The sequence below is a fragment of the Candidatus Kuenenia stuttgartiensis genome, from assembly GCF_900232105.1.
Lineage (GTDB): Bacteria > Planctomycetota > Brocadiia > Brocadiales > Brocadiaceae > Kuenenia > Kuenenia stuttgartiensis_A.
The window spans coordinates 3,689,101-4,150,473 of the sequence record NZ_LT934425.1; the positions used below are offsets into that span (position 1 = coordinate 3,689,101).

The 461,373-nt window shown below is 40.9% G+C and carries 413 protein-coding genes, 1 tRNA gene, 20 pseudogenes and 3 riboswitches (2 of these 437 cut by a window edge); of the genes and pseudogenes, 230 read left to right on the plus strand and 204 right to left on the minus strand.

Translation table 11 applies throughout. The features are described 5' to 3' along the window. On the minus strand, positions 1 to 411 hold the 5' end (the start) of the coding sequence (locus KSMBR1_RS17185; protein WP_099326423.1) for a multiheme c-type cytochrome. 891 nt of this gene lie to the left of the window's left edge; the window shows 411 of its 1,302 coding nt (coding positions 1-411); the start codon lies at positions 409 to 411; the stop codon falls past the left edge of the window. Between the two features lie 40 nt (positions 412 to 451). Continuing rightward, positions 452 to 1,246, minus strand: coding sequence for a cyclase family protein (locus tag KSMBR1_RS17190; protein ID WP_099326424.1), 795 nt, complete (start codon positions 1,244 to 1,246; stop codon positions 452 to 454). Between the two features lie 344 nt (positions 1,247 to 1,590). Here KSMBR1_RS17190 and KSMBR1_RS17195 point away from each other — a divergent pair, with 344 nt between their 5' ends. The 7 genes from KSMBR1_RS17195 to glgC all read left to right on the plus strand — a co-directional run bounded on the left by KSMBR1_RS17195 (position 1,591) and on the right by glgC (position 10,268). Continuing rightward, positions 1,591 to 2,619 carry a DUF1573 domain-containing protein gene (locus KSMBR1_RS17195; protein WP_099326425.1) on the plus strand — a complete coding sequence of 343 codons (1,029 nt, stop codon included), beginning with the start codon at positions 1,591 to 1,593 and terminating at the stop codon, positions 2,617 to 2,619. 146 nt (positions 2,620 to 2,765) lie between these two features. Beyond that, positions 2,766 to 4,127 carry a multiheme c-type cytochrome gene (locus KSMBR1_RS17200; protein ID WP_099326426.1) on the plus strand — a complete coding sequence of 454 codons (1,362 nt, stop codon included), beginning with the start codon at positions 2,766 to 2,768 and terminating at the stop codon, positions 4,125 to 4,127. A 49-nt stretch (positions 4,128 to 4,176) separates the two neighbouring features. Then, the gene (gene galT / locus KSMBR1_RS17205) at positions 4,177 to 5,208 is read left to right on the plus strand and encodes a galactose-1-phosphate uridylyltransferase (protein ID WP_099326427.1); all 1,032 of its coding nucleotides are present in this window, start codon (positions 4,177 to 4,179) and stop codon (positions 5,206 to 5,208) included. Then, a complete protein-coding gene (gene glgA, locus KSMBR1_RS17210) occupies positions 5,205 to 6,668 on the plus strand; it encodes a glycogen synthase GlgA (RefSeq protein ID WP_157820692.1) in 1,464 nt (487 codons plus the stop codon). Before galT ends, glgA begins: the two co-directional genes overlap by 4 nt. 267 nt (positions 6,669 to 6,935) lie before the next feature. Then, the gene (locus KSMBR1_RS17215) at positions 6,936 to 8,645 is read left to right on the plus strand and encodes an ATP-binding protein (RefSeq protein WP_099326429.1); all 1,710 of its coding nucleotides are present in this window, start codon (positions 6,936 to 6,938) and stop codon (positions 8,643 to 8,645) included. A gap of 23 nt (positions 8,646 to 8,668) precedes the next feature. Then, a complete protein-coding gene (locus KSMBR1_RS17220; protein ID WP_099326430.1) occupies positions 8,669 to 9,052 on the plus strand; it encodes a response regulator in 384 nt (127 codons plus the stop codon). Further along, positions 9,036 to 10,268 (plus strand): glucose-1-phosphate adenylyltransferase, encoded by a 1,233-nt coding sequence (gene glgC, locus KSMBR1_RS17225; RefSeq protein ID WP_099326431.1) that lies wholly within the window; start codon positions 9,036 to 9,038, stop codon positions 10,266 to 10,268. Before KSMBR1_RS17220 ends, glgC begins: the two co-directional genes overlap by 17 nt. 50 nt (positions 10,269 to 10,318) lie before the next feature. Here glgC and KSMBR1_RS17230 read toward each other — a convergent pair whose 3' ends face one another. Further along, positions 10,319 to 10,627, minus strand: coding sequence for a hypothetical protein (locus KSMBR1_RS17230; protein WP_099326432.1), 309 nt, complete (start codon positions 10,625 to 10,627; stop codon positions 10,319 to 10,321). Between the two features lie 582 nt (positions 10,628 to 11,209). On the opposite strand from KSMBR1_RS17230, the gene KSMBR1_RS17235 reads away from it, so the two are divergent. From KSMBR1_RS17235 to KSMBR1_RS17325, 18 genes are all read left to right on the plus strand, one after another. Continuing rightward, a complete protein-coding gene (locus KSMBR1_RS17235; protein ID WP_099326433.1) occupies positions 11,210 to 12,685 on the plus strand; it encodes a hypothetical protein in 1,476 nt (491 codons plus the stop codon). 117 nt (positions 12,686 to 12,802) lie between these two features. Continuing rightward, the gene (locus tag KSMBR1_RS17240; protein ID WP_099326434.1) at positions 12,803 to 14,230 is read left to right on the plus strand and encodes an FAD-dependent oxidoreductase; all 1,428 of its coding nucleotides are present in this window, start codon (positions 12,803 to 12,805) and stop codon (positions 14,228 to 14,230) included. Positions 14,231 to 14,505: 275 nt separating this feature from the next. Continuing rightward, positions 14,506 to 16,173: an ArnT family glycosyltransferase gene (locus KSMBR1_RS17245; protein WP_099326435.1), complete on the plus strand. Its 1,668-nt coding sequence runs from the start codon at positions 14,506 to 14,508 to the stop codon at positions 16,171 to 16,173. 207 nt (positions 16,174 to 16,380) lie between these two features. Further along, on the plus strand, positions 16,381 to 16,800 hold the full coding sequence (locus KSMBR1_RS17250) for a carboxypeptidase-like regulatory domain-containing protein (RefSeq protein ID WP_099326436.1): 420 nt from the start codon (positions 16,381 to 16,383) through the stop codon (positions 16,798 to 16,800). Positions 16,801 to 16,930: 130 nt separating this feature from the next. Beyond that, positions 16,931 to 18,367, plus strand: coding sequence for a carboxypeptidase-like regulatory domain-containing protein (locus KSMBR1_RS17255; RefSeq protein WP_197705241.1), 1,437 nt, complete (start codon positions 16,931 to 16,933; stop codon positions 18,365 to 18,367). A gap of 162 nt (positions 18,368 to 18,529) precedes the next feature. Then, on the plus strand, positions 18,530 to 19,516 hold the full coding sequence (locus tag KSMBR1_RS17260; RefSeq protein ID WP_099326437.1) for a hypothetical protein: 987 nt from the start codon (positions 18,530 to 18,532) through the stop codon (positions 19,514 to 19,516). After that, entirely contained in the window at positions 19,513 to 19,842 is a 330-nt protein-coding gene (locus KSMBR1_RS17265; RefSeq protein WP_099326438.1) for a hypothetical protein, read from the plus strand. The genes KSMBR1_RS17260 and KSMBR1_RS17265 overlap by 4 nt, the downstream gene beginning before the upstream one ends. Positions 19,843 to 20,520: 678 nt before the next feature. Next, positions 20,521 to 22,176 carry an IS1634 family transposase gene (locus KSMBR1_RS17270; RefSeq protein WP_420886569.1) on the plus strand — a complete coding sequence of 552 codons (1,656 nt, stop codon included), beginning with the start codon at positions 20,521 to 20,523 and terminating at the stop codon, positions 22,174 to 22,176. 69 nt (positions 22,177 to 22,245) lie between these two features. Next, positions 22,246 to 23,220: a cation diffusion facilitator family transporter gene (locus KSMBR1_RS17275; protein ID WP_099326440.1), complete on the plus strand. Its 975-nt coding sequence runs from the start codon at positions 22,246 to 22,248 to the stop codon at positions 23,218 to 23,220. A 72-nt stretch (positions 23,221 to 23,292) separates the two neighbouring features. Next, positions 23,293 to 24,378, plus strand: coding sequence for a family 1 encapsulin nanocompartment shell protein (locus KSMBR1_RS17280; protein ID WP_157820694.1), 1,086 nt, complete (start codon positions 23,293 to 23,295; stop codon positions 24,376 to 24,378). Between the two features lie 3 nt (positions 24,379 to 24,381). Next, positions 24,382 to 26,940, plus strand: coding sequence for a multiheme c-type cytochrome (locus KSMBR1_RS17285; RefSeq protein WP_099326442.1), 2,559 nt, complete (start codon positions 24,382 to 24,384; stop codon positions 26,938 to 26,940). 108 nt (positions 26,941 to 27,048) lie between these two features. Beyond that, positions 27,049 to 28,092 carry a lysylphosphatidylglycerol synthase transmembrane domain-containing protein gene (locus tag KSMBR1_RS17290; RefSeq protein WP_157820695.1) on the plus strand — a complete coding sequence of 348 codons (1,044 nt, stop codon included), beginning with the start codon at positions 27,049 to 27,051 and terminating at the stop codon, positions 28,090 to 28,092. 74 nt (positions 28,093 to 28,166) lie between these two features. After that, positions 28,167 to 28,484, plus strand: coding sequence for a DUF2325 domain-containing protein (locus KSMBR1_RS17295; protein WP_099326444.1), 318 nt, complete (start codon positions 28,167 to 28,169; stop codon positions 28,482 to 28,484). Positions 28,485 to 28,895: 411 nt separating this feature from the next. Further along, positions 28,896 to 29,558 carry an HD-GYP domain-containing protein gene (locus KSMBR1_RS17300; RefSeq protein ID WP_099326445.1) on the plus strand — a complete coding sequence of 221 codons (663 nt, stop codon included), beginning with the start codon at positions 28,896 to 28,898 and terminating at the stop codon, positions 29,556 to 29,558. A 2-nt stretch (positions 29,559 to 29,560) separates the two neighbouring features. Next, positions 29,561 to 31,852, plus strand: coding sequence for a hypothetical protein (locus KSMBR1_RS17305; RefSeq protein WP_099326446.1), 2,292 nt, complete (start codon positions 29,561 to 29,563; stop codon positions 31,850 to 31,852). A 573-nt stretch (positions 31,853 to 32,425) separates the two neighbouring features. Next, the gene (locus KSMBR1_RS17315; protein ID WP_099326448.1) at positions 32,426 to 32,896 is read left to right on the plus strand and encodes a hypothetical protein; all 471 of its coding nucleotides are present in this window, start codon (positions 32,426 to 32,428) and stop codon (positions 32,894 to 32,896) included. Between the two features lie 175 nt (positions 32,897 to 33,071). Further along, a complete protein-coding gene (locus KSMBR1_RS17320; protein WP_099326449.1) occupies positions 33,072 to 34,823 on the plus strand; it encodes an FAD:protein FMN transferase in 1,752 nt (583 codons plus the stop codon). After that, complete coding sequence (locus tag KSMBR1_RS17325) at positions 34,777 to 35,328, plus strand: hypothetical protein (protein WP_172953495.1); 552 nt, start codon at positions 34,777 to 34,779, stop codon at positions 35,326 to 35,328. Before KSMBR1_RS17320 ends, KSMBR1_RS17325 begins: the two co-directional genes overlap by 47 nt. A 277-nt stretch (positions 35,329 to 35,605) precedes the next feature. On the opposite strand, the gene KSMBR1_RS23650 is transcribed toward KSMBR1_RS17325, so the two are convergent. Together KSMBR1_RS23650 and KSMBR1_RS17330 are read right to left on the minus strand one after the other, a co-directional pair. Further along, the gene (locus tag KSMBR1_RS23650) at positions 35,606 to 35,689 is read right to left on the minus strand and encodes a hypothetical protein (protein ID WP_420886570.1); all 84 of its coding nucleotides are present in this window, start codon (positions 35,687 to 35,689) and stop codon (positions 35,606 to 35,608) included. Positions 35,690 to 35,699: 10 nt separating this feature from the next. Beyond that, positions 35,700 to 36,695 (minus strand): annotated as a pseudogene (locus KSMBR1_RS17330) (ISL3 family transposase); the annotation flags it as partial. Between the two features lie 360 nt (positions 36,696 to 37,055). Here KSMBR1_RS17330 and KSMBR1_RS17335 point away from each other — a divergent pair. The 3 genes and pseudogenes from KSMBR1_RS17335 to KSMBR1_RS17345 form a co-directional block, all read left to right on the plus strand. Then, entirely contained in the window at positions 37,056 to 37,295 is a 240-nt protein-coding gene (locus tag KSMBR1_RS17335; protein WP_099326452.1) for a restriction endonuclease subunit S domain-containing protein, read from the plus strand. A gap of 15 nt (positions 37,296 to 37,310) precedes the next feature. Continuing rightward, positions 37,311 to 37,832 carry a transposase gene (locus KSMBR1_RS17340; RefSeq protein ID WP_099326453.1) on the plus strand — a complete coding sequence of 174 codons (522 nt, stop codon included), beginning with the start codon at positions 37,311 to 37,313 and terminating at the stop codon, positions 37,830 to 37,832. Next, positions 37,816 to 38,706, plus strand: a pseudogene (locus tag KSMBR1_RS17345) (type I restriction endonuclease); the annotation flags it as partial. The gene KSMBR1_RS17340 and the pseudogene KSMBR1_RS17345, both read left to right, overlap by 17 nt. Before the next feature lie 246 nt (positions 38,707 to 38,952). Here the strand turns inward: KSMBR1_RS17345 and KSMBR1_RS21245 are convergent. After that, the gene (locus KSMBR1_RS21245) at positions 38,953 to 39,141 is read right to left on the minus strand and encodes a hypothetical protein (protein ID WP_157820698.1); all 189 of its coding nucleotides are present in this window, start codon (positions 39,139 to 39,141) and stop codon (positions 38,953 to 38,955) included. 102 nt (positions 39,142 to 39,243) lie between these two features. Beyond that, entirely contained in the window at positions 39,244 to 40,437 is a 1,194-nt protein-coding gene (gene lhgO / locus KSMBR1_RS17355; protein WP_099326455.1) for an L-2-hydroxyglutarate oxidase, read from the minus strand. Positions 40,438 to 40,841: 404 nt separating this feature from the next. On the opposite strand from lhgO, the gene cobK reads away from it, so the two are divergent. The 4 genes from cobK to KSMBR1_RS17370 all read left to right on the plus strand — a co-directional run bounded on the left by cobK (position 40,842) and on the right by KSMBR1_RS17370 (position 43,812). Further along, on the plus strand, positions 40,842 to 41,603 hold the full coding sequence (cobK, locus tag KSMBR1_RS17360; RefSeq protein WP_099326456.1) for a precorrin-6A reductase: 762 nt from the start codon (positions 40,842 to 40,844) through the stop codon (positions 41,601 to 41,603). 97 nt (positions 41,604 to 41,700) lie between these two features. Continuing rightward, the gene (locus KSMBR1_RS21250; RefSeq protein ID WP_157820699.1) at positions 41,701 to 41,856 is read left to right on the plus strand and encodes a hypothetical protein; all 156 of its coding nucleotides are present in this window, start codon (positions 41,701 to 41,703) and stop codon (positions 41,854 to 41,856) included. Positions 41,857 to 41,933: 77 nt separating this feature from the next. After that, positions 41,934 to 42,593, plus strand: coding sequence for a metallophosphoesterase (locus KSMBR1_RS17365; RefSeq protein ID WP_099326457.1), 660 nt, complete (start codon positions 41,934 to 41,936; stop codon positions 42,591 to 42,593). 61 nt (positions 42,594 to 42,654) lie between these two features. Then, positions 42,655 to 43,812: a glycosyltransferase family 4 protein gene (locus KSMBR1_RS17370; protein WP_099326458.1), complete on the plus strand. Its 1,158-nt coding sequence runs from the start codon at positions 42,655 to 42,657 to the stop codon at positions 43,810 to 43,812. 112 nt (positions 43,813 to 43,924) lie between these two features. Here the strand turns inward: KSMBR1_RS17370 and KSMBR1_RS17375 are convergent, their stop codons facing one another. From KSMBR1_RS17375 to KSMBR1_RS17400, 6 genes are all read right to left on the minus strand, one after another. Continuing rightward, positions 43,925 to 45,466, minus strand: coding sequence for a DUF481 domain-containing protein (locus tag KSMBR1_RS17375; RefSeq protein WP_157820700.1), 1,542 nt, complete (start codon positions 45,464 to 45,466; stop codon positions 43,925 to 43,927). A gap of 243 nt (positions 45,467 to 45,709) precedes the next feature. Beyond that, positions 45,710 to 46,342, minus strand: coding sequence for a MarC family protein (locus KSMBR1_RS17380; RefSeq protein WP_099326460.1), 633 nt, complete (start codon positions 46,340 to 46,342; stop codon positions 45,710 to 45,712). A gap of 244 nt (positions 46,343 to 46,586) precedes the next feature. Then, on the minus strand, positions 46,587 to 48,137 hold the full coding sequence (locus tag KSMBR1_RS17385; protein ID WP_099326461.1) for a hypothetical protein: 1,551 nt from the start codon (positions 48,135 to 48,137) through the stop codon (positions 46,587 to 46,589). Between the two features lie 359 nt (positions 48,138 to 48,496). Continuing rightward, a complete protein-coding gene (locus KSMBR1_RS17390; RefSeq protein WP_099326462.1) occupies positions 48,497 to 48,793 on the minus strand; it encodes a YHS domain-containing protein in 297 nt (98 codons plus the stop codon). Between the two features lie 409 nt (positions 48,794 to 49,202). Beyond that, positions 49,203 to 49,508 (minus strand): hypothetical protein, encoded by a 306-nt coding sequence (locus KSMBR1_RS17395; protein WP_099326463.1) that lies wholly within the window; start codon positions 49,506 to 49,508, stop codon positions 49,203 to 49,205. A 151-nt stretch (positions 49,509 to 49,659) separates the two neighbouring features. After that, a complete protein-coding gene (locus KSMBR1_RS17400) occupies positions 49,660 to 51,690 on the minus strand; it encodes an SIR2 family protein (RefSeq protein WP_099326464.1) in 2,031 nt (676 codons plus the stop codon). 378 nt (positions 51,691 to 52,068) lie between these two features. Between KSMBR1_RS17400 and KSMBR1_RS17410 the strand changes: the two genes are divergently transcribed. Beyond that, on the plus strand, positions 52,069 to 53,352 hold the full coding sequence (locus tag KSMBR1_RS17410; protein ID WP_099326466.1) for an ISAs1 family transposase: 1,284 nt from the start codon (positions 52,069 to 52,071) through the stop codon (positions 53,350 to 53,352). Between the two features lie 149 nt (positions 53,353 to 53,501). Beyond that, positions 53,502 to 53,828 carry a transposase gene (locus KSMBR1_RS23655; RefSeq protein ID WP_419470082.1) on the plus strand — a complete coding sequence of 109 codons (327 nt, stop codon included), beginning with the start codon at positions 53,502 to 53,504 and terminating at the stop codon, positions 53,826 to 53,828. 242 nt (positions 53,829 to 54,070) lie between these two features. Here KSMBR1_RS23655 and KSMBR1_RS17420 read toward each other — a convergent pair whose 3' ends face one another. The 3 genes and pseudogenes from KSMBR1_RS17420 to icd form a co-directional block, all read right to left on the minus strand. After that, complete coding sequence (locus KSMBR1_RS17420; RefSeq protein WP_099326468.1) at positions 54,071 to 54,397, minus strand: carboxymuconolactone decarboxylase family protein; 327 nt, start codon at positions 54,395 to 54,397, stop codon at positions 54,071 to 54,073. 208 nt (positions 54,398 to 54,605) lie between these two features. Next, positions 54,606 to 54,908, minus strand: a pseudogene (locus KSMBR1_RS21255) (IS1634 family transposase); the annotation flags it as partial. Positions 54,909 to 55,976: 1,068 nt separating this feature from the next. Continuing rightward, entirely contained in the window at positions 55,977 to 57,221 is a 1,245-nt protein-coding gene (icd, locus tag KSMBR1_RS17425; protein WP_205713392.1) for an isocitrate dehydrogenase (NADP(+)), read from the minus strand. Between the two features lie 429 nt (positions 57,222 to 57,650). Between icd and KSMBR1_RS17430 the strand changes: the two genes are divergently transcribed. The 8 genes from KSMBR1_RS17430 (at position 57,651) to lpdA (ending at position 65,537) form a co-directional block, all read left to right on the plus strand. Beyond that, positions 57,651 to 57,911 (plus strand): acyl carrier protein, encoded by a 261-nt coding sequence (locus KSMBR1_RS17430; protein ID WP_099326469.1) that lies wholly within the window; start codon positions 57,651 to 57,653, stop codon positions 57,909 to 57,911. A gap of 48 nt (positions 57,912 to 57,959) precedes the next feature. Continuing rightward, positions 57,960 to 58,409: a 3-hydroxyacyl-ACP dehydratase FabZ gene (fabZ, locus tag KSMBR1_RS17435; RefSeq protein ID WP_099326470.1), complete on the plus strand. Its 450-nt coding sequence runs from the start codon at positions 57,960 to 57,962 to the stop codon at positions 58,407 to 58,409. 18 nt (positions 58,410 to 58,427) lie between these two features. After that, positions 58,428 to 59,648 (plus strand): beta-ketoacyl-[acyl-carrier-protein] synthase family protein, encoded by a 1,221-nt coding sequence (locus KSMBR1_RS17440; RefSeq protein WP_099326471.1) that lies wholly within the window; start codon positions 58,428 to 58,430, stop codon positions 59,646 to 59,648. A gap of 98 nt (positions 59,649 to 59,746) precedes the next feature. Continuing rightward, entirely contained in the window at positions 59,747 to 60,985 is a 1,239-nt protein-coding gene (locus tag KSMBR1_RS17445; RefSeq protein ID WP_099326472.1) for a beta-ketoacyl-[acyl-carrier-protein] synthase family protein, read from the plus strand. A 5-nt stretch (positions 60,986 to 60,990) separates the two neighbouring features. Further along, positions 60,991 to 62,460: a phytoene desaturase family protein gene (locus KSMBR1_RS17450; RefSeq protein ID WP_099326473.1), complete on the plus strand. Its 1,470-nt coding sequence runs from the start codon at positions 60,991 to 60,993 to the stop codon at positions 62,458 to 62,460. 4 nt (positions 62,461 to 62,464) lie between these two features. Next, positions 62,465 to 63,925 carry a B12-binding domain-containing radical SAM protein gene (locus tag KSMBR1_RS17455; RefSeq protein WP_099326474.1) on the plus strand — a complete coding sequence of 487 codons (1,461 nt, stop codon included), beginning with the start codon at positions 62,465 to 62,467 and terminating at the stop codon, positions 63,923 to 63,925. A gap of 58 nt (positions 63,926 to 63,983) precedes the next feature. Beyond that, on the plus strand, positions 63,984 to 64,112 hold the full coding sequence (locus tag KSMBR1_RS22765; protein ID WP_261341070.1) for a hypothetical protein: 129 nt from the start codon (positions 63,984 to 63,986) through the stop codon (positions 64,110 to 64,112). A gap of 6 nt (positions 64,113 to 64,118) precedes the next feature. Beyond that, entirely contained in the window at positions 64,119 to 65,537 is a 1,419-nt protein-coding gene (lpdA, locus tag KSMBR1_RS17460) for a dihydrolipoyl dehydrogenase (protein ID WP_157820702.1), read from the plus strand. Between the two features lie 314 nt (positions 65,538 to 65,851). Here lpdA and KSMBR1_RS17465 read toward each other — a convergent pair whose 3' ends face one another. The 5 genes and pseudogenes from KSMBR1_RS17465 to KSMBR1_RS21260 form a co-directional block, all read right to left on the minus strand. Next, positions 65,852 to 67,315 carry an IS4 family transposase gene (locus KSMBR1_RS17465; protein ID WP_261341111.1) on the minus strand — a complete coding sequence of 488 codons (1,464 nt, stop codon included), beginning with the start codon at positions 67,313 to 67,315 and terminating at the stop codon, positions 65,852 to 65,854. Positions 67,316 to 67,363: 48 nt separating this feature from the next. Next, positions 67,364 to 67,786: pseudogene (locus tag KSMBR1_RS22770) on the minus strand (Druantia anti-phage system protein DruA); the annotation flags it as partial. A gap of 164 nt (positions 67,787 to 67,950) precedes the next feature. Beyond that, entirely contained in the window at positions 67,951 to 68,226 is a 276-nt protein-coding gene (locus tag KSMBR1_RS23660; RefSeq protein ID WP_099323535.1) for a group II intron maturase-specific domain-containing protein, read from the minus strand. An 18-nt stretch (positions 68,227 to 68,244) separates the two neighbouring features. Beyond that, positions 68,245 to 69,141: a group II intron reverse transcriptase/maturase gene (gene ltrA, locus KSMBR1_RS17475; protein ID WP_099326477.1), complete on the minus strand. Its 897-nt coding sequence runs from the start codon at positions 69,139 to 69,141 to the stop codon at positions 68,245 to 68,247. A 663-nt stretch (positions 69,142 to 69,804) separates the two neighbouring features. Beyond that, positions 69,805 to 70,149: a hypothetical protein gene (locus KSMBR1_RS21260; protein ID WP_157820703.1), complete on the minus strand. Its 345-nt coding sequence runs from the start codon at positions 70,147 to 70,149 to the stop codon at positions 69,805 to 69,807. 723 nt (positions 70,150 to 70,872) lie between these two features. Between KSMBR1_RS21260 and KSMBR1_RS17490 the strand changes: the two genes are divergently transcribed. Further along, the gene (locus KSMBR1_RS17490; RefSeq protein ID WP_099326479.1) at positions 70,873 to 72,747 is read left to right on the plus strand and encodes an IS1634 family transposase; all 1,875 of its coding nucleotides are present in this window, start codon (positions 70,873 to 70,875) and stop codon (positions 72,745 to 72,747) included. A gap of 580 nt (positions 72,748 to 73,327) precedes the next feature. Continuing rightward, positions 73,328 to 74,251, plus strand: a complete 924-nt coding sequence (locus KSMBR1_RS17495; RefSeq protein WP_099326480.1) for a transposase — start codon at positions 73,328 to 73,330, stop codon at positions 74,249 to 74,251. A 370-nt stretch (positions 74,252 to 74,621) separates the two neighbouring features. Here KSMBR1_RS17495 and KSMBR1_RS17500 read toward each other — a convergent pair whose 3' ends face one another. Then, entirely contained in the window at positions 74,622 to 75,461 is an 840-nt protein-coding gene (locus KSMBR1_RS17500) for an alpha/beta fold hydrolase (protein WP_157820704.1), read from the minus strand. 323 nt (positions 75,462 to 75,784) lie between these two features. Here KSMBR1_RS17500 and hemW point away from each other — a divergent pair, with 323 nt between their 5' ends. The 5 genes from hemW to KSMBR1_RS17525 all read left to right on the plus strand — a co-directional run bounded on the left by hemW (position 75,785) and on the right by KSMBR1_RS17525 (position 80,842). Continuing rightward, positions 75,785 to 76,981, plus strand: coding sequence for a radical SAM family heme chaperone HemW (gene hemW, locus KSMBR1_RS17505; RefSeq protein ID WP_099326482.1), 1,197 nt, complete (start codon positions 75,785 to 75,787; stop codon positions 76,979 to 76,981). A 25-nt stretch (positions 76,982 to 77,006) separates the two neighbouring features. Further along, entirely contained in the window at positions 77,007 to 77,564 is a 558-nt protein-coding gene (efp, locus tag KSMBR1_RS17510; RefSeq protein WP_099326483.1) for an elongation factor P, read from the plus strand. Between the two features lie 215 nt (positions 77,565 to 77,779). Continuing rightward, a complete protein-coding gene (locus KSMBR1_RS17515) occupies positions 77,780 to 78,763 on the plus strand; it encodes a polyprenyl synthetase family protein (RefSeq protein WP_099326484.1) in 984 nt (327 codons plus the stop codon). Between the two features lie 56 nt (positions 78,764 to 78,819). Beyond that, positions 78,820 to 79,929, plus strand: a complete 1,110-nt coding sequence (locus KSMBR1_RS17520) for a glycosyltransferase WbsX family protein (RefSeq protein ID WP_157820705.1) — start codon at positions 78,820 to 78,822, stop codon at positions 79,927 to 79,929. Further along, on the plus strand, positions 79,919 to 80,842 hold the full coding sequence (locus KSMBR1_RS17525; protein WP_099326486.1) for a radical SAM/SPASM domain-containing protein: 924 nt from the start codon (positions 79,919 to 79,921) through the stop codon (positions 80,840 to 80,842). The genes KSMBR1_RS17520 and KSMBR1_RS17525 overlap by 11 nt, the downstream gene beginning before the upstream one ends. A 125-nt stretch (positions 80,843 to 80,967) precedes the next feature. On the opposite strand, the gene KSMBR1_RS17530 is transcribed toward KSMBR1_RS17525, so the two are convergent. After that, positions 80,968 to 81,510 (minus strand): O-acetyl-ADP-ribose deacetylase, encoded by a 543-nt coding sequence (locus KSMBR1_RS17530; protein WP_099326487.1) that lies wholly within the window; start codon positions 81,508 to 81,510, stop codon positions 80,968 to 80,970. A gap of 398 nt (positions 81,511 to 81,908) precedes the next feature. On the opposite strand from KSMBR1_RS17530, the gene KSMBR1_RS17535 reads away from it, so the two are divergent. Both KSMBR1_RS17535 and KSMBR1_RS17540 read left to right on the plus strand, forming a co-directional pair. After that, the gene (locus KSMBR1_RS17535; RefSeq protein ID WP_099326488.1) at positions 81,909 to 82,547 is read left to right on the plus strand and encodes a nitroreductase family protein; all 639 of its coding nucleotides are present in this window, start codon (positions 81,909 to 81,911) and stop codon (positions 82,545 to 82,547) included. 172 nt (positions 82,548 to 82,719) lie between these two features. Further along, positions 82,720 to 84,141 (plus strand): DUF4139 domain-containing protein, encoded by a 1,422-nt coding sequence (locus KSMBR1_RS17540; RefSeq protein ID WP_099326489.1) that lies wholly within the window; start codon positions 82,720 to 82,722, stop codon positions 84,139 to 84,141. 208 nt (positions 84,142 to 84,349) lie between these two features. Here the strand turns inward: KSMBR1_RS17540 and KSMBR1_RS17545 are convergent, their stop codons facing one another. Then, positions 84,350 to 84,598: a hypothetical protein gene (locus KSMBR1_RS17545; protein ID WP_099326490.1), complete on the minus strand. Its 249-nt coding sequence runs from the start codon at positions 84,596 to 84,598 to the stop codon at positions 84,350 to 84,352. Further along, entirely contained in the window at positions 84,585 to 84,779 is a 195-nt protein-coding gene (locus KSMBR1_RS17550) for a GIY-YIG nuclease family protein (RefSeq protein ID WP_099326491.1), read from the minus strand. The genes KSMBR1_RS17545 and KSMBR1_RS17550 overlap by 14 nt, the downstream gene beginning before the upstream one ends. 1,730 nt (positions 84,780 to 86,509) lie before the next feature. On the opposite strand from KSMBR1_RS17550, the gene wrbA reads away from it, so the two are divergent. From wrbA to KSMBR1_RS17575, 5 genes and pseudogenes are all read left to right on the plus strand, one after another. Then, positions 86,510 to 87,112 (plus strand): NAD(P)H:quinone oxidoreductase, encoded by a 603-nt coding sequence (gene wrbA, locus KSMBR1_RS17555; protein ID WP_099326492.1) that lies wholly within the window; start codon positions 86,510 to 86,512, stop codon positions 87,110 to 87,112. Positions 87,113 to 87,422: 310 nt separating this feature from the next. Next, the gene (locus KSMBR1_RS17560) at positions 87,423 to 87,674 is read left to right on the plus strand and encodes a hypothetical protein (RefSeq protein ID WP_099326493.1); all 252 of its coding nucleotides are present in this window, start codon (positions 87,423 to 87,425) and stop codon (positions 87,672 to 87,674) included. 120 nt (positions 87,675 to 87,794) lie between these two features. Continuing rightward, the gene (locus KSMBR1_RS17565) at positions 87,795 to 88,046 is read left to right on the plus strand and encodes a hypothetical protein (RefSeq protein ID WP_157820706.1); all 252 of its coding nucleotides are present in this window, start codon (positions 87,795 to 87,797) and stop codon (positions 88,044 to 88,046) included. 63 nt (positions 88,047 to 88,109) lie between these two features. Further along, positions 88,110 to 88,292, plus strand: a pseudogene (locus tag KSMBR1_RS17570) (tyrosine-type recombinase/integrase); the annotation flags it as partial. 308 nt (positions 88,293 to 88,600) lie between these two features. Then, positions 88,601 to 89,545, plus strand: a complete 945-nt coding sequence (locus tag KSMBR1_RS17575; RefSeq protein WP_099326496.1) for an NADP-dependent oxidoreductase — start codon at positions 88,601 to 88,603, stop codon at positions 89,543 to 89,545. A 248-nt stretch (positions 89,546 to 89,793) separates the two neighbouring features. Here the strand turns inward: KSMBR1_RS17575 and KSMBR1_RS17580 are convergent, their stop codons facing one another. The 5 genes from KSMBR1_RS17580 to KSMBR1_RS17600 form a co-directional block, all read right to left on the minus strand. Next, positions 89,794 to 90,897: an IS4-like element ISCku3 family transposase gene (locus tag KSMBR1_RS17580; protein WP_076611654.1), complete on the minus strand. Its 1,104-nt coding sequence runs from the start codon at positions 90,895 to 90,897 to the stop codon at positions 89,794 to 89,796. Between the two features lie 269 nt (positions 90,898 to 91,166). Beyond that, positions 91,167 to 91,457: a hypothetical protein gene (locus KSMBR1_RS17585; RefSeq protein WP_099326497.1), complete on the minus strand. Its 291-nt coding sequence runs from the start codon at positions 91,455 to 91,457 to the stop codon at positions 91,167 to 91,169. A 117-nt stretch (positions 91,458 to 91,574) separates the two neighbouring features. Then, positions 91,575 to 92,201 (minus strand): hypothetical protein, encoded by a 627-nt coding sequence (locus tag KSMBR1_RS17590; RefSeq protein WP_197705244.1) that lies wholly within the window; start codon positions 92,199 to 92,201, stop codon positions 91,575 to 91,577. Between the two features lie 188 nt (positions 92,202 to 92,389). Then, positions 92,390 to 92,875 (minus strand): hypothetical protein, encoded by a 486-nt coding sequence (locus KSMBR1_RS17595; protein WP_099326498.1) that lies wholly within the window; start codon positions 92,873 to 92,875, stop codon positions 92,390 to 92,392. A 309-nt stretch (positions 92,876 to 93,184) separates the two neighbouring features. Beyond that, a complete protein-coding gene (locus tag KSMBR1_RS17600) occupies positions 93,185 to 93,733 on the minus strand; it encodes a helix-turn-helix domain-containing protein (protein ID WP_169702782.1) in 549 nt (182 codons plus the stop codon). A gap of 1,224 nt (positions 93,734 to 94,957) precedes the next feature. Here KSMBR1_RS17600 and KSMBR1_RS17605 point away from each other — a divergent pair. The 8 genes from KSMBR1_RS17605 to KSMBR1_RS23665 all read left to right on the plus strand — a co-directional run bounded on the left by KSMBR1_RS17605 (position 94,958) and on the right by KSMBR1_RS23665 (position 102,847). Beyond that, a complete protein-coding gene (locus KSMBR1_RS17605) occupies positions 94,958 to 95,590 on the plus strand; it encodes a hypothetical protein (RefSeq protein WP_099326500.1) in 633 nt (210 codons plus the stop codon). Beyond that, positions 95,591 to 96,133 carry a DUF2764 family protein gene (locus KSMBR1_RS17610; protein WP_099326501.1) on the plus strand — a complete coding sequence of 181 codons (543 nt, stop codon included), beginning with the start codon at positions 95,591 to 95,593 and terminating at the stop codon, positions 96,131 to 96,133. It begins immediately after the preceding gene. Then, positions 96,123 to 97,892 carry a V-type ATP synthase subunit A gene (locus tag KSMBR1_RS17615; protein ID WP_099326502.1) on the plus strand — a complete coding sequence of 590 codons (1,770 nt, stop codon included), beginning with the start codon at positions 96,123 to 96,125 and terminating at the stop codon, positions 97,890 to 97,892. The genes KSMBR1_RS17610 and KSMBR1_RS17615 overlap by 11 nt, the downstream gene beginning before the upstream one ends. Continuing rightward, entirely contained in the window at positions 97,873 to 99,186 is a 1,314-nt protein-coding gene (locus tag KSMBR1_RS17620; RefSeq protein ID WP_099326503.1) for a V-type ATP synthase subunit B, read from the plus strand. The genes KSMBR1_RS17615 and KSMBR1_RS17620 overlap by 20 nt, the downstream gene beginning before the upstream one ends. Positions 99,187 to 99,785: 599 nt before the next feature. Further along, positions 99,786 to 100,394, plus strand: coding sequence for a V-type ATP synthase subunit D (locus tag KSMBR1_RS17625; protein WP_099326504.1), 609 nt, complete (start codon positions 99,786 to 99,788; stop codon positions 100,392 to 100,394). Next, positions 100,391 to 102,142, plus strand: a complete 1,752-nt coding sequence (locus tag KSMBR1_RS17630) for a V-type ATP synthase subunit I (RefSeq protein ID WP_099326505.1) — start codon at positions 100,391 to 100,393, stop codon at positions 102,140 to 102,142. The genes KSMBR1_RS17625 and KSMBR1_RS17630 overlap by 4 nt, the downstream gene beginning before the upstream one ends. A gap of 46 nt (positions 102,143 to 102,188) precedes the next feature. Continuing rightward, the gene (locus tag KSMBR1_RS17635) at positions 102,189 to 102,641 is read left to right on the plus strand and encodes a hypothetical protein (RefSeq protein WP_197705245.1); all 453 of its coding nucleotides are present in this window, start codon (positions 102,189 to 102,191) and stop codon (positions 102,639 to 102,641) included. A 26-nt stretch (positions 102,642 to 102,667) separates the two neighbouring features. Continuing rightward, positions 102,668 to 102,847 carry a DUF433 domain-containing protein gene (locus tag KSMBR1_RS23665; RefSeq protein ID WP_099327110.1) on the plus strand — a complete coding sequence of 60 codons (180 nt, stop codon included), beginning with the start codon at positions 102,668 to 102,670 and terminating at the stop codon, positions 102,845 to 102,847. Here KSMBR1_RS23665 and KSMBR1_RS17645 read toward each other — a convergent pair. Together KSMBR1_RS17645 and KSMBR1_RS17650 are read right to left on the minus strand one after the other, a co-directional pair. Then, a complete protein-coding gene (locus tag KSMBR1_RS17645) occupies positions 102,775 to 103,302 on the minus strand; it encodes an IS630 family transposase (protein WP_099326506.1) in 528 nt (175 codons plus the stop codon). The genes KSMBR1_RS23665 and KSMBR1_RS17645 overlap by 73 nt on opposite strands. A 10-nt stretch (positions 103,303 to 103,312) precedes the next feature. Then, positions 103,313 to 103,846 carry a helix-turn-helix domain-containing protein gene (locus KSMBR1_RS17650; protein WP_099326507.1) on the minus strand — a complete coding sequence of 178 codons (534 nt, stop codon included), beginning with the start codon at positions 103,844 to 103,846 and terminating at the stop codon, positions 103,313 to 103,315. Positions 103,847 to 103,985: 139 nt separating this feature from the next. Between KSMBR1_RS17650 and KSMBR1_RS17655 the strand changes: the two genes are divergently transcribed. Then, a complete protein-coding gene (locus tag KSMBR1_RS17655; RefSeq protein ID WP_099326508.1) occupies positions 103,986 to 104,138 on the plus strand; it encodes a DUF433 domain-containing protein in 153 nt (50 codons plus the stop codon). After that, entirely contained in the window at positions 104,135 to 104,314 is a 180-nt protein-coding gene (locus tag KSMBR1_RS17660) for a hypothetical protein (protein WP_099326509.1), read from the plus strand. Before KSMBR1_RS17655 ends, KSMBR1_RS17660 begins: the two co-directional genes overlap by 4 nt. Before the next feature lie 315 nt (positions 104,315 to 104,629). On the opposite strand, the gene KSMBR1_RS17665 is transcribed toward KSMBR1_RS17660, so the two are convergent. From KSMBR1_RS17665 to KSMBR1_RS17675, 3 genes and pseudogenes are all read right to left on the minus strand, one after another. Further along, positions 104,630 to 106,687 carry a thioredoxin domain-containing protein gene (locus KSMBR1_RS17665; RefSeq protein WP_172953496.1) on the minus strand — a complete coding sequence of 686 codons (2,058 nt, stop codon included), beginning with the start codon at positions 106,685 to 106,687 and terminating at the stop codon, positions 104,630 to 104,632. Continuing rightward, positions 106,674 to 106,877: a DUF5615 family PIN-like protein gene (locus KSMBR1_RS23670; protein WP_420886532.1), complete on the minus strand. Its 204-nt coding sequence runs from the start codon at positions 106,875 to 106,877 to the stop codon at positions 106,674 to 106,676. Before KSMBR1_RS23670 ends, KSMBR1_RS17665 begins: the two co-directional genes overlap by 14 nt. A 394-nt stretch (positions 106,878 to 107,271) precedes the next feature. Next, positions 107,272 to 107,497 (minus strand): annotated as a pseudogene (locus KSMBR1_RS17675) (DUF433 domain-containing protein). A 210-nt stretch (positions 107,498 to 107,707) separates the two neighbouring features. On the opposite strand from KSMBR1_RS17675, the gene KSMBR1_RS17680 reads away from it, so the two are divergent. The 7 genes from KSMBR1_RS17680 (at position 107,708) to KSMBR1_RS17710 (ending at position 112,009) form a co-directional block, all read left to right on the plus strand. Continuing rightward, entirely contained in the window at positions 107,708 to 107,929 is a 222-nt protein-coding gene (locus KSMBR1_RS17680) for a chemotaxis protein CheW (RefSeq protein ID WP_099326511.1), read from the plus strand. A 44-nt stretch (positions 107,930 to 107,973) separates the two neighbouring features. Then, positions 107,974 to 108,363, plus strand: coding sequence for a chemotaxis protein CheW (locus KSMBR1_RS17685; protein WP_099326512.1), 390 nt, complete (start codon positions 107,974 to 107,976; stop codon positions 108,361 to 108,363). 256 nt (positions 108,364 to 108,619) lie between these two features. Continuing rightward, a complete protein-coding gene (locus tag KSMBR1_RS17690) occupies positions 108,620 to 109,588 on the plus strand; it encodes an HD-GYP domain-containing protein (RefSeq protein ID WP_099326513.1) in 969 nt (322 codons plus the stop codon). Positions 109,589 to 110,089: 501 nt separating this feature from the next. Then, positions 110,090 to 110,398, plus strand: a complete 309-nt coding sequence (locus KSMBR1_RS23675; protein ID WP_419470263.1) for a DUF2442 domain-containing protein — start codon at positions 110,090 to 110,092, stop codon at positions 110,396 to 110,398. 164 nt (positions 110,399 to 110,562) lie between these two features. Further along, positions 110,563 to 110,769: a hypothetical protein gene (locus KSMBR1_RS17700; RefSeq protein ID WP_099326514.1), complete on the plus strand. Its 207-nt coding sequence runs from the start codon at positions 110,563 to 110,565 to the stop codon at positions 110,767 to 110,769. Further along, positions 110,766 to 111,455, plus strand: a complete 690-nt coding sequence (locus KSMBR1_RS17705) for a type II toxin-antitoxin system VapC family toxin (protein ID WP_099326515.1) — start codon at positions 110,766 to 110,768, stop codon at positions 111,453 to 111,455. The genes KSMBR1_RS17700 and KSMBR1_RS17705 overlap by 4 nt, the downstream gene beginning before the upstream one ends. 257 nt (positions 111,456 to 111,712) lie before the next feature. Continuing rightward, positions 111,713 to 112,009 (plus strand): site-specific integrase, encoded by a 297-nt coding sequence (locus KSMBR1_RS17710; RefSeq protein ID WP_099326516.1) that lies wholly within the window; start codon positions 111,713 to 111,715, stop codon positions 112,007 to 112,009. A gap of 325 nt (positions 112,010 to 112,334) precedes the next feature. Here KSMBR1_RS17710 and KSMBR1_RS17715 read toward each other — a convergent pair. Next, positions 112,335 to 112,408, minus strand: a tRNA-Gln gene (locus tag KSMBR1_RS17715). Between the two features lie 274 nt (positions 112,409 to 112,682). Next, positions 112,683 to 113,411 (minus strand): bifunctional demethylmenaquinone methyltransferase/2-methoxy-6-polyprenyl-1,4-benzoquinol methylase UbiE, encoded by a 729-nt coding sequence (ubiE, locus tag KSMBR1_RS17720; protein WP_099326517.1) that lies wholly within the window; start codon positions 113,409 to 113,411, stop codon positions 112,683 to 112,685. Positions 113,412 to 113,664: 253 nt separating this feature from the next. Between ubiE and dusB the strand changes: the two genes are divergently transcribed. The 10 genes from dusB to KSMBR1_RS17765 all read left to right on the plus strand — a co-directional run bounded on the left by dusB (position 113,665) and on the right by KSMBR1_RS17765 (position 124,788). Next, positions 113,665 to 114,633 carry a tRNA dihydrouridine synthase DusB gene (gene dusB, locus KSMBR1_RS17725; RefSeq protein ID WP_157820710.1) on the plus strand — a complete coding sequence of 323 codons (969 nt, stop codon included), beginning with the start codon at positions 113,665 to 113,667 and terminating at the stop codon, positions 114,631 to 114,633. 253 nt (positions 114,634 to 114,886) lie between these two features. Then, entirely contained in the window at positions 114,887 to 115,900 is a 1,014-nt protein-coding gene (locus tag KSMBR1_RS17730; RefSeq protein WP_099326519.1) for a precorrin-8X methylmutase, read from the plus strand. A gap of 165 nt (positions 115,901 to 116,065) precedes the next feature. Beyond that, positions 116,066 to 117,139, plus strand: a complete 1,074-nt coding sequence (cbiD, locus tag KSMBR1_RS17735) for a cobalt-precorrin-5B (C(1))-methyltransferase CbiD (protein WP_099326520.1) — start codon at positions 116,066 to 116,068, stop codon at positions 117,137 to 117,139. Next, on the plus strand, positions 117,124 to 117,774 hold the full coding sequence (gene cbiE / locus KSMBR1_RS17740) for a precorrin-6y C5,15-methyltransferase (decarboxylating) subunit CbiE (RefSeq protein WP_099326521.1): 651 nt from the start codon (positions 117,124 to 117,126) through the stop codon (positions 117,772 to 117,774). Before cbiD ends, cbiE begins: the two co-directional genes overlap by 16 nt. 91 nt (positions 117,775 to 117,865) lie before the next feature. Beyond that, on the plus strand, positions 117,866 to 118,021 hold the full coding sequence (locus KSMBR1_RS21270; protein ID WP_157820711.1) for a type II toxin-antitoxin system HicB family antitoxin: 156 nt from the start codon (positions 117,866 to 117,868) through the stop codon (positions 118,019 to 118,021). A 168-nt stretch (positions 118,022 to 118,189) separates the two neighbouring features. Next, a complete protein-coding gene (locus tag KSMBR1_RS17745) occupies positions 118,190 to 118,393 on the plus strand; it encodes a hypothetical protein (protein WP_099326522.1) in 204 nt (67 codons plus the stop codon). Next, complete coding sequence (locus KSMBR1_RS17750; protein WP_099326523.1) at positions 118,371 to 118,703, plus strand: type II toxin-antitoxin system PemK/MazF family toxin; 333 nt, start codon at positions 118,371 to 118,373, stop codon at positions 118,701 to 118,703. The genes KSMBR1_RS17745 and KSMBR1_RS17750 overlap by 23 nt, the downstream gene beginning before the upstream one ends. 143 nt (positions 118,704 to 118,846) lie before the next feature. After that, positions 118,847 to 119,641 carry a restriction endonuclease gene (locus KSMBR1_RS17755; RefSeq protein ID WP_099326524.1) on the plus strand — a complete coding sequence of 265 codons (795 nt, stop codon included), beginning with the start codon at positions 118,847 to 118,849 and terminating at the stop codon, positions 119,639 to 119,641. A gap of 75 nt (positions 119,642 to 119,716) precedes the next feature. Beyond that, a complete protein-coding gene (cobI, locus tag KSMBR1_RS17760) occupies positions 119,717 to 120,439 on the plus strand; it encodes a precorrin-2 C(20)-methyltransferase (RefSeq protein WP_099326525.1) in 723 nt (240 codons plus the stop codon). A 347-nt stretch (positions 120,440 to 120,786) separates the two neighbouring features. Beyond that, the gene (locus KSMBR1_RS17765) at positions 120,787 to 124,788 is read left to right on the plus strand and encodes an autotransporter outer membrane beta-barrel domain-containing protein (protein ID WP_169703238.1); all 4,002 of its coding nucleotides are present in this window, start codon (positions 120,787 to 120,789) and stop codon (positions 124,786 to 124,788) included. Positions 124,789 to 125,306: 518 nt separating this feature from the next. Here the strand turns inward: KSMBR1_RS17765 and KSMBR1_RS17770 are convergent. Continuing rightward, a complete protein-coding gene (locus KSMBR1_RS17770) occupies positions 125,307 to 126,410 on the minus strand; it encodes an IS4-like element ISCku3 family transposase (protein ID WP_099326527.1) in 1,104 nt (367 codons plus the stop codon). 151 nt (positions 126,411 to 126,561) lie between these two features. Between KSMBR1_RS17770 and KSMBR1_RS22775 the strand changes: the two genes are divergently transcribed. The 4 genes from KSMBR1_RS22775 to KSMBR1_RS17795 all read left to right on the plus strand — a co-directional run bounded on the left by KSMBR1_RS22775 (position 126,562) and on the right by KSMBR1_RS17795 (position 137,429). Beyond that, positions 126,562 to 129,810: an SBBP repeat-containing protein gene (locus KSMBR1_RS22775; protein WP_099326528.1), complete on the plus strand. Its 3,249-nt coding sequence runs from the start codon at positions 126,562 to 126,564 to the stop codon at positions 129,808 to 129,810. Between the two features lie 138 nt (positions 129,811 to 129,948). Continuing rightward, positions 129,949 to 131,421: an RCC1 domain-containing protein gene (locus KSMBR1_RS17785; RefSeq protein ID WP_315850896.1), complete on the plus strand. Its 1,473-nt coding sequence runs from the start codon at positions 129,949 to 129,951 to the stop codon at positions 131,419 to 131,421. 722 nt (positions 131,422 to 132,143) lie between these two features. Further along, positions 132,144 to 135,083 carry a peptidoglycan DD-metalloendopeptidase family protein gene (locus KSMBR1_RS17790; protein WP_099326530.1) on the plus strand — a complete coding sequence of 980 codons (2,940 nt, stop codon included), beginning with the start codon at positions 132,144 to 132,146 and terminating at the stop codon, positions 135,081 to 135,083. A gap of 30 nt (positions 135,084 to 135,113) precedes the next feature. Then, a complete protein-coding gene (locus tag KSMBR1_RS17795; protein WP_099326531.1) occupies positions 135,114 to 137,429 on the plus strand; it encodes a PA14 domain-containing protein in 2,316 nt (771 codons plus the stop codon). A gap of 95 nt (positions 137,430 to 137,524) precedes the next feature. Here the strand turns inward: KSMBR1_RS17795 and KSMBR1_RS17800 are convergent, their stop codons facing one another. After that, positions 137,525 to 137,755: a hypothetical protein gene (locus KSMBR1_RS17800; protein ID WP_157820712.1), complete on the minus strand. Its 231-nt coding sequence runs from the start codon at positions 137,753 to 137,755 to the stop codon at positions 137,525 to 137,527. 331 nt (positions 137,756 to 138,086) lie between these two features. On the opposite strand from KSMBR1_RS17800, the gene KSMBR1_RS21275 reads away from it, so the two are divergent. Together KSMBR1_RS21275 and KSMBR1_RS17810 are read left to right on the plus strand one after the other, a co-directional pair. Beyond that, complete coding sequence (locus tag KSMBR1_RS21275) at positions 138,087 to 138,236, plus strand: hypothetical protein (RefSeq protein ID WP_157820713.1); 150 nt, start codon at positions 138,087 to 138,089, stop codon at positions 138,234 to 138,236. A 95-nt stretch (positions 138,237 to 138,331) separates the two neighbouring features. Beyond that, the gene (locus tag KSMBR1_RS17810) at positions 138,332 to 138,907 is read left to right on the plus strand and encodes a hypothetical protein (protein WP_099326534.1); all 576 of its coding nucleotides are present in this window, start codon (positions 138,332 to 138,334) and stop codon (positions 138,905 to 138,907) included. Positions 138,908 to 139,330: 423 nt separating this feature from the next. Here KSMBR1_RS17810 and KSMBR1_RS17815 read toward each other — a convergent pair whose 3' ends face one another. The 3 genes from KSMBR1_RS17815 to KSMBR1_RS17825 all read right to left on the minus strand — a co-directional run bounded on the left by KSMBR1_RS17815 (position 139,331) and on the right by KSMBR1_RS17825 (position 142,227). Next, the gene (locus tag KSMBR1_RS17815) at positions 139,331 to 140,425 is read right to left on the minus strand and encodes a homospermidine biosynthesis protein (protein ID WP_099326535.1); all 1,095 of its coding nucleotides are present in this window, start codon (positions 140,423 to 140,425) and stop codon (positions 139,331 to 139,333) included. A 205-nt stretch (positions 140,426 to 140,630) separates the two neighbouring features. Then, positions 140,631 to 141,686: a glycosyltransferase family 9 protein gene (locus KSMBR1_RS17820; protein ID WP_099326536.1), complete on the minus strand. Its 1,056-nt coding sequence runs from the start codon at positions 141,684 to 141,686 to the stop codon at positions 140,631 to 140,633. A 151-nt stretch (positions 141,687 to 141,837) separates the two neighbouring features. After that, entirely contained in the window at positions 141,838 to 142,227 is a 390-nt protein-coding gene (locus KSMBR1_RS17825) for a hypothetical protein (RefSeq protein ID WP_099326537.1), read from the minus strand. A 415-nt stretch (positions 142,228 to 142,642) separates the two neighbouring features. Here KSMBR1_RS17825 and aroF point away from each other — a divergent pair, with 415 nt between their 5' ends. The 9 genes from aroF (at position 142,643) to KSMBR1_RS17870 (ending at position 150,720) form a co-directional block, all read left to right on the plus strand. After that, the gene (aroF, locus tag KSMBR1_RS17830; protein WP_099326538.1) at positions 142,643 to 143,659 is read left to right on the plus strand and encodes a 3-deoxy-7-phosphoheptulonate synthase; all 1,017 of its coding nucleotides are present in this window, start codon (positions 142,643 to 142,645) and stop codon (positions 143,657 to 143,659) included. Between the two features lie 58 nt (positions 143,660 to 143,717). Beyond that, a complete protein-coding gene (locus KSMBR1_RS17835; RefSeq protein WP_099326539.1) occupies positions 143,718 to 143,972 on the plus strand; it encodes a hypothetical protein in 255 nt (84 codons plus the stop codon). A gap of 97 nt (positions 143,973 to 144,069) precedes the next feature. After that, positions 144,070 to 144,570, plus strand: coding sequence for a pyridoxamine 5'-phosphate oxidase family protein (locus KSMBR1_RS17840; protein WP_099326540.1), 501 nt, complete (start codon positions 144,070 to 144,072; stop codon positions 144,568 to 144,570). 27 nt (positions 144,571 to 144,597) lie between these two features. Continuing rightward, complete coding sequence (locus KSMBR1_RS17845; RefSeq protein WP_099326541.1) at positions 144,598 to 145,785, plus strand: aminotransferase class I/II-fold pyridoxal phosphate-dependent enzyme; 1,188 nt, start codon at positions 144,598 to 144,600, stop codon at positions 145,783 to 145,785. A 92-nt stretch (positions 145,786 to 145,877) separates the two neighbouring features. After that, the gene (gene trpS, locus KSMBR1_RS17850) at positions 145,878 to 146,855 is read left to right on the plus strand and encodes a tryptophan--tRNA ligase (protein WP_099326542.1); all 978 of its coding nucleotides are present in this window, start codon (positions 145,878 to 145,880) and stop codon (positions 146,853 to 146,855) included. A 234-nt stretch (positions 146,856 to 147,089) separates the two neighbouring features. After that, positions 147,090 to 148,787, plus strand: a complete 1,698-nt coding sequence (gene argS, locus KSMBR1_RS17855; RefSeq protein WP_099326543.1) for an arginine--tRNA ligase — start codon at positions 147,090 to 147,092, stop codon at positions 148,785 to 148,787. A gap of 353 nt (positions 148,788 to 149,140) precedes the next feature. Beyond that, positions 149,141 to 149,821, plus strand: coding sequence for an endonuclease III (gene nth / locus KSMBR1_RS17860; RefSeq protein WP_230405778.1), 681 nt, complete (start codon positions 149,141 to 149,143; stop codon positions 149,819 to 149,821). A 180-nt stretch (positions 149,822 to 150,001) separates the two neighbouring features. Continuing rightward, on the plus strand, positions 150,002 to 150,205 hold the full coding sequence (locus tag KSMBR1_RS17865; RefSeq protein ID WP_099326544.1) for a helix-turn-helix domain-containing protein: 204 nt from the start codon (positions 150,002 to 150,004) through the stop codon (positions 150,203 to 150,205). A 176-nt stretch (positions 150,206 to 150,381) separates the two neighbouring features. Further along, on the plus strand, positions 150,382 to 150,720 hold the full coding sequence (locus tag KSMBR1_RS17870; RefSeq protein WP_099326545.1) for a transposase: 339 nt from the start codon (positions 150,382 to 150,384) through the stop codon (positions 150,718 to 150,720). Between the two features lie 67 nt (positions 150,721 to 150,787). Here KSMBR1_RS17870 and tnpA read toward each other — a convergent pair whose 3' ends face one another. Next, complete coding sequence (tnpA, locus tag KSMBR1_RS17875) at positions 150,788 to 151,213, minus strand: IS200/IS605 family transposase (protein ID WP_099326096.1); 426 nt, start codon at positions 151,211 to 151,213, stop codon at positions 150,788 to 150,790. Between the two features lie 112 nt (positions 151,214 to 151,325). On the opposite strand from tnpA, the pseudogene KSMBR1_RS22905 reads away from it, so the two are divergent. Next, positions 151,326 to 151,469: pseudogene (locus tag KSMBR1_RS22905) on the plus strand (transposase); the annotation flags it as partial. Between the two features lie 282 nt (positions 151,470 to 151,751). Beyond that, entirely contained in the window at positions 151,752 to 152,936 is a 1,185-nt protein-coding gene (locus tag KSMBR1_RS17885) for a CBS domain-containing protein (protein ID WP_099326547.1), read from the plus strand. 312 nt (positions 152,937 to 153,248) lie between these two features. Here the strand turns inward: KSMBR1_RS17885 and KSMBR1_RS23680 are convergent. The 8 genes and pseudogenes from KSMBR1_RS23680 to KSMBR1_RS17930 form a co-directional block, all read right to left on the minus strand. Continuing rightward, positions 153,249 to 153,500 (minus strand): annotated as a pseudogene (locus KSMBR1_RS23680) (hypothetical protein); the annotation flags it as partial. 423 nt (positions 153,501 to 153,923) lie between these two features. Next, positions 153,924 to 155,837 carry an ATP-binding protein gene (locus KSMBR1_RS17895; protein ID WP_099326548.1) on the minus strand — a complete coding sequence of 638 codons (1,914 nt, stop codon included), beginning with the start codon at positions 155,835 to 155,837 and terminating at the stop codon, positions 153,924 to 153,926. Positions 155,838 to 156,204: 367 nt separating this feature from the next. Then, positions 156,205 to 157,215, minus strand: coding sequence for a vWA domain-containing protein (locus KSMBR1_RS17905; RefSeq protein WP_099326550.1), 1,011 nt, complete (start codon positions 157,213 to 157,215; stop codon positions 156,205 to 156,207). A 90-nt stretch (positions 157,216 to 157,305) separates the two neighbouring features. Next, on the minus strand, positions 157,306 to 157,881 hold the full coding sequence (locus KSMBR1_RS17910; protein WP_099326551.1) for a hypothetical protein: 576 nt from the start codon (positions 157,879 to 157,881) through the stop codon (positions 157,306 to 157,308). A gap of 178 nt (positions 157,882 to 158,059) precedes the next feature. Then, positions 158,060 to 159,079: a vWA domain-containing protein gene (locus KSMBR1_RS17915; RefSeq protein WP_099326552.1), complete on the minus strand. Its 1,020-nt coding sequence runs from the start codon at positions 159,077 to 159,079 to the stop codon at positions 158,060 to 158,062. Then, a complete protein-coding gene (locus KSMBR1_RS17920; RefSeq protein ID WP_099326553.1) occupies positions 159,076 to 160,506 on the minus strand; it encodes a COG1361 family protein in 1,431 nt (476 codons plus the stop codon). The genes KSMBR1_RS17915 and KSMBR1_RS17920 overlap by 4 nt, the downstream gene beginning before the upstream one ends. After that, positions 160,503 to 161,360, minus strand: coding sequence for a DUF58 domain-containing protein (locus tag KSMBR1_RS17925; RefSeq protein WP_157820714.1), 858 nt, complete (start codon positions 161,358 to 161,360; stop codon positions 160,503 to 160,505). The genes KSMBR1_RS17920 and KSMBR1_RS17925 overlap by 4 nt, the downstream gene beginning before the upstream one ends. A gap of 5 nt (positions 161,361 to 161,365) precedes the next feature. Continuing rightward, positions 161,366 to 162,358, minus strand: a complete 993-nt coding sequence (locus KSMBR1_RS17930; protein WP_099326555.1) for an AAA family ATPase — start codon at positions 162,356 to 162,358, stop codon at positions 161,366 to 161,368. A gap of 342 nt (positions 162,359 to 162,700) precedes the next feature. Here KSMBR1_RS17930 and KSMBR1_RS17935 point away from each other — a divergent pair, with 342 nt between their 5' ends. Next, positions 162,701 to 164,440, plus strand: a complete 1,740-nt coding sequence (locus KSMBR1_RS17935; protein ID WP_099326556.1) for an FMN-binding glutamate synthase family protein — start codon at positions 162,701 to 162,703, stop codon at positions 164,438 to 164,440. Positions 164,441 to 165,087: 647 nt separating this feature from the next. Here the strand turns inward: KSMBR1_RS17935 and KSMBR1_RS17940 are convergent. Then, positions 165,088 to 165,381 carry a hypothetical protein gene (locus KSMBR1_RS17940; protein ID WP_157820715.1) on the minus strand — a complete coding sequence of 98 codons (294 nt, stop codon included), beginning with the start codon at positions 165,379 to 165,381 and terminating at the stop codon, positions 165,088 to 165,090. A 142-nt stretch (positions 165,382 to 165,523) separates the two neighbouring features. Further along, positions 165,524 to 165,844, minus strand: coding sequence for a hypothetical protein (locus KSMBR1_RS17945; RefSeq protein ID WP_157820716.1), 321 nt, complete (start codon positions 165,842 to 165,844; stop codon positions 165,524 to 165,526). A gap of 592 nt (positions 165,845 to 166,436) precedes the next feature. Beyond that, positions 166,437 to 166,648, plus strand: a riboswitch (cobalamin riboswitch). A 206-nt stretch (positions 166,649 to 166,854) separates the two neighbouring features. Then, a riboswitch (cobalamin riboswitch) is annotated at positions 166,855 to 167,100 on the plus strand. Positions 167,101 to 167,601: 501 nt separating this feature from the next. On the opposite strand from KSMBR1_RS17945, the gene KSMBR1_RS17955 reads away from it, so the two are divergent. The 6 genes from KSMBR1_RS17955 (at position 167,602) to KSMBR1_RS17985 (ending at position 177,112) form a co-directional block, all read left to right on the plus strand. Beyond that, positions 167,602 to 168,612 (plus strand): carbohydrate porin, encoded by a 1,011-nt coding sequence (locus tag KSMBR1_RS17955; RefSeq protein WP_157820717.1) that lies wholly within the window; start codon positions 167,602 to 167,604, stop codon positions 168,610 to 168,612. 309 nt (positions 168,613 to 168,921) lie between these two features. Then, positions 168,922 to 169,121, plus strand: a riboswitch (cobalamin riboswitch). A gap of 32 nt (positions 169,122 to 169,153) precedes the next feature. Continuing rightward, positions 169,154 to 171,346 carry a TonB-dependent receptor plug domain-containing protein gene (locus KSMBR1_RS21285; RefSeq protein WP_169703506.1) on the plus strand — a complete coding sequence of 731 codons (2,193 nt, stop codon included), beginning with the start codon at positions 169,154 to 169,156 and terminating at the stop codon, positions 171,344 to 171,346. Between the two features lie 63 nt (positions 171,347 to 171,409). Then, entirely contained in the window at positions 171,410 to 171,796 is a 387-nt protein-coding gene (locus tag KSMBR1_RS17970) for a DUF4430 domain-containing protein (RefSeq protein ID WP_099326561.1), read from the plus strand. Beyond that, a complete protein-coding gene (locus KSMBR1_RS17975) occupies positions 171,793 to 175,836 on the plus strand; it encodes a cobaltochelatase subunit CobN (protein ID WP_099326562.1) in 4,044 nt (1,347 codons plus the stop codon). The genes KSMBR1_RS17970 and KSMBR1_RS17975 overlap by 4 nt, the downstream gene beginning before the upstream one ends. A 198-nt stretch (positions 175,837 to 176,034) precedes the next feature. After that, positions 176,035 to 176,697, plus strand: coding sequence for a MotA/TolQ/ExbB proton channel family protein (locus KSMBR1_RS17980; RefSeq protein ID WP_099326563.1), 663 nt, complete (start codon positions 176,035 to 176,037; stop codon positions 176,695 to 176,697). A gap of 61 nt (positions 176,698 to 176,758) precedes the next feature. Next, positions 176,759 to 177,112 carry a DUF2149 domain-containing protein gene (locus KSMBR1_RS17985; protein ID WP_099326564.1) on the plus strand — a complete coding sequence of 118 codons (354 nt, stop codon included), beginning with the start codon at positions 176,759 to 176,761 and terminating at the stop codon, positions 177,110 to 177,112. Positions 177,113 to 177,336: 224 nt separating this feature from the next. Here the strand turns inward: KSMBR1_RS17985 and KSMBR1_RS17990 are convergent, their stop codons facing one another. Next, positions 177,337 to 178,026, minus strand: a complete 690-nt coding sequence (locus tag KSMBR1_RS17990) for a DUF6873 family GME fold protein (protein ID WP_099326565.1) — start codon at positions 178,024 to 178,026, stop codon at positions 177,337 to 177,339. Further along, positions 178,010 to 179,080, minus strand: a complete 1,071-nt coding sequence (locus tag KSMBR1_RS17995) for an elongator complex protein 3 (RefSeq protein ID WP_099326566.1) — start codon at positions 179,078 to 179,080, stop codon at positions 178,010 to 178,012. Before KSMBR1_RS17995 ends, KSMBR1_RS17990 begins: the two co-directional genes overlap by 17 nt. 627 nt (positions 179,081 to 179,707) lie before the next feature. Between KSMBR1_RS17995 and KSMBR1_RS18000 the strand changes: the two genes are divergently transcribed. The 3 genes from KSMBR1_RS18000 to pgeF all read left to right on the plus strand — a co-directional run bounded on the left by KSMBR1_RS18000 (position 179,708) and on the right by pgeF (position 181,278). Then, complete coding sequence (locus KSMBR1_RS18000) at positions 179,708 to 180,073, plus strand: hypothetical protein (protein ID WP_157820719.1); 366 nt, start codon at positions 179,708 to 179,710, stop codon at positions 180,071 to 180,073. Next, complete coding sequence (locus KSMBR1_RS18005; RefSeq protein ID WP_099326568.1) at positions 180,042 to 180,266, plus strand: hypothetical protein; 225 nt, start codon at positions 180,042 to 180,044, stop codon at positions 180,264 to 180,266. Before KSMBR1_RS18000 ends, KSMBR1_RS18005 begins: the two co-directional genes overlap by 32 nt. 193 nt (positions 180,267 to 180,459) lie before the next feature. Then, positions 180,460 to 181,278 (plus strand): peptidoglycan editing factor PgeF, encoded by an 819-nt coding sequence (gene pgeF / locus KSMBR1_RS18010; protein ID WP_099326569.1) that lies wholly within the window; start codon positions 180,460 to 180,462, stop codon positions 181,276 to 181,278. A gap of 51 nt (positions 181,279 to 181,329) precedes the next feature. Here the strand turns inward: pgeF and mtnP are convergent, their stop codons facing one another. Then, positions 181,330 to 182,193, minus strand: a complete 864-nt coding sequence (gene mtnP / locus KSMBR1_RS18015) for an S-methyl-5'-thioadenosine phosphorylase (protein ID WP_099326570.1) — start codon at positions 182,191 to 182,193, stop codon at positions 181,330 to 181,332. A gap of 500 nt (positions 182,194 to 182,693) precedes the next feature. On the opposite strand from mtnP, the gene thrS reads away from it, so the two are divergent. The 10 genes and pseudogenes from thrS to KSMBR1_RS18065 all read left to right on the plus strand — a co-directional run bounded on the left by thrS (position 182,694) and on the right by KSMBR1_RS18065 (position 190,373). Further along, on the plus strand, positions 182,694 to 184,616 hold the full coding sequence (gene thrS / locus KSMBR1_RS18020) for a threonine--tRNA ligase (RefSeq protein WP_099326571.1): 1,923 nt from the start codon (positions 182,694 to 182,696) through the stop codon (positions 184,614 to 184,616). Positions 184,617 to 184,658: 42 nt separating this feature from the next. Further along, the gene (infC, locus tag KSMBR1_RS18025; protein WP_099326572.1) at positions 184,659 to 185,138 is read left to right on the plus strand and encodes a translation initiation factor IF-3; all 480 of its coding nucleotides are present in this window, start codon (positions 184,659 to 184,661) and stop codon (positions 185,136 to 185,138) included. A gap of 231 nt (positions 185,139 to 185,369) precedes the next feature. Beyond that, positions 185,370 to 185,567, plus strand: coding sequence for a 50S ribosomal protein L35 (gene rpmI, locus KSMBR1_RS18030; protein WP_099326573.1), 198 nt, complete (start codon positions 185,370 to 185,372; stop codon positions 185,565 to 185,567). A 38-nt stretch (positions 185,568 to 185,605) separates the two neighbouring features. Beyond that, positions 185,606 to 185,968 carry a 50S ribosomal protein L20 gene (gene rplT / locus KSMBR1_RS18035; protein ID WP_099326574.1) on the plus strand — a complete coding sequence of 121 codons (363 nt, stop codon included), beginning with the start codon at positions 185,606 to 185,608 and terminating at the stop codon, positions 185,966 to 185,968. Positions 185,969 to 186,130: 162 nt separating this feature from the next. Beyond that, on the plus strand, positions 186,131 to 187,147 hold the full coding sequence (gene pheS, locus KSMBR1_RS18040) for a phenylalanine--tRNA ligase subunit alpha (protein ID WP_099327115.1): 1,017 nt from the start codon (positions 186,131 to 186,133) through the stop codon (positions 187,145 to 187,147). Positions 187,148 to 187,193: 46 nt separating this feature from the next. Continuing rightward, positions 187,194 to 189,203, plus strand: a complete 2,010-nt coding sequence (pheT, locus tag KSMBR1_RS18045; protein ID WP_099326575.1) for a phenylalanine--tRNA ligase subunit beta — start codon at positions 187,194 to 187,196, stop codon at positions 189,201 to 189,203. 141 nt (positions 189,204 to 189,344) lie between these two features. Beyond that, positions 189,345 to 189,616 (plus strand): annotated as a pseudogene (locus KSMBR1_RS23685) (DUF4160 domain-containing protein). Then, positions 189,613 to 189,861 carry a DUF2442 domain-containing protein gene (locus KSMBR1_RS18055; RefSeq protein WP_099326576.1) on the plus strand — a complete coding sequence of 83 codons (249 nt, stop codon included), beginning with the start codon at positions 189,613 to 189,615 and terminating at the stop codon, positions 189,859 to 189,861. Before KSMBR1_RS23685 ends, KSMBR1_RS18055 begins: the two are co-directional and overlap by 4 nt. A gap of 78 nt (positions 189,862 to 189,939) precedes the next feature. After that, entirely contained in the window at positions 189,940 to 190,137 is a 198-nt protein-coding gene (locus KSMBR1_RS18060; protein ID WP_099326577.1) for a type II toxin-antitoxin system HicA family toxin, read from the plus strand. Further along, the gene (locus tag KSMBR1_RS18065; protein WP_099326578.1) at positions 190,134 to 190,373 is read left to right on the plus strand and encodes a hypothetical protein; all 240 of its coding nucleotides are present in this window, start codon (positions 190,134 to 190,136) and stop codon (positions 190,371 to 190,373) included. The genes KSMBR1_RS18060 and KSMBR1_RS18065 overlap by 4 nt, the downstream gene beginning before the upstream one ends. A 226-nt stretch (positions 190,374 to 190,599) precedes the next feature. Here KSMBR1_RS18065 and KSMBR1_RS18070 read toward each other — a convergent pair whose 3' ends face one another. The 3 genes from KSMBR1_RS18070 to KSMBR1_RS18080 all read right to left on the minus strand — a co-directional run bounded on the left by KSMBR1_RS18070 (position 190,600) and on the right by KSMBR1_RS18080 (position 194,039). After that, positions 190,600 to 192,441, minus strand: coding sequence for a B12-binding domain-containing radical SAM protein (locus tag KSMBR1_RS18070; protein ID WP_099326579.1), 1,842 nt, complete (start codon positions 192,439 to 192,441; stop codon positions 190,600 to 190,602). Positions 192,442 to 192,592: 151 nt separating this feature from the next. After that, complete coding sequence (gene hpt / locus KSMBR1_RS18075) at positions 192,593 to 193,144, minus strand: hypoxanthine phosphoribosyltransferase (RefSeq protein ID WP_157820720.1); 552 nt, start codon at positions 193,142 to 193,144, stop codon at positions 192,593 to 192,595. A gap of 181 nt (positions 193,145 to 193,325) precedes the next feature. After that, complete coding sequence (locus KSMBR1_RS18080) at positions 193,326 to 194,039, minus strand: tetratricopeptide repeat protein (protein ID WP_099326581.1); 714 nt, start codon at positions 194,037 to 194,039, stop codon at positions 193,326 to 193,328. A 729-nt stretch (positions 194,040 to 194,768) separates the two neighbouring features. Here KSMBR1_RS18080 and dnaA point away from each other — a divergent pair. The 12 genes from dnaA (at position 194,769) to hzsA (ending at position 209,504) form a co-directional block, all read left to right on the plus strand. Continuing rightward, on the plus strand, positions 194,769 to 196,118 hold the full coding sequence (gene dnaA, locus KSMBR1_RS18085) for a chromosomal replication initiator protein DnaA (RefSeq protein WP_157820721.1): 1,350 nt from the start codon (positions 194,769 to 194,771) through the stop codon (positions 196,116 to 196,118). Positions 196,119 to 196,202: 84 nt separating this feature from the next. Then, the gene (locus KSMBR1_RS18090; RefSeq protein WP_099326583.1) at positions 196,203 to 197,270 is read left to right on the plus strand and encodes a M24 family metallopeptidase; all 1,068 of its coding nucleotides are present in this window, start codon (positions 196,203 to 196,205) and stop codon (positions 197,268 to 197,270) included. Positions 197,271 to 197,489: 219 nt separating this feature from the next. Continuing rightward, positions 197,490 to 197,960, plus strand: a complete 471-nt coding sequence (gene accB / locus KSMBR1_RS18095; RefSeq protein ID WP_099326584.1) for an acetyl-CoA carboxylase biotin carboxyl carrier protein — start codon at positions 197,490 to 197,492, stop codon at positions 197,958 to 197,960. 41 nt (positions 197,961 to 198,001) lie between these two features. Continuing rightward, positions 198,002 to 199,348, plus strand: a complete 1,347-nt coding sequence (gene accC, locus KSMBR1_RS18100; RefSeq protein ID WP_099326585.1) for an acetyl-CoA carboxylase biotin carboxylase subunit — start codon at positions 198,002 to 198,004, stop codon at positions 199,346 to 199,348. A gap of 418 nt (positions 199,349 to 199,766) precedes the next feature. Next, positions 199,767 to 200,477, plus strand: coding sequence for a multiheme c-type cytochrome (locus tag KSMBR1_RS18105; protein WP_099326586.1), 711 nt, complete (start codon positions 199,767 to 199,769; stop codon positions 200,475 to 200,477). 79 nt (positions 200,478 to 200,556) lie between these two features. Then, positions 200,557 to 201,600, plus strand: a complete 1,044-nt coding sequence (locus tag KSMBR1_RS18110; RefSeq protein ID WP_099326587.1) for a hypothetical protein — start codon at positions 200,557 to 200,559, stop codon at positions 201,598 to 201,600. After that, positions 201,584 to 202,429, plus strand: a complete 846-nt coding sequence (locus KSMBR1_RS18115) for a formate dehydrogenase subunit gamma (RefSeq protein WP_099326588.1) — start codon at positions 201,584 to 201,586, stop codon at positions 202,427 to 202,429. The genes KSMBR1_RS18110 and KSMBR1_RS18115 overlap by 17 nt, the downstream gene beginning before the upstream one ends. A gap of 82 nt (positions 202,430 to 202,511) precedes the next feature. Further along, positions 202,512 to 203,903 (plus strand): sigma-54-dependent transcriptional regulator, encoded by a 1,392-nt coding sequence (locus KSMBR1_RS18120; RefSeq protein ID WP_164995043.1) that lies wholly within the window; start codon positions 202,512 to 202,514, stop codon positions 203,901 to 203,903. Positions 203,904 to 204,160: 257 nt separating this feature from the next. After that, a complete protein-coding gene (locus KSMBR1_RS18125) occupies positions 204,161 to 204,706 on the plus strand; it encodes a hypothetical protein (protein ID WP_099326590.1) in 546 nt (181 codons plus the stop codon). 48 nt (positions 204,707 to 204,754) lie between these two features. Beyond that, the gene (hzsB, locus tag KSMBR1_RS18130; protein ID WP_099326591.1) at positions 204,755 to 205,897 is read left to right on the plus strand and encodes a hydrazine synthase subunit beta; all 1,143 of its coding nucleotides are present in this window, start codon (positions 204,755 to 204,757) and stop codon (positions 205,895 to 205,897) included. A 42-nt stretch (positions 205,898 to 205,939) separates the two neighbouring features. Beyond that, positions 205,940 to 207,001 carry a hydrazine synthase subunit gamma gene (gene hzsC / locus KSMBR1_RS18135; RefSeq protein ID WP_478210066.1) on the plus strand — a complete coding sequence of 354 codons (1,062 nt, stop codon included), beginning with the start codon at positions 205,940 to 205,942 and terminating at the stop codon, positions 206,999 to 207,001. Between the two features lie 73 nt (positions 207,002 to 207,074). After that, positions 207,075 to 209,504 carry a hydrazine synthase subunit alpha gene (hzsA, locus tag KSMBR1_RS18140; protein ID WP_099325812.1) on the plus strand — a complete coding sequence of 810 codons (2,430 nt, stop codon included), beginning with the start codon at positions 207,075 to 207,077 and terminating at the stop codon, positions 209,502 to 209,504. Positions 209,505 to 209,942: 438 nt separating this feature from the next. Here the strand turns inward: hzsA and KSMBR1_RS18145 are convergent, their stop codons facing one another. From KSMBR1_RS18145 to KSMBR1_RS21295, 10 genes and pseudogenes are all read right to left on the minus strand, one after another. Beyond that, a complete protein-coding gene (locus KSMBR1_RS18145) occupies positions 209,943 to 211,313 on the minus strand; it encodes an IS66-like element ISCku7 family transposase (RefSeq protein ID WP_099324132.1) in 1,371 nt (456 codons plus the stop codon). Beyond that, positions 211,300 to 212,181: a Druantia anti-phage system protein DruA gene (locus KSMBR1_RS18150; RefSeq protein ID WP_099325006.1), complete on the minus strand. Its 882-nt coding sequence runs from the start codon at positions 212,179 to 212,181 to the stop codon at positions 211,300 to 211,302. Before KSMBR1_RS18150 ends, KSMBR1_RS18145 begins: the two co-directional genes overlap by 14 nt. Before the next feature lie 244 nt (positions 212,182 to 212,425). After that, a pseudogene (locus KSMBR1_RS18155) lies at positions 212,426 to 212,924 on the minus strand (hypothetical protein); the annotation flags it as partial. A gap of 137 nt (positions 212,925 to 213,061) precedes the next feature. Continuing rightward, positions 213,062 to 213,340, minus strand: a complete 279-nt coding sequence (locus tag KSMBR1_RS23690) for a group II intron maturase-specific domain-containing protein (RefSeq protein ID WP_099326592.1) — start codon at positions 213,338 to 213,340, stop codon at positions 213,062 to 213,064. A gap of 23 nt (positions 213,341 to 213,363) precedes the next feature. Further along, positions 213,364 to 213,666, minus strand: coding sequence for a CHC2 zinc finger domain-containing protein (locus KSMBR1_RS23695; protein ID WP_099323524.1), 303 nt, complete (start codon positions 213,664 to 213,666; stop codon positions 213,364 to 213,366). 11 nt (positions 213,667 to 213,677) lie between these two features. After that, positions 213,678 to 214,469, minus strand: coding sequence for an ExeA family protein (locus KSMBR1_RS18170; protein ID WP_099323525.1), 792 nt, complete (start codon positions 214,467 to 214,469; stop codon positions 213,678 to 213,680). Between the two features lie 2 nt (positions 214,470 to 214,471). Then, positions 214,472 to 215,056: a Mu transposase C-terminal domain-containing protein gene (locus KSMBR1_RS18175; protein WP_099323532.1), complete on the minus strand. Its 585-nt coding sequence runs from the start codon at positions 215,054 to 215,056 to the stop codon at positions 214,472 to 214,474. Between the two features lie 165 nt (positions 215,057 to 215,221). Then, positions 215,222 to 215,527: a DDE-type integrase/transposase/recombinase gene (locus KSMBR1_RS18180; RefSeq protein WP_230408017.1), complete on the minus strand. Its 306-nt coding sequence runs from the start codon at positions 215,525 to 215,527 to the stop codon at positions 215,222 to 215,224. Positions 215,528 to 215,579: 52 nt separating this feature from the next. Continuing rightward, complete coding sequence (locus KSMBR1_RS23700; protein WP_164994994.1) at positions 215,580 to 216,032, minus strand: helix-turn-helix domain-containing protein; 453 nt, start codon at positions 216,030 to 216,032, stop codon at positions 215,580 to 215,582. A 38-nt stretch (positions 216,033 to 216,070) separates the two neighbouring features. Further along, on the minus strand, positions 216,071 to 216,343 hold the full coding sequence (locus KSMBR1_RS21295; protein ID WP_131493604.1) for a hypothetical protein: 273 nt from the start codon (positions 216,341 to 216,343) through the stop codon (positions 216,071 to 216,073). Between the two features lie 105 nt (positions 216,344 to 216,448). Here KSMBR1_RS21295 and KSMBR1_RS18195 point away from each other — a divergent pair, with 105 nt between their 5' ends. The 3 genes from KSMBR1_RS18195 (at position 216,449) to KSMBR1_RS18205 (ending at position 220,678) form a co-directional block, all read left to right on the plus strand. Beyond that, the gene (locus KSMBR1_RS18195; RefSeq protein WP_099323529.1) at positions 216,449 to 216,859 is read left to right on the plus strand and encodes a hypothetical protein; all 411 of its coding nucleotides are present in this window, start codon (positions 216,449 to 216,451) and stop codon (positions 216,857 to 216,859) included. A gap of 1,127 nt (positions 216,860 to 217,986) precedes the next feature. Further along, positions 217,987 to 219,096: a GNAT family N-acetyltransferase/peptidase C39 family protein gene (locus KSMBR1_RS18200; RefSeq protein WP_099326593.1), complete on the plus strand. Its 1,110-nt coding sequence runs from the start codon at positions 217,987 to 217,989 to the stop codon at positions 219,094 to 219,096. Between the two features lie 79 nt (positions 219,097 to 219,175). Continuing rightward, complete coding sequence (locus KSMBR1_RS18205; protein WP_099326594.1) at positions 219,176 to 220,678, plus strand: RimK family protein; 1,503 nt, start codon at positions 219,176 to 219,178, stop codon at positions 220,676 to 220,678. 61 nt (positions 220,679 to 220,739) lie between these two features. Here the strand turns inward: KSMBR1_RS18205 and KSMBR1_RS18210 are convergent, their stop codons facing one another. The 7 genes from KSMBR1_RS18210 to KSMBR1_RS18240 all read right to left on the minus strand — a co-directional run bounded on the left by KSMBR1_RS18210 (position 220,740) and on the right by KSMBR1_RS18240 (position 226,093). Continuing rightward, positions 220,740 to 221,390 carry a hypothetical protein gene (locus KSMBR1_RS18210; protein WP_099326595.1) on the minus strand — a complete coding sequence of 217 codons (651 nt, stop codon included), beginning with the start codon at positions 221,388 to 221,390 and terminating at the stop codon, positions 220,740 to 220,742. Positions 221,391 to 221,609: 219 nt separating this feature from the next. Next, complete coding sequence (locus tag KSMBR1_RS18215) at positions 221,610 to 222,527, minus strand: SDR family oxidoreductase (protein ID WP_099326596.1); 918 nt, start codon at positions 222,525 to 222,527, stop codon at positions 221,610 to 221,612. A gap of 51 nt (positions 222,528 to 222,578) precedes the next feature. Further along, a complete protein-coding gene (locus KSMBR1_RS18220) occupies positions 222,579 to 223,730 on the minus strand; it encodes an aminotransferase class V-fold PLP-dependent enzyme (RefSeq protein ID WP_099326597.1) in 1,152 nt (383 codons plus the stop codon). 137 nt (positions 223,731 to 223,867) lie between these two features. After that, a complete protein-coding gene (locus KSMBR1_RS18225; protein WP_099326598.1) occupies positions 223,868 to 224,893 on the minus strand; it encodes a ThiF family adenylyltransferase in 1,026 nt (341 codons plus the stop codon). 1 nt (position 224,894) lies between these two features. Then, complete coding sequence (locus KSMBR1_RS18230; protein WP_099326599.1) at positions 224,895 to 225,572, minus strand: hypothetical protein; 678 nt, start codon at positions 225,570 to 225,572, stop codon at positions 224,895 to 224,897. Between the two features lie 59 nt (positions 225,573 to 225,631). Then, complete coding sequence (locus tag KSMBR1_RS18235; RefSeq protein WP_099326600.1) at positions 225,632 to 225,850, minus strand: NifU family protein; 219 nt, start codon at positions 225,848 to 225,850, stop codon at positions 225,632 to 225,634. Between the two features lie 18 nt (positions 225,851 to 225,868). Then, complete coding sequence (locus tag KSMBR1_RS18240) at positions 225,869 to 226,093, minus strand: DUF1858 domain-containing protein (protein WP_099326601.1); 225 nt, start codon at positions 226,091 to 226,093, stop codon at positions 225,869 to 225,871. A gap of 251 nt (positions 226,094 to 226,344) precedes the next feature. Between KSMBR1_RS18240 and KSMBR1_RS18245 the strand changes: the two genes are divergently transcribed. Next, positions 226,345 to 227,241, plus strand: a complete 897-nt coding sequence (locus tag KSMBR1_RS18245; protein WP_099326602.1) for a cytochrome C assembly family protein — start codon at positions 226,345 to 226,347, stop codon at positions 227,239 to 227,241. A gap of 225 nt (positions 227,242 to 227,466) precedes the next feature. Then, positions 227,467 to 228,759, plus strand: coding sequence for a glutamyl-tRNA reductase (gene hemA, locus KSMBR1_RS18250; RefSeq protein ID WP_099326603.1), 1,293 nt, complete (start codon positions 227,467 to 227,469; stop codon positions 228,757 to 228,759). A 66-nt stretch (positions 228,760 to 228,825) separates the two neighbouring features. On the opposite strand, the gene queC is transcribed toward hemA, so the two are convergent. The 3 genes from queC to KSMBR1_RS18265 form a co-directional block, all read right to left on the minus strand. Then, positions 228,826 to 229,503 carry a 7-cyano-7-deazaguanine synthase QueC gene (queC, locus tag KSMBR1_RS18255; RefSeq protein ID WP_099326604.1) on the minus strand — a complete coding sequence of 226 codons (678 nt, stop codon included), beginning with the start codon at positions 229,501 to 229,503 and terminating at the stop codon, positions 228,826 to 228,828. 3 nt (positions 229,504 to 229,506) lie between these two features. Next, a complete protein-coding gene (locus tag KSMBR1_RS18260; protein WP_099326605.1) occupies positions 229,507 to 230,142 on the minus strand; it encodes a radical SAM protein in 636 nt (211 codons plus the stop codon). Positions 230,143 to 230,453: 311 nt separating this feature from the next. Further along, positions 230,454 to 231,791: an IS1380-like element ISCku8 family transposase gene (locus KSMBR1_RS18265; protein ID WP_099323544.1), complete on the minus strand. Its 1,338-nt coding sequence runs from the start codon at positions 231,789 to 231,791 to the stop codon at positions 230,454 to 230,456. Positions 231,792 to 231,847: 56 nt separating this feature from the next. Between KSMBR1_RS18265 and KSMBR1_RS18270 the strand changes: the two genes are divergently transcribed. The 4 genes from KSMBR1_RS18270 (at position 231,848) to KSMBR1_RS21300 (ending at position 233,993) form a co-directional block, all read left to right on the plus strand. Then, positions 231,848 to 232,459: a 23S rRNA (pseudouridine(1915)-N(3))-methyltransferase RlmH gene (locus KSMBR1_RS18270; protein ID WP_197705248.1), complete on the plus strand. Its 612-nt coding sequence runs from the start codon at positions 231,848 to 231,850 to the stop codon at positions 232,457 to 232,459. A gap of 438 nt (positions 232,460 to 232,897) precedes the next feature. Further along, positions 232,898 to 233,113 (plus strand): hypothetical protein, encoded by a 216-nt coding sequence (locus tag KSMBR1_RS18275; RefSeq protein ID WP_099326606.1) that lies wholly within the window; start codon positions 232,898 to 232,900, stop codon positions 233,111 to 233,113. Then, positions 233,100 to 233,663: a hypothetical protein gene (locus KSMBR1_RS18280; protein WP_099326607.1), complete on the plus strand. Its 564-nt coding sequence runs from the start codon at positions 233,100 to 233,102 to the stop codon at positions 233,661 to 233,663. The genes KSMBR1_RS18275 and KSMBR1_RS18280 overlap by 14 nt, the downstream gene beginning before the upstream one ends. A gap of 156 nt (positions 233,664 to 233,819) precedes the next feature. Further along, on the plus strand, positions 233,820 to 233,993 hold the full coding sequence (locus tag KSMBR1_RS21300) for a DUF3024 domain-containing protein (protein ID WP_478210072.1): 174 nt from the start codon (positions 233,820 to 233,822) through the stop codon (positions 233,991 to 233,993). A 260-nt stretch (positions 233,994 to 234,253) separates the two neighbouring features. Here the strand turns inward: KSMBR1_RS21300 and cobM are convergent, their stop codons facing one another. The 4 genes from cobM to KSMBR1_RS18300 form a co-directional block, all read right to left on the minus strand. Beyond that, positions 234,254 to 234,985, minus strand: coding sequence for a precorrin-4 C(11)-methyltransferase (cobM, locus tag KSMBR1_RS18285; RefSeq protein ID WP_099326608.1), 732 nt, complete (start codon positions 234,983 to 234,985; stop codon positions 234,254 to 234,256). Positions 234,986 to 235,038: 53 nt separating this feature from the next. Next, positions 235,039 to 235,404: a hypothetical protein gene (locus KSMBR1_RS18290; RefSeq protein WP_099326609.1), complete on the minus strand. Its 366-nt coding sequence runs from the start codon at positions 235,402 to 235,404 to the stop codon at positions 235,039 to 235,041. Between the two features lie 267 nt (positions 235,405 to 235,671). Beyond that, positions 235,672 to 236,079: a carboxypeptidase-like regulatory domain-containing protein gene (locus KSMBR1_RS18295; RefSeq protein ID WP_099326610.1), complete on the minus strand. Its 408-nt coding sequence runs from the start codon at positions 236,077 to 236,079 to the stop codon at positions 235,672 to 235,674. 332 nt (positions 236,080 to 236,411) lie between these two features. Continuing rightward, on the minus strand, positions 236,412 to 238,118 hold the full coding sequence (locus tag KSMBR1_RS18300) for a tetratricopeptide repeat protein (protein ID WP_099326611.1): 1,707 nt from the start codon (positions 238,116 to 238,118) through the stop codon (positions 236,412 to 236,414). A gap of 300 nt (positions 238,119 to 238,418) precedes the next feature. On the opposite strand from KSMBR1_RS18300, the gene KSMBR1_RS18305 reads away from it, so the two are divergent. The 5 genes from KSMBR1_RS18305 to KSMBR1_RS18325 all read left to right on the plus strand — a co-directional run bounded on the left by KSMBR1_RS18305 (position 238,419) and on the right by KSMBR1_RS18325 (position 242,710). Next, complete coding sequence (locus tag KSMBR1_RS18305; RefSeq protein ID WP_099326612.1) at positions 238,419 to 238,688, plus strand: AbrB/MazE/SpoVT family DNA-binding domain-containing protein; 270 nt, start codon at positions 238,419 to 238,421, stop codon at positions 238,686 to 238,688. After that, positions 238,685 to 238,948 (plus strand): DNA helicase, encoded by a 264-nt coding sequence (locus KSMBR1_RS18310; protein WP_099326613.1) that lies wholly within the window; start codon positions 238,685 to 238,687, stop codon positions 238,946 to 238,948. The genes KSMBR1_RS18305 and KSMBR1_RS18310 overlap by 4 nt, the downstream gene beginning before the upstream one ends. Before the next feature lie 105 nt (positions 238,949 to 239,053). Next, positions 239,054 to 240,559 carry a 2-isopropylmalate synthase gene (locus KSMBR1_RS18315; protein ID WP_099326614.1) on the plus strand — a complete coding sequence of 502 codons (1,506 nt, stop codon included), beginning with the start codon at positions 239,054 to 239,056 and terminating at the stop codon, positions 240,557 to 240,559. 4 nt (positions 240,560 to 240,563) lie between these two features. Further along, positions 240,564 to 242,048 (plus strand): shikimate dehydrogenase, encoded by a 1,485-nt coding sequence (locus KSMBR1_RS18320; RefSeq protein ID WP_099326615.1) that lies wholly within the window; start codon positions 240,564 to 240,566, stop codon positions 242,046 to 242,048. Between the two features lie 98 nt (positions 242,049 to 242,146). Then, positions 242,147 to 242,710, plus strand: coding sequence for a shikimate kinase (locus KSMBR1_RS18325; protein ID WP_099326616.1), 564 nt, complete (start codon positions 242,147 to 242,149; stop codon positions 242,708 to 242,710). An 89-nt stretch (positions 242,711 to 242,799) separates the two neighbouring features. Here the strand turns inward: KSMBR1_RS18325 and KSMBR1_RS18330 are convergent, their stop codons facing one another. After that, entirely contained in the window at positions 242,800 to 243,102 is a 303-nt protein-coding gene (locus tag KSMBR1_RS18330) for a hypothetical protein (protein ID WP_099326617.1), read from the minus strand. 580 nt (positions 243,103 to 243,682) lie between these two features. Between KSMBR1_RS18330 and KSMBR1_RS18335 the strand changes: the two genes are divergently transcribed. Together KSMBR1_RS18335 and KSMBR1_RS18340 are read left to right on the plus strand one after the other, a co-directional pair. After that, positions 243,683 to 244,036, plus strand: coding sequence for a diacylglycerol kinase (locus KSMBR1_RS18335; RefSeq protein WP_099326618.1), 354 nt, complete (start codon positions 243,683 to 243,685; stop codon positions 244,034 to 244,036). A 131-nt stretch (positions 244,037 to 244,167) separates the two neighbouring features. After that, positions 244,168 to 246,300: a sulfatase-like hydrolase/transferase gene (locus KSMBR1_RS18340; RefSeq protein ID WP_099326619.1), complete on the plus strand. Its 2,133-nt coding sequence runs from the start codon at positions 244,168 to 244,170 to the stop codon at positions 246,298 to 246,300. 132 nt (positions 246,301 to 246,432) lie between these two features. Here KSMBR1_RS18340 and KSMBR1_RS18345 read toward each other — a convergent pair whose 3' ends face one another. Continuing rightward, the gene (locus KSMBR1_RS18345) at positions 246,433 to 246,981 is read right to left on the minus strand and encodes a hypothetical protein (protein ID WP_099326620.1); all 549 of its coding nucleotides are present in this window, start codon (positions 246,979 to 246,981) and stop codon (positions 246,433 to 246,435) included. Positions 246,982 to 247,013: 32 nt separating this feature from the next. After that, the gene (locus KSMBR1_RS18350; RefSeq protein ID WP_157820724.1) at positions 247,014 to 247,754 is read right to left on the minus strand and encodes a phosphoadenylyl-sulfate reductase; all 741 of its coding nucleotides are present in this window, start codon (positions 247,752 to 247,754) and stop codon (positions 247,014 to 247,016) included. A gap of 395 nt (positions 247,755 to 248,149) precedes the next feature. Here KSMBR1_RS18350 and acpS point away from each other — a divergent pair, with 395 nt between their 5' ends. The 4 genes from acpS (at position 248,150) to KSMBR1_RS18370 (ending at position 252,622) form a co-directional block, all read left to right on the plus strand. After that, positions 248,150 to 248,548 (plus strand): holo-ACP synthase, encoded by a 399-nt coding sequence (gene acpS / locus KSMBR1_RS18355; RefSeq protein ID WP_099326622.1) that lies wholly within the window; start codon positions 248,150 to 248,152, stop codon positions 248,546 to 248,548. 23 nt (positions 248,549 to 248,571) lie between these two features. Further along, positions 248,572 to 250,053 carry a B12-binding domain-containing radical SAM protein gene (locus KSMBR1_RS18360; RefSeq protein WP_099326623.1) on the plus strand — a complete coding sequence of 494 codons (1,482 nt, stop codon included), beginning with the start codon at positions 248,572 to 248,574 and terminating at the stop codon, positions 250,051 to 250,053. A gap of 103 nt (positions 250,054 to 250,156) precedes the next feature. After that, complete coding sequence (locus KSMBR1_RS18365; RefSeq protein ID WP_099326624.1) at positions 250,157 to 251,368, plus strand: beta-ketoacyl-[acyl-carrier-protein] synthase family protein; 1,212 nt, start codon at positions 250,157 to 250,159, stop codon at positions 251,366 to 251,368. Positions 251,369 to 251,386: 18 nt separating this feature from the next. After that, positions 251,387 to 252,622, plus strand: coding sequence for a beta-ketoacyl-[acyl-carrier-protein] synthase family protein (locus KSMBR1_RS18370; protein ID WP_099326625.1), 1,236 nt, complete (start codon positions 251,387 to 251,389; stop codon positions 252,620 to 252,622). Between the two features lie 64 nt (positions 252,623 to 252,686). Here the strand turns inward: KSMBR1_RS18370 and KSMBR1_RS18375 are convergent, their stop codons facing one another. Together KSMBR1_RS18375 and KSMBR1_RS18380 are read right to left on the minus strand one after the other, a co-directional pair. Then, positions 252,687 to 253,034 (minus strand): GxxExxY protein, encoded by a 348-nt coding sequence (locus tag KSMBR1_RS18375; RefSeq protein ID WP_099326626.1) that lies wholly within the window; start codon positions 253,032 to 253,034, stop codon positions 252,687 to 252,689. Between the two features lie 7 nt (positions 253,035 to 253,041). Next, a pseudogene (locus KSMBR1_RS18380) lies at positions 253,042 to 253,467 on the minus strand (Reverse transcriptase); the annotation flags it as partial. A 98-nt stretch (positions 253,468 to 253,565) separates the two neighbouring features. Here KSMBR1_RS18380 and KSMBR1_RS18385 point away from each other — a divergent pair. After that, positions 253,566 to 254,669 carry an IS4-like element ISCku3 family transposase gene (locus KSMBR1_RS18385; protein WP_099323638.1) on the plus strand — a complete coding sequence of 368 codons (1,104 nt, stop codon included), beginning with the start codon at positions 253,566 to 253,568 and terminating at the stop codon, positions 254,667 to 254,669. A gap of 175 nt (positions 254,670 to 254,844) precedes the next feature. On the opposite strand, the gene KSMBR1_RS18390 is transcribed toward KSMBR1_RS18385, so the two are convergent. Beyond that, a complete protein-coding gene (locus KSMBR1_RS18390; RefSeq protein WP_099326627.1) occupies positions 254,845 to 255,648 on the minus strand; it encodes a phosphoheptose isomerase family protein in 804 nt (267 codons plus the stop codon). A 263-nt stretch (positions 255,649 to 255,911) separates the two neighbouring features. Beyond that, on the minus strand, positions 255,912 to 256,322 hold the full coding sequence (locus KSMBR1_RS18395) for a hypothetical protein (protein ID WP_099323529.1): 411 nt from the start codon (positions 256,320 to 256,322) through the stop codon (positions 255,912 to 255,914). A 105-nt stretch (positions 256,323 to 256,427) separates the two neighbouring features. Here KSMBR1_RS18395 and KSMBR1_RS21305 point away from each other — a divergent pair, with 105 nt between their 5' ends. From KSMBR1_RS21305 to KSMBR1_RS18495, 20 genes and pseudogenes are all read left to right on the plus strand, one after another. Beyond that, positions 256,428 to 256,700: a hypothetical protein gene (locus KSMBR1_RS21305; RefSeq protein WP_131493604.1), complete on the plus strand. Its 273-nt coding sequence runs from the start codon at positions 256,428 to 256,430 to the stop codon at positions 256,698 to 256,700. A 38-nt stretch (positions 256,701 to 256,738) separates the two neighbouring features. Beyond that, positions 256,739 to 257,191 carry a helix-turn-helix domain-containing protein gene (locus KSMBR1_RS23705; protein WP_164994994.1) on the plus strand — a complete coding sequence of 151 codons (453 nt, stop codon included), beginning with the start codon at positions 256,739 to 256,741 and terminating at the stop codon, positions 257,189 to 257,191. Positions 257,192 to 257,243: 52 nt separating this feature from the next. Beyond that, positions 257,244 to 258,299: a Mu transposase C-terminal domain-containing protein gene (locus KSMBR1_RS18405; RefSeq protein WP_230407994.1), complete on the plus strand. Its 1,056-nt coding sequence runs from the start codon at positions 257,244 to 257,246 to the stop codon at positions 258,297 to 258,299. 2 nt (positions 258,300 to 258,301) lie between these two features. Beyond that, positions 258,302 to 259,093 carry an ExeA family protein gene (locus KSMBR1_RS18410; protein WP_099323525.1) on the plus strand — a complete coding sequence of 264 codons (792 nt, stop codon included), beginning with the start codon at positions 258,302 to 258,304 and terminating at the stop codon, positions 259,091 to 259,093. Positions 259,094 to 259,104: 11 nt separating this feature from the next. Continuing rightward, positions 259,105 to 259,407: a CHC2 zinc finger domain-containing protein gene (locus KSMBR1_RS23710; protein WP_099323524.1), complete on the plus strand. Its 303-nt coding sequence runs from the start codon at positions 259,105 to 259,107 to the stop codon at positions 259,405 to 259,407. Between the two features lie 771 nt (positions 259,408 to 260,178). Beyond that, a complete protein-coding gene (locus KSMBR1_RS18420; RefSeq protein ID WP_099325925.1) occupies positions 260,179 to 260,679 on the plus strand; it encodes a COG3415 family protein in 501 nt (166 codons plus the stop codon). Positions 260,680 to 260,696: 17 nt separating this feature from the next. Continuing rightward, on the plus strand, positions 260,697 to 262,415 hold the full coding sequence (locus KSMBR1_RS18425) for a putative transposase (protein ID WP_099326628.1): 1,719 nt from the start codon (positions 260,697 to 260,699) through the stop codon (positions 262,413 to 262,415). A 646-nt stretch (positions 262,416 to 263,061) separates the two neighbouring features. Continuing rightward, positions 263,062 to 263,316, plus strand: a complete 255-nt coding sequence (locus tag KSMBR1_RS18430; protein WP_099326629.1) for a transposase — start codon at positions 263,062 to 263,064, stop codon at positions 263,314 to 263,316. A gap of 545 nt (positions 263,317 to 263,861) precedes the next feature. Next, a complete protein-coding gene (locus KSMBR1_RS22140) occupies positions 263,862 to 264,293 on the plus strand; it encodes an integrase core domain-containing protein (RefSeq protein WP_197705250.1) in 432 nt (143 codons plus the stop codon). 257 nt (positions 264,294 to 264,550) lie between these two features. Further along, a pseudogene (locus KSMBR1_RS18440) lies at positions 264,551 to 264,685 on the plus strand (IS200/IS605 family transposase); the annotation flags it as partial. Positions 264,686 to 265,309: 624 nt separating this feature from the next. Further along, entirely contained in the window at positions 265,310 to 266,461 is a 1,152-nt protein-coding gene (locus KSMBR1_RS18445) for a baeRF3 domain-containing protein (protein WP_099326631.1), read from the plus strand. Positions 266,462 to 267,058: 597 nt separating this feature from the next. Continuing rightward, positions 267,059 to 275,623, plus strand: a complete 8,565-nt coding sequence (locus tag KSMBR1_RS18450) for a GH36-type glycosyl hydrolase domain-containing protein (RefSeq protein WP_099327117.1) — start codon at positions 267,059 to 267,061, stop codon at positions 275,621 to 275,623. 558 nt (positions 275,624 to 276,181) lie between these two features. After that, positions 276,182 to 277,273, plus strand: coding sequence for a molecular chaperone DnaJ (dnaJ, locus tag KSMBR1_RS18455; protein ID WP_099326632.1), 1,092 nt, complete (start codon positions 276,182 to 276,184; stop codon positions 277,271 to 277,273). A 184-nt stretch (positions 277,274 to 277,457) separates the two neighbouring features. Beyond that, positions 277,458 to 278,267: a cobalt-precorrin 5A hydrolase gene (locus KSMBR1_RS18460; protein ID WP_099326633.1), complete on the plus strand. Its 810-nt coding sequence runs from the start codon at positions 277,458 to 277,460 to the stop codon at positions 278,265 to 278,267. Then, positions 278,261 to 279,019, plus strand: a complete 759-nt coding sequence (gene cobJ / locus KSMBR1_RS18465; RefSeq protein WP_099326634.1) for a precorrin-3B C(17)-methyltransferase — start codon at positions 278,261 to 278,263, stop codon at positions 279,017 to 279,019. The genes KSMBR1_RS18460 and cobJ overlap by 7 nt, the downstream gene beginning before the upstream one ends. 141 nt (positions 279,020 to 279,160) lie before the next feature. Beyond that, complete coding sequence (locus KSMBR1_RS18470; RefSeq protein WP_099326635.1) at positions 279,161 to 280,198, plus strand: 4Fe-4S dicluster domain-containing protein; 1,038 nt, start codon at positions 279,161 to 279,163, stop codon at positions 280,196 to 280,198. Continuing rightward, positions 280,195 to 281,022 carry an FAD/NAD(P)-binding protein gene (locus KSMBR1_RS18475; RefSeq protein ID WP_099326636.1) on the plus strand — a complete coding sequence of 276 codons (828 nt, stop codon included), beginning with the start codon at positions 280,195 to 280,197 and terminating at the stop codon, positions 281,020 to 281,022. The genes KSMBR1_RS18470 and KSMBR1_RS18475 overlap by 4 nt, the downstream gene beginning before the upstream one ends. Beyond that, positions 281,019 to 281,759, plus strand: a complete 741-nt coding sequence (locus tag KSMBR1_RS18480; RefSeq protein ID WP_099326637.1) for an NADH-quinone oxidoreductase subunit B family protein — start codon at positions 281,019 to 281,021, stop codon at positions 281,757 to 281,759. Before KSMBR1_RS18475 ends, KSMBR1_RS18480 begins: the two co-directional genes overlap by 4 nt. Positions 281,760 to 281,778: 19 nt before the next feature. After that, positions 281,779 to 283,068 (plus strand): Ni/Fe hydrogenase subunit alpha, encoded by a 1,290-nt coding sequence (locus tag KSMBR1_RS18485; protein ID WP_099326638.1) that lies wholly within the window; start codon positions 281,779 to 281,781, stop codon positions 283,066 to 283,068. A gap of 399 nt (positions 283,069 to 283,467) precedes the next feature. Further along, positions 283,468 to 284,862, plus strand: coding sequence for an IS1634 family transposase (locus tag KSMBR1_RS18495; protein ID WP_099326639.1), 1,395 nt, complete (start codon positions 283,468 to 283,470; stop codon positions 284,860 to 284,862). Between the two features lie 16 nt (positions 284,863 to 284,878). On the opposite strand, the gene KSMBR1_RS23715 is transcribed toward KSMBR1_RS18495, so the two are convergent. Genes KSMBR1_RS23715 through KSMBR1_RS21315 form a run of 5 tightly spaced genes read right to left on the minus strand, consistent with a single transcriptional unit; the run spans position 284,879 to position 287,858 of the window. Then, positions 284,879 to 285,181 carry a CHC2 zinc finger domain-containing protein gene (locus tag KSMBR1_RS23715; protein WP_099323524.1) on the minus strand — a complete coding sequence of 101 codons (303 nt, stop codon included), beginning with the start codon at positions 285,179 to 285,181 and terminating at the stop codon, positions 284,879 to 284,881. A gap of 11 nt (positions 285,182 to 285,192) precedes the next feature. Then, a complete protein-coding gene (locus tag KSMBR1_RS18505) occupies positions 285,193 to 285,984 on the minus strand; it encodes an ExeA family protein (protein ID WP_099323525.1) in 792 nt (263 codons plus the stop codon). 2 nt (positions 285,985 to 285,986) lie between these two features. Then, positions 285,987 to 287,042: a Mu transposase C-terminal domain-containing protein gene (locus KSMBR1_RS18510; protein WP_230407994.1), complete on the minus strand. Its 1,056-nt coding sequence runs from the start codon at positions 287,040 to 287,042 to the stop codon at positions 285,987 to 285,989. Positions 287,043 to 287,094: 52 nt separating this feature from the next. Continuing rightward, positions 287,095 to 287,547 (minus strand): helix-turn-helix domain-containing protein, encoded by a 453-nt coding sequence (locus tag KSMBR1_RS23720; protein WP_164994994.1) that lies wholly within the window; start codon positions 287,545 to 287,547, stop codon positions 287,095 to 287,097. Between the two features lie 38 nt (positions 287,548 to 287,585). Next, entirely contained in the window at positions 287,586 to 287,858 is a 273-nt protein-coding gene (locus KSMBR1_RS21315; RefSeq protein ID WP_131493604.1) for a hypothetical protein, read from the minus strand. Positions 287,859 to 287,963: 105 nt separating this feature from the next. Here KSMBR1_RS21315 and KSMBR1_RS18525 point away from each other — a divergent pair, with 105 nt between their 5' ends. From KSMBR1_RS18525 to KSMBR1_RS18535, 3 genes and pseudogenes are all read left to right on the plus strand, one after another. Then, positions 287,964 to 288,374 (plus strand): hypothetical protein, encoded by a 411-nt coding sequence (locus tag KSMBR1_RS18525; RefSeq protein ID WP_099323529.1) that lies wholly within the window; start codon positions 287,964 to 287,966, stop codon positions 288,372 to 288,374. A gap of 258 nt (positions 288,375 to 288,632) precedes the next feature. Next, positions 288,633 to 288,956 (plus strand): annotated as a pseudogene (locus KSMBR1_RS18530) (transposase); the annotation flags it as partial. A gap of 280 nt (positions 288,957 to 289,236) precedes the next feature. Further along, positions 289,237 to 289,968 (plus strand): EcsC family protein, encoded by a 732-nt coding sequence (locus tag KSMBR1_RS18535; protein ID WP_099326640.1) that lies wholly within the window; start codon positions 289,237 to 289,239, stop codon positions 289,966 to 289,968. 211 nt (positions 289,969 to 290,179) lie between these two features. Here KSMBR1_RS18535 and KSMBR1_RS18540 read toward each other — a convergent pair whose 3' ends face one another. Then, positions 290,180 to 291,916, minus strand: coding sequence for an IS1634 family transposase (locus tag KSMBR1_RS18540; protein WP_099323573.1), 1,737 nt, complete (start codon positions 291,914 to 291,916; stop codon positions 290,180 to 290,182). A gap of 159 nt (positions 291,917 to 292,075) precedes the next feature. Here KSMBR1_RS18540 and KSMBR1_RS18545 point away from each other — a divergent pair, with 159 nt between their 5' ends. From KSMBR1_RS18545 to KSMBR1_RS18600, 14 genes are all read left to right on the plus strand, one after another. Then, positions 292,076 to 294,244 (plus strand): dynamin family protein, encoded by a 2,169-nt coding sequence (locus tag KSMBR1_RS18545; RefSeq protein ID WP_099326641.1) that lies wholly within the window; start codon positions 292,076 to 292,078, stop codon positions 294,242 to 294,244. Beyond that, entirely contained in the window at positions 294,241 to 294,891 is a 651-nt protein-coding gene (locus KSMBR1_RS18550) for a hypothetical protein (protein ID WP_099326642.1), read from the plus strand. The genes KSMBR1_RS18545 and KSMBR1_RS18550 overlap by 4 nt, the downstream gene beginning before the upstream one ends. Beyond that, a complete protein-coding gene (locus KSMBR1_RS18555) occupies positions 294,888 to 298,031 on the plus strand; it encodes an ATP-binding protein (protein WP_099326643.1) in 3,144 nt (1,047 codons plus the stop codon). The genes KSMBR1_RS18550 and KSMBR1_RS18555 overlap by 4 nt, the downstream gene beginning before the upstream one ends. A gap of 20 nt (positions 298,032 to 298,051) precedes the next feature. Then, entirely contained in the window at positions 298,052 to 298,618 is a 567-nt protein-coding gene (locus KSMBR1_RS18560; RefSeq protein WP_099326644.1) for a hypothetical protein, read from the plus strand. Position 298,619: 1 nt separating this feature from the next. Continuing rightward, the gene (locus KSMBR1_RS18565; RefSeq protein ID WP_099326645.1) at positions 298,620 to 299,195 is read left to right on the plus strand and encodes a hypothetical protein; all 576 of its coding nucleotides are present in this window, start codon (positions 298,620 to 298,622) and stop codon (positions 299,193 to 299,195) included. A 53-nt stretch (positions 299,196 to 299,248) separates the two neighbouring features. Continuing rightward, positions 299,249 to 299,758 (plus strand): hypothetical protein, encoded by a 510-nt coding sequence (locus tag KSMBR1_RS18570; protein ID WP_099326646.1) that lies wholly within the window; start codon positions 299,249 to 299,251, stop codon positions 299,756 to 299,758. Between the two features lie 159 nt (positions 299,759 to 299,917). Next, positions 299,918 to 300,172: a DUF4160 domain-containing protein gene (locus KSMBR1_RS18575; RefSeq protein WP_099326647.1), complete on the plus strand. Its 255-nt coding sequence runs from the start codon at positions 299,918 to 299,920 to the stop codon at positions 300,170 to 300,172. Beyond that, entirely contained in the window at positions 300,172 to 300,441 is a 270-nt protein-coding gene (locus KSMBR1_RS18580; RefSeq protein WP_099326648.1) for a DUF2442 domain-containing protein, read from the plus strand. The genes KSMBR1_RS18575 and KSMBR1_RS18580 overlap by 1 nt, the downstream gene beginning before the upstream one ends. A 332-nt stretch (positions 300,442 to 300,773) precedes the next feature. Then, positions 300,774 to 301,049, plus strand: a complete 276-nt coding sequence (locus tag KSMBR1_RS18585) for a hypothetical protein (RefSeq protein ID WP_099326649.1) — start codon at positions 300,774 to 300,776, stop codon at positions 301,047 to 301,049. A gap of 252 nt (positions 301,050 to 301,301) precedes the next feature. Further along, on the plus strand, positions 301,302 to 301,784 hold the full coding sequence (locus KSMBR1_RS18590; RefSeq protein WP_099326650.1) for a PIN domain-containing protein: 483 nt from the start codon (positions 301,302 to 301,304) through the stop codon (positions 301,782 to 301,784). A 419-nt stretch (positions 301,785 to 302,203) separates the two neighbouring features. Beyond that, positions 302,204 to 302,320 (plus strand): DUF7718 family protein, encoded by a 117-nt coding sequence (locus KSMBR1_RS23725; RefSeq protein ID WP_420886571.1) that lies wholly within the window; start codon positions 302,204 to 302,206, stop codon positions 302,318 to 302,320. Positions 302,321 to 302,346: 26 nt separating this feature from the next. Then, complete coding sequence (locus KSMBR1_RS18595) at positions 302,347 to 303,384, plus strand: IS630 family transposase (RefSeq protein ID WP_099326120.1); 1,038 nt, start codon at positions 302,347 to 302,349, stop codon at positions 303,382 to 303,384. Position 303,385: 1 nt separating this feature from the next. Further along, the gene (locus KSMBR1_RS23730) at positions 303,386 to 303,532 is read left to right on the plus strand and encodes a DUF7718 family protein (protein WP_420886534.1); all 147 of its coding nucleotides are present in this window, start codon (positions 303,386 to 303,388) and stop codon (positions 303,530 to 303,532) included. Then, a complete protein-coding gene (locus KSMBR1_RS18600) occupies positions 303,516 to 303,812 on the plus strand; it encodes a DUF5647 family protein (RefSeq protein WP_099326651.1) in 297 nt (98 codons plus the stop codon). Before KSMBR1_RS23730 ends, KSMBR1_RS18600 begins: the two co-directional genes overlap by 17 nt. 112 nt (positions 303,813 to 303,924) lie before the next feature. Here the strand turns inward: KSMBR1_RS18600 and KSMBR1_RS18605 are convergent, their stop codons facing one another. Beyond that, the gene (locus KSMBR1_RS18605; protein WP_099326652.1) at positions 303,925 to 304,110 is read right to left on the minus strand and encodes a helix-turn-helix domain-containing protein; all 186 of its coding nucleotides are present in this window, start codon (positions 304,108 to 304,110) and stop codon (positions 303,925 to 303,927) included. A 147-nt stretch (positions 304,111 to 304,257) separates the two neighbouring features. Here KSMBR1_RS18605 and KSMBR1_RS18610 point away from each other — a divergent pair, with 147 nt between their 5' ends. The 4 genes from KSMBR1_RS18610 to KSMBR1_RS22145 all read left to right on the plus strand — a co-directional run bounded on the left by KSMBR1_RS18610 (position 304,258) and on the right by KSMBR1_RS22145 (position 305,530). Next, on the plus strand, positions 304,258 to 304,461 hold the full coding sequence (locus KSMBR1_RS18610; protein WP_099326653.1) for a hypothetical protein: 204 nt from the start codon (positions 304,258 to 304,260) through the stop codon (positions 304,459 to 304,461). Then, the gene (locus tag KSMBR1_RS21705; protein ID WP_172953499.1) at positions 304,448 to 304,600 is read left to right on the plus strand and encodes a hypothetical protein; all 153 of its coding nucleotides are present in this window, start codon (positions 304,448 to 304,450) and stop codon (positions 304,598 to 304,600) included. Before KSMBR1_RS18610 ends, KSMBR1_RS21705 begins: the two co-directional genes overlap by 14 nt. A gap of 19 nt (positions 304,601 to 304,619) precedes the next feature. Further along, positions 304,620 to 304,820 (plus strand): type II toxin-antitoxin system HicB family antitoxin, encoded by a 201-nt coding sequence (locus KSMBR1_RS18615; RefSeq protein ID WP_099326654.1) that lies wholly within the window; start codon positions 304,620 to 304,622, stop codon positions 304,818 to 304,820. A gap of 224 nt (positions 304,821 to 305,044) precedes the next feature. After that, positions 305,045 to 305,530 carry a pyridoxamine 5'-phosphate oxidase family protein gene (locus tag KSMBR1_RS22145; protein WP_197705252.1) on the plus strand — a complete coding sequence of 162 codons (486 nt, stop codon included), beginning with the start codon at positions 305,045 to 305,047 and terminating at the stop codon, positions 305,528 to 305,530. A gap of 176 nt (positions 305,531 to 305,706) precedes the next feature. Here KSMBR1_RS22145 and KSMBR1_RS22150 read toward each other — a convergent pair whose 3' ends face one another. After that, positions 305,707 to 306,306: a hypothetical protein gene (locus tag KSMBR1_RS22150; protein WP_169703022.1), complete on the minus strand. Its 600-nt coding sequence runs from the start codon at positions 306,304 to 306,306 to the stop codon at positions 305,707 to 305,709. 625 nt (positions 306,307 to 306,931) lie between these two features. Between KSMBR1_RS22150 and KSMBR1_RS18625 the strand changes: the two genes are divergently transcribed. Next, positions 306,932 to 307,243 carry a hypothetical protein gene (locus KSMBR1_RS18625; protein ID WP_157820725.1) on the plus strand — a complete coding sequence of 104 codons (312 nt, stop codon included), beginning with the start codon at positions 306,932 to 306,934 and terminating at the stop codon, positions 307,241 to 307,243. A gap of 146 nt (positions 307,244 to 307,389) precedes the next feature. Here KSMBR1_RS18625 and KSMBR1_RS18630 read toward each other — a convergent pair whose 3' ends face one another. From KSMBR1_RS18630 to nfi, 7 genes are all read right to left on the minus strand, one after another. Continuing rightward, positions 307,390 to 307,692 carry a hypothetical protein gene (locus tag KSMBR1_RS18630; RefSeq protein ID WP_099326656.1) on the minus strand — a complete coding sequence of 101 codons (303 nt, stop codon included), beginning with the start codon at positions 307,690 to 307,692 and terminating at the stop codon, positions 307,390 to 307,392. Positions 307,693 to 307,918: 226 nt separating this feature from the next. Next, positions 307,919 to 308,674, minus strand: coding sequence for an amino acid ABC transporter ATP-binding protein (locus KSMBR1_RS18635; protein ID WP_099326657.1), 756 nt, complete (start codon positions 308,672 to 308,674; stop codon positions 307,919 to 307,921). Positions 308,675 to 308,766: 92 nt separating this feature from the next. Beyond that, positions 308,767 to 310,272: an ABC transporter substrate-binding protein/permease gene (locus KSMBR1_RS18640; protein WP_099326658.1), complete on the minus strand. Its 1,506-nt coding sequence runs from the start codon at positions 310,270 to 310,272 to the stop codon at positions 308,767 to 308,769. A gap of 6 nt (positions 310,273 to 310,278) precedes the next feature. After that, positions 310,279 to 310,845, minus strand: a complete 567-nt coding sequence (locus KSMBR1_RS18645) for a flavin reductase family protein (protein WP_099326659.1) — start codon at positions 310,843 to 310,845, stop codon at positions 310,279 to 310,281. Between the two features lie 159 nt (positions 310,846 to 311,004). After that, positions 311,005 to 312,441, minus strand: a complete 1,437-nt coding sequence (locus KSMBR1_RS18650) for a mannose-1-phosphate guanylyltransferase/mannose-6-phosphate isomerase (RefSeq protein WP_099326660.1) — start codon at positions 312,439 to 312,441, stop codon at positions 311,005 to 311,007. Between the two features lie 36 nt (positions 312,442 to 312,477). Then, positions 312,478 to 314,175: a YvcK family protein gene (gene yvcK / locus KSMBR1_RS18655; RefSeq protein WP_099326661.1), complete on the minus strand. Its 1,698-nt coding sequence runs from the start codon at positions 314,173 to 314,175 to the stop codon at positions 312,478 to 312,480. 168 nt (positions 314,176 to 314,343) lie between these two features. Then, positions 314,344 to 315,054: a deoxyribonuclease V gene (gene nfi, locus KSMBR1_RS18660; protein WP_099326662.1), complete on the minus strand. Its 711-nt coding sequence runs from the start codon at positions 315,052 to 315,054 to the stop codon at positions 314,344 to 314,346. Positions 315,055 to 315,306: 252 nt separating this feature from the next. Between nfi and KSMBR1_RS21320 the strand changes: the two genes are divergently transcribed. Then, complete coding sequence (locus KSMBR1_RS21320; protein ID WP_157820726.1) at positions 315,307 to 315,465, plus strand: hypothetical protein; 159 nt, start codon at positions 315,307 to 315,309, stop codon at positions 315,463 to 315,465. A 530-nt stretch (positions 315,466 to 315,995) separates the two neighbouring features. Then, a complete protein-coding gene (locus KSMBR1_RS18670) occupies positions 315,996 to 317,099 on the plus strand; it encodes an IS4-like element ISCku3 family transposase (protein ID WP_099323887.1) in 1,104 nt (367 codons plus the stop codon). 412 nt (positions 317,100 to 317,511) lie between these two features. Here KSMBR1_RS18670 and KSMBR1_RS18675 read toward each other — a convergent pair whose 3' ends face one another. The 4 genes and pseudogenes from KSMBR1_RS18675 to KSMBR1_RS18690 all read right to left on the minus strand — a co-directional run bounded on the left by KSMBR1_RS18675 (position 317,512) and on the right by KSMBR1_RS18690 (position 321,877). Continuing rightward, positions 317,512 to 318,906 carry an ammonium transporter gene (locus KSMBR1_RS18675; RefSeq protein ID WP_230405656.1) on the minus strand — a complete coding sequence of 465 codons (1,395 nt, stop codon included), beginning with the start codon at positions 318,904 to 318,906 and terminating at the stop codon, positions 317,512 to 317,514. Positions 318,907 to 319,335: 429 nt separating this feature from the next. Next, positions 319,336 to 319,671, minus strand: a pseudogene (locus tag KSMBR1_RS18680) (P-II family nitrogen regulator); the annotation flags it as partial. Between the two features lie 39 nt (positions 319,672 to 319,710). Beyond that, positions 319,711 to 320,142: a P-II family nitrogen regulator gene (locus KSMBR1_RS18685; protein WP_099326666.1), complete on the minus strand. Its 432-nt coding sequence runs from the start codon at positions 320,140 to 320,142 to the stop codon at positions 319,711 to 319,713. A 340-nt stretch (positions 320,143 to 320,482) separates the two neighbouring features. After that, positions 320,483 to 321,877: a sigma-54-dependent transcriptional regulator gene (locus tag KSMBR1_RS18690; RefSeq protein ID WP_099326667.1), complete on the minus strand. Its 1,395-nt coding sequence runs from the start codon at positions 321,875 to 321,877 to the stop codon at positions 320,483 to 320,485. A gap of 226 nt (positions 321,878 to 322,103) precedes the next feature. On the opposite strand from KSMBR1_RS18690, the gene KSMBR1_RS18695 reads away from it, so the two are divergent. After that, positions 322,104 to 322,472, plus strand: a complete 369-nt coding sequence (locus tag KSMBR1_RS18695; protein ID WP_099326668.1) for a hypothetical protein — start codon at positions 322,104 to 322,106, stop codon at positions 322,470 to 322,472. Positions 322,473 to 322,501: 29 nt separating this feature from the next. Here the strand turns inward: KSMBR1_RS18695 and KSMBR1_RS18700 are convergent, their stop codons facing one another. The 15 genes from KSMBR1_RS18700 to KSMBR1_RS18770 form a co-directional block, all read right to left on the minus strand. Next, on the minus strand, positions 322,502 to 325,696 hold the full coding sequence (locus KSMBR1_RS18700) for a PAS domain S-box protein (RefSeq protein ID WP_099326669.1): 3,195 nt from the start codon (positions 325,694 to 325,696) through the stop codon (positions 322,502 to 322,504). A gap of 9 nt (positions 325,697 to 325,705) precedes the next feature. Next, the gene (gene amt, locus KSMBR1_RS18705; RefSeq protein WP_099326670.1) at positions 325,706 to 327,325 is read right to left on the minus strand and encodes an ammonium transporter; all 1,620 of its coding nucleotides are present in this window, start codon (positions 327,323 to 327,325) and stop codon (positions 325,706 to 325,708) included. Positions 327,326 to 327,629: 304 nt separating this feature from the next. Beyond that, a complete protein-coding gene (locus tag KSMBR1_RS18710; protein ID WP_099327118.1) occupies positions 327,630 to 328,487 on the minus strand; it encodes a bifunctional methionine sulfoxide reductase B/A protein in 858 nt (285 codons plus the stop codon). Between the two features lie 582 nt (positions 328,488 to 329,069). Further along, positions 329,070 to 331,745: a DEAD/DEAH box helicase gene (locus KSMBR1_RS18715; RefSeq protein WP_099326671.1), complete on the minus strand. Its 2,676-nt coding sequence runs from the start codon at positions 331,743 to 331,745 to the stop codon at positions 329,070 to 329,072. 9 nt (positions 331,746 to 331,754) lie between these two features. Next, positions 331,755 to 332,069 (minus strand): type II toxin-antitoxin system RelE/ParE family toxin, encoded by a 315-nt coding sequence (locus KSMBR1_RS18720; RefSeq protein ID WP_099326672.1) that lies wholly within the window; start codon positions 332,067 to 332,069, stop codon positions 331,755 to 331,757. Next, positions 332,057 to 332,245: a hypothetical protein gene (locus KSMBR1_RS18725; protein WP_099326673.1), complete on the minus strand. Its 189-nt coding sequence runs from the start codon at positions 332,243 to 332,245 to the stop codon at positions 332,057 to 332,059. Before KSMBR1_RS18725 ends, KSMBR1_RS18720 begins: the two co-directional genes overlap by 13 nt. A gap of 199 nt (positions 332,246 to 332,444) precedes the next feature. Then, on the minus strand, positions 332,445 to 334,226 hold the full coding sequence (locus tag KSMBR1_RS18730; protein WP_099326674.1) for a site-specific DNA-methyltransferase: 1,782 nt from the start codon (positions 334,224 to 334,226) through the stop codon (positions 332,445 to 332,447). A 110-nt stretch (positions 334,227 to 334,336) separates the two neighbouring features. Next, on the minus strand, positions 334,337 to 335,668 hold the full coding sequence (locus KSMBR1_RS18735) for a hypothetical protein (RefSeq protein WP_099326675.1): 1,332 nt from the start codon (positions 335,666 to 335,668) through the stop codon (positions 334,337 to 334,339). A gap of 253 nt (positions 335,669 to 335,921) precedes the next feature. Continuing rightward, positions 335,922 to 338,816: an SNF2-related protein gene (locus tag KSMBR1_RS18740; protein WP_099326676.1), complete on the minus strand. Its 2,895-nt coding sequence runs from the start codon at positions 338,814 to 338,816 to the stop codon at positions 335,922 to 335,924. A 407-nt stretch (positions 338,817 to 339,223) separates the two neighbouring features. After that, positions 339,224 to 339,751 (minus strand): SMC-Scp complex subunit ScpB, encoded by a 528-nt coding sequence (gene scpB / locus KSMBR1_RS18745; protein ID WP_099326677.1) that lies wholly within the window; start codon positions 339,749 to 339,751, stop codon positions 339,224 to 339,226. Positions 339,752 to 339,788: 37 nt separating this feature from the next. After that, on the minus strand, positions 339,789 to 340,520 hold the full coding sequence (locus tag KSMBR1_RS18750; RefSeq protein WP_099326678.1) for an RnfABCDGE type electron transport complex subunit G: 732 nt from the start codon (positions 340,518 to 340,520) through the stop codon (positions 339,789 to 339,791). Positions 340,521 to 340,523: 3 nt separating this feature from the next. Continuing rightward, the gene (locus tag KSMBR1_RS18755; protein ID WP_099326679.1) at positions 340,524 to 341,555 is read right to left on the minus strand and encodes an RnfABCDGE type electron transport complex subunit D; all 1,032 of its coding nucleotides are present in this window, start codon (positions 341,553 to 341,555) and stop codon (positions 340,524 to 340,526) included. Between the two features lie 50 nt (positions 341,556 to 341,605). Further along, positions 341,606 to 342,922 (minus strand): electron transport complex subunit RsxC, encoded by a 1,317-nt coding sequence (gene rsxC, locus KSMBR1_RS18760; RefSeq protein WP_157820727.1) that lies wholly within the window; start codon positions 342,920 to 342,922, stop codon positions 341,606 to 341,608. A 686-nt stretch (positions 342,923 to 343,608) separates the two neighbouring features. Then, complete coding sequence (locus tag KSMBR1_RS18765) at positions 343,609 to 344,946, minus strand: IS1380-like element ISCku8 family transposase (RefSeq protein ID WP_099323988.1); 1,338 nt, start codon at positions 344,944 to 344,946, stop codon at positions 343,609 to 343,611. 841 nt (positions 344,947 to 345,787) lie between these two features. Continuing rightward, positions 345,788 to 346,744, minus strand: coding sequence for a peptidylprolyl isomerase (locus KSMBR1_RS18770; RefSeq protein WP_099326681.1), 957 nt, complete (start codon positions 346,742 to 346,744; stop codon positions 345,788 to 345,790). Positions 346,745 to 346,869: 125 nt separating this feature from the next. On the opposite strand from KSMBR1_RS18770, the gene KSMBR1_RS18775 reads away from it, so the two are divergent. From KSMBR1_RS18775 to KSMBR1_RS18785, 3 genes are read left to right on the plus strand one after another with little or no spacing between them, the layout of a single operon-like run. Then, the gene (locus tag KSMBR1_RS18775; RefSeq protein ID WP_157820728.1) at positions 346,870 to 347,454 is read left to right on the plus strand and encodes a molybdenum cofactor guanylyltransferase; all 585 of its coding nucleotides are present in this window, start codon (positions 346,870 to 346,872) and stop codon (positions 347,452 to 347,454) included. A 19-nt stretch (positions 347,455 to 347,473) separates the two neighbouring features. Then, entirely contained in the window at positions 347,474 to 347,692 is a 219-nt protein-coding gene (locus tag KSMBR1_RS18780; RefSeq protein WP_099326683.1) for a hypothetical protein, read from the plus strand. A 13-nt stretch (positions 347,693 to 347,705) separates the two neighbouring features. Beyond that, positions 347,706 to 350,402 (plus strand): NAD(P)/FAD-dependent oxidoreductase, encoded by a 2,697-nt coding sequence (locus KSMBR1_RS18785; protein WP_099326684.1) that lies wholly within the window; start codon positions 347,706 to 347,708, stop codon positions 350,400 to 350,402. Between the two features lie 5 nt (positions 350,403 to 350,407). Here the strand turns inward: KSMBR1_RS18785 and hxlB are convergent, their stop codons facing one another. The 6 genes and pseudogenes from hxlB to ltrA (KSMBR1_RS18815) all read right to left on the minus strand — a co-directional run bounded on the left by hxlB (position 350,408) and on the right by ltrA (KSMBR1_RS18815) (position 355,136). Then, on the minus strand, positions 350,408 to 351,010 hold the full coding sequence (gene hxlB / locus KSMBR1_RS18790) for a 6-phospho-3-hexuloisomerase (RefSeq protein WP_157820729.1): 603 nt from the start codon (positions 351,008 to 351,010) through the stop codon (positions 350,408 to 350,410). 576 nt (positions 351,011 to 351,586) lie between these two features. Further along, positions 351,587 to 351,922, minus strand: coding sequence for a transposase (locus tag KSMBR1_RS23735; RefSeq protein WP_099326686.1), 336 nt, complete (start codon positions 351,920 to 351,922; stop codon positions 351,587 to 351,589). A gap of 41 nt (positions 351,923 to 351,963) precedes the next feature. Further along, entirely contained in the window at positions 351,964 to 353,346 is a 1,383-nt protein-coding gene (locus tag KSMBR1_RS18800; protein WP_099326687.1) for an ISAs1 family transposase, read from the minus strand. Positions 353,347 to 353,406: 60 nt separating this feature from the next. Next, positions 353,407 to 353,784: pseudogene (locus tag KSMBR1_RS18805) on the minus strand (ISAzo13-like element transposase-related protein); the annotation flags it as partial. Between the two features lie 161 nt (positions 353,785 to 353,945). Then, the gene (locus KSMBR1_RS23740; protein ID WP_099323535.1) at positions 353,946 to 354,221 is read right to left on the minus strand and encodes a group II intron maturase-specific domain-containing protein; all 276 of its coding nucleotides are present in this window, start codon (positions 354,219 to 354,221) and stop codon (positions 353,946 to 353,948) included. A gap of 18 nt (positions 354,222 to 354,239) precedes the next feature. Next, positions 354,240 to 355,136: a group II intron reverse transcriptase/maturase gene (ltrA, locus tag KSMBR1_RS18815; protein ID WP_099323530.1), complete on the minus strand. Its 897-nt coding sequence runs from the start codon at positions 355,134 to 355,136 to the stop codon at positions 354,240 to 354,242. A 987-nt stretch (positions 355,137 to 356,123) separates the two neighbouring features. Between ltrA (KSMBR1_RS18815) and KSMBR1_RS18820 the strand changes: the two genes are divergently transcribed. The 6 genes from KSMBR1_RS18820 (at position 356,124) to KSMBR1_RS18850 (ending at position 365,771) form a co-directional block, all read left to right on the plus strand. Beyond that, positions 356,124 to 356,840, plus strand: coding sequence for a Druantia anti-phage system protein DruA (locus KSMBR1_RS18820; RefSeq protein ID WP_197705254.1), 717 nt, complete (start codon positions 356,124 to 356,126; stop codon positions 356,838 to 356,840). Further along, a complete protein-coding gene (locus KSMBR1_RS18825; RefSeq protein WP_076612121.1) occupies positions 356,830 to 358,284 on the plus strand; it encodes an IS66-like element ISCku6 family transposase in 1,455 nt (484 codons plus the stop codon). Before KSMBR1_RS18820 ends, KSMBR1_RS18825 begins: the two co-directional genes overlap by 11 nt. A gap of 1,072 nt (positions 358,285 to 359,356) precedes the next feature. Then, the gene (locus KSMBR1_RS18835) at positions 359,357 to 360,661 is read left to right on the plus strand and encodes a TolC family protein (RefSeq protein ID WP_099326690.1); all 1,305 of its coding nucleotides are present in this window, start codon (positions 359,357 to 359,359) and stop codon (positions 360,659 to 360,661) included. A 34-nt stretch (positions 360,662 to 360,695) separates the two neighbouring features. Then, positions 360,696 to 362,147 carry an efflux RND transporter periplasmic adaptor subunit gene (locus KSMBR1_RS18840; RefSeq protein WP_172953500.1) on the plus strand — a complete coding sequence of 484 codons (1,452 nt, stop codon included), beginning with the start codon at positions 360,696 to 360,698 and terminating at the stop codon, positions 362,145 to 362,147. A gap of 4 nt (positions 362,148 to 362,151) precedes the next feature. Beyond that, positions 362,152 to 365,304 (plus strand): efflux RND transporter permease subunit, encoded by a 3,153-nt coding sequence (locus KSMBR1_RS18845; RefSeq protein WP_099326692.1) that lies wholly within the window; start codon positions 362,152 to 362,154, stop codon positions 365,302 to 365,304. A gap of 137 nt (positions 365,305 to 365,441) precedes the next feature. Continuing rightward, a complete protein-coding gene (locus KSMBR1_RS18850) occupies positions 365,442 to 365,771 on the plus strand; it encodes a YnfA family protein (protein WP_099327119.1) in 330 nt (109 codons plus the stop codon). A gap of 216 nt (positions 365,772 to 365,987) precedes the next feature. Here the strand turns inward: KSMBR1_RS18850 and rhuM are convergent, their stop codons facing one another. The 9 genes from rhuM to KSMBR1_RS18890 all read right to left on the minus strand — a co-directional run bounded on the left by rhuM (position 365,988) and on the right by KSMBR1_RS18890 (position 372,049). Beyond that, positions 365,988 to 366,377 carry a RhuM family protein gene (gene rhuM, locus KSMBR1_RS18855; protein WP_099326693.1) on the minus strand — a complete coding sequence of 130 codons (390 nt, stop codon included), beginning with the start codon at positions 366,375 to 366,377 and terminating at the stop codon, positions 365,988 to 365,990. A 407-nt stretch (positions 366,378 to 366,784) separates the two neighbouring features. Further along, positions 366,785 to 366,997: a DUF433 domain-containing protein gene (locus tag KSMBR1_RS18860; RefSeq protein ID WP_099326694.1), complete on the minus strand. Its 213-nt coding sequence runs from the start codon at positions 366,995 to 366,997 to the stop codon at positions 366,785 to 366,787. A gap of 59 nt (positions 366,998 to 367,056) precedes the next feature. After that, positions 367,057 to 368,826, minus strand: a complete 1,770-nt coding sequence (locus KSMBR1_RS18865) for a transposase (RefSeq protein ID WP_099326695.1) — start codon at positions 368,824 to 368,826, stop codon at positions 367,057 to 367,059. 462 nt (positions 368,827 to 369,288) lie between these two features. Continuing rightward, positions 369,289 to 369,420: a hypothetical protein gene (locus tag KSMBR1_RS22785; protein ID WP_261341071.1), complete on the minus strand. Its 132-nt coding sequence runs from the start codon at positions 369,418 to 369,420 to the stop codon at positions 369,289 to 369,291. A 257-nt stretch (positions 369,421 to 369,677) separates the two neighbouring features. Beyond that, positions 369,678 to 370,421, minus strand: a complete 744-nt coding sequence (locus KSMBR1_RS18870) for an ATP-binding protein (protein WP_099326696.1) — start codon at positions 370,419 to 370,421, stop codon at positions 369,678 to 369,680. Further along, positions 370,378 to 371,016 (minus strand): AlbA family DNA-binding domain-containing protein, encoded by a 639-nt coding sequence (locus KSMBR1_RS18875; RefSeq protein ID WP_157820730.1) that lies wholly within the window; start codon positions 371,014 to 371,016, stop codon positions 370,378 to 370,380. The genes KSMBR1_RS18870 and KSMBR1_RS18875 overlap by 44 nt, the downstream gene beginning before the upstream one ends. A 25-nt stretch (positions 371,017 to 371,041) precedes the next feature. Beyond that, positions 371,042 to 371,479 (minus strand): type II toxin-antitoxin system VapC family toxin, encoded by a 438-nt coding sequence (locus tag KSMBR1_RS18880; protein WP_099326698.1) that lies wholly within the window; start codon positions 371,477 to 371,479, stop codon positions 371,042 to 371,044. Then, positions 371,480 to 371,761, minus strand: coding sequence for a type II toxin-antitoxin system Phd/YefM family antitoxin (locus KSMBR1_RS18885; protein WP_099326699.1), 282 nt, complete (start codon positions 371,759 to 371,761; stop codon positions 371,480 to 371,482). Positions 371,762 to 371,893: 132 nt separating this feature from the next. Beyond that, positions 371,894 to 372,049, minus strand: a complete 156-nt coding sequence (locus KSMBR1_RS18890) for a hypothetical protein (protein WP_157820731.1) — start codon at positions 372,047 to 372,049, stop codon at positions 371,894 to 371,896. Positions 372,050 to 372,380: 331 nt separating this feature from the next. Between KSMBR1_RS18890 and KSMBR1_RS18895 the strand changes: the two genes are divergently transcribed. The 5 genes from KSMBR1_RS18895 to KSMBR1_RS18915 all read left to right on the plus strand — a co-directional run bounded on the left by KSMBR1_RS18895 (position 372,381) and on the right by KSMBR1_RS18915 (position 379,648). Next, positions 372,381 to 372,776: a hypothetical protein gene (locus tag KSMBR1_RS18895; protein ID WP_157820732.1), complete on the plus strand. Its 396-nt coding sequence runs from the start codon at positions 372,381 to 372,383 to the stop codon at positions 372,774 to 372,776. 360 nt (positions 372,777 to 373,136) lie between these two features. After that, positions 373,137 to 374,429 carry a TolC family protein gene (locus KSMBR1_RS18900; protein ID WP_099326702.1) on the plus strand — a complete coding sequence of 431 codons (1,293 nt, stop codon included), beginning with the start codon at positions 373,137 to 373,139 and terminating at the stop codon, positions 374,427 to 374,429. An 80-nt stretch (positions 374,430 to 374,509) separates the two neighbouring features. Then, positions 374,510 to 376,042 carry an efflux RND transporter periplasmic adaptor subunit gene (locus KSMBR1_RS18905; protein ID WP_157820733.1) on the plus strand — a complete coding sequence of 511 codons (1,533 nt, stop codon included), beginning with the start codon at positions 374,510 to 374,512 and terminating at the stop codon, positions 376,040 to 376,042. 34 nt (positions 376,043 to 376,076) lie between these two features. Next, positions 376,077 to 376,427, plus strand: coding sequence for a four helix bundle protein (locus KSMBR1_RS18910; RefSeq protein WP_099326704.1), 351 nt, complete (start codon positions 376,077 to 376,079; stop codon positions 376,425 to 376,427). Positions 376,428 to 376,528: 101 nt separating this feature from the next. Continuing rightward, the gene (locus KSMBR1_RS18915; RefSeq protein WP_099326705.1) at positions 376,529 to 379,648 is read left to right on the plus strand and encodes an efflux RND transporter permease subunit; all 3,120 of its coding nucleotides are present in this window, start codon (positions 376,529 to 376,531) and stop codon (positions 379,646 to 379,648) included. Between the two features lie 439 nt (positions 379,649 to 380,087). On the opposite strand, the gene KSMBR1_RS18920 is transcribed toward KSMBR1_RS18915, so the two are convergent. Further along, on the minus strand, positions 380,088 to 380,927 hold the full coding sequence (locus tag KSMBR1_RS18920; protein WP_099326706.1) for a universal stress protein: 840 nt from the start codon (positions 380,925 to 380,927) through the stop codon (positions 380,088 to 380,090). A 526-nt stretch (positions 380,928 to 381,453) separates the two neighbouring features. Between KSMBR1_RS18920 and KSMBR1_RS21325 the strand changes: the two genes are divergently transcribed. Beyond that, positions 381,454 to 381,621: a hypothetical protein gene (locus KSMBR1_RS21325; RefSeq protein WP_157820734.1), complete on the plus strand. Its 168-nt coding sequence runs from the start codon at positions 381,454 to 381,456 to the stop codon at positions 381,619 to 381,621. A gap of 65 nt (positions 381,622 to 381,686) precedes the next feature. Here KSMBR1_RS21325 and ribD read toward each other — a convergent pair whose 3' ends face one another. Both ribD and aroA read right to left on the minus strand, forming a co-directional pair. Beyond that, complete coding sequence (gene ribD / locus KSMBR1_RS18925) at positions 381,687 to 382,790, minus strand: bifunctional diaminohydroxyphosphoribosylaminopyrimidine deaminase/5-amino-6-(5-phosphoribosylamino)uracil reductase RibD (RefSeq protein WP_230405658.1); 1,104 nt, start codon at positions 382,788 to 382,790, stop codon at positions 381,687 to 381,689. A 2-nt stretch (positions 382,791 to 382,792) separates the two neighbouring features. Further along, complete coding sequence (gene aroA / locus KSMBR1_RS18930) at positions 382,793 to 384,067, minus strand: 3-phosphoshikimate 1-carboxyvinyltransferase (protein WP_230408019.1); 1,275 nt, start codon at positions 384,065 to 384,067, stop codon at positions 382,793 to 382,795. Between the two features lie 334 nt (positions 384,068 to 384,401). Here aroA and cooS point away from each other — a divergent pair, with 334 nt between their 5' ends. Next, a complete protein-coding gene (cooS, locus tag KSMBR1_RS18935; RefSeq protein ID WP_099326707.1) occupies positions 384,402 to 386,378 on the plus strand; it encodes an anaerobic carbon-monoxide dehydrogenase catalytic subunit in 1,977 nt (658 codons plus the stop codon). 738 nt (positions 386,379 to 387,116) lie between these two features. Here cooS and KSMBR1_RS18940 read toward each other — a convergent pair. Beyond that, positions 387,117 to 387,326 carry a type II toxin-antitoxin system HicB family antitoxin gene (locus tag KSMBR1_RS18940; RefSeq protein WP_099326708.1) on the minus strand — a complete coding sequence of 70 codons (210 nt, stop codon included), beginning with the start codon at positions 387,324 to 387,326 and terminating at the stop codon, positions 387,117 to 387,119. A gap of 402 nt (positions 387,327 to 387,728) precedes the next feature. Beyond that, the gene (locus tag KSMBR1_RS18945; RefSeq protein WP_099323544.1) at positions 387,729 to 389,066 is read right to left on the minus strand and encodes an IS1380-like element ISCku8 family transposase; all 1,338 of its coding nucleotides are present in this window, start codon (positions 389,064 to 389,066) and stop codon (positions 387,729 to 387,731) included. A gap of 229 nt (positions 389,067 to 389,295) precedes the next feature. Between KSMBR1_RS18945 and KSMBR1_RS18955 the strand changes: the two genes are divergently transcribed. Continuing rightward, positions 389,296 to 390,270: a transposase gene (locus KSMBR1_RS18955; RefSeq protein ID WP_099326710.1), complete on the plus strand. Its 975-nt coding sequence runs from the start codon at positions 389,296 to 389,298 to the stop codon at positions 390,268 to 390,270. A gap of 206 nt (positions 390,271 to 390,476) precedes the next feature. Next, the gene (locus tag KSMBR1_RS18960; RefSeq protein WP_099326711.1) at positions 390,477 to 391,100 is read left to right on the plus strand and encodes a M23 family metallopeptidase; all 624 of its coding nucleotides are present in this window, start codon (positions 390,477 to 390,479) and stop codon (positions 391,098 to 391,100) included. A 46-nt stretch (positions 391,101 to 391,146) separates the two neighbouring features. Here KSMBR1_RS18960 and KSMBR1_RS18965 read toward each other — a convergent pair whose 3' ends face one another. From KSMBR1_RS18965 to atpD, 9 genes are read right to left on the minus strand one after another with little or no spacing between them, the layout of a single operon-like run. After that, complete coding sequence (locus KSMBR1_RS18965) at positions 391,147 to 392,046, minus strand: F0F1 ATP synthase subunit gamma (protein WP_099326712.1); 900 nt, start codon at positions 392,044 to 392,046, stop codon at positions 391,147 to 391,149. Beyond that, entirely contained in the window at positions 392,047 to 393,582 is a 1,536-nt protein-coding gene (locus KSMBR1_RS18970) for an alternate F1F0 ATPase, F1 subunit alpha (protein WP_099327122.1), read from the minus strand. An 8-nt stretch (positions 393,583 to 393,590) separates the two neighbouring features. Further along, a complete protein-coding gene (locus tag KSMBR1_RS18975) occupies positions 393,591 to 394,358 on the minus strand; it encodes a F0F1 ATP synthase subunit B family protein (RefSeq protein WP_099326713.1) in 768 nt (255 codons plus the stop codon). Beyond that, positions 394,358 to 394,639 (minus strand): F0F1 ATP synthase subunit C, encoded by a 282-nt coding sequence (locus KSMBR1_RS18980; RefSeq protein ID WP_099326714.1) that lies wholly within the window; start codon positions 394,637 to 394,639, stop codon positions 394,358 to 394,360. The genes KSMBR1_RS18975 and KSMBR1_RS18980 overlap by 1 nt, the downstream gene beginning before the upstream one ends. A 6-nt stretch (positions 394,640 to 394,645) precedes the next feature. Continuing rightward, entirely contained in the window at positions 394,646 to 395,356 is a 711-nt protein-coding gene (locus KSMBR1_RS18985) for a F0F1 ATP synthase subunit A (RefSeq protein ID WP_099326715.1), read from the minus strand. 13 nt (positions 395,357 to 395,369) lie between these two features. After that, entirely contained in the window at positions 395,370 to 395,675 is a 306-nt protein-coding gene (locus KSMBR1_RS18990) for an ATP synthase subunit I (protein ID WP_157820735.1), read from the minus strand. Positions 395,676 to 395,728: 53 nt separating this feature from the next. Further along, entirely contained in the window at positions 395,729 to 396,043 is a 315-nt protein-coding gene (locus KSMBR1_RS18995; protein ID WP_099326717.1) for an AtpZ/AtpI family protein, read from the minus strand. Then, on the minus strand, positions 396,036 to 396,428 hold the full coding sequence (locus tag KSMBR1_RS19000) for a F0F1 ATP synthase subunit epsilon (RefSeq protein ID WP_099326718.1): 393 nt from the start codon (positions 396,426 to 396,428) through the stop codon (positions 396,036 to 396,038). Before KSMBR1_RS19000 ends, KSMBR1_RS18995 begins: the two co-directional genes overlap by 8 nt. Then, positions 396,425 to 397,813: a F0F1 ATP synthase subunit beta gene (gene atpD, locus KSMBR1_RS19005; protein ID WP_169702823.1), complete on the minus strand. Its 1,389-nt coding sequence runs from the start codon at positions 397,811 to 397,813 to the stop codon at positions 396,425 to 396,427. The genes KSMBR1_RS19000 and atpD overlap by 4 nt, the downstream gene beginning before the upstream one ends. Positions 397,814 to 398,253: 440 nt before the next feature. Here atpD and KSMBR1_RS19010 point away from each other — a divergent pair, with 440 nt between their 5' ends. The 3 genes from KSMBR1_RS19010 (at position 398,254) to KSMBR1_RS19020 (ending at position 403,449) form a co-directional block, all read left to right on the plus strand. Continuing rightward, entirely contained in the window at positions 398,254 to 399,363 is a 1,110-nt protein-coding gene (locus tag KSMBR1_RS19010) for a site-2 protease family protein (RefSeq protein WP_099326719.1), read from the plus strand. A 125-nt stretch (positions 399,364 to 399,488) separates the two neighbouring features. Continuing rightward, on the plus strand, positions 399,489 to 401,060 hold the full coding sequence (gene otsB, locus KSMBR1_RS19015; protein WP_099327124.1) for a trehalose-phosphatase: 1,572 nt from the start codon (positions 399,489 to 399,491) through the stop codon (positions 401,058 to 401,060). After that, positions 401,053 to 403,449 (plus strand): glycoside hydrolase family 65 protein, encoded by a 2,397-nt coding sequence (locus KSMBR1_RS19020; protein ID WP_099326720.1) that lies wholly within the window; start codon positions 401,053 to 401,055, stop codon positions 403,447 to 403,449. The genes otsB and KSMBR1_RS19020 overlap by 8 nt, the downstream gene beginning before the upstream one ends. A 187-nt stretch (positions 403,450 to 403,636) precedes the next feature. On the opposite strand, the gene ettA is transcribed toward KSMBR1_RS19020, so the two are convergent. Continuing rightward, a complete protein-coding gene (gene ettA, locus KSMBR1_RS19025) occupies positions 403,637 to 405,322 on the minus strand; it encodes an energy-dependent translational throttle protein EttA (protein ID WP_099326721.1) in 1,686 nt (561 codons plus the stop codon). Positions 405,323 to 405,936: 614 nt separating this feature from the next. Here ettA and KSMBR1_RS19030 point away from each other — a divergent pair. Beyond that, the gene (locus tag KSMBR1_RS19030) at positions 405,937 to 407,178 is read left to right on the plus strand and encodes an aspartate kinase (protein ID WP_099326722.1); all 1,242 of its coding nucleotides are present in this window, start codon (positions 405,937 to 405,939) and stop codon (positions 407,176 to 407,178) included. Here the strand turns inward: KSMBR1_RS19030 and KSMBR1_RS19035 are convergent. Next, positions 407,175 to 408,251, minus strand: a complete 1,077-nt coding sequence (locus KSMBR1_RS19035; RefSeq protein WP_099327125.1) for a radical SAM/SPASM domain-containing protein — start codon at positions 408,249 to 408,251, stop codon at positions 407,175 to 407,177. The two genes, KSMBR1_RS19030 and KSMBR1_RS19035, sit on opposite strands and share 4 nt — an antisense overlap. Before the next feature lie 563 nt (positions 408,252 to 408,814). Here KSMBR1_RS19035 and cimA point away from each other — a divergent pair. The 5 genes from cimA (at position 408,815) to speB (ending at position 417,752) form a co-directional block, all read left to right on the plus strand. Next, on the plus strand, positions 408,815 to 410,386 hold the full coding sequence (gene cimA, locus KSMBR1_RS19040) for a citramalate synthase (RefSeq protein WP_099327126.1): 1,572 nt from the start codon (positions 408,815 to 408,817) through the stop codon (positions 410,384 to 410,386). After that, positions 410,383 to 413,151 carry a valine--tRNA ligase gene (locus KSMBR1_RS19045; RefSeq protein WP_230408021.1) on the plus strand — a complete coding sequence of 923 codons (2,769 nt, stop codon included), beginning with the start codon at positions 410,383 to 410,385 and terminating at the stop codon, positions 413,149 to 413,151. Before cimA ends, KSMBR1_RS19045 begins: the two co-directional genes overlap by 4 nt. Positions 413,152 to 413,296: 145 nt before the next feature. Further along, complete coding sequence (locus tag KSMBR1_RS19050; RefSeq protein WP_172953501.1) at positions 413,297 to 414,586, plus strand: SUMF1/EgtB/PvdO family nonheme iron enzyme; 1,290 nt, start codon at positions 413,297 to 413,299, stop codon at positions 414,584 to 414,586. A 134-nt stretch (positions 414,587 to 414,720) separates the two neighbouring features. Continuing rightward, positions 414,721 to 416,058 (plus strand): IS1380-like element ISCku8 family transposase, encoded by a 1,338-nt coding sequence (locus tag KSMBR1_RS19055; RefSeq protein ID WP_099323544.1) that lies wholly within the window; start codon positions 414,721 to 414,723, stop codon positions 416,056 to 416,058. 770 nt (positions 416,059 to 416,828) lie between these two features. Then, positions 416,829 to 417,752, plus strand: a complete 924-nt coding sequence (gene speB / locus KSMBR1_RS19065; protein ID WP_099326725.1) for an agmatinase — start codon at positions 416,829 to 416,831, stop codon at positions 417,750 to 417,752. A gap of 339 nt (positions 417,753 to 418,091) precedes the next feature. Here speB and KSMBR1_RS19070 read toward each other — a convergent pair. The 31 genes and pseudogenes from KSMBR1_RS19070 to KSMBR1_RS19215 form a co-directional block, all read right to left on the minus strand. Next, positions 418,092 to 419,428: pseudogene (locus KSMBR1_RS19070) on the minus strand (IS1380-like element ISCku8 family transposase). 194 nt (positions 419,429 to 419,622) lie between these two features. After that, positions 419,623 to 421,377 (minus strand): multiheme c-type cytochrome, encoded by a 1,755-nt coding sequence (locus tag KSMBR1_RS19075; protein WP_099326726.1) that lies wholly within the window; start codon positions 421,375 to 421,377, stop codon positions 419,623 to 419,625. Positions 421,378 to 421,460: 83 nt separating this feature from the next. Continuing rightward, positions 421,461 to 422,552: a multiheme c-type cytochrome gene (locus tag KSMBR1_RS21330; protein ID WP_157820736.1), complete on the minus strand. Its 1,092-nt coding sequence runs from the start codon at positions 422,550 to 422,552 to the stop codon at positions 421,461 to 421,463. Positions 422,553 to 422,589: 37 nt separating this feature from the next. Next, on the minus strand, positions 422,590 to 423,312 hold the full coding sequence (locus KSMBR1_RS19085; protein ID WP_099326727.1) for a hypothetical protein: 723 nt from the start codon (positions 423,310 to 423,312) through the stop codon (positions 422,590 to 422,592). Between the two features lie 41 nt (positions 423,313 to 423,353). Further along, positions 423,354 to 424,124 carry a cytochrome b N-terminal domain-containing protein gene (locus KSMBR1_RS19090; RefSeq protein ID WP_099326728.1) on the minus strand — a complete coding sequence of 257 codons (771 nt, stop codon included), beginning with the start codon at positions 424,122 to 424,124 and terminating at the stop codon, positions 423,354 to 423,356. Positions 424,125 to 424,206: 82 nt separating this feature from the next. Next, a complete protein-coding gene (locus KSMBR1_RS19095) occupies positions 424,207 to 425,619 on the minus strand; it encodes an FAD-dependent oxidoreductase (protein ID WP_230405663.1) in 1,413 nt (470 codons plus the stop codon). A 36-nt stretch (positions 425,620 to 425,655) separates the two neighbouring features. Continuing rightward, positions 425,656 to 425,952, minus strand: a pseudogene (locus KSMBR1_RS23750) (hypothetical protein); the annotation flags it as partial. A gap of 34 nt (positions 425,953 to 425,986) precedes the next feature. Further along, positions 425,987 to 426,508: a QcrA and Rieske domain-containing protein gene (locus KSMBR1_RS19100; RefSeq protein ID WP_099326730.1), complete on the minus strand. Its 522-nt coding sequence runs from the start codon at positions 426,506 to 426,508 to the stop codon at positions 425,987 to 425,989. Between the two features lie 363 nt (positions 426,509 to 426,871). Then, entirely contained in the window at positions 426,872 to 427,117 is a 246-nt protein-coding gene (locus tag KSMBR1_RS19105; protein WP_169702827.1) for a sulfurtransferase TusA family protein, read from the minus strand. A 45-nt stretch (positions 427,118 to 427,162) separates the two neighbouring features. After that, positions 427,163 to 427,582, minus strand: a complete 420-nt coding sequence (locus KSMBR1_RS19110) for a M67 family metallopeptidase (protein ID WP_099326731.1) — start codon at positions 427,580 to 427,582, stop codon at positions 427,163 to 427,165. Positions 427,583 to 427,623: 41 nt separating this feature from the next. Next, positions 427,624 to 428,538 (minus strand): PLP-dependent cysteine synthase family protein, encoded by a 915-nt coding sequence (locus KSMBR1_RS19115; protein WP_099327130.1) that lies wholly within the window; start codon positions 428,536 to 428,538, stop codon positions 427,624 to 427,626. A 33-nt stretch (positions 428,539 to 428,571) separates the two neighbouring features. Further along, on the minus strand, positions 428,572 to 428,991 hold the full coding sequence (locus tag KSMBR1_RS19120) for a DsrE/DsrF/DrsH-like family protein (protein WP_099326732.1): 420 nt from the start codon (positions 428,989 to 428,991) through the stop codon (positions 428,572 to 428,574). A gap of 13 nt (positions 428,992 to 429,004) precedes the next feature. After that, complete coding sequence (locus tag KSMBR1_RS19125) at positions 429,005 to 429,895, minus strand: 4Fe-4S dicluster domain-containing protein (RefSeq protein ID WP_099327131.1); 891 nt, start codon at positions 429,893 to 429,895, stop codon at positions 429,005 to 429,007. A gap of 146 nt (positions 429,896 to 430,041) precedes the next feature. Further along, positions 430,042 to 430,680: a precorrin-2 dehydrogenase/sirohydrochlorin ferrochelatase family protein gene (locus KSMBR1_RS19130; protein ID WP_099326733.1), complete on the minus strand. Its 639-nt coding sequence runs from the start codon at positions 430,678 to 430,680 to the stop codon at positions 430,042 to 430,044. 13 nt (positions 430,681 to 430,693) lie between these two features. Then, entirely contained in the window at positions 430,694 to 431,983 is a 1,290-nt protein-coding gene (gene lysA / locus KSMBR1_RS19135) for a diaminopimelate decarboxylase (protein ID WP_099326734.1), read from the minus strand. 5 nt (positions 431,984 to 431,988) lie between these two features. Next, positions 431,989 to 433,371, minus strand: a complete 1,383-nt coding sequence (argH, locus tag KSMBR1_RS19140) for an argininosuccinate lyase (protein ID WP_099326735.1) — start codon at positions 433,369 to 433,371, stop codon at positions 431,989 to 431,991. Positions 433,372 to 433,661: 290 nt separating this feature from the next. Then, positions 433,662 to 433,997 (minus strand): ankyrin repeat domain-containing protein, encoded by a 336-nt coding sequence (locus KSMBR1_RS19145; protein WP_099326736.1) that lies wholly within the window; start codon positions 433,995 to 433,997, stop codon positions 433,662 to 433,664. A 256-nt stretch (positions 433,998 to 434,253) separates the two neighbouring features. Further along, a pseudogene (locus KSMBR1_RS23755) lies at positions 434,254 to 434,403 on the minus strand (CopG family transcriptional regulator); the annotation flags it as partial. Positions 434,404 to 434,626: 223 nt separating this feature from the next. Beyond that, positions 434,627 to 434,899, minus strand: a pseudogene (locus KSMBR1_RS23760) (BrnT family toxin); the annotation flags it as partial. A 48-nt stretch (positions 434,900 to 434,947) separates the two neighbouring features. After that, positions 434,948 to 435,394 (minus strand): type II toxin-antitoxin system RelE family toxin, encoded by a 447-nt coding sequence (locus KSMBR1_RS19160; RefSeq protein ID WP_099326737.1) that lies wholly within the window; start codon positions 435,392 to 435,394, stop codon positions 434,948 to 434,950. Continuing rightward, positions 435,387 to 435,623 carry a hypothetical protein gene (locus tag KSMBR1_RS19165; protein ID WP_099326738.1) on the minus strand — a complete coding sequence of 79 codons (237 nt, stop codon included), beginning with the start codon at positions 435,621 to 435,623 and terminating at the stop codon, positions 435,387 to 435,389. The genes KSMBR1_RS19160 and KSMBR1_RS19165 overlap by 8 nt, the downstream gene beginning before the upstream one ends. Before the next feature lie 94 nt (positions 435,624 to 435,717). Next, positions 435,718 to 435,987: an addiction module protein gene (locus KSMBR1_RS19170; RefSeq protein WP_197705260.1), complete on the minus strand. Its 270-nt coding sequence runs from the start codon at positions 435,985 to 435,987 to the stop codon at positions 435,718 to 435,720. A 75-nt stretch (positions 435,988 to 436,062) separates the two neighbouring features. Beyond that, on the minus strand, positions 436,063 to 436,260 hold the full coding sequence (locus tag KSMBR1_RS19175) for a type II toxin-antitoxin system RelE/ParE family toxin (protein WP_197705261.1): 198 nt from the start codon (positions 436,258 to 436,260) through the stop codon (positions 436,063 to 436,065). Continuing rightward, complete coding sequence (locus tag KSMBR1_RS19180) at positions 436,248 to 436,430, minus strand: hypothetical protein (protein WP_099326740.1); 183 nt, start codon at positions 436,428 to 436,430, stop codon at positions 436,248 to 436,250. The genes KSMBR1_RS19175 and KSMBR1_RS19180 overlap by 13 nt, the downstream gene beginning before the upstream one ends. 80 nt (positions 436,431 to 436,510) lie before the next feature. Next, positions 436,511 to 436,816, minus strand: a complete 306-nt coding sequence (locus tag KSMBR1_RS19185) for a type II toxin-antitoxin system RelE/ParE family toxin (RefSeq protein ID WP_099326741.1) — start codon at positions 436,814 to 436,816, stop codon at positions 436,511 to 436,513. Beyond that, on the minus strand, positions 436,813 to 437,034 hold the full coding sequence (locus KSMBR1_RS19190; RefSeq protein WP_099326742.1) for an addiction module protein: 222 nt from the start codon (positions 437,032 to 437,034) through the stop codon (positions 436,813 to 436,815). Before KSMBR1_RS19190 ends, KSMBR1_RS19185 begins: the two co-directional genes overlap by 4 nt. A gap of 477 nt (positions 437,035 to 437,511) precedes the next feature. Continuing rightward, positions 437,512 to 437,778 (minus strand): hypothetical protein, encoded by a 267-nt coding sequence (locus KSMBR1_RS19195; RefSeq protein WP_099326743.1) that lies wholly within the window; start codon positions 437,776 to 437,778, stop codon positions 437,512 to 437,514. Positions 437,779 to 437,839: 61 nt separating this feature from the next. Continuing rightward, positions 437,840 to 438,034 (minus strand): hypothetical protein, encoded by a 195-nt coding sequence (locus tag KSMBR1_RS19200; RefSeq protein ID WP_197705262.1) that lies wholly within the window; start codon positions 438,032 to 438,034, stop codon positions 437,840 to 437,842. A gap of 475 nt (positions 438,035 to 438,509) precedes the next feature. Continuing rightward, positions 438,510 to 438,731, minus strand: coding sequence for an addiction module protein (locus KSMBR1_RS19205; RefSeq protein ID WP_099326744.1), 222 nt, complete (start codon positions 438,729 to 438,731; stop codon positions 438,510 to 438,512). Between the two features lie 293 nt (positions 438,732 to 439,024). Then, positions 439,025 to 439,300 (minus strand): DUF2283 domain-containing protein, encoded by a 276-nt coding sequence (locus tag KSMBR1_RS19210; protein WP_197705263.1) that lies wholly within the window; start codon positions 439,298 to 439,300, stop codon positions 439,025 to 439,027. After that, positions 439,282 to 439,590, minus strand: coding sequence for a hypothetical protein (locus KSMBR1_RS19215; protein ID WP_099326745.1), 309 nt, complete (start codon positions 439,588 to 439,590; stop codon positions 439,282 to 439,284). The genes KSMBR1_RS19210 and KSMBR1_RS19215 overlap by 19 nt, the downstream gene beginning before the upstream one ends. 116 nt (positions 439,591 to 439,706) lie before the next feature. Between KSMBR1_RS19215 and KSMBR1_RS19220 the strand changes: the two genes are divergently transcribed. After that, positions 439,707 to 440,744, plus strand: coding sequence for an IS630 family transposase (locus KSMBR1_RS19220; RefSeq protein WP_099326746.1), 1,038 nt, complete (start codon positions 439,707 to 439,709; stop codon positions 440,742 to 440,744). Between the two features lie 543 nt (positions 440,745 to 441,287). On the opposite strand, the gene KSMBR1_RS23765 is transcribed toward KSMBR1_RS19220, so the two are convergent. From KSMBR1_RS23765 to KSMBR1_RS19285, 13 genes and pseudogenes are all read right to left on the minus strand, one after another. Further along, the gene (locus tag KSMBR1_RS23765) at positions 441,288 to 441,404 is read right to left on the minus strand and encodes an addiction module protein (RefSeq protein WP_197705264.1); all 117 of its coding nucleotides are present in this window, start codon (positions 441,402 to 441,404) and stop codon (positions 441,288 to 441,290) included. A gap of 557 nt (positions 441,405 to 441,961) precedes the next feature. Beyond that, on the minus strand, positions 441,962 to 442,228 hold the full coding sequence (locus KSMBR1_RS19230; RefSeq protein ID WP_099326747.1) for a hypothetical protein: 267 nt from the start codon (positions 442,226 to 442,228) through the stop codon (positions 441,962 to 441,964). Between the two features lie 61 nt (positions 442,229 to 442,289). Beyond that, entirely contained in the window at positions 442,290 to 442,484 is a 195-nt protein-coding gene (locus tag KSMBR1_RS19235; protein WP_197705262.1) for a hypothetical protein, read from the minus strand. A gap of 448 nt (positions 442,485 to 442,932) precedes the next feature. After that, positions 442,933 to 443,748, minus strand: coding sequence for a response regulator (locus KSMBR1_RS19240; protein WP_099326748.1), 816 nt, complete (start codon positions 443,746 to 443,748; stop codon positions 442,933 to 442,935). 157 nt (positions 443,749 to 443,905) lie between these two features. Then, positions 443,906 to 445,093, minus strand: a complete 1,188-nt coding sequence (locus tag KSMBR1_RS19245) for an ATP-binding response regulator (RefSeq protein ID WP_230405665.1) — start codon at positions 445,091 to 445,093, stop codon at positions 443,906 to 443,908. 14 nt (positions 445,094 to 445,107) lie between these two features. Continuing rightward, the gene (locus KSMBR1_RS19250; protein ID WP_099326749.1) at positions 445,108 to 446,736 is read right to left on the minus strand and encodes an ATP-binding protein; all 1,629 of its coding nucleotides are present in this window, start codon (positions 446,734 to 446,736) and stop codon (positions 445,108 to 445,110) included. 130 nt (positions 446,737 to 446,866) lie between these two features. Beyond that, positions 446,867 to 447,322, minus strand: a complete 456-nt coding sequence (locus tag KSMBR1_RS19255; RefSeq protein WP_099326750.1) for an acetolactate decarboxylase — start codon at positions 447,320 to 447,322, stop codon at positions 446,867 to 446,869. Beyond that, entirely contained in the window at positions 447,285 to 447,473 is a 189-nt protein-coding gene (locus KSMBR1_RS19260) for an acetolactate decarboxylase (protein WP_099326751.1), read from the minus strand. Before KSMBR1_RS19260 ends, KSMBR1_RS19255 begins: the two co-directional genes overlap by 38 nt. A 313-nt stretch (positions 447,474 to 447,786) precedes the next feature. Continuing rightward, entirely contained in the window at positions 447,787 to 447,936 is a 150-nt protein-coding gene (locus KSMBR1_RS21340) for a hypothetical protein (RefSeq protein WP_157820737.1), read from the minus strand. Positions 447,937 to 448,249: 313 nt separating this feature from the next. Next, a pseudogene (locus KSMBR1_RS22910) lies at positions 448,250 to 448,717 on the minus strand (ribonuclease toxin HepT-like protein). Continuing rightward, entirely contained in the window at positions 448,714 to 448,983 is a 270-nt protein-coding gene (locus KSMBR1_RS19270; RefSeq protein WP_099326752.1) for a nucleotidyltransferase family protein, read from the minus strand. The pseudogene KSMBR1_RS22910 and the gene KSMBR1_RS19270 overlap by 4 nt, the downstream one beginning before the upstream one ends. A 361-nt stretch (positions 448,984 to 449,344) precedes the next feature. Further along, entirely contained in the window at positions 449,345 to 449,593 is a 249-nt protein-coding gene (locus KSMBR1_RS19275) for a DUF2442 domain-containing protein (RefSeq protein WP_099326753.1), read from the minus strand. 1,050 nt (positions 449,594 to 450,643) lie between these two features. Further along, positions 450,644 to 451,747 carry an IS4-like element ISCku3 family transposase gene (locus KSMBR1_RS19285; RefSeq protein ID WP_099326755.1) on the minus strand — a complete coding sequence of 368 codons (1,104 nt, stop codon included), beginning with the start codon at positions 451,745 to 451,747 and terminating at the stop codon, positions 450,644 to 450,646. Between the two features lie 328 nt (positions 451,748 to 452,075). Between KSMBR1_RS19285 and KSMBR1_RS19290 the strand changes: the two genes are divergently transcribed. The 4 genes from KSMBR1_RS19290 to KSMBR1_RS19305 all read left to right on the plus strand — a co-directional run bounded on the left by KSMBR1_RS19290 (position 452,076) and on the right by KSMBR1_RS19305 (position 455,814). Then, entirely contained in the window at positions 452,076 to 453,089 is a 1,014-nt protein-coding gene (locus KSMBR1_RS19290) for a CPBP family intramembrane glutamic endopeptidase (RefSeq protein ID WP_157820738.1), read from the plus strand. Continuing rightward, positions 453,061 to 454,101, plus strand: coding sequence for a UDP-3-O-(3-hydroxymyristoyl)glucosamine N-acyltransferase (lpxD, locus tag KSMBR1_RS19295; protein WP_099326757.1), 1,041 nt, complete (start codon positions 453,061 to 453,063; stop codon positions 454,099 to 454,101). The genes KSMBR1_RS19290 and lpxD overlap by 29 nt, the downstream gene beginning before the upstream one ends. After that, positions 454,083 to 454,901 (plus strand): LpxI family protein, encoded by an 819-nt coding sequence (locus tag KSMBR1_RS19300; protein ID WP_099326758.1) that lies wholly within the window; start codon positions 454,083 to 454,085, stop codon positions 454,899 to 454,901. Before lpxD ends, KSMBR1_RS19300 begins: the two co-directional genes overlap by 19 nt. Before the next feature lie 292 nt (positions 454,902 to 455,193). Continuing rightward, positions 455,194 to 455,814, plus strand: a complete 621-nt coding sequence (locus KSMBR1_RS19305; protein WP_230405805.1) for a tRNA-uridine aminocarboxypropyltransferase — start codon at positions 455,194 to 455,196, stop codon at positions 455,812 to 455,814. Between the two features lie 824 nt (positions 455,815 to 456,638). On the opposite strand, the gene KSMBR1_RS19310 is transcribed toward KSMBR1_RS19305, so the two are convergent. From KSMBR1_RS19310 to KSMBR1_RS19330, 5 genes are all read right to left on the minus strand, one after another. Next, the gene (locus tag KSMBR1_RS19310; protein ID WP_099326760.1) at positions 456,639 to 457,769 is read right to left on the minus strand and encodes an ABC transporter permease; all 1,131 of its coding nucleotides are present in this window, start codon (positions 457,767 to 457,769) and stop codon (positions 456,639 to 456,641) included. Positions 457,770 to 457,997: 228 nt separating this feature from the next. Further along, positions 457,998 to 459,134: an ABC transporter permease gene (locus KSMBR1_RS19315; RefSeq protein ID WP_099327134.1), complete on the minus strand. Its 1,137-nt coding sequence runs from the start codon at positions 459,132 to 459,134 to the stop codon at positions 457,998 to 458,000. A gap of 96 nt (positions 459,135 to 459,230) precedes the next feature. Further along, entirely contained in the window at positions 459,231 to 460,235 is a 1,005-nt protein-coding gene (locus tag KSMBR1_RS19320) for an ABC transporter ATP-binding protein (RefSeq protein ID WP_230405667.1), read from the minus strand. After that, positions 460,228 to 461,157 carry an ABC transporter ATP-binding protein gene (locus tag KSMBR1_RS19325; protein WP_099326761.1) on the minus strand — a complete coding sequence of 310 codons (930 nt, stop codon included), beginning with the start codon at positions 461,155 to 461,157 and terminating at the stop codon, positions 460,228 to 460,230. The genes KSMBR1_RS19320 and KSMBR1_RS19325 overlap by 8 nt, the downstream gene beginning before the upstream one ends. Before the next feature lie 5 nt (positions 461,158 to 461,162). Then, positions 461,163 to 461,373 carry the end of an HlyD family secretion protein gene (locus KSMBR1_RS19330; RefSeq protein WP_099326762.1) on the minus strand. 788 nt of this gene lie beyond the right edge of the window, so the window shows 211 of its 999 coding nt (coding positions 789-999); the start codon falls outside the window, past its right edge; its stop codon occupies positions 461,163 to 461,165.

Sequence of the window (461,373 nt, forward strand, 5' to 3'; positions counted from 1 at the left end):
ATTGTATTGTTTCATGTGACAGCGTCCACAAATCTGTGGAGATACCATACGTTGAACGCCTTTGTCAGAACAACTGGTTTCTTTTTTTTGAAATGACTCTTTTTCTGTTTTGTCAAATTCAGGAGAAACAGCGTGACAGTCCTTGCAGCCGACATTCATTACGGCGTGTTTGTTAGTTTGCCATTCGACATTCAGATGATGAGCAACGTTGGATTTTTTATGACATGAGATGCAGTGTAACGACTCTTCCACGGCAACGTTTTTTTCTTCTTTTGGTTTAACCACTTCAAGGGTTGGAACATTTGTATGTTCATTCTGTGTGGCACAGCCCGGAAAGAAGAGCAAACAGGAAATAACAATGAGGGATGTTTGCAAATACATAAAAGTTTTAACAGGGATTGGAGCAGACATTTTTATTCTCCTTACAAATCATTTCGTAAAAATATGAAGATTATTCAGACAACAATGCCCACATCCGGCATTGTCCTCCCGAACCTCCCTCTATTTTAATCGGTGCGAGGATAAGTATGATGCCTTTTGGCGGCAATTTGTCGAGGTTTGCTACATTTTCAAGTATGTACTTGCCTGCGCCATTTATTATATGATGCACCTGAAAGTCTGAACACATGCCGCAATCTCCGCTTAAGGTATCAATGCCAATGCCCTTTATTTCTCTTTGCTGTATTAAAAAAAGCGCCGCTTCTTTAGAATAGCCGGGGAAATGCATCCTGTTGCAGTTGTCCATATTTTTGTATTGTTCATTATTATCCCATCGCTTGCTCCATCCGGTATAAAGCAAAACAATGGCCCCATGAGGAATTGTGCCGTGTTCTTTTTCCCAGTGCAGTATATCTTCGGCAGACAGTGTGTAATCCTGGTTTCTTTTTACCTTTTCCTGTATGTTAATCACAATGGCGGGGCCGACTAATTGTTCGAATGGTATTTGGTCTACGGAAGATTGATTCGGCTCAAAATGATTTGGTGCGTCAATATGTGTGCCTAAATGTTCCGGTGTGCTGTATTTTCCCGAAAAGACCTTGTCTTTTCTTAATGAAGCGATTACTTCATATTTGAATGGTTCATATGCCCCTACAGGCCAGTGCGCATTTTTTTCGTTTAGTGGATAAGTTAAATCGATAATTGATGCCTTGCCGTCCATCACCTTCTCCAGAATCCCTGCGGATATGTCTGATGTAATGCAGGACAATGCAATGCAGGTAAAAAGGGGTATGAAAACCATTTTCATAACAAACTTCCTTCCATGGATTAATGAAAATAAAAGCAGGGGGCGAAGCATTAGCTATAAATTGGCATAAATGCGTTCGTGCCCAAACTGGCAAATGCTTCGCCCCTACTTTTTCAAAAAACTAAATTGTTACGAGAAAATTTGCACTATAATTCAATCAAAGACAAAAGTGTAGCATATCTTATCGATTCATACCGGCGGAGTTCAATAATTATCTTTTTTTATTTATTTTAAGGTGTATATGTATTTAAATAACAAACAGTAACTGTGGTTTTTATGAAAAAGGTATAATTCCCGGCAGATAATTTGTTATTTTTGAGTACTGGTTTTAGAGGATACTAATTATGCGTAAAATGGCAATGTATGGTTTTGTATTATTATTGGCGCTTGTTGTGGGAAATGCTATTGATGGAATTGCAGATGATAAGATACAGGGTGATGGCAGATTAAAAAATGCTGAAAGCATTGCTCCGGCTATACAATTTGATGCATATACCCATGATTTTGGGAAGATTTATAGTGGTGAAAAAGTTATCCATAAATTTAAATTCAAAAATCATGGCGACGGTGAATTGATAATCGATAAGGTGAAATCTGCATGCGGTTGTACGGCGGCATTAAGTACAAAGAAAAATATCAAAAAAAATGAAGAGGGAGAAATCGAGGTAAAATTCAATTCCGGCAAGTACGTTGGTAAAATAGCAAAATCAATATTTGTGCATTCAAATGACCCCGTTAATCCAAAGGTTAAATTGGTCATTGAAATGAATATAATTGAAGAAGTAAGCGTTACTCCTAAGCGAATTAATTTTGGCGTCATCAGAATGGGTAGTCCTTGTTCAGTAAATCTCGAAATAAAAACATTACCCGGTTCAAGGATAAAAATATTGAATGTTGAAACAAATTTTCCCTATATAAAACTAAAGGATAAAGAGAAAAGTGGAGATGTTTGGAATTATGAGGTTGCGTTAAGAGGTGTTGAAGAGCTTGGAAAGTTTAACGGTTTTATTTTTGTTCATACAAATAGCGAAAAGAAACCAAAGATTGATATCCCTTTTAACGGCGAGGTGATAGGTGATATTACGTATTACCCGAATAAACTGTCCTTTGGAACAGTCAGGAAAAACCGGGAAGTTAAAAAAACGGTTATTGTTACCTTAGTGGATAAAAGTGTAGAAATTGAAAAAATAGAAATAGAGCCTGCATTTATGACATATAATATTTCTCCGCTGAATGATGATAGCCGGGTAATCAGTGTGCATATGAATCAGGGAGATTTTACCGGAACGGTAAACGGCAGTTTGTTGATCTATTCGAATAGCTCTCTTCAGCCTGAGATTTGTATCCCTATTTCGGCGACAATAAATGATTGAAGTGGTAAATAATTCTTACGGTAGTTTCTCAATAAGTTTTGGTAGGGGTTGTCAAAAAAATAAAAACTGCTCCCGTTTCCAATTAAGCTCCGGTTTCGGATAGAAAAAAGAATGTGTAACACTGTTACAAATGTTACAATATTTTTATGAAAAAATATTATAACGCCATATTTCTCCTTGTTTTCATTTCTCTGATCGCAAAAACCGGCAGTTCTTCCGATAGATTCGTTTTAATATTTTTCGGTGAAGAGCAAGGCGCCCTTGCCCCCTGCGGTTGTTTTGAGGGTCAATTGGGCGGTATCTCGCGAAGGGATACGCTTTTAAAGGATTACGAAACACAAGGCATTTCTGCGATAGCGGTAAGTACGGGCGATCTTATTAAGAGTCCTGAACGCCAGGAAGAGATTAAAATGGAATATTTGCTTGCTGCAATGAAAGAGATGGGGTGTATATTACACAATCTTGGCGAGAAAGATTTTGAAATTGGCCTGCAGGCTCTGAGTTTTGCTTCGCAAACAAATACGATAGACTTTCTTTGCGGCAATATTGAAATAAATTCGCCGTTCCCTTTAAAGTATAAAAAATACCTGTTAAAAGAATTGCCAGGATTCAACATTCCGTTAAAAATCGCATTTTTAAGCATTATTTCAGAGTCGCTGATCAAAGGGCATTTATTGGATTTTATAAGGGTATATGATCCTGTTCAATCATTAACGCCGGTAATAAACCAGATAAAAGGGAAAGCAGATCTTATCGTGCTTATATCGCACGCACCCATGGAGGAATCTGTTGAAATTGCCGAAACATTCCCGGAAATTGGATTAGTAATTACCGGACATGGTATCGAAGACCCAATAGAATCGTTAATGTATGTAAATAATACCCCTCTTCTCTCACATGGAACAAGGGGGAGATACGTAGCGGTTGCTGACTATGTTGTGAAAAGCGGCTCGATACGAAATACATCCGTTGATATAGTTCCCTTAGACGACAAATATGCTGCATCTGAAAAAATGCAGGTATTGCTGAAGCAATATCAGCAAACGTTAAAGGAGGAGGATTTGTTGAGCAACCTCCCGAAATTACCGTTGGAAGATGGAAATTTCTATATTGGGAGTTTGGCTTGCGGAACATGTCACAAGAAAATTCATGCCCATTGGAGTAATACAAGTCATCAAAAAGCATACACTACATTGTCCGATAGCGGACAACAGTATGATCCCGAATGTATACGTTGTCATACGGTTGGATTTGGATACGTCTCTGGTTTTGCAAATTATGATACAAACCGGAATCTTGCGCATGTCGGGTGCGAAAGTTGTCACGGAGCAGGCGGCAATCACATAAAAAATATCACTGATTCATATGGCAAGGTAAACGAAAATCGTTGCCTTGAATGTCACAATTTCGACCATAGTCCAAAATTTCAATACCCAAAATACTGGGAAAAAATTAAACATCCCAAAGAGATTCCTGAGGGCATGCCTGAAAATACACACGGCGGTTGACTAATGACTAACTTCATAATAATTTTGCGAATAACGGGAATTGATAATTATGCCAGACCTTAGAAAAGACCCTGTATCCGGTCGTTGGGTTATTATTGCGACGGAACGGGCTATGCGGCCTAACGATTTTAAGATAGAACCGCATGCCCCATTAAGTGCAGATGTGTTTTGTCCGTTTTGTGAAGGCAATGAAGACAAGACTCCTCCTGAAATTATGGCATATAGGGAAAAAGGCAGCTATGCAAATAAAAAAGGGTGGAGGGTGAGGGTTGTGCCGAATAAATTCCCGGCATTAAAAATTGAGGGGGGATTGAACAAACAAGGTGTGGGAATATACGATACCATGAGTGGCGTAGGCGCTCACGAAGTGATTATTGAAAGTCCCTTGCACATTACATCATTAACGGAAATGTCTATCTGGCAGGTGGAAGAAATATTGTGGACGTACAGGGACAGGATGATTGATTTAAAAAAGGACAAACGTTTCATTTACGGATTGTTGTTTAAAAATGTGGGAAGAGCCGCAGGCGCCTCTCTGGAGCACTCGCATTCCCAGTTAATTGTCACTCCGATTGTGCCTATTACGGTTATCCATGAAATGGAAGGATCGGAGGTATTCTACAAATACAGGGGACGTTGTTTATTTTGTGATATGGTCAGACAGGAATTAGCAACAGACGCCAGAATTGTAATGGAAGGAAAAAATTTTATAGCCTTTACGCCTTATGCCTCCCGTTTCCCCTTTGAGATTTGGATTTTGTCAAAAACGCATGCGTCTCATTTTGAAAACATACAAAAACTTGAGGTTGAGGAATTAGCAAAGATATTACAGAAAACAATATTAAAGCTGGAGGCATGTTTAACATATCCTCCTTATAATTATATTATTCACACAACGCCTTTTACCTATGGAGAAATAGAATACTATCACTGGCATATAGAGATTATTCCACGCCTGACAAACATCGCCGGATTTGAGTGGGGCAGTGGTTTTTATATTAATACGGTTACGCCTGAGACTGCCGCTGAATTTCTCAGGAATGCTAACATCCAAAACAACAATGAGGATATGAAATTGTGAATGTAGTATATTTATCATCTGAGGTCCTTCCCTTTGCAAAATCAGGAGGGCTGGCTGATATCTCGAGTGTAATACCAAAGAATTTAAATAAATTGGGCATCAACGTTATTGTAATAATGCCATTTTATAATATGGTGAAAGAATGTAATTGCACTATAGATAAGACAGATATCACCTTTACGGTAAACATCGGAGACGATGCAAAAACCTGCTGTGTATATAAAAGTTGTCTGCCCGGCACAGATATTCCGATATATTTTTTACACAACGAACACTATTTCGGGAGAAATGGCCTGTATAACTATCCTGGTACCATGCGCAATTATGAAGATAATTGCGAACGTTTTATCTTCTTTGCCCGAAGCGCCCTGGAATTAATGCTGCGTTTAAAACCTTGTCCGGATATTATCCATTGCAACGATTGGCAGACCGGGCTTATTCCTGTTTATTTAAAGACGATATACGGGAATAACGAATGTTTTAAAAAGACACGGACGATAATGACCATTCACAACCTTGCGTTTCAGGGATTATTTCCGGCTGATTGTATGAAATATACGGGGTTAGACTGGGGTCTTTTTCACCCGGCTTATTTAGAGTTCTATGGAATGATAAATTTTCTCAAAGCAGGCATTATCTTTAGTGATAGTATTACCACCGTAAGCGAGACATATGCAGAGGAGATACAGACGCAGGAATTTGGAGAACGTCTGGATGGTGTATTGAGAACGAGGTCAAAGGATATCTATGGCATTCTTAATGGAATAGATTATTCATTATGGAATCCTGAAAGTGATGCGCTTATAGCGGCTAATTATTCGTACAAAGATCTTTCAGGCAAGCATGTCTGTAAAAAGGCCCTGCAAAGAAAGCTGGGACTGCCGGAAAAGGCTGTTCCCATAATTGCAATGATTACACGCCTGACGGATCAAAAGGGTCTGGATTTAGTAATGAATATTTTTAATAAATTGCTTAGATTGGATATACAATTCGTTTTATTAGGTTCCGGAGAATCTGTCTATCAGGATTTTTTTAAACAGTACGCTAAAATTGTCCCTGCAAAGGTTTCAGCAAATATCTCGTTTAATGAGCCACTGGCGCATGAAATTGAAGCCGGGGCAGATATTTTTTTAATGCCGTCGCGCTATGAACCGTGCGGGTTAAATCAATTATATAGCATAAAATATGGAACGGTACCGATTGTAAGACATACCGGAGGTCTTGCGGACACGATTTTTGACGTTCGTCACGAAAAAGTTTATAAAGAAAAAGCAAACGGGTTTTCATTTAAAGAATATAATGCAGATTTATTGTATGCAACAATTATACGGGCGCTTGATTTCTATAAAAATCGTTCAGAGTGGACGAAACTTATGAGAAACGGAATGAAACAGAACTGGCTATGGGAGGAAAGTGCGCGAAAGTATATCTCTCTTTATGAAAAAATTTTGAGAAATTAATCTTATTTCCCCTGTAATTGCTATTTTGCCGGGCGGGATGAGAAAATGCAATTTCCCTGTTAAGTATACTTAGCAGTACTAACTTAACGTTTAGGAATTGCAATATTTATTTTTATTTAAGCAATGAACAAACCCACCCCTAACCCCTTCCAACAGGGAACTTGTCAAATTCCCCTCTCGGGAGGGGATTGAGGGGTGGGTAAAAAATGAACGCCGTTGGGTTTTGTCTTTTGGAAACCCAACTTAACTTAACCTTTGGCCAGATAAATGTTGCCGGATACTATAAAATTAAAACTGGAAGATATTATAAATAATATTTCAGATTCGGGAGTTGCCGGATTGGCATTGCTTGATCACGATCTTAATGTTGCATGGGCGAACCGCTCACTTTCTTCTATTTTAAAATTGAATTATGATCCGGTTGGAAAATCATGCCGTGAGATATTTGACTGTGAATGCAAAGATAAGAATAATTGCACAATACTCAAGGCTCTTTCCAGCGGCAGAAAACAGTACAGCGAGGTTCAGTTAAGCGCTGATAAAGATACAAGAAAATACCTGCAAAATGTATCGGTACCAATTAAAGATGAAAAGGGAAGCATAACACATTTATTAAAAATTACTACTGATATTACGTTAAAAGAAGAGAAGATTCATCAATATGATTTATTGAGAAAATTAGCTGAATTAATGCAGGGAACGCTTCAAATTGACCGGCTTCTTCATTTGATTCTGACGTGTGTGACGGCGGGAACTGCGCTGGGGTTTAACCGTGCAAGGCTTTTTGTTGTGGACCATGACCGCAACATTGTTTTCGGCAAGATGGCGGTAGGTCCGTCAGATGTTGCCGAAGCGAATAAGATATGGAATGAAATAGCACATAAATACAAAATGCTGGAGGATTTAATAAAGGCGTCGGAAGATAATTATCAATATGATTCCCCCTTGCACATGATTACCCGGCTGATGGCATATTCGCTGGATGACGAAAATGAGGTTATTGTTTCATGCATCAGAAAAAAGAAGGTTATCGTGGAAAAAAATGCATTTAACAATCCCAATATCAACAAGAATTTTGTAAATATGATTGGTTCAAACGAATTTGTCTGTGTTCCTTTGATTGTAAGAGATAAAGCGATTGGGGCTATTTGCGCAGATAATATATACAGCAAAAAACCAATAACAGATGAAATGGTAATGCTTTTATCCACATTTGCGAATCATGCAGCGCTGGCGATTGAAAACGCGGATGCGTACAAGAAATTAGAGAAAAAAATTATTCAACTGAAAGACGCACAGGAACGGCTGGTACGTTCTGAAAAGCTTGCGGTTATCGGTAACATGGCGGGTTATATTGCCCATGAAATACGAAATCCTCTGGTGACTATCGGAGGATTTGCCAGATCAATAGCCCGGGAAACAGCGGATAATAAAACAATAAAGAATAGCGCAGAAATTATTATTGATGAGGTAAGCAGGTTAGAAAAAATTCTTGCAGTCGTAATGGATTTTAGCAAAGTCGCTAAACCTGCTAAGGTGAAAACGCAGGTAAATGAAATAGTTGACAATACAATATCACTCATGGAATCATATTTTAAAAATATCGGCATAGATGTAGTAAAAAAATACGAATCAATGATACCGGATATTGTGGTTGATCAGGACCAGATACGGCAGGTATTTTTAAATATCTTTAAAAATGCCGCTGAATCGATGCAAAATGGAGGAAAACTGATTGTCGGAACAACGAAAGAGGATGAATATGTGAGAATAGATATTACTGATACAGGAGTGGGTATGGACGCGGACACTATAGAAAATATTTTTACTCCATTTTATACTAAAAAAAGGGAAGGGACCGGTATTGGTTTGGCGGTATCGCAGAAAATTGTAGATGATCATGAAGGCTTTATAAAAGTAAAAAGCGAATTAAATCAAGGCGCTACATTTTCCATTTTTCTGCCGCTAAAGAAATAATTATATATTGAAGGGAGTTTAAAATGGATACTATATTATTGGTAGAAGATGATAAAAATCAGATTTTGTTATATGAACAGGAACTAGCAATAGAAGGTTATAAAGTTGTTACGGCTACAAATGGGATAGAGGCTATTGAGAACGCGCGGCATTTTAAACCGGACTTAGTGGTAATGGACATAAATATGCCCATGATGGACGGCATTGAGTCTATGTGCAGGATTTTGAGTGAACATAAAAACATTCCTATAATCATTAATACGGCGTATAGCAACTATCAGAACAATTTCATGTCATGGTCGGCTGATGCATACATTGTTAAATCATCTGATCTAAAAGAATTAAAAGACAAGATTAAAGAATTGCTTAATAAAAGGAAGAAAAACGACAATGATAAAACCGTTTGATCATACATTGTATAGAAAAGTCCTTGTAATGCTGCTTGCAGGGGGCAAAGGGGAAAGGTTGTATCCGTTGACAAGAGACAGGGCAAAGCCCGCAGTCCCTTTCGGCGGGATTTACCGCATTATAGATTTCACCTTAAGTAATTGCATTAATTCAGGATTAAGAAAAATATGCGTTTTAACACAGTATAAGTCTTATTCATTAGACAGGCATTTACGGGTAGGTTGGAATATTTTCAATACCGAGCTGGATGAATTTATTGAAAATATCCCTCCTCAAAAGAGAACCAACGAAATGTGGTATCTGGGAACTGCCGATGCGGTATATCAGAATATATATGTTCTGGAAAGTGAACGCCCTGAGATGGTATTGGTTTTAGCAGGCGATCATATATACAAAATGGACTATGCTGAACTGATAAATTACCATATCACAAATGAAGCGGATCTGACGGTTCCCTGTATTGAGGTGCCGTTGGAAGATGCTACTCGGTTTGGCGTAGTAGCCATAGATAATGATTCCCGTATCATTGATTTTGATGAAAAACCTTCGAATCCCAAACCACTTCCCACAAATCAAAATGTCGCCCTTGTTTCCATGGGCATATATTTGTTCAATACCGAGGTGCTTGTAAGGCGCATAATAGAGAATGCAAAAAATGACACTAACAGAGATTTTGGGAAAAATATTATTCCAACTATGATTCAAAAAGACCGGGTGCTTTCATTTGTTTTTAATGGCAATGAGCATAACACGTCTAACTATTGGAGAGATATTGGCACTTTAGATGCATATTGGGAGGCGAATATTGATCTGGTTAAAAAAAACCCCGACTTTGATCTTTTTGATAATAGGTGGCCTATCCGAACATATAATAAGCAATATCCTCCCGCAAAATATATATTCGAAAATGAGAAAAACGGAATGATAAAAGATGCATTGATATCAAATGGATGCCTGATCAATGACGCCAGCATCGTGAAATCCATTATATCTCCCTGCGTTACAATCGGAGCTCAATCATCAGTGATAGGTTCCATTATAATGGAAGGTGTAAGAATCGGGGAAAACGTTAAGATTAAAAATGCAATCATTGATAAACATGTAACAATACCGGATGGGATGAAAATGGGATATGATTTGCAGGATGATGGAAAACAATTTACGGTAACCGAAAAAGGCATCGTTGTTGCGCACAAGGAAATGCATCTGATATGAAACATCCATGCCGGTGTTCGACTGTAATGTTTACGCTGAATAGTTACATTTTATTTTCGGTCTTGATTTTTTTTGTAATGAATGTTGGATGGTGAGTAACCGTTTGCTTGCAGAAAATGGAGAAGTTTTTTACTTGCCTTCTGTTCTCTTGAATAGTCTGGCAGCCAGAATTTTGTGGTATCAATCCCGCTGACGGTTTTGTTCCTGGAATTTATAACGTAAGTTTTTTGTTCAGAAGTAGCACTCTGGTATTTGACAAGGATGATACCGTCATTCGGGTCAAAATCGACTTCAATACGCATACCCTCATCGTCGTATATCTTTCCAATAGCCTTCACTATATCAACTAATTCATCCAAAGAGTTTCTCTTCATATTTTATAATGCAGCAAAAAGCTGCAACCAAAAAGAATTTAACCACGAATCCGCCTTACCTACCCACAAAACATAAAAAATCTTTTAGAACCCAACCTAACTGGCATGGACGGAACCAAACAAGGACGAAATACGAAACACGAAATACGAAATTCTAAGTACGAAATACGAAACAAATTCCATAATCCACCCCTGCACCCCCGCCAGCGGGGGACATTCTGCCTCCTTTGTAGGGGATTAGGGGGAGGATATTTAGGATTTCACCAGTAAATATTTTGCCAAAAAATGCAAGGAAATTACCTGCTTAATTCTCATTGCAATTGTACAGGAATCTTCATTTTATGAAAGCGTTTTTATAGTGGTGTTTCCAGAAGTCAAAGATTGAGGCAGGCATCAAAAAATTATAGCAAAAGTCATGCGGAGAAAGCGATGTTACGGTTCTTTACACGATTGGCGTGATTTGAATGCAAAAAATAATAAATAATAATTGACAATATTGTTTTTTATTATACAATCCTAGACGTGTGAGATTGAGTCTCAATATAGTTTTTAGGATGGAGGTGTGATGTGAGGTATGTGTGTTTAATTGTTGTATTTGGAGGTATAGGGGTTTTTACTCCGCAGGCATTTGCCCAATCAGGAGATACGGAAATGTTAAATAACCGTGTGCAGGCGCTTGAAAACCAATTACAAGAGATTAAGGAACTATTGAAAAACCAAGTATCGAGAGACATGCAGAAAGATGAAGAGATTGCTGACTTGAAAAAACAATTAGCTGCGCAAGCGGATGTGGTAAGTAGTAAGGCAGAGAGTGTTCCTGCGGCTTATGCGGGCATGGATGATCAACAAATCACTGCAGGACAGGAAATGGAAAAGGACTTTTATCTGGCAAAAAAGAGTTCTGAAATGGTGGATAAAGACCTTGGGTCTGCATTTGGAGGGGTTTACACAAAGCCCTTTTTGAGACGATTCGGCAGGAATACGTATCTTGGAGGATATATGGATTTTGAATTCAGGGCGCCGGAAGATGAAGACGCCGCACACGGGTTTACCCAGAAAAGATTCATACCGTTTATCTATTCAGACATATCTGACCGTGTAAAACTGGCGACGGAAATTGAGTTTGAGTTCGGCGGCGTTGGCGGCGGCAGATCCGGCGAAGTGATTCTTGAATTTGGAACTATCGATTTCCTGGTAACCGAATGGATCAACTGGAGAGGCGGCTATCTTCTTACGCCTTTAGGAAAGTTTAATCTTGTCCATGATTCTCCGATACAGGACCTCACTGACCGACCACTTGTTAACCAGTTGATTATTCCAACCACGCTTACCGATCTGGGGATGGGCTTTTTTGGCTCGCTCTATCCAACGGAACTGAGCAAGCTCAATTATGAAATTTATGTTACGAATGGTGCGTTCAGGGGGCTGGATAAAGATGGCGATATAAGTATCGGAGAAATGAACGGATTAAGAAGCGCAAAGGGGGGGTATAATAATGATAATTATAATAAAAGTCCCGCCGTTGTCGGGCGTGTTTCTTTTAGTCCGTTCATCGGGCTCGATTTGGGGGGATCTGCGTATACAAGCAGGTATGACGAAAATAACAATAACCAGTTGACCATTTCCGCCCTTGATTTTACCTATCAAAGGGGTGCATTTGAATTCCTGGGTGAGGGCGCATATGCATTTGTTGAGACGGATGATTTTGCAAAGGATTCAGGGATTACTGATGATATGTGGGGATATTACCTTGAGGCTCGTTACCACTTTATGCCGTCTTTCCTGAGAAACATGTCCCCAACACTGTTTGGCGATAATTCAACATTTACCGGAGTAGTGCGATGGGATCAGGTGCAGACGGCAGGCAGGGATGATGATTTTGCAAAAGTCCATTGGCTGAGATCGAGGGTTACGCCGGGCATTAATTACCGGTACACAGAGGACACGGTATTTAAACTGGATTATCAAATCAACATGGAAAATAAAGATATGCCTGACGAAGCAAATAACGCATTTCTGTTTTCTGTGGCAACATATTTTTAATAAAACATTTAAGGAATTTACATGAAACGCTGATGGATACCGTTTTGTTTGAGCAATGAATATTCGATTTGCAAATGTTCAGAAAAACCGGCGTTTTTGTGAGAAGGAGTAAGATTTATGAAAGGAAAAGTGCTTGTTTTAGGGGGAGGCCCATGTGGCTTGTCTGCCGCATGGGAATTATCCAAACATGGATATAACGTTACTGTGCTGGAGAAGGGCTCAAAAGTGGGCGGATTGTGCATTACCAATGAATATAACGGTTATCGGTTTGACCTTGGCGGGCATAGGTTTATTTCTAAAAACAGGGAACTGGTAGAAGATGTTCGCACAATGATGGGAAGTGAACTTTTGACATCGTCGCGGAAAAGTGTGATTTTGCTGAAGGGAAAGGTCTTTGAATATCCCCTTTCCGCAAAGGATATATTCCTGAAAATGGATATGTGGACAAATGCAAAGGCATTTATGTCTTATCTTATCGCTGCATTTTCACGTATGTTCGTTCGCAAAAGGGAGGTGTCGTTTGAGGATTGGATTGTGCGTCGTTTTGGACGTACTCTTTATAATTTGTTTTTTGGCCCTTATACCGAAAAACTGTGGGGCATATCGCCCGGGGAGATTTCCTCCGACTGGGCATCACAAAGAATATCACTATTGAATCTAAAGGACGTCCTTTTTCATCTCCTTAAACTGAAGAGGAGGACGCCGAGAACCTATGCAAAGGGATATTATTATCCCAAAAAAGGCATCGGGCAGATGTTTGATATTATGGGTGGTGAAATAGAAAGTATGGGTGGCAGGATCGTCCTGAATGCAGAGGTCGTGGGTGTGAATATAAACAACGATGCGATAACCGGCGTGCGGTATCTGAAAGATGGCGTGGAGGAAACGATTGATTGTGATGCGGTGATTTCCACCATATCATTGCCGGATCTGATTAATACGTTTCCGGCACATTTGACTGCTGGCATGGAGAAACATATATCTCTGCTGAAATTCAGGGCGGTTCGTTTCCTTAATATTCTGGTGAATCTTCCGGATATAAGTGAAAACACATGGATGTATGTGTCCGAAGGAAAATACATCATGACACGCATCCAGGAACCAAAGAGAAGAAGTTCCTTCAGCGCCCCGGAGGGAAAAACGTCCATAATGCTTGAAATCCCATGCAATGAGGGTGATGAAATTTGGAGTTGCCCAAAGGTGGATTTGCTGGAGAGATGTTTGAAAGATTTAAAAGACCTTGGCCTCGATATAAGGGATAAGGTCGTCGATTATTTTACCACCGGCGTGACTCACGGATATCCTGTTTATACCCTTGATTACGTGGAGCATCGCCAAAAACTCTTTCAATTTTTAGAAAGATATGAAAATATAATCACGTGCGGCAGGCAGGGGACTTTCAGGTATATCTTTATGGATATTGCAATGGAAATGGGAATTGCCGCTGCCCACCATCTTATGCTGGATACAATGTCGAAGAAGGATGCTATTCATCACATGCGTTCTGAGGATGAGCTTATTGAAGTAAGCTCTGTGACATCCTAGGCGTTTAGCGCCTCGACATCGACAAAATTTTGTCGATATGTCAAAACGTTTAAATTCTAAAATCGAATATCGAAATTCGAAACAATACCGAAACTCAAAATTAAAATGTTCAAAACTAAAACCAAGATGTGTGTCCGTTTGCTGTGACCGTAAAACCAGCCTGTTTCATATTTCGTGCTTCGAATTTCGTATTTTTATTCCTGCTTGTCTGGTTCTGGCTATACCAGCTTGGAGTAATTTAGTTAATGTTAATAGTGCAAGGGTGTATAACGTAAATGGCAGAGCAAAATCTGACAGCTATCAAAAAAAAAGAAAATTTATTAAAGGGAAACATGTTTCCATTATGTGCAGTTGCACTATGTCTTGTGACAAGACTGTTGTTCTTTGGTAGATATGTTGACGAGTGGGATAGTGTTAACTTTGCCTTTGGTTTGTCAAAGGGATACGATATTTTACACGACCAGCCGCATTTCCCGGGGTACCCGGTATACATGTTTTTTAGCTGGATAGGGTATAAGATTATCGGTTCTGACATTAAGGCATTGATTTTTTCAGGTATTTTATTTAGCAGCATGGCGGTATTTCCCCTGTATGAACTGGCAAAACGGATGTTTTCCAAAAATGTGTCAATACTTGCTGTCATTTTATACATAGTAAATCCGCAAATATGGTTGCAGGCGGAAAAACCACTCTCTGACGCCTTTGGCTTATTTTTTGTGATTACTGCTGTTTTGTTTTCTTATCTTGCGTTAGAACGGGTGGCTATTTCAAAGGATATTCCGGAATATCTGGAGAGGAATGAAAATAATGCTTTGACATATCTGGCCTTCAGCGGGTTTCTGCTGGGTTTGGGGATTGGCGTAAGGGTTACATACCTCGCGTTAGCCCCTGTTATGCTTTACGTGGCTTTTCTGTTAAGGAATATCTTTTCTGTCCGAAGGATTGTCGCATGGGGCGGCCTTGGTTTTGCTGCCGGGGTCTCGTCATGGCTGGTCTATCTGATAATACATTTTACCCCTGGCAAGTTCTTTAAAAAATTTTTACGTCATGCTGAGTACCATTTTTATGAAGACGGCAATTCTATTGTTACAACAGACAGTTTTTTTGAAAGGGTGCATGATATCGCTTACCGTTTCATTGCCCATTGTATGGGGCTGTGGTGGCAGGATGCGTTTTTACTGCGCGTAGTGCCTACAATTATTGTGGTAGTCTCTCTGGTGTATTTCTTTAAAAAGGTGAAATGGTCTGAAAAGATACGGTTTTTATCGGTAGTTTTCCTCTTTTATGGTTTATGGGTTCTTTTTATTCAGGATGCTATACGTCAGATCATGGTGCTTGTTCCTTTTCTGGCAATGGTGATAAGCGCCGGATTGCTTTATTTTTATACGTATTATCTGAAGAATAAAAGATACGGAAGAATATCCTTTTATCTTATGACAGGGGTATTTATTTTATCACATGCGGTTGACTCCGTGAGGATTGTATCGATAAACAGGGATATAAAACCTCCCTCTGTTTCGCAAATAGACTATATAAAAGAGAATTATAAAAAAGAAGATACTAAATTCTACTGTCTGAATGACTGGCGGCTGTTCCAGTATTACGCCCCTGAATGGTGTGACAGGAAAAACACTCACGTATATTTTGTCTCACATATGAATGGGGTGAAAAATGACTTAAAACGGCTGAAGAAGAAACCGGAAAATGTGCTTATCTCCTCAAAACTTTTTGGACGCCACAAATATGCAGACAGGTTGAAGGAACTGGCAGTATTTGAAAGAGACGTTTATGGAGTTGCAGATTATAACTTGCTTGCATTGTATCGCTTTGAAAGCAAGGCGAAGATAAAAGAGCCTGTGGAAAGGAGAGATCATTCAAATAGACAAGGTATTGTTGAAGAACAGGAGGGCATGCCGTTGGTAAAATTTGATGAAACAAGATAAGAAATAATTGCTTAGCCGCATCCGTTAAGGGACTAGGTATTTTCTATTATACCGTAGCAGTTTACAGTTTACAGTCGGCTGTAGGCAAATTGCAGATTGAGGGCTGAGGACAGAGCTTCTCAAAAGGGGAATATAAAAAGTTTGACTCTTGGAACGATGCGTTCATAAAAAATGAGATTTTTATTTATTCAGGAAGGAGTGTGAAAGATGGTAAAAACGTTTTATTTGTCGTTGTGTTTTGTATGTGTTACAGGTGTGCTTGCTTCTTTAAGCGAGGTAAAGGCACAGTCCGTGGGTGGCGCGAGCGTCTCCGGCACGGTAACCAGCGAGCAGAATGAACCGGTAAAAGACGCAAATGTAGTATTGAAAAATAAGAAGACAAAATTCAAAGACAAGGGTACTACTGGAACAAACGGTGAATACGAATTTTCCAATCTTGATGCAGGAAAATATAAGCTAACCGTAAAAAAGTCAGGATATTCAAATGGGAAAAAGAGTTTTAAGCTTAAAGATGGACGGGAAAAAACGGTTGACATTACGTTGAAAACAAAAGAGAACGGAGGCGGTAGTGGTTCCGGTAATGGAGGTGGAAGTGGGGGAGGTTCTGGTTCCGGAAGTGGCGGCTGATAAAATGTCTCTCAACATGGCAGTATACTTAAGGGCGGCACAGACAAACAAAGTTTGTCTGTGCTTATCTTAAAAAAATTTTAAATTATCTGTGAGAGTGAGTCTCAGTATTATCAAGGAGGAGTATTTTATGTTGTTTAAGAAAGTATTGTTGTCGTTTGGTTTTATGGGAATTTTGTATGGTGTGCAGTCATTGCCGCAGGATCACTCAATGGTTTTGGCGGCATCTATCAACGGTATTATAGTAGATGAAAATGGCGTTGGGATAGAGAAGGCCGAGGTGACGATTAAAGGGAAAAAAGGGCATGATAAGAAGCAAAAAATAAAAACAGATTCCGATGGGCTTTATGAGTTTACTGGACTGAAAAAAGGAAAATACACGATTAAGGTGACGTCTGTTGGATATAAAAACGGGAAGGAAAAAGTAAAGATTGGAAATAACGCAGATGATGTCGAGGGTGATTTTACATTGAATTTTGATGAATACGTGAAGACAAACGACACTGAAACGATGGATGATGCCGTATCGGCTTTTCAGCAAATTGGCACATTGAGAAAAGAAGACCCTGTCAATATAGAAGAGATTGTATCTCTATATGAGGAATATTTACAGGATTTAACGCAGCAATTGGATAGTGAATATAGTCTGACCATGGACGAAGACCTGATTTCTGCAATGGGTGATATTGAAAATGATATTGACCCAAAGCTGGCAGGGCAGGTAATCGACAAAACGCTGCAACGGGTATTTTACCTGGCGATTTATGACAGAATTACAGAGGTCAACAATGATTTTGATGACGAAAGTACTTCATATCTGGGAACATTATGGGATGAGGCATATGCTGCTTATCAGGCATTGTTTAGTACGGCAGACAGGGAAAATAAGGTGCTGACGGAGGACCGTTTGTCCATAGAAACAGGGAGTAATCCGAATCTTGAGGATGGGGTTACTGTTGCATTTATACGGGGAAAAGCAGCGTTAAATAAAAAAGATTTAGACGAAGACGAGATTACCGTAGGGGTCCAGAGGCAGGTTATCCGGTTATCCCTTATCAGGTCTTTCTATATTGCAGTATTGAGGGAAGTGGAGAGCATTATCAATAATCGCGATACAGACCTTGAGAAGGCATTGGAATATCAGAAAGAAGGAGAAGTTTATTACAGAATCATCGAAGAATATGTTTCCCGTGATAATCCTTCCGGAAATGAGACGATAAAAAGCCAACTGACTGGCGATGTGTCGGAGGTAGATGCCGATACCATTGTAAGTGAAATGAGCAGGGGTTTTATTGGCCGGGTAGAAGGGGAGTTGGATGCTGCCGAATCCAACATAAGCGAAGGTGACCGTAAAGATGCCATGATTGTAGCTGAAGAGGCATTGCTTTATTCAGAAGTATTTCTGGAAGATTTGGGATTACGGTTGGGTGATGATGCTATGGATGATATGGAAGATGCGCTCCATGATTTGAGGAATGCCAGCGATAAAATGAAAGCATCATCTGCCGCATCCGCCATAGAAACAATCAGTTCACTTATTGAGAGTTACGAAAACGAATTGCTGTAGTTTAGGTTTTTAATCTGAACCCGCTTTATGTATTGTCAATGTAGCGTTGATTATCTCAGGCGTTATTATCCAAATAAACCACGTGGAAGCCCGCCAGGAAAATGGAAGTATGTTGTGAGTTTGGATTTTATTTAACGGTCTTTCGTGTAGCAAGGAGATTCTATGAACAGAAATAAAAAGATTTATTCGATACTTTTTTTTTTGATACTGGCAACAGGGATTTCTGTAACGGCTTATTACAGGTCCGGAAATGCAGAAGAGCATTCTCAATATGAACATGCAAAATCGGATGTAAAAAACAAGTTAGGTAAAAAAAGCAAAAAGATTAGCTTTACCAATGATATATTGCCGCTCTTTACTGAGCCACAAAAAAGAGGCGGTGAGGAATCGGTTGTATGCGTCAGATGCCATTTTACGAGTCTTACCATAGAAAGCAGCGGAATTCAGGAAAACGCCTTTGCAGAATTTAGCCTGGGGTCATATGCGGATATTATGGCAGGGGCTGACGCAGGTACAGAACCTATTATTGATATTGAAGATCCTGATATAAGCTTGTTGTTGCAAAGGCTGGAGGGAAAGGGCGATGATATGGCGGCGGGCGACGCGCGCATGCCATACGGCGGCCCGTTTTTTAAAAAAAATAAAATCAAAAAAATCCGCACCTGGATAGAACAGGGGGCAATTGATGATACTCCGGAACCTGATTTTAATCGTGATGTACTTCCACTGTTGACTAAATCGGTAAATGGCAATATTCCTTGCAGTCTATGTCACTATAATAATAATGATGCTAGTTCCAAAGAACGTTCGCCTGCTCAGGCATGCATGGATTTGACAAGTTGGGAGGGGATAATATCAGGTGCTGACGGGATTGAACACGAGGAACTTGTGGATAGAGAAAACCCATCGAATAGTTTACTAGTACGACGGCTGCGCGGTCAGGTAACGGAAGAGGAAAAAGAAAATGATCACAGAATGCCTTACGGAGGCCCCTATTTTAGCGAATATGAAATCCAGAAGATAGAGCGCTGGATAGCCAGCGGGGCAAAGGGGCCTAATGGTGAGGATCCCAGTGAGGCAGACATCAGCGATGCAGGGGTATGTCCCGAAGGAAGTGGCAGCGGCAGCGGAAGTGGAAACGATAAATGAATAGTGTACTTTCCGGGAAAACCGGCGGCAAAAAAAAAGAATGGAGGTGTGTTGTGTCAGCAATGGTAATAAGTAGTGCAGAGGGCTTTGCCGGTATGGCGAAACCACTCGAAGATTACGGTATTACAAATATTCATTTTTGTAGTGTTAAGGAGAGAACGGATTTGGACGCTACCGCAATTGCATTTGTGCCGTTTGTTGATTTTATCATAGTAGGGAGAGATGCCGGTGGTTCTCCCTACCTCAATACTATACTGAAAGAAGCAAAAGAACTTCAGATACCAGTATTGCAAGAGAGCTGCATAGCGGAGCAGGGGAAAAAATGAGCCCTGAATAAAACGGGGAGCAATTACCATTTTCCTTGCTGCTATTGAATGGTGAAATCCGAAGTCATCAACACTCAATCTACAATCTACAGTCGGCAAATTGCAGATTGAGGACTGAGGACTAATGACTGTTTTTTTGCTTGTTTACTTCTGGCTATGCCAGCTTAGGAGGGAAAATAAAAAATGAGAAGGTTTGCATATTGGTATCTCTTTTCTTTGACGGGTTTGTTGGTTATAAGTATGTTGTACGCATTAGTTTGATTGTATAGAAATTATTACGGAGTTATTCATCATGTATTATGTTTTTAAATTGTGTAAGGTGCTCTTTGTAGTAACGATGTAGTTTTTTGAAAAATTCCAATAATAGCGCTGCTTGCCGCATAGTGTAGGGGAGAAGCATTTGTTATAATCGGTTGCTGCTCGTTCCTCACTTGATATCTACGCCCACTAAATTCATGTAGTGCGACGAACCTCGTCGCACTACAAATGACAATTTCCAGTTTCAAAAGACTAAAGTGTTACTCTTTGTAACGGATGTTCACCCCTGCCAAAACGCATAAGTGCTTAATACATAGTTTGTTAAGGCTGTATTTTTAATAAATATGTAGTCACTAATATATTGTTATTATACGACAATATACTTGACGGATAATGGTTGTTATCTGTACAATGGTGGACATGCATATTGTAGAGAACAAGTCAAAATCCGGTAAAAAAATCTATCGATCTACCCTTCTGCGGGAATCGTACCGTGAGGATGGGAAGGTCAAGAAACGCACCATTGCGAATCTGTCGAATTGCACTCCCCTGGAGATTGAAGCGATAAGACTTGCACTCGCACATAAAGACGATCTCTGTGCATTGGGCGCATTGTCAGAATCGGTGAAACTCCATGAGGGTTTGTCTATGGGAGCAGCGTGGAGCGTGTACCAAGTGGCAAAGGAATTAGGGATAGAAGAGGCATTGGGAAAGGACTTTGAAGGAAAGCTGGCGCTTTGGCAAGTAATGGCAAGGGTAATAGGCCAGGGGTCAAGACTGTCTGCAGTAAGGCTGGCGCAGATACATGCTGCGGGTGACGTCCTGGATATGAAGCGTGGGTTTGACGAGAACAATCTGTACGATAATTTGTCATGGTTGTCAGAGAATCAGGCAAAGATAGAGCGAAAGCTGTTTGAGTTAAGACGAGGAGGCAATAAGCCGAAGTTGTTTTTGTATGACGTGACGAGCAGTTATTTAGAGGGGAAGTCGAATCATTTTGGTGAGTACGGGTATAATCGTGACGGCAAAAAGAGGAAAAAACAGATAGTGATCGGTATGCTTTGTGATGAATCCGGGGAGCCGGTATCAACAGAAGTATTTAGGGGCAACACCCAGGATCCGAAGACCTTTGAATCTCAGGTAAAGAAGGTATTAGAGCGGTTTGGATGCAAAGATGTAACGATTGTAGGAGATCGTGGGATGATCAAGACGGTGCAAATCGAAAGTTTACCGGAAGGGTTTCATTACATAACGGCGATAACTAAGCCGCAGATAGAGTCGTTGATAAATAAAGGGATACTGCAATTAGGATTGTTCGAAGAAAAGCTCTGCGAGATAAAGGATGATGAGGTTAGATATATTCTGAGGCGCAATCCGGTAAGGGCGGAAGAGATGTCAAAGACCCGTGTATCAAAATTACAGAGTATAGAGAAATACATCGTGAAGAAGAACAGTTATCTGAAGGAACATCCTAAGTCGTCAGTATCGAAGGCACTGGAAACAACAAGGGAAAGGCTAACGAGATTGAAACTTGATGGGTGGGTGCAGATAAAAGAAGAGGATAGGACGCTAAAGATAGAGAGAGATGAGGAAGCATTAAAGGAGGCATCATACCTTGATGGTTGTTACGCAATCAAGACTGATCTTGAGGAGAACGAGGCGGATACCAATCTGGTACATGAACGATACAAGGATTTAACGGAAGTGGAGAAGGCGTTTCGGGACTGTAAGACGGTGAATTTGGAGGTTCGTCCGGTGTATGTAAGAAAGGAGGATAGTACACGGGGACATGTGTTTGTGGTAATGCTTGCGTACATGATAATTCGAAGGCTGCGCAGAGCGTGGAAGAATTTTGACTTGACGGTAGAGGAAGGTCTCGCACAATTGACGACCATTTGTTCGATGGAAGTAACAATCAAAGGCCAAAAAGCTAGTTGCCAGAAGATCCCGCGTCCGCGGCAACAATCACATGAATTATTAGAGGCATTACAGATAAAGTTGCCAGAAGTATTGCCAAGCCGGAACATACGGGTAGTCACTAGAAAAAAGCTTGCTGTTCGGCGTAAAAGTCAATAAATATAAGGCTTTTACGGCACTTTTGTTTTTTGACTTGGGGTGAACATCCGTTGTAAGTAATAACAAACAATGACTTCCATTGAATCAGGCATTAAGGCCTCTGTGCTTGGTATAATTATTAATACAGCGCTGGCAATAATTAAAATCATTACCGGCATCATCGGGCATTCGTATGCATTAATTGCAGACGGCATTGAATCCACTACGGATGTCATCAGTTCTGTTATCGTATGGAGCGGCCTGAGAATAGCATCAGAACCTCCGGATGAAAAACACCCTTACGGGCATGGAAAGGCAGACTCTATTGCAGGACTGTTTGTTTCCATGTTATTATTTGGGGCAGCCTTGTTTATTGCAGTTCATAGTATTAAAGATATTCTGGTTCCCCATAAAACACCTGAATGGTTTACGCTTATCGTATTAGTGTTTGTCATTGTAACAAAAGAAATACTCTTTCGGTTTGTTATTTCCATCGGAGATTCAATAGACAGTACCGCATTGCAAGGTGACGCATGGCATCATCGGGCTGACGCACTTACTTCAGCCGCGGCATTAATTGGTATTTCAATTGCTCTTATAGGCGGCAAAGGCTATGAAAGCGCAGACAGTTGGGCGGCTTTATTTGCATGTGTGATTATAACTTTTAACGGTATGAAACTTTTCAGGACAGCGCTCAATGAGGTAATGGATGCCTCAGCTCCGCAAACAATAAAAGATGAAACCATTAGAATGGCAAAACAGGTAGAGGGTGTTTTATCGATCGGGAAATGCAGGATTAGAAAAAGCGGAATTACGCTGCTGGTAGATATTCATGTGCAGGTTGAAGGTGAGATGAGTGTAATGGAAAGCCATGCGATTGCACACCTGGTAAAAGACGAGCTGATTAATAAAAATGTAAATATCCGCGATGTGGTAGTGCATATAGAACCGTACCATTCTGATAAAATAAATGTAAAAGAATACAATGGACTTTCATTTTTTTCATATGTAAGCTCAATTTGGTTTTTATTACTTTTATTTGACAAAAAGGAGAATACCATATGACTAATAATGCAGTATTTTATTGGTGGATTTTTTAAATAAACATTTATAAGAGGAAATTCGGGAGGGATGGTTATGGGTATTTTAAATACATTTAAAAAAGTATATGCAGTGACGGGTTTTTTTGCCTTGTTAGCAGTATTTTCTCTATCGCAGGTGGGGTCCTCTGCTTTTGCCGCGTGTGCAAAAGTAGATGATTGCTTTTCGTGTCATACCACACAAGAATTAAATGCAGTCCATAAAAATACTCCATACCAGGGACAAAGCTGTATTGTGTGTCACAAAGCTTTTGCTGCAGATGATACATGCTCAGACGCAAAAGATGGTAGATTCGCAAAAATTTCATCTGAAATAAACATCAACAAAGAAGATTGGAACAAAATTCAACGTGCAGTCCATGAGACAACAGAAAAGCATCTTGTAGGGAGAAAATTCTTAAACATTTACGGACCACTTGGAACAGGCGCCCAGAGTGTGCCACTTGATACGTATGGCCTGCCATCATGGGCAAGCATTGATATGCTGGGCGAGGGCAATGAGGCGATACATCCCCTTAAGAGGGAAATTGCTCAAATATACCTTATTTACAAAGACTTTTGGCTTTTCCGGAGAGATATTGAGTTCAGCAAAAAGTGTGAGACGCCCATTGATATAAGTGCTGCAATAGGAGCTGCGGTGTCTGTTTCCAGGAAAGAGGACGACATGGTTTTTAACGGTTTGTCTGAGATGGGCATTCCGGGGCTTTTGACTGCAAGCGGCAGGAATATAATGAAACTCAGTGATTGGTCAGTTATTGGAAACGGCTTTCAGGATGTTGTATTGGCAGTAGAGAAACTGACAAGCAGGGGTTTTAATGGCCCGTTTGCTTTGGTAGTGAGTCCAAAGTTGTATGCATATCTCCACAGGGTTTATGAGCGTACAGGACAATTAGAGATACAGGGGGTAAAAGAGTTGGTAAACGGGGGTGTTTATCAGAGCTACGTTTTTAATAAAGATGTGGCGCTCGTAATTGCAACGGGCAGTCTGAATATGGACCTTGCCGTAGGGAGCAATTATAAAGTAGAGTACTGGGGCCCTCAGGATCTGAACCACCGGTTCAGGGTTGTGGGGAGTTCTGTGCTCAGGATTAAATGTCCGCAGGCAATTTGTACATTGGAGTAGGTTATGCTTAACAAATCAGCGGCTTTAGTGCCTGTGGTGCTGGCTTTCCTTTTCCTTTTTCTGTGTTTTCAATGTTTATACGCTGACATCCGCTGTCTTACCGGTAAGGATGGTGCTGTGCATTTGGAGATGGAGGCCAAACCCTTAACAATAGAGCCAAGGCCCGGCGTGTTCTTTGATGCCTGGGGGTATTGCCTGAAAGGTGACGTACCCACCGTACCCGGCCCTGTCATAAAGGTAAGGGAAGGAACTAAGGTTAAGATTCTCTTCAGGAATAAACTGACAGTTCCTGCCTCTATCCACCCTCACGGAGTTAAATATACCACCGCCAATGTCGGCGTTAATATTGCCGGGAATCCAGCAAGTATTGTAGCGCCTGGGGATTCAAGGATTTTTGAGTGGGATACTGCCGGCACGCCAGGCACGTGGTTTTACCACTCCTACGTATTTGAGAGAGGCGGCGAAGAGGGATTATCCAGAGGATTATGGGGAGCGCTTATTGTGGAACCGGTTGGCGGTGATCCAAATCCTCCGGATAAAGAGTTTGTGGTATTTATGCATGCATTTAATGTAAACGGACAGGAATACTATGCCTTTAACAATAAATCAGGCGATATTGAGCTTATGAGGGGAGACAGTTCCGCATTTCCAGGAGAAACATGGAAGGCAAAAATGGGGGACAAGGTAAGGTTTCATCTCATAAATATTACGGAGGAAGCACACACTTTTCATACCCACGGGCATCGCTGGCTGGATAAATCTTGTGATAAGCTTATTGATACTATCGGGTTGAATCCATTTGACTCTTATGTCCTGGATTTCGTTGCCGGTGAAGGTGTGGGGAAGGGTAACTGGGCTTTTCACTGCCAGTCACAGGAACATATGATGAACGGCATGTTCGGTATTTTTATGGTTGAGGAAGGGAAAAGGGTCAATGCTGTGATTGCATCGTGCGATGAAGGTAGGAAAACACTCAGTGCGCCTGGCCAGGATAGACAGCCTCCAACGCTTGAGGGTTTTTCAGGTGCTTACATGTATCCGGAAATTACAGAGAAAAACATGTATGAATCATTTGCAGGCTTAGAAAAGGGTGACGGCATTTGGGGTGATTATTATAGCCCTATTCCGCTTTATACCTATTTTAATCCTTCACGGCATTATGTTCCTCCGGAAAGCGACGCTTATACAAATCTACTGGTGAAATACAGGCCGGATCAGTGCGTAGAATGCCATGAGGAAACAACACCTGGTATTGTTGCCGAATGGAAAATGTCCAACCATGCAAATCCAAAGAAAAACCCGCATGTATCCGCTGAGACGCAGGAGATAGAGGCATTAATCGGGAAAGAGCTGAACAACTGGCGGCCTGGCACAAAGGACGGTGTGTATTGTTCTTACTGCCATGGTTCCGATCATGAAAAACTCTTTATGCCCACAGTTGACAATTCATGCGGAGCCTGTCATCCAAAACAAGCAGCGGAATTTATAAAAGGGAGAGATCATGGAAGGCCAAACCACCCTCAAAGCTGGGAAGGGAATGTATCTACTCCATGGTATGCTGAATACTATCGGCGAGGCGAGGGATATTCTATGGTGGGGTGCGATCAATGCCACCAAAACATGTCTTCATGTGATGATTGCCATTCACGCCACCGTTTTTCCGCGGCTGAAGCCCGAAGGCCCGAAGCATGTTCAATTTGTCATATGGGACCTGACCACCCCGATTGGGAGAGTTATTCACGTTCCAAATGGGGGGTAATTTATGAGACTACAAAAGAGCGGTGGAATTGGGACAAAAACCTTGCGGAGGTTATTCCCGGGGAAGATTATCTGGCGCCGACTTGTCAATATTGTCATATGTACGTTGGAAATAATAAATGGGAAATGAATGTGGAAACAAAGGGTATATGGCGCATGGGAGTCATTCCCCCAAAGGAAGTGGAATTTAAATCAGGACTAAAAGACTTCCCCTATGGAATAAAAATACCGCCCATGGATAAAAAACTTGAAATCTATTCTGCTGAAAGCCAGGAAAAACGCCGCAAATGGGTGGAGCTTTGTTCAAAATGCCATAGCAGCCGCTTTGCCGGCATGTGGCTTGATTCGTTAGACCAATATATGTTTGAATCATGGCGGCGGATAGACGAAGCGCAGCTTATTATAGAAAAACTTTTTAGTGAGAATGCAATTGAACCTCCTCCGGAGAAAAGGCCTCCCTTTCCCCTCAGTGATTTGATTATTAAGGTGCTTGGCGCTGAAAAACTGGGGGCTGAAATGTACAGGCTATTTAAACAAACCAACGGGCATTTACCGGTGATAGGCCCCATTCTTGGCGCTTATTCTATTTTTACCCAAAATGAAGGGAATCCTGGCGGCATAGAAAGGGAATATGCGGAGATGTGGTTCTGGAGCCATTTGCAAGGTTATAAAGGCGCTGCTCACGCCCAGCCGGATATAAGCTGGTGGTGGGGTACTGCTCAGGGAGTCGGGAATCTGACTCGTATACGGGATGAGGCTGAAAAATTAAGACGTTTAAAATCCGGTAGCAGTTCAGGCTTTTGAAAAAGCAAAGGCATTCGTTGGCAGGATTTTAAGTTTTTTATATGTATGAGCGTGTTAAGAGTGTTGAACCGTCGTTACAAAAATCGATATTTTCAGATGAATAATTGTGTGAATTACAAAAAAGAGATAGTTAAAAATAGCATAAAATGGCTCTTCCCCATAGCATTGCCGTTTGTTATTTATTGGGTTTTATTTTCGAAAATGAGGCCGGAAGATTTTCTCGTTACGATAAAAAATGCGTCTGTTCTCTGGTTAGCATTAGGGTTTATTGCCTATAGCGCAAACCAGGCATTTCGCACATTACGTTTTCAATGCCTTATCCACACAAAAAAGACATTGAGAAAACAATTGTTCCGGGTGCAGTCATTATACATTTTTTATAACTACTTGCTGCCTTTTAGGACCGGAGAGGCTACGTATATATATCTTGCGCGAAAGCATTTGAACATTCCTGTGGCGAACGGTATCTCTTCCCTTGTGGTTGCAAGGATGTTTGATTACTCACTTCTTATTGTATGTTGCGGGATAATAGCATTATGTATGAAATTGCGCATGACACCCTGGATAAGCATGCTAATGAAAGGCGGGGCAGTATTGTTTTTTGCGATTACCGCATTGTTTATTTTGTGCATGTTAAGGAAGAATACCTATGTGGTATGGATAGGGGAAAAAAGTAATTTTTTCGCTTTGTGGCAGGAAAATAAATTAATCCAAAAATTTTCAGGAGAGTTTCAGAAAATTGTACAGAGCTTCAGGGAAATCAGTAATATCAGGACAGGCCTTCAAACCGTTTTTTATACACTATGTACCTGGTTGTGCATATTCCTGGCTTTTTATATGATTACCAGGGGATTAGGGTATTCTGTAAGCTTTTTGCAGATGACAGCCGTATCGGTTATCGCCGTAATGTCAAGGGCGTTTCAGGGGGTCGCGGATTTTGGTTCACACGAGATGGGATGGTTCGGAGGACTGGTGCTTATCGGGTTTTCAGGGAAAGACGCCAGTATCGTATCTTTTTCATCACACATAATTATACTGTGTTATATGCTGGTTGTTACCATTTATTCAAAAATTACTTTGAGAAAATACGATGCTATCGCAGCGGCGCCATGTATTTTGAAAGAAAGATATGGAAGGAGCGTCGGAGAATAATTTTATTGACAATCAGATTTTTTTTAGTATTATATTGCGAATGAGTCTCAATAACAATATTTGGAGGATTGAAAATGTCTGTATTGATAGTGGGCGGCGATCATCTGGGGAGTATTCCAAAGGAGCTTGATAAAATAGGGGTGAATGATATAAAACATCTGGCTGGGAGAAGCAATCAAAAGATGCGAAACAGCATTCCTGAGTCAATGGATTTTATTATTGTATTGTGTGATTACGTGAACCATAACCTTTCACACAAAATTAAAGAGTATGCAAGTTTGAAGGAAATACCTGTTGTTTATGCAAAAAGATCATGGTCGTCCATTTATCAAAAGATAAAGGATAACCAGTGTCAGCTTAAAAAGAAGGGGTTGCTGTTCCCACTTAATTAAACGTATAGGAATTTTCAATATTTTTGTAGAGACGCATTACATGCGTCTCTACAAAAAATGTTATGGAATTTCAAAGTTGTAGAACGAAGCGATTGCTTCGTTACGAGCGAAGTGGTGCTTTGCTTTGCATTGATGTATTGGAGTTTCAAATTTTTAGTCAAGCAATGAACAAACTCACCCATTAATCCCCTCCCAAGAAGGGACTTGTCAAATTCCCCTCTTGGGAGGGGCCAGGGGGTGAGTAAAATTGAATGCCGTTGGTTTTTGTCTTTTAAAAACTCAACTTAAAAGAAACAATTCTCATTTTCTCGCTAAAAAGAGGGGATAAAGAGGGGGCAGTGGGTTAAATAGTTATAAAAATTACTAATGTTTGGTGAACCATGAGGAGCAGTTATTGATTAAAGTAATATTATGACAAGACAAAAGGCAAATATCCATGAAGTAATTGATATTGTCGTAAATATTTTAAATGCAAGGGATCCATACACCTCTATTCATTCATGGCGCGTTGCTGAATTGTCAGTGATGATTGCAAATGAAATGGCATTGCCGGAGAATGAAAAAGAAATAATACATATAGCAGCACATTTGCACGATATAGGCAAGATAGGTATATGCGATAAGATATTAAATAAACCTGGAAAACTGACCATTGAAGAAAAAAAAGAAATACAGGCACATCCACGGATAGGTTGTAATATTCTGAAAAGATTGCCGTTGTTTGGGGATATATCATGGATAGTGCTTCACCATCATGAACGTTTTGACGGACTGGGTTATCCGGAAGGCATTAAAGGGGGAGGCATTCCTCTGGCCTCGAGAATAATTTCTGTGGCAGACGCCGTTGATGCAATAATTGCAGGCCGTTCCTATAGAAGGGCAAAAAACATAGAGGAATGTTTCGGGGAGATTGAGCTTCATACCGGGAGCCAGTTTTGTCCAACAGTAATAAGCCACATGATGAAGATACAAAATGAAATAGAAGTGGTATTAAATAAATTAAAAACAGAAGAAATAAAACATTATGCCTTTGTGGGGCATGAAGAATTAATGCACTCAAGGAGATTGATTTAGTTATGAAATATAATACTACTCTAAAGATAACCATTGTGTTTTTCATTGTATCTGTTTTTCTTTGCAAGGGCGCCTTTGCCGGTGTTTCATATACGTTGAGCAGAAATGCGGACTTTTCTACGGATGACAGGGCTTTTCTCGCCACGGATACCCTCTTTGTGAAGATATCACAAAATAAGTATGACTATCATGACGTTACAAAATCTGTTTTTACTTTAAAAGAAAAGGGTAAAAACTCAAAAAATGAATTTGAATTAACCTGGAATACGGCTCAAAGCGCGTTCACAGGTTCAGTTTCGTTCGGTGATTATGAGGTTGGCAAAAAAATAACAATCAAGATACTACTGGAATGGAAAGATTATAAAATCAGAAAAAAAGCGCGTCTTGTGGTAGGTACGTATGAAACGTGGGAGATTGCCGGAACCGTTTATGATAAATATTCAGGTAATATAAAAGATGCCCGGGTAAGGATACAGGGGATGGCGGATATTAATAAAAATGATGAGAGCTATTATCCGGAAGATGAAGCACACTATGTGCTCTCTGACGAAGACGGAAGTTTTTTAATTACATACGAGGGCATTTCCGGACAGGAAGTCATAGTTGCCGCAGGCAAAGAAGGATTTAAAAATGCGGGTAAAGAAATAATTTTGGGGGAGGATGATTTTGCAGAGATTGCCCTTTCAACGTTTCCGGAGAAAGACCATTCTGATTATGAATACCGGACGAGTAAAAATTGTAAAAAGTGTCACAGTAATATTTATAATGAATGGAATGACAGCGAGATGGCAGCCTCGGCGATGAATCCGATAAATCAACTGAACTTTCTTTTATATACCGCATGGTACGTGACGGGTGACCGCTCAAATTTTGAAGATGATTCAATCTTTAACGATCCGAATCCTGAATTTGTAGGCGATAAGGGGAAAATATTTGAAGACGACACCGGCAGATATAAGATTCTCGGAGACGCGGGGAATCTTCACGATTGCGCTGATTGTCATTCTCCTTCGTTTGCATCCGGTTTACAGGGCGACGGTAAGACACCAAAATGGGATATGAGGGCAGGTGTTTTGACTGATGTTGATAATTTATCTTCAATAGACAAACAGGGTGTTCATTGTGATTTTTGTCATAAGATTCAAAATGTGCATGATGGGGAAGAGTATTGGACGGAACCAGGCGTGAATTATAAAGTTGACCTTTTACGTCCCGATCCTTCCCTGGAATCCTCAAAAGAGGGGAAGGTGATGTTTGGGCCTTTTGACGATGTTACATATAAAAGTATGCAGGCATCGTACGTTCCTCTGTTTAAAAAGAGTGAAATATGCACCTCCTGCCATCAGGATGCACGGAAATTATATTTACAACCGGTAGACGAAAATGATCAACCTACGGGCGAAGAAACCATTGAGAGAATATTATGGAGTGAAGATACATATCGCGAATGGAGATTTAGCGGTTATAGCGGATTGGAAGAAGATTATCCGGTAAACAATTATGCAGGGCGGGCGCTGCAGTGTCAGGATTGCCATATGAAAGACCCACCCCCTGACCCCGCAACGGGCAAATCTATTGCAAATTATAAAGAGGTCACAGATTCATTTTATATGTTGTCCGAAGACAAAAAGCAGTCGGGGACCAGCCGCGACCCCAGAACCATATATCCTCACCATTTTGAAGGAACCAATCAAAACCTTCCGGTTGGCGAAAAGAAACGATATCTTGATTGGGCGGTGGATCTTTCAGTTTCGAATGCCAGTGTCACTGATGGTATTGTCAGTTTTGATGTGGATGTGAAAAATTCACATACGGGTCATGCTTACCCATCCGGTGTTACGCAACGAAATGTCGTTTTATATGTGGAAGTAACGCAAACAGGAAATTCTCTTAGTCAAACCAATGATCAAGTCGTTGATACCCCGGGAGGAAATTTCCCGAATGGCTATTATAATGGTGAAGGAGACTATGCAGGGAAGTCGGGCAAAATATTCATAAAACATAACAGGATGCTTGAAGATAACAAGGATCTGGATCCTTTTTTCAATGATATATTGTATGCCTTTGCCGTTGAGGAATTGTACGATACGCGCATCAAGGCGAATGAGACAGACACCACACACTATGAGTTCCAAACACTGGACAACAGCACAATAACCATCACTGCAAGGCTTATTTACCGCTTTTATCCGAAAGGAACGCTTGAATTTGCGGCGCAAAACGGATATGTGATTTCTTCCCTGGAGGAAAATGATTATGAATCGCATAAAGTGGAAATAACCGTAGAGCCGTAAAATGGATATCCGTGAAGGTGCGTTACTGAACAAAAAAATTAAGAACAAATTCGAATGTCGAATCACGAAATTCAAGACAAATACTAAATTAAAATGTTTGAATGCCCAAAACATTGCAATTATCGGGATTTTTCAAAAAACTCTTTGCGGGTTCAGAAGCGCCACATACATTTTATGGTTAAATTGCCTATATAAAACGTGGGGTTCAGGTCACAGACCTGAACCCGCTTGGAGATCGCATAAATTGGAAATAACTGTAGAGCCGTAAAATGGATACCAAGGATTTACATATTTTAAATAAAATCCATTACAAGGGGTGGCACGGACAAACTCTGTTTGTCCGTGATTTTTCCGTGGAGTAGTTTCTTGGATCTGATTCAATTGTCCAAAATTGAACCGAAACTTTTTGCACTGTTTATGGTTTTTTTCACGGCTTTTTACCATTCACAGCCAATGGTACTGTAAAAAACATCCGGTTCAATCTGAAAACAGGAAGGATACAAAGTGTTTGTAAAAGATGGATATATCTGTTACTATTTTTACTTTTCAACGAAGACAAAGGGATTGTCGTAAATGAAACGGAATGTTGCCTTATTAATGATCACTTTTTTTGCTTTCATAGCACTTGCCGGTTGCGCTACAGGACAATGGGGACGAAGGAATTTAACCAATGTTTCACGGTATGTCAACGGCGATGCAGCATCGGTTTGGGAGGCGGTTGATCAGGCGCTTATTGGAATACGCGTGAAAGAGAAGAATGTAGAAAAAGGACTTCTGATAACTGACTGGGTTAGTGGCTATTCCACAACACAGAACATGGGAGTGCTTTTGGAGGGGCGATGGCACGAACGTTACCGTTTATTCATTACCGTTGTGCCGGAGCAAAACAAAACCTATCTTTCGATAGGATCTCAGGTGGAACAGAAGGCTCCTGGCGGAACGCGCGCGTATCGCTGGGACCGCATTCCGTCAAATGGACTCCCCGAACAAATGATCCTTGATAGGGTTGAACAGATTCTTAGTGCAATGGAGCAGGCACCTTGAAACATTTAATTGCAATGTAGGGGCGAAGCATTTGTTGTAAATTGTCATAAATGCGTTCATACCCAAACGGGCAAATGCTTCACCGCTACCGTGCTCTCCAATGTGTCAATATTAGCTTTTTTAAATCGGTTTGAGGCCCCGCTTCGCCGGATATTTTCCGATAGGATAGTTTATCATGAATAAAAATGTATTTTTTCAGTTCAGCCTTTACGTTTCACTGATCTTGTTGGTGTCTTTTGCCGGCAAGGTTTTTTCTCAGGAAGGGGAAGCGGAACCTGCAGAAAATTTTCAAATGGACGTGTATCTTACCCAGGAAGAGGCGCTTAAACTGGTTTTCCCGAAGAGCGATGAAATAGTAACCGACGAATTTATTATGACTCCGGAAGAAAAACAGCATCTGGAACAGTTATTAAAAAGGCGTATCTTTGAGGATGGTTTTATCGTATATATTGGAAAGAAAAATAATGAAATCCAGGGATATGCGATCATAACAGAAGAGATAGGCAAGTTTCACCCGTTTACCTTTATTGTTGGAGTAAAACCAAACGGGAAGATAAGCGAGGTCGCCGTGCTTGTCTATCGGGAAAGCCGCGGGGGAGAGATTGCAAGGAAACGTTTTCTCCACCAGTTTTCAGGCAAATCATTCAAAAATTCAATCAGGACCAACAAAGACATCATTAATATCACCGGTGCTACCATGTCAGTTCAATATATGTGCGCCGGTGTAAGGAAGGTGCTGGGAGTGATAAATGAATATTATCTGAACGGCAAGAGGGAGGTAAACGTTAAGAAACAGGGCAATACCCTGGTAAAACTTAATGGAGATGGCACGTTTAATGATAAAAAAATGCAATCGTCTGAGGGCGTGGCGCATCGCAATTTCAATGAAGAACAGAGCAAAAAAGGGGATGAAGCTTCCGGGAAAAAACTCGTAAAAGAAACGAGAATGATTATGGGTACTTTCGCTGAGATATCCACCTATTCCAATGATGTGAAGAATGCAGGTGCAGCAATTGACGCCGCGCTGAATGAAATGGAGCGAATGGACGCACTTTTAAGCAATTACAAAAAAGACAGCGAACTTTCCAGGGTGAATAGGGAAGCGGCAAAGGCTCCTGTTCCATGCTCTGAGGAATTCCTGGAATTTATTGAACAATCACTTTTTTTTAGCGAGTTAAGCGGCGGGGCGTTTGATATTACCGTTTCTCCCATAGTTTCGTTATGGGGGTTCTTTAATGAGAAGGGACATATTCCCTCTGATGAAGAAATTAACAGGCTTTTGCCGTCTGTATCGTATAAAAATATAGAGATAAAAAGAAACGGAGATAAGAAAAAACCAGGCACGGTGTTTTTTAAACATATATCAACGCAAATAGACCCGGGCGCTATTGGGAAAGGATATGCCGTAGACAAGGCGTTGAACGTATTAAAGAAATATGGCATTGACAATGCCTGTATTAATCTGGGCGGCAATATATATGTATTGGGGGTTTCTGACGGGAAAGACGCCTGGAGGGTTGGCATACAGCATCCTAGATATAAAAATGAAATACTGGGATATTTGGAGCTTAAGGATGAAGCAACTGCGACGTCGGGCGATTATGAACGATTCTTTGAAATTAATGGCGTCCGGTATTCACACATAATTGATCCACGGACAGGGAAGCCTGTAAACGGAACAATTGCTGTGACAATAATTGCTCCATCCGGAACGGATGTTGATGCGCTTTCTACAAGTGTATATGTTTTGGGACAAGAAAAAGGACTGAAATATTTACGTGAGATTCCCGGTGCTGAGGCATTGATTGCGTGTGAGAAGGGCGGGAAAATTGTATTGTATGCAACCCGTGGTTTTAATGAAAAATTTACAAGAGTTGAAAATGAAGGAAAAACCGATGTCACGTGGCATGTGGTCTCTGCCAATTAGCAATAAGATATTTTTTACATTTTTCCTGGCCATAATTACCGTCGCCATTGGGGTAGGTTTTTGGATAGCGTATGACAAGACGGGTTTTTCTCCGGCGAAAACGGTGCGCTATTATTGTGGCGATGAAGGGGGAGAATTTGATCCGAATCAATCTCAGGAAGAATACCTGGAGAGCTTAAAGGAAGGTATTTATTTTCCCAAGTCGTACAGAGAACTTTTAGGAGTAACCCACGCCCATATTTTCTCAATACCCATTGTCGTTTTTATCCTTTCCAGGATGCTTGCAATGACGCAATTGCGTGATTGGTTAAAGATTGCCGTTTACAGCGGCTCTTTAGCAGGGATCATCATGAACCTCGGTGCGCCATGGCTTATACGCTATACATCACACCATTTTGTCATACTGTTAACCATTTCCAACATCCTCTTTATCCTTACCTTCGGCGCATACATCTTTTTCCCCCTCTACGATATGTGGTTTTATCGTGGGCAAATAAAAAAGTAACAGGCAACACAGACAGACAAACAGCTACAGCACGACAATACCTGAGACAGTAGGGGCGAAGCATTTGCTATAAATTGTCATAAATGCGTTCATACCCAAACGGGCAAATGCTTCGCCCCTGCTTTTTTAAAAGACTAATGTGTTACATAAGTTTTGATAATTTGTTAAATCAAATCCCACTAATGTTCTGGAAACAGAGTTTCCAGTGCAATAAGGCGCTCTCCGACGAATAGTTAGTTGGCTCTTCAGGCAAATGAGTGGGTAAATTTTTGCATTTTTATATCTCTGGTAGCATACAAGTAAGAATTTTTAGCCGAAGATATTCCTCATTTCTCAGACCGTATGCTCTTCTCTGTATCACCCTAATCTTGTTATTTAAGGCCTTCGACAAAGCCTAATGGGACCTTGTTCTCAGGTCTGCTGTATGCTGCAATGCCATCACAGTGTTTCTCTATCATTTCTGCAAACTTCTCGTAAGGCTTTAACCGTTGCCACTTCAGCGATTCCTTCCAGTTATCGAAAAACTTCCTTGACCATCCCCCTGTCTTATAGCTCCATAATTGTCCAAAGGATTCCTTCAACAGATAGGCAGTGTTGAGCCGTTTGTTTGCCATGAGCAGCTTCTTTAACGCCTTGCGTCCATCAAGGGTGAGGTTCTCTCTGTTTGACAGAAGCGTATATTTCTGCCCTTTGATATACGAACGTTCTTTACCTGAAAGCCGTGCATATTCCATCTTCCGCACTTTGTCCAACGCTTCCCCAAGATGCCTCATTACATGAAACTTGTCATAAAGGATCGCAGCATGAAACGCATTCTCCCTCGTTGACTTCTCAAATGCCTTCCACATATCCATTACTGCCAACCGTATCTTCTTTACCTTCTTTGCACCAAGCCACTGGTAAAATATATCGAGACTCTCTTTAGACCGATCCTTCCCTCCAAACCAAATCGGTCTTCCACGCTCCAAATCGCTTACCACTATCCGATAGGTATGCCCTTTCCTTATGGATATTTCGTCTATACCAATTACACGAGGTGCTGCTACTGGATACCTCCGAAGCTGTTTCTTCATGTATTCTTTGTCTAATGTCTTCACCGTATCCCAGTCCAGCTTGAACTCCTTCGCCACATCCTTTACGGTCATAGTACGGCACTTCCGTCCTACAGAATAGGCAAATCGCTTCGTGTAAAAGGGATTGCCCGCAAGCCATTCCAGTTTTTCCCGCTTCACCTTTTTGCACTTCCGACATAATACTCGCCGCACCTCCACTTCCAGGTAAATCCGTGCATCTCCACAGGATAAATCCCGTACCAGACGCACCTTCTTGTCGTAATGACTCCAATGAATCTTTCCACAACACCCACATCCCGTTTTTTTTGTGTCCGCTTAAGTCTAATAACACGTGCCTTCGAGTCTCCAAATATCCCCTTAATTTCTGCTCTCGGACTAAACCCGGGGAAACCTATATTCGTCCAGCAGTCGTCTCTTTTTTTTCATTCAATTAGCATACAGTTTTTTTGCGCATAAAAAACTTCTTTTTTCCCTTATTTTATGCTATGTTGCAGTCAATTCATGACTCATTCTTACCCACTCACTTGCCTGAAGCAAAACATTTGTATAACAACTTTTTTCCGATTGACACAACATATTATGTGAAGTCGAAAAGTTAACTCTGCTGGGCTTTTCTATGAATATTTTTTGTTGAAAACTCTGAATTTCGAAGAAATGAATTCTGATTCAGCGGTTCCGGGTCTTAATAGAAACATTGCGCTTTCCACGGAAATCAAAATAGCACCTTATGAAAGGCTTAAAGATTTTAACCGCCAATGTGCCCCTTATCTTGAAAAAATAGATATAAATAATAAACAAATCCGTATCCTCGAAAAACTACGCGATTTACTGTTACAGAAATCAATGAGTGGCAAAGTAAGGTTCAATTTGAAGAAAATTAAGGCTTCTGATTAATGGACAGGTTGAAAATTGAAAAAATATAATCCAAAAATACATCATCGTCAGTCAATCAGATTAAAAGAATACGATTATTCACAGGAAGGATTCTATTTTATTACGATATGCACGAATCACTATGTATGTTTATTCGGCAAAATATACGATGGTAAAATGGTATTGAATAATGCGGGAAACATAGCAGAAGAATGTTGGTTAGATATTCCAAAACATTATCCGAATACCATTTTACGTGAATATGTGATTATGCCGAACCATGTACACTGGATTATCGAAATCGTTGCACATGTAGGGGCGAATAATTATTCGCCCCTACAAAACGGCACGTCCAAAACAATCGGCGCCATAGTGCGGGGATTTAAAATTGGCGTAACAAAATGGTTTCGGAAAAATACAAACGTACATACGGTATGGCAACGTAATTATTACGAACATATTATACGCAACGAACAATCATATTATAAAATTTCAGAATACATTATCAATAATCCCTCTCATTGGCTAACTGATAAATACTATGAACAAAATTTCTGAAAATACCATCGAACAATTCGCCATCGAACTGCTCGAAAAATCAGGCTATCAATACGTCTATGGCCCCGATGTTGCGCCCGACAGCGTAACACCTGAGCGACAGTCTTTTGAGGATGTTCTTCTCATTGAGCGGCTTACTGCCTTCGTGGTCCGCATCAATTCGAATGTCCCTGCGGATGCAAGGGAAGATGCGATAAAGTAATTGCTTTGTCTCAATTTACCCGATCTCATATCGAACAATGAAACTTTTCACCGGATGCTAACCGAAGGCATTAAGGTAAGCTACCAGAAAGATGGTAGCAGCCGTGGCGACCTCGTATGGCTTATTGATTTCAACTCCCCGGAGAACAACGACTTTTTGGTGTTGAATCAGTACACGGTAATCGAGAACCACGTCAACAAAAGGCCTGATGTAGTTCTTTTCGTAAATGGATTACCGCTGGTAATTATCGAGCTAAAGAATCCTGCCGATGAAAACGCTACTGTTCACTCCGCCTTTCAGCAGATACAAACCTACAAGCAGGCGATTCCCGGATTGTTTACATACAACGGTTTCATCGTTATTTCAGATGGGCTGGAGGCCAGGGCAGGTACAATTTCCGCCGCTTTCAACCGTTTTATGGCGTGGAAGACGGCTGACGACAAGGTTGAAGCCTCGCCTCTTATTGGTCAGCTTGAGACACTCGTCAAGGGTCTGTTGAATAAGACTACTCTCTTAGACCTTGTCCGGCATTTTATTGTTTTTGAAAAATCCAAAAGAGAGGACAGAGAAACCGGTATTATCACTATACAGACAGTAAAGATACTTGCAGCGTATCATCAGTATTATGCGGTGAACAGGGACGTTGAATCAACGATTAGGGCGGCTGGGTATGTACCCACCCCTAGCCCCTCCCGATAGGGGAATATAATTTTAGACCCCTTCCAGGGGTGGAACAGAATCTCTGATCCTTCTCAGGAGGGGAACATAGTTTCCGGCCTTTACAGGGTGGGGAATACAGATTCTCGATCCTCCCATGAAAACGACAAAACAAAAAGTCTCCTTTGTGTTGAGGGAAGAACAAAAAGTCCCCTCCTGGGAGGGGATTCAGGGGGTGGGTGGAAAGAGAAAAATCCTTTCCTATAATCCAAAACTCAAGGAGTTGGCAGGAAAACTGAGAAAAAATATGACGCTTTCAGAAACTTTGCTAATGTAACCTTTGCGCTTGCCCTGTTCGTCATAAACGTCATAATACTGTTGCTCCGTTTGTGATACCGTTGAAGTGCATCCGGCAACCAACAAACATGAGGCGATAATTATTGTTTTCATGGTGTCCCCTTAAAAAAGGTACGGTAAAAGTACGGCAGTAAGCTACTAACGGAAAATACAAGCTGCCTTGAATACCAATACATATAAGGCTTTTCCGGTGATTCACATCGCCTTTTCCACTTTATCTGCGATAAATTTGCTGAATGAAAAAGAAGAGGTAAATGCGGGGGATACCGCGTTTAATATGTGGGTGGAAGTTTCTTCCTGTTCTACAACGAAATCCATCTCCAGTTTCATTGTTCTTGTATCAAGCAGTTGCGCCCTTATTCCCGGGGTGAGATAATTGCCGAATTTATCCTCTTCCAGGTTTTTCACTAAATGAGCGGCTTGTTTTATGAAATATTTCCTATAGTGTTTTTTCATCTCTGCAAATGCCAGATCTCTGAAATTAAAAGAATTCATAAGAAAAAGTTTTGCCTCGTACCGGAGTATTTCAAAGAATTCTCCGGGATGAAAATTGGATAAACCCTCATAATTTTCCCTCCAAAATACGGGAATTGCCGTTGGCCCCATTTTTACCCTCCCGTCAACCATTTTTGTAAAGTGTACGCCAAGAAACGGGTTTTTCAGATTGGGAACGGGGTATATGTGTTTTTGAATAAAATTACTGTCCTTATATTCAATATACAGTCCTTTAAAAGGGATGAGGGTATAGTGTTTTCCAACACCGTATTGGTGGCCTATTTTATCGGCATACAGACCGGCGCAATTAATAAGGTGCCGGTAGTGTATTGTATTTTTATTAGTGACTGCCGAATGAAGGCCCTCTCGCTTTATGAATTTTTCATTCAATAGCAGGTTGATGTTTTTTTTAAAACCGGTTGCGATATGGTTCAATACTTCTTTTGGGTTCACCACTGAAGTTGCAGGAGAATGGATAGCCTTGCAATATGTTTTTGCATTTGGGTCGATTTGGGATAGTTCCTGTTCATCTATTATTTGTAATTCCACGCCATTTTTGTCACCTCTGTTTTTTAACGCATAAATCCCTTTTAAATCCTCTTCATCTTTTGCAACAACTACTTTCCCGCATCTGTTAATGGAAAGGTTGTGTTGTAAACAATATGCTGTTAAAAGCCTGTTTCCCTCAACCGTAAATTTCGCTTTTAAACTGTCAGGAGTATAGTAAAATCCCGCATGAAGTATGCCGCTATTCCTGCCACTTGCATGGCGGCCAGGGGAATCTTCTTTCTCGATTAAAGTAATTATTAATTCAGGATGTCTATGATGCAGCTCTCGCGCGATGGAGAGTCCCATAATGCTGGCGCCAATAATTAAAATGTCTGTTTTTATCATGTACGATATTCCTTAATGGATGGTTGCTGAACGTTTTTTTGTCTGAAAATACTTTCTATCTCCAGACTTCGCGAAGTACGATTTACGAGGTACGATTCAAAATTGTAAATCGTAAATCCAAAAGGATGTTTCAAATTTCCTTTTGAAATTGACCGGTAGTTTTATTTTATGTACGATAACAAGGCGTTGAAAAAGACCTGTTTCTATAGACCATTAATACCATGTTACGGAATGATATGGCAATAAATAAGGTGTAAGTATCATCATTTTGCCAAAAATTTACAAAAGTATTTTAATAAGCATTTTTTTCCGTTCTGCTTGTCTTAAAAAATCAATCGATAAAGCAGAGACACAGGATTTATTCCTTTACTTGTTTAATAATTATTCACAATTGTATTACGTCTATGATATTAGTATTATCCGGCACCGAAGAGGGTAAAGAAATCGTCCGACAACTTCATTATGATGGTTTTAATGTAAGGACTACAGTTGCTACTGAATATGGCAGAAAGATGTTTGAACAAATTGGACTTGATACTCTTTGCATTCAAAAGCGTTGTGACAAGGAAGGATTTAGAAGACTCATTCAGGAAAAAGGAATCACTGTTTTAATTGATGCAACACATCCTTTTGCGGTTGAAGCGACAAAAAACGCATATGAAGCATGCAGGGAAGCCGGCATTGACTATTTTCGCTTTGAACGCAAAGACTCCGTGATATCTGATCACCCGCTTATACATAGCGTTAGTTCTGCCGATGATGCGGTAAAAAAAGCCAGGCAGCTTGGAACTAATATTTTTTTGACAACCGGGATTTCAGGCGTTTCAAAGTTTATCTCTTTAAAAAATGAAAAACAGCTATTTGTTCGTATACTTCCCATACCGGAACATATCGTGTCGTGCATTGAAATGGGGATATTTCCTAAAAACATTATCGCAATGCATGGCCCGTTTTCAACAGAGTTAAACAAAGCTATGTTTCAGCAATACGGGATTAATGTCATCGTTTCAAAAGAAAGCGGGGGAGTGGGGGGGGTAAATGAGAAAATTCAGGCAGCTATTGAGTTAGGTATCGACACGATTCTGATAACAAGGCCTGCATTAGCATTACCGGATGTTTACACAAGTATTACTGATATCCTGAATAAAGTAAAAGCCCTGCGGTAAAACGATGCATTTGCATAATATAATGGACGGGCTTTTTCATACCAGTAGTTAAGATGCTTTTTTGGTAAGATAAGTAATAGAAAGGGAGGTCTGAAAAATGAGAAAGGGTTTTGATGCAGAATACATGGCAAAGGTGGCATTGGATGCTATCAGGGAAGAAAAGACGCTGGCAGAATTGTCATCACAGTACGAAGTTCATAAGACACAAATAGCAAAGTGGTGCAAACGAGCGATAGAAGGTACTAAACATTGAATTAGATAACGTAGGTCGGGTTTCTTGCCTGACTTTCTGGTCTCATATTTCGACAGAAGATTTTTTGAGGTGCGACAATGAAAATCATATCATTTGGCGATGTTCATGAAGACGTCAGTAAACTTCCGTTAATTCAACACATTGTGGAAAAAGCCGATTTAATAATTATTTCAGGTGACATTACAAACTGTCACGGCAAAAAACACGCTGAACCGGTCATAAACTTATTGAAAATGATTAATAATAATATATATGCACAGTATGGGAATATGGATACTTCTGCAGTAAATAATTATCTGACTGATATCGGCATAAACCTGCATGGGAAAGGGTATTTTTTTGGAGACGTTGGGGTATTCGGCTGTGGTGCATCAAATCCAACCCCTTTTAATACTCCGTCTGAAATCAGTGAAGATGAAATAGCGGCAAATTTGTTAAAAGGATATAACATGGTAAAGGGCGCACGATGGAAAATTATGGTGTGTCACACACCGCCCAAAGATACCGCTGTTGACAGAATTAGTAATGGCATGCATGTGGGAAGCAGCGCCGCGAGGGATTTTATTGAACAACAAAAGCCTCACGTTTGCATTTCAGGACATATACATGAGGCAAAAGGAAAAGATAAAATCGGGGACACGCTGATATTGAATGCGGGTATGTTTCGTGATGGGTGGTATATTGAAATAGATTGTGATGAAAGAGTAATATCTGCTAACCTGCGGTCTATAGCATAAGGGATTTCTATCTTTAACAACAATAACAGAATAAAGTCGCTGCCAAAGGAACCTGATTTCAATGAAGATTGCATTAGTAGTGTATCAATTTATTAAAGAAAAAGGTGGCGTTGAGCGTTATGTATATAATTTGGCAGAGCAACTAGTCAGTAAAAAATATGAGGTGCATATATTTACGCATTGTCTTCCTGAAAAAGAAGATAACAGATATATCTTTCACTATGTACCTGCCATTTCTTTCTGGTCTCCGCTAAAATACTGGACATTCGCCTTCAATGCCCCACGGGCGGTTAAAAAAACTGGCATACGATTTGACATTGTTCACGGGTTTACACAAACATTGTATCAGGATATTTACAGAGTAGGGGGGGGATGTCACTGGGATTATATGCTGCATACGTATCCTTCCATGCAGACCATCTTTGGCAGGGCATTGCTCTGCCTTAATCCAAGGCACATGAGCCTTTTGCTTTTAGAGAAAATGATTTTTAAAGGGAAACGCTACAAACAGGTTACTTGTATTTCTGAGATGTGCAAAGATGAGTTGGTGTCACATTATAAAATACCCCCTGAAGACATAGCAATTATTTACAATGGCGTGGATACAATGCTTTTTAGTCCGGATAACAGCCGGAAATACAGGGATAGCATAAGAAGCATGTATGATGTGGCTCCGGATGATATTCTTTTGGTGTTTGTGGGTTCCGGGTTTAAGAGGAAGGGCCTCATACATGTGATACATGCCTTGGCAATGGCAGATATGCCAAAAAACGTGAAACTGTTGGTTGTTGGCAGGGGATATGAAGAAAAGTTTCGGGCAATTGCGAAGGAGAAAGGTATTTATGAACTGGTAATTTTTGCGGGCACTAGCAAAGAAATTCACAAAATATATGCGGCAGGTGATATTTTTGTTTTCCCCAGTGAGTATGATGCGTTTGGCACGGCATGCCTGGAGGCAATGGCGTCGGGTCTTCCGGTAATTGTGAGTAAAGCGAGCGGTGCATCTGAAATTATCGAGGACGGCAAAGATGGTATCGTTATTGAACATCCGATCAATGCAAAAGAAATCGCTGATGCTTTGCAGATGCTTTATGATAAGGAGAAACGGAAGCAAATGGGACTGGCAGCAAGGAATAAGTCGGAAAAGTATTCATTAGAAGTAAATATAAACAAAACGTTGTCGGTATATCGGAGGCTTGTGTGTGACAGTAACTTTTAATACCATACTTGGCAGTTGGCAATCTACAGTCTACAGTCGGCAAATTGCAGATTGCCGATTGAGGACTGAGGATTGTTTTTAGCGCAGTTCAAGCGTAGTATTAATGATGTTTCTAAAAGTTGTATCCAATGCTTCCAATAAGAGTGGTATCATCTTTTTTATTAGCCCCGGAAGGGGTATTATCATACTGGTTTATTAATACCGTGCTTAGTGACAAAGCCTTCATCAAATCATGCTTTATCCCTAAACTTGAATCTAACCGCCAATCTTCCTGATCTTCAACACTTGTGTTGTATTCATTTTTTGCAAATAACTTTGTAGAACTCAGCATATGCCAGTCTAAATAATGCCCAAACCGTAAACCGAAATTGTTTTCCGTGATACCTCCGTGATATCTTTCATGGGTAAATGCAGGGCCTCCTTCAATCCGATATTTAATTTTTTCACTACTAAATAAACGATACCCAGGCCCAAAAGAGGAAATCGTTCTGTAATTTAAATTTTCAAGTTCATCATGTTCAAAATATTCCTGCAAAAACAGATATACTTTGAAAGAGGTGTTATATTCGTATTTCAATGTCACCTTTTGCTCATTGGCGGTTTCTTCAGACCCACCGGTACTTTGGTTCTTCTTTGTTTCAAAAATGGCAAGCATATCGAAAAATATTTTGTCGCATTTCCTTTCGTTTGAATATCCAATTTTCAGGTGCGTTGTTGTGGCTTCCGTATTTCCTGTTTTAATGTTAATGCCGGACTCAACGCTCCCTTTCCATGTTTTTTGAGGAGAAGAATCTTTTTTGGACTCATCTACCGCCAGTGTAACGGTTTCATCCTTATCCCCGGCAATTGGAGGTACGGCGTCACCTTCCTTTTCGGATGTATGCGTATCTGATGGTATTGCCTGTTTGGGTATTAAATATGAAGATGGTTCTTTTTGTGCGGTTATTATTTCATCAAGGGTATGAGTGGCATCTAATAGTTTAAAAGCATAAACGTTTATTTTTTTGATGGATACATATTCACCGTTTACAGGTTTAAGAATCGAGAACTGAGTGGGTTTGTTTTCATGATAATAGACTTTTATAATTTCGTTATTGCTGGAAAAAACACTGACGTTCTCTAATCGGATAGTACAGATATTTTCTCCGTCCTGCAGAAAGGTAATGGAATTATCGGTAATTTTGATAAGTTTCCCTTTTATGTATATCCCATCAACTGTTATCAATTCATCTGAAAGCGTCTGAGATGTTGAGGTGCGCAGCTTGTTTTGCATGTGTATTTTTGTATTTGCAGATTTGATGTGCCTGCGGGTCTTTATTACGTCAATGTCTTCATCATCATCGGGAGCGTAAACTCCATATTCATTTTCAGTAAAACCATGCGCATTTTTACTATGAGAATTATTAAATGCCATATGAAGTGAAGAAATCGTATCTGCCGGAATAGAGAGTATTAGTTTGTTATTTGCATAGGCGTCCACTTTACATGGAATGGTTATATCATCAACCTTTAAGGAAACATGACCGGAGGAGTAAGTATCGTCGGGAAACTGCATTATTAAAGATTTAAGATCGCTTTCTGACAGCTCTGCGGTTACATAATTTCCCTCAAAACCGACAATTTCAATATCGATGCTTTTGTCGGCATTCTTCAAAAATAAAGAATCTCCATATGCAGCGGAACAAACACTTATAAGCAAAATTATTACAGTGAAAGAAAACTTCATTATTGATTGCATTTGCAGAATCGATAAAAAGTAACAATTTATTTTTTGAAAAATTCCAATAATAGCGATGTTTGCCGCACAGCGTAGGGGCTAAGCAATTACTATAAATTGTCATAAATAAGTGCATACCCCAACTGGTAAATGCCTCACCCCTACACTGTAAAACTGAAATTATGCGAGCGAAGGGAATAATTCACGCAGCCCGTTTGCTATAATTTCTATTGCGATTGCGGTTAGAATCAAACCAAATAAACGATTAAGGATATTGCGTCCTATCGGGCCTAATGCCCTGCCTATAGGGCTTGCAAGGCGAAGAACTATCCAGAGCAGTATGCAGGTGATAAGAATACATAGTATGACCAGCGCCCCGTGATAAGTGGCGGAAGAACGGTGCATTTCTATTATAACAGTACTTATCGAGCCGGGACCGGCTAGCAGCGGAATGGCAAGGGGAACGACGGCAATTGTCGCCTTGTTCTCTGCCGCTGCCTCTTCAGTGGGGCTTGTTTTCACTTTATCGGCCTGCGCTCTTAGCATTGCCAATGCCATTATAAACAATACAATGCCGCCACCGACTCTAAAAGAGGCAAGGCTTGTGCCAAAAGTCTTTAATAATGATTCACCGCTAATGGCAGAGGAAATGAGGACAAGTGCTACCGTTATTATGGTAACAAGCACGACCCGTGCTCTTTGTGATTGGCTGTATCCCTGCGTTAGGCTTAAAAATATGGGAATAGCCGCAAAAGGGTCCAGTATTACCATGAGGGCTGTCAAAAATCGCGTGTATTCCGTCCAATGTTCCATAGAGTATTACCCTGTAAAAACTTCTTTTGTAATAGTTTTGACCCCTTCTCTAAACAAGAGAATGATCCAGCCCCTCTCAAACAGGGGAATACAAAAATCACCTCATAGAAAAAGATTTAGAATATCAGACTATAATCAAAGAAAAAAGCATGGACAGTATTGAATTGTCCATGCTTTTTTTGTGTAAAAATAATTGTCTAACGAATGTTGCTTACCAACCCGTAACCGTCTCGTAAGTTTCTTTCTAGTCAACATTAACGTCAAGTATTGATTGTAAATCGCCAGAGGAAAACTTTATGCTAATATTGTCTTTTTTTGATGTTTTCCTTGCGCCTGTTACTGTAAATACTGCCTTACCTGCTTCATCTGTCAAAATTGCAGTAGATGAAATCTTTACCTTGTTGCCATCCTTTTGGACAATTGCATCAATCTTAGCGTCCACTGCGGGGCTTCCGTTTTTACATTTTGCCTTGACTGTTACTTCGCTGCTTTCTCCTTCTTTGAGTTTAAGCTTTTTATCAGGATTTGTTGTTAAACTGCCAAGACTGCATGCCTCTGCCTGAACCTTTACCTCTAGTTTAGCGCTGAGTTTTTCAGCCTTGAATTTAATTTCTGCTGGCTCTGTATCGGTTTTCATATCACCGGACACAGCAAAAACTGCCTTTCCATTTTTATCTGTTTCAGCGCTTTTGGGAGTAAGCGTTATATATTTCTTGCCTTTTATTACCTCGGCTTCTAGTTTAACGCCCTCTGCCGGACTATCGTCCTTGCACTTTACTTTAACGGTAATGCTGGCATTTTTGCCTTTTTCCAGGGTTAATTTTTTATCGGGAAGCGTTATTACTGTTTTTGGTTTGCATGGAGTTGTTATTTCTGTAGTTTCCTCTGCTGATGTTGTTTTAGCGGTGTCTGCGGAGGTTTTCTCTTCCGTTAGAGAAGTGCCCTCAACTTCAACTTCATCAGTGGATATGGATTCATCAACTATTTCTTCGTTAGATGACTCCTCACCTTCTTCTTTCACCAGGGAAGCGGCAACGGTTTCTTCTTCAGAACCGGCTTCTGTGTCTTTTTCTGCTTCTGTTTTAACCTTTACCTCGAGAATTGTTTTAATATCATCTGCGGAAAATTTGATGGTAGGTGCATCTTTCTTCGTTTTACTTATACCGGAAACGGTAAAGACGGCTTTGCCGCTTTCATCGGTTAATGCGCTGGAAGAGGAAAGTTTTATGCTATTACTGCCCTTCTGTATGATGGCATCCACTTTAACATCAACCGCGGGACTTCCATTGTTGCATTTTAACCTGACGGTTATATCGCTGCTTTGCCCTACGAAAAGTGTTACTTTGTTCTCAGGATTTGTCTTTATAGTATCCAACTTGCATTCTTCAGCCTGAACCTTTATCTCTAGCGTAGTGCTAAGTTTGTCTGCCTTGAATTTGATTTCGGCATTTTCCGTTTCTGTCTTCTTATCTCCCGTGATAGTAAACACGGCTTTGCCATTTTCGTCTGTTACCGCACTTTTTGGAGAAAAGGATATGTTTTTGTTGCCTTTTAATACTTTCGTCTCTATGGCAACACCGGAAGCCGGGCTGTCGTCCTTGCATTTTAACCTTAGAATGACATTGCCGCTCTTGCCTTTTTTGATGGTAAGTGTCTTTTCCGGGTTAGTTTGCATAGACTTGGGCTTACAATCAGAGGCAATTGTATTGTTTGTTGGGGCAATAGCCGAAATAAATGAAACACAAATTAAAACAATACTATACAAAAAAATATTTCTGCACGTAATTCCGTTCATGCGCCTTTCTCCTGATCTTCTTTTAAAAATATTTTGCGGTAGAGATAAAGTAAATTACCCGTTTTTTGATTTAAGAGCGGGGTAATATTTATGAGTTATTTGGTGTGTGACAAAGAAAGAAAAAAGCACGCTATCCCAATAGAGATGTTTATTGATATGAGTGGATATTATAAATACCATATTGAGAAAATGCAACGTTAAAAGTAAATGAAGGTGAGGTGTAATGTTTACGCTGAATAGTTACCCGATAGGATAAACAAAAACAGGCTGGATATTATATCCAGCCTGTTTTTGTTGGTCATACATGACGATGAATCAATTTGGAGATGATTCAAACAGGGTAAAAATGAGAGAATGTATTACTGTCCGGTTCTCTCGTTAAAAACTTTCTTACACTGTTCTGAACAGAAGTAATATACCTCCCCTTTGAATTCTGCTGAAGGGGAATTTTTCAAATCCTTAACTTCCATTCCGCAAATGGGATCTTTTGCAACCCCTTCCTGCCCTTCTTCTTTTATTTCGTGCTTATGTGGCGGACGGCTGGCATCACTGCCGCATACTCCACAGCTTGCCCAGGAAGCAGCGCTTACGCAAAAGATGCTAATGCAAGTAATAAAAAAGATGGTTGTCCTGTTTATGTAGAAATATTTTTTCATAAATAAATCTCCTTGAGAAATATACTTGATTTATAATCTAAAATAATACAGCAATGCCTCCTTTCGAAATAAAGAAAATTGTAAACAACAAGGTCTATCTATTTTCGTATTCCGTTTCACGCTCATCGATTATAAAAAACAATAATACCGAATAAAAGATAAATACGCATTTATTATTTACCCGGCGGACATTATTCAACAGGTGATCCTGTTTAACTGGTAACTATTCAGCGTAATCTATTAAACTATCGAAGCACCACTCGTTCCCAAACAGAACAGACTGGGTCAAATGTGCAATTTTATCCTATTTCACAACAAGCATTTCTCCCTTTTGAGGCAACAAAGTTTCATTTGCCCCAGTCTGTGGAGCTTGAGAACGAGAGAATGTCCGCTTCGGCGAGGCCTTATGTTAAACCGTCTTGTTTTTTTCATCAACGCTCAATCTGTCTAGCTTTTTTTTAAGCCATTCGTTCTCCACCTTCAATTGCCCTATTTGCCGGTACAACTCATCTATTACCTTCTTCTTTTCTCCGATAGTCTTCGCCTCCTTTCCCTGAAATATCCCTCCTAATCCTTCTATCGCTCGTTTCCGCCACTTTGCTATTTGTGTCTTATGGACTTCGTACTGTGATGACAATTCTGCCAGCGTCTTTTCCTCCCTGATTGCATCCAATGCCACCTTTGCCATGTATTCTGCATCAAAACTCTTTCTCATTTTTCAGACCTCCCTTTCCATTACCTATCTTACCAAAAAAGCATCTTAACTACTGGTCTGAAAAAGCCCGTCCATTATAAAATAAATAAATAAAGAAATTAATTTTCCATCAAGACACAGGCCAAAGGAGATGTATAGGATTAAAAAATATCTATTCATGGTTTAGATATTTTTTGATTTTTTTAATTAAACAAAGCAATGCATCTACAAAACAGCAATAAATGGTCTTGACAAACCCATCCGCCGCACAAATAATTTTCTTTTCTTTATAAAAATGCTCCCATTGCCGCAATTTTCTCTTACATCTTAATTCGCGGATACATACACCAAGTTTCGCACCGGCAGAACCATCCAGAAGATCAAGAATGTAAGGGCGCTTGAAACATTTATAGAAAAAAGCAGCAATTCCCTTTCGAATTCTTTTATAGTGGCGTTGACGTATATAAGTGCGGTTAGTATTTATAAGTGCTTTTATACCTGAAAAAAAATCAACAGAAATTAGAACACGAGCTGCCGCATCAGCGGCGTTCCAGCTTTGACAATAACATGCTTGTTTATAGACTTCTTGTATTTTGTTAACAGCTATTTTTTTGCCTTGCAATCGTTCAATGTCTAAAATAATAATTTCACTCAAAAACCCATCTTCGAAGGAATCATATTCAGCAGATTCAGAACTAAGGCGAGAGAAATCGCTAAATATTTTTTCAAAATTGGTTTGTTTCTCAATAACGTGTTCTTTTTTCAAGCGTTTGCAATGAGGAGTATTGCTTCGTATTATATCACGTGCTATCTCAAGATAAAGGCGTGTTATAATTGCCAATTCTCTTCTGTCAAGTAGCAATGGAGGATCAAGAACAATTGGTTCTAGAGTTTTTATTGCATCGTCCAATTTTCCAAGGCGCCAATAAGTAAAGCCTTTTAGACAAGTGATTTTTGAGGACTCATTGTTAAGATTGTCGTTTACGTTAATTTTTTCTAAATATTGCATTGCAGAGCAATAGGCAGATACACTTAAAAGAGCATTTGCTATATCCCAATATAGTAGTGGCGTAAGTTTTGTTATAGTATTTTTACTACTATTATAGGATAATTCGCGTATATATTGAATATGCAAGGAAGGCCATCCTGCAATAACCCCTGGCCCTTTATCAAACATAATATAAGTAGAGTTTCTAAGATTTTCTAAAGAAATTTCACTGAACCAATCTTTAAAGTTTTTTTCCCACTCAGGATTTTGGGAATTTGTGCTACGTTTCCATCCATATTCAGCACCTAATTTGAGTAACCAATTATCTTTTGTATCTTCAGATGTAAGATTAGTTCTAATCCAATATTTAGTGAAATCTGGTGGTCTCTCACCTTTTTTTACAACCCAGATTAATTTCGCACAAGTATTATTTAAGTTTCTTAAGTGAGGCGAAATATCAATATCGCCATATCCACTGTAGCCGACGACAAGAACTACTTTATTATTAAGCAGTTTTTCGATATAGTTGTACTCTTCAAGATATTTTCCTTTTATTAAAGCAGGAGAAGTTGCTTTGATCTTACCCTGAAAAACATCTCCATGAAGCTTAAGTATGTATGGTTCGTTTTCTAAATTATTTAATGGTTGAGAATGAATTAATAATCGGATGCTATTGTTACACAATTCAATGGCATTATCAAAATTAGTTGTAATAACAGCGCTTGCCTTCTTTTTCTCAAGTAGAAAGCTAATCGCCGAATGGTTTGAGTTAAATTGTTTTTCTTTGCATTTAAATACAGCTCTTATTAAAGAATCAATAACACTTGGCTTTTCTTTCGATGGTTGTTCAAACGCATTAATAGAGGAATCTGGAGAACCAACGTCTTTTGAAATAAAGGAAACTTGAATACGATATAAAAGATCTTCGAATTTAGTATTTATACGAAGAGAAACATATACTCCTTCCGCTAATTCATACGAGTACTTGGCTAACAATCTATCATAGTATGAAGGTGATTTTTCTGCATCTTCTAATTCTAAAAATAGTTTTAAATTATAAAAGAAGTGCTTTGAAAAGTCAGAAACTGATGGTAGAAAATTTTTTTCAATCCCATTTCCTAACAAAGAAATTCCGCAACCACAAAAAATGACAAAAGAATCACCAAGCTCATTTCTTAGTTTATTGAATGAGTTTAATTCTATTGCATATGTCAAATTTAAAATAGCTCCTCAAGAAATATTTTTAAACAAAAAAATAAAAGTAGAATTAGCAATAAATATTTTAATTAACAATTAAAATATACCAAATTATATTGATATTTACTTCTATAGCATTTGTATCTGTTTGAATTTGTAAATATGAAATATTAAAAGTTCTTAAGTCATTGATATTGGGCTGGTTTCCCGCTTTTCCTTGAAAATTAAGATATTGTTGGCATACATCAATTCTATCATTTTTGATTGATTTTAGCACGAAATTAGCACGCACATCGAACAACCATGACGCTGTCAAAGTTTTCCATAAGCACATAAAATACAAAGATATGTAAAAAAACGTGGACATTCCCCCTAAAATATTTTATATTATAGGGCATGAACCAGCATACAACACCAATCGATAACACACACAACGAACTACTTCATTCAATTACCGTTCGTCCTGTTTCACAAAACGACCAGGCAAATTGGGACACACTGATGCGCCAGCATCATTACCTTGGATTTCGTTCTCTCGTAGGAGAATCAATTCGCTACGTAGCGGAATCACAGGGACAATGGCTTGCCTTGATCGGCTGGGCTGCCGCAGCATTAAAATGTACCGTTCGCGATAAGTGGATTGGATGGCCGCCATTTTTAAAATCGCAACGACTGAAACTCATAGCAAACAACTCACGTTTCCTGATCCTTCCTCAGATACACGTACCAAACCTTGCCTCCCGTATTCTTTCTCTTAACCTTAAGCGCTTATCACAAGACTGGACTAAGGTCTATGGGCATCCAATCTGGCTTGTGGAGACCTTTGTCGATCCTCGTTTTTTTAAAGGCGTCTGCTATAAGGCCGCAGGATGGATTTTTTTAGGACATTCAACCGGTTTTGCCAGATCATCACAAGGCTATCTTCTGCACAATAAGCCAAAGATGGTCTTTGTTCGCTCATTGAAAGCACAAGTCCAAAAACAACTTAACAACCTTAATCTTACCATACAATTAAGAAAGGAGACAAAGCCTATGAAATTATCTTTAAAAGATGCGGAATTTCTTGACGAATTATTGCAGCAAATCCCTGAACATCGCATGCCCAGAGGCGTTCGCCACAGGAAACGTTCTATCCTGGCAATTTCTATCTGTGCTATCATCTGCAATGCCTGGAGCTTTGCCGCCATTGCAGAGTGGGCAAAGCGTTGTCCGCAAAATATGCTAAAACGTCTCTCCTGCCGTTATAATACAAAAACGAAACGATACGAACCACCGAGTGAACCTACCATCAGGCGTTTCTTACAGCAGGTGGATGCAGAAGCAGTTGATAAAGTCCTCTCGCGTTGGTTTCAATCTGTAGGTGATAAAAGCCTGCCCATTGCGGTTGACGGGAAAACCCTTTGCGGTGCAAGACAGCCTGACGGCAAACAGGTACATTTGCTTGCCGCTTTTCTTCATAAACAGGGTATAGTTCTCGCACAAACTCAGGTAGACCGCAAAACAAACGAAATACCGATGGTTCCGGTATTGTTTGATGATTTAGACATAAAAGACCGTGTCGTTACTTTCGATGCCTTACATGCGCAAAAGGAAACCGCCCGTTATCTGGTAGAAGACAAAAAGGCAGAATATATATTCACGGTGAAAGATAATCAAAAAACCATAAAACAAGCCATCTAGGAACTGAATCTCAGTTCTTTTCCCCCCCTCAGCACGAAACAATTGAAAAAGGCCATGGCCGCATTGAAATCCGCAGGATTTGGACCAGCACCGAATTAAACGAATAACTTGATTTCCCCTACGTTAAGCAGGTATTTTGCATTCATAGAATATTTACAAAAGTCAAGACCGGCAAAAAGACCGAGGAAATTGTTTACGGTATTACCAGCCTGACACAACAAAAAGCAAGTCCCAAAACCATTCTTAAGTTTTCCCGCGGACACTGGTCAATAGAAAATGGACTTCATTATGTGCGTGATACCTCCTTCCGTGAAGACCATTCTCAAATACGCACACAAAATGCCCCAAGGGCAATGGCTTCTTTGAAGAACCTTGTGGTTGGGCTGTTTCATTTTCTCAATGTACCAAATATTGCAAAGACGCTCAGAAATTTTGCGGCAAGACCTTTTCTTGCACTTCAAATGCTTCGCTTGTAATGTAGAGAACAAAAAAAAGCCTTTATTTTTTTACTATCTCTTTCGTTACCACAGGGATACTCCCGTTACATTTTGCTTGTTTTGCTCATTTCTGCAGATTTATATGGGAATTCTATCGTTTTTTACTTTCTTCTCCACTTATTGACGGGAGCTTTTGGCACAAATTCTTGATCCGCGTCTTTCGTAGGGTGACTTTGACGTTGCCGTGAATTAAGTATGGTGTCCCTTGAATTATCTCTGAATTATCCTTTTTTATTTTGTATAATATCGTCTGCCCAGCTTAATGCAGCAACAACGTTCGGAAATCCAATGGTACTGGTGACGAGAATCATTGTATGATATATCTCCTCCGGTGTTACCCCTGCTTCAAGTGCCCTTCTTACATGACTATGAACAGCGCCCTCGGAGCGTTCAGTTGCAGCAGTTGCAAGTTGAATTAGTTGTGCAGTCTTTTCGTCCAGGGGACCCTCCTGTTTAACAACCTTGCCAAGCTCCTCAACGGCATCGAAATATTTTTCATGTCGTTTTTTAATTTGAAGAAACTGTTTAGGTAATTTTTCCTTTGCCATACTACACTCCTTTTCAATAAGCAATTATACTGATTATAATTTACGGTGGGTAAGTACTGTATTTTATCATACTGTTGTTAAAAAAAGGATGATAAATATTATTGAGTTATGTTGTTATTGATTTTTATAAGGAAAAATCCTATTGATCCAAGTTCAACAAGTAAAAACCATATCTTTTGTAACACCAATAAGTTGCAATTTTAGTACTTCATTTTTCTACACTACATCTTTGAGTTTTAATAGGTGATTTTATATATTTTCTGCCTGGCGGTGTATGTTTCATATGAAGATTATTATAAATCATGTGTTGCTCTTCCGTGGGTGTTGTGCAGGTTCTGACATCAATAACGTGGCCATCCTCTGTGTTCATGGTAGTTGTTACCCTTATGTGTGTAGCAAGGATATTACAGATCGTATTCCACGTATGATGAATCCCCACGGTTCTTAGCTTCTTTAATATCCCGGCAGGCATATGATAGGCCAATACCGTTATATGCGCATGGGCAATGGTTGAGGAGGGGTCTCAAAGATATAGGAGTAAATGCACTTCTGCTTTAAGAGACATTCATCGCATTCTTTGCTCTTGATTACGCATACTACAAGTCTAAAGGCATATCCAAAGCCGCCGCAGAATACGGCGCCTTTATATGCGGGAAAGCGTATTTGGTATTTAGCGCAGATGGTGAACCTGAATCTTACAGCCCGAAACCTTTCGAACATAGAAATTCCGATCAAGGTTAGATGCTGGGTAACCTCTCAATAAGTTGAGGTTTTTATAATAGTTTCTACAGTCTACAGCCTACAGTCTACAGTCTGCAATTTGCCGATTGCCGATTGCTGACAGCACAGTATTCCCTATTAATGAAGTAAGGGGGGGTGTTTACCTCAACTTATTGAGAAGTTACGATGCCAGAAGAGGTGGAACTTTTTGAAGAACAGCCTGCCGATACTATATGAATGCCAGTGTAAGAAAGCAAATGAAAAATAGAGGGACGAAGGAGGAGAGAACAGGAGGTGGGAGAGGGATCCGTTAACTTTGCAGAATGAGTCTGTTTTTCGTTTCATCGCGTAATAAGCTTTGCAAAAATATGCCAATCCCTTTCGTCCAACATTTTAAATGTTTCGTTGTTAATATACCTACACTTCAATGCAAACTCCAACCCTGTTTATGTTTCTGCCGCTTCTTATTCTGCAAGCGGTTAATTTATTAACAAATACCGCCTTATATCTACATTTTATCACGCCTTCAGCAAGATTAACGCATGCTGACCCTGAAGACCTGCTGTGTAGGGGGGATTAAGCGGCAGCGAATCCACCACAATAAAGACAGGGAATCCCAGCTATATCATATACACTTCTTTAGGGTAATTCTCTTGTCCTGAATTTATAGACTTTTATAACAACAAATGATTCATGGTCACACCTGAGTAGTACCGTACTCTGAATGAAACAAAATCAAAAACCATTGGACAGAATAAAAACAAAAAACCCTCCCGCATGCCTTGATAATACGACCGGAATAAAGACTCTTTGTAAGGAACGAAAATATATCAAAACACTTGAAAAGGTTATGGGAAAATCATGACATGTTAGCGATTATTCTGTCTGCGAACTCTGAACATTTCAGCAATTGAGCGCCGTCCATTTGCCGTTCCAAATCATAGGTTACCGTTTTTTGCCGAATGGTTTTTTCTAATGCCGTTATAATTAACATTGCCGCTTTATCCCATCCAAGGTGTTCAAACATCATAACTCCTGATAAAATTACTGAGCCTGGATTAACAATATCCTTTCCGGCATATTTTGGCGCAGTACCATGTGTCGCTTCGAAGATTGCCGCATTATCGCCAATATTGGCGCCCGGCGCCATGCCTAATCCGCCAACCTGTGCCGCGCAGGCATCGGAGATATAATCGCCGTTTAAATTCGGAGTGGCAATAACACTATATTCATCTGGCCGAAGGAGTACTTGCTGGAACATTGCATCTGCAATTCTATCTTTTATCACTACCTTGTTTTTGGGTGCTTTACCGTTATATTTTTTTTGTACTTCTTCTTCAGTTATTACCGATTTAGAGAATTCTTCTCTGGCGACTTCATATCCCCATTCACAAAAGGCGCCCTCAGTGTACTTCATGATGTTGCCTTTATGCATCAGGGTTACACTGCATAGCTTTTTATCAATGGCATACTGAATTGCACGCCTTACTAACCTCTTTGTGCCTGTCACACTTATCGGCTTAATGCCAATGCCGGAATCTTTTCTGATTTTTACCCGGAACTCTTTTTCTATAAAGGCGATGAGTTTTTTTGCATCGGGAGACCCTTTTTTGTATTCGATACCCGCATAAACATCCTCGGTGTTTTCACGAAAAATGATGACGTTTAATTTTTCCGGTGATTTAACAGGACTGGGAACACCTTCAAAATAGCGGACAGGACGGACACAGGCATATAAATCGAGTTCCTGGCGAAGTGTGACATTGAGGCTTCGGATTCCACCTCCAACGGGTGTCGTAAGAGGCCCCTTGATTGCTACCTTGTATTTTTTTATTGCTTTTAAGGTTTCTCCGGGCAACCATTCACCACATTCGTTAAAGGTCTTTTCTCCTGCCAGTACTTCCAACCAGTGAACCCTTTTTTTGTTTTTATAGGCAATGCTTACTGCCGCATCAAACACCCGTACCGAAGCGTTCCAGATATCAGGGCCTGTGCCGTCTCCGCTGATAAACGGAATAATAGGATCATTCGGTACAACCAAATGAGTTTTTTCTTTTGTTATAGCGCTACCTTCCTTTGACAGTTTTTGTGTTTTTGTTACCAAGACGAACCCTCCTGTAAATTTGTTCAGTTTTGCAGCAGTTTATAAAAGGCTTTATAGTACATTCATAAGAAGATAAATTCAATTTAATAGTAACAGGAATTTAGTAAGGCGTCTTGTTATGGGTTCATTGCTTAAATGTTCCTTGCGTGGCTGTATTTTTATGGTACTGATATCCCTGAGACAACCCCGATATTCATTCATAGTTATTTTTTTAATTTTAATAAAGACTTAACGGGTTGTGCCTGCAAGAAATATTGTATAAATTGGATATTTTGGGCATAAGATGTGTGGATAGCTTTTTTTACCTATTAAGGAAATAATATTATTGACAATGTAATTTGTGTCTGCTACCATGATTCACCTTTAGGTGTGCAGTAGATTAAGGTATTTTTAGGGCTTTACAGAGAAAATATTATAAGGAGGACTAGGTTGAACGACGAAGAGATTGAAAAAGGTGTAACCTCAATAGTTGCAGAGGTTACAGAGCTGGATGAAAAAGAGATCTGGGAGAAAAGGGATGCGAATTTTTTTCAGGACCTTGAAATTGATTCTCTTCTGGCGCTTGAGATTTTAGCGCTTATAGAAAAAAAATTTAAAGTGCAAATTCCAGAAGAAAAACTTGTAGATATTACTTCTTTGAGCGCCACGATTGGTTTAACAAAATCGGTTTTGGCAGAGAGTGGGAAGTAAATTGGTTATTCGAAAATCATTGTGCAATGAAAGAAAGAGATATTCAACATGATACTTTTTGAGGAAATACGATCTCTTCTTCCTCAAAAATATCCTTTCATATTTATTGATAGAGCGATTGAGTTTGAAGAAAGCAAGAGAATCGTATGCGTAAAAAACATTTCCGGTAATGAACCTGTCTTTGTAGGACATTTCCCTGATTTTGCCATAATGCCTGGTGTTTTAATCATTGAGGCGATGGCGCAAGCTTCAATAATCTTGTTCAGAAAGAGTCTTCCTTCCAGAAACGATGAAGATGCTGTTTTTTTATTGGCATCAGTCAATAATGCCAGATTTACAAAACCCGTCGTTCCCGGTGATCAGCTTACCATAGAAGTGATTGTTGAAAAGATTGTTTCAAGAGGTGCTATAGTTCAGTCTGTTGTGAAAGTTCAGGAAAAGGTCGTTGCTAAAGCAGCTTTGACTTTTGGTATTGTGGAAAAGAGTTCGTTGGTTTAATTAAAATAGCATTAATATATGGATAAACGAGTCGTTATAACTGGTGTTGGGATGATAACTCCCATTGGTTCGGGGAAAGATGTTTTTTGGAACGCCCTTACCGCCGGGGAATCGGGCGTATCTGAAGTGTCATGTATAGATACTTCAGGATACAGAGTACACAAAGGGTGCGAGGTCAAGAATTTTAATTATTCAGATTATATTAAAAATGGTGTCTTAAAAGAGATAGGCAAGGGTTCGCAATTTGCTATAGCGGCTACGAAACTTGCGTTAGATGATGCTAAAATGGATTTGTCTAAAATTGAATTGGAACGAATGGGGGTGTCTGTCGGGACAACTGCCGGTGAAATACAAATCTTAGAGAAAGTAAATTATATCAGACATAGAGACGGGGAGGACAAAGTAGCCCCTGATTTGTTTTTAATGCATCCCTGTAACAATATCCCTGCTAACATTGCAATTGAATTTGGTTTGAAAGGCCCCAATACGATAATACCCACTGCGTGTGCAGCGGGGAATTATGCTATTGGTTATGCTTACGATTTAATTAGATTTGGAAGAGTAGATGTTATGGTTGCGGGGGGTTCTGATCCTTTTTCGAAAGTGGCTTTTACCGGTTTTGCCCGTTTAGGTGCTATAGCGCCAGAAATTTGTCAGCCTTTTGATAAAAATAGAAAGGGCATGATGGTTGGTGAAGGTGCGGGAATGCTTGTTTTGGAGTCGCTGGAGTCTGCGGAGAAAAGAAACGCTAATGTTTATGCTGAGATTATTGGTTACGGTTTGAGTTGCGATGCTTACCATATTACCATACCACATCCGGATGGCGAAGGTGTTATTTCTGCAATGATAAAAGCATTAAAGAGCGCAAACCTCAGGCCTGAAGATGTTCAATACATAAGCGCTCATGGTACCGGCACTCCTGCAAATGATAAGGCGGAAACTATTTCAATAAAAAAGGTCTTTGGAGAAAAACCTGAACATCTGGCAATTAGTTCAATAAAATCGATGATAGGGCATACAATGGGTGCTGCCAGTGTTATAGAAGCAATTGCTTGCGCCTTAGCGGTGCAAAACGACATTATTCCTCCTACTATAAATTATGTTACGCCTGATCCTGAATGTGATTTGGATTATGTGCCCAATGTCATGAGAAAACAAGAGGTAAACATTGCGTTGAACAATGCTCATGCCTTTGGGGGCAATAACAGTTGTCTGGTAATAAAGAAATTTACCAATTAGAATGTTTGTAAAGAAAATTTATTTTAAAAATAATTGAAATAATTATATTTAAGAACGATATTTCCAAAGTTGAAGCGTATAAAATAAGAGGTTTATAAATGGGCGATACGAGGATTGTAATTACAGGAATATCTGTCATCTCCCCTCTTGGAGAAACGAAAGAGGACTTTTGGCAAAATTTAATAAACGGGGTATCCGGGATTAAACCGGTAACGTTATTTGATGTAACTCATTTTAATAGTAAACAGGCAGGAGAGATCACGGATTTTGACCCTAAAATTTATTTGGGGAAGAAGGGTATTCGCCATATCGACAGAACGTCCCTTCTGGTATCTTCGGCTACGTGTCTGGCGATTAAGGATGCTAATCTTGAGAATAATACTTACAATGAAGATGAATTAGGCATCGTTGTAGGCTCTACTTATGGCAGTATTGACAGTATAAGTTCTTTTGATTTTCAATCACTTAGAGAGGGTCCAAACTATGTAAATCCGATGGACTTTCCTAATACGGTAATAAACGCACCTGCCAGCCGGGCGTCGATTTTTTGCAAGGCAACAGGTTTAAGTACAACAATTTCTAACGGGGTAACGAGCAGCATTGACGCTATTATATATGCATCTGATTTTCTGCGAATGGGAAGGGTAAAGGCGGTAATTGCAGGAGGAGTTTATGGATTAGGCCATGACATTTTTTGGGGAGCGCATAGTTCAAAAATCTTGGCGGGGAGTAATAGCGGTACCCTTGAAATTAGTGCGCCTTTTGATAAGAGACGTAATGGCATGGTCCTGGGAGAAGCCTCTGCGCTGGTTATACTCGAAACTTTAGAGGATGCGTTAAAGAGGAATGCAAATATTTACGCGGAAGTAAGGGGTTATGGAACAGCCTTTGATCCTAAGATGTCCACCAGTAAAGAATACCAGACAGACGGCAGCATAAGGGCTATCCGAAGCGCTTTAGAAGATGCAAAATTAACGCTTCATGATATTTCCTGCATATCTGCTAATGCATATTCCGGAGTATATGGCGATGCAATGGAGGTAAGGGCTTTAAAAGAAGTATTTGGTATGCGCGCGAAACTTATTCCAGTGACTGCTATCAAATCAATGACAGGTGAATGTCTTGACGCATCAGGGGCTTTACAGACAGTGGCGGCGGTGATGTCTCTTAACACGCATACTATTCCTCCGACAATTAATTATAAGGAACCTGATCCGGAATGCGACCTAGGTTTGGTTGTTGAAAGAGCGGCGACTGTTCCGGTAAAAAATGTCCTTATAAATTCATCCTCACGTTTAGGAAATAGCTCTTCCCTGATAGTATCAAAGTTTAAATAAGTTTCATGTCATCGACCAAGCCTATCAAGCCACATATTCAATCCACGAAAATCGATACATTATATCCTTCTTACGATGTAATTGTAATTGGAGCGGGTATCGCAGGCCTTATTTGTGCCGCATTTCTTGCTAAAAGCGGGAAAAAGGCACTTCTTATTGAACAGCATTTTATTCCAGGCGGATATTGTACTTCGTTTAAAAGAAAAGGATTTCTTTTTGATGCTGCTGTTCATCACATCGGTGGTTGTGGTAAATGGAGTGTTGTTGGGCGTTGTTTTAAAATGCTCGGGATAGAGATGGATTTTTACCACTTAGATCCCATGGATAATCTGATTTTTCCAACATTCAGCATTGAAATTCCTGCCGACTTAGACGAATATTTATTACGTTTACAGAAAAGGTATCCACATGAAAAGGACAATATTAAGTGGTTCTTTCAAGACTTTATAAGGCTTTATCGTGCTACATTTCATAATGAAAAAAGTCAGATTATAGAAAAATACAAAGACATGACTTATGGAATGATGCTCGATCATTTTTTTGATGATAGTGAGTTAAAGATGGTTCTTTCTGGGCAGTGGGGTTATGTAGGTTTAGCGCCGTCGAAAGCATCTGCGATTGCCATGTCTCAAATGATGATAAATTATCTTAAAGATGGCGCCTTTTTCCCAAAAGGCGGAACGCAAGAGTTTGCAAATGCAATTTTTAGGAAATTTATTGATTTTGGCGGACACGTTATGTTATCATCCAAAGTCAAAAAAATCTTAAAGAAAGGACCCTCCGTTAACGGTGTTAAATTAAATGATGACAAAGAGATACATTCGAGCGTTGTTGTGTCGAATATAGATGCAAGACAGACGTTTTATCATTTGTTGAATGATGAAAATGATGTAGATGCGGTGTACCTTAAAAACATTGAAGGAATGAAGGAAAGCTGTTCTTTTTTTCTCTTGTATCTGGGAATTGGAAAAGGGATAGATTTAAATACTTTAAAAAGAGGATTTTATTTATCCGGCTCAAATTTTGACTCTATTGATAGTGAGTGGATGTATATATCTGTTCCAACCAGTATATGCCAGGCCCTTTCCCCTCAAAATAAACAAATAATCTCCATAGTAGTGTATAAGAAGGAAGAATTTTATAAAAATGTGACGGATTGGGAATTGCTCAAACAAAATATAGTTTCAAGTACTTTGGAGAGACTAGAAAGTTATTTACCTGATATAAAAAAACATATAGAAATAATAGAGGTGGCTACTCCTAAAACCCTGGAGCGTTACACATTAAATACCAATGGGGCAGCTTATGGCTGGGCAGTAAGCGTTGATCAAATATGGGAACAAAGGCTTTCGCCGACAACACCAATTAGCGGCCTTTATTTGGCAGGCCATTGGACAAGACCTGGCCCTGGCATATGTGCTGTTGTTTCTTCGGGATGGAGTGTTGCTAATTTAATTTTGAAGAATTGGAGGTAAAAATATGAAAAAAATGATGCTCATTAATCCACATAAGCCCGGGAGGCATGGAGAAGAGAGTATTACGGTAATTGTTCAGATGCCGTTAAACCTTGCTTATATTAAGGCCCTTACGCCTGGTGATTGGGAATTTGATGTTATTGATGAAAATATCGAACTGGCAATTGATGATAATGGCGAACTTACTTTCGCGCCGGTGGACCTTGTTTGTATTACATCAGTGACCTACCAATCTCCCAGGGCATACAAGATTGCTACTGCATGTAAAAGGAAAGGTATGACCGTAATAATGGGAGGGATACATGCGTCTGTAATGCCTGAAGAGGCTTCAAAGTACGTGGACACTGTTTTTATTGGTGAGGCAGAGGAAGTCTGGCCACGGGTAATAAAAGACTTTGAAGCAGGAAAGTTAAAGAAGGTTTACGATGGTGGTTTACCGCCGTTGAATTTGATGAAAAGGGTTTTCCCTGACAGAGAGTTTCTGAGGAAGAAATATAATTATAAGTTTTCTTCTATTGTAACTACGAAGGGGTGCCCGAATTATTGTGATTTTTGCAGTGTTCCTACATTTCAGGGAAGAAAATTCAGGGAAAGACCTTATGAAGATGTGTTGGAAGAGTTAGCGGCGACTGATTATAAGGGACTCATGCTGGCAGAAGATAATTTTTACGGACATGGGAAGCGGTCAAATGAAAGAGCGAGAAATCTTTTTAAAGGCATGGTTGAGCGTAATCTTCAAAAAGATTGGCTAGGGTTTACTGCTTTAAATATTTCGCAGGATAAGGAAACATTAGATTATATGGCGAAAAGCGGTTGTTTTGGCATGCTTATGGGCATAGAGTCGACCAATGAAACCGTTTTAGAAAAAATGAATAAACAGGTAAATTTAAAGCTGGGCACAGAGAGCTATTATGATTGTATTCAGAAAATACATGATGCGGGTTTGGTCACCTGGGGTTCGGTGGTTTTTGGGGCTGACGGAGACGGTAAAGATTCTTTTAAAAGGATGACCGATTTTATATTGGAAAATAACATAGACATTTTGACTTTCGGCATTAACTGTCCTTTTCCAAAAACGCAGTTGTATAAAAGGTTGGATTCGGAAAAGAGAATATTCAGGAAAAACTATCCGGATGATTGGGAATATTATGATACAGCACATGTTGTCCATCGGTTGGTGGATATGACATTGGAGGATTTTATAGAAGGAATGCAATATGTTTATGATCATATCTATGCAGGAGATAATTTGAGAAAACGTTTTAGAAATTCTATTAAAACGACGAACAATCCCAGAAATTCCATGTTTGCTTTTCGGGTAGGTTCTGACTGGCAACAGGTATTCGATCAGGTATTGGAAAATTTAAGATTATTATATGATTCCGGCGATTATTATAAAGATTATTATAAATCAAATTCTGTGTCTGTATCGAAGAAACCACTGGTAGAAAGCATCACCACATAAAAACAAGGTATTTTTGGATATTTAATACAAAGTAAACGTGTAGGAAAGGAGATATGAAATGATAGGCAAATTATTGTCTTTATCTATGGAAAAATCAATTATTCCGGATGTAAGCCCAAAATTTATTCTGATTGTTACAATAGCCCTTATCTTTGTGATACTATTTGCATGGAAAAAGGAGGAATAATTGCCTGTGAGCAACTCTGCCTTTGATCTTGCAATCATTGGAGGTGGGCCTGCCGGTTATGTTGCGGCAATAAAAGCCGCTCAGTCCGGCTTAAAAACTGCTTTAATCGAAAAAGAGAAAGTTGGCGGCACATGTCTGCATAAGGGTTGTATTCCCACAAAAACGCTGTTGTACTCTGCGGAACTTTACAGAAAGTTTGCTAATGCAGGTGAATATGGAATCACTACCGGCAGTTTGAATGTCGATTATCCTCTAATACATCGGCGCAAAGAATATGTTGTTAAACGCTTGTTTCAGGGAGTTCAGTCCCTTTTAAAAAAAAATGGTGTCGATGTCTTCAGCGCCGAAGGGCGTATCATATCTAATCAGGAAGTTTCAATAGTCAGCGATGGTATAGAAACAAACCGAATAAAGGTAAAAAATATTATACTTGCCACGGGTTCTGCTCCTTTCATTCCAAAAAACATACCTTATGATAAAAAATATGTACTTACCAGCGATGATATTCTATTGCGGGAAGAAATTCCAAAATCGATAATTATTGTCGGTGGAGGTGCGGTTGGGATTGAATTTGCCTGTCTTTTTAATGCATTTGGGACAGAGGTTACGGTTTTGGAACTTTTGGAAGATATACTACCTTCCGAAGATAAAGAAATCAACGGAACTGTGAAAAACCTGCTTATACGTAGAGGGGTAAATGTTTTGACCCAAACCTCTTTGGAAAAAGTAGAAATAGAGAATGGCGTTAAATTAGAGATTAAAGGTGTTAACGATATTTCCGGTAATAGAGAATTTTTACATGCGGATTTGTTATTACTGGCTGCCGGAAGAGTACCTCTGCTGGATAATATCGGGATAGAAGAAATGTCGTTAAATTTTGACGGACAATATTTAAGGACGAATGAAGGCATGGAAACAAGCCAGAGAGGGGTTTATGCAATAGGCGATATTACGGGAGCGCCGCTTCTTGCGCATAAAGCAATAAATGAAGGCATCTTGTCAGTAACGCATCTTACAGGGAAAGATATGCACATCATAAACCGTAAAAATATCCCAAGAGTTGTTTACAGTTTTCCGCAGGTAGCGAGTATTGGTCTTACACAAAAAGAGGCGGAGGAAATGGGTTACAAGGTGAAAATCGGAAAATTTCCTTTTGCCGCGAACAGTATGGCAATAATTGAAGGAGAATCATTGGATGGTTTTGTTAAAATTGTTTCGGAAGAAAAATATGGTGAAATTCTTGGAGTGCATGCAATAGGTCATCACGTCGGAGAATGGATGTGGGGACTTTCGCTTAACTCTATTTTAGAAGGTACGGTTCAGGAAGTATCAAATGCTATATTCCCTCACCCTACTCTATCAGAGGCTTTATTCGAGGCCGCTCATTCAATAGTTGATAAACCTATATGCAACGCTGTTGAATAACTACTCATGAACACTACACTAAGGATTTCAAGAAGGTTTTTCTTTGCAACTCCTGATCTTTCCTATTGTCAAAACATTTACACTGACGTAGTATCTGTGCCAGAAAGGATGGTGTATGAAAAACTTACTGTGCCATCATGGTCTCGGATGCGGCGGTGATACAATATCTTTGCCTGAATGCAGAAGAACCTGATTTTTTAACTACTCTTGAGATGCTTGACATAAACGCTTGGCACCCATCGCTCTCTCTTGAAACTAATCTTTACCCACAAATTTCAAGAGCACCGTAGTTGTACGGCCAATTGAGCTGAAGGCTAAGTGGTGTAAAGTTCGTAAGCAACTTCAATATCAGCCAAACGTGACATGCCTCGCCAAAGTACTTCACTTCCGGGATGGCCATCACCACGGCGACCCAGATGACCGCCAAGTTTACCTAAAAGCCGCACGGCATCATTGAGGCTTGGAGGTAAATCAGGAGGCTCCTTGACCTTGTTCGCAAAAGTTGTCAATGCTTTCCATTCAGAATCGCTGAAGTAGACAGTACAAGGGACATCAGGTGTTTCTTGTCCTAAAGTAGTCAGGTAATGGATACGCCAAGCTATAATCATATCAATGGCCAAAGCGTTGCACAGACGACGGGCACTCTCCAACTGCCGGGACTCGACACGACAACCGCTCTTGATAATACGATGATAACACTCAATACCCCATCGGCGAGCATACCATTCCAAACGTTCGTAAGCATCTTTTTCATGCTTAACCGCAACTGTAGTTAACAGCATCCATTCTAACCCATCAATTCCGATAGGCGGATTGACTTCCTGCGCCAGCACCGCCCACACCCTGACCGCAGGCATATTCTTTTTTAGCATAGGTGGGCGTAGCGTAACAGGCACCGTTCGTACCATAAGTATTGCCTGACGTGCGGAGCGTTTCTCACTCGGAGGTATCAATATTTCGCGGGTACCTATAACCGGTTGCTGTTCCAGTTTAGTCCACAAAAACTCGCATGATTCTTTATCATCAACAACCGTTCTATTGCGCGAACGTTCTGCACGGATCAGCAACTGAGCGCCATCAGGCGTATTATACTGCTCAGCGAATACCTCGTGAATATCGGCCTCACGATCTGCCACAACCACCAGCAAAGATTTGTTTCGACAGCGTTTCTGTACTTGCGATACTGCATGGTAACTCTCCACCCATTTCCAGCTTTCCTTCTCTTCGATAGGCTTCTTGTGTCGTTCATGTTTGCTGCCTATTCCGTCCCGCGCCCAGCATTGCACATTCAGAAGTCCCAAGGGTGTGCCACTTTCAGTAAACGCCATCGTATCATGCACCATCAGTCCACGAACTTTTTTACTCTTAGTACCTATCGGTCCTAACCCCTGCGTATTCGGATGTGTGCTATAATTCAGAGTCGTAGTATCTTGCGCTACCAAAACCAAACTATTCTCCTTCACACGCTCTTCCGTGGCCTCATAATGAGCTTGCAATATCGCCTTCCAATCTACATTCTCATTGTCAAGGAATCGGTATGCAGCCTTAGTCGCACTGACTGAACCGCACGCCTGCGGAATGTTTGCCAAAGGTTTGTCATAAAACATACCTGTCATTTCTAAAAGTCTTGATGTCAATCGTGCATCGCCCAATTTTGTTCCTCCAAGTTCCGCCTCTATCCAATCCCGAGGCTCTTTTTGTGCCACTCTTTGGCGAACATGTACTTTGCCATCGGCACAACAACACAACACCGCCTGCCATTTCTTTTGCAACGGCATAACATAAACGTCTTTGACCGTTGCCCCTGTTCCTTTTCGCCCTCGACCTTCCGTGCCTCCTACATACTTCCAGTTAGCTGCCCGATAACAGCTTCCGGAAAACCGTCCTCGTTCCACATAGGTTTCTAAAAGTACAGGACGATATTTATACACTCTTTCCCCATCATCAACCAAACGTGTTTGGCATTTTGCCAATACATGCGATGCCAAACATTTTACTCTTACCGTAGGCGCTATTAAATACCGACTGTTATTGATAACAAACGTATGATTCCGCTTACGTGCTTCCTCCGTCCATCCTATCCACTCGTCGCGACTTTCCACCCGTCTGGCACAGGCACTATAACTTAGCCCTCCTATCCATCCGTAATGTTCACTGCGTACAAGATACCGAAGTTGCGCCCCGCATAGGGGCCCACTTCCAAGATAATGATGCGCTTCTAACATGCTACGCCAAAGTTTCGAATGGAATCTCGTTGTAACCCTTAGCTGGTAGGTTGGAGGCCATTAGCCTCCAACCCCCACTCGTCGCCAGATACTTTGGACAACGTGACAAAGCATCCTTTTTAAACCATACGTCTTTCTCGTAGTTAGCGACCCCGACGTGTTGCTCTATAACAGAGAAAAGTCAAACATCATGCTTTAGCACACGCCTTAAGAAATTCTCTTTCGAATGAGAGTAACCCCATTTTAAAGAATCGGTGAACAGGGAAACGCTTGTTGTCTGTTCTCCATTTTCTTGAGAACTTGAAACATCTCAGTCTCATGCGTACCCAACAGTCTAATGAGCGATATACCTTTTGTACATTGCCCAGCCGAAAATAGTTGACATGCCCACGAATTACAGGGTTTAATGTATCAACAATGGCTTGCAGATTGACGCCCTGTGTACGTCTGGTGATGTCTCTGATGTTGTTCCTTCGGCAGGCTCAGGACAGGCTCTTGAGTTTGTTCAGTGATTTCGTGCTTATACCCTTATACTTGCCCTTGAAATCGTATCCGAGAAACCTGAAACCTCTTTCGAAGTTGGTGAGCTTGGTTTTATCCTCGCTCAGCTTCATTCCAAGTTTCCCTGCAATGATTTCTTTGACATAGCTGAGGGCGGCTGGGAGTTCATCTTTTGTTTCAGTCATGACAACGAAATCATCGGCGTATCGGACAAACTTATATCCAGCCTTTTCAAGTTCCTTGTCGATGATGTCACCGATAAGGTTTGCAAGCAAAGGGGAAATGACGCCTCCTTGCGGAGTGCCTTTGTTTGTCTCGTGCACGATGCCGTCCTCCATGACCCCTGCTTTGAGCATGTTCTCAATACTGTTCAAAACCCATCCATCAGCGATTTTCTCACGTAAGGAGTCCATAATAAGCTTATGGGGTATGGTGTCATAGAATGCCATTATATCGGCATCAAGGACGCTGGTATACCCTTCCTGCTTATACTGTTCAAGCCGTTTGATAGCATCGTGACAGCATCTGTCAGGGCGAAATCCAAAGCTGTTATCTGAGAATCCTTTCTCAAATATTGGCTCTATGATTTGCCTGAATGCCTGCTGTACAATCCTGTCCTTAACAATGGGAATGCCAAGAGGTCTCTTGTCATGCCTGCCTTTGGGGATGTATACCCGCAGGACAGGCGCAGGGTTGTATATGGCAGTCTTGAGTTCCTGATGGATACTCATGATATTCACATCAAGATTGGACTCAAATTGCTTAATACTTACCCTGTCAAGACCAGCTTTGCCTTTATTCTTCTTTACGTGTTTGAAAGCAGCATAAAGGTTTTTCAGACTAAACACCTTGTCTCTTAATGAATGATACTTAAGCATCTCTCGATATATTCCTTTCGATTGATTACGGATAATAGACTTGTCAATCGTGTTTCCTGGGTACGGATTCTCCCAAACATAGGCAAAAACAAGAGAGGCTCTTGTTACTGCTTACCTACGCAAAAGAGTTTCTTTTCTCATTGAACGTATTCAATCTACCACTTTCATCAATTCCACTACGGTTATGCCCCTTTCATTTCCGATTCACACCGGAAACTATTATGAGCAATGCTGACGACTTCAAAGATAGACTTGTGAGAGAAGCTTGTCTATCACCATCTCATACAGCTCGGACTTCGGAATTTCCTTATACCTTGCTGTTAGGGAATTTTGCCCAAGGCGTAAGTCCTCCCCCGGTCATATGGATTACCCCTTTTCCCTTCGTGATGTATGTTCAAACGCATTAACCAGAGATGGTTTTACTTAATCTGTTTATCCATCTCCAACAAAGGACATTGTCAGTGCTTCGCTGAGAAATGGCAGTTGGCACGGAATAACACGCCACACTCATACACCCCAAAAGGTCGTCTGTACCTCGTAACTCCGTCATACCCCTCACGGGTATATGCTATCTTTCTACGCATACGGATTGCTCCATTGTGTGCGCATAGGCACAAACTTCTCTACGAGGATTAGGCTCGCAGAGGTGGTATTTTCAACCACTCAGGTATTCCATACTTCAAGGCACTCAGAATCTCTACGTCCCCCCAACTCCGCTAGCTCGCATGACACTTCCGCAATCGGAGGCGCCTCCGCAGGTTTATTGACTTTTTGAAATGCATAATGCTTGTTCACCTTTGGAAGATTGATCTCTTTACGACGATCCAATTCCAACAACGCCTTGCGACAACTCATCTCTTGCAAACGGCCCGCTTGATTCCTCCAGTCCATCCATTCACATACCAGACGCGACAGTTTACGACGCGATAGGCACGGTTCCTTTTGGATAGTTTCTGATAAACGCTTTATTACATCATCTGAAAATATTCGACCTCCTACTCTAAGCATGTACACAGTGTAACATACGGTTAACACGGTGTCCAGCAAAAAATATGGGTCATCCCCAGCTCTTGAAAAGGGTGAAGATGTTTTGAAAATATGCACCGATTTTATTGAAGGAAGGCAAGCTCTTGATTTTTCTTAATTGAAGGTGCTTATACCCACTTCACCGGATGGGAGCGGCTTAATCTTTGAATTTATGGGTAAACCCTTTGCCGAATGCGTAAAGGAACTGTCAAGAGTTGCTTAATATACCATTGCTATTGGCACATGTGCTACTGCCGGCGGAATATCTGCTGCCTACAATAATCCAACAGGCGCTACAGGGGGTTCAATTTTTCCAGGATAAAACAAGGGGGGGATTTTAGGTGTAGATTATCGTTCTAAAGCCGGGTTTCCTGTTGTAAATATTCCAGGATGTCCAACCCACCCCGACTGGGTTTTAAAAACCCTTTATCTGCTTTCACAGAAAAAATTGACTCTCGATGGTCTTGATTATGTCAACCGCCCCGCGCACTTCTTCAATAATCTTGCCCACCATGCCTGCCCCAGGAATGAATTCTATGAGTTTATCCCAACTTCGACAAATTTATCCTGAAAAAGGCAAGAAATTGAGCGTATAATAGTCGTAACCTATTGGTATGGTTGAATGTTGCTTTCGGCGTTTAATGTAGTGCCTGAATATTATTGTTTATGCTTGCGGCGCCATTGCTTACATGGTAAAATACCGGTGTGTTTATCCGTGAAAAGATCAAAAAAGTGAATGGCGGGAAGAGCTACATACAACACCAACTCATCGAATCCATTCGCACCCCTTCAGGGCCAAGACAGCAAATAGTCTTAAACCTTGGGCAGCTTAGTCTGCCCGAGGAGAAGTGGAAGACCCTTGCCAATTGCATTGAAGGATTTTTAGCAAATCAAAAAACGTTGTTTCCTCAAGATCCTGAAATAGAGGCGAAAGCAAGGCATTATGCCAGCCAGATAAGACAGGAGCGGTTGGACAGGGCGCAAGAACGTATTACCGGCGGTGAATCAGCAGGGGAAGAACCTGCTCAATACGAGCACGTGAATATTAATTCCCTGATAACAAATGATGCAAAGACCGTAGGCGCCGAACACGTGGCCATAAGCCAAATGAATGAATACGGGTTTGATAAGATATTGCAAGGGCTTGATTTTACAGATGACCAGATTGCCTATTCCAAGATGCTCATTGTGGGGAGAATGGTTCATCCCGGCAGCGAGCGTGATACCGTGCGATGGCTTTCTGAAACAAGCGGGGCGGGAGAGCTGTTGGACTCAGGGGTTAAACTGTATGATAAAGCGCTGCATCGCGCGGCAGTCTTGCTTTGGGAGAATCATGCCGCCATAGAGCAAGAGTTGTCAAAGCGGGCGCGAGAGATATTTTCCCTTAAAGAGACGGTGATTTTATATGATTTAACAAATACCTATTTTGAGGGTAGCAAAAGAGGGAGTAAGGTGGCCCGGCGCTACAAATCAAAAGAGAGCCGTAATGATTGTCCGTTAATTACGCTATCCCTTACCGTTGATGAAGAGGGATTTCCCAAGCAGAGCAAGGTTTTTGAGGGCAATGTGTCGGAGCCTGGTACCCTAAAAGATATTTTGGATGGATTAAAAAAAGAAGACGGTATGTTTTCAAATGATAGAACGATAGTTATGGACGCAGGGGTTGCAACGGAAGAGAACATTGCGCTTATCAGGAAGAGTGGCTATAAATATGTGGTCGTCTTGCGCAAGAAATCTTTTGAAGATACTTTTTGGCCTGAAACGGACGAAGAGAAGATTATGTTATCAGACGGGAAAACAACGTTGGGCATGAAATTAGTCCGTACTGAAGAAGAGGCATTCCTTTTATGCCACAGCGAGGCAAAAGAGGCAAAAGAGGCAAAAGAGAAGTCCATCCTTTCCCTGAAAGAACAAAGGTTTGAAGAGGCGCTCTCGGCAATAAAAGAAGGATTAGAGAAGCCAAAAAGACAGAAAAAATATGATACGATCATAGAGAGGATAGGCCGGTTAAAAGAACGCTACAAGGTGGGCAATTTATATACGATCAAAGTGGAACAGACGGATGGCAAAGCGACCGATATCAAATTTAAGAAAAATGCTCAGGCGCAAGCAAAGGAAGAAGCCATAGGCACGTATGTATTACGGACAAACCGACTTGATCTTAGCGGGGAAGAGATATCAAAGCTCCATAGGTCGTTGAGTACTGTTGAGGAAAGTTTTAAAACAATGAAAGGCAACCTTGGTTTACGGCCAAACTTTCACCACACAGATACCCCAACCATTGCCCACGTGCATGTCACTGTATTGGCCTATCACATACTTGCCGGGATATTAAAAAAGCTAAGAACCGCAGGGGTTCATTATAATTGGAATACGATTCGTAATATCCTTGCCACCCATATAAGGGTAACAACGACCATGAACACAAAGGACGGCTGCGTTATTGACGTCAGAACCTGCACAGCGCCCACGGAAAAGCAGCACACGATTTACAATAAACTACAAATTAAACATACACCATTAGGCAGAAAAAATATAAAATCACCCATGAAAACTCAAAGATGTAGTGCCGAAAAATGAAGGACTAAAGTCGTATCACATTGGCAATAAAAGAGATACGATTTCTGCTTGTCGAAGTTGGGTTAAGCCTTTCCCGCTCATCTCTGCCTTGATTTTCGGTTGTCTTTTGCTGTATTTTTTTGCTATATTCTTCATCGAAATGGTGAATCTCCTTTCAGGTGTTTTTTGTTATCAATATACCGCCGAATACCTTGGAAATCCTACCATTTCAATCCTATTCCTGCAACAAGGCTTTGCCTTGTTTGCAGGATTTAGGTAACAATCAAAGGCCAAAAAGCTAGTTGCCAGAAGATCCCGCGTCCGCGGCAACAATCACATGAATTATTAGAGGCATTACAGATAAAGTTGCCAGAAGTATTGCCAAGCCGGAACATACGGGTAGTCACTAGAAAAAAGCTTGCTGTTCGGCGTAAAAGCCAATAAATATAAGGCTTTTACGGCACTTTTGTTTTTTGACTTGGGGTGAACATCCGTTATAGACGGGAGTAAATTCAGGGCGAATGCCTCTATAAATAATACGTGGGATGAAAAGAAGTGCGGGAAATATTTAGAGATAGCGGAGAAAAATATAGAAAGGATAATGGAAGAAGCCGAACGGATAGACAAGGAAGAAGACAGTAAGGGGTCATTAGTGAAGCTAAAAGAAGAGCTTCAGAGCAATGAGAAATTGCAGGCGAAGGTAAAAGAGATATCGAAGAAACTCAAGGAGAGCGGTAAAGAGAAGATCAATACTACGGATAGTGATAGTGTCAATGGCAAGACAAGGCAGGGGAGTCATGCAATAATGAATTGCCAGGTAAGTACGGACAAGAAACACGGATTAATAGTAAACAGCGAAGCCGTTAGTCAGAACAACGATCTGAATCAACTCTCAGGGCAGGTGAAACAATGTACAGAAACCTTGGGGAAGCCGCTGGCAGAGGTAGTGAGCGATGCGGGATATTTCAGTCTTAAAGATATAGAGAAAGTACCGGAAGATGTAAAGGTAATAATGCCGGGCAGAAGGCAGGCGCAAAAAGAGAACAAGAAAACGGAGTTAGAGCCGTTTGGTAAGGAAGAGTTTAGCTACGATAAGGAAAAGGATGTATATATTTGTCCTGAAGGAAAGATACTTGAGAAGAAAGGATTCGCATTTGGTTCTGAGGAGAAAGTAAGTTACAAGGCCGTAGGTAAAGAGTGTCGTGAATGCCGGCATTTTGGAAAATGCACTACCTGCAAAGATGGTAGGCGGGTAGTGCGAATGGTAAAACTAGAAGAACTTAAAGAGCGACTCGAAGAAATATACCACGAGGAAGAAAGCCAGAAGCTCTATAAATTGCGTAAAGAAAAGGTAGAATTACAATTTGGTCATATGAAACGGAATTTAGGAGCCGGTCAATTTTTATTGCGGGGCAGGGAGGGGGTTAATGCAGAGCTATCAATTCTATCAACCTGTTTTAACATGGCGAGAATGATAACCATAATTGGTGTGCCAATGTTGATTGCAAAGTTCAATAGCATGTAAAACCAGAGGGATTAGACACCGGAATGCACTAATAAAGATATACTACGGGAATTTTTAGACCTGCTACAAAATAAAGTGTCGAAAAAAATTATTCTATACTTTTTAAGCCGAATATACACCATCGCTGCAACTTTTATTTGACTCAGTCTGTCCGGCTTGGGAACGGGATTGTTTGAGAAGCTCCAGCTTCGAATGAAAAAGAGAATGGGCACATGTCAGCTTATACTTTTCAGTATATTATCAAGATATTTGGCGTCCTATTTTGAGCCGAATAATGCTTGCTGAGTGGAAGCGAGAGCTTCCAATACCATTGCGTTCCCAAGCCGGAGCTTTGGAACGAGCATTTTTGTTTTTTCAAAAAACTAAAGTGTTACAAAAAAGCCGATACCACCCGATTGAATTCTTCCGGACGTTCTCTCGTCAACCAGTGCCCGCATTTATTAATAACATGCAGCCGTGCGTTTTTAATTAATGAGGCCGCCTGTTGTGCATAGTACAAAGGAACAAGGGAATCACATTCTCCGTGAAGCAATAATGTCCTTGTCTGCAATTCATGAAAACGTTGTGCGTAACACGTTAGCATGCTATTCCATAATACCTCATTCCTTAGCCATGAAAAGAATGCCTTTTCAGTGCATGGACGTTGTGCGACCGTATGTATTTCATGCACCAGTTCTTTGGAAATCAACCGGCGGTCATAGAATGTTTTTTGTAAACAACTTCTTACAACAAAATGGCTTCTCCTCATGCATTCACAGATAATTTTACTAAAAAACGGCATATGTAATAATAAATACGATAACGTATGATAAGGAGCTTTGTGTTGTAATCCATAACTGCCAGCCAAAACAATATTACTTACGCGTTCAGGGGAAATAAGGGTATATCCCAGCACGGCAGCACCTCCCATTGAAAGGCCAATGAGGCTTGCCTTTTGTAGTTGCCATGCATCCATCAAGCGGCTAAGGAAATCTATTAACAGGTCATTTGTATAATTGCCTGTAAAGGCGGAACTCTGCCCGTATGATGGCCAGTCAGGCGCAAATACTTTATATTTTTGCGATAAATGTGGAATAATATATTTCCACGAAAGCATGGCGGAATTTGTACCCCCTCCATGAAGAAGTACAACATTCCGGTCCCCGTCGCCGGATACGAAGTAATGTATTGTTGCGGAGCCAACCTTTATCCAGTTCTCTCTCATAGACATATAAAATATACAGCGCAGCAAAGCTGCAACCAAAATGTAGAGATGCACAGCCGTGCGTCTCTACTTTAGCCACGAAGAATACAAAGGGCACGAAGAAAAACTTACAACAAAAGAGGTTTTTACAGGGCAATACTATAGTATCTGAAAAATTGCACAAATATAACTAAATTCTGCAGTAGGATACAAATTTACGCAGAAAAGGGACCCACAGATTACACGGATTAAAAAATTCGTAGTGATACGGGGCGCCGTGTCTATACATTGTGTTGCGTGCGGAGAGAAAGAAATTCCCTTGAATGCATTGTAAATAAAGGTAAAATGAGATGGAAAAATATTTTATTGAAGAAAAACACACGAATTCCCTTAATCAACCATTCCTAATGCACAGAATAAGAAAGCCGTTATTGCCCCTTTACCTTCACATCCCCTTTTGTTCTAAAAAGTGTGATTATTGCGATTTTAACTCTATTGTATCAGAAGCAGATATAATCGACCGTTATATAAATGCCCTTGAAAAGGAGTTAAATGCCTTTGCGGAGAGATATGCCTGCGATACCGTGTACGTTGGCGGAGGAACACCCACAATATTAAATGAAAACCAGATAAAGACCCTACTTCATAGTATCAGGAGATGTCCTGAAAATGCCGATGCGCCGGAATACACGGTGGAGGCAAATCCTGGCACTCTGACGAGAGGCAAAGTAAGGTTGTTGAAGGAATACGGCGTCAATCGCATAAGCGTGGGGGTGCAATCATTTCAGGATAGGTATTTAAACTTTCTTGGCAGAATTCACACAAGTGCAGTTGCAGTTCAAAGCATAGAGTTGATTATCTCCGAGGGGTTTAAAAATGTCAATATTGACTTAATCTTTGGATATCCGGGGCAGACATTGGATGAATGGATACGGGATTTACGAATGGCTGTGGAATTGCAACCGGAGCATATATCAACGTATGCCCTTACCTATGAGGGAGAGACTCCGTTAGCAAAAAAGGCAGTAAATGGCGCTATTAGTAAATTAGATGAAGAGATTGAATTAAAAATGTATAAAACGGCTATACGTTTTTTGCATGAAAATAACTATTGTCATTATGAAATATCAAATTTTGCCAGGCTTGGTTACGAATGTGTCCACAACATAAATTACTGGAATAATAAGCGGTATATAGGCATTGGCGCCGGCGCATGTTCCTTTCTTGATGGTGAAAGAACTATGAACGAAAGGAATGTGCTGCAATACATAAAGGCAATAGAGGACAACACAGAGGTAAAGGTGTTTCGTGAATCTTTGCCGCAGCGCAAATATGCATCTGAAACTATTGTGATGGCCTTGCGTATGCTTCGTGGTATTTCCGGAACTGAATTTTATGACCGTTTTGGTTATAAAATCGAGGATCAATTTGGAACACAGATGAAAGATTTGCAATGCCTTGGATTGGTGAATTACGATGATAAAAGGCTGAAACTGACGGAAAAAGGCTTATTTGTGGCTGACAGTGTTATGTCGGAATTTTTATAACGGTTGTTTTTTAGGAGTAACGAAATTGATTAGTGCTACTGAAATGAAAAAGGGTGGAGTGATAAAACTCGATAATGATCTGTATGTGGTGGTAGAATCTCAGCACGTAACCCCGGGCAATTGGCGTGGTATGGTACAGGCAAAATTGAGGAACTTAAAACAGGGGAATATTGTTCAGAAGCGCTTCCGGTCAACTGATAAGGTTGAAGATATATTTCTCGAATACCGCACTATGGAGTATTTGTATAAGGAAGGTGATAGCTACTGCTTCATGGATACGGAAAATTATGAACAAATAATGTTGCCGAAAGAAGCGGTGGAAGATGCTATTCCTTACATGAAACTGAATACACAGGCAAGAATAGCTTTTTATGAAAATAAGGCACTGTCGGTAGAGCTTCCTACTTCCGTTGTTTTGGAAATAGTTGAGACAGATCCAGGAATGAAAGGAGATACCGTCGTGAATGTTTATAAACCTGCTACCCTGGAAACAGGACTCATCATAAAAGTGCCGCTCTTTATAAATACCGGCGAAAAGGTAAAAGTAGATACAAGGACCGGTGAATTCCTGGGCAGGGAATAGTCACCGTCATTATTTAAATGTTTAGTACCTTAGCAGTAATTATTTTGCACACTTCCATGCGTCAGTGCGTGCTTTTTGGCAAGATATTTAATGGTGAAATTGGTCTATTATAAGCTTATGACGATTTTCGTATTTAATGCTTATTTGGTTCTGGCTATGCCAACTAAGGCAGCCTGATTTAAATATACGAAGTTCTGAAAGAGAATGAGGAGAAAATGGGCATAGAAGATTCTATAAGAACGTATGGCGCAAAGATTGATGATATGCTCAGGGAACTGATTCCCGTAGACGAAAAAAACTATCTCAGCGAGCCGATATGGTATCACATGAACACAAAAGGTAAACGGGTACGCCCGGCAATATGTCTTATCACGTGTGAAGCATTGGGCGGCAACCCTGAGAATGCATTAAGCTTTGCCCTTGCGATAGAAGTGTTGCATAACATGTTTCTTATGCATGATGATATTGAGGATGGCGATACCGTAAGGCGGGACCAACCCACCGTATGGGTAAAATATGGAACGGCAAATGCAATAAACGCCGGCGATTATCTTCTTGCATGCGCCTATAAAAGCACGCTTGCAAGTCCCGTTGCTCCGGAAAAACGCTTAAAATTATTAGAGGCATTGACGTTGACCTATGGGAAAACGGTGGAAGGCCAGGCCCTTGATATTAACGCACGCGCCGCAGAAAGTTTTACTGTGGCTGCATATATGAAAATGGTGGAACTTAAGACGGGTTATTATCTTGCTTGCGGAATGGTGGGCGGCGCTATTGTTGCCGGCGCCTCAAACGAAGTGGTCGAAAAGATATGGATGCTTGGCAAAAACATGGGGCCTGCATTCCAGATACGGGACGATCTTATTGACCTGACGCATGGAAAGGGACGTGGGGGGGTTATCGGTTCTGATATAAAAGAGGGGAAAGCCAGTTTCCTCTATTCATATGTTTTGCAAATTGCTTCCGGGGAACAAAAGAAAAAACTGCGCGAAATTATGTTAAAACCACGGGAAGAAACAACTGCTGATGATATAGAATGGGTGCTTGATGTGTATAGAAGATATGATGCGATGAAATATGCCCAGGATTATGCGGAAAATCTGGTGCAACAAGCATACAAAACAATTAATGAGATACCCGTTGACGATAAAACAATATTCAAAGAAATAGCATCTTTTATGGCACAGCGCATGTCGTAATACCCACCTGGGAAAAGAGTTTTCCTCGAAGAAGGGCAAAGAGGGGCGGCAGTAACTTGAGTAATTTAATCAACCGGCTTGCTATTGGTGCATATGTGTATCCCGGCTGGCATGCGTGCCCTGAACGTGACCGTAATTTCCCTCATGGCTGGTGCGAGTGGGATCTTGTACTGAATGCGCCTTCCCGTTTTGCAGAACACAATCAACCTCGTATCCCGTTGTATGGGCCATACGATGATTCACTCCCTTCCACCTCACAAAAACAGGTCTGTCTTGCCCGTGAATACGGGATCGATTTTTTTGTTCACGGGTTTTTCTGGTCAAGAGGAAAACGGGTATTGGGCGCGGCGCTTGATAACGGTTTTCTCGGCAAAGGCGGGGGCGGCGATTTCCCGTTCTCACTTATGTGGGCGAATCGAATGCCACGTGGTGTTTTGCCTGTCAGGCATGATCATGGACCGGAAATAGATCCAGGCAGATTGGTATATACCGACCCCGATGATTTTATGGAATTGATTCAATATCTTGAAGAAAGATATTTTTCAAGGACGAACTATTTTCTCATTGATAACATGCCGTTGTTTTCCATTTTCGACAGTGCCTTTTTTTTAAGGCAACTGGGAGTTGACCTTGCCTGCAAAGCGATAAAACGGGCGAAAGAGTATCTTGTGAGAAAAGGGTACCGGGGACTACATATCATGGCGATCAATCCGCCGGTGACAATGATCATGGAATTTAAAAGAGCAGGCTTTGACAGTTTAAGCCATTACGTGTGGCTGCCTGAGTGGAAAGGTGGGTATCTGCAGGATTATGGCGAACTGACTGGTATCCGAAGCGGTGAATGGAACTATTTTGCCGAAGGATCAAACCTTGCCTATTATCCTTCCGTGTCTCCCGGCTGGGATGCTTCGCCACGCGGAGAATTACATGGAAACCAAAAACCCTTCCGCTATCCATGGTGGCCAATTGTGGTGAATGAACATCCGGAACTGTTTTCAGGATTTCTCAGGAAAGCAATACATTATACAATGAGAAACAACACGACTCCGCTTTGTTTTATAGCGTCATGGAATGAGTGGAGTGAAGGGCATTATCTGGAACCTGACGCCCGTTTTGGCACGGCATGGCTTGAAGCGGTGAGAAAGGAGAAACACAATGCCATCTGAGTGGGCCTTCGTGTCTGTTGACATGGAAATTGCGAATATCTGTCGCGCTGAATGCCTTCTCTGTCCGCGCGACTCAATAACACGGCAAACAGGCATAATGAGTGAAGAAACATTTAAAGCGATAAGTGAAAAACTCGTCAGGGAAGGAAGCCTCATAACGTTTTCCGGTATGGGAGACCCATTATCGCATCCGATGGTATTTGAATGGATACGGGAACTACGCGGTAGTGGGGGCGATGTTGGCATTGTTGTTAATCCGGCATCATTAGGGGACACTATTTCTCCTGCGCTTGTTCAGGCAAGGCCAAATGTTATCACACTCTCTTTCCCCAGCTTGAGAAAAGATATTTTTGAAAGATTGTGCCCGGGAACGCCTTATGATCAGGCGATAGCGCGGGCTATGGAGTTGATAAATCTATCTGCCGGAAATGTCGGACTCCGAATCACAGGGATACTCACAGAAATGAATCAGGATGAGCATGAAGCGTATGAGCGCTTCTGGAGGGACATGGGTATTCCTTCATACATGGTTGCCTGCCATGGCCGTGGCGGTAATGTAAGGGCGCCAGGCGTATATGAACGGCGTGACTATGGGGCCAAAACGGGGAATTGCGGGCTTTTCAGGTATCATACGTTTATTACGTGGGAAGGAAATGTACTTGCATGCTGCCATGATCTTACCGGCACTGCTTTGCTGGGGAATCTCGTTGACAGCGAGATATGCGAAATCGCTGTCCGGAAAAGCAAAATGCTGAACGATGGAATATCCTTTACTGTGTGTATGCAGTGCGATGAACCATTAAGAAATTCAAATCCGCCTATTGAGGATACGCCTCCACAAAATAGAAAAGAGCGAAGGACGTTTTTCCGGAAAATGAAATTAAAAAACAGGCAACAATTTCAAAACTCCTAAGCTGGCATAGCCGGAACCAAAAAAGCACGAAATACTAAAATCGTCATAAGCTTATAATAGACCAATTTCACCATTAAATATTTTGCCAAAAAGCACGCACTGACGAATGGAAGTGTGCAAAGAAATTACTGCTCTGAGATACATTCGTTCATTGCTTTTTCATATGCTTTGTATGCATCATTGTTAAAAAGCACAAATCGCACCAGGCGAATGCCTGAATGATTTTTTAAATACCCGATTACCGTTTTCAATGCGATTTTCGAGGCTTTATCAATGGGATATCCGTATGCGCCGGTACTTATTGAAGGGAATGAAATGCTTCTGACAGCATGATCAGAGGCGGCTTTCAGACTATTTCGATATGCGTTTTCAAGCAGCACCTGTTCATTTTTTTCCCCTCCCCGGTAAACGGGACCTACTGTATGAATAACATATCGCGCTTTTAAATGTCCACCTGCAGTCACCCTTGCCTCTCCGGTTGGACACCCTCCGATTTTTTTGCATTCTTCCAGTATTTTGGGTCCGCCCACCCTATGTATTGCGCCATCGACCCCGCCACCGCCTAAAAGCGTAGTATTTGCCGCATTTACAATTGCATCAGTATCCTGCAGTGTAATATCGCCTATGGTAAGTTCAAGAGTAGAATCATTAATAACAATTTTTGACATAATATGATGCCTTAAAAAAAGTACAAAAAAAATGTAACACTTTAGTTTTTTTGAAAAAACAAAAATACTCGTGCAATGGTAATGGAAGCTCTCGCTTCCATTTAGCAAGAATTATTCAGCTCAAAATAGGACGCCAAATATCTTGATAACATAGTGAAAAGTACAAGCTGACATAGGCCCATTCTCTTTTCCATTCGAAGCTGGAGCTTCTCAAACAATCCCGTTCCCAAGCCGGAGCTTGGAAACGAGCGGTTTTTTTCATAGAACTAAAGTGTTACAAAAAAATAAAATCACCACGGAGTAAGCAGTTGACAGAGATACTGATAACACCGTATAGTGTGGAAATTATTGCACAGTTTACACTATCTTGAAAGAAATAACAAATCGGGGATTTTAGCATGGATGTAAGAGAAGCTATTCAAAAACGCCGCAGTATAAGAAAGTTCAAACCGGATCCGGTCCCGGATGAATTGATACTACAATTATTGGAAAGCGCCAGGCTTGCGCCTTCCGGTTCAAATACGCAACCGTGGAGGTTTATCATTGTTAGAGATAGTGAGGCAATTAAAAAATTGCAGACTGCTGCATACAACCAGCGTCATGTTGGCCAGGCGCCGCTTATTATAGCGTGTTGCGCTGATAAAAAGGCTTTTGGAGAATTTCCCCAGAGGATAGATGAGCTGATTGAAGCAGGCGCTTTACCTGCAAAATCGCGGGAAGTATTTGTTCCGTCGTTAAAAAAAGGGGGGTTGGATCAAGATATAAAGTGGCACCTGTTAATAGCCGCAACGGGAAATACCGATATCGCAATTGAGCACATGGTTCTGCAGGCGGTTGAGTTGGGGTTGGGTACTTGCTGGGTGAGATGGTTTGAAGATAACAAGGTGAAAGAGATTTTAGAAATACCACAAACCATTGAAATTATTGCATTACTTCCCATCGGTTATCCTGATGAGACCCCCCCTCAACGGCCAAGATTCAGTCTGGATAAAATTACTTATTATGAAAAGTATGGCTTGGGGAAAGGGCGCCAGTAAATAACCTCGACAACGACATATGAACAACTCACGACTAAAATGAAGTGGAAGTATCCCTGTAGTAACTAAAGAGACAGCGAAAAGCTAAAGTGTTACGATTTTTCAGAAAACCAGATTATTACACTATTGTTTATCATTATCCCATTAACCCTTTTTTAGCAGGTGATTTTGTATGAAGATCAATATGATTATTTTGTCTTTTATAACAATGTTTATTACACAAACAGCATCATACGCAGGCAACCAGGCGACAAACAGCGCTCTCAATGATCAGGTTTCGGTAGAGGTTGTCGTCTATAATAACAACACGGGTTTCATAAGAGACACGAGAAATATCTCCCTTCCTGTGGGTGAAGGTGAGTTATATGTGAGTGATATTGCGTCACAGATCATTCCTCAAACAGTCTCTGTTGCTTCTTTGACTGAACCTGACAAATTTTCTTTACTGGAACAAACGTTTGAATATGATCTTATAAATACAAATAAACTGCTTGATAAATATGTGGGGAAAACAATTAAACTTCAGATATGGAATAAATACCATGACAGAAAGGATACAATCGCTGCTACGCTGCTGAATAATACCGATGGCCAGATTTTCGAAATAGACAATGAACTATACTTAGAGCATCCGGGGATAAAAATCCTGCCGGAGTTGCCTGACAAACTGTTTACTGTACCTACACTCACTTGGCTTTATAAAAACACATCGGAAAAACCCCACACACTGGAGATTTCTTATCTGACGAATAATATGAATTGGCATGCGGATTACCTTATGACCATCAACGAAGAGGAGACAGCCGCGCAATTATCCGGATGGGCAACAATAAACAATCAGAGTGGTGTACTGTATAAGAATGCCAGGTTTTCACTTGTGGCGGGAGATGTTAATCGTTTACCGGATGTTCAAAGAAAACGCGCCTTTGCAATGGCAGAGATGCAGATGGCGGTATCCCAGCAATTCGAAGAAAAGGGGTTTTTCGAATATCACACCTATAGTTTACAACGAAGTACTACCATCGGAAATAATCAAACAAAGCAAATTCGTTTATTTGATGCATCGAATGTAACGATTCGGAAGGAATTCCTTGTACACGGAAATATGTATTCATATACAAGACCTTTCAGGGATGAAAAACAAAAACAAGACGTAAATGTCCTTTTAAACTTTAAAAATACGAAGGAAAGTAATCTAGGTATGCCTATCCCCGGCGGCGTTATTAGATTCTTTAAACAAGACAAAGACGGCGCCATTCAGTTTATCGGCGAAGACCAAATAAATCATACACCGGTACATGAAGAAATAAAGGCAAACATTGGAAAAGCATTTGACGTAACCGTTGAACGAATACAGATAGATTATAAACAGATCACCACAAAAATCCACGAAACAGAGTGGGAAATTTCGATAAGAAATCATAAAGAAGAAGATATAGTAGTTGGTATTGTTGAGACGTTGCCAGGAAACTGGAGTATTATAAGCAATAGTCATCCGTATAAGAAAACAGACGCATTTACCATACGCTTTGATATTGAAGCGCCCAAAGGCAAAGAAGTGAAGGTTTCATACCGCATAAAGGTGGGATTGTAATGTAACGTGAAAAGAATTACGGTTGCAGCGGCATGATGACCGGCTCAAAAATAAGACTACAAAAAATAGCTCAAGCACTGGTACTGCAATATAATATGGCTATAAAACCATTTTCATCGTTTCTGGGTGTTGCAAATGCAACATGATGACTGATGACTTATTTTGTCATTATAAGTGGAAGCGGATTATAAATCCGATGCTCTATCCATCATACCAAAATCACATGCTTGTCATTACAAGGGCATCCGCTTGTCGTTGCAAGGGTATACGCTTTGTCATTGCAAGGGTCTCTCAGCTTGTAATTGCGAGGGTCTCTCAGCTTGTAATTGCGAGGGTCTCCGCTTGTAATTGCGAGGGTCTCCGCTTGTAATTGCGAGGGTCTCCGCTTTGTAATTGCGAGGGTCTCTCCGCTTGTAATTGCGAGGGTCTTTTCCGAAGCAACCTCATAAACCGTCATAGAGCTCCTTCCATCCTGCATTCATTACATTAATTAATTCTATTTTTTTAGCCCTTGAGCCACCCTTAATTTGCTTCTCCCGCGATATGACGTTTCTTACGTCACGAAATATCTCGTAGTATACTGTGATTGCTTCGGAAAAGACCCTCGCAATGACAAGCTGATGCCCTTGCAATGACAAGCTGATACCTTTTGGATGGCCCTATACATTTGAACCAGTACAGAAACAGAAATGCCAGATGTTTCCGACTCGGAAGTAAGGCTACAAAAAATAGCTTAAATATATATACTACAACACGATATGGTTATAAAACCATTTTCATCGTTTCTGGGTGTCGCAAGTGCGACATGACGAGTGTTGTTGATGTTAATGTATAGACGCAAGCAATGCGTCTCTGCAAAAATATTGAAAATTCCTAAACTGGCATAGCACGAAATACGAAACAAATTCTAACATTCTCTCCCCTTGTCCCCTTCAAAGGGGGAGAATGTTCCCCCGCTGACGCTGGTAGAGGGGAGGAGGATTGAAATTTAGCATTTAGGACTTCACCATTAAATATTTTGCCAAAAAGCACGCACTGACGAATGGAAGTGTGCAAAGAAATTACTGCCAAGGTACTAAACGTTAAAATAGCTACAAAAAAATAGCCTGATATGCAGTACTTATCCATCGCATATCAGGCTATTGAACTAACTTCAAACACTTCGCAGCATCCCCCCTTTCTTTTCAAAGAAGGTTTCGGAGATATCTATACTAATAACAGTAACATCTCAAAGACTACAACGCACTTTATTGTACTTGTTAATTTTTGCTGCACGGGTCTTCTTTTGATGTTACTGGCTACTTCAAAGATCATTTAAATGGAACAGGGAGCGGTCGTTTAAAAACTTATAACAAACAGCTTTTAAATCACACTTTCTTAGGCACATGTTTTCCTTCTCGACTATGCCTTGAGGAACGTTGAACCTCAATAACTCTCTCCCCGTTCCGATAGTATTATATCACATAAATTCATTTTTACGAGGAAACCCCGAAATAAATATTTTATATGAATGTCGAGCAGCTCTTGCCCGAGTTTTCAGCTTTTGAGGTGCATGTTTAATCGCGGGCTGTGATGGTTCAAGTATTCTATATTTCCAATGAATAAATTTGTAACATTTTATTTTGGAAAAAATCTGCCTATAGGGGATATGATTTGTAGTGGCAAGGAGTGCTTTGTCACTACATTAAATGTTTAGAAATTTTCAATATTTTTATTTAAGCAATAAACAACCCAACCCCTTACCCTTCTCCATATAGAGGAATTTGATAAGTCCCCTCTTGGGAGGGGATTGAGGGGTGGGTAAAAAAGAATGCCGTTGGTTTTTTGCCTTTTAACAGCCCTACCTAATTTTGCAGAAACGCAAGCACACGTTATCCATTTAATCCAAAAGCAGGCATGTATTTTATATACACCCAAAATAGGGTATTTACAAAGGTAAATTTTAAATATATCCTTAAAAATAAGTTTTTTTGTAACACTTTAGTTTTTTGAAAAAGTAGGGGCGAAGTATTTGCCCGTTTGAGTATGAACCTATTTGTAACAATTTATAGCAAATGCTTCGCCTCTACACTATACGGCTAACATCGCTATTGTTTTAATTTTTCAAAAAATTAAAGTGTCACGTTTTTTAAAAAAGGCATTTTTGTTTTCCTTTTTTTAGTTAAGAAATGAACGAACCCACTCCAACCTTTCCCAAGAGGGGAAATTTGATAAGTCCCCTCTTGGGAGGGGATTGATGGGTGGGTAAAAAAGAACGCCGTTGAGTTTTTTACCTTTTAAAAACCCAACCTTATTTTAACCTTGACCTCGCGATTTTAGCGTGAACGCCAGGTTTGCTGCACAATCACACAAAAGAAGGAGGTACAACATGACAAGAATTTTAGTTCTTTATTATAGCATGTATGGCCATGTCGAAACTATGGCGAAAGCGGTGGCTGAAGGCGTGCGCTCCGTCGAAGACACAGAGGTAATCATAAAACGCGTGCCCGATCTTGTGCCGGAAGATGTGGCACGAAAGGCTGGCGCCAAGCTCGATCAGGCGGCGCCGATTGCGGAAGTGGAAGAGTTGCCGAACTACGATGCAATCATATTCGGCACGCCGACACGCTTCGGCAATATGTGCGCACAGATGCGCAATTTCCTGGATCGGACCGGTCAGTTGTGGCTAAGCGGCAGTTTGATTGGTAAGGTGGGCAGCGTGTTCATATCCACTGCCACACAACACGGCGGACAGGAGACCACAATTACCTCATTCCACACCACATTGTTACACCACGGTATGATCATCGTGGGAGTGCCCTATTCATGTCAGGAAATAATGAACATGAGCGAAATCACCGGCGGGTCACCCTATGGAGCGAGTACTCTTGCTGATATAGATGGTAGTCGTCAGCCGTCGGAGAATGAAAAAAAAATCGCCCGTTTCCAGGGAGCTCACGTGGCGGAAATTACCAGAAAGCAAACGGCCTGACAACTTGCCTGGGTAATAAATAAAAAGCATTGGTGGTGTATTTGGAAATATCGGTTTCCCCATAGATCAAAACATGGTATCCATGCGTAAATATTGGTAACACTTTAGTTTTTTGAAAAAGTAGGAGCGAAGCATTTGCCCGTTTGAGTATGAAATTATTTATAACAATTTATAGCAAATGCTTCGCCTCCACACTATTGCGGCAAACATCGCTATTGTTGGAATTTTTCAAAAAACTATAGTATTACAAAATATTGCGAAAACGTGAGTAGAAAACACGAATAGGGTATTTTAAAACGCGCATACTGAAATGAAGGATCTAAAAAATGAAACAGGTAAAAGTTGTTCTACAGGTAGTACTTTAGTATTTTATATCTCTGAAACATTGCTGGCAGCAGACTATAGCGGTGAATACTATTCTTGGGATACTATAAAGAAAAATACGTGCCAGGAATATTATGGCGGGGAAGTTGTTTCCGGTGACACCATCAATAAATTTGAACAATCAGGCAGTTCGATTACCCACTACATTGCGGATTGGTCGCAGTGGAAGAAGAATTGAAAGTCATTCGACGGCATCTATACTGTCATCTTGGAAGGTACCGTACAGGGTAACATTATAAAAACAAGCTACCGTATTAGTGGGGGTGGGTCTACTGTGAAACTAACGTGCAAATTTAAAATGAACGGAACCTCCTCCGGAAGCGGCTCGGTTAAAATGAAAGTTAGTGGAAACTTAAGCTGTAAATTGCGGGCAAAAATGGAGCTTGAACCTGCGTCAAATAAATATTCCAAAAGCCGTTATGAACTTATTTCAATAGATAACGATTTTTCAAAAGATATTCTTCCAGATGGGTCTCTGCCCGATATCATACTGGAATTAGAAACACTCATGATGAATACCACAGAGGATTCGAATATTAATATGAGATGATATACTGCAAAGACCCACAATAAATGAACCAGAGATTCTCAGCTTAAGTGAAATTATTGGCGCCACACCTTTCGCCATTCATTCGCCATCCATCTTTTGGAATCAGGTTATGACATTAGTACTATTCAAGAATTGCTGGGACACAAGGATGTTAAAACTACTATGATTTACACGCATGTGCTGAATTACTGTTCAAAAGGAGTGCGAAGTCCAATTGATGAACCAAAAGCGGGGTCTTTATACTGATCAGTCTAATTATTGTTGGGCGCCAGAAAATAAACAGCAGGAATAGTCCTGCCTCTACGGGTGCATTCCCGATTTTTTGCAAAAAAACAATAAGTAGGGGTTAACAGTAACGTAGAGACAGGTTTCAAACCTGTCTTTTACCGCTTGAAAATGACAGAAACAACCCTGACAGGGTTCCAAACCCTGTCAGGGTTAATCAAGCAAGATGTTTGCGATACAATACCTGTTCGCCAACAGGTAGGTGCGAATATTTGCAAAAAATCAGGAATACACCTGCCTCCACTTATGAAAACGGGAAGGAGCACATTATGAAAGCATATGTACTGAATGAAGCAGGGGCCGTTGAAAATCTGGTTCTGAGAGAAGTCGAGAAGCCTGAGATCAAGGCAGACGAAGTGTTGGTTGAAACGAAAGCAATCAGCATTAACCCGGTAGATGTAAAAGTGAGACGGATGGATGAAACCATAACTACGATTATGGGTACGGAAGATCGTCCGGTCATCCTTGGCTGGGATATTGCCGGAATCGTTGTTGCGGTCGGCGAAGAGGTCAGCGGATTTGAGGTTGGCGACAAGGTGTTCGGCATGGTTAATTTTCCAGGCCAGGGCAAAGCCTATGCCGAGTACGTTGCATCACCGGCCTACCACATCGCTGTTATGCCGGAAAAGGTAACATTCGAAGAAGCTGCGGCAACCACACTGGCCGCACTGACCGCACTGCAGGTGTTACGGCCTCGTGTCAAAAAGGGTGACCGCATTCTAATCCACGCCGGTTCTGGTGGTGTTGGACATTTCGCAATTCAGATGGCCAAGGGACTCGACGCATATGTGATTGCCACCTCCTCTGCCAGGAACCGCGATTTCATCATGTCACTCGGCGCAGATGAGCACATTGACTACCGTGAGCAGAAGTTCGAAGAGGTCCTGTCGAATATAGACTTCGTCCTTGACGGCATTGGTGGTGAGGTCCTTGAGAACTCTCTTAAAGTCGTCAAAGGCGGTGGCAAAATCGTCTCCTTGCCCACCCATCAATTCCCGGAAGATATTCAGTTAGAGGCGGACCAACGCAAGATCAAACTGGAGTTCATCCTTGTCCAGTCGAGCGGTGAAGACATGAATACCCTGAAAGCTATGCTCGAAAACGACGAACTGAAACCTCACGTTTCAAAAATCTTCCCGTTTGAGAATATGGCGGATGCCCATGTACAAATTGAATCCGGTCGAACTTTGGGCAAAGTGATTGTTAAGCTATAAGAAGACTTCGTACAATACCGCGCCGAACAATCTATGTCCCCCGCTGGCGGGGGTGCAGGGGCATAAGCGCTAACTTGTTTTAGGTATGCTCGAAGTATTTTGATATCTGTGTTTTTCGGATTCTTGTATTTTCTGCTAAAGAACAAGCAATGTCATTCCAGCACTTAAGAACTTCCTGTAATGATAACGCTGGTTCTATAGCCCGTTTTACTTGATTAAGCATAAAAGCAAATTCACGCCATTTGCTTTTAGTCTTCTTGCTTGACAATGAAGTATCCCCAGGGGGAAAAAGACGTAGCAAAATCTATTAGTTTTTCTGTCAAAAGAGCAACGAATAGTTTGCCATAAAGCCAAGCTTTTGAGCTATCATCATCGTATTTAGGTAAGTGTCCAAATTGTGCTATTTGTTTAAATCTTTTAAAGACCAGTTCAATTTGCCATCGAACTCGATACCATTCTAAGATATCAAAAGCGGTAAATTGATTTTCAGGAAACGTTGTGAATACTATTACGTACTTGGCATAAATAAGGGTCTCCGGTTTTAGTTCAATGCCCTTTTTGCTTGCATGTCTTTTAAGTTTTTTATGAGCTATTTTAATGGCTTCTTCTGTTTTGCGTATTATACAAAGACGACCTTTGACATATTCAGTATTATCAACGTTTGGAATAAAAACGTTCCATGATTTTATAGCAAGGGGTCTTTTTAAATATTGGATTTCTTTCAATAAAGGAAAGGGTTTCTTTTCTTCGCCGAATATCCGTAGAGATTGCGAATTAACTCTAACGCTAAGATAAGCGCCTTTCCTTGTTGCATGATGAATTCCTTGGCCAGTACAGTAACCTCTGTCAGCTATAATATAATCATCTTTTTTCATCGGAAACTGCCGAAAAGATTCTCCTGTGCCTTCTCCTTCAGTTCCCGTAAGTTTAAAGAAATCGCAAGATAATGAAGGAACCTCAATACTATAATGAATGCGCCAAAGACTTCCTGTTTTCCCAGGTTCCTTTACTGTTGTTGCATCAAATAAGCGAAGATGAAAATTATTCCGTTTATTAATTTGGAGGCCACGCTCACGGAATAAAGATAAACATAATTTATATAGCCATTCTTTGCTCTTTTTTAATCGCTTTAATAAGGCAACATCGGATAAATCTGCTAAGTTAGCACGCTTGGCTAGAACTACTGTTTCACGCAATGAATAGCCACATCCTAAATGAATTAATAATGTTCGAAGAAGCTTTTCTTCAGATTTATCCTTGCGCAAGCCTTTTAAAGCATTTGTATCAACGGCTAAACTTTTCCAATCGTTTGGGAAGAAAGTTCTTAGAAGATCCCAATCTTCTCTCATCATGGCTTTATCCTCCTATAGAGTGATTAGCGGGATAATTAACATAAAAATACCATGATGAATAAAATTTGTCAATAAAACAAGTTAGCGCTTGTGGGGTGCAGGGGGTGGACTGGATTTCTCCATCGATTCAACTACCCCTTTATTATGAAAACAAATTTGACCCTCTTTCCCACGCTCCGCAGACTGGTCAAATGTACAATTTTATCCTGTTTTGTAACATGCATTTCCACGCAGAGCGTAGGACTATGAAAAGAAAAACTTATGACTATTCATGTTATAAACCTCTCAGATTTCCTCCGCAGACAATTCCACCCCCTTAATCCCCCGCCAGCGGGGGACAGGCTTGCCACATCCCTTGCGGCTTTCATGCCCTTGTGGGGTCGATCCAGGCAAATGTGCATTCCAGGTTTTTTGTGACTTCTGCCATGTTTTAATGAAACGTACAGTAGTATTAACCCCTGGCAGCGTTGTTTTGCTCCAATCACACATACGGTCACAAAAAATCGGGAATGCGCCTTATTGCCGGGTGCATTCCTGATTTTTTGTAAATATTCGCACATGCCTGTTGGTTGACAGATATTGTATAGCAAACATCTTGTTTAATTAACCCTGTCAGGGTTGTTTCTGTCATTTTCAAGCGGTAAAAGACAAGTTTGAAACCTGTCTCTACGTTACTGTTAACCCCTACTGATTGTTTTTTTGCAAAAAATCGGGAATGCTCCCCGCAGAAATACACCCGATGAATCAAATATCTGAATGCGATGATTGTCGGTATCGGCAACTATTATGTTGCCGGCGCTGTCCGTCGCAACACCACTAGGAAGTCTAAATTCTCCATCAACAAGGCTAAGGAAGCCGAATTTAAACAGAAACTGGTATTCCATATCCCCTCCGCCGTTACTGGATAGTAACTCATTGGTTTTTGTCTTTGCGGTTATGGAATCAGCCTCAGACGTGTTGCTTTTTCCATAAGGGGTTATTCCTCTACCGCGCCGGTAGTTTGCCGGTCTTTTCCCTTTGCCTTTTATGCCATTCCTCTCCAACACAGGGTGTTGCGAAGCTGCTTTCAATGCGGTGTGATCCCCTCTTCTTTTCTCCATCAATTGATGAAACAATTCCACCATGGCCGGCGGCTCCTCCTGATTGCGGTTATATTCACTGTGATTTTCAGAAAGGCCGTCAGGGATAGCAGCCGATACATATTTGCCTGACGTCTCATGCCCGTAGAAAAAACTATCAGATAAAAATACTATCACCAAAAGAACTAACATGGGTATTCCGATAAGCCGTTTGTTTTCCCTCATTATTACAGCCTCCTTTTTATTAAATCAGCGTGCATCTTTCATTACGTTTTTATTAAAAAAACATTACATAAATCCTGCAAAACACGACAGAGCCGTGTTGTCTGGTTCAGGGATAACGTAACCAGCGTCAAATGCTTGCTGTTGACTATTACCGCGTGACAGGCAAGCACAGAATTTACTTTTTATATTTACTGCTCACCTTTAAAGCTTACGCTGCCATTTGTGTTGAGGGTTGTTTTTACCGGGTCTTTAATCTTTATGCGGAAATTTGTTTTAATATCTCCTTTTATAGTATTTCCGTTAGAAGTCCCTGTGATTGTCATTTTTTTGATGCTTATCGAGAAATCAGAGTCGTTTAGGCCTATTAAATAAAAATTTTTCATAATCCCATCTATAACTTCCTGCTTGTCTGTTTTGATTTTGAAAGTATTATTTCCCGTGTCTTCCCACTCACTCTTAATACCCAGGGCTTCTCCTGTAAATTCTCCGCTACGCGAAAGCGTCCATGTATCCTCTGCTATTTTAATCTTGTCCGCCTTAATGGTTACTTTGTAAACACCCGGCACAACTGCCCCAAATAAAGATGTTTGACACAGAGCCAAGCATAGTAACGGGATTAACGGTAAAACCCTAAAACAGCTTTTAAAACAACTCCCTCTCTTCTTTAACTTCATTCAACTCTCCTTATAAATAAAATATAGATGTCCTGTATGACAAAAAAATGAATAAACAATCGATAGCGTGGCGGGGAATAACAACCTGAAATGTATTTTGGAAAAGAAACAGAAATACCTTTCTTAAAAAAGAAATATTTTGCACTGTATATTAAAAATAAGCCTCTGCCAATACCCTATTTTGGGTGTATATAATGTACTCCAAAAACTGGACAGCACCGGACAGAACTTCTGGCTAAACATATCGTGGCGCCCACGTGGCGTGCAGTGTCGGACTTTGGCGGAACGACGCTTCGTCTTCAAAAACAATCAGCGCTTTTTCTTCAGCGGCTTTTTTTTTAATGTGGGGTAAGTGTACCGGGTCCACTTGTTACGAGCGACAGGATCGGCCTTTACTAATCGATAGGTTGGGCGCTGGAAAGAAATTCCAATCTGCTTCAAGAGCTTCCGCACATGCCCCGGATGATATTCGAGGCCAAACTCATTTTCGATTGTCTTTGCAATGATTACGGATGTCCATACCCCAGTATCATAGCCATAAGCAATGGGGCCGCTCTCAACAATATCAAGGAGCCTTTCTTTTTCATCCAGACTTAGTCCGGCTGGTCGCCCGCAGCGGTGTCCCTCTAATAAGCCGTCAATTCCGTATTGATTCCACGTGCGAATCCATGCTGGAACATTGGTGCGGTTTACTTTTAAAGTCTCCGCAACGTCTCCGGGTGGGCGGCCTTCCAGGTTAAGAATAACCGCATGCAATCGCGTTGCCATTCGATACGCAGAATCTTCCTGAGCTGATTTTTTCAACGCGACTAACTTCTTAATCGTTTGCCGATTCCCCTTTGCTTTCAAGGCTTGCATAAGGCCTCCGTTTTGTAATGTATTATTATTTATACGCACAAGAGGCCATAATGTAACCTTTTTTATTTCGTTGTCAATATTCATTTCCATACAAGCACCGTGAAATATGGCTTACGAAGAAATGATGTATATTTAATTATGCGCAGTTATATAGTGTAGTGTGCGTGACAAAAGGTTTGCTTCCTTATAACCCCACGCGCCCCTTTCCTGTAATGAAGCATAAATTGACCGGCTCCTAAATTTCGTTTCATGTGCACAGAATGGCAACTGGGAGCATTCTTGATTTTTTGTAACAGTTTAGATTTTTGAAAAATAAAAATGCTCGTTCCCAAGCTCCGCAGACTGGGTCAAATGGGCAATTTTATCCTATTTTACGACAGGCATTCTCCACTTTAATGGGAAAACAGCACTAAATAGGGTCGAAAACAGGCATAATGCGAAGAGTTGTCCCCACTTTTGAGACAATAAAGTTCATTTGACCCAGTCTGTCCGGCTTGGGAACGTAATTGCGTTGGAAGCTCTAGCTTCCATTTAGCCGGCAAGCGAAGCTTCGTGTATTATTCGATTCAAAAGAGGTTTCCAAATATCTTGGGTAACATACTGAAAAGCCTCCAAGCTGACATTATGGGTTCATTCCCTTTTCCATTCGAAGCGGGAGCTTCTCAAACAATCCCGTTCTCAAGCCGGAGCTTGGGAACGGGCGGTTTTTTTCATAGGACTAAAGTATTACAATTCTTTGTAAAAAAACAAAATGTGTGAAGATATACAAAAAATCGGGAATGCACCCATGGCAACTCCGTTTTTTTCTTTGTGTAATTTATATACCTTCTGATATTTTGAAAGGTGAAACAGTTGCCATTTTCAGAATACTAAACTGTTGCAAAAAATGTAATTGTAATAAGAATCCTTTGTCGGAAAATCATGTGAAGCAACGGGAATATTTTTGTGGATTAACCTTGCACAAAACGCTTTAATAATAATGCTCCACATAAAAATTTGACTACAAGTTTGTTTTTGGAAATTCCGGCAAGAACGATGTATGTGACACTGTAAGGGGTGAAGCATTTGAAATAGTCAAATACTGCTCAAGGATCCACATCCTTCGTCCCTGCTTTGTCAAAGCATAAATTGTTACAAGAGCCGTGACTGTTTCGACGGAGGAAAAAAAGTTATAACACACACCTTTAAAGAAATAGTATTCTCCATCATTAAGGAATCTATCGTATGGAACAAAATTTACAGAACCTGCTGAACCGAATACAAAAAGAAGGTATTGATAAAGCGGATAAAGAGGCAATGAGGATCATCTCAGACGCCAGAGAAAAAGCTGCCGGGATAGTAAAAGAAGCGGAAATGAAGGCAAAAGAAATGCTTGAAAAGGCGGAGCTTGACGCCAGGTTGTTTGCCGAGCATGGCGCCAAAACTATAGCACATGCGGGAAGAGATGTTCTAATAACCGTAGGCAAAGGCATTGATACCCTGTTTAGAGAAATAGCCTTTCATTCTGTAGGCGAGGCGCTTTCACCTGATACCCTTATTCAGATGATGATAAAGCTGGCGTCTGCATATGCAGAAAAGGGGTTTGCGGAAGGCAGGATCAATATGCTGCTTAGTCCGGAAGATCAAAAAACGGTGGTAAAATTGTTTATGGAAAAATACCGGGAACAGTTTCGGGAAGGAATAGAAATACATGTTGATGATAAAATAATCAAAGGATTTAAAGTGTCGATGAAATCTGACGCCGTATTTCACGATTTTACACAGGAAGCGATTGCTGATGCTATTTGTTATTTTCTAAAACCACACCTTGCCGGGATTATTCACCGCGTTGCAAATGACATTGCGAAGGAGGATTGAATGGCCTATTATTATCTGGTCGCAAGCCTTATTCCGCTTACTTTAGAGGGTGATGTTTCATTCACCCCCAGGGAATTCTTTGAGTCATGCAAAAATATGCTTGCTTCTCAGGACAGGAAGGATCTCGAATACGTTATAGACGGGCGGCCAGAATCCGCACGGCATGCATTTGTCAGGAAATGGCTTTACGCTGAAAATCAGTTGAAAAATGCCCTTGCTGCGGCTAGATCTGCAAGATTAAATATCGATTCACATCAGTTCCTGCGGGGAGATAAGAAGATTGACATAAATGCTGCGAAGATTGTTGCAGAGGCGCTCAGCAAACACAATCCCCTCGATAAAGAACGTGCTTTGGACAAATATCGATGGAAACTCCTTGATGATATGGCAAGGGCTGATTTTTTCGGCATGTCATCCATTTTTTCTTATGTGATTAAGCTGAAATTGATAATGAGGTGGAAATCATTGAATGATGAAAAGGGGCGTGAAGTGTTGGAAAAACTCATTGTGACTAATTCCGGGGAAATATGCTATGGGATGTAAATGCGGAAGCATTGAAAGTGCAAATTGCCACTGCGGAAGAATTGTAGGCATAAACGGCAATATGATAACCGTAGAATTTTATGGAATGTTAAGGCAGAATGAACTGGCTTACATTATGCTGGAAGATGTACGTCTGAAGGCGGAGGTTATACGGATAAGGGGCCGTTATGCCGACGTGCAGATACTGGAAGATCCGAGATGGTTGAAAGTAGGGGGGCATGTTGATTTTTCAGGAGAACTACTGGCGGCAGAGCTGGGACCCGGTTTGCTTACACAAATTTTTGACGGTCTTCAAAATCCTCTTCCTGAACTTGCAAGAGAGTGCGGTTTCTTTTTAAAACGTGGGGTATACATGGACGCCATTCCGAGGGATAAGGAATGGAAATTTACACCTGTCGTAAAAAAAGGAGATGTGCTAAGAGCCGGCGACTCCATTGGCACTGTGCCTGAAGGGATTTTTTCTCACCGCATCATGGTGCCTTTTTCGCTCCGCGGCAGATATTGCGTTGAATGGGTCGCGGGGCATGGCTCATACCGGGTGGATGAGACAATAGCGGAGCTAAAGGATAGTAAAGGAGCGCTCGTAAAGGTGACTATGGTTCAGAAGTGGCCGGTTAAAGTACCCCTGAAATGTTACAGTGAACGGCTGATGCCTACGGAAACCCTTATGACAAAGATCAGAATTCTTGACACGTTTTTTCCGGCGGCAAAGGGGGGGACGTTTTGTGTTCCAGGTCCTTTTGGCGCGGGCAAGACGGTGTTGCAGCAGCTTATAAGCAGAAATGCGGATGCTGATATTGTTGTTGTCGCCGCATGCGGAGAAAGGGCTGGGGAAGTGGTGGAAACGCTTCGTGAATTTCCGCGGATTACCGACCCACGAACAGGAAAAAGTCTTATGGAACGAACGGTGATTATTTGCAACACCAGTTCAATGCCTGTGGCAGCCCGCGAGGCTTCTGTATATACTGGGGTGACGCTGGCGGAATATTACCGGCAGATGGGATTGCACGTATTGCTGCTGGCGGATTCCACATCACGGTGGGCGCAGGCGCTTCGGGAAGTATCGGGGCGTATGGAAGAAATACCGGGCGATGAAGCATACCCCGCCTATCTTGAGTCTGTTATTGCCGCATTTTATGAACGCGCGGCGATAGTGAGACTGCATGACGGATCTGTGGGGTCTGTTACCATAGGCGGCACTGTCAGCCCCGCCGGCGGAAATTTTGACGAGCCGGTTACGCAGGCAACTCTCAAAGTAGTCGGTGCATTTCATGGGTTGTCAAAAGAACGTTCAGATGCGAGAAGATACCCCTCCATTCATCCCCTTGAAAGCTGGAGCAAGTACAATGGTATTGTTCAGGCGGAATACCTGCTGTTGGCGCTAAAAATCCTCAGAGACGGCAATGATATTGCACAGATGATGAAGGTGGTGGGCGAAGAAGGCACGTCTATTGATGACTTTATCACTTACCTGAAAAGCGAGTACCTTGACGCTGCCTACATGCAGCAAAATGCGTTTCATGTCGTGGACGTGGCATCTTCGGGCGAAAGGCAAAAATATACATTTGGCAAGATGGTAAAAATACTTGGCGCGAAAATGTCGTTTGCCGGCAAAGATGCAGCGAGGGCTTTTTTCCATACGCTGACACAAAAAACAAGAGATTGGAATTATACCGCCATGGAGTCTGATGAATTTCAGGCGATCGAAACGGAATTGGACAAAATGCTCGGGGGGGAAAGTGCGCAGGATATACAATAAAATTGAACAAATTGTCGGGAACGTTATCACTGTTATTGCCGAAGACGTTTCCTATGGAGAACTGGCAAAAATAACAACAGCGGAAGGTAGTTCCATTGCCCAGGTTATCAGGCTTGAAGGTGACAGGGTGTCACTGCAAGTCCTTGCGGGAACTAGGGGAATGTCCACAAACGCCGAGATTAATTTTCTGGGACATTCGATGAAAACGCCGTTTTCTAAATTCCTGCTCGGACGTATCTTTACCGGAAGTGGAGAACCGCGCGATAAGGGACCGGCAATTACTGAAAATCTGATTGATATCGGCGGGCCTTCGGTAAACCCTGTTAAACGTATAATTCCTGAAAATATGATACAAACAGGAATCCCAATGATTGACGTATTTAATACCCTTGTGGAATCACAAAAACTCCCGATATTTTCCATTGCCGGAGAACCATACAATCCCCTGCTGGCGAGGATTGCGCTGCAGGCAAAAGTGGATATCATCATACTTGGCGGAATGGGGCTTAAATATGATGATTATCTTTTTTTCAGAGATATTCTGGAGAAAAGCGGCGCTATAACAAGGTCGATACTTTTTATTCACACGGCGGCTGATCCCACGGTTGAGTGTATTCTTGTGCCGGATTTGTGCCTTGCGGTTGCAGAACAGTTTGCCTTGCAGGGGAAACGGGTGCTGGTCTTACTGACTGACATGACAAATTTTGCCGATTCTATTAAAGAAATCGCAAATACGATGGAACAGATACCTTCAAACCGGGGCTACCCAGGCGACCTGTACAGTCAGCTTGCATCGCGATACGAGAAGGCGGTCAATTTCGAGGGCGCAGGGTCTATCACCATCCTTGCCGTGACGACAATGCCGGGCGACGATGTTACGCATCCGATACCGGACAATACCGGCTACATTACCGAAGGGCAGTTTTATCTGAAGAACGGAAGGATAGAGCCTTTTGGTTCGCTGAGCCGCCTCAAACAACATGTTAATAACAAAACACGCGAAGACCATCGCGCCATTATGGACTCCATGATACAGATATATGCCAGGTATAAAGAAAGTATCGAAAAACAGTCCATGGGATTCCGGATGAGCGCATGGGACAACAAGTTGTTGAAATATGGCGAACGTTTTGAACGCGAAATGATGGATTTGAATGTCAATATCCCTTTGGAACAAGCCCTTAACCTTGGGTGGCAAATACTTGCAGATTGCTTTCAGCCTGCTGAAACGGGTATTACAACAAGGTTGATTGAAAAATTCTGGCCGGCTGCCGCACGCATTGGTGCTTCATAATATTATCGTAACTTCTCAATAAACTGAGATTAACAACCCCTTTACCCCTTATATTATGTGGGATACTGTACAGCCGGCAATAGGCAAAATTACAGATTGTTGATTGAGGACGGGTGCATTCTCGATTTTTTGTATATCTTCACACATTTTGTTTTTTTACAAAGAATTGTAATACTTTAGTCCTATGAAAAAAACCGCTCGTTCCCAAGCTCCGGCTTGGGAACGGGTTTGTTTGAGAAGCTCCAGCTTCGAATGGAAAAGGGAATGAACCCATGATGTTAGTTTGGAGGCTTTTCAGTATGTTATCCAAGATATTTGGAAACCTCTTTTGAATCGAATAATACACGAAGCTTCGCTTGCCGGCTAAATGGAAGCTAGAGCTTCCAACGCAATTACGTTCCCAAGCCGGAGCTTGGGAACGAGCATTTTTGTTTTTCAAAAATCTAAACTGTTACAAAAAATCAGGAATGCTCCCTTTCCTATTGAGTACTGAGTACTGAGGACAAATGTTTTATTCCTGTTATATAACAAGGTACACGTGAATATCTTTTTGAAAAGCCAAACTAATACAAATTGTTACAGACTAACAATAAATAATTATGTCGAAGGTTAAATTTACAAAAAATGAACTCAAAGCCCAGCGTGACGCCTTACGTCGTTATAAACGTTATCTCCCTACACTGGAGCTGAAGAAAATGCAGCTTCAGATTGAAGTCAGGAAGATAGATCATCTTATAGCGGAACAGAAAAAAGAGGAGAAACGTATATGGGATGATGACCTTGACGCATGGATATGTTTGTTTGCAGAAGATATTGATATCGGCTTTTATATCAGAGTTAAGGAAGTGAAATGCAGCATTGGCAATATTGCCGGGGTTAGTATTCCGGTATTTGACAAAGTGGAATACGAGCGCAACCCTGTAGATTTTTATGCCACTCCCCCATGGGTTGACGATGGGATTGATGTGCTGGAGCGTTTGATAAAACTTCGTATAGAGATGAATATTTATGAACGGCAAAAGGAACTACTGTCGGATGAGCTTCGCGTGACCTCGCAGCGTGTGAATCTGTTTGAAAAGGTGAAAATCCCTGAATGTATAGAAAATATAAGAAAAATCAGAATTTATCTTGCGGACGAACAAACAGCGGCCGTGGTTAGGGCAAAAATGGCGAAACGCAAATTTCAGAATGTAAGGACGGGTGCATGATAACACCAATGAAGAAGATTACACTCTTATGCCTGAAGGATGACCAGGAAATGGTGCTGAATGCATTATATGAATTGGGTGTATTGCACGTCACTCATATGAAACAGCCTGTTTGTCGTGAACTGAAAAAGGAAAAGGAATATTACGGGAGGCTGCAGAGGGCGATCGGCATGATACCTTTGAATACAGAGGATAGACCGTCCGGCGATGCGGCACAAAGTACGCTTGAAAAAGTTGAGAAACTTGTTCAACGCCGTAAAGAACAGGAAGAGGTATGTGAAAAATTGAACTACGAAAAACAACGGGTGCAGCCCTATGGGAATTTTGACCCTGCGCTTGTTGCTTCACTGACAAAAGAGGGAATAAACATTCGTCTTTTTCGTTCCCCCTCTCACCAGCCTGTTATAGCGCCAGAGGATACATTCTTATTCATTGTTAATAAAGATAAGAATTTTGTTTATTTTGTAATTGCCGGAGATGGTGATTTCCGGTGCGATTATGAAGAATTTCATGTCACCGGGAAATCTCTGGCAGAAGTAGAGGCGGCTCTTATTAACGCCGAAGAAGAGTTGAAATCAATTACCAGGGAATTTGAGCGATTGGGAGGCGAATGGCATGTAATGAACGAAGCTCTTCTGATGACGAAAGAAAAGATACACCTTTTGGAAGTAAAGGCAGGCATGGGAAGCGCGGAAGATATTGTCTATCTTCAGGGGTTTTGTCCCGCAGACAAGGTGGCGGAAATCCTGAAAGCTCCTGCGCTGCAAGGCTGTGGTTCCGTTATTGCCGATCCGTCAGCGGAGGATGACGTGCCTACCCTTATACGGAATCCAAAGTGGGTGGAGCCTGTCAGGACAATATTCGACATGATTAATATACTGCCAGGTTATAGGGAAAAGGATATAAGCGGCGTCTTTCTGATCTTTATCAGTGTATTTTCCGCGCTATTGATAGGCGACGCCGGATACGGCGCCCTTTTTCTGGTTATAACCATTGTAGCAAGAAGGATTTTTTCTAAAGCGCCGCCTGCCCCGTTTTTCCTGTTGGGTATTCTCAGCGTATGCACGATAGTATGGGGGATTCTGACGGGAAATTATTTTGGCGCAAGCAATATTCCCGCCTCATTAAAAATGTTGCATATAGAGTGGCTTAATAATGAAAAGAATATAATGCACCTCTGTTTTATGATTGGAGCTATCCACCTGACAGTTGCGCATGCATGGAATGCAATGAGAATAATGAATAGTCCGAGGGCTATTGCACAGATTGGATGGATAGGTATGACATGGTTGATGTATATCACTGCACGCACAATGATCCTTGATACAGCGTTTCCCGCGTGGGGTTACTATTTGCTGTTTGCCTCATTAGGTTGCGTGGTTCTCTTTACCACTTCTCCAAAAAAAATAAAAAAAGACTGGCCTGACCTTATGATGTTTCCTCTTAATGTAATCAGTAACTTCGTTGATGTTATCTCTTACATCCGTCTTTTTGCCGTTGGCAGCGCTTCGCTCGCCGTAGCAATGAGTTTTAACGAAATGGCATTGGGAAAGGGAATCAGCAGCGTTTTTGCAGGATTCATCGCGGCATTGATTCTTTTCCTGGGACACGGGCTTAATGTTGCACTTATGGCGCTGGGCATCCTGGTGCATGGCGTGCGGTTGAATACGTTAGAATTTTCCGGCCATGTGGGAGTGCAATGGAAAGGTATTCCCTATACCCCGTTTTCAAGAAAACAAAGAAGATAAAATCATGGAGCTTTTATAAACAGACAAGAAAGGAGTGCTTATGGCAATGGATTCGAATACAGTTATTTCTATTGGTAGATTGGGTGCGATGGTGGCGCTTGTTATGGCGGCGATAGGGTCATGCCTTGGGACGGGAGCGGCAGGGGCAGCAGCTATCGGTGGATGGAAAAAGTGCTATGCCCAGAATAAGTCTGCTCCGTTTATGCTGGTTGCATTTGTGGGGGCGCCATTATCCCAGACTATTTACGGCATGATTTTGATGGGAAATATAATGAAGGCCGCTGTCACAGGTGCGGCATTTCCAGTCTTGCTGGGGGCTGGGTTTCTGGGAGGTTTTGCAATGGGGCTTTCTGCATGGATGCAGGGGCGTGCAGGTGCAGGGGCATCCGACGCACTGGCGGAGACAGGGCAGGGATTCGGTAACTATCTTATGGCCCTCGGGGTCATTGAGACAGTTGCCTTGTTTGTTCTGGTTTTTATAGGTAAAACGCTTGTTTAAGTAGTCAGAAGAGAAACTATGGAAGAATCACAGTAAATCCAAAGATACTTGGTGGAAAGCCAATCATTAAAGGAACAAGGATTACGGTAGAGTTTATCCTTGATCTATATAACTGCGCAATATTAAACAGACATTATGGACTGCAGAACTGCGCCACTAAAGGGATGATCAACTCTGGATTATTTTGCATGGTATCGAAAGTGTGAGTTAGTGCGGCGCAGAGGTCGGTTTCTGTTTCATGATACCGATTATGAGTTGCTTGTTTGCGTGTATATTTCCAGAGCTTTTCCTGCGCGTTAAAGTCTGGAGAATAAGGTGGCAAATTAAACACTTCCGTGTATTTCCGGTTTTTAGAGAACCATTCGTACGTGGTGGGATGCTTGTGGTATGACGCATTATCCTGGATAAAGTAAATGCGGTGGCCTCGCCTGAAAAAAAACTTTGTCATATCCTCCAGGAACTCAACGTAGGTTTCATGATTGAATTGGGCTTCCCTGCGGCGGAATAAAGATTGTCCGGTAAGCACAGCAACCGCCCCGAATATTTTCTGGGTATTGCGTTGCCCACCGGACAAAACTTCTGGCTGAACATGTCGTGGCGCCCACGTGGCATGGAGTGTGGGACTTTGGCGGAACGACGCTTCGTCTTCAAAAACAATCAGCGCTTTTTCTTCAGCGGCTTTTTTTTAATGTGGGGTAAGTGTACCGGGTCCACTTGTTACGAGCGACAGGATCGGCCTTTACTAATCGATAGGTTGGGCGCTGGAAAGAAATTCCAATCTGCTTCAAGAGCTTCCGCACATGTCCCGGATGATATTCGAGGCCAAACTCATTTTCGATTGTCTTTGCAATGATTACGGATGTCCACACCCCAGTATCATAGCCATAAGCGATGGGGCCGCTCTCAATAATATCAAGGAGTCTTTCTTTTTCATCCAGACTTAGTCCGGCTGGTCGCCCGCAGCGGTGTCCCTGTAATAAGCCGTCAATTCCGTATTGATTCCACGCGCGAATCCATGCTGGAACATTGGTGCGGTTTACTTTTAAAATCTCCGCAACGTCTCCGGGTGGGCGGCCTTCCAGGTTAAGAATAACCGCATGCAATCGCGTTGCCATTCGATACGCAGAATCTTCCTGAGCTGATTTTTTCAACGCGACTAACTTCTTAATCGTTTGCCGATTCCCCTTTGCTTTCAAGGCTTGCATAAGGCCTCCGTTTTGTAATGTATTATTATTTATACGCACAAGAGGCCATAATGTAACCCTTTTTTATTTCGTTGTCAATATTCATTTCCATGCAAGCACCGTGAAATATGGCTTACGAAGAAATGATGTCTGTTTAATTATGCGCAGTTATATATTAGCATCCGATGTGTCCGAAGAAGAAATATTGAAGGATTATCCCCATTTAACCGTTGAGGATATTCACGCCTGCTTATGCTATGCAGCCCGGTCTTGTAAAAATGAAATTTACCTGGAGTTGGAAACTAACCAATGAAATTCTGTGAAATAAGGATTCTCACAGATGAAAATATTTCCCCAAAGGTACTTCCTTTTTTAAGAGAGCGAGGCATTGACGTAATCGATACAAAAGAGCAGAGCTGGCATGGCAAGTATGTTACGATAAGGGGTGCATTCCCGATTTTTTGTAAAAAGCTTATTAATTTATGGTAACATTTCAGTCTTTTGAAAAACGTATTACCTATAAGCTCCGTAGGAGCAGCCTGTTTGTAGCAAAATAGGATATTATAACAGATCGTAGAGACAGGTTTGAAACCTGTCTCTACAATTAGGAGCGACCTGTCTCTTGTAAATCCATATTAAACAGGTTTGCCTGAATACGGACAGGCCGCTCCTATGGAGCTATTTATCCTATTGAATTTTATTGCGCTACAAACAGACCGCCCCTAACGGGGCTACATGGTATTTTTTCTATCCCATGAATTTTTCAAAAATCTAAACTGTTACAAAGTGTTACAAATTCTGTTGTTATTCCAAAAGTTGTATGACTGCGTTTTTATCGGATACGGGTTTTTTACAGGAATAATTCTCGCACATATAGACGGTTGACCGGCCTTCTATGGGAATTAGTTCTTTTGTATAAGGTGCTATTTCCTCAATAAATATGCCGTTTGAGGGGTGAAGAAGCAATACTTTGTTTGGTAAAAAACGGCTTCTTATTTCCCTGAGAATATCTTTTGTATCATTCCCTTCACGTTCTCCCGCAACGATAATTTCTTTTGTGGGACCTAATGCAAAGTCAAGGGCGCACATGAATTGTGTATATCCGGAAGGATACTGGAGGATGGTGCCGGAAAATGTCTTTATAAGATTATCCGCTAACGCTTCATAAGAAGGGTTTCCGGTAATCCTTCCTAATCGCAATAGATTGAGCAATGCGATAGAATTTCCCGAGGGAGTAGCGCCATCATAAATATCTTTAGTTTGTGTGAAGAGTTTTTCGTTTGACTTGCCGCTTAAGAAAAACCCGCCTTCATTTTCATCTAAAAAGTTTTTGATCATTTCTTCATTAATCTGTAAAGCTGCCTGAAGATATTTTTCCTGAAAAGTCGCTTCATAAAGGTCGATTAACCCGTTCACGAAAAATGCGTAATCGTCAAGAAACCCCGCTATTGCGGATTCTCCCTGGCAATAACGCCGGAGTAATATCTTGTTTTCCTGCAATAGCGTATTCAGTATAAAGTCGGCGGCGCACATTGCGACGTTTGTGTATTTTGGTTCATCCATAGCCTGTGCGCCCCTGGATAAGGCGGAAATCATAAGACCATTCCATGAGGTGATAATCTTCGTGTCTTTATGGGGCTTAATACGTTTTTCCCGTATTGAAAGTAGTTTTTTGCGGCTATTGGCAAGCCGTTTTTCAAGGGCATCCGGCGACATATTTTCCAGTTTAGCTGCAATATGCAGTGGTTTGTCTGCGTGCAATATATTTTTATCTTCAAAATTGCCAATGTCCGACACGTCATAAAAATCACAAAAGATGTTTCCATCCTTTTCCCCGAGGGCTTCTTTGATTTCTTCCGGTTTCCATACGTAAAATTTCCCCTCAATGCCCTCGCTGTCGGCATCTTCTGCGGAATAAAAACCGCCTTCGGGCGACGTCATGTCGCGTAATACATAATCAAAAATATCCTTTGCTATTGCTGAATAAAGATCTTTTTTGGTCGCCTGATAGGTTTCGATATACGAAATGGCAAGTAATGCCTGGTCATACAGCATTTTTTCGAAATGAGGCGTTAACCAGTATTCATCGGTGGAATACCTGTGAAACCCGCCGCCTAAATGGTCATGGATGCCGCCTCTTGCCATTAATTCAAGAGACTTCTCAACCATTTCCAGGGCGAATGCGTTGTTGCTGCGTTTCCACCACCTGAGGAGAAATGTGAAATTATGTGGTGTGGGGAATTTTGGTGATGTTCCGAAACCGCCGTACAGAGAATCAAAACGGTCACTCAATTGTTCATAGGCTGTTTTTAGTGTCCGGACGTCGGGTTTTTCTTCGCCTTTTGAAGCTGTTTCGGTATCTATGAGCTTTGTTACCTGCAAGCTGGAAGCAATGATGCTTTCCTTGTTTGTATTCCATAAATTGGCAATTTGCGTCAGTAGAGCGATTAAACCCGGATTGCCTAAACGTTCGGTTTTTGGGAAATATGTGCCCGCGTAAAAAGGTTTCCCCTCAGAGGTAAGAAAGAGCGTGAGAGGCCAGCCGCCGCTACCGGTCATCGCCTGGCAAACGGTCATATAAACGTTATCAATATCGGGGCGTTCTTCTCTATCCACCTTTATTGCAACGTAATATTCGTTTAATATTTTGGCTACCTCTTCGTCCTCAAAAGATTCGGTCTCCATTACGTGACACCAGTGGCAGGTAGAATATCCAATAGAAAGAAAAATTACTTTACTTTCCGCTTTCGCCTTTTCAAAGGCTTCTTTGCCCCATGGATACCAATCCACAGGATTGTAAGCATGTTGTTGCAGGTAAGGGCTTTTCTCATGTATAAGATGGTTTGGTTTATTTGTTTTCATTTTCAGTAATTGGTAGTTGTCGAATATGAATACGGTAGTCAGTATCAGCTGAAACGAGTATTCGATTTTCTTTAGTAGCTCGCCGAAGGATAGTAACGTCATCGGCAAATGATAATCCATATTCACGTACAATGGATAGTATCATACCCTGCATTGCGGAGTCCATCGGCAAGTAAAGGCGAAAGGGCATTTTCGATCAGAAAATTCATTTTGTTAGTACCAAAGGAATTTCGCGCTCTCTCACGGGTGCATTCCCGATTTTTTGTATATCTTCACACATTTTGTTTTTTTACAAAGAATTGTAATACTTTAGTCCTATGAAAAAAACCGCTCGTTCCCAAGCTCCGGCTTGGGAACGGGATTGTTTGAGAAGCTCCAGCTTCGAATGGAAAAGGGAATGAACCCATGATGTCAGCTTGGAGGCTTTTCAGTATGTTACCCAAGATATTTAGAAACATCTTTTGAATCGAATAATACACGAAGCTTCGCTTGCCGGCTAAATGGAAGCTAGAGCTTCCAACGCAATTACGTTCCCAAGCCGGAGCTTGGGAACGAGCATTTTTGTTTTCCAAAAATCTAAACTGTTACAAAAAATCAGGAATGCTCCCCTCTCTCACTGCTTCAGAGGCATACCGCAATGATTCCTTAATATCCTCATGTTCCAGGTCTGGAAAAAGCCTTTAATATTTCTTCTTCAGACATACCATCAGCAACCATACCAACAATTGTTGCAACAGGTATACGAAGCCCCCGAATACAAGGAATGCCGCCCATCTGGTTTGGATTAATAGTAATGCGGGTAAATTTCATTTATTAACCTCCCATAATGATTGTAGTAAAAAATCTCGTCTGATCTTCATTGTAAACATAAACTGCATAAATATACATTGTTTTCTCATTTTTGTTATTTGAAAAAATTACTTATTAAAATGGCAACAATATTGTTATACTTTTTCTCCACAACTCCTTTTGGTGTAAAGATCGTCATAATTATTATTTAGAGATAAGGTTACGGTAATAATGGATAGTGAATATCTTGTCGTTTTTGCGATTGAAAAACAGCGATTTGCGGTAAGGCATACAGCGTTGGAGCGGATCATTCGTGCTGTTGCAATTACCCCGTTGCCTGCTGTCCCTGAGATTATTTCAGAGGTGATTAATGTGCAGGGAAAGATACTGCCGATAATAAATATAAGAAAGAGATTGCGCTTAAAAGAAAAGGAACCACAGTTCACAGATTAAAAAAATAGTAGGAACACAGAGCACTGTGCCCCTACAATTGACCAATGACTAAAACAATGAACGATCGAGAGACAATTCTTAAAGAAAGGGCGAAAATACTCGCGCGGGAGCCGGAAATCCGGCAGAGGGAAATACACTATGTATCCATAGTTGAATTTCTTATTGATCAGGACAGATATGGCATCCCGGCAGACTGTGTTTGTGAAGTGTATTTACTGAAAGGAATTACAACAATCCCTGGAGTGCCTGAATATGTAGTGGGAATTATTAATGTCCGAGGACAGATATTTTCTGTTATTGACATAAAGGCATTATTTAACATTCCAAAGGGAAAGGGTATCTCCCATTTAAACGAAGTAATAATTATTCATAATGAAACCATGGAGTTTGGCATTGTTGTCGATTCAATTGCGGGAATAAGGCACTGTAAATAAATAAAGGTATCAAGTAGATCAATTTCATGCTCTGGAAACATGCAATCAAGGCTTCAAAGTGAGACGTTAATTTATTTACAGCGCCTAACCTCCATTCCTTCTCACAAGATAACACCGGCGCCACTGACGATGACGGAATTTGTCCGAAAATACATAAAGGAATTACGAATAACCATTTAATTCTATTGGATGCGGAACAATTGTTGACAGACAATTCAATAGTTATAAATGACGAAAGTATAGCAACCATGAGGTAATGATTATTATGACAAATGAATATATTCCGGTAGCTTTAAACACAATACAGCCTAATACCTGTGCCGGATGCAATCTTTACATAAAAACTCACACAGACGAAGGTATCCGTTACGTACTGTATTGCAACAGTGAGAGCGCCCTTTATGAGCATAATATAAAAGAACTTCAGTATAATCAGATAAACTATCTTTTTATAAAACAATGTGAAGAGACGTTATATTTGAGGCATAGGGAGTCCCATTTAAAACTGATAATTCATGACCCTTCTCTTGACACGAAAACTAAATCGGAAATGGTTTATAATGTGGCAAAATCCATTATGTTTGACATATTTAACGACCCGCGTGCCGGAGATAATGTTGAAAGGTCAAAAAACTGGGTATCAGGCACAGTAGAATATGTGCTGAACAACAAAGACGCCACTTCAACCATGTTAAACATGGTATCGTATGATTATTATACCTATACTCATTGCGTTGACGTCTCTGTACTTGGTCTTTTATTTGCAAAATATTTAAGGCTTAATGAGAAAGAAATGAATGATTTTGGCACAGGATTGTTGCTTCATGATATAGGAAAGACACGGATTAACCTTGATATACTGAACAAAAATGGAAAACTGAGCGAGGTTGAGTACATTGAGATAAAGAAACATGTGGAATTTGGACATGAAATATTAAAGGGTTTGGGTGGTCTTCGGGAAGAATCGTTCTTTCCTATTTTGCAGCATCATGAAAAGCTTAATGGACAGGGTTATCCAATGGGTTTGAGGGGTGGCGAGATCCATGATTATGGAAAAATTGCAATGATAATAGATGTTTACGATGCGTTAACAACCAAAAGGCCGTATTCGGATGCGAGAAAACCATTCCCTGCGTTACAAATGATGAAAGAGCATATGAAGGGCCATTTTGACGAGGTATATTTTAGAAGCTTTGTCGCTTTTCTCGGGAGCAGGGGTGGGTAGTGCAATATGCCCCTTGGTGGACAAGCTGGAACCAAACAAGCACTAAATAAAAAATACGAAATTCGAAGTACGAAATACGAAACAAATCCGAATGACAAAGCATAAAACATACAACAATATGAAGCGCGAAATACGAAAGAGGAACCAGTAGAGTAGAAACAGACGACGAGAACTTAGGCAGAAGTTTGTTTTCTCTGTTTGCTGGCTGGTTTCCCGCCAGTGCCACCATATCTCCGCCATATACTTATCATCGTTCGACCGAGCTCACGACGAAGTCTGCCCCCTCTTCAAACCGTGCATGCGATTTTCCCGCACACGGCTTTCCGACAGTCTTCTTCTTATGCTTTCACAGGTTGTCTGGCAGGAACATATTTTGTCGGGTCTATTAGTCCATATCTATTTACTAATTCCTTAAACGCTCCCCGATTATAGAGCTTGCTCCTGCGCTGACTTTTCCTCTTATAATATCTCGGCAATCTCCTGTATCTGCATTCATGAAGGGTGAAATTGACATGGGTACTCTTGCACTTTGGACAAAAGCATGGCTTCTGTTTTGTCGCAATAAGCTTTTCATGTTCCAATGGGGAAGTTGGGGTGTATGATTGCAGCCCTTTGCTTAATTTCGGGGTATTTACTGAGTTGAAAAACAAAATTTATTTTAAACAGGTAAGGGCGGCGAATGAAGTTGTAGTATGGCCGCATGAGCAGGACATATGCCCAGACACTTTATACTTAGATTCTATAAAAATTAAAAAAATGCCAAACAAATCACTACAACGGACTGGCACAAAAAGCCGTACCAGTCGCTGAACTTTTATGTTGGTAGTGGAAAGTTTTTCTAACATCCCACACATTAATTTTTTCTGAATCTTCAACAGAACTGGCAAATGATTTTTTTATTTAATCAGGGGTGATTTTGACTTATATTAGGGCAAATAGAGTGATTACTAAATTTATTATGGAAGGATTATCATATGAACCGGTTTGTTACAGATACCAGAATTATCAAAGGGCATTTGGAGTTAAGCAATATCCCTTTTAGTGGTGATTTGGATGTAAAAGTGATAGTTATTCCAAAGGTCAAGTTAGAAAGGATGTCTTTTGAGAAAGTTCAACAGCTTACAAAATCTATAAAAGGAAATCTTTCTGATGACGTAATTGGAGAGAGAAAAGTCAGATGAATCTGTTTATTGATGCCAGCGCTCTTGTGAAGCTATATCATAAAGAAGATGGGAGTGAACAATTAACCGATTTCCTTAAGCAAAATGAAGATGACCTGGTGATTACAATTTCTGAACTGTCGAGAATAGAATTCCATTCTGCATTTCTGAAGCGAGTAAGAATGAAGGAAATTGATTTATCAACAGTTCAGCAAGCTTTTAAAGAGTTTGAAAATGATCTTACAATGATAAACGTTCTGGAAACAACATCAGAGGTAAAGAAGTTTGCGATTTCCTTACTGGATAACATTGCTCCGGCCAAAAATTTCCGAACCTTAGATGCGCTCCAATTAGCAACTGCCCTTACTGGTAACCAATTTTATCGTGTCTCTTATTTTATAGCCGCTGATCAAAGACTATTAAAAGTAGCGGCGGAATATTTTAACACCTTCAATCCGGTTGAGTTTAAGGAAGCAGATAATACGGAAAGTCAGTTTACAGAACCGGCAAAGAAGTTTTGGGATTCTATTCCGGAAAATATAAGGGAGGAATTGCTTGAGAATGTATGGTGCAGTAATTGTTCAGAGGTTACCACCGTCATAAATTTTAAAGGAACCATTGAAAGTGGTGATTTAATCCTTCGCGGCGAGTGTCGAAAGTGTAGTTATAAAGTTGCCAGATTAATAGAAGCGAATGAAAGTAAATGAGTTTGTTATAATAAAGTTCGTAGGTCAGGGTCAGGCATCACTGCTAACAGGCTGTTGGAATCGATGAAACCCGTTTTGGCAACAGATGAGAGTTCGGATCTTCCTCAGAAATTTTGTAGTTTTGTTTACAATGTGCCCGCTGTGGGTTTCACGGCTCAACAGCAGCGTTATAACGTGAATATATATTAATCCCAAGACCTTATAATTCATAATTACGTTATTTATAAAATAACACATTTCCTATAAATTAAAATGGTATGCCGTACAATCCAAAAAATGTGTACAAGGTATTTAAAAAGAGCTTGGAATGTGCCGGAATAGATGATTTCAGATTTCATGACCTGAGACATTGTTTTGCGTCATGGAACAGGCAGGCAGGAGTTGGTATATACACCATTGCTGAACTAATGGGATACAAGAACACAACGATGACGATGCGTTATGCTCATATTACTCCGGTACATCTTACAAAGGCTATTGGGTTGTTGGAAAAAAGCTATCATGAATCCAGCACGAATTTAGCACTCTCTCTCAGGGATGTTGTTCATCAGTGAGCATAGCTTATTATGTTGATGAGGGTTGTAAGCGTACATTAAAACTATGGTTCCAAATTTGTAACCAGAACCCCACGTTTTATACTTTCAATCCAGCCTTCTATTGGCAAAACAACAGGCAAATAAATTCCAAATTCCAAACGGAAATTTTGTGATTTGCGCATTGTAATTTTACCGCAGTACATGTCCCCATTATCCGCATAAACTCATGGGTTCAGGCTTCGTTGTGAGCTCAGCCGAACCGGTTGCAAACCCGAACCCACCGGGGTAGTTATTTTGCCATTAATTAACAGATACCATTCAAGTCATAAGTCATTGTGAATATTGGCTGGGGAACAGGGATTCGAACCCCGACAAAGTGATCCAGAGTCACTTGTGCTACCGTTACACTATTCCCCAGTGCGTTGGATGGGTATTTTGAGGAAATGAAAAGACAGTGGCAGGAATACACTGTCTTTAGCTAAAACGTCTTAATCACTCATACGGCAAATTACAAGTAGAGATATTACATAATCTTTAATGATGTGTCAAGCGCATTGATTCATAAAATGAAAACAGCCTTGTTGGATTTACGATTTTAAATCGTACCTCGTAAATCGTACTTCGTAACAGCCCAATTTCCGACAGGCAGTGCCTACCCTACATGTGAAATAAAAATGTCGCTGTAGTGTTATCAGGGTTTTTTCCCCACATGGATAGTCACAATCCCCAATGTCCTGGCATAGATTTTCACGTCAACAAGGCCGCATGCTTCCATCTGTACCTTTAGTCCGTATCTGTCCGGAAAATTCAGCACAGACGATGGTAAATAAGCATAGGCGTTGCACGTGCTTTTTGAGATGATTTTACCAATAAAAGGGAGTATCTTTTTGAAATAAAGATAATACATTTCCCGGAAAAAGGTGTTTGTTGGTTGTGAAAATTCAAGGATGACTACCCGCCCGCCCGGAGCGGTTATCCTTGCCATTTCACTGATTCCCGCTTTTAAATCGGAAACGTTTCTTATCCCGAATGCCACGGAGGATACCTGGAAGTAGTTGTCATGGAAAGGAAGGTGGAGGGTGTCCGCACATAAGATATTTATTTTATCTGATACATGTTTCTTTTTTAATTTTCTGTTTGCTATCTCAAGCATTTCTCGGCAAAAATCGCTTCCTGTCACCTTGCCGCGGTCATTCAGTTTTAAAGAATATTCGATTGCAAGGTCGCCGGTTCCGGTGCATACATCCAAAATTTGTGCGTCCGGCGTAACGTTGCTGACTCTAACGGCAAACTTCCGCCAACTCTTGTCGAAATTAAAACTTAATATCGTATTCAAAAGATCATAAACACCGGCGATGGAGCCAAACATACGCTGGATGTGTTCGCTTTTTTTGGTAAGTAATTCAGATTGAGAGACCATAGATTATGATAATTTAAAGGAACCACAGATTTCACAGACTTCGTCGTGAGCTCAGTCGAACGATTACACAGATTAAAAACAGGTTGGCACGGATAAACTTGTTTGTCCGTGTCCGGCTTGTAACTAAATGCTAACGAAATATAGCAAAATATAAGTCAAAATAAAACATTTAAATTATTTGGAAAGTTATTGAAATATGGGTACAATCCCTATTATTTTTCATAGAACTAAAGTGCTACAGTTTTTTTGTAATATGAATCCGAGTTTTTACATACGAAATATTCCCGTATATGGCGAGTTGATATTGGCGCCTATGGCCGGTTTTTCTGATATGCCGTACAGGCTTATATGCCGCAGGTTCGGCATGTCTATGAGCTATACGGAAGTCGTTTCCGTGTCTGGCATAGTGTGGAATAATAAAAAGACGTTTAAATTGCTTGATTTTAAAGAGGAAGAACGGCCTGTTACCTTCCAGGTGGTTGGCAATGATGAATGCCAGATTACAGAGGCCTGTAAGAAAATAGAGCAATTGGGGCCTGATATTATTGATATCAATATGGGATGTTCGGTATCGGATATTGCCGGAAAGGGTGCTGGGGCTGGGATGCTTAAACATCCATCAAAGATCTCAAAAATGTTTAATAATCTTACCGGGTCTTTATCAGTACCTGTGACTGGAAAAATTCGTCTTGGGTGGGATCACAAAACACGAAATTATATTGAAGTGGCCAGAATACTGGAAGAAAACGGAGCGTCTCTCATTGCGGTACATGGCCGTACAAGGTCTCAGTATTTTTCAGGCGCCGCCGATTGGGATGCGATTGCTGAAGTAAAACAGTCGGTAAAAATTCCAGTAATTGCGAATGGAGACGTGCGGTCTGTTGCAGACATAGCAGAAATAAAAAAACGTACGGCATGTGACGGGGTAATGATTGGAAGGGCGGCAATCGGGCATCCATGGATTTTCCGATATAAAGACAGAGAAAATATTTCGGGTAGCGAGAAAATTGAAATGATCCGGTATCACTTGGATTGTATGAAAGAATATTACGGCCATGCTATTGGGGTAGTACTTTTTCGAAAACATGCGGTGAAGTATATTGTGGGTCTGCCAAAAGCTACAGAATTACGCCCTTATATAGTAAGGAGTAAAAGCGCGGAAGATATCATTTCGTACATTGCCGCGCATCTGAACAGGTATTCGAAGTATGAAGCCGCGTGATTTAACGTTTAGTACCTTATCAGTAATTTCATTGCGCTTTTTGGCAAAATATTTAATAGTAAAATCAGAAATGCTAAATACGAATCCACCCCCTGCACCTCCGCCAGCGGGGGACATTCTCCCCATTTGGAGCTGGTAAGGGGGAGGACTCCAGAATTTATTTCGTATTTCGTACTTCGAATTTCGTATTTTTTATCTCGCGCTTGTTCGGTTCTGGCTATGCCAACAAGGTTTTTAAAGAAGGTTATTGATAATGAAAACAGGTGTTATACTCATTTCTCATGGTAGTAAAATAAGTAGTGGCAATGAAGGCTTGTTGAAAATAGCGGATATGCTTCGTGCAATGAATCGTTGGGACATGGTTGAACCGGCATTTTTGCAACTGGCAAAACCTGGATTGGATGAGGTGGTTGAAAAAACAGTGGCAAACGGAATGGGGCGGATTGTAGTAGCTCCGCTGCTTCTTTTTAAGGGGAATCATGTATTTAAAGACATTCCCGAAATGCTGGAAAAGGAGAGAGCGAAATATCCGAAGATGGAATTTATCTATACCAATAATATCGGAGCGGATGAACGAATTGCATTAATTGCGGCAGACCGTATTCATGAAAAACTGGTAGAGAGACAATTCGGTGAAAAAGGCCGGTTGGAACAGCCGCAATTAATTATCGATGAAAGTTTTGAGATCATCGATAAACTCGTTAATCTCGCGAATATACCTGAATTACAGAGACCTGTAATACAACGCGCAATTCATGCTACAGGCGATACGGAATATGCGTACAATTTACTATTTTCTTCCAATGCGGTTGAAGCTGGAGTAAAAGCCATAAAGGATGGGAAAAACATCATTACCGATGTAAATATGGTGAAAGCGGGGATCAGTAAAAAACCTGTTGAAAATTTTGGAGGAAAACTGGTCTGTAAGATTGACGATAACTTGGTTGCTGATGAGGCAAAACGATCGGGAAAAACCCGTGCGATGATTGCCATGCAGTTTTCACTTGATGAAATGCAGGGGGGTGTTGTGGTAATCGGCAACGCGCCAACCGCCTTGTTTGAACTTATTGATTTAATAAAAAAGGACAAGGCGAAACCGGCGCTGGTAATTGGTATCCCTGTAGGATTTGTAGGCGCGGTTGAAGCAAAGGCGGCATTAAAACAGATATCCATACCTTATATTACCAATGATAACCGTAAAGGCGGGAGCGCAGTGGCGGTGGCTATCATTAACGCTGTCATTGAATTGGCGAAGAAGGCACGGTAAATCATATAGCCAAAAGTATCCATTTCCCGAAAAATTTAATATAGCATATTAACATTGATTCGGATTTCACCATTAGATATTTTACCAAAAAGCACGCACTGACGAATGGAAGTGTGCGAAGAAATTGCTGATAAGGTACTAATTATTCGTTTTCCGGGGTAGGATATGAAATCTGGTTATACTACGGGAAGTTGTGCTACGGCGGCTGCTAAGGCAGCGGCTATAGGGCTGTGGAAGGGAAATATCCCTGATGAGATTGAGATTGACACGCCGGCGGGTACAAAACTCAAACTTAAAATTTATCATAAACAAGTATCTTCAATATCAGCGGAATGTGCTGTTCAAAAGGACGCGGGAGACGACCCTGACGTAACGAATGGCTGTTTTGTACATGCACGGGTAGAGCGAAGTTGTGCCCTAACAATAGAAATTGACGGCGGAGTTGGTGTTGGCCGTGTAACTAAGCCGGGATTACAGTCTCCTGTAGGGCAGGCGGCAATAAATCCCGTGCCTGGACGCATGATTGAGGATGCAGTACGTGAAGTGATTGGACGCCATAGTGGGGCAAAGGTAATTATTTCTGTTCCTGATGGTGAAAGACTCGCGGAAAAGACCTTTAATCCTAAACTAGGCATTGTAGGGGGTATTTCTATTCTCGGGACTACAGGCATTGTGCGTCCCATGTCAGACGAAGCACTAAAAACATCCCTTTTGTGTGGGCTTGATATTGCAAAAGGGTTAGGGTATAAAGAAGTTGTGTTAGTTCCGGGGAATCTGGGTGAACGTGCAGTGTCGGGTTATTTCTGCATTGCAAATGATCAGATTGTTCAAATGAGTAATCATGTTGGTTTTATGCTGAATGCGGTAAAAGACAGAGGCTTTGAACGTGTAATGCTTGCCGGACACCCCGGCAAACTCGCCAAGTTGCTCAGAGATGATTTTAATACGCACAGCTCCGTTTCACGTCCGGCAAACGATATTTTAATTGACCATGTAAAATCTGTATGCCGCACGCAGCAGATGCTTGATAAACTTAAAGAAGCTGCTACCGTAGAAGGGATCCTGGAATTATTGAGTCAAAATAACGCATTATATGTAATGGATAGTGTTGCTGATAAAATTGAAGAGAAGGTGCGTGTATATTTGCATCGCAAGGTATCTGCGGGTGTAGTATTGTTTGATATGAGGGGTTCTGTGGTGGGAAGATCGGAGAGCGCGGAAAAATGGCGGAAGAACTGAGAAATAGCGTTATTATAGTCGGTTGCGGACCAGGGCTAAAATCATATATTACCCCAAAGGCGTTATATAATATTAAAAAGGCGGATATTCTTGTTGGCAGCAGGCGGTTGCTAAAACTCTTTCCCGATACCGGTGCTAAAAGAATTATTATTGAAAAAAACTATAAACTTTTGTTGAAAAAAATAGCGCATTGGAGTTTTACCAGGCAAGTGGTTGTCCTCGTAAGCGGCGACCCCTGTTTTTTTAGTTACACGAAAATGATTGTAAAAAAATTCGGACGTGGTTCCTGTATTATTATTCCAGGGTTGAGCAGTATACAATTGGCGTTTGCCGCCATTGGCGAGAGCTGGGAAGATGCGGCATTTGTGAGTGTACATGGAAGAAGTTCAGGATATAAAGAACTTATTAAAAAAGTGAAAGATTACGATAAGGTAGCAGTTTTAACGGATAAAGTGAATACGCCTGCAAGGATTGCGTGCAAGCTGATGGATGCGGGAATTCTGAAAAGGCGGATGTTTATTTGCGAGAATCTTTCCCTCTCCAATGAGACAATTCATGAAAAAACGATACAATCCGCAATGAATCTTAGCACAAATGGGGCTTCTGTAGTAATTATTAAAAAAACAGGTAGTTGAGCAAATATTCACAGATTATTATGGCAATAAAATAGATACTCGAATTAGTGGATTTTAGTTATAGTTACTTATTTGAAGGGGGGGGTAAATTATGAACACAGAATTTACCGCTGTTATAAAGCAAGAAGGCGATTGGTGGATTGGATGGGTAGGGGAAATACCAGGGATAAACTGCCAGGAACATACCCATGAAGAATTAATTGAAAGTCTTAGAGTTACCCTAAAAGAAGCTATAGAATTTAATTAAAGTAAAATAAAACCCTGACGAGCAAATATTTTTCTGGAGTAGAGATCGGCTTTGTTCTTTTGATCGGCTTACACGCGAAGAAGCGGATCGTATGAAACAGTTTTTTTATGAACTATACAACGAAAAAAATTAGATTGGATATTGGATTTTCTTAATCTTGGAGGAAAGATGTTCAATACTTTAGAAGGCATTGTGCATGAAGGAAAGATCAAGTTATTGGAGCCAACGGTTTTGTGTGAGGGAACACATGTATTAGTAACTGTACTCCAAAATGAAGAAACACAATTCTGGACAGAAGTGAGTCAAAACTCTCTCGACAAGGTGTGGAATAACCCAGAGGATGATATTTATGCCGAATTACTCCAAAAATGACGTTGTTTTAGTGCAATATCCATTTTCGGGTGTATCGGTGCAAAAAGTACGTCCTGCGGTTGTCGTCAATGCTCCCCATGTTTCACATGATTTACTGGTTGTTCCTCTAACCAGTAAGACGACTTCTCTTTTAAAAGGAGAATTTGTGCTCACCGATTGGACATTAGCAGGACTCAATGTTGTAACAGCAGTTAAACGTGGAATATATACAGTGCATCAATCCTTAATCATCAAAAGACTTGGCAAACTGAGTCATGCAGATAGTCAGAAAATAGAGGTAGCCTTAAAAGAATGGCTCGGTATGTCATGAACAAGCCCAACCCAGCGCTGGAGCGTACTGTGAACCCCGTGTTTTTCCCCACCAGTTGAGTTAGTTTCAAGTGCATCATTTTTACGAACAGCTAGGTGGGGTTCACAGCCGCGCAGCTTGGTCGTTAGCCCGAGAAAATTATAATGGCAAAAAGAAATGAATCTATATTAAAATTGCTAACTCAAGTTCCATGGTGGATAAGCGTAGTTCTTTCGGCAACTGCTTTTTTTGTGCTTAAATTCATTGTGCCGGCAATTAATTTTCAAAGCTGGGTTCTCAAGGGCGTTGCTGGTGCAGCGCCGACAATAGCATATTTTGTAGCAATCATCTTTCTCGTTCATGCTCCTATCTCATATTTTAATTCATCAAGAAAAAGGAAATTACTGGACAAACAAAAAGACATTGATTCAATTAAATCTTTGTCATGGAAGCAGTTTGAAGAGTTGATAGCAGAAGCCTATCGTCGCAAAGGTTACTCTGTAGTCGAAAACTATGACATTGGCCCTGATGGTGGAATCGATTTAGTTTTGAAAAAAGATGGCAATATGTTTTTAGTCCAGTGTAAACAGTGGAGAAGTTACAAAGTAGATGTTCGTGTTGTTCGGGAAATGTATGGTGTAATGACCGCTAAACATGCTGCAGGTGTTATTATAGTTACCTCTGGCTTATTTACTCAAGAAGCTAAAAACTTTGCAGTAGATAAGCCTATTTATTTAGTAGAAGGAAGTCAGGTTGTTAATTTGATAAGGAGTGTTCAGACAAAGCTAACTTATTCCCCTGATGAAATCAATAAACCACGGACAACTGCAAATCTCTGTCCAGTCTGCGGAGGCGAACTTGTAATGCGGGTAGCTCAGCATGGGAAAAACGCAGGAAATAAATTTTGGGGTTGTTCTAATTTTCCAAAGTGTAAATTCTCTAAAGCATATACGGGCTAACAAATCACTCGTGCGTACAGGTTATCACCTGCCCCACAGTTAAGGCGTTAACTATGTTATGGCATTTATAAAAAAATGAAGACAGGTAATTTTTATGGCATCGGGCTTGGCCCTGGAGATCCGGAACTGTTGACAATCAAGGCAGTAAATACCATACGCAATGCGGATTGTATTTTTGTGCCTAAATCCGATACAAAAGAGGAAAGTCTGGCGTTACAGATAGTAGAGGATTATGTAGGGCTGAAAAAAATTGTGACACAGATTTATCCCATGACAAAAGAGAAAAATATTCTTGATGCGGCATGGAAAAAATCGGCGGAAGAAGTGCGTGATGAAGTTTTGAAAGGACATGATGTAGTATATTTAACGCTTGGGGATCCGATGACATTCAGCACTTACATTTATCTGTTGCGTCATCTTGGTGCACTCCTGCCAAATGAGGTTATTCACACAATTCCCGGTATTACCTCTTATAACGCTGCGGCTTGTTTCGGAAACTTTCCCCTGCTGACCGGCGATGAGAAGCTGGCCGTAATACCTGTGCCGGAGGATGTTGCCTCGTTAAGGCCTGTTTTGGAATTGTTCGACACCGTAGTTTTGATGAAGGTTGCAAAGAAACTGGATGAAGTTTTATTCTTGCTGGATGATATGGGACTTACCGGAAATGGCCTTTTTGCCTCGTATATCGGACAAAAAAATGCCTTTGTAACCTGCGATCTCTTGTCACTAAAAGGAAGCGGCAGAGGGTACTTGTCGGTTATGATAGTAAGGAAAAACAGCAATACCTCTATCGGTTGATAGATAGAAAAGGGCAACTATTGAGCGTAATCTATTAAACTCCCGAAGCACAACTCGTTTGCGGGTTTAGGTTTGTAACCGTTCGGCTGAGCTCACGACGAAGCCTGAACTCATGAGTTTATACGGATAATGAGTCCATGTCCTGCTGTTAAATTCCAATGCCCAAATCACAAAATCCCTGCTCTGAATTTATTTGTCATTTGTCGGGAGCATTCCCGATTTTTTGTAAAAATGTCATTAGCAGGGGGGAGGGGAATAATAGTAACTCAAGCTTCCAGCTTGAGGGTAAAACACCACAAGCAGTATGCTTGTGGTACAATGTACAATTAGTTAACCAAAAATCGGGAATGCTCCTGTTCAAACCATGTCCCCCGCTGGCGGGGGTGCAGGGGGTGGACTGGATTTCTCCATCGATTCAACTATCAATTCCGGAGGCTGCCATGATACAAAGAAATTGTGTTGTTTTTACAGTATCAGCAATTCTTTTTCTGATAGTATTTTCCATCCCATCGTTGATAGCAAGCCATGAAAACTCAAATAAACAATCATTCAAAAGCTCAATTCCGCAATCTACAATCCAAAACTTGTCCTCGACTTCGACCGGGGATCCGAAATTAGACTCGGCGGCATTTGCCCAGAAAACAAAGAAACTTCAAATACCCTTCTTAGCCAATAACGGCCAGGTAGATGAACAGGTGAAATTCTATGCCAATACTTTTGGCGGAACTGTGTTCGTAACGAAGGACGGTGAGATTGTGTATTCCTTGCCGAATAATAGTTCAGATGTAGAGACGCAATGCCTTGCGTCTTCAATGCGTTCGCCCAATGGGATACACAATGCAAAATGCAAAATACAAAATACACGAAACATGTCAAATACCACAAATCGTTTATCGTGCATCTTGCATCATGAATCAAACATCCCATATTGCACCAATTGTCTTTTAGCATGCCTTGCTAAACATACCGGACGAGACACCCAGGGAGTTGCCATTAAAGAGACGCTTGTAGGCGGCAGAGTTCAGGAGATAACTGGAAATGAAAAGGCTGTAACAAAGGTGAGCTATTTTAAAGGAACCGACAAATCTCAATGGAAAACCAATATTTCAGCATATGATGTAGTATCGCTTGGAGAAGTCTACGACGGTATAGAACTCAAATTAAAGGCGTATGGAAATAATGTAGAGAAGCTTTTTTGTGTAAAACCAGACGCAAACCCCGAACAAATACAGGTAAAGCTCAGTGGTGTAATAGATTTGCGGGTAAATAACGAAGGACAGCTTGTGGCAGAGACAAAGCTTGGGGCGGTAAAGTTTACAAAACCCGTGGCATATCAGGAAATAAACGGCAGACGAGTGGACGTGGAATGTAAATATACGATTGCGGATTGTGGAATGCAGAATGCGGAATGTAAAACAAATCTGAAATCCGAAACCCGAAACTTGTCCTCGACTGAGATCGGGGATCCGCAATTAGAATACGGCTTCACCGTAGCAAGCTACGACTGCACAAAAGACCTCATCATCGACCCCCTGCTGGCATCCACGTACGTGGGCGGGTCTAGTAGTGGTGATTTTGGTAATTCTCTCGCCCTCGACACAAGCGGGAACGTATATGTGACGGGGTGGACTTATTCATCAGACTTTCCGACGACGAGCGGGGCTTATGATACCTCTTTTAATGGTTATATGGATGTCTTTGTCTCGAAGCTGAATAGTGGATTAACTAGTTTGCTGGCATCCACGTATCTGGGAGGGTCTGGTGGTGAGTCGGGGTATTCTCTTACCCTCGACACAAGCGGGAACGTATATGTGATGGGGTATACTGGTTCAACAGACTTTCCGACCACGAGCGGTGCTTATGATACCTCCTATAATGGTGGTAATTATTATGGTGATGTCTTTGTCTCGAAGCTGGACAGTGGATTAACGAGCCTGCTAGCATCCACGTACCTGGGCGGGTCTAATGATGATATTGGTAATTCTCTCGCCCTTGACACAAGCGGGAATGTATATGTGACAGGGAATACTTCTTCATCAGACTTTCCTACCACGAGCGGGGCACATGATACCTCTCTTAATGGTGGTTATTATGATGTCTTTGTCTCGAAGCTGGACGGTGGACTGACGAGACTGCTGGCATCCACGTACCTGGGCGGGTCTGCTGATGATTATGGTAAATCTCTTGCCCTCGACACAAGCGGGAACGTATATGTGACGGGGAATACTCCTTCAACAGACTTTCCGACTACGAACGGGGCATACGATACCTCTTTTAATAGCGGCAGTGCCGTCTTTATCTCGAAGCTGGACGGTGGATTAACGAGCCTGCTGGCATCCACTTTCTTGGGCGGGTTTGGTGATGATCGGGGTTATTCTCTCAGCCTCGACACAAGCGGGAACGTATATGTGACGGGGCTTGCTGGGCCAAACTTTCCGACCACGAGCGGGGCATATGATACCACTTTTAATGGTGGTTATGCTGCCTTTGTTTCGAAGCTGGATGGTGGATTAACGAGCCTGCTTGCTTCCACGTTCCTGGGCGGATCTAGTGAGGCTTGGGGTTATTCTCTCTCCCTCGACACAAGCGGGCGTGTATATGTGACGGGGTTTACTACGTCAACAGACTTTCCGACCACGAGCGGGGCATATGATACATCCTTTAATGGTGGTTATGATGTCTTTGTCTCGAAGCTGAACAATGGATTAACGGGCCTGCTGGCATCCACGTACCTTGGTGGGTCTGATTATGATTTTGGTAATTCTCTTATCCTCGACACAAGCGGGCATGTATATGTGACGGGGTCTACTGGATCAACAGGCTTTCCGACGACGAGTAGTGCATATGATACCTCTCATAATGGTGGAAGTTATAATGTCTTTGTCTCGAAGCTGGACGGTAATCTTTCTGCCTCTGCTGCAACCACACCTACCCCTTCGCCCACGCCTTCACCTGCACCAACACCGTCTCCAACAACAAGCCCAGAGGAAGAAAACCTCCTGGAAAAATACGCGCCGATTTTGTATATGCACTCTAAGGAGCGATTACATCCTACAAATGTTAAAGTAATGTTGGAAAATTCAGAACTATACGAAAAAATATGTAAAAAAGAAAAAAAAGATGGTACGTGTAAAAAATATAAAGGAGAACAAGTAGATACAAAAGATAAAAAACTTACTACAGATTTGTTAATGAATGATTACAATATGGATGATTACAATGATGATAACTATTATTATCTTCAGCTAAAAAAGAAGGCAGAGAAGAAGGCAAAAAAGGAGGAATGGAAAGAACGACAAACTGTTTATGGCCGTAAATTTATTAGCGAAGAGGATAAAACAAAAACAGTGCTTCAATATTGGTTTTTTTATGTTTACAATGATTGGAGCGGCTCTTATGAAGGCGGTAATAAGCACGAAGGGGACTGGGAAATGATCCAGATTATTTTAGACAGCAATAAGCAGCCATGGAAAATTACCTATTCTTTTCATCGTGGCGGGCAAACATTCTTATGGGATGACAAAGAGGTAAGCAAAAGCGATGATGGAAATCACCCTTTGGTATATATGACTTTGGGGGGGCACGGGTGTTGGAACAAACCTGGAAATCACAAGTGGTATCAAGAACCTGCAACGTGCATGGATTGTACTGATGAGACAGCTGATAATGGTGACGTATTACATCCGGATACTATGTCTAATGCTGAAATTGATGAAATAAAAACGAGTACAAAAAAATATGCTTATGTAATTGAAGACATGACTGATTGGACAGAGGAAAATCAAGATTGGATATATTGGAAAGGGTACTGGGGAAAGCAGACTAAAAAGAAAATGAATAACAAAAGAGATTACGATATTATATACGGGTATAATTCCGGTCCCTCAAGTCCGCCCTACATTGATTACATAGATGATGAAATAGGTGGTCGTTGGGAAAAACCAATATTGTGGGCAACAAGTCCTAAGCCATCAGATTATGAAATTTGTGCTTCTTCCAATATCAAAATTATTGCCCATGATATAGAGGGTAATGTTTCGAACCTTTTGGATAATTGTTCGTTTGATACTTCTTGTGGTGGATGCGCAACCATTAAAATATTGTATTCAGAAAAGGACCAGATATTTGAAGTCTATTCCCTCGACGGCGAAGAAGTAACCCTGAAAATCAGCAGATACAACAGGAATACAAAGGAAGTGTGCGAAGTGGAATTTGACTGGCTTGAAATTCCCAGGAACGGCAAGGCAACACTTAGATTTTCTCCAGATGAAAACCCAAATCTTGAAATGGAAATTGACCACGACCTTAATGGAATTTTTGATTATCGTGTATCGCCAAATTATGTATAGTTCAGATAAATAATAACCAGAAATTTAAATTAACAGGTCTAATGCCTTTATTAACACGTGTTTTCCCTTTACAGTCAGGAAAAGGAAGATTGAAGGGTAAACGTTACGGCATTGCTTTTTGTTTGTCATTTTTAATACTTATCGGGAGCATTCCCGATTTTTTGTAAAAATGTCATTAGCAGGGGGGAGGGGAAGAATAGTAACTCAAGCTTCCAGCTTGAGGGTAAAACACCACAAGCAGGATGCTTGTGGTACAATGTACAATTAGTTAACCAAAAATCGGGAATGCTCCTGTTCAAACCATGTCCCCCGCTGGCGGGGGTGCAGGGGGCATAAGCGCTAACTTGTTTTAGGTATGCTCGAAGTATTTTGATATCTGTGTTTTTCGGATTCTTGTATTTTCTGCTAAAGAACAAGCAATGTCATTCCAGCACTTAAGAACTTCCTGTAATGATAACGCTGGTTCTATAGCCCGTTTTACTTGATTAAGCATAAAAGCAAATTCACGCCATTTGCTTTTAGTCTTCTTGCTTGACAATGAAGTATCCCCAGGGGGAAAAAGACGTAGCAAAATCTATTAGTTTTTCTGTCAAAAGAGCAACGAATAGTTTGCCATAAAGCCAAGCTTTTGAGCTATCATCATCGTATTTAGGTAAGTGTCCAAATTGTGCTATTTGTTTAAATCTTTTAAAGACCAGTTCAATTTGCCATCGAACTCGATACCATTCTAAGATATCAAAAGCGGTAAATTGATTTTCAGGAAACGTTGTGAATACTATTACGTACTTGGCATAAATAAGGGTCTCCGGTTTTAGTTCAATGCCCTTTTTGCTTGCATGTCTTTTAAGTTTTTTATGAGCTATTTTAATGGCTTCTTCTGTTTTGTGTATTATACAAAGACGACCTTTGACATATTCAGTATTATCAACGTTTGGAATAAAAACGTTCCATGATTTTATAGCAAGGGGTCTTTTTAAATATTGGATTTCTTTCAATAAAGGAAAGGGTTTCTTTTCTTCGCCGAATATCCGTAGAGATTGCGAATTAACTCTAACGCTAAGATAAGCGCCTTTCCTTGTTGCATGATGAATTCCTTGGCCAGTACAGTAACCTCTGTCAGCTATAATATAATCATCTTTTTTCATCGGAAACTGCCGAAAAGATTCTCCTGTGCCTTCTCCTTCAGTTCCCGTAAGTTTAAAGAAATCGCAAGATAATGAAGGAACCTCAATACTATAATGAATGCGCCAAAGACTTCCTGTTTTCCCAGGTTCCTTTACTGTTGTTGCATCAAATAAGCGAAGATGAAAATTATTCCGTTTATTAATTTGGAGGCCACGCTCACGGAATAAAGATAAACATAATTTATATAGCCATTCTTTGCTCTTTTTTAATCGCTTTAATAAGGCAACATCGGATAAATCTGCTAAGTTAGCACGCTTGGCTAGAACTACTGTTTCACGCAATGAATAGCCACATCCTAAATGAATTAATAATGTTCGAAGAAGCTTTTCTTCAGATTTATCCTTGCGCAAGCCTTTTAAAGCATTTGTATCAACGGCTAAACTTTTCCAATCGTTTGGGAAGAAAGTTCTTAGAAGATCCCAATCTTCTCTCATCATGGCTTTATCCTCCTATAGAGTGATTAGCGGGATAATTAACATAAAAATACCATGATGAATAAAATTTGTCAATAAAACAAGTTAGCGCTTATGGGTGCAGGGGGTGGACTGGATTTCTCCATCGATACAACTACCAATTCCGGAGGCTGCCATGATACAAAGAAATTGTGTTGTTTTTACAGTATCAGCAATTCTTTTTCTGATAGTATTTTCCATCCCATCGTTGATAGCAAGCCATGAAAACTCAAATAAACAATCATTCAAAAGCTCAATTCCGCAATCTACAATCCAAAACTTGTCCTCGACTTCGACCGGGGATCCGAAATTAGACTCGGCGGCATTTGCCCAGAAAACAAAGAAGCTTCAAATACCCTTTATAGCCAACAACGGACAGGTAGATGAACAGGTGAAATTCTATGCCAATACATTTGGCGGGACGGTGTTCGTGACAAAAGACGGCGAGATTGTGTATGCGTTGCCGAATAATAGTTCAGAGTCGGGAGTTCGATGTTCGAAGAATCAAGAGGCAAAATGCATGATTCAGGGTCCACGAAACATGTCAAATACCACAAATCGTTTATCGTGCATCTTGCATCATGAAGCAAACATCCCATATTGTACCAATTGTCTTTTAGCTGGCATTGCTAAGAATATCGGTCAAGACACCCAGGGAGTTGCCATTAAAGAGACGCTTGTAGGTGGCAGAGTTCATGAGATAACTGGAAATGAAAAGGCTGTAACAAAGGTGAGCTATTTTAAGGGAAATGACACATCTCAATGGAAAACCAATATTTCAGCATATGATGTAGTATCGCTTGGTGAAGTCTACGACGGTATAGAACTCAAATTAAAGGCGTATGGAAATAATGTCGAGAAGCTTTTTTGTGTAAAACCAGATGCAAACCCCGATCAAATACAGGTAAAGCTCAGTGGTGCAAAAGATTTGCGTGTAAATGACGAAGGGCAGCTTGAAGCAGAAACGGAATTGGGGATGGTTAAGTTTACAAAACCCATAGCATATCAGGAAATCGATGGGAATCGGGTGGCGGTAGATGTTGAATACGACATTCAGAATCCAGAAGTCGGGAGACGGAATCAAAAAATTCCAAATTGGAAATCAGCAAGCTACAATAAAACACGGACAAAAAAGTTTGTCCATTCCACCCATAAACACAATCCAAATTCTGAAATCCAAAATCCAAAATTGGAGTACGGCTTCAAAGTCGCCTCTTACGACAAAACATATGAACTAATCATCGACCCCCTACTAGCCTCCACATACCTAGGCGGGTCTGATAATGATTATGTTTATTCCCTTGCCCTCGATACGAGCGGGAATGTATATGTGACGGGGTATACCAAGTCATCAAACTTTCCTACGACGAGCGGGGCATATGATACCTCTTTTACTGGTGGTAATTATCAGGAACATGTCTTTGTCTCGAAGCTGGACGGTGGATTAACGAGCCTGCTGGCATCCACGTTCCTGGGCGGGTCTGATTATAATTGTGGTTATTCTCTAGCCCTCGACACAAGCGGGAATGTATATGTGACGGGGAAGACCGGGTCATCAGACTTTCCTACGACGAGCGGGGCATATGATACCTCTTTTACTGGTGGTAATTATCAGGAACATGTCTTTGTCTCGAAGCTGGACGGTGGATTAACGAGCCTGCTGGCATCCACGTTCCTGGGAGGGTCTGGTCAGGATTATGGTTATTCCCTCGCCCTCGACACGAGCGGGAATGTATATGTGACGGGGTATACTATGTCATCAGACTTTCCGACGACGAGTGGGGCATATGATACCTCTCAAACTGGTTCTTCTGATGTCTTTGTCTCGAAGCTGAACAGTGGATTAACGAGCCTGCTGGCATCCACGTACCTGGGCGGGTCTAGTGATGATTATGGTTATTCCCTCGCCCTCGATACGAGCGGGAATGTATATGTGACGGGGTATACTAAGTCATCAGACTTTCCGACGATGAGTGGGGCATATGATACATCTTTGAGTCAAACTGGTTCTCATGATGTCTTTGTCTCGAAGCTGAACAGTGGATTAACGAGCCTGCTGGCATCCACGTACCTGGGCGAGCCTGGTTATAATGAGGGTCGTTCTCTTGCCCTCGACACGAGCGGGAATGTATATGTGACGGGGTATACTATGTCACCACTCTTTCCGACTACGAGCGGGGCATATGACACCTCTTATAATTATGGTTATGATGTCTTTGTATCTAAGCTGGACGGTGGATTAACGAGCCTGCTGGCATCCACGTATCTGGGCGGGCTTAGTGATGATTATGGTTATTCCCTCGCCCTCGACACGAACGGGAATGTGTATGTGACGGGGCAAACTGAGTCATCACGCTTTCCGACTACGAGGGGTGCATATGATACTTCCGATAGTGATGATTCTGATGTCTTTGTCTCGAAGCTGAACAGTGGATTAACGAGCCTGCTGGCATCCACGTACCTGGGCGGGTCTAATGATGATGAGGGTTATTCTCTCGTCCTAGACACAAGCGGGAATGTATATGTAACGGGTTGGACTAGCGGAGGAGGCTTTCCGACTACGAGTGGGGCATATGATACCTCTTATTATTATGGTTATGATGTCTTTGTATCTAAGCTGGACGGCAATCTTTCTGCCACATCAGCAACACCAACACCAACACCAACACCAACACCAACACCAACACCAACTCCAACTACGTGTACTGACAGCTACGAGCCTAACAACAGTACGTCTGAAGCTTACGGACCTTTGCGTTCTGGATCGAGTTACAGTGGCAAGATTTGCTCGGATAGTGACGTGGATTGGTTTAAGGTGAATATAACAATCGAAGGTACAATATCACTGTCCTTAACGGTTCCGTCTTCCAATGATTATGAATTAGAGCTGTATGATGCTTCTTATGCGAAAATCGTCAGTTCTACTAATGGGAGTGGTGTGAGCGAGTCGATTGACTACGATGCCACTTCAACGGGAAATTACTATATCAAGATATACGGATTCAGTGGCTCATCGAATACTACAAATTCATATACACTCACCTATACGTATACGTCTAAGACAACACCAACCCCTACAACAACGCTTACTCCAGGTGGTCACACTGCTGCCTTATCTGTAAGTCCGTCAGAAGTATCTCTATATGATTCTGTTGTAGTAACAGTCGTGGATTGGGATTTAAATACAACCAGTAGCTATGCCGATACTGGAAATGTGAGAATTAAATCAAATTCAGATACAACAGGCTTCTATCTTGGGTTAATGGAAATGAATGTGAACTCTGGCAGTTTTAAGGGTACATTCGTGACGGGCGATACGACAGACTTGTCTGCATCTCCTCGAAAAATAGGTGTTGGAGTAAATGATACTATAACTGTGTCTTAGGCACTGTAAATAAATAAAGGTATCAAGTAGATCAATTTCATGCTCTGGAAACATGCAATCAAGGCTTCAAAGTGAGACGTTAATTTATTTACAGCGCCTTACTCAGATAATCTAGATGCTGATGGTAATAGCACAACAATAACAAATACGGTTTCAGTAACGGGTACAACTGGAACACCAACCCCTACAACAACGACAGAACCAAAGGTTGCGGCAGGGGATTCACACACCCTTGCCCTAAAGTATGACGGCACAGTCTGGACATGGGGACATAATGGGGATGGGCAATTAGGGGATGGAACATTTACCAACAGGACTACTCCTGTTCAGGTAAACGACCTCAGTGACGTCATTGCCATTGATGGTGGACAGCATCATCACAGCCTTGCAGTAAAATCGGATGGTACCGTATGGGCGTGGGGGCATAATGATGATGGTCATCTGGGAGATAGAACGTACACAAACAGAAGTTCCCCCGTGAAGGTAACTGATCTCAGTGGTGCTATCGCAGTTGCTGGTGGAGATTCACACAGTCTAGCCTTGAAATCAGATGGTACCGTATGGGCGTGGGGAGCGAACTGGTATGGACAATTAGGAGATGGTACAACCGCAGACAGCACTACACCTGTTCAGGTAAGTAACCTCAGCGATGTTATTGCCATTGCTGGGGGTGATAATCACAGCCTTGCTTTAAAGTACGATGGTACTGTCTGGGCATGGGGTGAAAATGCTTATGGTAAATTGGGAGACGAGACAGAAACGAATAGAACTGCACCCGTGCAGGTAGGCAGCCTCAGCAATGTTAATGCCATAGCAGTTGGCGACCAGCACAGTCTGGCACTAAAATCAGACGGCACGGTCTGGGCATGGGGAAATAACGAAGGCGGTCAATTGGGAGACGGAACAACTACAAATAGAAATACACCCATACAAGTGAATTTCTACGGCCAGTATATTACTACGATCGCGGCTGGATATAAGCATAACCTTGCTGTGGATTCAGAAGGTTATGCTTGGGCGTGGGGGTATGGTTGGGATGGTCAGTTGGGAGACGGGGCTAACGCAGATAGCTACATTCCTGTGCAAGTGATAGGACTTCGCTTTGTTACGGCCATTGTAGCTGGCGATTGGCATAGCATTGCCGTGAAGTCAGACGGCACGGTCTGGGCATGGGGGTATAATGGGGATGGTGAACTGGGAGACGGTACAACCTCAAGCAGAAGCACCCCGGCTCAGGTTGATATTAATTTAGGTCAGGCATCAGATTGTGGCGAGACTAATATAATGAGCTGGTCTGCCGCCAAATTGAAAATTAAAAGAAAGAAAAGTAAAGATATAACCATAACAGCCGCTCAAGGTGATGTGATAGAAGATGATAATACCATTTTTAAATGTCCCGTTGAAGGCCTGACGGTTACTGCAGTTGTTGATAGTAAAACTGAAGGAAAGAAGCTCATATCGGTTTCACCAACAAGCGCTGTAACTGATGAAAACGGTGATGTGACGTTCACGATAAAAGCCAAGAATAAAAAGGGAAATGCAAAGGTCTATTTTTCAATAGAAGAATGGGGTGAGTGGGTAACTACGGAATTATCAGTAAAGGTAAGGTAACTAATCCATGATATTTGTAATACATATCGGATATAATTTTGACGTAGGAAAATTTTCTGCTATCGAGTGCAGTGAAATGAGGGAAGGATAAGGGAAATTTATTCGCACAGGTTTCATGGTATTTTTTAACTTGTCAATTCATCTTAAAAAAGAAGGGGAAAAAGCCATGAAAAGAATTGCTTATAAAATGGTGGGTGAATTAGGGGACACTTCCCATATTTCTTGATTGATCTGGTGGAATAATAAGGGAAGTGTCCCTATATTTCTCGGAGAGGGCGAAATCTGTAATCGTATAAGTAGAAAGAGAAAAACGGTAGAACTATGCGGTGTCGTCGGAGTTAAGAGTGACGGTATGACTGTAAAAGGTATATAAATGAACTTGGGATGTCTAATTATTCAGGTTGATGACCGTAACGCAACAAGGAATTGTTACGGCTAATAGGGATAACTTCAGTATTGAGACACTTCCCGTATTTCAGAAGTTAATCTGGGAAGTGTCCCTCTATTCCCCCTCTATTCCCTATAGTTAAAGGGAATATTAAGTGAACTTCGGCGGGAATAAATTATTGGAGAATTAGGGACACAGCCCATATTTCTTACTTTATTTGGTGGGGAAATAAGGGATATTTCCTATATTTCTATATTTTAGAATAAATGTTTAAGGCTGATCTGCAGCAAACAAAGGGAAAATCCATAAACCACATACATAACAGGAGGCTATAATGCTAATAAAACATCCTTTAAAGAAAAGGCTTATTAAATCTGTTTTGTTATTAATGGGACTGGTAATAGCGCTAACCCTTTACCCATTGACCAAAAACAACTCAAACCTTGCTAATGATCAGGATATAGTCAGCAATTCAAATATCCTATACCTCTCAACTATCAATCCTGGTAAGGATTGGCAGACTACCATAAGCATTACAAACTCAGAATGTAAATGCAAACAGAGAAGGGTTAACGCAACGCTTACCGCATACGACAAAGATGGTTTATCCCTTGAGGTTATTAAAAACGTTATTAGGCTTAGAGCAAATAAAACAAAGACCTTTCATTCTCAAACATTACCCACCGATGCTGAATCCTTAAGGGTTGAGTCAAATGGCAGCATTATATGCAATGCAATTTTCAAAACACGTGATGGCACAAAATCAGAGGTAGTCCCTGCCATCAAAGAATCATCCAGACAGCTCGATTTCCCGGCGCTGCTCAGTTACGATGACCTCTATATATACAAGACCATTACCCTTTTAAACCCAAACACAAACCCCGCAAGTATTGATATTGTAGCCTTGGATAAGGACGGATATGAGATAGACCTTAATGATTTACCATCCCTTTCGTCAATGGAAAGCAAAACCTTCTCCCTCGTGGATATCTTTGACCCAAGAATATTAAAAGACCTGTCAACGGTGAGGGTCAATTCAGATAGTAATATTATTGGACTTCAGCTTGTGGACTATCCCGCGGTTGACCTTGTTGGGCTTCCGGCCCTGACCACCACCAGCAAGGGCTGGACGTTTCCAATAGCAACCAAAGGAGAAAACTTCGATTTGTGGACAAAAGTGGGTATTTTAAATCCTTGTAATAACATAGCCAATGTTATCATTGAGGCATTTGATACCAGCAGTAACTCACTGGGGATTATCCATAGTCAAACCATTTTGCCGGGTGTAACCTATGTTATCAATACCGCTAATATTGATACTATCGAGGGAGATGCCATACCTTCAAATACCGCTATTCTCAAGATCACTTCTACCCAGTCTGTAATTGGGTATGAAGTCATTGGTGTTCTAAATGGCAGCGGTCTTTCAGCAGTTATGGGGATTCCTGACGAAGACCAAACTTCGGTGGGATTTGAGCTAATCGGTTCAATGGACGGAGAGGTGCTTAATACCTATTCAATGATGCGGATGGGCGATGGGAGCGTGAAGTCAACGGTTGGGAGTTTGGGGAGTGAAGAATGGAGAAAAAATGTAAACATAATACCCGACACCTCAGAAATAATCTCTGCACCAACAGCAGTCAGTGAAATAAATGAAAATGAATGTGTTCCTCCAAAACAACTTAATTCAAAATACTGGCTGGGATTTCCACTTAAATACCCGCCTTCTAAAAACTGGACTCCATACACTGCCAATATAACCAGTGTTTTTGACCATGCTATGAAAACACTGGATGGAAAGAATCATGTGGTGGCATATACGGGGGAAGGAGGTTCTAAGAAAGCAGATGGTACATGTGATAAAAATGGTAATGGATGCGGTTATAAGAAAAGCGATGAAAGCCCATTTATTATAAACAATCATTATGTAGGCGTTAAATCGTCCGGCAGCGCAACGGTTTTACAGTACGATGATCATCGGGGATACGATTACCCTGTTAGAGAAGAGCGTGTCTATGCTGCGGCTGATGGATGTGTTCATAAGGCACAATGGGATAAGGAAAATGGTGTGGAAAATGGTGGTGGTTATTATATAAAGATAAAGCATAACACAAGCAATGGTGTCTACTATACTAGTTATCTCCATTTAAAAAAAGATTCTTTTCGGGTGGGTAAGGGTGACACTGTGACGGCAGGACAATGGATTGCCGTATCAGGTAATACAAGTACAAGTACAAGTGGCGAAACATTCCCCTATCACCTTCATTTCGAAGTGAGAAAAACTTATGATCTACAAGGGAATGTTGTTGACCCCTATGGCTGGCATCCATCGGTAAAAACTGATGATCCATACACAGGAAAAAAGAAAGAAACCCTTTGGGAGGCGGCAACTGAACTTCCACAAATTACCTCAATAAGTCCTTCAAGTGAAGGTGCTGGCACTTCAGTAACGATAACGGGCAAGAGATTTGGTGCTGGAGCAGGTACGGTAAAATTTGGTACGGTAAAAGCCGAGGTCACTTCATGGGGTGATACTGAAATAGTTGCGACTGTGCCTGATGGTAATGGAGAAGTATATGTAAGGGTGACAACTGCCGGAGAAGAAACAGCAGTAACAAGCACAGGAGATGATGATGAAGAGAAATATGTATTTACATACACATCATCACCAACTACTTGTATTGCGACAGTTTCTTCAGGTCAGTGGAAGGGAGAATACTACAACAACAAGGATTTAAGCGGCAGTCCAGTCATGACAAGGGACGATGGAAGCGGGAATCTCAATTTCGACTGGGGTAGTGGTAGTCCAAATAGCTCTAGCCCTTGTGTCATAGGCACTGATGATTTTTCCGTTCGCTGGACGAGGACGGTTTCTTTCGATGCAAACACCTATCGTTTCAAGGTAACGTGTGACGATGGTTTCAGACTTTACATAGATGGCATTTCGAAGCTTGAGAAATGGATCGATCAAGGCTCAACAGAGTACACGGTGGATGTATCACTTTCGTCAGGGAAACACACTATAAAACTGGAGTACTATGAGGCTGGCGGGGGCGCAGTTGCGAAACTATCATGGGAGGTGGCATCATCTACAATTTCCGTTACTTCTTTTAAAATCAACAACGATGCATCCAGCACAACGAGTCGGACGGTAACGCTGAATAATATGGCAACGGGTAGTCCTACACAATATATGGCAAGTGAATCATCCAGTTTTAGCGACGCCAGTTGGCAGACGTACTCAGTGAGTCCAAGCTTTAGGCGCTGTAAATAAATTAACGTCTCACTTTGAAGCCTTGATTGCATGTTTCCAGAGCATGAAATTGATCTACTTGATACCTTTATTTATTTACAGTGCCTTACCTTGAGTTCAGGTAATGGAAATAAGACCGTATACTTTAAGGTTAAAAACAGTGCTAATACTGAATCATCAGTGGTGAGTGACAGTATTACCCTGAGTGAGTCTACTTCCTGCACTGCGGCAGTTTCTTCAGGTCAGTGGAAGGGGGAATACTACAACAATAAGAATTTAAGCGGCAGTCCAGTCATGACAAGAGACGATGGAAGCAGGAATCTCAATTTCGATTGGGGCAGCGGAAGTCCAAGCAGTTCGTGTGGTATAAATAGTGACGATTTCTCAGTTCGCTGGACGAGGACGGTTTCTTTCGATGCCAACACCTATCGCTTCACGGTAACGTGTGATGATGGTTTCAGACTTTACATAGATGGCATTTCGAAGCTTGAGAAATGGATCGATCAAGGCTCAACAGAGTACACGGTGGATGTATCACTTTCGTCAGGAGATCACACTATAAAACTGGAGTACTATGAGGCTGGCGGGGGCGCAGTTGCCAAACTATCCTGGGAGAAAGTATCCAGCAATTCCTGCACAGCCACAGTCTCTTCAGACCGATGGAAGGGAGAATATTACAACAACAAGGATTTAAGCGGCAGTCCAGTCATGACAAGAGACGATGGAAGCGGGAATCTCAATTTCGACTGGGGTAGCGGAAGTCCAAGCAGTTCGTGTGGTATAAATAGTGACGATTTCTCAGTTCGCTGGACGAGGACGGTTTCTTTCGATGCCAACACCTATCGCTTCACGGTAACGTGTGATGATGGTTTCAGACTTTACATAGATGGCATTTCGAAGCTTGAGAAATGGATCGATCAAGGCTCAACAGAGTACACGGTGGATGTATCACTTTCGTCAGGGAATTACACCATAAAAATGGAGTACTATGAAGCTGATGGGGGCGCTGTCGCGAAACTATCATGGGAGGTGGCATCATCTGGTAGTGTGCCTGGCAGCATTACCGACCTTACAGCAACGCCTGAGTGTGATGGCACTGCGTCTCAGGTACGGCTGAACTGGTCTGCGGCAAGTAACGCAACCTCGTATGACGTCTACCGCAACGGCAGTTTGTATTACAGTGGGGTATCAGGGACACAATTCATAAATAGTTCCAATATTACAACTGGAATGTCTTATTCTTACTACGTTCAGGCCAAGAACTCTTATGGTTTTACTAACTCCAATACTGTTTCTGCAACGGCAATAACTTGTGTCAGCAATATGCCTGGCAGCATTACTGACCTTACGGCCACAGCTGAGTGTGATGGTACAACTTCTCAGATACGGCTGAACTGGTCTGCGGCAAGTAACGCAACCTCGTATGATGTCTACCGCAACGGCAGTTTGTATTACAGTGGGGTATCAGGGACACAATTCATAAATAGTTCCAATATTACAACTGGAATATCTTATTCTTACTACGTTCAGGCCAAGAACTCTTATGGTTCTACCAACTCCAATACTGTTTCTGCAACGGCAATAACTTGTGTCAGCAATATGCCTGGCAGCATTACTGACCTTACGGCCACAGCTGAGTGTGATGGCACAACTTCTCAGATACGGCTGAATTGGTCTGCTGCAAGCAATGCAACCTCGTATGATGTCTACCGCAACGGCAGTTTGTATTACAGTGGGGTATCAGTGACACAGTTCATCAATAGTTCCAATATTACAACGGGAACGTCTTATTCTTACCATGTCCAGGCCAAGAACTCTTATGGTTCTACTAACTCCAATACTGTTTCGGCAACGGCGAAAACTTGCGGCGGGTCTACCAGTCAATCAGAGCGCATTACTAACGGCAGCTTTTCTTCCGGTACAAGCGGATGGACGCTATCGAGTGATTTTTGGGCAGGCACAAATCTTTCTAACTATCGCACCTCACCGGGCTATGCAGCGGGAGGCGTAGACAGTAGTGGAACGCCAAAAAACAATGCGTATGGTTCCATGTACCAAGCAGTAACTATCCCATCCAATGCAACTTCGGCCACTATCAGTTTTTGGTATAACATAACAACATCAAATGAATCAGGATATGATGCGCTCTACACAGTTATCAAAAATTCTTCGGGGAGTCATTTAGCAACAGTTGCTACCTTCAGCAATGCCGATAAAGGAACATTAGGAAGTTACAGCAAAAAAAGCCTTGATGTAACCTCATACAAAGGGCAGACCGTCACAATATATTTTCTGGCAATGACTGATTCTGCTAATACTACGGTATTCAGAATTGACGATGTCAGCCTTATGTCTGATGGAAATTAAGAAATTTTCCTTTTTTTAAGCTGAATACAATTTGTACGTTTTGTAAAAACGAAACATTTGTGAATGAACAAAAGGGGTCAAATGAACAAAAGGGGTTACACCTTGATTAGTGATTTAATTTCTTCTAATCGTTTATTAATTTCATTTTCTTCAGATATCTTTGATTTCATAATAGTTACTCGCCAACTTATGGAAGAATAACCAAGACCAAACAAATTCCCGATTTCCTGGTTATTAAAAATATTCCTTCGCTCATTTTCTCGTGATAAGATGTGATAGTAAGCCACTTCAAATTCTATGCGCCATTGTCTTGTCATGTCAGACAAGATAGCAAAATTACCTTCTATTGCCAACAGCATAATCACTAATCAAGGTGTGACCCCTTTTGCGCCTCCCGAACAGTACGATTGGTATGCTCCTGGAGTTGGCTTCATCAGACAAATCATTAAAGAAACGCGAGAAATGATAATAAACAAGTCAGGGTATCTCCGTGGAGGCTCTGAAGAAATAACTGTGCAATTGGAATCATTCAAAAAATGATGCGAAGCCAAGAGACCGTCAGGATAGAGGAAGGAATTGGTATATTGGTTTTAATTTCTCAACCTTATATAAATTTTATCAAGGTAATTTTAGTATAAAGATATACAGGCGATCACCATGATTACAAAACAAGACTATATTTTATATTTGTTGATCTTGCTTGTCCTTTTTGAAGGTTGTGCAAAAAGATATCCTCTTGGCACGAAAGAAGAACAATGGCAAGCCTTGAGCCCACAACAGCAGGCGGAACATACTACAAAGCAATAGGGTGCATTCCCGATTTTTTGTGACTTCCGCCATGTTTTAATAAAACGTACAGTAGTGTTAACCCTGACAGGGTTTCAAACCCTGTCAGGGTTGTTTTGCCCCGACTCCATGAACGCTTACAAAAAATCGGGAATGCTCCCAAGCAATATCAGATAGACGAAGAAAGAAGAAAAAGGCAGGAAGAATACCGGCAGCAAAAAGAAAGAGAAGATGCAGAGGCGATAAGATTAGAAAAGGAACGCATTTTACAGCTTTATAGGAATGCGCGTTACGGCGATATTATTCAGGTGAACATATCTGGAGGCAGCATTGCCTTTATCGGAGAAAGAAAAGGTTACGAACCTTTGTCCTTCGATCTGGTGAGAGGCGAGAGGAAAAGGATTCCATTCTATCACCACGATAAACAAATAACCTATCAAACAGACATCTGGGTAGCGTATGACAACAACGCCTTTTATTTTGATGTTGGAGATGACCAGAAATATGAACAGAGTACAGATAAGATAGTTATTTTAGATAATGGACGCTGGGATGAAGGGAAGACATATCGCCCAAAAACACTCGATAAGAGCACCTATAGTCAGGCGCATGGCATAAAGGTTTTTATACGGTATAAACTATTGCCCGGTATGCAACGAAAAGGGGCGTATCATTATTACCCGCCTCAATGAAGTGAGTTAATTTCTAAATTATCTTATAACTGTTGTACGGTATTTGTGCTAAATTTGCGCTAAAATCAATCCAAAAGGATAGAATTAATTGAAATGAATAGAATTGATATAACTCCAACAATCCCTGAATTTTCAAGGTAAAACAGGAAACCAGCCCAATATCAAGGACTTAAGAATTTTCAATATTTCACATTTGTAACCTGAACCCATGAGTTTATACGGATAATGAGTCCATGTACTGCTGTTAAATTCCAATGCCCAAATCACAAAATCCCTGCTCGGAATTTATTTGTCATTTGTTCTGCCAATAGAAGGCTGGATTAAAAGTATGAAACGTTTGGTTCAGGGTTATGATAGTAAGGAAAAACAGCAATACTTCTATTGGTTGATAGAAAAGGGAATCATTGTTTCCTTAACAAGCGATTATTTCTTCATGTGTTTTTTCAATTCGTTTACGTATTGCGGCAACTGTCTGTACAAATGCTTTTTCTTGCGTGCTTTTGCCTTTGATAATGCATAAGAGGCAAGTATTGGCGTTGCAATTGTTGCGTCACAATAGACAACTACGTGGTTCTTTATCTCTTCTATCCGCATTTTGCCCCACGAAATAGCTTCACTAGGCGTTGCCCCGGAAAGCCCTCCCCATTGAGGCGCATCGGTGGTAATCTGAATAAAGTAGTCGTGCCCCCCCTTATTTATATCGAGTATTTGAGCAAGGGTCGGCTGGGTTTGCATATAGAAGTTTTTTGGCGAGCCGCCTCCAATGCTTACTACACCATTTAATGTGCTGTTAAATACTATAGCAGTGGATTGAATAACATCAATATCGGTATCGATTACAAGGTTGTTTCCTTGTAATTTCAGATACGACAAATTCATGCCGATGGATGAATCTCCGGGCGATGAAACGAAGACAGGTACATTATACTTTGCTGCCTGCGCGACAAAACTCAATTGCGGTGACGACGTTTCGGAGAGAACCGCCTTCCCTAGCAGATAATGAAAATCAGCAGTAGAAATAGGTTCAGTATTTGAAATCCCCTTTGTTACGTCCTGGATAAATTTGTCGGTCTTCAGGAGCAGTTCATCGGTGATAAAAATATCATAAATTCGTTCAATACCAGCATGATATAATTCGGTATCATCCACCCGGAAATCTCCCTGATGAATGGGCAAGTTTAAGGCAAAGTGGAGATCGTGGTAGAGATTGGCGCCGGTAGAGATAATAAAATCAACAAATCCTTTTTCCATAAGGCTTATGAGAGTTCCGCCCATGCCAGTGGGGGTCATTGCGCCGGAGAGCGTTACGCCGACGGTAACATCTTTGCTAAGCATATGGCAGTAAAGCTTGCAGGCCTCTGCGAGTCTTCCTCCATTAAATGCCCCCGAATGGCTAAATACGTCAACGAGATCACTAACGCTCATCCCCTTCTTCAAAAATTGCGGAAGTATTTGCGGTTTGCATAAATATTTTCTTTGTAATTGACACTGGTTCGTTCGTTTTGTTTTATCAGGCATCGTTGAAGACTCTTTATTTTTGTTAAGGTTTCTTATGAAAAATATTTACAATAAACTATCGTACCTAATCCGTAACAATATAGTTTTTTGAAAAAGTAGGGGCGTAAGCGCGATAAAATATATATCACAGTGCCAGTTGAGTCAATTGAATAATAAAAAATGTGGTAACTCTTTGGTTTTTTGAAAAAGGCTTCATCTTTTATGATTACAACAACGGGAGAGAGCACAGGATTTCTTTTTGTATATTTTCGGTAGTAATAGATTCCAGACAGATTTTCGGAAAACAGGTTTTTCTTACTTCATCAGAACAAGGGCTGCATGATGTTGGGCGGTAACATATGTTAACTGATTTTCCGCGAGGACCCCATACGGCAGGATCGGTAGGGCCAAATATTGACAGCGTAGAAATTCCCATTGCTGCGGCCAGGTGGGTAATGCCGGAATCATTGCCAATAAAGAGGTCGCACTGTTGTAATATTGCGGCGAGTTTTGGCAGTGGTTGATTATCGATTACGCAGATATTTTTTTTGGGTAAATTACCGGCATTTTTGGTGACCACGGTATCTGCCGGCCCCTTTATAATAAAAATTTGTGCGTTAAGACGCTCTATTAACCAATGAATTATTGAAGAGTAGTTTATGAAGGGCCATGATTTATGGATACTGCCGCTTCCGGGATGGATTGCTATTGTTTTTTGTCCGGCATTGGGGGCGTTATCTCGAAAAAAATCCTTTCCGGCTTTCAGGTCTTCCTCATTCAGGTAGATAATTGGCGAAGTGTTTGAATATGGTATTTCCAGTAATTTCAGGAAATTCAGAAAATGATTACTGATATGAACTGGTTCTGAATTATTGGGGAAAGGATTATAGCAAAGAACCTTTCGTGCCCCGGATTTTTTAAGATTTTCGGAGAAAATGGTATCCTTGTCAGAAACAAACGCAATGATTAAATCAAATTTAGAAAATCTTTTTGTTAACGTATCAGGGAGTAACGCGTTTTTTCTGAATAATGATGAAACATCTGACTGATCAAATCTGCTCAAGGCATTGGCATAGAAACGGCCATGAACGATTTCCAGATATGAGGGATAGCCCATAATTTCAATGTATGCGTTTGGAAAGTATTCTCGCAAAGCATGCAGGGCGGGTAAGGTAATAATAAGATCGCCGATAGCGCAAGGGCGTAGGATGAGTATGTGTTTTTCTGGCGGCAATTTCTTTGCAATTTTTGACAAAATATTAAACGATGAAATACGAAACACTCAATTTAATCCTCCCCCTTTTGGGGGTAAGGGGGAGGATTTTTGGGGTTTGTTTCGTGTTTCGTTCGTACTTCGAATTTCGTTTTTTTTATTTCGTGCTTGTTTGGTTCTGGCTATGCCAGCTTAAGAAACAAAGTGAAACAATTTTAATTTATTCAGAGTCACATCCCTTCTCTTCCCTCTTCTTCTTTATCATTTCAGAAACCTTTTCTACAAACTTGGGGTCTCCATCTTTTTCTGCTCGTTTTCTGGCTTCTTCTTTGATTTTTTTCACATCGAGGATGTCACCCATGCACTCTTCGGCAGAACTGCACCACTCAACACAGGTGGGCACCTTGTCTTTAAATATGGTAGTTCCGCATTTCGGGCAATCTGCCTTTTCCTCGTCACTCCACATTTCAACATCACAGCCGCAATTATCACATTTCCGGTCGATTGGTGTAGGGGTAGCGTTTCTTATACTACCGGGGCATTTAACTTTAGCCATTCCGTTTCTCCTTATATTAAGGGGTAATGCTTTTTCTTTATTAAGCACCTTCATTATGTATCTTTATCTAAAATAAAATCCTATGTGAATTTGCTTCGCAGGTCAAGAATTTTCTCAATCGCAAGCCGATAAAGATCAGAGATGAGGTGCATTCCCATATTCTAACAAAAGAATAACAGAAAATTTCATAGAGCGGTAAAGCCGCAATCAAAATGTTACGGATTTTGTAATTTGGGCATTGGAATTTTACCGCATTACTTGACCTCAAAATAATCTTGACATTAAATATATCAATATGTTAGCTTTTTGTGGTTCATAAACATAGGTGGGGAGAAATATGTATTTTTACTATAACATAAGGTGCTCTTAGGGTTTAGTATTGTATAAAAAGATTAATTTGTTACCCTAAAACTAACGGTTTTAGGGTTTTTTTTTTGCCTATAGAATTATATGGTTGGGGGTATAGCCAATGATTATTGTGATGAAGGCTGAGTCGACAAAAGAAGATGTTGCTCATGTCCTTAAAGAAATTGAGAAGACCGGCTTAAAAGGCGTTCTTTTGCAGGGAACAAACAGGAATGTGATTGCGGTAATTGGTGATGAACGCATTTTGCCGCAGGATTTTTGGGATGTATTGCCAGGGGTGGAAAAGAGCGTTCCTATATTAGCGCCTTATAAGCTGGCAAGCAGGGAAGGGAAGGATTTTAATACGATAATACATCTGCCAAATGGCAAAACTATCGGGGGGGAAAAGATTGCGGTAATAGCAGGTCCGTGTGCGATAGAGAGCAAGGAGCAGATCGTTGAGATTGCAAAGAGAGTGAAAGATGCAGGCGCTACCGCAATACGGGGAGGTGCTTTTAAACCCAGAAGCAATCCGTACACGTTCCAGGGCCTTATGGAGGAGGGCTTGATACACATGGCCCATGCCCGTGATGTTACGGGGTTGCCAATAGTTACAGAAATTCTGACCCCTGAGCATGTTAAATTAGTGAGCAAATATAGTGACATATTGCAAGTCGGAACCCGCAATATGCAAAATTTCCTGCTTTTGCGGGCAGTAGGTGAGTCCGGAAAGCCGGTAATCTTAAAACGAGGTATGTCGGCGACTCATGATGAATTTCTGCTTGCAGCGGAATATATATTATCACAAAATAATCCTAACGTGATTTTGTGTGAAAGGGGGATTAGAACATTTGAGACGTTTACGCGCTTCACCTTGTCGTTGAGCATTGTGCCGGTACTGAAAGAAATGACACATTTACCTGTTATTGTTGATCCCAGCCATGGTACTGGAAAACGCTCTCTTGTGAACCCCATGTCGAAGGGGGCCATTGCGGTTGGCGCAGATGGTTTAATTATAGAAACACACCCGGACCCTGAAAAATCGTTTGTGGACGGACCTCAAACAATTGATCTTGATGCTTTTGCGCAACTGATGGAGGAATTGAAACCTGTTGCCAGGGCAGTAGGAAGAGAGATATAAAGTAATAGTCAGACCTTGTTGTTATTTATTATCCATTTTTTTTAAAAGGAACCTTAGTATGGAATATATTGAAAAAGTAATAGAACAACTCTCAAATGAAACATTGCACAGTTTGAAAGAAATGCACAAAGTGAAAGATAGCAATGAACGAAAAACTCAAGCCGAGATAGTTCATCTGCTCTGCCAATCGATGAGTTCGCTCATATCCAGCACGGCATCAATGATGTCCGAAGTTCATGATTTCAATGATGAAGACGAAGATTTTGAGGATGAAGATGAAGATTTTGAAGATGAGGATGAAGATAAGTTTTAATCGTACTACGTATGCAAATGCAGTGTAAGAGATTAAAGACATCATAATCACAGTAAGTCTGTGATATTTTACATGGCGGGGGATTACCAGATTTCTTATGCGCAGACGAGATAAAGAGATTACGGATCGAAAAGAAATTGATGAAATATTGACAAAGGTAAAAACAGGCAGACTAGGTACATGTTGCCGGGAAATCCCTTATATCACACCGATGAATTTTACTTATGACAGTGAAGCGCTGAAAATATTTCTTCACTGTGCAAACGAAGGGAAAAAACTGGAGAATATCCGTATTAACCGGAATGTTTGCTTTGAAGTTGATGATGTAGCAGAGATCATTGTGAAACAACCAACGTGTGCTTCTTCTGTTGCGTATCGCTCAGTAGTTTTATTTGGCACAATAAAGGAAGTAACTGACCATGAAGAAAAGAATTATGCCTTACAGAAACTTGCTGAAAAATACGCCCCACAGAATCCTAAAACCCCATTCACTGACGCAGCGCTGAGCAGGACCAATGTACTCGAAATACAGATCAATGAAATGACTGCGAAGAGAAGTCCTGCCAGACCCGCGCATGCCGATCCTGCAAAAAAGTAAATAATTTAATATTGAGGAAAGATTATTATGGAGATTATTGTTTCAAAAAGATTACAGTCTATTGGCGCTTATGCGTTTGCAGAGGTAGATAAGGAAGTTGAAAAGTTGAGAGCAATGGGAGTTACCCCGATTGATTTTGGAGTAGGAGACCCGACCGTTCCCACTCCTGAGATCATTCGCAAGGCGACGCAGGAGGGGATCACGAAGCGTAAGTCGTCAGGATACCCAAGCTATATTGGTACCGCCGAGTTTAGGCAAACAATCGCACAATGGACAAAGAAAAGATTCGGAGTCACGTTAGACCCTTCCACAGAGATTTCTTCCACAATTGGATCAAAAGAGGGGATTTTTAACTTTCATGAAGGGTTCATTGATCCCGGCGACTATGTAATAATTCCTACTCCCGGATATCCCCCATACACACGAGGAACATTGTTTGCCGAGGGTACGCCCTATTATGTGCCGCTTCTGAAAGAAAATAATTTTCTTATGGACTTGAAATCGATCCCGGAAGAGGTATGCAAAAGGGCGAAGATTTTATGGCTTAATTACCCGAACAGCCCGACAGGGGCCGTTGCGCCGTTGTCTTATTTAAAAGAAGCAGTGGAATTTGGCAAAAGGCATAACATTATTGTTGCATCGGATGAGGCATACAGTGAGATATATTTTAATGAACCGCCGCACAGTATTCTTGAAGTGGCAAAAGAGGGGGTCATTGTTTTTAATTCGTTGTCTAAGAGAAGCGCAATGACGTGTTACCGCATCGGCTGGGTTGCAGGAGACAAAAAGATTGTTGATGTTTTTAAAAAGGTGAAAACGAATATTGATTCAGGGACGCCCACCTTTATACAGGATGGCGCAATCGCTGCATTGAGTGACGAAACACACGTCGGGGAAATGCGGGCTGATTATAAACTGAAGAGAGACCTGCTCGTTACCGCATTCAAAAAAATCAATCTTCCCGATTGCACCCCTGAGGCTACCATCTATTTATGGCAGAAAGTGCCTCAGGGAATGAGTTCGGTGGAATTTGCTAAAAAGCTTCTTTCTCCAGACATCGCCATAGTAACTACGCCGGGAGGATGGATCAGTGATAAAACAGAAAGCGGTATAAATCCAGGTGAGGGATATGTCCGATTCGCGTTGGTTCCCGGTATCGAAGATACAAAAAAGGCTGCAAAGCGGATAGAGGAACAACTATCAAAAATTATATGATGATAGGGAAATTAGTGACACAATGCCTGGCGGGTTCAGGTTTGCAATCTGAATACATAGTTTAATGTTGTTTGAGATATATCCGGAAAATTATGAAAAAACGATTATTTAGCGGAATCCAGCCGAGCGGGGAAGTTCATATAGGAAACTATCTGGGTGCAATAAAGAATTGGGTAGGGATGATTGATCGATACGATTGTATTTTCTGTATTGTCGATTACCATGCGATAACGGTCGAATACGACCCTAAAGAAATGCAAAACCGAATTATTAACGCTGCGGCAGTTAATATTGCAGCCGGACTTGACCCAAATAAATGCATCCTCTTTGTGCAATCTCATGTACCGGAACACACGGAACTTGCCTGGATACTGAATACTGTGACGCCTATGGGTCACCTGGAAAGAATGACTCAGTTCAAAGATAAGGCAAAGCAGCACAGGGATAATATTAATGCTGGTTTATTTACCTACCCCGTCTTGCAGGCGGCAGATATATTGGTTTATAAGGCGGAAGCGGTGCCTATTGGTGAAGACCAGGTACAGCATATAGAATTGGCAAGAGAGATTGCCCGAAAGTTTAATTCGCGGTACGGAGAAATATTTCCTGACCCGAAAGAAATACTTTCAGATGCCCCAAGGATTATGGGCATTGATGGGAAGACAAAGATGAGCAAAAGTAGGGATAATTATATCTCGTTGGTAGAATCTTCTGAGTCTATATGGAAAAAATTGTCTACAGCGGTAACGGATGAGAATCGGAAGAGACGGACAGACCCGGGGAATCCTGAAATATGCAACCTTTTTACTTTACATAAGCATTATTCTTCCATTGAACAAATAGAACGAATCAACAGGGAATGCCGTACTGCGGAGATAGGTTGTGTTGAATGCAAAAAAATATTGTATGAAAATATCATAAAAGCATTATCTCCCATACGGGAAAAATATGAAGAGTTAATAAAAGATAAGCATTCTATAATTGATATATTGCACGAAGGTGCAAAAAAGTGTAAGAACATGGCGGAGATTACCATGGCAGAAGTACGAAGACAAATGGGACTGACTTAGATAATGAGCAACTAAAAGCAATCGGCAGTCCACAGTCTGCAATTTGCCGACCGCCGACTGTATATTGAAGACTGTAGAAGAGACCAGTAAATATTTTGCCAATAAATGCAAAGAAATTACTGATAAGGTACTAAGAAGCGAAACATATTTACCGCCTTGTGGCACACCTCAGACTCCATTCCCACTTATTTTAGCGAACATAAGCGTTTTTCCAGAATTATAGAAAAAGAAAAGATGTCAGACCAATTCAAGAAAACAATAGTTTCTTTATTAGCAGCAAAAACAAATCTTTCCGAAGACGAAATAGATAAATACATTGAAATACCTCCTGACCCAAAGATGGGGGATTATGCATTTCCCTGCTTCAGTCTTTCAAAAATGCTGAAAAAACCTCCCGCGAAGATTGCTTCAGAATTAGCCGACCTCCTGCATCCTGTTAGCCCGATAAATAAGATAGAAGCAACAGGCCCCTATCTGAATTTGTTTTTAGACAAGGCAATATTCTCTGCGGTTGTTTTAAAGAAAATTGTGAATGAAGGTGACACATATGGCTGCGATACCATTGGCAAGGGGAAAACCGTTGTTATTGATTACTCCTCCCCAAACATCGCAAAACACCTTGCCGTCCATCATCTTCGCTCGGCATTAATTGGAAATGCACTGTATAATATTTACGGGAATTTAGGGTACAAATGCATAGGGATCAACCATCTTGGTGATTGGGGGACGCAGTTTGGTCAATTGATTGTTGCATATAGAAAATGGGGAGAAAAGGATCTCGAACAACATACCATTACCGACTTAAACAAACTCTACGTTACCTTTCATCGTGAAGCGGAAAAGGATAATCATCTGGAGGACGAAGCGAGGGAATGGTTTAAAAAACTGGAGGCAGGAGACGCAGAGGCGATGGAGTTATGGGAACGTTTCAAGGATATCAGCCTTAAAGAGTTTCAAAGGATATATAAGATGCTAGGGATTCATTTTGACGCCTTTGTTGGCGAGAGTTTTTACAATACAATGGTTGAGGATACAGTATCGGGGATTAAGAAGAAAGGGTTAGCCTGTATCAGCGAGCAGGCATTAATCGTAAATCTCGAGGCGTATAATATGCCGCCATGTTTGCTTAGAAAAAAGGACGGTACAACACTTTATGCAACACGCGACATTGCAGCGGCAGAGTACCGGAAATCTGTATATGATTTTGAAAAAATGATTTATGTAGTTGGTTCTGAACAAAAACTTCACTTTTGTCAGATATTTAAGGTTTTGGAGTTAATGGGATATGACTGGGCAAGCCAGTGTGTCCATGTGGATTTCGGCCTTATGAAATTTAAAGAGGGCAAGATGTCCACCCGCAAGGGGCGGGTCATATTGTTGGAAGACTTATTAATTGAGGCAGTAGACCGTATCAAAAGGATTATTGAAGAAAAGAATCCTTTGCTAAAGGACAAGGAAATGGTTGCAAGGGATGTGGGTATTGGGGCGGTTATATTTGCTGATTTAAGCACAAAACGAAACAAGGATGTAATATTTGATTGGGATACCGTATTAAATTTTGAAGGAGAGACGGGACCTTATGTGCAGTATACTCACGCCCGTCTTTGCAGCATTTTGAGGAAATATGGAAAAGATGTAACTACGGACATTGATTATCCATTATTAAATGAAGATGATGCCATTCATCTTATAAAGAATCTATGGCAATATCCCTTTGTAGTACTAAAAGCGGCACAGTTTTATGAGCCGTCATTAGTGAGTAATTATCTTATTGATATTTGTGCCGGTGTAAATAAGTTCTATAATGCTCACAGGGTATTATCCGAAGATGAAGGGCTTACAAAAGCAAGAATACTTCTGGTAGATGCCGCCAGGCAAATCATAAAAAATGGTTTAAAAATCCTTGGCATGCAGGCGCCTGTGGAAATGTAAACAAGGGGAGCATTCACAAATATTTGTAGATTCCTCATTCTTGTTCCCAAGCGCCGGCTTGGGAACACAATTGTAGTAATATTTTAGTTTTTTGAAGAAAAATCGTAACTATTCAGCGTAAACGATACACGGCTCGTTCCCGAACAGATACTTCACTATGTTCAGTACAAGGTTTGGGAACGAGTTGCGCTCTGATCTCCGGTAGTTTAATAAATTACGCTGAATAGTTACTAAAAATCTGCCTAAATTTAATATTTTTAGTTAACCAATGAACAAACCCACCCCTGCCTCTCCCAAGAGGGGAATTTGATAAGTCCCCTCTTGGGAGGGGATTGAGGGGTGGGTAAAAATGAATGTCGTTGGGTTTTTGTTGTCTTTTAAAATCCAACCTAATTAATCTTATGACCGAAGAACGAACAAGAAAAATCTTATCACTCCTTGAAAAGGCGTACCCGGACCCCAAACTCATTCTTCGATATAAAAATCCCCTGGAATTGCTGATAGCGACGATATTGGCAGCTCAATGTACAGATGAACGGGTAAACAAGGTGACGGAAATTTTGTTCACAAAATACAAATCGGCGAAAGAATATGCTTTTGCACAGCAGGATGTTTTTGAACAGGAAATACGGCCGACCGGTTTTTACAGGAACAAGGCGAAAAACATTATTGCGTGCGCGAAGGCATTAGAGGAAAGGTTTCATGGCAAGGTGCCGGAAACTATGGAAGAACTTTTGACGCTTCCTGGGGTAGGAAGAAAGACGGCAAGTGTGCTGCTTGGTAACGTCTTTGGCAAGCAGGCGATAGCGGTGGATACGCATGTATTCCGTGTTTCGCACCGGTTAGATTTTGCCAAATTCAATAATCCAGATAAGGTGGAAATCGAATTGTGCAGGATTATCCCGCAAAAGAAATGGACACAGTCCTGCCTTGTCATGGGGACACATGGTAGGCTAACCTGTATTGCCAGAAAACCGTTGTGCAAAGAGTGCGTCGTAGAGAAATTATGCAATTCAAAAGATAAAATAGTATAGGCTTTAGTTTTTAAAGGGATTCCATGGCGGGAAGTTCGATGATAAAAGTAGTGCCCTTTCCCACCTCACTTTGTACGTATATTTTACCGTTATGCGGTTTAATATAGTCAAAAGCATTTATTTTTATAAAAACCTGTTTTTTTCTTGCATTTGAAGTGTTTCTGGAGTATTAAATTCTGCATGAATCCATTTCTCAGTGAAAAAACCCGAATAGAACTTAAAAAAGTACATAAGAAAGAGCCTCATAGACATCATGCCGACCGAATCAAAGCGATACTTCTTCTTGATTCAGGATGGAGTTATGAAGAAGTAGCAGAAGCGCTCTTGTTAGACGATCAAACAATCAGGAATTACGAAAAACTATACAAAGATAAAGGTTTTTGACGGGATTTTATCTGACAATTATATTGGCTGTATGCCAAAACCCACCTGCGAACAAGAAGAACAATTAAAAGATCATATCAGGAAAAAACAACTATAGCGTGGCAAAATAAATTGTTGAATATGTAAAACAAACATTCAATAAAATCTATACACCCGAAGGAGATAAGATACTTTTTATGGATGGAGTGCATCCACAGCACAATTCTACGTCTGCATATTGCTGGATAGAGAAAGGCAAAAAGAAGGAAATACCCTCTAATACCGGCAGGAAAAGAATAAATTTAAACGGTGCTATTGACATAGAAACCTTTGAAGTAACAATCCGGGAAGATGAAAGCATCAATGCTCAATCAACAATAAAGCTTTTCCATGAAATAGAGTCAAGGTATGCTCAAGCCGGTACTATTTACATAATCTCTGATAATGCTAAATATTACAGGTCTAAGTTGGTCAAAGAATACCTTGCAAATTCGAGAGTAAAGAATCCACCCGCGGAGCAGGTGGCTTTGGGATAACCCCTATAAGGGGATGAAAATGCCTTCCTTCCAAAGGAAGCAAGGTTGAGTTGTCCCCATTTTAAATTTACCGTTGTGACTCTTCTTGGCGCTCTTTCTGCTCTTGATATTTCACATATTTACGTATCTTTTCCGTATCCAAACCAACGGTATCGACACAGTAACCTCTCGACCAGAAATGATTACCCCAATAAGGTTTTTGCTTCAAATGTCGAAACTTATTGAAAACTCGAATAGCTGTTCTGCCTTTGATTATACCTACAAAATCGGATATCGATATCTTGGGTACTACCATGACAAGCAGATGAACATGGTCAATTTGTACATTTAACTCAACAACTTCACAGCCTTTTTGTTCAGAAAATGCTCTGATACACTTACCTACTTCTTCTGCTACTTGACCAGTAAGTATTCTTAGACGATATTTTGGTGTCCAAAGAATATGATATTGACAATGCCATATCGTATGCGATAATTTGCGAAATCGACTCATTTGTTACTCCTTTGTTGATGTTGTGGGGACAACTCAACTTAGATTGTAACAATGAGTCGTTTTACTGGCAAAGCCTTTAAACTCTGACCACGCCCACAGGGCGTGGTTTTCCACATTATTAATAAAGATCAAATTTCTCCCTTCCTATTCACCTAATCTAAACCTCATTGAAAGATTATGGAAATTCTTTTGCAAAAAAATATTGTATAATAAGTATTATGATACTTATGGGAAGTTTAAAAACAAATGTTTAAGTTTTTTCAAAAATATTAACGAGTATATGTTTTGCTGAGCTTGTCGAAGCAGATGAATTGCTTACTCTTTTAACTTAAAATTTTCGAATTATTGGCGAGCAAATTTTAAAAAACTAAAGTGTTACGATTTGTTTGACTATACACGAATGGAAGGCCTTGATGTGATTGAGAATTGGGGACAGAATTAAAGCCCCAATGTTAGTTCCAAGATGGTGGGATAAGGGTGTGAGCAGTACCCTATATTTTTGTTGACATGGAGGACAGAATAGTGGTATCTTGTGCCTATGACTAATACACAACCGCCCACTATTAAAAAGTATGTTTCTTCGTTAGCATCAATTGTTCGAAGTAGGGCACAAAATTCGCTTGGTAGCGTCTTATCTCGTGTCCGTTCAAGCCATGAGGCAGTCTTTATCTTTGATAATAATGATGAATTTCTCGGACTGATATCTCCTTTCAAGACACTTTATTCCAGCAATTTTCCTTATACCACAAAAGTATCATCTATAGTTTTTAAACCACCTGCCATTACAGAAGAAACGCCAGTCTATCAAGTTGCAGAATATATGCTATCTACAAAGATATATATATTGCCGGTACTTAGTAAAGATGGAGACTTACAGAGTGTGATTTATGGAAAAGATATATTGCAGGGAATTATTAAAGATCCTGGCTTGTTAGTGTTTGTAAGTGGCAAAGTAAAACCGCATATCCCAATAACAGCCCCGATTACTGCCTCGGTGAAAGATGTATTCTATGACCTTAAAGAAAAAGGTGTTTCAAGAATGGTGATAGTTAATGCTGAAGGATCCCTTGCAGGAATCGTCACCAGAAGCGATCTCATGCAGGCACTTATCAAGCCTACAGCAAAGATGAGATTTCCTAAGGAAGGAACGCATGTTGGCTTTTATTCATTGGCAGGAGAAAAGAAATTCAGAAAGAGCGACCCTATCCGTAAGTACTATACGGTACTGGTTGACTCTTTGCCCGACGATACATCAAGAACAGAAATTGTTTCGCATCTTATCACCTCTCCACATGATAGTATTATTCTGGTAGATAAGCATAATAAACCTACTGGTTTTCTCTCGACACGCGACATCCTGCGAGCAGTTGTGCTTTTGCGTCCAGAAGAAGATATTCCGCTTATTATTATCAAGAAACCAGGCGATTCTGTAAGTAATAAAGAGTTAGAACAAGCGACAAGACATTTGGAGTTATTTGGCAGGAAGTTAAAAAAACGGATGAAAATTAAAAAAATCGAAGTCACCTCCGAAGAGCCTAAAAACCCAAAAGGTCATACGATGATGTTTAATATCACCGTTATCGTTACTCCTATTGCTGGAAAAGCAATTGTTGCCGCTACCAAACAGAGAAGGTTTATCGATGGAATACAAGAGGCTACAACATTAATTGAGAAACAACGCAGGCGAAGTGGACTTTCAAAAAAGGACACACGGAAATCATAAAAAACAAATTTCCAGCCTGAAATGATTAGCATACATTGGAATTGGGGACGTTCGTGAGAGAGACGGTATGGAGGGTACTGGTCAATTCTGCTACTGACTTTGCTTTCGGATAATGTTATATTTCCCTTATGACAAGACCTCTAAGAATACAATATCCTGGAGCTTGGGATCGTATCATGAACAGAGGAAGACGAAGGGGAAACATTTTCTCGACAAATGAAGACTATACATTAAAATAGTCGCATATTGTTTAATACCAAACCATTATCACCTTTTACTACAAACACCCGAAGGAAATCTTTCACGAAAAGGCTATAGAAATTCAACAGGTTGATAAATATGACCTGGCGAGACCGTTGATATACTGGCGGGATTTCCGAAATGACGTGCAATCACTTCACCCAACGCATTACTGTATTCGATATTGTGCGACAGATATCGCTGTAAATAAAGATTTCCTTCCTGTAATCCCGGCCACTCTCCATATGTCCCTCCGTTTACACTGTTTCCAATTACGAACCAAGTCGAAACATTGCCGTGATCGGTTCCAAGGCTTGCGTTGTTTTTAGGAGTGCGCTAAACTCAGCCATTGTCAAGATCAATACATTATTCATCAATGTTGTACCTAAATCAGTGTACAGAGCAACAACCCCGTTTTGCTAATTCAGAGAGAAGTTCGGAATGGGTTCCCTCCACACCGCCTTGATTGACATGGGTATCCCAACCATGACTATCAACTGTGGCAACTTGCAATCCCATACCCTATTTTGTCAGTTGCGCTACTTACTTGTCGGAGTTATTTACCAAACGTTGAAGCGGGATACTCAGCCCCATTTGCAGGAATACACCCAAAGAAAAACAAAAAGAAAGGGGGCAAATCTTTATTATTGACATATTTGCTTCAACTCTTTCAATAATCTGAGAAATACGTTTGTCATCTTTCAGTTTTTCTCGTAATCGTTTTCTCCCTTGGGTTACAGTTAGCTTTTAAAGGGATTCCATGGCGGGAAGTTCAATGACAAAAGTAGTGCCCTTTCCCACTTCACTTTGCACGTATATTTTACCGTTATGCTGTTTAATAATACTATGTGCTATGGAAAGGCCAAGCCCCGTGCCTTTCTTCTTTTTGTTTGCTCTGTTGGTATAAAACGGTTCGAAAATTTTAGAAAGATTCTCTTTGGGAATTCCTGGCCCCGTGTCTGATATATAGGTCTTTACTACATTATTCTGAGCCTCTGTTTTAATAGTGAGGCATTTATCATATGCCGATACTTCCATTGCAGCGCAGGCATTTTCGATTATATTAAGCAATACCCTGCGTATTTGATATTTATCGACAAAAACAAATGGCAAAACGTCTCCAGGTAAAATAATAATTTTAATGTTTGCGTGGTCAAACTGATATATTTTCTGCTTTATGATAACTTCGATGATTTCATTAATATTTATTTGTTCCTTGGATAGTGTATAATTTCCCGTAAACGTGAGGAGGCTTTTTACAACGTCCTGTATTTGTTCTGTTTCTTTCTGTATTCTTTGGAGGTATTTTAGCGATTTTTCACTAGTTGCAGGGTCATTTAAGACAAGTTCTGTGCAAAGTTGAATGCCCGCAAGGGGGTTATTCAATTCATGTGCGGCGCCTGCTACCAGATTACTCACCGCAAAAAGCCTTTCTGACTGGACTACCTGATTTGTTAATTGATGTTCGCGTGTAACGTCTCTTAGTACGATAACGATCCCTATATTATTGCCAATAAAAGATCGTGCCAGCCTTTTCCTTTTCCTTCTATCTCCGATAACATGTATATTTTCATCAATGAACTGATTAACCGAAGATGCAATAACATTAAAATGTTTTTCAAAATCGTCATTAATAGTAATTTCATAGGATACGGAGAGTTGTTTTTCTTCAAACAATGTTCTGTAAATATCTTTTATATCGATAGTATTTATTCTGATTATTGACCCATCGCTGTTTCTCACCAAATTCAACTGGCTAAGTATTGCATTTGCGGCCTTATTTACCGTGTTTATTTTCCCATACATATCCATAAAAACAATGCCGTCAACTATGCCATCTATCAAGGAAAGTAATTTTAATTCTTCCACATCCATGCGATGATTGCAAAGGTTTAAATGGTATTTTATTAGGGTATCTGCAAAGGCCGTTGGAATGGTTTTTTCATCCGCCGGTTTTATGATATAGTCATTCGCCCCCGCTTTCATCAGTTCAATTGCCCTTAGCTCTGAACCCTGCGTGACAATAATTGTTATAAATATTTCATGGATGCTCTCTTTTGATTTTCTGATTATTTCAGAGACATCTGATTCCGGCAAATGATCATCCAAAAACATGATGGATAGTTTTTCATTCTTCAATTGATGAATGGCATCCTGGCCATTTCCGGCAATAATCACATCATAGCCTTCCCCGAGAAGATACGTTTCCAACATTTGTGTGAAAGATTGTTCACTGGCGGCAATCAAGATTTTTATCCTGTTTGCGGTAATATTCGCGGGCGTTGACTCTGGCTTGTTTTGTAACAGATATAATAAATCTTCCAATGCAAATGACGGATGAATTGAAAGATATGCGCCAACACAATTGGCTAACAGGGATATCATACAATTTTTCTGCGAATCAGTGACTAAAATTACGGGAACGTTATTGCAATTTGCCAAAAGAGATGACTTCATTAGTTTACATACTTGAAAACCATCCAAAATGGGTAGCTCTGTATCTAAAAATGCAAAAAGAGGGGGCTGGGTATTGAGATGTTTTAAGGCATCTTCTCCATTTAACACCGTTATTATATTTACAAAACCATGCTGTTTTAAGTAGCAAATTATATGTTCATATTTATCTAATTTATTGGAGGCAAACAATAGGGTTCCATTCATGTGTTTTTATTACTCCAAAACCATAGAATAAAAAAAGGAAAATGGGTGATGCAATACGGGTAATCCTAACATGGACAAGCCAGAACCAAACAAGCATGAAATACAAAAGAGGAACCATAGATTACACAGATTAAAAAATCGCAGGAACACGGAGCATTGTGTCCCTGCAACAAACGTAAGGTTAAAATCCCGGTCTGCATTTCCCCTTCTGTCCAGTTCCAGGTTAGGGTATGGATACCATATTTGTGATGTCAAAGCCAATATTTTTTTTGAAATGTACCGTGTTTAAGAAGGGTGTGTTTTAGCGTAAAACCCCTTTTCTTAGTTTATAGTGAAAAGGGGAAAGGAAATACGAAGGGAAAAACGGTTATAAGACAAAATAGAATGCAAGAAGAATCAATGCACAGCCTAGAAAATATTGTGAAATATCGTAAATGATATTTTTCTTTTTTACGCCGATAATGTCTTTGTTTGTTTCAATAACCTGTTTGAAGATATTTTGCAGTTCAGCGCCGGTAGCATCGTGTTGGTAGGAGCCTCCAGCCATTTCTGCTATTTCTCTTAATAATTTCGGATCGGGTTTTGTGTAAATAATCTCTCCATCTTCTGTGCGTTCATAACCACTTTTATTCCCCAATCTATCCCGTTTTGGTATGGAGGTGGAATTATTTGGATCCCCAATGCCAATGATGTAAGTGGAAATATCGTTCTTTTCCAATAACAATCGTATTGCTTCCACTACCTGACTCCTTCTGAGAAGCTGCTCTTCTCCATCGGTAAGAAGGATTATTATTTTTTTCCCTGCTTCATTACTGAAGGTTTCCATGGCAGCAATTAAGGCGTTCCCGATATTTGTGCCGTAAGGTACAAATCTTACATAATGTTCGTTTACCATATTTAATATTCTAAGGAATACCATTTCATAGTCTTTTGTTGGATAAGGGAGGAGGGAAAAGGCTCGTGCGGCGAAAACAACTAAACCAACACGGTCGTCTTCAAGTCCTCTCACCAGGTTGGCAATCTCCATTTTGGCACATTCAAGCCGGTTGGGTTTTACATCCTCCGCAAGCATACTCATTGAGACGTCAAGTACAAATACTATCTCAAGCCCTTCTTTTTCATATTGTTCTTCCGTAGTTTGCCATTTAGGCTGCAAAAGTGTAAGCCCTAAAATACAGCAGGCGGCGCTTATGCTGGTTCCTTTGATGAGGTTTCTGTATGTTGAGGGTATTTTGCTGAATTTTTGTATGTATGTTTTCTGCCCAAATGTTTTTAGCCAGGCTCCCTTCCGCCAGTAAAGAATAAAGTAGAAAACAAGGATCAGGCAGGAAAGTGAAAATACAAGGGGGGTATATTTTTCGTGAATAAAAGATAACATTATTGATTTATTATTCGATAAGTTTTGAGAAAAGAAATAGTTTCAGGTATTTACACGGTAATATTATAAACACGATGGATTTCTTATGCGCTACCAGCGGATTTTCTGTTCTCCGCTGTATCGATATTTGGTACCCCATGGAATAAGTTTCAGGGACTCTATCCGGTCTTCGCGTTCTTCCTGTTTATGAGAAAACATGGTATTGAATTGCATCTCGCCCAATCTCATTCGTTCGAGATTTTTTTTTGCCTGGAAATCGGCGGGGTCAATTTTCAGGGCTTCAACGTATTGCATTGCCGCAGTGGAGAAATCCATATCTTCCGCAATAATATTTGCATTATTGTAAATTGCCCTTGCCTTTAATACAGGGTCTTTTGTTTCCATAGTTTTCCGGTACTCATCTGAGGCCTTTTTATTTTCCATGAGCAAAGAATATAGTACGCCTTTGTTATATGTTATTAAAGGGTCTTTTTCTGATAGTTTGCGGATAAAAGGATTCTCTTCCAGCTTACGAATTGTGGAAAATGCATGCTGGTATCTGCCCATTTTTATATTTTCGTCCAAATTCGTAATAATGGTGTTTATCTTTAAATTTGTATAACCGTAGAATGTGAGAATGCATGCAAGCACTACGAAGGTTATTTTGGGAAGCAATTTATAGAACATAGGCATCTCCTTTTTAATTTAACGTTTAGGAATTTCAATATTTTTAATTAAGCAATGAACAAACCCACCCCTCAAACCCCTCCCAAAAGGGGACTTATCAAATTCCCCTCTTGGGAGGGGTTTGGGGCGGGTAAAAATGAATGCCGTTGGTTTTTTATCTTTTACAACTCAACCTGATTCAAGGGATTCTTATCCAGAAGTTTTCAATGAAAACAGTTGTTAACAGAAAAAACAAACCTGCTATAATAGGGAATATATAAAGGTCCTTTTTTTTAAAAACATTTTCTACCACAATTTCATCTTTTTCAATCCTGTCAATTTCATCATAGAATTTTGCAACCTCTTCAAAATTATCGGCATGATAATATTTTCCTCCGGTTGACTCTATTGCTTCCTGTAATTCCTGGATGTGTTGAGCGGCGATATCAGGGTCTATGCCATAGACGTCTGATGCTTTTACTGCCACAACATACGCCTTTATTCCCATTCTTTGCAGAAGCCGTAAGGGTCTGTCCGGTGAAATGCCAATATTGTAAATGCCATCAGTGAAGAGAATTATTAGTTTATTTTTCAGTAAGTCTCTTTTCTTCATCTCTTTTACAAATGAAACAGCGTAATCATCGAGATACTGCTTGTTAATGCTGTTTCTTAATTCTGTGAAGGTAAATCTGCTTCCCATTTCTTTTTCAAACAATGCGGTAATGGAGGTAAAGATACCCTCTCCTATTGAAGTTTGGTATCCCATTTGGGATGAGTGTACACGTTCCAAAGATTTTTCAAGCAACTCCGTTTCCATCGTGGGCATTGTAATGAGAGCCGCATCAGTGCCGAAAATAGATAATCCAATAATATCGTTTGATCTTTTCTTTATAAAGGCAGCAACAACTTCCTTTATGGTCTCTATGGCAGTTCCGGTTGTGCTGAATGAAGTATCAATACAGAGGAGTATTTCACGTCCTTTTAAAGATATCTTTTCTTTATGATAGGCGGATTGCGGATATGTTAACGCCAATATTAAAAAAAATACCGCGCAAAAAAAGACCGGTTTAAAAAGGCCTGCGATAACCTTCCTGAACCCATGCAGTTCTTTTACATGATAGAGGCTTGAATAACCGATATATTTTTTTTCTTTCCAAAAAAAATAGAGCAAGCCAAAAGGGATAATAAGGAAAAGGAACCATGGATTCGCTAATGTCATTTATTTATACCTGTTAACCGCACAACATCTTCCAAACAGTCTTTCGTTCTCTTAAATGTCTCTTCGTGTATCTGTTTTTCAAAAATAAGTGAATCTAATAATCGAAAGGATTCACGAGCTACGGTCGTTGCGTCCTCAGAGAGTTTGTTTTGTCCGTTATTTTCAAAAAAACGGGAAGTTGTCAACGATTGTGCGAGTTCGTTTGAGATACCGGTAAAAGTGCCCAAATATGTCCTTAATGCTTTGCTGGCTAATTGAGCGTTTTCTTTATTTAGTGCGTCGTTGTCAGTGTATTCAAGTTTTAACATAACAGCTTTTAATTTTTCTAAGGCAATATGAGGGGTGATAGTGGTGGTTATTGGCTTTTTCTCAGCTTGTTTTTGCATGGATGCCCTTATGGTAAGCATACCAAACAGAAGCAACAAAAGAATTCCTCCGCCAAAGGGCATGTATCCATAGAAAAAAACATGCTCTTTTGAATAAGGCACCGGGCCTTTTAATCCTTCCAGCGGGACATCAACCGATTTAAGGAGTGTGTTGATAAGAATAGGAATTGGTGTAGTATGGGCTTCTTTTGTAACGATAGAAGAATCGTTGCCTCTGATTGCCGCGCTTTGTGAATCCGGTTCCTTGTAATACAATACAGATATTCCCGGGATTTCAGGATTCCGCTCTTTCCCCCCCAGTTCATATATTGCGAGGGTATAATCTATAACGGTTTTTGTCAATTCCCCTTCGGTTTGTGTCGAGGACTCTTTTTTTAATACTTCAAAAGGGGGGAACTGTATTTTATCCATGGTATCCCACAGGAGTTTTATATCATTTTCATATCTGATGGTTAGTGTATAGTGAATGCGGTCGCCGATACATATAACATCCTTGTCGATTTTCCCTTCAACGAGGATGGGTGTTCTTTTTACCGCGATAGGGGCGGAACTGGCAGCCCCTTCCTTAGAATCAACGGTATTAATATAGGAAAGCTTGAAGGAGGGTATTGAGTATATACCCTCCTTAATATTTGGCGGCAGTGAAAGTGCGTAAGTAACAACCGCAAAATCATGCATGTTATCAAATATCTGGCGTTCACTGATGATTATTCCCTCTATCACAAATGGGCTAAGGTCAACATTGGCAAGACTCTCCAGATCTACGGTTATACCCAGCATCCATAACACCTGTACGGTGAGATGTAACGTTTTTCCGGGAATGATCCGGTAATCATCGATAAAAGTCCATATTTCAAGCGGCCTGTCTGTAAGCAGAAACTCTTTTTTTAATGCTGACTCCGACTCCGACTCCGACTCTGATTTTGCTGTTGCGGCAATGGACGTTTCATTTTCCTGTGTTTCCTGGCCATGTACCGGGGTAAAACAATATCCCCACGAAAACATGCCAATGAATGTAAATAAAGCAAAAAGATGTCTCATTTTTTAATTCTCCCTCCTCTACGGATGCGTTTGTCAAAAAACTCTGATATTTTTTTTATCCATATACCTTCATCTTCATCTGTCTGTATCGTTATACCGCTTATGGTTAATTTTCTCAGTAAGGCATAAAAAGGTGCAGGCACATTAAGAGCCTCTGTAGTGCTTATTGTTTTATTGCAATGGGTTTCAACATCACGAATCGTTAGATATCCCCTCGCTTTTGGGATGCAGGACTCTCTTTTATCGGAAACAATAACAGGAATAACCTCATGCCGGTAGGAGAGTGTCTTTAGTGAACGTTCGTAATTATGTGGGGCGAAAAAATCGGATAGGATAAAAATGAGAGAAGGAGACTGCACTTTTTTATGTAAAAAAGTCAATGCGGCGTTAATGTCAGTAAAATGAGAGGACGGTTCATCCGTTAAAACCTTTTTCATATTCTTAAAAGCTTCATTTTCGCCCGTTTTAGGCGGTATGTATTGCTCAACTCTATCGGTAAATGCGAGAAAACCAATTTCATTGCCCGTTTCTGATGCCGCATAAACAAGGAGAGAAAGCAATTTAGCTACAATATCTTCTTTTGTATGATAAAAAGAGCCAAATTTTTCAGAACGGCTCTTGTCGATAATGAAAAAAATAGTCGCACGTTTATCCACTAATTTCAGACGTACGTGTAAACGGCCTATTCGGGAAGTGGTTTTCCAGTCAACAGACCTTAAATCATCGCCGGTCTGATATTGCCGAAGCTCATCCAGTTCCAGACCGTGCGTTGAGTTTATATAGCTGGCGAATGATCCGCCAAAGAGATTACCTATTAACCGCTGTAAATAAAGGCGTACACGTTTTTTTTTCAATGAATTTATTCCAGAATAGGAACCCGGTGAAGAATTTTTGTGATAATATCATCTGAATCGTAGCCTTCCACCTCCGCCTCATGCGTAAGGATGATTCTGTGCCGCAAAACGGGATAGGCCATTTTCTGAACATGCTCAGGCAGAATCGTATCGTCTCCCTGGATATAAGCATAAACACGCGATGCCTTTGTGAGTGCAATAGTTGCTCTGGGTGAGGCGCCGTACATGACAAGGTCTTCCAGTATGCCGTCATTTTCTTCCGGCCTTGTTGCCCTTACAAGCCGTGCGATGTATTGTATTATAGAGGGCGCATCATTTGGCGGTAGCCATTCTGCTATAGTAGTTCTCAATGCAAGTATTTCCTCAGGTTTAAAAATAACCGCGAGTGGAGTTTCTGTGCCAGAGGCATGTTTTTCTGTTATCTCTATTTCATCATTATAAGAAGGGTATCTGATTTTTATTTTGAACATAAAACGGTCTATTTCTGCTTCCGGCAATAAATAGGTACCTGATATTTCGATGGGATTTTGAGTCGCAAGCACCAGGAATAATTTTTCCAGGTGATGGGTTTCCCTGCCGATGGTTACCTGTTTTTCCTGCATAGCTTCTAATAAGGCGCTTTGTACTTTTGCCGGTGCGCGGTTAATCTCGTCTGCAAGAAGAATGTTTGTAAAAACAGGGCCTTTTTGAATCCTGCTTTTTTTCGTTTCAGGGAGCCACATTTCAAATCCGGTAATATCGGCGGGAATAAGGTCCGGCGTGAATTGTACCCGATGGAATTTTGCATCGAGTATGCTTGCTACGGTTTTTACCGTCATTGTTTTTCCAAGTCCAGGATAACCTTCCAGTAAGATATGCCCATCTGACAGTAGGGCGATTATAATTGTTTCGATCATTTCTTCCTGTCCTACAATGACCTTTCCGATCTCTTGTTTTATTTTTTCCACCTTCTCTTTAATCGGGCATCTGTTATTTTTTGTTTTTGTTTGAGCTTTCACCGTATTTAAATTCCTTCCTTTTGGAGAAACTGCTTTGAGTAATGCTAAATAATTTAGTATTATTGCATTAATTGCTAAGGTGAGTGTATGTTTCTTCGAAGATTATATAAATTCTCTTACTTATTTACAAATAATAATTTTAGTGTATAAAAGCAGTCTAATCATGACGGTAATTACTGCCAACAATATAAGGGCGCAAAAAAATTATTGACAGTCAATTTTAAAAGATGTATATATTCGACACTTTATGGCACTTTACGTAATCTCTTCATATTAATATTTACTGTATAATAAATGTTTATTGTTAGTTTAATTAACCTATTCTAGTGAAAGGGGTTTGGGATGTCGTTTTCAAAACCAAATGCGTCGGCAGCAACTCGTACAAAAAATAGAACACCTAATGACAGGAATGCTTCCAGCGGGATGTGTTCTGTTTGTGTAGATGATTGTCCTGGTATTTGCGAAATAGGAAAATCAGCATTTCGATCTGTTGAAAATTTGTATCCACAGCCATTTGGGGTCATTACAGCAGGTGCGGACAAGGAATATCCTGTAGATTTTAGTCACTTAAACATAATGGGAACTGCGGTTGGCGCTGTTGGTATTGCCCCTGATAGCGATAAGGCTATTTTTGATAATGTTAATACAGAAACAAGGCTTGGCAAGGATAAGGGCATTAAGTTGAAGATGCCGATAATGATTCCCGGACTCGGTTCAACAAAAGTTGCAAAGACGCATTGGGATGGTTTAGCGATAGGTTCAGCGATTTCAGGAACTGCACTAACGATAGGTGAAAACGTAGGCGGCATGGATGAACAATCCAAAATATCAAATGGCAAAATAACCCATTGTCCCGATCTTGAATACAGGGTGAAAACCTACCAGAGTTGGCAGCAAGACGGTTATGGTTTGATAGTAATGCAGGAAAATGTTGAAGACAGCCGGTTAGGCATACTGGAATATGGGGTTGAAAAATTAGGCGTTCAGGCGGTGGAAATGAAGTGGGGGCAGGGTGCAAAGGACATTGGCGGCGAGGTTAAGATTAATAATCTGGAAAAGGCGAAGATGTTGCGCGACCGCGGGTATATCGTATTGCCTGACCCGTATGACAAAGAAGTTACCGGTAGTTTTGGAAAGTCATTCAAGGAATTTGAACGGCACTCCAGAGTTGGAATGGTGAATGAAGACGATTTTGTAAAAAGGGTAAAGGCATTAAGGAATGCCGGTGCAAAATATGTATTTTTGAAAACAGGCGCATATCGTCCTGCAGATCTGGCAAGGGCGGTTTGGTATTGTTCCATTGCAGGAGTTGATGTTTTAACCGTTGACGGGGCAGGCGGCGGCACCGGCATGAGTCCGTGGCACATGATGAACGAGTGGGGTGTTCCGACGTTATACATTTCCGCCCTTACATATAATTATGTGCATCAACTGGCATCAAAGGGGCATTATGTACCTGATATAATCCTTGCGGGTGGGTTTGCGTTTGAGGACGACATTTTCAAGGCATTTGCACTTGGTGCGCCATATGTGAAAGCAGTCGGCATGGCGCGTTCACCTCTTTGTGCATCGCATGTAGGTACAGTGGTAGCCAACCAGATAAAAGAGGGTAAAATTGATAAATTCATTGCTGACTATGGCAGTAATGTAGAAGAGATATTTGTGTTGGCTTCAAAGGTTAAAAGATTATTTGGTACTGGTAAGAAAGAAGTCCCGCCAAATGCTTTAGGGCTGTATTCTTATTATCAACGTTTATCACAGGGATTACGTCAGTTAATGTGCGGATCCAGGAAGTTTGCCCTGGAATATATCACAAGGGACGACATCGTTACCCTGACGCGTGACGCCGCTGATGTTACAGGGATCACCTATATCATGGATGCCGATAAAGCGGAAGCGCAGAAAATTCTTTCAGGAAAAGGATCAAAATCCAAGACGAAACCAGTTGCAAAAGCGAAAACCGTTACTAAGGAAAAAGCCGTAAAAAAAGCAGCACCATCAAAAACAAAACCCGCAGCAAAAGCAGCGAGTGCCGTAATGCCTAAAGCAAAGACAGCGGTAAAGAAAAAAGGGGGGAAATAACCAGGTCTTTGATGGAATATTGCAATGGTTTTGTAATATAAGCAAAACAGAGCAGTCAAAAAACATCCTTATAATAACGATAAAACAGTCATTTATAAATAAAAGGGTTTTTCAGTTTTTTCAGACAACTGAAAAACCCTTTTTGAGTATAGTCAAATAAATCTATTTTTCTAAAGACATTACAAGCAGGGAGGTGAAACATTTGTTTGTTTACCGTATAACTCATTCAACAGACCGAAGTTGGCACATGTACAGTATTTTACGTCTCTTCTTATATGCAGGCAAATACTTCGCCCCTGCTTTTTAAAAAGCCAAATTACCGCTAAATTTTTAAAATCAGATTTGGCTGACTATAGATAAGTATGGATTTATTATATATATAAGCAAGTTATGCCCAATTGTAAAACTACGACTACTAAAAACAAACCACAATGACCATTACAGGACAAATAAAAAAAATCACTCTTGAAATTTTAGCGAGCCGGCCAGACGGAATAAGACATTCTGAATTGGGTAGAGCCACACGGACAAACAATCCTTCGTTCAAACCCAACACAATTAACGGAGCGACTTGGGACCTGGACGCAACTTACCCGAAAGAAATTTACAAACCAGACAGAGGCGTTTTCCGCCTAATAAAATTTATTTCATTTTGTTACAAATCTATCCAATGAAACTAATACATCTGAAGCGTCAAGGTTTCCCTTTATTCCTAAGTCCAAAAAAAGATTCATTGTTTCAATCTGGCTCAAATTAAGTAATCGAGCAGCTTCCCTCAGTGTTATCTTGCCTTGCTTATAAAGATTTCCTGTATACGTCTCAAAACCTATTCTTATAAGCTTTCTCCTCGCAGTGGATTCCTCTATCCTCTCTTCTTTTTCAACAAGCTCAATAGCATCCATCATATCTTTAGGTATCCTTATGGATTTTGTTTTCATCATTTTCTCCAATTTTTTAATATTGCCTTTATGGCATTATATTCTTCATTGCTAACAAACGATGATAAACAATCCAATTTATTTTGTGCCTCTTTTATTGTTAATGTGTCTTTTTTCAACAATAAAGCAATAAAAACCGCAGGGGTTATGTATGGGATATCAAGAAACGTAATCTCTTAATAAACCTTTTATCATCGCTACATATTGCTTCGTATCCTCCTTGTTGAAATATTGAAAAAATCGCATCTTCACCCTTTTTAGAGGACAAAGTCATAGTATTTAATTTTATCAGCTTATTTTCTATGTTTTCTTTAATAATTAAAGCATCAATATGTTCCTGGGGATTATAAATAATTTCTTCTTTAACCAGTTGTGGTATTGTAACTGCAAAGTTCTTACATACAACTTCTTTTAATTTTGATTTAGTTAATTTAATAAGGCAATCGGCATCCATTAATAGTTTCATGTGCTACATTGTAATAATTATATTGCATACTGTCAAATTATGTTATGCGCACGGCCGTACGTCTCTACAGGAGGGGATTGAGGGGTGGGTAAAAATGAATGCTGTTGGGTTTGTGGTAACATTTTAGTCTTTTGAAAAACGTATTACCTATAAGCTCCGTAGGAGCAGCCTGTTTGTAGCAAAATAGGATATTATAACAGATATTAGCTCCGTTAGGAGCGACCTGTCTCTTGTAAATCCATATTAAACAGGTCTGCCTGAATATGGACAGGCCGCTCCTACGGAGCTATTTACCTTATTGAATTTTATTGCGCTACAAACAGACCGCCCCTGACGGGGCTACATGGTATTTTTCCTATCCCGGGAATTTTTCAAAAAACTAAAGTGTTACGGTTTGTGTCTTTTATAACCAGAAACCTGTTTGAAGCCTGTCTGCGTGCGGCATGCACAGGCAGGCCAACGATTTCTCAAACAACTATTCATGATAATCAGTAAAACACTGAAAGTATAATACGGCATAATTTAATTTGACAATGTCGTCCCTCAAAAGTATAATCCCACCGAAATGAAATAAGACGTGTTCTTTTTTATAAATAATTGTTTGGTTGCAGGTATTCTTAACAAGCTGCTTGTTAAGAATAAAAGGGAATCCACGCCTCATTTAGTTGAGGATTGGAGCGGACCCGCCGCTGTAACCGGGGACGAACATCATGAAAAGCCACTGGAAAGCCGCAGCTTTCCGGGAAGGTGTGATTAGTAGAATGATCCGGGAGCCAGAAGACCTGCCTGCAATCGCTTCACGATGTCTTCGATGGTAAAGAGGGTGAAGGGTATATATATAATATCAATGCTTGTATTGTATGGGCAGGTTTCAAAACCCGCTCGTACCGATAAAAATAGAAAACCCATATCTTCCGTATCGAGGATATGGGTTTTTTTGTTATTGTTTAAGCATCAGGAATTCATTCTCTTTGTAAGGAGTGTATATGTAGTTAATTGTTTAATGAAAAAATAAATTACCCATTACAGGTGTCCCAATATACCCATTGGGACGAAAAGGGAATCCCAACTCCAACTCATTGTGTCAGAAATGAGGAGTAAAGGGAACGGTACCGCCGCTGTATCCGGTGACGAACGTTGCAAATGCCACTGGTGAACCGCTTCATTAGTTTATACCAATGAGACGGCTTTCCGGGAAGGCGCAATAAGTAGGACGACCCGCTAGTCAGAAGACCTGCCTGTAATGTTTTGCCGAAAACTTCTTCGTCGTAAAGGAGGTGAAGTGTGACGTATGTACTTTAAAGCCCGTCTCTTCCCTGTACGAAGAAACGGGCTTTTTTGTTTTAATCGCCATTGCAAGATGGCGCCGTACAAGCGGAGTTTGTCCGCGCCACCCAACCATATCAATATTAAAAAGCTATATTAAACGTTTAGAGATTTCAAACTGTTCATGTAACGACAAGGCACGCTTTGCCGCTACATTGTTGAAAATCGCCGAAGTCCTTATTAAGAATAGATACTTTAAAAACGCTCGTTCCCAGGCTTCGCAGACTGGGACAAATGAACCTTGTTGTCTCAAAAGTGGGGGCAACTTATCACATTTTGCCTATTTTATGCTTAATTTATTACTGTTTTTCTATTAAAGAGGGAAATTCATATCGTGAAATAGGATAGAATTGCCCATTTGACCCAGTCTGTCCGGCTTGGGAACGTAATTGCATTGGAAGCTCCGCTTCCATGGGGAAAGAAGACTACAAATGAAGTGTTTGCTAATTATGTCAATGATTATTGCTGCGCCTATCTTTTATAGTCATGCCGAACCACTAGAAGCAATAGAATCGATTTCAACGTCAGAAGAAAAAGAAGAAGCAGACGGGATAGATATTTTCGATTGGCCGAAAAAGCAGGATAATCAAGCCGCACAGGAAAAGCGTGTTATCCGCCTTTCCGAAGAGGAAGAAACACAAAAACCTGTAGAAGAAACATATCCCACTGAAGAAAAACGATTTCAAATAGGGGTAAGTAGTACGGCTATTGTTCAACAGATTTTAAGTGGCGGTGAGAAACGGGCGTTTTTTCCGGAAGGCTCGCTGGATTTATTTTGTCTCTACAAACCCTCAGATCTCACAACATTATTTCTGGATTTAGAGGCGATTGGAGGAAACGGGCCTGATGAACATGCCGACAGTCTTTCCGGTCTCAATGATGATGCTGGTGCATTCCGGTACAATAACGGTACTGATCGCTTATCCATTCGGGAGATGTGGTTTGAGACAAAATTGTTCGGACAACAGGTAGCTCTTGTGGCAGGAAAGATAGACTTGACAAACTACTTTGACAGCAATGCCGTAGCCAATGATGAGACAACCATGTTTATAACCAGCGCCTTTGTAAATAATCTTGCATTAGAAGCGCCGCATAACGGACCTGGCGCAGTATCTATCTACGAAATGGAAAACGGCTTGAATTTCCGGTTAGGACTGCAAAGTGCAGATAGTGACAATATGGGACTGGGGATAGGAAAGGGCTTCTACGGAATAGGAGAGGTTGGTTTACACGCCGATAGCCTTTTTGGAAGAGAAGGCAATTATCGCCTTTGGTTTAAAATCAATGGAGACCGGTTCCCATGCGCGAAAAAGACAGCGCAGCTTTTGCCTTTGGTTATTCAAAAGCAGATGATGGGATTAAAGAATCTGCAACCGAGATATACTACCGTTTTGTCCTTAACAGGCACATTGCCATTACGCCACTATTTCAGGCCGTTTTAACCCCGACGGATTAATGGATACTGCTGTTGTGACCTTATTTGGCATACGAACACAAATCGAGTTTTAGTGTCTTTTCAGTAACTTCTTTGCACACTTCCATTCGTCAGTGCGTGCTTTTTGGCAAAATATTTAACTGTTCCTTCTGCTGTAGGCTTGTAGTTGGCAATTGGCAGTCGGCAATTAACAATTGTGAAATTGCCTACTGAGGACTGAGGATTGCCGATTGAGGGCTGAGGGCTGGCAAATGAGCATTTTTACCTTATAACAAAGAAAGGGGGGAAATTCATGTATTAATACTTAAAAATAATAATCTGTATTTATGTGCAAGACGCCAGGGAATCCCATCTCGTTATTTCTGAGCAACGGGAGCTGCCCCGCAACTGTAATCGGAGACGAAATCTGCATAATGCCACTGAAAAGCCGTTTAAAGTAATGAACGGCTTTTCGGGAAGGCGCGGAAAGTAGGATGACCCGAAAGCCAGGAGACCTGTCTTGCACAACTTCTCATACTATTTTTTTCGAGGGAAAAAGGAGAACACGAGTGAAGCACTTGCTAATCATAGTAACAGGTATTTTAGCGCTTGCCTTTTATCAATACCCCGGCGTATCGGCAGCAGGGGAATCAATTCCTGTTTTAAAAGAAGAACAGGAAACAAATGACAGAATACTTACCAAATGGGCGGAAAGGCCGGATAATCAGGCTGCACAAGAAAAGCTTATTATCCGTATCCCGGGAAAGGAAGAGATACCTGAAGTAATAGAAGAAGCATATCCTGCCGATGAATTCAAATCAATTGAAACGATTCAAAAACAACCGGACAATGTGAAAAATATCCCGGAGGAGCCTGAGGTATACCCTTTGCCGTTTGAAGAAAAAATACCGCTATCCCATACCACAATACCTTCGCCGGAAACTCCGAAAGACCCACCGCCAAAGGATGGAAAAGACAGGCAATGTGAAGATGCTAACGATACGGAAGATACCGTAATAACACCGACACGGACGAAACAGTTGTCTAAGAATGTTGGCAGTTCTTTATCAATCATTACACAAAAAGACATTGAGAATAGCAAAGCGCCGCTGTTGCTTGATGTTTTACGTCAGGCGCCGGGGATTGAAGTTACAAGAACTCAGGGGATAGGCGGGACTACAAGCTTGTTCATAAGGGGGGCGTCAGCCGCACATACCCTAGTATTTGTTGATGGTGTCCAAATGAATAGTCCCACATCCGGGGCATTTAATTTTGCGAATCTTTCCACAGACAACATTGAGAGAGTAGAAATTCTGCGCGGACCTCAAAGCACCCTGTATGGCTCTGAAGCGATTGGCGGTGTTGTTAATATTATTACAAAAAAAGGGGCAGGCGATAACAAAGTTAACCTGGGAACCGAGTACGGGATGCGCGATACCTATAGGGAAACTGTTAACGTTTCAGGAGGAAAGGAGAATTTTGATTATTCAGTGGGAGGTTCCTACCTGAAAACCCTCGGAATATCCGCTGCCAGCAGTGGAAGTGAAAAGGACGGTTACAAGAATCTTACCGGTTCTGCACGGCTGGGATGGAATTTCCTGGATAACGGGAGGGTTGATACAACTATAAGGGGGTCTCACTCGGATTTTGAATATGATGCGTTTGTATATGGTGTTGGTGCGGTTGACGACCCTGACAGACGCCAAACTACAGACGAGGTTCTTTTCTCTGCGAAGGCCAGCAAGACTTTTTTTGATATATGGACTCCCTCATTTCTCATCTCAGTTAACGATACAGAACTAAAAGGCTTTGATCCCACGGATGAGTCGGGCAGATTTCGCATTCCTACAAGGGTCTGGCGGGCAGAACATCAATCAGACTTTTTACTCTTTGACGTAAATACGATAACACTCGGTTACGAATATGAAGTGTTGGAAGGTAAAAACGAGGGTAAGTATGACGGGCAAACCTACCGGAACAATGCGGTTTTTCTGCAAAACCAAATAGAATTGTTTGAGTCGTTGCACTGGACAATTGGATTACGCCACGACGACTTTAGCACATTCGGATCTCATCTTACGTATAGAACAACGGCGTCTTATAACATGGAGGAAATTGGCGCCAGACTACATGGTTCATGGGGAAAGGGATTTCGGGCGCCAAGTTTGAATGAACTGATTTACCCATACTACGGGAATCCGCACCTGCGTCCGGAAGAAAGCAAGGGATGGGATTTCGGTGTTGAAAAAGAGATTCTCAAAGACACACTAACCATCGACGTCACCTACTTTGAAAATAACTTTAAAAACCTTATCACTGCCACTGTGCAGCCCGATGGCAGCTACCTGGCAGAAAACGCAGCCAGGGCAGAGTCTCAGGGCATCGAAACCATTCTAACCTATAAACCATTTACTATACTTTCATTCACCGGAACGTACACGTATACAGATACCAGGGACAGAGAAAAAGATCAGCAACTACCCCGCAGACCGGAAAACCGGGCAACGCTTGGGATTAACACCAATCCCATTGAGAAATTAAATATCAACGTAACAGGGATAATGGTAAGGGACAGAATAGACAGCAATGGAACGAAAATGGACAACTACTGGACGGTCAATCAGGCGACTCGCTATGACGTCACAAAGTTTATGGCTGCTTATGTCAGGTTCGAAAACCTTTTTGATTATGACTACGAAGAGGTAACTGGCTTTGGTTCCCTCGGTTTTACAGCGTACGGGGGAGTGGAATTCAAGTTTTAAAATACGGGAATGTAAAAAGAACCGTTTGTTTAATGGATATTAAGATAAGGAGGAGCAGCAACTATGAAACACTTAAGTAGAATGTTAGGAATGTTTGTTGTTTTTGTGCTTTTACCCGCAACGCTTGGCGCTAACCAGAGCATAACGGTAGAAATTGATTATGGAGGGTTACAGCAAAGCCGTAAAGTAGAAACAAAATGGAAACAGGGCATTACTGTATTAGAAGCGCTTCAATCTGTTGCAAAGATTGAAACAAAACAATCTGGCGAATTCATTTTTGTTAATTCTATTGACGGTGTTGAAGGGCAAAGGGGGGATATGGCGTGGTATTACGACATTAATGGTAAACGCGCAACATCTCTTGCCTATAAACGTATTCTCAATGAAGGAGATCGTATGAGATGGGAATATACTAAAGATGTTTGTTCTCCGCGAAGGAGTGAACAATGAAAAAATGTGTGATGATAATCGTATTTACCGTGTTTGTTCTCTATCTTCCTTTTTCTCTCGCGGAAGAAACCAAACCGGTAAAATACACTTTTCTTGTAGGAAACTACCTTACGCCTACGGTCGTTAAAGTGATAAAAGGCATCTGGACAAAATATCCATCTTTGAAAAGCCGGGTAAATTTTGAACTCATTAGTAAGACTGATTTGGATGCTGACTTTGATCCTCATGAGATAGAGGATTCCGACGTCATTGTTATTGACATCATGGGTATACGGATTTCAACTTCAACACAATCGGGTTTTGATGGTGAGGTAATACGGAATGCTATTTCCAATGGAGCGCGTATATTGCCAATTAACAAATCGGCAGGATTAGATAAGGAGTACATTGAACTGGGGTTTACTTATGATGAAGAGTTTCGTTCGTATTTTGATTGCGGAGGGATTGAGAATTTTCAGAATATGGTACTATTCTCCCTGGCAAAATATGTCAATATTTCTGAAATTAAACCGGCGTCACCCATGAAACGGCTGAAAAAAGGTTACTACCACCGCCACATTTCGCAGGAGATGTATTTTGAAGCGTTTGAGGAATACGAAAGTTGGTATATGAAGTCTGGCTATTTTAAGGAAAATGCGCCATGGATCGCAGTTCTGACGTACTCCTCCTTTTGCGAACAAAACCAAAATGGAGTAGAAGATGACATAATTCGCAAACTTGAAGAAAAAGGATTTAATGCATTTGTAGCGTTCGGTTACCCTGAGGGGGCTGTCGCTGAAAAACTATTAGTCGATGACAGAGGGAATTCAAGGGTTTCCGGTATACTTTCTTTTTTATTTCGTTTTTCAGATTTTAAGGCGACGGATTCGCTAGAGAAATGCGGAGTACCGGTAATCAACCTGATTACCGTTTATGGAAAAGACGGAAAAACGTGGGAGAACGATCCGGAAGGTTTAAGTTCCCTGGAAGTAAGCTGGCAGTTAGCCATCCCAGAAATTGCCGGTCTTATCCAACCTACGGTCGTTTCATATCGTATTCGTGAAAAAGACGATGAAACGGGATTTTTTATCGAGCAACGAAAATCCATACCTGAGCGTATTAATCGGGCTGTCGACCGTATAAAAGCATGGATCAATTTACAAAGAAAAAATAACTCCGATAAAAAGGTGGCGATATTCTACTGGAACTATCCGCCGGGAAAACAGCATATCGGCGCCAGTTATCTTAACGTCTTTGCCAGTATTGAAAATGTCTTAAAGATGATGAAGGAAAATGGATATGATGTAGGCAATGAAACAATTGATAAAGAAATACTCCTTGAAAATTCTCTGAGATTCGGGAGAAACGTGGGAAATTGGGCGACAGGCGAACTTGATGAGATGGTAAAAAACGGGAAATGTGTATTGCTGCCACTGGAGGAGTATCAAAGATGGGCGAGGAATTTACCTGCGGATTTTATAAAAGACGTCAATAAGGATTGGGGAACAGTTGAAGAATCCAATGTGATGATGTGGACTGACCCGAAGCAAGAGAAAAAATATATGGTTATTCCTGCAATACAACGTGGAAACGTTGTTATCCTCCCGCAGCCGGTAAGAGGCTGGCTGCAAGATAAAGAAACCATGTATCATAGCAAAGATCTGTCGCCTCACCATCAGTATTTAGGGGCATATTTATGGCTGAAGTATGGCTTTGGCGCAGATGCGGTAATTCATTTCGGCACACACGGCACACATGAATGGCTGCCTGGGAAAAGCAACGGACTTTCAGGTGATGACCCGCCGGAGGTGTTGATTCAGGATTTGCCGGTCATTTATCCTTACATTGTAGACGATGTTGGTGAAGGGCTTGTGGCTAAACGACGGGGATCAGCCGTCGTCATAGACCATATGATTCCACCTTTAAAAAAAGGCGGACTCTATCATGAATATGCAGAGCTTGAAGAACTGATCGGCGACCACGACCTGGCTCTTGAACAGGATGCCGCACTTGCAAGGCAATACATGGAAAATATCATAAAAAAGATTAAAGAGCTGGGAATCGAGAAAGACATAGAAATTGGTGAGTGCCTGAATATTGATACCCATAGCGATGTCCAGCATAAGTTTGATCATGAAGTCATTCATAAAATAGGGGAGTATCTTCAGGAACTGAAGCAGCTTAATATGCCTTACGGATTGCATACATTCGGCAATGCGCCTGATGAATCGCTTCGTTCGTCTACCATTCAGGCGATAAAAGAAGTTGTCAAAGACATTCCTGCCGCTGAACTGGACAAAAATATTCAGGAAGGGGCAAGGCGGGAATTGTCCAGTATGATCAAGTCCATGAATGGGCAATATATACCAACAGGAACGGGAAATGACCCCGTAAGGAATCCGGGTTCTCTACCAACAGGGAAAAACTTTTATGCCTTTAATCCGGATAAAATTCCAAAAAAAGAGGCGTGGCAGGTGGGCGTTAAACTGACTCAGGAGCTACTCGATAATTATAGGGCAAAAAATGACGGGAAATACCCCGAAAAACTTTCATTTGTTATCTGGGGTACGGAAACGATACGCCATGAAGGAGTACTGGAATCTCAGATACTCTATTTGTTAGGAGTTGAGCCTATCTGGAATGAATGGGGGAAGGTGACAGGCATTAAAATCATTCCTAAAGAAAGGCTGGGCCGTCCGAGAATTGATATAGTCGTTTCTTCTGCCGCAGAAGAGATGTTTGGACAGTTGACCCAATACATCGACCAGGCCGTTCAAATGGTAAAGATGCTTGATGAGGAAGATAATTGGGTTCGGCAACATATCGGGGAATTAACTAAAAAATTAATTAAACAAGGCTTGCCTCAAAAGAAGGCCGAACAATACGCGGCTATTAGAATCTTTGATGAAGCCCCTGGTCGTTATGATTTGAATGTTTCAAGAATCGTGAGCGCAAGTGGAAGTTGGGAAGATGATTCTGTAGTAGCGGATGAATATCTGAAACGGATGAGTTGTGGGTATGGGAACGGTTTATGGGGAGAACCGATGGAAGATGTCTACAAAATGGTGTTAAGCGGAACAAGGATGGTTGTTCACAGCCGTTCTACCAATCTGTACGGAACTGTTGATAATGATGACTTTTTCATGTACGCAGGAGGACTTACCGCTGCAATCAGGGAACTGGATGGAAAGTCACCTGAATTGGTCGTTACCAATATGATGAATCCGGCCAAACCGGAAATGACCCCGATCGACAGGATGATGGGTATGGAGTTACGCTCACGCTATTGGAATCCGGAATGGATTGAAGGAATGAAGAAGGACGGTTTTGAAGGGGCAAACAAGATGGCTGAATTTATTGAAAACATGTGGGGCTGGCAGGTCACCGTCCCAGAGACAATAGACGCTGCCCGTTGGGAAGAGACGTTCGAGGTCTATGTCGAAGACAAATACGGAATGGATTTAAAGGAATTTTTCAACAAGAAAAACCCATACGCTTATCAGGCTTTAACAGCCAGAATGCTGGAGACGATACGAAAGGGATACTGGCAGCCGACGGAAAAAGTCAAACAAACCCTGGCGAAGGAATATGTAAAAACAGTAATAGAACACGGTGTAGCCTGCTGTGAGCACACATGCAATAATTCAGCCTTCCAGCAATATGCAACGGATATTTTGAATACCCCTGGTCTCGCAAATCCTGATGCCATGATTCAGTATGCAGAAGTCTTAAAAACAGCTACCGGTAAGTCACTAAACGAAAGAAAGGCAGAGATGGGCAGGATTGCGTCTATGCCAAAACCTGTCCCCGGAAGTATTGAACAGAAAAAGAATACTGGACAAACACAGGAGAAAGAAAATATTGAAAAAACCGATGAATGGAAATTGGAAAACGATGTTTTTGAAAATACCGAAATAGTTAAAGGGATGGAGATAGCAGAGGTAAAAACGAACGAAGACAAAATAATCCTTAATCAATCAAACAGGCTTTGGGTTGGTATTGCAGTTGTATTGGGAGGCATCGGTTTTTTCGTTTATGGATGGACAAGGAAAAGATTTTAACAAAAGGATTAAAAATATGAACCCTATCGACCTATCTATCTGCGGGTTCAAGTTTGTAACTTGAACCCAACGTTTTATATTGTAGATTTAACCATCGATTGTATATGGCGCTACTATCAATATTAAATTATGGGTTCAGGTTGGAAACCTGAACCCGCCAGGATCTGAATCGACCTGGGATGTATTTCAGGAGAAAATATGAAACTAATTAATCTATTGCAAAGTATTCTTTCTGTGATTTCATCAGCGATGCTCTATCCCGTCATGATTCTATTGATCGTTCTTTTTGTATGGATGATCATAACCACAGGAGAATTTTTTTCGGAATACCGGAAGAGAAAGAAACATACCCTTAAACGGGAAATGAAAGAATTAATTGAATCACTCATCGAATCATTATCTCAAAAAAAACCGGAGATATCCCCTTTTTTAAAAAGAGAAATGCCTGCTTACTTCAGGGAATTTCTAGGGGAATTTATCGATGAGTTAAAGGGGGATAAGGATGCCAGGGGAATTCGTATTGAATATCTGCTGCAAAGCAAGGAACAAAAAATGGCCAGGAGTTTAGATAAACTACGGCTCATGGTCCGTATAGGCCCCACCCTTGGATTAATGGGAACCATAATTCCTATGGGTCCTGCCCTGTCCGCTTTGTCAAAGGGCGACCTTGAAATGTTATCAAGCAATATCATTATTGCCTTTACCACAACCGTAGTGGGATTAGCGATTGGGATTACTGCCTATTTTCTTTCGATGATGAAAAACAGGTGGATTCATGAGGATATAAAAAACATTGAGTATTTTACTGAAGGTATTATGAAAAATAAGGAGGAGCCAACCACTGGTGGTTTTGGAGGATAAACAGAAGGAATAGCGAAGGTTTCCCCCTTTTTTTGTCCCGCCTCGGTGAGCTGTTATAGAAATGAAATATCTGAAAAAAAGACGTATGGTTATAGGAAAGGAAGCAGACCTCCATCAGGAAGACCCCATGTCAGGCGTGGCAAGTCTGTTTGATGTGGGATTAGTATTTATTGTAGGCCTTATCGGCGCCTTAATCAGCGCTTACAGCCTGCTTGATTTCCTCCAGCCCAAAACAGAAATCACGATGGTCAGGAAAAACGACAATGGCCAGGTAGAGATTGTTACAAAAAAGGGTAAACAGGTAAAAATTGAAAAAGTTACCGGTAAGCAATTACAAGGAGAAGGTGCCCGGCTCGGGATAGCATATCGGTTAAAAGATGGAAAAGTAATCTATGTGCCAGAGGGGTCTGAATAGGTAGCACTTTACTTTTCAAAAATCTAAACTGTTACGGATTTTGTGATTTGGGCATTGGAATTTTACCGCAGTACATGGTCCCATTATCCGCATAAACTCATGGGTTCAGGTTTACAAACCTGAACCCGTCGGGAGTCGTGTAATGTTTACACTGAATAGTTAGCTTATATCTTTTCTTTGCACCCTCTACCGCCTCAGCGATAAATCTTGTATTTTCTCCCAACTCAAACAAAGAATATACAACCACTATCATATAAATATTCATCGGAAAGGCAGACAATCTCAAGACCAAGATTCAATAAGTGTTCTTTTAATAGCTGCCCGTCCGCGTGCAGCCCGATATTTCCATTAAAAAATATGCTTTTCCCCAACACTCCTGCTGCGCCTCCGATAAAGCCGTTTTTATGATTCCGTATGCGTATTTCTTCGGGGTTAAAATAAAAACAGGAAAATCCCTTTCCCAACAATACCTTTTCTATTCCCCTGTCAGAGGTGACATAGTTGTTTCCGTACAAATGGACAAGGCTGCATCGTGTATAGGCCTGAGGCAATTGAATAAACTCTTTCTCTCTGTTTATTTCTAAAATTATCGGGTCAGTATATCCATGTTTGTGAAATAAGAAATCAGGCGTACCAAGGCAGTTATATTGGACGCTGTTGCCGGGATCATTTCCTACATCCATTTTTCCTTTTAGATAGGCAATACTATGGCGCTCTAAAAATTCGAATAACCCAACTGGTGCATTTGGAGCAACCACAAGGTGGTCGTTATCCTGGTAAAGGAAAATATCCGGATGCCCCGAAATGGAATCGTACGTCAGTCCGTTCGTTTGAAACGCAAAGACGCCTTCAACGTATCCCTTTAACGTGGAGATCACCCTTTTCGACGATCTGGAATCAATTATCGCAAACATCTATTTGATACCGAGAAAAAGTATGGTTACCTGTGAACTGAACAGTATACCCCCTTGATTGTAATTGCGCCTTGTTGGCCTGCTTGTACCCTATGGCATAATGTATCTGCTTATCGGAAACAGATATCCTGATGTTACTTGATGTATTTTCTTTCAATTTGGCATGAATGATCTCTTCCCATATCTTTGTCATAACCATTTCCTTAAAAGCAGGGTGAAATGGCCCGTCTATCAGGGATTTTCCGGCAACGAGTTCATCGGACGGATGCAGTCCCATCCGTATGACGGATACGTTGTTACTTTCAAATATACGCACAAGATCCTTTGTCCACACTACCGCCTGTTCAAGTGATAACGGAATATACTTCCCCTCCCGATACCGCTTTTCCAGGGCGGTTCCCTTCACAATAATTGCAGGATAAATTCTCGTATTACGGGCGCCGAATGAAACGATATCGTTGGCGGTTTGAATGGATCGTTTGTAACTGTCTTCCGGCAGGCCTATCATCATCTGAAGACCAAGTTCGAAACCATATGTGCGGATCATCCGGGAGGCATTTTGAATATCTTCGCGGGTATGCCCGCGTCCTGATTGATTTAAGACCTTCTGGCTGGTTGACTGCGCACCCAGCTCAATGGTAGTTACGCCGTATTTCTTCAGCAATTCAAGGATGGTTTCATTGATATAGTCGGGTCTGGTTGACAATCTGATGCCCGATACCTTCCCGTTTTTTACAAACCCGTAGGCCTCTTTCAAATACTGTTCCTGAAGATCAACAGGTATCCCCGTAAAACTTCCGCCAAAAAAGGCGATGTTTATGATTCTGTTTTCGGGTATTGTTTCAAGGTATTGCGCGACAATATGCCGAATCTCTTTTGGCTGCGGGATGGAATACGTTCCGCTTATTTTCGCCTGATTGCAGAAGACACATTGGTGTGGGCAGGCAAGCTCCGGGATGAATATAGGTATATTAGAATATTTTTTCACGATAACCTCGCAAAAGTGTATCATAATGTTTACCATACCATTATTTAATAGTATAGGAATTTTCATTTTTTAATGTATGTTTGCGGGCAAGTGTTGTTGTAACATATTTATTTGTTAGCGGATATGATAGCCGCCACATGTAGTGGCGAGGCGTGCCTTGCTACGACATTAAATGTTTAGCGATTTCAATATTTTAAGTTAAGCAATGAATAAACCCACCCCTCAATCCCCTTCTGTTAAGGGTTGACAAAATTGTGGATGAAGGAATGTTTGCGCTTACAGGCAAAAAAACCACTAAAGACGCCTGACGCTGTTTTTTTATACACCGGGGAGGGTGTTGTACTTATGTTTATACACATCTTTTTCGTTTCCCTAGAGTCATTGTGGCGAGGGAGAAGATACATTAAGAAATTTAGCTGGGCACAGAAACACTGAATAATTATAATCATCTCTTTTGAGTAAATACAAACTGTATTACAAGGAGATGACGGATGAATAAAGGAATACCAGAGTGATTATGCGGAAGGCCGTTTATCCACGACGCCCTTCAGGCAATCATGGAGGAAGTTCAAGGCGGGTATAGTTTATCGAGGATGGAAATAGCCAGACGTGTTTGTAGTCGGTTAAATTGGGGCAATGCGTTAGGGGGCAGCCGCAATTAATGAGTTGTCGGGTAGGGCTATTACGGTTGCATTGTTTAGGCTTGATAGAATTACCACCGCCGCTGACGCGCAATGGGAATGGCCAAGGACTGGTGCGGCAAAAAGCAAAGCTTCCGCTGCTAAGCGTATTGGAGACGGACATTCAAAGCCTGACGGATTGGTTTTTTTCAACCACGTGACTCTTGCTGTTACGCCAGAGCGTCTTTGTCTGGGCGTGTTAGACGCAGAACTGTGGGTGCGCGACTTTGAAGACCGCGATAAAAATGACAAGCGAAAACAAAAGCCTATCGGGGAAAAGGAAAGTTATCGTTGGCTGGAAGGTTGCCGTAGAGTCTGTGAGTTAAGCGAACAACTCACCCGGCACAATGCTCGTAAGCATTTCAGATCGGGAAGGTGATATCTACGAATGGCAGATAGAGATATATTTTAAAGTATTAAAGAGCGGTTGCAAGATAGAAGAGCGCCAATTGGAGACAGCGGAGCGTATCAAGCCGTGTATTGCTCTTTATATGATAGTGGCATGGCGGGTATTGTTTGTTACCATGTTTGGAAGGGAATGCCCGGATTTGCCGTGTACAGCGCTTTTCTAGGATGATGAATGGAAACTCGAATCGCCTTAAACGCCAATACCTACAAGGCTTTCACGGTAATTAATATTGGTTATTATAGTTTATAATAAGTAAATAAACTGAATCATTTTGTACACATTGTATTGTTTTTGCCAAAAGAGGAAACACGGGCGAAACAATTATTTTCCCCAAACTATTTTCAAACTGGTTTTTTATGATTGAAAAAAAAACAGACTTAATAACCACGTGTTTTTTTCAGAATTTATTGGAATATAGCGAAATTAGCCATTTTATAACTACCAGGATGGATGGTTATAGTCATAATCCTTATAATTATCTAAACCTAGGGTTTCACGTAGGCGATGATTCAAATACTGTTGTAGAAAATAGAAAACGGCTGGCAAATTCAATGGGCATTCCGCTGGAAAATTTTACCACATCACAACAGATACATACGGATAATATCGAGATTATATTGGAGAACCGCCGTGGTTGTGGGGCTAATGATTATAAAACGGCAGTAGCTGCGACGGATGCAATGGTAACTTCTGTTCAAAATATTTGCCTTATGGTGCTCGTAGCAGATTGTGTGCCTGTTCTTTTTTTTGATGTGAAGAAAAAAATAATTGGGTCTGTACATGCGGGGTGGAAGGGAACTGTTCATCGGATATCGCAAAAAACAGTGATGTTGATGAAAGATAAATTTGGGAGTTCGGGGGATGATATCCTTGTAGGTATTGGCCCTTCAATAGGGCCGTGTTGCTACAAGGTAGATATAGCGACAATCGTTAAGAGTAATAACGATTTAAAAGAGAAAAGTGATATAGTTTTACATGAAAAACATGATGGCAAAGGGCATTTTGATTTATGGACAACGAACAAATTACAGCTTATAAAAATGGGTATTCCGGAGAAAAATATAGAAATAGCTGAAAGGTGTACTTCCTGTAATAATGCCCTTTTTTATTCATATCGAAAAGAAAATGGGAGAACAGGAAGATTTGGTGTGGGGATCATGCTCAGGAGTAAATAACACTCCGGGCCTTTTTCTCACCCACGCCATAGCAAGATATGCGGTATTGCACTACCTTAAATATTTACCAAAAACAACCTCTAATTTCTTTTTCGTCTCTTCTGGAACAATGTCCTTATTGGTAATAATAGCATCCTTTGCCGCAGTAGCGCAAATACATGTCCTACTTTGCTTAATTTTGGGAATAGCTATTTTGAGTATTTTTTTTGCCATTTCCGCATTTTTGTTAAGATTTGAGATAACCATTTCTAATGTAACGTGATCTTCTTCCTCATGCCAGCAATCATAATCTGTAGCCATTGCAAGTGTACTGTAACATATTTCAGCTTCTCTGGCTAATTTCGCCTCTTGGAGATTAGTCATGCCTATAACGCTTACACCCCATTGGCGATACACATGTGATTCTGCGCGTGTAGAAAAAAGGGGTCCTTCCATGCATAAATACGTGCCACCTTTATGTACACGGGCGTTCACGGATTTTGCTGATTCATGTAATAGTGTGGCAAGGTTATTGCAAACAGGATCGGCGAAGCTTACATGGCCTACAATGCCATTGCCAAAGAAAGTATTTATTCTACCACGGGTTCTGTCAAAAAACTGGTCAGGGATGACGATATCTAAAGGCTTTATTTCTTCTTTCATACTTCCTACAGCGCTTACGGCAATAATATGCCCAACGCCCAGCCTTTTCATTCCATAGATATTCGCCCTAAAATTGAGTTCAGAAGGCAATATAGTATGTCCCTTTCCATGTCGTGGTAAAAAAGCGACCCTTTTTCCTTCTAAAATTCCTAAAGTAAAATTATCGGAGGGTTTGCCGAATGGAGTATCGATAGACAAAGATTCTACGTCGGTGATGCCTTCGATATCGTAAAGTCCACTCCCACCAATTATTCCAATCGTTTGTTCCTGCATTTAATATTTCTCCTTGTACATTATCTGTGTAAAGTAAAAGTGAGATTATGCTAAAATTATGTTGCCGGTGTCAATACATAAAATTTAGGAATAATTATTCTGCGTCGAATATTTTTGGCATAAATCTGACATAAATAAAGATCCTCTTTTCTTTGAAGGCTATCATTACATTATTGAGTTATTTTTAGGGGACAAATTACTAAAATACTATCGATGCGTAAGAATAGCGCGGCATGATTCATTTGCGTTAAATAAAACAGTAGAAAACACTTGAAAACCAAATATGAAATCAATTAAACTATAAAAGTTTTTGCGCCTCATTGCACTGGCAAGCGGTAAAATTGGGTAACTACATCTTTATGATACGTTATTTTTTGAAAAATAACCCTTGGAGGATTAAATATTAATAGCATACCTATTATTTAATTTTTTTATAATCGTAACATTTTTATTAGTAATGTATTAAGTTAATTCTTTGCTTTCAAAATAAAATAGAAAATATGGTTAAAGTAACATTACCTGACGGAACTAAAAAGGATTTCGAAGATAATATAACTATTGGTGAGGTCGCAAGTAACATAAACAGCAAGATGGGAGGGATCGCATTGGCTGCGAGGGCGGACGGAGTTCTGGTAGACCTTAATTATCCTATAAAAGATGATATTTCTCTTTCTGTTATTACGGAAGAAACACAGGAGGGACTGGAAATAATACGCCACAGTACAGCGCATATTATGGCGCAGGCGGTTTGCAGACTTTTTCCTGGGGTAAAGCTTGGGATAGGTCCTACTATCGAAAACGGATTTTATTATGACTTTGACTGTCCTAACCATTTTACCACAGAAGATCTGAAAAAGATCGAAGATGAAATGTTAAAAATCATAAAGGAAGATATTCGTTTTGAGAGAACAGATATGCCCCGGGAGTTAGCAGTAAAAGAAATGGAAAAAAGCGGACAACCGTATAAAGTGGAACTCATAAGAGACATTGAAGACGATACCGTTTCTTTCTACCGCCAAAATGAATTTATTGACCTATGTCGTGGACCTCATATTCAAAAGACGGGCAGGGTGAAATCTTTTAAACTCCTCAGTGTTGCAGGCGCTTATTGGCGTGGGAAAGAAACGAATTCTATGTTACAGCGTATTTATGGCACAGCGTTCTTTACCAATGAGGATCTTAAAAAATACTTAAAGATGCTGGAGGAGGCTGAAAAGCGTGACCACCGGAAAATTGGCAAAGATTTGGATCTTTTCAGCTTTCATGAAGACGGCGGAGCTGGGCTTGCGTTCTGGCACCCTAAGGGCGCTAGAATGAGAAGCATCATTGAGGATTTTTGGAGACAAGAACATTTCAGGAGAGGGTACGAAATACTTTACAGTCCGCACATAGCAAAGATCAATCTGTGGAAGACGAGCGGCCATTGGGATTTTTACCGGGAGAGCATGTATTCACCTATCGATGTTGATGGACACGAATACATATTGAAACCAATGAATTGCCCTTTTGCAGTGCTTATATATAAAACAAAGCTGCACAGTTATCGCGATTTACCGTTACGATGGGGTGAATTGGGGACGGTATACCGGTATGAAAGATCCGGTGTATTGCATGGTTTATTACGTGTGCGGGGTTTTACCCAGGATGATGCGCACATATTTTGTACCCCTGATCAGTTAGAACAGGAAATTTTAGAGGTAATTAAGCTGGCGCAATTTATGCTGTCGAGTTTTGGGTTTAATGAGTATGAGATCGAATTGAGTGTTCGCGGAAAAGGTGAAAAAGAAAAGTATATCGGCAGGGATGATGTGTGGGATCATGCAGAAGATGCGTTAAAAATTGCGCTTGAGAAAACAGGGTTACATTACACGCGTATGGAAGGAGAGGCGAAATTTTATGGTCCTGCAATCGACATAAAGGTAAAGGATGCTATCGGAAGAGGATGGCAAGGCCCTACGATACAGGTAGACTTTAATCTTCCGGAAAGATTTGACGTCAATTATGTGGGTTCCGATGGTTATCATCACAGGGTTGTGATGATCCATCGTACGGTCATGGGTGCGATGGAACGATTTATTGGATGCTTAATTGAACATTTTGCAGGAGATTTTCCTCTGTGGATTGCGCCTATACAAATGAGAATATTATCGATAACAGACGCACAAATAGATTATGCGAAGAAATTGCAAACTGAGTTGCTTTTAAAGAATTTTAGGGTAGAATGCGATATTGGCAACAACAAAATTGGTTATAAAATCAGAGAAGGCACGTTACAAAAAATTCCTTACTTATTGATTGTTGGCAATAAAGAAATGGAAGAAGGATTAGTAGCTGTTCGTAGCAGGAAGAATGGGGATGAAGGGGCGCTTCCTGTTCGGGACTTTATTAGCAAAGTTGAGGAGGAGGTACGGGGGAAAAAGTAATCTTAATTATGGAGGAGAACATATATTTCACAGATATTAAGGATTAACGAGCGCATCCGTGTTCAAAAAGTGAGGCTGATTGACGAAAATAGTGAGCAAGTTGGGATAGTCAGCATAGATGAAGCGCTTGGACGGGCAAAAAGTGTGGAGATGGACTTGGTAGAGGTTGCTCCTGAAGCAGACCCTCCTGTTTGCCGGCTCATGAATTACGGCAAGTTTAAATATAAGCAAAAGAAGAAGAAAACGCAAAAACAGCGAGTGGTTCAGTTGAAGGAATTAAGAATCAGGCCCAAAACAGGTGGACACGATATACAGACAAAAATCCGGCAGGCACGTAAATTTTTAGAAAATAAAGATCGGGTGCTTGTAATGATGCTTTTTAAAGGGCGTGAACGGGCTCATTCCGATATGGGTGATAGTGTTTTAAATCAATTTGCCGTAGAACTGGAAGATATTGCCAAGGTAGAGAAAGACCGCATTTCTGATGACAGAAGGATGGGGATTATTTTATCTCCAAAGTAAAATAAAAAATGGTATATACTGCGAGGGTTCACAAATAGGGAGCTCCCGATTTGCATATTTGGCTTAACATTGACAGGTTGCTACGCGCAGGCAGATGCATATTTTATACGAGGAAACATCTTGTCCGTAGCTACAACTGTATTTTTTTGTGATTTTTCAAAAAACTAAAGTGTTAAAAAAACTTTAATAGAGAAGAATGGGATTTTTAGTATTTGATAGAGGAAAGCACACATGCCAAAATTAAAACCACACAAAGGCCTTAAAAAAAGAGTGAAAATTACCGCAAATGGTAAAGTAATGAGGTCAAAAGCCGGGAAGAGTCACTTAATGTCTGGAAAATCGGGAAGAAGAAAACAACGGCTTAGAAAGAAGATTGAAGTATCTCCGGGTTTTAGCAAGAATATAAAGAGAGCAATGTTAGAAGAATAAATTACGCGTTTTATTGTTTTTTTTGAAAGAGAAGTAATATGAGAGCTACAAATGGAAGTGCAAAAAAAAGATCCAGAAAGAGGCTGTTAAAAAAGACAAAGGGATACTGGGGCGGCAGAGGTAATTTATATAAAAAAGCCATCGAGACGTATATTCGCGCGATGGCATACTCTTTCAGGGATAGAAAAGTAAGGAAGCGGGAGTTTCGGAGTCTTTGGATTACAAGAATTAATGCGGCTGTCCGTGAGCATGGGATTTCATACAGCCGTTTTATCCGTGGGCTAACGGTTGCTAAATTGGATATAAACAGGAAGATGTTGGCGGAGATGGCGGTTAATGATAAACCTGCCTTTGCTAATTTAGTGGAGATGGTAAAAGGAAAAGTAGGGGCGTCTCTATAATTTCACCATACATTCACGGTTTAAAACCTCCCATTATAACTCCAGGAAACATTTCTTCCATAATACAACAGAAATTAGTATAAATAAGGCACGCTTATTCCTTGCAAAATACAATGAATGGGCGTGCCTGTGTTTTTTATAAACATTAGGAAATTATTCATTATGCCGGAAAAAATACAAGATGCCCAAAAAATGTTTCATAATGAAGTTGGCAAGATAAAAACACGGCAAGAGGCAGAGCAGCTTAGTGTGAAATATATTGGCAGGACCGGAATAGTCAGTGAATTAATGAAAGTCATACCAAAACTACCTGTGGATAAACGTGCCTCTTATGGAAAACAGGTTAATGCTCTAAAAGATGAAATGTGCAGGACGCTTACCGATTTAATAAACAGCTTGTCTTTGGATAAAAAACCTGCAAACAAGAAAGAGTTTTTTGATGTTACATTGCCGGGAAAGCCAGCGGATGCAGGCAAAAAACACCCTATCACCCAAACTATCGATGATATCAAGGACGTTTTTGCCAGATTGGGGTTTGAGGTCGCTTACGGACCTGAAGTTGAGTTGGAGTATTATAACTTTGATGCACTGAACATTCCTTCCGACCATCCTTCCAGAACGGATTTTGATACGTTCTATATAAAGGAAGATGTATTGTTGCGGAGTCAAACATCCACCGTTCAAATTCGCATTATGGAGAAGCAAAAACCGCCGGTTCGTATCATTGCGCCTGGCGTCGTTTACCGACCGGACACGGTAGATGCGCGTCATTCCTTTATGTTTCACCAGGTGGAAGGCTTGTTGGTGGATGAAAACGTAAGCTTTGCCGACCTGAAAGGCACGCTGAATCAATTTATAAAATCTTATTTTGGGCAGAATGTTCAAATGAGGCTCCGCCCTTCATTCTTTCCTTTTACGGAACCTAGCGCCGAGGTGGATATTTCCTGTTCTCTATGCAATGGCAAAGGATGCAGCGTATGCTCATATAGCGGATGGGTGGAAATCTTAGGGGCAGGAATGGTTGACCCTAATGTGTTTGAGGCCGTTCATTATGATGCAGAAAAATATACGGGTTTTGCGTTTGGATTGGGAGTGGAAAGAGTCGCCATGTTAAAGTATGGCATAAATGATATTCGTTTATTTTATGAAAATGATATACGTTTTCTTTCTCAATTTTGAATAGGATTTATACCTTTTTATAAGATTAAAATGAGAAAAGAGTGTTATGAAGATTAGCTATAGTTGGTTAAAAGAGTACGTTTGCTTTGATTTGTCTCCCAAAATGCTCGCAGATAAATTGACCAGCGCCGGATTGGTGGCGGCAGGCATTGAACCTTTTGGGGATGACTACTGCATTGACCTGGAAGTTACTGCTAATCGTTCTGATTGCATGGGAATTATCGGCATTGCAAGAGAAGTGGCAGCTATTACAAAAGGAAGCCTGCAACTGCCATGCACGGATATTTCCCGTGAAGGTGATGGTGATATCTCTCAAAATGTTAAAGTAGATGTTAAAGAGCCGTTGCTGTGTTCACAGTATACAGCTCGTGTGATACGTAATATAATGGTGAAACCGTCTCCGGAGTGGTTGCAGAAAAGACTGAAATGCATTGGGCTTCGTCCTGTTAATAATATTGTGGATATAACAAACTATGTAATGATGGAGTCGGGACAGCCCCTTCACGCATTTGATTTGGATAAGGTGTCAGGCGGACAAATACAAGTAAGGAAGGCGGAGAGCGGGGAAGAGATCGTTGCAATCAATGGCGCCAGACGTGTACTCTTTCATGACATGCTTATTATTGCTGATGAAAAGAGGCCGATCGCAATAGCCGGCGTAATTGGGGGAAAGGAAACGGAGGTAACAGATGTTACAAGAAATATTCTTATTGAATGCGCCCGATTTGAGCCGAGACAGGTGCGGCGTACTTCCAAATCGTTGGGAATTGTTTCTGATTCTTCCTGTCGTTTTGAAAGAGGTGTTGACCCATTGGGCTTAGATTTTGCGTCAAAAAGGGCAGCAAAACTAATCATTGAGCATGCAGGCGGTGAAATGTGCAAAGGTATTATAGACGTTAGTGCAAATCGAATTGAAGCGAAAAAGGTAGTGCTTCGTATAGAAAGAGTAAAAAAGATTTTGGGAGTGGATATAAACAGAGATGTAATACTGGATATTCTAAGGAGTTTGCAGTTTAAAATTCTTAATTGTGCTGATACCTTTATTGATGTTGAAATTCCAGGTTTTCGTGGTGATGTGTCACGTGAAATTGATCTTATAGAAGAAGTGAGCAGGATTTATGACTATAATAATATTCCAGCCAAAACATCAATAGGCATTCGCGGCAGTAAAAAGAGTAAATACGAGATTGTAGAAAATCTTATTCGCAATAATTTAACAGGATTAGGATTTTATGAGACGAAGACCTTTAGTATCGTTAATCATGCTTTTTTGAAGGGAGTGAATCTCTGGTCGGGTGAAGATGTTGTTGAAATAGCAAATCCTTTGCGACAGGAGGAAAGTATCTTACGTACCTCGTTATTGCCCAGCCTGGCAAAAGTCAAGATACATAATGCAAATCATGCGTGCGAGAAGGTAAAACTCTTTGAAATAGCAAAAATTTATCTTAAAGGAGAAAAATTACCACACGAAAAGGTCGGTTTGTCACTATTAGATTCCGCAGGGTTTTTTGAGGGAAAAGGGATTGTTCAATCACTTTTAAAAAATCTTAAAATACATGAAAAATGTGAGTGGGTAGCGTTCCATGAGAAAACGAGGTTATTTAATAATGAAAAGGCAGCGAAAATTTTAATGGACGGCAAAACCCTTGGCTATATTGGCGAGGCAAGTAAGGAATTGGGCTTCAAAACGTTGTGTACTCTGATAGAGCTGGACGTAGATGCCTTAGTTGAAAAAGCTCATTTTGATAAAAAATATTGCGAACCTTCTCCTTATCCAATGGTTAAGAGGGATTTTGCGATAGTTGTTGATGAAGAAAAAACGTGGGCGTCCATAGAAGATTGTATTAATGGCGCAAATATTTCCATCGTAAAAGAAGTAAATTATTTTGATATATACAGGGGAAAACAAATTCCCGAAGGAAAAAAAAGCATTGCATTTAATCTCTGTTTCCAATCTTACGAAAGAACTCTAAAGAGCGAAGAGGTTGATGATGCGTCGGCTGTAATACTTGACGCTTTGTATAAAAAATTAGGGGCTGAATTGCGCACACAGTAAAATGTACGCAGGGAAGAACTGCTAAATTGATAAAAAGTCAAGCACAGTAGCTTATACTTTGTGTTGACTTTTAAGTTTCGCTTTGCTAAAAGGTAGAAACTGTATAATAACTTGCTAAGCGTAATAGGATAGACCGTCGTCATGCCTACAATCTCGATGTTCTATGGCATTCTTATCCGGGTGTTTTCTATGATATGGATAAGCACAACGTGCCGCATATTCATGCCGAATATCAGGGACAAGTAGCGGTCTATTCGATTCATGATGGAACGGTCTTGGCTGGTGAGCTTCCGCCATAGAAGCACAAGTTAGTCGTCGCATGGATTGAAATACATCAGGATGATTTACTTGCTGACTGGCAATTGGCAGTAAATGGTAAAAAACCGTTTCCAATTCGAGGACTTGACCAATGAACATTGTAGAAATTGTTCCCAATGACAATTACACGCTGTACGTCAAAGTAGAAAATGGAAGAGCAGGTTTATTTGACGTAAAACCTTACTTGGAATCAGAGGCCTTCGCGCCACTAAACGACAGAGTTGAATTCGAACGAGTTCACAACAGTGGGTACTTTGTCGAATGGGACTGCGGAGCGGACCTTTCTGCCGATACGATACAGGCGCGATGGAAAACATTGTCAACCGAAAACGCCCAATAAGGCGCTACACCAGCCGGCGCCAAAAAGCGGCGCGGTTGAGCTCAGGCGTTAAACTGCTGAAAATATGGGAATACGTTGATGCCTCCAAAGGTAAGGGAACTGATTGCTGAATTAGAAAAGGAAGGCTTCGTAAATAGAGGTGGTAAAGGCAGCCATAGGAGTTTTGTCCACTCAAAAGTGCCTAAACCTATTACAATTTCAGGCAAACCTGGTGACGATGCAAAGCAATATCAGGTGCGAGCAGTACGCTTGGCACTGGAGGAGTTAAAAAAATGAAAGACAGCGCAAAATACGCGAAAATCGTCGAATGGTCCGAAGAAGATCAGTGTTATATAGGGAGTGCGCCGGGACTGATTTATGGAGGTTGTCACGGCGATGACGAGCAACGGGTCTTTGAAGAACTTTGTCAGATTGTTGAGGAAGCCATCGAACTGTATCGGAAAGAAGGAATACTTTTGCCTCCTGCTACTTCCAGCCGTGACTTCGCAAACCGTATGCAAAGCATCGCATAACACGGCGCTCCACCGGAAGGCGGCGAAGTAGTTGCTGGTGAGCTTTGACATTAGGAGTTTTTCGTATAATGACGGTGCAACATAACACGGGTGGGTACATTCCCGATTTTTTGTAAAAAAGCAATTAAGGGGTAATAGTAACTCAAGCTTCCGGCTCGAGTTACAAATATCACAAGCAGGATGCTTGTGGTACAGTACTAGTGTGCCGACAGGCAGGTGTAAAGAGTTACAAAAAATCGGGAATGTTCCTGTTTTGAGAATTGCAAAGCAATGAATAAAGCCTGTTTGTCCCGTAATGCGCCACATATAAAAACACATATTCTCTGATAAATATCCTTAAATCCCATCCCTCATAATGATTCTTTTCAAATGCTTCTAGTAATTTTTCTGAATCTTCAATACCAAGTCCTTCGTCAACCGTGTAATAATAATTTAACGCAAGATCCCATTCAGGATTCTTATAGTAGGTAACGCCAAAGGTATTATTTTCTTTGGTTACTGGCGCATACTTGCAGAGATCAAATGTGCCGAATCCTATCGAATGTACAAATTCTTTATTTTCCTCCAAAAATTGTATTGTTTGTTGTGCGTCTTCATAGGACTCTCCCGGAAAACCGAAAAAGCCCATTACATGATTCCATATGCCGGCATTAGAAGAGATTTTAAGCATTTTGCGCATAATATTTGTAGTTGTTGACTTATCCATTCGTTTTAATATCCGTTCACTTCCTGACTCAAAGCCTAAATGCAAATACTTGCAACCGGCATTTGCAGCAGTTTCCCAGATTTCTTCATTTGTTAAACTATTTTCAAATCTTAAATGGGTCATCCATGCAATGTTCATGTTGTTTTTTATCAATGCATAAGAGAGTTTTTTAAATAAAGCCGGAGGGTATGATTCGTCGGGAAAGTGAAAATTATGCGTGTGATACTTGTTTTGAAGATAATGGATATCATTAATAATCTGGCTGATCTTTTTTGCCCTGTAGCCGGCGGTATACCCCTCTCCATGATCACAGAATTTACAACGCCCCCAATAACAGCCCCTTGTGGCAACGTAAGGGAGGATTAATTCTGGGACAAAATATTTTTCTAATGGCAAACCATCGAAATCAGGAACAAGCAGTCTTGTTACATCTTCTGCCATTATTAATGGAGAAGTATGTATGCCTGACGCATCTCTGAATATTACGTTTGGAACGGTTGCAAGATTTCGTGTAGTACCGAGTGTCTCAACAAGCTTAAGCAACGCGGTTTCTCCTTCAAAGACTATGGCACTATCGAAAACAGCAAACAGATCAGGCTTTTCCGGCAATATGTCACGAAGCCGCGTTATCGTATTTCCGCCGATGGTGATGTGAATATGTGGAAAATCTTCTTTGATAAGTGAACAAAAAGTCAATGAAGATATAAGCTGTTGCTTGAGAACGATTGAAATTCCAATAATGTCCGGATTTTCTGCGTGTATAGACGGTTGCAAAATCTGCTTATAAACATCCCTGTAAACGTTTACCTGAGCATCTTTTATTGCTTTCAGAAGCTCTGAGGATATAAAAGTGTTATAGGGCAGTGTTGTTTCCATTGGTGGCAGGCGAATAATTGCAGGGGCGTATACAAGTGAGATGAAGGAAGTTACTTCGTGGAAAATATTGATAGCCCATTCAAGTTTTTTTACATCAAAAAAATCCGGGGAAGTTACGATCTTTTTTGCTTCTTCAGCATGTTGCGACAATTCTTTAATACGGGCTTTTGTACAACCGGTTAATGCCTGTTTAATTGATCTGTCATTATCATCCAATCCTAACAGCGCCGATTTATTTTTCAATCTTTCTAATTGTTTCGGCGCCTTTTCAAAAATAAGTTGAAGACCGTTACTGCTGAAAAACCAATCATACATCTCAAGATTTACATCTTTTTGAACGACAAGATGGCCTGCAGACCGCAAGACAGCAGTAAGAGAGGGAAGGCTTAAATATGGTTCAGAAGGAAACCAATCCGGTGGAAACACCAACATTATTTTCTTTGTGCGATGACAGGCATTTTTATCGCCCATGGTATATAATGACATTTTATGCAAGAGGTATCGTTAAACGCATCTGTTTTTAGAGAAATCTAATATAACATCTTAATAGCGGTATGGTGGGTGGCACTGCCAAACTTGTTTGTCAGTGAAATTCCGCAGGAGACGGAATTCAGGCAATATACTTATAATGCAAGGTCTAAGGACATCCGTTTCTGCGATAGCACTCGTCTTTGAGTACTGCTATATAGGGTAAATTTCTATATTTGTTATTATAATCGAGGCCATAACCAACAACGAAATCATCTCCCACATTAAAACAACAATAATCAGGTTTAATTTTATTTTGACGTCTTCCGCTACGGCTTAAAAGCACACAGCTTTTCAAGGAAGCAGGGGCATATTTTTTAATATCTGCTAAAACTTTTTTCAACGTATTTCCCGTATCAACAATGTCATCTATTACTAAAACATGTTTGCCTTCAATATCAATTTTAAAATTATGTATAATATTGACCTCCCCTTTCGATATAGTCGAATCACCATAACTTGAGGCGTCTATGGTGTCCAATCTTATTGAAAAAGGAATATGGCGAATCAAATCTGCAAGAAATACGAGACTTCCGTTAAGTATTGCAATAATCGTCCATTCTTTATTTTGATAAGTATTAATCAAAGTATTTGATAATTCGACTAATTTCTCCTTAATTTGTTTCTCGCTGATTACGACCCGTGCAACATCCTTTTCCACGTCATTTATCCTCCACACACTCGTTGAATAAACAGATAATTAAATAAACGGTTTATAAATGTAATACTATCGTATTATTCTGTAAAAAATTCTTTTTTGTAGGGGGTTTTGCATCTCCTCCTTGTGAAGGAGGGTAAAGAGGAGTGGTTCTCTTTCGTTGCGATTTTGCTGTGCTGTGAGATTAATCTCGATTCCTTCTTTCCTGAGTAAACTGTTGTAAAATAAACCTTTCACTTGTTGCCTCTTCAACCATTCCAAGTTTATCATAAATTACATGCAGAACACTATGTGCTTTTTCTGCTTTCGGATTCAGCATTATTGTTTTTTTTAACGCAGCAATTGCTTCATCATACATATTATTTTTGTAATAGCAGACGCCCAGGAAATAGTGTCCGTCTTCCAGTTCCGGATTAAGCGCTATTGCTTTTTTACATGCCAAAAGAGCTTCATCATGATTTTCCATCAGACTATAGGCAACCGATAAGTAAAGGTGTGCCTCCGCTTCTTTTTTGACGTCTTTTTTAGAGGAAAATAAATCAATAGCCGTTTTATATTCTTGTATCGCCTCCATGGTCATTTGCTTTGCCATATATGCAAACGCAATGTTATAGCGGACCTTTGGCTCTTCAGGATTAAGTTCAATAGCGCGTTTTAGTTCTGTTAGCGACTCGTCTATCATCCCTTTTGTGTAATAGGCTACGCCTAAACCATAATGGGCATCATAGTGATTCTTATTTATTTCCAATGCCTTTTTAAATGCGTCAATTGCTTCATCGTATTTTTTTTGTTCAAAAAAAGAAAGCCCTTTTTTATTAAACGAGTCAGCTTTATTGCCGCAACCGATAATTAAAATACAAAAGAGTAATGATAGGTATGATAATTTACGTATAAACATGATGTGGTTTTAGGGTGCCAGAGAATAGGGGACGTTTTAAAAAACAGCATATAAAAGTTTTTTATAGAAAAAAATATTCTAACCTCAAGACGCTATATTTTAAAGGATATATTTTTTATTGTGAAAACTAGCAAGAAAAAATAAATCTACGATTGATTAGAGAGAAGAAGAAATCCATGTTATTTACAAAACAATGCACATACAATAAACACATTTGGAGAGGTAATTGTATGAAGAGATAGGAAGGGGTGTATTGTCTTACAAATAAGGTATTAACGAGAAGAAACCATACAAAGGGTGAGGAAAGTTACTGACATATTATCCACAATTGATTTCCCGCTTTGAGAGGGTAGAGAACAGGAACTGTGCGCGGGATAATTTGCGGAGCGACTTGGAGGGGTAAATGGATATCGCGAAGGCAAAGCAGCGATAATATGATGTACTGATACGACTTATGGAACCTCAAATACAACGGCGATAAAAAAGTGTGGTGAGGAAGTGAGAGAAAAAAAATTATTTCCATCTTTTTGAAGTAGCGGGCATTTTGTTTAACTATGTGATACCTGCAAGGGTTGCATTCGTTTCAGTGGTATGCCAAAAATTTTGGGTAAAAAAAGCACCGGTTTTTTTTTGACACATAAAAACTCTTTTGATACTATCTCAATCCTTCGCGTACGATTGCGTATTCACAATCCAACCAAAACAAGCAACAAGAAATTAGGAATCACAATGGAACCTTGTTCAAAAATATGGGATGATATTCTTGAGAATGTCAGAGAGAAATTAGGCCCATTACGATTCAATCTGTGGTTCAAAAATACCCGTCTTGAGTCAATAGGTGATGCTTACGCAAGCATTGCCGTTCCTAACGTATTTACCCAGATGTGGCTGCAGGAGAATTTTTCCGGTTTGTTGAAAGAGGACATAGGGCGGTTTCTGAAGAGGAGCGACCTTGATGTACGGTTTATACTGGACAACAAGCAGGAGAAAGAGATCGTATTGCCGGAAAAGCCTGATGTTGTTGATGAGAAGGGTGCGTATACGGGGAGGAAAGCACTGGGGTTAAACAAGGGTTTGTTGCTGGAGGATTTTGTGATAGGCCCCAATAACCGGCTTGCATATACGGCGGCCCTTGAAATGATAAAGGAGGAGTATCCGCCCTTTAATCCCCTTTTTATTCATGGGAATGTAGGGGTGGGGAAGACACATCTGCTTGTGGGGATATGGAATCGGGTCAGGAAAGAGCAGACGGTGAATGCGGTGTATATGTCTGCGGAGAAGTGGACGAATGAGTTTATCTATGCATTGCAGAAAGGGAAGATGGAGTCATTTAGGCAGAGATACAGGAATGTGGACGTATTTCTGATAGATGACGTTCATTTTTTATCCAACAAGCAGGGAGTGCAGGAGGAGTTTTTGCATACGTTTAATGCGTTGTATGATTCGTCAAAGAGGATAATATTTGCGAGCGATGCCCATCCGAAGCAGATAAGCCAGTTGAAGGAGAATTTGGCGAGCCGGTTTATGTCGGGTATGGTGGCGCGCATAGAGAGGCCGGAGTATGCGACGAGGTTGTTGATATTAAGGACGAAGGCATCGAAGTACGATGTGTATTTTCCGGAGGAGGCGCTGGAGTATATTGCGGAGAAGTTTGATGATAGTGTAAGAGAGGTGGAGAGCGCCTTGGTGACGTTGACGGCGCATGCCAGGTTTAATGACAGAAAGATAGACATTGCGTTTGTCAAAGATGTGTTGAAGGAGTTCTTTTACGGCGACGACAAGGTAGTAAAGGTGGAGGAGATAGAGGGTGCGGTGTTGCGGCATTTTAACATAAGCCGCAGTGACCTTCATTCGAGCCGGAAGGCGAAGACGGTATCGTTTCCGCGTCAGATATGCATGTATTTAATAAAAAATCAGTTGGATTGGTCGTATCAGCAAATAGGGAATTATTTTGGCAACAAGAAACATACGACAGTGATATTTGCGATAAAAAAAATAAACGAAGAATTGAAAAAAGATGACCAGTTTAAATCGTTCCTCGATATACTTATGGAAAAAATTAAAAAAAGTCGTAAATAGACCCTGAGAATGGCGCATGATGTCGAATTAAAAAACAGTGTTAAGCACATTAAAGATGTAATTATTCCTGTAAATTAGATATTTATGAGTTTAGGCGAGATAAAGAAAAAATTAGAAGAAGACGGCGTGGATGGGTTTTTAGTCACGAATGAGATAAATATCAGATACATTACGAATTTTAAAGGTTCTGATAGTGCTCTTTTAATAACACCGGGAAGCGACTATTTATTCACTGATTCCAGGTATATAGAACAAGCACACCAGGATAATCCGGAAATAAAAATAGTAGAAAGAAAGATATCATTGACAAATTCGATATGTGGAAAGATTAAACAACTTAAAATAAAAAAACTTCTCGTCGAGTCTTTATATATTTCAGTAGACCAGTTTAATGAGATTAAACAAAGAATAAATAACATTTGTATGCTTACGGTAAAAGGAATAGTAGAGAATTATAGAAAGCAGAAAACAAAGGATGAATTAGAAAAAATACAGAAGGCTATAGGGATAGCGGAAAAAGCATATACAAATGTTCAAAGCAAAATAAAATATGGCATTACTGAAAAAGATATAGCGGATATTTTAGAATATGAATTGAGGAAACAGGGCGCGGAAAAAAGTTCATTTGATATCATATGTGCCGTTGGTAAACATGCATCAAAGCCGCACGCACGCCCTTCAACAACCATGATTCAAAGAGGGGATACCGTTTTAATTGATTGGGGAGCAAGATTTCAGGATTATAATTCTGACTTGACAAGACTTAAGACCATGGATAGAATATCCCCGAAATTCCGAAGGATATATCAAATAGTGCTTGATGCACAATACCTTGCAATTGGAAGCATAAGGCCTGGCGTAATAGCAAAGAAAATAGATGCCGTTGCAAGGGGTTATATTGAGAAAAAAGGATTTGGAAAGTATTTTGGTCACGGTTTGGGTCACGGAGTAGGGCTAGAAGTTCATGAAGCGCCATTTATTAATAGGAAAAGCAATGAAATATTAAAAGAAGGCATGGTTTTTACTGTAGAGCCAGGCATCTATATTCCCCAATGGGGAGGTGTTAGAATAGAAGATTTGGTATTGGTTACCTCGACGGGATGTGAGGTGTTGAGTAAACTGCCTAAAAAGTTATCGGATATTGACGAATGATTTAACGTGTTCATTGCGGAAATTCTGCAAGACCCTTTTTAACAATAGCCTATATTTATTATAGAAAAGCTATTCATTCAGTAGCCCATCGTTTAATCAATCCTTTATCTCTTCACGTAAGCCCGAAATTTATTTTTTACACATGAAACAATTCGTAATAAGAGATGCTATTTTCGCTTTACTATTTGATAATTACTAAATTTTATATAGGGAAAAATAATGGACATTATAGAGAAAGTAAAGCAATTGATAAAAATTATGGATGAGAGCGAGTTGTCTGAGCTCGAAATTCAAGAGGAAGCGACAAAAATAAAAATAAAAAAGGGGATCTCCGGGTATTCACAAACTATTTCTCACCAGACAATTCCACCATTATATCCGGCGCAAGCCCAACAGATAGAACAGCCATTCGCAATTTCCCGGGAAAATGAAAGCTCTTCTGAGATTTATTCGCCCATGGTGGGAACATTTTACCGTTCTACTGCTCCAGGCGAGAGTCCTTGTGTTGGAATTGGTGATTTCGTAAATGAAGAAACCGTTGTTTGTATCATAGAAGCAATGAAAATTATGAATGAAGTAAAAGCGGAAATGGTAGGTGAAATTATTGAAATATATGTACAAGATGGGGAGGCCGTTGAGTATGGGCAACCGCTCTTTCGCGTCCGACAGACAAAGAAAGCGACGATATAAGTGGACTCGAATCATTTCAAATAATTAAGGAAGAAGGAAATATGTTTTCCCGGATAATGGTTGCAAATAGAGGTGAAATTGCTTTGAGAATCATTAGGGCATGCCGCGAAATGGGGATAGAGACTGTCGCTGTTTGCTCAAAATCGGATGCAAATGCCACTTATTTAAAGCTAGCCGATATCGTAGTGTGTATTGGACCTGCTGATGCGGAAGGTAGTTATTTAAATATTCCGAGCATCATCAGCGCTGCAGAGATCACGGATATAGAAGCAATCCATCCTGGGTATGGTTTTTTATCGGAAGTGAGTCATTTTGCGGAAGTTTGTGAATCGTCAAATATCGTATTTATTGGCCCGAAATCTGATGCATTGAGGAAGCTTGGCAATAAGACTGAAGCAAGGAAAATTGCAATAGAAAACAAGGTCCCTGTTGTTCCCGGAAGTTTGTCTGTAATAAAAAGTCAGCAGGAAGCGTTAAGCGTTGCACATGAAATAGGTTTTCCCGTAATCATTAAAGCTTCTTTAGGGGGCGGTGGACGGGGAATGCGGGTAGCTCATAATGATATAAGCCTCATTAATTCATTGACTATTGCCCAAAGAGAGGCTAAGGCTGCATTCAAGGATTCGTCTATTTATATAGAAAAATATATTGAAGATGCACGTCACATTGAGGTGCAAATAGTTGGAGATAATTACGGGAATATTATACATTTGGGCGAAAGGGACTGCACCATGCAGCGAAGACACCAAAAACTAATCGAAGAGTCCCCTGCACCATACATTACCGATCGGGCGCGGGAAGATATTTGTAAGGCTGCCATAAAAATGGCAAAATCCATTAATTATACAAATGCCGGAACTGTTGAATTTTTATTAGATAAGGAAAATAATTATTATTTCATAGAGGTGAATACACGTTTGCAGGTAGAACATCCGGTTACGGAAATGGTGACGGGAATAGATTTAGTGAAATTACAAATAAAGATTGCCAGTGGAGAGAGATTAAATATTAAACAGAAAAAAATTCGCAGTCAGGGGGTTGCTATAGAATGCAGGATCAATGCAGAAGATCCTTATAATGATTTTCGGCCGCAACCGGGGAAGATCACAAATTATCATCCTCCAGGAGGGAGAGGGGTTAGGGTGGATTCTCACATTCACTCCGGCTATGAAATCCCGCCGTACTATGATTCATTAATCGCTAAGTTGATTGTACATCAAAACACACGTGAGGAAGCAATTGCCTGTATGCGTAGGGCATTGAGTGAATACGTTATCGAAGGAGTGAAAACTACCATTCCGTTACAATTGGATTTAATAACACATCCTCAATTTGCAAATGGGAATATAAATACAAATTTTGTCGATAATCTTATGGCAAAAACTTAAATGGTAATTTTATTGATTTGGAAAACAATTTTTAGTTGACACAATAAAAAAACCATGCTAGTGTATGCATCTACGTCCGATTATTCATTTCAAAAATTGCGATATGATGGCTTACTAAGCATAAGGGGTGTAATTATTTGAGATAAGGCTTGGAAATGTTTTTCAGCAAGCACCGCAATTCTATGCATCATTAAACTTCATATATACTTAGTTTCTCGATCTAATTCTTCATAAGTGGTAAAATTAATGGGTTTGGCAGATGTACTAAAGATAAATTATCATTAAAAAGGTTTGTGGTGATGCTATACGAGTATCGATTGTTGTGATTGGGTTAAGTTTTATTGTTTTAGGAGTTTCATATTTTTTAAGATTTTAATAGTTTAAGGTTATTTTTTGATTATGTGAAAGGAGCATTTAGATGTTAAGAGGAAGAGTTTACAAGTCATTATTTGGTGGTTTGGTAATTTCATTTTGTTCTATTTCATTTGCAGTATCTGCGAAAGCAGCTGAGCCTAAATTTGTTAGTAATGCCGGCTGTAAGTGTCACATGTCTAAGGGATGTTATGAAGGGGAAGAATACAAAGAGAGATTGCATTCAAATACTTGGGAAAAAAGGTTGCAGGGGACAGCGGACGAAGATAATCCTGAATGTTTGAAGTGTCATGCAACGGCTGTGGGAGCGAAAATTAAGAAAAAATTTGGGGATAAAAAATATTTGCCAAATGTGCAGTGTGAGGCGTGCCACGGTGCCGGAGAAGAATATGAAAAGGTGAAGAAAAACTATCAGGGAAAGGGAAAGGACGCCTTTAAAGAATTGTTAAAGAAAGACCCTCTTCTTGCAAGAAAAGCACAATATGACGCCGGCTTGATTGTTGCGGGCATAAATGGACCTGCTACGGTGAAAGAACAATGTCTGCAATGCCACTGGGAGAGCGCTGATGCTAAGAACAAGTGTCCTAAAACAGATAAAGTGATGGATTATAAAGAATATTTTAAGAAGGATGACCACCGCGACGAAGATGATATTGACCTTGTAATTAAGAAGCTCTCTGATGCAGATAAGAAGAAATGGGCGGACATCTTGCCTAAAGACGATATGCTTTATTTGCCCTATAAGAAAAAACATTGATGGGTTTTGAGTTGTTACTTGAGTTATTATATCCCGATGGGTACCCCCAGTGTGGGAAAGGGACAGGAAGAGAAAGATTATGAAATTAAAACAATTACTACGATTTATTAGACCGGGGTGTTTTTTCTTTATTGCTCTTGTTTCTGTAATAGGATTATGTTCTCGGGCCGCAGTACTGATTGCGGCCGAGAACGAAACATGTTATGGTTGTCATGCAGATCCGGAAAAAATAGAAAAGACCGAGAAGGCTAGGATTGACCCGGTTACGGGTGAAATTGAAGTTGTTTCTTTGATGATTGATAGGGAGGTTTTTGATAAAACTGCACATGGTGGAACAGACTTTTCCTGTACAGATTGCCATGCTTCATTGGAAGAGGCCGAAGATGATGACATTGCGGAAAATGGGCACAAACCTAATCTTACGCCTGTTGACTGTATAACATTTTGTCATGACGACCCTGCTGCGGAATATTATGAAAGTAAGCATGTTAAGTTGATGAAGGAGAATGATAAGGACGTACCTACGTGCAAGCATTGTCATGGAGGGGTTACTTATCATTTTTCTATATACGGAGAAAAAGCCCCGATGAATGTTCTTAGGGAAACTGACCCGCTACACAGAAAGTTGACAATAGATACATGTGGTTCTTGTCATGAAGAGCATCTTGCCAGCTATAGGAATAACGCACATGGTCAGGTTACTGCGCTTGGACATACCGCAACGGATGTGCCTGTATGCTTTGATTGTCATGGAAAACACACTATTCTCAACTCGTCAGAACCTGAGTCTATGGTTGGACAAGACAACATAATTAAAACATGCGGTAGTTGTCACGCAAATGCAAATGCAAGCTTCGTGAAACATGTTGAACATCCTCAGATAAAAAATTTAAATTATTACAAGACCTTGCTTGCTGCAGCAAAAAATTATCGCAAAGATCCTGAAGCGTTGAAGAAAGTAGTTAAAAATCCCCAAACAATCCTATGTATTGTGTTTGTGGCGTATATTGGTATTCTAGCTTTAACATTTACCAAGTTTGGGCTCCATTCATTGTTAGGCTGGTTTGCTACAGTTCGTGACGAGTTTAGGAGAAAGGGGCATTCCGATGAAGAGCAACACTAATTATTTAAGATTTACGCTGTTTCATAGATTCTGTCATTTTTTAACGATTATTAGTTTTTTTGGGCTAGTCTTGACTGGCTTACCACTCGCCTTTAGCGGTTATGATTGGGGGAGGTGGTTGTACGAGTTGTTTGGCGGATATCCTACGGCAGGATATATTCACAGGGTCAGCGCCTTAATCACTTTCTTTGCTGGTTTTTTACATTTCGCGTGGCTGTTTTTCAATGTATCTATTAAAAAGAAGAAAGGTTTTTTTTGGGGACCTAATTCAATGCTTTTGCAACCAAGAGATCTTTTTGATGTAATAGCAGACATCAAATGGTTTATTGGTATTGGCAAAAGGCCGAATTTTGATAGATGGATTTATTGGGAAAAGTTTGAATATCTCTCTTTGATGTGGGGAACTATTGTTATGGCCGCTACCGGCTTAATTCTTTGGTTTCCTGTTCAGTTTACAAAAATTATTCCCGTTTCGGTTGCCAGCATCTTCGATATCCCCGGTATTGCGTTGATTATCCATCGATATGAAGCAATACTGGCGGCTGTTTTTATTTTCACAATTCATTTCATTCACACGCACTTACTGCCTGAAAAAATGCCAGTAGATGAATCGATATTTACAGGGAGAATAACGGAGGCTGAGTTTAAACATGAGCGCCTTGGTGAATATGAAAGGCTAAAAAATCAAAGACAGTTGGATAGTTTTAAGGTAGCGCCTCCATCTCTTTTCGCAAAATTTTTATCAAGGCTGATTGCTGTACCACTTTTGATCACTGGGTTAATATTGGTGAGTCTGATGGTCTCTGCGCTTGTTGTTTGGGCGCTATAGTAGATAAAAATTTTGTAGCAGGCGGATGCTATACTGTTAAGTCCGAATCAATTAAATGCTTGATATATTTCAAGGTGGAATAATGACTTACAGGGTATTAATAGCTGATGATGAAGAACGCATGCGACGCGTGCTAACGATGATATTCGAGGAGATGAAAGATGTTAAAGTTGTTGCGGGAAACAGCTTTGAGGATGTCCTCCGCTATTTAGATAAAGAGAGGTTTCACCTTTTAATTACAGACCTAAAGGTTCCTGGCAGTAATAGTATCGATTTTATCAGGGCGGTGAAAAATAAGGTAGCGGATATCCCAATCATCGTGTTGACCGCTTATGGTTCTGTTGGTTTTGCCATTGACATTATGAAGGAAGGCGTCTTTGATTATCTGGTTGCGCCTTTCGATAACGATATTTTAGAATTGGCGGTAAAAAGAGCTTTAAAAGTAAGCTCATTGACTATTGAAAATAAAAACCTACGCAAGGCGTTAGAGTTGCAATATAACTTTGGGAATATTATCGGCAACTCTCCAAGTGTTGTTGAAACATTGCGGCTGGTAGGCGAAGTTACAAGAACCGACTCCACCGTTCTGGTCACTGGTGAAAGTGGTACAGGTAAAGAGCTGGTGTCAAGAGCGATACATTACAACAGCGATAGAAAGTGTGGTCCCTTTGTGGCGCTTAATTGTGCTGCAATTCCTGAGAATTTACTAGAAAGTGAATTGTTTGGCTACGAAAAAGGGGCATTTACAGGAGCTGAAAAGACTAAGAAGGGACGATTTGAGTTAGCCGCTGGCGGGACTTTTTTTTTGGATGAAATTTCCGAGATGTCTGCGGCAGTACAGGCAAAAGTTCTTAGAATAATTGAATCGAAAGAGCTGGAACGGCTTGGTGGTACGGATACGATAAAGGTTGATGTCCGGATTATATGTGCAACAAATAGAGACCTTGTACAGATGGTAAAAGAGGGAAAGTTTCGGGATGATCTCTATTACCGCATCAGCGTCTTTCCAATAATGCTGCCCGCTTTAAGGGAGAGAAGTGGGGATATTATCCCGCTGAGCAAACATTTTGTTAATCATTTTTCAGCAAAAATGGGCAAGACTCCGATTGTATTAAGTTCTGAAGTTGAAAAGATATTAATAAAGCACAAATGGGAAGGTAACATAAGAGAATTGCAAAACATTATTGAACGCGCAGTAATTTTGTGTAAAAACGGCGTTATAAGAACAGAGCATCTTCCTACTTCTATTGTGCATGGTTACACCCCTCCGGAATTAAATGAAAACATTTCACAAAATAATTCCGTTAATTTTGACATACCACCTAATGGCCTGTCGCTTGACGATCTGGAAAAACAATTAGTTGCGAAAGCATTAGAAAGAAGCAAAAACAACATCACAAAAGCCGCAAAACTTTTGGGATTAACACGAGGGACATTCCGCTATCGGTTGCAGAAATATGGAATATCAAATTAGCAAGACATTGCGCATTTAACATCAAAGTATGTCAAATTTGCAATAATAAGCTATGTAAAATGGCTGATAACTGCCGTTAAAAATGACTTGTGTTAAGAGCATCAAAGTGTCTGTGTGTACAAGTAATTGTTTCTTCATATATTATGGACAATGTACAAATTGTTCAGTTGTTGGTATGAATTGTGCTTAGTTCTTTTGTCGTGCAAATTTTAAATCAGTAGTTTTTTATAAAATTAAGGAGAGGGGGTGAAAGTGAAATGAAGAAAGGTATTATAGTTTTGCTGGGTATTTTTAGTATGTTATTTGCCGTAGTACATTCTAGTTATGCTTTGTGGGACAAGCCTTGTGGTAAGAGGCAGATTATGGAGGTTTACTACTGTAAGGATTGCAAAGAGGTCCGAGAGTTTGATGAATGTTCTGAGATTGGTTACATATGGGATTTCAAGGCACACAAAGACGCTGGTGATAAAAAACATACTAGTCTTCCTTCAGCATGGGGATGTCAGAAAATTGCTTATAGCTGTATAAACACTGCCTGTGAAGCATATGGCAAATGCATACCGCATCCTGGCATTTGCGAAATATGTATGGATGATATTACCAGCACTAAGGTATGGTCAAGAGTAACATTTAAATGCCCTAAATGTGGTACAGAATATGAAGAACCCGGCAAAAATTTTAAGGTGAAGGAAGGCTTACACCCTGCACAGTTGCAAACAGGTGGAGAATGTGAAGCTTGTGGCGGCGTTGAACTTGAAATCGTATGCGAGAAGTCCGGTACATGCCCACATGTTGAAAGATAATTCAGTAATAGATTTTATGATCATTTTTATGTGGTGATTAGGAGGAAAATGAATAAGATGATACGAAAGGGAATGATAGGAGCGGTGATGCTTGGAGCTGCGGTAGCGATAAGTGGCGGAGTAGCGACTGCGGGGTATATACAGGGTACGCATGTAAAGACGGATTTACCCGGGCCGTTTCACATAACGATGTCGCCGGATGGTAGTACGTTATTTATATCGAATCAATCTGGGCACAGTGTAACGTTTGTGGATGCAAGGACGCAGAAGGTAACGGGTGAGGTCGCTGTGAGGGTACAGCCTGAGGCTTCAGCGGTTACGCCTGACGGGGCATTTTTGTATGTATGTAATGCAGAGAGCGACAGTGTATCGGTAGTGGACATACAGAGGAAGCAGGAGATCAAGGAGATAAAGGTAGGTGACTGGCCGAGCGGGATCAAGATTTCGCCTGATGGCAAGACTGCCTATGTTGCATGTTCCGGTTGCATGTGGAACGCGATTGATGTAATTGATACGGGGAGGATGGAGAAGGTAAGGTCGATATATACTTCAGATTACGGTCCCAGGATGGTGGAGATATCTCCTGATGGGAAGACCCTTGTTGCGATACTTGACACGGTAGGATCGATCAACCGGAGCGTTGATTTTATTGACATTGCCAGTGGCAGGGTAGTAGAGAACAGGGTAATCCATGAGAGTTCCAACCTGAGGGATGTTGTATATACGCCGGATGGTAAATACATAGCTGTAACCCACCAGACGCCGAAGAACTGGTTGCCGGTATGTGAAGCGGAGAATGGTCAGGTATTTACGAACAACGTAACAATCATAGAGACCAAGGCCGGTGGTAAGGTAGCGAGATTACCGTTGGACGATCTCAACAATTACGATGGCAATCCGTATGGTATGGCGATGGACCCTAAGGGCAAGTATTTGTACATTGGGGTAAGAGGGATGCATCGTGTAACGATACTGGATATGGATAAGGTATTGGGTCTGGTGAGGAGCAGCACGCAGGAGGAGCTTGATTATCTGAGGGACGACCTTGGGTTGGTAAGAGATTATCTTGTTGCCAGGGTTCCTACGGGTCTGGGGCCAAGTTCGGTATGTTTATCACCTGACGGCAAATTTTGTTATGCGGCCAACTATTTTTCCAACAATGTAACCGTGATAAGGACTGCGGTTGATTAAGGATTGTATGGAGTGTGAGAGTTATTTATTTTTGGAAAACAAATGGCAAGAGAAATGAGATTAGGAGGAAAAGAAAGAATGAAGACAGGAGTAGTGAAAATAGGATTAGTTGCGGCCCTGGGGGTAGTGGGGCTGATATCGGCGGGCGGCGTATATGCCGGTCAGCCGCGGGTAATTTCCACGATCCAGACGGGAGCTACGTGGGAACCGCTGGGAAGGGAAGAACCTTTGACGGTGCCGGAAGTGCATTTCCGTGTAAAGCATTCACCTTTTAAGAGTGAGCTGGTAAGATACGGGCAGTTCCAGTTTAACGATGCAGCGTGGAGTTTGCAGGGATCATACTCATGCGCCAGTTGTCATTATGAGAGAGGCCAGACAACCGGTTTGATTTGGGATTTGGGAGATGAAGGATGGGGTAGCTGGAAGAACACGAAGTATATTCGTGGCGGCCGATATCTTCCTCCGTTCAGGCATGAGGGGTTCACTGGTCATCCTGATGAAATAGTAGGGGCAACCAGTTCACTTGACAGGGTATGTGGAAGGGATCCTGGATTTGTGTTCAGGAGTGAGAATTTTTCTCCGATGAGATTAGAGGCGCTCATTTGTTACATCAGGGCGTTGGAATTTACCGGGAGTCCATTCAGGAATGCGGATGGAAGTTTAACCGAAGCCCAGAAGAGGGGTCAGAAGATATTTGAGGATCCGAAGGTAGGATGTCTTGAGTGTCATCCTGGCGATCCGATGGATCCGAGGGCATTGTTCAGTGATGCACAGACGCATGATGTAGGAACCGGCAGGGTAGGTGTAAATGGTTTCAGGTCAACACCTGGGAAGGTATTTAACATATCGGCGTTAGAGGCAGGTGAGGATCCATATGGTGTTGAGAGCAACACACCAATCATTGGATTGGATCTTGTGAAGGAATTTGATACGCCGACATTGAGAGACATCTATGCATCAGGCACCTATTTCCATGATGGTGGTGCAAGGACATTGATGGACACCATAAACAACACGGTAAATGATAAGGACATGCATGGAAGGACGTCTCATTTAAAGCAGCAGGAGCTCCAGGATTTGGTGGAGTACCTGAAGGCGTTATAAGAGAGAAGTGTATGAATGTGTAGTATAAGCGATAAAAATTTAAGGACAATAAGTGAAAGGAGAAGGCCAATAGATGGGTAAGAGGAAATTAGGAGTGATAGCATCGGCGTTTGTAGCGGGTGCGTTGGTCTGTGGGAGTACCCTTGTGAATGCTGAGCCTGTAATGACAGGCGGCCCGGTGCAGGGGAAGGCCTTATGGACTGATTATAGTGGGATGTCAAAAGAGGTGCAGGGTCCTGTGAGTCAGATATTGTTTACGCAGTCGCCGAGGACAGCCAAAGGGGATCCGTACCAGAACTATCCGCACTATATACCGGAAGGAAGCCGGATAGTGTTATTTGATTTAAACACAAAGGAATTGAAGGTATTGACCAATGATTTTGCAACAGCCTTTGATCCATGCACCTATTGGGACGGCAAGAAATTTGCGTTTGCCGGGGTACACAAGAAAGGCGGCGGGTGCCAGATATGGGAAATGAACATAGATGGCAGTGGTTTAAGGCAGATGACTGATCTTAAGGGAACCTGCCGTTCACCGATTTATTATGCAGCGGGAAGTATTGAAGAAGGCGAAGGCCGTATCATATGGCGTGACCGGTATTTTGAAGGGGACTGGAAAGAGCATGGCATGGTAGAGAAGACGGGCATGATAATATTTTCAGGTTCACCGGAAGGCGTAATGGATGAGTTCCACAATCCATATGCGTATAATCTTTACCGTTTGGATACGCAGGGCGGTAAGATCATACAGAGAATCACCGGACACGTGCTATCTGGCATAGAGTTTCCGCACCTCAATACCACGATAGACCAGATCACCTACAATTTAAGTTCCAACTTTGATCCATGGTTAACTCCTGACGGAAACATCCTTTTCTCAAGCGTGCAGGCAAATGGCAGCAGGGCTGGCGGAGAAGGCAGGGTGATGATTTGTGTGGACAACTGGGATGGTGCGTATCCAAGGCCTATCTATGGAAACTGTGATGGGGAAATCGGTGGCACCAGCGGAAGGTCTCAGGCGAAGATCACCTTTGGAGACAGGAAGATTGTCTATGTTGAGTCTCCGTACATGAATTGGGGCGTAGGTCAGTTGGCAGCGGTGAGCTGGGATGCTCCGTTCAACAAGACGTATGAGAAGTTGACAGGAAAAGATGGTGGATTGTACAGGAGTCCATATCCGCTTCCGGACGACAGGATGTTGGTATCCTATGCAGAAAGAGGGGATTTTGGCATATACTGGTTTAATTTTAGCAAATGTGCTGCAGGGGACAAGGTATATGATGATCCTAACTGGAATGATCACCAGCCTGCGCCGGTTTATGTGAAGTACAAGCCAAGGTGGATTAACACCTTTACCGCCGGTAAGAACTTTGGTGTAACGGTCGTAACGTATCAGCCGTTTGATCAGGTGAAGGTGGAAGGATATCCGCATTCATGGGGAACATGGATATGCTTTGATACGACATTGTCAGATCAGCCTGTAGGTCCTTATCCGCATCAGAAGGCAAAAAACGTAAGCCATGGAGATATCAAGGCAGTAAGAATCATCCAGGGATATCAGTGTGTAGAACCGGATTCAACCCGTTTCAGGGTAGGGGCTGGAGCACATCTTCTTGGTGGAGAGAGATCAAGCAGCAATTCAGGTACAGCATTTCAGCAGAGGGGTATCATCGGGTATCAATATGTAGAGAGCGATGGTTCAACAGTTACATCCCAGCTTTCAGATGTTCCTTATTACATGCAGATATTGGATGATAAGGGTATGTCCGTACAGACTGCTTTAACCTGGGCATATTTAAGGCCATATCATGGCAGGATTTGTAGTGGATGTCACTATGGATCATATCGTGGAAGGGCGTTCAAGAACATCCATGCAAAGGCGTTGTACAACTGGTGGTATGATGACAGAAGCCACTATGATTCACCATTTGCGTTCAGGTATTTGAAGTTTGACAACGATGGGAATTACAAGGGCGTAAAACATGGAGAGGATGTAGTAGTACCATCTGACATTTACTATGGTGGTCCATCCGGAACGACATCACAGCCGGTGGAAGGATTGACGCTGGATAAGCAGAGGACGGTGGATTTCCGCAGGGACATTCAGCCGATACTTGATGCGAAGTGTGCGATGTGTCATGATTCGAACAATCCTCCGAACCTTGGTGGCGGATTGGAATTGGTAAGTGTAGATGGTATAGCAGCATACAGTCGTGCATACAACAGCTTGCTTGAGCCGCAGAGGGGGAAAGACCCGAACATTGGCGGAAAATATGTTAATCCGTCAGCAGCGATCAACAGTTTGTTGGTATGGAGGTTGTATGAAGCTGAGTTAAGCGCGAATGCTCCCAGGGAGAAGATATTCCCGATAGAGGGTCGTTTATTGCACAATAAATTCCTTACTCAGGATGAGAGATATGCGATAGTAGAGTGGATAGACCTGGGTGCGCAGTGGGATAACATTCCGGGACCAGATTTTTATCCTGGATATCTTGTAAAATAAGAGAGGTTATTAACAGCATTTTATATAGTTGTGGTAAGTAGTAAGAGGTAAAACAAGCGAAGAGCCGGGGAAAAGTGGCAAAACCACGTCCCGGCTCTTTGTGCTTCCAGAGAGATTTGCATGTTTACCGAATAAGCATGAAGCACAAATTCTCCAATTTTTAATGCATCTTTGCGGACAAGTGTTGTTTGTAACATATTTAGTTGCAATTGGATATTACAGCCGCCACATGTAGTGGCAAGGCGTGTATTGCTACTACATTAAATATTTGGGATTTTCAATATTTCTAGACCTAAAACAAGCGTGATTTAACAATCTACACACAATGGGATAATATTTTGGACTATTATGCGTCTCTAAATGTATTTTTTGTTTGTTTCGTCGCGAAAAAACCTTACTAAAAAGAAAAATATTGTAACACTTTAGTTCTTTGAAAAATTAACAAGCGATATTATAAGTTAAGCCGGAAGTGGTTTTTGTTAAAAGAGCTTTTTTGGCGTATGCCAGAAGGTTTTCCACGGGGTTGTCTCCTTGCAATTCTGCAGAGCGAAGCAACGTCATAAGGATAGCCTGGGTATTGGCGCCCTGAACAGAACGATTCTGTTGTGATACCTTTCGGGTCAATACTGGCTTTCGCATCTGTTGCTCGGCATGATTATTATAGGGACTCACACCTTCATGTTCCAGGAACGTAAAGAGTTCCTGTTTATGGCGCTTCAGGCGTTTGGTCAATCTTTGTACGTCTTTATCCTGACAAGGCGTTGCCAAAAACTGTTCAAGCCTGCGATACAATCTTTTTTTTAGCCGAAGAAAGCATACCAGGCTTATCTGGTTCTTTTTCTCTGATAACCGGATGGCATCCTTGAGCAACCGGGAGAGTTTTTTCCGGAAAGCTTTCCATGCGGCAGAATGGTTGTGGGCATCTACTTTCACGAGTTCCGTGAACAGATGATAGAAACACCGCTGCTTTGCCAGTGCGCTTATCTTGTTGTAAGCGCCCAGAAAGTCACAGATCAGGATACCACCAAATAGAATGCCCAAGAGTTTTTTTATGACAGGAGACCCCCGACTTGGTGTTATGAGATAGTAGCAGAGTTTTTGTGTTGTAAAACACCATAGCCAATGGGTTTTTCCATTCAACCTCCATCCGGTTTCATCTGCATGTAAGACAGCGCTTGCGGAGACTTTTTGGCCAATCTCGTTATACTGTGGCTCCAGGAGTGTTGCAAGGGATTTCCATGCCTGGGTTAGACCGCCGGCGCTTATTTGAAGGTTGAAAAATACGGAAAGCATCTTTACGATGTTGTTTACACTGATACCGATTAAGTAGTGAAGCCATGCGGTAAAGACAACAAGGCGCAATCCTAGTCGGGCGCCATGCAACGCATCTGTGACCTTGGGTTGAACTATCTTTTTGCAACAAGCACACCAGTAACCATGAACTGTATGTTCCGTCACAACAGGGTCAAGGCGTGGAATATCTTCGATGTATCGCTTATAAGTTCTTACCGGTTTTTGTAATGGCTGGTGGCAATCAGGGCAACTCTCCATGGAATGCGTTTGATAGGCAGTTACTGTTTCAGGTCGTTTCCGGCAAACTCCCTTATGTCCCTTTTTCCTGCCACAAGGCCGTTTTCTCTTTTTCTTTGTGGGCTTTAGATAGGGCGGTATCGAACCGGAAGGGGTAGTCGGACCCGGTTTATCGCAAAGCCGGTCATATTTTTCTGCTTTCTCCGCCAGTATCAGGATGGCTTGAATCGCATCCTCTCTGTCCATCTCCAAAATAGCTATGGCTTCATCCCTGGTCACAGTCAAGAAACCTCCGAAAGTTTTTTTGAAGAGGGTAGAGGTAGAGATCCTTAGGTTGGCCATGATACAGATAGCGATTGCCCCGTTTTGCGCTCCCTTTGGTTTTGCCAGCACGAATCCAATTGGCCGCCTGATAGCAGGTACCCTTAAACCGCGCGGTATCAACAAAGGTTTCGGCTAAATAAACGGGATGGCCGTAAACGGTATTCCAGTCATCTGACAGACGTCTGAGGGCAAGTGACAATACCTTGGATGCAAGGTGTTTGATCTTAACCCATGGTAGAATGAGAAATCGTACGTTATTTGCAATCAAATGTAAGTGTGTACGTTTAGTCGTCTCATCCCATTCAATGAAACGATCACGGTCTTTGACTTTCCATGCGGCGCTTGCCCACCCCAGGCAGGCAACAACCTGATTGCCTATACGTACGATGTGTCTGAGGTGTTCGCCAACAAGCCGGGGATTGCCGAGGTAGTGATAGTGTTGGAAGAGATACTCCCAGAGATATCTTTCCTGAGGGTCTTTTACCACATGGATTGTCAGGTTTTCATACTCTGTGATTTTACCTTCTAGTGGTCTCCTGACGAAAAGGGGTGTCTGGACAAAGACCTTGGGTTTCAGATTGTTTTTGGCCCGTATACGTGGAGGAAGCGTTATCAATCCCTGTTCTTCTAATCTCAAAAGGAGGTCTCGTGCTGCGTATTCTTTATGTTTGCCATTGGGCTGCACCCAGTTCCAATGCTTGCATAGTTCGCAGGAAATATAAGTCCGACCTCTGAGAAAATGCTGCTCGATGAGCGCCTTTATAAAGGCGATATCGTCCGCATGCAGTTTTCGTGAACGGTATTGGAATATGATAGGCTTCATAAACTGTTTCCCTTTATTGAAGCCTTTTATACCACAAAGGAAAAACAGACGCCAGCTTTTTTTACCTTTTTTCGCTATTAATTTTTCAAAGAACTAAAGTGTTACAAAATATTACTATTGATCGAGAAAACTACCATACTTTTGCAAGGTGATTACGTACCGCGCCCGCTCTTCTTCTGTTTTCTATTTCTTTTTTACTGTTAAACTACTATTCCATGCACAGTTTTAATCTTAGGATTCGTTCCTACGTTGCAAAAAAATCCTTTAACCAGTCATTATATCCGAGTATTCGATATACAATCTTACGCTCTGTCTTCACTATTTGGCAGGGAATCATTATCAGGGTATTGAGAAACCGCCGAAATTCCATCTTTAACACCTGCCATCCCCTTTCTAAATTTGGCATCAATAATCCAAACCATGCCTTGAAATTCCAGGCCTCGGTACGTTTCCCGGACGATTCTCAATATACAACACTTCCTTCGTGTTTGCCAATGACACAATAAATGGCGTATATCCCCATATCCCCTTGTGCGATATATTCATCCCCTCTTTACATTCTCCGTATGTCCCCACTATCGTTCCATCCACATCTATCAACGCTTCTTCCAATGCCTCTTTCCACCCTTCCTACCACACACGCTCTCATACCCTGTTGATAATCTCCATCAGCTCTCAATATCATTACGGTCAAACCGCCTTGTAAAATCTCTCGCCGTTGTAGGATCAGGTAGCTGGTAGGCTGGAGGCCATTAGCCTCCAACCCCCACTCGTCGCCAGATACTTTGGACAACGTGACAAAGCATCCTTTTTAAACCATACGTCTTTCTCGTAGTCAGCGACCCCGACGTGTTGCTCTATAACAGAGAAAAGTCAAACATCATGCTTTAGCACACGCCTTAAGAAATTCTCTTTCGAATGAGAGTAACCCCATTTTAAAGAATCGGTGAACAGGGAAACGCTTGTTGTCTGTTCTCCATTTTCTTGAGAACTTGAAACATCTCAGTCTCATGCGTACCCAACAGTCTAATGAGCGATATACCTTTTGTACATTGCCCAGCCGAAAATAGTTGACATGCCCACGAATTACAGGGTTTAATGTATCAACAATGGCTTGCAGATTGACGCCCTGTGTACGTCTGGTTGCTAAGCCCCACAATAAATGAACCTGGAATTCTCAGATTAAGTGGAATTAATATATTGAGGTAAAACGGATTTTAGCAGATAGACAGCATCTGGGAAAGAGGAGTTGGAATCTACCATGACGATGTCGATGGTATTAAAGTTTTTTTTACAACGGAAACACCTGGCGAGGTTCGTATTTGGGTTGGTGGCGGAATTAAATTCAGAACAGAGAGGGCAGAGGAAGCGGAAATAGCCTTCGGAGTATTTATGAGGTATGGAGAGGACATCAGCGATGAGTCGATCGATGGGGATATCGTTTCGTAATGAGCGCAAGAGTTGAGGGGAAAAGAGACGGGCCATGGTAGACCTCCTTAAAAAGATTGAATTTCAGCAAGAGCCTGATGGAAGATATCCTGGGTAATTTTCTGTGATTGTCTGATGGAAGCGTTAATCAGGCAGGCGGTGGAAATGGCGTTGATTTGCCTTGGGATGCCGGCGGAGAACTCATGGATCAGGTCTTTGACGTCTGAGTCAAAGATTTTATCGGATGCGCCGGAAGATTTCAGATGGAAGTCTATGTATGCAGCGGTTTGAGTTTTAGTAAGGGGATGAATGTGGTAATGTACCGAGATGCGTTGTGCGAAGTCGGCATGGATGTCTCTTTTGAGGATATATTTGAGGTGTTCCTGTCCCGAGAGGATGATTTTGAGATGAGTGGAAGAATCAAGCGGAGAGCTGACAAGGAGTCTGAGGTCTGTGATGGCGTCGGTTTTCAGGAGATGAGCCTCGTCGATAACGATAATGGGAGTGAGATTTGAGCGCAAGGATTTATCCATAATTTGGAGGAAGAGCCGGTCTTTGGTGTGTTTTGGTATTTCACCGAGCTGGGAGACGATTAAGGAGAGAAGGCTGGATGATTTTAGGTGGGTAAAATGGAGGTAGATGGGGAGAAACAGGTTTTGGGGGATTTGTGAGAGGAAGAGTTTGAGGAGTGTGGATTTTCCGACTCCCGTCTGTCCGTAGAGGACGGCGATAGAGCCTGAGTGTAAGAGGTATTGGAGTCGTGCAAGCCCCTGGGTAAAGCGTTCGTCTTTCATGATAAGGCTGGTGTTGATTCTTTCAGAGAACGGCTGAGTAGTCATGGAAAAATGAGAAGTAAACATGGTTAAGAGACCTCCTTTTTCGAGTAAGCGATTTGTAATTCACGAATGATATAGGGTAAGGTTTTCACGGAGGCATTTTGGAATGCCTCCGTGAGCAATGATTCGTTGAGAGCGGGGATACGGTTGTAGCATTTTTTAAGCGATTCGAGTTCATGAGAGCTGAAGGCGGAGAGAGAGCCTTTGTGTCCCATGAGGAGTGCGAGTTTCTGGACGAATGCCATGAATGGCCAGGGTCGTTCGGAGATGATTTGGTGGTAATCAATGCCTTTGGCCTGAGCCTGGAGAATGGATTTGTGTTTCTGAGTGATAAGGTCGAGGTAATTATGTTTTGGTTTTGAAGGTGAGGCGGCTGGAGTTTCAGCGCCCTGGTCGCGCAGGTAGAGATTTCCCGAGCCGAGGTATTCACCGTTTGCGGAATAGATCAAGACCTTTTTGAGATCGCCGTATGGGTCGTAACGGACTTCTACTTTATCGCCTCTGAGTTTGGGGTCAACACGGTAAAAGCGGTTATCAATGCGGACATCGGCAAAGGTTCTGTCAACGGTTCTGGGGATGCGTTTCATGAAGAAGGCAAGAGCGGCGTCCATATCGACGTGTCGGATGACGGTAAGCCCCTCGTCGTAGCGTTGTTTTGGAGATTGATTGGTTTCGGAGTGGATTCTTGCGTGATAGACAACGGCAAGGTAAGCGGAGAAGGCCTGGTTAATGGCATCAAGGGTGATAATGTCGCCGGAGCGGACTTCCGACTCGAACTATGTCTGGCTGGTGCCGAAGAAACGTTCGACCAGTCCGCCGGGAGCAGGGTCGCGTGGTGGTCTGTGGATGAGTTTAATGCCGAGGTTGTAACAGGCAGAGCGCAGGGCGTCAGAGTGGTAGACCTTGGCATTGTCGAGGTAGAGTTCTTTGGGCGAGCCGTGGATAGTCCAGGCCCTGATGAGAGAATCGATAAGGATATCGAGGGTTTGTTTGAGATAATACCGTCCTTCGACCACATAACGGCTGTAGCAGTCGATAAAGAGACAGAGGTTTGTGGGAAGCGCCTCGCCGTCAACGAGCACGAAAGGGCCTTCCTGGAAGTCGCCAATCCAGAGGTCGTGGGTATGCTCACGGCTAAGAGCGTATACGCACCTTTTGCTGTGAGACGCCGAGTTTGAGCCGGGTCGCCCCTGCGAGTCTGAGATGGCGGTAGAGGGTGGATTTGGGGATCGTTTTCCCATAGTATTTCTCAAGAAAGCGGTTGAGGCAATCGTCGCTGCGGCGTGGTTGTTCTTTTTTGAGTTCAACGGCTTTGTCGATAATTTCAGGAGAAAACCTTCTGGATGCGCCACGGTCGCTCCTCGCCTTTCTTGCAAGAGATTGAAATCCATCTTTGCGGTAGCGGTTGAGTTTTCTCCTGAGGGTAGAGATAGTGGGTCTTTTCCGCTTTCCGTTGGGGAATACGACCTCCTGAAGGCAGAGTTTTTTCAGAAAAAGGTTGGTCTGCTCCTTCTCAATCTCACCGAAGATGACAGGATGCAGAAGATTGCACCAGAATAAAGCCCATTTTTCGTCTTTCGATTTCATAATTCACCTCCTTTTTTAAGTGTGGAGGTGATTGTAACTCAAGACCAGCCGCTTTTTGTTGCCAGTTCGGGGAAAAATGAATGCCCAAAAATTCGGTGATATTCCGGCTCGGCGCTGAACAATTGAATCGATTGATCGAGGGAGGTTTTTCGTTGTTTGCTTTTATACTTTCCGTGGTAAATGGGAAACATTTGGCGAAAAACCGGAGAGTTGGGGTCGGCCTGCCTGATGAGGTCAAAGGCGTTGCGGAGTGTGTATTTCAGTGAGCCAAAGAAACGCAGCCACCTCCAAACGGTTGACCAGGCAAGCATGCGGTTGTCTATTTCCTGTGTTCGGGTAGTATATCCGATGGCAGAGGAGACACTCCGGTAGGTTTCTGTATCATCTTTGACATAAGCCTGACTGAAGGAGAGACAGTGATCCTTTACGTACCGCTTGTAAGGGAGCGCATACTCAGGATAGGAAGTAAACGTCTTCTTGCACAAGGAACATTTCCAACGTCCCAGGAAAGATTCTATCGTATGAACAAGGGAGTCGATAATAACGTGAAACAACCGATATCTGCATTCATGAAGGGTGAAATTGACATGGGTACTCTTGCACTTTGGACAAAAGCATGGCTTCTGTTTTGTCGCAATAAGCTTTTCATGCTTGTGGATTTTTTCTATAATATTCACGCACTGCCTCCTTTGTATAGGGGGGAAATGGGCAGGAGGATGAAGTTTCCCAACGTTCGGTCCTCCTGCCCTGAGTTTTTTATGTTCCGGAAAAATCTTACAAAACTTGTCCTCGTGAAAACGGGGAACTGGGAAGTAAACCGCCGTTAGGAAGTTTGGAAGTGGTTTTAACCCCTTCCAAACTATTTAATGAGGCTTTACTCCGCCTTACGGACGTAACTTCTTTCTAACGGGGTAAACGATGTATTTTTCTTAACGTGAACAAAAAATCAAGTGAAATACTTACGCAGGATAAAAAAAATGCGGGGTAGCTGGGTAAGATTTTTCAAATCATTTGCTGGGTATTAGACTCAAATATTCTGAGACTAATTGGGCATTTTTGGAGCATTTATTCTAAGACGTAGCAACTGGTATGGAACCGATGGTTTTCTGGGACAGAAGATAAGTCAGGGGCGGTGAGAAAGTCTTTCACAAAGCCTTGATCCCGATGGGTGAATGGTGCGGATGAGAACGATACCAAAACAATTGCGAAATACCACGGGCGTAGATAAACGTGAACGGTATAGTCATTTTCGTAAACAGCAGTAAGAGCGATTCCGTACTTGGAGGGGTATTCAAAACGTGAAAATGTAGATATTTTTGCGACCGGAGATATTTTGTCCTTGACAAAAGCCTTCTAATGAGTGAACCCACGAATGTAGTTTCCATCGCTATTACGTTCCCAAACAGATACTTCACTATGTTCAGTACAAGGTTTGAGAACGAGTTGTGCTTCGGTAGTTTAATAGATTACGCTGAATAGTTACGGAAATTGTGGGGTGGGTAAAAATTAATGCTGTTGCGTTTCTGTCTTTTAAAACGCAACCCAATTTAAATATGTTTCAAAAAACTAAATTGCTACAAAAATAATTATTTCTTTACTTTTTTATAAAGCGCAGATATAAGCAATTTATAATAAATCATACAAATAGTACTTTTTCGCTTCAATTTAGTCCGAAAATAGGTTTTTACCCTCCCTTGTGAGACTGTTTTAGGCTATGAAGGTTTCACCTGTAGTTTTCATTTCGACCAAAGGATAAATCCTGAAGAGTCCTCGCTCGTTCGGAGTTCCGAATGGCAGATTAAAGGGATGTTTCTTTCTCCTTTGTGACCGAAAGTAATGGATTTTTAGTAGAGAGAGAACTATTAATAGAACATTTCTGACATACCCATTATATAAACTGTCTGTACCTTTTATCATTTCTTTTACATATTTCACAGGGATAAACTGTTTTTACATGATTCAAGAGATTACATTAGAACATCTGGACGAGTTGGAAGAACTTGAAAATAAGAGTTTTGCCACAGATAGACTGTCGCGCAGGAATTTCCGGTATCTTCTGACAAAAGCAAATGCAATAACCCTTGCGGAGATAGTCGATAATGCCATTCGGGGCTACTCTATCATACTCTACAATACCGGTACATCATTAGCCAGGCTCTATTCGTTTGCAGTTGACCCTGATTTTAGAAATCAGGGCATTGGCAAACAACTTCTCGAGGCTTCAGAAAAAGCCGCAATTGATTACGATTGTATTTCCATGAGGCTTGAAGTGAGAGAAGACAATTATAACGCAATACAGTTTTACAAAAAAAACGGATATAAGCAAATAGGGGTTATTGACGATTATTATGAGGATCATATGGACGCTATTCGCTTTGAAAAGCTTTTAGCGCCACATCTTAAGCTGGAAATGGTACATGTTCCTTATTACAGGCAGACATTAGATTTTACTTGCGGCCCTTCAGTATTGATGATGGCAATGAAGGCGCTGGACACCTCTGTAGAGATAAACCGTCAAATGGAATTAAGGATTTGGCGTGAATCTACTACCATTTTTATGACGTCTGGGTATGGTGGTTGCGGGCCTTACGGCCTTGCACTAGCTGCCTTTCGAAGAGGTTTTGACGTTGAAGTGTATGTAAATGAAAGCAGTGCGTTTTTTATTGATTCGGTAAGAAGCCCGTATAAAAAAGAGGTGATACAACTTGTTCAGGAAGATCTTCTTGAAGAACTTAGTCAATTACCTATCGAATTAAAATATAAAACATTAAGCGTATCTGAAATTCAGGAAAAGTTTGATAAGGGTGGTATTCCTATTGTCCTGATAAGCTCTTATCGAATTTACCGTGAAAAATTTCCTCACTGGGTGGTAGTTACCGGCTTTGATGAAAAATATATTTATGTGCATGACCCATTTGTAGATGTAGAGGTTTATAAAACAGAAACAGACTGTATTAACATGCCCATTTTGAAAAAGGATTTTGAACGGATGGCAAAATATGGAAAATCAGGGCAAAAATCAGTAATCATTGTAAAAAAGAAGAAGGCAAACATCCTATCTTAATGGGAATATTCAGGAGACATGCCGTGAAACTATTATATTACCTTATTTTGGAATACTTATTACATTTCGATAAAAAATAATGGCAACTCATATTGTGTTAGTGGAAAATTATAAGGATTGGAATCCTCATTATTCTGATGCATTAGTAGTGACTGCAAAAGATTATGTAGCACACCAGGAATATTTGAAAATAAAAGATATAAAAATTGTTAATTTATGCCGTAGCTACCGGTACCTGAGTCTAGGGTATTATTGTTCGCTTCTTGCGGAAGCACGACGGCACAAAGTGATCCCCTCCGTAAAAACGATCAATGATCTGAGCAGTAAGTCAATTTATAGCCTCAACGTAGAAGACCTCGACGTATCCGTTCAAAAAAGCTTAAAGAAGAGAACGAAACACCTGGCGGAAACGGCGACGTCATTTGATTACATGATATATTTCGGGCAATGCGAAGAGAATGATTTGCAGGAACTCGCACGGCAATTATTCGACATGTTTCGCTGTCCGATCCTCAAAGTAGAGTTTCGTTTTCAGGGCAAGTGGAATATTTTTGCGATAAAACCTTCATACGTGCATAATCTTATCCAAGGGCAGGAAGCTATTTTTTTTCAGGCATTCAATGACTATTTAACAAAACGCTGGCAAACGCCTAAAGTAAAAAACAAAGAAAAGTATGACCTTGCAATTTTATATAATCCGACGGAACAATTACCTCCTTCCAACCAACGGTCTCTCCAAAAATTCATCAAGATTGGGAAAAAACTCGACGTTAACGTTGATTTAATTGAAAAAAAAGACTATTCAAAACTCGCGGAATATGATGCCCTGTTTATTCGTGAGACAACAAGGATTAATCATCATACGTTCCGATTTGCGAAAAAAGCGGAAAATGAAGGCATGGTCGTCATAGATGATCCCGATTCAATTGTGAAATGTACCAATAAGGTATATCTCTTTGAAATACTTTCCGCCAATAAAGTACCTGTCCCTAAAACGATATTGTTGCAGAAAAAAGATATTAATAGAATAATAAAAGCGCTCGAATTAAAGTTTTCTTATCCGATTGTTTTGAAAATACCTGATAGTTCATTTTCAAGGGGAGTAATAAAAGCAGATAACCTTGACGAATTAAAAGAAATAACAAGCCGCCTGTTTGAAGAATCCGATTTGATTCTGGCACAGGAATTTTTATATACCCCATTTGACTGGCGTATAGGCATTTTAAATCGTGTCCCGATATATGCCTGCCAGTATTTCATGTCGAAAAAGCACTGGCAAATCATACAACATGGCCCTGATGGCCGTTTTACCGGGGGAGACTTTAAAACATTTCATGTTGAAGACGTTCCGCAGGATGTTATTTACATTGCCGTAAAAGCTGCAAATCTCATCGGCAACGGATTGTATGGAGTGGATTTAAAGAAGACCGACAAGGGAGTGCTGGTGATGGAGATAAATGATAATCCTACCATTGACGTAGGTGTAGAAGATGGCTGTTTAGGCGATAAATTGTATCGGATTATTATTGAAGAATTCATTAGAAGACTGAGCATGAAAAACGGCGAAAAGCATGAAAAATAGGTATGCAAGCATAGTGGTGGGTGCAAGCAATAGGGCATAGGGCACTGCCCACAGATTTGAACTAGGGAAGGGGGGGGTATTTGGATAAAATTAAATATTCAAATCCACCGGGGCCACAAACTTTAGTGAGTTGATCAATGATATACTTCTGTCGGGTAGCATTTTCATTGGGACCTGAAATGTAAAAAGGTTTTCCATTTTGTCCAAATTCAATTTCTTCCGAACAGGTATTTGGGTCAACATCACCAAAAATCATACACGCCTTAATATATGCAGGATGAGGATTAAAGCCCAAATCTCTCGCATAGGAAACAGCACTTTCTACTAATTTTCTCACATAGGAAGGGTCTTTTTTCACAAACAATGATGCCTGGTAGCTGTCATGACCCTTAAGTTTGGCGTTATATTCAGTTTCCGGGGCGACAATATACATTGCGTTTTTTACTCCTAAGCAATATACATCAACTAAAAAAGCACTAGCGGCGATATTGCCGTTTGGCAGAACCCTGCTAAATAATATATTCGTGATACCCCTGTCTAAGGTCTCCTGCATCAGACACTCATACATAGGATATTTTGCAATCTTTTCCGCGTCGATTTTATTAAATAATACTTCTTTTTTTAATTTTGTTGTTTTTTTTGCAAGTATCAATTTTCTTTTCGCCTTCTTTTTTTCAACTTTCTTTTGCTGTTTTTTGTCTCTTTTGTGCATGTTAGTTCCTTAATTAATATACTATATATAGCGTTTCATTAAAATATCTACATTGATACCGTCATTGCGAGCGATAGCGAAGCAATCTTAAGTCTTTTGGGAACAAGAGATTGCTTCGTCGCTCCACTCCTCGCAATGACATTTTTTTACGCACACATTTTAACGAAACAAGGGACAATTAAATATTTTGTTAATACTTTATAAGCATCTTGAGTCTAATTATTTTATTCTTCTTCTCGCAAGTTCGCTTTCGTATTGTTTTCCCAGTATTGATGCATTTTCCCTCGCCCATTCGGTTAATTTTGTATTGCCCGCCGGAGGTGCATCAACGTAAAGCAAGTCATCCATAAGCCCTTCTATTTCATCTTTTGTTATCAAAACATCATGGACAAATTTCCCGATAATTAGTGCAAGGCAATATCCAATGAAGGGAGAAACTGAAATAAAAAGTCTCTTTTTACCAATGATGTCGCCAATTTCCGTAACCAAATCACGATAAGAAAATGTTTCAGGTCCGATGGCATTAATAATGGTATTTTCGCTCTTTTCACCTTGCTCCACCGCCAATATGGCAAAATCATTTACGTAAATTGGTTGTAAACGATAATTGCCCTCGCCGAATATACTAAAAAAGGGAAATTTTCGCAACGCCCACGCAATGTTGTTGATCAAAATGCCTTCCTTTCCGAACAAGACAGCCGGACGTAAAATAGCATACGAAATACCGGATTCTATAAGGTTTTTTTCGATTATTGCCTTATCCCTGAAATACTCATACGGTGAACTTTCGGAAGGGTTCGTTATACTCGTGTGTACTATTCTTTTTACTCCGGCTTTTTTAGCCGTTTCGAACAGGGCAAAAGTATTTTGTATCGCAGTGGAGTAACCAAAAGTCTTGTAATTAAAACGAACCCAATAGGTGTTGTAGAGCACTGAAACACCACTTAATGATTCCGCAAGTTTCTCTGGCTTGTCAAAATTAAAAGGATACGCCTTTACACTTTCACCAAAAGGGTTAGGGCGATGCAAGGAATTGGTGAGGGTAATGACATTACGCCCGCGGTCTAATAAGTTTCTTGCAATATATCTTCCGGAAAATCCGAATGCTCCGGTGACGGCATGTAATTCAGTACTCATACTGATTTGTTTAATATAGGGGTTATTGATAGGATAATGGCGGTTTTGTACTTAATGAATCGTTTCATTTGCAATGTCATTCAATGCAGAGATTAATATATCTATTTCTTCTTCCGTGTTAAAAAAACCAGGACTAATTCTTATTGTGCCATCGGGATACGTACCCATTTGCTGATGAACAAAAGGTGCGCAATGTAGTCCGGGTCGTACTGCAATAGTAAATGATTGATCTAATATTGCCCCTGCTTCTGCTGCAGTATATCCTTTTATGTTTATTGAAAGTATTCCTACTTTCCTTGATACATCTTTCGTCCCATATAAAATAAATCGTTCATCATTTTGAAGGGCATTGATTATTTTTTGAATTAATTTCCGTTCATGCGCCCTAATCGTGTGTGTACCCTTTGATACGACATATTCAATTCCAGCTTTCAGGCCAACGATACCAACGGTATTTGGGGTGCCGCTTTCCAGCCGGAACGGCATTTCTTCCGGTTGTGTTAATGATGCGGGTTCAAATCCAGTGCCTCCCTCTCTCCATGGACGAAGCTTAATACGTTCATGGATATAAAGACCGCCTGTTCCCGTTGGGCCAAAGGGCGCTTTATGTCCCGTAAACGCAAGCATATCAATATTGCATTCATTAACATCAATTTCACATACTCCGGTAGTTTGCGCTGCATCTACCATAAACACAATATCCCGTTCTTTTGCAATCAAACCAATTTCTTTTATCGGTTGAATTGTGCCAAGAACGTTTGTTGCATGGGTGAGAACGATTAAGCGGGTTTTGGGAGTAATGGCATTTTTTACGTCGTCAGGATTAATAAAACCATCAGAGGAATTTTTCACCTTTGTTACGGTTATTTTATTATCTTGTGCTAATCCGTTTAATGCGCGGGATACAGCGTTATGTTCAAGATAAGAAGTAATTGCATGATCGCCTGTTTTGAGTAACCCTTTTATGCCCATATTTATCGCATCAGTTGCATTGAAGGTAAATACAAACCTGTTTGGGTCCTTTATGGCAAGAAAATCCGCAATTATCTTTCTTGTATTCTCAATTTCACGTTCTACGGTGACTGCCATCCTGTGGCCGGAACGTCCGGGGTTAGCCCCCATTGTCCTGTAAAAGGTATCCATTGACGTATATACAATTTCTGGTTTCGGATAACTTGTTGCTGCATTATCTAAATAGATCATAATTAAATAGGTCCCCTAAGCTGGCGTAGCCAGAACCAAACAAGCATGAAATAAAAAATACGAGATTCGAAGTACTAAATACGAAACAAATCCGAATAACAAAGCATCAAATCCAAAATATACAATAATAATCGGTTTTACATCCCGATGTATTTTGCATAAATACCTTTTGCCGTTATTACATCATTTGTTCCGGCTATAATTGTCCTGCCGTCAGGGAAGGCCGTTAATTCATAATTATTTACCTTCAACCGTAGCAGATATTTATTAAAAGATACGTTTCCTGCTGTACTCAAACGCGAGGCAAGCGTTGACAAATCAATCGTTGAACCGTTTGCCGGTGCGATTTGCACTGCATTTCGTCCGCATAAAGAAGTGGTTGAAGAGTATTTTTCATTCCTTAAATATTCATATTGTTTGTTTTTACAGGCCTTACAATCATTTATTTCTCTGAGGTTGTTTATATTAAGCCTTGTTATCTCATTCTTCCACAAATCAAATTTGAGAAGCTGCCTGTTAATAGACGCGCCATTGCCAGTCAGGATTTTTAAAGCCTCGGCAACCTGAATCGAGGCGATCAAACTTGCGGCAGGCGATAGTATCCCTGCGGTATCACATGTTTCAGTATTGCCGAAAGGGGGAATGTCCTGCATGACACAGCGTAAACAGGGGGTTTCTCCGGGAACGATTGTCATCGTTAATCCCGTGCTGCCAATACATGCACCATAAATCCATGGAATGTCATTTTTCACACAATAATCGTTAATGAGAAACCGGGTTTCAAAATTATCGGTGCCGTCAATGATTATATTTGCATTGTGTAAGTTTGTATCGATATTGGAGGGATTAATATCCGTGACGGCTGCTTCTATTATTATGCCGGAGTTGATTTTTTGTAGTTTTTTTTGGGCGGCTATTGCTTTGGGTAGATTATTCCAGAGGTCTTCTTCATCAAATAATGTCTGGCGCTGCAAGTTGCTTTCTTCAATAAAATCCCGGTCGATTATTTTTACACGATTCACACCGCTGCGTACCAGGAGATTTGCAGAAGTGCAGCCCAATGCGCCGCAGCCAATAATGACGACTGTCGTATGGGCGAGTTTTCTTTGTCCTTCTTTTCCTATGGCAGAGAATAATTCCTGCCGGACATAACGGTCAGACATGTTAACTGTTATTTTTTAGAATACTTAAACACGATTTGTCACCGGATGCAATTGCCTTTTCTCTTTTATATGTTGAGCTGGGATTCAGTCCCTCGCAAAAACCGGAAATCCATGCATTAACAATATCGCACATCGTTAAAAAATCTGCGCCTGCATTTTTCCAGTATTTTTCATGCACACATTCCTCATGATCCCATGTGGTGCATTTCTCTGAATCTTCCACAACCTGAGCGCCTCTGTCGCAAGGCATCCCATCGCACAGGTAATCACCCAGTAATTCAAATGCCTTTGATGTACTTTTGCACTCGTTCGCAGATAACCCTTTACGGTTTACGGCCTCCTTACCACATTGAATGCCATGAGCATGCGCTGCTTCGGAGGCATTTTTCCCTGCAGCATCATATTTTGCACAAAAGGCAGCTATAATAGCTGCCTCCCGTGTTTCTCCCTCGATAATAATGCTTTGAATCCCCTGATGAATGGACTTGTTTGCCAGTAATTCTTCTAACGATTTAGTGCTGTCTGTTTGAGGGTATTTTTTATATACCTCTCCGAGCAATGCTTCTGCGTCAGCACCGTATCTTGCTTTGAATGCAGAGACAATATTATTTTCGCGTGCTTCAGAAGTCTTTATTTTTCCAAACATCCAATAGTGGATAGGTCCCAGGACCATGCTCATAATAGCGCTCCTTTTATTTATCAGTCTCTTCTGTATTGCGTTGCCTAATAGATAGTAACTTACGCCAGTTCTACGGATTCAATCTCAGGGATAATTTCCTTAAGTCTGGCTTCAACTCCATATTTCAATGTGGCAAGAGAGCTGGGGCATGAACCACATGCGCCTTTTAAACGCACTTTAACAATACCATCTTCATAATCAACAAGCTCAATATCTCCGCCGTCTGCTTGTAATGCCGGCCTAATGCCCTTAAGAGCCTCTTCTATTTTTTCCTTCATTATTCTTCCTCCTTAAAATTATGATTTATGTTTTTCGATAATTTCATTTAATTCCTTTATGATAACTTCCGGATCTACATTATGCATCGTTGCGCCAAATGCAATGTCTTCTGTTTTAGAACCGGGGCAGGTATAGCAGCCTGCGCCAAAATACTTTTTTACAACGGATTCTGTTTCGGGGTAATTTTGGATTACATCGCCTATGGAAGTCTTCTTTGTTATCTTAGGTTTTGTTTCCGGCATAGATAAAACCTTTCTTAAATAATACGTTTTAAAAGTAAAAGCTCTTACTGAGTACAACCACTTAAAAAAGCTTATTCAAAGCAGAAAGCATAGATGCGGGTTGTGATTCCATCCAAAAAATGATTACGGTTTTCAGGTTATCTGACAAATAAATATTTGTCAATTAAAAAAAACCAATATATTTCCTACTATCGCTGATGATTGAAAATAATGGTTGATTAATAGAGGGTTATTTTTTAAATTAACCTATTATGTTTACGGCATCTCACATTCCATTTATAATAAGCATCGTCTTGTACCTTATTTCATCGGTATGGTCGGTCGGTCACATTATAAAACCTGATTTATTTAACAAAAAAGTGGCCAGATGGGCAACGGTAATGGGCTTTTTAATCCATAGCGGGTATCTCATCTTTCTTGGCATTCGTTCTAACAACATTCCCATCACAAACGTTTATGAATCTTTTGTTTCATTGCTCTGGTGCGTCTTATTTGTCTTTATCAACATAGATTACCTCTATAAATTGCCTTCTCTGGATACCTTTCTCATGCCGCTCGTTACGGCGCTTTCTCTATGGGCGCTCTCTTTTGATAAAAGTGACATGTTGATTACGGTGAGTCTCCAGAAATTCTGGCTTGTTGCCCATATTATTCCTATTTTTATCGGCTATGCGGCTTTTACTATATCGTTTAGTTTGAGCGTAATGTATTTAACACAGCAGAGACAGCTAAAGCATAAAATATTTGGTCGTCTGTTTAACAAACTCCCTTCTTTGGAAGGTATTGATATGCTCATTTGGAAGACTATTTCTTTCGGTTTTCCATTACTTACTCTTGGTTTGGTATTTGGTACGTTCTGGGTAAAGACACAGGATATTTTGGGGGAAATGTGGTATTTGGATCCCAAAGTTATTCTTGGCCTTGCCACATGGCTTATTTATGCCGCCTTATTACACATGCGCCTGGTTGCTTCCTTTCACGGCACAAAGATAGCGTTATTAACGATTGCCGGTTTTTGTTTTGTTCTTTTTACCTTTATCGGAGCATTTTTTATCGGGTCAAAACACGCTTTTCAAAAACTGAGCACTAATGCGGCATATATCGAAATTTTAGCGGCGAATAAACAACAGTACCCTAAGCGGACATAGCTGATAAAAAATACGAAGCACGAAATACGAAAGAGGAACCACTGATTGCACGGATTGCATCGATTAAAAAAGTAGTCGGCAACCTACAATCTACAGTAGGCAAATTGCAGACTGAGGACTGAGCGAAAAATGGGAATCTTAGGATTTCCTACTTTTTAACGGTACAACCATGGCGGAAGTAGGAGTTATTATTATTTTGATTTGCAATAAGGATTAAATAAAATCATGAGTATTTTAGTGGTGGGACTAAATCATAAATCTGCTCCGGTTGATATCAGGGAAAAGCTTGCATTTAATAATAATTCTGTTTCAAACGCACTGTCTTTATTTTCCCAAAAATATCCTTCGTCAGAAGCAGTTATTTTATCCACCTGTAACCGCGTAGAAATGTACGCGTCGTCCGCTTCAGATGCGGTGAAATTGGAAGATATCCTCTCGTTCCTGGCGGAATTTCATAAAATCGAAGAAAATGAATTTTCCCAGTATATGTATCATTATAAAGACGACCGTGCGGTGATGCATCTCTTCCATGTGAGTTCCAGCATTGATTCTATGGTAATCGGTGAGTCGCAAATTCTTTCACAGGTTAAAGAGGCATACACACTCGCCAGCATGGAACAATCAACCGGAAAAATTCTCAATCAATTATTCCAACAGGCGTTAAATATTTCCAAAACGATACACACCAATACTTCCATAGGCCAGGGCAAGGTTTCCATAAGCTCTGTTGCTGTCGAATTTGCTGAAAAGATATTCCAGGATTTTGCCGGCAAAATGGTATTAGTGGTAGGGGCTGGTGAGATGTGTGAACTTTTGCTTAAACACCTTTATGAAGAGGGGGCGCGAACGATTATTGTAGCAAACCGTACCTTTGAACGCGCACAGGCAATTGCTGATGCATTTCAAGGTGAGGCGATTAAATATGAATTGCTCGGTGAATACCTTTCAAAGACTGATATTATTATTACTTCCACCTCAGCGCCGCATTACGTAATTCATAGCGATCAGGTGAAAGACGCAATTAAGCACCGCAGGGGGAATCCCATGTTCCTTATCGATATTGCCGTTCCCAGAGACATAGAACCGTCTGTTGGCAATATCGACAATGTGTATTTATATAATATTGATGACCTTCAATCCGTTGTAAACCAGAACCTTGACGACAGAACCCGCGAAATCGAAAAATGCCGGGCAATTATTGAAAAAGAAGTGGAACACTTCATGGCAAAGCTTGAACAAATAAAGATAGAACCTGCGATAACATTATTGAGAAACAGTTTTCACACCATCGGAAAAGATGAATTAAGCCGCTTGAAACCAAAACTGAGGAATATTAATGATGAAGAATGGAACCAGGTGGTTTACACTATGGAAAGAACCCTCAATAAACTCTTGCATCATCCTGCCAAGATAGCAAAGCAGGAAGCAAGTAACGGAGGAGGATACCGTTACGTAGAGACAATTAAAAAACTCTTTGGCGTCTTTCATCACCATTCATCAGAAGATTCAAACAAATAGCCCCGCCTCATAGTATCACCATGTAAAAATGTATTACCCTATGCAATTGTTCACCATGCCGGCGTATCATGCATATTCAACCGGGTCTTTGTATCCGGATTCTTCGAATGCCTTTCGTCTTAGATAACAGCTATTGCACACACCGCAAGCCTTATCAGTGTTTTTGTAACATGACCAGCTAAGATGGAGCGGCGCTTTCAATGATATACCCAATGTTACAATCTCTGCCTTCGTTTTAAAAATAAGTGGAGTCTCCACCGCTATGCGGGTTTCAGGTTTTGTTCCGGCGTCAATCAATTTGTTAAACACTTCGTAATAAAATGGTTTACAATCAGGGTATCCCGGGGTGTCGTGTGAAACGGCGCCGATAAATACCTTTTCAGCGCCGATAACCTCTGCCCATGAAACTGCTACGGAAAGAAAGAGGGTATTTCTGAATGGCACGTATGTTGTCGGAATTTCTTTGCTATCAGGCTCTGCCTCTTGAACAGGTATCATCGTATCCGTAAGGCTTGAACCACCAATTTTTTTAAGATAATCGATATTTGCAATAAGAATTTGTTCGGCAGGGACTTTGTAATATGCGGCTATTTCATGGAATGCCGAAAGTTCTTTTGATTCGGTTCTTTGTCCATAATTGATATGTAATAATGCGAGATCGTATGTTTCATTTGCGATTGCAGCGGTTACACAGCTATCCAAACCGCCGCTGGCAAGCACAATAGCAGTATCTTTTCCTTTCATTTTTTACACGCCCCTTGTTTCCGGCCCCCAAATATACTTATGCATCTGAAGCTGCAACCGCACGTTAATGTGATCCTCTAAAATCCATGAAGCAATTAAAGAAGGTTGAATCATTCCGTAAACAGGATTCATTAAGATATGGGCAATTTCGGTTAGATGATATTTACTGATCATTGATCTTGCCCATTCATAGTCGTTTCGTGAAGACAGGACAAATTTAACCTCATCCTTTTTTGTTAAATGCGATATATTGTGCCAGCACATTTTATGGCTCATACCGCTGTCTGGACACTTTACATCCAAAATCCTTATTGTACCTTCGGGCAAAACACTGACGTCATAACTGCCGTTTGTTTCAACAAGAACGGTATAATTCCTGTTAAGTAATTCACGTACCAACACAGGTGTATTGTGATTTGACAGAGGTTCTCCCCCGGTAACACACACTGATTTCAATCCGAATGAATCAATCTTGTCAATGATGGAAGAAATTGGCATTTCATTCCCTTCATCATAGGCATACTGCGTATCACAATAGCTGCAGCGCAAGTTGCATCCGGTTAACCTGACAAAAACAAACGGAAGGCCGGTAAAAGACGTCTCTCCCTGTATACTCCTGAATATTTCATTAATCAACATGCAATAATTTTATCAGCAAAAGAAATCCTTGCAAAGTAATTAATGGTATTGATACCTAAATCCTGCAAACGATTTTCGCAATGCGAAAATCAGTATTTTCCACTACCAAGATTGGCAAAAAGCGATAACAGATATCCGTTTTTTAGCAATTGTGGTAGCGCTATTGTACTACTTTAAACAAAAAGACATGGGAAATTGTCGGAAACGTGCTCTCTGATGCAATGAAAATCAAGATAGGGATGTACTGTCTCCATCTGCGGTATACTTACCACTCTCAAAAGACTAAAAAAACGAAATACAACGTCGGTTTTCTACTGAAAAACTACATCCAGTGACATGCGTTCCCACTTTTCCCATTCCTCCTGATGGAGAAATTTCTCCGGCAATTTTAATGTCATCTGCCGGCTTCTCTCCACCAGTTTCCCTGCCACACGGATTAACCACAGTCTCATCGTCTTTACTTCCCACTGTTGTATCACTCCACCACTGAGCAATCCCATCCACTTCAAAAGATTATACGCTAACACCGCACACTGAAATAGCGCAGCATTGGCCAAAAATTCACCCGTACGTATGTGCCCCGCATTCATCTGTCCTTTACTCTCTTCTATCAAAGTCTCGCAGGTAGCCCTCTTTCCATAACAACGATGCGCTTCCATCGGACTTAACCGCTCCGTTGTAACGTAACAAAAATACTCATACACGGACACTTCTACTAATTTCTTTTCTCTTTTGACCAATTGCCGCACTGCCACAAAACGTCTCGCACGATCCCACCCTGCACATCGATACCAAAATTCAGCCTGTTCCCATCCTGGCTCCCCTTTCACCTCATTCCATTTCTGCCCTTCAAGCAATCCTTCCAGATTCTTCAGCTTTACCTTAATCAGATATCCCGCCAATATTGACTCAAGGTATTCAAGTAATTCTCCGGTAAAAAAACCGCTGTCTCCCCGAAATACCACCCTTACCCCCTTATTCATGTACGCCATACATTCCTTCATGAACTCTACTACTCCGTTACTCGTGTAGGCGCTTCCACAGCGGAACCAACTATGTAATACCTCCTTTGTTTCTGCAATAAATGCCATTAAGGGATGATACGCCTTCTGCCCCTTCTTGTGCGGATTATATCCTACCTCTGCACCCTCCTGTTTCCCATATACACCATCTACGGTAGAATCAACATCTATCCATACTTCGCAAAGAGCACTCCTGAGTTTATGGCCTGATCTCACCGCACGCTTCCATATCTTTCCCCTAAACCGGTGGATCACCCCCGTCAGTTCCACTATATCTCCCTGACTCGCCAGCTTCATAATACGTCCTATCGTAGTATCTACAGGTACCTCTTTCCACCCGGACATCTTCTTCAATACCTCATCTGTACACACCTTCATCACCTCTACCATCGATGTCGCCCCTGCTATCAACCCTATCACTACCATTTGTACCGCATCGACAAACTGATACCGGGCATTTGCTCCACGATCCTTATGGACCGCTTCATGGACTCTCTCCCGGAACATCAGCTTACCCATAAAATTCAATACCGGTAAAAGCCCTGCATGTACCGTTAAGCCTTTCCCGCTCATCTCTGCCTTGATTTTCGGTTGTCTTTTGCTGTATTTTTTTGCTATATTCTTCATCGAAATGGTGAATCTCCTTTCAGGTGTTTTTTGTTATCAATATACCGCCGAATACCTTGGAAATCCTACCATTTCAATCCTATTCCTGCAACAAGGCTTTGCCTTGTTTGCAGGATTTAGGAGATACTATTTCATTTCGTATTCGGATGTTATTCAATGTACGATTTACGGCAGGGGATGTTACGGATATTCACATGAAGATTGAACTTATAGTAACAGGGAAAACGGAAGATGACTATCTGAAGAGGGGGATATCCGTTTATGCAAACAGGCTAAAGCATTATTGCGCATTTAATATTGCAGAAATTTCTTCAGTAAAACCTATTAGCAGCAAATCGTCTGAAGATGTGAAGGAAAGAGAAGCAGTTGCTCTTGAAAAATTGCTGGCGCCAACAGACTTTGTTGTACTGTTGGACGAAAAGGGCAGAGAACTGACTTCTGTTGAATTTGCTGATTTTTTACAGCAAAAGATGAATACGGGTGTAAGGGCAGTTAAATTTGTCTCCGGCGGGGCATACGGCATTGCAACACAGATAAAAAAAAGGGCAAATTTTACGTTATCATTATCACTGATGACGTTTTCTCATCAGATGGTGCGCCTGTTTTTCGTAGAGCAACTTTATAGGGCAATGACCATTATCAGGAATGAAAAATATCACCACGAATGATTGAGATATAGTCAAACAAGTCAGGTTTTTGAAACTTAAACCGGCAAATGCAGGCGATTCGCACTACATTTTTAGAAAATCAGAAGCTTTTGGCTATAGTACCTGGTGTAAAATAATTATTTCCCTTGCCCTTTTACGGCAAAAATAGTAATTGCTGTAACAATTTAGTTTTTTGAAAAAGTAGGGGCGAAGCATTTGCCAGTTTGGGGAAGAACGCATTTGTGAAATTTATAGCGAATGCTTCGCCCCTGCACTATACGGCAAACATCATTATTATTGGAATTTATCAAAGAACTAAAGGGGAGTATTCCCGAACTAAAGTGTTACGAAAGAAAAAAAATGTCTATTCTACATGCTGCATTCATGCTGCATTCAGCTTACAATATAACAAAGGTTAATGCGTGGCCATTCGTGGCTAACTATTGAGGACTGTATGGTATGAGGCTGGACAAAGGGCAGATTGAAGTAGTGGACGATAAGGTTGCGGAGATACTCCGTGGAAAAACAGGCATGGAGCGATTACAAATAGTTTGGGATTTATGGACGTATTTTCAAAAGAGTCTGAGGGCATATTTAAAAAACCTTCATCCTGAATGGACTGATGAAGAATTGCAAAAAGAGATTATAAGGCGGATGACCCGTGGAACAAACTAAACTTATGCGTTTGATTGTTCAGGTGTTGGAATCCCTGGAAATACCGTATATGATTACTGGTTCTCACGCATCTGCATATTATGGTGAACCCCGTTTTACCATGGATATTGATATTGTCGCAGACCTGAAAGAAGAACAGATTGATGGATTTATCACATTCTTTCAGTCTGATGAATTTTATTGTGATAAAGAAACGATAAGGACTGAAATAAAAAGGCGGGGACAGTTCAATATCATCCACTCTACTTCAGGGTTAAAAATTGACATTATTTTGACAAAAGAAACCACTTTTTCTAAAACTGAATTTTCCAGGAGAAAAAGGGAATCACTGTTTATTGATAAAAAAGCGAACTTTACAACACCGGAAGATGTAATTATAAAAAAAATGGAATTTTATAAAGAGGGCGGTTCTGAAAAACACCTCCGTGATATTACCGGGATTCTCAAAATATCAGGTGACGTACTAGACATGAACTACATCGCCCAATGGGCAGACAGATTAGGCATTCGTGTTATATGGGATGCAGTATTAAGGCGACTGAAGGAATAATTGGTTTGTTTGTGTAGAAATTCTTGCTTTGGACTCGGGTAAATACTGATGTTATTCCGTGTCCTATTGAAAGGAGAATTGCACAATGGCAACAGGCAGATGGGTTATAGACGATCGCACACTAAAAGGAGAAGAGCTTAAGGCATATTTGGAAGCATAGAAGTATGGGATGAAATGGAAATTGCACGACTTGGCTGGACAGGAGGAGACGATTACAACCTTGCCTACTTTCGGCACACCGGCAAATGGCAGGACTGTTTATCAGGGACACTGGACGAATGCCTTCAGGCGATAAAAGATAATGAGTTTGGGTTGTTTTGGATTTTTTAATTTGAATTGTCTGACCAACCCCAATGGATTTGACTGGTAATTAAGAAAAGGCTGAAATGATTGAAAAAGCCGAATATGAGGAGCTTGAAAGCCTGATTTAATCAAAGAATGATTCGGCTGAAGATAAAGCAGAAAATTAAAAAGAGTCTGGTAGGTGAATGCCATTATCTTGGCTATACCCAACCCATATCTGTCCGCGTCTCAATTACAAAAGTATGGAGGGGATATGTATGCCATGTGAACGGTTACTGTTTTTATTTCTAACGAGCATTTTCACTATAGAGTATTGATCGCTCAAATTCCTTGTTTAGCACGTGTCCTACTATAATCATAGCTGTTTTTGTTATAGCCTCGTCTTTTACTAATTTATCAATGTGCGATAAGCATGAGCGAACGATTTTTTGTTGTGGCCAGGATGCCTTGTAGACAACTGCGATAGGACATTCATTTCCATAATGAGGAATGAGAATTTTTACAATCTCAGATAATTTTTCAATGCTAAGAAAAATACACAGTGTAGGAGTAGAGGCCGCGAGTTTGCTGAGGTGTTCTTTTTCCGGCATGGGAGTGTTGCCTTCCATTCTTGTAATTACAATCGTTTGGGTAACTCCTGGAAGCGTCAATTCCTGTTTTAATGCGGCAGAAGCGGCAACGAAAGAACTCACTCCCGGAATAATTTCATATAAAATCCCTAGTTCATCAAGCACACGCATTTGTTCCTGTATAGCGCCGTAAATAGCGGGGTCGCCGGAATGCAGACGAACGAGGTCTTTGTTTGCTATTTTTGCCTCTTTGAATACCTTTGTCATATTTTCCAGATTCATTTTCGATGAATCGTATTTTTTTGCACCGGATGGCAGGGCGGAGAGCAATTCCTCGTTTACCAGTGATCCTGCGAAAATACAATATTCTGCGCATTTAAGCAGATTAAAACCTTTTACTGTTATAAGATCTTTGTCACCTGGTCCAGCGCCAACAAAATATACTTTCATGAAAAAACTCCGTTTATAATGGGGAGGGTTAAAGGTATATTAACGGTATTCTATCAGTTTCCGTCTTTCCAATGAATTGAGTTTATGATAACTTTTTTTGATTCCTCGCCCACGATCTTAAATTGGCTATCTTTTATTACATAGGTAGAGGCAGATTTACTGCTGTTTCTTACCGTAATAATCCAATACGCACCGTCTTTGCCAACGGATTCCACTCTTCCGTTTTTTAAAGTGATAGTAACACTTAGCACCGCTTCGCCTTCGCTACCCGAGATTTGTCTTACATTGCTTATGGTAAAAACGCTGGGCAATCCTGCTTTTAACCGGATCTGCTGAGATCCTACATCGATAAATTGTCCATTTGCAATAACTGGCATAGTAAACAATAAAAATAGAAACAAAATAATTTTGCAATTCATTTCCTGCTCCTTTTCTCTCTTTTCCCGAATATTTTGTTGTTTATACGGATATGATTTATTATTAAATTTTCCCTGTTATACCCATTTTCCCGTAAAGATTTCAAATAAATCCTTATTTTAAGCACCTGCCTTCTTCATATTTCCATTCTTCGGCATGATTACTTTCGGTATATATACTTACAAAAAAACGCATAAGCCAATTTATTAATTTTAAATCAGACTTATGCGTTTTATTTAACAGGAAAATGAAGTTGCAGGGGTTGTTTACTATTTCTTTCCTGAAGATTCGATCTCTATTTCGGCAAATTTCGCCCTTCCGCTTTTCAATTTTACGGTAGCTTTTGAATTTTTAAAATTTTTCTTTCCCGCCGTCAATTTATAAGTATCTTCTTTCAAATTATCAAATTTAAATTTACCGTTGCTGTCTGTATTAACCTCATCCTTCATCCCTGTATTTTTCCCTTTCAGTTGTACCTGGGCAGCCTGCATGTATGACATATAACATGATTGAAAATATACTACCGTGCCATAAATAGACCCCTTTTTACTGCAAGCATTCTCAACGCTATTTGTGAGTCCTTTTTCTCCATCCGTGCCTGCCTTGAGGGATAACACAAGCGATATAATCAATACACCAACCATAGGTAAAATAAACAAAAATTTACGTTTTTTCATAGAACTGTTCTCCTTTGCTTTATGTTAAAAAGATTGAATGTACAAATGGTAGAATAATTATGTTTAATTCGAAGGCTAATTTGAATTATCGGGCTATCGTCGAAACACCTTAATAAAAATCCGGCTTATTATATAAACCCTAATAGATAAGTCAAGACAAAAAAAAAGAGGTTAAAAGCGTTTTACCTGTAATTACCATTTCGAGGAATGAAGTATCGTGAAATCTTTGTCCGGATCAGGCTACGAGGGGGGGATTCTCGTTCTACGCTGAATGAACGCCGTCTAAGTGGTGATTTCATGACTATTTGTGACCAAAGAAACTATTGAATGCTTCATTCTTCTTCCGCTTTAAATGATTTCAGACTGTTGTAGATTCTCTCTTCAGTTTGAGCTTCCAGATCCATGTCTTTTTCTTTGTAAAGTAGCCATAAATTGTGGTGTGCGTCAATATCATCAGGGTCAATATCAATTGTTTTTGAAAATGCCGCAATTGCCTCATCGAGCCGCCCGAGTTTTTTATAGGTTTTCCCTAAATTGAAATAGGCATTCACGAAATCCGGGTCAATAATGACTGCTTGTTCCCAACAGGCAAGGGCAGAATTATACTTATTCTTTTTTGTATATGCATTTCCTAATTTGTAATATACCAATGAATTAACCGGGTGGCCTTCTACAATTTTTTCCCATGTTTTTATCGCTTTGTCGATGCTGCCTTTGGCTTCGTAAGCGTCCGCAAGATTATTCAATGTAGTATAATCATCAGGATTTGTTTCAAGCACCTTTGACCACATGGAAATAGCATTATCAATTTTTCCTTGATTATAAAGCGCAACGCCCAGATTAAAGTATGCGTCTGTGTTTGTTGGATTTATTTCTATAGTCTTTTTCCATGCACGGATAGATTTGTCTACATCACCAATTTCAGCGGCCAGTTCACCATAATTATAATACGCTTCTTCATACGAGGGGTCATCGGAAAAGGCGCTTTCATATGCGGATAAAGCTTTGTCAGGCATGTTAATTTTTGTATAGATTTCTCCAAGTTTAAAATGTGCGGGGGCAATGGCATTGCTTATTGCTATTGCCTTTTCAAGCGATGCTATGGCTTCTTTTGAGTTGCCTTCTTTACTTAAAATTAATCCAAGGTTATAGTGTGCTTCGGCAAAATCCGCTCTTAGTTTCAGAGCGGTTTCAAAAGCATCTTTTGCCTCGTTTAAATTATTATGTGCAAAGAGTGCAATACCCAGGTTGTTATAGGCGTCTGTGTAATTATTTTTTAATTTGACAGCAGTTTGGTGTGCAGAAATGGCCTTTTCAATTTCGTTCATCTCATAGTAAATAATACCTAAGTAATTGTGTGCTTCAGCATCCCTGGGATTCAAATCAAGTGTTTTTTGGAACTCTGTAAGCGCTTTTTCCGGCATGTTTTTTTTGTAAAATGCAAGTCCCATGCTAAAATGAAAATCAGGATTGTTTGAATCGAGCTTGATTGCTTTATTTAAATAGTCAAAGCTCTCATTGATTTTGTTTGTTTCAAGGTATAAAAGTGCCATAGTGTAGTATGCTTCCGCCATAGAAGGATTTAATTTCAGGCACTCTTTTAAAGCGGAAAATGCCTCTGTATATTCATTTTTCTTTTTGTATAAAAGACCCAGGTCGTTGTATGCCTCAGCTTTTCCTTTAAAGTTATATTTGTCGTAGTAAGAGATGGCATTATTTAGTTCATTCATTGCTTTACTAAATTGATTAATTTCTAAGTAAGCCTTGCCTAAATAATGGTGCAATTCTCCATCTTGCCGGATACCCTGCAATGCAAAATTAAATTCGTCAATGGCTTCCTCGGTCATGCCTTTTTTGAAATAGGTAATACCTAAAGTTTTATGTTCCTTTGCTGACAATGCGCCGGTCAATTTGTCGGTTATTGAACCGATATATCCGCCTTTTATGTTTTTTTTATCTTTAGTATCGTATGGAGAGCTGCATGCCATCGGGAAGAAAAGAAGAATGTAAGCTACCCAGAAATATTTCTTAATGATCATTGGTTTTTAAGTAAAAAATAAAATTAAGCCTTCAGCGACTTTTTTGGATGAAATATTTCAACGCAGGGGCGATCCGGCAGGGATTGAAGATCTTCAACCCCTCCTTTATCAGTTCCTTGCTCTAAATCTTACCAGTATTTACAAGGCATTCAAGGAAATTCATTTACTTTTTGCTTGTATCTGTTTTTGTTTCCTGTGACTTTCCGGATAAAATAAAAAGTAATGGTGGAATTGGAAACGGTAGTATAGTAAGATATTCTTACCATTTATCATATAATTTACAATTGGAGATACGGAAATATGAAGGTGTTGACAATATCATCCAAAGGGCAAATTGCAATACCAAAGGAGATAAGGGATTTTTTGCATATCAAAGAGGGCGACAGACTGGTTTATAAGATAGACAGGGGCAGGATTGTATTGGAGCCTGTAGTAAGCGTCCCACGTTCACAGTCGTACTTCTGGACACCCGAAGTACAGGAGAAGGTTAAAAATGCTGATGAGAATTTTAAGACGGGCAATTTCAAGACGTATAAGGTAGATAAATTTATAAAGGAATTAAAGGCGTGAGCGGGTATCTTATTGCCGTAGAACCCGAATTCTTCCCACAGTACGACAGTCTGCCTAAAGAGATAAAGAAGAAGTTTAAGAAACAATTAACCTGTCTGAAAGGCAATCCAAAGCACAATTCATTACAGATGCACAAACTTGAAGGTACGGACTTCTGGGAATTTTATGTTGATAAGGGCTATCGCTGTGTCTTTAAACTAGAGGGTAATGTTTTCAAGCTTTATTTTATAGGGACACATAAATTGATTGATAATTTTTAATAATTAAAGTTTGTCTTTTATCCTATGTATAGTGTAAAAAACAAAAAACTAAAGTGTTACAAAAACTTTGAAGGTCTCATTTAATTATATTGGCAAAAGGATGTTATGGATAATATCATTATTTTTGATACAACTTTGCGTGATGGGGAACAGTCGCCAGGCGCCAGCCTTGATATTGGGGAAAAGCTACAGATAGCACGACAGTTGGCATTGTTAAATGTTGATGTAATTGAAGCGGGCTTTCCGATTGCGTCTCCGGGCGATTTTCAGTCCGTGAGCAATATAGCAAAGGAAATTCGCGGTGTTTCCATTGCTGCACTTGCCCGCGCAATGGAAAAGGATATAGACAGTGCGGCAAAGGCATTGGAAAAAGCGGAAAAGCCTCGGATTCATATTTTTCTCGCCACTTCCGAGATTCACAGAAAATACAAATTGCTTAAAGCAAAAGATGAAATAATTAATTTGGCAGTGAAGGCTGTTGCTTATGCCCGAAAATTTGTTGAGGATATAGAGTTTTCTTCGGAGGATGCTTCCCGCACGGAGATGGATTTTCTTGCCCAGGTCGTTGAGTCTGTTATTGCAGCAGGCGCCACAACCGTTAATATTCCCGATACTGTTGGTTATGCAGTGCCCGAACATTATGCGTCAATAATTACCGGATTAAAAGAAAAGGTAAAGAATATCAGCAAAGCTGTTTTAAGCGTACATTGTCATAATGATCTTGGTTTGGCAGTGGCTAACTCATTGGCGGCGGTAAAAGCAGGCGCAAAACAAGTGGAATGCACCATGAATGGATTGGGGGAACGGGCGGGGAATGCCGCTTTGGAAGAGGTAGTTATGGCGATAAAAACACGTCAGGATTACTATCGCTGTTCAACTCGCATCAAAACAAGGGAATTAACAAATTCAAGCCGGCTTGTGAGTGTGTTAACGGGGATGCGTGTTCAGAGGAATAAGGCAATTGTAGGCGAAAATGCGTTTGCACATCAATCCGGCGTCCATCAGGATGGTGTGCTCAAGGAGAGAACCACATACGAAATTATGCATCCAGAAGACATTGGACTTCAGAAAACAAAAATCGTGTTAGGGAAATTATCAGGCAGGCACGCTTTTAAAGAAAGAATTAAGGAGTTAGGGTATGATTTGACGGAGATTGAATTTGAAAAGGCTTTTGAAGAATTCAAACGGCTTGCTGACAAGAAGAAGGAGATATTTGATGAAGAAATAGAAGCTATTATCGATACGGAAAAGATGGAAATTCCTCACATTTTCCAGTTAGAAAGTTTAAGCATTAGCTGCGGGCCAAATGTTGTGCCAACTGCAGGCGTTCGGATCAGATTGAGTGATGGAAGTGTTGCTGATAATGCGACAATAGGCGACGGCCCCATAGACGCGCTTTTTAAGGCTATCGATCTTGCTACCGGAATTTCAGGTAAGTTACTTGATTATCATATTCAGGCTATTACCAGTGGAAAGGACGCCATGGGCGAGGTTTACGTAAATGTTGATATACACGGGAAGAATGTGAAAGGCCGTGCGGTAAGTACTGACATCATTGAGGCGAGTGCAAAAGCCTATTTAAATGCATTAAATAAAGTGGCTGCAAAATAAACCCATGATCTGTGTACCAATAGTTGCAAATAATAATAACGATGCCATTCACGACATGGAATGTGCATCAAAAATTGCCGATGCTGTCGAGTTGCGTATTGATTACATTCATGATTTGAATTTACGGCAGATACTGGGAAAATGTACGAAGCCTGTTATCGTCACAAACCGTCCGGTTCGGGAAGGGGGAAAGTTCAGAGGAACTGAAGAAGAAAGACTACAATTGCTGAAACAGGCAATACAACTGCAAGCCGATTATGTAGATATAGAACATGACAGCATCCGGAACGTTAAAAAAAACGGAAATGCCCTGTTTGCCGCCAGCAAAACTAAAATAATTGTCTCTTATCATAATTTCAGGGAAACTCCTGAAAATCTTTCGGAAATATACAATACATTATTTCAGAGTGGTGCTGATATTGTAAAGATTGTTACTCATGCGAATTCGATAACCGATAATATTAAAATATACCAGCTTCTTCAGCAGTCAAAAATACCCATAATTTCATTTTGTATGGGCGAATACGGAATAATCAGTCGTATATTATATAAAATATTTGGCAGTTATTTGACTTTTGCATCACTTCAGAAAGGAAAAGAATCCGCCCCCGGCCAAATCAATATCGAAGAACTTTTAAATAGGTATAATATTAAAAACCAAAACAAGCATACCGCAGTGTATGGTTTAATTGGCAATCCTGTTTCTCACAGTATTAGTCCAGTGATTCATAATGCACTTTTTAAAGAAATAGGCATGAATTGTGTTTATGTTCCTTTTAAAGTGGATGAAATTGGCAGATTTATTTCTGAATTTAAAAAATTAAATATTTCAGGGTACAGCGTTACTATTCCTCATAAAGAATCGATAATAAATTATCTTGATGACGCGGATCCGATTGCCAAAAAAATTGGTGCGGTAAATACTGTGGTAAACAAAAATAACCGTTTGATAGGTTTTAATACTGATTTGGAAGCTGCCGTTACCGTGCTCGCAGAGGTTGCGAATGTATCTGGCCATACTGCAGCGGATGCTTGCTTTAAAAACAAGCATGTTACTATTATTGGAGCAGGGGGTGTTGCACGTGCGATTGCCTTTGGGTTAAAAATGTATGGCGCCGATATTACACTCGTTAGTAGAAATCACAATCGTATGCAATCACTTGCCGGCGAAGTTGGTTGTTCCTTTACCAATAAGAATGGTTTGCAAAATTTGGAAACGGACATATTCGTTAATGCAACACCGGTGGGTATGTATCCCTCAATAAATGAGACGCCCGTTGATAGAAAACTTTTGAAGCCGAATATGATTGTTTTTGACACTATTTATAATCCTCCCGAAACGAAATTAATAAAAGATGCAAAGGAAATAGGCTGTAAAACGGTGGGGGGGATGCCTATGTTTATTCGCCAGGCAGCAGCGCAGTTTAGATTGTGGACGGATACAGAACCACCTCTGAATATAATAGAAAATATTGCATACAATGCCTAGCAAATACGTTTTGATGTCGGGTTTTCTCATACTGAAGTAAGGGATATGGACGTTCGTTTAATGTTCATTGATAATAAACGTATTAATGAGGATCAGGATTGAACATTTTTTTAATTGGTTTTCGAGGCACCGGAAAAACTTCTGTAGGCAAAATACTCGCTCAACGATTAAATAGGAAATATATTGATGCGGATGAGTATTTGGAGCAAAAAGAAGGAAAAACCATAAAAGACATATTTGAAGAATGCGACGAAGGGAAATTCCGGGAAATAGAATCGGACGTAATTGCTGAGTTGTGTTTGCAAAATAACACGGTTATTGCTACCGGCGGGGGAGTGGTTATTAAAGAGGAAAATGTAAAGAGGATGAAAAAGTGCGGTGTTGCCATTCTTCTGGAAGCGGATGCTGATACTCTGTATAAACGAATAAAAGGAGACATTACCTCAACTACTAAAAGGCCTGGCCTGACAAATTATGGGGAATATCAGGAAATCCGGTATCTTTTGGGAAAAAGAAAACCATTATATGATAAGACGGCTGATTTTGTTGTAAACACCGGAAAGATGTCAATAGATGAAGCGGCAGGTAAAATAGCGTCTTTTATAGAAAATTATGTGATGGATTTTGATAAAGGGCAAGATCCTTCTCTGACAATGCAATAAATTGAAATTCATTGCAGGCACTGGTTCTCTAACACCTTTCCCGATGATTTGATATTAAAATGTACCGTATAAATTTTGTTTAATAGGAATTATGACCTGGTGCTGTTTATTTCCTTAACTAATTTTCTGATTAATTTTTCATAAGATTTAACAACGTTTTCTTTCGCATTTGTATCAATGCGTTTTAATGGGTTCTTTTCGATCAGTGCCAGGAGGGAATCGGTAGCATTTGAAATAGTAACGGCGGAAGTTTTATCAAATAATGGAGATTTTAATAGTTTCGATTCCGGCGACGTATCACTTGATATCCCATTTTTTTTCGTTGAAGACTTTTTGCCTGATGTAGATTTCTTGGGCTGCCTGCCTGATGCAGATGTGTTTTTTTTGTTCATATTTTCCTCTTTCCCGCCTCTGAAAATTTTTTATTTACTCATTTAACGCAAGGAATATCAATTTTTTTGTAGAGACGCATTGCATGCGTCTGGAAACTACTGCACGTAATGAAAATGTTGACACAACAGAGAGGCACATGCAATGCGTCTTTACATCAACATCAACAACAGTCATCATGCCGCTATAGCGGCATGATGACTGTTGTACAAAAGCAGCTTTTTGTAAAAAGAAAAACTCTGTACATATACATGTACAATGTATATGTATATAGATACTAACTACCAAAATCAACATATTTTTCATTTGGTTTTACTGAGGCATTACATACAATAAAAATATGCGCATTTTGTTATTTGAAGTTTTTAGCCCTTTTTTTAACAGAAAATAAAAATATGAAAATTCATCTATCTTTAATAAAAGTAGGCATTTCAGGAATATATCACACTCAATAATTCGCATCGCACGTAATTGACCGTAATTTTCATTTGTGTCTGTCTTTTGTATTCCTTCTGAAATGATGAAACATTGGGTGGGGATGCAATCATCTGTTTAATTTTTTTTAAATAAATAAGTAAAAATATGAAGCGTTTATGGAATGCCCTGATGTATTCTCTTTTTGGGTTAAAAGATACCTTCGTCATGGAACGTGCTTTTAGACAGGAGATAATTGCTACAAGTATATTGCTGCCTCTTGCGCTATACATAAAGGTTTCGCTCTGCTTAAAACTTCTGTTAATCGTTTGTAATATTACCGTGCTTATCGTCGAACTTTTGAACACTTCTTTGGAATTAATAGCCGATATTGTTTCTCCCGGATTTAATATTAAAGTAAAACATGCGAAAGACTGCGGGAGCGCCGCTGTTTTCCTGAGTCTGGTAAGTTGGTTTATTGTATGGATGGTTGCTTTTTCCCAATGGTTATGTGCTCTATAGCAGTAAACAGAAAGATATAAGCATGGAAACGTACATAAGAGGGAGAAATAACTATCAATACGTTTACGTTTTCGCCCACTTTATATACACACCGTTTATAGTAGTCCTTATTTAATTTAGTTGCTGTATCTATGAAAAGACATTATTTCAACAAAGCATTTGTTACGCCAATAATACTCATGTGGGTGTTTATGAGCGTGCCCAGGCTTTGGTATTTTTACCGGGGAGGGCTGCCGGCAGATACTACGATACTTACCGGCGGAGTCTATCCGTTTATTCTCGGCTTTATGCGAGACGGGGCTTTTGCCTGTTCTGTTCTTATCCCCGTACAGTTTTTATATCTGCTCAAAGTGGCAGATATAATGCCGGACAAGATAATAAAAATTTTCGGGATTTCATTAAAAGTATTTTTCTCCGTACTCCTTGCAATCATGATGGTCAACGTAGAGTTCTTCAGATATTTTGGCTTTCATTTCAATAGTACCCATTTTAGTTTCCTCAATTACACAGGCCATATTTCAAGCTCATTTTTTGAATTTTCTAATCCTTTATGCATGGCTTTTGAACTTCTTATTTTCCCTGGAATATTTCTTTTTTTTAGTTTGGTTATTTCAATAAAAAAATTTGAAAAGGTGTTTTTATCCCGTTACTCATTCTCAATCTCACTTTTTATTCTGCTTGCTGGAATAGTTGTTCAATATGTTCCGTTAAAAACGGCGCTCATTACCAATTTGACGGAAAACTATAACATCGCCTTTGTAAAACACCTGGTTTTTGGAGATGAAATAAAGAGCAGACATTCCAAGGATATTGAGAAAATATTGGATACACTTCCGCTTAACGATGACCGGATAAAGAATCAGCCATGGGTATATCCAGACCCCGATTATCCTCTATTAAAGGCAACCTTGCACCATTTATGTAAACTTGGGAAATTGCCGGAGGCAGTATGCAATGAAGACAAAGACGGCGACGGTTATGTCTTGAAAGATGATTGCAACGATTATGACCCTAATATTCATCCCGGAGCATATGATATTCCTAGAAATGGAATTGATGAAGATTGTTCCGGGTGTGACGCCGAACCGCCAAACATTATATTTGTTCATTGGGAAGGTGTGCGGGCAGTAAATGTAGATTGCATTGGTTATTCCGCGCCGTCCACCCCGAGGTTTTGCGACATTTGCACAGAGAATGGAGTACTCTTCACGAATGCTTATTGCAATGGCGTTCAGACAAGGTGGTCTCTCATTTCGGTATATTGTTCCATACTTCCCCGTCTTTCAACTGAATGGATATTCCAATATAACATTGATTTGAATTTGTTGTCTTTTCCTGAAATCCTGAGAAGAAGGGGATATGAAACGATTTATGTTCATGGAGGCAATATTGGGTTTTCAAACAAATTAAGCCGGTTTGCCGGATGGTTTGAAACCAGGTACGACCGTACAAATGCACCAATAAAAGATATGGAAATGTTTAACTGGGGGTTAAAAGACAGGGATTTATTTGAATTTGCGTACAGTGCTATGGAGAACCGTGAAGATCCAAGGCCTTTTTATATGACAATTGCGACACTTTCCATGCATCATCCTTTTAAATTGCCTGAAAAGGAATTTGAAATGAACGATCATAACGATGTGAAGAATCAATTATCAAATATTGCAATATATTCTGACGATGCACTGGGCGATTTCCTGGAAAAGGTATTATCAAGTGAAAAACTGGAAAATACCATCATTATTGTGACGAGCGACCACGGCATTAATTGGTTCTATCCCCACCCGGAAAGAGAACAAAACATATTATGGGAAGACCTCGTATGGATACCTATCGCTCTTATTGGGAAAAACTGGAATATTGATACCGGACAAAAAATCAGTGAAGTCAGACAATTGGCAGACATAGGGCCAACAATCCTTGACCGATTAGGCATAGAAATCCCAAATCCATTTATTGGACATTCTCTTCTGAGGCGTTTTAAGAATCGGGATGCGAGGGCATTTTTTGCGACGGCGAATGGTGGGGCATCAGCGGGAATCCGGTTTAAAAATCATAAATATTTTACTCACTTTGATTCAAAAAAAGAATATTTATATGATATTGAGAACGACAGGGAAGAAAAGTTTAATCTATGTGAGGATTCTCGTTACAAAGAACAGCTTGAATTGTACAACAGTATGGTATCAGATGTGTACTCGCAAAGTACGGAACTTATTAAAGATGACAGAATCTGGAATTGGGAGTATTGGATAGAATATTAAATAAAAAACGATACGTATGATAAATATAGTAGTTCTGATAGGTGCGCTACCGCTTGCAAACCAGAATCCCGCCCCCAGGGTATTCTGCCGGAGCAAAAGTTATGCGCATAATTCTGGTATTAATCGTGGATCCTATAATACTCCTTTAGGCGGGAAAAGTTTTTCAATCAAAGTTCTTATAAAGGCAAGTTCTTCCTTTTGTTTTTCAAGTGTTGATTCCATTATCGTTTGCTTCTTTTGCATCAACCATAACATTCTTAGAACAAATCCAAGAATTACAATGCTTATGGTAATAAAGAGGCCAAACATCCACTGGAGTATGTCAAACCTTTTGTCTACAGATGCGAATTTGGCGTTCATCTCAGAACGTAGGTCATCAAATCTCTTGTCGACAGCATCAAATCTTTTGTCGACAGATTCAAATCTCTTATCGACAGCATCAAATCTCTTATCGACAGCATCAAATTTTGTGTCAACAGATTCAAATCTTGTGTTCATTTCAGAACGCAGGCCTTCTAATTGTTTTTCTAAATTTTTTTGTCCGTATTCCAGTTGAGTAAGTCTTTCAATGATTTTCCTATCGGTAATCCTTGGAGCAACTTCAACCTCAGCAGCAATAACGTGCGCTGTCTTTAATAAAACTACTGATAAACATAAAAATATCGTCAATGTTCTATACATGACCGGATTCTATCATACCACAATGGATAAAGTCAAATGCCTGAACCATCGGAAAAGTTAATATTGCAATATTTTGGTACATTGTCAGATGATTCATTTAAGTGCCTCCAGCGACCTGCCCTTGGGTTTTCTCCAGGTCTTACGGGCGTCGTGCAGCACTCGCAACCAATGCTGGGATAATTCTTATTATGTAAAGGATGAATCGGTATGTCATTTTCAAGCAAGTAGGATTCTATTTGTTCATCCGACCAGTCAAAAAGCGGGTGGAGTGCATAACCCTCTATTCTCGGGTCCCGCAATAAAGGCTCTAATTTCGAGCGTTTTCCGCCTTCCGTTTGTCTCAGACCAACCATAGACAACATCAAACCATTGTTTTTCATGTAACTAAGATAGGGCGCCTCTTTTCTTAAACGACAACATTCTTTCTGTCCGTCAATATATTGATACAACTTCTTGCCGTACAGCTTTTCTTGTTGCTCTATAGTAAGATCAGGGTACAATGTGACCATGTTTAATTTGTATCGTGTAATGAATTCATCCCTGAGTTGTAATGTTTCTGCAAAATGGTATCCCGTATCGATAAATAAGATGTAATTTTCCAGGCCCAGGGAATAAAAATAGTGCATTAACACAGAAGCCGTCTTTTGCATACTGCTCAATAAAATTGCATCCATTCCGAAATTGTCAACTGCCCATTGTATTCTTTCCACGGCGGAAAAATTTCTAAGTTTTTGATTAACTGAGATAATATCCAGTTGCATTGTTTGTTCCATTCGTTTTGCATAACTCCCGGTATAATTACGTAAAAGTTGTTTTATCGTAAAATTAAAATTCCACAAAGATGCCTGTGGCAATCCTGTTATTATGGTTGAAAAATGAAAATTCCATCTCAGTTTATTAATCAATTAACAGTGAGTCAAGCAATAAGTAAGGTGTTTTGTAAAATCGTAAAGATTTTAACAAATTAAGGACTGCTTGCTCAAAAAGGTAAGATTGTAAATATGCAGCTATCGATATACAAGGGCTTATTGCCTGAACAGCAAAGATGATATTATGCATACAATAAATTGTCGTTGACTTTACATTTATTAGCCTGTACAATGCGAAAAATTATATTAGATACTTATTTTATAAGGAGTTACGATAGTTTTGGTTGGTTAGGATTTATATGTTTATAGGCATTGACATAGTTGAAATAAATCGTATAAAGAAGCTATGTATTTCCAACGAAAGATTTTTAAATAAAATTTATACGGTGAAAGAACTTGAGTATTGTTTACCGAAAAAGAACAGACATCAACATTTAGCGGCACGTTTTGCTACGAAAGAAGCTATGTTCAAAGCTTTAGGAACCGGATGGACTGGTAAAATAAAATGGACTGACGTCGAGTTGTTAAATGATGAAAAAGGGAAGCCATATCTGAATTTTTATGGAAATGTAAAAGAATTAGTTGAAGAGAAGAATATTAATACTGCCGAGGTCTCATTATCACATTGTAATGAATACGCTATTGCACAGGTGTTATTAGTGCCAGGAGCAGTATCTGCAGCATCATCAAAACTGTAAACGCTTATAAAAAGGGTAATTGCATGAAAAAGCTCGTACTTATCAACCCGCATCCAATGGGTAACGTTGGTGAGGAGAATGTGTCCGTATTAAACCAAATGCCGGTAAATCTTGGTTATTTGAAAGTGCTAACGCCCGGCAACTGGCAAGTCGATATCATTGATGAAACGCAGGAATATGCCATTGATGAAAATACAGGCGACATTACCTTTGGAGGCGCCGACCTGGTTGGGATTACCTCAGTAAGTTATCAGGCAGACCGTGCGTATAAAATAGCAACAGCCTGCAGAAAAAGAGGAATACCTGTAATTATGGGTGGCATTCATGCCACAAGCAATCCTGATGAGGCTGCAAAATATGTTGACAGTGTGGTGATCAGAGAGGGAATCACCCTTTGGTCAACCATTATTGATGATTTCGAAAAGGGTCGTCTCCGGAAAAGGTATGACGGCGGCCTTACCCCCATGGAAATCTACTGCAATTTAAGCCCTGATAGAAAGTTTTTGAAGGATAAATATAAATACCGGTATTCGGGGATTATTACCACCGCAGGGTGTCCGTTTGCCTGTGAATTTTGCTCCGTCCCACAATTTCAGGGTCAAAAATACAGGGAACGGCCTGTAGACGATATATTGAATGAATTTGAATCGATAAAGGGACAATACCGCGGTTTGATTCTAACGGATGAAAATTTTTACGGACATAGTAAGAAATCTAATGAACGGGTTCGCACTCTTTTTAAAGGTATGGTCGAGAGAGGTATCTATCAAAACTGGTTCGGCTTTACCTCCCTTAATATATATAAGGATGACGAAACGCTTGAGTATATGGCGAAGAGTGGATGCGTTGGCGTGCTGATTGGCATAGAATCCATTGAGGAAGAATCTCTCAAGTCCATGAACAAAAATGTGAATTTGAAAATATCCGTAGAAAATTATTATGAGGCAATCGCTAACATAAGAAAACATGGTCTTGCCGTGTGGGGAACTATGGTATTCGGAAATGACGCCGATACCTCTGGCACGTTTGAACGGGTAGCCGATTTTATCCTTGATTCGCATATCGATATTATGACTTGCGGCATACTCTGTCCGTTTATCAATACGCCGCTTTATCACCGCCTGAACAGAGAAAACAGGCTTTTTCGTACACATTTTCCTGAAGATTGGAAATATTACACGTCGCATCATTTGACGTATGTATTGAAAAAACTGACCCTCGATGAAATGATCGAGGGGTTCCAATACCTTTACGACAGGATTTTTGCCACAGAGGTGTTGCGGAAGAGATTCCACCGCGCTAAGGATGAGTTGAATAATAATATGAATGCCGCTATGTTTGCATTTCGCGTGAATCTTGACTGGCAAAATGTGTATCAGCATTTGATTCAAAATCTAAAAGATTTACAGACCTCTGGCGATTATGAGGCAGCCTTAAAATGCTACGTTGATACAGATAAGCAAGGCAAAGGGAAAAAATTAGCTTCAATTGAAGCAGCTCCTTAAAATGTAGTTCCTTTTTTTGCAGATTTAAAACAGGCATCGTTCAGGTCAACTTATTTACATATACTCGTGGATAGTTGACCTCTCTTATTTTTGAGAACTGAAAATGACAAAGGTCGTTATTACTGGATTAGGATTGGTCACTCCGGTTGGAACCGGTTTAAAAAAAAGCTGGGAATCTTTTGCACAAGGGCGTGATGGGGCTTGTGAAATGAAATCATTTGACACCTCCTTGTACAAGGTACACAGGTCGTGCGAGGTAAAGGATTTCTTCCTCGATGTCGAACTGGAAAACCAGATCAGCGAAAATACCCTTCACAAGTATGTTTATTATGCGGCAAGAGAGGCATTGCTGGAAAGCGGATTACATGGAGATAAGAAATCGGGTAGAGAACGGTTTGGTATTGCCATAGGAACGCTTGCTGCAGAGCTGACCCCTTTTGAGCGACTTTTAAGAAAAAACACTTCTTTAAAAAATAATGGATTCGACCACAAAGTAGCTGCGGTATACCCCCCCAATTCTATCACGAAGATGCTGGCAAATTATTTCAACTTTGAAGGGCAGTCAATGATATCCCTTAATGCCTGCTCTTCCGGGAATCATGCCATTGCCTGGGCGTATGACCGTCTGATTGACAATAAGCTTGATGTGGTAATGGTGGGAGGAGCCGATATGATTCCTCAAACGGAATTTACCCACTTTCATAATCTTAAGGCATTAACGCCTGATAAATGCCAGCCTTTTGACAAGAATCGTAAGGGGCTTATGATTGGAGAGGGCGCTGGTATATTGATTATGGAACGTTATGAATATGCAAAAAATCGCGGCGCTGCAATTATTGCCGAAATGGCGGGATATGGGCTGAGTTGCGACGGGTTTCACATGACTGCCCCGCATCCGGAAGGGGATGGGGCGGTAAAATCCATGAGTGATGCGCTTAAAATGGCGAGAATGAATCCGGAGGATATCGGATATATTAACGCTCACGGAACTGGTACGCCACATAATGATAGAACGGAGACTATTGCGATAAAAAGAGTTTTCGGTGAGCATGCTTACAAAATTCCGTGTAGTTCCACGAAGTCCATGATAGGACACCTCATGGGCGCCGCAAGCGCCGTGGAGTCTGTAATATGTTGTTTAGTATTGAGGCATGGTATAATTCCTCCAACAATCAATTACGAGACCCCTGACCCGGAATGCAATCTGGATGTAACGCCAAACAATGCCCGCGAGGCAAATGTATCCTGTATTGTTAATAATTCATTTGCCTTCGGGGGCAATAATGCAACTACTATTTTTAGAAAATTAGAGTAATTAACCAATAATAAGGGCATGAAAAAAAGGGTAGTGATAACAGGATTGGGGGCGGTATCGCCCCTTGGAAATACGAAAGAAGAATTCTGGAATGGACTTGTAGAAGGGAAATCAGGCATTGCCCCGATGACTTCACTTGATTTATCCTGTTATAAGTCCAAATTAGGCGGGGAAGTACGCGATCTCCTGCCGGAAATCCATTTGGGGAAAAAGGGGCTGCGTTATTTGAATAAAGGCACATACTTTCTCGGTTCTGCCGCTAAAATGGCACTTGATGATTCAAAATTACCTCAGGATGGTTCTCTGGAAGATACGATTGGCATTATTATCGGGTCATCTCTGGGAAATTTTTCTGAAACTACAGATTATTTTTATGAAATAATACGGAATAACCCGTCAGAATTGTCCCCTATGTGCAGTTACGATGTGGCATTAAACTCTTCTGTCAATTATGTGTCCGTTCTCTTTAAAGCAAAAGGGCCCGTTCGTACTATTTCTGCAGGATTTACGTCAAGCATCGATGCCATAGAAGATGCATACCGAATGATACGGAATGATAGGGCAAAAGTTATGATAACCGGTGGTGTTGAGCAGATTTCCATTGATTTGTATTTGATATTTTACCTCAGAAAATATCTTTCCGGTATCAATGGGGGGCAGGAAATTAGCGCTCCCTTCGATGCAAAACGAAACGGATTCATTATGGCAGAGGGTAGCTATGTAATCATCCTTGAAGAGCTTCAGCACGCATTGGAAAGGGGCGCCTCCATTTATGGTGAAATAAAAGGATTTGGGAATACCTATGTGGGTGCAAAAAATTATTCTCTCCTTGAAAGAGTAAGCAGTGTTGAAAAAGCCATGCAGGAAGCATTACAGCGAGCGGGGATAAAGAAGGAAGATTTAGATTGCATGAGCGTAAATGCGAATGGATGCAAAATACAGGACCCCATAGAGGCAAACGCCATACAATTTCTGTATGGTGAGGACGTAAAACATATCCCTATATCTGCAATAAAATCAAACGTGGGAGAGTCTTACGGTACGGCAGGCGCCGCACAACTAGTTTCAACGGCTATGTCTATTAATAACGGCGTTATACCCCACATCATCAATCACCAGGGAAAAGAGCCGGAAAATAACCTCAACCTCGTCCTCGGTAAACCACTTCGCAAACAAACCAACCATGCAATGATTAACAACATGGATTTTGAAGGTAATAATTCTTGTCTGGTCGTGAGCCGCTTCACTCAATAAAACACTGGAGAATGGCGATTATTATTAAATAGGGACACATCCCATTTAACCTACTATACAACTATTAAGTAATTGGGATGTGTTCCCATTTTCCCCCAGTTATCTTGAGGTAATTCAATATCTGGCCGCGTTCAATATCGGTGATTTTCTTGATGGTTTTGGTATCCACAACTATCTGATCGAAAACAATAAGGTCGGGAATGTATTTCCCCATCTTCACCGATTTATAGATCACATCAAAACGCGGTTGCTGGTTAACGGGAATCCCCCGTGGTCCTAACTCTACGACCAAAGCATTCTCGTATGGCTTTTCCAACAAACCATGTCCAAACGTATTCAGCACTTCCATAGCATCGCCAACTACCTGAAATACTTCCTCCTTCAGTATCAGACTACACATTGCGTCAGTCATTGGCGTCCTATGCTGGAAGAATTTTACGTTCGTGAGCTATTTCAAAACCATCAGGGACCGGCTTGAACAGTTTATCTGGCGAACGGTGACTGCTTTGGAAAGTGCGCAGTGTCTGAATGTCGATTGCGCCGGTTACGAAATAATCCTCTACTCCACCTTTTACTCGTACAATGTCGCGCATCCAGCTGTCCTTATGCGGAGCGCGGATTCGGCTATCGCCGTATTGGCGATCATTACACTGGATGATGTAGGAATGAATATCCAAAGCGGCAGACTCCACCAGAGCGTTGAAAGATTCCGTGTCCTGATTCCATTCAAGCACAAACAGGGCGTCCACTTTTCCGCGCAAGGCACTGCGGTAAGCGATATTTGTCAGCTCGCTACAGACAAGTAGCGCAAATTGAAAGTCGCCATGGTTGATGAGCGGTGGTGATGCCCCATAAGCGCTAACTTGTTTTATTGACAAATTTTATTCATCATGGTATTTTTATGTTAATTATCCCGCTAATCACTCTATAGGAGGATAAAGCCATGATGAGAGAAGATTGGGATCTTCTAAGAACTTTCTTCCCAAACGATTGGAAAAGTTTAGCCGTTGATACAAATGCTTTAAAAGGCTTGCGCAAGGATAAATCTGAAGAAAAGCTTCTTCGAACATTATTAATTCATTTAGGATGTGGCTATTCATTGCGTGAAACAGTAGTTCGAGCCAAGCGTGCTAACTTAGCAGATTTATCCGATGTTGCCTTATTAAAGCGATTAAAAAAGAGCAAAGAATGGCTATATAAATTATGTTTATCTTTATTCCGTGAGCGTGGCCTCCAAATTAATAAACGGAATAATTTTCATCTTCGCTTATTTGATGCAACAACAGTAAAGGAACCTGGGAAAACAGGAAGTCTTTGGCGCATTCATTATAGTATTGAGGTTCCTTCATTATCTTGCGATTTCTTTAAACTTACGGGAACTGAAGGAGAAGGCACAGGAGAATCTTTTCGGCAGTTTCCGATGAAAAAAGATGATTATATTATAGCTGACAGAGGTTACTGTACTGGCCAAGGAATTCATCATGCAACAAGGAAAGGCGCTTATCTTAGCGTTAGAGTTAATTCGCAATCTCTACGGATATTCGGCGAAGAAAAGAAACCCTTTCCTTTATTGAAAGAAATCCAATATTTAAAAAGACCCCTTGCTATAAAATCATGGAACGTTTTTATTCCAAACGTTGATAATACTGAATATGTCAAAGGTCGTCTTTGTATAATACACAAAACAGAAGAAGCCATTAAAATAGCTCATAAAAAACTTAAAAGACATGCAAGCAAAAAGGGCATTGAACTAAAACCGGAGACCCTTATTTATGCCAAGTACGTAATAGTATTCACAACGTTTCCTGAAAATCAATTTACCGCTTTTGATATCTTAGAATGGTATCGAGTTCGATGGCAAATTGAACTGGTCTTTAAAAGATTTAAACAAATAGCACAATTTGGACACTTACCTAAATACGATGATGATAGCTCAAAAGCTTGGCTTTATGGCAAACTATTCGTTGCTCTTTTGACAGAAAAACTAATAGATTTTGCTACGTCTTTTTCCCCCTGGGGATACTTCATTGTCAAGCAAGAAGACTAAAAGCAAATGGCGTGAATTTGCTTTTATGCTTAATCAAGTAAAACGGGCTATAGAACCAGCGTTATCATTACAGGAAGTTCTTAAGTGCTGGAATGACATTGCTTGTTCTTTAGCAGAAAATACAAGAATCCGAAAAACACAGATATCAAAATACTTCGAGCGCACCTAAAACAAGTTAGCGCTTATGGGGTGATGCCCACGGCTTTAGTTGAGGTCGAAGGGTTTTGCCGCTGACGCGATGCAATTCCTGTTCTTCGTGCAAAGCCGGATGCTGTTTGTCCTGCCGGTAAATCATGGTTGTTGGAAAACCGAACGCATCGTGTAACAGCGCCGCCCAAACCTGATTATGCACAGTGTTTTTCGGTGCATGCAGATATTCGATGCCACAAATAAGCGAAATCCTCTTGCCTTGCAGTTTGCGCACTATGGCGAGGAACCAGTGTATTGGTATGGAAAGTTCCGACAGAATGAGATAATCGAGGCGTTTTCGACATTGGATGACACTGTTCAGCAAATGATTGAGGCGATCTAAACGCGGAACGTCAGGATCGGGATGGCGACTGGCAGAGGCGATCCAGCTTTTTATATCCGTCTTCCAACTGGTTATCGCGATGAGTATGGGGTTTTGAGACCGTTCGCCATAAGGTATTTCTATCGGATACCCCGGCTTGGAGTTTTTGAAGATTGGCAAGTTGCCTTCTGGCCTAAATCCACGCAGCGCCAGCAGGCAGTCTGCTATTTCGGTGGAGCCTTCTTTTGAAAAGGGATCGGCATGTAGGATGTAGATGTCATGAATGCCTAAGGGCCTGGTCGGAAACAAGAGACCAGACGAGGTTTTCTCCGTGCTGGGCACTTTTGCCAGCCGCATGACAATGTGATATCCTTTAAGAATCGTATTCCCTAGCAAAGCTGAAACACCTGAACTATCAAAATTGCCGAGTTCTTTTCGGGCTATCGGGGAACGCGTCAGGCCGGACAATGCGGGTTGCTACGTCTTAGAATAAATGCTCCAAAAATGCCCAATTAGTCTCAGAATATTTGAGTCTAATACCCAGCAAATGATTTGAAAAATCTTACCCAGCTACCCCGCCTTTTTTTTATCCTGCGTAAGTATTTCACTTGATTTTTTGTTCACGTTAAGAAAAATACATCGTTTACCCCGTTAGAAAGAAGTTCCGTCCGTAAGGCGGAGTAAAGCCTCATTAAATAGTTTGGAAGAGGTTAAAACCACTTCCAAACTTCCTAACGGCGGTTTACTTCCCAGTTCCCCGTTTTCACGAGGACAAGTTTTGTAAGATTTTTCCGGAACATAAAAAACTCAGGGCAGGAGGACCGAACGTTGGGAAACTTCATCCTCCTGCCCATTTCCCCCCTATACAAAGGAGGCAGTGCGTGAATATTATAGAAAAAATCCACAAGCATGAAAAGCTTATTGCGACAAAACAGAAGCCATGCTTTTGTCCAAAGTGCAAGAGTACCCATGTCAATTTCACCCTTCATGAATGCAGATATCGGTTGTTTCACGTTATTATCGACTCCCTTGTTCATACGATAGAATCTTTCCTGGGACGTTGGAAATGTTCCTTGTGCAAGAAGACGTTTACTTCCTATCCTGAGTATGCGCTCCCTTACAAGCGGTACGTAAAGGATCACTGTCTCTCCTTCAGTCAGGCTTATGTCAAAGATGATACAGAAACCTACCGGAGTGTCTCCTCTGCCATCGGATATACTACCCGAACACAGGAAATAGACAACCGCATGCTTGCCTGGTCAACCGTTTGGAGGTGGCTGCGTTTCTTTGGCTCACTGAAATACACACTCCGCAACGCCTTTGACCTCATCAGGCAGGCCGACCCCAACTCTCCGGTTTTTCGCCAAATGTTTCCCATTTACCACGGAAAGTATAAAAGCAAACAACGAAAAACCTCCCTCGATCAATCGATTCAATTGTTCAGCGCCGAGCCGGAATATCACCGAATTTTTGGGCATTCATTTTTCCCCGAACTGGCAACAAAAAGCGGCTGGTCTTGAGTTACAATCACCTCCACACTTAAAAAAGGAGGTGAATTATGAAATCGAAAGACGAAAAATGGGCTTTATTCTGGTGCAATCTTCTGCATCCTGTCATCTTCGGTGAGATTGAGAAGGAGCAGACCAACCTTTTTCTGAAAAAACTCTGCCTTCAGGAGGTCGTATTCCCCAACGGAAAGCGGAAAAGACCCACTATCTCTACCCTCAGGAGAAAACTCAACCGCTACCGCAAAGATGGATTTCAATCTCTTGCAAGAAAGGCGAGGAGCGACCGTGGCGCATCCAGAAGGTTTTCTCCTGAAATTATCGACAAAGCCGTTGAACTCAAAAAAGAACAACCACGCCGCAGCGACGATTGCCTCAACCGCTTTCTTGAGAAATACTATGGGAAAACGATCCCCAAATCCACCCTCTACCGCCATCTCAGACTCGCAGGGGCGACCCGGCTCAAACTCGGCGTCTCACAGCAAAAGGTGCGTATACGCTCTTAGCCGTGAGCATACCCACGACCTCTGGATTGGCGACTTCCAGGAAGGCCCTTTCGTGCTCGTTGACGGCGAGGCGCTTCCCACAAACCTCTGTCTCTTTATCGACTGCTACAGCCGTTATGTGGTCGAAGGACGGTATTATCTCAAACAAACCCTCGATATCCTTATCGATTCTCTCATCAGGGCCTGGACTATCCACGGCTCGCCCAAAGAACTCTACCTCGACAATGCCAAGGTCTACCACTCTGACGCCCTGCGCTCTGCCTGTTACAACCTCGGCATTAAACTCATCCACAGACCACCACGCGACCCTGCTCCCGGCGGACTGGTCGAACGTTTCTTCGGCACCAGCCAGACACAGTTCGAGTCGGAAGTCCGCTCCGGCGACATTATCACCCTTGATGCCATTAACCAGGCCTTCTCCGCTTACCTTGCCGTTGTCTATCACGCAAGAATCCACTCCGAAACCAATCAATCTCCAAAACAACGCTACGACGAGGGGCTTACCGTCATCCGACACGTCGATATGGACGCCGCTCTTGCCTTCTTCATGAAACGCATCCCCAGAACCGTTGACAGAACCTTTGCCGATGTCCGCATTGATAACCGCTTTTACCGTGTTGACCCCAAACTCAGAGGCGATAAAGTAGAAGTCCGTTACGACCCATACGGCGATCTCAAAAAGGTCTTGATCTATTCCGCAAACGGTGAATACCTCGGCTCGGGAAATCTCTACCTGCGCGACCAGGGCGCTGAAACTCCAGCCGCCTCACCTTCAAAACCAAAACATAATTACCTCGACCTTATCACTCAGAAACACAAATCCATTCTCCAGGCTCAGGCCAAAGGCATTGATTACCACCAAATCATCTCCGAACGACCCTGGCCATTCATGGCATTCGTCCAGAAACTCGCACTCCTCATGGGACACAAAGGCTCTCTCTCCGCCTTCAGCTCTCATGAACTCGAATCGCTTAAAAAATGCTACAACCGTATCCCCGCTCTCAACGAATCATTGCTCACGGAGGCATTCCAAAATGCCTCCGTGAAAACCTTACCCTATATCATTCGTGAATTACAAATCGCTTACTCGAAAAAGGAGGTCTCTTAACCATGTTTACTTCTCATTTTTCCATGACTACTCAGCCGTTCTCTGAAAGAATCAACACCAGCCTTATCATGAAAGACGAACGCTTTACCCAGGGGCTTGCACGACTCCAATACCTCTTACACTCAGGCTCTATCGCCGTCCTCTACGGACAGACGGGAGTCGGAAAATCCACACTCCTCAAACTCTTCCTCTCACAAATCCCCCAAAACCTGTTTCTCCCCATCTACCTCCATTTTACCCACCTAAAATCATCCAGCCTTCTCTCCTTAATCGTCTCCCAGCTCGGTGAAATACCAAAACACACCAAAGACCGGCTCTTCCTCCAAATTATGGATAAATCCTTGCGCTCAAATCTCACTCCCATTATCGTTATCGACGAGGCTCATCTCCTGAAAACCGACGCCATCACAGACCTCAGACTCCTTGTCAGCTCTCCGCTTGATTCTTCCACTCATCTCAAAATCATCCTCTCGGGACAGGAACACCTCAAATATATCCTCAAAAGAGACATCCATGCCGACTTCGCACAACGCATCTCGGTACATTACCACATTCATCCCCTTACTAAAACTCAAACCGCTGCATACATAGACTTCCATCTGAAATCTTCCGGCGCATCCGATAAAATCTTTGACTCAGACGTCAAAGACCTGATCCATGAGTTCTCCGCCGGCATCCCAAGGCAAATCAACGCCATTTCCACCGCCTGCCTGATTAACGCTTCCATCAGACAATCACAGAAAATTACCCAGGATATCTTCCATCAGGCTCTTGCTGAAATTCAATCTTTTTAAGGAGGTCTACCATGGCCCGTCTCTTTTCCCCTCAACTCTTGCGCTCATTACGAAACGATATCCCCATCGATCGACTCATCGCTGATGTCCTCTCCATACCTCATAAATACTCCGAAGGCTATTTCCGCTTCCTCTGCCCTCTCTGTTCTGAATTTAATTCCGCCACCAACCCAAATACGAACCTCGCCAGGTGTTTCCGTTGTAAAAAAAACTTTAATACCATCGACATCGTCATGGTAGATTCCAACTCCTCTTTCCCAGATGCTGTCTATCTGCTAAAATCCGTTTTACCTCAATATATTAATTCCACTTAATCTGAGAATTCCAGGTTCATTTATTGTGGGGCTTAGCAATTACCCCTTTTCCCTTCGTGATGTATGTTCAAACGCATTAACCAGAGATGGTTTTACTTAATCTGTTTATCCATCTCCAACAAAGGACATTGTCAGTGCTTCGCTGAGAAATGGCAGTTGGCACGGAATAACACGCCACACTCATACACCCCAAAAGGTCGTCTGTACCTCGTAACTCCGTCATACCCCTCACGGGTATATGCTATCTTTCTACGCATACGGATTGCTCCATTGTGTGCGCATAGGCACAAACTTCTCTACGAGGATTAGGCTCGCAGAGGTGGTATTTTCAACCACTCAGGTATTCCATACTTCAAGGCACACACAACTCTATGTCTTCTAACCGCACATTCCCTGAAAGCACTATGATCCGAAACCGTTTCTCTATTTTCCGTTTCCTTTCACTATCTTAACCAGTAAATTCAGGCATTTCAACCTACTTTAACTCTCTCAGATTAAAAAATTACGCTTGTTTTAGGATTAGATCCATCCCATGAGGAGAATTATCAAATTCCCCTCATGAGAGGGATTGGGATGAGTAAAAATGAATGCCGTTGGGTTTTTGCCTTTTAAAAACTCAGCCTAATTTCAGAACCCAGGAAGTGCCTTTTTAGTCAAAAAGTATGTAAGCTATTGAATTGTGTAGAGATAGGTGTATATAGAGAGAAGGCATTGCCATACGTGGGTGGAAAATGATATGATCCCTTTTTTTCGGAGAAAGGGCGGGTACTCATGCCACAGTTAGTATTACCCCTATTTTCCCCTGACTGCAAACTGATAAATAATCAGGTAGGTTTTGAGAAAATAGGTAGCAAGATATATTATTTTCACGGAAGACTTCCTGTGTTTAGTCATGAGGAAGACGACCTGGAATCATTTCGGTTCATCACCAGTCAATTAGTAGTCGGCGGTAATGTCAAGCAACAACAAATAGTGAAGGCCTTCGGTGTTTCGGCAATAAGTGTTAAGCGTAGTGTAAAGCGGCTAAGAGAACATGGGCCTAAGGGATTTTTCCGTCAGTCAGCGCGAACAAGGTCAGCCCATGTGCTTACGCCAGAGGTAAAAGCGAAGGTGCAAAAGTGCCTGGAAAGAGGGCAGAGTGTTTCAGAAACAGGTAAGAAGTTCAATATCAAATCAAGTACGATTCACAAGGCAATCCAAAGCGGTCAGTTAGAGAAAAAAAAACGGCAGAAAGCGCTCCGGAGCAAAGAAACAAAAGTGAGCGTGCCGTAACCGATAGTCGTGCTGGTATGGGTCTTGGATGTACACGGGAACAAGAACGTGTAGAAGCCGCATTAGGTGGGCTTAATGAGGCAGTTCCGGCATTTGTTCCCGATCAGGACGTCAAATCGGCAGGGGTATTGTTTGCACTGCCGGCATTATTATTAAATGGTTTGCTAAAGTATGCAAACAACTATCTCTCATTTCCCAAAGGGTACTATGGATTACAATCGTTTCTGCTGCTACTGTCGTTTGCAGCCCTCTTAAGGATCAAATCACTGGAGGCAATTCGCTATTGTGAAGCTGGGGAATTGGGCAAGGCAATCGGGTTAGACCGTATACCTGAAATACGAACACTGCGCAAAAAAGTGAAATATATAACAAACCATGGCGAACCTGAGCAGTGGAGCAAAGAGTTATCAAAATACTGGATGGAAGAGGATCCGGAATTGGCCGGGATCCTTTACGTGGACGGCCATGTACGGGTATATAGCGGAAGCAAGACACCGTTACCGAAGCGGTATGTATCGAGGCAAAAGCTATGTTTAAGGGGTTTAACCGACTATTGGGTAAATGATGCAGTAGGTAAGCCATTTTTCGTGGTAAGCAAAGCGGTAAATTCCGGCTTGCTTTCGGTAATGAGAGAACAGATCATACCCCGGTTGCTCCGAGACATACCAAAGCAGCCTACCGGGGAAGAATTAAAAGCCAATCGTCATCTCTATCGCTTTGGTGTAGTATTTGACCGTGAGGGTTACAGTCCTGAGTTTTTCAAAGAAATGTGGGAGAAACGCATAGCGTGTTATACCTACAAAAAGTATGTAAATGATGTTTGGCCGGAATCAGAATTTATAGAGAAAGAGGTGGTTCTTAACAATGGCGAAGTGGTAAAGATGAAATTGGCGGAACGAGGAGTGTATTTCCGGAAGCAAGACCTTTGGGTGCGCGAGATACGCAAATTGACCGATACAGGTCATCAGACATCGATAATAACCACTGATTTTATGAATAACGCTGAGGTACTGGCAGCAAGAATGTTCTCCAGATGGTCTCAGGAGAACTTTCTTAAATATATGATGGAACATTATGGTATAGACAGACTTATCGAGTACGAACAGGAGGCAATAAGTGAGACGACAAAGGTGGTGAATCCCCGTTACAGGGAATTGGAAAGTCAGATAAAAACCAAAAGTACACTGTTAAACAGGCAGCGGGTAAAATATGGGGCATTGGTATTAAAAGCAGAAGGAGAAGAACCCGATATCCGGAAGTATGTACAGGAGAAAGCAACAATAAGAGAATCGATAGATACGCTGGAGAAAGAGATTGAACAACTCAAGGCGACAAAAAAGAATACGGAGAAACATATAGAGTTTTCAAAACTCCCGGAAGATAAGAAATTTCAGGATTTAAAGAAGAGCGGAAAGCAATTCGTAGACACAATCAAAATGATTGCTTATCGGGCAGAGACGGCAATGGCAAATACATTGCAGGAATATATTTCTAAAAAAGATGAAGCAAGATCACTGGTACGTCAAATTTTTATGACAGATGCAGATATAATGCCGGATGAAAAGAATGGCGTCTTAAGGATAACGATTCATAACATGACAAACCCAAGGAACAACAGATATGTTCAGCAATTATGCGATGTACTTAATAGTTCCGAAACATTATTCCCAGGCACAAATCTGCGCCTTGTATATAATTTGGTATCAAATCAAATTCCACCAGATCAGGAGTTCTGAATTTAAGTCTTGCGATCCTTTGCTTTGCGGCTTTCAGCGCCTTAAATAATGACGAGTTAGTTGGTACTATTTCTGTAGCCAATTCGTGAAATACAGGTATTTATACTCAATCAGACTGGAATCACTGGTTTCTGACATGCGCATTCATTGCCTTCTATGCCCTATCGATTAGGATCAACTTGGATTATACTCAATCAAACTGAAGCCAGTGGTTTCAGTCTGATTGAGTATAGTAATTGTTACTTTGGGGATATGGTCCGCAATACACCCGTTTTAAGGTATTGACAGAATAAAAAAATTATTTATTCTACTACGGTCGTAAGCATTTATCCTTTAGCTGAAAGTGGTTTCTTTATTGCATTTTGAGGTTTATGGACTATCTATCTACGCATTAACTCATTTCTAAGAAAAAGAGACCGAATAGAACTTAAAAAGGCGTATAAAAAATAGCATCAAAGACTCATGCCGACCGAATCAGGACGATACTTCTTATTGATTCAGGATTGAGTTATGAAGAAGTGGCAAGATTAACAAACAATCAGGAATTAAGAAGAATTATACAAAAACAAAAATTATTTCAAAGGAAGAGAAAATGGAAGAAGCAAATGGGAAAAAAAGGTATCTACCGGAAAAACGAATGTAAATAATGAAGCAGCATTTATTCGAAAAGAAAGCACTCTCTGAAGTATGTGACGCTAATGGTATTCATCCAATCATGTACTATCGTTGGCTGAAGGGATTGCTGTCAAATGCCGTATACGCTTTTAGAAAATGGAAAGTCAAAGAGTGCCGGGAATGGAAGAATAAAGCGTTGGAGCTAGAGAAGAAACTTGCTCGCAAAAACGAGGTATTGTCCGAACTGATGGAGGAACACGTTGCGCTAAAAAAAGTCTTGAGGTAAACTAAAAGGCATTTGGGTAGCCCATGATACAAGAGATATGTTGGTTGATTTTGTTAATCAGTGGTCGGTAAAGGTGGAAACACCGGTTCGCCAAATGATCAGACGGGTCGGTTATCGCTGTCTAAGTTCAATGAATGGAGGACTCGTTACAGCAAAGTAAATGAGCACAACGCCTGGATACCACGTGATACGTGGCATGAAGAATAGGAAAAGAAAGTGATACTTGCTTATTATGAAACATATCCTCTTTAAGGATATCGGAGATTGGCCTTTATGATGCGGGATGCAGACATTAGCAGTAAGCCCATTAAGCGTGTACCGGGTGTTGGTGAATGCCGGTGTAATGCGGGAATGGTATAGGAAGCCCTCCAAAAAAGGAACGGGGTTTATGCCGCTTTAAGACGCAATGAACACTGGCACATAGATGTGTAGTACTTGAATATTCGTGGTACGTTTTATTATCTCTGTGCTGTTTTAGACGGTTATAGCAGACAAATAGTACATTGGGAAATCTCGTGCTAAGCCTGTCGAAGTATCGGGAGACGATGAAGGAAACGGAGGTGGAAATCATCCTGGAACGGGCTAAAGAGAAGTATCCGGATGTCAAACCAAGGATCATTTCTGACAATGGTCCACAGTTCATAGCAAAGGATTTCAAGGACTATATCCGGATAGGCGGGACGGCGCATGTTAAAACAGCACCTTTCTATCCTCAAAGTAACGGGAAAATAGAAAGGTGGCACAAAACAATTAAGCAGGAAAGTATTCACCCCTATTGCCCTGTAAACCTGCAAGATGCCCGGCGAATCGTGGATGAATTTGTTGTGCATTACAACACGAAACGATTACATAGCGCAATAGGTTATATCGCCCCGCAGGACAAATTGCTCGGACGTAAAAAAGAAATCTTTTTGGAACGAGACCGAAAATTAAGTGAAGCGCGGCAACGGCGGGCGGCTAAACGAAAGATCGCTTGACAGAAAGGAGGTGAAGGAATAGAATCGTGCCGTTCGGTAAAACAGAGGCGGGCTCTGCTGGGGAGCAACCCGCCGAGGGACGACGGATCGTCATTCCTAGAGAGGAGGCAAATCGCTCCTCTCTCACTCACAACCAAAGAATGACGAACCAGAGTTCCTCTTATGCCTAAAATAAACCATGGGGGTCTGGGGTAAAGCTCCAGTTTAGTAGCTTATTTTGAATTCGAAAATTCCAATTCACGGTGAACCAACACAATAGTTTTTGGGCACGTAGATACTATGTGAGTACTGTTGGTTTGGATGAAGCAAAGATAAGGAAATATATTCAAGATCAAGACCTCAACGAATCCATAGAGGGTAAGTATGATACTGATTTAAGTAAACCCTTTTAGGGAAACTAGTGATAGGAGCATCAATTAACAGGATTAACAAACTGGATCGGCTAAGAAACAACCGCTAAGTAAGAAACATGTGCTAAAGAATGCGAAGAAACCCCTTAAGGGGAGCTAGTAACAATGCCCTTTTAGGGCTAATCAAGCCACCAGCTATGCTGGTGGTACTGACTTTCCTATCGTTCCCAGGTTCCACAGGCTGGGTCAAATCGGCAATTTTACCCTATTTCGCGATATGCATTCCCCACTTTAATGGAAAAACAGTAATAAATAGGGCATAAAACAGGCAAAATGTAAGGAGTTATCCCCACTTATGCGACAACAAGGTTCATTTGACCCAGTCTGTCCAGCTTGGGAACGGGGTTGTTTGTGTAGAGACGCACGGCCGTGTGTCGCTACAATGCTTTGAATAAAAAAAAGAGAGTAACACTTAGACGAAGCAAATGAGGAAGGAATGAGATTGGACGACGCACCTAACAAAAGCATGCACTGTAGTACGCGGAGGTAGCGTCATTATTTTAATGGTTAGCACGCTCGCGCTCCCCATTTGATACCTAGCCGGGGGCGGATAGCTGTCGAGTGCGCCGGCCCAGATAAAACACATCACATAAGAGAGGGGAAATAATGAATTCGATAAATCAAGACTACACAGCGGGGGTATTGGAGGCTTGTGAGCCGCCGTGTCTCTCGCTCTACCAACCTACACATCGGCACCATCCGGAAAACCAGCAGGATCCGATCCGGTTTCGGAACCTCGTGAAGGCACTAAAAGAGTCGCTATTACGGAAATATCTTGCGTATGATATCCAGCCTTTTTTGGATCCCTTTCTGGCATTGGCTGAAGATCGCGACTTCTGGAATCACACCCTAGACGGCCTGGCAGTGCTGGGTGCAAGAGGCAGGTTCCGGGTTTACAAGCTACAGCGTCCGGTTGCCGAATTGGCTATTGTAGCAGATAGTTTCCACACCAAACCCCTGATGTACATCCTTCAGTCAGCCGACCGTTATCAAGTTCTCGGTTTGAACCGAAAGGAGATCAGATTGTTCGAGGGCAATCGTTATACTTTGGACGAGATCGAACCGGCACAGGGCGTCCCAAAGACGATCACCGAGGCACTTGGAGAAGAATTGTATGAGTCGCACCAGACCGTCGCCTCCTACGGCGGCGTCGGGCAAGGGCACTCGCCTATGTACCATGGACACGGTGGGAAAGCATCTAAGGTGGACATCGACACAGAACGATTCTTCCGCTCCATCGACCGCGCGATCATGGAGCACCACTCGCGGCCTTCGGCCCTGCCGCTGATCCTGGCGACGTTGCCGGAGCATCACCAACTGTTCCGCCAAGTCAGCCACAACCCATACCTGATTGACGAAGGTCTTGATATCCAACCGGACGCCCTATCCATCGATGAACTCCGCCAGCGCACCTGGCAGGTTCTCGAACCGCGCTATTTGGCACGGCTGGCTGCGCTGGGCGAGGAGTTCCGCAGTGCACGATCCAAGGGTGCCGGTCACGACGAACTTGGGCACGTCGCCAAGGCTGTAGTGGGTGGTCGGGTCTCTAAGCTGCTGATCGAAGCCGACCGCGAGATTCCAGGTAAGATCAATGCAGCGACCGGCGATATCAAGTTTGACGACTTGGCTGACCCGGAGGTTGATGATGTGCTCGACGACCTGGGGACATTGACCCTGAAGATGGGTGGGCAAGTCTTCATAGTCCCTAGTGAGCGGATGCCGACGGAGACGGGTATAGCTGCGATCTATCGATACTGAATCGCAGTGGTAATGGCAATAGAAGAACAGGCTTGCGCAGATTCAGATTGGCATCTGTAGCAACATTTAGAATAACTACCGGCATGTGCCCAGCATAGCAAAAAAGATGCAATAGAAGCAGAAAAGGCTTTTGGCAGATTATTAAAATTAAAAGTAGAGTGTAAATAACAATTAAATCCAGAGTACGGCAAAAAGTGCCAACGCTGATTTTGGTCATTAGGTTAGGACATAAAATCCGATAACATAGTGCAATTATACTCCAAAAGGGTTAAAATTTAATCTTTACTTTTAGCATAATTTAAGCTCAGAGCCTTTGTGGACGTGAAACTTCAGTCTTTTTAAAAAGTTAAAAATTCAATCGTTTAGAGTTTAACGCCTACGGTGGTGGAGATGGAGATGGAGATGGAGATGGAAATGGAAATGGCATTATGCCTCCATAACCTGCCAATAATTCAAATAGGCGGTTCAGATCATTAGGTCAGTGCAGATCGCGCTGACTACCTCGTATTCGAGCAAGGAGAGGGAGGCATCTTTATCAAAGAGTTCAGATTTTTTTCACGCATGCGGAATGTGCTGCATAACGAATTGGATACCGAGTTGCTGCGGTCGGAACTGTTCAGTATTGAGCAACTGAAGCGTCACGCGATCAGCCTGGCGGGTCAGCATAGAATAGATCTACGGCGAAGGCCTGACAGGTTGCTGCCACGTCTGGCAGACAATGAGCGAGTTCTGTTGGCGGCGTACGACGTCGTGACAACCGCAGCGACGCATGGACAACGTATCACGCCGGCAGAGGCTTGGCTGCTCGATAATTTCTATCTGATTGAACAGCAGATCTGTCTGGCGCGACGGCATTTACCGCGCGGATACAGCCGGCAGTTACCGAGACTGGCCGATGGCCAGTCAGCCGGTTTCCCCCGTATCTATGACTTAGCGCTGGAGTTAATCTCTCACATGGACGGTCGCGTCGATAGAGACAACGCCACCCAATTCATCGCTGCTTACCAGGCCGTCGTACAGTTGAAGCTGGGCGAATTGTGGGCATTCCCGATTATGCTGCAATTGGCGTTATTGGAAAATCTGCGCCGCATCGGGGTACGTATTGCCTATCGGCGCAAGGAGCGTGATGCGGCCATCACATGGGCAGACCGCATGCTCGCCACGGCTGAAAGCGAACCGAAACAACTGATCCAGTTGCTGGCCGCTTTTGCCAATGCCGATGTACCTCTAACTGCACCGTTTGTGGAGGAGTTCTACGCTAGACTCCAGGCGCAGGGTCCCGCAATGGCCTTCGTTCAAACGTGGTTCGAGCACAAGCTATCCGAACAGGGGGTGACCGCAACGCAGTTGTCGGCGGTGGACGGCCGAATCGCTGCGGCCAACCAGATCTCCATCGCCAACAGTATTAACAGTCTGCACTTCATTAGCACCATGGACTGGAAGGATTACGTAGAGTCGCTCAGTGTCGTCGAACAAACCTTGCGTGAAGACCCTTCGGGGGTGCACGCAAGCCAGGATTTCGCCACCCGAGACCGCTACCGCCATGCCATAGAGGACGTGGCGCGCGGCTGCGCATGCAGCGAAATGGATGTAGCACGCAAAGCTGTGGCTCTCGCGCAGACGGCTGCATTGCAACTGGGACTGCACGACCGCAGCGCACATGTCGGGTATTACCTGATCGATCACGGGCGGCAGATGCTGGAACATGAGGTTTGCTGTCGTGTATCGTGGAAATTGCGAATAAGCCGGACCAGCCGACATTTCCGCCTGCCCCTTTATCTTGGCCTCATTCTGTTGCTTACCTCACTGACGACAGCGGTCGTGCTTTCCTCATTTGGTGGGTTCGGGCTAGGTGACTGGCGGGTCTTGTTTTTTTCGCTTCCTCTGGTCATTGGTGCCTCGGCGCTGGCGGTACCGCTGGTGAATCTGCTGATCACACTCACCCTGCCACCGTGCTCATTGCCACGACTGGATTTTGCCAAAGGGATTCCAGACAGCCATCGCACCATGGTGGTTGTCCCCACCCTGCTGGCAAGGCCGCAGGACATTGATGATTTGCTCGAAGCTATGGAGATCCGCTATCTTGGCAACCGCGATCCCAATCTGTTCTTTGCCCTGCTGACGGATTTTAGCGACGCGCCGGAACAAACACTGCCTGACGACAAGGCCTTGCTCGCCCATGCATGCGCCGCGGTGCGGACGCTCAACGAGACCTACAGCGAGGATCGCCCGTGCATCTTCTCTTTGTTTCATCGGCCTCGAGTATGGAATCCGTTCGAGCAGATATGGATGGGGTATGAACGCAAACGCGGTAAACTGGAGCAGTTCAATGCCAGGCTCAGAGGCGGGGCGCAAACGGCCTTCTCAGATATCGTCGGCGATCAGTCCATCCTCGCTTCGATCAGGTACGTCATTACCCTGGATACCGACACGCAACTGCCGCGCGATGCGGCACGCACCCTGATCGGTAATCTAGCGCATCCTCTTAATCGGCCGGTCTATAATGCAAACAAGAGGCGCATTGTCGAAGGCTACGCGATACTGCAGCCCCGCACTTCGATAAGCCTGATTAGTGCAGGTCAGTCACGTTTTACCAAACTGTTCGCGGGAGACTCGGGCATAGACCCCTATACGCGCGAAGTATCGGATGTCTACCAGGATGTTTTCGGAGAAGGCTCGTTCATCGGCAAAGGCATCTATGATGTGGATGCATTTCGACAGGCCGTTGACGGACGCTTTCCGGAGAATCTCATCCTCAGTCACGATTTGCTCGAAAGCGGATATGCGCGTTCAGGACTAGTGACCGATGTCGACCTGATTGAAGAACACCCGGCCAGCTATGCCATTGAGGCCAGCCGCCGCCATCGTTGGATACGCGGCGATTGGCAGCTTGCCGGCTGGCTTCTGCCTTGCGTCTCAGGGCCGCCTGGTCGGAATGGAACGAAGACAAGGCGACAGGCGAATCCGCTCTCGGCTTTGTCGCGGTGGAAGCTTTTCGACAACCTTCGGCGCAGCCTCATAGCACCGGCGCTACTTGCCTTGCTAACATGGGGATGGTTATTGGGACCTGGAGCAGTATGGCTTTGGTCCATGCTGGTCGTAGCGGTGGTATTCCTGCCCACACTGCTATCAATGGTGATAGAACTTATTCGCAAGCCCGGGGAACGCGATTTGCTGGTGCACCTGAGTCTGACCGGCAAATCTGCGGGCCGCCCGATTATGCTAGCCTTGCTGGCCTTGACCTTTTTGCCCTACGACATGTTAATCTGCCTGGATGCGATCCTGCACTCGGGGGTGCGAATGCTGTTCACGCGACGCGGCTTATTGCTCTGGCAACTGCCTTCTTACGCACGCCGCAACGCATGTCGTACGCTGTCCGACTTTTTCAGAGAAATGCGAATTGCGTCTGTTTTCGCAGTGGCGCTGGGCGTAGCGTTGGCATGGACATTGGGAAACAACCGATCGGTAGAGTTACTCTTCTCTGTGCCGATCTTGTTGCTGTGGCTAGTGTCGCCCTGCGTCGGCTGGTGGATTAGCCAGCCGCTGCCATCCCTCACCCCTGATCTGAGCTTCGAGCAACGTGCGTTTCTGCGGATATCGGCTCGGAGAACATGGCGCTTTTTTGCTGACTTTGTGGGTCCGCAGGACAACTGGCTGCCGCCCGACAACTTTCAGGAATATCCGGCGCCGTCCATCGCCTCGCGCACATCGCCTACAAACATAGGCATGGCGCTGCTGGCACACATGGCTGCGTACGATTTCGGTTATCTCGCAACCGGAGAATGCCTGCGGCGCATAGGTAATACCCTGGCAACGATGGAAGAGCTGGAACGCTACCGCGGCCATTTTTACAACTGGTACGACACCCGCACGTTGCAACCACTGCAACCACAATACGTCTCTTCGGTGGACAGTGGCAACCTGGCCGGCAGTTTGCTCACCCTGCAAGCGGGGCTGGCGGAACTAAAGTATCAGCCGGTGTTGCCATCCAATGCGTTTCAGGGACTACATGACACTCTGCGTGTACTTGTAGAACTCCTGCCCGCTTCTATCGTTCCTGATCTGGGGAATAAAATCAGGTTGCTGCTTGACACCTTCCACGCATTCATGCTGAATGGACAGCCTCATACGTTGACTGCTGCGTTCAGTGCTCTGAACGATATTCTCCGCACTAGCGGGGATCTGGTTGCATGGCTGCCGACAGATAGCAATAGCGAACTCGTCTACTGGGTACAAGCATTCGATCATCAATCCCACGCCCTTCGGGATGAGCTTGAGTTCCTGGTACCCGAACCGTTGCAGAGCAACGCCATTCCGACACGGGGGGAACTGGCCGGTGAGTGCGGTGCAGGTGTAGGCGCACGGGTGCAGCTTGACATCATCAATAATCTTATGAATCGTTGCCGCACACTTGCGGTAATGGATTTTGAGTTTCTATACGATACCTCATGCAGCCTGCTGACCATCGGCTACGACGTGAGAGAAAGACGCCGCGACCCGTCCTGCTACGACCTGCTGGCTTCGGAAGCGCGCCTAGCCAGTTTTCTGCTCATCGCACAGGGACAGGTGCCGCAGAAGCACTGGTTCGCGCTCGGCCGATTGCTGACCAGTCATGGTGGCAACGTAAGTCTGATTTCTTGGAGCGGATCAATGTTCGAATACCTCATGCCGCAACTAATCATGCCGAGTTACGCAAATACCCTGCTGGATCAGACCTGCAAAGCCTCTGTCTTGCGACAGATTGAATATGGTCGGCAACGCGCGGTGCCCTGGGGCATTTCCGAGTCTTGCTACAATGCCACCGACCTGCACCAAGTCTACCAATATCGGGCGTTCGGCGTACCAGGGCTTGGTTTCAAACGTGGGTTGGGAGAAGACCTGGTCATCGCACCCTACGCCAGTGCATTGGCGCTGACAGTGCTGCCGCGGGAAGCGTGCCGCAACTTACAAGTGCTTGCTGATAGTGGATTTCTCGGCGTCTATGGATTCTACGAGGCGGTCGATTACACACTCTCACGTGTGCCGCGGGGCAAACCTCACGTTATCGTGCGGTCGTTCATGGCGCATCACCAAGGCATGAGCCTGTTGGCCTTTGCGCATGTATTGCTAAACCAGCCGATGCAGCGCAGGTTTATGTCCGACCCGCTCACACGGGCAACAGAATTATTGTTGCAGGAACGTGTGCCGAAAAAAGGTGCCACCCTGCACCCTCACGCAGCCGAAGTGAGCGCCGCCTCCAACCCTTCCGGTGCAAACGTCAACTCGATCATACGTGTATTCACCGAGCCTAATATACCTATCCCCGAAGTACATCTGCTATCTAACGGCCACTACCACGTTATGGCGACTCATGCCGGCGGCAGTTACAGCCGCTGGCGTGACCTCGCCATCACCCGTTGGCGCGAGGATGCCACCTCTGATGACTGGGGCACCTTCATTTACCTGCGTGACTGCGATAGTGGACGGTATTGGTCGACCGCGCATCAACCGACCCTGCGCCGTGCCGATCACTACGAGGCAATCTTCGTGCAGGCACGTGCCGAATACCGGCGGCGAGACCACGCGATCGAAGCGCACACAGAAATCATCGTTTCCCCGGAAGACGACGTCGAGATCCGTCGTGTAACACTCACTAACCATTCGTCAAGGCTCCGTCATATCGAGGTAACGAGTTACGCGGAAGTAGTGCTGGCGCCATTGAATGCCGATCTGGCACATCGTTCATTTAGTAATTTATTCGTGCAGACTGAAATCTTGTTTGAGCGGCAGGCGATCCTCTGCACCCGACGTCCCCGCACACCTGGAGAGCATGTGCCATGGATGTTTCACCTGTTTGCCGTACATGGCGCCATTGCCGACGAGACGTCTTTCGAGACCGACCGCGCTCAATTCATTGGGCGTGGTCGCACGGTGGCCAACCCGGCGGCGCTGGATAGCAGCAACAGTCCACCTGCCCTGTCGAACACAGCGGGGTCGGTACTCGATCCCATCGTGGCAATCCGCCGTACCATTAGTCTGTTCCCCGACGAATCGGCGACCTTGCAGATTATCTCCGGAGTCGCGGACACGCGCGAGGCCGTATTGGTATTGCTGGAGAAATATTGCGACCGGTACTTTGTCGAACGTGCTTTTGAGATGGCATGGTTCCAAAGCCAGGAGGTGCTGCGCCACCTCAACGCAACCGAGGCCGATGCCCAAGACTATGGACGTCTGGCCAACTCCGTCATTTACGGCAATACACTGCGCCGCGCCGCACCTGGAATCATTACTCGTAACCAACTGGGACAGTCCGGGTTGTGGCGTTTTGCCATCTCGGGCGATCTGCCGATAGTTTTGCTGCACATTGGCGACCTCGACCGCATTGATCTGGTCAGGCAGGTATTGCAAGCGCATGCCTATTGGCGAATAAAGGGAATGGCCACCGACCTGGTGATAATAAACGAGGATTTTTCTGGCTACCGGGCCGTCCTGCAAGACCAGATCATGAGATTGATCAACGCGGGGCCCGAAGCGCACATCATCGATAAACCGGGAGGAGTCTTCGTGCGACGTGTCGAAGAGATTTCGGAGGATGAGCGGGTTTTGCTGCAGACGGTCTCCCGTATTGTCTTCAACGACACCGCCACGACCTTGATTGAACAGGTGGAACGCCGTGTGTCGTCAGGGCGTGTGCCTGACCGCATGGAGCCCTCGCGGCAAGCGGCCGCCGAACAGGTTTATCCGCTGGAGGTGCGCGATCTAATTTTCAGCAACGGTCTGGGCGGCTTCACGCATGATGGGCACGAATATGTCATCACCCTTGAACCGGGACAAAACACGCCGGCTCCATGGGTCAATGTGATTGCCAGCCCGCACATCGGTACGGTAGTTAGCGAGAGCGGCAGCGCCTATACCTGGGTGGAAAACGCGCACGAGTTCCGGTTGACCACATGGCACAATGACCCGCTAACCGACATCAGCGGCGAGGCACTCTATATCCGCGACGAGAAAACTGGTACATTCTGGTCGCCGACGCCGTTACCCGCCCGGGGGCACTCCGGTTATGTGTGCCGGCATGGGTTCGGCTACAGCGTGTTCGAGCACCTAGAAGTAGGCATCGCCTCTGAATTATTCACCTACGTCGCCATGGACGCACCGGTGAAGTTCTTGGTGGTCAATTTGCACAATCAATCAAATCGCGTGCGCAGTCTGTCGTTGACCGGATATTGGGAACTGGTACTTGGCGAGTGGCGACATGCCAATCTGATGCATATCGTCACCCAGAAGGATCCCCAAAGCGGTGCGCTGTTTGCTAACAATGCCTACGGCCGCGAATGCGCCAATCGAGTGGTCTTTGCCCATGTCAGCGAGCGAGATTACTCGGTAAGCGGAAGCCGTACCGAATTCATCGGCCGCAACGGCTCGCTGGTCAGCCCGGCGGCGATGCGTCAAAAACGATTGTCGGGCAGGACCGGGGCCGGCATGGACCCGTGCGCCTCGATACAAACCAGGATCGAACTTGCCGCAGGGCAAAAGCGCGAGATCGTGTTCATATTCGGCGCAGCCCGCAATGTCGCTGAAGCGCAGTATTTCATCCAGCAATTTGGCGGACCGGCTGGCGCCAGACAGGCGTTGGAAACAGTGTGGGAACACTGGAATCACACCTTGGGTGCAGTACATGTGGAAACACCAGATCCCGCACTAAATATGCTGGCCAACGGCTGGCTTGTCTATCAGACACTGTCTTGCAGGTTATGGGGGCGCAGTGGTTATTATCAGTCCGGAGGCGCCTACGGGTTCCGTGATCAATTGCAGGACACCATGGCGCTGATCCATGCAACGCCATGGCTCGCCCGTGAGCACTTGCTCCGCTGCGCCGGACGCCAGTTTCTCAAAGGCGACGTGCAACACTGGTGGCACCCTCCCAACGGACAAGGCGTGCGCACCCATTTCTCCGATGACTATCTCTGGCTGCCGTATGCAACCATTCGTTATGTGCAGGCGACCGGGGATACAGGCGTACTCGATGAGACCATCCATTTCCTGGAGGGACGCGAATTGAATTCGAAAGAGGAGGCTTACTACGACCAGCCGCAACGCTCGCCCGAAAAAGCCAGCCTCTATGAGCACTGCGTACGCGCCATTAAGCACGGTTTGCGTTTCGGCATCCATCAATTGCCACTGATGGGCTGCGGCGACTGGAACGATGGAATGAATCTTGTCGGTAGCGATGGCAAGGGTGAAAGTGTATGGCTGGCGTGGTTTCTGTACGATAACCTGCAACGATTTGCCGACATTGCGCATAGTCGCGACGACGCGGACTTTGCCGAAGTGTGCAGCGGGCAGGCCGAGCGGCTGCGCATTCACATTGAGGCAAATGCCTGGGACGGCGCCTGGTATCGGCGTGCCTGGTTCGATGATGGCACCCCCTTGGGTTCGTCTGTTAACGACGAATGCCGGATCGATTCGATCAGCCAGAGCTGGGCGGTTATCTCAAACGGCGGCGATCAGACGCGAGCCCGCCAGGCGATGGCAGCGGTAGACCAGCACCTGGTGCAACGCGAAGCGCAGTTGATTCAGTTGCTCGATCCACCCTTCGATAAATCAAACATGGAACCTGGCTACATCAAAGGTTACATACCAGGCGTCCGCGAAAATGGCGGACAATATACCCATGCCGCAGTTTGGGCTACAATGGCATTTGCCATGATGGGTGACATGGAACGCGCGTGGGAATTCTTCGGCATACTCAATCCCATCAATCATGGCAGCACGCCTGAGGCCATCGAACGCTACAAGGTCGAGCCTTACGTCATGTGTGCGGACATCTATGGTGCATCGCCACACATCGGTCGCGGCGGCTGGACATGGTACACCGGGGCGGCTGGCTGGATGTACCGGCTGACAGTTGAAACCTTGCTGGGCCTGCAACTTGAAGTGGACATTCTGCGTATCGTACCATGTATTCCAGCCCATTGGGCATCGTACAAAATTCACTACCGCTATCGCGACACCGTCTACCATATCATCGTCAACCGTGTAGTTGAAAATTCACAGCAGGTGGTCCGCGTATCCTTGGACGGCACTGAGGTAAATGGTGCCGGCGAGGCGGGAGCCGGTCGAGGCTGTATCCCACTCGTGAACGACTGCCAGGCGCACCAAGTTGTTGTAGAGCTGGGATGATGGTAGATTGAAGGGTTGGGAAGCGTGTGCTTTCCTGGTATTTTTGTAAATGGCGTGGCTGACCACGAACAGGCGACCAATTTTAATATTTAGATTCAAGCTTGAATCGGTGCATTCCTTTGTGCTCGTTGTGTAATTTTTATTATTTGTAATCTCTTATGGAGTATGATATTTTCTTGAAAAATATTTTGCTATAAGCTTTACTTAAAACAAAAAAACATATTACCATTGCTTTGATGACCTCAATGGAGGCTATCTATTTTACGGGGAAACGGAATTTCTCAATCATCGGAGGCTTGGTACCTTATCAGTAATTTCTTTGCATTTTTTTAACAAAATATCTAATCGTCCAATATACAGTTGGCAATCCGCGGTTGACCAATGACAAATGACTGGCAACTGTAGGCCGTTTTCCTGCTTGTTTGGTTCTGGCTTTGGCAGGTTAGGGGTGCGCAGTTAAAAGATAACGTTAAATAATTAATCGAATTAAGAAGTAGGTAAGAGGTCTCCGTGTTTTTAAATGAATAATTTAAACAAATTTATCATCAGATTGTAATTATGCCAGAAAAAAAAGACTATTATGATTTATTAGGTATTGCGAAAAATGCTTCTAAGGAAGATGTAAAATCTGCATACCGAAGATTGGCTAAAAAATTTCACCCGGATCTTAATAAAGATAATCCAAAATCATCAGAAGAAAAATTTAAAGAAATATCTGAAGCGTATGAGGTGCTGATTGACGATAACAAACGTGCAAAGTATGATAGTTATGGTTATGCCGGAGTCGAATCTGATTTTGGGAAAGAGGGTTTTTCTTGGCAGAATTTTACCCATATAAATGATTTGGAAGATATATTTGGTCACGATATATTTTCTGATTTTTTTGGCGCCAGGACCAGTGGATATGGAAAGCCGGAAAGAAAGATACGACGCGTACAAGTAGAAATCAGCTTAGAGCAGGCATATAGAGGGGTTAGTACTGAAGTGGCTATTCCACATATGGAAAAATGCGGTGACTGTAATGGGTCTGGAGCGGAAAAGGGCACAAGCTTAAAAATTTGTAATAGATGTGATGGACGCGGAGAAGTGAAACAGGAACAATTGCAAGAATTTGGCAGAATAATTAAGATTGGTGTGTGTCCTGTATGTAATGGGCGTGGGAAAATTATAGAGAAATTCTGCCAGAGTTGTCATGGCACTGGTGAAATTCAAAGACTGGACAAAATAAAAATAAAAATACCTCCTGGTGTAGATAATGGCACGACATTAAGAATAGCACCGGACAAAAGCGGTGGACGTTTGAAAGAAAATATATATGTTTATATTTCAATACAACCGCACCCTTTTTTTCGCAGACAGGCGAATGATGTGTATATTAAAAAAGAAATTTCGTTAATTGATGCAACATTAGGTTCTAAAGTAGAAGTGCCTACTTTGGATGGAAATGCTATAATGAAGATACCGCAGGGTACTCAGACCAACACATTATTTCGGTTGCGTAACAGTGGCATGCCATATTTAAGGGGGCACGGACACGGCGATCAGTATGTTAGAGTGATAGTTAAAACACCTAAAAATATAACAAAAAGACAAAGGGAACTTCTTGAAGAGTTTGAGAAGCACGAGAAAGAGAAAAGTACTAAAACGTAGTTACAATTTAGTTTTTTGAAAAACTCAAATAATAGCGATGTTTGCCACACGGCGTAGGGGCGAAGCATTTGTCAGTTTGGGCATAAATGTATTTATAACAATTTAAGGCAAATGCTTCGCCCCTACTTTTTCAAAAAACTAAAGTGTTACATTATAGCAGAATTTATTATGAGCTAAGGGTTTCTTGAATATTGCGATTATAACAATAACTGAAAAAGGGGTTGAGACGTCGAAAAGGATTGTTTCGTATATAGATACCACCCCTTCAGTGTATATCTTTAACTCCGACGATAAAAATGAGATAGTTAATGCCGGAGATAATTTGAATAATGCTGTGTACTTTAATGAACCGCTTCACCAATTAGTCGGGAAATTATTCAATGATTATGACGGGATAATATTTGTAATGGCTACGGGGATAGTGGTTCGGGTGATTGCTCCCTGTATTAAAAACAAATATATAGATCCTGCGATAGTGGTAGTGGATGATGTGGGGCGTTATATAATCAGTTTGCTTTCAGGGCATGAAGGTGGCGCAAATATGCTGGCGTATAAAGTTGCCTGTATATTACATTCGAGTGCTGTTATTACTACCGGGACTGAAGCGCACAAAGATATTATTGTTGGAATTGGATGTAAAAAAGGGATTACTTCGCATGAAGTAAAAAAGGCAATTGAAGACGCTCTTAATAAGATTTCCCTGAGAATAGAAAACGTTAGGTTAATTTCTACGGTTGAAATTAAAGCAAAAGAACCGGGATTATTGCAAGCTTCTGATGAACTTAGGATACCGCTGAACGTTGTGTCTTTACCTGAAATTGGCACTTGTATAAAGGAATACAGTAAGTCAGCTTTTGTAAAAGAAAAGATAGGCGTCTGGGGTGTCTGTGAACCATCTGCACTTTTAGCAGGGAGGAAAACACAATTAATTTTAAAGAAACAGAAATATCCGGGAATAACAATAGCCATTGCCAGGGAAAACTTTATGTGGTAGGTATAGGCCCAGGCTCTAAAGAAGACATGAGTGTGAGGGCATTGGAGGCGGTAAAAAAATCTGATACTATTATAGGTTACCGCCTTTATGTTGATTTGTTACGTGATATTACCAGCGGGAAAGAAATTATCTCCTCGGCGATGCGCAAGGAAGTTGAACGTGTAGAATTGGCTATTCGGGAAGCGCTGAAAGGGAAAATAGTATCGCTCATTAGTAGCGGAGATTCTGGTGTTTATGGTATGGCTGGCCTTGTTATGGAAATGTTGCACAAAGAAAATATTTGCTTGCCGCTGGAAATTATTCCTGGCATTCCCGCTGCCAATGCTGCCGCGGCCCTTCTTGGCGCACCACTGATGCATGATTATGCTGTAATAAGTCTCAGTGATTTATTAACTCCATGGGAAACAATTGAAAAACGTGTGAAAAACGCTGCAGAGGCTGATTTTGTAATGGTTATTTATAATCCTAAAAGTTCTCAAAGGAATTGGCAGCTTAAAAAGACGGTCGAAATTATTTTGAAATACAAAAACGCTGCGACACCGGTAGGAGTAGTGAAAAATGCGAAAAGAGAAGGGGAGTCTATAGCCATTACTACTTTAGGCAAAATGGACCAAAATTCAATTGATATGATGACAATCGTGATCATTGGAAATGCCTCTTCGTTCACATTTCAGAATTACATGGTTACTAAAAGAGGGTATAATTTATACTCAAGCACGAATAAATCTGAAAAGCCAAAATCCGAAGCGTGAAATCCGAATCAAATTTAAATGAACAAAATTCAAAATGTTTTGGGCATTCAAATATTTGAATTTAGGATTTGTTTCGAGTTTTGATATTAGATATTCGAATTCGATTGCGGCTACTCCGCACCAGGAATACTTTGGATAAATATGCCTATATTGATTAAAAAAGAAGACATAGATATTTTTTTAAAGAAACTAAAAGAAGAATATACGGTTTACGGTGTTAAGCAAAAAGAAACAGGGTTTTATATTTTTGATGAAATAGAGACATTTTCCGACCCACTTGATAATTATATACCTACATTGCTTCCTCCCAAAAAATACCTTTTTCCCCAACGAGAAACGCTCTTAAGCTTTTCTACCGCCCCTTATCCTGATGTAAAATCCGTGATTGAATCAAAAAAACAGGTAATCTTTGGCGTCCGTCCCTGTGATATCCATGGGATTAAATTGCTCGATAAGGTGTTTACTGCCGATCGTGAAGACAAAAATTATACTCAAAAACGTGCAAATACCATCATCATTGGAATTGATTGCATGAAGCCCTGCTATAAGTATGCTTATTGTGAAAGTGTCGGATGTTTGGACGTAGAAGAAGGATTTGATATTTTATTAACCGACATAGGTGATTGTTTTTATGCCTCCATTGGAACTGCACGCGGGGAAGTTATTATCAAAGAAAATGCTTGTTTTATACATGCGGGAAAACATGAAGATGAAAAGATTTGCCGTATGAAAGAAGAACGCAAGGGACGATTTGAGAAAAAATTTTTGACAGAGGTATCAAATCTTCCTTCATTATTTAAAAATGCAGATAACGATCCTGTCTGGGATGAACTAAATGACAGGTGTTTAGGATGCGGAAGATGTAATATTGTTTGCCCAACCTGTTATTGTTTTGATGTTTTTGATTGTGTGGATTTAACTATGACATCAGGAGAGAGACGCCGCCAGTGGGATGCTTGTACATTAAAAGATTTTTCTGTAGTTGCAACAGGCGAAAATTTCAGACCAACGAGAGGTCAGAGATTACGGCACAGGTTTAACCGAAAGTTTAATTACTTAATGACAAAACACAGCACATCATTTTGCGTTGGTTGTGGAAGATGTTCCAGGTCATGTCCCGTACATATAGATGTTGCAGAAACCGTAAATGCAGTTATAAACAATAATAAGCAAAAATGATAAGCAATAATTCAATCTATCTCCCGGAAATAGCAAAGATTGTGAGTATTAGACGTCTCACAGAGCTGGAAAAATATTTTGAAATACGTTTGGAAAATCAAAGAGAATTTTCTTTTATCCCGGGGCAATTTGTTCAACTGTCGGTTTTTGGAGTGGGCGAGGCGCCTATTTCAATATCGTCATCTCCATTTGACAAAGACAGTATTGGCGTATGCATCAGAAGAGTGGGGGACGTTACCTCAGCAATTCACAGGCTTGAAATTGGTTCATACCTGGGGATACGTGGTCCGTTAGGCAATGGTTTTCCAATAGAAGAATTAAAGAGGAAAGACATTTTATTTATTGCGGGAGGGCTCGGGTTAGCACCCTTGCGGTCGATGATTTATTATGTGCTTGAAAAAAGGCATGATTTCGGGAGAGTAATTATTCTCTATGGAACAAAAACCCCTGAAGAAATACTGTTCAGGGACGAGATGGAAACATGGAATAAAAGAGAAGATATAGAATTGACCGTTACGATAAATCGGCCTGATAAAAACTGGTTAGGAAAAACGGGCGTCGTTACCAGACTTATTCCGTTTCTCAAACTGGATCCTCAGGATACATATGCATTAGTGGTGGGGCCACCCGTAATGTACAAATATGCTTTACTCGAACTTCAGGAAAAACGGATTCCGGCAACAAATATAATACTGTCACTGGAGAGGCGTATGAAATGCGGCGTTGGAAAGTGTGGCCATTGTCAGGTCAACGGTGTATATGTATGTCTCGATGGTCCTAAATTTAGCTATCAGATGTTAAAATTTCTTCCGGAAGCGCTATGAACAAAACAAGAGTTGCCTTTTTTTCATTTACCTGTTGTGAGGGGTGTCAGTTAACTGTTTTGGCATTAGAAGAACAGCTCTTCGATCTTGTTAAGTTGGTCGATATTGTAACGTTCAGAGAGGCCATGAGTGAAAAATCTGATGAATATGATTTAGCATTTGTTGAAGGCAGTATAACCAGAAATTCAGAGATTGAGCAGGTTAAAAAGATACGTGATACGGCGAAGATTGTTGTTGCTTTAGGGGCTTGTGCAACGATCGGCGGCATTAATTGTCTAAAAAACCATTATGAAATGGATGACGTGAAAAAAATCGTTTACGGGAATATGGCAAATAATTTCGATACCATACCGGCACGCCCAATTGCAGCAGTCATAAAAATTGATTATACCATACATGGATGTCCCATAGATAAAGATGAATTTGTTGAAGTGGTAAAGGCGATTCTTCAGAAAAGAAAACCCCGTATACCAGGCTATCCGGTATGTGTGGAATGCCAGATGAAGGAAAACGTGTGTCTCTTTGAAAAAGGTATGATTTGTTTGGGCCCTGTAACAAGAGCCGGTTGCAAGGCAATATGTCCTACATACAATGATGGATGTGTGGGATGCCGTGGGCTGATAGATGATCCCAATATGTCTTCACATAAGAATTTATTAACGGAACATGGATTAACCATCGATGAGGCTGTTGCAGAATATCGATTATTTGGTAGTTACAATCAGGATAAGCAATAATATTCAAAGGGAACGTTGAATGCATGATTTACATGTAAATATTGAACATATAACCCGTGTCGAAGGACATGGAAATATTGTGATAGACGTTAAGAACGGGCAGGTGAAAGAATTGAGGCTTGATATAGTTGAGTCTCCAAGGTTCTTCGAAGCGATGGTGAGAGGCAGGACGTATAAAGAGGCCGCTCATATTACATCGCGAATATGCGGAATTTGTGCCGTTACCCATACAACAACGTCAATAAAGGCTATAGAGTCAGCACTCGGCTTTACACCATCGCAACAAACAATAAAATTGCGAAAACTACTCCTTAACGCGGAATTTATTCAAAGCCATATTCTTCATACCTATTTTCTGACTGTACCTGATTTTTTTGGTGTGAAGAGTATATTTGGCATGATAAAAGATAACAAGGAAAGCATCGTAAGGGGAATGCGGCTTAAGGCCCTTGCGAATGATTTGTGTGCCATGGTCGGTGGTAGGCATGTACATCCTATTACATTGAATGTAGGCTGTTTCTCAAAAATTCCTGAGAAAAGGGATTTTGAGCAGTTTAAAAAAAGGATAGAGGATTCGAGGGGAGATATTGATGAAACGGTAAAATTCTTTAAGCATCTGAGAACCCCGGAATTTGAAAGAGAAACAGAATATATCTCGCTTACCCATCCGGATGAATACGCTTTGTATGATGGCAATATCAAATCGAGCTATAATGGAGAAGTGAAACCTTCGGAATATCTCAAAAGAGTAAAGGAATTTATTGTAAAACACTCCACCGCAAAACATGCAAAATCATTCCGGGATTCATATATGGTGGGAGCTTTGGCAAGATTCAATAACAACTATGAACGTCTCCATCCAAAAGCAAAAGAGGCGGCGGAAGAAATGGGCTTAAAACACCCCTGTTACAATCCATATATGAATAATGTTGCTCAGGTTGTTGAAACAGTTCATTGTTTTGAGGATAGTATTGGATTGATAGATGAATTGCTTTCGGACAATTTGAAGGAAGAAACCGTGGCATTACTCCCCAAAGCAGCGAGCGGTGTTGGCGCTACCGAGGCTCCCCGTGGGACATTGTACCATGAACATACATTAGACGATAATGGCAGGATTACCTATGGAAATTTCATAATTCCAACGGCACAAAACCTTGCAAATATAGAAAATGATTTAAAGTTATTGATTCCTAAAATAGTAAATAAACCGAGGGATGAGATAATCCTTGATGTAGAAATGCTTGTGCGTGCATATGACCCGTGTATATCGTGTGCGACACATCTGATGAAAGTTGAATTTGTAAAATGAGGAAATACAATAAAAGTAACAATTTAGTTTTTTGAAAAAAAAGAGGGCGAAGTATTTGCCAGCATGGGTATTAAGGTCATACGTACCCTCAAACCAACACGCCTGCCAGTGGTTATGACTTGCGATGAAGTGAAAGCCGTTCTTGCAAACTTGACGGGCGATAAGTGGCTCATGGCCTTGCTTATGTATGGTTCGGGGTTACGTTTGATGGAGTGCCTTGAGTTGCGCGTACAGAACCCGGTTGAATGTCCTAAAAAAATCCATCCTGCAGCCTTATAGCGGATGTTCACCCCTGCCAAAACGCATAAGTGCTTAATACATAGTTTGTTAAGGCTGTATTTTTAATAAATATGTAGTCACTAATATATTGTTATTATACGACAATATACTTGACGGATAATGGTTGTTATCTGTACAATGGTGGACATGCATATTGTAGAGAACAAGTCAAAATCCGGTAAAAAAATCTATCGATCTACCCTTCTGCGGGAATCGTACCGTGAGGATGGGAAGGTCAAGAAACGCACCATTGCGAATCTGTCGAATTGCACTCCCCTGGAGATTGAAGCGATAAGACTTGCACTCGCACATAAAGACGATCTCTGTGCATTGGGCGCATTGTCAGAATCGGTGAAACTCCATGAGGGTTTGTCTGTGGGAGCAGCGTGGAGCGTGTACCAAGTGGCAAAGGAATTAGGGATAGAAGAGGCATTGGGAAAGGACTTTGAAGGAAAGCTGGCGCTTTGGCAAGTAATGGCAAGGGTAATAGGCCGGGGGTCAAGACTGTCTGCAGTAAGGCTGGCGCAGATACATGCTGCGGGTGACGTCCTGGATATGAAGCGTGGGTTTGACGAGAACAATCTGTACGATAATTTGTCATGGTTGTCAGAGAATCAGGCAAAGATAGAGCGAAAGCTGTTTGAGTTAAGACGAGGAGGCAATAAGCCGAAGTTGTTTTTGTATGACGTGACGAGCAGTTATTTAGAGGGGAAGTCGAATCATTTTGGTGAGTACGGGTATAATCGTGACGGCAAAAAGAGGAAAAAACAGATAGTGATCGGTATGCTTTGTGATGAATCCGGGGAGCCGGTATCAACAGAAGTATTTAGGGGCAACACCCAGGATCCGAAGACCTTTGAATCTCAGGTAAAGAAGGTATTAGAGCGGTTTGGATGCAAAGATGTAACGATTGTAGGAGATCGTGGGATGATCAAGACGGTGCAAATCGAAAGTTTACCGGAAGGGTTTCATTACATAACGGCGATAACTAAGCCGCAGATAGAGTCGTTGATAAATAAAGGGATACTGCAATTAGGATTGTTCGAAGAAAAGCTCTGCGAGATAAAGGATGATGAGGTTCGATATATTCTGAGGCGCAATCCGGTAAGGGCGGAAGAGATGTCAAAGACCCGTGTATCAAAATTACAGAGTATAGAGAAATACATCGTGAAGAAGAACAGTTATCTGAAGGAACATCCTAAGTCGTCAGTATCGAAGGCACTGGAAACAACAAGGGAAAGGCTAACGAGATTGAAACTTGATGGGTGGGTGCAGATAAAAGAAGAGGATAGGACGCTAAAGATAGAGAGAGCTGAGGAAGCATTAAAGGAGGCATCATACCTTGATGGTTGTTACGCAATCAAGACTGATCTTGAGGAGAACGAGGCGGATACCAATCTGGTACATGAACGATACAAGGATTTAACGGAAGTGGAGAAGGCGTTTCGGGACTGTAAGACGGTGAATTTGGAGGTTCGTCCGGTGTATGTAAGTGCTAAGCCCCACAATAAATGAACCTGGAATTCTCAGATTAAGTGGAATTAATATATTGAGGTAAAACGGATTTTAGCAGATAGACAGCATCTGGGAAAGAGGAGTTGGAATCTACCATGACGATGTCGATGGTATTAAAGTTTTTTTTACAACGGAAACACCTGGCGAGGTTCGTATTTGGGTTGGTGGCGGAATTAAATTCAGAACAGAGAGGGCAGAGGAAGCGGAAATAGCCTTCGGAGTATTTATGAGGTATGGAGAGGACATCAGCGATGAGTCGATCGATGGGGATATCGTTTCGTAATGAGCGCAAGAGTTGAGGGGAAAAGAGACGGGCCATGGTAGACCTCCTTAAAAAGATTGAATTTCAGCAAGAGCCTGATGGAAGATATCCTGGGTAATTTTCTGTGATTGTCTGATGGAAGCGTTAATCAGGCAGGCGGTGGAAATGGCGTTGATTTGCCTTGGGATGCCGGCGGAGAACTCATGGATCAGGTCTTTGACGTCTGAGTCAAAGATTTTATCGGATGCGCCGGAAGATTTCAGATGGAAGTCTATGTATGCAGCGGTTTGAGTTTTAGTAAGGGGATGAATGTGGTAATGTACCGAGATGCGTTGTGCGAAGTCGGCATGGATGTCTCTTTTGAGGATATATTTGAGGTGTTCCTGTCCCGAGAGGATGATTTTGAGATGAGTGGAAGAATCAAGCGGAGAGCTGACAAGGAGTCTGAGGTCTGTGATGGCGTCGGTTTTCAGGAGATGAGCCTCGTCGATAACGATAATGGGAGTGAGATTTGAGCGCAAGGATTTATCCATAATTTGGAGGAAGAGCCGGTCTTTGGTGTGTTTTGGTATTTCACCGAGCTGGGAGACGATTAAGGAGAGAAGGCTGGATGATTTTAGGTGGGTAAAATGGAGGTAGATGGGGAGAAACAGGTTTTGGGGGATTTGTGAGAGGAAGAGTTTGAGGAGTGTGGATTTTCCGACTCCCGTCTGTCCGTAGAGGACGGCGATAGAGCCTGAGTGTAAGAGGTATTGGAGTCGTGCAAGCCCCTGGGTAAAGCGTTCGTCTTTCATGATAAGGCTGGTGTTGATTCTTTCAGAGAACGGCTGAGTAGTCATGGAAAAATGAGAAGTAAACATGGTTAAGAGACCTCCTTTTTCGAGTAAGCGATTTGTAATTCACGAATGATATAGGGTAAGGTTTTCACGGAGGCATTTTGGAATGCCTCCGTGAGCAATGATTCGTTGAGAGCGGGGATACGGTTGTAGCATTTTTTAAGCGATTCGAGTTCATGAGAGCTGAAGGCGGAGAGAGAGCCTTTGTGTCCCATGAGGAGTGCGAGTTTCTGGACGAATGCCATGAATGGCCAGGGTCGTTCGGAGATGATTTGGTGGTAATCAATGCCTTTGGCCTGAGCCTGGAGAATGGATTTGTGTTTCTGAGTGATAAGGTCGAGGTAATTATGTTTTGGTTTTGAAGGTGAGGCGGCTGGAGTTTCAGCGCCCTGGTCGCGCAGGTAGAGATTTCCCGAGCCGAGGTATTCACCGTTTGCGGAATAGATCAAGACCTTTTTGAGATCGCCGTATGGGTCGTAACGGACTTCTACTTTATCGCCTCTGAGTTTGGGGTCAACACGGTAAAAGCGGTTATCAATGCGGACATCGGCAAAGGTTCTGTCAACGGTTCTGGGGATGCGTTTCATGAAGAAGGCAAGAGCGGCGTCCATATCGACGTGTCGGATGACGGTAAGCCCCTCGTCGTAGCGTTGTTTTGGAGATTGATTGGTTTCGGAGTGGATTCTTGCGTGATAGACAACGGCAAGGTAAGCGGAGAAGGCCTGGTTAATGGCATCAAGGGTGATAATGTCGCCGGAGCGGACTTCCGACTCGAACTGTGTCTGGCTGGTGCCGAAGAAACGTTCGACCAGTCCGCCGGGAGCAGGGTCGCGTGGTGGTCTGTGGATGAGTTTAATGCCGAGGTTGTAACAGGCAGAGCGCAGGGCGTCAGAGTGGTAGACCTTGGCATTGTCGAGGTAGAGTTCTTTGGGCGAGCCGTGGATAGTCCAGGCCCTGATGAGAGAATCGATAAGGATATCGAGGGTTTGTTTGAGATAATACCGTCCTTCGACCACATAACGGCTGTAGCAGTCGATAAAGAGACAGAGGTTTGTGGGAAGCGCCTCGCCGTCAACGAGCACGAAAGGGCCTTCCTGGAAGTCGCCAATCCAGAGGTCGTGGGTATGCTCACGGCTAAGAGCGTATACGCACCTTTTGCTGTGAGACGCCGAGTTTGAGCCGGGTCGCCCCTGCGAGTCTGAGATGGCGGTAGAGGGTGGATTTGGGGATCGTTTTCCCATAGTATTTCTCAAGAAAGCGGTTGAGGCAATCGTCGCTGCGGCGTGGTTGTTCTTTTTTGAGTTCAACGGCTTTGTCGATAATTTCAGGAGAAAACCTTCTGGATGCGCCACGGTCGCTCCTCGCCTTTCTTGCAAGAGATTGAAATCCATCTTTGCGGTAGCGGTTGAGTTTTCTCCTGAGGGTAGAGATAGTGGGTCTTTTCCGCTTTCCGTTGGGGAATACGACCTCCTGAAGGCAGAGTTTTTTCAGAAAAAGGTTGGTCTGCTCCTTCTCAATCTCACCGAAGATGACAGGATGCAGAAGATTGCACCAGAATAAAGCCCATTTTTCGTCTTTCGATTTCATAATTCACCTCCTTTTTTAAGTGTGGAGGTGATTGTAACTCAAGACCAGCCGCTTTTTGTTGCCAGTTCGGGGAAAAATGAATGCCCAAAAATTCGGTGATATTCCGGCTCGGCGCTGAACAATTGAATCGATTGATCGAGGGAGGTTTTTCGTTGTTTGCTTTTATACTTTCCGTGGTAAATGGGAAACATTTGGCGAAAAACCGGAGAGTTGGGGTCGGCCTGCCTGATGAGGTCAAAGGCGTTGCGGAGTGTGTATTTCAGTGAGCCAAAGAAACGCAGCCACCTCCAAACGGTTGACCAGGCAAGCATGCGGTTGTCTATTTCCTGTGTTCGGGTAGTATATCCGATGGCAGAGGAGACACTCCGGTAGGTTTCTGTATCATCTTTGACATAAGCCTGACTGAAGGAGAGACAGTGATCCTTTACGTACCGCTTGTAAGGGAGCGCATACTCAGGATAGGAAGTAAACGTCTTCTTGCACAAGGAACATTTCCAACGTCCCAGGAAAGATTCTATCGTATGAACAAGGGAGTCGATAATAACGTGAAACAACCGATATCTGCATTCATGAAGGGTGAAATTGACATGGGTACTCTTGCACTTTGGACAAAAGCATGGCTTCTGTTTTGTCGCAATAAGCTTTTCATGCTTGTGGATTTTTTCTATAATATTCACGCACTGCCTCCTTTGTATAGGGGGGAAATGGGCAGGAGGATGAAGTTTCCCAACGTTCGGTCCTCCTGCCCTGAGTTTTTTATGTTCCGGAAAAATCTTACAAAACTTGTCCTCGTGAAAACGGGGAACTGGGAAGTAAACCGCCGTTAGGAAGTTTGGAAGTGGTTTTAACCCCTTCCAAACTATTTAATGAGGCTTTACTCCGCCTTACGGACGTAACTTCTTTCTAACGGGGTAAACGATGTATTTTTCTTAACGTGAACAAAAAATCAAGTGAAATACTTACGCAGGATAAAAAAAATGCGGGGTAGCTGGGTAAGATTTTTCAAATCATTTGCTGGGTATTAGACTCAAATATTCTGAGACTAATTGGGCATTTTTGGAGCATTTATTCTAAGACGTAGCAGAAAGAGGGCTACCTGCGAGACTTTGATAGAAGAGAGTAAAGGACAGATGAATGCGGGGCACATACGTACGGGTGAATTTTTGGCCAATGCTGCGCTATTTCAGTGTGCGGTGTTAGCGTATAATCTTTTGAAGTGGATGGGATTGCTCAGTGGTGGAGTGATACAACAGTGGGAAGTAAAGACGATGAGACTGTGGTTAATCCGTGTGGCAGGGAAACTGGTGGAGAGAAGCCGGCAGATGACATTAAAATTGCCGGAGAAATTTCTCCATCAGGAGGAATGGGAAAAGTGGGAACGCATGTCACTGGATGTAGTTTTTCAGTAGAAAACCGACGTTGTATTTCGTTTTTTTAGTCTTTTGAGAGTGGTAAGTATACCGCAGATGGAGACAGTACATCCCTATCTTGATTTTCATTGCATCAGAGAGCACGTTTCCGACAATTTCCCATGTCTTTTTGTTTAAAGTAGTACAATAGCGCTACCACAATTGCTAAAAAACGGATATCTGTTATCGCTTTTTGCCAATCTTGGTAGTGGAAAATACTGATTTTCGCATTGCGAAAATCGTTTGCAGGATTTAGGTATTAGAAAATCCGGGGTTCTTTATGAAGGTTTGCAATAAAATTGGCAAGCCGATAGAACTTGGTATGAGTAAATTACCAGCAAAGGCACAGAAGGTGATTGAAAAAGCAGTAAAAGCTAGTCTTGAACGAGCGCTCAAAGCTGCTGTGTTTACCCTGAATACATCGGAAAATACTAAACCATCAAATTGGCGGCATCGTATTGCTGTAATAGTTACTGGCGCAGTGGGTGGTGCTTTCACTTGGATAGCGCTGCCATTCGAATTGCCAATATCTACAGTCATTATGCTCCGTTCCATTGCCGATCATGCGCGGTCACAGGGTTTTGATATTACAGATTATAAAACCCGCATGGAATGTTTAAGCGTCTTTGCTTTAGGATCGGACATAAAACCTGAAAATGTAAATGAATCGTCTTATTATGCAGTAAGAGGCGCACTGGCAAAACTCCTTACCGAAGCGGCAGAATACATTGCGCAAAGGGCAGGGGTTGAGGCAATTACCGAGGAAACAGAAAGGCTGCTTGCCCCGCAAATTGTAAAATTTATTGAGAAAATAGCAACTCGTTACGGTATTGTTGTAACAGAAAAGGCGGCAAGCGTTGCGATACCGTTAATCGGCGCTGCCGGTGGAGCAATAATTAACACGCTCTTTATAAATCATTTTCAGGATGCCGCCAAGGCGCATTTTACTATAAGAAGGCTTGAACATAAATACGGAGGGGAAATTGTCCGAATGGTTTACGAAAAAATGTAACCACCAAAAAACAGCAAAATGGTGGATGTTTTAAAGAAAGTCGAAACTATGTTTCTGGTTGTATCGCTGAATTGCAACTACCACAAGTAAAAGGCAAATGCAAGGTTAATTTAGGTAAATACGAGGAGTTAATAAATGCTAGCGTGAGTTTATCACAAAATAAGGCATGAAGCAACGTAACATAAATACAGTCAATGCGTTAAGCACAACATCAATTGTATACACTGAGTCCTTGAAGTTTCAGCCGATGTTTGTGGAAATCCATAATGCCTAACGCATTCATCAACAGAGATTCCTTGTCGGACATTTCTTCCAATTTGTAGGTAGCCTTAACTCTCCCTCTGGCCTTTGTTTCTTCAAGCATAGCAGAAAGCCTTATATTATTAAGGGTGTCTAACAGGGTATCTAACGTTCCACTAAATTGTGCGTGCGCTTTTGCCTGATACCACACAATCGCCGCCATTAGGTATCCGAGGACGCAAATAAAAAAATGCACCCTGATTTTCTGATCCGTCCAGTGAAATTGCGGTTTTAAAGCAAGGTGATAGGGGTTCTTGAGATTTCTAAAGGCATGTTCAATTTTTGATTGCCCATAGTAGGCTTTTATAATGTCCGCGGTATCCCAATCGTGATGGTCTGTCATAAGAATCCTGAACCCCAGTTCCCCTTCTATTTCTTCGAGCTTTTTCTGGTCGATTGAAAAATTCAATTGAAACTTGCCTTCAGATACCTCTTTTAACGACCAATCGATAACATCCTTCGCAAATTGACATTTCACTACACTTCTTATCGTATCCTCCAGACCCTCTTTGTCCCGCATCTTTCCCTTTGGATTACACAGATGCTGCTGTAAGAGCTTTAACTGATGTTCTGCCTTTTCCAGAGACTGAGACATTCCCCTTAATTGCCCAACCTTTAATTTCTCGGAAATAAATACGACAACGGTTCTTTCCTGCCCCCAAATAACCCGTTTGTCATGGTACACCTGTATCTTACTGCCGTCAACGTCATATTCCCTGAAATTACACATGGCATCCCCTACCAACTGCTTGTGATGATACGGTGTAAGCGCTCCAACGTAATGCAATGCCAATCTCTCTACAATAGCCATATTGTCCATGGAATTGTTTCCACGATCAAAAACAATAGTGTGCTTTTTGCTGTCGAAACCTAATCCGGTCATCCTGTCTTTTATCGTCTCAAGAACCGCGCTGAACACCTTTGCATCCGCCATGTTCCCCTGATAGGTATGGTGAAACAACGGTATCATGTCGTTACGTGTAACGACCATCGCCAACCCGACCTGCCTGAGATCGTATCGCTTTTGTTTGTTTTTCCCCCGCCGGGCAATAGTGCATCGCAGATTAGTTGTGTCGATATACGTGAAAAAATTGGTTGTATCAAAAAACAGTGTGTCGCTTTGAAGGTTGTATGTTTTAAATGTCTTTTCAATTAATTCGCGCTCGATTTCTGCAATGGATTCTTCAGGAAGTGCATCCATCAAATCCCAGAAATGCTGACTGTCTATTTTACTCAAGCTGTGTCTGAGTAAGTATTCGGCAGTAGTCGTCTTTGCCCAATCCCACCATCCTCTTTTGCTGGTAGGCACACACACTCTCCCCACGGCACCCAACAAGAGGGTACTTCCGGCGGTCAGATTATTTCGAACAGGTTTTTTAGCACAATACTGCCGTGGCGACTTTATATATTTATTAATCACGGAAGGGACGTCCAGGGCATTGGCCACACTTAGCAATGCGGCTACCGCGCCATGTGAATAAGATTTGAGCCGTAATTTTTCGGTAAGACCTTGCAGTTGTTTTAATAAATCGTCTGCCTTGCCAAGATAGGCCAGGACGATGGGCCTGGGCTTGCCGTTAACGCGCCGCGATTCGACAATATACCAATATTTATAACCTCTGGAGTTTTTAGATTGAATGGTAGCCATGGCTATTAGTTGTTAGTGTATACGTAATAGATTAATACTCCGTGTATAATAGTATATACAGGCATATAATGCAATATAAATATAGTATTATTCAGTGTATACATAATTTTTTAGACAAAAAAAGTCGCAACCCGATACAAATCATTGGATTGCAACTTGATGTCTTTGTCTTACACCTTATTTCGTGATAAACTCACGCTAGAACATTATGAGCAGAAAAAACAGGCAGTTTTAGATTTGGCAGATATTTATTTGAAAGATCGGCCGGAGACTAAAGACGTTGGTTTCCATGCAATGAAAAAAAATTTAGAAGATAGCAAATATATTTTAGCCGTTGTTGGTGAAGTAAAGGCGGGCAAATCAACGTTTATAAATGCCTTACTGAAAGAAGAAGTGTTACCAAGCGGTGTCTTGCAAAATACAAAGGCAATTATTGAAATTGAAAAACCCAAAGAAGACGAAAACGGAAGAAAGTATATTAAGGTTGTCTGGGGTAATAAAGATAATGAAGGTAAAAACGTAGAAACTATTTTTGAATCGGAAAACAAAGAAGACCTTAATAATGAGCTTAAAAAGATCGCTGCTGTGGACACAAAATACAGGGATATACCGACTACTGTTATTGATGGCTATTTACTTAATGACATAGCAGAGATACCAATAGAAGCATTAGAAAGAGAAGGGGAATATTCCTCCTTAACAGGAAAGGAAAGCCTTATAAAAAGTTATATAGAAGAATACAAAGATAAGTCAAAAATACCTGTGGAAATCCATTTTGTATATCCATTGCAGTACTCTTTCAGCGATTTGGTAGTAGTAGATAGCCCTGGGGTAAATGCAAGAGGTGGAATACAAAGAAGAACCAGGGAATCCATTTATAGAGCGAATGCAATAATATTTGTCCGGTCGCTTGAAACACCGGCAGAACACACATCTTTTCGTGAATTTTACAGAGAAGTAATTCCTGACAGACCAAAGGAAACACTGTTTCTGGTCTTTACTAAAGCACAAGATAAAGACGAGCTTGATTTAAAAAAAGATGAAATCAGAGAAGACATATCTGAAATATCTGAAGAAAAAATCATTGGTGTTGATAGCCTATGCAGATTATTGCAATTTGAATTAGAAAAATATAAAACTCCAGACGAATTAATTGATACTTATAAAAAACAGAAGACTGAACTATCTGAACAGTTAAATAAAGCCAGCAATGATACAAAAAAAGAATTAAGGGAAAAAATTGTTGTAATAAATAATAAATTGAAAATCCTTGAAAGTATTCCCTTTAAAGAAAACAAAAAACAATATTCAGATGAGTTAAAAAAGATGTCAAATTTTGACAAAATGGAGGAAATCATTGAAAAGTTTTCTACCCAAGCTCCACTCCAACAATTACAAGAGATTTTAGAAAGTATTAAAGAAGGCTACAAATCTCAAAGTGAAATATTAAAAGAAAATATAAAACTTAAAGGAATGAAAATAGAAGAGCCTCAAAAATTGGAAATAAAAATCAAAGAGCTAATGGATGCCCTTAAAGAATACGAATATGATAAAGGGGAATTTGTACGAAAATTGGGATATAAATACGGCGGAGAACAAGCCTTATATATGGATAACATCAAAAAAATTAAAGAATCTGTAGACAATATTTTATTACAGGATTCCGAGGATAAAATTTTCAAAGAGTGTGAAAATATAGAAAACATGATACGGACAGTGACAGATAAAGTGGTAGAAGAAATATCTGATGAAGTATTAAATTACTTCAATGAGAAAAAAGTCGAATTTAAAGAGAAATATGATATTACCATTCCAACCGTTAATGTAAATACGTTAAAAACCGCTGCAATGGAAAGTTCTTACGATGAAAGAGATGATTATAAAGATGAGAAAAAGACACAGTTAGAAAGAAAATGGTATACTTTATGGGTTTATCGACACACAAGAGAATACTTTGAGAAAGTTAAAACTGGTACTATTAAGGTATTCAATAATGCAAAATATTTGGAAAAATTAAAAAAAGAATTAAAAGATGAAAATTGGAAACGAGTAGACAATTTACAAAAGGAGCATATTAAGCCTATTGTCAATAAATATTGCGAATCAGTTATAAGAGAGACTGACAACCTTATTGAAGAAAGAAAAAAAAGCCTAAACGAACTATTAGAAGAAAGCAAAACGAATGATCGACATATAAAAGATATTAAGAAATTAAAAAAAAAGTTAGAAGATATAGGAAGTGATAAAGAAGGTGAAGAAAAAGGGAAACTGAAAGAAGTAAAAAATCAAATATCTATCATATCAGGGAAAGGAGAAACCTTAAAATGATTTTAAAAACGGGGACTCAAAAAATTTATTCGGTAGTTGATAATGCCTTTACGGAACTTCAAGCAGATATTAAAAGAAGGTACAATCTTAATGGCAATTACAGCATTGACGAGGTGAAAAATCAAATCGTTGATGGTTTGTCTGGTATGATTGCATCAAGAACGAATGCACTTCTTGATACACTACGGAATTTACTCCTGGATGATGCCGCAACCTACCTTAAAAAAGCGCCTATAGACACAAGAAATAATTTTTATAAAAAGGGTTTTAAAGAAATGATTGAGAGATCATTTCAATTCAAGTCAGATAATTTAATTTGTTCTCATGACCCAAGGGTTCTGGGCAGTTGTATTACCGGGGGTAGTACATTATTAGCGGGTGGTTTAATTGCATTCTTTATTTTTTCGGGTCTTTGGCCAAAGGTAATTGCAGGAATTGTTGCCCTCGCACTATCTGGCACAACAGCAGGTATTGCTTACAAAAGAATGCTGCCAAAGGCACGGGAACAATTTGAAAAAGACATTGAATCATTTCTCAGTGCAACGAAGAAACAGTTGATAGAAGAATTTGATCATTTAACAAACAAATTTTTTAGTGAATTCGAGATGTTTTGCAAAAACGAAGGTTTTGGGGGGATAGATCAATGACGGAAGAAACAATCGTAAAAAATAAAGAAACGGTTAAGGAAATTGAAAGTTTGTTTGAAAATATACTTCCTTGGTCACCACTATCGATTGATAGCACAATTAATAACAAATTGGAAGAAACACCTTTTTTGGGCGGAATCTATTTCTTTCCAATCTATGAAATTACAATAGCAAACAATAGAGAAGACATACCGGAATTAATCAGGAAACGATTTCTCAATATTCTGGCAGCATCCTACAAATCACAAAATAGCGTCATAACAGTGTTCAAGGGAGAAAAAGACAAATTACAGGTATATATTGGTTTCCAACTCAACACCCATAGTGGAATAAATACTACAAAACCAGAAGTTTTCCAAAGTATAGTAGAAGGCGTCATTCCAGGCTCAAAAACAAAGCTAGACCGAACAATAAACCTTCCTGATATGATTTCGGATAAAAAATATGGCGGTATCATTTCTGGAATCCCTACCATAAAAATTGAGGATGAAAAGCAACATTTCAATATCTCCTCTGTAATTCGTAGTCTCTATGGCGAAGAATTTGTTCTGGCAATTATTTCAAAGCCTATTTTACCAGATGAATTATCCCAACAGTTTTTAAATGTATTAAAGGCAAGAGATGTTTGCCACCAATTTGCTGTTCAAACGAAAGGTTCGGAAGGTGGAGGAAGTAGAGGCGAGCAAAAGTCTGAGACGATAACAGAAAGTAAAACACTTGCTGAAGGTTTAATTGCGAAGATTGTTGAGAGCGTAAAGGTTTTGCGCAACAAGGATAGTACACATAATGAAGAAGGTTTTTGGGCAGGTTTAATTTATAGTTATAGCAAACAAAAATCAGGATGCGAACAAACTGGAAAAAGTTTTGAAGAACACTGGGGACAAACGTTGAATAAAGAAATTCAAGATGGTATGGCAAAAGAGTTAGAACAAATATCAGATAATTACCTAAAAAGGCTAAAAAAAGGTATGAATGTAGGTTTCTGGGAAACGTCAATTACATTTGCTACTGCAACTACAGAAGGGAGAGACAAGCTGGCAGGCAGCTTTTTGGGGGAATTGGGAAAACCAACAGATGAAAATTTCCCTGCACAATCTATCTTTGCCTCTATTGACAAAAACAAGATTCTCTTAATACCAAAGGTTGACAATATCAGTCAGATATTCCCAAAAAGTTTGTGTTCCTATATTACAAGCGAAGAACTGGCACAAATTGCTTCTCCGCCCATTGAATCACTGCCTGGCTATGAGATAAGAAGGATTCCAAATCTTAGCATGACAGATACACAACTAGATACTGCACAACAGCATATTGAAATTGGCAAAATATGTGACTTTGGGAAACCAATACCTGCCTCATCATTTAATATCACACAGAAAGACTTTTCCAAACACATATTTATTTGTGGATTAACTGGTAGTGGAAAATCAAACACGGCAAGGCAATTAATTAAAAATATTGACGTGCCCTTTTTACTTCTTGAATCCGCGAAAAGAGATTACCGACAACTCCTAAGAAATAGAAAATTTAAAAATATCCTCAGAATATATACCATCGGAGATACGACAGTTTCTCCTATTCAATTTAATCCATTTTATATAATCCCTGGTGTCTCTCCAACTACCCATATTGACTACTTGAAAGCCATTTTTAATGCAAGCTTTTCAATGTATGGTCCTATGCCTCATATTGTAGAAAAATGTTTACACACTATTTATCAAAAGAAGGGATGGAATTTAACGAAAGGCACTCATCCCTTTCTATTTAAAGAAGGAGAGCCTTTAAGAAACAAAGAAAACGTTTCATTATATAAACATGATGAGGCAAAATTTTGTTTTCCCACGTTAAATGACCTGAAAGAAGAAGTTGAGCTTTATGTGAGCGAATCAAAGTACAGAGGGGAGTTGAAAGATAATATACAAGCTGCCATTATTACGCGATTGGAGAGCCTTTGTGTAGGCGCTAAGGGTGTCATGTTTAATACATTAATGCCTCCGAATATTCAAAACCTGCTTGCGTACCCCGCAATTTTTGAGTTAGAACCATTGTCCGATGACGATGATAAGGCATTTTTAGTTGGGCTAATGCTGGTATTTATCACTGAATACAGACAATTAACAAATCCTGCCACAAGTCCAATTGTTAAAAAAAGAGGGCTGGAACATCTGTTGATTATAGAGGAGGCGCATAGATTATTAAAGAATGTAAACACTGAACGCCAAATGGAAATGGTTGGCAACCCAAAAGGCAAAGCTGTTGAAACATTTTGCAATGTCATAGCGGAAATGCGCGCTCTGGGCCAGGGAGTTATTGTTGTAGAACAAATACCTACAAAAATAGCGCCTGATGTTATAAAAAACACTAACACTAAAATAGTCCACCGGTTGGTTTCAAAAGACGATCAAACATTACTGGCAGGTTCATTGAACCAATCGGATGAAGATGCACTTTATTTAGGTTCATTAAAGACAGGACATGCCTTATGTCACAAAGAAGGAATGGACAAACCCATTGAGGTAGAAATTAATTATTCAGATGATTCATGGCAAGTAAGTAATGAAAATGTGAAAAGTTTAGCACAGAATAAACAGTTATTACCGCAAGATATTTATCTGGAATTAAATGACTTTAAGTCTTGCGTTGGTAAGGCGGGTAAAGAAATTGTTTTTAAATTTTTAAATTCTCTTCTTACTTTAAACGATGATGAATTTAATCATCTTCTTGCGAAAGTTCAAGGTGAATTAAAAAAGCTTTGTGTGGAGAACAACTATATCAACTATTTTGGTACAGATACAATACAACATTTTATCGTCCATCAAATCACTGAAATATTTTCACGTGGAGTTTACTGTATTGGATGGAAGTTTCCAACGGGGCTGATAAGTATTGCAAAAGAATTAATTAAAGAGGAAAAACATGACTCGTTAGAAAGGCTAAAAGAGTTAATAGCCAATTATTGGAATGTAAAAAATACGAAAGAAGGTATTTGTGAAATTATTACAAAATTGGTACGCAAATATCATATTGACAAAAAACTAAATCATTTTGATAGTTTCGTCTTGGAGAGGATTATAAAAGACTATTTTCTTATAGTAGATAATTCAATATGTAATGCGATTCTATATCATGTAATGCAATAATAAAATCGGAGGACCAATTAATGATGGAACCTATTTCAGCAAGTGCTATGGCACATGCTGCCAAAGAAATGGCGGTTAGAGAAATTCCAAAGGAGGCTACAGAAACAGGTTTAAAAGAGTCTGTACTCAGCGAGCAATTGGATATTATTAAAAACAATTCTCTGGAGTCTTTAGAGGCACAAGATGAGGCATTTTCTCAAAGACTCAAAGAATACAAAACGCAAGTTGAGATTAATTACGAAATGGGAGATTTCAGAGAGAAAAATGTTTTTAGTGAATTAAAAGAAAATTATCCTGAAAAAGATGGTTACAAAATTTTCCCAGAACGCTATCTATGCGATAAAGAAGGTAAAATCGTCAGGGATACGGTTTCAAGAGAAGCAAGGAGAATTGATTTCTTGATAGGAACAGATAGAGAAATCATGAAGTCTATCGAAGTTACATCTGAAAAAGCTCCAAAGGAAATGCAATTAGCAAAAGAAGAACGAATTCGTGAACAAGGAGGGAATTATATAAGATTGCCTGAAACAGGTGAACTAATAATATTTCCATCAAATATAAAAACCGAAATTTGGCGGAGGGCTTAAAATGAAAAAAATAAAAGTTTATGACAAAGTAAAATGGCATTATCCAGAGGGCAAAAATTGTACTGATCTGGACTCTGCAAAAACTCATTTTAAAATCATTATGGAATGGTTAAACAAAAATAACCTTTTAACACCATACGGTAGAGAGATATATGAAATCGGAATAGATAGTGATTTTTCTTTGACGTCAGAAATGGTAAATGAACAAGGCAATTTGATTTTGCAAAAATGCTATAAGATCTGGCTCAAGATGATTGATTATAAGAAACGTCCTGATGTAGCAGTTTTTGAGGGATGCCTTAGAGATGTAATGGAAGATAAGAATATGGAGCTAGATATATTAATTCGAATAGTAATCAAAAAAAAAGAATTTGAAAAAAGAATTGGCAAGAAACCTACAAGGTTGTATCTCACCTCAAGTGATGAACAGGACATAACAGCGTTGCCTGCAACAAAAATTGGAGAATTAGCCGGTTTTTTTGCTCAATATGGGGCAAAAGAAGCAATTAAGAGAACTGGAAATAAATTTAAAGAAATGGAAGTTATTTGGGATTCTCCGGAGTTTAAAGTTGAATAATATATCAATGACGTTATATAGCGCATATATTAATAAAATCAAAGGAGTCTAAAATGACAAAATTTGAAGAACTGTGTAATTCATATCGCCTATCAAGAAAAAAATATTTCGATTATAAAAACGAGTGTGTTAATTTTGCTGAAAAATTAGTCAATGGGATGATTGATCATTTTGAATGTCCTAAAGAACAAATAAAGTACTTTTCTCCCAAAGACCAAGTTATACCTGATAATGATTCTTTTCAATCGCTAAGAGGTGTAATGACTTTAGAGGACGATACCTTCTGGCATTTTCGGATTGGGCTCACCTTATATGAATCGCATGAGATAATAACACCACGCGAAATAGTAACAATTCACATCCTTCTTAAGAAAATTAATGAACGTTTTATTGTCAAAATTAATACTTTTGAGGAAAAATTTGAGATTAATGGGAATAGTCCAGAGGATTTTGAAAAATTTTATGAATTTATATTCAACAAAATTAAAGAAGATTATGAAAAAGACTTTGAAATTTTCTCTGAAGGAGAAAAAGATACTGTAAGAAAAATTGGTTTTAAATGATAATATGAGGAAAGACTTAGGGGAGACTTGGGGTCGCATCTTAAATATTAAGCCAGGTTGGATTGAGGCACAACTCGAAGAGAAAGCAAGAATCACAGGAAATTTAAAACCCGGTATTCTTGTATTTTCTGTCTTCCTCAGATTAGGAGAATAAAATCAATGCCCACAATCTTATACATAAATGGTTGGAGGATTTACTTTTTTGCAAACGAAAGCAATGAGTCTATTCATGTGCATTGCCAGAAATCAGAGAAAAGATGCAAATACTGGCTTGATAAAGAGCTTTTTGAAATCGAAGAGGCGCATAGTTATAATATGAATAATAAAGACAAACGAATCGTGCGTAAAATTATTTTTGAACATTTCGACTACATCGTTGAGCAATGGGAGAAATTTGAAGAAAGGAAATGGTAATGGAAAAAGCTCATATAGTGGAAAACCTTGAAATCACCGCAGATGAAATTCGTATGAAGATAGACGGAAAACAACATTCGTTTAAGATAGCCGAGATATCGCAACGGCTGAAAAAAGCAACACAGAAAGAGCGAGAATACTTCGAGATATGCCCTACCGGGTACGGCATACATTGGCCGCTTATTGACGAAGATCTGTCAATTGACGGACTCCTTGGCATAAAGCACATACCGAAAAGGCTGAAAACAAAAGAAACTACGGTAAAATAACAGGGTATTCCGTCAGGCAGACAGGATTTCGGACGGCGGAATTCTGATTGCAGATGGTTTTAATTCTGAAGGTGTATAAAGAAAAAGAATGCGCAAAGCAAGACAGGATGATATGCAGGGAAAAGGAAAAGACTGGAAATTCCTCTGGGAAGAACTATGCATAAAATAACGTTTTTACCCGATGCCGAGGATACTTTTAAAAAATAAGATAAACCTGCAACACAGGACTGGGGGGCAAAACTGAGGGGAATTAGGGTACACATCCCATATTTTTTAGGGATGTGTACCTATAATTTACTTTTATAAGAATCTTTTGGTAAAAGGAGTCTCAAATGATAGATGTAAAACAAGCCAGCAAATTAGCTATAGAATATTTCACGACTTTATTTGAAAATAAGTATAGTAATTTAACCCTTGAAGAGGTAGAGGTCTCGGGAGATGGTAAATATTGGTATATAACACTTGGTTACGATATAGACAAACCTTTTTCTGTCACACTTCCTCTTAGAAAGACAGGGAGAGAATATAAGCGTTTCAAGATAGATGTTGAATCAGGCAAAGTCTTATCAATGCAAATTAGAAAACCTGACCAAATTCAGAACTTCTGATCCGTGGAATTCTGTTTGATGCCAAATTGCAAGAAGTGCAGTCGCTCACACGTATCCATGTTGCTTATTTTCCTGTATGTATGCACCACACAAGCAGATTCGGCGGACAATACTCCTTTTTTATGAAAATAGGGATCACATCATTTTCCAATCAGCAAGGAAACGACTTCTTTCTGTCTATCACATATCTAACTATAATTGTTAGACTTGGATGTTTTTTACTGAAAAATACATTTCAGGAGTTTTGAATTTATGGATTATATAAAAATTTTTAATAAATATCGTAATAAAGGCGTGCTGATAGATTCAAATCTCCTTATATTATTTTTTGTCGGCACATATAATCAATCGACCATTCAATGTTTTAAAAGAACGCAAAAATATAACATCGAAGATTTTGAACTATTAGAGTCCTTTATTAAGTATTTTAAAAAGGTAGTTACTACCCCTAACATTTTGACGGAGGTAAGCAATTTGTGTGGAAAGCTACCAGAGATATTTAAGTTAGAATTTGCTAAACATATTGAACTGTTAGATGAATATTATACTCCCAGTCGCCATATCAGTAAATTAGAACATTTTAAAAAGTACGGTCTTACGGATTCTGGTATTATAAATTTAGTGAAAGGGGAATACCTTGTTTTGTCAGATGATTGGCCACTTGTTAGTTTTATGCAGGTAAAAAATATTGATACAATAAATTTCAATCATTTAAGGTATGTCAATTGGAGTTAAAGGAGAAGATGACCTGAGGGGTCAAATCTCTATTATTGGCGTACCCAGCAAGGTTGGGCTTGAGGCACAAAACCCAACGGTTAAATGTCGCGAACGGCAGTGAAACTGGGACTTTCTTTTTGATGTAACGAGTTTCGCAGGTTGGCCTGAATAATTTGAATCGTTGGGTTTCGCTTCGCTCAACTCAACTCAACACGACTTATTTAACAAAAAATGTATATCGGATATACGTATTAAGAAAATTGCTTGTGGTAAAATGATAAAAAGATGAATCTGGGGTAGACATGACCAGTATCAAAGAGATAAAATTTATCGTAATGTTAACGTCGGAAGACAGATATCGTCATTGTCATATTAGATTCAAAAGACAAGTTATCCGTTTTGCTGTACAATACGAAACCAAATTTTAAGGCAAGTGGCTGCCTGTGGTGAGATATGATACAGAACACGGTTTCGCCCATCGCGATTTATTAGACAAAGAAGGTATAGTAAAAAGCATTTATTTTTATAAAAATCTGTTTTTTTCTTGCATTTGAATTGTTTCTAGAGTATTAAATTCTGCATGAATCCATTTCTCAGTGAAAAAACCCGAATAGAATTTAAAAAAGCACATAAGAAAGAGCCTCATAGACGTCATGCCGACCGAATCAAAGCTATACTTCTTCTTGATTCAGGATGGAGTTATGAAGAAGTAGCAGAAGCGCTCTTGTTAGACGATCAAACAATCAGGAATTACGAAAAACTATACAAAGATAAAGGTTTCGACGGGCTTTTATCTGACAATTATGTTGGCTGTATGCCAAAACTCACTTGCGAACAAGAAGAACAATTAAAAGATCATATCAGGAAAAACAACTATAGCGCGGCAAAAGAAATTGTTGAATATGTAAAACAGACATTCAATAAAATCTATACACCCGAAGGAATGGTACATACCCTCGATAGATTAGGCTTTACTTACAAGAAAACTACAATAGTTCCAGGCAAAGCAAACCCTGAAAAACAAAAAGAATTTATCGAAAACTACAAACAACTCAAAGAAGAGAAAGCCCCTGGAGATAAGATACTTTTTATGGATGGAGTTCATCCACAGCACAATTCTACGTCTGCATATTGCTGGATAGAGAAAGGCAAAAAGAAGGAAATACCCTCTAATACCGGCAGGAAAAGAATAAATTTAAACGGGGCTATTGACATAGAAACCTTTGAAGTAACAATCCGGGAAGATGAAAGCATCAATGCTCAATCAACAATAAAGCTTTTCCATGAAATAGAGTCAAGGTATGCTCAAGCCGGTACTATTTACATAATCTCTGATAATGCTAAATATTACAGGTCTAAGTTGGTCAAAGAATACCTTGCAAATTCGAGAATAAAGATCAAATTTCTCCCTTCCTATTCACCCAATTTAAATCTCATTGAAAGATTATGGAAATTCTTTCGCAAAAAAATATTGTATAACAAGTATTATGATACTTATGAGAAGTTTAAAAACAAATGTTTAAGTTTTTTCAAAAATATTAACGAGTATACAGATGAATTGTCTACTCTTTTAACTGAAAATTTTCAAATTATTGGCGAGCAAATTTCGAAAATCTGATTTGTTTGACTATAATAAGCAAAAAACACCTATATTTGTCAAAGATTATAATGAGGCATTGACTTTTGCTGAGTACGATATTAAATCGAATTGGAAACTGTATAAACAAACCTTCTTAGGAGGTACAGAGTATGAAGGGAAAAAGTAAGGATTTTTTTATGAGGAACTCTGGATTAAGCACAGAGTTTAGTAAATATATTTTAGACCATCCTGAGATGGATGAACTTTTAACAGAAGAAAAAGTAATTATATTTCTGCCAGAATTCGACCCTGAGCTTAAAAAATTTAATCTCACTATGGCAAAAGAGATCGAGGCCGGAGGAGGAAAAGTTACCTATGTGAAAGTAAAGCAGTTATCTCCAAAGGTTCAATCGAGATTAGTTGGAGTAGAAATAGGAGGAGACTTGGGGTCGCATCTTAAATATTAAACCAGGTTGGATGATGTACGACTCGAAGAGAAAGCAAAGCGAAACCCAACCCAACCCAACTCTTAACGTTTGTAAAATATCGCAAATGGTTGTCGCTGGATTTCACCTTGTCCTACTCCACCTTTTGTTCGCAGGTGAGTTTTGGTACACAGCCAACATAATTGTCAGATAAAAGCCCGTCAGAACCTTTATCTTTGTATAGTTTTTCGTAATTCCTGATTGTTTGATCGTCTAACAAGAGCGCCTCTGCTACTTCTTCATAACTCCATCCTGAATCAAGAAGAAGAATTCTTGACATGCACACAGCTTAATCATTTAAAAAACGAGGTATTGGATTGCATTAGTCTTTTACGACAAAGAGCAGAAAAACGCATTGAGCGAATAATTGCCAATTTGCGGAGCGGGAAAATGTTATTTTAATCATCAAATTTAAGGAGTGTAAAACATGAAAGCTTATGAATATTATGCAGAGGTTTTGCCTGATGGGCATTTGTCTATTCCAAAAGGTCTTAAGGATAAACTGAAACCTGATTCAAAGGTAAGAATCATGCTTTTGCTTGATGATGAGGAAACAGCGTGGAATAACTTTGCGATGTCACAGTTTCTGAAAGGTTACTCGGAAAAGGATGCCATATATGACAACCTATAACTTTGGCGAAATTATTCTTGTGAGATTTCCCCATACTGACTTGCAGGACATTTCTAAAATGCCTGCCCTTATTTTATACGATTCGGGGGATCAAGATATTCTCATAGCAAGAATAACAACACAGGAATATACCACTTAACTAAAAAATAGGTATACCAATGCAAACATTTACCGTTACCATAGCCAAGGGGGAAAAGTTTTACATTGCACAGTGCAAGGAACACTCAAATTGTTTTACTCAGGGGAAAACAATAGAGGAGGCCATTCATAATATAAAAGAGGTTATTGAGCTTATACTGGAAATCAAAAAGCCTAAAATAAAGGTGGTATTAAAAGAAGATCTTGTAAATGCCTTGTAAAAAAGGCAAAACAGAGTCAGAGATTGGAACTCGAAATTCTATCACTGAACAAAGACCCCACACACGTCTCTATGCACGGCATCTTGTTGCCTGTTTTTAACGCCTTTACAAACATATACAAACACTACCAAGTAAATTGCTTTTTTATAACATTTCTGCTGTCAAGTAAATTCTAAATTATTTTCGCTGAATAGTTACAAAATATCTACATTGATACCGTCATTGTGAGCGACAGCGAAGCAATCTTAAGTCTTTTGGGAACAAGAGATTGCTTCGTCGCTCCACTCCTCGCAATGACATTTTTTAAGGGAAGTGTCCCTATATTAATTATGCGCCGATATCATTTACAAAAGAAAGAACGAGAAATAAAGGAGTTTGATGAAATACTCGATATTATAAAGAAGGGGAAATACATCACTATAGCAATGTGCAGGAAAAACGAGCCCTACATCGTCACCTTGAGCTATGGTTTTGATAAAACAAAAAACGCTTTTTATCTACACAGTGCATTAAAGGGATTAAAATACGAATTTCTAAGAGAAAATAGCAGTGTATGCGCAACAATAATAGATGATAAAGGTTATATAATTAATGAATGTGCGCATGCATATCGTTCACTTGTAGTATGGGGAAAAATGTGTTTGGTGGGAAAAGGTCTATGGCATGGACATACTTCTTGCACATCTGGAAAATACCCCAGAACAGATTAAAAAAGGGGCATTATCTAACATCCATATTTATAAAACAGTAAGTGGCTGTAAGAATAGAAAGATATATCACCACAAAATTACAACGTCTGATAATGTATATTATGTTGTGTTTATAATGGATTTAAGTCGAAACTACGTTCTTATGGCATATTCGCACCTATTTAAACAAATTCCACTTACTTTGTCTTTTTCTGTGTTTTGGTTGTCTGTTTTGTGTCTATCCTTTTTGCTTTGCGCAATTCACGCAATGCAAGATAGAATTGCCTTTCCAGAGATGATTCATATTTCATTATTTCGCTCATCTTATCTTTTTCTTCAATAATTTTTAATGCCTTTAATTGTTGCAATTCATTTTTTGTTCTCTTCTTAGATGTGAAAAATCCCTGTTCATATTCCTGAATACCGGAAGAGGCATGTTCAATAATCTGCTTCTCTATATTTAGACATCTTTTCATCCGCCATATACTAGAAACTATCCTGTCAGCGAAAAACGACTCAATTTCGTTTGAAGGTTTAAACTCCTTGTCTATAATAGCTCTCAAATCATTAAGGTCGTCAATGTTTTCACCTTCGATTAATATTTCATTACTAAATATATATTTTCTAATTACAGTGCTTTTAGGTACGGAGTCTTGTTCTTTTTCTGTAACTTCTTTTACAACAGTTTTTGTAGTTGGTTTTTTAATGATAGTATCCATAATCTTTTCTACTTTACCTTTACTGCCATTCTTCCTACTTTTTTCCTGCAAAACGTTTTCTTTTAATATTGCCGACATAAATCATCCTCCAAAGTAAAAATTAATATCTATTTTACGTAATAGCATGCCAATACGAAAGATACACACATACAGGAAGTAATATCTCATATTTGCTATTAATATTCAATAAATATTTTATCCCCTAATGCATATATGATCATAACTTATTATATTTCCACGGTATGGAAAAAGATGAAAACTAGTATAGCGTTTTATTAAAATATCTACATTGATACCGTCATTGTGAGCGACAGCGAAGCAATCTTAAGTCTTTTGGAAACAAGAGATTGCTTCGTCTTAACGAAACGATGTAATAGTTGATGCAATTATTCTGTTAGAGATTTCTAAATTAAATTTAACTTTTGTTGACATAAATAGTTATAGCATTTGTGAAATCACATTTTGTGAACTTCTTGAGTATATAATAGATTATATTACATAGGTATTGCATAGTTATCGCCAAAGGTATTATTTATAATATACGTTGCCGGATCTTGATTTACTGATGCACTACGGTTACTATACTACAGTCTGTAATCTGGTTTTAATAATCACTGGACGGGCAATCGTAACTTAATACGGATGCGTCTGACTAATGACGTTTACATTTTACTGGGAAAATGGTTTTTTTATGGAGGGACATGTGAAAAAAAAGGTTGTATTTAGCATATCATTGAGGGATCAGGATAATATTCCCGTACAGATGAAGAACAAATTATTAGATAAATTTAATGAATTTGGCATTGAACCGGTTGATATAGGTTGGAATTTTGGAATAACAGACGCCTCTGACCTGGGATTGACAAAATATTTTACAAAAATAACTTACCAAACCGAGGGTAAAGAGGTCGATGATACGAAGGCATACACAAAAAAACTATATGAAACAATTGAAAAAACATTTACTGCTCTCAATCCTGATTTAAAAATTCAAAGTTATGAAATACAGGATTGAACAAACAAGGTTTGCAGTTTTTGATTTATTAAATTGATACAGGGCAAACATTACATAAAAAAACCCTGACAGGGTTTGGAACCCCTGTCAGGGTTAATATGCAAAATACTATCAGACTTATTTATTGAAGTTTTTTAAAAACCTAATCAATGTTGCTCTTTCCTCTTTTCGCATTTTTCATCATTGCAATATTTGCATGGGTCCTTTTTAAATGCGGCCGCACACCCCTCGCAACAAAGCGTAATTGATTTTTCCTCGCATTTTACAATGACTGCTTTTCCCGCTTCATTTGCTTTACCACAAACAGCACACTTTGCATTAGTAATTTCCTCGGCGGTTGCCTGTTTCGTTCCGCAACAACTTGATGCAAGTGTCGTATTTACCGCATTATAGGTAACTAAAGTAAATACAATCGCCAATACTCCGCAAATTAATCCAATACGCTTCACAAATTTGCTCCTTTCTCGAACTTGACATGTATAAAAATTACAATAAACGATGAGCCTTTCTCCAAATAGACCCACCAACGATTATGTAAAACAATAAATTTACTGAAAATGTTTCAACATTTTAAAAAGGCCGCATTTTACCTAAAAAAATCATATTAGTTTACCGCCGAGGGAGCCAAGAATGCAGAAAAAATAAATAAACGGTAAGCGGAACTATTACAAAAGATCATACGGTAAAATGGCTGAGGAATTCTCTCGTACGAATATTTTGAGGATTACAAAAAACCATTTCAGGGCTTCCGGACTCGACAATCTTCCCTTTTTCCAAAAAAATTACCTGCCGGGAAATGCTTTTTGCAAAATGCATTTCATGAGTCGCAATAACCGTTGTCATTCCTTCCGATACCAATTCCCTTATGACTGCAAGGACATCATCTGTCATTTCGGGGTCTAACGAGGATGTAGGTTCATCAAAAAGCATTGCTTCAGGTTTCATGGTAAGGGCGCGCGCAATTGCAACGCGCTGCTGCTCTCCACCCGATAACTGGCCTGGGTAGCTCTTTGCTTTTTTTTCCATACAAACCCTCTGAAGCATGCCCATCGCCCTCGATTCGGCTTCAGGATGGTTAATCCCCAAAACATGTACAGACGCAACCATTACATTATGCAAAACGGTCATATGCGGGAAGAGATTAAACTGTTGAAAAACCATTCCGATTTTTCTGCGTATATCTTCTACTACACCATTGTTTTTTTTATAGCGGTAATCAGGTTCGAGCGTGCCGTATATGGTAAGCTCGTCAACGGAAATTTTTCCCTTTTGAAAACATTCAAGTCCGTTGATACAACGTAATAGAGTGCTTTTCCCGCTTCCCGAAGGGCCTATGATTGAGACAATATCCCCTTTTGCAATATCAAGATGAAAACCTGTGAAAAGAGGCTCGTGGTCGTATTGTTTTGTAAGGTCACGAATTTTAATCATTTAAAATAGTGCTGATGTATGGGCGAAGCATTTGTGATAACTGGCATACATGCGTTCATGCCCGAAAACGCAAATGCTTCTCCCCTACAGTTTCAAAAGACGTTTAGCCTTTTCTCCAGTCTTCTGGAGTAAAGAGAAAGCGGATAACTCATCCCAAAGTACAACAAAGCGGTAATAATCCCCAGTTGAAAGAATTTCATAGAAGATGCCGCAAGTATGCTATAACTTTTAGTAAGCTCTACTAACGCAATTACCGAAACCAAAGAAGAATCTTTAAATAACGATATAAAATCGTTCGTAATCGGAGGCAATGTAATCCTCAATGCTTGAGGGAAAATAATCTTTTCAAATGTTAACCGCCCCGACATGCCCAATGAAAAGGCCGCCTCTGTTTGGCCTTTCGGGATTGCCTGTATGCCCGCTCGGTAAACTTCCGCTTCATACGCCGCATAATTCATCCCCAGCCCTAAAATGGCTGCGGCGAATGCCGACATGGTGATACCGATGTTGGGAAGCCCGTAATATAAAATGTAGAGTTGTATCAGGAGGGGTGTTCCGCGATATACTTCTATATATACGGTAGAAATTTTTTTAATCCATGTATTGCCGTACAAACGCATGACTGCCAATACAATTCCTAATGAAACGGCAAGCATCATAGATAAAACCGAAATGCCAATGGTAACTAACGCCCCTTTTAATAACGTTGGTACGAAGGTAGTTACTATTAAAGGAATTCGCTCTTCAGGTGATGGCGGATTTTCAGCATATTTTTGCAATAATCCCTCATGCAAATAAAGTTTTTCCTGCGCCGCATTCCAGAGTCCCCATTTCCGGCATATTTTTTTTATTTCACCCGTCCTTAAAAGTTTTTCAATGACACGGTTTAGTTCTTCCACTAACGCAGCATCTTCTTTCCGTAAGGCAATGCCATAATATCCCTCCCCTACCGGTCCCCCTACCAATCTCAATTGGGGATTTGGCTTGGCGTAATAGGAAGCAACAGGTAAGTCCACAAAAACGGCATCCAGGCGGTTATCCAGTAAATCCTTAAATGGTTCTACCTGTCCGCTGTATATCTTTATGGTCACGTCCCCCATTTTTTCAAGCATTTGTTTTGCAACGGTATTGTACAGTGTTCCTACCCGTTTACCGTGAAGATCTTCAAATGTATTGATTTTGAAGTCAGAGGCACGGACAACAATTTGTTCGCTAAAGACAAAATATGGACGTGAGAATAGCACGGAGTGCTGTCGTTCGGGTGTAATTTCGATACCATTCAATGCAATATCGAAATCGCCGCGTTGGAGAGACATGAGGATGCTATCCCATTCATTCTGAAAGTAATTTAGTTTTATCCCAAGTTCTTTTGCAATTGCTTCTGCAATTTCTACTTCAAAGCCGATATATTTTTTCGGATGCCTTTGATCTGGAAATACATAAGGAGCCCCCCCATCCGCATCAAAACCCCATGTTAATACGCCGGTCTGTCTGATCTTTTCCAGCGTATCCTGTCCGGCGCAAACAGTATTGTACGGATGGAGTATTGCCAGAAGTAGAATTGATATAACCGAAAGTGTGAAAAAGTGTCGTTTCATAAATTTTTATATATTTTTTCCTATAGAAAATGCCTTGCCAAGGCAGCTTCCAATGCCGTAATATGCACGTGTTTCAGGGGCATATATCATAGGCCGGATCTTTTCAATATCAGGCACGCCGTCATTGTTTAAGGCTGATTCTTCCGCCTTAACATCCATAATCTCGCCGATAAATTGCGTGTGCAATCCTATTTCGAAGGTGTGAAGCAGTTTACACTCCAGAATAACCGGAAATTCATTTATATACGGTGCGTCAACAAACTCTCCCTTGATGGGAGTAAGTCCGGCAGCAGAAAATTTATCCACATCCTTACCGGTAACAACGCCAAAATAGTCTGCCTGCTTTGCATATTTTTCAGACGGAATATTAATCGTATACGCCTGCCTTTCAACAATACAATTATACGAATATGTCGCTTTTCTCAGTGAGATGGCAACGCATGGCGGACTCGAACAGCATATGCCGCCCCATGCTACGTTCATTGCGTTTGGTTTGCCTTCTTTATCATAGGAACAAACAATAAATACGGGGGTTGGGTATGCAATAGCTTTTGCGCCTAAGGATTTTTTCATTATTACACCTTTCTATAATAACAAATAACAACCGAAGTATTTTTTCCAAAAAATCAAATTGTCACTATTTTTGTCGTAGTGTAGGGGCAAAGCACTTGCTGTGAATTGTCATAAATGCGTTCACACCCAAACGGGCAAATGCTTCTCCCCTACTTTTTTTTATTTGTAGGTTGTATACCGGACGATATCATCTTCACCTACATAACTCCCAATCTGCACTTCTATAACTTTTGCAATTTTGTCCGTGGGATTGTGTATCCTATGTTTGGCATTCTGAGGAACAAAGACGCTTTCATTTTTCTGTATTTGCTTTTTTGTATTGCCTATATATATATCAATTTTCCCCTCAACAACATTCCAATGTTCGCTCCTGTATTTATGTTTTTGCAATGAAAGAGTTTTTTGGGGATACACACCGATTTCTTTTACCTTGTAATTGTCTTGCTCATGCAACACCGTATAGTACCCCCACGGCCTGTACACTGTGCTGCCGGTCTTTGTGTGTTGTAGTCCTTTTTTATTTATCGCCGATACGAGTTCTTTTACATTATCCGAACAACCCCTTTTAACGATCAATAAAGAATCCGCAGCATCAATCGCCATTACATCATTCACACCTAAAAAACAAACAAGCCTGTTGTCCGAATACGCAAAGCAATTCTTTGAATCAAAAAATTCAGCATCTCCAATGGTAAAATTTCCCTTTCCATTGGTATAAAACTGTAAATAACTATCCCAGCTTCCCAAATCCGACCATTTAAGATTAAATTTGATCAATGCCGCATTTTTTGTTTTTTGCATAATCCCGTAATCAATAGAATCTGCCACTATGTTTTCAAAATTCCTGCAAAATTCATCATACGTATATTGATAATATTTGTAGCTTGACGGTGAACATGCTGCGAGTTCTCCCAGGAATGTTTTTTTATTAAAACAAAATATCCCGGAATTCCACAACCCCCCTTTTTTTATAAGTAATTTGGCTTTTTGAATCGAAGGCTTTTCTACAAATGTATCCACCAAATACCCTGCACCGAACTTTCTTTTCAGGAGAATATATCCGTATCCTTCCTTGGGGAATGTCGGTTTCACCCCAAATACAATAATTTTATCCTGTTCTGTGAGTGTTTCCGCCTGCCGTATGCATTTTTCAAAATCGTTCACCGGTTCAATTATATGATCGGACGGCAATACACATATGAGTTCGTTCTCATTTAAAATAGTTCTACTCTCAATATATTTTAACGAGAGCATTATGGCTGGGAGGGTGTTTTTGGGAACAGGTTCTAAAATAATATTTTCCTTTAACAAATTCTTGATTGCATTTTTTACTCCAGGCAATAATTGAATCTGATTCAAAACGGTAAACTTATAACTTTCATGAGAAACGATAAAAATGTCTTTTGGGGAAAAACATGGCAAAAGCCTTTCTATCGTTAACTGAAACAAAGACAATCCATCCTTAAATTCAACAAATTGTTTCGGGTGGTCTTCTCTGGATAAGGGCCATAGTCTGGTTCCTTTTCCCCCAGCCAGAATGATTGCCTTTCCGTTTATTTTATCTGTGACAATAACAGTCTTTGTTTTTTTGTTCATCTTATCGTTATTTCTAAAAAAATCCTGACTACTGTATTATTTATATTTTACCATAGGTAAGTTGGCATATACTCTTAATACGGCATCTGCGAGTTTGTCCGGATCATGGCGAAGCAGATCCTGTTTTTCCCAGAGGATACGTTTTTTATCAAAATCTTCTACCAAATCCGCTTTTTTTATATTTATGTTTAATCCGTGCACACCATTGTCAAATTCCGCCAATTCAGCCCCTTCTTTTTTGTACCGGTCAAGAATCTCTTTTTTGGGAATTTTGTCATTAACAATCACATAATCAACCATGCCATCAACAAGATATTTATTAATTGCCTGAATATGATCCGATACTTTATATTTATCCGTTTGCCCTGGTTGTGTAACGATATTACAGACATAAATTTTTACTGCATTGCTGTTACAAATAGCGGTGCGTATTCCGGTCACCAGCAAATTTGTTATAAGGCTTGTGTACAAACTGCCTGGGCCGATAACAATAATGTCCGCGTTGAGAATTTCTTCCACGGCTTCCGGCAATGGTTCGACATTTTCATTTTTTAAAAACACCCTTTTAATAGGAGACTTTCCCACGGCACGGACATTAAACTCTTCTTCTACATAAGCCCCATCTTCCAATTCTGCGCATATGTGTGTATCATTAAGCGTTGATGGTAGCACTTTTCCCCTAATATTTAAAATCTTGCTGGCCTTTTTTATCGCCAGGTCGAAGCTGCCGGTAAGGTCAGTTAAAGCGGCCATTAATAAATTTCCCAGACTCATGCCATTTAACGAACCCTTGTTGAATCTGTATTGAAAAAGCTGGTATAATTCCTGTTCCTGTTCTTCAGTTTCCGACAAAGCTATGAGGCAATTTCTTGCGTCGCCCGGGGGGAGAATTCCAAACTCTTCCCTTAAAATCCCGGAGCTTCTTCCTGAATCAGTAACGGTAACCATCGCCGAGAGGTGTTTGCTGTACGTCTTAGCGCCTTCAAGCATAATCGGCAGACCGGTTCCGCCGCCAATTGCGACAATCTTGAGATTATCAGGGGTCTTACCGCTATTGTAAAGTTGAAGAATCGTAGGAATCTGAAAGATGCGTTTTATTTTATAGTCCGGTTTATCGCATTCGTGTATTGGTTGTTCCAGTTTAAATCTTCCATGTAACATCTGTATCGTAATCAATCCGAGGGACTTTGCAGCCCTTAATTCATTCCGCGTCCTGTCGCCCACCATAACCGCTTCGTTTGGATTTAAATTATGTCTTTTGAGACAATCAAGTATGCAGTCTTCCATAAGCATACCAATTTCCTGGTCATTAATGATAATTTCACTAAAACACGATTTCAAACCAAGTATTTTGACCTTGTTTTCCTGCCTTTCATGCACCCCCACGGTAAGTAAAAACAGTTTGAATCCTCTTTTCTTTAAATCTCTGAGGGTGGGTATTACATCGGAAAAGGGGACGATCCCGGAAAGCTCGCTGCTATTGTATGCACGATACGCAATATTGATAAATTTTTTGTTTGCGCGAAATTTTTTTACAATTTCGTTAAACACGGGATGGTAAGGGCCATGCCTGGCGATAAGTTCCTTTTGTAATTGATATGCGTTCTCTTCCGTAGTGGGAAGTCCTGCCTCAACCATTGCTTTTGCTGCCCGTCTCCTGGAAGCGTCAATCAACAGATTTGTACAGTCGTACAAAGTATCGTCTAAATCAAAAAATATCGCCTTTATTTTCATACAATATCCTTCCTCATGAATATCTATTATAACGAAGTGTTCCTGTTATTTATAGTACTTAGTTTTTAATAAAAGAGTTACATCAGGTGCCTTTGGCAGCACTATATTCTGTTATTGATGTTAATGTAGAGACGCATCGCATGCGTCTCTACAAAAATATTGAATTTCCTATGTAATTGAAGAGATTCTTTGAGTTTTTTTTATGTTTTGAACGCGTAGTTTATTTACCAACAAATGTGCTTGCCGAACCGGTTCAGTAATGCGATACCCCCTGCATACCTTTAAAACAAACTGCGTTGCAAAAGAAAGGCTTGTCTTGTGCCCGACAGAAACAAAAATAGGATTTGTATTTAATTTTGTTCTCAATGCGACTCCTACCATTTTATCTTTATAAATGAGGTTGGAGTATGCGCCTACTGCATTTTCAACAGCAGAATACTCACCTACCAGACAGCTTTTTGCGCAACCAATGGCCGGTTTGTCTAAGATAAGGCCTAAATGCGATGCAAGACCTAAAAACCGGGGATGCGCTATTCCTTGTCCATCAAAAAGAATTATATCTGGTGCTGTTTTTAATTTCTTAAATGATTTAAGAAGTACGGGTGCTTCTCTAAATGACAAAAGGCCGGGTATATATGGAAACATGGCCTTTTCAATAGCAGTTGCTTCTTCAATCTTTTCAAGATTTTTATTACACCTAAAGACAATTACTGCAGCAAATACAAGATCGCTATATTTATCGTATGAAACATCGGCGCCCGCTACCGTGCATATTTTACCGTGATCTTTTTTTAAAATTAATGCATTGCTCAATTCTCTCTGGATTTGAACAGCTTTCGCATAATTTTTCGTCCACGGATGTATTTTTCTTATATGCATTAAAAAGCTGGATTTTGATCGCCACCGAAGTGCGGAGTTAAAGGATGTGAAATTTGTTCCCGACGCCAATCGGGAATTTGTGTCGTACTCATAAAAGTTGAAGCTTTTTTCAAAAAACTACCGTACTACAAAACATTGGTATCAATTACAATTCTCATAATGCGGTATTATATACAACAACATAAGTTTTGCAAGAATTTTAAGACATAACTGCTCGAATTCAGAGGTGGATGTGGGGCGTGATGAATGCTAATGAATATAAGAAGGGCGAACAAATCGTTCCGGCGGACAGTAAACAACCTCCGGGCGGGATGGCTTCGGACAATAGAGGCGTTTTCAGGTGAAAAGCCTAAGGTAAAACAACTGGCATTGTTTTCGGATTACCGTGACGAATTGTCCATAATAACCTGAGAGACCCTCCAGATACGGCTAGACAAAATGAATTGTGCCGTACAAGTGAATGGAGCGCGTACTGGTTGGGATTGTATTTGTGGGATTCCTGGAGCCGGACACATTTTGGAAACAGCGTTTGCCATCAAGTCGTAATGGGACAAGCAGACTGAATATTCTGCTTTGTCTAAGTAACGTCTGGCAGTGTATTGCGCAAAAAGAAATATCCCACAGTACCAGAAAACAACGACCCTGCTATTATACCAAGGAGTTCATCGAACATCCGGCTGCGGATTTTTTCCCGCAAAGATTTGTAGCCGGTTTAAACAAAATCATTCAAGGCTCCTTTAATTATCAATAAAAAATTATCTGCGCAGTTGTATAAAGGCGACCGTCTGTTTATTCAAAAGGAAGCACCCTTCCCCCCTTATAGCAAAAGTAGAGAGGGGGCGGAGGGTCATAAGCGCTAACTTGTTTTATTGACAAATTTTATTCATCATGGTATTTTTATGTTAATTATCCCGCTAATCACTCTATAGGAGGATAAAGCCATGATGAGAGAAGATTGGGATCTTCTAAGAACTTTCTTCCCAAACGATTGGAAAAGTTTAGCCGTTGATACAAATGCTTTAAAAGGCTTGCGCAAGGATAAATCTGAAGAAAAGCTTCTTCGAACATTATTAATTCATTTAGGATGTGGCTATTCATTGCGTGAAACAGTAGTTCGAGCCAAGCGTGCTAACTTAGCAGATTTATCCGATGTTGCCTTATTAAAGCGATTAAAAAAGAGCAAAGAATGGCTATATAAATTATGTTTATCTTTATTCCGTGAGCGTGGCCTCCAAATTAATAAACGGAATAATTTTCATCTTCGCTTATTTGATGCAACAACAGTAAAGGAACCTGGGAAAACAGGAAGTCTTTGGCGCATTCATTATAGTATTGAGGTTCCTTCATTATCTTGCGATTTCTTTAAACTTACGGGAACTGAAGGAGAAGGCACAGGAGAATCTTTTCGGCAGTTTCCGATGAAAAAAGATGATTATATTATAGCTGACAGAGGTTACTGTACTGGCCAAGGAATTCATCATGCAACAAGGAAAGGCGCTTATCTTAGCGTTAGAGTTAATTCGCAATCTCTACGGATATTCGGCGAAGAAAAGAAACCCTTTCCTTTATTGAAAGAAATCCAATATTTAAAAAGACCCCTTGCTATAAAATCATGGAACGTTTTTATTCCAAACGTTGATAATACTGAATATGTCAAAGGTCGTCTTTGTATAATACGCAAAACAGAAGAAGCCATTAAAATAGCTCATAAAAAACTTAAAAGACATGCAAGCAAAAAGGGCATTGAACTAAAACCGGAGACCCTTATTTATGCCAAGTACGTAATAGTATTCACAACGTTTCCTGAAAATCAATTTACCGCTTTTGATATCTTAGAATGGTATCGAGTTCGATGGCAAATTGAACTGGTCTTTAAAAGATTTAAACAAATAGCACAATTTGGACACTTACCTAAATACGATGATGATAGCTCAAAAGCTTGGCTTTATGGCAAACTATTCGTTGCTCTTTTGACAGAAAAACTAATAGATTTTGCTACGTCTTTTTCCCCCTGGGGATACTTCATTGTCAAGCAAGAAGACTAAAAGCAAATGGCGTGAATTTGCTTTTATGCTTAATCAAGTAAAACGGGCTATAGAACCAGCGTTATCATTACAGGAAGTTCTTAAGTGCTGGAATGACATTGCTTGTTCTTTAGCAGAAAATACAAGAATCCGAAAAACACAGATATCAAAATACTTCGAGCATACCTAAAACAAGTTAGCGCTTATGGGGCGGAGGGTACTACTTAAAACATTTGCATACTCAAGAGACTCACGATGTTTGATTTATAGACAATGTCATACAGGTTCAACACGAACACGGCCCTTCGGGGTTAGAAATAAAGATAAAGTGAAACTTTCACTCTTGCTTTCTATTTATCCCCAAAAGGCCGTACCTCCCTGGTATCAATTTAAAATTCACATTTAATGGGCACCCTGTTTTGCAATATAATTGTTACCCCTGGTTGACAAGCTCACCCAGTCTAATATGCTTGCGCATTACAGCATCGATATCCTCCATGTATCTCCCGTCCGCAGGGTAACACTGAGTACCATGAATATGCATGTCCAGCCCGTCAAGCTCTTCTGCTTCAGATACCCTGATACCGATGGTATGTTTTAGTCCAAAGAATATGACGAAGCCCAGTCCACCTGCCCATACTATGGCGGTGGCGAAGGCGATGAGCTGGGCAAGAAACTGCTGGCCGGAACCAACGATCAGCCCACTTACTCCTCCATATGAACCGTCGGCAAAAATCCCTACGGCAAGAAGCCCCCACAACCCATTAGCGCCGTGCACAGATACCGCACCAAGGGGATCATCCACTCTAAACTTACGTTCAACAAGCCACACCGAGCCGCACATCAACAAACCGCCAACTAACCCTATAATAACGGCAGCCCATGGCGCAATGAACGCACATGGCGCCGATACAGCTACAAAACCTCCCAGTGCGCCATTACAAGCCTCCGCTATATCCGCTTTTCTAGATTTCCAGTAGGTATATAATACGACAATGACAGCGCCTGAAATACCGGCAAGGAGGGTATTGGCAGCAATAATTGAAGACCGTAATTCCGATATTGCGAGGGTGCTGCCAGCATCATAAGCAAGCCACCCAAAGGCTAAAACAACGGTGCCAATAAGTACATAGGCAATGTTGTGTCCATGGATATGGTTAGAAGAGCCGTCCTTATTAAATTTTCCGATTCTCGGACCTAGCGCCCATGCACCCATAAAGGCACAGATTCCACCAATTGCATGGACTACTCCAGATCCGGCAAAGTCCTTGACTCCCACCCCCAATTTTAACTTAGCAAGCCATCCTTCGCCCCATATCCAGTGGCCGTAGAATGAATAAGCAAATGTATACACGAGAAGCCCTGCGATTAAAAAGGCGGAAAACTTAATCCTTTCTGCAACAGCGCCGGCAATGATGCTGCCAATAAAAGTGGCAACAACCGCCATGAAGGTAAAGAGCAGAATGGTCTTTACATCATACGTATCTCCTAAAAGCATAAAGCCGCCATAACCTATAAAGGGATTACCTTTATCAAGGCCTGACGCCAAGTGAGAACCGCCGAACATAAATGCAAAACCAAATAGCCAGAAAATAAAGACTCCCGCCGTTGTAGCCATAAAGCAATGAGCCATGTAGCTAAGCATATTTTTGGAGCGAACAAGCCCGCCAAGCAGCATAAACCCGGCCTGCATAAAGAGAATAAGAAACGCCGCCACCAATATCCAAACAAAGTTTCCTGAAGTGCTCAAGCCTTCGAAGCTTTGCGTGAACGTGAATGCGCCACTGGGATCGCCTGCCTGCACACAGTTTGCCCATAGGAAAAACATAGTAACGCTGCAAAAAAGGACCAAGCCAAAGCGACTCATCTTGATCCTGCACATATTCTGCATTTTAAATCTCCTTTATATACATAATGCTATAAATAATTTAGCATATACTCAATCAGACTGAAATCACTGGTTTCTGACATGCGCATTCATTGCCTTCTATACTCAATCAGATTGAAGCCGCTGGCTTCCGTCTGATTGAGTATATATTGTGTAGCATATGCCCGTTTACAAACTTTTCTATCACTAAACGCGTATATTTTATACGTTACTTTTTATTTAATCGTAGAGCGTTGTTTAAAATCTGACGATGTTTTTTTACTTTGGAAAAACTTCGTTCAGGGAAGCACGCTCTTTTTTGAGACTCTCAACAGCCTTCATATCCCCCGATTCTTTTGGAGATAATTTTACAACCCTTCCGTTAGCGCTAATGGCATTATGACCAGTTTCGCCCGTGCGTATGCGACAGGCTGATTCCACATGAGTCACAAATACTTTTCCATCGCCAATAACCCCTGTTTTTGCCTCTTCCATAATTATTTTGATTGCCGTCTCCAATTCTGCTTCCGGGACTACAACCTCGAGTTTTATCTTTTTGTGTAAATCTACCATATATTCTCTTCCACGCCATACCCGTGTCTTACTGATTTCACTTCCTTGCCCTCTGATTTCAGTAACATGCATTCCCATTATTCCCGTTTCCTGCAACATAGAACTAACCGCCATAAAACGTTCAGGGCGAATAATTGCCTCTATTTTTTTCATTTTATTTCCTCCTAATAATATTCCTGTTGTAGCTAAAGATTAAGGGCAGACGTCCACAATCTTTAAAACCTCACTTTGTCTCGTAAGTGGCGTCCCTTCAGAAAAAACGTGTTCCTGCTTTGGCGTCAATGATACCCATCTGCCATCTTCCGTTATTATATCTTTTTTAATTATGCCTGACTTTAACCGCAACGCATATTCGTATTCACAGTTATTTCCATCTTCTTCATGTAAGAATCTGCTTATGTTCCGCAATGCATCGTCTACTGCGTTTTCTTCTAAGACAACTTCTATCTTTACATTCTTTATTATATCTACTACGTACTCGTCATCGCGCCAAAAGACAGACCTGGTTGCTATTTGGTCTTGATCTTTTATATACGTCTTTATTACCGGATGTCCAATTTCTCCGAAATAATTTTCTAATATCTGTACGGCACCTGGCTTTATAAATGCGGATATTTTTTTCATTATTCATTCCCACCTATTCTTTAAGAAAGTGTAAAAGACCTAATGGATTAAGTTGTAATAACCTAAGCGCAACTGCAGTACCAATAGTATAAAAAAATAAAAAAGTCGCTAAGAAGTTTTCTAAGTGGTTTCAAATATAAGATTTATTTGCAGAAGAGCTGTGCTTCAAAAGCAAATATCAAATATATACTTTTCGGGCAATAACATCTTAAAAAAGGGTAATATTTAATGTGAAAGAGATATAAACCTGTAACACGTAATTGTTTATAAAAAAATCGGGCATGAATGGCATATTCGGGCGTTTATGCACCAAAAGAATGAGTTTTTACCCTGCCACTAATTAATCCTTGAAGGTATCCTTGTTTATGTTATATTTCTTCATTTTCCGGTAAAGGGTTTTTGCGTCGATACCGGAAATCCTGGCAGAAGAGTCAATTCGTCCTTTGCATTGTTTTAAAAGTTTCATTATATACAGGACTTCGCACTCTGATAAGAAGGTTTCCATGTCGATATTGGTAACATGGTCATTAGGGGTATTAACGAATGCTTCTTTCTGTTGTTTTTGGTGGAGTATTGGCATATCAACCTCGTTAATTATATTGTCTTTTGCCATAATTACTGCCCTCTCTGTCAAGTTCTCGAGTTCCCTGACATTGCCAGGCCAATGGTATGACATCATGATATTAAGGGCATTTTGAGAGATAGATTTAATATTTTTTTTAAACGCTTTATTATATTTTTCGATAAAGTGCAATACAAGCAAAGGGATATCTTCTAATCTTTCTTTCAAGGGCGGCAATTGAATGGGAATAACATTTAAACGATAGTATAAATCTTTTCTGAAACCCCCTTCTTCCGATAAGTTATTGAGGTCTTTATTGGTGGCGGCAATAACCCTTACGTCAACCTTTATTGTCTTATTTCCGCCAATCCTTTCGAAAGATTTCTCCTGCAATAACCTGAGAAGTTTTGTTTGCATAGAAAGAGGCAAGTTCCCCATTTCATCAAAAAAAACCGTACCTTTGTTTGCATGTTCAAACTTGCCTGTCCTCTGTTTTACAGCGCCGGTGAAAGCGCCCTCTTCATGTCCAAAAAGTTCTGTTTCCAGCAGCGACTCAGGCAATGCACTGCAATTTATGACGACAAAAGGAGCATCTTTCCTGCTGCTGTTGTGATGAACAGCGTGCGCTATAAGCTCTTTACCTGTGCCCGTTTCCCCGGTTATCAGTATCGTAGCGTCAGTGTCTGCCACCTGCATGATCAGGTCATATATTTGCCGCATTCTGTGCGACCCCCCTATTATATTGCCAAAGCTAAACCTCTCTTCCAGTTCCTTTCGTAATGCCCTGTTTTCTATTATCAGATTTTGTTTTTCAAAGGCGCGTTTGATGACCAGTCTCAACTCCTCTGCAGAAACTGGTTTCGTGAGATAATCATAAGCGCCTATCTTTATCGCTTCCACAGCAGTTCTCACGCTGCCATATGCAGTCATCATAATCAAAAATACTTCCGGATATTCAAGCTTTAATTGTTTTAATAATTCAAACCCATCCATTTTAGGCATTTTAAGGTCTGCAATAACCAGATCATGCGGCGATTTTCTATAAATACTCATCGCCTCCAAACCATTAGACGCCGTACTGATCTCGTATCCTTCGCTGTCCAGAACACTTTTAATACTACCGAGGACGTATTCGTCATCCTCCACCACCAGTATCTTTTTTTCCCCAACCATTGGTTAATAATCTCGCTCAAAATTAACAAAGAGGCTGTTTTTAGCCGTTTTTCGCAAATAAAAGACCTATTTCCGCCGCTATTTAAAAACAATATTTAATACGTGATAAATACAACCTATTGCAGTGCAATATGTTATACCGTTGAGGTGTTTGTTGGCACACCTATTGCCCTATGTTGTAGTAGAACTATTAGAATTCATTTTAAATATTTACAAGGAGTTTACTATGAAAAACATTAAAAACGCCGGTTTTGAACAAAGCATTTATTCTGAACCAGAGGTAATAATAGATAAAGTTGTTGACAATAAGAGATACCGGTTTTGCAGGTTTCCCGCCAACGAGAATCTCTATAAGGAAATAAGCAGCATTGCCAGGCGCTGGAGAGACGGAGAAATATCTCAAACAGATGCCTCCGGGTTGCTGGAGATTGCTTCACTTCCCTACGAAAGATGGATTTTTGATATGATTGCCGACCTTGCCGAGGAGACGAAACACCTTGAATATATTGCGGATGACAATGACTATAAGGGTGTAAAGGCGATTGCCTTCTTACAACATGGCAATGAGAGATCATATAATATCCAATATAAATAAAGCCCTTGCATACTGAATCATAGCGGAAACTATGCATCAGTTTTTAAAATCGGCAGTAGTATCTGAAAAGTGGTTCCCTCATTAAGGGTGCTTTTGATGCCGATCTTTCCGGCGTGTTCCGTTATAATATTGTAACATATCCATAAACCCAACCCTGTGCCGGTCCCTTTTTTCGTGCTAAAAAAGGGCTCAAAAATATTTGGCAAATCTTTTTCCCTTATTCCGCATCCGTTATCGGCAAACTCAATCTGTAACTGATTGTTTTTTGCTTGTGCAGTTATATTAATAGTTCCGCCGTTTGGCATTGCGTCAAGAGAATTGAGTATAAGGTTTGTAAACACCTGTTCTAATTGGTTGGAATGGCATCTTATGCAGGGAATATTTTTGTCAATCGTTTGTTTTACCGTTATTTTTGACTGAGAAAGTTTCTTCTGTAATAAATTCACGACATTTTGTATGTGATAATTAATATTATGATCGCCTTTTTCTTCCATTATATGCAGGTTAGAGTCTAACAAACTCCTTACAATTCCCGCTATCCTGTAAATGCCGTCCATGACGAGTTCCACATATTTCCTTTTCTCATCCTTCTCCCCCATTCTCTCCAGCAACAATTGCAGGTAATTAATAATGCCTTCCAGCGGGTTATTGATCTCATGCGCAACGCTTGAGACGACCCTGCCTGTTGAAGCCAGCTTTTCCGCCTCTAACAGTTGCGATTCCAGACTTTTTTCCGCCGTAATATCCCTGTAAACGGACCTGATGGCGGTAATTCTGCCATTATCATCACAAATATGATTATCGTTCAGGCTGACGTCTATAATGCATCCGTCTTTTTTTATAAGTTGTAGTTCTGGTCCCTTTACAAGCTGTCCGCTCAAACGTTTGGGTAATAATTTTTTCATTACTTCCCTGTTTTTTTTCGTTTGAAAATCGAAGATATGCCTTCCTATAAGTTCCTCTTTTTTATATCCTAAAATCTCTGCGCCTGTTTTATTGCAATTGATTATAATCCCGTTTTCATCGTTTGTTATATAGATATCCGGAGCATTATCATAAAGGTCTTTGTATCTTTTCTCAGACTCCCTTGTTTTTTTAAATAATCTGGCATTTTCCATGGCGATGGCCAACTGTATGGCAATCTGTTTCAGTAGTGTAAAATGTTTTTCAGAAAAGCTGTTTTTTTTTGAACTTCCAAAGTTAATCGTTCCGATAATATTGCCTTTGTATTCAAGCGGGAAACTGAGCCGCGACATTATACCTTCTTTGAGCAACAGACGATCTGGCTCAAAAGCGCTTTTTGAAGTATCTCTCACAATAAACGGCCTGCCGGTAAAAGTTACCTGCTCTAACAAGCTCCCTTCTTTTCTGAGCCAGTCATTTTCGCTAATTGCCGTGTAATCATACGATTTGTCCATGGCGGCAACCTCAACATTTTGTTTTTTTTCATCAATCAAGGCAATGCTGACCCTGTCAAACTCCATGACGCGCTTCAGCTCATTACTTATTGACCTAAATAGCATATCCGACATAAGATCAGAAGAAACAATCTTATTAATATTGTATATAATTTCCTTCTGATGTTCCATTTCCCACATTTTGGTAATATCCTGAACCAGCTCAAGCACATGGGTAATATTTCCCTGAACGTCTTTGATTGGTGACCCAATAAAGTGGTAATATTTCTTCTCGTTGTCCCTGCCAATTACCAGCTTTTTTATTTCTTCTCTCTTACCGCTCATAAATACGCGTTTTGCAGTGCAGTCCTCCGTGGAAGCATTGCCGCAGCCAAAAATTTTATTACACGCATCATTTTTAAAACCATATACCATTCCAAACTGTTCCACGAAGGGTTTGTTGCCCCACGTAATCTTCATTTCTCTATCGATGAGGCATAAGTATGCGCCTATTCCGGTCACTATCATATCGAGTTTCTTTTCTTCTCTCTCCAGTTCCGCACGTGCTTTTTCAAGGTCGTTCAGCATGTACAATGTTGCTTCTCTAAAGTCTGACAATTCATTTATAAGTTTTTTTGTATGCCTCATATCCCTGGCAACGCCGACAACATTTATCACCTCTCCATCGCTGTTACGCATTATACGCCCGCAAAAATTCACAGGGATATCTTCTCCTTTATGCGTATGATACATAATATCGTAATCCTTTAATACATCTTCCTTCCAAAGATCACTCCAGCTCCGGTTCGCAATGGGGTTGTCTTTGTCTCTCAGGATCATATCTATATTATTGCCAATTAACTCCTTTTCTTCATACCCTAACAGATCGAGCATTGATTTATTTACGGTTTTTATCCTGCCATGTTGGTCTACCACAACCAACGTATCGATCATGCTTTCAATTAAATTTTCCACATAAGCCTTTGACACAGTAGTCTTCTGCATATCTTCTGTCATTTTGTTTATAGAGGTAGCCAGCATTCCAATTTCGCCCCCTGAGGAAAGATGTATCCTCTTGTCAAGATCACCGTCGGCAATGGCGGCCATTACACGTGATATTTTTGAAATGGGGCTTGTAATCAACCTTTTTGTCAATAAGTATGTAATAAAAACAATTGCGGCAACAGAGACCAGTGCAATACAGATAAGTATTATTATGTTTGATTTCACGCTTGCATGAATAAGTCTTAATGGCGCTATGACGCTTATCGCTCCCCACAAATTGCCCTCCTTATATGCCTCATTCTCATGACCGGGAATGGTTGTTTTTCCTGCATGCCCTCCGTGGCATCCGAGACAGGACTTCTTCATATAGAGTGGGGCAATATAACGAAATATTTTTTCATTATTTATGCCAAACGACTCACCACAATACGCATCATGTGGTTTCTGTTCTTCCATGTTTTTCAAGACGGCTTCTTCCAAATCATCCGGGTGGTTATCTGTATTTATGTGTTTCAGTGCTATCAGCCGAACCGTGTATGGTCTGTTTTCGTTGATGGTGTTGGAAAATTCCGCGCAGATTTCTGAAGGGTGCAAATGTATAAAAACCGTATTGCTGCCAGCGCGGCCAGTATTGAAACTATTCTGAGCCTCTGCTAAACGACTGTGGATCATTTCTATTTGCTTAACAAGAATGTTTGCATGTTTTTTTATTTCGTCTTCCAGCAAATAGTCTTGCCTTTTAATGATCAGTGTAAAGCTTACCCCCAGTACCAGTGGTACAAAAAGGCTGATTGATAAGATATATTTAGCGCCCAGTTTCATAGATTATATTTATTTTGGTTTTTTTAAAGCGTAAAGGTCTTCTTCCATTTTTTTCATCTTTAATTCCCTGCCGACAGCTACTTTTGCAAAGTTCTCCAATTGTTCGGCTTTTTTCTTGAAATCATCCCGCGATTTTTCCAATTCCGAGGTTCTTTTCTTCACATCTTCTTCAAGATTTCTCTTTATGTCCTCCAGTTCCCTTGTTCTGTCTTTTATTTTGTCCTGTAATGCCGCATTCAAGTCCTGAACTTTTGTGATTTTAACAAAGTCAAGCCATGATGTGACGTCTGCATATTCACTGATATTTAATCCCTTAACCTCTTCTTCGGTGCTGATTCTAATGCCTACCAGTTTCTTCATACACCAGAAAAATAAAAGTCCCAATGAAAAAGCCCAGGCAAATGCCACAATAATTCCCAGACATTGCACGCCAACCTGTAAAAGGCGGCTGAAGTTTGTCATTGAAAATGCAGACACGGGAGTAAACAAGCTAACGGCCAGGGTGCCCCAGACGCCGCAAAATCCGTGGACGGGAACCGCCCCCACCGGGTCGTCCACTCTTAATATCTTTTCGATAAAATCCTTAGCCAATATTGCGATGATGCCTGCGCATAATCCAACTATACATGCATATACGGGGCTCACCCTGCTGCAACCTGCGCCAATGGCAACGATTCCCCCCATGATTCCTAAAAGTATTTCTGCGGCGTCCAATGTTTTGTTTTTCAGTTTTCTGAAAACTGCAGCAGCAACACCCGCTACCGACCCAGACAAGGTTGTATTGATAATTACCAACCCGATGCTGGTATCAGCCTGCAAAAGAGCCCCTCCGTTAAAACCAAACCAGCCAAACCACAAAAAAAATGTACCTATTGTGGCAAGTGGTAGATTGTGTCCGTACATCCTGTTCACGGTGCCATCAGGATTAAACTTTCCGGTCCTCGGCCCCAGCACAATGGCGCCCGACAAAGCAATCCATCCGCTTACAGAATGGACTACCGTAGAACCAGCAAAATCTATAAATCCGAGCCTTTCAAGCCATCCATACTGCTGGGTATGCAATAAATGTCCCCATGCCCAATGGCCAAAGACGGGATAAATCAGGCAAACAACAACAATGGTCGTACAAATATGAGTTAACAGTTTTGCTCTTTCGGCATAAGCGCCAGATGTAATAGTGGCTGCGGTACCTGCAAATACCAGTTGGATAAAAACAAAGGCATATCCCAGGGAGGTTAGATGAGTATCAATACCATATAACAGAAAATTACTTATGCCGATATAGCCGTTATAGCTCACGCCAAACATAATCCCAAACCCTACGATAAAATATGTTATGGAACTTATAAGAAAATTCAATATATTTTTTATGGAAACGCTTATGGCATTTTTTGCCTGTACTGAGCCAGCTTCATATGCCGTAAAACCCACCTGCATGAAAAAAACCATGCTGGCAGCGACAATAATCCAGATAAAATCAAGTTTTTTCTGGATTAATTGCAGAGATGTTTCCTCATTTTCAGCATGAACATTATAATGCGGGTAAAAAACTAATGCGGTCGCTATAATGCAGGCAAAGATAATTATTATTTGCCTTTTGTGCCTGTTATCGCTTTGTATGTTACTCATTCTGCACTCCCTTGTTTTCTAAGGAATTATTTACAGTATCATCTTTATTATTCAGTATTATTCATTTGTTTTCTGCTCATCTTTTCATCATGTTGGAATCTTCGGCACGATGGCAACGATTCTTTGTATGATAATACTATTTTGGGGATTTCCAAGTTTTGCGTGGGGCAAGTTATCGGGTTTTTTAGATGAACGTGTAGACTTAAAATGTTTTGATGTGATTTTCGTATTCATCATTTGACAATAGACAATCCTGCCAAGTCGGACAATCATCAATCATCCCATCCGGAACAAATCATTGCGGCTAAAAACGCTTCTGATAAAAATGGCAATAGGGTTGTTTCCCGGTTTTATGATAATAGTCCTGATGATAATCCTCGGCAAACCAAAATTGCCCGGCCTTTTCCACGGTGGTGGCTATTTTGTAGCCTTTATCCTTAAGAATATTGATCAGTTTTTCGGCAGTTTTCTTTTGTTCCTCTGAATTATAGAAGACGGCGGAACGATACTGGTAGCCGATATCGGGTCCCTGACGATTGATCTGAGTGGGGTCGTGGATTTCAAAAAATAAACGCGTAAGTTCCTCATAGGAGACAATGGATGGATCAAAGACCACTTCTACAGCTTCGACATGGCCTGTGGCTCCCGAACAGACTTCCTCATAGGTAGGATTCTTCTTTGTGCCGCCGATGTATCCGGAGGTAGCTGAAATAACACCCTCTTTGTCCCCGAAGTAATGCTCCACACCCCAGAAACAGCCGCCGGCGAAGATGGCCTTCTCCGTATTCACGACCTTCGTCTTTTCAGCCGATATGAAATTCAGTGAGAGAGAATTCACGCAGTGGCGGGTGTTCTTTTTGGTGAGGCCTTCACCCAAAAAGACATGTCCGAGATGGGCGCGACAATTTTTGCAGACTATTTCAGTACGTATGCCATCGGAATCGAGGTGCCTTTCCACGGCGCCGGGAATTTCTTCGTCAAAGCTGGGCCAGCCGCATTGGGCGTCAAATTTATCATCGGAGCGATATAAAGGCGCGTCACAGCGCTTGCAGGTGTATGTGCCCTTTACATCGTGATAATAATATTTTCCGCTGTAAGGGCGTTCAGTGCCTTTGTGGACGATAACGCGTTCTTCTTCGGGAGTTAAGGGATTGACCTTCATTTTCTTATCCTGAGCATTAAGGTTTAGGGTTATGAACAAACTTAAACTAAAAAAGAGAATGATTTTCTTCTGCATACTATTTTCGCTCCTTATGAAATTTTCCATGCCCAAATGGTCAGCTTGCCCCGATGAAGCCGGATTTTAAGCCAACCAGAGGGAAACGATAAAGGGCTGCTGGTTTTGTTGTTTTAAGGGTGACGCATCCGGACTCCCTCCCCTGCCGGAAGAATTATACGGTTAAAAGGTAGAAAGAATATCAAATATTGAACAATGAATAAAGAATGCCGAAGGATAAGAGAACTTCGTAATTCGAAATTCCCTGAAGGTTGTTGAGAAGGGCAACCGCTAATGAACAACAATGAACGTGAATCTTCATTCAAAATTCAAATAATTTGTCTCGCTTCAATCTTTCCTAACATTTTATTATTCTTCTTGCTGAAGCATGAGAATAACGCATGGACGGATTTTTCAGAAGGCTAAAATGTTACAAAATTTTAAATATACCCAAAATATTTATTTTAACAAAGTAATGTAATAAACTTAAAGAACTGTTTATTCTGCAATAGACTTTATCTCCTGCAATCAGTTCTTGTGCTCAAACGATTTTGTTAAATGTTCAAAGCTCATATTCACCATTACCGCATTATGTGGAATTAAAACATATTTCCAGGGTTTCCCTCCATTGGAAATAGTAAAATCTGTAGCAACCTTACAATACTCTAAGGCTGCCTGGGCTTTTCCCTGAACATCTTCCGATTCAATATCTGCCTCTTTCTTCGTTTCTATAAGATAAATAGCATCTTTTGTTTCCACGACAAAATCAGGGTTGTATTGCCTTGAATTGTGCTTCCAGTATAGGTGGAATTGATTAGATGCAGGCCTTAGCCACTTAAGAACTACTTTGTCCTGCTCTAAAATGACTGCAAAATCTTTTTCTGTCTTGGAATCAAATTTATACAGATTGTGGCATGCTTTTTTGAAACCACTAAATACCTTATTAGGAATGGCATTGGTTGGAGTGATTGTCTCGGTAAAATGATGAATGCTGTCTTTCGTGTATTTTGAAAAATTATGTTCTTCAATCCTTGTAAAAGGCTTTACCATTGGCTTTTCATAGCTTGGCGCTTCACAGTAAAAATGTTGCTTCATCTGGGAATAAATATAACTTCCAATCTCTTTTTTGTGAAATTGCACAACATTCATCAGTTTATCGTCGTCAAGATATGCCCTGAATTTCTCAATTGCCTGACCAGTTAATCTAAAAAGCAATTCAGTCTGTTCGTCATAATCTATTTCAGGGTAATTCATGAGTTCATTAACAATGATATTTTCCGGACCGTCATGTATGCCCCTGCCCTTCCCGCTTATAATATCAACACTGTTTTCCTGTTCACGGAGCTTTTTTACTAAAATTTCTTCCGACACCGGTTGGTAATTGAGACTCCTGGTATCAAGGTCAAAATCCTTAAAGCCCGACCTTACTTCATTGCTTTGCTGAATGGTGATTCTTGGAATTTCTATTATATTCTGTAAAAAATCATGTACCACCGCTTCATAGGCATCCTCAACTTCTTTTATCATCTCTGCAGTAAATAAATTTTTCTGAGGAGTACTGTAAATCTTTTGTTTTATTCTTTCTACAGCTATTTGTTTGATTTCTGACCTTGTCAATTCATTGACATTGGTTACGGTATTGTTTAGTCCCGGAAGTGTTGAAAGAATCGTCTTTCTGACTTCCAAGTTAATCTGGGCTTTTTGTCTCTGTTCAGGCTCAACAATAAGCCCAATCTTCCTTTGCTCTTCATCAAATTTTTGTTCAACGTTTGAAGTGGAGGTAATTACCTCTTTTTGTTGACTGATTTCCTGTGGATCAATTTCAATAATATTTTGCCTTTTAATGATAGAATCGGGTTGATTGGCTGCGTCAATTATCTCCTGAAATTTATCATGGGCTACAATCGTAAGTTTATCCACTTTATCAACACCCGTTCTTTTTCCATACGGCAAGCGTAACCCCCTGCCAATAGTCTGTTCCCTCAAAGTCATAGACGTAGCCGTTCTTAAGGGAATAATCGTATAGAGATTAGTTACGTCCCACCCTTCTTTCAGCATATTGACATGGATAACAATTTCAATTTTATTTTCTGGCTTTTCCAAAGAAATCAGTTGTGCAATATTTTCTTCTTTTTCTTCCCCTGATTGGTTCGAGTGGATTTCCATTACCTTATCGGCATAATAACCTTCAAAAAATGCGTTTGAAATGATCAACTGCTTTAATTTGCCGGCATGGGTTGTATCCTGTGCAACAACCAGCACAAAAGGCTTTACCGCTTTTACTCTATTATCCCGCGCATAGATATCCAAAGCCACTTTCGTGTCTTCATGGATACGAATGCCGTCTTCCAGTTTTATCCTGTCCAGTTCATCAGCGGAGTATTGTGAAGGATTAAAATCTTTACGGGTAGCCACTGCCGGTTCCTTTACAAAACCGTCCTGAATAGCCTTCGCTAATGAATATTCAAACACGACATTTTTAAACTTAATAGGCCCTCCGCTTCGTTCTATTTGGGGTGTCGCTGTAAGTTCCAATCCTAAAATAGGGTTTAATTCATTAATAACCTGCATGCCTCTGGCTGCCCGGTAGTGATGTGATTCGTCCATCAGCAAAACCAGGCCATCGAGGTTTGAAAGGTAATTGAAATAAGAATCGCCTAAATATTCTGAAAGCCTTTTTACGCGTGGAAGCTTGCCGCCCTTCGTTTCGGCATTTATCTTGGAGATGTTAAAAATGTTGATATGAATATCAGTTATGAACATTTTTGTCTGGCGAATTTCATTATAATTATCGCCGGTAATAATACGGGGTTGGTTATGAACAAACTCCCCAATGCCCTGAAATACGTATTTTGGGCAATTCGGATTGGAAAAGTCCTCAATGAGCTTATTATAAATGGTAATATTCGGCGCTAGTACGAAATAGTGCTTTATGCCCTTTGAAAGATATAAATAAGCGACAAATGCCCCCATTAAGCGCGTCTTTCCAACACCAGTGGCTAAAGCGAAACAGAGAGAAGGGAAGTTTCTTTCAAAGTCAGCACAAGCAGGATAGGCGCTTTTGACTATCTCCAGTGCCGCGAATAAATCGCCATTTTTCTGAAGGGTCAATTTATCCGTCAGCTCTGCCAGTATATTCAGGCTGTCTGCCTGCGGCAAGCGAAGGCTTAAGCGATTCTTGATGGTATTTGCTATGCGATTCATTTTTTGTCCTTAGGCAATGCTATTATCAAAAATATCTTCTTTCAGTAAACGGCTTCCATGCAGTACCGTAACGATCATTACTTTATCTTTTGCTTCATCATACCGGTAAATTATCCGATAATTGCCCATAATCAATTCCCGATACGGCGTATTTGGAAATTCCGGTAAAAAACGTCCCGCATTGGGGAATAATTGCAATCTTTCTGTGGATTTAAAGATATTTTGGATAGTATATTGTGCGTATAAAAGGGAATCTCTTGCTATATAGTCATAAATACCTTCTGAATCTGATATGGCTCTTTCAGACCAGATTACTGTTGCCATTTCTTCGATAACCTTTCTATCGCTTCTTCATGGGAAAATGTTCGCCCTTCGGCTATATCTTTTTCACCCATCTCAATTTTTTGAAGCATGTATATACGATACATAACGTCTTCCACCTCTACCTTTTCGGGTAACTCTTTTATCAGTTCTTCCAATTTTGATTTAATAATCTGCATTCTGTAACTCCCCTATTTTTATTTAAAAAAGTAACTATTGACCACTTGCACATCACGTCGCTATAGGCTAATCTTGCGATAGTCTGCTCTTATCACCGTAGTGATAGGAACACCTTTGGCTCATAATGTAACCCCTTCAATATGAGATATGATAAAATTGTCCGGCAGGAATAATTTCAGAGCAACTACCAATGCCGGATTATTTCTCACGTGCTTTTTCCTCTGCAAAGAGAGACCGTTGAACTATTTTTTTCTTTGTGCGTCCCTTACTTCTTTTCTTTTGAGGCGAAATAGCGGTAGGATTTGTTTCCTGAGATTCAATTTTCTCCTCATCCGCTTCAACTGGTAAATTGACAATATTTAAACTATAATCCTCTTTCCCAAACTCGCACCTGCCAAGCAACATCTTGGGAATCTTTTTTATGGTGATATTAGCGTAACGATTTTCGCAAGCTTCCTGAAAAGATTTACAACAAATCAGAAGGCTTTCGTCCGGTTTCATTTCTTCGTGAATCTTATCCAGAGACTGTACCGTAACAAACTGTGTGGTGATAAAAATATAATCCTTTTCAGTGGAACGGCCTTGCTTCCAGTAAATATGCTCATCCGGGCAGTGTCTAAAACCTTCATGCTTTGCCATAGCTGCGGCGAGCATATCGGCATTGTAACGTTCGTCAATAATCCAGTTGCCATGTTTATCTTTTTTCAGCAAACTTGGGGCTAAGTAGTAATATTTGAAACCACCGCCGCCCTGCCAGTTCACAGCTTTTGATATGCCACCTTGATCCGTGCCGTCAACTACCTTTTTCAATCGCGGAAGGCAGTGGGTATGGCAATGCTCGCCAAGTTCAATGCCTATCCACCTGCGCCACATCTTATGGGCAACAGCAGCGGTTGTGCCTGAGCCGAGGAAGGAGTCCAGAACCCAGTCACCGGGGTTAGTGGCGATGTGAATGATTCTTTTTAGGAGTCTTTCAGGTTTTGGTGTTTCAAAAGTGTCCTCAATACCAAAAAGGGCATTACATTCCTTTTTCGCTTCTTGGTTATGACCAACTTCCGAATTCGGCCACCATGTCCAAGCAGCAATACCTTCACTTTCAGAAAGGTATGTCTTTTTTCTTGGAACAGAATCACCATCTTTTCCGAACCAAATTCTACCTTCAGACAATAGCGTTTGGTAAACAGACTCAATATTACGCCAACAAGACCCGGGTCTTGGTTTATATTTTTTCCCATAAGGAGTAACAATTTCATACATCTGATTAGGTCTAAACCCTTTTGCCATAAAATCGGCTGATATCCATGGCCCCTTGGGGTCGTTATCCGGATTTTTGTACCTGCTGAGTTGGTCTTCAGTTTGTTCAAGAATATTCAATTTTTGTTTAAATAAAGATATGTTTTTTGAAAAAACGAGTATATGGTCATGCCCTGCGCCAATTGTTGCCCTCATATCTGGTTGAATTCTCTTTTGCCACACAACATTAGCAACAAAATTGCTCCTGCCAAATATCTCATCACAGAGCACCTTCAAATAATGGCATTCATTATCGTCAATTGTTATCCATAGAGTCCCGTCAGGGCGTAACAGCCTATGCAATATCTCAATTCTCGGCTTCATCAGGCTCAGCCATATTGAATGCTCAAGACCGTCATCGTAATGCTCAAAAGCGCTACCAGTGTTATAGGGCGGGTCAATACAAGCGCACTTTATCTCTTCTGCAAAATCCTGTTCAAGGGCTTTCAGCGCAAGGAGATTATCGCCGTGGATGAGCATATTACCCACCCCTGAATCCCCTCCCATGAGGGGACTTTTATACTTCCCTCTCGAGATGAGGTTGGGGGTATTTTTATTCCCCTCTTGAGAGAAGCGAGGGGTGTGTCCATAAGACTTCTCAGGGTCTTCAATTAATATGCGCGGCTCCAGCTTTGGCTGGTTTTCCTTGCCTATCCAGGTGAGTTCGAGTTTTTGGTTTTTGGTCATACCGAATGCCTTTGCAGTTTCACGCTAAATACTTACTCATTGACAAGCGTGATCTCGGACCCTGTAATTGAGTCTCTGAATAAATGTACCTGTTCCGTTTATTTCTTTCATTAATCCCAGAGTGAAGACTCTTTAGTATAGTTAGTTAATGAAGAGATGGATTCTTGATGCCCTTTATTATATTGCGCATTGTATGTATCTATTAAAACTTTGAGACTTAGCATCTCATAGATAACTCTTGCTACATCTGCAAAAGGCACCTCGACATTAAAATTACCTTTCTTGATTTTTGCAAAAGGAGTTTCAGTACTTAACTGTTCCGCTTTCGCTCTTAAACAAGTATCCACAATCACCCATCCGTCTTTTTCAAATATTTTTAATATTTCAGTAAGATTTATTGTGTAAGTTAAATAAATTCTTCCAATCATTAATGCAGTGATATCTTCTATTGAAAGTGGAAACACTGAGAAAGGGGCCAAGTTTGCAGAAAAACCACGGCGGTCTAAAGAATTGAAAGAGAAAACAACGTCATTATTTTGTTCCCAACGGTTTTTAACACTTTCATGTCTTGAGTCAAAATATTCTATGACCTTGTCCATGTCATCTAATTTCTCGAAATCAACGCACTCTAAAATCATATAGTTGCCAATCAATTCGCTAGAACAACACGTTTTTCTCGCTTTTGCAATAATGTTCTTGGCTATTGCTAAATAATTTTTCAGAGGAACATCACAAGGCAGAATTGTTAGCTTTGTGCCCTCATATTTCGTTATTCCAGTGTTAAAAAACTCTACTACCTCTTGCAACCTTTCCTTTTGTCTTGTTATCCTTCGTCCCCTTTTCTTTGACGACTTTACTTCTATAAGTTCAATGTCACCATTATCGTCTATTGTAGTTATATCCCCAGTTCTTAAAAAGTTGCTAATATCATTTATTATCGCCCTCTTTTTTTCATGAAGAATTTCTTTTGAAAAAACAGATAACTCTGTAATTAATCCCTCGTCAAGGCGAACAGGACCGCTATCCTCTTTGTTTGATAAAGCAGATAAAATCACCCTATTATAGTTTAAACACCTCCATGCTATTCCATCAATTATAGTCTTTAATGACTGATTGACTAGAAGGACAGCGCCTATCTGGTTCTGATATGTCCTTATTTGCTTCTCCCTATCTTCTTTATGTAAACTTGAATCAGCCGCAAGTTTCTCTAACATAATCTTCATGGCATCAATAGCCTTGGTATGTTGCAATAAGTCGCCTAATATGGATAATTGAAGCTTATAAATAGAGAATTTACTTTTACTCCTTTTTCGGCTTATGAACAAGTAATCCTCAATTATTTCCTTGTAATCTTCTTGTAATGGCATCCATATGGCATTAATCAGACGGGAATAATCTCGTTTTTTACTACCAGCGGTAACTATTTTTTGTTTAAATTCCATAATACTTATCAGTTTGTTGATTTATTCTGTAAATAGGCTCTGTCTTGCAAATATACATTCATCGCCGCAGCAAGCGATTCTGTCAGTTTGATCTCAGTCTGGCATTTCGGACAAGTAATCATTGGCTCTGTTATATATATCTCATAGAGAGTGTCGACAAACCGGCTTCCCGACGAGCAACGCAATCCGTAGCTGGTTCTCCTTACCTATCCATGTGAGTTCTAATCATTTGTTGTTCTGTATTATTGGTATTTTAAATAAGTTTCCATCTAACGGTAAACAATTCTGCTTTTTCAATCTTTTGTTTTAAGCGTGCCTCTATCTCATCTATCAATCTTTCCTTCCTGTTATCTACGTCATCCTGTGTCTGATACAAATTTAAACGCATGGTGTTTCGTTTCTTTTCCATTTCCTTTATCTGCCTGTGTGCCGTTACCTTCTCTTCAAGATTGAGGATTTTTTTGGCTTCTGTCTTTCGGCATTTTATCTCTTTATCCAATTCTTTCAATTCAATTTCCATGCTGCTTTTCACATCTTCTGCCCATCTGTCTAATTTTTCCATCTCTGTATCGAAGAAACCTGCATTACGTACAGCATTCATTTGCAGGATTTCGGCTTGCTGTTTTTGGGCTATTTGATTTATGAGATTTTTAACATGAGAACCCACCCCTGAATCCCCTCCCAAGAGGGGACTTTTTGATGCGGGAAGGGAAAATAGCCTTTTGCATTGCTCAATATCCAATTCTGTACCTTCATCTGTCACGCTACATAACAAAATTTGATCTTCAGTTTCAAACGAATTAATTGTTAAGTTAATTACAGATAACCAGCCCGACTTTGCTATAAGGGACTCTAAAATATTTATTTTCTTGATAGAGTCTGAGTAATTAAATGCTAACTCCTGAACTACTAATGATAAAGACTTTGTTTTTTCGATAATACGCTGAGCCAAAGGATGCCCAACTCTATAAATGTTTACGTCGTCAATATTCTTTCCCAGTTTGTAGGGGCCAGGATGTATCTTTTCGTCAACAAAAGGGTTTTCACGTAAAATAAAAGAATGCTCGTCTATAGCGAAATCAGCGTAAGGTTCAAGGTAGTGTTTAGTAATTTCCCATAACCAATATTCATACTTGGACAAATATTCTTTACTCTCCTGTAAATTAACGCGTAATTTTTCATGTACCTCCTCATCGAAATTTTCTAACAAATTATTTCTGGCGTCTTTCATACGGTCTTCAATCTGTTCTTCCAGTTCCTTTTGTAACTGGTCAAATAAGGACTGTATTTCTCCCGAAGTTCTGCAATGCTGGTAAATCTGTGCAATCCGTTTTTCAAAATTAACACCTGATTCAATACTACCCAATACTTCATCGCTTGCCCCGAAAATGCCGTCAAAAAGCTTGAATTTTTCTTTCAATAACTGATAAACCCTCTGGTCTGCGGCATTACTCTTATTTAGGAAATTTACGACAACCACATCAAACTTTTGCCCATACCGGTGGCATCGCCCGATTCTTTGTTCGATACGTTGAGGATTCCAGGGTAAGTCATAATTTACTACCAGAGAGCAAAATTGCAGGTTAATACCTTCTGCGGCGGCTTCTGTGGCTATCAGGATGACTGCCTCATCTCTGAAATAATCTACTATTGCAGCCCGCTTATCGGCACTTTTTGAGCCTGTGATTCTGTCTGTGCCAAGATGCCTCTCGATCCATTTTTTATAGATTTCTTTGGATTTCTGATCGTTGTTCGAGCCGTTAAATAAAACTATCCTGTCCTTGTGCTCAGTATTTTCTAAGATGCTATTCAGATATTCTTGTGTTCTTGTAGATTCGGTAAATATGATGGCTTTTTTATTACCACCCAGACGTTCTATTTCAGCAAAACCTTTTTTCAGGGCGGTCAGGAGAACCTCTCCCTTTGAATTTCGGGTAATAGACCTGGCAAGATATTGAAATCCCTTCAGGTCGTTGATTTCCTTTTTGATGTTTTTGATTTCCTCTGGAGTGTAAAGTTCTTCCTTTGTTTCAGTAACGGGTTGATTTTCTTCTTCAGCATCCTCCCATTCATCCTTAATTTCATCATAAGATTCAAAATCCTGAGACACTATCTGCTCAATGTCTTCCTGTCGCCCCTTGGTAGTTACGATATTTTCAAGTTTTATTGCAAGGGCGTCTAATGTCCCTGAAATAGCAAAGGTTGACGATGCCAATAATTTCCTCAAAATTAACGTCATGAGTTGTCTTTGACCTGGCGGAAGTGCAAATAAATTTTCCCTTTGTAAATAGGCTGAAACCAGGTCATAAAGCCTTTGTTCATCAGGAGACGGGACAAACTCTTGCGTTATTGCCATTCTATTGGTGTATTTTACATATTCTAATACCTGCCTGCGGAGCGTCCTTATACAAATGGGTTTTAGTCTTTCTTTAAGATTATGGAAATCATTTTCATTCGCTAATCTGGCAAACTGATTTTTATAACTCTTTAAATCACCAAAGGTATAATCATCAATGATACTGACTAAACCATAGAGTTCTAACAAAGAATTTTGGAGCGGCGTTGCGGTAAGCAGCATTTTTGGAGCGTGGGCTACGGCATTTTTGACGGCAGTGGCAATTTTATTTGACGGCTTATAAACGTTTCTTAATCTATGTGCTTCATCGATGACCACTAAGTCCCAAGGGATATTTTTGATATAAACATCTTTAGCCCTTGCAAAATGGTATGAGCAAATGATTATTTCGTTCTGGTTGAAGGGGTTTAAGTTTCCTTTTTTAATTTCCTGATTAAAAGAAGGCGTTTCCAGTATAAGTGATGAAAGGTAGAATTTATCCAGTAATTCCTGATTCCATTGCTTACGAAGGTTTGATGGCACTATAACCAGAATTTTCCGTTTTCTTTCAGCCCATTTTTGAGATATAACCAGACCGGCCTCGATGGTTTTCCCCAGACCTACCTCGTCCGCCAGTATAGCACCCTTTGAAAGCGGGGAATGGAAGGCAAATAAAGCAGCCTCGACCTGATGCGGATTTAAGTCTACCTGGGCGTCTAAAAGAGAAGAAGCCAGCTTTTGCAAACTATCTGAAGAACTGCGTTTTGTAAGCTCAAAAGCAAAATATTTTGCGTGGTAAGGCGTTATTTGCATTAATTATAGCATTCAGGGAATTATTTACTCTTTAAACAAAAGACCCAAATTACCTATTTTCTTTAGGTTTGTGTGTGGAGTATAAATCATTCAAAAACTTATTTCAATACCCGTTCATAATTCATACTTTCTGAGTGGCTTTGCGTGGGAAAAGAAAAAACTTTCTATTACAACTCGTTTGGGTTAGTGGATTTTAGGAGTACGGGGGATTGTTTAATTTATACTCAAGATGCTCATAAAATGTGAATTTTAAATTGATGATATGGTGGCACGGACAAACCTTGTTTGTCCGTGTTGAACTGGTACGACATTGTCTATAAATCACCAATGGTGAACCTCTTGAGTATCACTATTTCTACAAAAGTACAAAGGAATATACTCTTAAGTGCCTATGGTAACCCTTTTTGTTATGGCGCTGCTAATTCCTCTGCCTTTGGCAGATCCTTAATGTTTTTTAAGCCGAAATGTTCAAGAAATTTCTTTGTAGTGCCGTATAATAAAGGGTGTCCAAGAGATTCGTCCCTCCCAACTACCTTAACAAGGTCTTTTTCCATTAGTAGTCTTATGATTTGACCTGATTGAACGCCGCGGATAGACTCAACATCAGCCCGCAATACAGGCTGTTTGTATGCAATGATTGCAAGTGTTTCCAGTGAGGCCGAAGAAAGTTTTGTTTCAGCCGATTTTTTACGCAGTTTCGATATCCATTCGTGATACTCAGGCAGTGTGTAGAGTTGGAAGCCGCCTGCAATCTCTTCAATCTGGAATGCCCTCCCCTGCTGATTATATTCTTGTTGCAGTAAAGTAATGGCTTCCTTTATGAGGGCGGCGTCAACATCATCGATAATGTTACATATTTTTTTGCTGGAAAGAGGTTCTTCCGCAGAAAACAGCAACGCTTCAACAATGGGTTTTATTTCTTCAATGTTTTTCATGGTGGGAAAAATATCGTATCAATTCCTGCTTAATGACTCACTTGATTTGCCAGGTATATTCCTGCAATTCGATTTTGATTTTTTCGATTGCATTCTGTACCGCTTTTACTGCGGCATTTGTAGAGATGGTCGCTCCCGTGATTGCTGTAATTTTTTCTTTATCCGCAACTTTGGAAACTACCAGTTGATTATATGTCTTATCTTTAAATTGTTCCTGAAACCATGGACGCAGTTCCGTTGCCGCTCCATTCCCGGAATTATTGCCTTCTTTTCCCTGATGCATGTTAAATTCAGGCAATTGTTGGATTTTCCCATGGTCAACCCCTGAAGTTTTCCCGAAAAAACTCATTAAAACGCTCAATAAAGTATCAGAGCTTTCCTTTTCTACCATTTTCGTGCCGAGGCCAGGTGTTTCCCGCTGTGAGATGATATCGATTCCGAGAATTTTTTCCAGATTTGAATCGAGCCCCACCATTACATTTATTCTGCTTGAATATCCCTGCGCTTCACCGCTTGCCGCATATCCTATCAATTCCCCTTCACCATTTACGCCCTTGTATATTTTGTCCTGATTCTTTGTATTGGGCGGAGAAATTTCTTCCGGTGTTTCATCAATGCCGGGAAGCACCGTAAAGAGCGCCCTGGTGCGAACCTCCGACTCTTTTTCCCTTATTTTTTCTTTCGTAGTCAGGTACGTTGAGGAAACACCAATTGATGCCAGAAGGGTAACAATCGTTAGAACTACCGGGTATTGGACTTTTTTTTTCATGTTCTATTTTTTTACTTTTGAACCATAAAGGCGTGGTTTTGTGAATCGGTCAATAAGAGGAGTCGCAGTATTCATGATCAGAATTGAATAACAAACGCCCTCGGGATAACCTGAATAAAACCGGATTAAAATAGTTAATAACCCCGCCCCAACAGAAAAAATTAACATCCCTTTTTTTGTAAGAGGAGTGGTTACCATGTCTGTCGCCATAAAAAATGCGCCCAAAAAGAGGCCTCCGGCAAATAAATGGTAAAAAGGGTTATTTGCCCATGGGGTAATTGTACGAGGAGGCAGAAAAATCGATACGACAAAAACGGTCAAAAGATACGCAACAGGCACGTACCATTTTATACATTTTTTATACAGAAGGTATAATCCCCCTGCAAGCAGCGCAATCGCGGAGGTCTCTCCAATACAACCCGGCACACTGCCAATCAACAACTGGTAAAAATTATATAATTCTGCCCCGGATTCCTTTGCAAGAGGGGTTGCCCTGGTTACCGCATCCAGAAGCAGGCCGCTTTCCCCCGTACTGGTAATGTTTTTCAATACATTCATTGCGCCCGGATCTGAAAAGAATCGCCAATCTGAATTTACCGAAACAGGATATGCCACCTGCAAAAAAGCGCGTGCAGCAAGTGCAGGATTCCATATATTATTCCCTAAACCACCAAAAGAGTGTTTAACAACAGCGATCGCAAAAAACGATCCTACCACAGGGACATACCACGGAGCGCCTGGAGGCAATGTATAAGCAAGCAAGATGGCGGTAACAATGGCGCTGCCATCCTTAATCATTGCAAAAGCAGGCTGCTTTTTCATAAGTGAAATGACAATTTCCGTGACGAGAGCAGTAAGGCAACATAAACCAATAACAAAGAGGACATAATAACCAAAAACAAAAATGGCAGCGAATCCTGCAGGAAGTAAAGAGAGAACGACAGTCCACATGATATGAGAAATGCTGTCATTGTCTCTCATATGAGGCGATGAACTGACGATTAAAGGAGTTACGCTCTGAGTAGTATTTGTCATAGTTTTTACTTTATGCCGATTATTTTTACGTTACACGATAGAAACGAATGCTATTTCTTTGTTTTTTGTTTTGCAATAAGGGCCTTTGTAAATTTGATGTGATGCACAATAGGCCGTTTTGCAGGGCAAATATAAGTGCAACAGCCGCATTCTTTGCATTCAAGAACATTATTCTCCAACGCAAGGGAAATATTCATGGATTCCCCCATAATACTTAACTCGCTTGGGTTGAGTCCGTATGGGCAACTGACGATGCACCGCCCGCACCGTATACATGCATGAGATTCATAGTGCGGCTGGTTTTTCAGAACAAGAATTCCACCCGTTCCCTTAATCGTCACGGCGTTATCGATGCTCCCCTGCGCAATGCCCATCATTGGACCCCCAAAGATAATCTTATTGAGGCCAACAGAGGTTCCGGTGATTTCTAATAAATCCCGGACTGGCGTTCCAATGCGGACGCGCAAATTTTGAGGTTTATTGACTCCATTCCCCGTTACCGTAATTATTCTTTCGATCAAAGGACGCTTATATTTCACCGCATTATTGATTGCAAACGCCGTTGCAACATTTATAACGACAGCGCCTGCCTCCATGGGGAGTTGAGTGGGTTTGAATTCACGACGTAATAATGCTTTAATAAGCTGATGTTCTGCACCCTGAGGGTATTTTACTTCCAATAAATCTATTTTAATGGAAGGATCTCCAGCCAGGGTATTTTTCAATAATTCGTAGACGTCTTTTTTATTCGCTTCAATGCCGATATGCGCTTTTTTACAACCAATGCATTTCATAACAAGCCGCAATCCCTCAAGGACTTCATTTGCATTGTTACGCATAACGTAATGATCGCAGGTAAGATATGGCTCGCATTCCGCCCCGTTCATCACGATAGTATCTATCGTTTTATCTTTTGGGGGAGTAAGTTTTACGTGTGTGGGGAATGTTGCGCCGCCAAGTCCTACAATACCGGCGGAGAAAACCCTTTGTCTGATCTCTTCCGGGGTGATATTTTCAGTGTCCTGTTCAACGTTTAACGTCTCAGCCCATTCTTCCTCGCCGGAATTCTCGATAACTACCGCCAGAGACTTTGCACCGGCGACAGGATGCGGATATGGCGACACATCAACGACCTTGCCGCAAACGGAAGCATGTATGTTGGAGGAAACAAAACCATGCGCCTCGCCAATTAACTGTCCGATTTTTACCTGATCCCCTTTGTTGACAATGGGTTTTGCCGGCGCGCCAATGTGTTGATTCATAAACAGATATACTTTTTTTGGAATCGGGGAGCAAATCTCACTTATTTCAGAAGTAAGCACTTTTCCATCCTCTTTGGGATGTATCCCCCCTGCAAAAGTATTCAATTTTGATTTCATTAATGCGTACATTTAGTACCTTATCAGTAATTTCTTTGCACTTTTTGGCAAAATATTAATTTTTTAATCTGTGCAATCGTTCGACTGAGCTTGCGACGAAGTCTGTGTAATCTGTTGTTCCGCCTTTCGTATTATGATATGAAAAAAAGGCTCTTATAATTTAGCTTTCAATTCTGTAAAATCAAACGAGAAAATGGAAAAATCGATACTACAGATATTCTGAAGTAATTATTCGTAACACTTTAGTTTTTTGAAAAATTCCAATAATCGCAATGTGGGGGCGAAGCATTTGCTTTAAATTGTCATAAATGCGTTCATACCCAAACGGGAAAATGCTTCGCCCCTACTTTTTCAAAAAACTAAAGTGTTACAATTATTCCGAAAGGTTGCGCCGGCGTATTATCGATAAATGTTAATCCTAAATCCTGCAAACGATTTTCGCAATGCGAAAATCAGTATTTTCCACTACCAAGATTGGCAAAAAGCGATAACAGATATCCGTTTTTTAGCAATTGTGGTAGCGCTATTGTACTACTTTAAACAAAAAGACATGGGAAATTGTCGGAAACGTGCTCTCTGATGCAATGAAAATCAAGATAGGGATGTACTGTCTCCATCTGCGGTATACTTACCACTCTCAAAAGACTAAAAAAACGAAATACAACGTCGGTTTTCTACTGAAAAACTACATCCAGTGACATGCGTTCCCACTTTTCCCATTCCTCCTGATGGAGAAATTTCTCCGGCAATTTTAATGTCATCTGCCGGCTTCTCTCCACCAGTTTCCCTGCCACACGGATTAACCACAGTCTCATCGTCTTTACTTCCCACTTTTGTATCACTCCACCACTGAGCAATCCCATCCACTTCAAAAGATTATACGCTAACACCGCACACTGAAATAGCGCAGCATTGGCCAAAAATTCACCCGTACGTATGTGCCCCGCATTCATCTGTCCTTTACTCTCTTCTATCAAAGTCTCGCAGGTAGCCCTCTTTCCATAACAACGATGCGCTTCCATCGGACTTAACCGCTCCGTTGTAACGTAACAAAAATACTCATACACGGACACTTCTACTAATTTCTTTTCTCTTTTGACCAATTGCCGCACTGCCACAAAACGTCTCGCACGATCCCACCCTGCACATCGATACCAAAATTCAGCCTGTTCCCATCCTGGCTCCCCTTTCACCTCATTCCATTTCTGCCCTTCAAGCAATCCTTCCAGATTCTTCAGCTTTACCTTAATCAGATATCCCGCCAATATTGACTCAAGGTATTCAAGTAATTCTCCGGTAAAAAAACCGCTGTCTCCTCGAAATACCACCCTTACCCCCTTATTCATGTACGCCATACATTCCTTCATGAACTCTACTACTCCGTTACTCGTGTAGGCGCTTCCACAGCGGAACCAACTATGTAATACCTCCTTTGTTTCTGCAATAAATGCCATTAAGGGATGATACGCCTTCTGCCCCTTCTTGTGCGGATTATATCCTACCTCTGCACCCTCCTGTTTCCCATATACACCATCTACGGTAGAATCAACATCTATCCATACTTCGCAAAGAGCACTCCTGAGTTTATGGCCTGATCTCACCGCACGCTTCCATATCTTTCCCCTAAACCGGTGGATCACCCCCGTCAGTTCCACTATATCTCCCTGACTCGCCAGCTTCATAATACGTCCTATCGTAGTATCTACAGGTACCTCTTTCCACCCGGACATCTTCTTCAATACCTCATCTGTACACACCTTCATCACCTCTACCATCGATGTCGCCCCTGCTATCAACCCTATCACTACCATTTGTACCGCATCGACAAACTGATACCGGGCATTTGCTCCACGATCCTTATGGACCGCTTCATGGACTCTCTCCCGGAACATCAGCTTACCCATAAAATTCAATACCGGTAAAAGCCCTGCATGTACCGTTAAGCCTTTCCCGCTCATCTCTGCCTTGATTTTCGGTTGTCTTTTGCTGTATTTTTTTGCTATATTCTTCATCGAAATGGTGAATCTCCTTTCAGGTGTTTTTTGTTATCAATATACCGCCGAATACCTTGGAAATCCTACCATTTCAATCCTATTCCTGCAACAAGGCTTTGCCTTGTTTGCAGGATTTAGGTTAATAATAAAAGCTTGCACTTTTATGTAGGAATACGCTTTGAGAGGAATGATATACTGCCCGGATAGGTAACTATAGAGTATGTTTATTTATTCTTATATAAACAAATCTTCCTGGCGGGTTCAAGTTTGCAACTCAATGTCATTAAGTTAAGAATTATTGCAACACTTTGGTTTTAAAAAAAACGTATTACCGATAAGCTCCGTAGGAGCAACCTGTTTGTAGTAGATAGGGATACCATAACAGATATTAGCTCCGTCAGGAGCGGCCTGTCTTCCTGTCAATCATATACAGGCCGCTCCTACGGAGCTATTTACCTGTTGAATTTTATTGTGCTACAAACAGACCGCCCCTAAAGGGGCTACATTGTTTTTTATATCCCCTTGAATTTTTCAAATAACTAAGGTGTTAAGAATTATTTTATTAAAAACAACCCCCTTTTTCCCCCTTTATTAAGGGGACTTTTCTGGCAGGTTGCTTAACTTAATGACATTGGTTTGCAACTTGAACCCCACGTTTTATATTGTTACTACCTGCTGGTATGGGGGATTTAGCCATTAAATACCTGGCGCGGCCTTTGGCCGCAACCAAATTCGAAATACGAAATAAATTCAAATGACAAAAAACCCAATGCTACAAACTTTACGTAAACCTCATCTAATCAATGTCTTACGATTATGCATTTTGAAAAACTAGCATAAAAAACAAGAAGTTGATCATTTAATCCGTAGCTATTTTTTTTGTGATGGAAGCGCTTTCAACGAGATTGACAAGCCACGGCCTTAATCTTTCTCTGTATTTTTTTTCCCGTACTAATTCTTCCAACTCTTTTTTTACCGTATCAAACTTTTTGTCGCTTCCGGTTTTTCTACCGGTAATTTTTACAATGTGATAGCCGTAATTTGTATTTATAATACCGCTTAACTCACCCGGCTTGAGATGCGCAACTGATTTTCCAATATCGTCTTCCGGACTAAATGGCAACATCTTCCCATCTCTTGAAGCAGAAGCGCGGTCAATCGACTGGGCCTTTGCCATTTTCGTAATATCCGCGCCTAAACGCAGTTTCTCAAGAGCTTCTTCCGCCTCTCTTTTCGTTTTCAAAACTATCTGCTGCGCCTCGATTTTTTCTCCATAAATACTTTTATATGCCTCTTGCAAATCCTCTTCAGATACTGAAATCGTCTTCATTACAACCTTTTCAGCACGTAATTCAATCTCTGCCTCTTTTACTAATCTCTTCGTTAATTTATCTTTAAACTCTTTAAGACTTGCACCGATCTTTTCCAGTTCCTTATCAAGATCCGCTTCGTTTTCTATTTTGTACGTTTGCAGTAAAGCGTTCACTTCGCGCTGCACAAGGGTGTTTATCTTGTTTTCTACTTCCTTAGTGGTAAGTGATATTCCATGTTTTCTTGCCTCCTGGTTTATAAGCGTTCTTCTGATAAGAACATCAAGGGCTTCATTTCCATAAGTACTCAATAAAAGTTCATATAGCTCATTGCTGGTAATCTTTTGTCCATTGACAATAGCAACAACATCCTTGTCTTCTTTTGATTCTTTACTTACAAGTACTATACTGGTTTCAGAGTTAGCTGACACACTCTGATTGTGGATACTAAAACTTCCAAAAGAAAACATTGCCGCCATAGGTAAGAAGAGGTATTTTCTATTCATAAATATTGCCTTGTACGAGATAAAAATTATTTTTTTAGTAAAAAGTTAGAATTGAGTTAAAATTATAACACAGAGAAAATTAACGTGTCAATGCTTTTAAAATGAACAAATGGGAGATGTGCAAAGTGACAGGAATTATATTGGCCGGCGGGAAAAGCACCAGGATGGGAACTAACAAGGCATTTCTTGCCTATGGAAATAAATCCTTCATCGAAATTCAAATCGATATATTAAGGCATATATTCCGGGAAATAATTATTTCCGCAAATGACTTCTCCCTGTATGAACATTTACAATTGCCAATCGTTCCTGACGTCATGCCAGGAAAAGGTCCTCTTGGTGGTATTTGTGCGGGACTTATTCATTCAAAGTACTCATACGCATTTGTAATCGCCTGCGATATGCCGTTTATTAATAAGGAAGTAATCGTATATATGAAGGAACTTGTCAAAGGCGACAATTATGATGTAATTGTTCCGCATACAGTCCGCGGACCCGAACCTCTTCATGCATTTTATTCAAAAAATTGCATTCAAACCATGCAGCGATGCCTTGAAGAAGAAGACCTGCGGATGTCTGATTTCTTGCAGAAGGTAAATGTGCGGCATGTTAACGAAGAAGAACTTATTAAGTCGGGCAAAGATATAAAATCTTTTATCAATCTCAACACCTATAGAGAATATGAAGACTATCGTTCAGAATGCAACTAAAACATTTGTCACGGAATAAATGGAAAACCAACCAGACCCGATCATATATAATATCGGCCAATTGCTTACCATTCGTGGGGTAACGCAAAAACCAAAGACTTCCTGGCAAATGGACGATTCAGGAATCATAGAGGACGGCGCTGTTGCAATAAAGGAGGGACAGTTTTTTTACGTGTCTAACACCGAAGAAATAATGGACCGCTACGACTCCGGCACGATCAAAACCATTAATGCCTGATGAAATGTGAATTATGAAAACAAATATTGGACCATTAAAAGATAACGACACAATAGCAATTATTGGCGGCGGGCCTGCGGGGAGTTTTTTTGCACACTTTGCATTAAAACTGGCAAAGGAACTGAATAAAAAGATTACCATTTACATTCTCTGCGGAAAGGATTTTATCCAGAAAGGTCCTGTTGGCTGTAAAATGTGCGCGGGGGTATTGTCGGAGACCCTTATTGCGAAAATGGAACAGGAAGGAATTGTACTTCCGACGTCACGCATTCAAAATGAAATAGACGGATATTTCTTTCAGTCGCAGGAACGCGGCATCTCTCTCCATCACCCGCTTCCGGGCCATAAACCAAGAATTATTACCATTTTCCGCGGAGGGGGGCCAAGGTATTCCCTCTCTGACGTAAACATTAGTTTTGATGATTTTTTATTAAACCACAGCGCTTCTATGGGAGCGAAGGTGCTTTCCGCGATTGTAGAAGAAATTGAGTTGCCGGAAAATCCTCAGCATTTAGTAAATATTGTATACAGGGAGGAAGGCATACGAAAAAAAATATCGGTAAGCCTCGCCGTTGGCGCATTCGGGGTAAATACGTCGCTTACCAAAAGAATCGTGGGGAAGAAACATGGGTATCGCGAACCGCGGTCGATACGCACATGCAATGCGGAACTCCCGCTGGGGAGGTCTTATATCAGGGAGCGTTTCCAAAGAACTATCTACATATTTTCACTGGGAATCAAGCCAATTAAATTTGCAGCGCTTATACCCAAAGACGACTACGTTACCGTATCCCTCGTCGGCAATGAAGACATCACAAAGGCGCATTTAATGCAGTTTATAAAGCACCCCCGAATACGTGAACTTTTGCCGGAAGGGTGGTCGCTGCCGGAAAACGTGTGCATCTGTTTTCCCAAAATCCCGGTCGCGCATGCCGCACACCCCTATTCTGACAGATTTGTGATAACGGGAGATGCAAGTATTTCCCGTACCTATAAAAACGGCATTGAATCGTCTTTTGAAACTTCCCGGTTAGCCGCTTACGCCGCTTTTTATCACGGCATTTCAGAAAAGGATTTTAAGGAAGCGTATTATACGCCGGCGCTGAAATTACTTGCGCACGACAATTTTTACGGCAAACTTATATTAAACCTTCACGATTATATCACCTCAAAAAAACACATCGCAAACACGCACATCGACTACCTCTGCAAACACAAGGATACCTGGGGGGCGCAGCGCATCAATGCCATTTTGTGGAACATGGTTACCGGCAACATCGGGTATAAGGAAATATTTTACGATGCAATGAGTTTTCGGTTACAGGCAGTTATGTTTCCTCATAATTTCAGATCCTCGGTCAAAATGGTGTATGGGTATTTCCGCAAACTGACCAATACAGATCTTGCGGGAACAGCCAGATCGAAAGAAACACCGGCATTGGGTCCCCTGAAAAATCAAAGCACCGTAGTTATAATCGGAGGCGGGCCTGCAGGTACCAGTTGCGGGATTGCCCTGAAGCATCTTGCCAAAGAGAAAAATATTGACATAAACGTTATTTTATACGAAATGAAGGATTTTGAAGGTGGAATTGAACACAATGAATGTGCCGGAGTACTCTCCCATCCTATTGAACATATCATGGAGGATACCTTAAAAATCCCCTTCCCATGGTATCTGGTGAAAAGGGATATACCAGGTTATTATCTTCACGCAAATGGGCAAACGATAACGCTTGAAGGCAACGGAGAAATATCTTACGCCCTTCGCAGAATTCAATTTGATGCATATCTTCTGCAAAAAGCAAAAGAAGCCGGCGTTACCGTAATCAAAAGCAAGGTTACTGATATAGAAATCGGACGGGAAAAGATTGTTATCTATAGCGAAACCCGGCATACCAGCGCCGATGTTGTAGTGGGCGCCTTCGGTATAGAAGAAGGTACACATAAATTATTTGAAAGCGGCACACCGTATAAATCCCCGAAATATTTACTCTCCATATTAACGAAATTTCATCCCAAAGGGAAATACCATGATTTAGAAAATACCGATGGATATATCCATGCCTTTTTATCGTCGATAAAAGAAATAGAGTTTGGCGCAATCACCCCAAAGGCAGACCACTATACCATCAACATTGCAGGGGCTAAAATTTCTTCAAAATCTATGGATAATTTTTTGCAGCAATCCGAGGTAATGAACCAGCTTCCGGAGTGTTTTAAGGATGCTTTAGGACACTTCGACTATCATAGGGGGTGTTTTCCGGTGAAACCTGCAAAAAATCCCTTTGGCGACAGATATGTAATTATCGGGGATGCGGCAGGCCTTATCCGTCCGTTTAAGGGCAAGGGAGTGAATGCGGCATGTTTAATGGGCATTAAAGCGGCGGAAACTATGATGAACGTTGGCATATCAAAAAGGGCTTTTCATACCTCATATTTTAACAGTTTTTACGACGTCATTAAGGACTTGCCCTATGCAAGAGCAGTCAGGCGCTTTATTATATGGGGTGCGTATTATGGTTTTTTGGGGAGTGTTATTCAGATTGCCAAAAGCAACCCTGAATTAAAAGGGGCATTGTTTGACAGCGTTTCAGGGAGAAGGACGTACCGAAGGATACTTATTGATGCATTCAGCGTGCGATTATCTTTCAAGATATTCGCTGCTATTATTCAATGTTTCATTTCAAAGATAACAAAAAAACAGCGCTAATCATATCATTCCAGGTTTGAATGCCTCCTGTTCATTTCCTGTTCCGAACTTCTCAATTCCGTCACGAGCAAATGAATTACACCGTCTAAATAAACAAGGCAGGCTTGTTCGAAAAGCGTACTGCGGAATTGGATAGAACCATTGATTTTGTTGTGCGTACGGATTTCCTGCACAGGTAGATCTACGATAATATCGGCATATTCAGTAAGAGGTGAATTTTTCTGCGAGGTAATTGCAGCAACAGTGGCAAAGGATTTTTTTGCCAATTCCGCTATGTAGCAGGTAATGTGCGTATTCCCTGAACTACTGCAGGCAATCAATAAATCCCCTTTATCGATATTCGGCGTCGTGGCGTCTCCCACACAGTAAGCGTTTAAACCAATATGTGTCAGTCTCATTGCAAAAGTACGGGACACCAGACCGGAACGGCCCTGCCCAGTCACAAATATATTCTTTGCATCAAGAATCGACGAAAACAATTGTGCAAAGGACTGTTCATTTATCTTATCAAGAACAGAATGAATTTCATTCAATATTATTTTTGTAGTTGGTTTTATGACCAGGGTAGTAGTGTTTTTATGTAATTTCATGATTTTCGGCACGAACATTTTAAGCCCCCCTCCACAGATTTTTGGTGATTTTAACAAAAATTTACCGCTCATAATAATAAAATATTTGTAACTTACTGAGCCGGCATAGTCAGAACCAAATAAGATAAGATATTAAAAACACGAAATTCGAATGGCGGGGGATTAAGGGGGTGGAATTGTCTGCGGAGGAAATCTGGGAGGTTTATAACATGAATAGCCATAAGTTTTTCTTCTCATTCCTACGTTCTGCGGGAATGCATGTCACGAAACAGGATAAAATTGTCCATTTGACCAGCCTGCGGAGCGTGGGAAAGAGGGTCAAATTTGTTTTCATAATAAAGGGGTAGTTGAATCGATGGAGAAATCCAGTCCACCCCCTGCACCCCCACGGCAACGTCAAAGTCACCCTATGAAAGACGCGGATCAAGAATTTGTGCCAAAAGCTCCCGTCAGTAAGTGGAGAAGAAAGTAAAAAACGATAGAATTCCCATATAAATCGGCAAAAATGAGCAAAACAAGCAAAATGTAACGGGAGTATCCCTGTGGTAACGAAAGAGATAGTAAAAAAATAAAGGCTTTTTTTTGTTCTCTACATTACAAGCGAAGCATTTGAAGTGAAAGAAAAGGTCTTGCCGCAAAATTTCTGAGCGTCTTTGCAATATTTGGTACATTGAGAAAATGAAACAGCCCAACCACAAGGTTCTTCAAAGAAGCCATTGCCCTTGGGGCATTTTGTGTGCGTATTTGAGAATGGTCTTCACGGAAGGAGGTATCACGCACATAATGAAGTCCATTTTCTATTGACCAGTGTCCGCGGGAAAACTTAAGAATGGTTTTGGGACTTGCTTTTTGTTGTGTCAGGCTGGTAATACCGTAAACAATTTCCTCGGTCTTTTTGCCGGTCTTGACTTTTGTAAATATTCTATGAATGCAAAATACCTGCTTAACGTAGGGGAAATCAAGTTATTCGTTTAATTCGGTGCTGGTCCAAATCCTGCGGATTTCAATGCGGCCATGGCCTTTTTCAATTGTTTCGTGCTGAGGGGGGGAAAAGAACTGAGATTCAGTTCCTTGATGGCTTGTTTTATGGTTTTTTGATTATCTTTCACCGTGAATATATATTCTGCCTTTTTGTCTTCTACCAGATAACGGGCGGTTTCCTTTTGCGCATGTAAGGCATCGAAAGTAACGACACGGTCTTTTATGTCTAAATCATCAAACAATACCGGAACCATCGGTATTTCGTTTGTTTTGCGGTCTACCTGAGTTTGTGCGAGAACTATACCCTGTTTATGAAGAAAAGCGGCAAGCAAATGTACCTGTTTGCCGTCAGGCTGTCTTGCACCGCAAAGGGTTTTCCCGTCAACCGCAATGGGCAGGCTTTTATCACCTACAGATTGAAACCAACGCGAGAGGACTTTATCAACTGCTTCTGCATCCACCTGCTGTAAGAAACGCCTGATGGTAGGTTCACTCGGTGGTTCGTATCGTTTCGTTTTTGCATTGTAACGGCAGGAGAGACGTTTGAGCATATTTTGCGGACAACGCTTTGCCCACTCTGCAATGGCGGCAAAGCTCCAGGCATTGCAGATGATAGCACAGATAGAAATTGCCAGGATAGAACGTTTCCTGTGGCGAACGCCTCTGGGCATGCGATGTTCAGGGATTTGCTGCAATAATTCGTCAAGAAATTCCGCATCTTTTAAAGATAATTTCATAGGCTTTGTCTCCTTTCTTAATTGTATGGTAAGATTAAGGTTGTTAAGTTGTTTTTGGACTTGTGCTTTCAATGAGCGAACAAAGACCATCTTTGGCTTATTGTGCAGAAGATAGCCTTGTGATGATCTGGCAAAACCGGTTGAATGTCCTAAAAAAATCCATCCTGCGGCCTTATAGCAGACGCCTTTAAAAAAACGAGGATCGACAAAGGTCTCCACAAGCCAGATTGGATGCCCATAGACCTTAGTCCAGTCTTGTGATAAGCGCTTAAGGTTAAGAGAAAGAATACGGGAGGCAAGGTTTGGTACGTGTATCTGAGGAAGGATCAGGAAACGTGAGTTGTTTGCTATGAGTTTCAGTCGTTGCGATTTTAAAAATGGCGGCCATCCAATCCACTTATCGCGAACGGTACATTTTAATGCTGCGGCAGCCCAGCCGATCAAGGCAAGCCATTGTCCCTGTGATTCCGCTACGTAGCGAATTGATTCTCCTACGAGAGAATGAAATCCAAGGTAATGATGCTGGCGCATCAGTGTGTCCCAATTTGCCTGGTCGTTTTGTGAAACAGGACGAACGGTAATTGAATGAAGTAGTTCGTTGTGTGTGTTATCGATTGGTGTTGTATGCTGGTTCATGCCCTATAATATAAAATATTTTAGGGGGAATGTCCACGTTTTTTTACATATCTTTGTATATTATGTGCTTATGGAAAACTTTGACAGCGCCGTGGGTGTGTCATAGGACGTACCAACAATAACTGTCCCTAGATTAGTCAGCAATTCATAGATACCAAACGGACATCCAACACCAATTGCCTGAGAACGAAAATCATGGGCCAAAACTTCGTTTACTATTTTTGTCCACGCCTTGCCCTCATTTCTGAAATTACCTATCAATTCCTTTTTCTTACTGTCAACACTGATTATTGGCTGACCAGAATCTTCAAAATACTTTTTTGTCTCATTAATAATTTCAAACTGTCTATTACGGTCCGGATGACGTGTCTCTGCTATCGTTTTGCGATTTACCCTCAGAGAATAATCCATGTCCTTAAGAAGCTTGCTAACTGTTGTTGCACATACGCTTAGCTGGTAGGCTGGAGGCCATTAGCCTCCAACCCCCACTCGTCGCCAGATACTTTGGACAACGTGACAAAGCATCCTTTTTAAACCATACGTCTTTCTCGTAGTCAGCGACCCCGAAGTGTTGCTCTATAACAGAGAAAAGTCAAACATCATGCTTTAGCACACGCCTTAAGAAATTCTCTTTCGAATGAGAGTAACCCCATTTTAAAGAATCGGTGAACAGGGAAACGCTTGTTGTCTGTTCTCCATTTTCTTGAGAACTTGAAACATCTCAGTCTCATGCGTACCCAACAGTCTAATGAGCGATATACCTTTTGTACATTGCCCAGCCGAAAATAGTTGACATGCCCACGAATTACAGGGTTTAATGTATCAACAATGGCTTGCAGATTGACGCCCTGTGTACGTCTGGTGATGTCTCTGATGTTGTTCCTTCGGCAGGCTCAGGACAGGCTCTTGAGTTTGTTCAGTGATTTCGTGCTTATACCCTTATACTTGCCCTTGAAATCGTATCCGAGAAACCTGAAACCTCTTTCGAAGTTGGTGAGCTTGGTTTTATCCTCGCTCAGCTTCATTCCAAGTTTCCCTGCAATGATTTCTTTGACATAGCTGAGGGCGGCTGGGAGTTCATCTTTTGTTTTAGTCATGACAACGAAATCATCGGCGTATCGGACAAACTTATATCCAGCCTTTTCAAGTTCCTTGTCGATGATGTCACCGATAAGGTTTGCAAGCAAAGGGGAAATGACGCCTCCTTGCGGAGTGCCTTTGTTTGTCTCGTGCACGATGCCGTCCTCCATGACCCCTGCCTTGAGCATGTTCTCAATACTGTTCAAAACCCATCCATCAGCAATTTTCTCACGTAAGGAGTCCATAATAAGCTTATGGGGTATGGTGTCATAGAATGCCATTATATCGGCATCAAGGACGCTGGTATACCCTTCCTGCTTATACTGTTCAAGCCGTTTGATAGCATCGTGACAGCATCTGTCAGGGCGAAATCCAAAGCTGTTATCTGAGAATCCTTTCTCAAATATTGGCTCTATGATTTGCCTGAACGCCTGCTGTACAATCCTGTCCTTAACAATGGGAATGCCAAGAGGTCTCTTGTCATGCCTGCCTTTGGGGATGTATACCCGCAGGACAGGCGCAGGGTTGTATATGGCAGTCTTGAGTTCCTGATGGATACTCATGATATTCACATCAAGATTGGACTCAAATTGCTTAATACTTACCCTGTCAAGACCAGCTTTGCCTTTATTCTTCTTTACGTGTTTGAAAGCAGCATAAAGGTTTTTCAGACTAAACACCTTGTCTCTTAATGAATGATACTTAAGCATCTCTCGATATATTCCTTTCGATTGATTACGGATAATAGACTTGTCAATCGTGTTTCCTGGGTACGGATTCTCCCAAACATAGGCAAAAACAAGAGAGGCTCTTGTTACTGCTTACCTACGCAAAAGAGTTTCTTTTCTCATTGAACGTATTCAATCTGCCACTTTCATCAATTCCACTACGGTTATGCCCCTTTCATTTCCGATTCACACCGGAAACTATTATGAGCAATGCTGACGACTTCAAAGATAGACTTGTGAGAGAAGCTTGTCTATCACCATCTCATACAGCTCGGACTTCGGAATTTCCTTATACCTTGCTGTTAGGGAATTTTGCCCAAGGCGTAAGTCCTCCCCCGGTCATATGGATTACCCCTTTTCCCTTCGTGATGTATGTTCAAACGCATTAACCAGAGATGGTTTTACTTAATCTGTTTATCCATCTCCAACAAAGGACATTGTCAGTGCTTCGCTGAGAAATGGCAGTTGGCACGGAATAACACGCCACACTCATACACCCCAAAAGGTCGTCTGTACCTCGTAACTCCGTCATACCCCTCACGGGTATATGCTATCTTTCTACGCATACGGATTGCTCCATTGTGTGCGCATAGGCACAAACTTCTCTACGAGGATTAGGCTCGCAGAGGTGGTATTTTCAACCACTCAGGTATTCCATACTTCAAGGCACACACACCTCTATCACCGCATTCTTTTTTTGTAACCGTTCACGGGCAATAATGGCAATAATTTAGAGTTGCCCGCTGCGCCGTAATTTTTTTAGAAAAAAAGTTGCGTTCCGGTTCCTGATGATTTATAGTTTCGGGAATGGAAACAACCATAACATATCGGAGGCGGTCAGTCTCCCCGGAAGATATCGAGACCATCAGGCGGATCATTGAGGCGCATCCTGGCAAAAGCAGACGCTTCATTTCTTAGGAAGTTTGCAGGGAATGGGACTGGCGGCAGTCGAATGGTGTTCTTAAAGATATGGTCTGCCGAAGCCTGCTTCTTGTATTGGAGTCAAAAGGCCTCATTAAGCTGCCACACAGGAAATTCACTCCTGCCAACCCGCTTGCAGAACGAAAGAAACCATCCGGAGTAACAGTCGACAACACGTCCATTTATGGTTCTCTTGCCGATCTGTTTCCCATCAACCTTGAGCAGGTTCGCAGAACTCCCTTTGAGAAGATATTCAATGGTCTTGTAAGCGAATACCATTATCTTGGCTATACCCAACCCATTGGAGAGCACCTCAAATATATGGCCTTTTCCGGTGGCCGCCCCGTTGCATGTCTGGCATGGGGCTCTGCGCCATGGTATATCGGTGCGAGAGATCGTTTTATTGGCTGGAGTAAAAAGGCCAGAGAAAGGAATCTTCACCTGATCGCCAATAATCTCCGTTTTTTGATCCTGCCATGGGTACAGGTATCATGCTTAGCCTCATATCTGCTGGCATCTAACCGTCGGCGTCTGTCACAAGATTGGCAAGATCTATACAACCATCCGGTTTATCTACTTGAAACCTTTGTGGACACAGAACGATATCATGGTACCTGCTACAAGGCAGATAACTGGATATGTGTGGGCCAGACAACTGGTCTGGGCAAACTTAGTAAATCGCGCGAACCGCTACTTTCCAAAAAGGCCGTTTATGTCTATCCCCTGACTAAACATTTTCTCCGGGAGTTATGCTATGACGCCTGATGACGCATTGGCATTGTATAATGCAGGGCCTAAAGTTGTAATCAAAATACTGTGTGATTTAAGCAACACTGTTGAATCTCAAAAAGAGCAGATAACTCTCCTGGAAGCCAAGGTCGCCAGGCTTTCAAAGAACTCCTCCAATTCCGGCAAACGGCCTTCTTCCGATGATATTACAAAGCCCAATAAGAAGAAAAAGAAGAGTACCAGAAAAATAGGAGGACAACCCGGACACAAGAAACATGAGCGTCCATTATTTTCTGACAAAGAGATTGATAAGGTTCATTCCTACATATTACCTGCCTGTCCGGACTGCAAAGGGGAAGTCGCCATAATGGACGGCAAACCGCGTGTCATTCAACAGGTTGAATTGATTGAAGTCCCTTTGAGTAGAGAAGAACACCGCTCATATCCGGTATGGTGTCAGACATGTCTCAAGACTCATTATATGCCATTCCCTCCTGACGTTTATAAAGAGGGGTTGTTCAAAGAACGCTTAACATCGCTGATAGCCTACATGAAAAATGTCCTCCACGCATCATTTTCTACCATCAGGAAGTATATCAGAGATGTCCTTGGAGAAAAGATATCCCGGGGATATTTGCGTAAAGTCATATGTAAGGTATCCCGGTCTCTTGAAGCTCCGTACAACGAATTGCTCAATCGTCTTCCTTTAGAGACAGTCGTAAATTTAGACGAAACCGGCCATAAGGAAAATGGCGATAAATTCTGGACATGGGTTTTCAAAGCCGATCTTTACGTGCTCTTCAAGATTGACAAGTCCCGTGGTTCAAAGGTCTTGATCGACGTTTTGGGTAAAGAGTTTAACGGGGTGCTGGGTTGTGACTATTTTTCTGCATATCGGAAGTACATGAATGATTTTAACGTCTCAATACAGTTTTGTATTGCCCATTTGATTCGGGATATCCGGTTCTTAACCACTTTAAAGGACCGGGAAACAAAGGTTTATGGCCAAAAACTCCTCGATGAAGTCAAAAACATGTTTAAAGTCATTCATAACCGTAAAAGCATGACGTCAGAAACCTTTACGTCTGCACTCGAGTATGCCAAAGAACAAATCATCGCGGCGGCGTTAAGCAATGTTCCAAGCAAGTTGAACAAAAATGGTAAAGAGGAGAAAAGGGAAGCCCAAAATATGGCAAATCGCTTTCGTCGTCATGGAAAAGCATATTTTGAATTTATCACAACACCTGGCATAGATCCTACCAACAATGTGGCAGAACAAGCTATACGGTTTGTGGTGATAGATCGTCATGTAACGCAGGGTACGCGCAGCGAAAAGGGAAGACAGAGCAACGAACGTTTATGGACTGTTATAGCGACATGTTCTTTGCAAGGCCGGTCAGCTTTCAATTTCATCCTGGAGGCGGTCAAAGCATTTTTTTGTGATCAGCCTCCCCCTTCACTACTACCCGATTCCTCCTGACAATCATACCCCTCCTTGTCCAGCAGCTATCCGCTCAACTTTTCTATAGCACATGGATCTCGTATTGTGTTATAAAATTACCGTTCAGTCTCAACTACAAATGCATGGATGGAATCCGTATGCCCCCTGTGAACGGTTACAATTATTTTTAGAACTTGCATTTCTATTTGTTTGTGGATTATTATGAAAACGTAAAGATTGACAACCTTCATCATACGCTTAATGGAGTATTTTTGTCGTTATTGTACGAAAAGAAAAAATGAAATTTTTTACCCGGAAGTCTTTATTAAGAAAAGTATTCTATAGCATTCTGGCAGTGTGGTTTCTCTTATGCATATTGCCGGGTGATTGTTTATTATTGGGATGCACGGAAGAAGGTACTTCACATTGCAATGAAGAACCTTCTGTTGTCTCTTCCTATGATAATGATCATACTGCTGCCCCCGGAAATGCTTCACACTGTTCCACCTGTTGTGTGCTTTGCGCACATAATCTTATCTTATACACATCCCATTATCATTCAAATACGCACATGGACCTCATTGGCAATTGTGCGTTCATCCCTACAAACCGCTTTAACGCTATTTTTCAAACCATTATATTTCGCCCACCGCGAACAATCGCAGAACCTTTCTGATTTTCTACTCATTATTTAATTTTAACGCTTCACAGGGACACTATTTCCCCAAAATGGCAATAGCATAATCTTTTTCTACCGGTATGTTATCAGTTTATTTGACATGCAGGTACTGGAATGCTGTACAGTCGGCAATCAACAATTAGCAGTCGGCAGTCGGCAACCGGCAATCTACAGACGGCAAATTGTGGACTGTAGACTGTAGACTGTGGAAATTATTATAAAAACCTTAATTTATTGAGAAGTTACGTTAAATTCATGTAGTGCGACGAGGCTCGCCGCACTACAAATGGCACTTTCCCGTGTTGTCTCAATAAATAGGGGTAATGCATTTACATTCTTCGTATAAACCTTATAGCTGCTTACCTTTGTGCGGGTTTACCTATTTATTGAACTGATACTATTTAATTGTATTTTTTTACAAAAGGGCATGGTATGTTCACACATTTTTTTAACAGGCATAATTTTCAACGGTGTATTTCCAAGTATCATCTTCTTCTTGTTTGCTCATTTATTTACTTTAGCGCTTGCCATGAAATCGTCTGTGGGAACGATATACAAACACCGGCTAAAGCAATTTCTCTTAAAGAGGCAATAGACATTGCTCTTGAAAGAAACCCAGAACTGCAATCAATGAAAGATCAGGTAGAAGCACAAATTGGCTCATTGAAACAGGCTGGACTCTACCCAAATCCGGTAATTAACTTTCTGGCGGAAGAAATGCCTACAGATGAGATAGGGTTGAATGAGAGCCAAAACCAGGTATCAATAACCCAGCCCATCATTACCGGAGGGAAAAGAGGCCTTGCAATAAAAGTAAGCGAAAAAGCAAAGGAGAAAAACGAATTTGAACGGGATTCCTTTCTCCTCAGTGTTATTGCTGATACAAAAAAGGCATTTTACAAGGTGTTAGCAGGTCAGGAAAGTCACTCGGTAGCAAAGGAAACGGAAAAGATATCGAAAGATATTTATGAAAGTGAAAAGACACGGTTTGAAGCGGGAGAGGTTGCACTTACCAATGTATTCAGGGCAGAGGTGGAATTTTCAAAGGCAAAAAATCTGGTTTCCCGGACTGAAGGAGAGTTGCAAAACTCTTTCAGGGAATTGCAAACGATCATGGGTATCCCGGAGGCAACCGATTTTGATATCACCGGAAAACTGATAACGACACCCATGGAATTGTCGTTTCATGAACTTGAACGGAGTATGAAAAATAATCAGCCGCTTCTCAGGGTGTCTGAAAAGAATATAGAAATAGCGGAAGCCGGGTTACTGCTGGAACAAAGACAGGCCATACCGAATATCACCGTATCTGCAGGATATAAAAGACTTTCGCAGGAAGACGCTGATACCATTCAATTCAGCCTGGGGATACCCGCCCCTTTTTTCAACCGTAACCAGGGAAACATACAAAAAGGCAAAGCCCTTTCGAGAAAGGCAAAAAACGAAAGCATGTCGGTTTATCAGCAAATGCTGTTCGAGTTAAAAAAGAATTTCAACCTGTACAATATTGAAAGGAGACGCCTCATTGAATTTAAAAACAAGATTCTGCCAGGCACAGAAAAGGCCCTCTCCTTAATTACAAATGGCTATAAAGAGGGTGAGTTCGATTATATAGACCTGCTGGATACTCAGAGAATCTGGGCAGATACGAGGGTATCATATATCGATGTAATAAAACAACTAAACCTGATAATAGCCGATATCGAAAGACTGGCAGTTATCAAAATAGGGAAATAATAATGAGCATATGACACTTTCTTATAAGGAGAACATGGTGAATTATTGTATTTATTTACGGATGCACAACCCTCGTAACACCATTATTTTATGGGGTATTATTCTTTTCTTTATCAGTTTTTTACCGATAACAGATACTTTTGCCCAGAGAGAAGATGAACATGCATGCGAAAAGTCGTGTGGGGAAAAAGACGAACATATCCGGGAAAAGACAAACAAAGATGAAAATAATCATGATCATAGCACTTCAGCCGGGGAAAATTTTTCGAATAGTACTGATTCAGGGTATGAACTCTACGAAAAACTTTTGAAAAAAGAATGCGAACATGATGTATCAATTATCAAATGTGATGAATGCCGTTATGAAGTTGGCGTCGTCAAGGTTGACCCGTCTCTTTTGGGTGAAATCGTTACCATTGGCAAAGGAATGCCCATGGATATTGGTATTACGCATGAGGCAACCGGAGAAGTGGGACCCAACCAGGATCGTTTTGTTATAGTTTCGCCAAGAATATCAGGGGTAGTGAAAGAAGTATTTGTTGATTGGGGAGATCAGGTAAAGGAAGGGCAGAAATTAGCGCTATTGGATAGTATAGAACTCGGCGAAGCAAGGGCGGATTACCTGAAGGCTGCGGCCATGCTGAAACTGGCGGAAAAGAATTATTCGAGAGAAAAGGAACTTTACGGAAAAAATATTACTTCGGGAAAACATTTCTTTGATGCGGAGAATGCCCACGAACAGTCACACATAGAATTAAATGCCCTGATGGAAAAATTGCTTCTCATGGGTCAGGAAGAAGGGAGCATTAGACAGATGCAGGAAAAACTGCTCCTGATGGATCAGGAAGAAGTGGATATAAAGCACACGGCAGAAGCGGAGAAACATGTATCTTCGTTATTTACGCTCACCGCCCCTTTTGATGGAACCGTTATTGACAAGAAGGTCGCGGTTGGCGAACTCAAAAATGCCTTTGATCCGATGCTTACCATCGCAGACCTCACACAACTGTGGGTATGGTTTGACGTCTATGAGAAGGATATTCCAAAGGTAAGAATGGGAAATAAGGCGATGGTATCGGTAGCTTCTTATCCGGAAGAACAGTTCGAAGGGAACGTGACTTATATCGGGAATACCATAGACGAAAAGACACGCACCGTAAAGGTCCGTATCGAGGTTGCTAATCATCACGAAAAATTGAAACCCGGTATGTTTGCAAGGGTGCTGCTTCAGGTAGATGATGCCAAAAGCGCTGTTGGATTACCGGAAGAAGCGGTACAGGTTGATGGGCAGGAGCGATTCGTCTTTGTGCCACTCAAAGACGGCTATTTCATTCGGCGCAACGTGATACTGGGAACGCGGTTGAACGGGTATGTAAAAGTCTTCAGTGGTTTAGAGGAAAACGACCCGGTGGTTGTCAAAGGAGGTTTCCTGCTTAAATCCGAAACGATGAAAGAAAAATTTGGCGAAGGATGTGGAGGACATTAAACGTATGTTGAACAAACTGATTGAAGGTACATTACAGCAGAAATTTCTGATTATTCTTACCGTATGCGCCATTATCGGACTCGGTATATTTTGCCTGAAAAAGCTGCCCATTGACGCAGTCCCCGATATATCACCCAACCAGGTACAAATCAATACCGAAGTGCCGGGGCTCGGACCGGTTGAAATGGAAAAACTCATATCGTTTCCCATCGAGTTCTCCATGAGCAGTTTGCCGGGGGTGAAAGAAATACGGTCACTTTCAAAAACCGGGCTTTCCCAGGTGCTTGTCTTTTTTGAAGACAACATCGATATTTATTTTGCCCGCCAACTGGTGCTGGAACGGTTGCAAACTGCAAAGGAACAACTCCCTCAACTCTTAAACGCCCAACCGGAAATGGGACCGGTCAGCACCGGCCTTGGCGAAATCTATCAATATGTAGTTACCGCTGAGAATAAGGACGCCATGGAACTGAGGACCATTCAGGACTGGATGATTACCCCACGACTGCTGCTTATCCCGGGCGTCAACGAGGTGAACAGCTTTGGCGGTTTTGTAAAACAATACCAGGTATTAATCGACCCGAATAAACTTATCACTTACAACGTTACCCTTCGCCAGGTATTTGATGCCCTGACCGCCAACAATGTCAATGCCGGCGGGCAATACATAGAACATGCCTCGGAGCAATATCTGGTACGGGGAATTGGCCTGATCAATACCATACAGGACATTGAGAATATTGTAGTTCATGCCACAAGGGAAGGTACCCCCGTTTATGTTAAAAATCTGGCGGAGGTAAAGCTGGGCTCAGAGGTCCGCTATGGCGCCGTTACCAGGGATGGCAAAGGGGAAGTAGTAACAGGCATTGCCATGATGCTAAAAGGGGAAAATAGCCGCACTGTTGTGGAGGCGATAAAACAGAAGGTAAAAGAGATCAGACAAAGCCTGCCGAAAGGTGTTGATATGATCCCGTTCTATGACCGGGCAGGCCTGGTCAACAATGTTATTCACACGGTATTTACCAACATTGGCACAGGTGTTCTCCTGGTAATTGGCGTGCTTATTCTTTTCCTGGGAAATTTGAGAGGGGCACTTTTGCTTGCGTTCTCTATTCCGCTCACGGCATTTTTAACCTTTACCGGTATGTATCATCTGGGCATTGCGGCTACCGTAATGAGTTTGGGCGCTCTTGATTTTGGCATGATCATTGACGGCCCTGTCGTTATGGTGGAAAACATTATCAGAAGACTTTCTCTCAGAAAGAAAACCGGCGATTCCGACCTGGTAATACGCTCTTCTGCACAAGAAGTAGCCCGTCCCATTCTCTTTGCTATCGCCATTATTATTATCGTATATTTACCCATTATGACCCTGCAGGGTATTGAAGGCATGATGTTCAGACCTATGGCCTTCACCATGGCCATTGCCCTCCTTAGTTCTCTCTTTGTTGCCCTATTTATTATGCCGCCCTTATGTTCCGTGGTTTTTAAAAAAGGCATAAAAGCCCATAAGATGAAGGTATCCTCCCTTCAATCGAAAGGAAACGATACGCATAGTCTGGTAACAGAAGTATCATCGGAAGAAACGGATAATCGTGTTATTCGATTTCTAAAAAGGTATTATGGCCCCTTATTACAAAAGACGATAGCCCATCCAGTGATAACAACCATTGCCGCTGCTTCATGCTTCTTTTTAAGCCTTATTCTTGTACAATTTTTAGGTTCCGAGTTTATACCGAAACTGGACGAAGGCGCTATTGCTATAAATGTCAATCGGCTCCCCAGTATCTCACTGATGGAATCGGTGGAGAGCTGTAAGTTGATAGAAAAGACCCTTTTGAAATACCCTGAGGTGAAAACCGTAGTATCCAAGACTGGAAGGCCGGAAATAGCAACCGACCCTATGGGTCAGCAAATCAGCGATGTATTTGTCATACTCAAACCAAAGAGTACATGGCGTAAAGGATGGACAAAGGAAGCGCTCATTGCAAAAATGAAAGAAGACCTGGAAAAGATTCCCGGCATGAGGTATAGCTTTTCTCAACCCATAGAACTCCGGGTCAGCGAAATGATTGCCGGCGTTCGCTCGGATATCGCTATCTGGTTGTATGGTGAAGACTACGAAATATTACTCCCAAAGGCAGGGGAGATCAATGCGGTTATTACGTCTGTCCCTGGCGCCAGCGAGGTAAGGACGGAACAGGTAACCGGTTTGCCTGCGATAGAGATAGAAATTGACCGCAAGGCAATTGCCCGTTATGGCATCAACGTCTCAGACGTACAGGATATTATAGAAATAGCCATTGGTGGTAAAGCAGCCACTCAGGTACTTGAAGGCGTAATGAGATTTGATCTTTTAGTACGGTATACTGAGGAAACGAGGAATGATGTTGAGAAGATAAAAAATATCCTGGTGAGCGCTCCCAGCGGCGTGCGGGTGCCGCTAAGCCAGTTGGCCGATATCTCTGTAGTAGAAGGACCTGCGCAGATAAGCCGTCAAAACGGAAAACGCCGCATTGTGGTGGAATGCAACGTCCGCGGCAGGGATATCGGGAGTTTTGTCGCTGAGGCGCAAAAGAATATACAGGAAAACGTTGAACTTCCTGCCGGATATTATCTGAACTGGGGAGGCCAGTTTGAAAATATGCAACAGGCAAGGAAACGCCTGGCAGTTGTCGTTCCCATCGCCATGGGTCTCATTTTTATACTCCTCTATACAAGCTTCAATTCCTTTAGAAACGCCATCCTTATCTATATTAACGTCCCCTTTGCGGCGACGGGTGGGATTATTGCATTGTTCTTACGTGATATGCACCTCAGTATAACTGCGGGGGTAGCATTTATTGCCCTTTTCGGCTTGTGCGTATTGAACGGTACGGTTATGGTTTCTTATATAAATGAATTACGGGAAAGTGGTATGAGGATGAAAGAATCTGTTATAGAGGGTGCATTAACACGGCTCAGACCCGTCCTGATGACCGTTACAACCGATATTATCGGGTTTATGCCTATGGCCATATCCACCGATGTTGGTGCGGAAGTGCAAAAACCCTTTGCCACCGTTATCATTGGGGGGTTATGTTTTTCAACATTCCTTACCCTTTTTGTTATTCCCGCTCTCTACGAATGGTTTCCAAAAAAGATAGAGACAACATAAAATAATTTTCCGTAGAGATTACAGAGGTTGCGGAAAAGAATAGGAACTTAGGAGTAAGGTACGTCACCTTGAAGAATCGCTATAGTACCTTGTGAAAGAAAAGATTTCTAACGCAAAAGAGGAAAACCATGGAAAAGATCGAGATTACAAAGTCCATTTTCTTCTTTATCCTTGCCGGATTCTGCGAAATAGGCGGCGGATACCTCGTATGGCTCTGGCTAAGAGAGGAGAAGAGTATTTGGCTTGGTTTATTCGGAGCGATAGTACTGGTTATCTACGGAGTCATACCAACCTTCCAGCCTGCAAACTTTGGCCGTGTATACGCCGCCTATGGTGGTGTATTCATAGTTCTCTCCATTCTATGGGGATGGCAGGTTGATAAGATAGCTCCGGATAAATTTGATCTGATCGGTGGTCTTATTGCCCTTATTGGTGTGGTTATCATCATGTACTGGCCACGGGGATAACATGTTTTATTGAACGGTTACTAAATACTATAGTAAACGCTAAAAGAAAGTTGTCATTGCGAGGAGGAACAGTTGCGAGGCAAAGCCGAAGCAAACTATTGGTAAGATTCCTCACTTCGTTCGGAACAGGCTCCTCAATCTCATGGCATGGATTGCTTCGCTGTCGCTCGCAATGACGGATTCATGTCAACTTATTTAGGATGTTTACTATTGAAATTATTCCTTACAAAGGAAGTCTGTAATTTTTTGGTAAAGCATCCTCTCGCTGGAGCGGATGTCTTTGATTTCTTCGTAAAGTTCGTCAAAATATCTGGCGCTGAATCGGGAGCCATATTTGAATCTGTCGCTATCCAGCACATAACCTTTGTGGATATAGCTTTTGAGGATTTCTGTTGCCCACTGCCTAAACTGGATGCCTCTTTCAGAATTGACACGGTAACCAACCGCAATAATTGCTTCCAATGAATAAAAGGAGGCGCTTCTTTTTACCTCTCTGTTTCCTTCTTGTTGAACTTGTAAGAAATCCTTACAAGTTGCCGGATGATCAATTTCGCCGCTTTCATAGATATTTTTCAGAAGGTATGAAGCTACAATTTGTATCTTTATTAATCCTTACTATTGGTTGTATCTCTACAAAATTTCCGAATTTTATATTTGAATATTGTTTCTTCATACCCCAAACTTCCTAAAACTCTCATTCATCCATGGAGACGCAAAATCTTGCGTCTCTACCTGGGTGTTTAAAATCTCTATTGCGCTCTTTCTCACGACTTATCCCCCTTCCGCATCAGTTCCGCCTCGCGCTCTTCTTCTCTACTGCAGATGATTGTTTAATCCTGATGTCTATGAATTCTATATCCAGATTCGGAAAGTACGATCATAAATGATTTTTCAGTATTCAATAGCACTTTTTCGTTGTTCATAACTTCAGTAATATTTTTTGCAATTCAACCGTATATTTTCATCTGCGAGTATTTTCATGGTTACTCTTTATTTGCAAAAACATTAACCTCTTATCCCTGGAATTGTCTAGTGGCAAAATCCAGAGCTGCATCCAATCCTTCTTCTGTCAGTTTTGGATAACCCATGAGGATTTCCTCCCTGGTCATACCTGAAGTAATATTCTGCAGTATCAGAGCCACAGAGATTCTTGTGCCCTTGATAATAGGCTTTCCATTAAGAATTTTTGGGTCACATACAATATGACCTTTCTCCTGTTTCTTCATAAGGTTCTCCTTTAACACCGATTTTCACAGGCATGAAAACCATCATAAAAACACCCTAATCATGCCGTCCAGACAATTTCAATAGATTTTCCTCCAAGCCATGGAACAGCGAATGGAGTTTGTAATTTTTTTACTTCCATCAAAACCGGAGTATGTGCTCTTTTTCTTATTTTCACAAAAAACTTACCACCGTCATAAACGACCCTCCCCGGCATATCAATAAACTTCCTGAATATTGCAGGGGCAAGATTATTTTCAAAACGTCTCAGGTCGCATGCGAATCGATGATACAGGGTATCAGCAATCATTGTCCATAGAATGTCAAAATGAATACGGATCATAATAGGTGAAGACAGAGAGTTCAGATTGAAAAACATTACCAGTTCGGCTATTTTGTTTTCTATCCGCCATCGTTTAGCGTAAACTTCCAATACCCTTTGTAAGGACAGCTCTTTGCTATTGGTTAAAATAAATGTAGGGTTCTCCCGTCCGTGATCTTTCACCACTATTTGCCTGAAAATGTTTTTACAATCTTTAAGCCTGACTTCGCTTTCATAAACTGAGACGTTTTTATACTTTCGCTTTGGAACCGGAATATAAACTTTTTTCCATACCTCCTTTGGAAGTACCAATGTTTCCTTCACAAGGCCGGCATAACGTTTACGAAGCGTTATGAACTTTACCTTGTCATTTTCAAGATCGTCAAGGATATTGTAAGCCGTAAACTTGCAATCAAAAACAAGTGTTTCGCTAACATTGCCTTTTATATTTTTCCAGTAACTTACAAACTTTTTAACCTCTTGCGACTCTTCGCGCCGTAGTATATCAGCTCTTGTATATAAAACTGCATTGCTTTTACTATCAGACGCAATGATGGTATTAGCGCCTTTCATGGTCTTACCCTTAGACCCACACCAGATCTTTTCCATTTCGGATTCATCCCCATAATGCGGGATCGAGTGAAAATCAAGATTTATATAGTCGCTACTATAAAAGTCCGGATACTTTTTCCTGAAAAGCGAAACAACTTTGCTTTGCAAATTCATCAACTGAGTTTCAGAGCAACGGCATGAATAGGTGTTCATGTATGTAGGCTTCGGAAGAACGTTTAATCCGGCAAAAACTCCAAAGCCAGGTTCCTGGTCATAAGCACAAATATGGGTCAGCCTCCTCTCGCCTATTAATTTCAGCAGTAACATGGAAAGACAGGCTTGCGTCGATCCAATATCGCTTGATTCAGGCAACTTACATTCCTGCAACAAATCAAGGATACCGGATTCTATGATATAAGGGATAAAAAAGAAAACCCCGGCCGTGGGGCAATCCACATTAAGATATTCGAGTATCTCAAAATCCAGGTGTTCCGAACGTTCCGGTATGATTTTGTTTTTAAGAGTTTTTCCAAGTTCATTATTCGTTCTGCGTTTTAGTTTGCCGAACCCTGCGGTTTTCAGAATACGTTCTACTGTGATTGCAGATATATTGATCTCCTCTTCCGCAAGGCGGCTATGGATGTCGGTTGTCGATAGTCCCTGTTTCCTGTATTTGATAATTTTATCCTGAACATCACAAGTAGTCCTTTTCTTTTTAGGGCCCTTTCGCACGATAGGGAAAAGTTCTATTTTCCCTGCATTAACGTCTCTCATTAAAGAATAAACCGTGCCTGGCTTGTAACCAAATTTTGTTGCTACAGTCTCAACTGCCTGTTTGTCAATTACAATGGCCCTTACTGCTTCATATTGTTTTTGTCTTTGTGAAACAGGATTATTGAAATATGAAACTAGATTAAGTTTGCCATGTATTAGGGTGTTATTATGATGATTATGCATTTGTAATATTCTTGCTGAATACTGATAATACCGTCAAATACCTTCTATTTGAGAGGTATTTGCGCTTGCTAATTGGTTAATATTCAGAATTGTAGCACACTTATAATCATCAATCAAGCATTTTGTTCATCATATTATCACCCTAAAATCCCAAAATTTGCTGAAATTCCCGAATAATGCAAAAATGCCCTGATTTAAAAATGTAATTTGTTACTACTAACAGGCAAGTAATGAAATACAAGGCATAGACTATTTTGTAATATAAGTTTACAAGGTAAGGGCAAAATAAATTCATCGCTCTGCAGCCTTCAAACACAGACGACTTTAAGGGGTGTATTATGATGGTTTATGTGTGTGTGAAAATCGGTGTTAAATCAGTTCAGTTTCAAGATGCTTTAAAATTTCAATCTCCCCTTCAAGTTCAATAAACTGCATGTCGTTGGTCTCTGTATGTTCAACATCTCACTTCATTAACTTACCAGTATCAACTCCGAGCGTTTTTGTGAGAGAGTTAATCTTCTCCTTACTCTTCCTGATGGTATCCATAATGATTTTCTCTTCCCTCTCCACTGCGTTTTTTAAAAGAGGAGCCACAGTCTCCGGAGAGTCGCTTTTTAAGGTTATTGTCTTCATGTTGGCACATAAGTTACTGGGAACAAATTTATGCCCTTGAAAGCTCGTATTTTACGTGTAAAAGCCTGTCCAGCATTACATGGTGTGACGCATCGAGGATTTCAATACCTACAATGCATCTATCATTGGCACAAATCTCTTGGAACGTAACCTACCAAAAAGGCTGAAAGCTAAAATGCTCGTCATTGCCTATCTATATAAGTTCTAATCGTTGTGTATTACCCATCAACAATCTCCCAATGCCCGCCTTTATCGGGACCGATGCGTTTGAGAATCCCCTTTTTTCTAAGTCTGGTTATATGATATTTTATTCCATCATCAGTTATTCCAATAAGTTCAGCCAGTTCTTTTTGAGTGATATCTGATTTCTTAGCGATAGCTTCTATAATTTTCTGGGTAGTTTTCTGGGTAATATCTTTCCCCGCTTTAAGAGAATACCTTGAATCACGGTAAAAAATGACCCGAAAGAACGCATCCATTTCAAACACAGGTTCTTTCAGTCCGGCCTCGCGCATAAGCTCTCTCATACGCTCGATACCAGAACCCATACGCTCAACTTTACCCATGCGATGGAACAGATCGGCAATAATCGGATTTCTTCTTACAGATGGCTTGCCGAAATCCCGCTTTGTAATTCCATCAGGCAATCCGCCGGGGTTTTCTATTTCCACGCGATCATCAAATATTCTTACATAAATACTTGTTCCGTTAATCGTATAATTCCTGTGGACTATAGCATTAACAACTGCCTCCCTTAAGGCGTCTAAAGGAATCTCATAAATGTCAAAGCGGTCAAAACCCCGAATTTCACTGCGAACGTTTAAATGTTTCTTTAAAAATGCAACGGCTCCATTAAACTGGGTTAAGAGGTCGTCTTTCACATCATTTCTGTCATAAATATTCGTTTTATCCGTTCCCTTAAAAGATGCAAAGATGCTTTCTGCGAGGGATGAACTTTTCAACTTTGGAAGAAAACATTAAAGCCCCTGTATTGTTGATTTTGTCTTTCCTGTAAATGCTCAGACTTGTGAGAAAGGAGGCAAGATTTGCCTTGCTGACCTTGTAAGACATATTTGCTTCACGCAAAAATGATTTAACTTTCATAAGCGAAATATCCTTAAGGCTTAAATCTCTGCAAGGGATATCCTCAAAGGAGATATTATCGGTTTCACGAAAAAGAGACCGCACCTCCCGATGAGTCATCTTCTGTGTCACTGCGTCAAGCCGTCTGTAATAACCGGAAGATGAACCATAAGGCTTTTCATCTCCCTCGGCAACCTCAACAACAACGATATTTCCCTCTTGATGGATTTTCTTAATGTGAATTGACGGATCACAGTTCCTGGCAATAGCATTTATTTCTGCTTTCATTTTATTGGTCAGTTTCTCACCAACAACCTTTCCTCTATCATCAATACCGAGAAGCAATAAACCGCCTTTTGAATTGGCAAAGGCGACAATATCACGGTCAATCTTTGGCGTGTATCTCTCCTTAAACTCAACCGTTAAGCCTTCGCCTTCTTTAATCAGAATGTTTATCTTGTCAGCATCTGTCATTGGATATCTCCCCATCTTCAGCAGTTCAACCAATAAAAACAGTCTTTAACCCTTTATCGTTGGTAAATTCTGCCTGTCTTTTATCAGAGGTAATAAATGTCAGCGCTATTCCTGTTGATTCCTGAAATAGCAGCGCCGAGGCTATGTGGATAGCATCAAGGGTTCGCGCACTTGAATGCAATAGAATTTCCTCAGTCCTCCTTAATACATCGTCTGTAAGTCTGACTATTTCAAGATACGGCAAGTCTTTTTTCACGCGGTTCACTAACCTGTCAAAGGTCTTATCATCTATCTCTTTCCCTTGCCTTCGCCTTGAGAAGGCTGAAAAACACTCGCTCGTAAGAATGGCGGATGCAAGGAGTCTGTTTTCTTTGACCAGTTTCCTTACCTTGTCCGACCCCTCTTCCTTCAGGAATATCTTCAGATATGCGCTTGTATCAATATATATCCAGGGCGGGTTCATTTAAAACCTCTCTTCCCTTCCCTCTATGATGGTTTCGGATAAAGGCTTTCCTGTAATCGCAATAGTCCTGCCAAGCGGCAACTTCCCTTTAACAGCCCTTCGCAATATTCCCCGATCTTCCAAACTTTTGATCTTATCGTCCGGCGTCCCCTCTTTCATGATCGGCTTGATAACGGCAACAGGGTTTCCCCTCTCCGTTATAACAACCTCCTGCCCTTCTCTGACTAACTTCAGATATTTTGAAAAGTGCATATTTGCTTCCCTTAATCCAACTTGCAGCATATCAGTCCTCCTTTTGTAGTTATGTTACTACAATTTATCTGTTTATACCTTCTGTGTCAATTTGTTTTTAAAGACCTTCAGGGCATTTCATTTATAGCGGTGTGCGCCACAACTATCATAATCTATTTACGATTATATAACTTTCCATCTGATAGTAAACAGTTCTGTTTGTTCAATCTTCTGCTTCAACCCCGCCTCAATTTCTTCAATTAATTGGTTTTTTTTATTATCCACGTCATCCTGTGTCTGATACAAATTTAAACGCATGGTGTTTCGTTTCTTTTCCATTTCCTTTATCTGCCTATGTGCCATTACGCTACATAACAAAATTTGGTCTTCAGTTTCAAACGAATGAATTGTTAAGTTAATTACAGATAACCAGCCGGGAGCATTCCCGTTTTTTTGTAACCGTTAATGATGGGGTCAGGACGAAACAACCCAGACAGGGTTTGTAACCTAGTCAGTGTTGTTTTTTCCTGACCTCATGAACGGTTACCAGGTTTGTAACCCGGCAGGAATCACGGCTGGATAACGAAAAATTATTGACACTGTGGGATGTTATGAATTATATTTTGCATTAGTAAAAATATTTTTAATATTTCATTCTGCAAAATCTCTGATGACAAAAATACAAACAGCCAAACTTCTTTTAATTTTAGTATCCATTGCATTCTGTTTATCGAATGCCACTATGGGCAAGATTATCACACACGAACATGAACTTCATTTTGAACACGGTACTGTTCATGTTCATCATACCACCGGAGATCATGGCCCAGGAGAAACTGACCATAAAGACGCAAAGGATATTTTGTCTTTCGATTATTTACCTGCAAACCATTCCAATTCCGCCAAGACGATTCACGCCATTAAACCATGTTTGTTTTCTCGTTTTTCACTTCAACCAGATGACCTATTTATCTGCATTTCTTCAAAGAATTTCCATTTCTTATCTTTCCGCCAATCTTCTTCCTCCAATAAAATATACCAACTCAATTCTGCTTATCTTATCTAAACAATTCGTATTACCACATTTCCCTTTGTTCGCAAATTTGTTTTCTTTCGGAAAATAGCGTCATTTTCATCGACTTTATTTTTCTATAAGGAAGCATCATCGACAAACAGGTCGCTCCTATGGAGCTTTGATTGATTTAATCAATTTCCGTTATTACAAACAGTTCGTCCCTACGGGACTTTTACAAACAAATTATCCTTTTAGCTCCATCAGGAGCATACTGTTTGTAGTAGATAGAGATTATATTCCATACAGTTGGTTAGCTCCGTAGGAGCGGCCTGTTTATTCTCTTATTGTTCATGCTTTGTCTTTCACCCGGTCAACATAAAAAGGTCTCATGCCATAAATAGGAGTAATAAAATGAATTTTCTTAAAATTTTAAGTATTGCAATTCATCTGTTTATCGTTACGCATTTTGCAATATCTTTCAATACCACTTTAGTGATTGCTTCTGATTTGGAATTCAAACAGAAAGAAAAACATCTAACCATTGAAGACGCTGTAAATATTGCAATCAATAATAACCCCATCATTATGTCAAAGAAACATACCGTAGGTGCTGCCCAAGGAAAGATAAAACAGGCTCAATTAATGCCAAATCCGGAGATTACGCTGTTAACAGAAGAGATACCCACAGAAGAAATAGGGTTAAATCAAAGCCAAAATATGGTTTCATTATCGCAAAAATTAGAGATTGGCGGCAAAAGAGGACTAAGAACAGATGTGGCAAAAAAGGAAAAAAATATCCTAAGCTTTGATGTACAAACTACCATCTGGAATATTACAGCACAGACGAAAAAGGCATTCTTTGATCTTCTCACAGCGCAAGACGAATTAAACCTTGCAAAAAAGACCGTTGAAATAGCAATGAGCTTGAAAAACCTGTCAGACAAAAAGTTTAAAGTTGGTGATATATCAAAGTTGGGAGTTCTTAAGGCGGAAGTTGAATTATCCAACGCAAAAACAACTGTAGTCGAAGCTGAAAGGAATATGTTTAATGCAACTAAGAGATTGCAAACTGTTATGGGGACAACAGGGGCTCCTTTACAAAAGCTTGTTCCTATTCCTGTTACCGATGCGCCGCTTCTCAAATTGGAAAAACTAGAGGAGTTATCATTAAAAAATTATCCTGAGTTACAAGCGCAAAAAAGTATTGTCAACCTTTCGTTATTAAAGGTTAAAGAGGCAAAAAGAAAAATGATCCCGGATATTGATGTATCTATAGGATATAAGCGTCTTTCAGCAACAGATGACGATACAATCCAGGCTGGAATAAGCCTTCCTTTACCTTTTTTCAATAGAAACCAGGGCAATATTATCGAGGCAAAAGAATTGTCACACAAGTCAAAAGATGATGAGGCCGCCGCTAGAAACAAATTATTACTTCAATTGGACAATGCTTATTCTATGTACGCTTCAACTCGTGAACTGGTTCGTTCTTTTATTGACACGATAGTCCCACAGGCTGAAGAATCTTTGAAGATGTCAAAACAGGGATATGAACATGGTGAGTTTGATTTCCTTGAAGTATTAGATGCCCAACGAACATTGGTGACCGCAAATGTTTCATATTTAAAGGCTTTAAACGATCTTTTTACTTCAATAACAGAAATTGAAAGACTTGTCGGAGTTAAGATTTCTGATATTAAATAATTTCATATTTACCACTTAAATTACTGAAAAATTAAAAACCTTTTTTACACAAGGATACTTACATGCTAAGAACGTTCTTTATGAATAAAATAATCATTTCATTCGTCATCGTTGCAGGCTTATTAGCGGGCTGTAATGATGACAATCATAAACACGTTGATGCCGAACACGGTCATTTGCACGGAGACGAAGTACATACAGACGTAGAGCCTGAACCGCTTGCTTACACCCTCTACACAGACAAAATGGAACTGTTTGTAGAGTTTAAACCTTTGATCGTAGGGAAAACCTCAAAGTTTGCTGCACACTTTACCCGATTAGGAGAAAATTTCAAAGCAGTAACAGAAGGTTCCGTAACAGTCCGCCTGATCGGAAACGAGAGGCCATTAACGGATAAAGCCGAAAAACCATCATCTCCGGGCATATTCCGATTGGCTTTGAATCCTGAAAAACCCGGCACATATCAGTTGGTCTTTGACATCCGTACTAAGGAATTTTCCGACAAAATCATGATAGAAAACATCACTGTTTACCCTGACGCAAAAACCGCACTGTTACATCAACAGGAACAAACAATCAACGAAGAAATTGTTTACCTGAAAGAGCAGGCATGGAAGATAGATTTTGCCAATAGGGAAGTAAAAAGACAGCCCTTTACAGAAATAATCAAAACCACAGGACAAATCTTGCCTGCACGGGGAGACGAGATAACTATAACAGCAAAAAGCAGCGGTATCATAACATTCGGAAACAATAAAAAACTGATCGGTTCTGCTGTAAATGTAGGCGAAACATTATTTGTAATTTCAGGAGCCGGTTTAACAGAAGGTAATTTAGACACGAAATACAAAGAAGCAAAAAATAACTATGAAAAAAGTAAAATAGATTTTGAAAGAGCCACAGAGTTGGCGAAAGACAATATCATTTCACAAAAACACTTTCAGGAAACACAACTCCAATACAAAAATGCCCAAACCACTTTTAATACTATTGAAACCAACTACACTGCTGGTGGACACAAAATCAAGTCGCCAATACAAGGGTATATAAAAAATGTGGTGATAAGCGAAGGAGAGCATGTTGGAATCGGGCAACTCATCGCCATCGTTTTCCAAAACCGCAAACTCATTTTAAAAGCCGAAGTGCCTCAAAAGCATTTCTCAAAACTCAACAGTATTTCATCAGCGAATTTCATAACTGCCTATGACAGTAAAATATACCGCACTGACAGCTTAAACGGCAAGCTCGTTTCATATGGAAAAAGTGCCGACAACAACGCTTATTATATTCCGGTAAACTTTGAGATTGACAATAATGGTGAAATCATTCCTGGTTCATTCGTAGAGGTGCTTCTAAAAACCAATGTAATTAGAGATGCTTTAGTAATTCCTTATTCAGCGCTCATAGAGGAACAGGGAAATTACTTTGCATATGTGCAAACATCGGGTGAGGGATTTCAAAAGCGTGAATTAAAAACCGGAGTCAATGATGGTATGAATGTACAGGTATTAGCAGGTATAAAGGAAGGCGAAAGAGTTGTCACTAAAGGAGCCTACCAAATAAAATTAGCAACAATGTCAGGTAAAATGCCTGCTCATGGACACGAACACTGATAAAATTTTGAATTTTAAATTAAGGACAATTTCAATGAAAAAGGACAATATAATACTTGAGAAAACCTTTGATTTTGCTTTAAGCATTATCGAGCTGTATAAAAAAATGACTGAACAAAAGGAATATGTTTTGTCGAAACAAATTCTCCGGAGTGGAACAAGTATTGGTGCAAATATAGAAGAGGCGATTGCAGCACATTCAAGAAAAGATTTTGCAGCTAAAATGATACTTGCATCAAAGGAAGCAAGAGAGACCCGATACTGGTTAAGGTTACTTCAAAAGAGCCAGTTGGTTAAATTAGAATTTACAACTCAATTAAATGACATTGAAACTATAATCAACATTATTACTGCTATTGTAAAAACTACCCAGAGGAAATCTTGAATTATGAATGTTAAATTTTAAACAAAAAATAAACAGTCAGTAAATTTAAAATCTAAAATCTAAAATCCAAAATCCAAAATCCAAAATCTAAAATTTCTACCATGTTAAATAAAATTATACAATACGCCCTAAATAATCGCTTAATGATTATGGCAGCCTCAGCACTGCTTTTAATAGCTGGCATTTATACGGCATCCATAATGGAAGTTGATGTATTTCCTGACCTTACTGCGCCAACGGTAGTAGTGTTAACCGAAGCGCACGGAATGGCTCCGGAAGAAGTCGAAAAATTAGTAACCTTTCAAATTGAAACGTCAGTCAATGGCGCCACCAATGTACGCAGGGTAAGGTCATCATCTGCCGCAGGAATATCAATTGTTTGGATAGAGTTTGAGTGGGGAACAGATATTTTTAAGGCACGACAAATCGTTAGTGAAAAACTGACAATCATTGCAGAAAAGCTACCACTGGGAGTCGGAAACCCTACAATGGCCCCTCAATCATCCATCATGGGTGAAATTATGCTTATCGGTTTATCATCGGAAAATACAACACCAATGGATTTAAGAACCATTGCCGACTGGAATATACGGCCCAGGTTATTGGCGACAGGAGGAGTGTCGCAGGTTATTGTAATTGGCGGAGAATACAAGCAATACCAAATACTTGCCTCTCCTCAAAAAATGAAACATTACAACATTTCTTTAAACGAATTGCTGAGGGCAAGTAAAGAAAGCAATCTTAATGCCTCAGGCGGTTTTATGAACGAATATGGCAACGAATACATCATAAGAGGTGTTGGAAGAACAAACAGCGTGGAAGAAATAGGCAATGCAGTAATCAAGGTTGTTGCTAATGTGCCGGTAAAAATAGAGGATGTTGCAGAGGTTAAAATAGGCGGAGCAATCCCTAAAATCGGGGACGGTTCACTCAAAGCAAGTCCGGCAATTATTATGACCGTAGCAAAACAGCCGGGAACCAACACCCTGGAACTCACAAAAAAAATTGATAATGCTATTACAGAGATTGCCAAAACCCTGCCTTCCGACATCAAAATCAACACCAATATATTTCGTCAGGCGGATTTTATTCAGGCTTCCATAAGTAATATTCAAAAAGCGCTAATTGAAGGTTCTGTCTTTGTAGTTATCATTATGTTCTTGTTCTTAATGAACTTCCGAACCACCATTATATCCCTGATTGCTATTCCCCTTTCACTTATCGTTTCCATTATCACCCTTAAATTTTTGGGATTAACCATCAATACCATGTCTCTTGGCGGAATGGCAATAGCCATCGGCTCATTGGTAGACGATGCTGTTATTGATGTGGAAAACGTCTTTAAACGTCTAAAGGAAAATGCACAAAAAAATAATGAAGCACGAGAAAGTACACTTGTTGTAGTTTATGATGCCTCAAAAGAGATTCGCTCATCAATCCTTAATGCGACCCTTATCATTATTGTTGCTTTTATCCCCTTGTTTTTTCTTGGCGGGATGGAGGGAAGAATGTTGCGGCCTCTGGGGATCTCCTTTATCGTTTCTCTGTTTGCATCCCTGATTGTTGCGGTAACACTCACCCCTGTGCTTTGCAGTTTTATGCTTACCAACGACAAAATGCTTTTAAAGCAGGCAAAAGGCAGTTGGCTGGAAAGAGGGCTTCACCGATATTATAATTCCGCATTAGGAAAGATAATGAAAATTAAAAAGACATTACTTGGGATATCCATCGTGTTGTTCATTATGGCGATTTTTCTAATGTTTGGTTTGGGACGGAGTTTCTTGCCTGAATTTAACGAAGGCACTTTAACGGTAAATGCTGTCAGTATGCCGGGCATATCACTCGAAGAATCAAATAAAATTGGAAACAAGATTGAAAATATCCTACTGTCGGTGCCAGAAATTTCAATTACTTCACGCAGAACGGGAAGAGCCGAATTAGATGAACATGCACAAGGTGTAAATGCCGCTGAAATTGATGCTCCCTTTGTTTTGGCGGAAAGAAGCAAGGATGAATTTATGAAGGAAGTTCGAAAGAAATTAAGTGCTGTCTCTGAAGCGAACATCACCATCGGGCAACCCATAGGACACCGTATTGACCATATGCTTTCAGGCACAAGAGCCAACATTGCCATTAAGCTTTTCGGAACAGACTTATCCAAAATGTTTTCTGTTGCTAATCAGATAGAGCGCACCATTGAAGGCATAGACGGACTTGTGGATATTAGCGTGGAACAGCAGATTGAAATTCCGCAAGTACAAATAAAAGCGAAACGGAATATGCTGGCTAAATATGGTATTTCAATAGGTCAATTTGCCGAATTCATTGATGTTGCCCTTGCAGGCGAAAAGGTATCTCAGGTTTTTGAGAGAAACAAAAGTTTTGATTTGGTATTACGATTTAATGATGAAAACAGGGGCAAAATAGAAAATATCCGCAACGTCTTAATTGATACCAATATCAATCCAAACCAACAATCCAAAATTCAAAATTCAACATCCAAAATCCCTTTACATTATATAGCTGATATTGTTTCAACAACAGGCCCCAACACCATTAACCGGGAAAATGTACAACGGAAAATTGTGGTTTCAGCCAATGTGGCCGGACGTGATTTAAAAAGCGTAGTAAACCAAATCAAAGAAAAAATAGATGATACTGTTCAGTTGCCGGAAAATTACCGCATTCAATATGGCGGACAATTTGAAAGCGAAGCAAAGGCATCAAAAATATTATTCTTCACCTTTTTAATGGCTTTATTCATCATATTCCTTTTGCTTTATCAGGAATTTAAAAATATCAGGCTTGCAGGCATTGTTTTTCTCAATTTGCCTTTGGCGCTGATAGGCGGCGTCTTAAGCATTTGGTTTACAGGAAAAATCATAAGTATTCCCTCTATCATCGGGTTTATTACACTGTTTGGAATAGCGACACGTAACGGGATATTATTGGTTTCACGCTATCAGACATTGCAGAGTCAAGGCGTTGCTTTGTATGAAACCGTCATTAAAGGCTCTTTAGACAGGCTAAACCCGATTCTCATGACTGCCTTAACTACCGCTTTGGCATTAATTCCATTGGCAATAACCGGCGACCTGCCAGGAAATGAAATACAAAGCCCAATGGCAATAGTGATATTAGGAGGTCTGCTCAGTTCCACCCTCTTAAACATCTTCATTATTCCTGCCGTTTACTACATTTCAAATGTGAGAAAAAAATGATGATGATACTTGATATTTAATGGTAAAATCCGAAGTCTTCAGTCTTCAGTCTGCGATTTTGTACGATTGATGATTGCCGGGTGAGAGGGTGGGTGGGAAAGGATACATCCGGATGAATGGAAGGATGAGTCTCGATGGGAGCATTCCCGATTTTTTGTAAGTGTTCATGGAGTTGGGGCAAAACAACCCTGACAGGGTTTGAAACCCTGTCAGGGTTAACATACTGTACGTTTTATTAAAACATGGCGGAAGTCACAAAAAATCGGGAATGCTCCCAGTCTCGATACAAATATTGCTGAAAAGACCTGTCACAAAATTACAAGGACGTTTCCCACCGTATTGACCTTGTAATAACAGAAGTTTTCTTCACTACGAGAAACATATCCCGTAATGCGGAACAATCGCCAATGCTTTTTTCTCATTTATAAAACACGCTTACTTACCGGTAAAGCAATAGTGGGCAATCAGTATGTCTCATTACCCTTGTAGTCGTGCTGCCCAAAATCATTTCTTGTAGTTTGGAATGTCCATACGCGCCCATCACTAACAAATCGCAGTTGTCTTTACATGCATCCTGTATACCCTTTGCATGATCTTTTCCTTCTATTGGAACAATGTTTGGTGTGAGGTTAAGACCATCGAGAAAAGTTTTTGCTTTGGATAAGATTTGCAAGGCTTTTTCCCTGGTATCATCAACACATAGTAACGTCATATTTAATTCCATGAGTTGTGCCATCTCCGCCCCTATCGCTAATGCCTTATCTGCAAACAGGCTCCCGTCGTATGCAATTAGCATGTTACGAAAGGGTTTAAATCCAGCAGGCGTTATAAGTACGGGCTTATGTGTTTTCCGCACAACGAATTCTACGTTTGAACCAAGAAAGACATCCAGCCATTCAGCGTGAACCCCCTTTTTCCCCATAACAATCAAATCATAATTTGCCGATGATTTTACAATTTCATGATTTACAATGCCTTCTTGTATTTCACGGGTAAATGGTACTCCCGCTTGTATGCACTTCCCTTCTACCTGATTCAAAGCTGCGTCTGCCTTAGAATCAAGCATTTCCCTGACCGTTTGATTAAACGTCCCATAGGGAACCATACCGCCAATGCTTGTGCCAATGTCATGAATCAAAGGACCCGCCAGAATTTTAATATCTTTCACAAATAGTCCATGCACACTCCCATCATTTGTTTTCGCGATACTCACGGCATAATCTGCTGCGGCAAGGCTATTATCGGAACCATCAGTAGGAACTATAATTTGTTTTAACATAGATAACCTTGATAAAAAAATTTATATTATTTGCCACTAATTACGTCATTAGGGCATTTTACAAAGCACAGAAGCAATGTGATTATTACGTTGTGATAAATTTTTGTCAAGTTAAAATATGACTTAAAAATTGATAACACTTTATTTTTTAAAAAATTCCAATAATCGCAGTGTAAGGGCGAAGCATTTGCTGTAAATTGTCATAAGTGCGTTTATACCCAAAACGGGCAAATGCTTCGCCCCTACTTTTTCAAAAAAATAAAGTGTTATAAAGATGGTGAAATATATTTTCCACCACCATCTTTAGCATCTGAATGAATGTCAAAGAAATTCAGACACTCTTCAAGCCCTCATTAAATGCTAATATCGCTCCAGGAAGGCATATTCATTTGTTGTGTTTTATTTCTTATTTTTGTGGTTAATTTAGGCTTGACATTATGTGCTGCAGGTATATAATTTTTATCGATTTTTATTTATTTCTGATTGTCGGATTTAACCTATTTTATAAGCGGGAGAAAGTAATAAAATGATTTTAGAGGCTAATCATTCCACAGATAACCAGTCAAAGAAAACTGAGCGTTTATCATTTATCAAAGAGAGATATAAGAAGTTAGTACTTGAGCCAAGAAAAGAAATTGAATTCGAAATTGAAAGATCTCTTGATGATGAAGATGGCGCAGTAGAACCTGCGTAAACAGGCGATGTTATCCCACATACCATTTACATATACTTATTCCGAAAGAAGACTTCGCAGATTTTTTAATTTAAAAGTCCTTCCACTACAATATCGTCTGAAAATCTATAGTGCCTTACTTCTCTTATTTTCAGCGCATCGCAAACGTTTTCAACGCCCTTACCCAGCACCGGAGAGGTATCCCCACATCCTCCAATTATGATGGGAGCGATAAATACAATAATTTTATCCGCAAGACGTTCTTTCAGTAATGAGGTGATTATTTTGCTACCACCTTCCACCATAATATTGGTCAACCGCATTGACCCCAGTTTTAAAAAGAGTTCTTTTAAATCAACATGATCGTAATCGCCATTTGTTTCTATAACCCGGCATCCCGATTGCCGTAATATCTCAACTTTTTTTTGGGGGGCGTTTTTACTCACCGCGATAATTATTTCACTTTGTTGGACAGTCCTGATAAGCGCTGATGTTAAGGGAAGCGAGGCCCTGCTATCAATAATGATTCTTTTTGGATTTCTCCCCCCATTAAAGCGGCACGTCAATAGCGGATCATCTTTCAAAACGGTGTTAATTCCCACCATAACACCGTCAACCTGACTTCGTAATGTATGAACATACCGGCGGGATTCTTCCGACGTAATCCATTTTGAATCGCCGGTGACGGTGGCAATCTTCCCATCAATCGACATTGCCCACTTTACAATTATATAAGGCATCCCCTTTTGAATTAATTTAAAAAAAGGGGCATTAAGTTTTTTGGCTTGATCTTCCATGACGCCCATGCGCACAGTTATTCCCGCAGCCTGTAATTGCTTCACCCCTTTGCCGGATGTAACCGGATTAGGGTCCACGCATGTAGTTACAACCTTTGCAATTCCCGCCAAAATTATAGCGGCAGCACAAGGCGCGGTTTTGCCATAATGAGCGCATGGTTCCATGGTTACATATAGCGTTGCGCCTTTGCAATTTACTCCGCCTTCATTTATCGCGTGTATTTCCGCATGAGCGCCGCCATAGTTCTTATGATACCCCTTCCCCACGATTTCATTGTTTTTTACAATGACAGCGCCTACCATTGGATTCGGTTCAACCATCCCCCTGCCTTTTTCTGCAAGTTCCAATGCAAGCGTCATATATTCTTCGTCATGTTCTTTCATAAGCGGCATAACTATCCCCGCAATTTTTCTATCAGTTGGAAATAATTAGGAAATGTTTTAGAGACACATTTCGGATTTTTAATAAATATCCCGTCTGATTTTAATCCTATCAAAGCAAAACTCATTGCCATGCGATGGTCATCATAGGTTTCTATTTCCGCAGGTTTCGGCATAGAAGGTTCAATCTCAAAACCATCTTCATATTCCGTGACAGATATCCCCATTTTCCGCAATTCTTTTGCTACAGCGGCGATTCTATCCGTTTCCTTAATTCTCATGTTTTTAACATTTCGCACCCTTGTTTTGCCTTTCACATAAACCGCAACCGCCGCTAATGTTTGAGCCACATCAGGCATATCCCCCATATCAACATCTACGCCATGTAATGCCCTGCCGCTGACTTCTATCCAGTCCCTTCCCCTATCCACATGACATCCCATTTTTTTTAAAACATCGGCAAATTGGACGTCGCCCTGCAAAGAATCTTTTCCTACACCTTCAACCCGCACTCTTCCGCCGGTAATCGCCGCAACAGCAAAAAAATAAGACGCTGCGGAAGCATCTCCTTCCACTTCATAAGAAATTGTTTTGTACCGCTGTCCACTTTTCACCAACAGTCTTTTGTAACCGATATTTTCAACAGTTACGCCGTGCTTGCCCATTAAATCAATGGTCATATCAACATAACGCTTTGACACCAGATCGCCCTTCACTTCTATTGTCACATCATTCTCTGCATAGGGAGAAACCATTAATAAAGCGCTAAAATATTGACTGCTTAAATCGCCATTCACTATAGCCTTCCCTCCCTTTAACCCCTTGCCCTTGATGATGACCGGAGGGCAGCCATTGTCAAGTTTTGATTTTACTTCAGCGCCAAGTTGGTTTAAACCCTCCAGCAAATCCTGTATAGGTCTTTGTCCCATTCGTTCCACGCCGCCAATTTCATACACCCCGTACCCTAACGTAAGCAGAGCGGTAAGAAATCTCATGGCAGTCCCGGCATTACCAACAAACAGATTTGCCTTCTCTGCGGGAATACACCCCCCCTTGCCATTAACAATAAATGTATTCGTGTCTTTTCGCTCCTCCACAGGAATCCCAAGAGAATTTAAACATGACGCCATATAATGTGTATCATCGCTAAAAAGGGCATTATTTATTGAAGAGATTCCGTCGGCAAGTGCCGTTGTAATTAATGCCCTGTTTGTATAACTTTTTGAACCTGGAACCCGAATTATCGTGTTTATTCTTCCTGTAACAGGTTTAATCTCAATCACATTCATTCTGACATCCCGTCCGTTTAAAACTTGTTGTTCATGATATAATAGATATTTTAATTTTACATCTGATTGACTGCAAACAAACTCAATATAGCAAACATATAGCGAATTAAAAGAAAATAATGCATACGTCAAATATTTGAAAAAATATATTTAATAATCGTCATGTTCTGTTTTTCCACTATTTAAAAAGAACCATGACTGTCTGAATAACACATGTTCCAAAATTGACTTTGTTTCTGTGATTTGATAGAATCCCGCTGATTTTTAAAATACTAATAGGTACGACAGCTTTCTTTATATTGTTTTATTGCTTGGGAAAAATAAAGGTGGACAAATGAAACATTTTTTAAAAAAAGAAAAGGAATTAAGAAAAAAAGCCTTTGCTGATAAGCAAATTGAGGAGACCGTTGATTTTTTGCGACAACAGGGTATTGAAACTGTTTGGGGTATACAGGCGGCTTACGATACAAGCCTGTTTGGATTAAAAGACAGGTGTGGATTTGGAAGTCATGGACTCTGTTGCCGAAACTGCAACCTTGGTCCCTGCCGGCTGGATAGTGAAGAATTACCTCTTCATACAAGGCTTGCAGCCCCAAAGGTAAAGAGGAGTTCCTGCGGCAAAACGGCTGATAATATGGTTGCCGGTATGTTTCTTCAAACGGTGCTGCGCGGCACAAGCTCGCACCTGGGGCATGCAATACATGTGGCGAAAGCGTTTGTCGCGGCAGCTAAAGGGTCTGAAAATTTCCCAATAAAAGATGAGGCAAAACTTTATGCCGTGGCAAAAGAATTGGGCATAAATACTGACGGCATGCAAATGCTTGATATTGCTAAGGAAGTCGGTCAAAAAGCGATGGAAGACCTTGTTGGGCAGGGAGAGGGACCTATGAATTTTGCTCTTGCCCTTGCACCAAAAAATATTGATAAACTGGCAAAGGCAGGCATTGTTCCTCAAAAAGGCGCTGCAGAGGCAATAGTTCAGGGAATCCATAGTACCGCCCAGGGGATGATGAGCAGCACAGACCACCTTATCATGTCGTGTTTAAAATACGGGGTAATTGATGTATTGGCCCTCTACATTTCAACACAATTACAGGACATTTTGCTGGGAGTACCCACACCCAAAGAAAGCTCGATAGGTATGGACGCACTCGATAAAGACAAGGTAAATATCCTTGTACATGGCCATGTGCCGGTACTTTCTGAAATGGTAGTTCATTTTGCAAACAAACTTGAGGACATGGCAAAAGAGGCGGGGGCGAAAGGCATTAATGTGGTAGGAACCTGCTGCACCGGTACGGAAGTATTAATGAGGCTCGGCATACCCATGGCTGGTAGCACAATTATGCAGGAACTTGTGGTTGGCACAGGACTGGTAGACGCCGTATGTGTGGATGTACAGTGTGTGTATCCATCACTTTCGTCAATTACAAAGGGGCTCCATACCCGATTAATTACTACCATGCCTGAATTGCGGATGGACAATGATACCTATATTGAATTTACTCCGGAAAACGCCCATGAATCCGCAAGGCAAATTGTAGAGGAGGCAATCAAAGCGTATAAAGATCGTTTGTCTGACCGCGTATTTCTGCCAAAAGCCAAGGGGCATAAATTAATGGGTGGCTTTTCTACCGAGGTAATGATTGACGTCCTGAAAAAATTAAATGCCCAACAGCCGCTAAAACCGCTTGTCGATCTTATAGTGGATGGTTCTATTCAGGGCGTTGCCGTGCTTGCCGGTTGTTTGTCCTCAAAGATTCAAACAGACATGAGTTTTGTTATCATGGCAAAGGAGCTTTTAAAGAATAACGTTTTGGTCCTTGCTACAGGCTGCGCGGCAACGGCATGCGCGCGTCACGGATTACTGACAGGAGAGGCGAAAAAATATGCAGGTGATTCTTTGCGGGGTGTTCTGGAAACAATAGGAAAAACCTCTGGATTAAATGGAAGCATCCCCCCTATCCTTCACTTTGGTTCATGCGTGGATAATTCACGCTGCGCTGTATTGGCTTCAGCCATTGCAGATTATCTGAACACATCCATCGATAAGCTCCCTCTTGTTGCAAGCGCCGCCGAACATGTTGTGGAAAAAGCGGCCGCTATTTATATGGGGGTTATGGCGCTTGGAATTACCACACACATTGGTGTAACGCCAAAGCTTGGAGGTTCTCCGTATGTAATTGATATGCTCACCAACAAACTGGAAAGTATCACCGGCAGCACATTAATCATTGAAATCGACCCTGTTGAATCGGCAAAAAAGATGATACATCATATTCAAAAGAAAAGAAGGGCATTGGGGATATGATAATTTTCAACACATCAGTACCTTAGTCAGCAATCTACAGTCGGCAAATTGCAGATTGAGGACTGAGGATTGAGGACTGCAGACTGTTTTCGTGTTTGTTTGGCTATGGCAGCTTAATGGGTAAGAAAGAGGTGTATGATTCAGGCACAGGGCAATCGCATCATAACGGAAATCTTTTTGGTACTTTACAAAAATAATCGTCACCCCATCCGGCCATTCATTTTTTAGTACCAATATAGTTTTAGAAAAAACCAATAGTAGCGATGTTTGCCGCATATTGTAGGGGAGAAGCATTTGCTATAAATTGTTATAAATGCGTTCATGCCCAAACCGGCAAATGTTTAGCCCCTGCTTTTCCAAAAAACTAAAGTGTTACTCCGCATGTCATTTTATTATGTGTAACGTCCCAGTTGAGCGGTACCGGCTACAAACAGAACCGAGAAGCGCCGCGGCCGAGTCACGGCATCCGCCTCGAACGTAATGTTATACATCTATCTTTGTGGAAATCCTCAAAGACTTCACTACTCTATTCCAACCAGAAAGCTTTCTAAAGTGGACGGGTCGGTTCCGGTTTCCGTTCATAATAATCATAATTATAAGTAGGTGACTATGGTCACATCTTAAATAATAAATATTAAGAAAAGAAATTGGAAAATCTTTACAGGCTATCACGAAATACAATACAAATTCACAAATTTCCTTTTAAACATTCATTGTTTTTTCCCACCCGCTATTCTTTTATGCGAAAATTAACCTGCCTTTAGGTTCGGGAACATGACGTCCTAATTCCTTAGCAGTCTCTAGCCAATCTTTGATAACAATTTCAGCATTACTGAGCGCCTCCTGATATGTAGCTCCATCGGCTGCACAGCCTGGCAATTCCGGAACTTCTGCAATGAAGGCATGATCCTCTACGCTCCAGTAGATAATTATTTCATATCTGCTCATTTTCTTTGTCTCCCAACTTGTATTTTAATATTATATTGCGTACCTGTTTAACTCCTAAGCTAAGCCCCCAGCTATGCTGGGGAGAATGGCAAAAGCTATGCTGAAGTATTTGAAAAAGGAATGAGCTTTTGAGATTATTATTGCTCCTAAATCCTGCAAACGATTTTCGCAATGCGAAAATCAGTATTTTCCACTACCAAGATTGGCAAAAAGCGATAACAGATATCCGTTTTTTAGCAATTGTGGTAGCGCTATTGTACTACTTTAAACAAAAAGACATGGGAAATTGTCGGAAACGTGCTCTCTGATGCAATGAAAATCAAGATAGGGATGTACTGTCTCCATCTGCGGTATACTTACCACTCTCAAAAGACTAAAAAAACGAAATACAACGTCGGTTTTCTACTGAAAAACTACATCCAGTGACATGCGTTCCCACTTTTCCCATTCCTCCTGATGGAGAAATTTCTCCGGCAATTTTAATGTCATCTGCCGGCTTCTCTCCACCAGTTTCCCTGCCACACGGATTAACCACAGTCTCATCGTCTTTACTTCCCACTGTTGTATCACTCCACCACTGAGCAATCCCATCCACTTCAAAAGATTATACGCTAACACCGCACACTGAAATAGCGCAGCATTGGCCAAAAATTCACCCGTACGTATGTGCCCCGCATTCATCTGTCCTTTACTCTCTTCTATCAAAGTCTCGCAGGTAGCCCTCTTTCCATAACAACGATGCGCTTCCATCGGACTTAACCGCTCCGTTGTAACGTAACAAAAATACTCATACACGGACACTTCTACTAATTTCTTTTCTCTTTTGACCAATTGCCGCACTGCCACAAAACGTCTCGCACGATCCCACCCTGCACATCGATACCAAAATTCAGCCTGTTCCCATCCTGGCTCCCCTTTCACCTCATTCCATTTCTGCCCTTCAAGCAATCCTTCCAGATTCTTCAGCTTTACCTTAATCAGATATCCCGCCAATATTGACTCAAGGTATTCAAGTAATTCTCCGGTAAAAAAACCGCTGTCTCCCCGAAATACCACCCTTACCCCCTTATTCATGTACGCCATACATTCCTTCATGAACTCTACTACTCCGTTACTCGTGTAGGCGCTTCCACAGCGGAACCAACTATGTAATACCTCCTTTGTTTCTGCAATAAATGCCATTAAGGGATGATACGCCTTCTGCCCCTTCTTGTGCGGATTATATCCTACCTCTGCACCCTCCTGTTTCCCATATACACCATCTACGGTAGAATCAACATCTATCCATACTTCGCAAAGAGCACTCCTGAGTTTATGGCCTGATCTCACCGCACGCTTCCATATCTTTCCCCTAAACCGGTGGATCACCCCCGTCAGTTCCACTATATCTCCCTGACTCGCCAGCTTCATAATACGTCCTATCGTAGTATCTACAGGTACCTCTTTCCACCCGGACATCTTCTTCAATACCTCATCTGTACACACCTTCATCACCTCTACCATCGATGTCGCCCCTGCTATCAACCCTATCACTACCATTTGTACCGCATCGACAAACTGATACCGGGCATTTGCTCCACGATCCTTATGGACCGCTTCATGGACTCTCTCCCGGAACATCAGCTTACCCATAAAATTCAATACCGGTAAAAGCCCTGCATGTACCGTTAAGCCTTTCCCGCTCATCTCTGCCTTGATTTTCGGTTGTCTTTTGCTGTATTTTTTTGCTATATTCTTCATCGAAATGGTGAATCTCCTTTCAGGTGTTTTTTGTTATCAATATACCGCCGAATACCTTGGAAATCCTACCATTTCAATCCTATTCCTGCAACAAGGCTTTGCCTTGTTTGCAGGATTTAGGTTGCTTATTATTTCCACCTGTCAATTACAAAAAATTAAACATTTCAAAGAAAAGGCGGGGTCAAATCTTAATGATTGACAAATAGCTTGTATCTGATATGATACCCGCATGGCAAGACCACTACGCATACAATATAAAAATGCATTATATCTTGTGACCTGCCAGGGTAACAAGCGTAAGGCAATATTCAGGGATGACCAGGATAAGAAACTGTTTCTTGAGTTGTTGAATGACGGGCTGAAAACTTATACTAACCTTCTGTATGGTTACGTTCTCATGGAGAATCATTTCCATCTGCTTTTAGAAACACCCCTCGCCAATCTCAGTGAATTTATGAAATGGATTAACATTACCTACACCGCATATTACAATAAAAGACACAAAAGGACAGGCCATTTGTATCAGGGGAGATACAAGAGCATTCTCCTTGAAAAGAAAGCGTATCTGGATATTGTGTCCCGATATATTCATTTAAACCCTCTCAATACGAGGCTGGGGAAAAAACTGCCGCTATCGGAAAAGAGAAATTATTTGAAGAACTATGCGTGGAGCAGCCTTTTAGGTACTATCGATCATACCAAAAGAAATGACATTATAGCGTATGCCGGGGTACTTGAGCCATATGGAGGCGACAACAAAAAAGGACGGCAATTGTATTGGGAGGCTGTTTGCAGTGATTTGCCGGCAGGTATTAAAATAAAAAATATGGTTGTTGGTGGAAACATACTGGGGAGCACCGGGTTTATCAACAGGGTGAGAGATAAATATTTACCGCTGAGATCACGTGAGATTTTACCTGCACGGCGGTTAAAAAACTATATCAGAAAAGAGACCATCATTAAAGCACTCTGCAAGGAGACAAAGAAAAGTTTTGATGAAATAAAGAATGAACGGGGTGTAATACGGCAAATAGCCATGGACTTATTGTACCGTTTTGGCGGGCTAAGCGGAACGGAGATCGGAGAAATGATGGGGATTGGCTATAGCACTGTAAGCATGGAGAGAAAACGATTACGGGCAAAACTTAAAGGCAACAGGCATCTTTCCGGGATTATCAAAAGGATTGAAGCTATCCTCCAATGAGAAGGCATTGACCCCTCTCCCCTTAAGCTAGCATAGCCAGAATCAAACAAACACGAAACAGTCCTCAGTCTTCAATCTTCAGTCTTCAGTCGGCAATCCTCAATCGGCAATTTGCCGACTGCCGACTGTAGATTGCCGACTGCAAAAAGATACTAATAAAGCAGCTCCCCGATTACTTCTCCCGCACGACATTTCCAGACCGCATTATGACTATTGAAAAATCGCGATTCCACCAATTTATTATAAAACAAAATAATTTTGACCGGCTAGGGTTTGAAAATTGGGTTTTTTACCCCGGCATGTTGTTTAATGATCATCATAAATGGTGGTCAGATGCAGGTATTCGCCGCCAACCTCACGAAGGAGTTGATTTCTGTTTTTACCGGGATACAACGGGAGGTATACGTACTATTGGCTATAAAACAAAGATCCCGGCGCTCTATGATGGAAGGGTAGCGCATATCCACGATGATTTTCTGGGCAAATCTATCTATGTGCAGCACAATACCTACGACGAGCGCAGACATGCGCTTTTCACTATATATGGACATACCATTCCAGTGAATGGCCTTAATACGGGAGATATGGTGAGCGAGGGCAACATACTTGCAACCACCGCAAATGTGCGGGAACATGCAAGGATTCTTCCCCATGTGCATATCACAGTGGCATGGATACCTGTATCTTTTCCCCATGAAAGACTTACATGGAAAATGATAAATGCCCCACAGATAACCACCCTCTGTAATCCTCTTGAGTTTATCGATTGCAAATTTACCGTTGAAAGGGAATGGGTCGATCCGGAGGATTATTTTCCGGCAAAAGACTGATTTTTGGCTTACCGAATTATTCTCCCATGTTACAAAAAGAAATGAATCAAAATTGTTTCCCTTCTGATTGCAACGCCTCAAAGCCCGCTACTATATCAAGAAGTTCTTCAGTGATAGAGGTCTGATACTGATGACGATAGGACATATTCAACCCTTCAACCGTTTCTTTTATATTTTTTTCTGCAGTTTGCATGGAAGAAAGCCGGCTTGCGTTTTCACTTGCCATAGACTCTGCAAGTGCCCGATAGAGTAAAACAAAAATATACTGGCGAACAAGCGTTGAAAAAAGTTTCCTCCTCTCCATTGTAAATGTTGGAATTATATGAGATGGCCATTTTTTCCCCGCTAACGCATCCAACCATTCCTGATCCAGCGGCAAGAGATGCGCTGTTTGAGGTTTGCAGGAAGTGCTGGATAACAATTTATGGTGAAACAAAATAACCTTTGTAATTTTCCCCTTCTCTTCCAAACTGTTAAGCGCCGTTACAATTTTGTATCCGGTTTCTACAAGCTCTGAGTGGGACGCCGGTACAGGGAATATTTCTTCAACAGGATGCCCTCGTTCTTCGATAAGATCTGCTGCCCGCACTCCGACGCAGAGCAAAACATATCGTTCATGGGCAATGCTTTTGCTGTACATGCTTTCCAGCGCATATGATGTTATTTGACTATTGAATCCGCCACAAAGGCCATGGTCGGAACCGAATACCACGGCGCATCCTGCAGTTTTTTCCTTTCCTGATATTTTTGAAACAACTTCTCCCTCTCCTTTTTGGAGAACCACCTGAAGGCCCATTTCAATGGTTCGGTAGTAACCGGAAACCGCTTCAACAGCTTCCTCATAATGGCGAACATTTATCGCTGCAAGCGTTTTCATAGTTTTTACTATGGCATGCAAATCTTCAGCGCTCTGAATTTTCCTCCTCAACCGTTCAAGTGTTAGCATCTAAATGCCCTCTTCTTTTTCAGCAATAACATTTCTTGCCAGAGAGACAATTTTATACCGGTCTTCGTCAATGAGTTGTTCTCCTTTTTCAATCTTCTGGCATACGTCAGGCAATTTTTCAGTCACTTCTTTACTGATGGCGGATTCCGCTGCAGAAATAAGCTCTATGGGCGATTTATCCAATAAGCCTTCCACTACTGCCATTAAAACAACAATTTGCACAGAAACCGGCACAGGTTGAAACTGTGGCTGTTTGAGAATCTCACGGACACGTTTCCCACGCTCAATAATTTTTCGGGTTGATTCATCTAACCGCGTGCTGAAACGCGCAAACCTCTCCAACTCCTCAAATTGAGCGTAAGAAAGCCGTAAATCACTTGCCACCATCCTGTAAGACGGAAATTGTGCCTTGCCCCCGACTCTGGATACCGACCTCCCTACATTTACAGCCGGCATAATCCCTTTCTGCGCAAGTTCCGGAGATAGATAAATCTGTCCGTCAGTGATAGAAATCAAATTTGTAGGAATATACGCCGAAATATTCTGCGCTTCCGTCTCAATAATAGGCAAAGAGGTCAAAGACCCTCCTCCAAGCTCTTTTTTCAGGTGTGTGGATCTTTCCAGCAGGCGGGAATGAATATAAAAAATATCGCCGGGAAAAGCTTCCCTGCCAGGCGGCCTTCTCAGCAGGAGGGATAGTTCCCGGTATGCCCGTGCATGATTCGTTAAATCATCGTACACGATGAGCACATCCTCTCCCTTATACATGAAATATTCCGCCATGGCAGTGGCGGCATAAGGAGCGATATATTTCATTCCGGGAGTCGATTCACCAGCGGCAACCACGATAATTGTATTATCCAATACATCATTTTTCCGAAGATCCGCTATCAATTTTGCCACGGAAGAACTTCTTTGCCCTATTGCGCAGTAAACGCAAATAACCCCCTTATCTTTTTGATTAATAATCGTGTCCAGGGCAATCGTTGTCTTTCCTGTCTGGCGGTCGCCAAGAATGAGTTCTCTTTGCCCCCTTCCTATGGGGATTAAGGCGTCTATCACCTTTATTCCTGTTTGCAGCGGTATATTTACCGGAGAACGGTCAATAATAGCCGGCGCTTCTCTCTCTATAATTTGACGGTGAGTTGTTCGTACCGGGCCATAATTATCCAAAGGCCTTCCCACAGCATCTATCACGCGCCCAAGCAGCATTTTACCGACAGGCACATCTATGACCTTGCCTGTCCGCTGCACTTCGCCTCCCGCTTTTATATCATCATCTTCGTCGAGCAAAATGATCCCAGCTTCCCCATGATCCAGGTTGAATACCAGGCCGGGAAGACTGCCGGAAAAAAGCACCATTTCTTCAGATTTCACATTCCATAAGCCATTTACCCGCGCAATTCCTTTTCCCACGTAAGTAACCGTGCCTGTTTCCCGTATTTCCAGTGGATATTCTTTTTTCTCCAATATCTGTCCGAAGGCATCAAATGCCTTGTTAATTTGTGTTTCCATGAGATTTCCAGTAGTCGCCATAATCATGATTACCTCGCTAATTCTTCATCCAATGTTTTATCCACTTCTTTCTCAAGGAATTTAATGTAATCATCGAGGTTCCATCCGATCCTGTAGTTTTTTACCCTGAAGTCTATTCCACAAATATGGTCATGGGGAGATATATATTGAATTTCCAGTTTTTCACCCATGACATTGCTGATTTCAGTGGTAATGATTTGCTGCTGTTCTGCAGGAATCTCAAACATACTGGTTATCACTGCCTGATAGTGTGATTGTTCTAAAATGTCTTTAATCTTGTTTTTCTCTGTGTTGCCAAGATTTCTGATTTTTTTAAGAAAGGTATCTGTCATATTTTTTTCAAGATCAGCACTTGAAAGATCCGACAATATTTTTCTCAGAATAGCATATATCTGCGTAGTCGTTTTTTTCCGGAGATTTGCAAGAAACGTTTCTCTCTCTTCCTTCAATGATTCATGCCATCGTTCTTTCAATTCTTCAACTTCCCTGCGTGCATTTTCAATAAGTTCCTTTTTCTGTGCTTCTGCTTCCAAACTTGCGCTGGTAAAGAGACTTTCGCATCTTGCATCATTTTCCTTATTTTTTTGAAGATAAAGTTCTCTTTCGTTGTCTGCGTCAATCATCTTCTGTTCCGCCGACTGCAATTTGGAAGCGATCATTTCTTCTCTTGCATTCATAACCGAAATAATCCTTCCATAAAGAAAATGCTTCAGGAGAAAAACAAGAAGCAGGAAGTTAAATATTTGGGCAAATACGGTGAACCAATTAATAAGCATCACTGTCCCCCGGCTTTAGTTATCACATAATTCCAAAAAGGATTTGCAAAAATAACAATCATAGCTACAACAAAACAATAGATCGCAGTGGATTCTATCATAGCCATGCTGACAAACAACGTCCTCGTAATTGTATTTGCCTCGTCAGGCTGCTGTGCAATTGAACTGAGAGCCTGAGCCGCCGCACGAGCCTCTCCCAGCGCGGGGCCAATCGAACCAACCGCTATTGTAAAACCGGCGACAATAATAGATACCATTCCAATCAGGCCAACATTATCCATGCTGTTTTACTCCTTTCCTTTTCCATATTTTTCTAATGTTTGTTCTTTTTCTTCATAAACCCGCGTTGCAGAAGCGATATACACGATAGAAAGAATAGCAAAAATGTACGCCTGTATTAACCCTGTCAGCAAGCCCAACGCCTGCATGAGAATGGGGAAAAAAATTGGCGCAATCGAAAGCAGGATTGCGATGATAACAGACCCGCTCATAACGTTTCCAAAAAGCCTGACTGCAAGCGCTATCGTACGGGAGGCTTCTCCCAAAATATTGAACGGCAACATGAATGGCGTGGGTTTCAAATAATGTTTCAAATAACCTATAAAACCGCGTTTTGATATTCCGTAAAACTGCACTGCCACAAATACACAAATGGCAAGCGCTGCAGTGGTTGATAAGGAACCGGTGGGCGATTGATACCCCGGAATAATACTCATAATGACAGACACTGAAATGAATAAAAATAACGTTCCCACGATAGGCAAAAACCTGTCCGGTTCCTGGTTGCTGATTGCCCGAATCTGTTTATTCATGCCTAATACAAGCGTTTCAAGAAGATTTTGCCAGCGGGATATCTTGCATTCTGTCGTCAATTTCTTCGTGCCAAACCATGACAGCGCAACAATCACTGCCATGGTAATCCAGGTATAGACAATGGTCGCATTTAATGCGATCGGCCCAATGTGAAGAACTATTGTATTGTCAGGACTTATATTCACGCATTACCCCCCACTATTTTGAATGGTATGTCATCTTCATCTTGGACCCTTCGGGAAGAAAACGTTTTACCAATACTCGTCGTACAATAAAGAACCCCACTAAACACACAAGTAATCGTTCCCAGCGGCCATCCATGATGAAATAAAATGTAGCCAGAACAATCGCCATGCGTATAATATAACTTAGCATAATCAGTGCGGAGGGGTATTTTATTATTGGAAGATAATGTATGGTACTCCACATGCCGGCAAAATTCAGCAAACCTACCGCCATTCCAACTGCAAGTGCAGTGGCAAGCGTAAATATATCATTTACCATAATCATTATTCCCCTTTGTTCCAGATATATTTAACAGTAAAGCAAGATTCACATTAATCATTTTTATCGGACATTTTTATCCAGCGCCACGCATTCAGGCAACCAATTGCTATGCCAACACTAAGAAGCGTAAGCGTCCATGACACAGGCGACGGCCATTTTTTATCAATCCAGATACCAAGTGCTATGCCAAGTAATGTGGGAATAGTTATCGACCAGCCTATGATCCCCGACATGCCCATGCCAAACCAAAACGATTTGGACTTCGATTCTTTCCTGCCTTTTATTTTACGCGATTCTTTTTTCCCTACTTCCACAACGAATTTTTTTAATACATCATCCTCTTTCTTTTGTGCAGGGTCAACCATGTCTGCTTTCACCAAGTTCAATAAATTGCCGTACAAAATTAATCTCAAGTTTTGCTACAGCGGAGCGAGCGGTTTTCTTTCGTTCATCATCTGAACGAAATTTATTTTCCACCGTTTCTTTCAATTTCCCAAGGTCAGGGCCACGAACGGCATTTCTTGTGGAAACAAGTACCTCGGCGCCACATTTTGCGAGAATCCCTTCATCAATAGCAAGGAATACTTCGCGTCCTTCCTGCTCGTATATTAAAAGCCCCGGAACAAGAGCAGATACAAAATCTACATGGCGGGGCAGTAAGCAGAAATATCCATTATCCGCTTCCGCAACGACCTTTTCAACTTCTTCGTTTATAAATATTTCAGTAGGAAGCAGTACTTTTAGTTTCATGGTTTCTTTGCTTCATCAATTCCGCCAATCATGTAAAGTGAGCTTTCCGGAAATGAATCGAACTCTCCATTCAAAATCCGCTCACATCCTTCCAATGCATCCTCAATGCCGACTGTTTTTCCTTTATGCCCGGTAAATTGCTCAGTCGTAAAAAAGGGTTGTGTAAAAAATCGCTCAAGCCTTCTGGCAAGATATACCGTCCTTCTGTCTTCCGGAGAAAGTTCTTCCAGACCCAGCATAGCGATAATATCTTTGAGTTCTTCATAGTTTGCCAATATTTTTAAAATTTCGCGCGCAATCTGATAATGCTTCTTTCCAACAATATGCGGCATAAGCATCTTTGACCCCGATTGCAACGGGTCAATCGCTGGATAAAGACCCTCGCTGGCTCTTTTTCGCGACAACACGATTGTGGCAGATAAATGACTAAACGTATGAACCGCAGAAGGGTCTGTAAAATCATCCGCAGGCACATACACTGCCTGAACAGAAGTAATTGACCCAGAAGAGGTGCTGCAAATTCGTTCCTGTAGTTCAGAGAGTTCCGTTCCCAATGTAGGTTGATACCCTACGCGGGAAGGCAACTGCCCCAAAAGCCCCGACACCTCGGAACCTGCCTGTATAAAACGAAAAATATTATCTATCAGGAGCAACACATCCTGTTTTTCTTCATCCCGAAAATATTCAGCCATTCGAAGCGCCGCATGCCCTATACGAAATCTCGCGCCTGGCGGTTCATTCATTTGCCCAAAGAGCATTACCGTATTATCCAAAACCCCGGCAGCTTTAATTTCCCGAAAAAGGTCCTCAGCCTCGCGGCACCGTTCACCTATACCGCAAAAGAAGCTTACTCCGCCGTAAATCCCCATGACTTTATGAATTATTTCAGTAATAAGCACTGTCTTTCCAACCCCGGCGCCTCCAAAAAGCCCTGCTTTTCCTCCCCTCTCAAGAGGTGCAAGCACATCGATTGCTTTAATTCCCGTACTGAAAATCTCTGTAGAAACGGAACGGCTGGACAGTGAAATCGTTGGCTGGTATATGGACTTCCACACAACATCACGAAGAGGTTCTCCATTATCAATAGTTTCACCAAAAACATTAAACATTCTCCCAAGTAATTCTTTTCCCAAGGGAACCCTTAACGTTTGTTCCATGTCGGTCAATATAAACCCCCGGTATAATCCCCCTGTGGGAGTTAGCGCTATTCCACGAACGGTTTCACGATCAAGATGAATCACTACTTCGATTACGTATTTTACATTTCCCAATTCTCCCCTGAGTTCATTATGAATAGGAGGGACTCTTCCTGGAAAGCGAACGTCCACAATACTTCCTCTTATCGATACAATCTCACCTTTATTGATTTCTTTTTGTAGTAACATGGGATGCATACTCATTTATTATCGTATTACTTGTTGAAATACTGGTAATACTTTATGTAGCAGCAATTCATCCGTCGCCGCTACACCGCTGATAATGGCGTTATTGTAGTATTTTAAAAAAACGGACCTGTTGCGAAAAATCAGTATAGGTCAAAAGAAAATTCAATGCAAGCACAATACGCTTGCACATTACTTACAAAACGAATGGTTAAAATATTTTGTAACACTTTGGTTTTTTGAAAAACGTAAGAGCGAGAGACGAGAAACGAAGGATATCCGTCGTCTCTCGTCCGTCATCCTTCGTCCTCGGTAGTTTATATTACGCTATAATAGTAGCCAGGAGGTTAAAATTATTATTGCATTTAACATTGAAAAAGATTAGAGATGCGGTAAGCGTATTTTGGGTTGAATAATTTAAAAACAGATGAAAGGAGAAAAACATGAACGGATCATTACAGGGGGCATGGAAGATAGGTACGGTAATGGGTATTCCAATAAGAGTGCATTTTACGTGGTTTATCGTCTTCGGTTTGATTACATGGTCTCTGTCAACTTTATACTTTCCAAAGGCAGCTCCTGACCTACCTGTGACATCTTACTGGCTAAAAGGCGCCCTTGCAGCCCTTCTACTTTTCGCCTCCGTAGCCTTTCACGAACTGGCCCATTGCATTGTGGCAAAGAGGTACAAAATTTCCATAGAGAGCATAACACTCTTTATCTTTGGTGGAGTTTCCAGGATGAAAAGTGAACCACCCCACCCAAGGGCTGAATTTAATATTGCTATTGCAGGGCCTCTTTCCAGTTTTTTTTTGTACGCTTTGTTTTACTTTATTTCTATGGGTGTATCAGGAAGCATGAAGACGCTTTTTATATACCTGGCACAAATCAATCTGATTATTGGGATATTTAATCTCATTCCGGGTTTCCCTTTGGATGGGGGGAGGGTTTTGAGAGCTATTTTGTGGAGTAAGAATAAGAACTTTTTTTCTGCGACGCAAAAGGCAGCTGGCGTCGGGAGGAAGATTGCCCTGTTTTTTGTCTTTTTCGGGTTGTTTTCTCTTTTTACAGGAGTGCCGGGAGGTCTGTGGCTGATGCTTATTGGTTGGTTTCTCTTTACGGCAGCCCAGGCAAGTTATCAGCAGTCAGCGCTTCAGGAATATCTTTTTGGCGTTAAAGTCAAAGACTTAATGGTGAGGGACCTGATTAACGTAAGTCCTTCCCTTAGCCTTGAGGAGGTTGTGAATAATTACTTTCTGAAATATGGCTACGGCGGTTTCCCTGTAGTAGAGGATGGAAAGTATCTTGGTATAATAACCCTGAAAGAAATAAAAGGCATACCTAAAAACGCTTTTGAAGATACAAGAGTCAGGGAAGTTTATCTGAAACATAAAAAGCAATGGGAAATATCCGCCGAAGCGGAGGCAATAAAAGCCCTTGAATCGATGCTGAGGGAAGATACAGGGAGGTTGGTTGTTAAGAAAGGGGCATCTATACAGGGACTCATAACCAGAAACGGCATTGCCCGTTATGTCCAAATCATCGGGAAATGACACGGTCAATTGATATTCTGCCTTACGAACCTGCAATCATACCGGCAGCAAAATATAACCGGAACATCTGCATCAGAAGGAAAGTAATAAGTCCCGGAAACTTAAAGCAAACCGGAGGTGCTTCGATGGTTCACAAAAAATCGGCATACACAATATCAAGGGAAGACTTTGATGCGGTAATCTTTGATCTTGACGGAGTGGTCACCGATACGGCAAGCGTGCATGCAGATGCATGGAAAAAGATGTTTGATGAATTTCTCTCCCAATATGCTGCCTGTAATAATAAGCCATTTCAACCTTTTGATATTGACGCAGATTACCGCCTTTATGTTGATGGCAAACCACGTTTTGATGGCGTGAGGAGTTTCCTCCGTTCAAGGGGTGTTAATCTGCCCGAAGGACAACCAGATGATTTGCCCGGCACAGAATCTATCCACGGCCTGGGCAAATTAAAGAATGAATATTTCCTGAAACACATCGGAGACCATGGCGCTGAAGTATATGATTCGACAATAGATTTTATACATAGTTTGAAAAAACAAGGCTGCAAAACAGCCATAATATCCTCGAGTAGAAACTGCGCCATGATCCTTGATTCAACAAATCTTTCATCCCTGTTTGACGTCAGGGTGGATGGACTGGATTCTGAAGTTCTTGGCATTAAAGGTAAGCCTGCTCCGGACATTTTCCTTGAGGCAGCAAGACAGTTAAAGGCGAAACCTGAACGTGCGGTTGTGATTGAAGATGCTATTTCAGGTGTTCAAGCAGGAAAAGCCGGCAAATTCAGGCTTGTGGTTGGTGTGGCACGGACAGGCGATAAAGAATCGCTGCTTGAAAACGGAGCTGATGTAGTAGTTGAAGACCTCTCTGAAATCGGCGTCAGGAACGATATTGAAGTAATTCATGGCCTGCCTTCCGCACTGGACAGCATTGATGATATTGCCAATCAGGCAAGGGGCAAACGCATTGCCGTTTTTCTTGACTACGACGGAACTCTAACCCCTATAGTTGAAACACCCGACAAAGCTATTATGGCAGAAGACATGCGGGAGGCTGTGATAAAACTTTCCAATAATTGTACGGTAGGAATAATAAGCGGTCGCGATCTAAAAGATGTGCAGGAGAAGGTGGAAATAGACTCATTTGTCTATGCCGGAAGCCATGGCTTTGATATTGCGGGGCCAGAGGGATTAAACATAAAGAGTCAGGCAGGGGCAGAATTTCTGCCTGTTCTCGATAAAGCAGAGAAGGAACTTTCCGAAAAGCTCCGCTCAATAGAAGGTGTGTTTGTGGAACGGAAAAAATTCGCTATTGCCATTCATTATCGCCTTGTAACTCCGGAGAAAGCCGAACTTGTAGATGAGATTGTGGATAAAGTGGCTTCCGTCTATCCTGAACTTAGAAAGGCATACGGAAAAAAGATATTCGAACTACAGCCGGATATTGACTGGCACAAGGGAAAGGCCCTGCTTACCTTATTAAAAGCATTGAAGCTTGACGGAGACGACGTACTGCCTTTTTATATAGGAGATGATGTGACCGATGAAGACGCATTCTGGACACTCAAAGGCAGTGGTATCGGAATTGTTGTCTGGGACGAACCCTATGAGACGGCGGCTTCTTATAGTCTTAAGAATCCGGAAGAGGTACGCAAATTCCTTTTGAAACTTATTCCATTAGGAGGTGGCCATGAATAACTGGACACTTTTATATGAAGACTTTAAACCTTCCATGGAAAGCCTCAGAGAAGCCCTTTGTACACTGGGAAACGGATATTTCGCAACACGTGGTACCTCGCCGGAATCTGAGGCTGACGAGATTCATTATCCCGGTACTTATCTCGCTGGAGGCTATAACCGGTTGAAAACTGATATTGCAGGCCGTGTAGTAGAAAATGAAGACTTGGTGAATATGCCAAACTGGTTACTCACGAAATTCCGGCCTGAAGGCGGCGACTGGTTTAATCTGATGACCGTCGACATTCTTTCCTATCGGCAGGAACTCAACATGAAAGAGGGCATTCTCTCAAGAACAGTGAGATTCAGAGATAGACAAAATCGCGAAACAACATTGATTCAACGGCGTTTTGTACATATGGCAAATATGCATCTTGCAGCGCTTGAAATTACAATCATACCTGAGAATTGGTCAGGGCGTATTCAAATACTCTCCGCCATGGACGGAACTATTATCAATGCAGGAGTTGAACGTTATAAGCAGTTAAACAGCAAACATCTTGCGCCTGTAAAAAGCGGAAAAGCCGATAATGACATAATTTATCTGCTTGTAGAGACCAATCAATCTCATATCCGTGTGGCAGAGGCTGCAAGAACCCGTGTTTATATTGAGGGTGAACAGATAGAAGTTGAAAGAAAGCCTGTTGAAGAGCCCGGCTATATTGCTCAGGAATTTTTTATTGAGGCAGTAAATAATACGCCTGTGACAATTGAAAAGATTGTTTCTTTTTATGCATCTAAAGACTTTGCCATTTCCGAACCTGCTCAGGATGCTGTTGAAGCTCTCAGGCATACCGGCAATTTCAAAGAATTATTCGAGCGCCATGCTATGGAATGGAACCATCTCTGGTACAAATGCGACATTCAGATAGCGGACAATGACCGTACACAGATGATTCTCCGCCTGCACATATTTCATATGCTACAGACGGTTTCCAGAAACTCGATTGATCTGGATATAGGTGTACCTGCAAGGGGTTGGCACGGAGAGGCATACAGGGGGCATATTTTCTGGGATGAGTTGTTTATCTTTCCATATCTCAATTTGAGAATTCCAGTGCTTACCAGAGCTCTGCTGCTTTACAGATACAGGCGGTTAAACAGATCTCGCATTGCCGCTCAAGAGGCGGGATTTAGAGGCGCACTCTATCCATGGCAAAGCGGAAGCGACGGAAGGGAGGAAACACAACAGCTTCATCTTAATCCCAAATCAGGCCGCTGGCTTCCGGACAACACACACCTCCAGCGCCATGTAAATGCAGCTATAGCGTATAACGTCTGGCAGTACTTCGAAACAACAGAAGATCTGGAATTTATGGCTACATATGGCACGGAAATGATTCTTGAAATCGCCAGATTTCTGTCAAGCCTCACCTCTTATAACAGAGAAATAGACCGCTATGAAATACTCGGTGTCATGGGGCCTGACGAATATCATGATAAATATCCTGACGCTGAAAAACCTGGGCTGAATAACAATGCCTATACAAATGTGATGACCGTCTGGGTATTGCGTACTGCTATTAAAGCCCTCAACAAGCTGAACCCTAAAAGGAGGTATGACCTTCTGGAAATAATTGGCTTGGAGAAAACCGAGATCGGACAGTGGCAGGACATTATCCATAAAATGAAGGTTGTCTTTCATGATGATGGCATAATCAGCCAGTTCGAGGGATACAATGAGTTAGCTGAATTCGACTGGGATGGTTATATCAAAAAATATGGAGATATACAGCGTCTTGACCGTATTCTGGAGGCGGAAGGAGATACAACCAACCGCTATAAGGCTTCAAAGCAAGCGGACGTACTCATGCTTTTTTATCTCTTTTCTGCAGAGGAACTGCACGAACTTTTTAAAGAAATGGGATACGATTTTGATCCACAAATTATTCCAAAGAACATAGAATACTATCTTAAGCGATGCTCTAACGGTTCTACCCTCAGCAATATTGTCCTATCGTGGGTTCTTGCCAGGTCAGATCGTACGGGATCATGGAATATTTTTAATAAGGCACTGGAAAGCGATATCTCGGATATACAGGGAGGCACTACACACGAAGGCATACATCTGGGCGCAATGGCTGGGACTGTTGATATTCTCCAGCAGTGCTATACAGGTATAGCATTCTGTGATGAGATGCTCCATCTGAATCCGAAAATTCCTGAAGGTTTGCAAAGACTCATGTTAAAGATAAAGTATAGGGGGAACTGGTTTGATATCAACATAACACCGGATGCATTGGCCATTACCTCAAGCAAAGAAAGAGACATAATAACGAAAATTTGTTTCCGCGAAAAGATATATGAAATTAAACCTGGCGACACTTTAAATTTTGATATAAAGGTATAAATGCCAATGGGCGTATTCCCGATTTTTTGTAAATCTTCACACCCGAGGTTTGCCTTTGTCGCGATGCTTTTCCTGTTGTTTGGCAAGAATCAGGCTTATAATAGCTGTTTAATAACTTTTATATTCATAATATATATAAAATCAAGATAATTTGGTTCTGGCTTACCACAGGTTAAAGTTGTTGGTATTATGCCCGTGTTAAGTGTCTGTATTTGATGCGATGAGGCTGGTCGGAGGCGGAGCCAATGCGTCTTTTTCTCTCTTCCTCGTATTCAGTATAGTTTCCCTCAAACCAGATAACCTTGCTATCCCCCTCAAAAGCAAGAATGTGGGTGGCAATCCTGTCAAGGAACCAGCGGTCATGGCTTATCACCACAGCGCAGCCGGAAAAGTTTTCCAACGCATCCTCGAGGGCACGCATGGTATTTACATCAAGATCATTTGTTGGTTCATCGAGCAGGAGGACGTTTGCGCCTTCTTTTAACATACAGGCAAGATGCACCCTGTTTCTTTCCCCTCCGGAAATAGCGTTCACCGGTTTTTGCTGATCCGCACCTGAAAAGTTAAATCGCGCCACATATGCGCGTGAGTTGACCTCTCTGCTGCCGATTTGAATTATGTCGTTACCGCCGGATATTGTCTCCCATATCGTTTTATTCGGATCGAGGGTTTCACGGCTCTGGTCTGCATATGCTAGTTTTACCGACTCCCCTATCCTGATTGTTCCGTTATCCGGCTTCTCTTGTCCGGTAATCATCCGGAACAATGTAGTTTTCCCGGCACCGTTAGGGCCAATGATGCCTACAATTCCACCACGCGGCAGTGAAAACGTCATATTCTCTATCAAAATACGGTCTCCGTATGATTTGAAAACCTTATCCGCCTCAATAACTAAATTCCCCAATCTCGGTCCTGGCGGGATGTAAATCTCCAGTTCTTTTATTTGTTTCTCGGTTTGTTGCGCAAGCAATGATTCATAAGAATTGATTCGCGCCTTTGATTTTGCGTGCCGTCCCTTCGGACTCATCCGGATCCATTCCAGCTCGCGTTGCAATGTCTTTTGCCGTTCAGTCTCTTGTTTTTCTTCCTGTTGCAATCTTTTCTGTTTTTGATCAAGCCATGAAGAATAGTTACCCTTCCATGGTATACCATATCCGCGGTCAAGTTCTAATATCCAGCCGGCGACATTATCAAGAAAATACCGGTCGTGCGTCACAGCAATCACTGTTCCTTCATATTTCAGCAAGTGTTGCTCCAGCCAGGCAACCGTTTCAGCATCGAGGTGGTTCGTCGGTTCATCCAAAAGCAGGATGTCCGGTTTTTTTAAGAGCAATCTGCAAAGCGCCACACGCCGTTTTTCTCCACCTGATAATATCTTTACCGGTGTATTTCCCTCAGGGCAACGTAGCGCATCCATTGCCATTTCAAGCCGGGAATCAAGGTCCCAGGCATTAAGCGCGTCAATCTTTTCCTGAACCGCCCCCTGCCTTTCTATCAAAGCATTCATTTCATCGCCTGACATTGGTTCTGCAAATTGTTCGTTTATACGGTTATATTCATTGTGGAGATCTACCAATTCCTGGACGCCTTCTTCCACAATCTGACGCGCCGTTTTTGTTTCGTCAAGCAAGGGTTCCTGTTCAAGAAATCCTACCGTATATCCCTGTGAAAGCGTTACCTGTCCGTTATAATTCTCGTCTACTCCTGCCATTATGCGTAAAAGAGAACTCTTTCCCGAACCATTTAAACCAAGCACGCCAATCTTAGCGCCGTAAAAATAGGAAAGCGAGATGTCTTTTAATACGGGTTTTTTTTCATAAAACTTGCTCACACTGTTCATGGAATAAATAACTTTGTTCGGTTGATTGCTCATTTTGGCATGCCTCCGGGAAAAATTGTTACATGGTTTTTTCTGCTTGTATTCTTAATATGAATCAGCATGTGCATAACTATAAAAGAATTTTGCCTGCTTAGCAAGCCTGCGGTAGAACTCTTCCATAAACTGTACCGTCGGCAATCGACAATCTACAGTCGGCAAATTGAGATTGAAATTATTATTAAAACCTCAACTTATTGAAAAGTTACCATAAAGCACACTTTTTCCGTCAATTTTTTCGCTCCATGCAGAGACGCACAACAACGCTTCCCAACATTAGTCATTAGTCATTAGTCATTGGTCAACTGCCGACTGAAGAAAGGATCATTAAATATTTTGCCGGAAAATGTAAAGAAATTACTGATAAGGTACTATGTTCTCTACAGTTAAAATATTGGCTATTATTATCGTTAAAAATGATTTGACTTTGTTTAACTCTTTTTATAATCTTGATAAAAATTTTCTTTTAGCTATTCATAGCACACAAAGCCGCAATCAAAAAGAGTTTAACCACGAAACACTATGGGCACAAAGAAAAACTTACAAAAGAAAGATGTTTTTACAGGGTAATACTATATTCACCATTACATTTTTTATCATAAGAGCGACTCATGGGACTAATTGTTCAAAAATTTGGCGGTACTTCTGTTGCTGATGCTGAACGCATAAAGGCTGCTGCCAGGCGAGTTACAGAAACATATGATGCCGGGAATAAAGTGATTGTTGTTGTTTCTGCGAGGGGACAAACAACTGATGAACTTATTGAACTTGCAAATGAAATTATTGATAAACCTTCTACACGCGAAATGGATATGTTATTATCAACGGGCGAACAGGTTTCTATTGCCCTCATGGCAATGGCGATTCATGCGCTTGGGTATCCTGCAATATCATTTACCGGTGGTCAGGTGGGTATCGTTACGGATAGTTTTCACACGAAGGCGCGCATCCGCAACATCAATGCAGACCGAATCCGCAAGGAATTAGATAATGGCTCCATTGTTATTGTAGCGGGTTTTCAGGGCATTGACGTAAATGAAAACATAACCACCCTGGGAAGAGGCGGTTCTGATACTACGGCAGTCGCCCTCGCATCTATTCTGCATGCGGACAGATGTGATATTTTTACGGACGTGGATGGAATTTATACCGCCGACCCAAGAAAGGTGCCAAATGCCAGAAAACTCAATAAAATCTCGTATGATGAGATTTTAGAGCTTGCGAGCCTGGGCGCCCAGGTAATGCACTCGCGCTCGATAGAATTTGCAAAAAAATACAATGTGCCTTTATACGTTCGCTCAAGTTTCAACAACTCTGAAGGAACATTGATATGTAAGGAGATTGATGATATGGAAAACATTGTTGTAAGCGGTGCAACCGTCAGCAAAAACGATGCAAAAATTACTATCAGGTCTATTCCTGATGTTCCCGGCCAGGCGGCAAAAATATTTCACGAGATCGCGAAAAAAAATATTAATGTGGACATGATCATTCAAAACGCAAGTGTCGAAGGACGCGCTGACGTAACGTTTACTGTACCGCGAAGTGATTTGAAAAACGCGCTGGAAACTGCAGAAAAGATAAAAAAGGACCTCTGGGCAATGGAGGTTTTATACGATGACAAAATCGCTAAACTATCCGTAGTAGGGATAGGCATGCGGAGCCATTGTGGTGTAGCGGAAAAGATGTTCAGTATCCTTGCTGAAGAAAAAATTAACATACAGATGATTAGTACCTCTGAAATAAAAATATCCTGCATAATCGATGAAGCTCACGCCGAACGGGCATTAAATGCAGTGCATAAAATATTTGGATTAAACCTCGTCAAAAACGAAGTGGCCGCTAAGGTCTAATTTTCGTTTGTACGCGTAAGTTTCGGCTGATAAATACAATATGGTTCTTCCGCCAAATAGTTTCCTGTATCGTAAAATGCACGAGCCCTGCACCCTTCGCAGACTTTTTTGTATTCACAGTCCCCGCACTTGCCCTCTAATAAATCCGGATTTCGCAGCTTTTCAAATACCGGAGAATTTTTCCAGATATCTGCAAATTTTTGTTTCTTTACATGTCCCGCTTCGACGGGCAAATAACCGCAGGGGAAAACCTCCCCTTTATGGGAAACAAAACAAACGCCTGTACCCGCCAAACACCCCTTTGTCATCGCAGCCATACCATGGGTTTGGGGAGATATTGTAATCCCTTCCTCTTTTGCCCGTTCTCTCATGATACGAAAATAATGCGGCGCACAGGTAGCCTTCGTCTGAATTTTTGCTTCTTTTGATAAATCATAGAAATGATTGAGTACTTCTTCGTATTTGGCGGGATGAAGCATTTGATCATCCGCAATCTGAACCCCGCAACCCACAGGCACCAGCATAAAAACATGTAGCGCATCAGCACCCAGCTCTAAAGCCAATTTGTACATATCATCTATTTGTTCAACATTATGTTTGGCAATCGTGCAATTTATTTGCATACTCATGCCCAGATTTTTCAATCTTTTAAAGCCTTCCATTGAACGCTTGAACGAACCGGGTATTTTTCGAAAATCGTCGTGCGTTTTTTCGTCTGCGCCATCAAAGCTGATAGAAACCCTGGCAATGCCTGCATCAACAATTTTTCTTGCCACATCGTCTTCAACAAGTGTACCATTTGTAGCTAATGCAACGCTTAGCCCTTTGCTTACCGCATGTTTTGCAATATCGAAGATATCCGGACGAAAGAGAGGCTCTCCCCCACTCAATACCAAAATTGGATTGCCCACCTCCACGATAGCATCAACAAATTCAAAGGCTTCTTTTGTAGACATATCGTCTTTTGCAAGAGTAGTACTTACATCAAGCCTGCGGCAATGTATACACTCCAGATTACAGCCGACAGTCGTCTCCCAAAACACAAGCCTTAACTGATTTTTCATATTTTTCATATATTCAACTGCAGATTTACCTGATGTATCATGTTTCATACGATCATACGTCTGTCTGATTGTTTCCGGATGATCACCATGGCCATGAGGCGTCGGGTGGCTGCTTTTTTGTTTTTGTTCAGTGTGCAAAGTGTTTTCCTCCATAGTTTTTTGTATTCATTTTTGACCGACATAATAAGGATTCTTATTATAGAAAATACCCGTAGTTTGGTCAATTAAGAAAACAAACTTTCCTTAAAGCCCTTGTTTAAAAACAAAAAAGTACTTTGCCGGAAAACGGACATCAACATATAATGATGTAGAGAGAAACCTCGTTAGCCTTTTAAACTTGACAATATATTTTATCATTGATACCATTTAACCTCATTGTAACTTATAGTTATACAATATATTATTTATAACTAATTGCTTATTTCTTAAGCACTTACATAACTAATCACTCTATTTACTTAATCATTTAGTTTTCTCACCAGGCATACTAAAACCTCCCCCCATTTTTCTTATTTTGCTATGGAAAATGGGGGTATTTTTTGTCAATAAAAATTGTAACAACAACACTAATTATGGATAGAATCTTTATATACGATACAACGTTACGTGACGGAAGCCAGGCAGAAGGGGTCTCCTTCTCGTTACAGGACAAATTAGCAATAACCGTCAAGTTAGATGAATTAGGCATAGATTTTATAGAAGGCGGATTTCCCATTGCCAATCCGAAGGACGAATCGTACTTTAAAGAAGTAAAATCTTTATCTTTAAAACATTCCAAAATCGCATCTTTTGGCAGTACAAGAAAAGTTGGGGTGCGCACAGAAGAAGATAAAAATGTGAATGCCCTTCTATTTGCCGAAACCCCTGTAGTGACTATTGTGGGTAAAAGCTGGGATTTTCAGGTCACTGATGTTTTAAAAACTACGTTAGACGAAAATGTAAAAATGGTAACGGATACTATCTTATTTCTTAAATCCAGGAATCGTGAGGTCTTTTTTGATGCGGAACATTTTTTTGACGGATTCAAAAGCAACCGCGGATATGCGTTGAAAGTTATTAATGAAGCCTGTTCCGCAGGCGCAGACGTAATAGTTTTATGCGATACCAATGGTGGCAGTTTGCCTGACGAGATTGCAACCATTGTTGAAGAAGTCAGAAAAAACAATAAGTGCATATTAGGTATTCATGCCCACAACGATGGCGACCTTGCAATTGCAAATACCATTATGGCTGTAAACAAAGGGGTGAGGCATGTACAGGGAACAATCAATGGTATTGGCGAGCGATGTGGCAATGCGGATCTTTGTTCCGTAATCCCTAATCTGGTTTTAAAAATGGGATATCACTGTTTACATAACGATGGCCTTCGGAAATTGACGGAAATATCGCGCTACGTTTATGAAACCGCAAATTTATTGTTTCGCACAAATCAACCTTTTGTCGGGTCAAGCGCTTTTGCGCATAAAGGCGGTTTACATATCAATGCAATTCAAAAAAACAAGGTTACTTACGAACATATCAATCCTGAATCGGTCGGTAACAAAAGGAAAATATTGATCTCTGAACTTTCAGGAAGTGCTACAATTCTTTCCAAAACAGAAAAATTTAATTTAACACACGATACCGCTCTTTTAAGGTCGATCCTCGAAGAAGTGCAAAATCTTGAAAACGAAGGATATCAACTTGAATCAGCGGAAGCCTCCTTTGAATTACTGGTACGAAAGAAAACCGGAAAATATAAACCATTCTTTGAACTTGAAGGTTTCAGGGTAATTGTCGAAAAAAGAGAAAATGGTTTACCGATAACGGAAGCTACTGTTAAAATAAATGTCAATAACACACAGGAACTCACTGCCAGTGAAGGATCTGGTCCGGTAAATGCATTAGATACTGCATTACGAAAAGCATTGGAGAGGTTTTATCCCGTTTTAAAGGACATGAAACTTCTCGATTATAAGGTAAGAGTTATAAATCCCCGCAGTGCAACCGCTGCAAAAGTAAGGGTAATAATAGAATCAAAGGATAAAGAAAACGTCTGGAGTACTGTTGGCGTATCAGGAAACCTTATTGAAGCAAGCTGGCAAGCGCTTGTCGACAGCATAGAATATAAACTTATTAAAGAATATGAAGCAAAACAACTTTGATCCTGCTTTATAAGGCAAATGCGAAAAAATCCTCACTGCTTTTAAAACAAAGACAACTATTCAATATTTTTGCTACAACTATGGAAAACGATTTACCATCACACTACAGTCCAAAAGAAGTTGAATATAAATGGTACCGCTTTTGGGAAGAAAGCGGTTTTTTCCACAGTGAACCATCGTCTTCAAAAAAACCCTACACTATTGTTATCCCCCCCCCGAATGTCACTGGCGTCCTTCACGTGGGCCATGCTCTCAATAATATAATTCAGGATATTTTAATCCGATGGAAAAGAATGCAGGGCTTTAATGTGCTTTGGATGCCGGGAACAGACCACGCGGGAATTGCAACACAAAATGTAGTTGAACGGGAGCTTTCTTCAAAAAATATTAAACGACAGGATATAGGACGTGAACGTTTTATAGAAGAGGTCTGGAAGTGGAAACAGCAATATGGCTCTACTATCATTCAACAATTAAAAAAACTAGGGAGTTCCTGTGACTGGCAGAGAGAGCGGTTTACCATGGATGAAGGCCTTTCCGATGCAGTAAAAGAAACATTTGTAAGACTTTACCGCAAGGGGCTGATTTATAAAGGCAAGTACATGATAAATTGGTGCCCAAGATGCCGCACTGCCCTGGCCGATGATGAAGTTGAACATGAAGAACACGAAGGACATCTATGGCATATAAAATATTCTTTTAAAGAAAATCCACAACAACATATCGTTGTGGCAACAACAAGGCCAGAAACCATGCTTGGCGACGTTGCCGTGGCTGTCAATCCAAAGGATGACCGCTACAAAGATTTTATAGGCAAAACCCTCCTGCTGCCTATATTGGGCAGGGAACTGCCAGTGGTGGCAGACGACTTTGTTAGTCCTTCATTCGGTACAGGCGCAGTAAAAGTAACTCCCGCACATGATCCAAATGACTTTGCAATAGGCATGCGGCATGCCCTGCCTTCAATTGTTGTTATGGACGAAGATGGAACTATGAATATTAATGCGGGAGATTACAATGGACAGGATCGTTTTGAGTGCAGAACCGCATTGGTAGAAGATTTAAAATTAAGAAAGCACATCGATAGAATTATCCCTCACAAACATTCCGTAGGCCACTGTTACCGATGCCAAACCGTCATTGAACCGTATTTTTCGAATCAATGGTTTGTTAAAATGCGCCCTCTTGCAGATGCTGCAATACAAGCGAGTTTAAACAAATCAGTCACTTTTTACCCGGAACGCTGGGAAAAAGTTTATTTAAGCTGGTTAGATAACGTAAGAGATTGGTGTATATCAAGGCAAATCTGGTGGGGACACCGCATACCCGCATGGTATTGCTACGACTGTGGTGCTATTTCCGTTTCAACTGGGGATATAAATCAATGCACAAAATGCAGCAGCCCCCGCCTTAAACAGGACGAGGATGTTCTTGATACATGGTTTAGTTCGGCGCTTTGGCCTTTTTCAACATTAGGTTGGCCCAAAGAAACTCCGGAATTGGCATATTACTACCCAACATCAACCCTTGTCACCGATAGAGGCATTATCTATTTCTGGGTGGCGCGCATGGTTATGATGGGAATTGAGATGGTGAAACAGGTTCCTTTTTCGCACGTATATATTCACGGAACAATTCTCGACGAACAGGGAAGAAAAATGAGCAAATCCCTGGGTAATGGCATAGACCCGCTTCTCATGATTGACCGTTATGGCGCGGACGCCGTGCGTTTCTCAATTATTATTCTTACCACAGAAGGGCAAGACGTCAAACTATCTGAAAGCAAATTCGAGATGGGGAGAAATTTTACCAATAAGCTTTGGAATGCGGCTCGCTTCATATTTATGAATCTAAGTGAAGAAAACCCCGAAGAAATAACCTATGATATAACGACACTTCCGTTTGAAGATAAATGGATTCATAGCCGTTTAAATACTACAATTGAAGAATGCACTGCTTCTTTAGACCAATATAAATTTAACGATGCTGCAATGAAAATGTACGATTTCACATGGCATACATTCTGTGACTGGTATTTGGAAATAGTTAAACATCGTTTAAACAACGCTAACAATAGAATCGACAAAAAAAATGCTCAAACAACTCTTGCAATTATATTTGGCAAAACGTTACATTTACTGCACCCCTTTATCCCATTTATCACTGAAGAACTATGGAATAATTTAACCCGTATTGCTCAGCATAACAAAATTGCACTTCAAATTGGTGGGACAGGTAGTTCTCTTGTAACAAGCCGGTGTCCAATATTCAGTAAACAATTTGCAGATGATACTTCTGAACACATTATGCCTGTCCTGCAGGACATAATAAGAGCTATCAGAAATATACGCAGCAAAATGGATATTAAGGATAAGCAAAGATTAAAGGCAGTAATTTCTTACCCCCGGGATTTTGTATACGGTTTGCATGAACATACAAATATGTTAAAGAGAATGGCGAATCTTGAAGAATTGGATATGGGGATTGAATTGCAGAAACCAAGCCATTCTGCAAGTGAAGTAATTGGAAATCTTCAGGTCTTCGTATTACTTGCCGGCATATTGGACCCGCTTGCAGAAAAAGACCGGCAGTTAAAGCACTTGAAACAATTGGAAAACCATCTGACCATTATACGCCGTAAACTTAATAATGAAAATTTTGTAGCAAAAGCACCACCGCAAATCGTCGAAACAGAACGGAAAAAAGAAGATGATCTACAAGTGCAAATAGAAAAAGTTAAACACATTTTATTAAATATTGGATAACAAAATGAAACAAAAATATGCGCCTTTCACCACGACAACAATTAAATTTTTAAAACTTTTATTAAAAAGAAAACATTGGTTTTTTGTAGTACCTTTCTTTTTGCTATGGTTAAATTTTGTTGCTCTTAAAGCAGATGAACAAATTTTGAATGCAACTATTAAAATGTGCCCGAAATGCAATGAACTTTACCAAAACAACGAAAAGTTTTGCGGGAAAGACGGGACCGTATTGTCAGATACTAACGGCAAGTTAGTATGTCCTGTTTGTAAAAAAGAGGGCTCTGGCAATGAAAAATTTTGTGTTGAACATGGAGAAAAGTTAATACCCATAGAAAGACTCTCTGCGGGAAAAGACCCCGCTGATTTAGAGCGTAACATGTCTCTCGCTGCTAAATATTATCAGGAAGGAAATACGCATTGTGACAACGAATCGTATGATTTAGCTTTAAAATCTTATCTGAAAGCGGAAGAAGTTTATCCCGATCTTCCCGGGCTGCATTATAATATGGGGTGGCTCTATAGTAAACTAGGAGATGTGGACAGTGCCGTTGACCACTTGCAAAAATATATCATTCTCGCTCCTGACAGTAAAGACATTACTGAAGTACGGAGTTACATCGCATTATTAAAACAAGCTCACCAGAAAAAAATTGAAGTTATTGAAAAGTACAAATCGCGAGACGAGGCAATGGAAAAGGCGCTTGAAATTCAAAACAAAAAACATGATACCGTTTTGATACCGGCTGGCAAATTCAGTATGGGGACAAATGAAGCACGCGATGTTTCTCAACCTGAGCATGTCGTATATTTGGATGCGTATGAAATAGATCGTTACGAAATTACAAATGCACAATACTGGGAATTTGTAAAATACATAGAAGAGACAAATGACCATAGCAAATGTTTCAAGGATGAACCAATCGGTAAAGACCACAAACCCAGATATTGGGAAGATGAATATTACAATGTGCCGGATTACCCGGTGGCAAGAGTTGATTGGTATGATGCTTATGCCTATGCCGCGTGGAAGGGGAAGAGACTGCCCACTGAAGCTGAATGGGAAAAGGCTGCGAGGGGATTGGATGTAAGGGCATTCCCATGGGGTAATGAATGGGATCACACAAGATGCAACCTGAGCGGAGAACCCATGCCTGTTGGAAGCGTTGAATCCGGCAAAAGCATGTATGGTTGCTATGACATGAGCGGAAGCGTATTCGAATGGTGTAATGATTGGTTTTCTAGCACGTATTATCAATATTCTCCTTCAATTAATCCGACAGGCCCGGAAAAAGGTGAGCGGAAACTTATTCGTGGTGGCTCACGATTTTCAAGACCTTTTCAAGTCCGTGTTACAGAAAGAAAATCAGAACGGCCTGATTTATTCAATATGGCAATAGGATTTAGATGTGCAAAAGACGTCGAGGTTAAAGAGTAAAAATAATATGTTACCTAAATCCTGCAAACAAGGCAAAGCCTTGTTGCAGGAATAGGATTGAAATGGTAGGATTTCCAAGGTATTCGGCGGTATATTGATAACAAAAAACACCTGAAAGGAGATTCACCATTTCGATGAAGAATATAGCAAAAAAATACAGCAAAAGACAACCGAAAATCAAGGCAGAGATGAGCGGGAAAGGCTTAACGGTACATGCAGGGCTTTTACCGGTATTGAATTTTATGGGTAAGCTGATGTTCCGGGAGAGAGTCCATGAAGCGGTCCATAAGGATCGTGGAGCAAATGCCCGGTATCAGTTTGTCGATGCGGTACAAATGGTAGTGATAGGGTTGATAGCAGGGGCGACATCGATGGTAGAGGTGATGAAGGTGTGTACAGATGAGGTATTGAAGAAGATGTCCGGGTGGAAAGAGGTACCTGTAGATACTACGATAGGACGTATTATGAAGCTGGCGAGTCAGGGAGATATAGTGGAACTGACGGGGGTGATCCACCGGTTTAGGGGAAAGATATGGAAGCGTGCGGTGAGATCAGGCCATAAACTCAGGAGTGCTCTTTGCGAAGTATGGATAGATGTTGATTCTACCGTAGATGGTGTATATGGGAAACAGGAGGGTGCAGAGGTAGGATATAATCCGCACAAGAAGGGGCAGAAGGCGTATCATCCCTTAATGGCATTTATTGCAGAAACAAAGGAGGTATTACATAGTTGGTTCCGCTGTGGAAGCGCCTACACGAGTAACGGAGTAGTAGAGTTCATGAAGGAATGTATGGCGTACATGAATAAGGGGGTAAGGGTGGTATTTCGGGGAGACAGCGGTTTTTTTACCGGAGAATTACTTGAATACCTTGAGTCAATATTGGCGGGATATCTGATTAAGGTAAAGCTGAAGAATCTGGAAGGATTGCTTGAAGGGCAGAAATGGAATGAGGTGAAAGGGGAGCCAGGATGGGAACAGGCTGAATTTTGGTATCGATGTGCAGGGTGGGATCGTGCGAGACGTTTTGTGGCAGTGCGGCAATTGGTCAAAAGAGAAAAGAAATTAGTAGAAGTGTCCGTGTATGAGTATTTTTGTTACGTTACAACGGAGCGGTTAAGTCCGATGGAAGCGCATCGTTGTTATGGAAAGAGGGCTACCTGCGAGACTTTGATAGAAGAGAGTAAAGGACAGATGAATGCGGGGCACATACGTACGGGTGAATTTTTGGCCAATGCTGCGCTATTTCAGTGTGCGGTGTTAGCGTATAATCTTTTGAAGTGGATGGGATTGCTCAGTGGTGGAGTGATACAACAGTGGGAAGTAAAGACGATGAGACTGTGGTTAATCCGTGTGGCAGGGAAACTGGTGGAGAGAAGCCGGCAGATGACATTAAAATTGCCGGAGAAATTTCTCCATCAGGAGGAATGGGAAAAGTGGGAACGCATGTCACTGGATGTAGTTTTTCAGTAGAAAACCGACGTTGTATTTCGTTTTTTTAGTCTTTTGAGAGTGGTAAGTATACCGCAGATGGAGACAGTACATCCCTATCTTGATTTTCATTGCATCAGAGAGCACGTTTCCGACAATTTCCCATGTCTTTTTGTTTAAAGTAGTACAATAGCGCTACCACAATTGCTAAAAAACGGATATCTGTTATCGCTTTTTGCCAATCTTGGTAGTGGAAAATACTGATTTTCGCATTGCGAAAATCGTTTGCAGGATTTAGGTGTAATTATTAAACGCACATTCTCAAACGCCCAGACTTGGGTTAATGAGCCTTGTAGTAACAAAAATCACGATAAATCTTCGCATATAGCATGGGTTAAGACGAATAAATCGTTTCATTCTAAAATCTTGAAATACCTAAACTGGTTGGTTAATCAAAACCAAACAAGCAGAAAACATGAATGGGTGGAACAACAGACTTCACAAATTAAAAAAAATGTAACACTTTATTTTTTTGAAAAATTCCAATAATAACATTGTTTTGCCGCACGGTGTAGGGAGCGAAGCATTTGCATGTTTGGGCATGAACGCAGGTATTCCAGTTATCGCAAATACTTTGCCCCTACGGTCTCAAAAAACTGAAGTGTTACAAAAAAATTAGTATTTCAGATTTCACCTTAAATATTTTGCCAAAAAGCACGCACTGACGAATGGAAGTGTGCTAAAAAATTACTGATAAGGTACTTCGACGTTACATTTTCACTATTAGCGTAACTGAAATATAATCATAGAACATGTTAAAAAAATTAAGAGATTCTGTTTTGTCTTCTGTTCAATTTGGCGCGTTTTGCTACAATTTCAAATCTGAACTTGAAGCATACAATAAATCAAAAGTTATTCTATTTGGGGTGCCCTACGATGGAACCGTTTCATATCAATCCGGCACAAAAAAAGGACCAAATGCTATATTAGATGCATCTGTTAATATCGAACCATACGATGATGAATTGGGAAATATTTTTAAAATCGGAATCTTTACGGTAGGCAATTTAAATATTGAAGAATTTTACACCAATGAAAAAAAAGTTATGGAAGAAATATTTACTTGCAGTAGAAAGGTGATAGATGATAATAAGTTTTTGGTGACCTTGGGTGGTGAGCATTCAATATCCCAAGGTGCGATAAAAGCATATAAAAATAAATATAAAAAATTATCTGTACTTCAGTTAGATGCTCATTTAGATTTATTAAATGAGTTTGGCGGCAGCAAATATAATCATGCGAGTGTAATGAGAAGAGTTGTTGAAGATATAGGCTGCAGAGTAACAAGTTTTGGTGTCAGGGTAACTTCTCAGGAAGAATTGGAATTTGTGAAAAAAAATAAAAAATCTGTGTCGGTATTTTATGCCAGGAATATTTACAACAATGATTTATGGCATGATGAAGCATTGAAAACTTTAGAAGAAAATGTCTATATAACTTTAGATGTTGATGGTTTAGATATTTCTATAATGCCTGCTACCGGTACACCCGTTCCAGGGGGGATTGGGTGGTATCAGACAATAGATTTTTTGAGGAAAGTTTATGAGAAGAAAAATGTTGTTGGATTCGATATTGTAGAGTTAAAACCAAACATAGGGAATGAAGCTCCAAATTTTTTAGCAGCGAATCTTGTTTACAAAAATATTGGTTTTTACAAAAAATATTCCAGACAATAAAATGACAAGACAGTGCCAATAAATAAAGGTATTACGATTTTACCCACTTGAAACTAGAAAGAGCCAAAAATATATTATTACACCTAAATCCTGCAAACGATTTTCGCAATGCGAAAATCAGTATTTTCCACTACCAAGATTGGCAAAAAGCGATAACAGATATCCGTTTTTTAGCAATTGTGGTAGCGCTATTGTACTACTTTAAACAAAAAGACATGGGAAATTGTCGGAAACGTGCTCTCTGATGCAATGAAAATCAAGATAGGGATGTACTGTCTCCATCTGCGGTATACTTACCACTCTCAAAAGACTAAAAAAACGAAATACAACGTCGGTTTTCTACTGAAAAACTACATCCAGTGACATGCGTTCCCACTTTTCCCATTCCTCCTGATGGAGAAATTTCTCCGGCAATTTTAATGTCATCTGCCGGCTTCTCTCCACCAGTTTCCCTGCCACACGGATTAACCACAGTCTCATCGTCTTTACTTCCCACTGTTGTATCACTCCACCACTGAGCAATCCCATCCACTTCAAAAGATTATACGCTAACACCGCACACTGAAATAGCGCAGCATTGGCCAAAAATTCACCCGTACGTATGTGCCCCGCATTCATCTGTCCTTTACTCTCTTCTATCAAAGTCTCGCAGGTAGCCCTCTTTCCATAACAACGATGCGCTTCCATCGGACTTAACCGCTCCGTTGTAACGTAACAAAAATACTCATACACGGACACTTCTACTAATTTCTTTTCTCTTTTGACCAATTGCCGCACTGCCACAAAACGTCTCGCACGATCCCACCCTGCACATCGATACCAAAATTCAGCCTGTTCCCATCCTGGCTCCCCTTTCACCTCATTCCATTTCTGCCCTTCAAGCAATCCTTCCAGATTCTTCAGCTTTACCTTAATCAGATATCCCGCCAATATTGACTCAAGGTATTCAAGTAATTCTCCGGTAAAAAAACCGCTGTCTCCCCGAAATACCACCCTTACCCCCTTATTCATGTACGCCATACATTCCTTCATGAACTCTACTACTCCGTTACTCGTGTAGGCGCTTCCACAGCGGAACCAACTATGTAATACCTCCTTTGTTTCTGCAATAAATGCCATTAAGGGATGATACGCCTTCTGCCCCTTCTTGTGCGGATTATATCCTACCTCTGCACCCTCCTGTTTCCCATATACACCATCTACGGTAGAATCAACATCTATCCATACTTCGCAAAGAGCACTCCTGAGTTTATGGCCTGATCTCACCGCACGCTTCCATATCTTTCCCCTAAACCGGTGGATCACCCCCGTCAGTTCCACTATATCTCCCTGACTCGCCAGCTTCATAATACGTCCTATCGTAGTATCTACAGGTACCTCTTTCCAACCGGACATCTTCTTCAATACCTCATCTGTACACACCTTCATCACCTCTACCATCGATGTCGCCCCTGCTATCAACCCTATCACTACCATTTGTACCGCATCGACAAACTGATACCGGGCATTTGCTCCACGATCCTTATGGACCGCTTCATGGACTCTCTCCCGGAACATCAGCTTACCCATAAATTCAATACCGGTAAAAGCCCTGCATGTACCGTTAAGCCTTTCCCGCTCATCTCTGCCTTGATTTTCGGTTGTCTTTTGCTGTATTTTTTTGCTATATTCTTCATCGAAATGGTGAATCTCCTTTCAGGTGTTTTTTGTTATCAATATACCGCCGAATACCTTGGAAATCCTACCATTTCAATCCTATTCCTGCAACAAGGCTTTGCCTTGTTTGCAGGATTTAGGTAACAAAATAAAATAAAAAAAGGCATCTAAAAAGATGCCTTTTTTTAAAATTATCACTCAATTTAATACATTATTACTGTTGTGATGCATCACGTCTCTTTTTCCAAATAGCAGCGCTAATCATAAGTACTGCAACGCCACCAATAATACTGCCTAAAATACCGGCAAGACCTTTTCTCTTCTTTGACTCCAAAAGTTCGTCTAATTTCTTTAATTTTTTGAGTTGTTCAGCCTGACTCTCTAACTTGTTAATACCCTGATACACCTTTGCTGCTCCATACCACCAGGCTATATCTTGCTGTCCATGAGCAACGCCCTTATATGCATGTGCCTTGTCACCAAACCACATATTTGCATACTCTAATTCTATCTGAGAAGGGTTGTTCTTTCCAGTCATAAATACTCCATACAGCCCCAAAATAGGTCCTATTACAGGCACTTTCCCACCAGTAGTTTTAAAAGCACTGTATACAGCTTCACCTAACAGACCTGGTCCTAGCGCATCAGCAAGAATATCACCAAGCGGAAAGATATCTCTTTTCTTAATAGGTACTTCAAACGCATCAAGCGCTACTATTTCGTCAAGAATACCTTGCGCCCTATCCTGCAACCTCCACATTTCAAACATAAACTCGTCTAAATTCTCCCGATATAACCTTGCAAACCTAGGGCTATGGCACTTACTGCATACATTGACCCACTGCTCAGATCTCTTTTTGTTTTCAGGAGAATAAACGTCTAGTTTATAGTTCATCGGTGGTAAATTAATGCCGTAAGGATAATCTTTTAATGATGATTTATATTCAATCCCTTTAGGAGGAATAGTTCCCATCCTCCATACACCTTTAGTGACAGGGTTATGTGCAAATGTTCCATTTCCCTGGTCAAAATGACAAAACTGACACGTGGGTGTTCTATAATCTTTGCCAGGAACTACCTCAGCCAAAGGCTTTTCCCAGTCCCAGTGTTCACCTTCCATGTGATAAATATATCCCATCTTCGATTCACTATACGTTTCAGCATCCGGATGATCAAAACCCATGTGGCAACTCATACAGGCTTCTGGTCTCCGGCCTTCCGCTGCTGCAAATTTATGTCTTGAGTGACATATGTTGCAACGGTCTGTTGCATGACATAAATCGCAACCGAACTGTGCTGCCGGATAACCTCTTCTAAACATCTCTGGATACCACGGTGGTACCACATTTGCCATAAGGCCGTCAATGTGATTAGGTCTGCCTCGTTCTCTTTCACCCATAAATTCAGTTACTTCTTTTGGGTGACATTCACCACAATGAGCAGGCGTAGGCATATGTAACTCCTTATGATCTTTCCCGTGGCAATCGCTACAGGTGACCTCTTTCAACTCACGACCAATAAGTTTTTCTATTTGTTGTGTCTTTTCGGCAAATTGCGGGGACTTTTTAGGATTCGCGTGTGTCGAATCCTTCCAGTCATTCACAAACCCAGGCGTAACCTCTTCATGGCACGTAACACAATCAGTAGGTTTAAATCTTTCTAAAAGTTGGTCATAATAAGTACCATCTGGTTTCACGTAGTGCCTCCCCGGGAACCAATACATCTGCAATGGCACTGGTTTATATAACTCCATCCAGGGCCCTGCACCCTTTTCCAGCCCAACATTAGCCCCGAGCCAATCCCACATTGGCAATGGTTCATTTGGATATAGAATCTCATAGTAACTGGTTGCTTTTTTTTGTAATTCTTTTAAATTTGCCTCAGCCTTCACTTCTTTAACATTTGAAAAAAAGACACACATTAAAAAAGGGATAGCGATTAGTACCGCTCTCATCCTGTGAAACTTCATTATTTTGCCTCCTCTTCCACTAAATCCAGCATTATAATATTTCGTTTAAAAGATCCGCTTTACTGTTTAACTCTTTGAAAATGTCAATTTATTTTAGGGAGTTTGAATTCTTGCAAGCCTATATCATCAGTGGCAGTAGTTTTATATGGTTCTGTATGTTCCGGAAAAAACCATTCATCACCTTTGCCATATTCCTGAAAAAATTTCAAACGCATTTCGTGAGCTCTTGTATGATGACAAGGTCCACAAATGTTATAAACTGTCCCAAACGTACCTATTTTCGCTATCTTCTGCCCTTCGGGAGCCTTACCAACTTCCATGAAATATGCATATGTTTCACCTGCACCGTGACAAGCTTCACATGTTACCCCTTCTTCCGAGTAAGTACCGGTATCTGCATCATACCCAGTTGTATGACACTTAAAACATGTTGTTCTGTATGCCTCATTCCCCGCGATATAATCAGGCGCCTTTTTTACTTTTTCGAATGTCTTAAATTTTATCCGCTGCCATCTTTCAACATGCGGAGAGGTTAGCCCGGTATGGCATTTCAAACACTTGTCACTCCCTACATAAATATTCTTATCACCCGTTATGCAAAAACGCTTGAAATCCCCCATTTCAATTCGCTGATTTGGGTCATTCTCTTCCGGGGTTAACGTTGCAAGTTCATCCCAAAATTCAAACAAAGGTTCCGCAGTTTTCAGTTTTTTCAACATATCTCGTCTTCCGACAACCATACCCTCATGCGCCATTTCTTCATTAAGCGCCCTTCCAATCCCACCGTGACAAACTGTACATCCGTAAATATCAGACGGAAAATATTTTGTGTTAGGATGAACCGCTACAAGTTTCCTTTCGTCAATGTGGCATGTTATACATCTGTCAACTTTATCGCCATTTTTGCCGTCTGTCCACGCATAGTCGCCTTTTAAAAGAATCTGCTTCACTTCGTACTTTGGACTTTTCAAAGAGGTTAGCCTCTTGCCCAACATTTCTCTTTCCTGTACTGAAGTCGCGGCATTAAACTCCCTCTCAACTTCCTTTGCATTTTCTTTGTAATATTCTTCCTGATATTTCTTCCATTCAGGATTGAATTCTTCGTTGAACCAAACAAGCGTGCTGATAAAAAACATGCTACTAAAAACAAAAAATATCAGTCTTTGTATGCTCATAAATCACCTGCCATAAGAAATATTTTTTGTACTAAAATCATATGTTAATCCAAGGTGTCGCTATAATATACTTAATATTAAAAGCAATCCTTAAAAACATTTTTAATACAATACCAATCATTGTAAGCATAAGCCCCATCGTTATGACATAACGTATAACGCCTATCCTATTAAAAAAATTACTATTAACCAAAATGGGAACAACTAATCCAACGAAATAAAAGCCTAACAACAATGCCATACCTACCGACAACGGCATATTATGTAAAGGCGGAGGCGTTGGAAAATCATGCGTCCATTTTTCCCACGGCCAAAAGAAAGACCAAAAAGGCCCTCTCAATGCTGTTCCGATATAAATTAAAATATACCAGAATATATAGCCAGACATGAAAGCGCTTACTGCAAACTTTCTTTCTCTGAATGTATAATAACCGTTCCCCTTGGGATTGTTATCAATGTATGGTATAACAATCAACCCTAAAACTATTATACCAGGAAGTACAACACCTGCAAACCAAGGGTCAAAATAAACTAAAGCCTCCTGTAATCCCAAAAAATACCACGGCGCTTTTGCTGGATTTTCAGCTTGCCCTGGATTTGACAACTCACGTAACGGCGCATCTACAAAATATGAATAAACAAGAAGCCCAACGGTAACAAATATAGCCGCCAAAAACTCTTTAGCTACCAAGTTGGGCCATGTAAAGACCTTATCATCTTTGATTTCAATAGAAACACTTCTTCGCTCACTAACTTCCATGGAACTACTCCTCTGAAATTCCGATGAAACAAAAATTTAAACTATAACGGGCCAGAAATGCCGCCATCCTTACGAACTCTCCAAAAATGAACCATCATAAGAGCAGAGGCGATAACAGGTATACCGATACAGTGCCACACATAAGCACGCAACAACGCAGGGGCCCCAATTGATGTGCCTCCCAATAAGGCAAATCGGATATCATTATTTGCCTCCATTCCTAAAATATAAGCAAAGGGGCCTTCATGTCCTAACAAGGGGGTCGCCCTCGCCATGTTCGTGCCAACAGTAATAGCCCAATATCCCAATTGATCCCAAGGTAACAAATAACCTGTAAAACTTAGCAAAAATGTTAACACTAGCAAAAAAACACCCACCACCCAATTGAACTGACGCGGCGGTTTGTAAGAGCCTGTCAAAAACACCCGCAACATATGAATACTCACGGTAATAACCATTGCATGAGCGCCCCAACGATGTGAATTTCTTAAAAATCTCCCAAATGGCACCACATACATCAAATCGACGGTGTCAGCATATGCCCTGTTTACATCTGGTGTATAATAAAACATGAGCAAAATACCGGTCAATGCTTCAAATAGAAAAATAAAAAACGTAATCCCACCCATACACCAGGTAAACCGTATCTTTGTACCGTGTTCTCGCACCTTCGCCGGATGCAAATGCAACCATACATTACTGATTATCTGAAGGACTCTGTTCCTTGGGGTATCTGCATAACCATGCCGGAATACAGACCTCCAAATTTCATTCTCTGTAATCAATCTTTTTAATTCATTCAGTGATTTCATTTAAACATCCCCTTCTCAGCTATACTTTTATCTTTATGCTCTCTTTTCATGATTAATATACCCTCCAACCTCCCCCCTTTCTTTATAGAAATTTATTAACGTCCTCATTGGGTTTCCATAATACACGCTTCATAGATATCACATTTACAGGACAATCTTTACAATTTCCACAACGAATACATTTATCAGTATATTTAATTACAATACCATCCTTGCTCATAAATGGCTTGTGTTCTTTACTTTGGTCAAATGCATCCACTTGTTTAAGCGCACCTACAGGACACACCATGCTGCAACGCCCGCACAGCACGCATTCATTTGTTTCAACATTTATCGTAAGGTCACACTTAAGACATCTGTTTGCTTCTCTTGCCGCCTGAAATTCATCTAAGCCAAGCTCGACTAGATCAAAATTGCCTTCTCTCTCGTGTTCTGGCAACAATCGCATATCTTGACGGAGTGTTGCATCATAATTTTCTTCTCGCAAATCAATTTCACTATCAAGAAGCGTTACCCAAACTTTTTTCTTAGGCTCCTCCAACGGTTCACCGTTTATAAACCTGTCAATAGAATTGGCAGCTAAATGGCCCTGTGCGATACATTCTATTATTGTGCTAGGGCCTAATGTGACATCTCCCCCTGCAAAAATACCCTTTTTACTTGTTGCAAGATTCCCATCAACAGCAATGGTTCCCCATTTATTAACTTTCAAACCATGCTTATCCCCTAAGAATTTTAAATCTGGTTCCTGGCTGATTGCAGAAATAACACAGTCAGTATCAATGATAAAAGTGGAATCCGGAATAGGCTCAGGCCTTCTTCTTCCACTTTCATCTGGTTTTCCCAACCGCATCTTAATACATTCCAAACCTTTTGCCTTCCCATTCTCGGTTACAATTTTCACTGGAGCAGCCAAAAAGTGGAAACTTACCCCTTCGTGCTCAGCTTCTTCAACCTCCCACGACAATGCTGGCATCTCTTCCCTGGTTCTTCTATAAACGATGGAAACATTTTTGGATAGACGCTTTGCAGTTCTTGCTGCATCTACGGCAGAATTACCGCCACCAATTACAACGATATTTTCGCCGGGTTTCCTAGTATCACCAGCACTAACATTTTTCAAAAATACAAGACAATCCATTACACCATCAGTGCCTTCTTCTCCCGCTATTTCAAGGCGTTTGCCAATTTGTGCACCTACAGCAATAAACACCGCATCATATCCCATTTCCAGTAAATCAGAAAAAGATTTACCTTTGCCTCCAATCGGAGTGTTTGTCTTTATTTGCACGCCTCTTTCTAAAATATGGCTAACATCAAACATAATCTGGTCGCGAGGCAACCTATAAGATGGAATAGCCCACATCATCATACCGCCTACCTGGGCTTCTTTTTCAAATACGGTCACTTTATATCCCATCCCTGCAAGGTCAAAAGCCGCAGTCAACCCCGCCGGTCCAGCTCCTATAATCGCTACCTTCTGTTTTTTCTTCACTACCGCCGGAGCAGGAATTTTTATTTTATTTTTAAAAACATAATCAGTGACAAATCTCTTTAAAGCATCGATAGCAACAGGCCGGTCAAAATCCCCGCGCTTACATTTAGATTCACATGGATGAGGGCAGACGTAACCACACACCGCGGGAAAAGGGTTTGTTTCCTTCATAAGTCTGTAAGATTCTTCAAACTTACCTTGGCTAATTAATCGTATATATCCCGGTACATCCATATGCGCCGGACAACGGTGCTGACAACGTATGTTTTCTCTCAACCAATCCAAATCTAAAAGTGCGCGTATTCCTTGTTCTGGTATTGTTGTTTGAGTCATTGAAGTATCTTTCTAAATAAATCCAAAAAAAATCCTACACAATTAACTCTGTCTCTAACGGTACTTTCACGCTTGTATCAACAGCCAATTTCCCATTATTGTCAAGTATCATCTGCAAATGATCTAATGGCCGTGGCGCTGGCCCCGCGAAATTTACACCGTTGCGGTAATATTTACTTCCATGGCATGGACATTCGAATATATTTTTTTCTTTTGAAAACTCTACTGCACAACCAAGATGCGTACAAACAACAGAGATTGCTTTAAAACTATCTGCGTCACGAACAACAAATATTTTTCTCGATTTCAAAGTAGTAACCGAGCCTACAGGAAACTGTTTCGGTTCGCCAACAAAAAACCTTGGCGACGGTTCAAAAAGTACTTTTGGATAGAAGAATCCTTTATAACCAAACAATTGACTTAAATAAGCTCCTATCGCGGCAAAAAACAAACCCCAACCAGCTAATGTCAGGAAATTTCTGCGAGATATAGTAAACCAGATACCCCCTTCTTTCCCTGATTCACAGCATTTGTTTTCATCTTTTTTTGATCCCATAATTACCTCCTCAATCAATTGAATTTGATTTTCTCAGGGTTGTACTCGATCACTTTTATGCACAACATTTAATCAGAAAACTATCTTTAATCTTTATAACGTTTTAATGCTTGATTTGTTAATCGTTATACACTTTCACTTTCAACGGTAAAAATAATTAAAATTTCATTTGTACTGTTTTTTTCTTTGGAACAGCTTCTGTTAGTACTTAATTGTAAAATTAAGAGAGCAGGATATAGTAGGACTAATGGATTATCGATTAAAGGGTACATACTCGATGCGAGTCAAACGTATATTTAGGGTCGAATAATAAAGATATCAAAAAGAAATGTCAAGAATATTTTGATAAACCAAAAGATATTTTTATACCTTCTTAATCAGGATTCTATAACTATTATCCAAGTTCTCCACCTTAACTATTTTATGGCCTTCTTCCTTTATGCTTCTGGGAACACTTCTCATCGGTTCTCCATCATCTAATATAACTTCCAAAATTTGACCGGTATCCAACATCTCCAGTTTCAATTTTGTTTTTACAAAGTTAATAGGACAAAGCACTCCCCTTAAATCAATTTTATCATCCGGAACAAATTCCTCTTTCTCTGTCACTTATACATCCCCAAAAAATAACAAAATAAATATGTACTGTAAAAATTACCCGATACAATTAATTTTTTCTTCTATAAATAATTTTCTCTTTTCATCAAAAATCCACGCTCTGAATTCAATATCTTTCCGTTTTTCCACTGAAACGATCATATAGGAATAACCACTCCAAGCATTCTCTGTGTCAAATGCCGAAGGAACTGCAGGATGATCGGGATGTGAATGATAAATGCCTATAATTTGTAATCCTTTTTTGGAAGCGATTCTGTCTGTCTTCATGAAATCCTTACCGGATATTTCGTATCTATCCTGCGTTCTTTCTGTATTTTTATTTTGAACAGCATGTACCTCTACTACTTTTTTTTCTGAAGTATTCATGCCGACTAATAACCCGCAACATTCTAAAGGGTAGTTCTTTATTACCTCATTTTTAATACTGTTTAACTCATTTTTACCGATGTGTAACAATTCCTCAGTACCTCAAATCTTAAGAAAAGCCTGTACACAAATTACCAAAAACTTGTACTAAGATATCTATCACCCCTGTCGGGAAATATTGTCACAATCATCCCATTTTTAATTTCATCCGCTACCTTTAACGATGCTGCAAGGGCGGCGCCAGAAGAATACCCGACAAAAAATCCCTCCTCTGCGGCAAGCCTCTTTACCAATTTATACGCATCTTCCGTTTCAACATACATTTTCCTGTCGGGAAAATCCTCATTGTAAATGCCAGGAGTAATCGAAGTTTCCATATGCTTCATTCCTTCCAGTCCGTGAATGGACGTGTCGGGTTCAACCGATATTACCTGAATATTAGAGTTAAATTTCTTCAACCTTTTTCCCGTACCCATTAATGTGCCACTCGTTCCCAAACAAGCAATAAAATGGGTTAAGTTACCCTCTGTCTGCTTCCATATTTCAACACCGGTTGTTTCATAGTGCGACATCCAATTTGAAGGGTTATTGTACTGATTGCCATAAAAATATTTTGCAGGGGTTTCGTTGACCAGTCTCTTGGCTTCATTCATAGCGCCGTCAGAACCTAATAATGGATCCGTGTATATGGTTTTTGTTCCGAAAGCAGATACGATTCGTTTTCTTTCCTCACTAACATTTAAGGGCATTACCAAATTAACCTCGTATCCTTTTACTGCACCGATAAACGCATACGCTATGCCGGTATTACCCGAAGTCGAATCTATCAATATTTTATCACCGCCCAACTTCCCCGATTTTTCAGCATCTTCGACAATTCGTAACGCGGGACGATCCTTTACAGAGCCTCCAGGGTTAAACCATTCTGCTTTAACGTAAATTTCTACGTTCCTTTTCTGCAATTCCTTTGTAATTTTGTTAATCCTGATAAGCGGCGTGTTTCCAATTCTCTCCAAAATTGAATTGCAACGTACTTTTCGGGGCATATCGTTATCTTTTAATATCCCAACCTGCATACATCAAATAAATAATTGTGTTTCTGCTCCATCAGCAATTTCTATTATTGTTGTCAAGCCAAGAATATCATCTACTTTCGATTTTACTTTTACTTCTTCAAGATCCATTAACTTCACGGCTCCCGAACATGCATACAGTTTTAAATTTCCAAGAGATCTCACCTCTTCCAGTAGTTCTTTGAGCGGTGCTGGGTTCATATCTACCATACGTTTCCTCAACCCTTCGCCTTCCTCTCCAAATTCAGAACCCAAAATTTCCGGCGAAAATTCTTCATTAACAAAACGTTTCAATGCCCCAAAAAAGAGGAAAATGTACGTTTCTTTTCCCATTGAAGCGGCAGTAATAGCCAATGTAACAATCTGATAAAGCTTATCGTAGGTTCCACTATGTGCAAATATGACAAATTTTTTTTTCCTGCTCATTAATAGTAATCCTTTATGCTTTCGTAAAAGCGCCAGCAACTTCCTTTTTGAATTTGTCCAAACCTACGCGGTCAATACACGTGCCAACTCTTTCTTTCGTTTTACCATTTTTGTTATACCATTCGATTGTGGCATTCGCAAAATCATTTACTTTCTCATCAGGTAAATAATCAAGAACAACATCCGCTTCACGGGGGTGTCTACCATGTTTCCCCCCCACTCTTACCAGCCAGCCCTTTTTCTTTTCTTTCCATACATCCATCGGGCAAGCCTTAATACAATCGCCGCAATACACACATTTCGATTGATCAAATATAGGTTTTCCCTCTTTATCAGAAACGATAGCACCTTCCAAACACGCCTTTGCGCATAAGGTACACCCATTACAAAAATCTTCTGTCCAAACAGGATAAACAACACCCTGAAACCCCAAATCAGACTCCCTCGTTCTCGTACAATCAATCGGGCATCCGGAAAACCCCATTTTGAACTTATGGTGACACGGCGTGCCGAAAAACTTTTCGTCCACTTCCAGCGCCTTTGCTTGTGTATCCATAATCCCATTCGGATTGTATTCACAACCACCACACGCAGTAGGTACTCTGACCCTTGGCCCGCAGGAAGCAACTTTTTGATCTACCGTCGCCAGTTCCTTTATTACCGCATCGAAATCGTCAATATGAACCCCAATAATTTCCACCGATTGTCTGAAACTCAGGTGGCAATATCCCAATCTACTGTATTTCTTCGCAACTTCTGCAATCTTTAACATTTTATCAGGGGTAATTCGACCACCAGGAACTTTTAACCGAACCGTAAAAAGATCTTTTTGCGTCTGTTTTATAAATCCTCCGGACTTTAGCTCGTTTAAATCAATCTTTTGTTTCACTGTTTTTTCTGCCATTGCAACTCCAGTCATTTTAATTATAACCGTAACACATCACAGTACTTACGTATACTATCACACCATATTTCTTTCTTAAATTAACATTAGCACTTTGCAAAAACTAAAGCAAGAAAAAAGAAGTTTTAAACAAAAATCTTCCATAATTATTTACAAATATGTTTCCCTGAAATAATATTCAGCATTTTATTTCTCGTTTCAGAGGCTCCCTTTTCCTTAAAAAAATCAAACATATCCCATTCCGCAATTCGCTGTAAAATTCCCCGCCTGATTTTTTCGTCAGAAATTTCGCCAAGCACTTTTCTCCGCATTTCTGACAAAAGTTCTGTAAACTCACTGTATTCATTTCCAAATTGTTTTTCCAGATGCAAACGTATATTGCGCGCAAAAGCAGGGCTTGACCCGCCGGTAGAAATGGTAATACAAAGATCTCCGCGTACAATAGACGACGGAACAATAAAGGAACAGTAATCCGGTTTATCCACAACATTCACCAGCATCCCCTTTCTCACCGCATCATGATAGACTTTTTCATTCACCTTTTCATCATCAGTAGATGCGATTACAATTACCGCTCCATTCAAATAGTATTCGTCGTATTTCTGTTTAACGAGTTCAATGCCTTCTTCCCTTTCCATCTCCGGACAAAACACAGGAGACACTACAACTACCTTTGCACCGGCATTTTTCAAGCTACAAACCTTGCGCCAGGCAACGTTCCCACCCCCGACCACCACACATTTTTTATTATTAATATTGATTTGCGCCGGGTAATATTTCGACATATTTTCTCCGCAATTAAACCAATTCCTCGCCTGCAATTAAATCTTCATACGTTTCCCTTTTTCTTATAACAATATATTTGTCTCTATCCACAAGAATCTCGCATGAACGCGGACGGGAATTATAGCTGGAACTCATGGTAAACCCATACGCGCCAGCGCTAAATATTGCCAGCAAATCTCCCTCATTGACCGGTGGAATCGCCCTGTCTTTCGCAAAAACATCGCTGCTTTCACATACAGGGCCTACAATATCTACCAAATCCATCCCTTGTTTTGCCACACTTGTGTCAGGAGTTTCAACATCAGGCATCGCAACGCTGGTGTTTACCGGCCATATCCTGTGAAACGCATCATAAAGAGCGGGACGTAACAAATCATTCATAGCCGCATCGCAAATAACAAATTTTTTGCCATGCGAGTTTTGTTTATTATAAATAACACTTGTTACTAAAATCCCCGAATTACCTGTAATAAACCGCCCGGGTTCCATGATTACCCGACACTTCATCTCTTTAGCAAATGGCAGTATTTGGGTGGAATAATCCTTTGGCTCTATTACTTTTTCCCCCGTATATGAAATACAATATCCCCCCCCTATATTTAAATATTGTATATTGATGCCGGCATTACGACATTTCTCCATAAACATGGTAATTTTTTTTAAGGCATTCACATAAGGGTCTGCTGAATATATCGGCGAACCTAAATGTACATGAATTCCGCAAATAGTAACATTTGTATATGCCTTCGCTTTTTCAATAATTGTTTCCGCAACAATCAGGTCAATGCCAAATTTGTTTTCCTTTTTCCCCGTCGTGGTTTTTGCATGAGTCTTGGCGTCAATATCGGGATTAATGCGCAAAGCAACTTTTGCCGTTTTACCCGCCCTGCATGCCGCTGCATTTATATGTTCTATCTCTGCAATTGATTCAACATTAAACATAAAAATATCATTTTCCAGGGCGTATTGTATTTCTTTATCCGTTTTCCCTACTCCGGCAAACACAATCTTTGAGGGCTTTCCGCCTGCCTTAAGCGCCCGAAACAGCTCGCCGCCTGAAACTACATCAAAACCGGACCCTTCATCGGCTAATATTTTGCAAACCGAAAGATTTGAATTCGACTTCACCGAAAAACAAATGGTCGCGTCAACCTCCTGAAATGCGGTTTTTAATTCATTAAACCTTGTGAGAATTGCATTTTTGCTGTAAATATAAACCGGCGTACCTGTCTCTGAAACAATATCTTTAATCTTTACCCGCTCACAATAGAGGGTATTCCCATCATAATGAAAAGCATCCATAAATATTATCCCTTACTCAATTTTCTTTCCCAGTGTGCAAGACGGTTTTTCACAAGACGCGGCGCTGAAGAACCTGAGCTCTTGTAGTTCATAACACAATTCTCTACCCCAATCACCTGAAATACATCTTTCGTAATAAGGTGAGAATGACGTTTCAATGTTTCTAAATCTAAATCTTTTATCTTCCGGTTTAGCCGAACACATTCCCTCACAATATTCCCGACAATCTCATGCGCCTTGCGAAATGGCACATCTAGTTTTACCAGATATTCAGCGAGCGCCGTTGCGTCACTGAAACCATTTTCACATGCCAGTTTCATTCTTTCGCTGTTAAAACGAGTATTTGCAATAAGCTCAGCAAATATATTCAACATAGAATGAACCGTCTCCGCAGCGTCAAAAACGGCAACCTTGTCTTCCTGCATATCCCGGTTATAACTTAAAGGCAATCCCTTAAACAACGTTAGCAATGTAGTCAAATGGCTGTATACGCGCCCACACTTTCCTCTGATAAGCTCCAGCACATCAGGATTCTTCTTCTGCGGCATTATGCTCGAACCGGTACAATAAGCGTCGCTAATATCAATAAAACTAAATTCGTCATTACACCAAATTATCCACTCTTCACACAGCCTTGACAAATGCATTGAGATCAAAGAGAGGGCAAATACATATTCCATACAAAAATCCCGGTCGCTTACCGCGTCAATGCTATTTTGGCAAATACTGCCGAAGTTAAGCAATTTTGCAGTTATCATCGGATCGGTCGGCAACGTTGTACCCGCAAGGGCGCACGCTCCTAAAGGGGATTCATTAAGCCTTTTTGCACAATCGGCAAGCCTCTTTTCATCTCTTTCAAACATCTCTACATATGCCAGTAAATAATGCGACAAAAGTATTGGCTGGGCGTGTTGCATATGGGTAAAGCCAGGCATTATTGCTCCAAAATACTCCTTGCCCTTTTTCACCAGCCCTTGTTGTACAAGGGTTAAGTAGTTGCTCGTAATCAATATTTGCTCACGCACCCACAATCTCAGATCGAGGGCGACCTGATCATTTCTGCTCCTTGCCGTATGTAGTTTTTTCGCCGGTTCTCCGATACGTTCTATCAAAGCCGATTCGATATTCATGTGAATGTCTTCGAGATTTTTTTTAAATTTAAATGTACCGGCATTCATTTCCGCCAAAATAATCTCCAGACCTTTTATAATCTCCTTTTTTTCCTTTTCGGTAATGATCTTGCGCTGCGCAAGCATGGTTGCATGTGCAATGCTTCCCTCAATATCAAACTTATAAAGACGCCAATCGAAGGAAATTGATTCGGTGAAGGACTCTACAGACGCCTTTGTCTGTTCGGTAAATCTTCCACCCCAAAGTTTCTTCTTCATAAATTTATACTTTCACTATTAAAATTTTTTTAAACATGTTGCCTTTATAAAACGACAATTCACACACAGAACGATATTACCCCCAAACGTCAAATACAATGCCTGAAAGAAGAACACACTCGGGCTATAGAAAAGAAAAGGGAGTACTATAGCTCAATACCTGCCCCTAGTCAACACAATAACATTATCGCACACGGCAACATCAAAGTCATAATGCGAAGCAACCTGAGCAAGGATGTGAGCCAAATATTTGCGCTGTCCATGCCAGCTCAGGGAGTATTCACGATTCATTATTCGTCTTGTTTTTTCCCCGGATGGTTGCCTTTTCCTTCCAGAATGTTTACTACTGCAAGATGATTCCTCTTTTTTGCGATATCAAGGGGAGTGTCCCCGTTTTTTGCCCTGGCATGAATATCCGCGCCGTAAGAGATAAGCGTCTTTACAATAGCTTTTTGTCCCTCATGTGCTGCCAGATGAAGGGCGGTATAATTGTTTTGGTACGTAGCGGTTACTAATGAAGGATTTGTCTTGAGAAGATTTTTTACTGTAATTACGTTCCTTGCTTCAATTTCAATTTGAAGTTTTGTTTTCTGTAATTTGTTTTGAAATCCTGAAAAAATACCCATTTTCTTTCACAATCGAGAAATTTTCAAAAGAAGTGATAAATCCACAATTTATTAAGTACACTTTTAGCAACAACTTAAACCCTGTGAACGGTTACAATAATTTTTACAAAAAGGAAGCGAGAGCTTCCAATACAATTACGTTCCCAAGTAGCGGCAAGGCATGCCTTGCCGCTACTTGGGAACGAGCATTTTTACTTTTTCAAAAAACTACAGTGTTACTCTTTTTCAGAGATTGAGTGTCTTGTTAAAGGATTTTTTACATATGACGTTCAGCATATATATCAAGTAAATGACGAATCATTTTCTGGTATTGAGTTTTATGTTTTTTTGCCTCTTTTTTGAAAAAATCAACGCTGGTCTTACTCAGTGTAATAGTAACTTTGATATTATCTTCTTTAAATACTAGTACATCGTTTCGTTAAAATGTGTACGTAAAAAAATGTCATTGCGAGGAGTGGAGCGACGAAGCAATCTCTTGTTCCCAAAAGACTTAAGATTGCTTCGCTGTCGCTCGCAATGACGGTATCAATGTAGATATTTTAATGAAACGTTATCCTAGTTCCTCCGGAGATGGTAAGAAATCGTCGATAATACGAATTTCTCCCAATGGCTCATCAGTATATTTAATTTTATTTTTTGTTTTCGTTGTCATAAATTTTTCTCCCTTTGCGCCAATATCCGGCACCAATGATACGTATTTTGCAACTACGATATGTAAATCGTACTGTGATGAAACCTTCTCCAACTTTTCCAAAACAATAATATCTTTTTTCGTCATGGCTGTGGGTTATGTCTTCTGCAATTATACGATGAGGATCTAAAAATGCATGTTGTGCAAGTTCGAATGAAAGACCATGCCTTTTTTGATTTTCCGGGTTTTTGCTTTCATCCCATTCGAACGTTACCTTAAATACACCCGCTTCTCCTCAAACGACATATTCTGTAACACTTTAGTTTTTCGAAAATTCCAATAATAGCGCTGTTTTCCGCACGATGAGGGACGACGAATGATGGACGAGAGACGACGGACATCCTTCGTCTTTCGTCTCTCGCTCTCCGGAATTCTGGCACATCATCCGCAAAAAGGAACTTGATAACAGAGGTATCAAGGTGATCCCCCATCTATCTGTGACCCTTATTTGTAAAATATCTCCTCTGCCCCTGACGGATTTAATCTCAATGGTTTTGTCTTTAATATTGACTTCATACACAATTCTGATATTGCCCATTCGATATCTAAGTTTCCCTTCAAGTTCACCGTATAGTTTCTTGATATGCTGTCCGAAAAGCGGTTCTCTACTGAGGTCGTCTATGCATTTATTTAATCTTCGCTTAGTACCTTTATCCTGTTTTTTATAATATTTTCCTGCTTCATGCGAAATGAGGGCTTCATACATTCTCTTTTACCTCAGACCACTTTTTAAATCGGCCTGCTTTAAAATCCTCATCACCTCTCATAATACTTTTAAGTAAATCCTTATCTTTGAGAATTTCCTTTGTAACTTCGATTTCTTCTTTAACTTTAAGATAGGCAATGAAATCTGCCACTTCTTTTTTACGTTCTGTGGATAGTTTTTTAAAATCAGTAAATAACTGATCTTCGTTTATCACAATTGATTTACGCATAATTCCCTCCCTTATGATTACTTTATTTTCTATCAATCTTGCTAAACTCGAAAATTCAAAATTAAGTGCTGATTATACAAGTGCTTATGAATTTTCATCGTTTTCGGGTGTCACAAGTGCGACATGACGACTGTTTGCTCATCACATTTTCATAAGAAACTGTCTCGAATTTGCCTGTCTTGTATGCCTGACAGCGATTCCTTGCTTCTTCAGCCCAGATACGGTCGATTTCCGGGTCTGGGCTATCAATCTGGAGGAATGAAATCAAATCTTTATCAATTACATATTTGTCAATGGTAAAGATTCGACCCCCTTCGCGCTCTCTTTTTTTCTCTCTTGTGCAAGATTCAGGTATTAAATTCAACGGGTTTTGCTCCATGATGAATAGTAAGAACCTCAACTTCCTCAGCAACTATACGATAAATAATTCTGTAGTTACCTAATAAATTTCCTTAATATCTTCACGATTTATTTCGGGAACAACTCTGCCTGATTTTGGAAAGAGTTCAAGACGATCTGTTGCCTCAAATGCTCTAATTGCAAACAACTTTGCATATTGAATAGAGTCACGCGCAATAAAGAGACAAATAGAGTCCAAATCATCTAAAGCTTGATCTGTCCATGTTACTTTAACCATTTTTCCATTCTCTTTTTTGCTTCCTCATGAGAAATTTTTTGCCCTGAATCAGCTTGTTTAATACCTCTATCTACTTTATAAATGAGATACAATTTTTCCATAGCGTCTTCAATAGAAGCATCTTGTGGAAGATCTTGAATTGCTTTAAGTACTTGTTCTTTTGGAATCATAATTGTTCCTCCTGAATTGTTGTTTATAATAGCATATTACATAATGATCTTTAAGATGTGATCCTTTCGCTCTCTACAACTTATTTACCTTCGTTAAGTATTCTATTAATCCAATATCTCGGCTCACGATGGAGATGTGAAACGGCCACAACTATAATTGTATCGGCGCCAACACCATAAATAAGTCCATATGGAAATCTTGAAAGCAGGCAGCGCCTGAGATTTGGCTCAATTGCTGGACATGACAATGGATAACTAACTATCCTTCGAACAGCCCTGTCTAAATCATCAAGAAATTGTGTACCCAGACCGAAAGATTGGGAATCATACCATAAAACTGCATCGTCAACCTCTGCTTGTGCTGGTTTTAGAAAGCGAATTTTCATCTGGCTCTATGTTTGCTCATCACATTTTCATAAGAAACTGTCTCTAATTTGCCTGCCTTGTACGCCTGCCAGCGATTCCTTGCTTCTTCAGCCCAGATACGGTCGATTTCCGGGTCTGGTCTGTCAAGCTGCGTTAGGATTGAATCGACAAGTTTAAGCTTCTCAATATCCGACAAAGACCTTATTTTCGCCTCAAGCTCTTTGTTAATCGTTGCCATACTCTTTCTCCTTTCTTATACCTTTTATTACAAACTTATTTAGGGATTGTAAAATAATAAACTTTACAACTTGTATATCAAGAGGGATGGGATCAAATCTTTATCAATTACATATTTGTCAATGGTAAAGATTCGACCCCTTCGCGCTCTCTTAAGTTAAGCTACCAGCCAGAAAAGTCCCCCTTAGAAAAGGGGGATAAAGGGGGTTGTTTTCAAATAATCCTTAACTTAATGACATTGGATTGTAAATCTGAACCCGCTCAGGTGTCTGAAGAGGTCACAAAATAAGAATGAAAATTTACCAAATTAAGTATGGTGTCCCCTGAAGCAACCAAGATCACAAGGTAGCCCTGCTACTCATTCTCATCAGTTAACATCTGGTGTGGTATTTTTCTCATGTTATTTGTAGTTTTGGGGGACGCCTTTACAGATTGTCTGAGAATTCATTTTTCGCAATTTTTCAATAATAAGTCCTTTTTAAATTGTCTCAAATACTTCGACTCTTACATCATATCCGAGTCCGTGCAGGTAATCATAGCAATCGTCCCATGTTAGGCCAAATTCACGTACATCTGCGAGCCCTATCCGCGCAAAGGTATCTCTTAAAAGTTCAAAATACCCATTTTCAAAATCGGCATCTTTCATCATCATTTCTTCTGCCCAACTTGCGAGACTTGTTAACTCCATCTCCCTGTTAAGATACTTTATAAGCATACCGGCGAGCATCTTTCTTGATATAATCATTGTTTTTCATCCCCCATTCTTTTATGACCCTTATCCACAGGATATTTTTCATGGATTTCAATCAATTTTCCATTACTATCATAAATTTCCTGATAAGATTTTTGGTTTCTTCCCTGTCATCTACTTCTTTCACATACCTTGCTTTCCACCCATGCCTTCCTTTTATCTCCAACCAATATTTTCTGCCCCCGTCGCTTAATTTTTCACAATTAAGGAATTTTCTTTCATTAAGCAGCCTTTTACCTTTGATATCCATATACCCCCAATAAGTCTGAATTTCGATTTATATTATTGTAAAAACAAAAAGCGATGAAAAAATTGTTTTTTTTCTCCGGAAGAGGGATGTGAATTATCAAATCTTTATCAATTACATATTTGTCAATGGTAAAGATTCGATCCCATCCGGCTTCAAGGTTAGGGTTTGTGCGGTTCTCTGTCTTGAAGTGTTAATCGGATAGAATGGGGATCACGCGCACAATGAAAGAGCCAAAACACGATTATATGGTTGTCTTCTATCAGGTAGTAAATTGCATACGGAAATCTTCTGAGTAAACGACGGTGAAATTTTCTATAAATCTTCGGGTAAAGAAGTGGCTTCCGAAGAATCTCACCAACACCCGCATAAAATACCCTCAGGAAATCTTCGCCAAGTCCGGATGACTTCGCTTCATACCATAAATAACCACCAAAAACATCTTCCTCAATTTCGGGAAGGAAACGCAGTTCTTATATCATTTCCTTTTTTCTATTCTTGCTTGAAGTTCCTCAATAGATAAAAGCCTCCCACCGGCTGATTCATGTCTTTTGAGCCGTCTGTCTAATTCATCCATATGGCTCTTAGGGACAGTGACCATAGATTCATCCGAAGAGATGCTGTCCCATAAGTCTTCGACCAATAGAATTTTTTCTGGTGTACTCAGTTTTATAATTTCCGGAATATCACTTACACGCACTTTCTTACCTCTTGTTTTATGATAACATTTCTTTTCTTTTTATTCACACTATACAGCAACTGTTTTTCCACAGTTGGTCAACCCCGTTAGATAATAAACATCTGATGGAATTGATGTATTTTTTTAAATTGTGGCGTTTGGCTTATTTATCAAGATTTTACAAGCAACCCAAGTCTTTCGTGATAGCAAAGACACGTCGTAAAACATGTCTATTTCGAATGTAGTTTGTCAATTTGAAAGATTCGACCCCTTTGGCCCCGTTAATATGAGTTTTCCACCCTCTTGATGTGCCTCTAACATATCCCCTTACCGCAGGTATTCTCCTTTCTTTTACCTCTTGAAGCCTCCAATACGGTTATTCCAACCAATTCAGTTTCTTTATACCTCAGCAACACCCCGTTTTCAAGCATCTCTGAATCAGTTGCCTTCTGGGGTCTTTTAAAATTGATGTAAAGAACATCGGCTTCTTTGTCGTAATCCACCCACATTTTTGTTTCCGGCATCTTTATGAAATGGGAAACAAGCCCATAGACTTCCTTTAAAGTATTTTCTATTTTTGTTGTTGCCATACAATCACCTCTCTTTCAAGTTTTATCTTACTTGTGAAATATGCAGTTATTATAAAACCATCATCATTACTGGTTTCCTTATAAACAACAGCAAGGAATCGGTTTTCCCCTGATTCTTTCAGGGCGATCAGTGCTTGTGCATAACCCTTAACAACATAATCAGGAGATTCAATAGTATTTAGAACTTCATCATAATAGCCTGCCAAATCATCATGGTTTTCTACTATGTGAACCCATCGCTCATCAGTTAGTCTGATTGGAACACCATTAATTGATTTTACTATTTCCATCACTCCCTTATTCTACCTCAAAATATCCATCTTCGTAATATAGTAAAAAGCATTTATTTTTAGAAGAACCTGTTTTTTTCTTGCATTTGAATTGTTTCTAGAGTATTAAATTCTGCATGAATCCATTTCTCAGTGAAAAAACCCGAATAGAATTTAAAAAAGCACATAAGAAAGAGCCTCATAGACGTCATGCCGACCGAATCAAAGCTATACTTCTTCTTGATTCAGGATGGAGTTATGAAGAAGTAGCAGAAGCGCTCTTGTTAGACGATCAAACAATCAGGAATTACGAAAAACTATACAAAGATAAAGGTTTCGACGGGCTTTTATCTGACAATTATGTTGGCTGTATGCCAAAACTCACTTGCGAACAAGAAGAACAATTAAAAGATCATATCAGGAAAAACAACTATAGCGCGGCAAAAGAAATTGTTGAATATGTAAAACAGACATTCAATAAGACCTATACACCCGAAGGAATGGTACATACCCTCGATAGATTAGGCTTTACTTACAAGAAAACCACAATAGTTCCAGGCAAAGCAAACCCTGAAAAACAAAAAGAATTTATCGAAAACTACAAACAACTCAAAGAAGAGAAAGCCCCTGGAGATAAGATACTTTTTATGGATGGAGTTCATCCACAGCACAATTCTACGTCTGCATATTGCTGGATAGAGAAAGGCAAAAAGAAGGAAATACCCTCTAATACCGGCAGGAAAAGAATAAATTTAAACGGTGCTATTGACATAGAAACCTTTGAAGTAACAATCCGGGAAGATGAAAGCATCAATGCTCAATCAACAATAAAGCTTTTCCATGAAATAGAGTCAAGGTATGCTCAAGCCGGTACTATTTACATAATCTCTGATAATGCTAAATATTACAGGTCTAAGTTGGTCAAAGAATACCTTGCAAATTCGAGAATAAAGATCAAATTTCTCCCTTCCTATTCACCCAATTTAAATCTCATTGAAAGATTATGGAAATTCTTTCGCAAAAAAATATTGTATAACAAGTATTATGATACTTATGAGAAGTTTAAAAACAAATGTTTAAGTTTTTTCAAAAATATTAACGAGTATACAGATGAATTGTCTACTCTTTTAACTGAAAATTTTCAAATTATTGGCGAGCAAATTTCGAAAATCTGATTTGTTTGACTATAACTACAAAACTATCCCTTGAAATCAAAACATAGAAGAGGGATGGGTCACATCTTTATCAATTAAATATTTACCAATGATAAAGATTCGATCCCATCCGGCTTCAAGGTTAGGGTTTGTGCGGTTCTCTGTCTTGAAGTGTTAATCGGATAGAATGGGGATCACGCGCACAATGAAAAAGCCCAAACACAATTATATTGTTGTCTTCTATCAGGTAGTAAATTGCATACGGAAATCACTGAGTAAACGACGGTGAAATTTTCAATAAATCTTCGGGTAAAGAAGTGGATTCCGAAGAATCTCACCAACACCCGCATAAAATACCCTCAGGAAATCTTCGCCAAGTCCGGATGACTTCGCTTCATACCATAAATAACCACCAAAAACATCTTCCTCAATTTCGGGAAGGAAACGCAGTTCTTATATCATTTCCTTTTTTCTATTCTTGCTTGAAGTTCCTCAATAGATAAAAGCCTCCCACCGGCTGATTCATGTCTTTTGAGCCGTCTGTCTAATTCATCCATATGGCTCTTAGGGACAGTGACCATAGATTCCATCCGAAGAGATGCTGTCCCATAAGTCTTCGACCAATAGAATTTTTTCTGGTGTACTCAGTTTTGTAATTTCCGGAATATCATTTACACGCACTTTCTTACCTCCTATTTTATGATAACATTTCTTTTCTTTTTATTCACACTATATAGCAACTGTTTTTCCACAGTTGGTCAACCCCCGTTAGATAATAAACATCTGATGGAATTGATGTATTTTTTTAAATTGTGGCGTTTGGCTTATTTATCAAGATTTTACAAGCAATCCAAGTCTTTCGTGATAGCAAAGACACGTCGTAAAACATGTCTATTTCGAGTGTAATTTGTCAATTTGAAAGATTCGACCCCTTCGGCTTCTTACTTAATATTTAAGATGTGACCCTTTTGTTCCTCTCATGGGGATTTAGGTTTGCAAATCTGAACCCGCTCAGGTGTCTGAAGGGGCCACAAAATAAGAATGAAAATTTCCCAAATTAAGTACGGTGTCCCTTGAATCAACCGATTACCAACAAAATCACAAGGTGGCCCTGCTACTCATTCTCATCGGTTAATATCTGATATGGTATTTTTCTCATGTTAATTGTAGTCTTGGAGTACGCCTTTACAGATTATCTGAGAATTCATTTTTCACAATTTTTCAATCATAAGTCCTTTTTAAATTGTCTCAAATACCTCGACTCTTACATCATATCCGAGTCTGTGCAGGTAATCATAGCAATCGTCCCATGTTAGGCCAAATTCACGTACATCTGCGAGCCCTATCCGCGCAAGGGTATCTCTTAAAAGTTCAAAATACCCATTTTCAAAATCGGCATCTTTCATCATCATTTCTTCTGCCCAACTTGCGAGACTTGGTAAATCCATCTCCCTGTTAAGATACTTTATAAGCATACCGGCGAGCATCTTTCTTGATATAATCATTGTTTTTCATCCCCCATTCTTTTATGACCCTTATCCACAGGATATTTTTCATGGATTTCAATCAATTTTCCATTACTATCATAAATTTCCTGATAAGATTTTTGGTTTCTTCCCTGTCATCTACTTCTTTAACGTACCTTGCTTTCCACCCATGCCTTCCTTTTATCTCCAACCAATATTTTCTGCCCCCGTCGCTTAATTTTTCGCAATTAAGGAATTTTCTTTCATTAAGCAGCCTTTTACCTTTGATATCCATATACCCCCAATAAGTCTGAATTTCGATTTATATTATTATAAAAACAAAAAGCGATAAAAAAATTGTTTTTTTTATCTGGAAGAGGGATGTGAATTATCAAATCAAGACAGAGAACCGCACAAACCCTTCTTTATCAATTACATATTTGTCAATGGTAAAGATTCGACCCCTTCGTCTCCCTATTCAGGAGGTAGCTTGAACTGTCTGGCAGATGAAAGTGTAGATCGGCAAATAGTAGAGCGTTTAAGGCAAGATGGCCATCAGGTCATGAAAGTAATTTTACGTGGTATAGCTTTATGTCTCTTCTGGAAAATCTTCTAAAAACGCTCTTGTTTGTCGGTTAGCGAACGATGTCCATGATTGAGCGCTTCGAGCGCTGCCTCTTATTTTCATTTGCGGCCAAGTTCCCGGACAATCTTTAAAGATTAGGCCTCTTTTACTTTATTCTTCATATATGCGATAGCCACCACTTAAAAGCCAAATGATTTCCAAGGATCAGGATAGAAAACAGAAAAAAACTAACCAACACGTGAATGATTAACTCAGAAGGTTTCTTGTTCTCTCCAAGCCCCCTGACTATATAGTAACTTTCCACTATAAATGCTAAGGGAATATAAGAAACAATTGCTGCCTTATGTAACTTGTGGAGATATTCCAGAATATAATCCTCGGATAAAAGTAGTCCTATGATAAAATATGAAAAAAAAGATAGGATATACACCACTCCTAATATAATTGCTAATATGCCCGCCCAGTTTCGGGGGAGATCAGAGACATAGTTGCGAAGATATTGAGTACCAACACGAGCCGCCTTTTTTACACGACGTTCCAAGTCCAAGTTATAGTCTTCAAGCCGCTTGCGATACTGCTCTTCCTGGTCATGCAGGCGCTTTTTCATCAAGCAAGAGTCAATTCTTGCCTTGAGCAATACGGGATTAAAAGGTTTTGTTAAGTAGTCGTCCGCACCTTTTTCAATACAACGTACGATACTATCCATATCACCGATAGCTGAGATCATGATAACAGGAATGTGACGCCAAGATGCATTGCCTTTCAAATGACACAATACCTCGTATCCATCCATTTCTGGCATCATTATATCAAGCAGAATGATATCCGGAGGCTGTTCTCTTACTTTAGCCAATGCAGATAGTCCATTTTCTGCAAGGATAGAAATATGCCCAAGCTCATTAATCCTCTCGTTTAGGATATTGCGGTTAGACTCTTTATCCTCAACGATAAGAATTCTTGCCTGATTTGCCATGAAATTTCCCTCCGCAAATTTTCAACGCTTAAACACTTTTTAATAACTGCATACATTTGCTTTACATGGATAGGTTATCTACATCCAGTATTTCAATGGTCATCGCCAGATTACGCTCGTTATCCTTTGCTATTAGTATACGACGCTTTTCAAGGTGTTAACCCATTTCCTTTTGATTTGGAGGTCGTAGAGGTAGTATAAATGTAAAAGTACTTCCTTTTCCATAAAAGCTCTCCACCCAAATTTCACCACCATGTAATTCAACTAAACGTTTTGTAAGCGCTAAACTAAGGCCAGCCCCTTCATAATTCCGTGCTAATGAAGAATCCACTTGGCTGAATGCTTCAAATATTTTTTCTATATCTTCTTGTTTTATACCAATTCCTGTATCTGCAATAGCAAATTGTACATAGAGATCTTTCAATGTTGTGTCTATACACACATTACCATTTTTGGGGGTAAATTTTATTGCATTAGATAAAAGATTAAACAGTATTTGTTTTAATTTCAATTGATCTACAACGAAAGTAGGTATATCGGATTGGATAGTATTCTTTATTGTAATATTTTTCTTATTTGCAATTCCTGACACCGTATTTAATACGTCATCTATTGTTTCTTTCACGCAAATTTCTTCATATTTTAGCTCTAATTTTCCCGCTTCAATCTTTGAAATGTCTAACACGTTGTTAATCATGTTGAGTAAATGTTTTCCGCTGCTGTAAATATCGTCTACATATTCTCTTTGTTCATCATTTATGGGTCCAACCAATCCATCCTTTAAGACTTCCGCAAATCCAATAATTGCATTGAGCGGAGTACGAAGTTCGTGCGACATTGTTGCCAAAAATTCAGATTTCAATCTATATGCCTTTTCTAATGCAATATTTGTTTTTTGAAGATCACTGGTTTTTTCCTGTACTTTTTTTTCAAGCAGATGGCGATACTGTTCTTCCTGATCATGCAGGCGCTTTTTCATCAAGCAAGAGCCGATTCTTGCCTTGAGCAATACGGGATTATAAGGTTTTGTTAAGTAGTCGTCCGCACCTTTTTCAATACACCGTATGATACTTTTCATATCATCGATGGCTGAGATCATGATAACAGGAATGTGACGCCATGAAGCGCTGTCTTTCAAATGACATAAAACCTCGTATCCATCCATTTCTGGCATCATTATATCAAGCAGGATGAGATCTGGAGGCTGTTCTCTTATTTGAGCCAATGCAGAAAGTCCATTCTCCGCGGGGATAGAAATATGTCCAAGTGCATTAACCCTCTCGTTTAGGATATCGCGGCTAGTCTTTTTATCCTCAACGATAAGAACTCTTGCTGGATTTGTCATGAAATTTCCCTTAGTTAATTTTCAACGCTTAAATACTTTTTAAGAACCGCATATAATTGCTTTACATGGATAGGTTTTGCCAGGTGCGCGGTGCAACCCTTAGCAAGATAAGTTTTTTCGGCTTCAGCACCTGTACTGGCAGTCATGGCGATAATAGGAGTATTAACAAATTCTGGTATAGCTCGAAGCCTTTGAGTTGCCTCCAGGCCATCCATTACCGGCATCCGAATATCCATCAAAATCAATTCAGGTTTATGCTGTTTAGCCATCTCAATCGCCTCCTGTCCGTTTCTGGCAACTACTACCTGGTGGTTATGTACCTCCAACATTTCAACGGTCATCGCCAAATTACGCTCGTTATCCTCTACTATTAGTATGCGACGCCCTGTAGGAAATACACCATTTTCTTTTAAAACTTTCCCCACCTCTTTTTGTTCGGAAGATTTTTCTCGCGGTAATTTTTTCAGTGGTAGGGTAAACCAAAAGGTACTCCCCTTCCCCAATTTGCTCTCAACGCCAATTTTCCCATCATGTAGTTCCACCAGTCGGCGTGTTAGGGCCAACCCAATCCCTGTACCACCAAGTTGTTCATCGATCACATTCTCTGCCTGGTAGAATTCAGAAAAAATCTTATCGATCTTATCTTCCGCGATCCCAATCCCGGTATCCCTGACTTCTATTTTGACTCCGGAGTCTCCGTCACTAACAGCACAAATTTCAACCCGTCCATCTTTTGGCGTAAACTTGAGTGCGTTTGTGAGTAAATTCATAAGAATCTGCTTACACTTCCTAAGATCAGCCATCACAACTGATAGTTCCGGTTCAATTATTATTTTCACTTTTATCTTTTTCTTCACAAACTGACGACTCATCATGGATACCATACCATTAATTAGTTCATCGATTGAAACATCCTCCAGTTCGAGTTCCATTGCTCCCGCATCTATCTTGGACATATCAAGCAAATCGTTGATAAGAGACAACAGGAATTTTCCACTACTGTTGATTTCACCGATATATCTTAACTGTTTTTCATTGAGCTTTCCAGGCAATTGCTCACTTAAAAGATCGGTATAGCCAATGATAACATTGAGCGGTGTACGCAACTCGTGGCTCATATTTGAGAGGAATTGAGTTTTGGCTCTGTTGGCATGTTCTTGTAAGAGTTTAGCAGCTTCAAGGTTTTTGTAAGACGTGCGTAACTCATTCTCCACTTTCTTTCGTCCATTCATTTCTCGCGTCATTTCGAGGTTTGCATTTCTTAGTTGGGAAGGGCTCGGTAGTGCAATTGCCTTGGGAATAAGGGGCCAGATGGCTATGGCGGTAGATGCGGATGCTATGGCCGTAAGAAACTTTACGACACCTTCAAACCTATAAGAAGGGCTCCATAGGGTCCAGATATCCAGAAAATGAGTGGAACCACATGAGAAAATGAATAAACCAAACATGACGAACATCCACTTAAACTCCAGGTCTTCTCGCCTCCGCACGAAGTAAAATAGTGCAACAGGAATAGAATAGTATGATGCGGTAATAATGCCGTCAGAGATTACGAATAGCCATAAGATTTCAGGCCTCCATAGTAGACATTGCCCATGAGGCATAAAATCTTGGGTAAAGAGATTCTGAAAAAACTCAATCATGTTAATCCTCCTCCTACTTAATAGATTTTTTGCGTAACACCTTTTTTTTAGTGGCAAGGTAAACTAATCTGAAGATACACTCTGTGATTTTTGCGTTCTTTAATGTCCATAAGCCTATGGAAGTCTATTTTTATATTTTTTGTAATTCCTCTTCTCTGTTTATTGTCTGATCGGCTTTATAGAATTCTTCACTATCCGGCAGCAACATGAAAAATTTTGGTGTATAGTCTATTTGCAGCATTGTCTCTTCTATCGTAAAATCCAAAACGTGCCCGCCCATTTTGGTGTCTTTGCTTATGAAATGAAAGTGATATCCCGGAACATTTAATCCTTCAACAAACGGCGGACAACGAAAGCCAACAATAGTACCCTCTATGTTTTTCGAATAAAAAAGCGGTTGTTTCTTTATAATAGCAGAAAGCGGCGCGTATGGTTTATGTTGTTTCGGAACACTTCGCAATTTTATATCGCGAAAACGTCCCTTTATCTGAATGGCATAGAAAATATTTTTTGTGGGAACGGCATTGTCCATAACCAGTTTAAACGTCTTAAAATCTACTCCCGGCTGTAATAACCAGGCCATCATGTTTTACCTGATAAATATTTCCACCTACAACTACCATTTCACCATCAAGGGCATTGAATGTTCCAATGCCAAAATTGCCATATTTTTTCAACTGGTCAATGGTAGTTTCTCCATTATAAATACCGCTTAACAAAGAAAATAAGGGGGTCATATCTGAATATTTTCTTGAATTGTTTATGTATTGTATGATCCTTTGCAAGCCGTTGACGGAAACGGCTGACTGCTTTACTCACAGAAAAATAACTCCGTGCTCCATACCTTTGACTGATTTCTTTTAATGTCATGCCACCATGATTTACCGCTAGAAATAGCATTATCTGTCTGGCAATATTATTATACATTGGCATTTCTAACGTTTCCCTTTTTACCCCAAATTCTTTGCAAACATGCTCCTCTAACGTGTCAACCGATATATCCTTCCTGAATGGTTTTACCCCGCTTAATTCTCTTGATGAAAAATTATCCTATCTTTTAAGTACTGTCTTTACCCAATCATCACTGCCCAATATCCACTTTCCCGCTGCTTTCAACCCCGGGTTGCTTCTATCCCTTATCCCTTCCCGGATAAATTCTAAATACTGCCCGTTTGCCCTATTCTTACTTTGAAATTCCATGCACAAATTTATGGGATCAGGTACAACCCAATGTCATTAAGTTAAGGTTATTTGATTAAAAACAACCCCCTATTTCCTCCTTTTCTAAGGGGGACTTTTACGGCCGGTAGATCAACTTAATGATATCACCCCTTCGGGGTTAATTATGGGTTTTTCGCATAATTTCTATAATCATTTCATCCCTTCGGGATTATTGGAATTATTCAAAGAACTAAAATGCTACGTGAATATTAACTCAACGCCTTCACCACATAACTTTAATATAATAATGGCGGTATTTTCTGTTCACATTTTTATTTCACCATTTTTTGGCTTATTCTGATTCCAGATTTTTTAAGTAATTAAAAAGATTTGATTTAAATCTCACCCACACATTTTCAATATTTGCTATGCCTTCTTTCATACGGTCCCATTCCAATTGAAATCCATAACTATGGTAAACGACATGTCTGAACCTGCGAAAAGGCGCTAAAGCAGACTATAGCAATTCATCAAACAATTCTGGCAAAGGAGTATGCGATGGGGCACAAAACCGCTTGAACAAATCCATATGCCAGGTATCGCCTGCGGGAAGAGGAATGGAATAAAATTTACTAATGCGTTTTAGGATATTTTCAATCCCACCATAAAATTGGGCAAGAAAAGCAGCAGCGGCAGTCTTTTCACGTGTAGTTGGTTCACGATCTGCGATGTCATTGCGCAAAGAAGTAATCTCTCGCAAAATACCTTCGATTAGCTCTATCTCAATATAAACTTCCTCTTTAAGTTCATCGGCTATCACAGTATTATTCTCCCTTTACTTTCGATGTGTTTGGTGAATCGGGATGGTGGACTCAAAGGCACAAGATCAAGCGGTGCATGCAGTTCTTCTTCCAGCCTTGCCGCCAGTTCATAAAGCTTCCAACCGGCAACACCGTCACAGGCAATATCAATATCCCTTGCTTGCGTTGGAGTCTCTATAATGCTTCCAAAAAGGATTAATCGGGTTGCACCGTAACTTTTAGCCAGAGAAACGATTTTTTCAATTTGTGACTGGGTAATTGGCATCTTCGAATCTCCTTAAACGGTTATATAAAATCATCGTACAAGATCAGAAGAGTAATTCAGGGGACACCATACTTAATTTTAGGAATCTTCGCTTTCCTCTAAAATGTAAAAGCGTCGAATCTTTTAAAATGACGATTTATTTGTTCCATTTAGAAATCAATAAATCTTTGTATTTCGTCAATAATAAACAGGCTGTCCAAGAATGTAATCAGCAAAACTTTTTTTCGTCTCTTTGCAGAGTGTTCAGGAAGGTTCTCAAAGCACTTCCGGAAACGATCCGTTGTCTGATGCATTTATAAAGCGCCGTCACTCCTTATCGGATTCTTTTTTTAAGCCATTTATCAAGAGACTCCTGGCTTTCTCAGGAACGTCTACCAGCTAATATGCCTTCGAAGCTAATACCTTCATCAAGATCAGGCCAATGAATTCCTTCTCCATCTCCAATCAATTCATAGTTTCCTCGTTCTGGTTTATTACCGTTCAGCAATCGAGGAAACCAAATAATGGGAACGGATATATTTCTCTCATCATTTAAATAAACTACAAAAGAACTCTCTGTAAAAACAACTTTTTGAGCCAGATATTCATGTTCAAGCACTAAAGCACTCATTCCATTTGTCCTGAAATAATTTTAATTTTCTTCTACCAATTTTTGAATCTTTATGAGATCACTATCACTAAATCCCTTAGATTTTTGTAGACGGATTGGATTTAATCAAAATTTGGCCGTAAATCTTTCCTTTTTTACATGAATATGGTCAGGAAATTGCATTCCTTTTCCCCTTTGAAGCGGCATTAAAACAAAAAACGAAGAAGATTACAATTTATTAATTCTTTATAACTATTCAGCATAATCTATTAAACTACTGAGGTACAACTCGTCCTCAAACTCCTGTTTGCGAAATGTGCATTCCCGATTTTTTGTAACCGTTTGTGTGATTGGGGCAAAACAACGCTGCCACGGGTTAATACTACTGTACGTTTCATTAAAACATGGCAGAAGTCAAAAAAAACCGGGAATGCACCTGGATCAACCCCACAAGGGCATGAAAGCTGCAAAAAATGTGGCAAGCCTGTCCCCCCGCTGGCGGGGGATTAAGGAGGTGGAATTGTCTGCGGAGGAAATCTGGGAGGTTTATAACATGAATAGCCATAAGTTTTTCTTCTCATTCCTACGCTCTCAGACTGGGTCAAGTGGGCAATTTTATCCTATTTCACGATATGAATTTCCCACTTTAATAGAAAAACAGTAATAAATTGAGCATGAAATAGGCAAAATGTGATAAGTTGCCCCCGCTTGTGAGACAACAAAGTTCATTTGACCCAGTCTGTCTGCGTGGGAATGCATGTCACGAATCAGGATAAAATTGTCCACTTGACCAGTCTGCAGAGCGTGGGAAAGAGGGGCAGATTTGTTTTCATAACAAAGGGGGTAGTTGAATCGATGGAGAAATCCAGTCCACCCCCTGCACCCATAAGCGCTAACTTGTTTTAGGTATGCTCGAAGTATTTTGATATCTGTGTTTTTCGGATTCTTGTATTTTCTGCTAAAGAACAAGCAATGTCATTCCAGCACTTAAGAACTTCCTGTAATGATAACGCTGGTTCTATAGCCCGTTTTACTTGATTAAGCATAAAAGCAAATTCACGCCATTTGCTTTTAGTCTTCTTGCTTGACAATGAAGTATCCCCAAGGGGAAAAAGACGTAGCAAAATCTATTAGTTTTTCTGTCAAAAGAGCAACGAATAGTTTGCCATAAAGCCAAGCTTTTGAGCTATCATCATCGTATTTAGGTAAGTGTCCAAATTGTGCTATTTGTTTAAATCTTTTAAAGACCAGTTCAATTTGCCATCGAACTCGATACCATTCTAAGATATCAAAAGCGGTAAATTGATTTTCAGGAAACGTTGTGAATACTATTACGTACTTGGCATAAATAAGGGTCTCCGGTTTTAGTTCAATGCCCTTTTTGCTTGCATGTCTTTTAAGTTTTTTATGAGCTATTTTAATGGCTTCTTCTGTTTTGCGTATTATACAAAGACTACCTTTGACATATTCAGTATTATCAACGTTTGGAATAAAAACGTTCCATGATTTTATAGCAAGGGGTCTTTTTAAATATTGGATTTCTTTCAATAAAGGAAAGGGTTTCTTTTCTTCGCCGAATATCCGTAGAGATTGCGAATTAACTCTAACGCTAAGATAAGCGCCTTTCCTTGTTGCATGATGAATTCCTTGGCCAGTACAGTAACCTCTGTCAGCTATAATATAATCATCTTTTTTCATCGGAAACTGCCGAAAAGATTCTCCTGTGCCTTCTCCTTCAGTTCCCGTAAGTTTAAAGAAATCGCAAGATAATGAAGGAACCTCAATACTATAATGAATGCGCCAAAGACTTCCTGTTTTCCCAGGTTCCTTTACTGTTGTTGCATCAAATAAGCGAAGATGAAAATTATTCCGTTTATTAATTTGGAGGCCACGCTCACGGAATAAAGATAAACATAATTTATATAGCCATTCTTTGCTCTTTTTTAATCGCTTTAATAAGGCAACATCGGATAAATCTGCTAAGTTAGCACGCTTGGCTCGAACTACTGTTTCACGCAATGAATAGCCACATCCTAAATGAATTAATAATGTTCGAAGAAGCTTTTCTTCAGATTTATCCTTGCGCAAGCCTTTTAAAGCATTTGTATCAACGGCTAAACTTTTCCAATCGTTTGGGAAGAAAGTTCTTAGAAGATCCCAATCTTCTCTCATCATGGCTTTATCCTCCTATAGAGTGATTAGCGGGATAATTAATATAAAAATACCATGATGAATAAAAATACCATGATGAATAAAATTTGTCAATAAAACAAGTTAGCGCTTATGCCCCCTGCACCCCCGCCAGCGGAGGACATAGTTTGAGCAGGATCATTCCCGATTTTTGGTTAACTAATTGTACAAGGACTATTGTACAAGGACTAAAGTGTTACCAAATTTCACCATTAAATATTTTGCCAAAAATGCTAAGAAATTACTGATAAGGTACTAAAAAATCCCCCCCGGCAGACTTCTGGCAGGAGCCTTTAAAAAAAGGAAGCAAATCTTGCGCATACGCTTATTTTCAGTTGACAACTCTTATATACAAAACTATCATCTCTGCATGTTTTCATTTGCCAATATTAAACAATATAAAAAAATATTACTCTTATTCCTGCTGATAGTGTTCGCAAGCAGTATTATTGCACCCGTAGTAAAAGTATTTTTGGATTCATTTTTACCCTCAAATTCTTTTTTCGTTAATTTATTGGATTATGAAGATGGTCACTATAATTTTGCAAGAGTCATGCGGCGCATTATCATGGCGGTCGCCATTCTATGCATATTTTTATTGAGAAAATCACTCATGTTTCCTTCCTTTGGTACTATTGGTTTAAAGCCCGGTAAAGGCTGCTGGCAAAAATTGCAAATTGGATTTCTTATTAGCACCGGTATGTGTATTCTCTATTTCGCATTTTTATATTTTTACGGAATTGTTACTTTTGAAATAGAAACAATGTCTCCCGGCAGTTTGATCGGTAAAGTTTTCACCTTGATAATAATCGCCGTTGTTGTGGGCGGCGTAGAAGAGTTTATTTTCAGAGGATTTATCCTTCAAAGCATTTTAAGAGATACGAAGGTGTTATTTGCCGTTTGTTTCTGCAGTATGTTTTACGCATTGCTCCACTTCTTCAAGGCGAACTCACTCGTTACTCCGGGTTTTCAACCCTTTATTGGTTTTATTGTAGTATATCAATCTTTCGCCAATATTATTCTCACTATTGCAGAGACACTTCCACTAATTATTGGGCTCTTCATTGTTGGCGTGGTGCTTTCGTACGCCTATTTGAAAACAAATTCATTGTACCTCTCCATTGGACTGCATGCCGGATGGATATTTTTTATTAAGGCAAACAGGCTTTTTTTTGATTTCGTTGATTCAGAATCAGGTTGGTTGTTCGGAGACCGTAACTTAATTAACGGCATAATGGGCTGGAGTTTTTTGATCGTTACCCTTTTAATTGTACATTTTATTACAAAAAGACTGCATAATGGAAAAAACGCTGCAAGAACTTGCTGATTACGTAGGGGGAACAGTTGCCGGCGATCCCAATACCATCATAAACGGTATCATGGGCATTGATGAAGCAACTGAAGGACACATCACATTTGTCGCCAATGAAAAATACATTAAAAAAATGAATCATACCAAGGCTTCCGCGGTGATCGTTTCGCCAAAACTTATCAACGCTAAAAAGAACCTTCTGGTCTGCAATAACCCCTATCTTGCATTTGCAAGGATAGTGGAATTACTCATGTTTAAAAAACCGGTCTACGTGAAAGGAATTGATTCCGCCACAAGCATTGCAAATACGGCAAAAATCGGCAAAGACGTTTCAATTCAGGCATACGTTACGATAGGAGAAAACGCCTGCATCGGCGACCGCGTGGTTGTTTTCCCCGGTGTTTTTATCGGAGAAAACTGTACCATCGGCGATGATGCCGTTCTCCATGCAAATGTTGTAATCTATCCCGATACCGTAATTGGCAGGAGAGTCACTATTCACAGCAATACGGTAATCGGCAGCAGCGGCTTTGGCTATGCCCCTGATGGCCAGAGCTATTATAAAATACCACAGGCGGGCAATACTGTAATAGAAGACGACGTTGATATTGGTGCAAATACAACAATCAACAGGGCAACTCTGGGGCAAACTATCATCAGGCGGGGAACAAAAATTGACAGCCAGGTTGTCATCTCTCATAACGTCGAAATCGGAGAAGATTCTGTAATCGTTTCACAGGTAGGCATTGCAGGCACCGCAAAAATCGGAAAACACGTGACCCTTGCAGGCGGCGTCGGCATTATCGGACATATTACCGTTGGAGACAACGTTACCGTTGGCGGGCATTCCGGAGTGGCGCAAGACCTCCCTGGCAACGGAACATACCTGGGAACGCCTGCGCTTCCCATTCAAAAAATGAGGCGATGTTACGTAATCATTGAAAAATTGCCTGAAATGAAAGAACATATGAAATCACTTGATAAAAGATTAAAACAACTGGAAGAAAAATGGAAAAACTCGGATTAATTGCAGGAAACGGAAGATTCCCCATACTGTTTGCCAAAGGCGCAAAAAATAATAATGTGCCGGTTATAGCCGTTGCTATTGAAGGGGAAACCTCCCCGGAAGTCGGGCAATATGTGGAAAAACTCTACTGGATCGGCGTCGCTCAGATTGGCAAACTTATTAAAATTTTTAAACAGGAAAACGTTTCCAAAGCAGTCATGGCGGGCGGTCTTACGAAAGGCAATATGTTTTCCTCTTTGCGAAATCTTAGACTCCTTCCCGATTTAAGGACAATTAACCTCTGGTATAAAAACGTAAAGAGAAGAGACGACCAGACCCTGCTCGGAGCGGTTGCTGACGAGTTGTTGAAAGACGGCATAGAATTGCAAAGTTCCACCCTTTACGTTCCTCAATTACTCGCAAAAAAAGGCATACTTACCAAAAAAAACCCCACCGATAGAGAGATGGAAGATATTTATTTCGCAGTTCCATTGGCAAAAGAAATTGCGAAACACGGCATCGGCCAGTGTATTGTTGTTAAGGAAAAAGTAGTTCTTGCGGTGGAAGCCTTTGAAGGTACTGATGAAGCAATCCGCAGAGGCGGAAAACTGGGGAGAAGCGATGTTGTTGTCATAAAAGTTTGCAAACAAAATTTTGATCCGCGATTCGATATTCCTACCGTAGGTCTTGACACCATTAAAACCCTGAAAGAATCTTCCGCCTCCGTCCTTGCCCTTGAAGCAGGCAGGACTATTATTCTCGATATTGAAGAAACCCTTGCAGAGGCTGACAAGGCAGGCATTTCCGTTATAGGCATATAGGCGCTTCACGTTTAACAATTGACAATTTATTGTAGAGATGCTGCATCGTATAAATTCTAAATACGAACCCCGAAATACGAAACAATACAGAGCTACAAACAGATCACCCCTAACGGGGTTATATTGTTTTTTTATATATTGGCTTTTCAAAAAACTAAATTGTTACAAATGTTACCAAATACGGATAACGTTTTTGCCATTAGGATTTCGTATTTCGTGCTTCGCATTTCTTATCTCATCCCTGTTTAGTTATGGCTACACCAGCTTAGGAGTTTTATCTCTTTTAACAATGATGACCAAAACACCTCGTGAAAGATGTTTTCATTGCCATTTAATACTACAGGACTGTATTTGTCCCCAAAATCCTCCCCTCTGGACCGAACACAAAATAACCCTGTTAACAAGCAGAAAAGAGTCGCGAATCCCATCCAATACCGGAAGGTTGATCCGTATCATGTTGGAAAACACCACTGCTATTTTTATCGGAGAATACGGCTGGGAAAGAGCGGTTGAGCGGGAAATAGCAGGAAATGATTATACGCCTGTAATCCTCTTTCCCATGGCGCCTTCTATTGACGGTAAAAATATCATTGAAAAAAAGGGGAAGCCTCTGAATATTTTCGTACCGGACACAAGCTGGAGAAATGCGAGAAGATGGCTTCACAAACCACTGTTTCTGAATTTACCGAAAATAGGATTAAGAGAAATTCCTGCCTCTGAATATCACCTGAGAAAACAATCTGCCAAAAATTATTTATGTACATTTCAGGCAGTAATCTCATTAATGAAGGAACTCGAAATCAAGGATTTTGGCTCAGCATCTTTTCAAATGAACGAAAGATTCAGGCTATGGGTAAAATCGCTGGCAAAAGAAAGAGGATTAACCTTCACGAGCGATAGCATTAATTATTGAATTCGGGTAACTATACTCAAACTGCGGAATTTTTTGCTACTGTACAAAACAAGATGCATTAGTCATATTCAGGGGACACCATACTTAATTATTGGCACAATCAAGTATGGATGGATGGGGTTCTTGAAGTGGCGAGAAAGGTAACAATTTAGTATTTTGAAAAATTCCAACAATGTAGTGCGATGAGGTTCGTCGCACTACAAATTATAATTTCCTGTAGTGGTCAATAAATAGGGGTAATGCATTTACATCCCTCGTATAAACCTGATATGTGCTTACCTTTAGTCCCCCCCGCTGGGGGAGTCAGGGCAATGTCATTAAGTTAAACAAACGGCCGCAAAGTAGAGACAGATTTCAAACCTGTCTCTACGAAGGGGGAAAAAGGGGGGTGTTTTTGATCAAATAATTCATAGCACCTTAGTTATTTGAAAAATCCAAGGGGGGATATAAAAAACAATGTAGCCCCTGTAGGGGCGGTCTGTTTGTAGCGCAATAAAATTCAACAGGTAAATAGCTCCGTAGGAGCGGCCTGTATATGATTGACAGGAAGACAGGCCGCTCCTGATTATAGAGACAGGTTTCAAACCTGTCTCTACGATCTGTTATGGTATCCTATCTACAAACAGGTTGCTCCTACGGAGCTTATCGGCAATACGTTTTTTTTAAACCAAAGTGTTACAATAATTCTGAACTTAATGACATTGGGATTCAGGGGTTCTTTTGTACAATAGCATCCTATCCTGCTACAAACAGGTTGCTTGCACTGAATTTATCGACAATACGTTTTTCAAAAAACTAAAGTGTTACGATGCTTTTAGCTATCACTATGTCATGGTTTTCTGAAATCTCCGGGAAGCAAACCAAAGAGTCAATATCCCCATAACCATAAGAGCAAGCATTTGAGGCCAGAGAATTTCTGTCCCGATTCCTTTAAGAAAGATTCCGCGAATAATTTCCAGGAAATACCGGAGAGGATTCAGATAGGTAAGCCACTGGATTGCCCTGGGCATATTTGCTATTGGAAACATAAATCCGGAAAGTAATACTGCAGGAAAATAAAAGAAGAAGGTACTCATCATTGCCTGTTGCTGTGTCTGGCTTACTGTTGAAATGAATAGTCCGATGCCAAGCGTAGTCATGATATACAAAGCCGTAGCAAAGAAAAGAAGAAACAGGTTGCCTCTGATAGGCACTTCAAACCAGAAAACACCTATCACGGTAATCAGTATCACATCTGCAAATCCTATGAGTGCAAAAGGCACTGTTTTGCCCAGGATAAATTCAATTTGTCTTATTGGGGTAACCATGATCTGTTCAATAGTCCCTATCTCTTTTTCCCGTACAACGGCCATACTGGTCAGCATCAGGGTAATAAGCATGACAATGATTGCAATTACTCCGGGTACATAAAAATTTCTGCTCTCGAGGTTTTCATTGAACCATGCACGCGTTTGCATATCGACCCCAGCGGGCATTTGATAAGCGCCTTTGACCAGAGTAAGGCGGGTTATAAGAATCTTTTTTGAAAACTGTGCAACAATCTTTGCGCTGTAATCAAGTATTACTCCGGCAGTATTTGAATCGGTTCCATCTACAATTAACTGCAATTGAACAGACCTGCCTGCCCTTAAATTCCCTGCAAAGCCAGCATTCATATGAATTACCGCCCTTACCTTACCACGGTCAACAAGTTCCCATATACGCCTTTCATCGCTTACATATTCGATTACCTTGAAATAGCCTGATTGGACAAAACGTGCCGTGAGTTCACGGCTGACTACAGTATTGTCAAGGTCATAAACTGCTGTGGTAATATTCCTAACGTCTGTCGTAACAGCATATCCGAACACAAGTGTCTGGAGTACCGGCATGATAAAAATTATTCCCATCATCTTCCTGTCCCGAAACATCTGGATAAATTCTTTAATAAGGATTTGTCTTATACGTTCTATCACTTTTATTGTAACACTTTAGTTTTTTTGAAAAATTCCAATAATAACGCTGCTTTCAGTATAGTGTAAGTGTAGTGGCGAAGCATTTGTCATAAACGGTTGCTGCTCGTTCCTCACTTGAAATATCTAAGTAGAGACAGGTTTGAAACCTGTCTCTACCATGTAGTGCGACGAACCTCGTCGCACGACAAAGGACAATTTTCCAGTTTCAAAAGACAAAAGAGTTACCTTTTATTCAAGTTTTTTGTTGAAACCAACATTGGCGAGGATGACCATTACGATACCAAACAATGTCAGCAAAACCGCCTCCAAGATTAAAACCTCCAGCCCTACTCCTTTGAGATAGATACCTTTAAGCAGCGTCACAAAATACGTTGCGGGAATGAAGTATGTCATTACCTGTATAGCTTGCGGCATATTGTCAATTGCGTACACAAAACCGGACAAAAGAAATGACGGAAGAAACGTTACTACCATGGCAAGCTGGCTGGCCAGAAGCTGTGTTCTTGCCAGAATGCTTATCACTATACCCAACGAAAGTGCACCGGTAAGGAATATGGCTGCCATAGCAAAGAGAAGTCCCGCACTGCCACGAAGTGGTACCTGAAACAAAAATTCTCCCATGAGAACTGCGATCAGAACATCAAACATTCCAATAGCGAAATAAGGAAATAGCTTACCGAATATGAGTTCGCTTCCACTGACAGGCGTTGATATAAGCTGCTCCATTGTTCCCCGCTCCCATTCACGTGCAACGGTCAGAGAGGTGAGAAGTGCTGCAATTACCATCATGATCACTGCGATAAGGCCAGGTACAATGGAGTTCTTTGATTCAAGGTCGGCATTAAACCATGCCCTGGGCCTAAGGTCCACAGGGTTGCTAATCCCGTGTGATCCTCCGATGCGCTCAATCTGTCTGATAACGAGGTCACTGGAATAGTTAAAGGCAACAGTATCAACATACCCAATTGTAATAGTCGCTGTGTTTGAGTCGCTTCCGTCCACTATTAGCTGTGTGGAAACCCTACGGCCCGAGTTGATTCTCCTATCGAAATCTGTAGGTATAATAAGAGCTGCGAATGCCTTACCTGAATCTATCGCCCTTTCGATATCACGGTAATTGCTTACCTGGGCTTTGAGCGAAAAGTAACGGGAACCGGTGAACCGGCTTATAAACTCCCTGCTCATCTCAGATTCGTTCTGGTCCCAAACAACTATCGGTACACTGTCAACATCAAGAGTAAGTGCATATCCGAAAAGCACTAACAAAATCATTGGAATAGCGATAGCCATCCCCAGACTTCGCGGATCGCGTATAATATGTAAAAACTCTTTACGGGAAATAGCCCAAAACCTGTTTAGCTTCATCATGTTCTTTTCCGTATTTACTAAACGTAATTTTACTCCTGCGACCACCTGCAAAACCGGCCAATAAAATAAAAATCCCCAGGCGTTTAATCCGGTTCAAACCCCATCTTTGATCCCTTTTTGATGCTCACGATCGTAAGCTTCTATGAGTGAAATAAACACGTCCTCCATGGACGGAACAACTTTCTCAATACCTGTCACTACATAATTTTGCCCGGCAAGCAGGTTACGAATTGATTTTTCTGCTGATGCCGCATTACCGGTTACAACATGAAGCCCGTTTCCGAACAGGGTCACTTCTTTTATATCTGGCAGTCCGCCAATTTGATCCATTGCATCCTGTGACCTGTCACATGCCACTTCCAGGATATCCTCTTTCATGAGTTCGGTCTTAAGATATTCCGGAGACCCTATGGCAATAAGTTTCCCCCTGTAGATCAGCCCTATCCTGTCGCAATATTCGGCTTCATCCATATAGTGAGTTGTCACGAATACCGTAACGCCACTACCTGATAGTTCATATATCAGGTCCCAGAACTGGCGGCGGCTTATCGGGTCTACTCCGGAGGTGGGTTCATCAAGAAAGATTATCGAAGGCTCGTGCAAGATAGCACAACCCAGTGCTAACCTCTGCTTCCAGCCTCCTGACAAGATAGCTGTTTGAGAATGGCGGTGATCCTTAAGCCCTGCCATATCAATAATCCATTCTTTTCTTCTTTTTTTCTTCTCTGCGGGTATACAATAGATTCCACTGTAGAAATCAATGTTTTCCTCTACGGTTAGGTCTTCATAGAGAGAAAACTTCTGACTCATATATCCGATGTGTTCTTTGATCTTTTCCGGTTCGGTACGTATGTCAAACCCTCCAACTGTACCGCTTCCTCCGGTCGGGGCAAGGATTCCACAGAGCATGCGTATCGTTGTAGACTTGCCTGCTCCGTTAGGTCCAAGGAATCCGAAAATCTCTCCTTTGAAAACCTCAAAACTAACGCTATCTACGGCCAGGAAATCACCGAAACGCCTCTCAAGACCCACTACAACTACAGCTTTTTTATCATCATTTTTATTGTCAATGGTGTTCATCTCCATTACTTTACTCATTTTGGCTGGCAAGGACGTAGACAAAGACATCCTCAAGTGATGGTTCAATGGTACGGATACCTGTGATTCTTACTCCGGCAGTGTTCAGTATTTTTTCTGTTTCCTTTGTGTCCGTATCAGGATTTTTTGTCACTATGTGTATTTTGTCTCCGAAAAGGCCGACTGAATCTACTTTTAATTTTTCACGCAACAGGAGACTGGCTTTCCTGGAATCAGAAGTGCGGATCTCAATTACGGACATGTGCATCAATTTTTTCACTTCTGCGGGGGTACCGATACTAAGCAGCTTTCCTTTGTGAATAAGTCCTATCCTTGTGCATCTTTCCGCCTCATCCAGGTAGGCCGTGGACACAAAGATGGTTACTTTTTTTCTCAAAAGCTGGTACAGAATTCTCCAGAAATCACGGCGTGACAACGGATCTACGCCATTTGTAGGTTCATCCAGAAAGAGAACTTTGGGTGTATGAATAAGTGCACAGGCAAGTCCAAGCTTTTGTTTCATGCCACCCGAAAGGTTACCGGCGAGTCGTTTCCTAAACGGCGTGAGATTGCTGAATTCCAGAAGTTCTTCAATTTTTTCCTTCCTTCCCTTTCGGGGAACACTGTAAATATCTGCATAGAAATTTATGTTTTCTATTACTGAGAGGTCGGGGTATAGACCAAACCTCTGACTCATATAACCAATCTCCTCTTTAATCAATTCGGCATCTTTTACTGTATGTTTCCCGGCAATCCATGCAGCGCCGGAAGTTGGTTCCATGATAGATGTGAGAAGTCGCATAACAGTGGTCTTTCCTGCACCATCAGGACCAACAAGACCAAATATTTCTCCTTCGGCAACTTTTAGTGTAAGATTGTCTACGGCTTTCAGATTATTAAACAATTTTGTTAAATTTTCAGTTCTTATGGTATCCGTAATCATATTTCTTATTCTGTTTTCAACAGTATTTTCCCATCCGCAGGCATGCCTGGCTTGAGTTCCATTTCCGGATTATAAACCACTATTTTAATGCGATAAACGAGTTTTACCCGTTCTTCTTTTGTTTGGACGTTCTTGGGAGTAAACTCAGCCTCTGAAGCTATGAAGGAAACATGGCCTTCATAAATCTTTTCAGGATATGTATCCGTTGTGATGTGT

Excerpts from the sequence above, each read along its gene's own strand:
- KSMBR1_RS17700 (WP_099326514.1), top strand. The coding sequence starts at position 110,563 with ATGAACCGGTTTGTTACAGATACCAGAATTATCAAAGGGCATTTGGAG.
- cimA (WP_099327126.1), top strand. The coding sequence starts at position 408,815 with ATGGATAGAATCTTTATATACGATACAACGTTACGTGACGGAAGCCAG.
- argH (WP_099326735.1), bottom strand. The coding sequence starts at position 433,371 with ATGAAGAAGAAACTTTGGGGTGGAAGATTTACCGAACAGACAAAGGCG.
- KSMBR1_RS18120 (WP_164995043.1), top strand. The coding sequence starts at position 202,512 with ATGACTTACAGGGTATTAATAGCTGATGATGAAGAACGCATGCGACGC.
- KSMBR1_RS17970 (WP_099326561.1), top strand. The coding sequence starts at position 171,410 with ATGAAACACTTAAGTAGAATGTTAGGAATGTTTGTTGTTTTTGTGCTT.
- KSMBR1_RS17280 (WP_157820694.1), top strand. The coding sequence starts at position 23,293 with ATGGGTATTTTAAATACATTTAAAAAAGTATATGCAGTGACGGGTTTT.
- KSMBR1_RS17985 (WP_099326564.1), top strand. The coding sequence starts at position 176,759 with ATGAAATATCTGAAAAAAAGACGTATGGTTATAGGAAAGGAAGCAGAC.
- KSMBR1_RS17275 (WP_099326440.1), top strand. The coding sequence starts at position 22,246 with ATGACTTCCATTGAATCAGGCATTAAGGCCTCTGTGCTTGGTATAATT.
- KSMBR1_RS17690 (WP_099326513.1), top strand. The coding sequence starts at position 108,620 with ATGATTATTATGACAAATGAATATATTCCGGTAGCTTTAAACACAATA.
- KSMBR1_RS19090 (WP_099326728.1), bottom strand. The coding sequence starts at position 424,124 with ATGAAATCACTGAATGAATTAAAAAGATTGATTACAGAGAATGAAATT.
- hemW (WP_099326482.1), top strand. The coding sequence starts at position 75,785 with ATGGAAAAATATTTTATTGAAGAAAAACACACGAATTCCCTTAATCAA.
- KSMBR1_RS19270 (WP_099326752.1), bottom strand. The coding sequence starts at position 448,983 with ATGCCAATTACCCAGTCACAAATTGAAAAAATCGTTTCTCTGGCTAAA.
- KSMBR1_RS19200 (WP_197705262.1), bottom strand. The coding sequence starts at position 438,034 with ATGGATATCAAAGGTAAAAGGCTGCTTAATGAAAGAAAATTCCTTAAT.
- KSMBR1_RS17325 (WP_172953495.1), top strand. The coding sequence starts at position 34,777 with ATGAAGGAAAAACCGATGTCACGTGGCATGTGGTCTCTGCCAATTAGC.
- KSMBR1_RS17580 (WP_076611654.1), bottom strand. The coding sequence starts at position 90,897 with ATGATGAGAGAAGATTGGGATCTTCTAAGAACTTTCTTCCCAAACGAT.
- KSMBR1_RS18895 (WP_157820732.1), top strand. The coding sequence starts at position 372,381 with ATGACAAAAATACAAACAGCCAAACTTCTTTTAATTTTAGTATCCATT.
- KSMBR1_RS18420 (WP_099325925.1), top strand. The coding sequence starts at position 260,179 with ATGCCACAGTTAGTATTACCCCTATTTTCCCCTGACTGCAAACTGATA.
- lhgO (WP_099326455.1), bottom strand. The coding sequence starts at position 40,437 with ATGATAAAAACAGACATTTTAATTATTGGCGCCAGCATTATGGGACTC.
- KSMBR1_RS17940 (WP_157820715.1), bottom strand. The coding sequence starts at position 165,381 with ATGATGAAAACAAAATCCATAAGGATACCTAAAGATATGATGGATGCT.
- KSMBR1_RS21705 (WP_172953499.1), top strand. The coding sequence starts at position 304,448 with ATGACAACCTATAACTTTGGCGAAATTATTCTTGTGAGATTTCCCCAT.
- KSMBR1_RS17215 (WP_099326429.1), top strand. The coding sequence starts at position 6,936 with ATGTTGCCGGATACTATAAAATTAAAACTGGAAGATATTATAAATAAT.
- KSMBR1_RS17870 (WP_099326545.1), top strand. The coding sequence starts at position 150,382 with ATGGATGGAGTGCATCCACAGCACAATTCTACGTCTGCATATTGCTGG.
- KSMBR1_RS18385 (WP_099323638.1), top strand. The coding sequence starts at position 253,566 with ATGATGAGAGAAGATTGGGATCTTCTAAGAACTTTCTTCCCAAACGAT.
- KSMBR1_RS18235 (WP_099326600.1), bottom strand. The coding sequence starts at position 225,850 with ATGAAGGAAAAAATAGAAGAGGCTCTTAAGGGCATTAGGCCGGCATTA.
- KSMBR1_RS17300 (WP_099326445.1), top strand. The coding sequence starts at position 28,896 with ATGACAAGACAAAAGGCAAATATCCATGAAGTAATTGATATTGTCGTA.
- KSMBR1_RS18890 (WP_157820731.1), bottom strand. The coding sequence starts at position 372,049 with ATGGAAAAGAAACGAAACACCATGCGTTTAAATTTGTATCAGACACAG.
- yvcK (WP_099326661.1), bottom strand. The coding sequence starts at position 314,175 with ATGAAAATAAAGGCGATATTTTTTGATTTAGACGATACTTTGTACGAC.
- trpS (WP_099326542.1), top strand. The coding sequence starts at position 145,878 with ATGAAAAAACGATTATTTAGCGGAATCCAGCCGAGCGGGGAAGTTCAT.
- KSMBR1_RS18315 (WP_099326614.1), top strand. The coding sequence starts at position 239,054 with ATGGATAATATCATTATTTTTGATACAACTTTGCGTGATGGGGAACAG.
- KSMBR1_RS17420 (WP_099326468.1), bottom strand. The coding sequence starts at position 54,397 with ATGGCAAAGGAAAAATTACCTAAACAGTTTCTTCAAATTAAAAAACGA.
- KSMBR1_RS17815 (WP_099326535.1), bottom strand. The coding sequence starts at position 140,425 with ATGCCTGATAAAACAAAACGAACGAACCAGTGTCAATTACAAAGAAAA.
- KSMBR1_RS17905 (WP_099326550.1), bottom strand. The coding sequence starts at position 157,215 with ATGTTATCTTTTATTCACGAAAAATATACCCCCCTTGTATTTTCACTT.
- KSMBR1_RS18060 (WP_099326577.1), top strand. The coding sequence starts at position 189,940 with ATGCCTCCAAAGGTAAGGGAACTGATTGCTGAATTAGAAAAGGAAGGC.
- KSMBR1_RS18350 (WP_157820724.1), bottom strand. The coding sequence starts at position 247,754 with ATGGAACAAACAATGCAACTGGATATTATCTCAGTTAATCAAAAACTT.
- KSMBR1_RS18880 (WP_099326698.1), bottom strand. The coding sequence starts at position 371,479 with ATGAACCCGCCCTGGATATATATTGATACAAGCGCATATCTGAAGATA.
- KSMBR1_RS21320 (WP_157820726.1), top strand. The coding sequence starts at position 315,307 with ATGAATATAAGAAGGGCGAACAAATCGTTCCGGCGGACAGTAAACAAC.
- KSMBR1_RS21250 (WP_157820699.1), top strand. The coding sequence starts at position 41,701 with ATGAGAAAGGGTTTTGATGCAGAATACATGGCAAAGGTGGCATTGGAT.
- KSMBR1_RS17705 (WP_099326515.1), top strand. The coding sequence starts at position 110,766 with ATGAATCTGTTTATTGATGCCAGCGCTCTTGTGAAGCTATATCATAAA.
- KSMBR1_RS18265 (WP_099323544.1), bottom strand. The coding sequence starts at position 231,791 with ATGAAGAATATAGCAAAAAAATACAGCAAAAGACAACCGAAAATCAAG.
- KSMBR1_RS18640 (WP_099326658.1), bottom strand. The coding sequence starts at position 310,272 with ATGAAACGACACTTTTTCACACTTTCGGTTATATCAATTCTACTTCTG.
- KSMBR1_RS19240 (WP_099326748.1), bottom strand. The coding sequence starts at position 443,748 with ATGGCAAATCAGGCAAGAATTCTTATCGTTGAGGATAAAGAGTCTAAC.
- KSMBR1_RS18485 (WP_099326638.1), top strand. The coding sequence starts at position 281,779 with ATGCATGATTTACATGTAAATATTGAACATATAACCCGTGTCGAAGGA.
- KSMBR1_RS17630 (WP_099326505.1), top strand. The coding sequence starts at position 100,391 with ATGATAACACCAATGAAGAAGATTACACTCTTATGCCTGAAGGATGAC.
- KSMBR1_RS18875 (WP_157820730.1), bottom strand. The coding sequence starts at position 371,016 with ATGACAGATGCTGACAAGATAAACATTCTGATTAAAGAAGGCGAAGGC.
- ettA (WP_099326721.1), bottom strand. The coding sequence starts at position 405,322 with ATGAGCAATCAACCGAACAAAGTTATTTATTCCATGAACAGTGTGAGC.
- KSMBR1_RS21275 (WP_157820713.1), top strand. The coding sequence starts at position 138,087 with ATGATTACAAAACAAGACTATATTTTATATTTGTTGATCTTGCTTGTC.
- KSMBR1_RS18375 (WP_099326626.1), bottom strand. The coding sequence starts at position 253,034 with ATGACTGACGCAATGTGTAGTCTGATACTGAAGGAGGAAGTATTTCAG.
- KSMBR1_RS18545 (WP_099326641.1), top strand. The coding sequence starts at position 292,076 with ATGTCTTTGTCTTACACCTTATTTCGTGATAAACTCACGCTAGAACAT.
- ltrA (WP_099323530.1), bottom strand. The coding sequence starts at position 355,136 with ATGCTTAAGTATCATTCATTAAGAGACAAGGTGTTTAGTCTGAAAAAC.
- KSMBR1_RS17660 (WP_099326509.1), top strand. The coding sequence starts at position 104,135 with ATGAAATTCTGTGAAATAAGGATTCTCACAGATGAAAATATTTCCCCA.
- dnaA (WP_157820721.1), top strand. The coding sequence starts at position 194,769 with ATGGAACCTTGTTCAAAAATATGGGATGATATTCTTGAGAATGTCAGA.
- KSMBR1_RS19230 (WP_099326747.1), bottom strand. The coding sequence starts at position 442,228 with ATGATTATATCAAGAAAGATGCTCGCCGGTATGCTTATAAAGTATCTT.
- KSMBR1_RS17610 (WP_099326501.1), top strand. The coding sequence starts at position 95,591 with ATGGCCTATTATTATCTGGTCGCAAGCCTTATTCCGCTTACTTTAGAG.
- KSMBR1_RS17655 (WP_099326508.1), top strand. The coding sequence starts at position 103,986 with ATGCGCAGTTATATATTAGCATCCGATGTGTCCGAAGAAGAAATATTG.
- KSMBR1_RS17750 (WP_099326523.1), top strand. The coding sequence starts at position 118,371 with ATGCCGAATTACTCCAAAAATGACGTTGTTTTAGTGCAATATCCATTT.
- mtnP (WP_099326570.1), bottom strand. The coding sequence starts at position 182,193 with ATGCAGGAACAAACGATTGGAATAATTGGTGGGAGTGGACTTTACGAT.
- KSMBR1_RS19055 (WP_099323544.1), top strand. The coding sequence starts at position 414,721 with ATGAAGAATATAGCAAAAAAATACAGCAAAAGACAACCGAAAATCAAG.
- KSMBR1_RS17220 (WP_099326430.1), top strand. The coding sequence starts at position 8,669 with ATGGATACTATATTATTGGTAGAAGATGATAAAAATCAGATTTTGTTA.
- KSMBR1_RS18080 (WP_099326581.1), bottom strand. The coding sequence starts at position 194,039 with ATGTTTATACGTAAATTATCATACCTATCATTACTCTTTTGTATTTTA.
- hzsA (WP_099325812.1), top strand. The coding sequence starts at position 207,075 with ATGGGTAAGAGGAAATTAGGAGTGATAGCATCGGCGTTTGTAGCGGGT.
- KSMBR1_RS21270 (WP_157820711.1), top strand. The coding sequence starts at position 117,866 with ATGAACACAGAATTTACCGCTGTTATAAAGCAAGAAGGCGATTGGTGG.
- KSMBR1_RS18715 (WP_099326671.1), bottom strand. The coding sequence starts at position 331,745 with ATGAATCGCATAGCAAATACCATCAAGAATCGCTTAAGCCTTCGCTTG.
- KSMBR1_RS19255 (WP_099326750.1), bottom strand. The coding sequence starts at position 447,322 with ATGATGGCCTGGTTATTACAGCCGGGAGTAGATTTTAAGACGTTTAAA.
- KSMBR1_RS17560 (WP_099326493.1), top strand. The coding sequence starts at position 87,423 with ATGAAGGATCTAAAAAATGAAACAGGTAAAAGTTGTTCTACAGGTAGT.
- KSMBR1_RS19190 (WP_099326742.1), bottom strand. The coding sequence starts at position 437,034 with ATGGCAACGATTAACAAAGAGCTTGAGGCGAAAATAAGGTCTTTGTCG.
- KSMBR1_RS18825 (WP_076612121.1), top strand. The coding sequence starts at position 356,830 with ATGACGCCTGATGACGCATTGGCATTGTATAATGCAGGGCCTAAAGTT.
- KSMBR1_RS19035 (WP_099327125.1), bottom strand. The coding sequence starts at position 408,251 with ATGAAAAATATGAAAAATCAGTTAAGGCTTGTGTTTTGGGAGACGACT.
- KSMBR1_RS17650 (WP_099326507.1), bottom strand. The coding sequence starts at position 103,846 with ATGCAAGCCTTGAAAGCAAAGGGGAATCGGCAAACGATTAAGAAGTTA.
- KSMBR1_RS17590 (WP_197705244.1), bottom strand. The coding sequence starts at position 92,201 with ATGAGGGAAAACAAACGGCTTATCGGAATACCCATGTTAGTTCTTTTG.
- KSMBR1_RS22150 (WP_169703022.1), bottom strand. The coding sequence starts at position 306,306 with ATGTCGGCAATATTAAAAGAAAACGTTTTGCAGGAAAAAAGTAGGAAG.
- KSMBR1_RS18820 (WP_197705254.1), top strand. The coding sequence starts at position 356,124 with ATGGTCTGCCGAAGCCTGCTTCTTGTATTGGAGTCAAAAGGCCTCATT.
- KSMBR1_RS18360 (WP_099326623.1), top strand. The coding sequence starts at position 248,572 with ATGAAAAAGCTCGTACTTATCAACCCGCATCCAATGGGTAACGTTGGT.
- KSMBR1_RS17285 (WP_099326442.1), top strand. The coding sequence starts at position 24,382 with ATGCTTAACAAATCAGCGGCTTTAGTGCCTGTGGTGCTGGCTTTCCTT.
- KSMBR1_RS18170 (WP_099323525.1), bottom strand. The coding sequence starts at position 214,469 with ATGTTTACTTCTCATTTTTCCATGACTACTCAGCCGTTCTCTGAAAGA.
- cobI (WP_099326525.1), top strand. The coding sequence starts at position 119,717 with ATGAAGACAGGTAATTTTTATGGCATCGGGCTTGGCCCTGGAGATCCG.
- KSMBR1_RS17465 (WP_261341111.1), bottom strand. The coding sequence starts at position 67,315 with ATGCCGTTGCAAAAGAAATGGCAGGCGGTGTTGTGTTGTTGTGCCGAT.
- KSMBR1_RS18240 (WP_099326601.1), bottom strand. The coding sequence starts at position 226,093 with ATGCCGGAAACAAAACCTAAGATAACAAAGAAGACTTCCATAGGCGAT.
- KSMBR1_RS18425 (WP_099326628.1), top strand. The coding sequence starts at position 260,697 with ATGGGTCTTGGATGTACACGGGAACAAGAACGTGTAGAAGCCGCATTA.
- KSMBR1_RS21315 (WP_131493604.1), bottom strand. The coding sequence starts at position 287,858 with ATGCTTGCCTGGTCAACCGTTTGGAGGTGGCTGCGTTTCTTTGGCTCA.
- KSMBR1_RS19325 (WP_099326761.1), bottom strand. The coding sequence starts at position 461,157 with ATGATTACGGATACCATAAGAACTGAAAATTTAACAAAATTGTTTAAT.
- KSMBR1_RS17635 (WP_197705245.1), top strand. The coding sequence starts at position 102,189 with ATGGATTCGAATACAGTTATTTCTATTGGTAGATTGGGTGCGATGGTG.
- KSMBR1_RS21245 (WP_157820698.1), bottom strand. The coding sequence starts at position 39,141 with ATGAAAACAATAATTATCGCCTCATGTTTGTTGGTTGCCGGATGCACT.
- KSMBR1_RS18735 (WP_099326675.1), bottom strand. The coding sequence starts at position 335,668 with ATGGAATTTAAACAAAAAATAGTTACCGCTGGTAGTAAAAAACGAGAT.
- KSMBR1_RS17315 (WP_099326448.1), top strand. The coding sequence starts at position 32,426 with ATGAAACGGAATGTTGCCTTATTAATGATCACTTTTTTTGCTTTCATA.
- KSMBR1_RS18915 (WP_099326705.1), top strand. The coding sequence starts at position 376,529 with ATGTTAAATAAAATTATACAATACGCCCTAAATAATCGCTTAATGATT.
- KSMBR1_RS18780 (WP_099326683.1), top strand. The coding sequence starts at position 347,474 with ATGGAAAACCAACCAGACCCGATCATATATAATATCGGCCAATTGCTT.
- KSMBR1_RS17745 (WP_099326522.1), top strand. The coding sequence starts at position 118,190 with ATGTTCAATACTTTAGAAGGCATTGTGCATGAAGGAAAGATCAAGTTA.
- KSMBR1_RS21295 (WP_131493604.1), bottom strand. The coding sequence starts at position 216,343 with ATGCTTGCCTGGTCAACCGTTTGGAGGTGGCTGCGTTTCTTTGGCTCA.
- KSMBR1_RS17730 (WP_099326519.1), top strand. The coding sequence starts at position 114,887 with ATGAAAACAGGTGTTATACTCATTTCTCATGGTAGTAAAATAAGTAGT.
- KSMBR1_RS19250 (WP_099326749.1), bottom strand. The coding sequence starts at position 446,736 with ATGATTGAGTTTTTTCAGAATCTCTTTACCCAAGATTTTATGCCTCAT.
- rplT (WP_099326574.1), top strand. The coding sequence starts at position 185,606 with ATGAGAGCTACAAATGGAAGTGCAAAAAAAAGATCCAGAAAGAGGCTG.
- KSMBR1_RS19185 (WP_099326741.1), bottom strand. The coding sequence starts at position 436,816 with ATGAAAATTCGCTTTCTAAAACCAGCACAAGCAGAGGTTGACGATGCA.
- KSMBR1_RS18685 (WP_099326666.1), bottom strand. The coding sequence starts at position 320,142 with ATGAAAAAAATATCCGCATTTATAAAGCCAGGTGCCGTACAGATATTA.
- KSMBR1_RS23695 (WP_099323524.1), bottom strand. The coding sequence starts at position 213,666 with ATGGCCCGTCTCTTTTCCCCTCAACTCTTGCGCTCATTACGAAACGAT.
- KSMBR1_RS18755 (WP_099326679.1), bottom strand. The coding sequence starts at position 341,555 with ATGACAAATACTACTCAGAGCGTAACTCCTTTAATCGTCAGTTCATCG.
- pheT (WP_099326575.1), top strand. The coding sequence starts at position 187,194 with ATGAAGATTAGCTATAGTTGGTTAAAAGAGTACGTTTGCTTTGATTTG.
- KSMBR1_RS18650 (WP_099326660.1), bottom strand. The coding sequence starts at position 312,441 with ATGAACAAAAAAACAAAGACTGTTATTGTCACAGATAAAATAAACGGA.
- cooS (WP_099326707.1), top strand. The coding sequence starts at position 384,402 with ATGAAACATTTTTTAAAAAAAGAAAAGGAATTAAGAAAAAAAGCCTTT.
- KSMBR1_RS17685 (WP_099326512.1), top strand. The coding sequence starts at position 107,974 with ATGACTAAAACAATGAACGATCGAGAGACAATTCTTAAAGAAAGGGCG.
- KSMBR1_RS19275 (WP_099326753.1), bottom strand. The coding sequence starts at position 449,593 with ATGAGTGCTTTAGTGCTTGAACATGAATATCTGGCTCAAAAAGTTGTT.
- KSMBR1_RS19125 (WP_099327131.1), bottom strand. The coding sequence starts at position 429,895 with ATGGCAGAAAAAACAGTGAAACAAAAGATTGATTTAAACGAGCTAAAG.
- hxlB (WP_157820729.1), bottom strand. The coding sequence starts at position 351,010 with ATGTTCGTGCCGAAAATCATGAAATTACATAAAAACACTACTACCCTG.
- KSMBR1_RS18305 (WP_099326612.1), top strand. The coding sequence starts at position 238,419 with ATGAAGGTGTTGACAATATCATCCAAAGGGCAAATTGCAATACCAAAG.
- KSMBR1_RS18260 (WP_099326605.1), bottom strand. The coding sequence starts at position 230,142 with ATGTTGATTAATGAAATATTCAGGAGTATACAGGGAGAGACGTCTTTT.
- KSMBR1_RS17295 (WP_099326444.1), top strand. The coding sequence starts at position 28,167 with ATGTCTGTATTGATAGTGGGCGGCGATCATCTGGGGAGTATTCCAAAG.
- KSMBR1_RS18550 (WP_099326642.1), top strand. The coding sequence starts at position 294,241 with ATGATTTTAAAAACGGGGACTCAAAAAATTTATTCGGTAGTTGATAAT.
- hzsB (WP_099326591.1), top strand. The coding sequence starts at position 204,755 with ATGAATAAGATGATACGAAAGGGAATGATAGGAGCGGTGATGCTTGGA.
- KSMBR1_RS19195 (WP_099326743.1), bottom strand. The coding sequence starts at position 437,778 with ATGATTATATCAAGAAAGATGCTCGCCGGTATGCTTATAAAGTATCTT.
- KSMBR1_RS17320 (WP_099326449.1), top strand. The coding sequence starts at position 33,072 with ATGAATAAAAATGTATTTTTTCAGTTCAGCCTTTACGTTTCACTGATC.
- KSMBR1_RS17540 (WP_099326489.1), top strand. The coding sequence starts at position 82,720 with ATGAAGATCAATATGATTATTTTGTCTTTTATAACAATGTTTATTACA.
- rpmI (WP_099326573.1), top strand. The coding sequence starts at position 185,370 with ATGCCAAAATTAAAACCACACAAAGGCCTTAAAAAAAGAGTGAAAATT.
- KSMBR1_RS18320 (WP_099326615.1), top strand. The coding sequence starts at position 240,564 with ATGATCTGTGTACCAATAGTTGCAAATAATAATAACGATGCCATTCAC.
- tnpA (WP_099326096.1), bottom strand. The coding sequence starts at position 151,213 with ATGAGTCGATTTCGCAAATTATCGCATACGATATGGCATTGTCAATAT.
- pgeF (WP_099326569.1), top strand. The coding sequence starts at position 180,460 with ATGATTGAAAAAAAAACAGACTTAATAACCACGTGTTTTTTTCAGAAT.
- KSMBR1_RS17935 (WP_099326556.1), top strand. The coding sequence starts at position 162,701 with ATGTCGTTTTCAAAACCAAATGCGTCGGCAGCAACTCGTACAAAAAAT.
- KSMBR1_RS19300 (WP_099326758.1), top strand. The coding sequence starts at position 454,083 with ATGGAAAAACTCGGATTAATTGCAGGAAACGGAAGATTCCCCATACTG.
- KSMBR1_RS17915 (WP_099326552.1), bottom strand. The coding sequence starts at position 159,079 with ATGACATTAGCGAATCCATGGTTCCTTTTCCTTATTATCCCTTTTGGC.
- KSMBR1_RS17440 (WP_099326471.1), top strand. The coding sequence starts at position 58,428 with ATGGATAAACGAGTCGTTATAACTGGTGTTGGGATGATAACTCCCATT.
- KSMBR1_RS18275 (WP_099326606.1), top strand. The coding sequence starts at position 232,898 with ATGAGGCTGGACAAAGGGCAGATTGAAGTAGTGGACGATAAGGTTGCG.
- KSMBR1_RS18065 (WP_099326578.1), top strand. The coding sequence starts at position 190,134 with ATGAAAGACAGCGCAAAATACGCGAAAATCGTCGAATGGTCCGAAGAA.
- KSMBR1_RS17190 (WP_099326424.1), bottom strand. The coding sequence starts at position 1,246 with ATGAAAATGGTTTTCATACCCCTTTTTACCTGCATTGCATTGTCCTGC.
- KSMBR1_RS19175 (WP_197705261.1), bottom strand. The coding sequence starts at position 436,260 with ATGGTTAAAGTAACATGGACAGATCAAGCTTTAGATGATTTGGACTCT.
- KSMBR1_RS19010 (WP_099326719.1), top strand. The coding sequence starts at position 398,254 with ATGAACGGATCATTACAGGGGGCATGGAAGATAGGTACGGTAATGGGT.
- KSMBR1_RS18955 (WP_099326710.1), top strand. The coding sequence starts at position 389,296 with ATGGCAAGACCACTACGCATACAATATAAAAATGCATTATATCTTGTG.
- KSMBR1_RS19115 (WP_099327130.1), bottom strand. The coding sequence starts at position 428,538 with ATGCCCCGAAAAGTACGTTGCAATTCAATTTTGGAGAGAATTGGAAAC.
- scpB (WP_099326677.1), bottom strand. The coding sequence starts at position 339,751 with ATGAAAAACATTGAAGAAATAAAACCCATTGTTGAAGCGTTGCTGTTT.
- KSMBR1_RS18540 (WP_099323573.1), bottom strand. The coding sequence starts at position 291,916 with ATGGCTACCATTCAATCTAAAAACTCCAGAGGTTATAAATATTGGTAT.
- KSMBR1_RS18700 (WP_099326669.1), bottom strand. The coding sequence starts at position 325,696 with ATGAAACTGGGCGCTAAATATATCTTATCAATCAGCCTTTTTGTACCA.
- KSMBR1_RS17615 (WP_099326502.1), top strand. The coding sequence starts at position 96,123 with ATGGGATGTAAATGCGGAAGCATTGAAAGTGCAAATTGCCACTGCGGA.
- KSMBR1_RS19160 (WP_099326737.1), bottom strand. The coding sequence starts at position 435,394 with ATGTATGAAGCCCTCATTTCGCATGAAGCAGGAAAATATTATAAAAAA.
- KSMBR1_RS18610 (WP_099326653.1), top strand. The coding sequence starts at position 304,258 with ATGAAAGCTTATGAATATTATGCAGAGGTTTTGCCTGATGGGCATTTG.
- amt (WP_099326670.1), bottom strand. The coding sequence starts at position 327,325 with ATGAGTAACATACAAAGCGATAACAGGCACAAAAGGCAAATAATAATT.
- atpD (WP_169702823.1), bottom strand. The coding sequence starts at position 397,813 with ATGTTACTACAAAAAGAAATCAATAAAGGTGAGATTGTATCGATAAGA.
- KSMBR1_RS19260 (WP_099326751.1), bottom strand. The coding sequence starts at position 447,473 with ATGACCCCCTTATTTTCTTTGTTAAGCGGTATTTATAATGGAGAAACT.
- KSMBR1_RS18210 (WP_099326595.1), bottom strand. The coding sequence starts at position 221,390 with ATGCACAAAAGAGACAAAAAACAGCAAAAGAAAGTTGAAAAAAAGAAG.
- KSMBR1_RS18580 (WP_099326648.1), top strand. The coding sequence starts at position 300,172 with ATGGAAAAAGCTCATATAGTGGAAAACCTTGAAATCACCGCAGATGAA.
- KSMBR1_RS18670 (WP_099323887.1), top strand. The coding sequence starts at position 315,996 with ATGATGAGAGAAGATTGGGATCTTCTAAGAACTTTCTTCCCAAACGAT.
- KSMBR1_RS18335 (WP_099326618.1), top strand. The coding sequence starts at position 243,683 with ATGAAGCGTTTATGGAATGCCCTGATGTATTCTCTTTTTGGGTTAAAA.
- KSMBR1_RS17600 (WP_169702782.1), bottom strand. The coding sequence starts at position 93,733 with ATGCAAGCCTTGAAAGCAAAGGGGAATCGGCAAACGATTAAGAAGTTA.
- KSMBR1_RS18330 (WP_099326617.1), bottom strand. The coding sequence starts at position 243,102 with ATGAACAAAAAAAACACATCTGCATCAGGCAGGCAGCCCAAGAAATCT.
- KSMBR1_RS18865 (WP_099326695.1), bottom strand. The coding sequence starts at position 368,826 with ATGCATAATCATCATAATAACACCCTAATACATGGCAAACTTAATCTA.
- KSMBR1_RS22765 (WP_261341070.1), top strand. The coding sequence starts at position 63,984 with ATGATAGGCAAATTATTGTCTTTATCTATGGAAAAATCAATTATTCCG.
- ubiE (WP_099326517.1), bottom strand. The coding sequence starts at position 113,411 with ATGGTCTCTCAATCTGAATTACTTACCAAAAAAAGCGAACACATCCAG.
- KSMBR1_RS19245 (WP_230405665.1), bottom strand. The coding sequence starts at position 445,093 with ATGACAAATCCAGCAAGAGTTCTTATCGTTGAGGATAAAAAGACTAGC.
- KSMBR1_RS21305 (WP_131493604.1), top strand. The coding sequence starts at position 256,428 with ATGCTTGCCTGGTCAACCGTTTGGAGGTGGCTGCGTTTCTTTGGCTCA.
- KSMBR1_RS19285 (WP_099326755.1), bottom strand. The coding sequence starts at position 451,747 with ATGATGAGAGAAGATTGGGATCTTCTAAGAACTTTCTTCCCAAACGAT.
- KSMBR1_RS17795 (WP_099326531.1), top strand. The coding sequence starts at position 135,114 with ATGTTTCCAGAGCATGAAATTGATCTACTTGATACCTTTATTTATTTA.
- KSMBR1_RS18345 (WP_099326620.1), bottom strand. The coding sequence starts at position 246,981 with ATGTATAGAACATTGACGATATTTTTATGTTTATCAGTAGTTTTATTA.
- speB (WP_099326725.1), top strand. The coding sequence starts at position 416,829 with ATGTTAAAAAAATTAAGAGATTCTGTTTTGTCTTCTGTTCAATTTGGC.
- lpxD (WP_099326757.1), top strand. The coding sequence starts at position 453,061 with ATGGAAAAAACGCTGCAAGAACTTGCTGATTACGTAGGGGGAACAGTT.
- KSMBR1_RS18150 (WP_099325006.1), bottom strand. The coding sequence starts at position 212,181 with ATGAAGCCTATCATATTCCAATACCGTTCACGAAAACTGCATGCGGAC.
- KSMBR1_RS18090 (WP_099326583.1), top strand. The coding sequence starts at position 196,203 with ATGAGTTTAGGCGAGATAAAGAAAAAATTAGAAGAAGACGGCGTGGAT.
- KSMBR1_RS18215 (WP_099326596.1), bottom strand. The coding sequence starts at position 222,527 with ATGAGTACTGAATTACATGCCGTCACCGGAGCATTCGGATTTTCCGGA.
- KSMBR1_RS17920 (WP_099326553.1), bottom strand. The coding sequence starts at position 160,506 with ATGAGACATCTTTTTGCTTTATTTACATTCATTGGCATGTTTTCGTGG.
- KSMBR1_RS17380 (WP_099326460.1), bottom strand. The coding sequence starts at position 46,342 with ATGGAACATTGGACGGAATACACGCGATTTTTGACAGCCCTCATGGTA.
- KSMBR1_RS19320 (WP_230405667.1), bottom strand. The coding sequence starts at position 460,235 with ATGAGTAAAGTAATGGAGATGAACACCATTGACAATAAAAATGATGAT.
- KSMBR1_RS18175 (WP_099323532.1), bottom strand. The coding sequence starts at position 215,056 with ATGGACGCCGCTCTTGCCTTCTTCATGAAACGCATCCCCAGAACCGTT.
- KSMBR1_RS17840 (WP_099326540.1), top strand. The coding sequence starts at position 144,070 with ATGCGCAGACGAGATAAAGAGATTACGGATCGAAAAGAAATTGATGAA.
- galT (WP_099326427.1), top strand. The coding sequence starts at position 4,177 with ATGCCAGACCTTAGAAAAGACCCTGTATCCGGTCGTTGGGTTATTATT.
- KSMBR1_RS17535 (WP_099326488.1), top strand. The coding sequence starts at position 81,909 with ATGGATGTAAGAGAAGCTATTCAAAAACGCCGCAGTATAAGAAAGTTC.
- KSMBR1_RS17625 (WP_099326504.1), top strand. The coding sequence starts at position 99,786 with ATGTCGAAGGTTAAATTTACAAAAAATGAACTCAAAGCCCAGCGTGAC.
- cobM (WP_099326608.1), bottom strand. The coding sequence starts at position 234,985 with ATGAAAGTATATTTTGTTGGCGCTGGACCAGGTGACAAAGATCTTATA.
- KSMBR1_RS17525 (WP_099326486.1), top strand. The coding sequence starts at position 79,919 with ATGCCATCTGAGTGGGCCTTCGTGTCTGTTGACATGGAAATTGCGAAT.
- KSMBR1_RS18940 (WP_099326708.1), bottom strand. The coding sequence starts at position 387,326 with ATGAGCAGATATGAAATAATTATCTACTGGAGCGTAGAGGATCATGCC.
- KSMBR1_RS19075 (WP_099326726.1), bottom strand. The coding sequence starts at position 421,377 with ATGAAGTTTCACAGGATGAGAGCGGTACTAATCGCTATCCCTTTTTTA.
- KSMBR1_RS19100 (WP_099326730.1), bottom strand. The coding sequence starts at position 426,508 with ATGGGATCAAAAAAAGATGAAAACAAATGCTGTGAATCAGGGAAAGAA.
- ltrA (WP_099326477.1), bottom strand. The coding sequence starts at position 69,141 with ATGCTTAAGTATCATTCATTAAGAGACAAGGTGTTTAGTCTGAAAAAC.
- KSMBR1_RS21325 (WP_157820734.1), top strand. The coding sequence starts at position 381,454 with ATGATTTTAGAGGCTAATCATTCCACAGATAACCAGTCAAAGAAAACT.
- KSMBR1_RS17765 (WP_169703238.1), top strand. The coding sequence starts at position 120,787 with ATGCTCCTGTTCAAACCATGTCCCCCGCTGGCGGGGGTGCAGGGGGTG.
- KSMBR1_RS18565 (WP_099326645.1), top strand. The coding sequence starts at position 298,620 with ATGAAAAAAATAAAAGTTTATGACAAAGTAAAATGGCATTATCCAGAG.
- KSMBR1_RS18445 (WP_099326631.1), top strand. The coding sequence starts at position 265,310 with ATGAATTCGATAAATCAAGACTACACAGCGGGGGTATTGGAGGCTTGT.
- KSMBR1_RS18740 (WP_099326676.1), bottom strand. The coding sequence starts at position 338,816 with ATGCAAATAACGCCTTACCACGCAAAATATTTTGCTTTTGAGCTTACA.
- KSMBR1_RS17565 (WP_157820706.1), top strand. The coding sequence starts at position 87,795 with ATGAACGGAACCTCCTCCGGAAGCGGCTCGGTTAAAATGAAAGTTAGT.
- KSMBR1_RS18635 (WP_099326657.1), bottom strand. The coding sequence starts at position 308,674 with ATGATTAAAATTCGTGACCTTACAAAACAATACGACCACGAGCCTCTT.
- pheS (WP_099327115.1), top strand. The coding sequence starts at position 186,131 with ATGCCGGAAAAAATACAAGATGCCCAAAAAATGTTTCATAATGAAGTT.
- KSMBR1_RS19315 (WP_099327134.1), bottom strand. The coding sequence starts at position 459,134 with ATGAAGCTAAACAGGTTTTGGGCTATTTCCCGTAAAGAGTTTTTACAT.
- KSMBR1_RS18410 (WP_099323525.1), top strand. The coding sequence starts at position 258,302 with ATGTTTACTTCTCATTTTTCCATGACTACTCAGCCGTTCTCTGAAAGA.
- KSMBR1_RS18230 (WP_099326599.1), bottom strand. The coding sequence starts at position 225,572 with ATGAGCATGGTCCTGGGACCTATCCACTATTGGATGTTTGGAAAAATA.
- KSMBR1_RS18835 (WP_099326690.1), top strand. The coding sequence starts at position 359,357 with ATGTTCACACATTTTTTTAACAGGCATAATTTTCAACGGTGTATTTCC.
- KSMBR1_RS18470 (WP_099326635.1), top strand. The coding sequence starts at position 279,161 with ATGCCTATATTGATTAAAAAAGAAGACATAGATATTTTTTTAAAGAAA.
- KSMBR1_RS18365 (WP_099326624.1), top strand. The coding sequence starts at position 250,157 with ATGACAAAGGTCGTTATTACTGGATTAGGATTGGTCACTCCGGTTGGA.
- dusB (WP_157820710.1), top strand. The coding sequence starts at position 113,665 with ATGAATCCGAGTTTTTACATACGAAATATTCCCGTATATGGCGAGTTG.
- KSMBR1_RS18770 (WP_099326681.1), bottom strand. The coding sequence starts at position 346,744 with ATGAATAGAAAATACCTCTTCTTACCTATGGCGGCAATGTTTTCTTTT.
- KSMBR1_RS18965 (WP_099326712.1), bottom strand. The coding sequence starts at position 392,046 with ATGCTAACACTTGAACGGTTGAGGAGGAAAATTCAGAGCGCTGAAGAT.
- nth (WP_230405778.1), top strand. The coding sequence starts at position 149,141 with ATGTCGTTGGGTTTTTGTTGTCTTTTAAAATCCAACCTAATTAATCTT.
- KSMBR1_RS18730 (WP_099326674.1), bottom strand. The coding sequence starts at position 334,226 with ATGACCAAAAACCAAAAACTCGAACTCACCTGGATAGGCAAGGAAAAC.
- KSMBR1_RS18205 (WP_099326594.1), top strand. The coding sequence starts at position 219,176 with ATGGCAACTCATATTGTGTTAGTGGAAAATTATAAGGATTGGAATCCT.
- KSMBR1_RS17495 (WP_099326480.1), top strand. The coding sequence starts at position 73,328 with ATGGAAGAAGCCGAACGGATAGACAAGGAAGAAGACAGTAAGGGGTCA.
- KSMBR1_RS18645 (WP_099326659.1), bottom strand. The coding sequence starts at position 310,845 with ATGAAAAAATCCTTAGGCGCAAAAGCTATTGCATACCCAACCCCCGTA.
- KSMBR1_RS18110 (WP_099326587.1), top strand. The coding sequence starts at position 200,557 with ATGAAATTAAAACAATTACTACGATTTATTAGACCGGGGTGTTTTTTC.
- KSMBR1_RS18840 (WP_172953500.1), top strand. The coding sequence starts at position 360,696 with ATGGTGAATTATTGTATTTATTTACGGATGCACAACCCTCGTAACACC.
- KSMBR1_RS19030 (WP_099326722.1), top strand. The coding sequence starts at position 405,937 with ATGGGACTAATTGTTCAAAAATTTGGCGGTACTTCTGTTGCTGATGCT.
- KSMBR1_RS17575 (WP_099326496.1), top strand. The coding sequence starts at position 88,601 with ATGAAAGCATATGTACTGAATGAAGCAGGGGCCGTTGAAAATCTGGTT.
- KSMBR1_RS22775 (WP_099326528.1), top strand. The coding sequence starts at position 126,562 with ATGATACAAAGAAATTGTGTTGTTTTTACAGTATCAGCAATTCTTTTT.
- KSMBR1_RS17255 (WP_197705241.1), top strand. The coding sequence starts at position 16,931 with ATGTTGTTTAAGAAAGTATTGTTGTCGTTTGGTTTTATGGGAATTTTG.
- KSMBR1_RS17955 (WP_157820717.1), top strand. The coding sequence starts at position 167,602 with ATGAAGTGTTTGCTAATTATGTCAATGATTATTGCTGCGCCTATCTTT.
- KSMBR1_RS18595 (WP_099326120.1), top strand. The coding sequence starts at position 302,347 with ATGAATCCATTTCTCAGTGAAAAAACCCGAATAGAATTTAAAAAAGCA.
- KSMBR1_RS18945 (WP_099323544.1), bottom strand. The coding sequence starts at position 389,066 with ATGAAGAATATAGCAAAAAAATACAGCAAAAGACAACCGAAAATCAAG.
- KSMBR1_RS18900 (WP_099326702.1), top strand. The coding sequence starts at position 373,137 with ATGAATTTTCTTAAAATTTTAAGTATTGCAATTCATCTGTTTATCGTT.
- KSMBR1_RS19020 (WP_099326720.1), top strand. The coding sequence starts at position 401,053 with ATGAATAACTGGACACTTTTATATGAAGACTTTAAACCTTCCATGGAA.
- KSMBR1_RS18070 (WP_099326579.1), bottom strand. The coding sequence starts at position 192,441 with ATGTCATTATATACCATGGGCGATAAAAATGCCTGTCATCGCACAAAG.
- KSMBR1_RS18005 (WP_099326568.1), top strand. The coding sequence starts at position 180,042 with ATGCTCGTAAGCATTTCAGATCGGGAAGGTGATATCTACGAATGGCAG.
- KSMBR1_RS18605 (WP_099326652.1), bottom strand. The coding sequence starts at position 304,110 with ATGTCAAGAATTCTTCTTCTTGATTCAGGATGGAGTTATGAAGAAGTA.
- KSMBR1_RS18960 (WP_099326711.1), top strand. The coding sequence starts at position 390,477 with ATGACTATTGAAAAATCGCGATTCCACCAATTTATTATAAAACAAAAT.
- KSMBR1_RS18785 (WP_099326684.1), top strand. The coding sequence starts at position 347,706 with ATGAAAACAAATATTGGACCATTAAAAGATAACGACACAATAGCAATT.
- KSMBR1_RS17990 (WP_099326565.1), bottom strand. The coding sequence starts at position 178,026 with ATGTTTGCGATAATTGATTCCAGATCGTCGAAAAGGGTGATCTCCACG.
- KSMBR1_RS17980 (WP_099326563.1), top strand. The coding sequence starts at position 176,035 with ATGAAACTAATTAATCTATTGCAAAGTATTCTTTCTGTGATTTCATCA.
- KSMBR1_RS18800 (WP_099326687.1), bottom strand. The coding sequence starts at position 353,346 with ATGAACCAGCATACAACACCAATCGATAACACACACAACGAACTACTT.
- KSMBR1_RS17450 (WP_099326473.1), top strand. The coding sequence starts at position 60,991 with ATGTCATCGACCAAGCCTATCAAGCCACATATTCAATCCACGAAAATC.
- KSMBR1_RS17305 (WP_099326446.1), top strand. The coding sequence starts at position 29,561 with ATGAAATATAATACTACTCTAAAGATAACCATTGTGTTTTTCATTGTA.
- KSMBR1_RS17755 (WP_099326524.1), top strand. The coding sequence starts at position 118,847 with ATGGCAAAAAGAAATGAATCTATATTAAAATTGCTAACTCAAGTTCCA.
- hemA (WP_099326603.1), top strand. The coding sequence starts at position 227,467 with ATGAGTATTTTAGTGGTGGGACTAAATCATAAATCTGCTCCGGTTGAT.
- KSMBR1_RS18570 (WP_099326646.1), top strand. The coding sequence starts at position 299,249 with ATGACAAAATTTGAAGAACTGTGTAATTCATATCGCCTATCAAGAAAA.
- KSMBR1_RS19235 (WP_197705262.1), bottom strand. The coding sequence starts at position 442,484 with ATGGATATCAAAGGTAAAAGGCTGCTTAATGAAAGAAAATTCCTTAAT.
- KSMBR1_RS17455 (WP_099326474.1), top strand. The coding sequence starts at position 62,465 with ATGAAAAAAATGATGCTCATTAATCCACATAAGCCCGGGAGGCATGGA.
- KSMBR1_RS18995 (WP_099326717.1), bottom strand. The coding sequence starts at position 396,043 with ATGGTTGACCCTGCACAAAAGAAAGAGGATGATGTATTAAAAAAATTC.
- KSMBR1_RS17835 (WP_099326539.1), top strand. The coding sequence starts at position 143,718 with ATGGAATATATTGAAAAAGTAATAGAACAACTCTCAAATGAAACATTG.
- KSMBR1_RS17605 (WP_099326500.1), top strand. The coding sequence starts at position 94,958 with ATGGAACAAAATTTACAGAACCTGCTGAACCGAATACAAAAAGAAGGT.
- KSMBR1_RS23670 (WP_420886532.1), bottom strand. The coding sequence starts at position 106,877 with ATGCCCTTTCGCCTTTACTTGCCGATGGACTCCGCAATGCAGGGTATG.
- KSMBR1_RS21340 (WP_157820737.1), bottom strand. The coding sequence starts at position 447,936 with ATGGAATTTCAAAGTAAGAATAGGGCAAACGGGCAGTATTTAGAATTT.
- KSMBR1_RS18690 (WP_099326667.1), bottom strand. The coding sequence starts at position 321,877 with ATGGTTGGGGAAAAAAAGATACTGGTGGTGGAGGATGACGAATACGTC.
- acpS (WP_099326622.1), top strand. The coding sequence starts at position 248,150 with ATGTTTATAGGCATTGACATAGTTGAAATAAATCGTATAAAGAAGCTA.
- KSMBR1_RS18710 (WP_099327118.1), bottom strand. The coding sequence starts at position 328,487 with ATGAAGGTCAATCCCTTAACTCCCGAAGAAGAACGCGTTATCGTCCAC.
- KSMBR1_RS18555 (WP_099326643.1), top strand. The coding sequence starts at position 294,888 with ATGACGGAAGAAACAATCGTAAAAAATAAAGAAACGGTTAAGGAAATT.
- KSMBR1_RS19305 (WP_230405805.1), top strand. The coding sequence starts at position 455,194 with ATGACCAAAACACCTCGTGAAAGATGTTTTCATTGCCATTTAATACTA.
- KSMBR1_RS17865 (WP_099326544.1), top strand. The coding sequence starts at position 150,002 with ATGAATCCATTTCTCAGTGAAAAAACCCGAATAGAACTTAAAAAAGTA.
- KSMBR1_RS18475 (WP_099326636.1), top strand. The coding sequence starts at position 280,195 with ATGATAAGCAATAATTCAATCTATCTCCCGGAAATAGCAAAGATTGTG.
- KSMBR1_RS19180 (WP_099326740.1), bottom strand. The coding sequence starts at position 436,430 with ATGATTCCAAAAGAACAAGTACTTAAAGCAATTCAAGATCTTCCACAA.
- KSMBR1_RS17945 (WP_157820716.1), bottom strand. The coding sequence starts at position 165,844 with ATGAAACTATTAATGGATGCCGATTGCCTTATTAAATTAACTAAATCA.
- KSMBR1_RS17445 (WP_099326472.1), top strand. The coding sequence starts at position 59,747 with ATGGGCGATACGAGGATTGTAATTACAGGAATATCTGTCATCTCCCCT.
- aroA (WP_230408019.1), bottom strand. The coding sequence starts at position 384,067 with ATGAATGTGATTGAGATTAAACCTGTTACAGGAAGAATAAACACGATA.
- KSMBR1_RS18575 (WP_099326647.1), top strand. The coding sequence starts at position 299,918 with ATGCCCACAATCTTATACATAAATGGTTGGAGGATTTACTTTTTTGCA.
- KSMBR1_RS17365 (WP_099326457.1), top strand. The coding sequence starts at position 41,934 with ATGAAAATCATATCATTTGGCGATGTTCATGAAGACGTCAGTAAACTT.
- KSMBR1_RS18430 (WP_099326629.1), top strand. The coding sequence starts at position 263,062 with ATGAAGCAGCATTTATTCGAAAAGAAAGCACTCTCTGAAGTATGTGAC.
- KSMBR1_RS18225 (WP_099326598.1), bottom strand. The coding sequence starts at position 224,893 with ATGTCTGACCGTTATGTCCGGCAGGAATTATTCTCTGCCATAGGAAAA.
- KSMBR1_RS17515 (WP_099326484.1), top strand. The coding sequence starts at position 77,780 with ATGGGCATAGAAGATTCTATAAGAACGTATGGCGCAAAGATTGATGAT.
- KSMBR1_RS18590 (WP_099326650.1), top strand. The coding sequence starts at position 301,302 with ATGGATTATATAAAAATTTTTAATAAATATCGTAATAAAGGCGTGCTG.
- aroF (WP_099326538.1), top strand. The coding sequence starts at position 142,643 with ATGATTATTGTGATGAAGGCTGAGTCGACAAAAGAAGATGTTGCTCAT.
- queC (WP_099326604.1), bottom strand. The coding sequence starts at position 229,503 with ATGAAAGGAAAAGATACTGCTATTGTGCTTGCCAGCGGCGGTTTGGAT.
- KSMBR1_RS18200 (WP_099326593.1), top strand. The coding sequence starts at position 217,987 with ATGATTCAAGAGATTACATTAGAACATCTGGACGAGTTGGAAGAACTT.
- KSMBR1_RS18115 (WP_099326588.1), top strand. The coding sequence starts at position 201,584 with ATGAAGAGCAACACTAATTATTTAAGATTTACGCTGTTTCATAGATTC.
- KSMBR1_RS17240 (WP_099326434.1), top strand. The coding sequence starts at position 12,803 with ATGAAAGGAAAAGTGCTTGTTTTAGGGGGAGGCCCATGTGGCTTGTCT.
- KSMBR1_RS17260 (WP_099326437.1), top strand. The coding sequence starts at position 18,530 with ATGAACAGAAATAAAAAGATTTATTCGATACTTTTTTTTTTGATACTG.
- KSMBR1_RS18695 (WP_099326668.1), top strand. The coding sequence starts at position 322,104 with ATGAAAAACATTAAAAACGCCGGTTTTGAACAAAGCATTTATTCTGAA.
- KSMBR1_RS22140 (WP_197705250.1), top strand. The coding sequence starts at position 263,862 with ATGAAGGAAACGGAGGTGGAAATCATCCTGGAACGGGCTAAAGAGAAG.
- KSMBR1_RS23720 (WP_164994994.1), bottom strand. The coding sequence starts at position 287,547 with ATGAAATCGAAAGACGAAAAATGGGCTTTATTCTGGTGCAATCTTCTG.
- KSMBR1_RS18615 (WP_099326654.1), top strand. The coding sequence starts at position 304,620 with ATGCAAACATTTACCGTTACCATAGCCAAGGGGGAAAAGTTTTACATT.
- KSMBR1_RS18245 (WP_099326602.1), top strand. The coding sequence starts at position 226,345 with ATGTTTACGGCATCTCACATTCCATTTATAATAAGCATCGTCTTGTAC.
- KSMBR1_RS18480 (WP_099326637.1), top strand. The coding sequence starts at position 281,019 with ATGAACAAAACAAGAGTTGCCTTTTTTTCATTTACCTGTTGTGAGGGG.
- KSMBR1_RS17975 (WP_099326562.1), top strand. The coding sequence starts at position 171,793 with ATGAAAAAATGTGTGATGATAATCGTATTTACCGTGTTTGTTCTCTAT.
- KSMBR1_RS17410 (WP_099326466.1), top strand. The coding sequence starts at position 52,069 with ATGAACCAGCATACAACACCAATCGATAACACACACAACGAACTACTT.
- lysA (WP_099326734.1), bottom strand. The coding sequence starts at position 431,983 with ATGGATGCTTTTCATTATGATGGGAATACCCTCTATTGTGAGCGGGTA.
- KSMBR1_RS18980 (WP_099326714.1), bottom strand. The coding sequence starts at position 394,639 with ATGGATAATGTTGGCCTGATTGGAATGGTATCTATTATTGTCGCCGGT.
- KSMBR1_RS18220 (WP_099326597.1), bottom strand. The coding sequence starts at position 223,730 with ATGATCTATTTAGATAATGCAGCAACAAGTTATCCGAAACCAGAAATT.
- KSMBR1_RS18505 (WP_099323525.1), bottom strand. The coding sequence starts at position 285,984 with ATGTTTACTTCTCATTTTTCCATGACTACTCAGCCGTTCTCTGAAAGA.
- KSMBR1_RS18860 (WP_099326694.1), bottom strand. The coding sequence starts at position 366,997 with ATGAAGAAACAGGAGAAAGGTCATATTGTATGTGACCCAAAAATTCTT.
- cobK (WP_099326456.1), top strand. The coding sequence starts at position 40,842 with ATGATATTAGTATTATCCGGCACCGAAGAGGGTAAAGAAATCGTCCGA.
- wrbA (WP_099326492.1), top strand. The coding sequence starts at position 86,510 with ATGACAAGAATTTTAGTTCTTTATTATAGCATGTATGGCCATGTCGAA.
- KSMBR1_RS17195 (WP_099326425.1), top strand. The coding sequence starts at position 1,591 with ATGCGTAAAATGGCAATGTATGGTTTTGTATTATTATTGGCGCTTGTT.
- KSMBR1_RS18370 (WP_099326625.1), top strand. The coding sequence starts at position 251,387 with ATGAAAAAAAGGGTAGTGATAACAGGATTGGGGGCGGTATCGCCCCTT.
- dnaJ (WP_099326632.1), top strand. The coding sequence starts at position 276,182 with ATGCCAGAAAAAAAAGACTATTATGATTTATTAGGTATTGCGAAAAAT.
- KSMBR1_RS17385 (WP_099326461.1), bottom strand. The coding sequence starts at position 48,137 with ATGAACGGAATTACGTGCAGAAATATTTTTTTGTATAGTATTGTTTTA.
- glgC (WP_099326431.1), top strand. The coding sequence starts at position 9,036 with ATGATAAAACCGTTTGATCATACATTGTATAGAAAAGTCCTTGTAATG.
- KSMBR1_RS18920 (WP_099326706.1), bottom strand. The coding sequence starts at position 380,927 with ATGTTAAAACAAATTATAGTTCCTACTGATGGTTCCGATAATAGCCTT.
- KSMBR1_RS18105 (WP_099326586.1), top strand. The coding sequence starts at position 199,767 with ATGTTAAGAGGAAGAGTTTACAAGTCATTATTTGGTGGTTTGGTAATT.
- cbiE (WP_099326521.1), top strand. The coding sequence starts at position 117,124 with ATGGCGGAAGAACTGAGAAATAGCGTTATTATAGTCGGTTGCGGACCA.
- KSMBR1_RS18340 (WP_099326619.1), top strand. The coding sequence starts at position 244,168 with ATGAAAAGACATTATTTCAACAAAGCATTTGTTACGCCAATAATACTC.
- KSMBR1_RS18750 (WP_099326678.1), bottom strand. The coding sequence starts at position 340,520 with ATGAAAAAAAAAGTCCAATACCCGGTAGTTCTAACGATTGTTACCCTT.
- KSMBR1_RS17265 (WP_099326438.1), top strand. The coding sequence starts at position 19,513 with ATGAATAGTGTACTTTCCGGGAAAACCGGCGGCAAAAAAAAAGAATGG.
- KSMBR1_RS17825 (WP_099326537.1), bottom strand. The coding sequence starts at position 142,227 with ATGAAGGTGCTTAATAAAGAAAAAGCATTACCCCTTAATATAAGGAGA.
- KSMBR1_RS18905 (WP_157820733.1), top strand. The coding sequence starts at position 374,510 with ATGAATAAAATAATCATTTCATTCGTCATCGTTGCAGGCTTATTAGCG.
- KSMBR1_RS18290 (WP_099326609.1), bottom strand. The coding sequence starts at position 235,404 with ATGAATTGCAAAATTATTTTGTTTCTATTTTTATTGTTTACTATGCCA.
- KSMBR1_RS18720 (WP_099326672.1), bottom strand. The coding sequence starts at position 332,069 with ATGGCAACAGTAATCTGGTCTGAAAGAGCCATATCAGATTCAGAAGGT.
- thrS (WP_099326571.1), top strand. The coding sequence starts at position 182,694 with ATGGTTAAAGTAACATTACCTGACGGAACTAAAAAGGATTTCGAAGAT.
- KSMBR1_RS17845 (WP_099326541.1), top strand. The coding sequence starts at position 144,598 with ATGGAGATTATTGTTTCAAAAAGATTACAGTCTATTGGCGCTTATGCG.
- KSMBR1_RS18600 (WP_099326651.1), top strand. The coding sequence starts at position 303,516 with ATGAAGGGAAAAAGTAAGGATTTTTTTATGAGGAACTCTGGATTAAGC.
- cbiD (WP_099326520.1), top strand. The coding sequence starts at position 116,066 with ATGAAATCTGGTTATACTACGGGAAGTTGTGCTACGGCGGCTGCTAAG.
- ribD (WP_230405658.1), bottom strand. The coding sequence starts at position 382,790 with ATGCCGCTTATGAAAGAACATGACGAAGAATATATGACGCTTGCATTG.
- KSMBR1_RS19145 (WP_099326736.1), bottom strand. The coding sequence starts at position 433,997 with ATGGGTATTTTTTCAGGATTTCAAAACAAATTACAGAAAACAAAACTT.
- KSMBR1_RS18990 (WP_157820735.1), bottom strand. The coding sequence starts at position 395,675 with ATGGTAAATGATATATTTACGCTTGCCACTGCACTTGCAGTTGGAATG.
- KSMBR1_RS18970 (WP_099327122.1), bottom strand. The coding sequence starts at position 393,582 with ATGGCGACTACTGGAAATCTCATGGAAACACAAATTAACAAGGCATTT.
- KSMBR1_RS17270 (WP_420886569.1), top strand. The coding sequence starts at position 20,521 with ATGCATATTGTAGAGAACAAGTCAAAATCCGGTAAAAAAATCTATCGA.
- KSMBR1_RS23710 (WP_099323524.1), top strand. The coding sequence starts at position 259,105 with ATGGCCCGTCTCTTTTCCCCTCAACTCTTGCGCTCATTACGAAACGAT.
- KSMBR1_RS17335 (WP_099326452.1), top strand. The coding sequence starts at position 37,056 with ATGAATTCTGATTCAGCGGTTCCGGGTCTTAATAGAAACATTGCGCTT.
- KSMBR1_RS17370 (WP_099326458.1), top strand. The coding sequence starts at position 42,655 with ATGAAGATTGCATTAGTAGTGTATCAATTTATTAAAGAAAAAGGTGGC.
- KSMBR1_RS18585 (WP_099326649.1), top strand. The coding sequence starts at position 300,774 with ATGATAGATGTAAAACAAGCCAGCAAATTAGCTATAGAATATTTCACG.
- KSMBR1_RS17790 (WP_099326530.1), top strand. The coding sequence starts at position 132,144 with ATGCTAATAAAACATCCTTTAAAGAAAAGGCTTATTAAATCTGTTTTG.
- KSMBR1_RS19120 (WP_099326732.1), bottom strand. The coding sequence starts at position 428,991 with ATGAGCAGGAAAAAAAAATTTGTCATATTTGCACATAGTGGAACCTAC.
- KSMBR1_RS18725 (WP_099326673.1), bottom strand. The coding sequence starts at position 332,245 with ATGCAGATTATTAAATCAAAATTGGAAGAACTGATAAAAGAGTTACCC.
- KSMBR1_RS17910 (WP_099326551.1), bottom strand. The coding sequence starts at position 157,881 with ATGTTCTATAAATTGCTTCCCAAAATAACCTTCGTAGTGCTTGCATGC.
- KSMBR1_RS17770 (WP_099326527.1), bottom strand. The coding sequence starts at position 126,410 with ATGATGAGAGAAGATTGGGATCTTCTAAGAACTTTCTTCCCAAACGAT.
- KSMBR1_RS17680 (WP_099326511.1), top strand. The coding sequence starts at position 107,708 with ATGGATAGTGAATATCTTGTCGTTTTTGCGATTGAAAAACAGCGATTT.
- KSMBR1_RS18975 (WP_099326713.1), bottom strand. The coding sequence starts at position 394,358 with ATGCTTATTAATTGGTTCACCGTATTTGCCCAAATATTTAACTTCCTG.
- KSMBR1_RS19220 (WP_099326746.1), top strand. The coding sequence starts at position 439,707 with ATGAATCCATTTCTCAGTGAAAAAACCCGAATAGAATTTAAAAAAGCA.
- fabZ (WP_099326470.1), top strand. The coding sequence starts at position 57,960 with ATGATACTTTTTGAGGAAATACGATCTCTTCTTCCTCAAAAATATCCT.
- KSMBR1_RS17595 (WP_099326498.1), bottom strand. The coding sequence starts at position 92,875 with ATGAAGTTAAAGAAGAGAGGGAGTTGTTTTAAAAGCTGTTTTAGGGTT.
- KSMBR1_RS19000 (WP_099326718.1), bottom strand. The coding sequence starts at position 396,428 with ATGAAACTAAAAGTACTGCTTCCTACTGAAATATTTATAAACGAAGAA.
- KSMBR1_RS17200 (WP_099326426.1), top strand. The coding sequence starts at position 2,766 with ATGAAAAAATATTATAACGCCATATTTCTCCTTGTTTTCATTTCTCTG.
- KSMBR1_RS18910 (WP_099326704.1), top strand. The coding sequence starts at position 376,077 with ATGAAAAAGGACAATATAATACTTGAGAAAACCTTTGATTTTGCTTTA.
- KSMBR1_RS17545 (WP_099326490.1), bottom strand. The coding sequence starts at position 84,598 with ATGACGGTTTATGAGGTTGCTTCGGAAAAGACCCTCGCAATTACAAGC.
- KSMBR1_RS18560 (WP_099326644.1), top strand. The coding sequence starts at position 298,052 with ATGATGGAACCTATTTCAGCAAGTGCTATGGCACATGCTGCCAAAGAA.
- KSMBR1_RS17710 (WP_099326516.1), top strand. The coding sequence starts at position 111,713 with ATGCCGTACAATCCAAAAAATGTGTACAAGGTATTTAAAAAGAGCTTG.
- KSMBR1_RS18535 (WP_099326640.1), top strand. The coding sequence starts at position 289,237 with ATGAAGGTTTGCAATAAAATTGGCAAGCCGATAGAACTTGGTATGAGT.
- KSMBR1_RS17885 (WP_099326547.1), top strand. The coding sequence starts at position 151,752 with ATGACTAATACACAACCGCCCACTATTAAAAAGTATGTTTCTTCGTTA.
- KSMBR1_RS17585 (WP_099326497.1), bottom strand. The coding sequence starts at position 91,457 with ATGTGCGAATATTTACAAAAAATCAGGAATGCACCCGGCAATAAGGCG.
- KSMBR1_RS18765 (WP_099323988.1), bottom strand. The coding sequence starts at position 344,946 with ATGAAGAATATAGCAAAAAAATACAGCAAAAGACAACCGAAAATCAAG.
- KSMBR1_RS18125 (WP_099326590.1), top strand. The coding sequence starts at position 204,161 with ATGAAGAAAGGTATTATAGTTTTGCTGGGTATTTTTAGTATGTTATTT.
- hzsC (WP_478210066.1), top strand. The coding sequence starts at position 205,940 with ATGGCAAGAGAAATGAGATTAGGAGGAAAAGAAAGAATGAAGACAGGA.
- KSMBR1_RS18675 (WP_230405656.1), bottom strand. The coding sequence starts at position 318,906 with ATGTTTTTCCTATGGGCAAACTGTGTGCAGGCAGGCGATCCCAGTGGC.
- KSMBR1_RS18300 (WP_099326611.1), bottom strand. The coding sequence starts at position 238,118 with ATGATCATTAAGAAATATTTCTGGGTAGCTTACATTCTTCTTTTCTTC.
- otsB (WP_099327124.1), top strand. The coding sequence starts at position 399,489 with ATGGTTCACAAAAAATCGGCATACACAATATCAAGGGAAGACTTTGAT.
- KSMBR1_RS19130 (WP_099326733.1), bottom strand. The coding sequence starts at position 430,680 with ATGTCGAAATATTACCCGGCGCAAATCAATATTAATAATAAAAAATGT.
- KSMBR1_RS18055 (WP_099326576.1), top strand. The coding sequence starts at position 189,613 with ATGAACATTGTAGAAATTGTTCCCAATGACAATTACACGCTGTACGTC.
- KSMBR1_RS18295 (WP_099326610.1), bottom strand. The coding sequence starts at position 236,079 with ATGAAAAAACGTAAATTTTTGTTTATTTTACCTATGGTTGGTGTATTG.
- KSMBR1_RS18845 (WP_099326692.1), top strand. The coding sequence starts at position 362,152 with ATGTTGAACAAACTGATTGAAGGTACATTACAGCAGAAATTTCTGATT.
- KSMBR1_RS17530 (WP_099326487.1), bottom strand. The coding sequence starts at position 81,510 with ATGTCAAAAATTGTTATTAATGATTCTACTCTTGAACTTACCATAGGC.
- KSMBR1_RS19165 (WP_099326738.1), bottom strand. The coding sequence starts at position 435,623 with ATGCGTAAATCAATTGTGATAAACGAAGATCAGTTATTTACTGATTTT.
- KSMBR1_RS17390 (WP_099326462.1), bottom strand. The coding sequence starts at position 48,793 with ATGAAAAAATATTTCTACATAAACAGGACAACCATCTTTTTTATTACT.
- KSMBR1_RS19215 (WP_099326745.1), bottom strand. The coding sequence starts at position 439,590 with ATGGAAATAGTAAAATCAATTAATGGTGTTCCAATCAGACTAACTGAT.
- KSMBR1_RS17250 (WP_099326436.1), top strand. The coding sequence starts at position 16,381 with ATGGTAAAAACGTTTTATTTGTCGTTGTGTTTTGTATGTGTTACAGGT.
- KSMBR1_RS17895 (WP_099326548.1), bottom strand. The coding sequence starts at position 155,837 with ATGAATGGAACCCTATTGTTTGCCTCCAATAAATTAGATAAATATGAA.
- KSMBR1_RS19210 (WP_197705263.1), bottom strand. The coding sequence starts at position 439,300 with ATGGCAACAACAAAAATAGAAAATACTTTAAAGGAAGTCTATGGGCTT.
- KSMBR1_RS17245 (WP_099326435.1), top strand. The coding sequence starts at position 14,506 with ATGGCAGAGCAAAATCTGACAGCTATCAAAAAAAAAGAAAATTTATTA.
- KSMBR1_RS19085 (WP_099326727.1), bottom strand. The coding sequence starts at position 423,312 with ATGGAAGTTAGTGAGCGAAGAAGTGTTTCTATTGAAATCAAAGATGAT.
- KSMBR1_RS23715 (WP_099323524.1), bottom strand. The coding sequence starts at position 285,181 with ATGGCCCGTCTCTTTTCCCCTCAACTCTTGCGCTCATTACGAAACGAT.
- accB (WP_099326584.1), top strand. The coding sequence starts at position 197,490 with ATGGACATTATAGAGAAAGTAAAGCAATTGATAAAAATTATGGATGAG.
- KSMBR1_RS17995 (WP_099326566.1), bottom strand. The coding sequence starts at position 179,080 with ATGAAAATTCCTATACTATTAAATAATGGTATGGTAAACATTATGATA.
- nfi (WP_099326662.1), bottom strand. The coding sequence starts at position 315,054 with ATGCATATAAGAAAAATACATCCGTGGACGAAAAATTATGCGAAAGCT.
- argS (WP_099326543.1), top strand. The coding sequence starts at position 147,090 with ATGTCAGACCAATTCAAGAAAACAATAGTTTCTTTATTAGCAGCAAAA.
- KSMBR1_RS17500 (WP_157820704.1), bottom strand. The coding sequence starts at position 75,461 with ATGTCTATGAGAGAGAACTGGATAAAGGTTGGCTCCGCAACAATACAT.
- KSMBR1_RS23700 (WP_164994994.1), bottom strand. The coding sequence starts at position 216,032 with ATGAAATCGAAAGACGAAAAATGGGCTTTATTCTGGTGCAATCTTCTG.
- KSMBR1_RS17395 (WP_099326463.1), bottom strand. The coding sequence starts at position 49,508 with ATGAGAAAGAGTTTTGATGCAGAATACATGGCAAAGGTGGCATTGGAT.
- KSMBR1_RS18885 (WP_099326699.1), bottom strand. The coding sequence starts at position 371,761 with ATGCTGCAAGTTGGATTAAGGGAAGCAAATATGCACTTTTCAAAATAT.
- KSMBR1_RS18495 (WP_099326639.1), top strand. The coding sequence starts at position 283,468 with ATGGTTGTTATCTGTACAATGGTGGACATGCATATTGTAGAGAACAAG.
- KSMBR1_RS17665 (WP_172953496.1), bottom strand. The coding sequence starts at position 106,687 with ATGAAAACAAATAAACCAAACCATCTTATACATGAGAAAAGCCCTTAC.
- accC (WP_099326585.1), top strand. The coding sequence starts at position 198,002 with ATGTTTTCCCGGATAATGGTTGCAAATAGAGGTGAAATTGCTTTGAGA.
- KSMBR1_RS23705 (WP_164994994.1), top strand. The coding sequence starts at position 256,739 with ATGAAATCGAAAGACGAAAAATGGGCTTTATTCTGGTGCAATCTTCTG.
- KSMBR1_RS21330 (WP_157820736.1), bottom strand. The coding sequence starts at position 422,552 with ATGAGCATACAAAGACTGATATTTTTTGTTTTTAGTAGCATGTTTTTT.
- KSMBR1_RS21260 (WP_157820703.1), bottom strand. The coding sequence starts at position 70,149 with ATGCTTAGAGTAGGAGGTCGAATATTTTCAGATGATGTAATAAAGCGT.